The organism is Mycobacterium sp. IDR2000157661 (assembly GCF_022317005.1).
Taxonomy (GTDB): Bacteria; Actinomycetota; Actinomycetes; order Mycobacteriales; family Mycobacteriaceae; genus Mycobacterium.
On record NZ_CP081006.1, the window covers coordinates 1,195,707 to 1,657,079 of the forward strand.

Consider the following 461,373-nt stretch of genomic DNA (forward strand, 5'->3'; position numbering starts at 1 on the left):
CCTTCTCGATCTCGTCGAACAGGATCACCGTGTAGGGCCGCCGACGCACCGCCTCGGTCAGCTGGCCGCCCTGGTCGTAACCGACATAGCCGGGAGGCGCGCCGACCAGGCGGGCCACCGAGTGCTTCTCGCCGTACTCGCTCATGTCGATGCGGACCATGGCGCGCTCGTCGTCGAAGAGAAACTCCGCCAACGCCTTCGCCAGCTCGGTCTTGCCGACGCCGGTCGGGCCGAGGAACATGAACGACCCCGTCGGCCGGTTCGGGTCGGCGACGCCGGCACGGCTGCGGCGCACGGCATCCGAGACGGCGACGACGGCCTTGCGTTGCCCGACGACGCGCTTGCCCAGCTCGTCTTCCATGCGCAGCAGCTTGGCGGTCTCGCCTTCGAGCATCCGGCCCGCCGGGATCCCGGTCCACGCCGACACCACGTCGGCGATGTCGTCGGGCCCGACCTCCTCCTTGAGCATCACGTCGTCGCGGGCTTCAGCCTGCGGCACCGCGGCGTCGAGCTTCTTCTCGAGTTCGGGGATGCGGCCGTAGCGCAGTTCGGCGGCCTTGCCCAGGTCACCGTCGCGTTCGGCCCGGTCGGCCTCGCCGCGCAAGGTGTCGAGCTGCTCCTTGAGCTCGCGGACCACGTCGATCGCGCTCTTCTCGTTCTGCCAGCGGGTGGTCAGCTCGGCCAGCTGTTCCTTCTTGTCGGCCAACTCGGCGCGCAGCTTCTCCAGCCGCTCCTTCGACGCCTCGTCCTCTTCTTTGGTCAGCGCCATCTCCTCGATCTCGAGGCGCCGCACGACACGCTCGACCTCGTCGATCTCGACGGGCCGCGAGTCGATCTCCATGCGCAGGCGCGAGGCGGCCTCGTCGACCAGGTCGATGGCCTTGTCGGGCAGGAAGCGCGACGTGATGTAGCGGTCCGACAGCGTGGCCGCGGCGACAAGCGCGGAGTCGGTGATGCGCACGCCGTGGTGGACCTCGTAACGGTCCTTGAGGCCGCGCAGGATGCCGACGGTGTCCTCGACCGAAGGCTCCCCGACGAACACCTGCTGGAAGCGGCGCTCCAGCGCGGCGTCCTTCTCGATGTACTTGCGGTACTCGTCGAGCGTCGTGGCGCCGACCAACCGCAGCTCGCCGCGCGCCAGCATCGGCTTGATCATGTTGCCCGCGTCCATCGACGACTCGCCCGTCGCGCCGGCGCCGACGATGGTGTGCAGCTCGTCGATGAACGTGATGATCTGGCCCGCGGAGTTCTTGATGTCGTCGAGGACGGCCTTTAGGCGTTCCTCGAACTCGCCGCGGTACTTGCTGCCCGCGACCATCGAACCGAGGTCCAGCGAGATGACGGTCTTGTCGCGCAGGCTCTCCGGCACGTCGCCTGCGATGATGCGCTGGGCCAGACCCTCGACGATCGCGGTCTTGCCGACACCGGGCTCGCCGATCAGCACCGGGTTGTTCTTGGTGCGACGGCTCAGCACCTGCACGACGCGGCGGATCTCGTTGTCGCGGCCGATGACCGGGTCGAGCTTGCCCTCCTTCGCGCGGGCGGTCAGGTCGGTGGAATACTTCTCCAGAGCCTGATAGCTCCCCTCGGGGTCGGGGCTGGTCACCCTGGCACTGCCGCGCACATTGGCGAACGCCTCGCGCAACGCCTGCGGAGACGCGCCGTGACCGGTCAGCAATTTGGCGACGTCGGTGTCACCGGCGGGAGTGGAGCTTGCGGAACGACCCATACCTCCGGCGAGGCCGACCAGCAGGTGCTCGGTCGAGACGTACTCGTCGTCCATCTCGGTGGCCAAGTGCTGGGCAGCAGTGATCGCGGCCAGCGATTCGCGCGACAACTGCGGCTGCGCGCTGGCGCCGCTGGCGCTGGGCAGCCGGTCGAGGAGACGCTGGGTCTCGGTGCGAACGGTCGCGGGTTCGACGCCGACGGCCTCCAGCAGGGGTGCTGCAATGCCATCGTTCTGGGTCAGCAGTGCCATCAGCAGGTGGGCGGGCGTGATCTGCGGATTGCCTGCTGACGTGGCCGCCTGCAGCGCCGAGGTCAGCGCCGCCTGGGTCTTGGTCGTCGGATTGAACGAGTCCACGACACCTCACTTTCCTAGGGCCCGTGTGCTACGGGAAAATGCTTCTCGGGTTGTTCAACGTCGTCAATGTTGAGTCTGTTCCGCTCAAGTTTAACTTTTTTTCCACCCGGCGCCATAGGGCAGGTCAGCCCCGCGGGAGGGCCGAAGGTCCCTTGTCGGCGCGTCGGAAGGGTGATCGCGAGTTCGTGCCCCACGCTGAGGCCATGCGCAGATGTCTCGGCGTCGGCGGCGCTGTCGCTCTACTCACCTTGGGACCGGCCGTTCCGGCGAATGCCGGCGGCGAGGAGGAGGCGGTCCGAGCGGCGCTCGAGGGAATGAACGTCTCCTACAACCGCGCGGACTTCGACGGGTTCGCCGCGCACCTGTGCGCCGACATGCTGACCTCTCCCGCCTTCGTGGCCGGTTGGTACCAGAGCAGGTCGGCAGACGGCCCCACCCGCATCACGGTCAACTCGGTAAGCGTGCGCGGCGAGCCCCCGTCTCACGCGCTGGCCAACGTGCGGTTCGTGGCGGCCGATCACGACAAGACGCTCGACATCGAATTCCTGCGCGAAGGTTCGCAGTGGAAGGCGTGCCGGTACGAAACGGGACAGGCTGTCTAGGTGCTGACCGAACTCATCCCGCTCGCTCTGGTGGTCGCGCTGTCGCCGCTGTCGATCATCCCGGCCGTCCTGGTGCTGCACACACCCCGGCCGCGCCCGACCGGCCTGGCGTTCATGACCGGCTGGCTGGTCGGACTGACGGTGCTCACGATCGTCTTCCTGCAGGTCTCCAGCCTGGCAGGCGGACGCGAGGAGAAGCCGCCGGGCTGGGCGTCCTGGTTGCGCATCATCGTCGGCGCCGCGCTCATCGTGTTCGGCGCCTACCGGTGGCTGATGCGCCACAAATCCGCGCACATGCCGCGCTGGATGCAGGGACTCGGCAAGCTGACCCCGGCGCGCGCGGGGGTCGCAGGCCTCGCGCTGACCGTCGTCAACCCGAAGGTCCTGTTCATCTGTGCGGCCGCGGGGCTGGCGATCGGCACGGCCGGGGCCGACTCGGCACAGGAGTGGTTGGGCGTCGTCTGGTTCGTCGCGGTGGCGGGGTCGACGGTGGCTCTTCCCGTTCTGGGCTACGCGGCGTCGGGCGGTCGGCTCGACGGGCCGCTGACGCGCCTCAAGGGGTGGATGGAGCGTCAGCACGCCACGCTGGTGGCGGTGATCCTCGTCGTGATCGGACTTTTGGTGCTGTACAAGGGAATTCACGGCTTATGACGGGGGTAGGCGAAGCTCGTCGGCGTCGGCGGTGAGATACCGGGTGACGGTCGGCGCGATCAGCCGCACCAGCTCGTCGCCCGACACGGTGGCCAGCGGCGGGATCTTCATGACGTAGCGCAACACGGCGGTGCCGACGAGTTGGCTCGCGGCCAGCAGCGCTCGCAACCGGGCCTGTTCGTCGCCACCGAGCACCCCCGACACCGCGGTAAGCACATAGGTCTGCATGAAGCTGCGAAACGCGTCGTGGGCGTCTGAGTTCGACGTGGCCGACTGCAGCATCGCGACCATCGTCGGCCCGGTGTCGGGCGACTCCCAGATCGACATGTACGTGCGCACCATGCGGGTGCCGATATCCGGGTCGTCGCCATGTCCTCCACCCGTCATCGCCGACGCCAGCACCTGCGGGTCGAAGATCAGCCGAAGGGACTCGCGGAACAGATCTTCCTTCGACCCGAAGAGGTAGAGCACCATCGACGGGTCGACGTGAGCGTCGCGCGCGATGGCCCGCAGCGTCGTCTTCTCGTAGCCCTCCGTGGCGAACCGCTTCTTCGCCGCCGCCAGTACCGCGTCGCGCGACACCGGTTCCCCTTGGCGTCGCCCGCGGCGCTTGGCTGTCTGCGCTGGTGGCGGCATGTCTCGACAGTAGCATTTCAATAGCTGTTGAAATTATGCCGATGCGGCGTTACGCTGCCGATACAGTAATTCAACAACTGATGAAAAGGTTCGGCTCATGACCACAGACACGGCTTCGCGGCCCGCCCAGAACGCCTCACCGCGCCACGAACCGCCCGCATCGATCCGCGCGACCGGCATCGTCATCGTGCTCACCGTCGCCATCGCGATCGTCGCGCTCGCCTTCGCCCTGCCCGCGGCCAACACCGCCCCGCGCGACGTGCCGATCGGCGCCGCCGGTCCACAGGCGGCCGGCGGCCAGATCGAAGCCATCCTGGACAAGCAGGCCCCTGACGCGTTCGAGCTCACCTACTACCCCGGCGAGGGGGCGCTGCGCGACGCGATCCGCAACCGCGACGTCTACGGCGGAATCGCGTTCGGCCCCGAGGGACGCACCCTGTTGATCGCGACCGGCGGTAGCCCGATGGTCGCGGGGATCCTCACCCAGATCGGCAACGGCATCGCCCAGCAGACCGGCACACAGGTGCGTACCGCAGACCTGGCTCCGCCCACCGCGGAGGATCCCCGCGGCGCCGGGTTGGCCGCCTCGGCACTGCCGATCACGCTGGCCGGCCTGCTTCCGGTCATCGCGCTGCTGTTCGTGCTCAAGCACGAGGTCTGGACCCGACTGACCGCTGTCGTGGTCTTCTCGGGAGTGGCGGGTCTGACCATTGCGTCGCTGCTGCGCTGGGTACTCGGCTCCATCGACGCCAACTTCTGGGGAGTCAGCGGCGCACTGACGCTCGGCATCCTGGCCACCGGCGTGACGCTGCTGGGCCTCGGCTCGCTGTTCGGCCGCGTCGGCCTGGCGCTCGGAGCGGCCACCGCTCTGCTGATCGGCAACCCGCTGTCGGGTCTGACCGGTGCGCCGGAGCTGCTGCCGAGTGGCTGGGGCGAGTTCGGCCAGTTGCTGCCGCAGGGTGCGGGCGCGACGCTGCTGCGGTCCGCGGCATTCTTCGACGGAGCGGGCGCGACGGCTTCGGTGGTGGTGCTGACGTGTTGGGCACTCCTGGGAACGGCGCTGGTCGTGCTGGCCGCCCTCGGCAGGCGCAGGGTTATCAGCGCCTGACTTACACTCGGGCGGCGTGGGACTCGACGACCGTGGCGCGCTGCGCATGCTGCGCGACGCGGTCGATCCCGCGCTCGGCTCCGACGAGGTGATCCGTCGCTTCTACACACGATGGTTCGCCATCGACACGTCGGTGCGCGACCTCTTTCCGCCCGACATGGCCGCCCAGCGCACCGCGTTCGCCCACGCCCTCACCTACGTGTTGGGCGAGTTGGTGGCCCAGCGGGCGCAGGAGCCGGTGTCCTTCCTCGCCCAGCTCGGTCGCGACCACCGCAAATACGGTGTGACAGAGCGGCATTACGACAGCATGCAGGATGCGCTGTACCACTCGCTGCGCATCGAACTCGCCGACAGCTGGGACGACAAGCTCGCCGAGGCCACCAACGACGCCGTCGCCCTGATGGTCGGGGTGATGCGGGGCGCCGCCGAGGCCGAGCAGGGCCCGCCGTTCTGCGACGGCACTGTGATCGAGCACATCCGCGCCACCCGCGACGTGTCGGTGGTCCGCCTGCAGTTGGACCACCCGCTGGTCTACCACCCCGGTCAGTACGTCACGGTTCAGGTGCCGCAGTGGCCCCGCCGCTGGCGATATCTGAGCCCGTCGATTCCGGCCGACGACCAGGGCGCGGTGGAGTTCCACATCCGCTCGGTAACCGGCGGAATGGTCAGCCCGGCGATCGTCGGCGAGACCAGGGCGGGCGACCGGTGGCGGCTGTCGAACCCGCACGGCGGTCTGCACGTCGACCGCGACGGCGGTGACGTGCTGATGGTCGCTGGAAGCACCGGCCTGGCGCCGTTGCGGACGTTGATCATGGACCTCACCCGGTTCGCGGTGAACCCACGGGTGCACCTGTTCTTCGGTGGCCGCTACCCGTGCGAGCTCTACGATCTGCACACGCTCTGGCAGATCGCGTCGCAGAACCCGTGGCTGTCGGTCACCCCGGTGTCGGAGTACAACATCGACCCGCCGTGGGCGGCCGACTATCCCGACGTCCAACCGCCGCGCGGCCTGCACGTGCGGCAGACCGGAACGCTCGCTGAAGTGGTGACGCGTTACGGCAACTGGGGTGATCGCCAGATCCTGGTGTGCGGTGGTCCGGACATGGTGACCGCCACCAGGGACGCGCTGATCGCCAAAGGCGCGCCGGCCGAGCGGATCCAGCACGATCCGCTGGCAAGCTGAGCGCCGCCACCGCGGTTTCTTTACACTTCGACCGAGATCACCGGCCGTCGAGGAGAGCCATGGCCAAGATGCGGGCCGCACGCATGCACGGTTACCAGCAACCCCTGCGGCTCGAAGAGATTCCGATCCCCGACATCGAGCCGAATCAGGTCCTGGTGAAGGTTGGCGGGGCAGGCATGTGCCGCACCGACTTTCAGCTCATCGACGGCTACTTCGGCACCGACATGCCGTTGCCGGCAACGCCCGGGCACGAGATCGCGGGCGCCGGGGACGACGTTGGCGGTGATGGGCATCGGCGGTCTGGGCGCCTACGGGGTCCAGTACGCCAAGCTCCTGGGCGGAGGTGCGACCGTGGTCGCGTTCGGCCGCAACGACGAGAAACTAGCGTTGGCAACGCAGAACGGCGCCGACCACACGATCAACATTCGCGGCAAGTCCGACGACCAGATCCGCGACGAGCTCGAGCAGGCGACCGAGAGCCGCGAACTCGACGCAGTCATCGAGTGTGCCGGTGCCGAGGAGAGCATGCGATTGGCCTTCTCCCTGCTGGCGACCGAGGGCGCCGTCGCGTCGGTGGGGCTCGTCGGCAACCGGGTGGACATCTCGCTGTTTCCGTTGGTCAGCCGCGAGTACTCCCTCTTCGGATCGTTCTGGGGCAACTACAACGACCTCACCGAAGTGGTGGCACTCGCCGGGGCCGGCAAGATCAAGGACTCGGTCACCCCGGTCCGATTCGAGGAGGTCAACGACCACATCGAGGCCCTCGGCCGCGGCGACTTCATCGGTCGCGCGGTGATCGTCTACGACTAGAGCTCATTACTTGACGCCGAGAGTGCAATGAGGGCTGTAAATTCCAGCTCAGCACAACCGTGTGTGCGCCATCGGCGGTAGCTTGGGTAACCATGGTTGACCGCGTCGTGCTGCAGGATCCATCCTCGTCGGTGACGGCGACCTTCGCGCCGTCGGCAGGCATGATCGGCACGTCGCTGTCGGACGGCGGCGACGAGCTACTTGGCCAACGGCGCGGACTGGACGCCTACATCGCGGACGGCAAGACCATGGGCATCCCGATCCTCTACCCGTGGGCGAACCGACTGAGCGGCAACGGCTATGAGGTCGACGGCGCCGTCGTGACCCTGACACCCGGCCGCGGGGGCGTGCGCACCGACCCGCACGGGGCGCCGATGCACGGCGTGCTGGCGGCCTATTCCGGTTGGCTGGTGACCGAGCGCTCCGACAACACTCTGACGGCGGTCCTCGACTTCTCGGGTGCACCACAGCTGCTGGCGGTGTTCCCCTTTCCCCATCTGCTGATCCAGTCGGCGACACTCGCCGACCGCACGCTGACGATCGCGACGACGGTGCGACCCACGACGTCGGCTCCGGTGCCCATGTGCTTCGGCTACCACCCGTACCTGACGTTGCCGGGTGTGCCGCGTGAGGACTGGGTGCTGACGACGCCGGCGATGCGCCATCTGCCGGTCGACGACAACGGCATTCCGACCGGTGAGCAATCGCAATGGGAGGCTTCGACGAATCAACTCGGCTCGACGGTGTACGACGACGGCTTCGACCGGGTGCCCGAAGGAGCGGTGTTCACCCTCGCCGGCGGTGGCCGACGCATCGATGTGACCTATGAGAAGGGTTATCCGGCAGCGCAACTGTTCGCGCCGGCCAATGACGCCGTCATCGGCATCGAGCCGATGACCGCGCCGACGGATTCACTGCGGCGGGGCGGATTTCGGTATGCGATGCCCGGAACGCCGGAGACGGCGCGCTTCTCGATCCGGGTGAGCTAACGCTTGTTGCGCGGCTGCCACACCACCAGGGCGGTGCTCTTGGCGCGAGGCTGCGACCGCAACGCCTCCACCTCCTGGGTCAATTCGCGAACCCGTGCCTGCAGCGCGTCGACCTGATTGGTCAGCTCGATAATGCGCTTGATGCCGGCGAGGTTGACGCCCTCGTCCTGGGACAGTCGCTGCACCTCGCGCAGCAGGTCGACGTCCTTCTGCGAATAGCGCCTACCGCCACCCGAGGTGCGTTGCGGGCGGACCAGTCCCAGCCGGTCATACGTGCGCAGCGTCTGAGCGTGCATGCCGGCCAGTTCGGCGGCCACCGAGATCAGGAAGGTGCGCGCATCGTCACCGGACCGTCTGGCAGCCATCAGGACCCTCGCTTCTTCGCGCAAGCGCTCATCAGGGTCCTCGCTTCTTCGCGCAAGCGCTCATCAGGGTCCTCGCTTCTTCGCGCAAGCGCTCATCAGGCACCCGCCCAGCCGGCCCGCGGGTCGAAGCCACTGGCCCGCTCCGCCTTCGCGTAGGCCTCCAGCGCCTCGGCCGCCTCGCCCTCCAACTTCGGCGGCACCGCCACCTTCACCGTCACCAGCAAGTCACCGTGGCCGCCCGAACGCTTGGGGACGCCTCGTCCGCGCACCCGCAGGATCCGGCCGTCGGAGGTGCCCTTGGGCACCCGCACGCCGACCTTGCCCTCCAATGTCGGCACGGAAAGCGTTGTGCCGAGCGCCAACTCGTGGAAGGCGACCGGAACGGTGACGGTGAGATCGTCACCATCCCGGCCGAACACCTTGTCGGGGCGTACATGCACGGTGACGTACAGGTCACCGGACGGCGCGCCACGCAACCCCGCCTCGCCCTGACCGGCCAACCGGATGCGCTGACCGTCCTCGACACCCGGCGGGATCCGCACGTTGATGGTGCGGGTGCGGGTGGTCACCCCGGTGCCTTTGCACTCCTGGCACGGGTGCTCGATGATCGATCCACTGCCCCGGCATTCGGTGCACGGCTCAGAGAACCCGAAAGCGCCCTGATTGCGATTGATCACCCCGGACCCGTTGCAGTTCGGGCAGACCTTCGGGCTGGTGCCCGGGCGGGCGCCGCTGCCATGGCAATTCGTACACGGTGCCGGGCTGGTCAGCCGAAGCGGCATCGCCACGCCCTTGGTGGCCTCGAGGAACGACAACTCGGTCTCGGTCTCGAGGTCGTTGCCGCGACGGGGCCGGCTGGCCCGCGGCTGTTGCGCACCGCGGCCGAAGAGGCCGCCGAACAGATCACCGATGTTGGCGCCGCCGGTCTGCCCGGCGGCATCGAACAGATCGTTCAGGTTGAACTCGGCGCCGTCCCCACCGAATCCGCCGAAACCGCCACCGCCGCCGCTGAATCGGCCACGGCCGAAACCACCGTTGGCGAACAGCCGCCTGGTCTCGTCGTACTCCTTGCGCTTGGCCTCGTCGGACAGCACGCTGTACGCCTCGGAGACGGCCTTGAACCGCTCGGCTCCGGAAGGGTTCTTGTCCGGGTGCAGCTCGGAGGCCAGCTTGCGGTACGCCGCCTTGATGTCCTTGGCGCTGGCATCAGAGGAGACGCCGAGCTCCTTGTAGAAGTCCTTCTCGACCCATTCGCGCTGGGCCATGCCGCGTCACCTCCTCACCTTCCACTAGACGTTGTCTGATTCTGCGGCCTCGGGTGCCGACTCGCCCTGGTTATCGGTCGTGTCCTGCTCACCGGGGGCATCGGGCACCGTGTCGACGACGCCCACCAGGGCATGGCGCACTACCTGCTCACCGACCTTGTAACCCCGTCGCATCACGGTGCCGACGATCGGGTGGGTGCCCTCGCCCTCGTGCTGCACCGCCTCGTGCAGTGCCGGGTCGAAGTCGTCACCCTCGTCACCGAACGGCACAAGGCCGAGGCCCTCGAGCACGTTGACGAGCTTGTCGGCAACGGCCTTGAGCGGCCCCGATTCCAGGTCACCGTGGCTGCGGGCGCGGTCGAGATCGTCGAGCACCGGCAGCAGCGCCGTGATGACCGACGCCTTGGCCCGGTCACTCGCCATCTGCTGGTCGCGCAGGGCGCGCTTTCGATAGTTGGTGAAGTCGGCCTGCACACGCTGCAGATCGGCCAGCAGTTCGGAGGCCTTGTCGGACTCCTCCGGGCTCTCCCCGACGAACTCCCCCGGCGCCGGCCCGCTGGGGGCCGGCCCGGAGCCTGCTTCTCTCACTGCACCGGTGACCGGATCGATGCGCCGTTTGTCGGTGACGGTCACCGGCTCGTGCGGATCGTTTCCCGTCACTTGTTCTCCTGACCCTTGTCGGAGTCGTCCTCGACCACCTCGGCGTCGACCACGTCGTCGGGCGACGGGCCGGCCGCACCGGCGTCAGCGCCGCCGCCGGCGGCCTGCTCGGCCTGGGTGGCCTCGTAGATGGCCTGGCCGAGCGCCTGCGATTCGACACCCAGCTTCTCCATCGCGGACTTGATCGCGGCGATGTCGGTGCCTTCCAGCGCCGTCTTCGCCTCGGCGATTGCAGCGTCCACCTTGGACAAGGTGTCCTCGGCGACCTTCGATCCACCTTCGGCCTCGCGCTGTTCCTTGACGAACTTCTCGGTCTGATACACCAGCGACTCGGCCTGGTTGCGGACGTCGGCCTCCTCACGGCGCTGACGGTCCTCCTCGGCGTGCGCCTCGGCGTCCTTGACCATCCGGTCGATCTCCTCCTTGGAGATGCCGGAGCCCTCCTGGATGCGGATCGTGTTCTCCTTGCCGGTGCCTTTGTCCTTGGCGGTGACGTGGACGATGCCGTTGGCGTCGATGTCGAACGTCACCTCGATCTGGGGCACACCGCGCGGAGCAGGCGGGATACCGGTCAGCTCGAAGCTGCCGAGCAGCTTGTTGTGCGCAGCGATCTCGCGCTCACCCTGATAGACCTGAATCTGCACGGACGGCTGGTTGTCGTCGGCAGTCGTGAAGGTCTCCGACCGCTTCGTCGGGATCGTGGTGTTGCGTTCGATCAGCTTGGTCATCACGCCACCCTTGGTCTCGATACCCAGCGACAGCGGCGTGACATCAAGCAGCAGAACGTCTTTCACCTCGCCCTTGAGCACACCGGCCTGCAGCGCCGCGCCGACCGCGACGACCTCGTCGGGGTTGACGCCCTTGTTGGGCTCCTTGCCGCCGGTCATCTCCTTGACCAGCTCGGAGACCGCCGGCATGCGGGTCGACCCGCCCACCAGCACGACGTGATCGATGTCGGACACCGAGATACCGGCATCGGCGATCACCGACTGGAACGGCTTGCGGGTGCGGTCCAGTAGATCCTGGGTGATGCGCTGGAATTCGGCGCGCGTCAGCTGCTCGTCGAGGAACAGCGGGTTCTTGTCCGCGTCGACGGTGATGTAGGGCAGGTTGATCGAGGTGCTCTGGCTCGAGCTCAGTTCGATCTTCGCCTTCTCGGCCGCCTCACGCAGCCGCTGCATCGCCATCTTGTCCTTGGTCAGGTCGATACCCGACGTGGTCTTGAACTTGTCGACGAGCCAGTCCACGATGCGCTGATCCCAGTCGTCACCACCAAGGTGATTGTCACCGGAGGTGGCGCGCACCTCGACCACACCCTCGCCGATCTCGAGCAGCGAGACGTCGAAGGTGCCGCCGCCGAGGTCGAAGACCAGGATGGTCTGTTCCTTCTCGCCCTTGTCGAGGCCGTATGCCAGCGCTGCGGCGGTCGGTTCGTTGACGATGCGCAGCACGTTGAGGCCGGCGATCTGGCCGGCGTCCTTGGTGGCCTGGCGCTGAGCGTCGTTGAAGTACGCGGGCACCGTGATCACGGCGTCGGTGATGTCCTCACCGAGGTAGGCCTCCGCGTCGCGCTTGAGCTTCATCAGCACGCGCGCGCTGATCTCCGGCGCGGTGTACTTCTTGCCGTCGATCTCCACCGACCAATCGGTGCCGATCTCGCGCTTGACCGAACGGATCGTCCGGTCGACGTTGGTCACCGCCTGGTTCTTGGCGGGCTGTCCGACCAGCACCTCCCCGTTTCGCGCGAACGCGACGACGGACGGCGTGGTGCGGGAGCCCTCGGAGTTGGCGACGACCACGGGTTCGCCACCCTCCAGTACCGCGACGACGGAGTTGGTGGTCCCGAGGTCGATCCCGACCGCACGAGCCATGTTGGTTCCTCCTGGATAGTCTTACTAGGGGTCTGAGTGCACCGCACTCAAGACTGCGCCGTCAGACCTTAACCTGTCAACCCAGACTTGAGTCTGATGCACTCAAGTGTCGTAGGGTTAACGGCGCTTCCCCCCGATTTGTTCCCAGGCGCGGCCCGCCACTTCGAGGCCCTTCGGCCCTACGGGCCCGACGGAGCCGCGTTCCAGAATTCGAGTCATGACGACTTCATACGGAATCGGCCCGGCGGCAGGGCAGTACGACAGCGACGAGAGCGACCAGCTCTCGGCCGAGGACACCCTGATCGACCGCGGCGTCGACGATCTCCTCGACGAGGGCTTCTCGCCGCCCGAACGGCTCTGGGCGCGAGGCGCTTTCACGTCGTCAGAGGGTATGGACGAGATTCTCGCCGAGGAGGAGCCCGATCCGGCCGCCCGGCTCGACATGCTTCTCGACGAGGCCGAGCAGGACCTCTCCGACTACGCCGAGCGGGAGGCCGAGTTTCCCGAGCACAACGAGGTAGGCCGGAGGCGCGCGGGCCGGCTGGTCGCACCCGACATGGGCTTCGACGAGGACGACGAAGACGAGCTGGTCGCCGGTGACGTCGGTATCAGCGGGGGCGCCGCCTCGGCAGAGGAAGCCGCAATGCACATCATCGAAGACGACGACGAGGACGAACTCGAGGACTGATCCGCCGAGTGCAGAAATCGGGGCAGGATTGACACCGAACCCCGCCACGCGATGGCAGAATCGCCGCAATGAGTGCAGCTCAGCGTGAACGCGCCGCCCTGGTGACCACCATGCGCGAGGTCGGTGCGCATGCCCCCACGCTGTGCGGGGACTGGACCACCCGCGATCTCGCTGCCCATCTGGTGGTACGCGAGCGCAGGCTCGACGCGGCGCCGGGCATCGCGATCCCGGCGCTGGCCGGCTATACCGACAAGGTTCAGCGCCAAACGGCCGCCTCCTCGCAGTACGACGACCTGCTCGACAAGATCGCCTCGGGGCCGCCGGTGTTCTCACCGTTCAAGCTGCTCGACCCGGTCGCCAACATGGGCGAGATGTACATCCATCACGAGGATGTGCGCCGGGCGCAACCAGATTGGGAGCCGCGGCCCCTCGACGACTCGACGGTCAAGGCCCTCGGCCGCTCGCTTCCGCTGATGGCGCGACTGACCATGGCGAAAGCGCCGGCACGGGTGACCCTGCGGAACCCGCAGGGCCGCGATGTGGCCACGGTCGGGAAGGGACAGCCAGTGATGGTCACCGGCGAGTTGCAGGAGCTGCTGCTGTTCATCTCAGGGCGCGACGCCGTGCGCCTCGACTTCGAGGGCGACCCGGCCGCCGTCGAGGCCGTGCGCGCCAACCGGCGAGGCCTCTAGCACGCCCGTGTCGGTGCCCGGTGGCACACTGCACATATGTTCGATGCGGCGGGGTTGGCGGTGGTCGAGCAGACCGCTGATGAGGCGGCGTTGGTGGAGCGGATCGCCTGGTTGGAGCGGGTGAAGTCGGCCGCTGCGGCCGGTCAGGCCCGCGCGGCGGCGTTGTTGGATGCTCAGCGCCGCGCCGCCGAAGCCGCCGCCGGGATCCCGCCCGCCCGGCGTGGGCGCGGGCTGGGCGGCGAGATCGCCCTGGCCCGCCGCGAGGCCCCGGTGCGCGGGGGCCGCCACCTCGGGCTGGCCAAAGCCCTGGTCCACGAGATGCCCCACACGCTGGCCGCCCTGGAAGCCGGGGCGCTCTCCGAATGGCGGGCCACCCTGATCGTGCGCGAATCGGCGTGTCTAAGTGTCGAGGACCGCCGCGCCCTGGACGCCGAGATGTGCGCCGATGCCGCCGCGCTGGAGGGCAAAGGCGACAAGCGCATCGAGGCCGACGCCAAAACGATCGCCTACCGCCTGGACCCGCACGCGGTGGTCGAACGCGCGGCCAAGGCTGCAGCCGACCGCACGGTCACGATCCGGCCCGCACCCGACTGCATGGCCAACGTGACCGTGCTGCTGCCGGTCGCCCAGGGCGTCGGGGTGTACGCGGCGCTCAAACGCCACGCCGACACCACCGTCGACGGGCGCACCCGCGGGCAGGTGATGGCCGACACGCTCTACGAACGGATCACCGGCAGGCCCGCTGAGGTCGCTGAACCGGTCGCGGTGAACCTGGTCATGGCCGATCAGACACTGCTCGGCGGCGACGACAGCCCCGCGGTCCTCGACGGCTACGGGCCCATCCCGGCCGAGATCGCCCGCCAACTCATCACCGCAGCGGGCCTGGACCGGCGCTCGCAGGCCACGCTGCGGCGGCTCTACCGCCGCCCCGCCAGCGCGGCGCTGGTAGCCATGGAATCCAGAGCCAGACGCTTCCCGAAAGGGTTGGCCCGCTTCATCGCCCTGCGCGATCAGCGATGTCGCACCCCCTACTGCAACGCCCCGATCCGCCACACCGACCACGCCGTCCCGCGACACCGCCGCGGACCCACCCACGTCCTCAACGGCCTCGGTTCCTGCGAACAGTGCAACTACACCAAAGAAGCACCCGGCTGGCAGGTCCACACCAGCGAAGTCGACGGCGTGCACCACGCCGAGTTCATCACCCCCACCGGCGCACACCACCACTCGGCGGCACCCCAACCACCAGGCCCACCGGCCATCGACGTCAGCGAAGTCGAAGCCCGCATCGCGATCGCGCTCACCGACCTACACGCCGCCTAAGCTGGCCCCGTGGACTTCCGCGTGTTCGTCGAACCCCAACAGGGTGCGTCCTATGCCGACCAGCTCGCCGTGGCGCGGACCGCCGAGGAACTCGGCTACTCGGCCTTCTTCCGGTCCGACCACTACCTCGCGATGAGTGGTGGCGGACTGCCCGGTCCCACCGATTCCTGGGTCACGCTCGCCGGCATCGCCCGCGAGACGTCATCCATCCGGCTCGGCACACTGGTCACGTCGGCTACCTTCCGCTATCCCGGTCCGTTGGCGATATCCGTCGCGCAGGTCGATGAGATGAGCGGCGGCAGAGTCGAATTCGGCCTGGGCGCCGGGTGGTTCGAGGCCGAACACCAGGCCTATGCGATCCCGTTCCCGGCGCTGGGTGAGCGATTCGACCGGCTTACCGAGCAACTGCAGATCATCACCGGTCTGTGGACGACGCCCAGCGGTGAGAAGTTCGGCTACGAGGGCGCCCACTACACCGTTGTGGACTCACCGGCGCTGCCCAAGCCGTTGCAATCACCGCATCCGCCGATCGTCGTCGGTGGCGGCGGCGCCAAGCGCACTCCGGCCTTGGCCGCCAAGTACGCCGCCGAGTTCAACGTTCCGTTCGTGCCGTTGGACACGGCCAGAACCCAATTCGGCCGGGTCGCGGCGGCGGTCGCCGACGCCGGCAGGGCGGCGGACTCGATGACCTACTCCGCGGCGTTCGTGGTGTGCGCCGGACGCGACGACGCCGAGATCGCGAGGCGCGCCGCCGCGATCGGCCGCGAGGTCGACGAACTTCGCAGCAACTCGGCGATGGTGGGCACTCCCGGCGAGATCGCCGACAAGCTGGGTGCCTGGGTCGACGCCGGCGTACAGCGGGTATACCTGCAACTTCTCGACATGTCCGATCTCGCGCATCTGGAATTCTTCGCCCACGAGGTGATTCCCCAGCTCGGTTGAGCAAGCCACCGCAGCCGGGCCGCGATTACTATCGGTGGCCGTGACCAGCGGCAACCATGACGACGGGCAGGCGCCGTCGCAGCCCTGGTACAACCGCACGCCCGCGGTCCTGGGCGCCAGCATGCTCGCCCTGGCCGTCATCGCCATCCTCGTCCTCGCGATCACCTTCATGTCGCGCCAGTTCGGCGAGCCGGAGCAGGCGCCGCTGAACTACGTGGAGCCGACGTACTCGGCGACCACAGCGCGGTCGGCCACCGCCACCACCACCCAGACCATCACCAGCACCAGCCCGCCGCAGACCACCGAGATCGGCGGACCACTCGATCCGCCGCCGACGACACCGCCCCCCACAACCTCGAGCAGCGAGACCACCAGCGAATCGCCGACGGTCGAAGAGGACGAAGCGGAGGAAGAGGAGGAGTCCACGACCCGCACCAGGCGCCGCGGCCCCCGCACGAATGTGACACGCACCTTCGCGCCGCTGCCCTGAGCGCCTACTATCGGCCCGTGGCGCAATACGGACCCAACGACGATCCGAACTACCCGAACAACGACCCGTCGGGCTACTCCAACGCCAACTACGGCGACGGGGGCGGCTACGACGACGGGGGCTACGGCGGTCCTCCACCCGAGGAGCCGTGGTACCGCAAGCCGGCGGCGCTGGTCGCGTTCGGCGCGCTCGGGGCGTTGCTCATCGCGTTGATCGTCTGGGGCCTGGCGAACCTGATCAGCGGTGATGACACCACCACGGAGACCACGTCCCTGACCCCGCTGACCACCACGTCGCAGGCGGCAACGGCCACCACCGCGGTGACTCCCGAGACTGTGACCGAAACCGTCACGCCGACCACCACTGCACCGCCGGCCACCACGACGGTCGAGCCGACCACCGAGACCACCACGACGGTCGAGACCACGACCAGCGTCAGCACGGAGACCAGCGTCGTGACCAGCACGGTGACGGAGACTGTCACCTCGCCTCCGCCCACGCCCTGACCACCGCCCGCGCGCAGCGACTACCGCCCGCGCGCAGCGACTACTGACCGCGCGCGGCGTACTCCGCCACCAGTGCCTCGGCGCTGCGCACCGCGGCCCGGCATGCGCGGGTGGTGAACGGGTCGTTGAGCGGGTGCTCGGCGCGCCGGCGCCAGCGCTGCGCGGCGGCGAACGCCGCCCGTGGGCCGTCATAGGGATTGTCGGGTTGCAGGCCCAGTCGGCTGGCCGCGTCCGTGCCCGCGCCACCGATGATCCGGCGCAACGAGGCCATCTCATCGGCGTTCAAAGTCGTTGACCGGGAGCGCAATTGAGTCAGCAGACGCAACTCCTCGAAGGCGTGCGTGTCGGCCAGCAACGGATCGATGTCCGCGAGGATGTACGGCGTCGCGTAGATCGGGTTGTTCTGCACGAAACGGTGCAACGACAGCAGTGCGGTGTGCGCCTTTAGCAGGTCCGACCGCTGCGCGAACTGCTGATCGATCACCTCGCGCAGCGCAACCAGCCCACTGCGTTCCAGCAGTTCGTCGGCGAGCGCTACCGAATCGCCGACACCCGCGCGCAGCACCGCGATCGATATCCGGATGCCGAACATTCCGAATCGGTCCAGCAACGCGGCCCGCGTGGCCGCGTCCACTGGCAGGGAACTGTCTTCGCGCACGAAGCGGTCCACCGACAGCATCGCCTTGGTCAACTCCGCGGCGTCGACGCCCGCGAGTTTCTCGAGCGCGACGAACTCGCTCTGCCGCAACGTGCGGGCCGTCAACGCCAGCAGTCCCGACACCGGCACCACGGCCTGGCAGGTGCCCGTGCGGTCCATCTCGCTGGTGAACCGCTTCGCCACATCCTTGGCCGACAGCATGGCGTCGATCCGGCCCGCACCGATCTCGTCGGCACGCGACGCCACGCCGATCACCCCCAGCGCCCCGGCCGAGCCACCGACCAACTCGCCGATCTGCTTGAGCAGCGCGATGTCGGCGGCGTTGAGCGTGCGCAGCAGGAACACCACCGCGTCCACCCGCGGCACCCCGTCGTCGGGCACCAGCAGGCGCAGTGTGCGCTCGGAGACGTCGCGGTTCAACGACGACGTGCCCGGGGTGTCGATGATCGTGGTGTCGATCAACTCCGCAGCAGGCCACTCGACATCGAGGTCGACGATGTCCTCCGGATCCAGGCTGGCGAAGTCGAATGTCAGCCCGCCCTCGACGGGGTCGCGGCCGATCGGCACGTTGGACCGCCTGCCGCGGCGGTGGTTGGCGGTCACCTTGGGCGTCGGACCGTGGCGGAACCACGTCACGATCCGGGTGGCCTCGGTGGCGTCGGTCGGCGCGATGTCCTCACCGACGAGCGCGTTCACCAGCGTGGACTTTCCCGCCTTCAACGTCCCGGCCAGCGCGATGCGGATGGGCTGGTTCAGTGCCCGGCCGATGCGGTCCAGTTCGTTGTGCACGTCCGGCCGGTGGCCGTAGGCGGGGTCGGCTCGATACGCCTGGATGATTCCGCCCAGGATCGCGCGCACTCGATCGCTCGTGCTCATCTCGCGCTACTCACGATGCTCCTGGCTGTACTCCCCGCCCACTGATGACCGGGAATCCAGCTTAGGCACCCGGGCTAGCCGACCGGCTCCGGGACGGCGGGCATCAGCTTGACGGCGTGGTCGGTGACCTGCCTGAGAATGTTGAGCTGACGCTCGAGCTCCCGGATCCGTTCATTGCGCTCGGACTCCTCGAGACGCGCCGCGGCGATCGTCGCCTGCAGCGACTCGTTGAGCGATCGGGTGGTCTGGTTGGCGATCCCCCGATAGTGATCACGCAACTGCCGCTGGATGGCCTTGAGCCGGTCACGCGACTCCTTGGCGACGAGGAACTGGGTGTCATCGACGAACCGGCGGGTGTTGGTCTTGGCCTCGTTGCGCACCCGCAGCATGCGGTTCTCCATGTTCTCCTTGTAGGCGGTGCGCCCCATCAGCAGGCCGGCACCGATGGACAGCGGGTTGAACATGCCCAGGCCCGCGAAGGACGTCATCATCCCGAACATCAGCACCCCGCCGTAGGAGCCCTGCATGCCCATCGTGAGCTTGCGGCCCGCCTTGACCGGCTTGGCCTCCAGTCGCGCCAGCGACTTGAGCTCACCGAGGCTCGCTCCCATCCGGTTCGGGTCGATCTGCGGCATTTGGACCGCTTCCAGGCCTGCCTCGACGAAGGTGCGGGCGACCTCGGCGGCCAGCACCTCCGCACGCTGGTAGGCCCAGACGAAGTTGTCGCCCACCGCGGTGGCGACCGCGTTCTCGAGCTCCGCGCCGATCTCGGCCCAGTGTTGGGTCGGGTCGCACGTGTCGATGACCTTCTCGATGTGCTGGGTGATCACCCGGAAGCGGCCGCGAAGGTCGTGGTCGACGTCGGCGGTCAGGTCGGAGATGCCGTCGTTGAGCACCTGTTGCCACAGTGCCGTCTGCTGCAGCGCGTTCTCGGCCTCCTGCTTGCGCCGCTCGAGGTCCTCCGTGAGCCGGTCGCGCGTGTCGGGATCGTTGATCGCCGACAGCTCCGCACTCACTTTGAGCGTCAGATGCTCTGCTGCGGAGTGGATTTCGTTGACGACGTGATCGCGGATTCGGTCGTTCTGCCGCAGCAGCACCTCTTCGCTGAGGAACTTCACGAGTGCGGGAAAGTTCGACTCCTCGTTGAGTTCCTTGTCGTTGAGCGCGATGGCGTGGCTGCGCAACAGCGACGACGACGGAATCATCGGAACGGACAGGCCCGCGCGAGCCAGGTGCTCCTTGTTGGCCTCGACGATCTGACGCCAGTGCGGATAGAGGTCGATCTTGGTCGCGACGATCGTTGCCAGCGGGCAGATTTCGAAGGCCTGCCGCATGAACGTCATCTCTGGTTCGGTGAACTCCTGGCTGGTGTCGCTGCACATCAGTATCGCGTCCGCGTCGGGCAACAGGCCCAAGGTGGCCGACAGGTGGGGCTGGCCGTGGCCGCCGACGCCCGGGGTGTCGACGAACGCCAAGCCGTTCTTCAGCAGCGGGCTGGCGGCGGTCACCTCGACGCGGATCACCTCGCGTCCGCCGGCCTGCGGCGCCCGTCGCAGGTCGTTCTTGATGTCGTCCATCGGGATCTCGACGACCTCGGGCTCCTCACCCTCGCCACGCGACACGATCAGCTTCGCCGCCGCGGTCTCGCCGTAGGACACCACGGTCGCCAGCACGGTGCTCTCGTCGTCGCCGACCCGCGCCACCGGAACGTTGAGCAGCGCGTTGAGCAGCTGACTCTTGCCCTGCTTGAGCTGCCCGGCGACCACCACCCGGATCTGCGGGTCGGTGATGCGGACCTTGGCGCGGGCCAGCCGCTCGACCAGGTCGCCGCGGTCGTTGGCGCCGGCGATCCTGCTGGTGTGGTCGATCAGCTCGACGACGACCTTGGTTTGGCGTGGGTCCTTGGATTGCGTCATGAAGTCCTCGTGGTGAAAGCGCCGTGGCTTCTAACGGTAGATGCGCGAACTGGCGGGGATCGCGTTTCGATCCCCGCCAGCTGCGTTACTGCGGTGTGGGTCAGAAGATGCCGACGTCGTTGCTGACGTTGACGTCCGTGTCGACCGTCTGCGAGTTGTCCACCGAGTTGTCCTGCCCGGAGTTGTCGACCGAGTTGTCGACGCTGTTGTCGTCGTGGCTGGCGTCGACGCTTCCGGAGAGGTCACCGCCACCGGTGTCGACAGTGGTGATGTCACCGCCACCGGTGCTGGTGCTCTGGCTGTCGTTGTCGTTGATGACGATCCCGCCACCGGAGCCACCTGCGCCACCGGCGGCGCTGCCACCGTCGTTGCCGACACCGATCAGGCCGCCTCCACCGGAACCGCCTGCCGCGCCGCCACCGTTGCCGCCGCTCATGTCGACGTCGTTGATGACCGGCCCGTCATTGTCGGAGATGATGTCGCCGCCCGCGGTCTGGTCGCCGCTGTCGTCGATCTCGTTGTCCTCGCCGATGTTGACGTTCGAGTCCCTGATGTCACCGGTGTTGACGTTCTCGTTGTCGTCGCCGACCACGTTGCCGTCACCCTCGACGTTCGTCGCGTCGATGTTGCCCGCGGTGCCAGTGTTGACCACGCCGCCGTCGGTGGCGGTGTTCGTGGTCTTGTCGCCGAGGGTGATGTCGCCGAACTCCAGGTCGAAGTTGCCGACACCCTGCTGGCCGTCGTGGCCGACGACGTTGTTGGTCTCCGGGCTGAGCAGCCGGGTGTCGTTGTGACTCAGCGTCTCGTTGCCCGACAGCAGATCGGTCTGGCGCTGCGGCACGAAGGCGATGCCGTGGGTGTTGGCGACCGCCTGCTGCAAGCCGACGACCGGGTTGCCCCCGCCGTGCAGGACTGCAGCGGGTGCCACGGTGGCTGCGACGGCTTGCACCTGAGCGGCCGACAGGTTGCCGAAGCCGGCCTGCACCAGCTCGCGGTCGGGGTCGGCCACGAAAGCAGCGGCGGAGACGGGGTCGCGGAACAGGTTCAAGAACCAGTCGATGAGGTTCATTGCGGGGTCCTTTCGAGTGTGCTTTTCGAGGTCTTGCCGCCGGGTCGGTCCGGCGAACTGATGACCACGTTATGGGCCTGAGGACGCCCCAGAAACGGGGTAGCAACCCCTCACTTCAAGATCCTCCCCCGGGATCGCGGTGGGGGCTTCGTTAGGGGATTAGGGACTGCCCCTGGGGGATGGCGCTCAGAGGTGCTTCGATGCAGCTCACAACGCAGAAGTGCGCGGTCCCCCGGGGAACCGCGCACTTCTGCTGCAGGTGTGGACTAGTCGAAGATGTCGAAGCCGCCCGCGTCGGTGTCGAGCTGCTGGATGTCGACCAGCGAATCACTCCAGTCCTCGACGGGGCCGGGCTCGTCAGCCGACGCATCATCGATGACCGGCTGGTCGAGATGCAGCGAGGCGTCGTCGACGGTCGCGACATCCGGAACGCCCGGATCGGCCAACGCATCGAGACCGGCACCCGGATCGTTGATGACCTCCGTGGCGGCGCCGTGGATGTCGTCGAGCGCCTCGGCAGGCACCTGGTCGCCGAACGCGTCGAACGCCGCGGTCGCCGCTCCGCTCGTCCAGACGTTGCCTGCCGTCTCCGCGACGCCGCCGTCGAGCCCGGCGACAGGCAACCCGTCGAGCGAGGTCATCGACTCCGACACGACCGGGATCAGCGCGTTGACGTCAGCGCTGGTCACGTCGGTCAGGTTGGCGTCGAGGATGGCCTGGTCGGGATCTGCGGCGAAGCGTGCGGCGGCGTCGGGATCACGCACCACAGACATCACGAAGTCCAATAGCGAGTTCGCCATGCACACCCTCCTTCCCTGATGATCGATATGGTTCGGTGGCCCGAAGGCTTGTCACGATGCTATCGACGGTCGCCGCCGCGCAGATCGGTGCCGAACCCACCATCGCAGGCCGGGCATTAGGGGACTCGCCATTAGGGGTTCGCGCATCACTAGGGGCACCTCCCGTGTCGAGGCACTGTCAGCCGCTATCGTGTTGTTCGGCCGAATGCAGAGGTGGAGATGAGCGACTCACTCGGACTGTCGATCGGGTCGACCAATCTGGTGGCGGCCCGGGTGGGCAGACCTCCCGTCATGCGACGGTCGATTCTGACGGTCTTCGACGACCGCGCGCCCGAGGTCGGGGTGCCGTCCGAGTTCGCGGGACCGTCGGGCCCGGACCCGAACCATCCCGGCATGGTGCTCAGCGGATTCGTCGAGCGGGTCGGTGACCCCGTACCGCTGGTGGCCGCGGACGGGTCACCGCACCGGGGCGAGCGCGTGCTGGTCGAGGCTCTCGACGCCATGGCGCGCACTGTAGGCGGCGGCGCCCCCATCGCGATCGCGGTGCCCGCGCACTGGGGTACCGCCACGGTCGGCGCGCTGCGGGGAGCGCTGCGCGCCGCGCCGGGCCTGGCGCCCAATGGCACGCCACCGGCGCTGGTGCCCGATTCGGCCGCAGCGCTCGCCGCGTTGCAGGCCGCCCCGGGACTGCCGCGCAACGGGGTCGTGGTGCTGTGCGACTTCGGCGGCAGCGGGACCAACATCACGCTGGCCGACGCCGGATCCAATCTCGATTCCATCGGTGAGACGGTCCGCTACGCGGACTTCTCCGGAGACCAGATCGACCAGGCGCTGCTGAACCACGTCCTCGCCGGAGTCGCTGCGGCCAACGACGCCGACCCCGCGGGCACCGCGGCGGTCAGCTCGCTGGCCCGACTGCGCAACGAGGCCAGGATGGCCAAGGAACGCCTGTCGGGCGAGACCGCGACCGTGGTGCACGCCGACCTGCCCGGCTTCAACTCCGATGTGCGAGTGACGCGCACGGAGTTGGAACAGCTGATCGGCGAGCCACTCACCGGTGTGCTCGACACCGTAGAAGAAACATTGCAGCGCAACAGCATTCCGCTTTCCAGAGTTTCCGCCGTCGCGACCGTGGGCGGCGGGGCGAACATACCGCTGGTCACCCAGCAGCTCTCGACACGGTTGCGCGCACCGGTGATCACCACGCCGCAGTCACAGCTCAACGTCGCCGCAGGCGCCGCGCTGATCGCCGACAGCGGTCTGGCCGGGGACGCCCCCACCGGGATGGCGCCCACCGGGTTGGCGGCCGCCGCCGACGCACCGACGGGGATGGCCGCCGCGGCCTGGGCGGCCGGGGCAGCGGGGGTTGCGGCCGCCGAGTCGGCATCCGACGGCGCAGCATCAGCGACGTTCCGCGCGCTGGCATGGTCGCAGGACGACGCGCCCGCTGCCGACCCGGTGCCCTACGCCGGCGAGGACTACACGTTCGACGGCGGCGCCACCGGCGCCCGCCCCGGCATGGAGTTCGCCCACGAGGAGGAGGGCTACGAACCCGAACCTGCGCCGCTGCCGTGGTATCGGCGTCCGGTCGTGCTGTTCGGCGCCGCAGCGGCAGCCGCGCTGCTGGCCGTCGGCGGCCTGGCGGTCACCTTGACCAGCACCAGCGGAGACTCCGGCCCTGTCACGGAGACCGCTACCACGGTCGAGACCGGGCCTTCGCCGGGCGAGCCGGTCACCGAGCCGCAGACCGTCACGATCACAGGTCCGGACGGCAGCACGAGCACCAGCGTGGTGCCGCCGCCTCCCCCTTCTTCGACGACGACCACTACCACCACCGCGGCCACCACCACGACCACCACGACGGCCGCCACCACGACCACCACGACGGCGCCGACCACGACGACGACGCGGCCCACCACGACAACGCCGCCGCCGACCACCACCACCCAGCCGCCGCCGACCACCACGGCGCCGCCCACGATCAGCACCACGCCCGAGGTGCTGATCCCCGACGCGCCGGCCTGAGCAGTGCCCACGCCGGCGCCGGACTCGCTGACCGGCATTCCGCCGCTCGCTCGCGACGCCGTCGCGAAGCTGACCGCCGCTCCCACCGAACCGGTCAAGCTCCTGGTGTCCGGCGGCATCGGCACCGGCAAGAGCGCGGTGTTGACCACCGTGCGGAGCCTGCTGCGCGACGCGGCCAGATCGGTGCTCACCAGACCTCCCCGTGCGGGCGACGACCCCCATAGCGCCGTGGTCGTCGACGATGCACATCTGCTGACCGACGACGAACTGGGCCAGTTGACGGACCGAGTCGCCGACCCGGCGACGACGGTGGTGATCGGTGCCCTGCCGCTGGCCCAGCGCGAGGCGCTGCGCACCCTGTTCACGGTGCTGGAGCGGGAGAACCCCGTACTGACGCTGGGCCCCTGGCCGGGTGCCGACGTGGCCCGCATGGCGGCCGAAACCCTCGGGGCCGCACCGCCGCCCGAGATCGTCCGGTCGCTGATGGCCGCGACGGCCGGTTTGCCGTTCCTGCTGCGGCCCGCGGTGGCCGCCGCCGCGTCACCCGGCGGCGAGGCGCCCGCGACAGCCGTCCTGCGCGCGGCAGGAGGCGCGCTGACCGAGCGGCTGCGTCGCCTCGACGAGGCGACGCTCGACACCCTGCTGATCTCGTCGCTGAGCCACGACCTTGGGCCCGACGACGTGGCGGCTGCACTGCGGCTGAGTCCCGGGCAAGCGCACGCGGCGGTGGACCACGCCCGGGCCACCGGCTTGCTCGAGCCGTCACTGCGCCGCCCGTTCCCGCGCACGGTGCACCGCTGCGTCGCACAGATCCTCGGCACCGCCCGCCACCACGACGTCGAGGTCTCCCTTCTTGTCACCCAGCTCGAATCATCGACTCTGACAACTGATCTCGCGCTTCAACTGGCCGAGCACGGGTTGCGTGACGATCGGCTGGCCAGCGCGCTGGCCGAGCTGGCGTCGCGCGGTCATCATCGACCGGCAAGCGCGGCAAGGCTTTATCGCGCCGCGGCCGAAGCAGGCGCCACCGCGGCGAGCGTCCGGCTAGCCGATGCGCTGGCTCAGACCGGCGACTGCGCCACCGCGGGCCGTATCGCCGACGACCTCCTCAGCTCCGACGACGCCGCCGAGCGGGCCGCCGCGGTGCGCATCGCCGCCAGCATCGCGATGCACGACGGCCGCGCCGCGCAGGCCGCCGATCTGTTCCGCTGGCTCGGCGCCCACCCGGACCCCTTCGTCAGTGCGGCAGGCGCGGTGGTGTCGCTCGCCGTCGGCGACGCGCCGGGCGCACGCGCGGCTCTGAGCGCCGAGAGCAGCGGGCCACCCACCTCGACCGCCCGCGCCGCGCGCAGCCTCGCCGAGGGTCTGCTGCTGTCGCTGGAGGGTCCCTACGCGGCCGCGATGGCCCGGCTCGGTCAGTCCATCGCCTCCGCGCAGCCGGCGCCCGGCGCCGAACCCGACTCCCCGGCCGCGCTCGTGACGCTCGCCGCCCTGCACGGCGGCGATCCGGTGCGGGCGCGCAGCGTCATCGGCCGCGCCGTACGGGCCGGACTCCCGGAGGGTGCCGAGCACGCCGGCTCGGTCGCCCGCAGGCACCGGCTGCTGCTCGGCTGGGTGCGGATGCAGGACGGACAGTTGCCCGCGGCCAGTGCCGACGTCGCTCTCGCCACGGCCGACGCCGACTCCGAGGCCCTGCACCGCCGCGACGCGCTGTGGGCGGCGGCGCTGCAGACGGCGATCGCCCGGCGCGGCGGCGACGCCGGCGCGCTGCAGAAGCATTGGTATGCGGCGATGGAGGTGCTCGCCGAGTACTCCCTCGACGTGTTCTCGTTGCTGCCGCTGGGTGAACTGTGGGTAGCCGCCGCCCGCCTGCGCCAGGTCGACCGATTGCAGCACACCATCGACGAGGCGTTCGCGCTGCTGGCCGGCCTTGGCGACCCGGTGTTGTGGTCGGTGCCGCTGCACTGGGCGGGGGTGCACGCCGGGATCCTGGCCAATGCGCCCGACGCCGTCGCCCCGCACGGTCAGGCGCTGACCGCCGCGGCGGCTCACAGCGCCTTCGCCAAGGCGCTGGCCACCGGGGGCCGGGCGTGGCTGCGGGTACTGGCCAACCAGGTCGACACCGATGAGGTCACCTCGGCGGCGCGACTGCTCGCGCAGTTCGGCCACACGTGGGACGCCACCCGCCTTGCCGGCCAGGCCGCGCTGCAGACCCCCGACAGCCGGGTGTCGCAGGCGATGCTGCAGCTGGCCCGCGACCTCAAACAGGCGGTCGCGCTCGACGACGCCCCCGGCGCCGAGCTGCCGGCCGCCCCGGCCGACATCGATCCGAGCACACCCAGTTACATGCGCCTGTCCAAGAAAGAGCGTGAAGTCGCCGAACTGCTGATCCGGGGAATGCCCTACAAGCTGATCGGTGAACAACTGGCCATCTCGCCCAAGACCGTCGAGCACCATGTCGCCCGGATCCGCCGGCGCCTCGGCGCCGAGTCCCGGTCGGAGATGTTGTCGATGCTGCGGGCCATGCTCACACCGCGGTCCTGAAATCCCCGCCGATCCCCCAACGAACCCCTGTCCCCTAACACCGAATCCCCGAAGGGGCGCCGCCGACAAGGGGAACCGCACCGGATCCGTGGCGCGTCACCGCGCCCTAGCGTCGTGCCATGGTCATCCACCAGGCGACCCCGCAGCCGCTCGGACTATCGGTAGGTGCGACCAACCTCGTCGGGGTGATGGACGAGCACCGGACCGTCGTGCGCCCCTCCGAGGTGACGCTGCACGGCAGGCGACTGACCGGCTTCGTCGACCGCATCGGTGACCCGGTGCCGCTCATCGCGCCAGACGGTTCCGCCCACCGCCCCGAGACACTGCTGGCCGACGCGCTGCACGCGGTCGCGCAGGCGGCGACTCAGGGACTGGACGCCACGGAGTTGACCGTCGCCGTCCCCGCCCACTGGCAGCCCGCGGTGGTGGCCGGCTTGCGCCGCACACTGCAGCACCAAGTCGTCTCCGACGCGACCGCGGCGCTGACCGCCTTGGACGCCGATCCCGGGCTGCCCCGCGACGGCGTGCTCGTCTTGTGCGATTTCGGCGGCAGCGGCACCACCATCACGCTCGCCGACGCCGCAGACCATGCGGTCATCGAGGCCGTCCGGTTCCCCGACTTCTCCGGTGACCTCATCGACCAGGCGCTGCTGCGGCATGTCGCGGCGGCGCTCACCGACGCCGATCCGTCCGGCACCGCGATGGTGGAATCGCTGCTCCGGCTGCGGTCGGACTGCCGCGGCGCCAAGGAGCGGCTCTCCGCCCACACCGCGACGACGATCGCGGTGGAGGTCCCCGGGCACCGCGGCGACATCCGCATCACGCGCGCCGAACTCGAGGGGCTCATCCGCGGCCCGCTCGCGCAACTGCTTGTCGCACTTGACGACACGATGCAGCGCCGACGGGTGGCGCAGGCCGCCCTGTCCGCCGTGGCGACCTTCGGCGGCGGAGCGCGCATCCCGCTCGTCACCCAGCTGCTGTCCGAGCATCTGCGGGTGCCGGTGGTCACCACACCCCAGCCTGCGCTGACCGCCGCGCACGGAGCGGCGCTGATTGCGCGCCGCAGCGGCGTAGCCGACAACGAGACAGTGCTCGCATCCGCCGCCGGCACCGGCGTCGTCACCACCGCCATCGACACGGGCGCACCGTCGTCCTCGTTCGGCGCGCTGGCCTGGTCGCTGGACGACGGCTCCGATGCCGGCGTGCTCTTCGCCCCGGCGGCCGACACGGAATACCACCGCTCGGGCTCGCGGCCGGACCTGCACTTCCAGCAGGACGCGTGGCAGCCACCCGAGCCGCCGAGGCGTGCCCCGCTGGCGCTGTTCGGACTGGCCGCCGCGGCCGCAGTGATCAGCACCGCCGTGTTCGGCGTCATGCAGCTCAGCGACGACACGGCGGCCCCCGTCGAGGCGGCGACCACGGTCGCGCCTCCCTCAGCGCCTGCGGCGCCGGTCGACACTCCTGCACCGCCGGCGCCGCAGGCCCCCGTCCTGACGACCGTTGTGGTGCAGCCCGCCCAGCGTGCAAGTCCGGCTCCCCGGCCACCGGTGCCCGCACCGCGCCCCGCCCCGCTCGCCACCCCTTCGGCGGCGCCGCACGCCGCGGCGACGACGACCGCCCCGCCGACAACCCCGACCACACCTCCGCCGACGCCGCCCAGCACACCGCCGACCATACCCCCGTCGACGCCGCCCAGCACGCCGCCGTCGTCGCCCCGAGCCCACCGCCGACCACACCCCCGTCGATGCCGCCCAGCACACCCCCGAGCACGCCGCCGTCGTCGCCTGAGCCGCCGTCGGACGCCCCTGCGGACCCGCCCACCGCGGCACCGGAAACCGCCGGGGGAACGAGTTAGGACAGCCTTCGTAGCGGCGTTTCCCCGCGAGGTGCAACTATGAGCCCGGGCTGAGCAGGCCCTGAGCTTAAGTTACTGGTTGGTAACATGCGCTAAGTTACTCTCGGGTAACTAGGAAACGGAGGCGTGCGGTGGATACCCAGATGCTGATCAGGCTCGTCGTCGGACTGGGACTGACGGCGCTCGTGCTGGTGTTCGCCGCCAAGCGGGTGCTCTGGCTGACCAAGCTGATCCGCTCGGGCGCCCCGACCAGCCCGGCGAACAACCGCAAGGACCATCTCGGCAAGCGGATCACCACGCAGATCGAGGAGGTGTTCGGGCAGACCCGTCTGCTGCGCTGGTCCGTTCCCGGCATCGCCCACTTCTTCACGATGTGGGGATTCTTCATCCTCGCCACGGTCTACCTCGAGGCCTACGGCCTGCTCTTCGTCCACGACTTTCACATCCCGCTCATCGGCACCTGGGATGTGCTCGGCTTCCTGCAGGACTTCTTTGCCGTAGCCGTGCTGCTCGGCATCATCACCTTCGCGATCATCCGCCTGAGGCAGGAGCCCAAGCAGCACGGCCGGGACTCGCGGTTCTACGGATCGCACACCGGCGGCGCGTGGCTGATCCTGTTCATGATCTTCAACGTCATCTGGACCTACGCGCTGGTCCGCGGCGCCGCGGTCAACACCGACACGCTGCCGTACGGCAACGGGGCGTTCTTCTCGCAGCTGATGGGTTGGGTGATGTCGCCGCTGGGCGAGACCGCCAACTCCTGGATCGAGACCATCGCGCTGCTGCTGCACATCGCCGTGATGCTGGTGTTCCTGCTCATCGTGCTGCACTCCAAGCACCTGCACATCGGTTTGGCGCCCATCAACGTGACGTTCAAGCGCATGCCCGACGGACTGGGGCCGCTGCTGCCGGTCGAGTACAACGGCAAGCCGATCGACTTCGAGGATCCGTCCGAAGACGACGTGCTCGGGCGCGGCAAGATCGAGGACTTCACCTGGAAGGGCTATCTCGACTTCACGACGTGCACCGAGTGCGGCCGTTGCCAGTCGCAGTGCCCGGCGTGGAACACCGGCAAGCCGCTCTCGCCCAAGCTCGTGATCATGGACCTGCGCGACCACCTGTTCGCCAAGGCTCCCTACGTCCTCGGCGACAAGGAGTCGCCGCTGGAGAACACCCCCGAGGGCGGCGTCGGCGAGGAGATCCGCGGCGAGAAGCACGCCGAAGAACATCACGTGCCCGAGTCCGGCTTCGGCCGCATCACCGGTTCGGGCCCCGACCAGGCCACCCGCCCCCTGGTCGGTACCGCCGAGCAGGGCGGCGTGATCGACCCCGACGTGCTGTGGTCCTGCACCACCTGCGGCGCGTGCGTCGAACAGTGCCCGGTCGACATCGAACACATCGACCACATCGTCGATATGCGCCGCTACCAGGTGATGATGGAGTCGGAGTTCCCGGCCGAGCTCGGCGTGCTGTTCAAGAACCTGGAGACCAAGGGCAATCCGTGGGGCCAGAACGCCAAGGACCGCACCAACTGGATCGACGAGGTCGACTTCGACGTGCCGGTCTACGGCAAGGACGTCGAGTCCTTCGAGGGTTACGAGTACCTGTTCTGGGTCGGCTGCGCGGGCGCCTACGAGGATCGCGCCAAGAAGACCACCAAAGCCGTCGCCGAACTGCTGGCCGCGGCGGGGGTGAAGTATCTGGTGCTCGGCGAGGGCGAGACCTGCAACGGCGACTCGGCCCGCCGCTCCGGCAACGAGTTCCTGTTCCAGCAGCTGGCCGCGCAGAACGTGGAGACCCTCAACGAGCTCTTCGAGGGTGTCGAGCGCGTCGACCGCAAGGTGGTCGTCACCTGCCCGCACTGCTTCAACACGCTGGGCCGCGAATACCCGCAGCTGGGCGGCAACTACACCGTGCTGCACCACACGCAGCTGCTCAACCGGCTGATCCGCGACAAGAAGCTGGTGCCGGTCACGCCCGTCGACGGCGGCTCGAACGGGCAGGGCGACATCACCTACCACGACCCCTGCTACCTGGGCAGGCACAACAAGGTCTACGAGGCGCCGCGCGAGCTCATCGGCGCGTCCGGTGCCAAGCTGACCGAGATGCCTCGCCACGCCGACCGCGGCCTGTGCTGCGGCGCGGGCGGTGCGCGGATGTGGATGGAAGAGCACATCGGCAAGCGCGTCAACCAGGAACGCGTCGAGGAAGCGCTCGACACCGGAGCGTCGAAGATCGCCACCGGTTGCCCGTTCTGCCGCGTGATGATCACCGACGGTGTTGACGACGTCGCCGCCGCGCGCGACGTGGAGAAGGCCGAGGTCCTCGACGTCGCGCAGTTGTTGCTGGCGTCGCTGGACACCAGCACCATCACGCTGCCCGAGAAGGGCACGGCCGCCAAGGAGGCCGAGGAGCGGGCCGCAAGGATCTCCGCGTCCGCACCCGCGGTCGAAAAGGCACCGGCCCCGGCCGAGGAGTCCGCACCCGTCGAGCCCGAGCCGGCTCAGCCGACGAGTGCCAAGCCGGCTGCCGCTCCCGCAGCGGGCGGGCTGGGCATCGCCGCGGGAGCCAAGCGCCCCGGTGCCAAGAAGGCCGCCGCGAAGGCTCCCGAAGCGGCGGCGACCGAGACTCCGGCCAAACCGGAACCCGAGGTCAAGGGCCTCGGCATCGCCGCGGGAGCCAAGCGCCCCGGCGCCAAGAAGGCCGCCAAGCCCGCCCCCAATGAGGGCGAGGCGACGGTCACTCAGCCGCCGAACGTCGACCCCGACAAGGCGGAGCCCGGTGCCAAGACCGACACGGCCGACTCCGATCTGGGCGTGGAGAGCAAGCCGGAGCCCGAGGTGAAAGGTCTGGGTATCGCCCCCGGCGCCCGGCGCCCGGGAGCGAAGAAGTCGGCCGCTGCCCCTGCACAGCCGAAACCGGCTGCGGCACAACAGCAGTCGGAGCCGGAGTCCGACGGCGAGGCGGCCGCACCGGCCGACGCCGCCGCCCACGGCAACGGCGCCAAGGCCGAACCGCCGGTGAAGGGCCTCGGTATCGCCAAGGGTGCGCGCCCGCCCGGCAAGCGCTGATCCTGCGGGTTATTGGCTGGACAGCAGTGAGACCATGAAGGACGTGACCACCCACCACGTGCCGTTTCATGCCGCCGGGCAGCACCCGCGGCCGCGCACGTTCACGCAGTCGTCCAAACTGCAGGACGTCCTCTACGAGATCCGTGGCCCGGTACACGATCACGCCGCACGGCTGGAGGCCGAGGGTCATCGCATCCTCAAGCTGAACATCGGTAACCCCGCCCCGTTCGGCTTCGAGGCGCCCGACGTGATCATGCGCGACATCATCGCCGCGCTGCCGTATGCGCAGGGCTACTCGGACTCCAAAGGCATCGTCAGCGCCCGACGGGCGGTCTTCACCCGGTACGAACTCGTGGACGGCTTCCCCCGCTTCGACATCGACGACGTGTATCTCGGCAACGGGGTGTCGGAGTTGATCACGATGACGCTTCAGGCGCTGCTGGACAACGGGGACCAGGTGCTGATCCCCGCTCCGGACTATCCGCTGTGGACGGCGTCGACGTCGCTGGCCGGCGGCACACCGGTGCACTACCTGTGCGACGAGACGCAGGGCTGGCAGCCCGACATCGCCGACCTCGAGTCGAAGATCACCGACCGGACCAAGGCGCTGGTGGTGATCAACCCGAACAACCCGACCGGCGCGGTGTACGGTCGCGAAATCCTCGAGCAGATGGCGGAATTGGCGCGCAAGCACCAGCTGCTGCTGCTGGCCGACGAGATCTACGACAAGATCCTCTACGACGACGCCGAGCACATCGCGATGGCCTCGGTCGCGCCCGACGTGCTGACCCTCACGTTCAACGGACTGTCGAAGGCCTACCGGGTCGCCGGTTACCGGTCGGGATGGCTGGTGATCACCGGCCCCAAGGAACACGCGGCCAGCTTCCTCGAGGGCATCAGCCTGCTGGCCAACATGCGGTTGTGCCCCAATGTCCCTGCGCAGCATGCCATTCAGGTGGCGTTGGGCGGCCATCAAAGCATCGAGGACCTGGTGCTGCCCGGCGGTCGACTGCTCGAACAACGCGACGTCGCCTGGTCCAAGCTCAACGAGATTCCCGGGGTGTCCTGCGTCAAGCCGCAGGGCGCGCTCTATACCTTCCCTCGGCTGGACCCCGAGGTCTACGACATCGTCGACGACGAGCAACTCGTGCTGGATCTGCTTCTGCAGGAGAAGATCCTGGTCACCCAGGGCACCGGGTTCAACTGGCCGACACCGGATCACCTGCGCATCGTGACGCTGCCGTGGACGCGAGATCTGGCCAACGCCATCGAACGCCTCGGCAACTTCCTGGCCGGCTACCGCCAGTAGGCCCGCCGGCCCGCGACTGTAACGCCGTGGCGGGCAGTCGCCGGCATCCGCGCCACCACGTTACATTCGCCGCTTGCGCGGTGGGAAGACCGCGTAACCGACCAACTACCCTGTTCGCGTGACGTATTCGCACGCCCACTCGCATTCCCTGCGGGGCCCGGCGCCACTCGGGCCGATGGCCGCCAAGGTGGTCGTCGGGCTGCTGATCGTCATCGGTGTCGCCATGGTGGCCGGCGCGGCGCTGTTGTGGCCGAGCGGCCAGAAGGCCGACATCCCACTGCCGTTCCAGAACGCCGCGGGCGGCGCCGTCACCACCGAGTCTGGTCAGGTGCAGGCGACCACCGCCGCTGCGTGCGCCAGCCCGTCGGTGGGACAGGTGCTCACCGCCGATCCGGTCCCCGCCGAGGGCGACGACCGGCAGTGCGTCCAGGTCTCGGTCGCCATCGAGTCCGGCCCGAATCAGGGCGCCAATACGCTGCTCGAGTTCAGCGGCGGTCCCGGTCAGCCGAATCTGACTGTCGGCGACGACATCAGGCTCAGCCGTCAGGTCGATCCGACCGGCGTCACGACGTACTCGTTCTACGACTACGAACGCACCTGGCCGCTGATCGCACTCGCCGCGGCGTTCGCCGTCGTAGTGGTCGCCGTCGCCGGCTGGCGCGGGCTGCGGGCGCTGGTCGGCATCGTCATCGCGTTCGTCGTGCTGGTGGTGTTCATGTTGCCCGCGCTGCGCGACGGCGCCGCGGCCATCCCCGTGGCGCTGGTGGCCTCGGCGGCGATCCTGTACGCGGTGATCTACCTCGCGCACGGCGTGAGCCTGCGCACCAGCGCCGCCCTGCTAGGCACCCTGACCGCGCTGCTGCTGGCGGCCGTGTTGTCGTGGGGCGCCATCGAGATGACCCACCTCACCGGCCTCTCGGAGGAGGAGAACAACGAGGTGGCCGCGTACCTGGGCAACGTGTCGATCACCGGGCTGCTGCTGGCCGGGTTCATCATCGGCTCGCTTGGCGTGCTCAACGACGTCACCGTCACCCAGGCGTCGACGGTGTTCGAGTTGGCCGCCCTCGACGGCGCGTCCCGACGGGCCGTCTTCGTCGGCGCCATGCGGGTCGGCCGCGACCACATCGCCAGCACGGTGTACACGCTGGTGCTCGCCTATGCGGGCAGCGCCCTGCCGCTGCTGCTGCTGTTCAGCGTGGCCAACCGGTCCCTCGGTGACGTCCTGACCAGCGAGAGCGTGGCCATCGAGATCGCCCGCTCGGCCGTGGGTGGCATCGCGCTGGCACTGTCGGTGCCGCTGACCACCGGGATCGCCGCGGTGCTGGCGACCCCTCAGCGGTCCTCCGCACGCGATGTTGCCGATCCGCATGCACTTGCGGGAGACTCGGACCATGGCCGGCAGGGCCGTCGACGCGGCCAGGGCTTTCGAACGCCAGGCGTGGGCTGAGGTCTATGAGTGTCTCGCCGACGCGAGCGATTCCCTGGACGCCGACTACCTCGAGCGTCTGGCCGTCGCGAGCTACCTTCTCGGTGAGGACGACGAAAGCGCTCGGGCCTGGGAACGGGCCTACGCCGCGTTCCTGACCCACGATCTGCCCGACCGGGCCGCGGAATGCGGCTTCTGGCTGGGACTGACACAGTTGCTGGCAGGCAATGCCGCACGCGGCGGCGGATGGCTCGCGCGGGTGGGTCGGCTCGTCGATGACGCCGGCGTGGATTGCGCCGCGCGGGGCTACCTGCTCGTGGCTGCCGGCCTCGCCGCGTGGACTCGCGAAGAGCCCTCCGCCGCTCTCGAGCTCTTCGGTCAGGCGGCCGAAATCGCGGCCCGGTTCGGCGACAACGACTTGGCGGCGCTCGCCTGGCTGGGCCAGGGGCAGGCGTCAGTGACCAATGGGCAGACGGCACGCGGCCTCGCGCTGCTCGACGAAGCGATGGTGAGCGTCACCGCCGGCGAGGTGTCACCCATTCCCGCCGGCATCGTCTATTGCGGCGTCATCGAGACGTGCATGGGCGTCTTCGACCTGAGCCGAGCCACCGAGTGGACGCGCGCGCTCAGCGATTGGTGCGACGCTCAGCCCGATCTGGTGCCCTACCGCGGCCAGTGCCTGGTGCACCGCTCGCAGATCTTGCAGCTGCACGGCGAATGGGCGAGGGCGACGGCCGCTGCCCGGAAGGCCTGCGACCACCTCTCGCGGAAGGTCCATCCGGCCCTCGGCATGGCCGCCTACCAGCTGGGCGAGCTGCACCGGCTGTGCGGGGCGTTCGACGACGCCGAAACCGCGTACCGGCGCGCTCACCGGCAGGGCCGAGAGCCACTGCCCGGCCTGGCGCTGCTGCACCTGGCCGAGGGCCACGTCGACGCCGCGGCGGCCGGGGTTCGCCGCGCCGTGCGGGCATGCCCCGATCGCTTCGGCCGGCCGGCTGCGCTCGCGGCGCACGCCGAGGTGATGCTGGCGGTCGGCGAGGTCTCGGCGGCGCGCATGAGCGCCGACGAGCTGTCCGTGATCGCCGAAAGCGGCGATGCGCCGTTCCTGCATGCCATCGCCGCGCACACCGAGGGAGCGACGCTGCTCGCCGAGGGTGCGCCCGATCCCGCGCTAGACGCCCTGCACCGGGCCGCCGCGGGGTGGAGCGGTCTGGCGATGCCGTATGAAGCGGCGCGGACTGGCGTCGAGATCGGGCTGGCGTGCCGGGCGCTCGGCGACCACGTCTCGGCCATGCTCGAATTCGACGCCGCGCGAGAGATATTCGGCCGCCTCGGCGCCGAACCCGACCTGCGCCGTCTCGTGCGACTCGGCGAACCGGGACCTGCCCGTGCCGGACGATTGACCGGACGCGAGTGCGAGGTGCTCCGGCTGGTCGCGGCAGGCAACTCGAACCGCGAGATCGGCGCGCGACTGGTTCTCAGCGAGCACACCGTCGCCCGTCACCTGCAGAACATCTACGCCAAGCTCGACCTGTCCTCTCGCGCAGCGGCCACCGCGTACGCCTACGAGCACCACCTGGTCTGAGCGCGGCCCGCTCGTGGTCAGAACGGACCACACCGGTGTTTGTGAGTTGGTGATTACGGTCGACGCGGCCGACGCCGCCGGCTTCGTAGCGTTTCCTCATGACTCAACACATTGATTACCGAGGCCTTCGACGGTCGGAGGCCGAGAGCTACGCCCGCCACTTCGTCCCGCTCATCCCCGCGCCCCTGGCCGCCGATCTGATCGAGACGGCCGCACCACAGCCGGGCGAATTCGCCGTCGACGTCGCGTGCGGAACCGGCGTCGTCACCCGGCTGGTCGCCGAGCGGGTCGGGCCGACCGGAAAGGTCGTCGGAGTGGATCTCGTCCAGGAGATGCTCGACGTCGCCGCGGCCACGCCGTCATCCGGCGCCCCAATCGACTGGCGCCAGGGTGACGCCCAATCGCTCCCCCTTCCGGACGAGTCCTACGACCTGGCGTTGTGTCAACTCGGCCTGATGTTCTTTCCCGACCGGTCCGCAGCCCTGCGTGAAATTCTCCGGGTGCTGTCGCCGGGTGGTCGCTTCGTCGTCAACGTGCCCGCACCGATGCCACGGCTGTTCGAGATCATGGGCGAGGCGCTGGGTCGCCATCTCGACCCCGGTCTCGCCGGTTTCCTCCGGGCCGTCTTCTCGCTGGGTCACGCCCAGCTGCGCGACCTGCTGACCGATGTCGGCTTCCACGACGTGACCATCGAAAGCGCCACCAAGACTTTGGAACTCCCCCCGCCCGAGGTCTTCCTCTGGCGCTACCTCGACGTCACACCCATCGCCGCAGTCATCAGGGAGGCAGACGAAGATCGCCGCAAAGCGCTCGAGGACGACGTCGTCACGCAGTGGCAGGAGTTCGTCGACGGCGACGGCCTCACGCTCGAAGTGTCGGTCGTCACGGCTGCCGCCCGGCGGTAGGCGAGGCTCGGCGGCGCCTAGCGTTCCAGCAGCTCCAGCAGGTAGGCGCCGTAGCCGGACTTGAGCAATGTCTCTGCCCGAGCGGCTAATTGGTCATCGTCGATGAAGCCGACGCGCCAGGCGACCTCCTCGGGCACGCTGATCTTCAGGCCCTGCCTGCGCTCGATGGTGCGCACGTAGTCGCTGGCGTCCAGCAGCGAGTCGAACGTCCCGGTGTCCAGCCACGCCGTTCCGCGGGCGAGCACCTCGACGCGCAGCCGGCCCTGGTTCAGATACGTCTGGTTGATCTCGGTGATCTCCAATTCCCCTCGCGCCGAGGGCTTCAGGCTCCGCGCGACCTCCACGACGTCGCCGTCGTAGAAGTACAGACCCGGCACGGCGTAGTGCGACTTCGGTGTCGCGGGTTTCTCCTCCAGCGACACCGCGGTTCCGTCGGCGGCGAACTCCACGACGCCGTAGGCCGACGGGTTGGCCACCCAGTAGGCGAAGATGGCCCCGCCGCTGATGTCGCCGAACCGGCTCAGGCTGGTGCCCAGGCCGGGCCCGTAGAAGATGTTGTCGCCCAGCACCAGGGCCACCGACTCCCCGCCGATGTGGTCGGCGCCGATCACGAACGCCTGAGCGAGCCCCTCGGGCCGCTGCTGTACGGCATAGGTCAGGTTGATGCCGAAACACGAACCGTCACCGAGCAGCCGGTGGAACGCGGGCGCATCGTCGGGTGTGGTGATCAACAGGATGTCGCGGATGCCCGCCATCATCAGTGTGGACAGCGGATAGTAGATCATCGGCTTGTCGTAGACGGGCACGAGCTGCTTGCTGACACCCATGGTGATCGGGTACAGCCGCGTGCCGGACCCGCCGGCCAGGATGATGCCCCGCATGCGTCAAGCCTAGAACGGCGTGCGCTCCAGCCAGCCCTCCCAGACCGCGGAGTCGCCGAGCACCTCGACGTCGCCGTCGGCGGCGCGGCGGCGACGCACCAGCACCAGCAGTAGGTCCCTGGCCCGCCCACGCAGCGCGACGTCGCCCTTGCCGTGCTCGTGCGACCACCAGAGCCCGTCCTCGTCGTTGACGACGGTCCACTCCCCCGACGGGCCCAGCCCCTCGTCGGTCGCGTGCATGTGCAGCCTGCGACCGCGTTCCACGGGCGGCGAACTCCGCTTGGCCTGCACGGTCATCAGCTCGATCCACTCGCTGACAGCGTCGGCGGCGAGCTCGGCGGGCAGGTCGTAGTCGACCCCCAATGCCAGCGTCGCGTCGGCGTGGTGCACCGTGACCTCGTGCAGCCGCCTTCTGATCCACCACCCCGCGGGCTTGCTGCCGAGAAAGGTCCACACCCGGCAGTCCGGTCCCACCCGGTCGACGGCCTTGACGAGCGCCTCGGCGCCGGCATTGAGCCAGTCCGCCGCACCGTCGGGATCGTCGGGCGGCTTGCCGTCGCGGACCTCGCGCGGATCCAGCGGTTGATAGCGCCTCTCGGCGACAATCTGTGCCGCCCAACGGTTTCCACGGCCAACGTGGGTGAAGAGTTGCTTGAGAGTCCAGTCGGGACAGGTCGGGACGGGGGTCGACGGGTCTGCGTTGCGGATCAGGTCCCCGAAGGCCCGGGTCTGGTCGAGCAACGCCGCTCGGAAATCCACGACCCGAACCTACTCAATACTCGACGCGGAAGCCTCCGATAATGCGGATCTCGTTGCCGTCGGGGTCGGTGAGCTCGGACAATCGCACACCCTTGTTCACCGGGAGGATCTCGCCGGGTTGCAGGCCCCGGGCGCGCACCTCGGCCAGGTGGCGTTCCAGGTCGTCGACGGCGAAGTTGAACAGGCCCCGGCCCGCCCGCGCGGCATCGCTGAAAACCTGCAACCAGGCACCCGGTCGCAGCTGCCACTCGACGAGCGTCGGCATGGGGTTGTTGTCGGCGGCCCGGCCGAACAGGTCGGCGTACCACCGCTCGCTCCTGTCGACGTCGCTCACCGGAACGACGGCCAGTACGTGGTCGATCGACATGCAGTTCCTCCCTTTCGGTGTCGGGAGTACCGACCGGATCAGGACGCCGAACTAATCGGCGCGCGAGCCTTCCCCAGGGTGATCGGCAGCGACGCCCACCCGCGCAACACCCGGGTATGGCGTCGGCCGCCTTCGCCAGCCAGGCGTGCGTCGGGGAAGCGCTCGAAGAACGTGCGCAGGCCCACCTCGCCCTCGGCGCGCGCCAGCGCCGCGCCGAGGCAGAAGTGTCTGCCGCCGGAGAACGACAGGTGCTTGCCCGCGTTGTCGCGTTCGATGTCGAACGCGTTCGGATCGTCGAACACCTGGGGATCGCGGTTGGCACCGGCCAGGTGGATGACGATCATCTCGCCCCGCTTCACCGGAGTGCCCGCCACGTCGACGTCCCTGCTCGCCACGCGTGCCGTCATCTGCACGGGCGAGTCGAAGCGCAGGATCTCCTCGACGGCGTTGGGCCACAGCTCCGGGCGGGCGGCAAGAGTGGCGAGCGGACCGGGATTGTCCAGCAGCAGGCGAATGCCGTTACCCAACAGGTTGACGGTGGTCTCGAAGCCGGCGGCGAGCACCAGGCCCGCGGTGGCCTGCAGCTCACGCTCGCTGAGTCCGGCCCCCTCGTCGGACGCTTGGATCAGCTGGCTCATCAGGTTGTCGCCCGGATTGCTACGCAGCTGGCGCAGATGCTCGGCCAGCCAGACGTTGAAACCGACGACACCCTCCTCCACTTCTTGGTACTGCTGCCACGACAATCCGATGTCCAGGCTCGGGGCGCCCAGCTCACCGAACCGCAGCACCCGCGGCCGGTCCCGGTCCGGCACCCCGAGAATGTCGCTGATCACCGCGATCGGCAGTTGCGAGCAGTACCGCTGGACGACGTCAACGACGTCGTCGCCGGCCTGCCCCTCGAGGTTGTCGAGCAGCTCGTTGGCCGTCTGCTCGACCCGATCGCGCAGGCCCTTCACCGCGCGAGTGGTGAACACCGAGGACACCAGCTTTCGGCAGCGGGTGTGGTCGGGCGGCTCGATCGTCAGCAGCGAAGGCGGTTCGATCGGGTGCAGCAGGCCTCCGTCGGTGCGGCGGACGACCCAGCGCAGCGGCCCTGGCAACTCGCCGCCGAGCGACGTGACACGGAAATCGTCGGACCGCAAGAGGTCGTTGGCGACCTGGTGGTCGAACGTCATCAGCACTGCGCGGCCCCGGATGACCGACCCCTTCGCGCGCTGCTCGTCGGCGAACGCGGTCGGGTTGGCCCGCACTTCCGGATCGGCGATCAGCCGGGCCTGCGGGTCGCCGCGGCGCGCACCGTAGATCGACAGGCCGCGAACCACACCGTGCAGAGCCAGCCACCGGATGCGTTGGCGCATGCGAGTGAGCGCATGCCCATTCTTCCTTTGGCGGCTGAGACCTTCGACCATTGCGACACTCCATCCAACCGAATGACGGTTCGGTTATGTGTTGGCAGCTTACCGAATTACTATTCGGTATGGCAAGGAAGCGGATGCTGGCCCAGGAGCGACGGACTCGCATCCTCGACGCGGCTGTCGAGGTCTTCGCGCAGCGCGGATACGGGGGAGCGAAGATGCAGGACATCGCCTCGCGCGCCGGTGTCGTGCCCTCGGTCCTCTACGACCACTTCGGCTCCAAGCGCGAACTGCACATCACCCTCCTCGACCTGCACGATCAGCAGATGAGAGACCGAACGCTGCGCCGCCTCGAGGGCGCCTCGGCCGAGGAGCTACTCCGTGCCAGCGTCGCCAGTTATTTCGAGTTCGTCGAGAAGGACCCGTTCATCTGGCGGTTCCTGCACCGGGATCCCCCGGCGGACCCGGAGATCGACGCTGTCTGCCGAAGGATCGCCGATCGGGGTACCGCCGACATCGCCGACTTCATCCGGTTCGCCGCGCCGGACGCCAAACCGGTCAAGGGCATCACCCTCGACGAGGCCGCGTGGATCCTGGCCCGCGCCACGCAATCGGCGAGCCACGGCGTGGCCACGTGGTGGTACGAGAACCGCGACGTGCCGCGCGAGCGGGTGGTCGAGCTCGTGTTCATGCTGCTCTGGCAGGGCTTCGACGGAATGCTCAAGCTGGGGTCGGCTGACTGACCCGTTCGACGTTCCTGCCCAGGCTGTGCACCCGCCAACCGGCCGCCGACCAATGATCGATATCGAGGCAGTTGCGGCCGTCGACAACGACTTTCGCCCGTACCGTCGTCGCCAGGTGGGCCGGGTCCAGCTCAACGAACTCACGCCACTCGGTCAGCACCAGCACCGCGTCGGCCCGCTCGCAGGCCTCGAGGGCCGACGTCGAGTAGTTCAGCGTCGGGAACACCCGTCGGGAGTTCTCCATCGCCTTGGGGTCGTAGACGTTGACGGTGGCGCCGTTGAGTTGCAGCATCCCCGCCACGTTGAGCGCGGGCGAGTCCCGCACGTCGTCGGACTCGGGCTTGAACGCCGCACCGAGCACGGCGATGTTGGCACCGAGCAGCGAGCCGCCACACGCCGTGGTCGCCAGTTCCACCATTCGGGTGCGACGGCGCATATTGATGCTGTCCACCTCGCGCAGGAACGTCAGCGCGTGGTTGGCGCCGAGTTCGCCCGCACGCGCCATGAACGCGCGGATGTCCTTCGGCAGGCACCCGCCGCCGAAACCCAGCCCCGCGTTGAGGAAACGCCGCCCGATGCGCGGGTCGTGGCCGAGTGCGTCGGCCAACATGCTGACGTCGGCGTCGACTGCCTCACACACTTCGGCGATCGCGTTGATGAACGAGATCTTGGTTGCCAGGAAGGCGTTGGCGGAGACCTTGACCAGCTCCGCGGTCTGCAGATCGGTCACCAGGAACGGCACGGCGCCGGCCAGCAGCGCCGCGTACATCTCCCGGGCCGCCGCCTCGGCACGAACCGAATCCCGTTGCACTCCAAGCACAATGCGGTCCGGATGAAAGGTGTCGTGCACCGCGAAGCCCTCACGAAGAAACTCGGGATTCCAGGCGACCTCCACGTCGACACCGGCGGGCGCCAACGCGCGTGCCCGGTCGACGAGGTCGGCGGCGGTGCCCACCGGCACCGTCGACTTGCCGATGATCACGGCGGGCCGCTCGAGCAGGGGCACCAGCGTGTCGATCACCGCATGCACGCAACGCAGGTCTGCGCCGTACTCGCCCTTCTTCTGCGGCGTGCCGACTCCGAGGAAGTGCACGTCGGCGAATTCGGCGGCGGCCTCGTAGTCCGTGGTGAACCGCAGCCGGCCAGCAGCGATGTTGTCGCGCAACATCTTCGGCAACCCGGGCTCGTAGAACGGAACGTCACCCGCGGCGAGTTTGGCCACCTTGCCCGGGTCGATGTCGACACCGAGAACCTCGTGACCGAGTTCGGCCATACCGGCCGCGTGGGTGGCCCCGAGATAACCCGTGCCGAAGACGGTGCACCGCATACTGCATCTATAGGCTGCCGCGATGAGCTAACCGCTACGCGACACCAGACGTGCGGCCAACGCCAGGTTACGAGCGACTAACTGCAGAAGATCAGGAAGCAGTTCGATCCGCCACCACCGCGGCCCGACGAACCGCTGGAACCGCCGGAACCGTAGTCACCCGAACCGCGGGAGCCGGAGCCGGGGTAGCCCCCGGATCCGCTTCCCCCGTTCTGCCACGACGGCACCTGCTGGGGGTAGTCGGGCACCTCGGGCGCCTCCGGCGGCGTGTAGGTCGGCTCCGGCGGGGTGTACGTCGGTTTGGGCGGGATGTACGTCTGCTTCGGCGGGGTGTACGTCGGCTTCGGCGGCAGGTACGGCTTCGGGGCACGCCACGGCGGCGCCCACGGATTCTGTTGGCGCGGATAGTAATACGGCGGCGAGACCACCGGCGGCACGTACGCAGGGACCGGAGCCGGCGCCACGACGGGCGGGGCGGGCGGCGGTGCGACCGGTGCCGGCGGCGGCGCGGCGGGTGCGGGCGCGGGAGGCGGCGCCGCGGGCGCGGGCGCTTCGACATAGACCGTTCGCGGAGCCTGCGGTGCGGGCTGCTGCTGCACGACGGGCACCGGCGCCTTGATGGTCTCGGCGGACGGTGGCGCCGGGGCAGGGAGGGGCGGCTGCGCCTCTTGGACCGGCGGCGCGGCCGGAACAACGCTGCTCGGGGCGATCGCGCTCTCGGCGGGGCTGGGCCGCTGGTCGGCGGTCGGGCGAATGCTGACGGCCAGCGAGATGACCAGCGCAACGACGCCGACCACGAAGATGGACGTCAGCGCGCTACCGACAAGCAGGAACGGCTTGCCCTTCTCGGGTGCCGGCGTCAGGTCGGTCCGCGGCTCTAGGGCGTCCGCGTAGCCGCCGTCGCCGCCGACGGGGGCGAGCTGGGTCTCGGCCGCTGCGAATCGGGCGTACACCGAACCCGCGGTGGGACCGTCGGGATCCTGCGAGTAGGCCAGCCCGACCGTGGACGCCTCGAACGCGGGTGCGTGAGCGGCCGCCAACGCGGCGCCGCGGGCCAGCGCGAGTTCCGACTCGTCGGGGGCGTGCACCGGAAGGCTGACCAGATGCGTGAGGTGGTCCTTCACCGAACTGACGTCGACACCGGAACCGACGACGAACAGGCCCTGAGGCGGGGCGTCCTGCCGGTCCACCGCGGCGGCCATGTCGGCCAGAACGGCCATCGCATCGCCGCCGTGCAGCGTGCGGCTGAGCACCTTGACCACCGAGCCGTCGTCGGTCTGGACCACCGACAGCGTGGCGGTGTCACGGTCGATGAACAGCAGCGCGGTGGTGGCGTATCCGACCGCACGTCCGATCGCCTGGGCGAGTGCCGCCGCGGCATGTCCGTCGGAGAACAGCAAGACGTCGTCGAGACCGCGGGCGGCCAACGCGTCGCGCAGCTGCGCGGCCTCGGCGTGGTCGCTCCACGTGACACCGATCGCCTTCAGATCGTGACCGCCCGCTTCGGCGCTCTCCTTGGTACCGAGCACGGCTTCGACCACCGCGCCTGCGGCGCTCGAGCCTTCGCTGGCGGTGATGTCGAAGGTGTCGTGGTCCACGGTCGCACCGTCGGCCTTATCGCCCTCGACCAGCACCATGCGGACCGTCGTAGGTGTCATCGACACACCCAGTACGATGTCCACTACCCCTCCAAAAAGTTTGCTACGCTGCCTAGGTCGGCGAGCGGCACCACATTCCGCACAAGCCGCCGACTAGTCCTTCATCGCCCCGAGCAGCACGCTTGTTACACCCCGACGAACATTTGCTGCGAAGCGATCAGCCTGGCCGGCAGCGGACGGCACGGGTGCTGCCACGCCGGTAGGCCAAACCTTACTCGGATCGACGATCGAGCGCGCCTGTCCGTTCAGTGGTCGTCACCTCGTCATGGTTCGGGCGCCGCGTGGGGACGTGGCCGTGCACACCCTCGGCGTACGCGGTCTCGGCATGCTGGGAGAAGTCGACGCCGGTGGTCTCGTCCTCGGCGCTGACGCGGAAGCCCATCACCCGGTCGATGACCTTGCCGATCACGAACGACACCGCGAACGCGTACAGCGCGACCACCACCACGGCCAGCGACTGCTTGCCGAGTTGAGTGAGCCCGCCGCCGTAGAACAGGCCGGCGGGTCCGCCGGTCATCACCTCGGTGGCGATCAGACCGATGAGCAGAACGCCGACCACACCGCCGACGAAGTGCACTCCGACCACGTCGAGCGAGTCGTCGTAGTTCCACCGGAACTTCAGGCCGACAGCGAATGAGCAGACGACACCGGCCGCCGAGCCGACGATGACGGCGCCCAGGGTGTTTACCGTCCCGCAGGACGGGGTGATGGCGACCAGTCCGGCGATGACGCCCGAGGCCGCGCCGAACGTGGTCGGCTTGCCGTCACGGATTCGCTCGACGGTGATCCAGCCGAGCATGCCGAGGCAACCGGCCACCAGGGTGTTGAGGAAGACCGCGGCCGCGGTGCCGTCGGCGGCCAGCGCCGAGCCGGCGTTGAACCCGAACCAGCCGAACCAAAGCAGGCCGGCGCCGAGGAGCACGAAGGGCAGGTTGTGCGGGCGCATGGCGTCCTTCTTGAAGCCGATGCGCGGGCCGAGCACCAGCGCGAGCGCCAGAGCCGAGGCACCGGAGACGATCTCGACGACGAGACCGCCTGCGTAGTCCAGCGCCCCCAGGTCGAACAGCCAGCCGCCGGGACCCCACACCCAGTGGGCCACGACCGCGTAGACGGCGACGGTCCACATCGGCACGAACACCATCCAGGCCGAAAACCGCGCGCGGTCGGCGATCGCACCGCTGATCAGCGCGGCGGTCACGATCGCGAAGGTCAACTGGAAGGTGGCGAAGAGCAGTTCGGGCACTGCGCCGCGCACCGTGGTCGGGTCGATGCCGAGCATGCCGAAGTGGGTGAGGTTGCCGATCAGACCGCCGCCGGCGTCCTCGGAGAACGCCACGCTGTAGCCGGCGAGCAGCCACGCCACGGTGCACAACGGGATCGAGATGAAGCACATCATGATCATGTTGAGCACGCCCGTGGTGCGCACCATGCCGCCGTAGAAGATGGCCAGGCCCGGCGTCATCAGCAGCACCATGGCGGTGGCGGCCAGCAGCCAGGCGGTGGCAGCGGGATCGATCGCGTCCATCGGGTCTCCTCCCAGTCGGGAAGAGCATTTCGGCCGAAGGTTTCGGCCACGGGGCGAGTGTGTTTCCGAAATGTTTCGTGTTTCGCGGTGATTACCGACTGCTCACCGCGCGTTCTGCTACAGCGACTTGATGAAGTTCTGATAGGACCGCGACGGGGTGGGACCGCGCTGCCCCTGATATTTCGAGCCGGCCTGCGCGCTGCCGTACGGATGCTCGGCCGGGCTGGTCAGCCGCAGGAGGCAGAGCTGACCGATCTTCATGCCGGGCCACAGGGTGATCGGCAGGTTGGCCACGTTGGACAGCTCGAGGGTGATGTGGCCGGAGAAGCCGGGGTCGATGAAGCCGGCGGTGGAGTGGGTCAGCAGGCCGAGCCGGCCGAGCGAGGACTTGCCCTCCAGTCGACCGGCGAGGTCGTCGGGCAGCGTGCACAGTTCCAGCGTCGAGCCGAGCACGAACTCGCCGGGATGCAGCACGAAGGGCTCACCCGGGACCGGCTCGACGAGGCTGGTCAGCTCGTCCTGCTGCTTGGCGGGGTCGATGTGGGTGTAGCGGGTGTTGTTGAACACCCGGAACAGGGCGTCAAGCCGAACGTCGATGCTCGACGGCTGGATCAGCGTGTCGTCGAACGGGTCCAGGCTCAGCCGCTCGGCGGCGATTTCGGCGCGAATGTCGCGATCGGAGAGCAGCACGCGACGAGCGTATCGGCTCGGGTGCTAATCTCCGAGATCACCAAGGCCAGTCAACATGCCGATGTAGTTCAATGGCAGAACATCAGCTTCCCAAGACGCCTCGATGCGTCCGGCGTCGTTCGCTGCAAGTCACTCAAAAACGTTGCCTACCTGCGCATATTCCCTGTTTGGCGTTCACTGTTGTTCGGTGTCGTTGGGGTACGTCTGGTGACGTCGGTTGCAACATCGAATGTGACATCGGGCGCGACAACCTCGCAGGTCACAAGTCCGATTTTGGACTCGGAGTCGAACTCTCTTAGCGTGTCTAAGTAAGGTTCCCGACAACGAACAGGACACGCATCATGACCGCACCCGCGAACGACACACTGACAACCCGCCAGGTCGCTGACAAGGTGGGCACCGACCCCAAGACGCTGCGCACCTTCTTGCGTGCATCGAAGGACTACGAAGCTGTGGGGTCCGGTTCACGCTACGAGTTCACCGCCAAAGACGTAGGCCCGATGAAGGCGAAGTTCGCCAAGTGGGTCAAGGAACGCGAAGCTGCACGTGCCGCCAAGGCCGACGCAAAGATCGCCGCCGAAAAGGTCGAAACGCCCGAAGCGGTCGCCAACGACGACGCGTAACGCTCCACCCGATACGGGCCTTCAGCTCTCCGCTGAGGGTCCGTTTTGGCGAGTGTCGAGGTGTGGCCATCCCGGCTTGTCGAAGTCGTCGGGCCAGTCACCAGACCAATAGATGATGCCGTCGATGTACGTGAACTTCACATGGTGAAGCGACTTCGGAGGCCCCGCGTTCGAGTCACCAGGAATCTTGATCCGAAGGAGCAGTTGAGTGTCGGTGCACTCGTCCTTCAAGATCGACACGAACGCACCGGCGTCCGGTGTCCCCTGCCCGCGGAACGTGCCCTTGTGAAAGAGCAGCACGTGAATGGGCGAGCTGGCCGTCGCATACTCGACGGTGATCAGCGCGGCTGACAGGCTGGCGTTGGGATCGAAGTTCGAGAACTGCTCGTCATAGACCCATTTCCACCCGAACCCGTGATAGTCAATCAACGAGTTCACGCCTTGAACGATTTCTGGCGGTATGCGGTCAGTCACCTCACCAGCGTATCGAATGGCACTGACAGTCTCCGCGAGATCGCCGGTGCGATCATGCGCCGCATGATGACGACCAGACAAACGGCACAGGCCCTCGGGGTTAGCGAGCGAGTGATCTATCGGGTGATCCGAAGGACCGGCGCACGATGGCATCTTGCCCGCGAATGCCGAGGCGGCTCATACCTTTTCAGCAACGAGGACGTACTGTGGCTCGCCGAGGTACTTGGCAAGCGCAATTTGCACTCTCTCAGGGCAACGCTGGGCGTCTGATACACACGCTCGGGCTGCATCGTATGCGTGCGCACGCGCAAGCGCTCACGGGCGCGCATAGGCACAGGGACACATGCCCACACGGGCATACGTCGTGCCCGCGATTGTGGCACAGGTGAACTCAGGCATATAGCCGCATATCAGGCTCCATTTCGGCATATACGAAGCCTTCGCAATTAACTTGTCGGAACTTGGGCACGGTCCGAGCGTCAAAGAGGCTACGGTGTCCGAAAGCGCAGGGTGGGGGGTGGCCCCCAGGGGTCAATCTCCGACGTACCCACTCACAAATTCACAGCGGGTCGTGCCGGTCTTTCCTGCCGGGATGATTGCGCCGCGCCCGTTCTTTCTTCTCCACTTTCTTGCGAGCCAGACGGTCCTGTTGTTGCTCCGCCGTGCGTCGCTGGTGGCATGGTGCACACAGACTGATCAAGTTGTCATCGTCGTTCGTGCCACCTAACTCGATGGGCACTATGTGGTGCACCTCGACGGCGTACACCTCACACCCGTAGTCACGGTCCTGGCACAACCCGCCATCGCGTTTGAGAATGTGCGCACGTATCGCCAACCATCCTCGGCCTTGCATCCGTCCCGTACTTACGTTGCGGCTCTGAGGTTTACGCCGCCTGTGCTGGTGCTTGGTCATACCCATGCGCATACGTTACGTTCCCCCAACTACCAAGGAGCCCACACCCATATCGGATGCAGGCCTCGGTGTTTCGGGTTATGCGACGTACACAATGGCGAGGTCGGACACGTTGTAGACGCGCACGTTGGGATCAGGGTCAATCCCGTCGAGCATCGTCCACGTGAAGTCGTTCACGTCGAAGTCGTCAGCGAGCATTTCTTCGAGCGCTTCGCGTGCAACGTCGGTGTCGGCGGTCATCGCGAAGTATTCATTGGGGTCAGACTCTTCGTCGTCGGACATCAGGAACGCGGTGGTGGTGTTCGTTGTCATGCTTCAATTCTAAGAGACTTCACACCACAACCCAACAGCAAGACGCATGAATCCTGGTGTGGTACAGCATGATCCACTCTTCGCGCTCATGCGTGTCAGAGGTAGTGCTCAGACCTGACATGTTGGGGTACCTACCAATGACGGACGACGCGGGGGAATGGGTACGCCGTCCGACAGAGGTGGGCGCACCTGTTGGGCGGGTGCAGCACCAGATATGCGCCTTTGAGAGAAAGGCCCGGATACATGCGCCGAAACACGTACCCGAACCTTCCTCGTTGCCTGTTCCCCCCTCAACGGCCACATCTCGGGAAAAGGAACAGGACAGTTGTTACGGCGTCTCGTCCGGCACGGTCAACACCTGCACGGCGTCTGGATGATTCAGCGCGATGCCGAACCGGAACGTGGCACGCAGCGCGACGTTGTCCGAGCCGAAGAAGTAATCGTCCGAACGAGCCACGAGCACATCGCCGAATGCCGACAGGATCTGGTTCTTGTCGATGACCATCAGCACGTCCTCGGGCAACGGCGACCGGGTGATGACGGGCAGCGAGAGAAGCGTCTTGGCCCCCGCCTCGGTTCCCGCACCGACCAACGATTCGTTGCTTCCCGTCCCCTTCTTGTACTTCCGCACCGCGGCGTACGCGAGGGGGTTGGCGATGATGTGCGTGGCCTGACCACCCGGGGTGTTCTCGATGAGAGACACCGCGTCCACGATGGCGTCCAGGTTGTCCACGATGTCACCGGCAGCCGAAGCGCGAGCCAGCAAGCCCGCAGGAGGCCACACCTCAGGAGCGACCGGGGCCGGCTGTGCCGCGAACATGGCGTCGGCCTTGTACGTCAGCGCACGCCGGATCTCGTGAGTGATGGTGTCGATCGCCTCGGGCTGCGCGAGCTGTTCCCGCGATACCTTGATGAGTTCGGCGACCTTGACCGTCATGACGACGATCTCGGACCTGTCGGGCTCGGCCTCGGGAATGTCGTCACCCTCACGAACCGGATGCACGTCGTCATCCAGGTTGATCTTGGGAATGCGAACGTACGGCGCATCACCTTCGACCACGCCCGCCTTGTGCGAGCACGTCATGATGAGGGCATCAGGAATGGTTTCCCGGGCGGGCAGGCCCAGGACGTCCATCCCCCATGCGCCCTTTTCAGTAACTTGAACAGTCATTTCTTTCCTTCGGATGAGAGCGCGTTCGAGCGCTCATGGTTTGAATGTCTTACTTGGGTCCACGCCTCCCAGCCGGGTGTGGACAATGCGAGCGGCAGCAGCGCTCAGATAGCGTCGAATGGTCAGACGCTCGGTATTCAATTGCCGTTGTAAGCCTTCGTAAGGCCATCAAGTTAAGGTCATGATGAAGACCCCGTTTTTCAAATCCCGTCGGATTTCCGGTCTTGCCGCGCCCGGAGTGCGTACCAGCATGATGCACCTCGAAAAATTCGAAGGCAACCCCCCGGCGATCCGTCGCTGTGTGCCCTCGTACGCGTCTGATCTATTGCCCCGCAACGATTGTCACGTCACGCGTACGTCAGGCGTGCAGCGTTGACCTCAGCGCCTCCTACGCGTCCTCATCGTCGTCAACATGCGGCGTACCGATAGCGCCACTCGCGTACACGCCTGCACCGGACACCGGATCAATTCCGTCAGGGATCACCGCGTCCAGTACAGAGTTCCCGTTCTCGTCCCACACCGAGGACGGCCCGGCATTGCTCACAATCGAGGTCTTGCCCAACGCAACCTCGCGCATGACGCGCAGCTGCTCGTCCATGTCGTCGCACGACGTACCAAGGTGCTCGTACTTGTGGCGTCCTGACACGCACTTGCTCATGTTTCTTTCCTTTGTTGTCGTTCATGCACATGTACTCGGATCACTCGGATCACTTGGCGCAGTCGGAGCGCCTCTACGGACACTTTTCTTGCGCTCCGAGTGATCCGTTTGAACCGAGTGCTCCGAGTGCATGTGCATGTTCATCACACTGGCAACCCGAGGCGTAGCCAAATGGGCTTCAGGTCCCTCTTTCGGAATCCGCGAGGACCGTTCCTCACGCCTCGAACGCTGTTCACCTTGGCCGCTTCGTGGATCAGCTTTCCCAGGCGCTGAGCGTTGAGATCCCGTGTGTTGTCTCGATCCGTGTCCCTCGCCCAGTACTCAGGGTTATGCGCTATCAAGCGATTGGCCAAGCGCTCGGACGACATGAAGTTCTTGTCCTCTGGCCAGACGGCATGAAGATCCATCATCAGCATGACGCCGATTGGAGGCCTGTTGATCCCGCTTTCTCGCTCAGCGTTGAACTCTGCAATGGCGTGCTTGATCAGCTTGTCCGCCGTGGCACCCCATCGCTCCCCGCCCAGCACAGCAACACGCTTGAGGGCTTTCCACTTCTCCTTCAAACGGTTCTTGCATTCGGCTGGCAGTTCGACTCGCGACGTGCCCGGCACCTGATCTCGGACGGTTTCAGCCCATTCAGCGATCCTGTCGTGAAGCTCCTTCGCCTCGTCCTCGATCTCGTCCCAGTCGGATTCCTCGACGTCTTCGCCACCGGGCATCATCACGATATGGATGCTGCGACTACGGGTGTCGTCAGGCAGCTGGGGACGATTACCGGCCATAGCCACCGGTGCAAACGTCGGCAACTTCATCGGGATGAAAGCACCGCCCTCACCCTTCACCATCAAGATGCGAGCACCTCCGACGCGGTAACCCGAGTTCAGGATGGCGATGAGGTCGTTCACTCCTTCCTTGTCGGGTTTGAGCGCTCGGTCGACTTCGTCGAGAAGCACTGTCGCCATGCTGTGTTGCAGGATGCGAGGCAAGACCGCGGGCGTCATCGACGCTGCCTGCACCGGGTTGTGGCAGAGACGGTTCATATGGTCGAGGAGCGTCGTTTTACCGGACTCAGGCGCGATACTCCCGATCATCAGTCGAGGCGTGGACTTGAGTTCAGCGACCAGGTGAGTGTGCAAGATCCATAGCGTGATGATGTCCAGGTCATCGGGGTTCATCACATTGACGAACCTCTCTATCCAGGTCCGCACGTCATCGAATAGCTGCTCGCTGTCGATCTTTCGCCGCCGTTTCTGAGGCGCCATCAGTCCTCGCTCTCTTTCACTAATTGCTTGAGCACCTGATACGGCACGTTCTTCAAGGACGGATGCCGAAAGAACGCCGCCTTCGTGCGTGCCCATTCAGGCTGTTGCTTGCATTCCCAGAGAATCCGTCGAGCGCGTCTCAGCCGATGCGCCGGCACAGGCCTCGTGTGGGCATGAAGCTTTCCGTCTTTGTCGTAAGTGAACGTCGTCGGACCTTTGCATTTCTCGGGCGATAGTTCGTTGATTCGCAGGTCTGGCGTCCTACGGTCACTTCCCCTTGCCATTTTGCTTTTCCGCTTCAGCTTTGCGTCGAGCTTTTAGACGCGCCTTCGATGCTCGTTGCCGAGCAATTTCTTTCGCTCTGTATTCCGGGTCTTGCATCCGGCGACGACGACGCTCGTTGAACCCCTCCAGATACTTTTCATATCCCGGATCTCCTTTCTTGGGAGGCGGCATTTTTACTCCTTTCAATTCCTACTGGTGTACTGCGTGTCACTACTGTCGCACAGAAGAACTCCGGCGCTATTGACAGCGAATTGACGTGCGGTGATGCATCGAATGGCATTTATCTACCAAGCATCCCCACGCAATTCACTCATGGGGACGTTGGCTGTTATTCAGGTTGTTATTGCAGGCGCTGAGATCGCTTCAGGCGTCCGTTTGATGCAAACGTGTGTCATTCCTCCGACGCGCTGAGTAAGTCGCGCCATTCATCGTCCAGACGCTCGACAGGAGCGACCAGCACCTGCATGTGGCCGTTCTCGCACTCGATGACGTGCCGCGAGAACACGTAGTCCCCGTTCGTGTTGTACGTCGAGTGCAACGACGTGATCGGCCCACAGCACGTAACACATTGGGGCAACTCGCTGCCCTCCAACAGAACCGAGACCTCGGTCGTGCTCACAGCACACCCACCCGCCCATTACGCGGTGGACGTGCCTGGCGCTCGATTACGTCTCCGATGAAGAGGCCGTGTTCGGGGCATCGCCAGGCGAAGAATGCGATTCCGGTCGCCCACCCGAGGACCGGGTCATCCTCACGCTTGAACTCGAAGCGGCAACGCGGCTGTGACGGGGCATCGCATTTCGGGCAAGGCCTGACTTCGAAAGGCGGGTGGTCCTCTGTGGAATCCCATGCGCACCCAGGAGGCATGTACCGAAACTCCTCAGGGACATTCGCAGACGGGTCATTCGGCGACCAGTTCCTGAACTCCCACAGGAGGTATTCGTCGTCGGTCACTGCCTCTTCCTTTCTTTGAGGCGGTCGAGCACCTTGTCCCGCTCGGTGTGGTCATTGACGGGAATGCCTGTCTTGCTGGCGTTGTCGCGCTTGGCCGTTGACGACTTGACGGGCGCGCCAGGTCGTGCCGCCTTGATGAGTTCACGTTGGGCCTTAGCGCTCATACGGCACCCGACACCTTGGTCACGAACTCATGCCAGTTGGTGAAGGGCAGCCACGTCTTTCCGTTCATGTGCTGCATCCACGAGATTAGGTCGAATTCTGTTTGGAGGGACGCAATCTCGATGTGGTATCCATTGCCTCGCTGACGGCACCTGTCATGGAATGCCAGCCAGGGAACGGAGCTATACCCGGCTTCGTTGTTGAAGTCGAAGGAGACATCGAGGCCACTCACCCCGTTGGCAACCTGGTCTCGCTCACGCTTGTTTTCTGCCCGCAGTGTCCGAAACGCTTCGTGGTCGTCAGCTACGACGTATCCATCTCGCTTCACCTGGCGATTGCATACCGCACAGTCCAGAGGCCTCAGTTTCTTACTCCCCGTCGCCGCGCTCATTCGCCGTCCGCCAGTTCCTTGAGCGCGGACGCCGGAATCCGACGCAGCTTGCCGATCTTGACGCTGCGGATCTCGCTCTCGCGGATCATCGCGTAGATCTTCCCGCGGCCACACCCGAGAATCCGTGCTGCCTGATCGACTGTGTACAGACGTTCTGCCTGGGTAACTCCCATTTCTTACGTTCCTATCTTGTTGGTTTGACACAGTGGCGCTGCGTTCGTCGTCAATCGTACACGGTCAATCCGGCGTAGAGAGTTCTGATATTGTGTCGATATGACATCGCCACCTACGCCCGAACAGATACGCGCTCAGATCGCGAGCGCTGTACGCGCTACGCGTGAACAACGAGGGTTGTCCGCCTCAGCACTTGCGGACGCCACCGAGGGAGTTATCACCCGAGACACCATCGCCAACCTGGAATCAGGACGTAAGCGCGTCATCGACGTAGGTGAGGTCATCGTCCTCGCGAAAGCCCTTGGTGTGTCGCCACTGTCGCTGATCTATCCCCCGTCGCCATCGAACGCCGAAGGTGCCCTTGCCTTTTCGGGATATGACAACGACGACGACCCGATGAAGGACCTGTATCACCTGCACGACGCCCGCGAATGGCTCGCGTTCGATGACGCAGCCCCAGCACGACAGGGCTACAGGATCGCGCTCAGGGCCGCCAAGAAGGCCGGATGGGTGGAGGACTGATGGCCACACGGCAGCTGTTCAAGAAGGTCGACGTTCGCAATCGCACGACGGGCAAGGTCGAGACGCGCTACGAGGTGCTCACCGATGCAGGCAAGGACCCCATCACCGGTAAGCGCCGTCAGGTGCGTCGTCGGTTCAAGACGGAAAAGGAAGCTCGCGAAGCGCTTTCGTCGGTTCGCACCGACGCGTCCAAGGGGACGTTCGTCGCACGCAAGACGTTGACCGTCGCTCAGGCGGTCGATGACTTTCTGGCTGCTCGTCACAACCTGAGAGCTACGTCGCTGTCCAAGCTGACCTATGACCTCGACGTGCTCAAACAGTTCTACGGCGACCTCAACCTCCAATCCCTGACGAAGGCTCACATCGACCGGATGGTCCGTTCTCTCGTAGAGGGTGGGACTACCACACCCGCGACTGCGAAGTTTCCGAAGGGCCGGACGCGCAAGCCGTGGGGACCGAAGGCTGTGAACAAAGTCATCAGCGCCACGGCGCGACTCCTCGAGGATTCACACCGACAGGGCCTCGTACCGCGCAACGTCGCCGCCTCAGTGACCCGTGTCGCGTCGTCCCATCAATCGCTCGACACGTTCACACCCGGCGAGGTCAAAGAGTTCCTGTCAAAGCTCGACGACGACCGCCTGGCGCACGCGTGGCACCTTGCACTCACAGGTTTGCGTCGTGGCGAGATCGCTGGGCTTCGATGGTCCGACGTTGACTTCGACGCCCGAACGCTGAGCATCGTCAACAACCGCGTGAGCGCTGGTGGCCGCTCAGTCGAGAACGACCCGAAGTCGCACACGTCGAGGCGCACGCTTCCGCTCCCAGATCGTCTCGTCGTCGCCTTGCGTGATGCGCGTGAGCGTCAACGTGTCGAACGCACCGAGGCCGGCTCTGCGTACCGCTCAGGCGCGTATGTCGTGTCCAACGAGGTCGGCGACCCCTACTCCCCCGCCGTGCTGTCCCGGTACTGGCGCGATGCCCTCGCCCGGTGTGGGATGAGGCACCTGAAGCTGCACGGCGCACGACACACCGCGGCCACGCTCATGCACCTCGATGGGGTGCCTACAGCCGTCATCGCCGCATACATCGGACACAACGATCCGGCCCTGACCATGAGGTTGTATGCTCACTCGCAAGACGACGCCCTGCGCGCCGCTGCGAACGCTTTGCAACACTGAGTGCAACATCGACTCCGATGATGCTGGGCATTCGAGTGCGTATGCGCAGGTCAGAGTCACCCTCGCCGATGTAGTTCAATGGCAGAACATCAGCTTCCCAAGCTGAATACGCGGGTTCGATTCCCGTCATCGGCTCCAACTTGAGCGGCGCATATTTCGATCGACCGGTGGTTGACAACCGGTACCGCGGGTATGGGATAACTCGGGCTGCGTGTCTGCGCGGCGTCAGCGATACGCCGAGGGGGCGCCACACCAATGGACAGCTATTCCGCCATGCCAGTGAGCGTCGGAAGCCCGCCGCACGACGAGTTCCGCCGCGGTGAGCGTCCGATCTCACCCGACGAGGACCCGTTCTACCGAGCGCCCGAGGGCTACAAGGACGCCGAACCGGGCACGGTGTTGCGCTCGCGCGACGTCACGATCGGATTTCTCGGTCTCATCAGTCAGCGAGTGAACGCCACTCAGTTGCTGTACCGCACCACGAACCTGCACGAAGAACCGGAAGTAGCCGTGACGACCGTGCTTGTCCCCGCGCAGCGCGCGTCCGAAGCCGCTTATCCGGTGCTCTCTTATCAATGCGCGATCGACGCCGTGGCATCGCGCTGTTTCCCTTCGTTCGCCATGCGGCGCGGCGCGGGACCAATTGGTGCGTTTGTCCAAGCCGAGTACTTATTGGTGACCGCTGCGCTGGCCGAAGGCTGGGCGGTTTGCGTACCGGATCACGAAGGCTGTCATGGTATGTGGGGCGCCCCCGTCGAGCCCGGCTACCGGATTCTGGACGGGCTACGAGCCGCGATGCGGTGCGAGCGCTTGGAATTGTCGCCGTCCGCGCCGGTGGGTCTGTGGGGATATTCCGGAGGAGGCTTGGCTTCGGCGTGGGCGGCCGAATTGTGTGAGCGATATGCGCCAGAGCTCAATATCGTTGGCGCAGCTCTAGGTTCGCCCGTCGGCGATCCTGGAAAAGTGGCGCGGCGCCTCAACGGCAGCTTCTTCGCCGGTCTCGCCGCGCTGATGATCTCCGCGTTGACGCAAGTCTTCCCCGGCGCGCAGAACGTCGTCGACGAGCACGCGACCGACGAGGGCAAGGCGTTGCTCCACGAGTTGCAGACGTTGACGACGGCGCAAGCGGTATGGCAGTTGCGCAACGTCGACATCGGGTCCTACGTCGACATGACGGCCGACGAGTTGTGGGACCTACCCGAAGTGCGCCACATCTTCGACGAGACCAAGCTCGGCAAGTCCAGGCCCAAGCCGCCCGTGTTGGTCATCCAGGCGGTGCACGACGAAATCATCAGCGTCACCGATGTCGATGCACTGGTGGCCGAATATGAACGCATTGGTGCAGCGGTCACCTATCACCGCGACCGATTCTGTGGTCATCTTCTGTTGCATCCATTGTCGGCGCCCATGACGCTGAGGTGGCTGCGTGAGCGATTCACGGACCGGCCGGTCAACGAGCACAGAACACGCACGGTGTGGCCGACGATGTTCAACCCGTCGACGTACTTGGGCATGGTCAGGATGGGCGTCATCACAGCAAAGGTCGTCCTCGGGCGTCCCATCGAACGCCAGCCGCTGTCGACGACGGATGCCCGTTGACTCAGCCGCGGTTCCTCCGAAACAAGCGGCCTCACGGATTCTCAAGCTGATCAGGCGGGTTCCATTCCCGTCATCGGCTCCACATCATCGCCGCTGAGATCACTCATCGTCGGCTGGCTGCGGGGGCGGACGCTATTGCGCCAGGAATCCCCCGTTCTGCTCGGCCCATCCGGGCTGCGGCAATTGCGTCTGGTAGGCGCTGGCGTGTGAGCCCTTCGGCCGTCCCTCCAGATCGAAGACGAAGGCCCGGATGCTCTCCGTCCCGCCATCCACACCGATCAGATAGGCCATATCCCCCCCGTTCCACAAAGGGGTGACTGTGGCGGGTTTCATCCCGTCGTGGCAAGAGCGTCATAAGCGGATGCAAGCAAACGAGGTGGAGATGTGCCAGCGCTCCTGCCCATGCTGAATACGCGAGTTAGCGGCCGATCCCGCCGATGGGTCGAGGGGTTTGAGGAGTCGGCGGCGGGGACATGATGAAGCGATGGGCCTGTTACCGACACCGGATGTGACGATCGCCGACGCCGACGTCGAGGATGCGTTGTGTCGCGCCGTGCGAATCATCAATCCGCTGCTGGACGCGCTGTGGGGCACCGATCCGCTTGGTCTCAAGAAAGGTCGTACCGGCCCGGCAGATACGCCGCTGGCAAAGGTTGCCGGCGGGCTCTCATGTGCGCTCAATGCCGCCGACGTCCCCGGTACACCGGCGTGGGACGACATGGCCGTCGACGACCGCATCGATTGGTGGGTGCGGCGGGTCGGCGCGCTGAACACCGTGGCAGTGGCGTTCCCCGGAGTCCTCGGCGTGGTGGGCCGCCGGCTGCCGATCCAGGATCTTCTCGGCTTCGCCAACCAGGCCATCGTGTTGTGCGCGGTGGCACGCGAGTTGGGCGTTTCGCAGCGCGGGGCGCAGGTTCGCATGCTGGCCGCGGTGCTGTGCGATCGCGACCTCTCCAATGTCGCCGAGGACGCGGGCGCCGACGAGCCCCCGGAGGAGATCCGCCGCACGCCGAGGGGCATCGCCAAAGCCCTGTGGAATCTGGTCGGCCTGTTCGACGCCATCGGCGACGAACTCGCCAAGCGCAAGCAGCCGCGCGCACCCTTTCGGTACCTCGGCATGCTGCCCGGCGTCGGCGCCGTCGTCGACTACTTCGGCGAATACGGCGCCCTGGTCCGCGCGGCCAAGGCGGGACGGCAGTGGCTCGACGACCGCGCGGAGGCGACTGCACCCTGATGCACGGTGCTCGGGCGATTCGCAGCACGCCCCGGCGGGTATCCGTGATGGCCGCTGGCGTCACATCGCGTCCGGAAGGAGCCCCCCGATGTCTCTGAATGTGACTCGCAAGCTGATCGACTCGCACCTCGTCTCGGGCGAGATGACGCCCGGCAACGAGATCGCGATACACATCGATCAGACGTTGACCCAAGATGCCACCGGGACGCTGGTGATGCAGGAACTGGAGGCGATTGGGCTCGATCGTGCTCGTACCGACGTGAGCGTGCAGTACGTCGACCACAACCTTCTGCAGACCGACGAAAAGAACGCCGAAGATCACGAGTATCTGCGCACGGCCTGCCAGCGGTTCGGACTCTGGTTCTCCAAAGCCGGCAACGGGGTGTCGCACCCAACTCACATGCAGCGGTTCGGTATTCCCGGCAAGACGATGGTGGGGTCGGATTCGCACACGCCCGCGGCGGGCTCCCTCGGGATGCTCGCCATCGGTGTGGGGGGTCTTGAGGTGGCGCTGGCGATTTCCGGCAGGCCGTTGAACGTGCTGATGCCCGAGGTGTGGGGTGTCCGGCTGGAAGGTGAGCTGCCGGCGTGGTGTTCGGCCAAGGACGTGATTCTCGAGATGTTGCGCCGACACGACGTCAAGGGCGGTGTCAACCGGATCATCGAGTATCACGGTCCCGGACTGGCCGGCCTCACCGCAATGGACCGTCATGTGATCGCCAACATGGGTGCCGAGCTGGGCGCCACGACCACGGTGTTCCCGAGCGACGAGGCGGTGCGACATTTCCTGCGCGCCGAGGGACGCGAGGACGACTGGGTCGAACTGGTCGCCGACGAGGGCGCCGAGTACGACCTCGAGGAGACCATCGACCTGTCGAAGATCGAGCCACTGATCGCACGGCCGTCGTCGCCGGGCAACGTGGTGCCGGTGCGCGAGGTCGTCGGTGAGGAGGTCGCACAGGTGGTGATCGGGTCGAGCGCCAATCCCGGCCTCCGCGACTTCGCGATCGCGGCCGCGATGGTCGCCGGACGGCAGACCGCCCCGCAGGTCAGCTTCGACGTCAACCCGACGTCGCGGGAAATCCTGGCCGATCTGACGAAGATGGGCGCGACGACCGAACTGGTGATGGCCGGCGCGCGCATCCACCAGGCGGGGTGCATGGGATGCATCGGCATGGGGCAGGCGCCGGCAACCGGCCGCAACTCGCTGCGCACGATGCCGCGCAATTTTCCCGGGCGGTCGGGCACCAAGGAAGACTCGGTGTGGTTGTGTTCACCGGAAACCGCCGCCGCGTCGGCGTTGACGGGGATGATCACCGACCCCCGGGAGTGGGCGCGCAGCGAGCAGATGGAGTATCCGGAGCTCAACCTGCCCGAACAGCGCTCCATCAACACCGCGATGCTGGTTGCGCCGTTGCCGGAGGAGGAGGCACAGAAGGTCGAGCCGGTGAAGGGGCCCAACGTCTCCGACCTGCCGGAGCTGACGCCGCTGCCCGAGCAGATCGAGGCGCCGGTTCTGCTCAAAGTGGGCGACAACGTCTCCACCGACGAGATCTCCCCGGCCGGTGCGCGGGCGCTGCCCTTCCGTTCGAATATCCCGAAGTTGGCGATATTCAGCTTCACACAGATCGACGACTCCTATCCGCAGCGGGCACAAGAGAGTAAGGACACTGGCCATGTCATCGTCGGCGGTGACAACTACGGTCAGGGTTCCTCGCGAGAGCACGCTGCGATCGCGCCTCGGTACCTCGGACTGCGGGTCGTCATCGCCAAGTCCTTCGCCCGCATCCACTGGCAGAATCTCGCCAACTACGGAGTCCTGGCGCTCGAGTTCGAGAATCCAGACGACTACGACACCGTCGATCAGGACGACTCGTTGCGCATCGAGAATGTACGGAGCACCGTGGAGAGCACGGACACCATGCAGGTGGAAAATCTCACGAAGAAGACGTCCTTCACTGTGCGGCACCGCCTTTCACCACGACAGGTCAAGGACGTGGTGGCGGGCGGTTTGATCGCCCGACTGTCACAAGAGGAAGAATGACGTCGATGTCGTGTCGACGACAACTTCCCTGGCTCTTGGACCGGACCCTTATACGGTTGTGCTGCCAGTTGGGTAGTTGATGACACGCAGCACGCTGTCAGCGGCATCGGTGAGGTAGATGCGGGTGCCATCAGCACTAAGGACCAAGGCGTGGGCACCGGATTCGGTATTGGTGTCGACGGCGATGGTGCCCACCGGCGCCGGGACGGCGGTGGTCAAGTCGATGACGGAGACGGTGTCGTTGCTGTTGGCCATAAAGGCCACCGTCGCCCTCGGCGACATCCTCGGAGCCCCAATGTCGGCCAGCTAGGGCCGGTCGTCCCCAACATGGGGTGGCATAGGCGAACGAACAGACCCTCGGTGCCAGGACTTGTGACCCTGGCGCCGGCAAAGCGTGCCGGGCACAGTGTGGTGTGCCGATGTTCCGGCTACAACCAGCCTCGCGGTGCGACGAAACGAACTGCGCCGCGTCTATGTCGGTGCGCAAGGTTTGAGGTGGTGAATATGCGCGACAGAAACCAGCGGTTGCGTAACGAGGTTGAACACCCGCAGCGCTACGAGGAGGCGACGATCACGTCCGTGGGCGCGCCGATTGTGCTGTCGGTGTGGCATGGCCGTCCGGGTGGCTCGGTGGTGGTGTTCCTACCGGGAACCATGACCCACCCCCTGTTCTACGAGGAATTCTGCGATGGCATTGCCGCTCAGGGTATTACGGTCGTCGGGGTCCACCCCGAGGGGCATGGCAAGAGCCCTCGCGTCGGGCGGCTACTGCGTCTGGAAAGCCTTGTCGCCAACGCACTCGACGCTACGGCCTGGGCCCGCGCGCGGTTCGGGCGTCACCCCGTGGTGGTGGGCTCCAGCCAAGGCGGTGTGCTGGCGATGATTGTCGCCACCCGTGACCACGAACTCGCCGGTGTGGTCGCCCACAACGTTCTCGATCCAGCACTTCCGGAATCGATCACGGTGTCGCGGTTCCCCACCTCCCTACAGGCCGGATACGGGACATTTGTGCGAGCCCTTCGAGTGCTCGCCATGCTGGCGCCACGGCTCCCGATCCGGTTCAACGTCTACCTCGACCTGGCCCGGGTATGCCGCGAACAGTGGACCGCCGAACAATTTCTCATGGACCCGCTCAGCCTGCGGGCCTACCCGCTTGCCTTTCTCGCCGACCTGTTCACCGCCGACATGACTGCCATGGGCGACGGCACAATCACCTGCCCGATCGTTGTCGTCGCCGGCCGCGGAGACCCGCTGTTCAGCTTCGACTACACGCAAAAGGTATTCGCCCGCATTGCGGCGCCAACCAAAGAGCTTGTCGTATTCGACACCGACCACCACCTCTTGTTCAACGAATGCTTGCCGCTAGTCCTGCCACGGATCGCCGAGCTGATCACACGCCTCGATGCCCAGCCTGTCGCAGGCAGTGACGCGTTGATCCCGACAAAGGAGCGCTGAGGGGTGAACGTAACCAATCTCGGCGATGGTGCTGGCAGGGTGCTTTGAAGCGGATGAACCGTGGTGAGCCGATCACCATGGTCCTGGCGCGATGACGATTTGCGGGCGGCCCTTAACTCTATGTGAGGCGTTCCAGCGCACCGCGGCAGTCGATCCGTGCGGGGTGGCGCTTCGAACGCCCGGAGACAACCAAACGATGACCTGGCGCCAGTACGCCACCCAGGTGCGTCGGATTGCGGCGGCGCTCGCCGCCCTCGGCGTTCGACGCGGTGACGCGGTGACGTTGATGATGTCCAACAGGATTGAGTTCTATCCGTTCGACATAGCAGCCCAGCATCTCGGCGCCACCTCGTCGTCGCTGTATACCAACCTATCCGGCCAACAATTGGTCCGTGAGCTTGAACAGGCGGGCACCTCGGTGCTGATCTGCGAGGAGCGGCACGTGGACCGGATCCGGGACAGTGGCGCGGTAGTCGAGCACATTGTGTGCATCGACGGCGCACCGGCGGGCAGCATGTCGGCAGCCGAGATGATGGCCGGACGTGACCCGGGTTTCGACTTCGACGCCGTGTGGCGCGCGGTGCGGCCCGACGATGTCGCCACCTTTGCCTTCACCTCGGGTACCACAGGCGACCCGAAGTGCGTCGAGATAACCCACGCCAACCTGCTTTTCGACTTGTTCGCCCTCGACGCGGTGCTCGGCATTCAGTTCGGTGATCGGACCATATCGTTTCTACCGTCCGCTCACATCGCCGATCGCATGTCTGCCCTGTACGCGCAGGAAGTGTTCGGTGTCCAGGTCACGGCGGTGTCCGATCCGAGCGCCATCCAATCCGCCCTTCTCGACGTACGACCCACGATTTGGGGCGCAGTCTCGCCGGTGTGGGAAAAGCTGAAGGCAGCGATCGAGCATTCTTTGGCGAACGAACCCGACGATGCGCGGCGTCAGGAGTTGGTCTGGGCGCTGTCCGTCGCAGCCCGACGCGCAGCGGCGTTGGCCGCCGGGGTTGGGGTGCCCCGGCAACTCGCGAACGAGTGGGCGAGCGCCGACGCGTCAGTACTGTCCAAGGTGCGCGGCGGGCTCGGTTTGGACTGCCTGCGCTGGGCGCTTATCGGTGACGCGCCGATTCCGAAGGAGACGGTCGGATTCTTCGCCGGACTGGGTGTGCCGGTCAGCGAGGTGTGGGGCATGTCGGAGCTGACGTGCATCGCTTCGGTGTCTCGTCCACAGGATGCGCCGGTGGGCAGTGTCGGCAAGTTGCTGCCTGGGCTGGAGGGCCGAATCGCGGTTGACGGCGAGTTTCTGGTGCGTGGGCCCTTGGTCATGAAGGGCTACCGCAATGAGCCGGCTAAAACCGCTCAGGCGATCGACGACGACGGCTGGCTGCACACCGGCGACATCCTGCGGCGTGACGCCGATGGCTACCTACGCGTGCTTGACCGCAAGAGCCATCTCATCATCAACGCGGCGGGAAAAATCATGTCTTCGGCCAACATTGAGAACACCATCAAGGCAGCGTGCCCGCTGATCGGTGCCATCATGGTGATCGGCGATGGCCGCCCGTACAATACCGCGCTGATCCTGCTGGGGCGCGATTCGGCCAGTCCGTCGCCAAGTGGCGCGGGGCCGTCCTTCCCTATGGCCGCCGGCCAGGCCGCCGACCCCTGGGTCATCGCCCAGATCGCCGCCGGCGTCGCAGCCGGTAACGACAGTCTCTCACCAGCCGAGCAAGTCAAGCGGTTTCGGGTACTGCCGACATCTTGGGATCCGGGCGGCGACGAGCTTACGCCCACGCTCAAGCTGAGGCGCGCGCGTATCGCCGCCAAGTACATCTCCGAGATTCAGGAGTTGTACGCGCCCACTCTGGCACCGTCGGTTCATGAGCCGGTCGCACCCAGTCAACCTGCCTAGGTTGCAAGAAGTGCGGTACGCGTTAACTCCAATGAGCGAATTATCCACGCCTCTATAACTATTCAATGCTTGATGTCATCACCTGTGAATGCCGCTCCGGTTTCCTCGGAGCCAGCTCTTCGGACGCAGGTTACTTCCCAGAGATGATGCCACCGGCATCATCATGGTTGGAGATCTGAGCTCAGACCTTCGTCGTCGTTGCAGAGGCCACGGTGATCTCATGACCCGTGAACGTCTGTGTTCCGGAGCTTCCGGTGCTGACCATGACGAGGACGACCCTGCCGCCCGCTTCGTCGATCACCAGCGGCAAGTCGGAGCCCAGGAAGTCGAGTCGGGTGACCTCGCCGGCGGTCGTCACGATCGTCAGATTCGTTCGACCCAATACGCGGTCGTCGGTTACCTGGTAGATGGTGCCGTCGGGCCCGATCAGTGGTTCGTTGGCGACCAGACCGGGAGTCTCGATGGTGACAGCTGGTTCGCCCGGGCGCAGGATCGTGAAGTAGGCCAGCGTGGAGCTAACGCGCGTGGTCTGGATGACCGTGCCGTCATCGGTGATCGCCGGCGAAGCTTGGGGATTGCCCGGCGCCGTGAAGGTTTCGGCCTCCTCTCCCGGACGGAGCACCGTCAAGGTCGTGGTGCCCTCACTCCTGCCGGAGGCGAAGGTGACCGTGCCGTCAGCACCGAGTCCCAACGAGTTCGGCAGGCCGGCGATATCGACCGCTTCGGGCGCATCGCCCGGCCGGTAAATGGTGAGCCTCGACGCCGGGGCGCTGGAAGCACCGGTTCCGAACACATCGGCCACGACCACCGTCCCCGTCGAGTTGACAAGCGGGGGGACGCGATCGGTCGTCAGTGCGCTGTGCGAGATCTCCTGCTGCCCAGGCCGCAACACCGTGATCGTGCTTGTGCCCAACCCGTATGTGTTCGCCGACCCGTCGCTTGCGGTGAATGTGCCGTAGACCACCGTCCCATCCGGCGCAGCGTAGGAGGTCCAAAGCCTCCCGAGGGAAGTGGATTCGATGGCGGGCTGCCCCGGGCGGAGGACCGTCACGGCGGTTGTCGTGGGATCGAGTGCGGTCCCTGCGCCACTGACCGTGGCGTAGGCGATCGTCCCGCCTGATCCGACGGATAGGGATCCGGGCGGTCCTGCCACCGGGTCGCGTGTCGCCTCCTGCCCGGGCCGCCAGACGTTCAAGAACGTGATGTACGGATCGTCGGCGGTGCCCGCGCCGGTCCAGTCGGTGAAAACGAGGGTGCCGTCGTCGGCGACGACCGGCTCTCCCAGGCCGACCCCGTCTCGGGTGATGATGCCGCTTGGACGCATCAGGACCAGGCGGGTAGTCGCCGGTTCGTCTCCCTCACCGGGAATAGTGAGGAGGAACGACACGGTGCCGTCGCCGGCCAACTGCGGCTGGCTCCCCGCGGCGAATCCGCCCGATTGGAAGTAGGTCTGCAGAGGTTGATCGCCCCGCATCGCGGTCGCCCTGGTCTGCTGCGTGGGGGATCTGAACTCCCCGACGATTGATATCTGAACAGCCGTGCGGCCGTTGCTGAACAGGCCGCCGAGCGCAGCGCCCGGGGTGGTGAGCACCTCGTCGAGCTGACCCGGGCGCACGACGGTGACGGTGGTGTCGGCCGTGCCGTCGGCGGAGCGCACGACCGTGGTGTAGCCGACCGTTCCGTCAGCCAGGACGGTGACGCTGTTGCCGCTGAAGTCACCGAGTGCGCTGGATTCGGTGGGACTGTCTTGACCCGGACGCAGCACCCTGACGGTGACACGGTACGGATCCGCGGCAGTGCCGCTTCCGGTCCGGTTGGCGATCGCGATGGTCCCGTCCGGTCCGACCGAGCTACGGCTAGGCCCGTCCGGCGGCGTCGAGATCGACCAGGTGTCGGTGACACCGGTGGACCGTGGTGCCAGCGTGACGGTGACTGCGCGAGTCGACGTATGGCCACCCCCGAACAACCCCGCCAGGCCGTGGAGGTGGAATCCGCTGGCGGCGTCGCTGACCCTGACGGTGAAAGTATCGGTCAACGGGCTGGCGCCGCTCCAGTTCTGCGGGGCGATATAGGTGAAGTGGCCCTGCTGATCGACGACCACCGTGCCCCCCTGCGCGGTTGACGGCGCGACCGAGTAGATGATCGCGTCGTCGTCAGCGTCCGTGCCGGTGACGGTTCCGGTGACGATGAGGCCGTTCTGAGCGATGTCAGTCGGTTGACCCAGCACGGGACTGCGATTGAAGAAGGTGTGCCGCAACTCGCGCTGTACCCAGCCCAGCACTGCCCAGAACAGCGGCGGGCTCGCCGGTGCCGGCCCGGCGGGAGCCAGGAACGGCGACAGCAACACCCCGACCACGGCGGTGATGATGCGCGTCGGAATGGCCAGCAGGGCGGCGATCGGCGACGTGGGCGCGGCGATCTGCGTCAGGCTGCCGGTGCCGGTCGCCGTGGTTCGACGGGCCGGCTCGTCGTCGACGCCGAAGGCCGTCATGGTGTTCGCAACTGCGTTCTCGAGCATCAACGGCACGCTGTCGGAAGAGGTCGCCACATCTCCCGCGGGGACCGCTCCGGCACCACTGTCGACAACCTCAGAAGTCGCCGGGGTATCGCCTCGCTTCGCGGTCCACAGGTCCGGCCCGCTCGACGACGAGGGAATGTTCGCGGACGCAGGTGTCGCGGCAACCGGAGGAGGCGGAGGAACCGGTTCATTCTGCACGGGCACGGACGGTGAGCCACTTGTCATTTCGTCCGGCTGGAGATCCCCCTCCTCTGAACCGGTGTCGACGAAATCCGTCTCTTCTGTGCCCTTCGGCGCACCCTCGTCGCCGCCGACACCCCCGCCCGCAAGGTCGGGGCCGGCGTCATCGAGATCCGGGTCGGCGCCGTCGACTTCCTGCGCTTCAGCGTCAACGTCGGGGCCCTGCGCGTCGGTGTCACCGCCCCCACCCGGCCGGGAGGTTTGGTCGGTGTCGGTGTTTGTGTCGCCGGACACCGCAGAGCCGTTCTCGCTGGTTTGGGCCCAGACCACGCCCGGCCCTGCCATCACCGCTCCACCGATGCCGAGAGCCACCGCCAACGCGCCGACCCGGCCGATGTGGCGCGCCAGCAGGCCCGACTGCGGGCGGGAACCCGACCGCTCAGCATCTCCGTCGCGTCGACTACCGAAGGCCGTCATGGCGCACACCTCTCCACACACCGCGGCATCGGCCGCGGGGACAATCGCACATTGGTCACATGGAGCGCTGATGCACGGCGTTACATGCCAGCGGCAACATAACAATGAATACATGCTCGGAAACGCTTCGAGTGGTTGGTCGTTGCGATCACAACTACTTCTGGTCGCTGATACCGCGTGTTTTCCTGAGAACTCGCTGGTCTGCCACCGGGGACAAGCCCCCCGGCCCTGAAGCCCTGTCCGCAATTTAACTAGCACGTCAACACAAGTTGAGTGTCATCCACCCGTCGCTACCCACACCACCTGCTGGGACGTGAACATTGAAGGAGAGTGCTACGCGCTGCGCAGCGCAGAGTTTTCCTGATTCGTGGGCACTCCGTGCGGTTTAATTGCGAACGGCGCTGATCAAGCGGAGGGGAGACGATGTCCTATCAAGATCATCCCACTCGGGTACGGCCCTATCCACATGCTCGGGACGGCCGTCCTTCCGGTCGTCACTGCGGCGCTTAGTCAAGCTGCGGCCCAGTCGGAAGTGGTTCGCGTCACGCCGCCACCGCGGCGGGTGGAACTGGGAACACAACGACCCGGGCTCGAATGCCTCCGCCCAAGAATCCGGATCGCCGCCAGTGCGACCGGCTAGCGAACGCGCGTGGTGAACCTATGGCGATCACATCTGATCATGTCGAGTTGGTGGCGCGTCGGGTCACAGACGACCATCTGACCCCGCCCAATAAGTGGGACCGCGACGTCGACGATCGGATGACCCGCGAGGCCGCCGCCCCGGCGGTGTACCAGGCCGTGCGGGAATTGATGGCGGCCATCGCGGGCCAGGCCGCGCCAGACGAGTCGCTGCTCGACGTCAAACACGCCACCGGATACTCCACCGCCGGGTTCAGCGGGTTCAAGGCCAACGTGCTGCTCGTCGTCGCGACAGATCATCGCCTCTGGTTCTGCCGCCACAAGCAAGGAGCGATTCAGCAACTGCAGCCTCTTCGCTATTCGGATTTCACGGTCGAAAGGAAGCGAATTTCGTTCGGGTGGCCCAAGTTGGAAGGCACGACCATCACCTGCGGCGGCTCGACTGCGGACTGGCTGACCGCACTGCAGGCCGGTCGTCAGGAACCGGCCGCTTGGCTTCGGCCCAGCGGGCCTCCCCCCGGCTGGCACGCCGATCCCTACCGTCGCTATCAGCTGCGGTACTGGGACGGTGCTCGCTGGTCCGAACACGTCTCGACCAACGGGGTGGCCGCCGTCGATCCGGTCGGCCGGTAGCACGTCCCCGCGGACCGTCGTGCCCATCGAAAGCGGCTGCAACGTCAGTGAAATTTACGTGTATGGAACGTATATTTAGGCCTAATAGACAGCAGCTCATGGGGGCCACGCTTCCGTCCACGAGCGCTGGGGTCCGGCACCCGCGTCCTGCACGGCAGGATGCGCGCGACGCAGGCCTCGGTGCGGCCGCTGACGCCGGCAGTTCTGGGTGAAAGGCACCCGCGACGTCGCGGCTCGACAGGAAGGAGAGGAGAACCATGGCCCTCCAAACACGGGCCCTCCAAACACGGGCCCTCCAAACGCGGCGCCGTCAGATTGTTTTCGCCGTCGCCTTCGTCGGACTGCTCGGGGGTGGCTCGGCCGCAGCGGTGGCCGCGCAACCGAACCAGGCCCCTCAAGGGGTTGCTCAGATCTGCCCCAATTCGATGACCGACAGTATCTGGATCGCCGGCTGCCTGCCGAGTATCGATCCGCCGCCGCAGTACGTGGACGAGCGGGGCCCAGACCAGTTGCCGGCGCTGTATGGCATTCCCTGCTCGGGCAATGACTGCCTGGGGTTGAGCCGCGCGCTGAATCCCTAGCGGCAACCGCTGCGAACTCAGCGCAGGTAGATCTCGTCCCCGTCCGGGTAACCGCCCCCGGTCGTGGTGATGTGAACGTGGTCGAAATGCCCGTAGCCGCCGGCTTGGGCGCCGCCCGGGGTGTAGTAGACCCCCCGCCAGATCGCGTCCTGCAGGCCGAACCGCTTCGCGTTGCGCAACGCATACCAGACGATCTCGTTGCCCAGCTGGATACCTTCGGCACTTGTCGGGTTCGGGATCATCACGTCGAGGGCCAGACCGTTGGGATGCCATCGCAGGGCATCGGGCCGGACACCGCCGATGCTGCTGATCTCGGGGAAGGCCTCGCTGATCGCGCGGGACGCCAGGATGGTCCTGACCTGCAGTCCGCGTTCCGGCGCGATGCCGACCGGCAAGGACCGGTCGACGGTGCGATAACGCGCAGCGGCAACCATCTGATCGGGCAGGGCGGGCGGTGGTGCCTCGCCCATCTTCGGCGCGGGTGGGGGCGCGGTCGGGGCCGCCGCCACGATCTCGACGCCGCTCAGATCCGGCTCGACGCTCGGCGCCGGCTCGACCGGTCCGAGCGCACGGACCTCCTCGACGGCCACCGGAGGACCCTGCTCACCTTGCCCCTCGACCGCGAAGAACACTGCGACCGGAGCAATGGCCGCAACCACACCAAGTGGCGTCTTGCGTCGCTGTTTAGCTACGGAGTGTCGCCCCACGGGGGCACAGCCTATATCAAACCGTTACATTCGCCACAAATCCGGCTCAATTCAGGCGGCCGAGGGCCCGGTACCTAGCCGCTTCCCCGGGCTTCGGGAATCATCGTCAGGCGTGACAGGACTGCTCCAGGGCAAGGTCGTCCTCGTCGCCGGACTCGGCGGCATCGGCAACGGATTGGCCCGCAGGTTCGCCGACGAGGGTGCGCGCGTTGTCATCGGTGATCTCGACGCCGACCTAGTGAGCCGAGTCATCGACGGCATCGACCCGGGCGGGCAGCGGGTACGGGGGCTGCCGCTCGACGGAACCGACGAGGACTCCGTCGCGGCGATCGTCAGGCTGGCCGTCGACACATTCGGTCGACTCGACGGCATGCACGTCAACTTCACCAACGCCGCCGACGCTTACCTGCCCGGCGGCGTGGTCGAACTGCCGCTCGATGCCTTCGATGAGGTAATGCGGGTCAATACAAGGGGTTTCGTGATCTGCGCCAAGCATGCGATACCCGCGATGATCGCCGGTGGCGGCGGTTCGATCGTCTTCACCGCGTCCATCGACGCCTACAACGGCGCAGGCAACCGGGTCTCCTATGCGATGAGCAAGGCCGCCGAACTGGCACTCGTGCGGCACATCGCGCGTCGATACGGCCCGAAGGGTATCCGCGCCAACGCGATCGCGCCGGGACTGATCTGGCACTACAAGTTCGACGAGCAGCCGATGCCGGACGGCGTCGTGGAACAGGCCCGTGCCCGCCAGATGATCAAGTCGCGGTTCGGTACTCCCGACGAGGTCGCCGCGCTGGCGGCGCTGTTGCTCTCCGACGACGGCAGCTTCATCACCGCCCAGACGATCAGCGTCGACGGCGGCGTCACCTTCCGACCGTGATCCGCTCAGGGCAATCGTGTCATCAGCGTCCACCGGTTGCCGGTCTCGTCGCGCCGGTAGGACAGCTCGTCGAGCACTGCAAGTGCGATGGCCAGCCCACGACCGCTTTCCGCCAGCTCGTCGGGCAACGACAACTTCTTCAGGTCGAGCCGCGCCGGTGTGCCGCCGTCGTAGAGGGTCGCCCGCACCTCGGCGGTCGAGACGTCGACCTCCATCCGCAAGGGCACGGACGCGCCTGCCGAGGCATGTTCGATGATGTTGGCACCGACCTCCCCGACCGCCAGGTCCATTGACATCTGCACCGAATCGGGTATGCCCCGCTCCGACCACACCCGGTCGAGCGTCTGCTGTAGTTCTGCCAAGGTGTCCGGTCCGGTCGTCGTCTCCAGAACGGCGGCATGCTCGTCGGTCACTGAACGGTCACTCGTCGAACGCGGTGTCGGCGGACGGATGCGCGCGCAGTACCCGGTTCAGATTCGTCAACGACAGCACCGTCTCCACCTGTGTGGTGGGCGCGGCGATCCGCAGATCGCCGCCGGCTTGCCTGGCCACCTTGAGTCCTGAGATCAACGCGCCCAGCCCGGACGAGTCGATGAAGTCGGTGCTGGACAGGTCGACCACCAAGCGGTTGCTTCCGCTTTCGACCAAACTGCGCAACTCCTGGCGCAGCGCCGGCGCCGCCACCATGTTCAGCCGCCCCTCGGGACGGACCACGACAGCTCCTGAAGCCGTTGTGCGCTTGTCGAATCCGGTCATTTCTCCCCTTCCACCTCATGGCCGCGAAAGCGCACCGCTTGGAAAACCACACTCAGAATCAGTAAGTCGAAGATCACCCAGAATAGGTTGACACCGACGCCTAGGACGGAGATCGCGCCGAAATACAACTGTACGATCCCGATCACCGAGGCGACCACCAGCACCACCATGGCAACGATCTGCCATTTCACCAGTCCCCACGGGATGGATCCGCCGCCCTGCCGGGTCTTCGGCGTGACCGCGAACCCCAGTGGCCGGTCGAAGTACACGTTACGGAATGCGGTCGTACACGCCTTGATCCAGACGGGGAACAACGCCAAGCTGTACTGCTGCCCGCGCCACGTCGGCGTGCCTCTACTGACGACGAAGAACAACAACTGGTTCAGCAGGAGGAACGGGATCAGCCTGCCGAAGAAGTCCCAGCTGTAAGCCTGCACGGGCATGATGTTGAAGATCAGGAAGATCGCGGGCGCGGCGATGTAGGCCAACGCGGCGAACCCCGCCAGATAGCTCCACATCGTGGTGAAGTACATCAGCCGCTGCCCGATGCTCAAGCCCTTCTGCACCAGCGGGTTCTCCTTGAGCATCACCTGGATAGTGCCCTGCGCCCAGCGCAGCCGTTGGGTGAGCATGGTGCCGACATCCTCGGGTGCCAGACCGTTGGCGAGGACCTCGTGGTGATAGGCCGAGTTCCACCCCAGTGCGTGCATGCGCATGCAGGTGGCCATGTCCTCGGTGACCGAGATCGTCGCCATCGGCAGCATCGGCTCGGCTTCGTCGTCCCTGCCGACGTCTACGGCGCTGATCATCGACCGGATCGACTCCAGCGCACCGAGCGGTGACCACTCCCGGCCCGCCAGCGTCTCGAGCGCCTCGTCGTCGAAAATGACTGCAGTGTCGAGGCTCTCGCCGTGTCCTCCACTCATCGCGGCGATCGCGTCGAGGTCGGCGCGCATCGCCGAGACGTCGGCGACGACCAAGCTCTTGGCCGCGTCGTCGACACGCTGCTGGAAGCCGAAGGTGATTTCGGCCAGGTGCCCTTTGTCCTTCAGCGCCGCGCGGGCTTCGCGGACCGCGTCTTCGACACCCTCCAGCGCGGCGAGCACTTCGGGTTGATCGGCGGCGACGTGCGACTTGGCCTTCTTGAGGATCTTGCGCGAGGTGTAGAGCGCCCGCTTGATTCCCTCCTCCACCGCACGCACGTAACCCGTCACGCCCAGCTGCATTAGTGCCTCGCGGCGCAGCACCGCGTTCGAGCCGCAGAAGTACGCGGCGTTCCAGCCGTCCTTGCCTTGCTGGATCGGACCGTAGAACAGCGGCGCCTGACTTCCGAGCGGATCGGAGAACGGCACGTTGGTGAAGTATTGCGGCGTCTGGACCAAGGCCATTTTCGGGTCGTGAAAGTAGCCGAGGGTGCGGTCGAGGATCTCCGGCTCGGGAACCTGGTCCGCGTCGAGGATGAGAATGAACTCGCCGTCGGTCTCCAGCAGCGCATTGTTCAGGTTGCCGGCCTTGGCGTGCCGTGGCTTGTCGATCCAGCTATTCGACCGGGTGACGTAGCCGATCCCGCGCTCGGTGGCCGCCTTGGCCATGTCCTCCCGTTCACCGTCGTCGAGAATGTAGGTGCTGTGCGGGAAGCGGATTCGTTGTGCGGCTTCGGCGGTGGCGATCACCATCTCGATCGGTTCGTTGTAGGTGGTGATGAACACGTCGACGGTGGCGTCCGGTGGTGGCGGCGGCGGAGCAGGGCGACGCTTCAGTCGCCACATCGTCATTCCGAACAGCAGCGAGTCGATCAGGCTGTACGTCTCGGCCATCACCAGCGGTACCGCGATCCACCAGGCGTCCCAGTTCGTCGACGCCAACCACCGCCATACGACGTAGTTGATTCCGAGTACAGCGGTGGCCAGGATCAGCAGTCGCAGCCACGGCGAAGGCGAGGGGCCTTCGGAGGGGATTCGATGGGTCACGCGTCATCCCGGCGGACGGCCACCACCGTCACGTCGTCGAGGGGCGGGCGCCGGTTCGTCAACGCGGTGACGGCTCGGCACAAGTCGGCCGGCTCAGGATGGGCCGCGACGAAATCGAGCACGTCGCTTTCGACCGCCTGTTTGCCGAGCAGCTCCAACGACCCGTCCGACGCGACGACCACCATGTCGCCGGGACCGAGCACGGTCGACATCGACACCCAGTTATCGTCGGGCAGGACGCCGAGCGGCAGGCCCCTGCTCTCCAGCCTCTCCACCACCCCGCCGCGGCGCAGCACCGCGGCGATCCCGTGGCCGGCGTCGACATACTGGATCCGGCCCGTTTCCGCTTCGAGGTGAGCGTGGAACAAGGTGGCGAAGGTGTTGGTCCGTTCGAGGTCGTCGGCCATCTGGTCGGCCGCCGAATTGACCGCGTCGGCGAGGTCCGCCCGACACTCGATGTCATCGACCGCCCGCGACGCGCCGCGCAGCGCCGAGCGCAGGCTCGCGGTGATCAGCGCTGCGCCCAACCCCTTGCCCATCACGTCGGCCACGGTGAAGATCGCGCCGCGCTGCACCGGGTAGTGGTCGTAGAAGTCGCCGCCGACCGCGTACGCGGGCGCACACATTGCGCAGACGGAATAGCCCGGCAAGTAGTCGACCGGCGGTGGCAGCAGCAGGCGCTGGACGGCTGCGGCGCGCTCCACGTCGTCTGAGCGTTCCACTTCGCGCTGCGCCCAGGCCGCGAGGTCCCGGAAGATCGCGCGCTGCCGGGCGTCGAGCGATCGTGGCTTGGTGTCGTAGATGCAGAACGTGCCGACCGCGTGTCCACCTGGACCGAACAGCGGAAAGCCGGCGTAGAAGCGGATGCCGCCCTCCGCGGCGATGGCGGGCAATTCCGCGAAGTCGGGAACCGTCGTCAGGTCGTCGATGACCAATGCCGGATCCTCAGGCTTGTCGTACACGCGGGCAATGGTCGCCCGACACACCGACGTCTCTCGGGGACCGGTGATGGCGACACCCTCGCCGACCGCCTGCTTGCACCATTGCCGGTCACGGTCGATGAAGTTGATGTATGCCCTCGGCACTTGAAACACCAGCTGCGTCAACCGGATGATGCGTTCGAACCGCTCCTCCTCGGGAGTGTCGAGGATGTGCAGTTGCTGCAGCGAGCGCAGCCGCTGCTCTTCCACCTCAACCGGAAGCGCGAACCGGTCATCGACCGCAGACGGCGTCATCGGCGCGACCGCGCCGCGTCCAGCGCGGCGGCCATCGCCGCCGCCGACGGCGCCGAGCTGGTGATCCGCCAATCCGTCTCCTTGTGATGCTCGAACCAGATGAAGCCCATGACGTCGGGCTGGCGGTTCAGGTAATCGGTGAAGCGCGCAATCCAGTCTGCCTTGCATCCGCCCTCTTCGGCGCAGCCGACCTCGGCGACCAGGATCGGTTTGCCGGGACTGATCGAGCGTAGTTCGTCCAGTGCGTCGCCGAACAACTCTTCGGGAACGGTCCAGCAAGTCGTCGGCAAGCTCGTCCCCCAGTTGTATCCGTCGACACCGAGCACATCCACGTAGTCGTCGCCCGGGTACCAGGCGGACAGGGGGGTGATCCCACCCACGGTCGGCGCCCAGACCCACATCACATTGCCCACGTGCTGCGCGGTGAAGATGTCGTGCACGTGGCGCCACGCCCGGACGAAGTCCGCCTGTGTCGTGCCACAGGCAGGCGTCCACGGGTACCAGTCGCCGTTGAATTCGTGGGCGAAGCGCAGATAGGTCCGTCCGCCCCAGTCGCGGATCTCGTCGGCCCAGCGGTAGACGTAGTCGTCGAGCGCGCCGGACAGCAGCGACCGCATCACCGCCGGTGACCTGTCGTCGGTCCAGCACCACGGTTCCCAGCTGATGACGGGGTCGGCGCCGCAGTAGGCGGCGACCGCCAGCTCGGCGATCGGCGGGGTGGCGAAGAAGTCCTCGAATGCCATCACGATCTCGGCCCGGTGTCCGACCGCGTCGGCGACGGCCTGGAGTTCGCGTGCGGCGGTGAACCCTCCCGGAGTGCTCAGCCCGAAGCGCGAGGGCGTGGCGGGGGCGTGGTCGGGTGCACGGTCGACAGTCAAGGCCGGTCGCTCCACTTGTCCACCTCACGTGCACGCCACAGGAGGAAACCACGTCATTCCCCCTCACCCATGGTCGCAAACCGACGGCGGGAACGGAACACAATTAACGGAAGCGTTAAGGCCAGTTGGCCACTGGGGTGTTGCCCGTTTGCTGTTGCGGGCTCATCCGGTACTTCCAGCCGACCAGGATCGTTAGCAACAGCAAATTCTTCGGGGCCGTGGCATCGGCGCCGACGTCGGCGCCTTCCTCGGCGACTGGGTGCAGTCCGAGCCGGCGGGGGTAGTCTCTGTCCTGACTCACACCTGATCGGGGGCATTCGCATGGACCTCGTGGTCGGCCTGTCGTTGACGTCCAGCACGGTGAGATGGGTGCTGGTCGAGGGCGCGACGGGCGAGGGTGCGACCGTCGACCGCGGCGCATTCGACTTCGACGCCGCCGTCGAGCCCGACGATCTGCTCGACGTGGTCCTCGCCGACGTGGTCCACACCGTCCACGCGATCGGCGTGACCTGGACCGTCGAAGCCGAGCAGGCGACGTCCGGTCTGCTCGAGGCGCTGTCGGCGCGGGGGTACGGCAACGCGATCGCGGTGTCGCAACTCGAGGCCGCCGAAGTGCTGGCCGCCGGTCTGGCAGAGATCGCGGACTACGACGACGTCGCGGTGTGCATCGTCGAACCCGACGCCGCGGTCGTCGCGATGGTCGATGCCGGTGGGGTGATGGTCGAACACATCGCGAGGCCGCAAGACGGAGCCGACTTCATCGAGTTGCCGAGCAGCATCATCGCCACGCTCGAACTCAACGAGTGGCAACCCGATGCGGTCTTCGTCGTCGGCTCAGCGGGCGACCTGGAACTCGTCCAATCCACGCTGGACGCCGTGACCACCTCGCCGGTCTTCTCCGCCACTGACGCCGATCTGGCGCTGGCACGGGGAGCGGCGCTCGCGTCGGCGCGCGCCGTCAACTCGTTGGACGTGACGAGTCCACGGCTGCCGGTGCGAGTCAGTGCGCTGGCGTCGGTGCTGGTCGCCGCGGTGGTGACGTTCGTCGTCTCGCTGTCCGCGGCGGTCGGTCTCACCCTCACCGGCGGTCACGAAGCGCCGCAAGCCGCCGACACCGTCGAGGAACCCCTCGATGATTCGGACGGCCCACCCGCAGCGGCCGCCGACAAGCCGACGACTCCGGCCGAGGCGATGCCCGTCGTCGCGCAGACCATTGCCGCGGTTGCGCCGCCGCCGGCAGCGCCGGTCGCCGAGAGCTACGACCCGCCCGCGTACGTCCCGCCGGCCCCCGCGTACGTCCCGCCGGCCCCGCGTACGTCCCGCCGGCCCCGGCACCCGCGTATTCGCCGCCTCCGCCGGTCTACAGCCCGCCGGCCCCGGTCTATTCACCGCCTCCCCGGCATATGTGCCGCCGGCTCCGGCCCCCGCCTACACCCCACCCGCGCCGAACTATGTTCCGCCGGTGGCGCCGCAGCCGCGCCTGCGGGACCGGATCATCGAGCGCATCCCGATCATCAACCGGTTCCACGAACCGGACTATTCGTACCCCCCGCGGTAGTCCTAGGGGCAGGCCGCCGCAGCGTCGTCTCGGATCGGCAGACCGGTGGGCAGCGTGTAGGTCACCGTCGCCTCGGCGTGCTCGGCGCCGGCGTTCGACACGATGTGCGGGATGCCGGCCGGAATGAAGATGGCCTGGCCGGCGGTGAACGCCGCGGGCGCGCATCCCTGTGCGGTCTGCAGCTGGACGGTGCCTGCGTTGATCACCGAATACTCCGGCCCCGCATGGGTGTGCCATCCGCTGCTGGAGTCCGGGCCCAGGACGAGGTTCTGCACGTACAACGTCGTCGGCTGTCCCACCGAGAAGATGGCGACCGGCGCGGTCGTGGTGCCCTCGGCCACATCGGTGCGCTGGATCTCGCCTTCGGCGGGCGTGGCCCGCGCCGTCGCGGTCAGTGTCGCCGCCATGACGGGCGCGATTGCCGCCGCCACGATCGCTGCACGCTTCATGTCCACCGTTCCCCTTCGCTCGACCCGCGGGCTCGTCGGGATTATCCCCCCGGGACCTGGATCGGGATCGGTACCGGCACAAACGGCACCGTCAGCAGAGTCGTGGTCATCGGGGCGGTGGTGGGAGTCATTGTCATGGATGTCGGCGATGTCGGCGACGCCGTCGACGTCGTCGACGTCGTCGATGTCGTGGTCGCCGGCGTGGTGGTGGTTGTTGTCGGTGCCGTGGTCGTCGTCGTGGTTGTCATGGTCGTCGTCGTGGTGGTCGTCGTCGTGGTGGTCGTACTGGTGGTCGGCGGTGTCGTGGTCACCGCGGTCACCGCACTCGAGGTCGCAGGCGCCACGCTGGTCTGCGGCGCTTGCGTCGCCGGCGGCGGGGCGTCGGTCACCGTGACCGTTCGGTCCTGCGGACCCGGCTGCGGTGCCGCGCTGGTGGGAGCCACCGACGGCGCCGGACGGGGCGGTTCGGTGGCTTCGGTGCTGTCCGTCGCGCCCGTCAGCGCGATCGCGACACCACCGACCGCGACCAAGGCGACGGCCGCTGCCAAACCGAAGACCACACCGGGCAGCCGGTGCCAGGTGGGCGGCTCGTCGATCGGTCCGGTCGCGGGAACGTGCTGCACCGGCGACCGCATCGAGGCGACCTCGAAGTCGTAGGCCTCATACGGCTGCAGGTAGGGCAGCGGTTCGTCGGCCCCGGCGTCGTCCTGCGACCACGCCAGCGCACGAAATGTCGAGGAGCCGGAATCGGCGTCGACGGGCGCTACCACCGACGCCAGCCCGGTCGGTGCCGCGGCGGCCGAACCGTCGGCGGCCAGCAGCCCGGCGCCCACGCCCGCGTCCAGCCCGGGTTGCAGTGTCGTCACGACGGGCACGGGCGCGTGTTCGCTGAGCCGCCTGCCGATAAGCGGGATCGCCGCACCACCGCCGGCCGCGGCGATCGCAGTGACTTGATCCCAGCCGATACCGTTGCGCCGCAACAGGTTATCGAGCTCGGACAATACACCGGCGAGTGGCTCGTCGATCAGCGACTCCAACTCGGGTCGCGTGACCTGGATCGCCGACCGGTAGCCCGGCAGCTCGGCGACCAACTCGGTGGACTCGACCGCCGAGAGTCGTTCCTTGGCGTGGCGACAGTCCTCTCGAAGCCTGGTCAGCGACTCGACCGCGGCGGTGCCCGCCGGGTCCACCTCTCCGGTGGCGGCGATGCCGTCGAGCGCGTAGGTGACCAATGCCTGATCCAGCAGATCACCGGAGAAGTCGGGGTAACGGGTCGTCACGTCGACCGCCGCGAAGCCGGCTGCGGCGTCGGCCACGGTGATGCTCGTGCCTCCGCCGCCGAAATCGAGCAAGACGATCACGCCCTGCGGCGGAAGCCCCCGATGATCGTGCAGCGCCGTCAGCGACGCCACGGCGTCGGATACCAGTCGCGCCGCAGCGCCCCCCGGCTGCAACGCCGGTTCAGCACGCATCGCACCGCGCAAGGCCCACAGCGTCGAGGGCCGCCAGTGCGCGGGCACCGCGACGACCACATCGGCCGGCGACGCGCCACCGCTGTCGGTGATCAGCGCGGCCAGTGCTTCGGCGAGCAGCTTTTCGGCCGAATGCGCCGACCCGTCCGCGGCGATCAGCGGCACCGAGTCGCCGACCCGCTCGACGAACCCGGCCATCGCCGCACCGCTCGGCAAGGTGAGCGCCGAACGCCGCGTCACAGGTTGATTGCCGACTCGCGCCGCGACCAAGTTCGTCGTTCCGACCGACAACCCCAACGGGTCGCTCATAACGGACCACACGATAGCCGTCGGACCTCGGCGAACCGGTCAGACACTCCGGACCAACGCCCTTCGGGCACCGCTGTTTTGACTCCTGTCAAACGGGTACCTGCTGGGCCATGACCTCTCTGTGGCTGGCAAACCGCGTCCAGCAGTCGGCACCGCCTCGGCCCCTCACCGAATCGGATCGCTCCGCCGACGTCGTGGTGGTGGGCGCGGGGATCACGGGGCTCGTCACGGCGGTTCTGCTTGCGCGCGCAGGCAAGGACGTGCTGGTGCTCGAGGCGCAGTTCGTCGGCGCCGGCGCCACCGGCAACACGACGGCGAAGGTGAGCCTGTTGCAGCACACCAAGCTGTCGAAGATCGTCAACAAGCACGGCGCCAAGACCGCCCGCCAGTATGTAGACGGCAACCGCGAGGGACAGGACTGGCTGATCCGGCACTGCGAGGCCCACGGGTTGTCCATCCAGCGCGAGGACGCGTTCACCTACGCGCAGTCGGAGAAGGGCGTGTCGTCGGCCCGCCAGGAACTGCAGGCGTGCGAAGCGGCCGGGCTGGAGGTGGACTGGGTCGACGACATCCCGGGAGAGGCCGGAGTGCCGTTCCCGTTCCACGGCGCGGTCCGGCTGGCGAACCAGGCCCAGTTCGACCCCATGCCGCTGCTCGACAGCCTGGTGGTTGAGGTCGAGGAGCGTGGGGGCCGCCTCGCTCAAGGCGTTCGGGTGCAGAAGGTTTCGGACAAGGGTGACGGGCTGGCGCTGGGCGTGCGTACTACCGCGGGTGACGAGTTCGAGGTACACACCGAACAATGTGTGCTCGCCACCGGCATCCCGATCCTGGATCGCGGCGGCTTCTTCGCCCGTCTCAAGCCGCAGCGCTCCTACTGCATGGCCTACAAGGTGCCCGGCACCATCACCCGCGGCATGTACATATCGGCCGACTCGCCCACACGCTCATTGCGGTACGCACCCACACCCGACGGCGACCGTCTCATCGCCGGCGGGGCAGGCCATCCGGTCGGCCACGAGAAGAGCCCGGCGTCGTCCGTGCAGGAGCTGGACCACTGGACCAAGCTGCACTACCCCGGCGCGATGCAGACGAACTACTGGTCGGCCCAGGACTACTCGCCCATCGACGAGCTGCCCTACGTCGGGCCGATCCTGCCCGGCCACGACAAGATCTTCGTCGCAACGGGATTCGACAAGTGGGGCATGACCAACGGCACGGCTGCCGCGCTCGCGTTGTCCAGCCGGATCCTCGGCGGGCGGATGGACTGGGCAGAGGCCTTCGCGAGTTGGAGCCCGCACGAGCTGTCGGGGATCCCGAAGGCGATGCAGAACAACGCTCAGGTCGCGCTGTATCTGACCCGCGGCTGGATCACCCCGATCACGCGCACGCTCAACCGCACACCTGACGACGGCGGCGTGGTCAGTGGCCCGCCGTGGGACCTCGAGGCCCGCAGCGTGGTCGACGGAAAGGAGCACCGCGTGTCGCCGGTGTGCCCGCACCTGGGCGGTATCGTCAACTGGAACGACGCCGACGAGACGTGGGAATGCCCACTGCACGGGTCGCGCTTCGCGCCCGACGGCACCCTGCTGGAGGGGCCCGCCACTCGTAACCTCACTGCGGCACAGTAGTTCTCGGTTTGTCCGGTGCCATACGCCGGACCGCTACCGAGCCGAGTATGCCGATGACGATCAGCGCGATCGCCACCGCGTCGGGCACCGAGTCTGACACCCAGCCGACGATCCCGGTGACCGTGACGAACGGCGGCAGCCAGTCGACGGTACCGATCCACGACGTCGTCTCGCCGATTGCGTGGTCGGGATAGAACTCGGTGAACGACGCGGCGAAGACCACGGCGCCGATCGGGATGATCCACGCGGTCCAAAAGTTGTCGTTGTCGCCCAGCACCGCGTCGCCGATCGCACCCGCGATCGCCGACACGACGAAGGCGCCTGCCCAGGCGCCCGAGATCGCGAAGTTGATGCGGCGGAACGCTTCGGTGTCCCAGTGTTCCGGCGGCGTCGTCTCCCTCGCGTAGGCCATGGTGAACGGCCGGCGCAGGATCAGCGTGGTGAGCGCGAAGACGGCCAGCACGATGTTGCTCAGTTCTCCGGCCCACAGTTGCAGCCAGTCGATCGCCGGATCCGGTGCCACCAGGCCCAGCACGGCGAGCACGGCGAAGTAGGCGATCGTGAGGACCTCGAGTGCGTGCACCCGCGCGCCGCGGCGGGTGCCGACCCACAGAGTCAGAAGGGCCAGGCCGAGCGCGGCTGAGGCGGCCTCCTCGAACCGGCCCGGACCGGCAACCACCGCCATGAGGATCCACGGGGCCAGTCCGGCGAACGGAGATTTGACGAAGCCGTCAAGGAATTTCATGCCCGGCACTGTACTGGCTGCCGTGGGGTTGTGCTGCAATGTCGCTCATGGGTGACATCGACGACATCAAGCAAGTCAAGTACCGGTATCTGCGCGCGCTCGACACCAAGCACTGGGACGAGTTCGCCGACACCCTCACCGAGGACGTGGTCGGCAAGTACGGCGAGTCAATCGGCGAGGAGCACCACTTCAAGAGCCGCGACGAGTTGGTCACGTTCATGCGCAACTCGCTGGGTCCCGAGGTGCTCACCGAACACCGCGTCACCCACCCCGAGATCACCGTGGACGGCGACGAGGCCACGGCGACCTGGTACCTACAGGACCGGGTGATCGCCCCGGACTTCAACTTCATGCTGATCGGTGCGGGCTTCTACCACGACCGTTATCGGCGCACACCCGAAGGCTGGAAGATCAGCGAGACCGGATACGACCGCACCTACGACGCGTCGATGTCGACCGAGAACCTCAACTTCAAGGTCAAACCCGGTCGCGCGCTGAATATCTGAGCTACTGGGCGATCGCGATCACTGCGCCGGGCCGCAGCCAACGCATGATCTCGACCAGTTTGGCATCGTCGATGGCCACACATCCCGCCGTCGGCCCGCCGTCGGTGGCGTGCAGGAAGAACGCGCCGCCGTTGCCGGGGACCCGGGCCTTGTTCACGCCCATCACCACGGCGTGCACATACTGCGGGATCTGGAGGTTCTCGGTGCCGCTGGCGGGGTCGGTGTCGAACGGGCACTGCGACTTCTCGCAGACCTGCATGGTGTTGTAGGTCGGGCTCTTCATGTCGCCGTCCCACCAATGGTTCGGTCCGACCTGCACATACGGCAGGCCGCCGCCGGGGTTCGGTGCCGTGCCGAAGGCGAAGTCGAGCGAATAGACGCCCACCGGCGTCTTCATCTGGCCGTCATGGGTTTGCGGCGCCATCCCGTTGGCGCCGATCCAAGCGTCGATTCCCGCGGCGACGGGTTGCCAGCCCGCGGCGGTGCGCTGGTAGACATCCACCTTGGCCTTTGAGCCGCCAACTCCCACAACGGAAATGACCTGGGTAGCGGCTCCGACCGACGAGGCGAACCACGGCGCGCCCTGGGCGCGGCTGACCGGCGCCGCGGCCAGCGACAGCACTGCCACGCAGAGCAGGGTCAGCAATCGGCGCATCGCAACATGCTAAGGCGCAACATGCTCTGCTTCGGGGAGGCCACGACAAGATTAGTTTTCCCTGACTGCGGATACGTTGAAGCAATGGACTTGCTGCCCACCCGACGGCACCGCGGCATTCGGCAGATCGGTGCCGGCCTCGGCACTCTCGACCGAGAGGTGTTCGAGGCGATCGCCGACTCACCGAGCCCGCTGCTCGACAGCGTCATGCCTCCGCTGACCAGGGCCGCCGACCATTCGAAGCTCTGGTTCGCGATAGCGGCCGCGCTCTTCGCGTTCGGCAATCAGTCGGGGAAACGCGGCGCGAACCGAGGCGTGGTCAGCCTGGCGTTCACCAGCCTGCTGACCAACCAGGTGGCGAAGCGGGTGTGGCGGCGCCCGCGGCCGAACCGGCTGCTGGTGCCGCTGGCTCGGCAGACCCGGCGAATGCCGACCTCGAACTCGCTGCCCTCGGGACATTCCGCGAGCGCCGCCGCCTTCGCCGTGGGGGTCGGGTTGGAGAGTCCGCCGCTCGGGCTCGGTCTGGCGCTGCTGGCGGGGCTGGTCGGGATGTCGCGGATCGCGGTTGGCGCGCACTACCCCGGCGACGTGCTCGCAGGTTTCGGCGTCGGTGCGGCGGTGGCCGTACTGGGCGGTCGGGTGGTGCCGCCGGTGGTGCCGACGAAGGTGCCGGCCGCGGACCCGTTGCGGGTGCCGACCCTGGACCGGCCGGACGGCGCAGGAGTGGTGCTGGTGATCAACCCCGCATCCGGCGGCGGAAGAGGGGCGCGCGTCCTCGAAGAGGTCCGAGAGGCGTTGCCACGCACCGAGATCGTCGAGCTATCCGACGACGACGACGTCGATCAGGTGCTCGCGTCGGTGGCGGGGCGCGCCGAAGTGCTCGCCGTTGCGGGGGGCGACGGAACGGTGGCGTGCGCGGCGCGCACCGCGGCCGACGCCGGCCTTCCGCTGGCGGTGTTCCCGGGCGGCACCTTCAACCACTTCGCCAAGGACATCGGTTGCGACACCGTGGAGAAGACGGTGGCGGCGATCCGGCAGGGCAACATCTCGTGTGTGGACCTGGTGTGCCTGAACGACGGACACATGGTGATCAACACGGCCAGCATCGGGGCGTATCCGATGTACGTGCAGACGCGGGAGAAGTACGAGCACAGGATCGGCAAGCCGCTGGCGGGTCTGTTCGCGATGTTCCACACGCTGCGGCACGGCGAGCCGGTGCGGATCCGCTACGACAACAAGCTGCTGCAGACGTCGCTGTTCTTCCTCGGCAACTCGACCTATCTGCCGTCGGGCTTCGCGCCTGCGCGGCGCACCCGGATGGACGACGGGCTGATGGACATCCGGATCCTGGAGACCGGTCGGCGGTTCAGCAGGTTGCGGATCCTGGTCTCGGTGGCGCTCGGCCGCCTCGAGCGCAGCCCGCTCTATCACGAACTTCGTGTGCCCGAGTTCGAGTTCACCTCGGTTGACGGGCCGACGGTGCTGGCCCACGACGGAGAGGTCGGCACCAGGGTGACGAAGGCGAGTTTCAAGGTGCGATACCGGGCGCTGCCGGTGTTTCGTCCGCTTCCCTGAGGCGGGTCAACGGCGGCACGGTCAGCAGGCATAACACGAAATACGCGTAGCCGAGCGCCCATCCGGCCAGCACGTCGGACGGGTGGTGCACGTTGAGCACGACGCGGCCGACGCCGATCAGGACGACGACCGCCGCGCCAAGGGCGACGAGCCAACCGCGCAGCGACGGCCGGACGGTCGGCAGGCCGACCGTCAGCAGCGCCAGGACGGCGACCAGCACGCCGAGGGCGTGGCCGGACGGAAACGCGGTGCCCAGCGCGGACACGAAGGCGGTGGCGGGTCGGGGGCGGTCGGCCGCTGCCTTGGCCGCTTCCGTGACCAGTCCGGCGAGGACAACGCTGACCAGCAGGAACATCGCGATGCGCGCCTTGCGCCGCACCAGGGCGACGACGATCAACACGATGGTGAACAACCGGAGGGCCCCGGGTCCCAGGACGGTGCAGAACACATCCCACGCCTGCACCCAGTCCGGGCGCGACTCCCCGCGCTCGTAGGACATCTGCAGCGCCGCGGAATCCAGCGTCGACAGCCAGTCCCATTGCAGGGCCAAACCGGTCCACAGGATCGCGTAGACCGCCACCGCGGACACCGCCGAGGCGGTGAGCCAGCGCTTGTGCGGTGCCATGGCTCCACCTCTACCACCGGTTCGCGGGGACGGTTAGGGTGGCTGCTCATGCCCGTGATTCTGCGCAAGCTGCTGCGCATCGGCGGTCTGCCCGACGAGATGCGCGTCGACATCGAGCCTGAAGGCGTGCTGTTCCTCGCCGAGTATGTCCCGGTGATGCGGCAGTTCAGCGGCAAGATCCCCGGCAGGCGTTCACTCGGCAAGGTCAGCAGCTACGTCGGATCGTTGGCGCTGACCGAACAACGTGTCCTGGCGACGCTGTCGACGGTTCCGAAGTTGGCCGGCCGCACCGTCGATCATCGCTGGGACGCGCCTCAGTCGGGCGCCGTCACGGCTGAGTTGTCCAGGAGCGGGCTGACCCTCGAGGTCGACATCAACGCCGTCGATCCGCGGTTCTCCGGCACGCTGGCCATGCACTACAAAGTGGACATCCCGCAGGAAGTGATCGATCGGTTGCCGCGCCGTTCACTGGCCTTCAACGTGTCGCCCGAGTACGTCTTCCGCGCGGTCGGCGTGCCCTACCACCCGTAGCCGGCTCGCCGGAAGGTCAGTGGCAAGCCGTGGATGAACCTCAATCCACCTGCGCCACCACGAAAATCCGGCGGAACGGGAAGAACGTCGTGCCGTCGACACGTCTGGGGTAAGCGGCGGCCAGCAGCGGTGTCAACTCCGACCGGAAATCCGCCCAGTCGGCATCGTCCAGCATGCTGCGTATCGGCCGAAGCGCGGTACCGCTGATCCAGTCCAACACGGGGTGCTCTCCGGTCAACACGTGCACGTAGGTGGTCTCCCAGGCGTCGACGGTGCACCCGGCATCGGTGAGCAGGCCCGCGTAACCCGTCGCACCGTCGACCGGATCATCGCCAAATGTCAACCCCTGCAGTGCTTTCGCCCACCGTGCACGCTGGGCCAACGATTGCACGGCGAGGTGTGACGGCGCGTCGAAGTTGCCCGGCACCTGCATAGCGATCCATGCGCCGGGCGCGAGCCGTCCCGCCCACTCGACCAGCAGGCGCCGATGCTCGGGCACCCAGTGCAGCGTCGCATTGCTCACCACGACGTCCGTCCCGGGTTGTGGCCGCCAGTCCCGTACGTCGCCGACGTCGGCGTCGAGGCCGCGCTCACGTGCCGCGTCGACCATCTGCACGGAACTGTCCCACGCCTCGATGACGGCGTCTGGCCACCGCTGCGCGAGAGTCATCGTGAGGTTGCCTGGTCCGCAGCCCAGGTCGACGACACGCCTCGGCGCATCGGCGCGCACCCGCGCCAGCAGGTCGACATACGGTCGTCCGCGCTCGTCGGCGAATCCGAGGTAGACATCGGGATTCCACATTCCGCCAGTGTGGCACCGCCGCGAAACCGGCTCGACGATTCGCGACGGCTACCATGCGAACGTGACCCGATCGGATTCCGCCCCGGTGGATCCGCCCCTGCCGGTGCCCGATGTCGCCGGTGCCGACGCCAGCATCGGCGGCCTCCCTCGTCGCGGCGACCTGACGCTGCGCCAGCGGGCGATCGTGGACTCGTCCGCCATCGCCGACCTGGCGCTGCGCACCGGAATCGCCTCCTTGCTGGCGGTGACCATGCTGCCGACGATGATCGGCGGCATGCGGCGCGAGCAGTCGCGCGTCGAGCACGAACAACTCGCGTTCTACGCCGAACTCGCATCCGCGCAGGACCCGTCGCAGTCGTTCCCGGCGCCCGCCGAGTTACCGCGAGTGGCCTCACGCACCGCCAACCCGATCGCCGAGATCATCGCCAATGGCCATGTGTCCAACATCCGTTTCGACAGCAGTTTCGAGGCGGTCAACCCGGCGCTGCGCGACCGGTGCCGCGGGTTCGAACGCAACAACGTCGTCCACGCCCAGCACTGGCGCCACGACGACGGGCCCCATCCCACGCTGTGCGTGATCCACGGATTCATGGGTTCGCCGTACCTGTTCAACGGCTTGTTCTTCTCGTTGCCGTGGTTCTACCGGTCGGGTTACGACGTCCTGCTCTACACCATGCCTTTCCACGGTCCGCGGGCGGAGAAGGGTTCACCCTTCAGCGGCTACGGCTTCTTCGCCAACGGCTTCTCCGGGTTCGCCGAGGCGATGGCGCAGTCGGTGCACGACTTCCGCTCGGTCCTCGACTATCTGGAGTTCACCGGTGTCGACCGCATCGCGTTGACCGGGATGTCGCTGGGCGGGTACACCACGGCGCTGCTCGCCGGCATCGACGACCGCATCCAGGCGGTCATCCCCAACGTGCCCGTCGTCGCCCCGGATCAGACGGTCGATGAGTGGTTTCCCGCCAACAAGCTGGTGCAGCTGCGGAACTTCATGTCTCGCACCGACTCCGGATTGAGTACGGCCGCGACCCGGTACTCGTCACCGCTGAACTATGCCCCGCTGGTACCCAAGGACCGCCGGCTCATCATCACCGGTCTCGGTGACCGGCTGGCCCCGCCCGAACAGGCCGAGATGCTCTGGGAGCACTGGGACCGCTGCGCGTTCCACTGGTTCCCGGGCAACCACATCCTGCACGTGAGCCAACCCGACTATCTGCGCCGCATGACCCGCTTCATGCGGGACTTCATGTTCGACTGAAGTCGCCGGCTGAACCGGCGGGCCACCCGATGCCGGTCAGCGTCTCTGCTTTCAGTGGCACCGTCGGAACACCAAGCGGATCACTGGATTTCGGATCGAGTGCGGTGAGCAACGGACGCTGCGCGCCGTGCTGAGGCCTCAGGCCGGACAGCGGTACGCCTCGAACGGCCTCGGCGGCGCAGACGGCACACAGCGCCGCCACGGTCGGTTCGGCCGGCGTGCCTGCGAATTCCACCGCGGTCCACGTCTCTTCGGGCAGCGCCCACACCTCTGCCAGGAGCGGAAACATCTGCTCGCCGGCCGGGATTCCATACGCCGACACCACTCCGTGCTCGTTGCGCACACCCCGCCACATCTCCTTCACCAAACCTGCCAGCGGAGCGTAGGCAGTGTCCACCACGGAGGCCTCCAGCCCCGACTCTCGCAACTGATCCGCCAGGCGGCGGCCCGCGACCGCAGCGGTGTCGTGCAGCGGCAGCTCCGGTGACCGGGCCTGCAGCGCAGCGAGGTTGGCGGTCGCGTCAACGGTCAGGCTGACCCACGTCGTGCGGACACCGCTACGTGTGCGGGTGGTCACGCGAACCTTCTCGCTGCGGATGCCGAAGCGCTCGACGTACCCGGCGAGCGACCGCAGCGACAGGCCGACACTCGCAGGGTCCTCGACCCGTACCACCACCGTCACCCGATGCGGATTCTGCTGTCCGGGCGTGGAGCGGTTTCGCCGGAACACGGCTACCCGCCTGGCCGCCATGTTCGTCAGGAACTGGCCGCGCCACCCGGCGAAGGCGATCACGACGACTGCCGCGGCGACGCCAAGCAGCCACCAGTCGGTGCGCGACTGCCACGGGTATGCCATGGCTGCCGGCACGGCGACCAGCAGCGCCAGTGCGGTTCGGATGGTCACGGTGCCTCCACCTTGTCGTCGATGTTCCTGCGTCGGTGCACCGCGATCGCCGCGGTGAGGGCCGCAACCAGGGCAAGCGTCCCGGTGCCCGCGAACGCGACGACGCGGGGCATGTCGTCCGGCGGTGCCTGTTGCGGCGGCGCGGCCACGGGCCGGGGCTCCGGCGCCGCGTCGCCCGCCACGGCATCGGTCACATCCCAGGTCAGCGCCGCGACGGGGTCGACGAGGCCGTAGCCGGTCAGGTTTGACGGCGCACGGGCCGCACCCTGCGCGCCCGCGGTGAGCCGGTCGACCACCTGCTCGGCGCTGAGCTCCGGAAACCTGCTGCGCACCAACGCCGCGACTCCCGACACGTACGCCGCCGCGAAGCTCGAGCTGTTCAGGCCGTAGAGCCGCCCCTGTTCGTCGGGCAGCGCGTTCGCCAGTCCGCCGCCCTCACCGTTGCCCACCGATGCGATGTTCTGACCAGGCGCGGCGATGCCCACCCACGGTCCGGCCATCGTGAACTCCGACGGCAGACTCGCCGGGCCGACGGAACCGACCGACAGCACGTAGGGCTGCCACCACGACGGGATCGACGCCGACGTCACGCCCGCCCAGTTGCGCGGATCCTCCGGCCTGCCGGGATCCGACAACGGATTCGACGGACACGCCGCGCCGGGGTTCAGGCCCGCCTTAGTGTTTCCGGCCGCGGCGACGATGACCGTGTCCTTGTCGACTGCGGCGTAGCGCAGGGCGGCACCCAGTTCGTTCTGGTCGATGGTCTCGGCGGCGGGCAGGCAGGTGACGGCCGAGATGTTGATGACGCGCGCCCCCAGATCCGCGGCACGGACCACTGCACGAGCGAGCGCGGTGACGTCGACCGCGACGCGGCTCGTGGCCGCGTCCTCGCCGGCGTCCTGCGGGAAGAACTTCGCCGAGGTGGAGCGGATCGACAACACCCGGGCTCCCGGTGCGACACCCGAAAACCGGTCCGGCCCCGGCTGTCCCGCGATCAGGCCGGCCACCAGTGTGCCGTGGCCGTCACAGTCGGTGAGCCCGTCGGTGGACTCGACGAAGTCACCACCGGGATCGACGTTCGGCAGCCGCGGACCCGGGGTCACGCCGGTGTCGATCACCGCCACCAGTTGCCCGTCGCCGCGGCTGTAGCGCCACGCACCGTCGAGGTTGAGCAGCGACTGGTTGGCGCTGGCCATTCCGGGGTCGGTTCCCGGCAGGACGCCGCTGGTCACGCACGGGCTGCGCTGGGCCATCGGGGCGACAGGACCGGCGGCGCCGGATGGCGGAACCACGCCGGCATCAACCTGCGGAGGCGGAATAGCTTGGGCGGGAAGGCAGTTGAGGCACGCGGCGCTCGAGGTCAGCACCGCGGCGGCGATCCCGGTCCGTACTCGGTAGCGGATCACCGATGCCTCACCGGTTCAACACCCAGGCGAAGAGTCCGACGAGGTGGGCCAGCACCGGAAGCACCGAGGCATCGACGCCGGAGGCCAGGAACCCGACCAGACGCCGCATCGGCAGCGAGTAGGTCTCGGGCGAGGCGACCCGCGGGAACAGGGCCGCGATCACCCACACGACCGTCAGGGCGGCCACCGCCGCTGTCGCCCACCACGCGGCGGTGTAGCGGTCGTCGACGACGAAGGCGACCGTCAACGAAACCGCCATCAGGAACGGCTGACCCAGCAGCCATGCCTTGCACAGCGCCGAATCCCACACTCGGGCGCGCAACACCGCACCCAGCGCGACAGCCCCGACGATGTACCACGCCCAGTTCGACGCGTCCTGCGGCGCAGCCAGAGTCAACGCGCCTGCCGTGCCCAGCAGCACACCCCCGGCGATGAAGCCCGTTTGATGCGAGTCGCTGAGCCGCACCCGTCGCGGCAGGTCGGCCAGCACCCGCAGCGGCGGCGCCGAAGGGGCCGGGTCGCCCGGCGCGGGGATCACTGGGACGGGCAGGCGCGACCACAGCGCGGAATACTGGGCGGCCTGCACGGTCACGATCAGTGCCATCAGCACGAGGATCGAGCCGACGATCACCGAGTCGACATCCCAGATCGCGGCGGCGCCCGCGGGAATCAAGGCGCCGGCACCGATGACGGTCGCGGCGGTGAACACCGCGACCGCACGCTGGGCCACGGTGATGCTCATGATCGACCATGTCGTCACACCCGCGGCGGCGAGCAGGACCTGCGACGGCCCGAACTCACCGGGAACGGCGAGGGCGAGCGCTGCGGCGATCGGCGCCAGCGCCGTCACCGCCAGCGCGGTGCCCAACCGCGGCATGCGGACCCAGGTGACCAATGCCGCCAACACCGTCAGCACGGCGATGGCGCTCGTCGCGATCAGGCCGGCGTAGCCGCCCGTTTCGGCGCGGTGCAAGGTTGCCAGCGCGGTGGTGACCAGGATCAACCCGATGACCGCGGCGGCCGCGCCGCGCAGGATATGCAGTGGGCCCCAGGGCGTCTCACGGGCAGCAGAGAAGATCACCGCCGCGTCGCCGATGTCCTCGACGATCCGCGGAGCCGGTGGTCCGGCCGGGATCGGCTGCAACGCAAGCAGATCACCGTCGACGACGCCGACCGTGTTGAGCGTCGCATCGAGGCTGAAGGGCGCACCGCCGACGGGCGCGAGCGACAAGGTCACCGGGCCGCTGTCGCCGAACTCCTCGTCGGCGGGCATCGCCATCCGGCGGACCGCGGGCAGGATCTCGCGCAGCGGAAGCTCGGTGGGCAGGGCCATGTCGGTGACTCGGCCGCCCGCCTCGCCCGCGGCGAGCACGGCGACGCGGACGATCGGCATCGCCTGCGCGGGGACCGCGCTGATCAACTGGCTGTCTGGCGCCATTGCGGATGTTCCGTTCTGTTCTCGGACTCGAAGTCCCGGGTCAGTTGTAGGTCGGGGAACCAGGCCCCGTCGGGCAGCGTCGCGGTCAACCGCTCGACCGCGGTGGCGATCGCCAACGGTGTGCCGGGAGTGAAGGTCGACACCCATTCCCCGTCAAACGCTTTCGACGGACACACGAGGACGCGCCCTTCGCTGGTGTCCACGACGCTCACGCCGACGTCGGTGCTGACACGGCGTCCGTTGCGGTGGTCACCGGCGACGATCTCCACGTAGCTACGCCCTGGTGTGTAGGCGGCCTCCACCACGGGCCGCGCGCTGCGCGGGATGCCGAGGAACTCGAGCACATCGGCGAGCGCGGCCCCGTTGCGCAACTGCTCATCGGCGCGCGCGCCGGCGCGGGCGGGCATGGTGAACTCCGGGAAGCTCGCCGGCGCCCGGCCCGGCAACCCGGCGGTGAGGATCGGAACGAGCGCCGCCGGATGTACGACGTCGAGCGACGTGAGGGTGACCAGACCTCCGCTGCGGAGCGCGACGATGGTCGGATTGTCGCGCCCCGCGACGACAGTTCGCTCGTCGCGGCGCGCCACGTGTCCACGCAGCATGTCGCCCACCGCGCTGATGAATCGGAGTTCGAGCCAGCGTCGCGCCCGGCAGGTCGTCGTGACCCACTCGCGCACAGCGGGTGTGACGACCCCGTCCCCGGTCAGCACACCGAGTTCCGCCAGTTCGCACGACATCCTGGATTCGAAGGCCGACCGCTGGGCATGCTCGCTGTAGGGCGGGGTGATGGCGAGTACCCACGGAAAGCCGCCCGCCCCCAGAGCATCCGCCAGATACCAGGCCTGCTGCGCGGTCAGCTCGACTGCGTTAGCGCCCACCAAGGGTCAGCCACCCCACTTGGCGCCTTCCGCCTGATCGCGGGCGCTCATCGACATGGTGTTCTGCTCGTGGGTGGCGGCCATCGCGCGGTAGGCGCGCACCAGTTCTTCGAGGCCGGCGTTCCACTGTGACTGCCAGGCCTGATAGCTCATTCCGGTATCGCCCTGCCAGGCGCCCGCCAGAGCGGCCTGCTCGCTGGCGATGTCGGCGCCGACGGCGTGCAGTGCACCGGCGTATCCGGACATCTCGCCCGCGTGGGCCAGCATCGCCGGGTAGTTGTACATGATCTGCGACATCAGATTCTCCCTTGGTCAGCTCTGCAGTTCAGATTCCGGTGTAGGTGCTGGCCGCTGCGGCGTCCTCGGCGACGTAAACGCCCGCGGCGTCACCCAGGTTGGCCTGCGCGACGTCCAGCAGCGCGTTGATCTTCGCCGAGACCTCGATGAATCGGGCGTGCGCGGCCTGGAACGCGGCCGACGACTCGCCCATGTGGAATGCTTGCGCCGACTGCGCGGCCTGTTCAGCCTGCGCCATCGTGCTGCGCATCAACGCCGCCTTGGCAGAGAACGCCGCCTCCGATGAGACGATCTGCGGGATGTGAGCGTCCAGGAGGCTCATGGGGTTTCCTTTCGAATGGGGTGTGGTCGACGGTTTCGGTCAGTCGATTCGCTCAGTCGCGCGCTCCCCCTTTGTGATCCCAGTCGCCCGGCAGCAGGGGTTCGGTCGGTCCGCCGCCGAACGAGTCACCGGCGAGTTCGGTAAGCCCGGCGGCCTGCTCGGCACCCGGTCTGGCGGCCGCCCCCGTGAATCCCACCGTTCCGGCGCCCTTCTCGGACGCAGCAACCGACGGTCGCCGCGCGGGTTCGGCCGGGGCGCCGTCCTCGGATTCGGGCTCGTAGTCCATGTATGCATCGGCGTACTGCCGCTGGTGGATCGGCTGCGCGCGCTTGCGCCGCGCCTTGCGCTTGGCCAGCGACGAGACAGCCGCGGCCGCCGCTGCCGATGCGGCGATGTCGGAGGCCGGCGCTTTCGCGCCGGTGCCCTCCCGCAATGTCGGCGTCTCGCCGCCGCCGGGGTCAGGGCCGGCGACGGCATACGGCACGGCCGCGCCGACAGCGGGCGTGGCCGGTGTTCCTGCGGGAGCTCCGCCGGCACTCACCGTCGGTGCGGCTGCGGCAGACGCCGACGGCACAGTGGGAGCGACCGACGTGACCGGCGTCAAGGTATCGGCGCGTGCGGACGCCTGGGCCGGCTGCTGTGCGGGAGCCGACGCCGGCGCCGGCTCGGGTACCGCCTCGATCGGGGGGGTCGCCTTGTTGAGAAATTCGTTGTAGAAGTAGTAGCCGATCCCCAGTCCGATCGCCAGCAGTGGCTGCAGCAACAGCTGAGGATACGTCAGGGCCGCGCCGACGTTCGAGACAACCTGGTAGAGCACGGCGAACAGGAATGGCCCGAAGCGGACCAGCGTGGGACCCGGGTTGGTGAGCAGACCGACGACAAGCTCGATGGTGTTGCCGACCGGGTCGCTGAAGAACGTCAGAATCGGCTCGAACAGCGAGTAGGTGTACTGCACGTAGACCTGATAAATCTGACCCGCGAACTGCAGCAGCGCGTTGATGAAGTCCGCGTTGTTCAGCGCCGAGCCGGAATCCGAGGCGGTCACCCGTGCGAAGGACTGCTGCGCGACGGCTGCGCTCGAACCCGCCTCTCCCACACCGGGAGCCAACAGCAGCGGCGCGGGCGCAGTCGACGGCGCGGCGGCCACCGCGGCGCCCGAAACCGCTTGGTACGTGCTCATCGTCGCGGCCGCCTGGATCCACATCCGCACGTAGTCGGCCTCGTTGAGCGCGATCGGGATCGTGTTGACACCAAGGAAGTTGGTCGCTACCAGGACCGCATGGGTCGCATGGTTGAGCGCCAACTCCGCCAGCGTCGGCATGGTCGCCAGTGCCGCCGAGTATGCCGCCGCCGCCGTCTCGTGCTGAGCCGCCGTCGCGGCGCTGTTCGCGCTGGCCTGGGCCAGCCACGCCAGGTACGGCGCGTGCGCGGCCACATACCGCTCGGCGCTCGGGCCTTCCCACGCACCGCCCTGCACCGCTCCCAGCAGCGCGGTCAGTTCGGCTGCGGCAGTGGAGTACTCGGTGGCCAACGACTGCCACGCCCCCGCAGCCGCCAGCAATGAACCCGGTCCGGGTCCGCTGCTCAGCATCGACGAATGCACCTCCGGCGGAAGTGCCATCCATATCGGGGCGGTCACGATCAGCTACCGGCGACCAGATACGTAGAGGCGGCCATCGCATCAGCTTCGGCGTAGCCGGCACCGGACTCTGCGACACCGACGCCGGAGCGGCCGAGCTCCTCGACGCCATGTGCGGCGACTGCGTTGTGCTGTGCGCCATGCGCACTCAGGCTCACCGCCGTCTGCAACGACACCGCATCGGCCGCGGGCGGTACGACGGCGGTGACCAGAGGCGCGGCGGCGGCGTGGGCGGCGGCCAGTCGGGCGGTCAGCGCCTCGACCGCGCTTCCGGCCGCGGCGAGCCCCTCGGGAACGACACGCAGGGTCATCAGTTGTACTCCCTTCCTTGATCGGTCGGCCGGTTGGCGGGACCGCTGGCGATCGCCCCGGCGGCCGGGTTGACCAGCTGCAGGAACGTCGGGCCGTCACCGTCGTCGAGCAACATCGCACGGCCTGGGGGCAACCGGCGGAACCGGTGCCCCCGGATCTTGCCGCTGTCCTGCGGGTTGCCCGACATCATCAGGATCGCGGCCTGAAGCTCGTTGAGGCGACGCAGCAGTGGCGCGGTCATCAGCGCATGCGCGGAACCGGTGGCTCGAGCGGTGACGATCACCCGCAGACCGAGTTCACTTGCCTGCGAGAGCAACCCGATGATGCTCGTCCACGGCCGTTGCCCCGCGAACGGTCCGCTCACTGCCGGTGCGTCCGGGATCTGGTCGACGTCGTCGACGATCAGGTAGTGGGTGTGCCCGTCCTGTTCGGAGCGGTGGGTCCAACCGCTGAGCTGAGCGGGGGTCAGCCCGGCGGGCGGTCGTCGCTGTTCGAGCAGCGCGGACAGGCCCAGCATCGCCGGCGTGATCCGGTCGATGTTGGGGGTGTACTCGTTGTCCGGAAACAGCGGTTCATCGACCAGGTGCAGCCGTCGGTCGATGACGGTGAACGCCACCTCATCGGGCGTCGAATGCTCGCGGATCGTCCGGATCACATGGCGCAGCAACGTGGTCTTGCCGGACTTGGCGTCGCCGAACACCATCAGCAGCGGGTTCTGGTCGAAGGCCAGCGACACCGCCGCCAGGTCCTCCTCACGCTCGCCGACGACGACCTGTTCGGGCGCCGGGTACAGGGGCGCGACCAGCCTCGGAGCCAGGTCGGGTGGCAGCAGCCGCACCGGCGGGGCCGACACCCCCGCGTGGCGGGCGTTGATGACAGCGATGTCGCTGGCCGACGGCGTGGCGAACAAGAAGTGTTCGGCGGCCATCGTCAAGCCGCGCCCGGGCTGCTCGGCGGGGACCGCCTCTGCGGGCCGCCGTAGCGCTCCGGTCACGCGAACGTTGCTGTCGCGCGGGTCGGGCAACTTCAGCTCGAGCCGCAAGCCGAGCCCGTCACGCATCGCAAGTGGCACCTCGAGCCAGTTAGGGGTGGTGACGACGACGTGGATGCCGTAGGACATGCCGGTGTTGATCAGCTCGGTCACCTTGGCCAGCAGCGGATTCCGGGTGTTGAAGGTGTCGGTGTTGTCGCGGCTGAACGCGTAGAGGTTGTCGATGACGAGGAACGTCTCGCCGTACTCGTCGCGCTCACCGTTGTCTGCGGCCCCGTTGCCCGACCGGCTCCGCGATTGGCGGGCGCGCAGCAGCTGCTCGAGTTCACCGAACGTGCGGCGGATGCGCTCGGGCTCCAAAGGCGAGGCGACGCTGCCGACGTGGGCGAGGTTCTCGAGATCACGCAACTGCCCGCCACCGTAGTCCAGGCAGTAGAACGTGACGTCCCGCGGCGTGTGCAACGCGGCCGCCGACATGATGAACGTCTGCAACGCGGTGGTCTTGCCCGACTTCGGTCCGCCGTGGATGAGCACATTGGCCGCCGCCGACGTGGCGTCGAACACCAGCGCGTCACGCTGCATCGCGAACGGCCGATCGATCTCGCCCAACGGCCAACGCCACTGCCGCTCGCGCACATCCGAGCGGGCAAGCAACTCGTCGAGGGCGATGGGTTCGTCCAACGGGGGCAGCCACAACCGGGGCGCCTTCGGACCGTATTGGGCGAGCTGCTGGCCGATGGTGGCGATGAGCTTGCGCGGCGGGCGGTCCTCGTGCACCGCCGGGTCGGTGGCCACGACGGTGTCTGCCGGGGCCTCGACGTGACGGGCGGTGAACAGCTGCGGCACCGGAACCGACTGCACCACGACGGACTTCTCGACGCGGGGCGGGTCGTAAATGCCGTCGACATATGTGCTGCGGAACTTGACCGGCATCGCGCCGGGAGCGGGCACCAGGTAGCCCTCGCCCTTGTGCTCGGGCCCCGCCTCGATGTGGAAAGCGTCTTCCACGCCGATGATCTGACGGCTGACGGCCGGGCTGGCCACCTTGAGACCGATGCGGTACGAGGTGTTCTTGTCGATGTCCTTGATGCGGCCGACGTCGAGGGTCTGCGACGCGAACAGCAGGTGGATCCGGAACGAGCGGCCCTTGCGCGCCACGTAGTCGAACAGGTCGGCGTACTCGGGGTGGTCGGACAGCATCAGCGAGAACTCGTCGGCGACCACCAGCAACGTCGGCAGCGGAGGCAGGTCGTGTCCCGCGGCGATCGCCGCTTCGTACTCTCGCACCGAGTTGAAGGCGCTGCCCTGGATCCGGCGACCGGCTTGCATCAGCAGCTGTTCGCGGCGAGCGACCTCGCCGCGCAGCGTGTCGGCGAACCGGTCGGCCAGCGATCGCTTCTCGGCCATGTTGGAGATCACCGCGACGACCTGGGGGAAGTCACGGAAGATGTCGGCGCCTGCCTCGCCCTTGAAGTCGGCGTAGATGACGATCAGCCGGTCCGCCGAGTGAGTGGTCAACAGGGACAACAGGATCGACATCAGCGTCTGTGACTTGCCGGAGCCTGTCATGCCGATCATCAGGCCGTGCGGTCCCATCCCGCCCTCGGCCTCGTCCTTGAGGTCGAAGATCAGCGGTTCACCGGTGGCGGTCACCCCGATGGGCACCCGCAGTTCGTCGGCGCGCGACCGCGGCGCCCACAGGCTCGCCACGTCCAACGCCGCGGCGTCGGGGATGCCGAGCAGCACCGAGAAGGTGGCCACCCCGGCGCTGCTGGTGCGCGCGTGGCTGGGATTGGAATCCCACCGGGACAGCCGCCGCGCCACGTGGCGGGCGGTGGCCGCGTCGACGTGGTCGGCGACGTCGACGTACGGCTGCCAGCCGCCGGTCTGCCATCGTTCGATCCTGCCGTCGACCACACGCAGGATCGGCCGTTCGGGATCGGCGTACTGCTCGCGGTGCGGCGGCTCGGAAATGCGTTGCACCACAGTCACACCGGCCAGACCGCCGCGCGGCACCAGGAGGCTCGGGTCGATGCCGGGGTCGTCGACCACGACGAGCAGGTGTTTGGCGCTCACGTCCTCGGCGGTGCCGAACGGCGCGCGCTCGCCGACTAGCGGCTCCAGCAGCGAGCGCAACTCGGCGGCGTCCTGCGTCAAGTACCGGGCGGGCCCGGCACCGTCGATCCGCCCCGGAACGTCGTTGTGAGACAGCCACTTCAGCCATGACCAGTCGTCGCACTCGATGTCCTCGGCCACCAGCGCCACACCCAGCACCGCTGGGTCGTGCCAGGTCACCGCCTGGATGATCCAGGAGCGCAGCACGCCGCGCACTTCGTCGGGCTCACCGAGCACCGTGACGCGCGAGACCCTGGCCAGGTCGATGCCCGACGGCACCGCACGCACCGTGCGCTGAACGTCGAGCAGTCCCCGTAAGGCGCTGTGCGACAGGGGTTCCAGGTCGACCTCGTTCACGCTGTCCTTCACCCGCAGCGCGGCGTTGAGGGGCGCATCGTGCAGACCCGTGCGGATCACCAGGAAGTCGGGGTCGTGCGGGTCACGCTCCCACTGCCTGCGGGTGCCCGGCACGTCGACGAGCAGGCAGGGGTCGGGATGCGACCACTCCAGCGCCGCGCGCTGCTCGGCGGCGTGGGCCCGCACGTTGTCGCGCACCACCGACAGGTAGCGCAGGTAGTCGGCGCGCTCGGCGTCGACCTCCTCGGTGCGCATCTTGTTGTCGGTGCCGCGGTAGAGCGCCGTGGCCGCGAGCAACAGGACGAACGGGAAGAACAGCGTGGTCGGCGAGATCAGGCGCATACCGGTGGCCACCAGCGCCACGATCATGCCCACGATCAGGATGACGATCAGGTACGGCAGCACGCGCCGCAGCAGCGACGGCGGCACCATCCGCGGCAGCTCCGGCGGCGGCTCGATGGTGATGGTGCCCTTGCGCATCGGCGGCACGGGGATGCGGCGGCGCGCTTGAAAGATGATCCGGCTCACGAAGCCTTCCTCACGACGGCGGGTCGGGGATCGGCTGCGAGCGCGTCATGGGCCAGCAACGCGTCGGCGCGCGACAGCGTGGGCCCGGGTGCGAACTGACTCAGCATCGACCACGGGATGGGCAGGATCGGTGGGGTGAGCCCCAGCGCGGCGATCGACTCCTGGTCACCGTCGGCGGCGAGGCCGTATCGAACACCGGTGTCGCTGAGCCAGAAATGGGCTCCGCCGGTCGGCGAGGTCGATACACCGCCACCGTCCTGGCCGACGCTCCGCACCAGATAGCCGCGGCCAGGGGTGATCGCGACGCGGTTCGCGGTGCTGCCTGAACCGGAACCCACCAGCGGGACGGTGTGCAACTCGTCGGGCACCGGAAGTGTGACCCCGATCAGCAGTTCCAGCGTTGCGCCCGTCGCGTCTGCGGTCCGCGTCCACTGCGCGCAGGTCAGCGGCGCGTCCGCGGCGTCGACCAGGCTGATCTGCTCGCTGGGATACGCGTCGTTGTCGATGACGTCGGCGACCGGCAGGCGCGCGACGTCGTCGGCCCCCAGCCGCGGCGGCTGGTCGAGTCCGAACGAGTTCGTGTTACGCAGGATCGAGGCAAGCACCGGCGAGATCGGCTGCAGGCCGTCGGGCAGGACCGCGTAGAGACGCAACGTGTTGTCGGTGTCGAAGGAGGTCACCACCGCGCCCACCGGTGCGGGCGCGGGCAGCGGGAAGCGCGGCGGCTCACCGGCTCCCGCGATCGCCGGTGCGCGAAGCGGCGGGGCTTCGGGCACCGCGTTGAAGAGGCCGGGCGCGATCGGCCGGGCCGCCGGCCACTGGCCGCGGAGGCCCAGCGCGGTGGTGACCGCCCGGTCGTCGAGGTCGATGCGGCTGCGGCGGCCGTCCCACAGCAGCCAGGTGCCGGCGTTCGGTCCGTCGGCGTTGGCGGCCAGGACCGCCTCGGTGTCAGGTAGCACGGCGGCCCGTTCGCCCACGTGGGTCAACGGGCCCGCGATCAGCGACACGCCCGCCGCCGGTCCCGAGACCCCGTCGCACACCGTCCAGTCGGCGTCGCGAGTGGTGTTCTGCACCATGCGTTCCGGCGCACCCGGGATACCGATCAGGTTCCCGCGCGGGAACTGGTCGATCTCACTGGTCTTGACCATCGTCGGGTTGTCGGGCCGGCCGGCGATCAACCGTGCGGAGGTCAGGTTCAGCACCGGGTGCAACTGGTCGCCCAACCGGACGTAGAGCGCCGACGTCGTGCGGTCGGCGAGGATCGCGTCGTCGCCCGCCGCGCCGCCGGGCCGGATCAGGGAGAACACGAAACAGCCGACCAGCCCGGTGATGAGCACGAGCGCGCCGACGAGAACCGCGCGCGACTGCGTGCGCAGCGGGTCGACGAGCATGCGGGTGTCGTGCAGCGCAATACCGGACGCGATGCGGCGCATGACGAATCGCCAGCCCGACACCTGGTGGCGGGTGACGAACCCCCGCCGGTACACGACCCGGTCGGGGTTGTCGTTGGCCGGTGTCCGCGAGGTGAAGGTGCGGCGATCCTGGTCGTCGGGTGTCGTCATTCCGGCACCGTCAGACCGAGGCCGCGCAACAGCGGGATGGCGGACTTCATGGTGTCCTCGTCGGTGATGGTCATCAGCTCGTCATCGGTGAACTCGTCGCTATCGGAGTGGTCGAGGCGGTACTCGCGCTCCTCCTCGGAACGCTCGACCAGGTTGCGGACGAAACGGCCGTTGCCTGCGATGTCCAAATTGCGGCGCTCGACGCCGTTGCCGTCCGGCGTTGTCGCCGTGGCCAATTGGCCGAACAACGACTCCATGTGCGCCAGCGCGGCGGGCTCGAAGATGCTGTCGCGCTTCTCCGCCATGCGCACCGCGATCTCGACCAGTTCGTGTGCGCTGTAGGACGGGAAGTCGATGCTGCGGGTGAAGCGCGACCGTAGACCCTCGTTGGTGTCGAGGAACGCGTCGAGATCCTTGCGGTAGCCGGCGATGATGACCACCAACCGCTCGCGATCGTTCTCCATGCGCGCCAGCAGCGTGTCGATGGCGACGAGTCCGAAGTCGTTCTTGGCGCCGGTCGACACCAGCGCGTACGCCTCGTCGAGGAACAGCACACCGTCCAGCGCACTGTCGATGATCGCGTTGGTCTTGGCCTCGGTCTCGCCGATGTGCTGGCCGATCAGGTCGGACCGGTGCACCTCACGCACCGTCTCTTTCTTGAGGATGCCCAGCCCGCAGTAGATCTTGGCGACGACGCGAGCGATGGTGGTCTTACCGGTCCCGGGCGGACCGGCGAAGACGAGATGGTTGGTGCGCTGGGCCACCGTCAGCCCGCGTTCCTGCCTGCGAATCGCCATCGCTACAGAGCTTTTCAGCCGTGCGACCTGATACTTGACCTCTTCGAGACCGATGAACTCGGCCAGTTCAGCCTCGGCCTCGACCAACAGGTGCGCCTTGCGCTCCTTGGCGCCGGGATCGACGAAATCCGTTTCGGTGGGCTCGGTCTCGGGATCCCACGGATCGGCGCGGGCCTCGATGCGGGCGGCCGTCGTCGGCACGATGCCGTACGTAGCGTCCGACAGCGCAATCTCGACCTGTTCGTTCTCCGGGTTGGCGGCGTAGAGTTCGGCGAGCACGTCGGCGGCGTCGAGGTCCTCGCCCTGGGCGCGCAGCGCAAGCGCCTTGACCAGGGTGCCGTCCACCGTCGCGACCCCGACCGGGCCGCCCGGCTCCTCGAGGTAGGACAGCGCGGGCGCGAACATGCCGAGCCGCGCCAGCGAGGTGGCCAGCGCCACGCGCACCGCATGGGCGTACGTCTGGTCGAGCTTGGCGTCGTTGACGATCGGCGTGAGCAGACGCACCACATCCGACCACCGCTCGGTGCGGAAACACATCGCCACGCGGATCCAGCGCGCCTGTATCCAGTCGGGCCGTCGCCTGATCAACGGGTCGACCAGCTTGTCGGCGGCCGCGTAGTCACCGGCGTCGCACAGCGTGACCGCGTAGGCCAGCGCGAAGTCGTCCGGCGTCGACGCGTCGAACTGCAGGTACAGGCCGGTGTCGTAGCTGAAGGACAGGGCACCGTCGTCGAGGTTCACGTGGCGCTGCAGAACTCCGGCCGTCGCGACGGTGCGCCAGACGGCTTCGACGATCCGGGCGCTGGTGTCGCCGGCGGCGGCCAGTCCGGTCCAGGCGTCGCACTGCTCGCGGGCGATGCGGGTCAGCTCGGCGAAGCCGGCGCGCGCGGCCGCGATGTCGGCAGGACGCCGCCGATCGTGCACGGACAGGCCCAATGCTCGGCAACACGTCGCAAAGCGGTGCACCACGTCCTGGTCGACGCGCGGTGCCGCAGCAAGATCAGTAGATAGCGGCACGCGCCGTCGTCTCCCCTGGTTATGGCAGGCTAACTTCCGCCCGAAGTTAGCATTGCATAAGCTAACTTGTACAGAGCCACGGGCGCCCTCAGCGGATGGCCCAGGCCACCCTCGCCGTGGGTCAGACCAGGGGACGACCGGTGCGCACGCGCCAGTCGATATCGTGGAGCAGGTAGTTGAAGGGGAATTGCCGGATGAAGCGCGGCAACATGTTGTTCACCCGTCCGAGCGCGGCCATCACCTGGTTGAACCGACGCTGTCTATCCTCGTCCCACGGCAGGCCCATCTCTTCGCGGAACCGTGGCGGCAGGAAACCGGTGGTGATGAACAGGTTGATCGCGTCGGTCCACTTCTGCAGCCAGGCCGGCGCCTTCACGTCACCGATGCGGCCGGCGGCGATGGGCCAGAGGTACTCCCGTACCGCCTCGTCGATGTGGACCTTCTCGAGTGACTGCTGCCAGTACTCGTCGAAAGCCTTGCGGTCGGCGGGCCACATCTCGGGCGGGACCTGCAGGGTGGTGCCCAGTGCCATGCCGTCCCTGTAGTGCCGGTCGGCGGTGGCGTCGTCCATCTCACCGACGAAGATCCGATAGACGTCGACGAAGCCCTTGTACAGGCAGGCGGCCACCCAAAGCTGCAGGTCCTTGTCGAACGCGTTGTAGGACACCGGGTCCCCGGGTTTGGAGTAGACCTCGGCATGTGACCTGTTGACCGCGCGGCGGTAGGTCGCCTTCTGCTCCTCGGTGCCGGCCAAGGCGACGGCGAGGTAGGTGAAGGTGGTCCTTGCCCGCTTGATGGGATGACGATCCGCGCGCCCGCTTTCGACGCGGCTGTCCTTGACGCCGTAGCCGACGCCCGGCCGGGCGAGTTCCATGATCACGTTCGCCGCGCCGGAGAGCAGCCCGATGCCCAGCATGGCGTCGTTGGATGAGGCCATCCGGCGCGGTGGCCGCCGCCCACCGTCCAGGGCGGGGTCGTTCAGCGGACGTGCGACATGGTCGATCGGCTCGGAGACCGTCATTGGCCACCCCTAACGAAATCAGGAAACGCTTGTTTCCTGATCTTGCCGCGGCCTCCGGACAGGTGTCAAGATGGCGTCATGGCACAGGTCCGGCCGTATCGCGGCGTCGACGCCGCCGAACGCCGGGCAGAACGCAGGCGCCGACTGCTCGACGCGGGGCTCGACCTGCTCGGCGCCGGCGACCGGGACCCGGCCGAACTGACCGTGCGGGCGATCTGCGCTCGCGCCGGACTCGGCGTTCGCTACTTCTACGAGAGCTTCACCGAAAAAGACGACTTCGTCGCGGCGGTATTCGACAGCGTGGTGGCCGAGATCGCCGCGACCACGCAAGCCGCCGTCGCCTCCGCCCCGGCCGACGAACAGGCCCGCGCCGGCATGGCCAATGTCGTGCGCGCCATCGCCGTCGATGCCCGGGTCGGCCGCCTCCTGTTCAGCGTCGAGCTGTCCAACACGGTGATCGTCCGCAAACGCGCGGAGTCCACGGCGTTGTTCGCCGCCCTGCTGCTGCAGCATGCGGGCTCGCTCGGCGCTCAGGACAACGCCCTGACCAAGGCGACGGCGCATTTCGCCGTGGGCGGCGTCGGCCAGACCATCAGCGCCTGGTTGTCGGGCGACCTCACCCTGGACGACGAACAAGTCATCGACCTGCTCGCCGCGAAGCTCGACGTGCTCGCGACCCCGCCGACCCCCGGCGGTTAGGCCGTCACCCGTGGGCGGCGGTCGGCCGCGGTCTTGGGCGCCGTCTGCGTGTCGGCCTCGGTGAACTCCTTCGTCCAGCACGCGAACTCGAGAGTGATGCCGTCGGGGTCGTGGAAGTAGAACGAGCGCACGTACACGCCGGGGTGCACCGAAGGCGACACCTGCGCCGGGCTCTCGTCGTGGTTGAGCACAGGACCGACGCGCACGCCCTTGCCCTTGAGCCGCTGCCGGTACTCGTCGAACTTCTCCGCGGGCACGTGGAACGCCAGGTGGTTCATGGTGCTGACGGCGCTCACGATGTCGCCGATGCCGGGGATGGCCTCCGGCGAGGAGACCCCCGGGACCCGGTCCGGCGCGTCGGCGAACCAGAAGAACGCCACACAGTCGCCGTTGCCCGCGTCGAAGAAGAAGTGCTGACCCATGCCGCCGGGCAGGTCGAGCGACTTGATCAGCGGCATGCCGAGGATGTTGCTGTAGAAGTCGACGGTCTTGGCCATGTCCGAGCAGACCAGTGCGACGTGGTTGATACCGCCGAGCTCGAATTCGGGGTTCGGGTTGTCGGGTCGGATCATTCGACGCCTCCTCGCGCGAAACTCTGGCCAAGGCCGCAAACTGAATCTAACATCAGGTTCAGTTACGATCAATGGTCGAGGAGAGGCCCGTGACCCTGAGCCCTCGTGCCCCGCTGCCGACCGTTCGGGGCAGGCAGACCCAAGCCGCCATCGACGCCGCCGCGCGGGCGGTGATAGCTCGCAAAGGCATTTTGGCGACGACGATCTCGGATATCGCCGCCGAGGCGGGCCGGTCGACGGCCTCGTTCTACAACTATTACGACTCCAAAGAGGCGATGGTGCGCGAGTGGGCCGTGCGGTTCCGCGACGAGGCCCGCGAACGCGCCCGCGCCGCCGCTGAGCCCGGCCTGTCGGACTGGGAACGGTCCTACCAGGCCGCGGCCGCGCACTGGCACACCTACCGCAACCGACTCGCCGAGATCATCAGCGTGTCCCAGCTGGCGATGGTCAACGACGACTTCGCCGACTACTGGAACGACATCTGCGCATTGCCGATCTCGATGATCACCAGAACGGTCGAACAAGCTCAGCGACAAGGGTTCTGCGACGGTGACGATCCGCACTTGATCGCGGTGGCCCTCGTCGCGATGCTGAACCAGTTCTGTTACCAGCAGCTCTCCGGCGACCGGGCCGAATCCGCCGACGACGACGCGTGCGTGAGGACCCTGGCGACCGTCTTCTTTCGCACCGTCTACCACCGGGCCGCGGCATGACCAGACCTTCTGCCGGAAGCGGCGCGGCGGGCGTCATCCGCGAGTTCGTCGGCCTCGACTCTCCCACCGCCCGCCGGGCGGGTGCGGGCGGGCACCCGTGCCAGGGCCTCTACCACCGCTGGACGGGTCGCAGGCCGCGGGTTGCCGTGATCGCGACGCACTACCAGATCGACTTCTCCGAGCATTATCTCGCCGACTACATGGCCACCCGCGGGATCGGGTTCCTCGGGTGGAACACCCGCTATCGCGGCTTCGAGAGCAGTTTCCTGCTCGACCACGCGCTGGTCGACATCGGCGTCGGGGTGCGCTGGCTGCGCGACGTTCAGGGCGTGGACCACGTTGTGCTGCTAGGCAATTCGGGAGGCGGGTCGTTGATGGCGGCCTATCAGGCGCAGGCTGTCGACCCGCATGTGACCCCCCTAACGGGGATGCGGCCTGCGGCCGGGTTGGATGATCTGCCGCCTGCCGACGGCTACATCGCCACGGCCGCGCATCCGGGCAGGCCCGACGTCCTCACCGCGTGGATGGACGGCGCCGTTGTCGATGAGAACGACGCTGTCGCAACCGATCCCGAACTCGACCTGTTCAGCGGTCAGAACGGTCCGCCGTTCTCGCTGGAGTTCGTACAGCGTTACCGTGCCGCACAAGTCGCTCGCAACGACGCGATCACCGACTGGGCCGAAGCCGAACTCGTGCGCGTGCGCGCCGCCGGCTTCTCCGACCGCCCCTTCACGGTGCTGCGCACATGGGCCGATCCACGCATGGTGGACCCCACCATCGAGCCGACGAAGCGCCCGGCGAACATGTGCTACGCCGGAATCCCGTTGAAGGCCAACCGATCCGCGCGCGGTATCGCCGCGGCCACCACGGTGCGTAATTGGCTGGGCATGTGGAGCCTGCGGCACGCCCAGACCCGCGCCGAACCGCACCTGGCGCGGATCACCTGCCCCGCCCTGGTGATCAACGCCGACCAGGACACCGGTGTCTACCCGTCGGACGCAAGGCGCATCTTCGACGCGCTGGCCGGCGACGACAAATCGCGTACGGCCGTCGACACCGACCACTACTTCAACACCCCGGGCGCACGGACCGAACAGGCTGACATCATCACCAAGTGGATCGCGAAACGGTGGCGTTGACCGGCGACTCTTCGCGCGAGCGCTCATCGTTGCGAGTCCTCGCCCACTTCGTCCCCGGTGACAAGGTGACTTCGTTTCTCGCGCCGGAGGCGGACTGGCTCGACGTGCGCTACTGCCCTACCGACGACGATGACGCCTTCTACCGCGAACTGGCCGAGGCGGAGGTGATCTGGCATGTGCTGCGGCCTCTTTCGGCCGACGATCTCGCCCGTGCGCCGCGTTGCCGCCTGGTCCACAAGATGGGCGCGGGTGTGAACACCATCGACGTCGGTGCCGCGACCGATCTCGGTATCGCCGTCGCCAACATGCCCGGCGCCAACGCGCCCTCGGTCGCCGAGGGCACCGTGCTGCTGATGCTGGCCGCACTGCGCCGACTGCCCGAACTGGACCGTGCCACCCGCGAGGGCAGGGGGTGGCCCTCGGACCCGAGCCTCGGCGAGACGGTGCGCGACATCGGCGGCTGCACGGTGGGACTGGTCGGCTACGGCAACATCGCCAAGACCGTCGAAACCATGGTCTCGGCGATGGGGGCACGGGTGCTGCACACCAGCACCGGCGACGACGGCCATCCGCACTGGCGGCCACTGGAAAGCCTGCTGGCCGAGAGCGACATCGTCTCGCTGCATGTGCCGCTGACCGAAGACACTGCGGGCCTGCTCGGCCACGCCGCGTTCGCGCGCATGAAGCCCGACGCGGTGCTGGTCAACACCAGTCGGGGTCCGATCGTCGACGAGTCGGCCCTGTTCGACGCGCTGCGCAGCGGCCGCCTCGCCGCCGCGGGTCTCGACGTGTTCACCACCGAACCGGTGGCGGACGACAATCCGCTGCTCGCGCTCGACAACGTGGTGCTCACCCCGCACGTGACCTGGTACACCGCCGACACGATGCGGCGCTACCTGCAACACGCGGTGGACAACTGCCGGCGACTGCGGGACGGCCGTGCCTTGGCCAACGTCGTGAACGGTATCGTGGGTCCCAACCGACCGGTTAATAGGGACGATCCGTCACAGTGAGGTGCAGGCATGCCCATCGCCATCAACCCTGAGCACAACGACCTCGCCGACTCGGTACGGTCCTTCGTCGCGCGCGTCGCGCCGTCCGAGGTGCTGCACGAGGCGCTGGAGACCCCGATCCCCAACCCGCCGCCGTTCTGGAAGGCCGCCGCCGAGCAGGGCCTGCAAGGCGTGCATCTCGCCGAATCGGTTGGGGGGCAGGGGTTCGGCATCCTCGAACTGGCGATCGTGGCGGCCGAGTTCGGCTACGGTGCGGTCCCCGGTCCGTTCGTCCCCTCGGCGATCGCCAGCGCGCTCATCGCAGCCCACGATCCCGATGCCAAGGTACTGAGCGATCTGGCCAGCGGCGACACCATCGCCACGTACGCCATCGACTCCTCCCTCACCGCCACCCGGCACGGTGAAGGCGACGACGCCGCGCTGGTCATCCGCGGCGAGGTGCGCGCCGTGCCCGTCGCCGAGCAGGCATCGCTGCTGGTGCTGCCCGTCGCCATCGAGAGCGGCGAGGAATGGGTGGTGCTCGACGCCGACCAACTGGAGATCGAACCCGTCAAGAGCCTCGACCCGCTACGGCCGGTGGCCCACGTGCGCGCCAACGCCGTCGAGGTCACCGACGACCGCGTGCTGCGCGACCTCAGTCGCCCCCTGGCCCGAGCGCTGATCACGACGCTGTTGTCGGCGGAGTGCATCGGCGTCGCCCGCTGGGCCACCGACACCGCGTCGGCCTACGCCAAGATCCGCGAACAGTTCGGCAGACCGATCGGCCAGTTCCAGGCCATCAAGCACAAGTGCGCGTCGATGATCGCCGACACGGAGCGCGCGACCGCCGCGGTGTGGGACGCGGTCCGCGCGATCGACGAGTATCGCGAGAGTGGCTCGGACGAAAGCGCTTTCGAGTTCGCCGCCGCCGTGGCCGCGACATTGGCCCCGGAAGCCGCCCAGCACTGCGCGCAGGACTGCATCCAGGTGCACGGTGGTATCGGGTTCACCTGGGAGCACGACACCAACGTCTACTACCGGCGGGCGCTGGTGCTCGCCGCCGGCTTCGGCAGGCATGCCGACTACCCGCAGCAGGTCGTCGACGTCGCCACCAGCACCGGCATGCGCAAGCTCAACATCGACCTGGACCCCGACACGGAGAAGCTGCGCGACGAGATCCGCGCCGAAGTCTCAGCGCTGAAGGACATTCCGCGCGAGGAGCGCAACGCCGCCATCGCCGAGGGTGGATGGGTGCAGCCGCACCTGCCTGCGCCGTGGGGCCGCGCGGCGGGGCCCGTCGAGCAGATCATCATCGCCCAGGAGTTCGAGTCCGGCCGCGTCAAGCGCCCGCAGATGGGGATCGCGGCCTGGATCATCCCCTCGATCGTCGCGTTCGGCACCGAGGACCAACAGCAGCGCTTCCTGCCGCCGACGTTCCGCGGCGAGATGATCTGGTGCCAGCTGTTCTCCGAGCCCGGTGCCGGTTCGGATCTTGCCAGCCTGACCACCAAGGCCACCAAGGTCGACGGCGGTTGGCGCATCACCGGCCAGAAGATCTGGACCACCGGGGCGCAGTTCTCCGAGTGGGGCGCGCTGCTGGCCCGGACCGACCCGAGCGCACCCAAACACAACGGCATCACCTACTTCCTGCTCGACATGAAAAGCGATGGCGTCGAAGTCAAACCGCTGCGTGAGCTCACCGGCAACGCAATGTTCAACACCGTGTTCATCGACGACGTGTTCGTGCCCGACGACCTGGTGCTCGGCGAGGTCAACCGCGGCTGGGAGGTCAGCCGCAACACGCTGACCAACGAGCGGGTGTCCATCGGCAGCAGCGAGCCGCCGTTCCTGGCCAACCTCAACGGCTTCGTCGACTTCATTCGCGATGGTCAGTTCGACCAGATCGAGCAGAACCACGCGGGCCGACTGATCGCGGAGGGACACGCCGCCAAGGTGCTCAACATGCGCTCGACACTGCTGACGCTGGCCGGTGGCGATCCGATGCCCGCCGCGGCGATCAGCAAGCTGCTGTCGATGAAAACCGGCCAGGGCTACGCGGAGTTCGCGGTGTCGTCGTTCGGCACCGACGGCCCGATCGCCGACCCCAAGGAGCTGCCGGGCATGTGGTCGGAGTTCCTGCTGGGCAGCCGCGCGACGACGATCTACGGCGGCACCACCGAGGTGCAGCTCAACATCATCGCCGAGCGCCTCCTGGGACTGCCGCGAGACCCGTAAAACCCCTTGCCACCGGGCGTATGCTCGGATCAACCGGTTGCAGACAAGCGTCTGGTGGTAGTCATGGGCAACCTCTCACATCGCGTGACGCGCATCGTCGTGGCCGCCGCCGTCGGGCTGAGTCTGCTGACCGCGCCATCCCTGCTGATCGACCGGTCGACGACCGGTGACGCCGCACCGTTTCAGGCCCGGCCCTGCTACCCCGGGGTCCTGCCCGGTAATCCGTGGGTGCCCTCGTGCAACTTCGGGCCGCGCGGACCCAAGGTGCGCGGCGGCGCGCCGGACCAGAGCGCCGTGATCGCGTGCCGCGACATTCCCGGCTGCCTGTCGTGGTACGTCAACGGGCCCTGGTGACGGGTTTGTCCGACCCCGAAGCGGGAACTGCGCATCCATGAGCAATCAGCGCGATGTCGAGAAACGGTTTAGTGACCCACCCACCACGCGCAAGGCGATCGGCTACGGAGCCGCGGTCATCGTGGTGGCCGGTGTCGCGTTCGTGCTGTTCGCCCTGATCGACAGGTCATCGGTTGCGCTGGCCGCATCGGTACCGGCAGTGCTGCTCATCGGAGGCATCGGCGCCATGGTGAAGGCGTTTCTCGCATGGCGGCAGGGCCGTTCGTGGTTCGCCTGGCAGGGAACGGGCTGGTTTCTGCTCACCCTGTTCCTGGTATGCCTGGCCGTGCCGTATGCGGCGGTCAGCGCCGTCGCCTAACTGTCGTCTCCGCCGACTTTTGCCTCATTGTCGTCTCCGCCGACTTCCGCCTCATTGTCGTCTCCGCCGACTTCCATCTCACGGAGTTCGCGCTTGAGGATCTTTCCCGTCGGGTTGCGGGGCAACTCGTCGATGAAGACCACCTCGCGCGGGACCTTGTAGCGCGCCAGGTTTTCGCGCACGTAATGCTTGATGTCGTCCTCGCCGATGGAGGCGCCTTCGGTCTTGACCACGAACGCCCGCAGCCGGTGGCCCCAATCCTTGTCCTCCACGCCGAGCGCGGTCGCCTCGACGACCTCGGGGTGGCCGCTGATGAGGTCCTCCACCTCGGCGGGGAAGACGTTCTCGCCCCCGGAGACGATCATCTCGTCGTCGCGGCCGCTGACGTAGAGCAGACCGTTCTCGTCGAAGTAGCCCACGTCGCCCGACGACATCAGCCCGTCGATGATCTGCTTGTGGCCGCCGCCGGTGTAGCCCTCGAACGGGAAGAAGTTGCCGACGAAGATCCGCCCGACCTCGCCTTGCGGCAGTTCGTTGCCGTCGTCGTCGAGGATCTTGACCTTGACGCCCTTGACCACGGGTCCGACCGTGGCGGGGTTGATCTGAAGATCCTGCGGCCGCGCGATCGTCGCGTACGCGATCTCGGTCGACCCGTACAGGTTGTAGACCACCGGACCGAGGGCCTTGAGCGTCCGTTGCGCCAACTCCGCACCCAACTGCGACCCGGATACGAACACGATCCGCAGCGACGACAAGTCGGGCTTGCGGTCCATGCCGTCGAGCGCGTCGAGCATGCGCGACAACATGACCGGCACCACCACGACCGCGGTCACCTTGTGCTTCTCGATGTCCTCGAGCACGGTGGTCGGCTTGAAACGGCGCCGCAGCACCAGCGTCGTGCCCAGCATCATCGCGATCGTGGCATGCAGGAAGCCCAACGCGTGGAACATCGGCGCAGGCAGCGACGTGATCTCCCCGCCCTTGAACGGCACGTGCGACAGCACACCGCCGATCGGAGCGAGGGTCGGTGGTGTACTCCTGTTGGCGCCCTTGGGGGTTCCGGTGGTGCCGCTGGTCAGGATGATGATCGAGGAGTGCTTCGTCGCCTTCGGCGCGGGTGTACCGGAGTGACGGTTGACGAAGTGCTCGAGCGTCTCATCGGTGCTGCCCGACGACTCGTCCTTATCGGGGTTGACGCCGAGAGCGCGCAGCTTGCCAAGCGGCGGATCGGCCTTCGACACCGCCTGGCAGTACTCGTCGTCGTAGACGATCAGCTTGGCGCCCTCGCGTTCAGACACCTCCTTGATCTGCGGACCGGAGAACTCACTGTTGAGCAGGATGATGCGGGCACCCGCCCGGGCAGCACCGTAGACCGCGACCAGGAACCAGCGGTGGTTGCGCGCCAAGATCGCCACCCCGTCACCGCCCTTGACGCCCTTCTCCAGCAGTCCATTAGCCGCGGCGTGCGCGGCGTCGTCGAGTTCCTTGAATGTCATCTCGCCGAAGTCGTCGATGACCGCGGTGCGGTTCGGGGTGCGGCGGGCGTTGAGCGCGGGGATCATGCCGAACTCACCCCAGCGCCGGATGTCGGCGACCATGGCGGCGATGTTCTGCGGCGGTTCGAGCTTGAACGCTCCGGCGCCGAACATCTTGGCGGCGTAGTGCAACTCCGCCGATCCGCGTTCGGCGAGCTGTTGGGCTTTGGCGACGGCCTGCGACGGGATATCGGTGAGCTTGACCATGAACCCACCATATGTGACCGGTGTCGCACCGCGGCCGGGAAACTACCATGTCTGCCATGGCCGCACCCCGGTATCTGGAGGTCGACGGCCGGCAGGTGCCCATCACGAATCCGGACAAGGTCGTCTTCGGTGAAGCCGGGATCACCAAAGCCGACCTGATGTCGTACTACCTCAGCGTCGCCGAGGGTGCGCTGCGCGGCGTGCGGGACAGGCCGATGATCCTCAAGCGGTTCGTCAAGGGCATCGCCGAAGAGGCGGTCTTCCAGAAGCGAGCGCCCGAGAAGCGCCCCGATTTCGTCGACGTCGCAGAACTGAAGTACGCCTCGGGCACCTCAGCCAAGGAGGCGGTGCTGCACGATGCCGCCGGAATCGTCTGGGCGGTGAACATGGGCTGTGTCGACCTCAACCCCCATCCGGTCCGCGCCGACGACCTCGCCCATCCGGACGAATTGCGGGTCGACCTCGACCCGATGCCGGGCGTGGCGTGGCCGCAGATCGTGGCGATCGCGATGGTGGCGCGTGAGGTGCTCGAAGAGCACGGGCTGACCGCCTGGCCGAAGACCTCGGGTTCGCGCGGTTTCCACATCTATGCCCGCATTCAACGGCGCTGGCCGTTCAAGTTCGTCCGACTGGCCGCCCAAGCGGTGGCCCGCGAGGTCGAACGGCGCTCCCCCGACCTGGCGACGGCGCGATGGTGGAAGGAGGAGCGCGAGGGCGTCTTCGTCGACTTCAACCAGAACGCATTCGACCGCACCGTCGCGTCGGCCTATTCGGTGCGCGCGACCCCCGACGCACGGGTCTCGACGCCGTTGTTCTGGCCCGAGGTGCCCGACTGCCGGCCCGAGCGGTTCACCATTGCCACCGTGCCCGAGCGATTCGCCGAACTCGGCGACCCGTGGGAGGGCATGGACGACACCGCGGGTTCGCTGGACCAGCTGCTCGACCTGGCTGACCGCCTCGGCCCAGCGGAGAGGGCGCCGCGCGGCGCGGCGAAGAAGGGCACGGGCCGGAGAACCTCGGCGAAGCCACTGATCGAGATAGCCCGCACCAAGACAAAGGACGAGGCGATGGCCGCACTCGACGAGTGGCGCCGACGTTACCCGTCGGTAGCCGAAAAGCTCGCGCCCGCAGATGTTCTCATTGACGGCATGCGGGGGCCCAGCTCGATCTGGTACCGCATCAGGATCAATCTGCAGCATGTACCCGAAGCCGAACGCCCGCGCCAGGAGCACTTGTTGGCCGACTACTCGCCCTGGGAGAACTACTCCGGGCCGCAGTGGATGCGGCGTGGTTGACGGGGTTTGCTGCACCCGGCGATTCCGCTTCCTTACCAAAGTATTAGCCGCTGCTCCCGGTTGCCTTAGATTGGCGCCCTACCTTGAGAGTCAAGTCGAGGTGCTCGAGGGGAGGCAGTGATGTACGGCAATCCGACATTCGACTGCGGTGGCGCCCAGATCCATGCGGTGTGCCGCCAGCTGGCCACGGTCGTGACCGTCGACGGAGTCGTCGACGACACGAACATCGACCCGGTGACCGCGCTGGCTCGCCGCTTCGTGCTCACCGAGAAGCCCTTCGTGCTGGACCTGAGCGGCGTGACTTCGCTGCCCGCACAATGCGTTTCGCTGCTGTACGACATCGACGAGAGCTGCTACCACGCCGACGTGGAGTGGTCGGTCGTGGCGAGCGAGCCTGCTTTGCGGGTACTGCGCACGTCGGGGGTGGACTTCCCGATCTGCGAATCGGTTCCCGACGCCCTGCACCACTTCGCCGAGACCATCGAGCAGCGTCGGCGGCTGCTGCCCTTGCTGACCAAGAAGTCGGCGTAACGGAAGGCCGGTCAAACAGTGCTACTCGATATTCGCTGGCTCGGATACCTCCTTGGCCGCCGCCATTTGGCGGTCAGGCGCGTACCCGCCGCTCACTGACCACAAGTCACCGGGTGCGCCTTAGGCGGCATCCATGACCACGGGGCGGCGAGGGCGGCCTCGCAGTACCGAGGCCCACGACGCGATTCTGGACGCCACCCGAGCGATTCTGGTTGAGAACGGCTATTCCGAGGTGTCGATGGACCGCGTCGCCATTCGCGCCGGCGTCGGCAAGCAGACCCTGTACCGACGCTGGCCCTCGAAGGCGCCACTGGTTGCCGAAGCCGTCATCGACGCCTACCAGGCCGGCGGCGGCCTGGCACTTCCCGACACCGGTGACCTCGCCGCCGACCTGAAGGCCTGGCTGAACGGCCACGCGAACGCACTCGCCACCGGCCAGCACTCCGCCTTGATCCGGGCGCTGGCCGCCGCCGCGGCCGAGGACGGCGGCGACGGTGAATTGCTGTACCGCCAGTTGACCGGTCCCCAGCACGACGCCGTGTTACAGCGCCTGCGCCACTGCGCACAGGCCGGCCGGATCCGGGCGGACGCCGATCTCGCTGCGGTGGCCGACGCGATCATCGGCACCATCCTGTACCGCGAGCTGACGCGGCCGGGCGCGTCTCCCCGGAGCGCGCCGTTCTCCCCCTTCGACGGTCTGGTCGACGTCCTGATCGGTGGATTATGCGGTGGATCGTCGACGGCATGAACGTGATCGGGTCTCGCCCCGACGGGTGGTGGCGGGACCGTGATCGCGCCATGGCGGGGCTGGTCAGGCGGCTCGAGCGGTGGAAGCCGGCGGAAGACGACGTCACGGTCGTGTTCGAACGCCCCGCATCACCACCCATCGAGTCGTCGGTCATCACCGTGACGCATGCGCCCAGGGCCAAGGCGAACGCGGCCGACGACGAGATCGTGCGGTTGGTGCGGAACGCCGATGATCCGGCAAGCCTCTGTGTGGTGAGCTCGGATCGCGACCTCGTCGACCGGGTCAGAGCGCTGGGCGCTGCGGTCCACCCGGCGCAGCGCCTGCGCCAGGTCATCGACCGACGCTAGCCAGGGCGGGCCGCCACTCCGGCGCGCGGCCGAGGTGCCGGAGCACCGTGTCGAGACCGTCCGCATCCTCCACGGGCGCCAGCGCGGGGGCGAACGGCGAATCCGGCGCATCGCGCACGTCGGTGTCCGGAACCGCGAGCGCCACCGGCAGCACGGCCGCCACGACATCGGCGGGCAGCTCGAACGGCACACCGATGCTGCGCGCGACGTCCCAGCCGTGCACGACATAGTCCACGAAGTGGAATCCGATCGCCATCGCGCCGGGAATAGTGGCGCCGGGACCGAATTCGGGCATGGCGAAGGTCGCTTCGAGCACCCCGTCGGCGGCGAACGCCTCGAGGACGGCACCGGCGGCCGCGGCGTAGGCTGCCGCCGGATCGGCGGCAACCTCATCGGCGACGGTGGCCGGATCCCACACCGCGAGGTCGGCCCCGGCCCCACGCGCCGCTGCGGCGAAACCATTGTGCTGCACGGTCATATGCGTCAGCAGGTCGCCCACGTTCCAGCCGGTACACGGTGTCGAACGGCCCAGGTCAGCCGCAGCGACCTGCGCGACGACGTCGATGGAGGCGGCGACGGCCGCCCGATGGAACCGCCTAAGGTCATTTTTCGTATGCATCTGACTATGATAGGCAAATGCCTATTATATGGCAACGCTTACACTTTCCCTCATGCCGCCGAAGTCGCGACGCCCCGACCTGGCCGCGATGCTGGTCCCGTTGATCCGTCGGCTCACCGCCGCCGAGGGTCCGGTGTTGTCCGCACATGGCCTTTCGATGTGGGGATACAGCGTGCTGTGCGCACTTGACGAGGCGCCGGTGCGTACGCAGGCCGCGCTGGCCCAGGCGATCGGCGCCGACAAGACCCGCATCATCGGAACCCTCGACGAACTGCAGGACAAGGGCTACATCGAGCGTCGCCCCGACCCGGCCGACCGACGGGTCCGCGTGCTCGCGATCACCGCGGCCGGCCGGGCACTCAAGGACGCCGCCCAGGACGAAATTCAACGCGGTGAGGAGCGTTGGCTGTCGGTGTTGTCGACCGATGAGCGACGGGTTTTTCTGCGCGCGCTGCACGAAATGGCGCGCGTCGACGACACCGGATGATCACGGGTTGGTGCGCACCGAGGTGTCCAAGGCCGTCACACGTCGGTGTCGGGTAGCACCCGGTTTATGTCGAGACAGTCAGAGCTGCAAGGGATTCCACGCACCGTGGGGAGCTGATTCGGTCCGCGGTTGTCGACTGCATCGCTGGGCGCGTCGATGCCGGGCAGGCAACCGGCGCTCCAGACACCCTCGGTCATGGAGTTCGGGCAGTTCTGCGCAACCGTCCAACCGGCCGGTTCAGCCGGTGCCGCAAGCACTCCGGCAGCGCCGGCGATGCCGACCACACCGACGAAACCGGCAGCGACGGTCTGCATCCGTGTCCTGGTCGATGTCCTCGTCGTCATTGTCGTCCTCCTCTTCAGCGCGGCCACCCAACGCCGGCAGGGCATTCGGGGCTGGGCTCTTCGACTCGGCGGCGCGATCCTGTGCACCGCTCGTGCACCCGGGCTCGAATCGAATGTCGAGCATCCACGATGCCGGACCCACTAGGTACCCGGGCGGGCTCGGGATACACCTCTGCGCAAAAGCGATCTGCGTCACAGAATGACCGGATCGACGACAGCCCATAGGGTCGAGGAGTGAATCGCCTCGATCGCTTCTTCGAGATCACGGCACGCGGGTCGACGATCGCCGCCGAACTGCGTGGCGGGCTGGTCACTTTCATCGCGATGGCCTACATCATCGTGCTGAATCCGGTGATTCTCGCGGGCGCAGATGACGTCGCGGGTAACCGGTTGCAGTTCGCCGAGGTGTCGGCGGTGACGGCGCTGGCGGCCGGCGTCATGACGATCGTGTTCGGCGTCGTCGCGCGGTTGCCGTTCGCGTTCGCTGCGGGCCTGGGCATCAACTCGTTCGTGGCGACCACGCTGGTCGGATCGCTGACGTGGCCCGAGGCGATGGGGCTTGTGGTGATCAACGGGCTGATCATCGTGCTGCTGGCCGCGACGGGCCTGCGCCGGCTGGTCTTCGACGCGGTGCCCATGCAGCTCAAGCTCGCCATCACCGCGGGTATCGGACTGTTCATCCTGTTCATCGGCCTGGTCGACGCCGGCTTCATCGGTGATACCGGCGTTCCCTCCCCGCCCGTCGGGCTCGGCACCGGCGGCGCCGGATCGATCAGCACCGTGCCCACTGCGGTTTTCGCGGTCACGCTTCTGCTGACCGGCATTCTGGTGGCGCGAAAAGTCAGGGGCGGCATTCTGATCGGGCTGGTCACCGGGACCGTGGTGGCCGTCGTCATCGAGGCGATATGGCATCTGGGGTCGGCGGTGGAGAGGCCTGGCGGCTGGAGCCTCTCGGTGCCGGCGCTGTCCGGTTCCCCGTTCGCCGTGCCCGATCTTTCGCTGGTCGGGGCCGTCAGCTTCGACAGCTTCGGGCGAATCGGCGCCATCGCCGCGACGATGTTCGTGTTCACGCTCGTGTTCGCGAACTTCTTCGACGCCATGGGCACGTTCACGGGTCTCTCGCGCGAGGCCGGCCTGGCCGACGACAGGGGCACCTTTCCGCGCCTGCGGTCGGCGCTCATCGTGGAGGGTGCCGGTGCTGCGGTCGGCGGTGCGGTGTCGGCGTCGTCGAACACCGTGTTCATCGAGTCCGGCGCCGGTATCGAGGAGGGCGCGCGCACCGGGCTGGCCAATCTGGTGACCGGCGGGCTGTTTCTGGCGGCGATGTTCATCTCGCCGCTGGCGTCCATCGTTCCCACCGAGGTGGCCGCGGCGGCGCTGGTGGTCGTCGGCGCAATGATGGTCTCCCACCTGCGCCACATCGAGATCTCCGAGTTCTCGGTCGCGCTGCCGGTGGTGCTCACCGTGGCCGTGATGCCGTTTTCCTATTCCATCGCCAACGGCATCGGCGTCGGCTTCATCACCTGGGTGGTGCTGCGCTCGGCAGCCGGGAGAGCCCGCGAGATCAGCCCCCTGCTGTGGGTGGTCGCCGCGGGCTTCCTGCTGTACTTCGCGCGGGGATGGATCGAGTCAGTGCTCGGAATCTAACGATCCGCCCGGTCCGCCTGCCGCTTCTCCTTCTCGGTGTCGGCAAGCCCCTCGATGCGGTCGGCCTGCGCGCGCTTGCTGGCGGCGTCGATCCGCTTGTCCTGCGCGTCGTCGAGCTTGTCCGTCGCCGCGGCCGCTGCGCTGCGCTCTACCGCGTCGATCTGACCCTGCTCCTGGCGTTTGGCGTCGTCGACGGCCTTCTTGCGCCTGTCGGCGACCTCGTCGGCCTGCTTCTTGTCCGAGGCGATGCGCTGCTCGGCGTCCTCGATGGCCTCCCGCTTGCGCTTCTGAGCCTCGTCGCGAGCCTTATCGGTCTCGCGGGTGGTCTCCTGGAAGGCTTCCTGCTTCTCCTTCAAGGCCTTCTCCTGGGTGGCCGCGAGTTCGGCCTCGGACGCCTTGACGTTCTCTCGCGCGGCCGCGTCGAGTGCGGCCGCGCGGCGCAACGCGTCGCTGCGCTCGACCAGCGTGGCACCGCGTTCGCGCACCGCCGAGTCCCCCAGCGCGGTGCCGACGGCCGTGTCGAGCAGCCCCAGCGAGCGCTCGTACCACAGCCGCGCCGGCGCCTCGGAATCCATCTGCGCGACGAACCGGTCCTCGATCAACCGCAACGGCAGCCGAGCGACCTGGTACTGAAACCGCAGTACCCGTAACGGAATTTCGGTGATACCCATGCGCAGCTCCTAGTCCGTCTTCATGTTCTCGGCCTGTCGCCGGATGCGCGCCGCCTCGGCGTGCGCGGTCGCCGACTCCTGCTCGGCCTGTCGGCGGTCCCGCAACGCGTCGGCCAGTTCCTCGTCGGCCGACTGGATCCCCTCGCGCTGCTCGGCCTTGGCCTCGGCCGCCTTGCGTTCGGCGTCGCGTTCGGCCTCGGCACGCTCTGTGGCGAGCTCGAGATGCGCTTCCTGCTCGGCGGCGCGTTTCTGCGCGGCCCGCTGCTCCTCAACGGTGCCTTTCTCGGCCGCGGCTTCGGCGTTGAGGGCCGTGCGCTCGCGGGCGCCTTCCAGCCTGGCCTCGGTAGCCTGTTCCCTCGCCTGTTCAACCTCGGCGTCGGCGGCGGCCTCGACGGTGTTGGCCTCCTTGCGTTGCTGCGCCTCGACCTGCTGCAACTGCCCCTCGGCGGTCAGCGAGTCGTTGCCGGTGACGGCGCCGAACACTTCCTTCGCCTTGCCCTTCACCGAGTCGAGCAGGCCTTCGCGGGCCTGATCGGCTTTGTCATGGTCGGTCATCGCATCTCCTCTCGACGGCATAGGTTCCACAAACGCGCCGGACCTAATCCTCTGTGGCCCGGCGCACAGCCACTCGCAGCGGTTCTGCGTCAATCGGTGGTGGCGCTGTGAATCCCCACGAGCCGGGGTAGCCGGTCGGTCCCCCGCCGACCGCTGACATCATGTGGGGGTGGCGGTCCGTGGTGCGCACCCGACGATCCCGGTCATCGCGCTGACCGGCTACCTCGGCGCAGGCAAGACCAGCCTGCTCAACCACGTGCTGCGTGCGCCCGGCGCCCGGATCGGCGTGGTGATCAACGACTTCGGCGAGCTCAACGTCGATGCGAGCCTGGTGACCGGGCAGGTGGATGAACCGGCGTCGATCGCGGGCGGCTGCATCTGCTGCCTGCCCGACGACGGCGGACTCGACGACGCGCTGGCCAAGCTCGCGGACCCGAAGCTGGCCCTGGACGCGATCATCGTGGAGGCCAGCGGGCTGGCCGATCCCATAGCGATCTCCCGCATCATCCGGTTCAGCGGCGTGGACCGGGTCCGGCTCGGCGGTGTCGTCGACGTCATCGATGCCGCAGCGCATTTCGACACCGTCGACGACGGCGGTGGCACGCCGCCGGCCCGGTATCGCGCGGCGTCGCTTGTGGTGGTGAACAAGCTCGACCAGATCCCACCGGACGCCCGCGAGCAGGTCATTGGCCGCATCGGCAAGCGGGTGCGCGAACGCAATCCGGATGTGCACCTCGTCGGTGCGGTCGGCGGCCGGGTGGACCCGGCGCTGCTGTACGACGTCTCCGAGGCCGCCGACGACGGCCAGTTGTCGTTTCGCGAGCTGCTGGTGGAGGGCCGGGACACCGCTGACGGGCATCCGCACGTGCACGCCGATGCCGTCACCGTGACCAGCGACGGTGGCGTCGACCCCGACGTCGTCATCGACCTCTGCGAACAGCCGCCCGCGGGGGTCTATCGAATGAAGGGCACCGTGGCGGTGCGCTACCGCGACCGGACCCGCGCATACGTCGTCAACGTGGTCGGCACGTCGGTGCATGTGGCGAACGCGCCGGAGAGATCGCGGGCCAACAGTCTGGTGGCGATCGGCACGCACTTCGACACCGGTGAGGTCCGTGCACGCGTCGAGGCGGCGCTGCGTCCGCACGACGGTCCCGCATCCGTCACGGGGGTACGGCGCCTGCAGCGCTACCGCCGGCTGAGCGTCTGAAGCCGCATAGGGTGAGCCCCATGAGGGCCGCCGAAGAACGCGCCGGGGTGGAGCTGACCAATCTCGACCAGCCGCTGAGCGCAGACGCCGGCGCGACCAAGCGCGACCTCATCGACTACCTCGACGCAGTGGCCGATGCCATCCTGCCCGGATTGACGGGGCGACCCTTGACGGTGCTGCGGGTGCTGCGCGGGCGGGCGCCGTTCATGCAGAAGAACGTGCCGAAGTACACACCCGACTGGGTGAAGACGACGTCGATGTGGGCCGAGTCGTCGCATCGCGAAGTGCGCTATGCCGTCTGCGACGACCGCCGCACTCTGTTGTGGCTGGCCAACCAGCGCGCCGTCGAGTACCACCCGACGCTCGGGCTGGCCGACGACATCTACCGGCCCACCCACCTCGTCCTCGACCTCGACCCGCCGCCCGATAGCGGCTTCCTCGACGTGGTCACGACCGCACACCTTGTGCGGCAAGCGCTTTCAGACAGCGGACTGATCGGGACGGTGAAGACCAGCGGGGCGAAGGGACTGCACGTGTTCGTCCCGGTCGACGACAGCGCCCCGGTCGAGGATGTCGCGGCAGCGACCCGCGCACTGGCCGCGCGCGCCGAGGCGCTCGACCCCGCCACGGCCACAACGGCCTTCATCGTCGAGGACCGCGGAGGCAAGGTGTTCGTCGACTCGACCCGATCGGGCGGCGCGACGGTCGTCGCCGCCTACAGTCCGCGGCTGCGGCCGGGCACCCCGGTGTCCTTCCCGGTGGACTGGTCCGACCTGGACCGCATCGCGCCGGCCGATTTCACTGTGCACACCGTGCTGCGGGCGTGGTCCGGCAGTGACCCGTGGGCCGCGTCGATGCCGGCCCCGCAGACACTGCCGCAGGACCTCATCGAGCACGGCCGTAGCATCCCGGTGGCGCGGGTGGCCGCCATGCACGAGGGAAAGCGCCGGGCCCGCGCGCGGCGTGCCGCCGACAGCTGACGCGGTTCGCGATGTACGGCGACGGGTAACCGGCGCCGGTGATCGGTGACATCGCGCGGCTGCTGCGCGGCGCAGGGATGCGCGCAGTCGGCGCTCTGCCCGTCGTCGGACCGACGCTGGCACCCCGGCCGCACCTCGACGTCGACGGCAGCGTGGTGTTCATCACCGGTGCGGCGCGCGGCCTGGGCGCCGAGATCGCCCGGCAGGCGCACGCCCGTGGTGCGCATGTCGCATTGGTGGGACGGCGCCTGGAGCCGCTGCAGGAACTCGCCGGACAGTTGGGTGAGCGAGCGAAAGCCTTTCAGGCCGACGTCACCGACGCCGAGGCGCTGCAGCGGGCCGCGGACGGCGCCGTCGAGGCATTCGGCGGCATCGACGTCGTCGTCGCCAACGCCGGCATCGCGCCACCGTCGCGCACCGTTGCGACGATGACCGAGCAGGATTTCGAGCACACCGTCGACGTCGACCTGCTGGGACAGTGGCGCACCGCGCGGGCGACCATGCCCAGCATCATCGAACGCCGCGGTCACCTGATCTTCGTCGGCTCGATCTATGCGTTCTTCAACGGCGTGCTCGCCGCGCCGTACGCCGTCAGCAAGGCGGGCGTCGAGCAACTGGCCAGGACGCTGCGGGTCGAATTGGCCGGGCACGGGGCGACCGCAGGCATCGCGTATCTCGGCTTCATCGACACGGACCTGGCGACCGAGGTGTTCGCCGACGACCATGCCGCCGCGATCCGCCGGGCGGTACCCGGGTTCATCACCGCGCCGATGAGCGTCGCAGACGCCGCCGCCGCCGTGCTCTCCGGAATCGGGCGACGGGCGCCGCGCGTCAGCGCACCCGGCTGGGTGGCGCCGCTGCTGGCGGTGCGCAGCCTCACCACCGCGGTGATGGACCAGGTCCTGCTCACCAACCCCGACGTCGCACAAGCCATCGATGAGGCCGAGGCCACGACCGGGGAATGACGTCCGGTTCACCGACCCCATAAACGGGTATCGACCAGCGAATCGGCGTTGAGGAGATCCGGACATGGTCGGCTGGCTGGACCGGCTGCAGCGGCGCAACCGCCGCGTAGGCTTCGCCATCGCCGTGGTCTACAAGTACCTCGACGACCAGGGCGCATACCTGGCCGCCCTGATCACCTACTACGCGTTCGTCTCGCTGTTCCCCCTGCTGCTGCTGATGACGACCGTGCTGGGTGTGGTGCTGGTGGGTCGTCCGCAGCTGCAACAGCAGGTGGTGCAGGCCACCACCAGCCAGTTCCCCGTCATCGGCGGCACGCTCGAGCGCCCCGAGCAGCTCAGCGGCGGCGCCTTGGGCGTCGTCATCGGTATCGCGGGCGCCCTCTACGGCGGCATGAAAGTGGGCCAGGCACTGCAGAACGCGATGGACTCGGTGTGGGCGGTGCCGCGCAACATCCGGCCCGACCCGATCCGGTCCCGGTTGCGCAGCCTGATGCTGCTGCTGGTGCTCGGAACGGCGGCGATCGCGGCGACCGTCCTGTCGGCGGCGGGCCACGCCACCGCTTCCCTGGGCTGGTTGGGCAAGGCCGGGATCATCGTCGTCACCGTGGCGATCAACGCCGCGATCTGTCTGGTGGTGTTCCGTGTCACGAGCACGCGGCGCCTCACCTACCGGCAGGTGCTTCCCGGCGCATTGGCCGCGGCGGTGGTGTGGCAGTTGTTGCAGTGGTTCGGCGCGACCTTCGTCGCCCACACCGTCAGGTCGGCGAGCGCGACCAACAGCGTCTTCGCCCTGGTTCTGGGGTTGCTGGCGTTTCTCTACCTCGTTTCGGTGACGCTGGTGCTGTGCGCGGAGGCCAACGTCGTGCGCGTCGACCGGCTCTACCCGCGGTCGCTGCTGACACCGTTCACCGACGACGTCGAATTGACCTCGGCCGATCGTAAGACCTACACCCGGCGCGCGAAAGCCGAGCGACACAAGGGTTTTCAGCGAGTCAATGTGCGCTTCGACGAGACGGGGGAACCGACCGGCGGCCAGGGTTGATCCCACCTGTCCACCACGGACACCTCTGGAAGAGGTTTACGGCGCACCGTGCGATGTCCACCCCTCGGCCATCCGAAGGTGAGCAGTGTCGCGAGCGACCACTCGTCCGGAATCCCGATCAGCGAACGCAACTCGCGCTCACAGTTCATGTGCCACAACGTGATCGCCGCGCCCAGCCCCTGTGCGCGAGCCGCGAGCAGGAAGTTCTGCACGGCGGGGTAGATGGAGCCACCCTGCTGCAGCTCGGTCGCCCCGGCCTGCGGACGGACACAGAACAACACGAGGCCGGGTGCGGCGCCGCCGATCCGCATATGCTCTGCCATCGTCTGCAGCACCCTCGACCTCGGATCGTCCTGCCCTCCGGTAACCGACACCCCGTAGAACTTCTGGAGCTCCTCCCATGTTCGGTGCGCGGCCTCGGTCACGACTTCGCGAGCCCGGTCGGACCGCAGCACGACGAATCGCCACGGCTGCTGGTTGCCCCCCGACGGCGCCCAACTGGCCGCACGTAGGCACCTCTCGAGCGTGGCGTCGTCGACTGGTTCCTCGCGATAGCGCCGCACTGCTGAGGCGGTGTTCATCACCGTCCAGATGTCGGCCGAGGTGACCGGTGCATGCCGGCTCATGTCACCGTCCTGGGCAGCACGCCCCGCCAGGTGCCACCCCGCACCGGTCCGGTGACCAGCGGCAGGTCCAACGTCGACAGCAGACCCGGGGGCGCCGCCATCACCGCGGGTATCGCGTTGAGTTCGCGCATGACGGTCGCATAGGTCAGCCCACGCATGTTGTTCCCTCGCCCATGCATCTCGATGTCGACGGTGTAAGTCGGTAGTCCGTCGACGATGACGCGGTACCCGCCGTGCGGGGACGGATGTCGCGGCCAGTCGGGCGCCGACCGCTCGCCCATCCGGGTGATGTGCTCGAGCACTATGCGCTCCTCGCCGTCCACCATTCCCGCCAGCTTGAACCGCATCCCGCCCATCGAGCCCGGTTCCACCCATCCTGACGCGACCTCGTAACGCTCGGTGGCCAACCACTTGTCGATGGTCGTCTCGACGCGATCGAGCGGCAGACCCACGCCGTCGGCCACCAAATGGACGGTGGGCGCCCATAACGCGGCGAGGCGCTCGGTGTCGAACAGGGGGGCGGGGTGGTCGGGCGGATGGCCGAATCCCATGAACTCGAACATGATCTCGGGCTGGTTGATCGGCCCGTAATCCAGGATCTCGAGCATGGTGATGGTGTCGACGCGACTGCTGAATCCCGTCATCGTCAGCGCGATGACATCGTTCGCCCAGCCCGGGTCGACGCCGCTGTTGAAGAAGCTCGTCCCACCCTCCGAACACGCCGACGCGATCAGGTCGGCCGTCTCCTTGTCGGCCGCGGGCGGATAGCACATCGGCACCAGCGAGGTACAGACCACGTTCTTTCCCGCGCGCAGACACCGGGCGATGTCCTGCGCGGCCTCGCGGTAGCGGTAGTCGCCCGACGCGAAGTAGGCCACCACGTCGGCCTCGAGCGACAGGGCGGCGTCGGTATCGCGGGATGCGAGCACGCCCGTTGCGGGCATACCGCACAGCTCGCCGGCATCCTTGCCGTCTTTGGCCTCGGCATGCACGACGACACCCACCAAGTCGAGCCCCGGATGCGCGATCAACGCACGCAACGCGCCGACGCCGACTTGACCGGGACCCCAGAGAATCACTCGCGGGTTGCGTTCGCGATCTGTCATGGACACCCTTTTCCGCTGAACCGGACGGCTCTGTGAGAACATATCTTCTCAAATATTGATAACACCATTCGCAAACCGAAAGCGGAGAAAGCCATGACCGATTACGAATTCCTCAAATGGGAGTCGTTCGATGACGGCCAGATCGTGCGGATCTCGTTGAACCGCCCGGAGCAACGCAACGCCCAGAACCGCGGGATGCTGGTCGAGCTCGACAACGCGTTCGCCAGAGCCGAAGCCGACGACGACGTCCGCGTGGTGATCCTCGCTGGCGAGGGGCCGATGTTCTCCTCCGGCCACGACATCGGCTCCAAGCAGGCCCGCGCCGAGTTCATGCCCGGACCGGACAAGCACCCGACCGCGGCGATCAACGGCGGCACCCGGGAGGGTGCCGAGAAGATCATGCTCCAGGAGTGGCATTACTTCTTCCAGAACAACCTGCGCTGGCGCAACCTGCGCAAGATCACGATCGCGCAGGTGCACGGCGACGTGTTCTCGGCGGGCCTGATGCTGATCTGGGCGTGTGACCTGATCGTCGGAAGTGAGGAAGTGCGCTTCGCCGACGTCGTCGGTACGCGGCTGGGCATGTGCGGCATGGAGTACTTCGGCCACCCGTGGGAGTTCGGGCCGCGGCGCACCAAGGAGCTGATGCTCACCGGCGACGCCATCGACATCGAGGAGGCTTATCGCCTCGGCATGGTGAGCAAGATCTTCAAGCGTGACGAGTTGGCCGAGCGCACACTCGAGATGGCCCGCCGCATCGCCACGGTCCCGACGATGGCGGCGCTGCTCATCAAGGAATCGGTCAATCAGTCCGTGGACAACATGGGCTTCTACAACGCGCTGCAGTCCTGCTTCACGCTGCACCAGCTCAACCACTCGCATTGGGTCGGGGTGCGCGACGACAAGCGGGCGACCGCCGGCGAGGAACAAGGGGTACCGAATTGGCGCACCGCTCCCCCGATCGTGCTGTCGGTCAAGGATCAAGTGCGAGCCGACGCGTGACGGCCACCCCGCAACCGATGGAGGTGACCATCCCCGGTCACCTGTTCGGGCAGCTGCCGTTCTTCGACGTGGCCGACACCGACGAAACCGTGATCGTCGACCTGCACAACAGAGACGATCTGCGCAACGCCCGTGGCGCCTTGCAGGGTGGTCTGGTCGCCACGCTCATCGACGTCGCGGCCGGCCGACTGGCCGTCAAGTACGCACAGTCGAGCGCGGGCGCAGGCACAGCAGATATGTCGATCCACTTCCTGGCGCCGGTAGTCGAGGGTCCGGCGCGCGCGACGGCCACGCTGGTGCGCGCCGGCAGGCGGTTGATCGTCGTCGCCGTCGACGTGGTCGACGTGGCCAGAGACCGGCTGGCCGCGCGCGCCACCCTGACCTTCGCGGTCATGGAACCACGGGCGCCGGTTCAGCCGGCAACCGCTCCGTAGCGGGCATCCGCGACGCGGTCGAGCGCGACCGCCGGCTCGCCGTACACCATCGCCCAACCACGCACCCGGCGGTAGTAGAGCTGGATGTCGCCCTCCATCCCGAAGCCGTAGCCGCCGTGGATGTGCAGGCTGTGCTGCGTTGCGTCGCAAGCGGTTTGGCTGGCGAAGGCGAACGCCATCGCGGCGAGCTCGGTGGCACGGGCGGGTTCGTCGGCGAACGCACACGCCGCCTGAAAAGCGAGCAGCCGCGACCCGTCGACCGCCGTCGCGCAATCGGCGAGTGGATGCGACACTGCCTGGAACGCCCCGATCGGAGTGCCGAACGCGTGCCGCTGCTTGGCATATTCGACACCGATCTCGACCGCCTTCGCGGCCGCGCCGGTCAGGGCGGCGGCAGTCAGGACGAGCCACATGTCGAGCGCTTCGGAGAACAACCGAATCGCCTCGTCCGCCTCGGCCAGAACGGTCACATCCTCATGAATCACGATGTCCGCCAGGGGCAGTGACCCCAGGTTGGTGACCTGGATGCGATCGCCCGTCGGTACCGCGACGAGTCGCCCGCCGACCAGAGCCACCACCACGTCGGCCACCGCTCCGCCGGGCACGAGTTCGGCCAGCCCGCCCTCATAAGCTCGGGGAGCGAAGGTGACGAGCTTGTCGCTCGTCAGCGCCGCCTCCAGCAGTTCCGCACCGCCACACGCGGCCAGCGTTCGGGCGGCCACCTGGGCCTCGATGACCGGAGCCGACGCGAGGGCGCGGCCATACTGCTCGGCGATCAGCGCGAGATCCAGCGTCGACGCGCCCCAGCCGCCGTCCGATTCGTTGACGGCCATCTCGACGACGCCGGTTTCCGTCAGCGCCGTCCACAGTTGCGGATCGAAGCCCAGGGGCTCCGCGGCCCGCACCCGATCCGAGGTCGACACCTGCCCGTACATCGCCGCGAAGGAATCGACGAGCTGCCGCTGTTCGCCGGACAGCCGCAGATCCATGCGAACTCCCCTCACATGCGGATATGGTTACTCTCAAAACAGAGAGTAGCATTATCGCGCACGCGCGTATCGCGGCCCCGAGACAGATTGGTTCCCGCTCATGCACTTTCAGTCCGACCCTGCGACTGAGGCGTTCCGCGCCGGTGTGCGGGAGCACCTCGACGACGTGCTCACCCCCGACGTCGAGGAACGGATCTATCGCAGCGGTGTCGCGCACGACGAGAACTTCGCCAAGGGCCTGGTCGACAAGGGCTATTTCGCTCCGGGCTGGCCCACCGAACTCGGGGGACAGGACCGCAGCGCCTGGGAGGAGCAGGCGCTCAAAGAAGAACTCATGCGGACGGATGCACCCGTGTATCTGTCGGAGACGACACGCATGGTTGCGTCGATCATCCGCGAGATCGGCACACCGGCGATGAAGGAGCTGATCCTCGGCGGGGCGATGAAGGGCGACATCACCATTGCCCTGGGCTTCACCGAGCCGGAGTGCGGCTCGGACGTCGCCGCAGCGAAAACCAGGGCAGTACGTGACGGCGACGGCTGGGTGATCAACGGCTCCAAGATGTTCACCACCAACGGCCACATCGCCGACTACGTCTTCCTGCTGGCCCGTACGAACCCCGACAGGCCGAAGCACAAGGGCCTGACGATGTTCCTGGTGCCGACGAAAACCGACGGATTCGAGGCGCAGGCGGTGTGGACCCTGTCCGGTGAGCGCACGAACATCACGTTCTACAGCGATGTCCGTATCGGCGATGAGTGGCGGATCGGCGATGTCGACGGCGGGTGGCAGGTGCTGGGTCTGTCACTGCGCGACGAGCATTCGTCCGGGTGGGGACCGCACCTCGCCCGCCTCCTGCACCACGCCGAAGAGTGGGCGGGTGGGCCGTCGTCGGCAGGCGGTGCGGCCCGAATCACCAATCCTGATGTGCGGCGACGTATCGCGAGGGTGGCCATGGAACTCGAGGTGTCGATGCTGCTGCAGCGCCGATGTGTGTGGATGAACGAGAACGGTCAGCACCCGGTCGCCGAGGGACCGATGTCGAAGGTGTTCTCGACCGAGGCGCTGGTGCGCGCCAGCCAGGATCTCATCGGACTCGTCGGACCCGATGCCATGCGGTCCTACCTCGAGCCGACGGCGCCGGAGCAGGGACGCTTCGAGCACCTGATGCGCTTCTCGCTGGGCACCACGATCTACGCGGGCACCAGTGAGGTGCAACGCACCATCATCGCCCAGCGGGGGCTCGGCCTACCCCGTTAGGTCCTTGGGCTTGCGGGTGCTGCGACTGCGCGGTGCCGACTTGGCGGCGACGGCTTTCTTCGGTGCGTTCGCGGGCGGCGTCAGCGCTTGCAGGCACCAGGCCCACAGCTGGTCCTCGGTGAGCTCGGCGCCCTTGACCCCGAGGTGGAACACGCCGATCTGGGCGAGCGCGATCAGCGTGGAGTTCAGCAGGGTGGTCAGCTGGGCCGGCGTCAGATCTTTGCGGACCAGCCCGGCACGCGAACACGCCGTGAGGATCTTGGTGAGCAGCTTTTGGTGCGGTTCCCAGATCTTGGCGAAGTCGGCGGGGCGCTCGATCTCCAGGCTCAGGTTGTAGATCGTCATCACTCGGCCGCCGATCGCCTCGGACGACTCCGCGCGGGAGAGGAAGCCGCGGCAGAACGCCTCGAGTTGCTCCAACGGGCCGTCGGCGGCAGCCACCTCGTGGCGGATCGCCTCGATGAACTGGCTGGTGGCGTTCTCGTACAACGCCAGCAGCAGTTCTTCCTTACCGGCGAAATGCTGGTAGAACGCGCGCAGGCTCAGGTTCGAGCGGTCGATGAGCGTTTGGATCGTGAAGTCGGCCCGACCGGATTCCTCGACCAGTTCCAGCGCGGTGGCCAAGAACCGCGAGCTGCGGGCGAGCGCACGTGCGCGGGCTTGACTGAGTCGCCGTTCGATCGTGCGTTCCTGCCAGCTGCTCGGCATCTCGACGTCGGTGTCGACGAGCTCCAGGTCGGCTTCTGCGTCGCGGGCGGGGCGTTTCTTGGCAGTCATGATCTGTTGAGAATACGCGTTCCCCGGACAATTCTTGTCATCTACCTACACGCGTAGCTTGGGGTATTCGCCGAGCCGGTGGCCCCTAACTCCCCCAGGCCGCCTCATGCGCTACCCTGGAAACGTACATTCTCGATTGCGGAAACAACTGTTTCGCACCGGTGCCGCAGGAAGTCCCGAAGGAGTACGAGCGTTGAGCGCAGATATCCTGATCGTCTCTCCCGACGACCATCTGGTGGAACCGGCCGATCTGTGGACCAGTCGGCTACCCGCGCGGTACCGGGACGTCGGCCCGCGGATCGTCCGCCACCGCGGGAGGATGGATCCGAGCGTCACCTCCGATGTCGCGTTCGTCGATGACGAGGACGGCCGCGACGCCGACATCTGGCACTACGAGGACTCCATCATCCCGATCCCGCTCATCAGCGCGGCCGCCGGCTACGAGATCGACGAGCTCACCACAGACCCCATCACCTACGACGAGATGCGCCCCGGCTGCTACCGTCCGGCGGACCGGCTGGCCGACATGGACCTGGCGGGGATCGAGGCCTCGGCATGCTTTCCCAACACGCTGGTTCGGTTCTGCGGCCAGCGCTTCCTGTACGGCAAGGACAAGGATCTCGCGCTGCTCTGCGTGCAGGCCTACAACGACTTCCAGATCGACGAATGGGGCGGGGACTCGAACGGCCGGCTGATTCCGCTCGGCATCATCCCGCTGTGGGACGTCGAACTGGCCGCCAAGGAGGTCGAGCGGGTGGCGGCCAAGGGCATGCCCGCGGTGTGCTTCTCGGAACTGCCGGCCCGACTGGACCTACCGTCCATCCACAGCGGCTACTGGGATCCGTTCTTCGCCGCCTGCGAACGCCACAACGTCGGCATCATGCTGCACATCGGGTCCAGTTCGTCACTGACCAGGTCCTCCCCCGACTCTCCGCATGTCGTCACCAGCGCGCTGATGGCGGTCAACTGCACCATCGCCCTGGTCGACTGGCTGTTCTCGGCCAAGCTCAAGCAGTTCCCGAAGCTCAAGATCGCGTTCGCGGAGGCGCAGGCGGGGTGGATTCCCTACTATCTGCAGCGCGTCGACGAGGTCTGGGAGGACCGGCGGGCGTGGGGCGGCATCCACCCGCTGCTGACCGAGCCGCCCAGCACGCAGGTGCCCGGACGGGTGTGGTTCTCGACCTTCGGCGATCCGGTCGCATTCCGCATCCTCGATCTGGTCGGCGAAGACCAGCTCATGTTCGAGACCGACTACCCGCACAACGACACCAACTGGCCGAACAGCATGGACGTGGCCAACAAGGCGACCGAGGGGCTCGACGAGGAGACCAAGCGGAAGGTGTTGTCCACCAACGCCAAGACCTTCTTTGGAATGGTGTAGCTCTCTTTTTCCGAGAGCGGTCAGAGCGCCTTCCAGTCCGGCTTGCGCTTCTCCAGGAACGCGCGCGGTCCCTCGATGGCGTCCTTGGTCAACGCGACCTTCATGCGGTAGTTCTCGGCGAGGAGCTCGGCCTCGTAGATCGGTAACGTCAAACCCTTGCGCACGGCCATTCGCGAACCCCGCACCGCGAGCGGCGCATTGGAGTTGACGATCTCGGCGATCTCCCAGGCGCGGTCCATGAGTTTGTCGTGCGCCACCACTTCGGTGAACACGCCGAGGTCGTAGGCGCGCTGCGCGTCGAGCCGTTCGTGCCTGCCCATCAGGATCAGCCGCATCGCCACAGGCAGCGGCAGGATCCGGGCCAGCCGGACCCCTTCGCGCCCGGATGTCACGCCGATGCTGACGTGGGGGTCCATCAGCGTCGCGTGCTCAGAGGCGACGGTGATGTCGGCGGTCGTGACGAGGTCCATCCCGGCACCGCACGCGATGCCGTTCACCGCACAGATGATGGGCTTGGTCATCTGCAACCAGGGCGGTGTCGCCTCTTGTGGTGCGTCCCATTGACGCATCGAGCTGAGAATCGGTTCGCCCTGGTTGTCGATGCCCGCGGCGTTCTCCATGTCGTGGTCGGCCGCCTTGTTGACATCGGCACCGACACACAGTGCGCGACCGGCGCCGGTGACGATGACCGTCCAGATCTGCTGCGAACGCTCGATTTCGGCGTACACCTCGGCCAGCTCCGCGATCATCTCGTCGTTGATCGCGTTGAGCACCTCCGGCCGGTTCAACGTCACACACGCGGTGTGCCCGGAGACCTCGAAGGTGATGGTGTCGTACTCGGTCATGTCACTCCACAGCGGCGATGTCATCGACGGTCGGATGGACGCCCAGGATGTCGTGGAACCGGTCGCAGTAGCGCGGCCACACCTCCGGGTTGAGCAGCCGGGGCGGCATGCGCCCGGCGAAGATCTCCTGCCACTGCGTGGCCGTGGCGACGGCGATGTCGCGGGCCGCCTCAACGGTGATGCCTGCGACGTGCGGGGTGGCGACGACATTGTCGAGCCGCAGCAACGGGTTGTCGGGCCGCGGCGGCTCCTCGTGGAACACGTCGAGCCCGGCACCGGCGATACTCCCGCCGGCGAGCGCGTCGCAAAGGGCAGGCTCGTCGTGCACCGGACCGCGCGCAGTGGTGATGAAGTACGCCGTCGGTTTCATGGCGGCGAACTGCTTGGCGCCGAACAACCCTCGCGTCTCCGCGGTCAGCGGACACGTGACCTGGACGAAGTCCGACCGCTCGACGAGCTCGTCCAGGCTCACCAGCGTCGCCCCGTGCGCACGCACGCTCGCTTCGTCGACGTAGGGATCGAAGACCAGCACCTCCATCCCGAAGGGCGCACACAGCTGCACCAGCCGTCCGCCGATGGCGCCGAGGCCGACGACACCGAGTGTCTTGCCCAGCAGCTGAGTGCCTCGCAAGCCCAGCCGGTCGCCGATCCGGCCGGCCCGCAGGGCCCGATCCGCTGCGGTGATCTTCTTGGCCAGATCGATCATCAGACCCAGCGCGTGCTCGGCCACGGCTTCGGCGCCGGGCCCGGAGTTGTTGCACACCGCGATGCCCGCGCGGGTACACGCCTCGACGTCGATGACGTCGTAGCCCGCCCCCGCCGAGCACACCGCCAGCAATTGACTGCAGCGCTGTACCAGCGCGGGGCCGACCAACCACTGGGTGCCGTCGGCTACCGCGGCGACATCGGTACGCGTGGCGACCTGGTAGCCGTGCGCGGATTCCATTGCCGCCCAGCCGCGGTCGGCGGATGCGGTCAGGTCGAGTTCGACGACGTCGATGTCGCCAGCCTCGAGAATGTCGCCGGCGACGGGGTCGGTCCACCGCTCGTAGACCAGCCGCGGGCGAAGGTTCACTACCGCGTTGCCTTCGGCTTGGCTTGGGCCGCCTTGAACATGTCGGCGAGTGTTGCGTCGACGTTCTTGTAGTCGTTGCGGGCGATCGCGCCGTCACGCCCTTCCACGACGTCGTAACCCAGTCGGAGGTCTTTGTTCTCCATGTGGAAGTACTCGCGCCCGATGGGCAGGCGGCGGTCCTCGCGCGGCACCTCCATCCACGCCCGCAGGAAGCAGCGCGCCTTCTTCGGGTCGGTGCTGCTCACGAAGTCCGACCGCGAGTGGCACATCGCGAAGTTGTTGGCGACTGCTGCCTCACCGGATTCCAATCGGAACTCGACCTGCTGCTCAACGAGGATGTTGCGTAGCAGCTCGATTGCTTCGTTCTGTTCCGGCGTGAACTCCCGGCCCAGCGTGTGCATTGCGGGCAGGATGCTGCTGTAGGTGAAGTTGATACAGATCCGGCCGTCGATCTGGGAGAAGACGGGGACGTCGTACGGAGTCACGTCGGGTTGATCGTCGGGTTGCTCACTGCGCCGGTGGTGCGGGAAGCCCTGGTAGAGAACCGGTAACAGGTCCGGCCGCTCGTTGAGGATCCGGTTGTGGGCGGCCGGTCCACTGGCGAACTGACTCTCACCGCCCTCGGCCGCGGGGTACACGCACAGCAGCGACAGGATATCGGCCGCGTCGTTGTGCATCGCGAGTTCGGCCCGCGACTTGGTGCCCCGAGCCGGCTGTACGCCGTTGGGCAGCACCTCCTCCTGGACCCGAACCATCCGGTGGCCGAACGAGTTGTTCGACACCAGGTAGCCGAGGTGGGTGCTGAACGCCCAGTAGATCCGTTCGAGGTCCTCGATGGAATGTTGCTCGACCGGGAAACCCCGCACACAAGCCAAACCCTTGCCGAACATCAGGTCCCGGTACAGCCGCGCAAGATCGTCGTCGAGGTCCGGGTGCCGGGCGTCCTCGGGGGTGATGTCGTCGCGATCTTTATGCGCCGTCTTGACCAGAATCGACTCCAGCGCGGCGATATTCCGCGAGGACAAGTCGAAGGCGAAGTCTTCCTTGCTCTGAAAGTCGGCGCCGGTCCATGCCATCGGGTCGGTCACTTGTTCGGTGTAGATCGCGGTGGGCATCCGTTCTCCTGTTGTCGTGACGAGGCGTTCGGTTATCAGCGCTGTCCGTCGGTGTCGCTTACCGCGCGACCCTCGAGCTGTCGCAGTGCATGCGCGCGGGCCGTGGCCGCCTCGGTCATCATCCCGACGTCCGTTCCCGCCGAAACGAATCGCAAACCCAGGCCTGCGAAGCGTTCCAGCAGGTCAAGGGACTTGATCCCGGCCACTCCCAGCGCCACACCGTGTGCACGACAGGCCGCCGCGATCGATTCTACCGCATCGTGGAAATGAGCATTCTCATACTGGCCGTGGATGCCCATCTCGGCGGTAAGATCGCTGGGACCGGGCAGGATCATGTCGAGGCCGGGTACCGCGGCGATCTGTTCGCACGCCGTGACGGCAGCCGGTGTCTCGATCATCACGGCGACCACGGTGTGACGCTCCAGCACACCGGTGAGCTCGGCCGCCGGGCGTGCACCGTATCCGCTCACCGCGTTGGGACCCGCAATGGACCGGTGCCCCAGCGGGGGGAAGCGTGCGGCGTCGACGACGGCCACGGCTTCCTGAGCCGAGTTGACGTGCGGGACAATGATACCCACGGCTCCGGCATCGAGTACTCGCGCGATGAGGCTGGCGTCATGGGACGGTACGCGGACCAGTCCGGAGATGCCCGCACCCAGCGCGGCCACGCAGAGCATGCCCGCCGTTTCCAGCGAGCAAGTGGTGTGCTCCATGTCGACGTAGACCGCGTCATATCCGCAGGCCGCCGCAATCGCGGGCACGTCGGGGGTGCGCGCATTCTGCAGCGCGAGACACAGAACCAAACCTTCACCACGCAGAGCATCCCGCAGCGATTCGGGCACCCACCCACGGTAGCCGAACGAGAACAATCATTCCACAGAAATCGTAAACGCCATTATCGGTGTGGTAACCATTACGTATGGCCGGAAATCGGGTCGCCGTCGTCGGCGCAGCGCTGTCCGATTGCGGACGGGTGCCCGACAAGACGGCGACGGGGTTGATGGCCCAGGCCGCGCGGCGCGCGGTGGCCGACGCCGGGTTGACCAAGGACGATATCGACGGGTTCGGTGGGCACGGGGCCTTGCTGCCCCCCGTCGAGGTGAGCGAGTATTTGGGCCTGCGACCGGCGTGGGTCGATGCCACGAACGTCGGCGGCTCGTCGTGGGAGGTCATGGCCGGACACGCCGCCGCTGCGATCGCGGCGGGTGGGGTCGACGTCGTGCTGCTGACCTACGGTTCGACCGCGCGGTCCGACGTCAAGCGCAAGACCCGGGCGTCGGCGGCGGCGCTGAGCACCGGCGGCGCCATGCAGTTCGAAGCACCCTACGGCGCCACGCTCATCGCCAAGTACGCCATGGCCGCCAGGCGCCACATGATCGAGTACGGGACCACCGAGGAGCAGCTGGCCGAGGTCGCCGTCGCCGCCCACGAATGGGCGGCGATGAATGAGGACGCCTTCGAGCGGGAGCGCCTCACCGTCGCCGATGTCGCCGCGGCCCCGATGCTCGCCGAACCGTTCACCTCGAAGCATGTGTGCCTGCGCACCGACGGCGGCGGTGCCGTCGTGCTGGCCGGCGAGCGGGTGGCCATGGACTGCGCCAAGGAGCCCGTCTGGATTCTGGGTGCGGCCGACGCCGCATCGCACGTGAGCATGAGCGAGTGGGCGGATTTCACGACGTCGGCCGCCGCCCGGTCCGGCCCGCGCGCGTTCGGCCAAGCCGGTGTCACCCCCGCCGACATCGACGTGTGCCAGCTCTACGACTCATTCACCTCGACGGTGCTGCTCACCGTGGAGGATCTCGGGTTCTGCGCCAAGGGTGAGGGTGGTGCGTTCATCGGGTCCGGTGCGCTACGGCCCGGCGGTGCACTGCCCACCAACACCGACGGCGGCGGATTGGCCTCGTGTCATCCGGGCATGCGCGGGATGATCCTGATGGTCGAGGCCGTCCGGCAGTTACGTGGCGAGTGCGGCGAACGGCAGGTCGACGATGCAAGCCTGGCGTGCGTGCATGCGATGGGCGGCTTCTTCTCCCACAGCGCGACGATGATCCTCGGGACGCAGTGATGTCCTCACCCGAACGCCCGGACCGGCCAACCACCGACGCCGACAGCGAGGCCTGGTGGTCGGCGGTTCAGGATCGCAAGCTGCTGATCAACTCGTGTGAATCGTGTGGCCGCACTTCGCTGTACGTCCGCCCGTTCTGCCCACATTGCTGGAGTGAGAACGTCGCCCTCGCTGAGGCGTGCGGGCGAGCGACGCTCTACACGTGGAGCGTGGTCCACCACAACGCCGCGCCCTTCGACGCCCGCGTGCCCTACATCGTCGCCATGGTGGACCTCGAGGAAGGTCCGCGGCTCATGACGACGATCGCGGATTGTCCGGCCGAACAGCTGAGCGCCGGAATGGAACTCGTGCTCGATTTCCGTGAGGACGACGGATTCACAGTGCCGGTCTTTCGGCCGGCCCCAAGAAGAACCGAAAGGAACAGGCATGAATAGGGACGACATGATCCTGGTCAGCGTTGATGATCACATCGTCGAGCCGCCCGATATGTTCGCCAATCATCTGTCGAAGAAGTACATCGATGAGGCGCCGCGGTTGGTGCACAACGCCGATGGGTCTGATACCTGGCAGTTTCGTGACACGGTGATCCCGAATGTGGCGCTCAACGCGGTGGCCGGGCGGCCCAAGGAGGAGTACGGCCTGGAACCCCAGGGTCTCGATGAGATCCGGCCGGGGTGTTGGCAGGTCGATGAGCGGGTCAAGGACATGAACGCCGGGGGCATTCTGGGGTCGATGTGTTTTCCGTCGTTTCCCGGGTTCGCGGGCCGGTTGTTCGCCACCGAGGACCGCGAGTTTTCGTTGGCGTTGGTGCAGGCCTATAACGATTGGCATGTCGAGGAGTGGTGCGGGGCCTATCCGGCGCGGTTCATCCCGATGACGTTGCCGGTGATCTGGGATGCTCAGGAGTGCGCCAAGGAGATCCGGCGCAACGCCGCCCGTGGTGTGCATTCGTTGACGTTCACCGAGAACCCGGCAGCGATGGGCTATCCGAGTTTCCACGATTTCGACTATTGGAAGCCGATGTGGGATGCGCTGGTCGACACCGACACGGTGCTCAATGTGCACATCGGTTCGTCGGGGCGCTTGGCGATCACGGCACCGGATGCGCCGATGGATGTGATGATCACGTTGCAGCCGATGAACATCGTGCAGGCCGCCGCGGATTTGTTGTGGTCGCGCCCGATCAAGGAGTATCCGGATCTCAAGGTCGCCCTGTCCGAGGGTGGGACGGGCTGGATTCCGTATTTCCTGGAGCGCGCCGATCGCACCTATGAGATGCACTCATCGTGGACGGGTCAGGACTTCGGCGACAAGCTTCCTTCGGAGGTGTTCCGCGATCACTTCTTGACCTGTTTCATCGCCGATCCGGTCGGGGTCGCTCTGCGTAACCAGATCGGGGTGGACAACATCTGCTGGGAGGCCGATTACCCGCACAGCGACTCGATGTGGCCCGGGGCGCCCGAGCAGCTCGACGAGGTGCTCAAGGCCAACAACGTGCCCGACGACCAGATCAACAAGATGACCTTCGAAAACGCCATGCGCTGGTATCACTGGGACCCGTTCACCCACATCACCAAGGACCAAGCCACCGTCGGCGCCCTGCGCAAAGCCGCCGAAGGCCACGACGTCTCCATCCAAGCCCTGTCGAAACGTGAACACGGTGCCGGCGCGTCGGACTGGCAGGCGCAGATGAAGAAGGCCACCGCCAACGTCAGCGGGGCTGCAGAGGACTGACTCAAGGCGCCTGCGCTAGGAAGCGGCGAGGCGGTCGGCCAAGATCCGCGGCCGACCCGCCGAGCGGGCCTCGAGGGTATTGCGTGGCACTTTGCCGTTGGCGTTGAGCGGCAGCGGCTCATCCCAGAACACCAATTCCTCGGGCAGCTTCCACTTGGGCAGTCCCTTGGAGACGAGTGCCCCGGTGACGTCGGCCAGCGACAGCTCGGCGTCGTCGGCGAGCACCATGGCCACCGCGAGCCGCTCACCGGTGCTCGGGTCGGCGACGGAGTACGCCGCGCATTCTCGGACACCGGGGATCTCGGCCACCGCCTCCTCGACTTCCGCCGCGGGGATCTTCATGCCGTTGCGGATGACGATGTCCTTGAGCCGGCCGACGATGCGCACTCGGCCGTCGCCGAGTTCGGCCACATCACCGGTGCGAAACCACTCGCCGTCGAAGGCGCTCGCATCGTCCTCGGCGTCCGTGTAGCCCAGGAAGGTGTGGGGGCCTTTGATGCAGCACTCACCCGGATCACCCGCGGATCCCACCCGGACTTCGACGTCCTGCAGTGCCACCCCGTCGTCGGCATGGCGCATCTGTCTGGGCTCGGTTCGCAGGCCCGAGGTGCTCACCGGCACCTCCGACGATCCGTACGCCCGCATGACGACGATGCCGAACTCGTCCTCGACGCGTTCGACGATGCGGCGGTCGAGCATCGTGCCGCCGAGATACACCGCGCGCAGCGGCGCCCGCTCGTTGCGGGCGACCACCTCGTCGAGCAGCCGATCGAGTAACCGGTCCGGCCCGCCGTACCACGTCGCTTTCGAGGACAGCAGAAGATCACCCGTCGCGGCGGGATCCCAGCGGTCCTCGAGCACCACTGGTGCGGCGAGCATCGGCCCGATGAACAACGCCTGCAGCACACCGGTCACCGAAGCGAGCGGGCTGATGAGAAAGATCCGGTCCCGGGTGTCGAGGCCCGCCGCCGCGACATAATTGACCGACGCCTTGGCCAATGTGCTCAGGGAGTGGATGACGCCCTTGGGGCGGGACGTAGTCCCCGAGGTGTACAGGACGAACGACGGTTCGTCGGCGGCCCGTGCCGGCCGACTGTGAACCGGCCCACCCGAGCCGTCGGCGATGTCGACCCAGCGGCAGGCGTCCCGCACCGCGGATCCGCTCGCCGATGTCCAACCGGGCGCCACCCCGTACTCGGCTCCCGTGCGCGTGAGAATGTCGGCGACCTGCGTCGGTCCCGCGCTGCGCGGCACGAGCAGCACCACCGCGTCGACCCGCACGGCGGCGTGCACCGCGACGACGGAGCCGACGTCGTTGCCGGCCACGACCACCAGCGGTGCTCCCGCACCGACTCCGGCCGCCAGCAGCGCACCCGCCGCGTGATCCACCCGTTCGTCGAGATCGGCATAGGTGAGGTCTGCGTCGCGCGCGACGACCGCCAGGCGGTTCGGATGCCGCGCGGCGGTGACGCGCACGAGGTCGAGCGGTTGGTCCGACCAGAACCCCGCCGCGCGATACCGCGACCGCAGGCCGTCCGCTCGCCGCCGAGCATGGCGCAGCAGCGTCGTGGCGCCACCCATGGTGTCCTCCCATGCAAATGATGATTCTCTTGTACGTAAATGTAACCTCTCACCCATGCCTCGTATGACTTTCGATGATCAGGTAGCCGTCGTCACCGGTGCGGGCGGCGGCCTCGGCCGCTGTCACGCGCTCGAACTCGCCCGCCGTGGCGCCCGCGTCGTCGTCAACGATCTCGGCAGTGCCGTCGACGGGACGGGTGCTTCGATCTCGGCCGCCCAGGCGGTGGTCGACGAGATCACCGCCGCCGGTGGCACCGCGATCGCCAACGGCGACTCCGTCGCGACCGAGCAGGGTGGCGCCGCGATCGTCGCCGCGGCGATGGACGCCTTCGGCCGCCTCGACATCCTCGTCAACAACGCGGGCATCCTGCGTGACGCCGCATTCAAGAACATGACCGCAGAGCAGGTCGATGCCGTGATATCGGTGCACCTGGCCGGCGCCTTCAATGTGACCCGGGCCTCGTGGCCGATCATGCGCGAGCAGAACTACGGGCGCATCGTGCAGACCACCTCCGGCACCGGCTTGTTCGGCAACTTCGGACAGGCCAACTACGGCGCCGCGAAGATGGGCCTGGTCGGGATGATGCATGTGCTGGCCATCGAGGGGCAGCGGAACGGCATCGCCATCAACGCCGTCGCACCGATCGCACGCACCCGGATGACCGAGACGATCATGGGTGAAGCGGGCAAGGGGATGGATCCCGAGCTGGTCACACCGGTGGTCGTGTACCTGGCCCACCGCGACTGTGACCGCACGGCTCACATCTATTCGGTCGGCGCGGGCAAGGTGTCGCGGGTCTTCATCGGCGTCACCGCAGGCATCGAGAACAGCTCGCTGACAGCGGAATCCGTGGCCGAAGCGATCGATGAGATCGATGACACCGCGACATTCACCATCCGCGGCGGCCCGGACAAGGGCTGACTACCTCAGCGGCCCTGGAAGTTCGGTGCGCGACGCTCGGCGAACGACTGCAGGCCTTCCTGCAGGTCGGCGGTCCGCGACACCACCTCTTGCGCCCAGGCCTCCTGCTCGAAGGCACGGTCGCGCCCCGATTCCGACGACACGGCAAGCAGACGCTTGGTCAGTGCCAGCATCACGGTTGGTCCCGCCGCCAGGCGCCCAGCGATCTCGTCGGCGACCTCGTCGGTCTCGCCCGGTGCGACAACACGGTTGACCAGACCCAGTCGCTCGCAGGTCCTCGCATCCACGGGTTCTCCGAGCATCAGCAATTCGGTGGCCTTGCGCAGTCCCACGATTCTGGTGAGCAGGTGGATCGCGCCCGAATCCGGCAGGATGCCGCGGTGCACGAAGGCCTCGATGAGCTTGGCCTCCTCCGACATGACCACCAAATCGCAGGCGAGCACCAGGCTGGCGCCGGCGCCCGCCGCCGTACCCTTGACTGCGGCGACCACCGGCTTGTCACAATCCAGCACGGAGGCGACGAGTCGTTGCCAGCCTTTCTGCAGCATCCGGGCGATGTCACCGGGCCGCTTCTCGGCGGTCGGCTGTGACGACTGCGGCGCCAATCCGGCACCCGTGCAGAAGTGCCGATCCCCCGTCGCACGCAACAGCACAGCACGCACGGACGGGTCGTCATCGGCGTTCTCGAAGGCTTCCGCCAGAGCATCACGAGCCAACGGAGACAACGAGTTTCCCACACCTGGCCGGTCGATGGCGATCCGGCATACGCCGTCGGCGCCGATGGCGACATCAATGCCTGACTGATCCTCGGTCAACTCACTCACCCCTGCGTTAACGGCGTTTCCGTTTTTCGGGTATCTTAATTTCCGCTGGCGTCCCAGGGACGACATGGGCGGAAAAACTGAGGAGGTCGAGCGTGACCCGAACCTCTGCAGCAGGCCAGATCACCGATGAGGGCCTGGCGAGGTTGCGCGCCACCATCGGCATCGCCGTCCCGCACACCCAGCCGCCGCACTACCTGCGTCCCAACGAGGACACGTTCCGCCACGTGGCGGAAAGCTACGGCGACGCCAACCCGCTGTGGTGCGACGCTGAGTACGCGACCAAGTCGGTGTGGGGTGAGCCGATCGCCCCGCCAGCCCTCGTCGGCGGCGACACCCTGATCGGCGAGGACGAGGTCACCGAGCTGTCCGAGCAGGACCGCGCGGCGACCAAGGGCGATCCGCTGCGCGGTGTGCATGCCTTCTATGCCTCGTCGTCGCGCGAGTGGTGGGCACCGCTGCGCGCCAACCGCCGGGTGTTCCGCCGCAATGCGCTGGTCGCCGCGCTGGACAAGGGCAGCGATTTCGCCGGGCGAGCCGTGCACGAGTGGTCGGCGCAGGTGTTCCGCGACGACGCGGGCGCCATCCTCGGTGGCCAGTACCGCAACATGATCCGTACCGAACGCAGCAAGGCCAGGGGCCGTAAGAAGTACGAATCCGTCGACCTCAAGACCTGGACCGCCGAGGAGATCGACGAGATCGACGAGCGCTACGCCCGCGAGGCGCCACGCGGCGCCGAGCCGCGTTGGTGGGAGGACGTCACCGAGGGCGACCGGATCGGCCCGCTGACCAAAGGGCCCCTCACCGTCACCGACATCGTGTGCTGGCACGTCGGGATGGGCACCGGCATGTACGGGGTGCGGCCGCTGCGGTTGGCGTGGCGTAATCGCCAACGCATCCCGCGCTTCTACACACCCAACGAGCACGGTGTCCCAGACGTCCAGCAGCGTGTGCACTGGGAGCCGACAGCCGCCCGGAATGCCGGCAATCCGACGACGTTCGACTACGGCCGCATGCGCGAGACCTGGCTGATCCATCTGTGCACCGACTGGATGGGCGACGACTCCTGGCTGTGGAAGTTGGACTGTGAGTTCCGGCTCTTCAACTACGTCGGGGACCTGCACACCATCACCGGCGTCGTCACGCGCAAGTACCTCGCGGAAGGAGACCGACCGGCGGTCGACATCGACATCGCCGCCACCAACCACCGCGACGAAATCACCGCGCCGGGTCACGCCACGATCCTGCTGCCCAGCAGGGAGCACGGCCCCGTGCGTCTGCCCGACCCACCCGGTGGTGCGACGAACCTGTCCGATCTGCTGTCCGCCGTGTCGGACCGATTCGCTGAGCGGTGATGCCGACGTGACCTACGTGAGCGTGTCGGGACTTCGGGCTGAACAGTCGGGTCCGGTTCTGCGGCTCACTCTGGACAGGGCGGAGCGCCGCAACGCCGTCGACGACACGATGCTCGACGCCATGATCGAGGCCGTGTCCCGTTCGGGGACCGACGAATCGGTCCGCGTCATTCGTATCGACGCCGAAGGGCCGGACTTCTGCGCGGGATCCGACTTGATCGCGAACAATGCGCACTCCGACCGCAAACCCCGCGTGGGCAGCACACAGCGGCGGCTGCCGAACAAGGCGAACAGGCTCATCCCGCTGCTGCTCGAGACCCAGGTACCCATCGTCGCGGTGGTGCGCGGGTGGGCTGCCGGGCTCGGCTTCCACATCGCGATGGCTGCGGACTTCTGCGTGGCGGCCGAGGACGCGCGGTTCTGGGAACCGTTCATGGCGCGCGGCTTCACCCCCGACAGCGGTGCGGCCTGGCTGTTGCCCCGGCTTGTCGGGATGGTCCGCACCCGACGGTTGTTGATGCTCGGTGACGAGTTGTCGGGAACATTGGCCGCCGACTGGGAAGTCATCCACGCTGCCCACCCCGACAGCGAGCTTGATTCCGCCGCAGAGCAACTCGTCACCAGACTGGCCACGGCGCCGACGGTGGCGCTCGGCCTGACCAAGTGGCTGCTGCAGAGCGGCAACGGACTCGATCTGGACCGCCATCTGCAGAACGAGGCGATGGCTCTTGAACTATCCAGCCGCAGCGAGGATTTCAAGGAGGGCCTGGCGGCTTTTCGGGACAAGCGCGACGCAGAGTTCCAGGGCCGATGACAGCCGTACCGATAACAGCCGACTCGACAGCCGAAGACGCCGTCGAGGCGGTGCGGGCGTGGGTCGAGGTCGAGGTGCCTGCCGAGTGGCGCTCGGCCGCGGCCGACGGACCCGCCGCGCTCCGGTCCGTCCGCAGCCCTGCCGACTACCGCCGGTGGTATCCGACGTTCGCCTACTCCGGTCTGGTAGCCCCGACCTGGCTCCCCGAGCACGGCGGCCTCGGCGTCGGCAATGAGGTCGCCCGCGCGATCGAGGTCGTGCTTGCCCCGCTGCGCCTGTCACGGCTCAATCCGTTGGGACTCAACAACACTGCCGCGGCGCTGTTCAGCCATGGCACCGAGGAGCAACGGCGGCGCTTTCTGCCGCCGATCGTCCGCAACGAGGAGAAGTGGTGCCAGCTCTTCAGCGAGCCGGGCGCCGGCTCCGACCTGGCGTCGCTGGCCACCCGGGCCGTCCGCGACGGCGACGAATGGGTCATCACCGGGCAAAAGGTGTGGACGACGTGGGCCGACGAGGCCGACTTCGCGATCCTGCTGGCCCGCACCGACCCGGCGGCGCCGAAACACCAAGGCATCACGTATTTCCTGCTCGACATGCACGATCCCGGCGTACAGGTCCGCCCCCTTCGGCAGATCACCGGCGAGGCGGAGTTCAACGAGGTGTTCATCGACGGGGCACGCGTCCCCGACAGCCACCGCGTCGGGGACGTCAACGACGGCTGGCGAGTCAGCGCGTCGACGCTGTCCAGCGAACGACAGATGGTCTCCGGCTCAGGGTCCGGGGGGATGGGCCGGCTCGGTGGCTCCAGTGCCGAGCAGTTGATCACGCTGGCCCGACGAACCGGCCGGTGGGACGACCCGGTCGTCCGGAACAAGGTGATGCGACTGTGGGCGCAGGAGCAGATTCGCGGCTGGACCAATGCGCGCGTCCGCGCCGCGCTGTCGGCGGGCCAATCGCCGGGGCCGGCCTCGTCGATCGGCAAGGTTCACCAAGCCACCCTGAACCAGCAGATCCAGGACCTCATGGTCGACCTGCTCGGCACCGCGGCGGTGGCATGGCCGGTCACCGAGGACCCCGACATCCTGCCGCGCGAGGTGCAGGGCATGATGCGCAGCCTCGCCAACGGCACCGAAGGCGGCACCACCGACATCAACAAGAACATCCTCGGCGAGCGCGTCCTCGGGTTACCGAAGGAGCCAGACCCCTGGAAGGGGAAGCCCTGGAACGAGATTCCACGCTCATGACCGCCTACCAACGCTTGGTCGTCGACAAGGCCGACGGCATCGGCTGGCTGATCTTGAACCGGCCCGACGCCGGGAACGCCTTCGACGCGCTGATGCTCGACGAACTCGAAGCCGCCTGGGCCGATCTGGACGCCGACCCCGAGGTGCGCGTGATCGTCAACACCGCCGGCGGCACGGCGTTCTGCACGGGGATGGACGTGGTGCAGGTGGCCCGGGACAAGGCCGCCATGCGCCGCCATTCGCGCCGGACACGTGACGCCGAGTTGAAGATCTCGTCGTGGCACTGCGGCGTCTGGAAACCGGTGATCGCCGCGGTCAACGGAGTCTGCGCGGGCGGGGGCCTGCACCTGGTCGCCGACGCCGACATCGTCATCGCCGCCGAAGACGCATCGTTCGTCGACCCGCACGTATCGGTGGGACAGGCGGTTGCGTACGAGGCGATCACGTTGCTACGCAAGTCTGCGATGGAGGCGATACTGCGAATGACGTTGTCGGGCAGAGGCGAGCGGATCTCAGCACACCGGGCCTACGAACTGGGCATCGTGTCCGAGGTCGTGGCGGCAGATCAGTTGCGCAGTACCGCAGGCCGGTTGGCCGCCGCGATCGCCACCAACTCCCCCACCGCCATGCGGGTCACCAAGCAGGCGCTGTGGCGCTCGCTGGAGATGGGACTCAGCGACGCAAGAAGCGCTGCCGCCGAGGAGATCTGGCGGCTGCGCAACCATCCCGACCATGGTGAAGGCGTGCGTGCCTGGCGCGAGAAGCGCCCGGCACGGTGGCAGACCTTGGAGGTGTGATGACCTACCAGAGGCTCATCGTGGAGCGGCACGGCCCGGTGGGCTGGATCATCAACAACCGTCCTGACCGGCTCAACGCCTACGACGCCGTCATGCGCGAGGAGTTTCCCAGAGCCTGGGCTGATCTGGACTCCGATCCCGACGTCCGCGTCATCGTGCACACCGGCAACGGCAGGGCGTTTCAGGTCGGCGCGGACGTCGAGGAACTCGACGGCGAAGCGGTGCTGCAGTTCCAGGAAACGATGCGCACCCTGGACCTGAAGCTGACGGCCTGGCACTGCAACGTCGGCAAGCCGGTGATCACCGCGGTCAACGGGATCTGTGCGGGCGGCGGGCTGCATTGGGTTGCCGACGCCGATGTGGTCATCGCGTCGTCGAATGCCGGCTTTGTCGACCCGCACGTGTCCATCGGCCAGGTCAGCGCGTTGGAGACCATTGCGCTGATGCGCAAGATGCCCGCAGAGGCGGTGTTGCGGATGGCGCTTGTCGGCAGCCATGAACGGCTGAGCGCGCAACGCGCGTACGAGCTCGGCATGATCAGCCAGGTCGTCGATCCACCTGAGAAGCTCCGCGAGGTCGCCCAGGAACTGGCGGAGAAGATCGCGCGGAACTCCCCCGCCGCGATGCGCGCGACCAAACGGGCGCTGTGGGGCGCGCTCGAGTACGGACTGACCGACGCGTGCCGGGCCGGCGCCAAGCATCTGACCTCGATGTGGGGACACCCGGACCAGAATGAGGGACCGCTGGCCTTCGCCGACAAGCGGACGCCGAAATGGCAGCCACTGGAGCCGGACTCATGAGCCTCGCCGACCTGCTCGACGGCCTGCCCGCCACCGCCGTACACACCTTGACCGTCGATGTCGCACGCGACGAGCTGATCGCGGGTGCGCATACGTTGAGCGCGCTGCTCACCGACACCGGATTGGCGACCGGACAGGTGGTTGCGGCGATGCTGCCCAACGACGCCACCACGGTGGCCGCATTGTTCGGCACGTGGCGCGCCGGGGGCGTCTACACACCACTGAATCCCAGGGCCGCCGACGCGGAGGTCGCCTCTCAACTCGCGACGCTGCGACCCACCGCGGTGATCACGACAAGCGAACTGGCCGGCCGCTTCTCGTCATTCACCGGGCGTGTGATCACCGGCGCTGATCTGGCCTGGACATGCGCCGGCGAGGCCGACGCGCCTGCCGATCCGAGGCAATACGACGCCGACGTGGCCCTGCTCCAGTTCACCTCCGGGACGACGGGGCCGCCGAAACCGGTCCCGCTGCGCCACGCGACCGTGCTCGACCTGATCGACCGGCTGCTGGCCAAGCTGCGTGGTACCAGAAGCGGCGCAGCGACCGATCGAGCGCCGATGCCGAACCTGGTGCCGCTGTCCCTGTCGCTGTGGGCCGGGATCTATCAGGTGCTGTTCGCGTTCCGGGCGGGCTCCGGCGTGGTGCTCATGGACAAGTTCTCGCCCACCGACTTCGCCGCGCTGGTCAAGCGTCATCAGCTGCGTTCGACGGTGTTGCCGCCCGCGGCGCTGACCATGGTGCTGCACGACGAGTCGGTCACCGACCTGGCACCGTTGCGGATCGTGCGTTCGATCACGGCACCGCTGTCACCGGTGCAGGCGGCCCGGTTCCGCGACAAGTTCGGCGTCATCGTCCTGAACTCCTATGGCCAGACCGAACTCGGCGGCGAGGTCGTCGGGTGGTCGGCCGCCGATGCGCGCGAATGGGGGGAGACCAAACTCGGCTCGGTAGGGCGTCCGCTGCCGGGCATCGATGTCACGATCGTCGACGACGAGGTGATGGTGCGCACCCCGACGACAGCCGCCCGCAAGATCGACCCCGCATTTCTCGACCGGCTCACCGACGACGGCTGGTTCCACACCGGCGACCTCGGCTGGTTCGACGAGGACGGATTTCTGTGGCTCGACGGGCGCGTCTCGGACATGATCAACCGCGGCGGGCTCAAAGTCTTTCCCGGCACGGTCGAGGACGTGCTTCTCGCCGCCGACGGGGTGCGTGAGGCCGCGGTCGTCGGCGTTCCCGACGAACGCGTCGGTGAAGTACCGTGGGCCTTCGTCGCGCGTCACACCGATGACGTGTCCGAGGACGATCTGATCGGGTGGTGCCGGGAACGCCTGACCCCCTACCGTGTTCCAGTGCGCGTCGTTTTCGTAGAACGCTTGCCGCGCAACGACATCGGCAAGGTCGTGAAGCGTGACCTCGCCGCGATGGCCGACACGTGACCATCATCGTCGTCGACCCAGCTGAAACGCTCTTCGATGCACTTCGGCAGGTGTTCGGCAATGTCGTCGCCATCGACGCTCACGCCGCAGCCGACGACATCATGTGGGAGACGCTGGACGCCCTGAAGACGGCGCACTCCTCGATGGCATCGGGTGGTCGCGTTGTCGTCATCCTCCCGACCATCGGGATCGCGGGCGCAGCCGGTTTGGTGGACTACACCACCGCGGTCGAAGGCATCCGGGCGATGGCCAAATCGGCAGCTCGGCAGTGGGCGTCGGAACGAATCGGGGTCAACATGATCGCCGTTCCCCTGAAACTGTTCGCGGCTGATGGCGATACGTCCCACTTGACCGCCGCCGCGGTGCGAAACGACGAAGCGTTGATCGATTCCATCGTCGAGACCGCCGGGTTCCTTCTGCGCGACGACCTCACCGACCTGACGGGCGACACGGTCATCGTCGACGGTGGTTCGGTGATGCTGCCGTGAACCTCGATGGCCTCACCGCGCTAGTGACGGGCGCCGGCGGCGGAGTCGGTCGCGGTATCGCGCTGGCACTGGCCGCCGAGGGGGCCCACGTCATCGTCGCCACCCGCTCCGAGACCGGACAGGCGGTGGCGGACGAGATCGCCGCACGGGGTGCTCACGCGACCTGGGCGCGCTGCGATGTCACGGATCAGGCTGCGGTCGTCGCCGTCGCACTCGCCACCGCGACAACCGGGCGACTCGATGCCGTCGTGCACAACGCCACAAGCAATTCGTCGAGCCAACCGCATCGACTGGCTGACGTGGACCGCGCGCTGTGGGAGGACCATTTCTCGGTGTCGCTGGGCGGTGCTCACCACTGCGCGACCGCGGCGTTTCCGGCACTCAGCCAGCGCGGCGGCACCTTCCTCGTCATGACGTCGCCGGCCGGCATCGAAGGCAGCGCCACGCTGCCGCTGTACGCCACGATGAAGGGCGCGCTGCGTGGCTTCGCCAAGAGCCTGGCCAGGGAGTGGGCCCCGCATCGCATCACCGTGAACGTCGTGTCACCGCTGGCCTACTCGCCCGCGATGACGGCGGCCATCGCGGCAGAACCCGCGATGGAGGACAGGTTGTCGCGGCGGATCCCGCTGGGGCGGATCGGCGACCCGGAGCACGACATCGGCTCGGCGGTCGCCTTCCTTGTCGGGCCGTCAGCACGGTACGTCACCGGTCAGACGTTGGGGGTCGACGGCGGGCACTACACCAATCTTTGATGCCGACGCACTGCGTATACGACCGTTTGCTATCTTGAGAATTAACATTCTCACGCATGTTGGAGGCACAGGTGAGCGGTATGACGGCATACGAGGTCTGGGACGCCGACAATCATATGTACGAGACCATCGACGCGTACACGCGGTACCTGCCGGAGAAGTATTCCGAGGCGCTGAAGTTCGTCGACGTCAAAGGCCGCAAGAAGCTGCAGATTCTCGGAGTCGTCACCGAAACCATCCCCAATCCGACGTACGAGGTGATACCCACGCCCGGCGCCTGGTCCGACTACTTCCGAGGCATCAACCCCGAGGGCAAGACCCTGCGTGAGCTGGCCCAGCCGATCCGCTGCCCCGACGAGTTCCGCCGCCCCGATCTGCGCCTGGCGTTGATGGACCGCCAGGGCGTCGACGGTGCCGTGATGTTCCCGACGACGGCGGGCATGCTGGAGGAAAGGACCAAATCCGACACCGAGCTCACCCATGCCGTCACGCACGCGTTCAATCGCTGGCTGCTCGAGGACTGGACCTTCAACTACCAGAACCGGATCTTTCCCGTGCCCGCTATCTCGCTGAACGATCCCGCACTGGGCGTCCAGGAGCTCGACTGGTGCCTGGAGAACGGCGCGAGGACGGTGTTGATTCGGCCCGCGCCGGTGCCACGCGAGGACGGCACCTCTCGTTCAGCGGCGCTACCGGAATTCGACGAATTCTGGCGGCTGGTCGAGTCTTCAGGCATCTCAGTGCAGATGCACAACTCCGACTCGGGCTATGAGCGCTACGTCGACGACTGGGAGGACGCGGCCGAGTTCAACGGATTCGCGCTCAGCAAGCTGCGGGGTTTCATCTACGAGGAGAGTAGGAACATCTTCGACACCCTCGCCGCGTTCATCGCCCACGGGGTGTTCGAGCGCTTTCCCGGAGTGCGCATCGGGGTGGTCGAGAACGGCGGCTCGTGGGCGCACCGCCTACTGGACGTCTTCGACCGCGTGTACCGCAAGCGGCCATACGACTTCAGCGAGCATCCCAGTGAGGTCTTCCGCAGGCACGTCTGGATCAATCCGTTTCACGAGGAGGACATGTCGGTGCTCGTCGATCTCCTCGGCGCGGACCGTGTGATGTTCGGTTCGGACTACCCGCATCCCGAAGGTCTCGCCGAACCCGTGGACTTCGTCGAGGAGTTGAATGGTCTACCGGGTGACACCGCTGCGAAGGTGATGGGCGGGAACCTCAAGGAACTCATCGGTATCTGACGAAGAGGCGACGGTATGACGCTCGATCGCGTGGCTTTGCACAGGAGGCTTGCCCACGCCAAGTGGGAGGCGTACTCGAAGGTTACGGAGACGAACTTCGTCACCTACGGCGACGAGTGGATATATGCACCCGATGCCGTGATGATGTGCCCCCTTTTCAACGGTGGCGTTGCGCAGCAGATGGCCGACCTCTTTTCGGACGAGCTGGCCGCAGCCATCGCCGAACACGCCCCCGACGGTGACATGCTCACCCCGGAGTTTCGGATGTGGTGGAAGCACATGCCGGACTTCAGAAACGTCACACCGTTCGAATGCGATGTGTTCGACTGGGGCTTCGTGGCCCGCGACACCTACGCGGGAACTCTCGCCGACGGGACAGTGCTGGAACTGCGGGAGTGGGATTACATCTGGACCAACGAGGACGGGCATATCAACCGCTGGGACTGGTTCGTCGACTCTCGCCAGTGGTACCCGTTCCTGAAACTCATCGGCCTGGATCCCGCCGAACTCACATTTCAGGGGTACACGATCAACTTCCTGCGGCAAGGCGACGTCAGCCGGCCAGCAGGAGACCGGTGATCAGGCGCCGACGCCGCCCTCACGCAGGAAGTTGACGGTGTATTGCTGGCTCGTCAACCCCTTCGCTTCGAGCCCGACGAGCGAAACCAACTGCTCCCACTTGTCATGGTCCACAAACCAGTCCCACCGCGTGACGTGGCCGCTCTCGTTGGTCCAGATGTAGTCCCACTCTCGTAGTTCCAACACCGTTCCGTCGGCGAGCGTCCCCGCGTAGGTGTCACAGGACGTGAAACCCCAATCTCCAGCGACGCATTCGAACGGACTGACGAGGCGGTAGTCCGGCATATGCTTCCACCACATACGCCACTCCGCGGTGAGCATGTCACCGTCCGGCGCATACTCGGCCATCGCCGCGGCTACTTCATCGGAGAACATTTCGCGTGCCGTCTGGGGGACGCCGTTGTTGAAATGCGGGCTCATCATGACGTAGTCAGGTGCGAAGATGAACTTGTCGCCGAACGTGACGTGGCGCCCTCGGTCAATGGGTTTCGCGTAACCCTCCCACTTCTCGAAGGCGATCTTTTCGTTCAAGGCAACACGATCCTGGGTCATGTCGTCTTCCTCTCGACTAGGTCAGCTCGACGAACTTCTTCAGGTAAGTCCACGCGATTCCGGGCGGCATTCCGCCGCACAGCGGGTTGATATTGAACACCTCACCAGCAGCAAGGCGCTTACGTGCTTCGTCGACGGGCAGTATCACGTGAGACGTCGATCTGTGCCGCAGTTCATCGACAGTCGTGGCGGTGGTGATATTGGCTGAAACGGTGTTGTCGGGATTCCATTCCGAGTAGGCCATCGCGTCGTGCAGCAGATACTTGCCGATCTCGTCCCACGCCGCATCGAGATCCTCAGCCACGAAGCAGTTGGTTGCAGCGTCGCGCTCGGGGATCAACATGAAGCCGGGTTCAAAACCGTTGTCGCGGCACGCCTTTTCATACGCTTCTTGCATGCCGGGAACGCCTCCGTTCGCCAGCAGTCCCAGGCCGTTTCGTCCTGCGCGACGCGCGGCGGCGAGGCTTGCGCCGCCCCAACTCATCATCGGGCCTTCTGGTGTGCGAGGACGGGGCGTGACCTTCATCCGCCGACCGTCGTGCACCACCTCCTCGCCGGCGAGTAGCCGACGCAACAGGCCGAGCTTCTCATCGGCCAGGCGGCCGCGATCGGAGAGGGAGAGGCCAAAGTGGGCGTATTCCTCGGCCCGGTAACCGATCCCGAAGACGTAGGTAGCCCGCCCGGAGCTGATGTGGTCCAGGACCGCCATGTCCTCCGCCAGACGGGCAGGATCGTAGAAGGGCAGGAGGATCACCAGGTTCAGCATCAATTTACTGGTACGCGCGGCAATCGCCGCGCCCAGCAGTAGTGGCGACGGGAGATAACCGTCGTCAGCGCAATGATGTTCGCATAGCACCGCGGCAACGCATCCGCGGCTTTCGGCCCACGCCGACATCTCGCAAGCCGCCCCGTACAGCTCAGTGGGTGGTGCACCGATGGACGGTGCTCGCATGTCGAATCGGAGGGTGAACATTTCGACGTCTAGCTCCCCTGGCGTTGATCGGTACCCATGACTTCGACGCTCATCTGCATGATCAGCCGCACAACCTCGTTGCGAGACATGGATTTGAAGAGCTCAAACGCCATCCGGATGTCGTCGCCTGTGGCGATCGTCGGTCCGTTGCCAAGGTTGGCAAAGGCCTCGTCGACCACACTCTCGGCGGTGACGGCACCCTCGGGAATCTCATCGAGAGATGACAAGCGCCCGCGCTCGAACTCCAACTTGCGCAGCGCCGGCGTGTCGGTCATGCCAAGGACCAGACCGAGGACGTCTACCCCCTTGTCGTGCAGTTCGGCCCACAGGCCCTCGGTGAACACCATGTCGAAGGCCTTGGTTCCGCCGTAAGCCACCATGTTCCGGCCACCGGCCAGTGCGGCCCCGGACGTGAAGTTCACGATGCCGCCTCTACCCCGGCCGACCATTGGGCCGGCGAAGTGGTGACACAACCGCATCAGCACCAGACAGTTGCGTTGCAGCAGGGACTCAGCTGCCGACACCGGATTGGAGAGAAAGGGTTGGTAATTCGGATCACCGCCCGCGCAATAGACCAACATGCCGACATCTATGTCGGCGGTGGCATCAATGATCGTTCTCGAGGCATCAGCGTCGGTGAGGTCCACCGGCAGCGTCCGGGTCTGAGCACCGGTGCGCCTGCGGATGCCTTCGGCCACCTCCTCGAGCACATGCTGACGACGAGCGACGAGCACCACGTTGACCCCTTGGGACGCGATTCGCTCGGCGAACAAAGCCCCGACACCGTCAGACGCACCGACGGCGATCGCCCAGGGCCCGTACTTCGTCGCGAAGTCGTCGATCACCGAGCTGACACCCCGACGAGTCGCACTGAGGTGTATTTGCGCCGTGCGATCCGCCATCCGTCAACCGTGCGCACGGCGTGATCGTCGTAGTAACCAACGGGATTGGCACCCGAGCCGTCGTCAGTCAAGATCAAAGCATCGACGTATGTTCGTACTTCTGCCGCGTCACCATCGATGTCGATCCTTTGGTTGGTCATCCGGTGCATGGTGTGAGCGGCCCCGACGTGGATCGCCGCCATGAATTCGGCCACCTCGACATCGCCCGTCCAACGGCCGACCTCGCCGTAGTCCACTTCGGCATCACTAGTGAAAACTGTCGACAGCAAATCATATTGCCGACTATCAATCGCTGTCGCATAGCGGATCGTGAGGTCGACGAGTTCTTCGCGGTCTGTCATGCGACATCTCCATTCGGGTGAATGACGACCCGGGGCGGCCCCGCGGACTTCCGAGCCTCGTCCAGTGCGTCGGGCACTTCATCGAGACCGATGATCTTTCCGATGCTGGGCAATGGGTCGAGCCGGCCTTCGACCACCGCATCCAGAACGCCGTACCAGTCCTGGGGCATCGGGCCTCCGCCGAATTGCAGCGTCAGGCCGTTGCGGGTGGCCTCGGTGATGTCGAGGGTGTCTCCGGTGTACCAGCCTCCGGCGCAGTAGATGCGAGAGGAGAACTCCGCCTCTTTGACGATCGAGTCGATGAGGCCGGCTGCGCCAACGCATTCGAACACCACCGCCGAGCCGCCCAGGTGGCGTTCGGCACGCACCTCGCGGAACACGTCGAACACCGAGCGTTGCGCGGGGTCGACCAAGACGTGCGCGCCGAAGCTTGCTGCGGCCAGTTCACGACGATCGGCATTGAAATCGGAAATGATGATCGGCTCGATACCTCGGGCGGACAGCGCTGCGACGGCGGACAATCCGATCGCGCCCGCACCGATCACGATGGGGATCTCGCCGGGCTCGAGTTTGGATGCGCGGACATAGAACTCGCCGACCGCAAACGCATCGACGACGGCGATGGCGTCACTTGATACGGATCCATCGACGATCTTCGCCGTCGCCTCGGGCACCACGAGCAGCTCACCGAAACTGCCCTGCGCTTCGGGATGCTGACCGATGATGCGCAGGCCGCCGGCACCTCCGTCGACCAGCCGGATCGGCATCGACGTGACGCGCGAACCGATCGGGAACGCGTCGCTGCACCCGGGCCCGTGGCCGATCACCTCGCCCACAAATTCGTGCCCCATCACGATGTCGCGGTCCGCGTCGTAGAGCGATCGGCCCGTCGGATCGTCGATCGCGAGTTCTGGGTGATCCATGAAGTGCACGTCGGAGGCGCAGATCGCGGTGCTGAGTGTCTTGAGCAATAAGTCGCCTTGGCCGGGTAGGGGATCTGCGGTCTCGCGGACACTCAGTCGGCCACCCCGCAACACGACTGCGCGCAATGTTATCTCACTTCTCTATTATTCGAGATATGGTTCTCGAATTACTGAAACGACCGTAGAAGGCACCATACGAGGAGTCAAGGTTGCGCGGAGCGAATTCGGCACCGACCGAACGAGTTCTCGATGTGATCGAGTTGCTCAGCCACCCCCCGAACGCACAGATGCGGTTCTCCGACATCGTTCGCGAACTCAACCTCTCGCAGGCCACCGCACACGCGATTCTCAAGACGTTGACCGATCGCGGCTGGGTGGGCCGGGATCCCGTCGCCAAGACGTTCAGTCTCGGCCCGACGCTCGCGCTCATCGCCGCCCGACTCGACGCGGCCCGTCCGATGGCTCACCTCGCACACGACGCGGCACGCCGCCTGGCCACGACAGTCGACGTGCCCGCCTCAGTCATCGAGCGGGCCGGAGACGACCTGGTCATCACCTCCTTCGAACAGCCCAAGGGATCAGTGATCTCAGCGTCACCGAACGAACGCATCCCCTACACCGCGCCCTTCGGTGTCGCATTCGCGGCGTGGGACACCCCGGACGCACAACGGGCCTGGATCGAACGTGCGGCCGCTGATGACCGGGCACTCACCCGCCAGTTGTATGACGTTCTCGCGCAAACACGCGAGCGGGGCTACGACGTCGACTGGATGACGCCGGCACTTGCCCAGGCGGCGCAGGCGATCGGTTCACTTTCAGAGCATGCGCTACCGGTTAACATGCGGTCGATCATCGAACAACTGCGTGTTGAGTTCACCTCGGCGGCGCTGGCAACCGACAACAACACGCGCTCGCCGCGTCCCGTCGCGACAATCTCGGCACCAGTGCTCGACCGGGCCGGTCATATTCAGCTCGTACTCGGTATTCATCCGGTGCGTCCGATGACGATGTCTGAGGTCCGCTCGGCCGCACAACCTCTGCTGCGGGAAATCGCGCAGCTGACGAACGACGTGCGCGCGTAGCGACACCGATTTTCGACTCATTCGTCACTTCTGTATCCACCGCGGAGTTCTTGCCTCACGTCAAGATGCGCGCGTAGGGGGGTTCGTTGCCTCACGTAAGCGTGCGCGCTTGAGTAGGTCCGCTTGAGTGCCACGATGTGCTGCACCGTCACGTCCTGATGATCGACAGCGCGGTGAAACGGGGTGGCTGCCTGGTCGTGTTTCTTCGACACCTTCGCGCCGCGGCGAGTGAGCATCGGCGCCAGTCGCTTGCCGGCCGGCATGCCCGACACGTTCCAGCAGAAGTCAACGCCGCGATGACCTCGGGACCGTACTTGACCGAAGGAGGCCTGCGCGGTGTGACAATCTTGGCCGTCAGCGCTGCTTTTGAGTGCCCTGCGAGCATGGCTTCGGTGCCACCCCGTGTTCGCTCACTGTTGACGACGGTTGAAAACTAGGCCAGTTGCGACGGTCGAAAAGTAGGCCACCCATACAGATTGGATGGGTGATCTCCTTGGAAGACTGGGCCTTCATTCGGCATCTTCACCGCAGCGAGGGTTTGTCGCAGCGGGCCATTGCACGTCAACTCGGCATCGCGCGTGACACGGTGGCTAGTGCGCTGGCCAGCGACGATCCACCAAAGTACGAGAGGGAATCGCCGGCCTCGGCGATCAACGAGGTGGAACCGCGGATTCGGGCGTTGTTGTCGGCCTATCCCCGGATGTCGGCGACGGTGCTCGCCGAGCGGGTGGGGTGGACGGGCTCGATCTCCTGGTTTGGGGAGCGGGTCCGGATGATCCGCCCGGAGTACCTGCCCGCTGATCCGGTCGACCGCCTCGAGCATCCGCCGGGTCGGGTGGTCCAGTGCGATCTGTGGTTCCCGGCACCCAAGATCGCGGTCGGGTTCGGTCAGGAGGCGATGCTGCCGGTGCTGGTGATGGTGGCCGCGTTCTCCCGCTTCATCGCCGCGGTGATGCTGCCCTCGCGCCAAACCATGGATCTGGTGGCCGGGATGTGGCAGCTGCTCTCACAGAACTTCACCGCGGTGCCGCACGAGTTGTGGTGGGACAACGAGGCCGGGATCGGACGCCGCGGCCGGTTAACCGATCCGGTCACCGCGTTGATCGGGACGCTGGGTTCGCGGCTGGTGCAACTCAAACCCTATGACCCCGAGTCCAAGGGCATCGTGGAGCGAGCCAACCGGTATCTGGAGACTTCGTTTCTGCCCGGGCGCAGCTTCACCTCACCGCAGGACTTCAATGATCAACTGGGACTGTGGCTTCCGACCGCAAACCGTCGTCGGGTGCGGGTGTTGGATGGTCGCCCGGTGGACTTCTTGGCTGCCGACCAAGCCCAGATGCTGACCCTGCCACCGGTGGCGCCGACAGTGGAGACGAAGACGTCGGTGCGGTTGGGGCGTGACTACTACCTGCGGGTGGCCGGCAACGACTACTCGGTGGATCCGAGTGCGATCGGCCAGCTCGTCGAGGTGAGGACCACCCTGGCCCAGGTGACCGTGATGCGGACGGGGCGCCTGCTGGCTGCTCACGATCGCTGCTGGGCAGCGCGACAGACCCTGACCGACCCTAAACACGTCGAGACCGCTGCGGTGTTGCGTCGACAGTTCCAAGCCGGGCCGCCACCGGCGACCGGTGACCAGCTGGTGCGTGATCTGGCAGACTACGACCGGGCATTCGGCGTCGACTTCACCACTGCCGAAGTCACTTCTGATGGTGAGGTGGCATGAGCATGGCCGAGGATCCGATGAAGGCCGTCCTGCACTACGCCCAAGCCCTCAAGGCGCCACGCATCCGCGACGCCGCGGCCCGCCTGGCCGAGCAAGCCCGCGACGCCGGCTGGACTCACGAAGAGTATCTGGCGGCCGTTTTATCGCGGGAGGTTGCGGCTCGTGAGGCCTCCGGTGCGGCGACCCGTATCCGCTCCGCCGGGTTCCCGACCCGGAAGTCTTTGGAGGACTTCAACTTCGATCACCAACCCGCACTCAACCGGGACATGATCGCCCACCTCGGCACCGGCGCGTTCCTGGCCAAGGCCTCCAACGTGGTCCTGCTCGGGCCACCCGGAACTGGCAAGACCCACCTCGCCATCGGATTGGCGGTCAAGGCCGCGCAGAGCGGGCATCGCATCGCGTTCGCCACCGCGGTGGACTGGGTCGCTCGCCTCAAGGCCGCCCACAACGCCGGGCGGCTCCCGGCTGAGCTGGCCAAGCTGCGTCGCATCGGGTTACTCGTTGTCGACGAGGTCGGCTACATCCCCTTCGAACAGGACGCGGCGAACCTGTTCTTCCAACTGGTCTCCAGCCGCTATGAACACGCCTCGCTGATCTTGACCTCGAACCTGCCCTTCGCCCGCTGGGGCGACGTGTTCGGTGATCAAGTGGTGGCCGCGGCGATGATCGACCGCATCGTGCACCATGCCGACGTCCTGACCCTGAAGGGATCCAGCTATCGGCTCAAGGACACCGGAATCGACACCTTGCCCTCCGCACGCGCAGACAACACGGCACAATAACCACAACCACGTGGCCTACTTTTCGACCGTCGCTTCTGGCCTACATTTGGACCGTCGTCAACAGCTCACAACTCGTCAAGGATCCGACCGTTCCCGCACTTACTGGCCAGCTGGTACCGCATAGCGGCTGCTTCGCTGATTGCTCGGCGCTGTGTCAACGTCAACCCCATCCACTGGGCGTACGCGCGCATTCTCGATGAGGCAACGAAGCACCACTTCGACTGAGCCACCGGATTCGGCGTGCCAAAACAACTTTGGCCTCATTGAACACATACGCCTCAACTTGGTCCCGACTTGTCGGTGCTCGAACATATGTTCTACCTATGAGCGCATCGGCGGGATTCGGCAGCGACGTGGCCTCGGCCGTTGCGCGCCTGCGAGCCGCACGTGACGAGCTCATGGAGTCGCGCCTGGACATGTCGAGCATCGGTGAGCTGTTGGAGGTGCTCGATGCTCTCGAAAACGACCGACGTCGCGCGCCCACGCTCGAACACCGCATCCTCGAGGAACTTCGCGGCCGCGTCGCACCCCCCGACATCGGCGCCAAGAACTGGAGTGAGGTGCTCCAGCGGCGGCTGCGGATCAGCGCCGCCGATGCGCGCAGACGTCTGGACGATGCGGAGGATCTGAGCCCTCGGCGCACGATGACCGGGGAAGCGCTGGAGCCGACGATGCCCAACGTCGCGAAGCGGCAGGCCGCGGGGGAATTGGGTGCCGACCATCTGCGCGTCATCCGGAAGTTCTTCCGTGAGCTGCCCCACGGGGTGGACTACCAGACTCGCCAGGGATGCGAGGAGACCCTGGCACAACTTGCCGCTGAACACACCCCCGACGTGTTGCGCGCGGCCGCCGACCGGCTGGCCGCACTGGTGAATCCCGACGGCGTGTTCGACGACCTCGACCGCGCACGCCGTCGTCACTTCACCATCGGCAAACAGGAAGCCGACGGGATGAGTCCTGTCCGCGGGCTGCTCGACCCAGAAGCACGCGCGACACTCGATGCGGTGTTGAGCAAGTTGGCCGCCCCAGGGATGTGCAACCCGGACGACGAAGCACCCTGTGTCGACGACGAACCGAGCCCAGACCATGTGAGCGCCGATCATCGCTCCCAGAGTCAGCGCAATCACGACGCCCTCAAAGCGATGGGCCGTTCGGTGCTCTCCTCGGGAGAGTTGGGCAAGCACAGAGGATTACCGGTGACCATCATCGTCTCGACGACACTGCAGGACCTGGAGTCAGGTGCCGGGCTGGCGGTGACCGGCGGTGGCACGACGCTGCCGATGAGCGACGTCATCCGCCTGGCCAGCCAGGCCCACCACTACCTGTCGATCTTCGACAAGCACACGCAGGAGCCGCTCTACCTCGGCCGAACCAAGCGCCTCGCCTCTGCCGGTCAGCGAATTGTGTTGCACTCCAGAGATCGCGGGTGCACCGCCCCGGACTGCACCGTGGCCGGATACGGCTGCCAGGTACACCACGCGGTGCTGGACTGGGCCGACGGCGGACTGACCAACATCACCGACGAGGTGTTGGCATGTCCGCCGCACAACCGCCTCGTCACCGAGGGCGGATGGACCACGCGAAAACGCAGAGACGGACGCGTCGAATGGATCCCGCCGCCATTGCTCGACACCGGCCAAGGCCGCGTCAACAACTACCACCACCCGCAGCGGTACCTGCAGCCGAAGGAAGAGGAGTCGGAATGAAGATCCTGGTTGCCACGCGCCTGACGCAGGGCACGGCGCCGACGGACTATCACTACTGCGTCGAGGGCGAACTCGTGTGGATGCAGGAGCCTTGCGACCGAGACCTCAGGGATCCCGCAATGCCGTGTGGATGTGGCCGCGGGTTTGCAGGCGCGGCGTCACATCGAGCGACCACGACCGCAATGGTCGTCGACACGGAGTTGACACGCGATGATGTCGTACTCGCATTCAAGACCAGCCTCGTCGATGGCGGATGGCCGAGCGAATGGGCAGAGGCCGTCGCAGACGAGAACCTCGAGATCGCTGCGCAGCTTCCAGTTGGAACCATAATTGTTCGGAACCTGGAGAAGTACTTCCTACGAGGTGCGCTTTTCGGCGGTGATGGCTAACGGAACCGCCCACGCAACTCGTTCTTCAACACCTTGCCGGTGAGGTTTCGCGGAAGCTCCCGCACGAGTTCGAGCCGCTCCGGCGACTTGTGGCGGCTCAAGCCCTGGGCTGCACAATGTTCCGACAGCACCGCTAGCGTCACCTCGGCGTCGGGTTGTGCGACGATCACCGCGCACACCCGCTCACCGGTGCGTTCATCGGGAACGCCGATGACCGCGACGTCGGCGACCGCCGGATGCGTTGCCAGCACCCCCTCGACTTCGAGCGCCGAGATGTTCTCCGCATTGCGGATGACCGCGTCCTTGATGCGGCCGGTGACGACGACGTTGCCGTCGGCGTCGATGCGCCCCCGGTCGCCGCTTCGGAACCACCCGTCGGCGTCGAAAGCGTCGGCGTCGAGCGCCTCGTCGACATACCCCAGGAAGCACTGCGGGCCCTTGAGCCGCAGTTCGCCCTCCTCGCCGGGGGCGACCTCACGCTCGTTGTCGTCAACGACACGGACCGAGACACCCGGCACCGGTCGTCCGACGGTGTGGTCGAGCACCTCGGGCGCGCCGTCCGGCGGCGGCGATGTCACCACCGGGAACTCGGTCAATCCCCACGAATTGGCCACTCCGGTGACACCGAGCGTCTCGCGCACCTGTCGCCCAAGCTCCGCGGTGATCGGCGCTCCGCCGCCGACACAACCACGCAGGTCGGGGAAGAGCGGGTCCGGACCGTGGTCGCGCTGGGCGGCCATGAACGCGACGAAGAACGGGGTTGCTGAGCCGAGCATCGTCGGTCGATGTGCCGCAATAGCTTTCGGTGTGAGCACCGGGTCGAATGCGTCGAACAACACGAGTCGCATGCCGGTGAGCAGGCTCGCCGCCAGCATCGAGGCACCACCGATATGCGACACCGGGAAAGCGATCGGATTGACGTCGGTATTCGACGCACCGACCATTCCCACCACGCCTGCCGACCCGGCGATCACCGAGCGATCGCAGTGCCGCACGCCCTTCGGCGCGGCAGTTGTCCCCGACGAGTAGTACACCCAGCGTGGCAGGGTGGCCGACGTCGGCGGGTCGGGCAGCGACGCGGGATCGCCTGCAGGCAACCGCAGCCCGTCGGTAACGGGCGCCGCATGATCGACCACCACGACGGTCATCGGCTGATCTCGCGCGAGCTCGTCGGCTAGATCAACGTGGTCGAAGCCGCGCCACACGCCCGGAACTACCAGAAATTCGGTACCGAGTTGCGTTGTCACGAAACGGACTTCGCTCTCGCGCCAGATCGGCAGGATGGGGTTCTGCACGGCGCCCAGGCGGGTCAGCGCCACCATGACGACCATCGTCTCCAGCGTGGTCGGCAGCTGCCAGGACACCACGGAACCGTCGCCGACCCCGCGGGCCGCGAGTGCCGCTGCCGTGCCCTGCGCCGCATCGCGCAACTCGGCGTTCGTCAGGCTGCGGCCGAAGTCGTCGACGAGCACCACGCGGTCCGGATGTGACCGGGCGGCGTCCTCGACCAAACTCCAGTAGGTACCGGACATCAATATCTTCTGTTCTTCGCGCAAGCGTCCCCTGCCCTTCGGGCGTGGGCCCACATCAGCGACTCGGCAGGAGCAGCCGCCGTTTGGCCAGGATATTGCGCATCATCTCGTTGCTTCCGCCCGACACCGTGTAGGCACGCGACCACAACCAGGACTCACGCAGCCGCTGTTCGGCCTGCTGGACAATCGGATCGGCATTCTCGGTGCACACCGTAGCCGCGAGTTCGGCGCCGTAGGCCGAAACCCGGTGATAGGTCTCGGCGAAGCTCAGCTTGGCGATCGAGCCGTCGCCCACCTGCTCCGCGCCGATCATGAGACGTTCGACATGGTCATCGATGAATGCCTTCGCCACCTCGACCTCGACAGCCAGCTCGGCCACTCGCTGGCGAACGTCGGCGTGCTCAAGTGCGGGACTCTCCTCGAGGGTGGCGTGCCGGACCACGGTGACCAGATCGTCGATCAGCAGTTCGAGCAGGATCACATTGCCGCCGATACCGAACCGTTCGAAGTCCAGGCCGGCCATGATGATCGACCAGCCCTGGCCAGGCTCACCGATCAAACCGTCCGCGGCGAGAGTCACCCCGTCCAAGAAGACCTCGTTGACCTCGATCGCCTCGTTGATCGTCCGGATCGGCCGCACCTGAACACCCGGCGCCGACAGCGGCACGATGAAAGCCGACAGGCCGTGGTGGCGCGACGACGCCGGGTCGGTGCGGATCAACGCCAGCCCCATATCGGCCCAGTGCCCGTCGGTGATCCAGGTCTTCTGGCCGTTGATCACCCAGGTTCCGTCGGACTGCACCACGCCTTTGGTCCGGACAGCGGCAATGTCGCTCCCGGCATCGGGCTCGCTGAGCAACTGACACCACACGTGCTCGCTGCGCCGGATCGGCGGCAGCAGGGCCGCCTTCTGTTCGTCGGATCCGAAGTGCAACAGCACGTGCGCGGCAAGATTGACCTGATCCACGGGTCGCGGCGCTCGGGCACGCAGGATCTCCTCACTGAGGATCCGGTCGTGCAGCGGGTGATGATCCGCGCGCCCACCGTGCTCGACGGGCCAGTCCGCACCGACGAACCCCGCCTCGAACAGCGAGGCGAACCAGGCGCGCAACTGGCCTTCCTGCTCGGCATTCTCCGGCGCACGGCGCCCCTCTCTGGCGTCGAACGGCGGGGCGTGCTCGGATATGTGCGCCCTGACACGACGCCTGAACTCGGTCAGGTCTGTTTCGCTGGGACGGGTCACCATCCGGACCTCTCCGCGACCAGGCCACGGCTGGAGCGAACGGTTCCGAGCAGGAAGCCGTTGGTGAATACCCGGCGAAGCTCGTGGTGCAACGGGTACTCCCAGGTGAATCCGATGCCCCCCGACAGTTGCATGCACTCGTCCACGGCGGCCGTCGCATTGGCTGTCAGATAGGCATGGGCGTGTGCGGACAGTGTGATGGCGTCGTCTGGCGTATCGGGGTCTGCGAGCGCTCGGGCGGCCTTCATGACGATCGCGCGCGCCTTCGCCTCGAAGACCAACAAATCGACCAGCCGGTGCTGCACCGCTTGGAAACTCGCGATCGGCACCCCGAACGCGATGCGCTCCTTGAGATAGCCGACCAACCGTTCGAAGGTGGCCGACACGGCACCCAGCGAGTCAGCGCTGAGCAGCACCCTGGCCATCGCGAGCAGTTGATCGGCGCGTTCGGGCCCGCCGATCAGCGCAGCCTCGGCTTCGGCGACCTCGACGCGCCACGCTGCCCGGTCGATGTCCAACAGCTCCTCATCACGGCTCCTGGGCAGCGAATCCGACACCTCGATCAAGTGAATCCCCCTACGCCCCAGCGTAATCAGGATGTCGATCGCGTCACCACGCGTCACGCGCACGGTGTCGCCGGCCAGCGCGCAACCCGCCGTCGCGGTCCCGTCGAGCACCGCGGGCAGCCAACGATCGCGCAGTTCGCTCGGTGCCGAACTCAACGCCGCGGCCGACAGCACACCACCGAACCAGGTCGACGTATTGTGCGCGCGGCCGAGTTCCTCCGCGATGACCGTCGTCTCCACCGGACGCCATCCGGCGCCACCGAGGTTCTCCTCGACGAGCAATCCCGTCCAGTCCATCGCCGCGAGTTCCTTGATGGAGTCCTGCGCGACGTGCGCGGTCAGGAAATCGCGTGCGGCCGCCCGCAATAGACCGAGATCGACGTCCTCGTCGGTCATGCCGCGGCTAGCTCCGGTGCAGTAGCTGGTCGGCGTTGTCGCGCATGATCCGCTTCTTGGCCGCATCTTCGAGCGGGTCGAGGAGCTTGACGAAGTCGGCCGGCTCGGCCAGACCTTCGGCGTGGGGGTAGTCCGAACCCATCAGCAGGCACTCGTCGTACCCGAGACGTTCGACGATAGTCGGGATGTCGTCTTCCGGGTAGGGGACCACGCCGACGTGCCTGCGGAAGATCTCGGACGGACGCTCGGTCAGTTTGCCCCCGATCCAGGGTCCGTTGCGGCCCATTCCGCGGCTCTTGTCCATGTGAATGACGAACTGCGGAACCCACTCTGCGCCATGTTCGGCCACCAGTACGTTCAATCCCGGGAAACGGCCGAAGAGGTTGTCGAAGATCAGCGCGGAGAGCGTGTCCTCGATCGGGCGCTGGCCGTAGATGTTCATCCACTGCCATGCCGACATGTGCCAGGCGGCCGGATCGGGGTTGTGGCCCCAGGCCGGCGAGATGGCGTCGAAGTACCAGAACGGCTGGATGTGGAAGACGAGCGTGCAGCCGGCCTCCTGCAGTCGCGCGTAGATCGGGTCGAAGTAGGGGTCGCCCGGCGACCGACCGTGGGCGGGGCCCGTCGGCAACAGCACCAGGCGGGCGCCCTGTTCGATGATGGCCTCAGTTTCGGCGATCGACGATTCCAGGTCGCGCAGCGACAACAGCGCGGTGGCGTAGATCTTGTCCTGGTAGTTGAAGCCCCAAGTGTCGTCGAACCAGCGGTTGAACGAGCGCAGATTGGCGTACAGGGCTTCGGTGTCGTCGACGTAGTGCTCGGCGGCCAGCGCCATCCCGGCCGGGAAGATGACCGCCCGGTCGACGTTCTGCCGCGCCATCACCGCCAACCGCGGTTCCCGCTCCAGCCACTCGGGCTGCATCGGCTGCGGTTCGTAGGACTCGTCGGGATTGCCCGAGCCCATCTGCTTGAGCATCTCTTTGAGCGAGCCCGGCCGGTAAGCGAGATCGAAGCCAAGACCCGCCTCGCTGTTAAACGTGGCGATACGGTGGCCGGCGAGGATGACCTCCTTACCGTCGGCCGCGCGCACCGGTGCGATGGCGCGATCGTGAAACTGCTTGGGCAGATACCGGGTAAACGCGTCGCGCGTCTCATAGCAGTGGGTGTCGCAGTCGAAGATCCCGTAGTCGAGGTTCGTCGTCACAGCGCGGCTCCTTCATGCGAGAATCTGTATTCTCCTATTCCAGAAAACATACTATCCTCGCCCGAGAATGCCTATCCCCGGGCCGGGCGAGCGCAGAGGACGACATGACCGCAAGTGAGGCCGATGAACTCCGGCACGCCGTCCGCGACTTCCTCAGATCCGTCTCCCCCTCGGTCCGCGTCCGTGAACTGATGCAAACCGAGGGCGGCCACGATCGTGTGGTGTGGGAGCAGATGGCCAAGGAATTGGGACTGCACGGCATCGCCATTCCCGAGCAGTTCGGCGGGGCCGGTGCGGGCATGTCCGAACTGGCCGTCGTCTTCGAGGAGATGGGTGCCGCGCTGTTGTGCGCTCCGTTCTTCTCCACCGTCGGATTGGCTGCGCAGGCCATTCTCTGCAGCGGGGATTCGGCCGCCATGGCGGACTACCTGCCCGGGCTCGCGGACGGGTCGACGACCGCGACGGTGATCCTGAACAGTCGCCTCGAGGCATGGGACCCGCACACGGTCGCACTGAGCGCGCGGGCAGACAATGCCGGCCATCGTGTTCGCGGCGATGCCGACCTGGTCATCGACGGTCACACCGCCGACCTGCTGCTGGTCGCCGCCAACACCGACGCCGGCATCTCGCTGTTCGTCGTCACCGCCGACGCCGACGGCCTGACCCGCGAGCCGCTCGCGACACTCGATCGCACGCGCAAGATCGCCAGGGTCCGGTTCGACGAGGTTCCCGCCCGGCTGATCGGCACCGACGGCGCAGCGGCGGCAGGCCTCGCCGCGACCTCGGACCTCGCGCTCGTGGCGCTGGCAGCGGAGCAGGTCGGTGCGGCGCAGCGCTGCCTCGACATGGCCGTGGGCTACGCCAAGGAGCGCATCCAGTTCGGCCGCGCGATCGGCAGTTTCCAGGCGGTCAAGCACCGGTGCGCGGACATGCTCGTGCTCGTCGAAGGCGCCCGCTCGGCCGCCGTCCACGCCGCTGACTCCGCCAGCGGCGAAGAGTTGTCGATCGCCGCGTCAGTGGCGAAGCTGGCCTGTTCGGAGGCTCTGCTCGACGTGGCTCTGAGCAACATGCGGATCCACGGGGGGATCGGCTTCACCTGGGAGCATGACGCGCACCTCTACGTCCGCCGCGCCAAGGCCACCCAGCTCATGTACGGCAGCCCGGACCATCACGCCCAGCGCCTGGCAGTTCTTGTCGGCAAATGAAAGGACGATCATGACCATCTCGTACTCCCTGGAACTGCCCACACACCGCGTCGAAGCGGTAGCGGAGTTCGTCACCGCCGAGGCGATCTCCGACATCGCCCGGGTCGCCGAAGCCAGCGGCTTCCGTGCAGTCCATGTCACCGATCACCCGGCGCCGGACGCAAAATGGCTCGATCACGGCGGCCATCACGCTCTGGACCCGTTCGTCGCGTTGTCGTTCGCCGCCGCCGCCACGACCGACATCAGGCTGCTGACCAACGTCTACATCGCGGCGTATCGCAATCCATTCCTCAGCGCGAAGTCGATCCAGAGCCTCGACATCCTCTCCGGCGGACGCTTCATCCTCGGCACGGCCGCCGGTTACCTGAAGCCCGAATTCAGGGCTCTGGGCGTCGACTTCGACAACCGCGGCGCCCTCCTCGACGAAGCGCTCGACGTCCTGGACAAGGCGCTCACTGGTGCGGATGTGGCGTTCGAGGGCACGTCGTTCGCCTCCCGAGGGGTGCGGTTGTTTCCCGTCCCGGCCACGCGACCGCCGGTCTGGGTGGGTGGCAACAGCAAGCCCGCGGTACGGCGAGCGGTGTCACGTGCCCAGGGCTGGGCACCGTTCAACACGTTCGGCTACGCGGCGGCCTCGCGAACGGCAGAGATCTCCACGCTCGACGAGTTGGAGGCCGCGGTCGCCTGGGCCAAGAAATACGCGGCCGAGGTGGGGCGGACCGAGCCGCTGGACATCTGCTTCTCGGCGGGCAACCTGCTCGACGACAGCAAGTGCACCGACGAGCGGCACGCCACGATCGAGAAGCTGGAAGCCATCGGGGTGACCTGGTTGACCGTCGCGGCCCCGGGTGCCACCAGGTCCGAGGTCACCGACTACGCGCACTCGTTCGCCGACGAGTTCATCGCATGAGACTGTCGCCCGCGAACCCGTCGACGTCGATGCGCCGGTGCGCGAACAGCCATCGCCCGTTCACCGGTACCAAGACGTCGCGATACCGGCCCCAGTGGTCGAGCCCCACATCGGTGTGCACGGCGAAGTAGCTGCTGACCGCGACTCGGTCGCGGGCCACCGACTCGAACCTGAGGCTCGAAACATGATGCCGCACATGTGTCGGCACTTGGCGTGCAGAATCCGGTTCGCGGGCCATGGCGGCACCGAGACCCGCCTCGATCCCCTCGGGACCCGTCAGCGGTGCAGCCCCGCCGGAGAACTCCAGGACACCGTCCGGACCGAAGCACGCCGCCAGCACACGCAGATCGAACCTGTCGGTGGCGGCGGTGTAGTCGGCCAGCGTCTGGCGGACCGACTCCCGGACCTCGAGCTCCCAGCCGTCCATTGGTCCTCCGCTTCTCACTACTCCTGGAATTGACGCTCGGACACACGATAACGTCTATTCTCATGCCCCAGCCACACCTCTCTGACCTGCTCGACCCGACATCTACGGCACTCGTCACCCAGGAGTGTCAAGGCGGGGTGATCGGACCCCAGGCCGGCCTGCCCATGCTGGCCGACGAGGCGCGCAGGGAGGCAATCCCCAACATCGGCAAGCTGCTCGCGGCGGCCCGTGCCGCAGACGTCACCGTTGTGCACTGCCTGATCGAGCGGCGCGCGGACGGTCGCGGCTCGAACCACAACGCCCGACTGTTCGCGGCCGGCAAGTCGTTCTCCGCGGATCTGTCCCCCGGCAGCCCCGGCGCCTCGGTGTTACCGGAGTTCGGGCCGCAGCCATCCGATCTCGTGCTCACCCGCACCCACGGCGCCGGTCCGATGACGGGTACGGACCTCGACTCGGTGCTGCGCAACCTCGGAATCACGACCATCGTCGGCGTCGGTGTCTCGGTCAACGTCGCAATCACGAACTTCGTCATGGACGCGGTCAACCGCAGCTATCAATTCGTCCTGCCTCGCGACGCGGTCAGCGGCTTCCCTCGCGAGTATGCCGACGCCGTCGTCGACAACACGTTGTCCCTGCTCGCGACGGTGACGACAACCGAAGCGGTCGTCGACGCCTGGACCCGATCGGTCGGCTGAGGCCCCGTGCTGGCTGTCGACCCAGCCGAAGTGATAACGTCGTTATCACTAGGCGTAAACGGTCATATCCGCTGCTCTGATGGAGGTTCGGTCACATGTCACCCCGGTCCCTGCCGTACCCGGTCTTCGACATCGACAACCACATGTACGAGACCACCGACGCGCTCACCAAGCATCTGCCCAAGCAGCACCGGGGAAAGGTCGGCTACGTCGAGGTCAACGGACGGCCGAAACTCGTCGTCAAGGACCACATCAGCCACATGATCCCGAACCCGACGTTCGAGCGGGTGGCCCGGCCGGGCAGTGCGGAGGACTACTTCCTCGGCAACAATCCAGAGGGTCTGAATTTCCGCGAATTCATCGGTGAGGCAATGGAAGTCATTCCAGCCTATCAATCACCGGCGCCTCGACTGGAGCTCATGGACGAGCTGGGCATCGACCAGTGCGTCATGTATCCCACCCTCGCCAGCCTCATCGAAGAGCGCACGACCGACGACGTCGTCCTCACCCACGCCATCATCCACTCGCTGAACGAGTGGATGCACGAACACTGGACCTTCAATTACCAGGACCGCATCTTCGCCACCCCGGTTATCTGCCTGCCCCTGGTCGACGAGGCGATCAAGGAGTTCCACTGGTGCCTCGAACGGGGCATGAAGACGTTCCTGGTCCGTCCCGCGCCGGTGCCAAGCCGGTTCGGCGGATCGCGGTCCATGGGGCTGCCGGAATTCGACCCGTTCTGGGAGGAAGTGGTCAAGTCAGGCTTACCGGTGACCTTCCATGCCTCCGACAGCGGCTACCAGAAGCACCTCATGGAGTGGGAGGGCGGCGACGAGTACCTGTCCTTCAAGCCCAGCGCGCTGCGCGAGGTGGTGATGGGGTTCAGGGCCATGGAGGACACCCTGGCGGCGCTGATCTGCCACGGCGCACTGTCCCGCTTCCCGGACCTCAAGGTCCTCGTCGTGGAGAACGGTAGTGGTTGGGTGCGCAACCTGCTGCGCCAGCTCGACAAGGCGTACCGGGTGATGCCCAAGGAGTTCGACGAGCACCCCGTCGAGGTGTTCAAGCGCAACGTCTACATCCACCCGTTCCTCGAAGACGACGTCAAGGGCATCGTCGACATCATGGGTGAGGACCACGTGATGTTCGGTTCGGACTTCCCCCATCCGGAGGGCATCGGCGATCCGCTGAGCTTCGTCGACCGGTTGGAGGGCCTTTCTGATACGGCCAAGGCGAAGATCATGGGCGGCAACGCCATCGAGCAACTGGGACTTCAAAGGGTTCCGGCATGACGCAGGCGCCTCCCGCCCCGACAGAGTACGAGGGGATCGCAGGATTCGAGGCGCAGGTCGGCGAGCATCTGGGTTACAGCGACTGGCGCCGGGTGACGCAGAAGGAGATCGACCTGTTCGCCGAGGCGACAGGTGACCACCAGTGGATCCATGTCGACGCCGAGAAGGCCGCGCGCGGCCCGTACGGCAGGACCATCGCCCACGGGTATCTCACGCTGTCGCTAGTTCCTCTTCTCGTACAACAGATTTACCGGGTCACCGGGTTGTCGATGCAGGTGAACTACGGTGTTGACAAGCTGCGGTTCCCGGCGCCCGTTCCGGTCGACTCGCGGATCCGCGCGGGCGCCGAGTTGGTGAAGGTGGAGCGCACGGACAAAGGCGCGCGCGCCACGGTGCGTGTCACCGTGGAGGTCGAGGGCTCCGACCGGCCGGCATGCGTCGTCGACACCATCGCGGCGATGGTCGAGTAGCTCAACGGTTCGGCGAGTATGTCTCGGCGTATTACGCGTTGAGCAGTCTCTCGCCGATGACCTCGGCGTCGCGCAGCTTAGTCACCTCGTCCGTGGACAACCCCAGCGCGGTCAGCACCTCGTCGTTGTGCTGACCCAGGGTCGGTGAAGTGGTGCGGTGATGTCGCGACGGACCCGGTGAGATGCGGAACGGCCAGCCGGGAAATCGTTGTCGCCCCGCGATTTGATGGTCGAGGTCCTCGTAGAAACCCCGCGCCTCCAACTGGTCGACGTCGTACATCCGGTCGCCGGTCAGTAACCGTTCCGCGGGCACACCCCGTCGCCGCAAGGCGTCGGCCGCCTCCTCCGGCGCGTGTCCCTTGGTCCATTCGGTGATCAGCTCGTCGACGGCATCGTGTTGTGCCAGTCGGGCTTCCGAAGTGCCGAAGCGAGCGTCATCGCGCAGTTCGGGACGGCCGATGACGTCGGTCACAGCGGCCCAGTCGGTGTCGTCGCGCACCGAGACCGCCACCCACTCTTCCTCGCCTTTCGCCGGGTAGACGCCCTGTGCGTAGTGGCGGTGCCGATTGCCCTCGCGCTCACGTATCCGGCCGGTCAAGGAGTGTTCGATGACGGGCTCGGCGGTGACGGCGGCACCGACTTCGACCTGCGCCACTTCGATCAGCTGTCCTTCGCCGGTACGTCGCCGGTGTTCGAGTGCGGCGAGCAGCGCCACCGTCGCATGGACGCCGGCGATCGGGTCGGCCGGCCCCTGCAGGTTGCAGGGCGGGCCGTCGGCGTAGCCGGTGACCGCCGACATCCCGGACAACTGCTCGATGTTCAGCGCCCAGCCGACGTAGTCCCGCCATGGGCCCTCAAGGCCGAACCCGGGCATGCGGACCATGATGACGTCAGGGTTGACCTTCACCAGCGACTCGTAGTTCAGACCGAACTGTTCGACGACGCGCGGCGAGAAGTTCTCGACCACCACGTCGGCTTCCGCCGCCAAGCGCAGCGCCAACTCTCGACCGGCTTCGGTGCCGAGGTCCAACGTGATGTCCTGCTTGTTGAGGTTGGTGCCCTGCCACAGCGGTCCGATCTCGTACCACTCGTCGTTGCTGCGCAACAACGAACCCGAGTACCGGTGCCCGTCGGGACGCTGGATCGACTCGACCTTGACCACGTCGGCACCGAACGCACCGAGGTAACACGTCAGGTACGCGCCCGCCCAGAACGTGCTGAGGTCGAACACCTTCAAGCCGGCGAACGGCGCCGTGGGATCGTCGATTCGCGCCGCGACGCGTTCGCTCGCATCCTGCCACCGGGGGGTGTTCTCGCCGAGCAGCGGTGCCGGCCGCGCGGCAGGCACCGGCGTCTTCGACAATCGGAACGGCGCGCCGGGCCGCTGGAAGCGCGCCGACTCTGATCCGCCCTCGAAGAAGAACCCACGATCACGGTACTGCGGACAGTCCAGGATCGATGCGCCGTCGTTGATCGGCGCCGCCGGGATCCGCATGGCCTGACTCAGTTCAACAAGATCGGCCACGGGCATCGACTGCAGCCACGGCTGGGCCTTGGCGAAGAACTCGTCACGCTCCGGACCGCCCAACATGATGGCGAGCTGGTGTTCGCCGAACTCCGGCAAGCCCACCATTGCGCACACGTCCAGCCAGTGCTGGCCGGTCAGACAGTTGATGCCGATCCATCCGTCAGCGGCCCGCACGATTCCCAGCATCGGTGCGGCCTTCGAATTCGTGGGCAGACCCATGCTTTTCAAGCGTTCGGCCATCAGCATCGGGTACGGCAGCGTGCACAGCAGCGACTCGAATGCCGACACATCGACGTCGACGACCCGCCCGACGCCCGCATCGGCGACACGCAGGGCGGTGAGTGCTCCGAGCGCCGCATAGCTGCCGGTGATGTACTCGGGTATGCGGGCCCCGGCTTGCACAGGAGCCCTGCCGAATTCGCGCGTGTTCACCCAGCCCGAAGCCGCCTGAACGGTGAACGGCGTCGACGGGAAGTCGCGGCGCGGGCCCTCTTGGCCGTAGTCCGAGATGTGCACCACGACCAGGTCGGGATTCGTCTGTTGAAGCGTCTCGCGGTCGATCCCCAGCTCGAACCGCTCGGCGGAGCCAACGGGCAGGCTCTCCACCAGCACGTGAGCTCGAGCGATCAGCTCCGTCAATTGGTCGGTGGGAGAATCGAACTCCGTCGTCACGCCATGCTTGCCGGCATTCAGATACTCGAACAACCCGCCGGCCGGGCCCCAGCTTCGCAGCGGGTCACCGGCGGGTGGCTCGATCTTGTATACGTCGGCCCCGAGGTCGACGAGCAACTTGGTGCAGTACGGAGCCGCGATGTCGCTACCGATCTCGACCACTCGAAGCCCCGCCAGCGCTGCACCATGATCCATGGTTCGCTCGCAAGCCTCGCTCACGCAGGCACTCCGATCGCCTTGGGTTCCATGTACGCGCGCAACCCCAGCACCCCGCCCTCGCGCCCGATGCCGCTCTGCTTGAAGCCGCCGAAGGGTGCGTCACCGGGAATGGTGCCGTTGATGGCTACCTGACCGGTTCTGATGCGCCGCGCGACCTCGACCGCTCGCTGCACGTCAGCACTCCACACCGCGCCGCCGAGGCCGTAGGCGGAGTTATTGGCGATGGCGACGGCTTCGTCGTCGCCCCGATAACGCAGGACCGTCAGCACCGGACCGAACACCTCCTCTTGAGCGATGTGGGACTCCGCGCTCGCGTCGGTCAGGATGGTCGGCTCGAAAAAGAATCCGCCCGAACGTCTTTCGACCCGACCGCCGCCGAAAGCGACCTTCGCGCCGTCAGCTTCGGCGCGCCGGACGAAGCCCTCGACCCGGTCCAGGTGCTGGCCGCTGATCAACGGACCCATGGTGACCCCGTCGTCAGCGGGATTGCCGACCGTCACAGCGCGAGCGAGATCGCAGAGCCGGCTGACGACCTCGTCGTGCATGTCCTCGGACACCACGAGTCGGCTGTTGAGGATGCACGCCTGCCCCGCATGCAGGGTGCATCCCTCGAAGAGCAGCCGCTCGAGCAGCTCATCGGTCAACTCGACGTCGTCGAGCAGGATGCACGCCGACTTGCCGCCGCATTCGAGCAGGACCCGCTTCATCGTCGCCGCGGCCGAAGCCATCACCTCCCGGCCGACCGCCGAGCTGCCGGTGAAGCTGACCATGTCCACCCGCGGGTCCACAGTCAGCGCTCTACTCGCCTCGATGCCGCTCGGGGTGACGACATTGACGACGCCCGGCGGGATATCGGTCTCGGAGTGAATGATCCGGGCAAGTGCGAGGCCGGCCAACGGCGTCAGCGGCGACGGCTTGAGCACCACGGTGTTGCCCGCGGCCAGGGCGGCGCCCAGCTTCATCACGTTGAGGGTGTGCGGGAAGTTCCACGGCGTCATCACCGCCACCACGCCGAGCGGCTCGTAGCGCAGCAGCGTGGTGCCCGCCGCGCCCCAGGCATCCATCGGTGCCTCGGCCGGTTCCAGTGCCAGCTCCGCGGAGTGGCCCATCATGAACGCCGGACCATCGACATGGATCAGGCGCTCGTTTGCTGTGCAGCCCCACTCGGCCTGCGCCAGCACATAGATCTCGTCCCCGTGGGCCAACAGCGCGTCGCTCAACTGCTGCAGGCATCGCGAGCGCTCCTCGGGCCGCGCCGCGGACCACGAGCCCGCATCGAACGCGGTGCGGGCGGCGGCGATCGCCTGCTCGACCTGCGCGACGCCGGCATCCGGGGCCGTCCCGATGACCTCTGACGTCGAGGGGTTCACCACCTCGTAGCGCTCGCCGCCCGGATCAATCCAGTTGCCGTCGACAAAGACCCCGTAGGTGTCGACAAGGCTCGATTCGGCCATCACGTCCCCTGACCTTCCCGGTTGTGCGCCGGAGTGCACCGCTCTCGGCCTGACGTTGCCCGTGTCGGACATCTGCCTTGTGTGTGTACACCCCGCCGACTCAAGGAGTCAACCGTATCCATGGCTTTAACTGGTATTACGATGTTTGACATGCTTCCGCCACGTGCGGTAGACACGACATTACCGGACATTGCGGCTTCAAGTGTCCGATTGCCCCGGTGTTGAGGAGAGCCCGCAGTGCCCACTGACTCGACTGCCAGACCGACGTCCGCGGTTCCTCTGCATTCGCCGGACTTCTACGCGGGCGATCCCTACCCCGCGTACCGGGAGTTGCGGGCGAACACGCCGGTGGTGTGGAACGACGTCACGAATTTCTGGGCGTTGACCAAGTACGAGGACGTGCGATTCGTATCCGGGCACCCGATGTTGTTCTCGTCGACGCACGGCATCACCATTCCGGACCCTGCCTATCCCGAGCCGGTCCAGGAAGGCAACCTCATCTTCACGGACCCACCTCGGCACCGTCAGCTGCGGAAGCTGATCAACTCGGGATTCACCCGCCGTCAGGTGGCGTTGCTGGAGCCGACGGTGCGCAGCATCGTCGACGGCATCGTCGAGAACATCGATCCCTCTCGCGAGTACGAGTTCGCCGAAGAGATCGCCGCGCCGCTGCCGACCCGCATGATCGCCGAAATGCTCGGTGCCGCTCCGGAGGACTGGGAGAAGTTCCGCGCCTGGTCGGATGCCGCTGTCGGGACGGCGGATCCCGACATCGAGCTCGACCACTTGGTGGCGCTCGGCGAGCTCTACGAGTACTTCACCAAACTCATCGATGCGCGGCGATCCGGCGCGGTGAGCGGCCAGGACGATCTGTTGAGCATCCTCGCGGCCGCCGAAGTGGATGGAGAGCGCCTCACCGACGCCGACCTGCTCAACTTCTCGTTCCTGCTTCTCGTCGCGGGCAACGAGACAACACGCAACCTCATCGCGCTGGGCACCCAAGCGCTACTCGAGAATCCGGAGCAGTTCGCGATGCTTCGCTCCGATCCCTCGCATCTTACGTGCGCCGTCGAGGAGATGCTGCGCTTCACCAGTCCGGTGACGCACATGGCGCGACGGGCAACCGCGGATGTCGAGATCCGCGGGCAGCAGATCAGGGCGGGAGACACGGTGGTCATGCTGTACGGCTCGGCGAACCGGGACGAGGAGATCTTCGGCCCGGCGAGTGAAAGTTTCGACATCACACGTAATCCCAACCCGCACATCGCCTTCGGTGCCGGGGAACACGCCTGCCTGGGTGCGCAACTCGCCCGCCTCGAAGCCAGGGTCATGTTCGAGGTGCTGTTGGGCGCCTATCCGACGATCGAGCTGACCGGAGACGTCACCCGACTGCGCGCCACCATGGTGCCCGGGGTCAAACGCATGCCGGTCCGACTGGGAGCGAACCTCTGATGGAATTCGACTACACCCCCGAACAAGAGCAACTGCGCAAGGAGTACCGCGAACGCCTCGAGGCCGTGATGACGCCCGAACGGCGCGCGGCGGTGTCCGGGTTGACCGAGGGCGGCGCCGCGATCGGTGAGTGCCGACGGGCGCTGGGCGCCGCAGGTCTGCTCGGGGTCGCCTGGCCGGTCGAGTACGGCGGCAGCGGGCTGACCGCCCTGGAGCAGTACATCTTCGGCGAGGAGGCGCGTAGGGTGAACGCGCCGCTGCCGATGATCACGCTCAACACCGTGGGTCCCACCCTGATCCAGTACGGCACCGACGAGCAGAAGGACACGTTCCTGCCCGCGATCCTGCGAGGCGAGGTGGAGTTCGCCATCGGGTACTCCGAACCCGGCGCTGGAAGTGACCTCGCTTCACTGCGCACGACGGCGGTGCGCGACGGCAACGAGTTCGTCATCAACGGCGCCAAGATGTTCACCAGCGGTGCGGAGTTCGCCGACTACATCTGGTTGGCGGCGCGGACGGATCCGGAAGCCAAGAAGCACAAAGGGATCACCGTCTTCATCGTGCCCACCGATACCCCGGGGTTCTCGTGGAAGCCGCTGCACACCATGCCGGGGGTGTCGACCTACTACACGTTCTACGACGACGTGCGCGTCCCGGAGAGCGCGATCGTGCTCGGTGAGAACCAAGGCTGGAAGCTGGTGACCAACCAGCTGAACCTCGAACGCGCCGCCCTGGGCAATCTGGGCGCACTGGAACCGCTGTTCGCCAAGACGCTGGAGTGGGCCAGGACCACGCCCCTCGACGACGGTCTGGTCATCGACCAACCGTGGGTCCAGCAGGCGCTGGCCCGGGTCGAGGCGCAGGTGGCCGCCTATCGCTTACTAAACCTGCGGGTCAACAGCAGCATGAGTTCCGGCGCCCTGGGAATGGGGGAGGCTTCGGCGGCCAAGGTCTTCGGCACCGAACTCACGCAGCAGGTGGCCCGCGAACTGCTCGATGTGGTCGGACAGGCGGGCATCCGCAAGGGCCCCGCGGCGCCGTTGAAAGGTGAGCTCGAAAGCGCCTACCGACTGGCCGTCATCAACACCTTCGGTGGCGGCGCGAACGAACTGCAACGCGACATCATCGCCATGGCCGGACTCGGGATGCCGCGTGCACCCCGCGACATGCGAGCGTCCTGAGAGGAATTCCAGCATGACCGACACCGCCAAAGACGACATGCGTGAGCGTCTCGACGCGCTCATCGGCACACCGACCGACGGTGTCGGACGGCCGTCGCACGCTCCCGATCCGGTGAATGCGGCGATGATCCGGCACTGGGCGTACGCCTTGGACGACATGAACCCGGCCTATCTGGACGCCGAGTTCGCGGAGAACTCCCGTTACGGAGCGATCGTCTCGCCGCCGGTGATGCTGCAGAGCTGGACGATGCCGCCGCCGAAGCTCGCTGGCATCCACGACCGCGGTGGTGTGCCGATCGAGATGAAGGGCGAGAATCCCCTGCAGTTCCTTACCGATGCCGGCTACACCGGGATCATCGCGACCAACTCGGAGTTCGAGATCGAGCGTTATCCCCGTGTCGGAGACCAGATCTCGGCTGAAACGGTCTTCGACTCGATCTCCGACGAGAAGAAGACGGCGATGGGCAACGGCTTCTTCGTCACCTGGGTCACCACCTACCGTGATCAGAACGGCGATGTCATCGGACGCCAGTGGTTCCGGACTCTGCGATTCAAGACGGGAAACTAGATGGCCAGTCGACTCGCCCCCTCGATCAGTCCGGACACCGAGTTCTTCTGGTCGGGCCTGAAGGACCATGAACTTCGCATCCAGCGCTGCACGGACTGCAAGACGCTGCGGGTTCCGCCGCGACCGATGTGTGGTTCCTGCCAGTCGCTGAATTGGGACTGGATCGTGTCCGCCGGACGCGGGACGGTCTACAGCTTCGTGATGCCGCAGTATCCCCCGCTGCCGTTCCTCCAGTACCCCTACGTCGTCGCCCTGATCGAACTCGACGAGGGCGTTCGCCTCGTGTCGAACCTGTGCGACATCGAACCCGATGCCATCGAGGTCGGGATGCCCGTCGAGGTCTTCTACGAGACCTTCGAAGCCCTTCCCAGCGGAGAAGAACTGGTGCTGCACCAGTTTCGGCCCGCCCACTGACATGCCTCGCCCACTGACATCCTAGGAAACAACGAATGGACTTCACCTTCACCGAAGAGCAGGAGACGGTAACCAAAGTCGCCCGCCAGCTCTTCGAGCACCGCGCGACGCCGGAGCAGCTGACCGACCTGGAGTCGGGCGATGTGCGCCACGACGCCGCCCTGTGGGCCGAGTTGGCCTCAGCGGATCTCCTCGGCATTGCGCTGCCGGAGTCGGTCGGCGGCACCGGCGGGGGTTTCCTCGAGCTGGGCGTTCTGCTCAGCGAGGTCGGTCACAGCGTCGCTCCGGTTCCGGTCTATGCGACGCTGCTCTTGGGCGCCGATACCCTTGCCCGGCATGGTGATTCCGAGCTGCAGCAGCGTTTCCTGCCCGGAGTCGTCGACGGCGGCACGATCCTGACCGCGGCGCTGGCCGAACCGGGTAGCTCCGACCCGGCCGTGCCGCGTACCACCGCACGTGCCGACGGCGATGTCTGGCGGCTCACCGGTCACAAAGAACTGGTGCCCGCCGCGCAGCTCGCCGCCGCCGTCGTCATCTCGGCGACGACGAGCGACGGCCCGGCGCTGTTCATCGTCGAAACACCCGGCGACGGAGTGAGTGTCACGCCGGTGCGGACAACCAACGGCGAGCCCTTCGCCGACATCGAGTTGACGGATGCCGTCGGGCGGCGGCTGAGCGAGCACAACGGCGCGGCTGCCGTCCAGGCGCTCTACACCCGTGCGCTGGTCGGGCTGTGCGCAATGCAGGTCGGCGTCGTCGACCGGGCACTCAAGCTGGCCGCCTCCTACACCAGCGAGCGTGAGCAGTTCGGGCGACCGATCGGCTCCTTCCAGGCCGTTCAGCAGCGGCTGGCGGACGCCTTCATCGACACCGAGGCGATCCGCTGGACGACCTGGCACGCGGCGTGGTTGATCGGCGAGGGCAGGCCCGCCGGGCGCGAAGCCGCCATCGCGAAGTTCTGGGCCGCCGAAGCGGGAGCGCGGGTCACCGCATCCGCGCAACAGGTACACGGCGGGATGGGCATCGATGTGACCTACCCCCTGTCTCGGTACTTCTTGTGGGCCAAGCAGATCGAGCTCACTTTGGGGTCGGCGTCACAACAGTTGGCGCGGCTCGGTCACACCTATGCGGAAGGAAGCAACCCATGACCTCTGAGACTGAAGTCGCTCCTCACGTCCGCGGCGTGAAGCGCCCCGCGACGTTGCCGTGGAACACGATCAACGTGGGCGATGAGGTGACTCCGATGGACGTGCCCGTCACCGCCACACTCATCGTCGCCGGCGCCATCGCTTCGCGCGACTACATGCCCGTGCACCATGATCGAGATTTCGCGAACTCACAGGGCTCCAAGGACATCTTCCTCAACATCCTGACCACCAACGGGCTGTGCGTGAAGTTCCTACACGACTGGGCCGGGCCGGAGGCGATGATCAAGAAGCTGTCCATCCGGCTCGGGGTGCCCGCCTATCCCAACGATCCGCTGCGCTTCGAGGGCAGCGTCACCGGTAAGTCCGCCGCCGACGGCGAAGGCTTGATCGAGGTCGCCTTCACGGGCACCAACAGCCTCGGCGATCACGTCAAGGGCACCGCGGTGCTGAGCCTGCTCGAGGGCGTCGAGGGATGACGGGGATCGGGGGCAAGGCCGCGCTCGTCGGGATCGGTCAGACCGAGTTCTCGAAGGAGTCCGGCCGCACCGAGATGCAACTGGCCTGCGAGGCCGTCAAGGCGGCGATCGAGGATGCGGGCCTGCGCCCGAAGGACATCGACGGCATGGTGACCTTCACCGTCGACGAGAACGAGGAGATCGAGGTCGCGCGTAACGTCGGCATCGAGAGCCTCACCTTCTTCACCCGGGTTCCGCACGGCGGCGGGGCCGCCGCGGGCACCGTGATGCAGGCCGCGATGGCGGTCGCGACGGGGGCCGCCGAGGCGGTGGTGTGCTACCGAGCGTTCAACGAGCGCTCCGGCTTCCGGTTCGGCGGCGCCGGACGTCAGCCCGGCGTCACTCCGCTGTGGATGGCACCGTACGCGCCGTTCGGCTTCATGACGCCGGCTGCCTGGGTGGCGCTGCACGCCCAGCGCTACATGACCACGTACGGCGTCACCAACGCCGACTTCGGCAAGATCTCGGTCATCGACCGCAAACACGCGGCCAACAATCCCGACGCCTGGTTCTACGAGAAGCCGATCACCATCGAGCAGCACCAGCAGTCACGATGGATCATCGAGCCCGTGCTGCGCCTGCTCGACTGCTGCCAGGAGAGCGACGGCGGGGTGGCCATGGTGGTCACCAGCGTCGAGCGCGCCAGGGACCTGGCCAAGCCCCCGGCCGTCATCACCGCGGCTGCACAGGGAGCCGCCTACGACGGGGAGGTGATGACCAGTTACTACCGGGAGGACATCACCGGTCTGCCCGAGATGGGTGTGGTCGGCACCAAGCTGTGGCGCGACTCCGGACTGAAGCCCGACGACATCTCGACCGCCTTCCTCTACGACCACTTCACCCCGTTGGTCTTCACCCAGCTCGAGGAGCTCGGCTTCTGCGGACGCGGGGAGGCCAAGGATTTCGTCTCGGTCGACGAGCTCTCACTGGGAGGCCGGATGCCCATCAACACCAACGGCGGACTGCTCGGCGAGGCCTACATCCACGGCATGAACGGCATCACCGAAGGCGTCCGTCAAGTCCGTGGCACCTCGTTCAACCAGGTCGATGACGTCGAGCACGTCCTCGTCACCTCGGGTACCGGCGTTCCGACCAGCGGCCTCATCCTGGCCCCGGACCACTGAGGCGTTAATGTCGTGCGGTGGGATTTGACGTGACTCAGGCGGTAGCGGTCGACACCCGGGATGCCATCATCTCGGCGGCATTCGCCTGCTTCCGCACCCGCGGATTGGCCAAGACCACCATCGTCGATATCGCCCGCGCCGCGGAGGTGTCGCGCAGCACCTTCTACGAGTACTTCCGCGACAAGGAGACCGTCGTCGAGGCCTGCGCGGAGGCGGCGTCCCAACGCTTCTACCGCAATATGGCCAAGGCGATCGATCGCCACGGTGGCAGCACGCTCGAGGGCAGGTTGGTGCGCGCTGCCGTGTTCGTATGTCAAGCGCGCCAGGTCGTCGAACCCGAGGCTTACTTCGACGATGCGGAAGTCAACCTCATGATGACGAAGAACGCGGCCACTCTCCTCAAGGAGTGCGCCGACTTCTTCGCTCCCTATGTGACAGCGGCCAGGTTGACCGGCGAAGTCCGCGCCGACCTGGAGGTCGCCACTGCGACCGAATGGTTCGCCCGGATGTTGTTCTCGCTGTTCACCACACCATCGCCCACCATAGACATGCGCGACGACGACGCGGTGGCGGACTTCGTCCGGGCCTACGTGGTGAACGGTTTCCTCGACGGCCTCCCCCGGCGCCGCTAGCACTCGCAGATGTCAAGCCCGAGGAGCGTCCCCATATGCCGACGGAAACAAGTATTCTCAATATCGGAATCGGCTACTTTCAACGTTGCTGCCGGAAGGGGCTGAAGTGAAGGTCACTGCCGTATCGGCAATCGAGGATTCCCGGCAGCCGCGAACCCGCGGCCACGCGACCCCCTACAAGCTCGTCGTGCTCGCGCCCGACACGACGGACGCGGTGGCGGCCGCCGGCGGGCTGATCGTCGACTCCACCCGAGCGGGCTGGCAGGTCGAGATCTTCCTCGAAACCGGCTCAGCGGAAAGAGCTCTCCGCATCCTCGGTGTCGGCAGCCACACCTTGCCCGGTACCTTCGATTTCGGGCTGCACTGGCCCGATGCCGTCGTGTTCGCCGCATCGACATACGACGCGCACCGGGGGGTGCGCCGCTTCATCTCCGACGCTGCGCGGCGGCATCGCGCGAACGTCGCTTGCTGGGGTGGCGCGTGCCCGAGCTCACCCGTATCCGCAGCGGCGGTCGAGCACCGCCTCAGCTCTGCCGCACAGGCATTCAAGTACTACGCGATGAAGGCCCTCGATGTGACGGCGCCGGCCTCGTCCGTCGAGGCGTTCCACGGCGCCGGCGTTCCGCCGACCGTGTGTCTCTGACGGGTCGCCTCAGACCGTCCTGCGCACGGGAACATTGGACCAACCGCAGACGTTCGACATCGCCACGCGCTGCAAGCCGCCGCGGTCCACTTCGTACTCAGGCAGAAGGTCGAGGAGCGCGTTCAACGCGATGTGACTCTCCATCCGGGCCAGCGCCGCGCCGAGACAGCTGTGGATGCCGTAGCCGAAAGCGAGGTTGAACCCCATCTTGCGCTCCCGCTCGATGTCCAACGTGTCAGGATCGTCGAACATCCGCTCGTCGCGGGTGGCCGATCCGGTGACCAGCAGCACGGCGCTGTCCGCGGGAATCGTGACGCCATAGTAGGTGACGTCGCGCGTCGCGGTGCGGACCTGATACTGCGAGGGCGCTTCGTAGCGCAGCAACTCCTCGACCGCGGCCGGAATCTTTGTGCGGTCTGCACGAAGCCTGCGCCACTGGTCGGGGAAGTCCGCGAACGCGACCATCGCGTTGCCCACCAACTTCGTGACCGTTTCGGCGCCCGCACCCCCGAGCATCGTCGCGAAGCCGGTGATGTCGACATCGGTGAGCTTCTCCACGACTCCTTCGCGCTCGATCTCGGTTTCGATCAGCCGGCTGATCATGTCGTCCTCAGGCTTGGCCCGCCGCTGCCGCACCAGGTCGTAGTAGTACAGGCCGGTGCTCACCGAGGCTTGGTAACCGTCTTTGGTGATGGCGATCTCACCGGGGTGCCGTTCGAGAAGGAGATCCAGCCAGCGCCGGATCTGGTCGCGATCCTGCTTCGGCACACCGAGCATCGTGGTGATGACCTCGTTGGGGAACAGCGCGGAGAAGTCCTCGACCACATCGAAGTTCGCCGGGTTCAGCGCGTCGATGCGCTCATAGACCTTCTCGCGCACCATGTCTTCCAGTGCGGCGATGGCCCGCGGGGTGAACACCTTGCTGACGAGCTTTCGCATCTTCTCGTGCTCGGGCGGATCCATCGAGATGATGACCTTGGGCACCGGAATCGCGTCGTCATGGGCTTTGACCATGTCGAGGGTGGCGCCCTTCGCCGACGAGAACGTCTCGTGATCCTTTGTCGCCGGCGCCACGTCGTGGTAACGCGTGAGTGCCCAGAAATCCCACTTCTCGCTGTAGTAGACGGGCGCCTCGTTGCGCAGGCGGCGGTAGGTGTCGTATGCCCCGTCGAAGAAGTCCTGCGAGAACGGGTCGAACTCGACCGACCTCTCGCCGGACCCCTCGACGGACCCATTGTCGACCTCGCGCGTGGTCGAGCTCACAGGATCGCGCCCGAACTCTTGAGTTCTTCGATTCTGTCCCAGTCGATTCCGGCAGCCATCAGAACTTCCTCGGTGTGCTGCCCGTGCTCTGGAGCGCCGACCGGGGTCACCGGCTGTTCGTCGAATTGGACGGGATTGGCCGGCAGGGAGAACGGCACGCCGTTGACGGTCTCGGTGTGCGCGATGTATCCGTTGGCGGTGACGGCGGGATCCTCGCAGAGCTCGGCGGGTGTCTGCACGATTCCCCAGGCGCCCGACAGCGCTGCCAGCGTCGTGCGCCACTCGGCCACCGTGCGCTTGGCGAATGCCTCGTCGAGTAACGCGATCAGGGCCACCCGGTTCTCGAATCGCGAGGCCGGGTCGGCGAATCGCGGATCGTCGATGAGTTCGGGGAGCCCGATCACGCGCATCGCCTCGGGATAGAACTTGTCGAGTTGCAGCATCATCAGCTGGACGTAGCGGCCGTCCTTCGTGCGGTACGTGCCCACCAGCGGATTGGGCGCGTCGGCATGGCCGAATTTGGGAATGGAGGTGCCCCCGTGGATCTGGCTGACGGCGACGTCGGGGCTCAGGTTCCACGCGGCGAGCCCCAGCAGGGAGACATCGACGACCGACCCCTGGCCGGTGGTCGCCTTCTTGTACAGCGCCGCGGCGATGCCACCCGCGATCGTCATACCGCCAAGCAGGTCGCCGAAGGCCGGACGAGAGCGGACCAGTTCGTCGCCGTCCTCGGTCAGCATCGTGGCGATCCCGCCGCGGGCCCAATAGGAAACCCCGTCGTAGCCGGGTTTGTCCGCATCCGGGCCCTTCGGCCCGTGGCCGGATCCCCGCACATAGACGATGCTCGGGTTCACGGCGCGGATGTCATCGACGTCGATGTGGAACTTCTTGCGTCGTTCGGGCAGATAGCTGGTTAGGAAGACGTCGCTCTGCTTGGCGAGTTCGCGAACCACGTCTTGACCACCCGGCGTGCTCAAGTCGACGCCGATCGACTTCTTGCCGCGATTGGGAATCTCGATCATGTAGTTGACCGAGCCGCCGCCCTCGTCGACGATGCCCATCGTGACCAGCCCGCGCTGCGGATCACCACCATTGCGTGGCTCGACTTTGATCACCTCGGCGCCCCATTCCGCCAGGACCGCTCCTGCCGACGGTACGAACGTCCATGCGGCGACCTCGAGGACGCGCACCCCATTGAGCACGTTGTGGCTGGTGTCGATGGTGATGTCATCCTCCTAGTGCGTTAACGGGGATTTTCATTATTGAGAATGGCACTATCGCCTGCGATTGTAGACACGCTACGGGCGCCGCGACAGCCGCCCGGGCAGTGCCGGGTCTCCCCTGTCCCAGAATGCCCGCCAGGTCGGCAGCCGGTGCGGCATCGCCGCCCGTAGCGGCACGTCGGCCGGCCAGCGGACGAATTCCGGTCCGGGGCGCTCGGTCACGTCAACGGAGTACCAGGGGTGTTCCCGTCGTTCCACGAACAACCATGAACCGGCGCGCCGCTCGTATACGTCGTCGTACCGCATCGTGATGACGTACCAGCCGTCGCCGTCCTCGTGCTCGGCGCGACAGTAGAGTGAGCCGGTCGCGTGGTCGGCGTCGACGAAGTCGATCACGTGCCCACAGATCAAGTGAATGCTGCGATAGAACCTGCGCAGCACCTCGTCGTACCACCGTTTGAGCGCATCTCTACCGCTGCCCTGCCTGCCGGCATCGACGTCCTCGACGAACAACGCCACCAGCGCATCGAGGTCCCGCGCGTCCAGCGCCATCGCGTAGCGACTGGGCAGTTGACCGATCTCGATGCTGGACCGCAGCCGATCCAATTGCTCTGACTCCGGCATGGGTGAAGTGTACGAGAATTGGTATTCTCGATTCCTGCGAACGTGACTATCCTCAGATCCGTGCCCTTTCCCTCGATGACGCCCACGATTCCCGCCCTCGTCAGGTCGTCGGCGGCGCGCTTCGGGGACACACCGTTCCTGATCACCGCGGAGCGGACGCTCACCTACTCCGATCTCGATCTGGAATCGTCGCGGCTGGCGAGCACGCTGCTGGCCGAAGGCGTCGGCAAAGGCGATCACGTCGGGATCCTGACGCCGAACAGCGTCGACTGGGCGGTGGCCTGGTTCGCCACGACGCGGATCGGTGCGGTCGCCGTGCCGTTGAACACCTTCTACAAAGCCACCGAGCTCGCCTGGACGATTCGGCACGCCGACCTGAGCGTGATCCTCACCGGGCCCGCATTCGTCGACCGTCTCGAGGAAGCGTTGCCCGGCTTGGCCGAGCAGCGCAACCCCGGGCGGATTGCGCTGCGCAGGACGCCGTATCTACGCACCGTCGCGGTAGGCGGTGCAAGCGACCGCCCCTGGGCGACACGCCTGAACGCAGACGCTGCGACGAGTGCCGACGCCGACTTCCTCGTCGATGTCGAGTCCTGCGTGACGCCGGCCGATGACGTGATGATCATCTACACCTCGGGCAGCACCGGCGACCCCAAGGGTCCCGTGCACACGCACGGCACGCTGGTCCGTCACACCTACAATCTGACGTTCGACTACGGCGTGACCAAGGACACGGTGATGTTCACCGCCATGCCGTTCTTCTGGGTAGGCGGCTTGATCACCGGAGTGCACGCGGTGATCCACCACGGCGCAACGCTTGTCACGCAGCCGAAGTTCGATGCGGCCGAAGCGCTCGAGCTGATCGAGCGTCACCACGCGACGATCGCGTTGGGTTGGCCGCAGCAGGGCAAGTCTTTGGCCGAGCACCCGGACTTCGCACGGCGGGACCTCAGTTCCGTGCAACGGACCAGCATGCCGGCGATGGTGCCCGCCGACCGTCGGCCGAAGGGCCCCAATGCGCTGGGGATGACCGAGCTCTGCGGCAATCACATCGGCGTCGACCCGTATCCCCCGCAGCCGCCGGACCGAGCACAGACCGGTGGCCGCTCGATCGAGGGCTTGTCACACCTGCTGGTCGATCCCGAGACGGGTGAGCCGGTTCCCGACGGCACCGACGGCGAAATCTGGGTGCGCGGATACTCATTGATGCAGCGGTTGTACAAGCGTGAGCGCGAGGACGTCTTCACACCGGACGGTTACTACCGAACCGGGGACTGCGGGATACGGTACAGCGACGGCTGGATCACGTTCACCGGCCGACTGGGTGACCTCATCAAGACGGGCGGCGGCACCAACGTCACGCCGGGCGAAGTCGAACTGGCGCTGACCGATTGCGATGGCGTCCTCGAAGCGTATGTCGTCGGCGCCGACGACGGGCGTAGCGGGACCATCGTCGCGGCCGCGGTGGTGCCGTGCGGTGACGCGGATCTGGATGCGGACGAGTTGCGGACCCAGGTACGCAGCCGCCTGTCGGCGTACAAGGTGCCCAAGTTCATCTGGATCACCCGGAAAGACGCACTGCCGTTCACGGCGACCGGCAAGGTCAAGAAATCAGACCTCGCCAAGCAGTTGAGCGGGCTGATGAGCCATTGAGCGCTGAGCAGTACACGCTGTGCCCATTGTGAAATACCGTTGTCAAATCGCGGAAATTGGCATTCTCACTGCGGTAGATTCACGACGTGGCGCTTGAACAGTTCCAGCTGCACGGACAGGTGGCAATCGTTACGGGCGCCGGACGCGGGGTCGGCGAGGGTATCGCCAAGGTGCTCGCCGAAGCAGGCGCGACCGTGGTGGGGACCGCGCGCACGACTTCGGAGATCAACCAGACGATCGAGGAGATCACGGCGGCGGGCGGCACGGGGTTGGCCTTGACGGCGGATGCGCTGAACCGCGACGACAGCGAGCGCGTGGTCCAGACGGCGGCAGACGAGTTCGGCCGCATCGACATCCTGGTCAACAACGTCGGGTTCGCGACGTACGGTCCGTTCCTGAGCCTGACGTCGGACAATTTGCGCAGCACGTTCGACTACTGCGTCACATCGGCGTTCGACATGAGCCAACTCGTCGTACCCCACATGCTGGAGGTGGGCCGCGGGTCGATCGTCAACATCTCCTCCGGGGCCGGGCGCTTCGGCATTCGCGGCCTTCTGCCGTACTCGGTGGCCAAAGGCGGACTCGAGGCGCTGACCCGCGCCATGGCTCAGGAGTTGGCGCCCAAAATCCGGGTCAACGCGATTGCCCTCGGTGCATTCATGACAGCGGGACTGCAGTCAAGCTTCGATCTGATGCCCGGGTCCGAGGACCAACTGAAGGAGCGGACACCGTTGCACCGCATCGGCGATGTGGCGGATCTCGGTCGGCTGACCGTCTACCTGTGCACCCGCGACTGTTACGCCACGAACTCGACGTTCGTCGTCGACGGCGGTCTACAAGGACCGAATTCCGAACTTCCGATTCCCGATCTGTGACCGGCTAGGAGAAACAAACTTGAACGCCAAACCTTTACGAGTAGCAGTCATTTCCACCGGGTGGATCAGCAGCCTGGCGATCCGTGCGATCAGCCGGCGGTCACACCTCGAGCTGGTGGGAGTGTGGGTGCACAGTGCGGACAAGATCGGTCGTGACGCCGGGGAGATCGTCGGTCTCGGTCCGATCGGCGTGACGACGACCGGCGACCTCGACGACATCATCGGGCTGAAACCGGACTGCGTGGTCTACGGCGCGGCCAGCGCGGAGATGGACGCTGCCGCGGTGCGCGATTACGTTCGCTTGCTGCGCGGCGGGCTCAACGTGGTCACGACCAATACTCCGGGGATGATGTTCCCCGACAGGTGGATTCCTGAGCTCGCCAGCCAGGTGCGCGAAGCCGCGGTGGCCGGCGAGGTGACCATCTACACCTCCGGCATCGAGCCCGGCTTCGCCGGTGACCAGTTCGCGGTGCTGTTGACCACGCTGTCCAACACCATCCGCTCCATCCGCGCGCAAGAGATCTTCGACTACTCGGCCTATCCCAATCAGGACCTCATGGTCACCGCGATGGGGTTCGGCAAGCCGATCGACTTCACTCCGCTGCTCGAACTCGAAGGCGCCCAGCAGTTCGCGTGGGGTCCGCCCATCGGGCTGGTGGCCAAGGCCCTCGGTGTCGAGCTCGAGAAGGTCACCGAAGAGTACGAACGCGTCATCACCCCGCGCGACCTGCACGTGGCGTGCGGCACCATACCCGCCGGAACGGTGGGCGCGGTGCGCGCCGTCACCACGGGAGTCGTCGAGGGACATCCGGTGATCACGATCGAACACATCAACCGGATGGCACCCGACCTGGCGCCCGAGTGGGCCACGGCACCCAACGGCACCTACCGCCTCATCATCGAGGGCCAACCGCACATGCAGTGTGACTTGCGGCTCGGTACCGAAGACACGCCAGAGTCCGCCAACGCCAACGCGATGGAGGCGACGGCGATGCGCGTGGTCAACGCCATCCCGTACGTCGTCGCAGCCGCGCCCGGGATCGCGACGTCGCTGGATCTGCCGATCACCGCACCGCGCAACGCGCTTGACTTCGGCTAGACCGTGAACATCGGTCCACGCGGTGCCCCGCGGACCTCATTTCCGCCGTCGATGGCGAAGCTCTGTCCGGTCACCCAGCTCGACTCCGGGCCGGCCAGGTAGCGCACGCCGGGTGCGATGTCGTCGGACACTCCCAGCCTGCCCAAGGGCACCCGTTCGAGGAAGCTGCTGGTGAGCTCCTCCAGGTGGATGTAGCCCTGTGTGGTGGCGGCCTCGGTCAGTCCCGGACGGACGGCGTTGACGCGGATGCCACGGGGACCGAGTTCCGAAGCCGCGACGCGAATCATCATCTCGAGCGCGGCCTTGCCCGCCGAATAGTGACCCAGACCCTCCATCGGAATCTTCGACGACGTGGATGAAATGAAGACGATGGAGCCACCGTCCGTCATCAGGGGGACGGAATAGCGCATGGCAAGGAAGTTCGATCGCAGGTTGCCCATGACGAATTCGGTGAAGGTGTCGAGATCCTGCTCGACGAGGGGACCGGTACCCCCAGAGGCGACTGTACCGATGACGATGTTCAGTCGGTTGTGGAGGTCATAGGCCGACTGCGCGGCCGCCTTCACCGTATCCTCGTCTTCGGGATCGCCCTTCTGCACGACGATCTGCGCGTCCGGAGCGACCGACAGGATTTCGTCGCGTGTCGCTTGAATGCGGGAGTTGGACCTGCCGAGCAGGTACAACGCGGCTCCGTCGGCCGCCAACAGCTTGGCACTCGCCTTCGCGATTCCCGCCGATGCGCCGAGGATGAAGGCGGTCTGGCCGTCGAGCACACCCATGATCCCGACGCTATCACCCTTTGCAATAGCTGTTCTCGATTCAGCGAATGCACATTCTCGGCTGGGGTAGCGTACGCGTGTGCCCGACTTGACCGACAAGGTCGCCCTCATCACGGGAGCAGCCCGCGGCCAGGGCCGCGCCCACGCCGAGCGTCTCAGCGCCGACGGCGCCGACGTCATCCTCGTCGACATCGCCGGCCCGCTGCCGCCGAGCGTGCCCTACGATTCGGCGACTCCGGAGGATCTCGCCGAAACCGCGGAACTGGTGCGAGTCAACGGTCGCCGAGCATTCACCGCGACTGTCGACACCCGCGATCACGACCGGCTGTGCGCAGCCGTCGCGGAAGGCGTCAACGAACTGGGACGGCTCGACGTCATCGTCGCGAATGCCGGAATCTGCGTTCCGTCAACGTGGGATGCCGTGTCGGCACGTGATTTCCAGGACACGATCGACATCAACGTCGTCGGCACGTGGAACACGGTGATGGCGGGAGCCAAGCACATCATCGCCGGTGGGCGCGGTGGGTCCATCATCCTCATCGGCTCCGCCGCCGGGGTGACGATGGAACCGTTCATGATCGCCTACACCGCGAGTAAGCATGCGATCACCGGCCTGGCCCGATCGTTCGCGGCCGAACTCGGTAAGCACAAGATCCGCGTCAACAGCCTGCACCCGGGATCGGTCGTCACACCGATGGGCAGCGTGGGGATGGTCGAGGCGATGACCGAGGCGGCGAAGTCGAATCCCGCACTGCGGCACGGTTTCACCAAGCAGGTTCTGCCCGACTCGATCACGATGCCCGAAGACATCGCCAACGCTGTCGCCTGGCTGGCGTCCGACGAGTCGAGATACGTGACCGCCGCCGCTATCCCGGTAGACGTCGGTGTGACAGGTACCTGACCTACTGCGCCAGTTGTTCACCGAGCCCCTCGTGTCCTGCGCGACTGCCTCGTCACGATCGCCGGACCTGCCAACGGCTGCGGCGTCACTCCCGCCGGGGCCTCGACCACACTCGGAATGGCATTCACCGCGGCCAGCGCCGTGACCGCCACACCCGGATTCACCCGGTCCGCGGCCGACTGCTCGAAGTGCAGCTCGAGGGTCATGCTCGGGCTGCCCTCGACGCGAAACACCATCCCGCCCTCGCCCTCTCGGCCCGGCTTCGGCCAACGATCCGGCCACGGCGTGCAGCTCACCGTCGCGAAGTATTGCACCGCGACAACGGGCCGCTCGTCGACCATCCCGGCAAGTTGCCAGCGGTGGGCACAGATCGTCCCTTCGGCGATGACACCGAGGGCGGACTGCAGATCGGTGGGCGCGAGCAACGTCTCCCAATCCAGCTCGACGCGATCCAATTCGAGCCCGAGGATGTCTGCGATGTAGCGCACCACGGTTTCCCAGTCCTTGTTCACCTTCCCCGAGGCGATGCGGACGGGCACATGACCGTCGGGCTTCCCGAAACCCATCGACTCGTGCAGGACATCCCAGATCGGGTAGGCCTTGTCCAGGTCGACGGCGTATTCGTCCATGCGGTATGAATCGACACGTCCGGCTCCCGCCAGCAGTGCGGTGGGGATGTTGAGGCTGATGAAACCGGGCTCGCTGCCGGTGGCGTAGAACGTCGAATTTCCCTTCTGCGCTGCATGCTCGAGGGTCTCCCGCCAACCGACCGGCGCTGCAGGCGGATACACCATCGGGATCGTCGAGAAGGTCACCACGTTGATGCCCGCTTCGAGGTAGGCGGCGATGTCGGAGATGGCCTCGTCTTCGCGCCGCACCGCGGTCGCGCAGTAGGTCACGCAGTCCGGTCGCAGCGCCAGGACACCGGAGAGTTCGGCGGTCGCACGGACGCCGACCTCGGTGGACCCGCACAGTAGTCCGGCATCCGTGCCGACCTTCTCCGGTGTCGAGACTTTCACGCCGACCAGTTCGAGCGCGGGATCGTCGATGATCGCCCGCAACGCCTGCCGCCCGGTCAGCCCGGTGCCGACGTGGGCGACGCGATAGCGCCGATCGCTGTGCGAAGCCATCCAAATCCTTTCTGCGTCAGTGGTAGAAGGGCCCCGGCTTACCGGCATCTTCGAGATGCCCGTACGGGTCGTACAGGTTCACTTCCGGGTACGGATTCTTGTCGAAGGCGGGTCGGGACAGCCCGGCTTCCCGCAGCCCCGCCAGCACACCCAACGGCACGGCGAAGGACACCAGACCCACGGTCACCGAGATCAACAGCTGCCGTGTCAACGTCACTCTCGGACGACCCCGGCGCGAGGGCAACCATCCAGCGATGCGGTTGATCAGGACAAGATCACCGGCCTCGTCACGCACGCACATCACGGCGACCATGCCGAAGATCAGCGAGTCGTAGACCGCCATGATCACCGGAAAGTGGATGTGACCGATCTGCAGCACCGGTCCGACGGCTTCGGTATAGAAGAAGATGCCGGCCCGCATCCACGTGAACTGGATCATTCCGTTGATCGGGATTGCGATGAGCGTGGCGCCGAGGAACACTCTGACCAGCCGATGGCCGGCCAACCAGCTGAAGCGCCGCAGCAGTGGGTCGAGCAACCGCTTGTGCAACTGCAGGAAGCCGAGCCCGTTGAGCAGGTAGTAGGCCGCGTATCCGCCGAGGAAGGCCAGTGCCGGTTCGAGGTTCGGCGAGATGTTCACGTACGGCCACGACAGCGGGAAATGCAGCATCCGAGGGTCGAAGATCGCGAACGTCGCCCAGTTGGCGAGCGGGTCGAGCGCGCCCGTGATGAGCCCGGCGAAGGCGATGATCACCGCCCAGTGCACCTTTCGCTCGCGCCACGACAGCCATACCAGCACGGAGATCAACCCGATGGCCATCGGAATCGAGCTGATGGAGACGGCGAGCGGCCAGTTGTCGAAACCGAGGAACGGCGGGTATGGGGCCGGGCCCGGATCGGGATTCGTGCGTTCGGGGTCGCCGTGCAGGCCGGACTGGATGGTCGCGATGGTGACGACCGCGAAGACGAGGTACGCGACGAGGAACAGCGCCCACCCGATCCTGGCGGGCCACGGCGAGAATTCGTGCCCGGCCGGTGCTGTCGTAGCCGAATCCGGGCGCGGGTCAATCGTATTCGTCACGTCACACGCACCGGAAGAGTCGCCCACCCTCGCACGCTCGTGGTGTGGGCACGCTTCGCGTTGGCGTAGTCGACTTCCCAGTCCGGCCATCGCATGAGCACTTCCTCGAGCGCAACGCGGGCCTGCATCCGCGCGAGCGCGGCACCGAGGCAGAAGTGGATGCCGTGTCCGAAGGACAGGTGGGCGCCCTGCCGGTGGATGTCGAACCTGTCAGCGTCGGCGAACTGTCGCTCATCGCGGTTCGCCGATCCGTTCAGCAACAACATCACCGAGCCCTCGGGCACCGTCTGTCCGTAGTGCGTCACGTCGCGGGCCACCCAGCGGGCCTGAACGGGTGAGGGCGCCTCGTAGCGCAGCACTTCCTCGACCGCACCCGGAATGAGGCTGGTGTCCGCCGCCAGCGCGCGACGCTGGTCGGGGTGATCGGAGAGCAACTGGCCGGCGAAACCGATGAGCCGGGTGGTCGTCTCGTTTCCTGCGCCGACGACTGTGCCGGTGTAGGTCAACACCTCGCCCCGCGTCAGTCGGCGCCGGTGCCCGTCGGGCTCCTCGACCTCCGCATTGACCAACTCGGTCATCAGATCGTCGGAGGGATGGTCATAGCGCCAGTCGATGAACTCCTCGAGCATCGAGCCGGTATCGGTCAGCGCGTCGCCGGTGACGTCGGCGAGCTCAGCGTCGTCGAGTTCGAGCATTCGGTCCGTGCTTTGTCTGATCGCAACCTGCCTGTCCTCCGGTATGCCCAGTAGGTATCCGATCGTGCGCATGGGCATCCAGGCGCCGAGGTCGGCGATGAAGTCGAAGCCGTCGGCGTCCGCGAGAGGTTCCAGTGCACGGCGGCAGAACTCCCTGGCGAGCGGTTCGATCGCCGCCATTCGTCGAGGTGTGAACACTCCTGACAACAGCCGCCGGTGCAGGTCGTGGATCGGCGGGTCCTCGAAGAGGATGATCCGGGCGGAACGTCGACACCGTTGAGGATGATCTCGAACGTGGTGCCCTTGCCGGACCGATAGTCCGTCCAGTTGACCAGTTCCCGGGCGACATCCGAGTACCTGCTCAGTGCGTAGAAGCCGTACTTGTCGTTGCGGTAGAGCGGTGCCTCGTCGCGCAGCCGCTGCCAGACGGGATAGGGGTCGTCGTCGATGTCGAAGTCGAGTGGGTCGTAGTACGGATCAACCTTCACCCTGTATGTCACGGGTCGAGAATAGGCGTTATCGATCGCTCGGCGGGTGTTTTCGACCAGTCGGAAGCGGTCCGGTGCGTGCGCGTGTGAGAACATTGATTCTCACTGATGAGAATTCCGCTGGCGTAGCTCGCCGGACAGCGAAGGAGGCCGGGCCGTGGGCCGTACCGCCGTTCGCAGCTACGTCTTCGCCGTCGAGTTCCGGATCTCCGAATCCGCCCGGGTCGGTCCGGTGCTCGCCCATCACGAGGCGAGCCTTCGCGATCTCGGCGCGAGATACGCTTTCGTGTACGAGTCGGTGGTCGATCCCGGGAAGGTCCTGGTCGTCATCGGAGTGCGCTCCGAGCAGCCACTGCTGAATCTGCTCCGTTCGCCGTACTTCTTCGACTGGTTCGACGCGGTGGGCATCGCCGACCTTCCCGCGGTCTTCGCCGGTGAGACGATCGAGCGATTCGACCTCGGGTCGCCTCCTGCCCCGGGAAGCGAAGTCCTGGTCGCCGCCGTGACCCGGGTCGGCGATGTCGAGGACTTCATGGAGCGCGTCCGCGAGTCGCTCGGCGACTTCGCGGCGGCTGGCATCAGCCGAACGCTCGTCTACCGGGCGTTCGACACTCCCCGCGAGGTCTTGTTCGTTCAGCAGCTGGCAAGCGCGCGTACCGCGTTGCAGTGGGCCGCGCGGTCGGACGTCGCTTCGGAGTGGCTCGCATCCGCAGGCGTCGGCGCCTATCCGCCGGTCTTCGTGGGGCGGTTCGTCCATGCGATGCGCTTGGCCGAGACAGTCGGGACGGATCTGCACTGATGTATGTCTGCCTGTGTCACGGTGTCACCATCGAGACCGTGTCTGCCGCCGTCGCCGCCGGCGCGAAGAGCTCGCGGCAGGTGTCCGAGACGTGCGGTGCCGGGTCCGAATGCGGCCGTTGCCGGCGCACGATTCGGTCGATCATCGAATCGCACTCCACAGCAATGGACTCAGACAGGGGAAGCACGGTATGAGTGATCGACACTCCAATCTCGAGAACGCCCGGATGCTCGTCATCGGTGCTTCCTCGGGCATCGGGCATGCGCTGGCGCTCGCCGCACACGCCCGAGGCGCCGACGTCGCGCTCGCGGCCAGGCGGGTGGACCTGCTCTCGTCACTCGCCGAACGGATCGGCGGCTCCGCCCACGAACTCGATGTCTCCGACGTGCGCGCGATCGAACGGGTCATCGCCGAGGTCGGCGCACGATTCGGCCAGCTCGACGCCGTCGTCTTCACCAGCGCCGCCGTCCCCTTCGCGCTGATCGAGGACACCGACGTGACGACATGGCAGCACGCATTCGCGGTCAACGCCGTCGGCGCGTCGCACGTGCTGCGCGCCGCACTGCCGCACCTCGCCGACAACGCGGTGGTCCTCGTCGCGTCGAGTCACGACGTCGGCCGACCCCGCGCAGGTGTCGCGGCCTATCACGCGAGTAAGGCTGCCCTGGACGAGATCTTGCGATCCTGGCGGGCGGAACATCCGCATCTGGCCGTCATCCGCGTCAGCGTCGGCCCCACCGAGGGCACCGAGATCCTGCGGGGAGCCGACCGTGACCTGCTCGCCGACCTGTACCGGGCCTGGGCGCAGGAGGGTCAGATCCCGGCCACGATGTCGGCCGTCGACGACGTCGCCAACGCCATGTTGTCGCTGATCGCGGTGTCGCGGGCCAATCCGACTGTGGTGAGCGACGTGGTGCACCTGGCGCCTCGGGTGAGAAAGAACCGGTAGGAGGGGACATGGATCTGGGCTTCGCGGGCGCTAACGCCGTCGTCACCGGCGGAAGCAAGGGCATGGGACTGGCGATCGCGGAAACGCTCGGCGCCGAGGGCGCTGCGGTGGCGATCATGGCACGCGGACGGGACGGCTTGGATGCGGCAGCCGAACGGATCGGAAACGCCGGGGCGCCAGAGGTTCTCACCGTGAGCGTGGATATGGCTGATCCGGCGTCGATCGCGGCGGGATACTCGTCGGTGCGGCAGCGGTGGGGCACACTGAACGCGCTGGTGCACACCGTCGGACCCGGCGCGGGTTCGTTCGAGGACCTCGATGACGACGACTGGTACGGGGCGTTCGATCTGGGCACCCTGTCGGCGGTGCGCTCGGTGCGCGCGGCGCTACCCATGCTGCGCGCCGCTGACTGGGCCCGCATCGTCACGCTGTCCGCACACTCGATTCAGCGGCAGAGCCCTCGACTCGTGGCGTACACGGCGACCAAGGCGGCGCTGTCGAGTTTCACCAAGAACCTCTCGAAGAGCCTCGGCCCGGAGGGCATCCTCGTCAACTGCGTGTGCCCCGGAACGATCGTCACCGCCAGCTTCACCGAGATCCTCAAAGACGTCCTGGCCGCCGATGGGCTGGATTCCGCCGACCCCCACGACGTGATGACATGGGTGGAACGCACCTACGGCCATCCCTGCGATCTGGGTCGAGCGGGGCTTCCCGAGGAGATCGCCTCGGCCACTGCGTATCTGGCGTCGCGCCGGAACGGCTACGTCACCGGCGCCACCGTCAACGTCGACGGCGGCTCGGATTTCATCTGAGGCGTCGTCAGCCCTTCTTGGCCATGATCTGCTCGGTGTCCTGCGCCCACTGTGCTTGATGACGGCCCATCGTCATCGCGCCGTTCCACCCACCGTCGGTCCACAGCACCTCGCCGCCGACATAGCTGAAGCGCGGACTGCCCAGACACACCAGCGGCCATGCCTGCTCCTCCGGGGTCGAGTACCGGCCGACGGGTCCTACCGCCTGGTCGACCGTCTCCTTGCCCATCAGATCCTGGAAAGCCGGCATCATCGCCGTCTCGGTGGGCCCCGGATTGATGCAGTTGATCCGGATTCCTCGACGTCCGAGTTCGGGGTACCACCAGCCCACCCACGCGTCGATGATGTACTTCGAGTAGGCGTAGCCGCTCCACGACCACTTCTTCTCGTTGGCCCTCAACCACTCGACCGCCGCCTCGAACCCGTCGGTCTCGAGCAGGCCGGTGATGACCTTGATGTGGTCCTGCCAGCCGATCGCGGCCGAGGACGAGATGACGCTGATCGCCGACCCGGGTGACATCTTGGGCACCAGTTGCTCGGCCAGATGCCGCGCTCCCACGAAGTTGACCAGGATCGTGTCCCACTCGCTGAACGGCGGACCGGGAAGGCCTGCGCAACTGAAAAGTCCGTCGACGGGACCGTCGATCGCCGCCGCGACCTCGTCGATGCTCGCACGGTCGCGAAGGTCGATCTGCAGTGCGCGGGCCACCGGGACGGTCGTGGGCTTGATGTCCAGTGCAGTCACCGTCGCGCCGAGGTCGACGAGGATCTGCGCGGTCGCCTGCCCCATGCCGGACGCCGCGCCTGTCACGACGACGGCCTTGCCCTCGTAGCCGAGCACATCCTGCATTGGCACTCTCCCATCGAGAACCTGATTTACCGATTTACGAGAACAAACATTATCCCCCGCACTACGGTGGACGCTGCCGGAAGCGAAGGGAGCCGCTACGTGACCACCAGCCGCCCGCTGCGAATCATCCAGTGGGCCACCGGCGCCGTCGGCACCGAGATGATCACCACGATCCTCGATCGTCGGCCCGATCTCGAATTGGTCGGCGCGCGCGTGTACTCCGACGCCAAGAACGGTGTGGATATCGGGACGCTGGTCGACAGGGCGCCCATCGGCGTCACCGCCACCACCGACGTCGCGGCAATCCTCGCCCTCGACGCCGATCTCGTGCTGTACGCGCCGTCGTTCACCGATCTCGACGACGTCTGCGCGCTGCTGGCGAGCGGTAAGAACGTGGCGACGCCGTCATTCCTGTTCCACCCGCGACGCATACCCGAGGCCGACCGCGAGAAACTGCTCGCCGCATGCGAGAAGGGCAACAGCACGATCCACGGCAGCGGGCTCAATCCGGGCAACCTGTCCGGTGTGCTGCCCCTGGCGCTGTCCGGGATGAGCCGCACGATCAGTCAGCTCACCTTGCAGGAGAGAGCCGACTGGACCCTGTGGGAGAGCACCGAGATCACCTTCGACGGCATGTGGTTCGGCCGTCCCACCGACGCGGTGTCACCCACAGCCAACGACTACCTCAGGTTTCTGACCAAGCTGTTCGTCGAGCAGACCTGGTTCCTCTCGGACACCCTGAACGCCGACATCGACGACGTCTCGGTCACCCTGGAGACCGTTCCGGCAACCAAGGATCTCCACGTCTTCGACCATGTGGTGCGACAGGGCACCACGGCGGGGCAGCGCTGGAGGTTCGTCGCACATCGCAACGGTGAGTCCTTGATCGAGTTCGAGACGCTCTGGACCGTCGGCGGTGAGTACCCCGACCACTGGCCCACGCCGCTGGACGGCTGGACGCTGACCATCGAGGGTGATCCGTCGATGCGCACGCACTTCTTTCCCCTGGCCAGCTTCTCGCGGGAGGCGACCATCGAGGAGCATGTCCGGGCCGGCCTGATCACGGTCGCCATGCAGGTCGTCAACGCCATTCCCGCCGTCTGCGCCGCACCCGCCGGCTTCGCGACGATGGCGGACCTCCCGCTGATCCGCAGCTACACCGGCTTCGGCAACTTCCACGTTCGCTGATCACCTGGCCCAGTGCGCGACGAACGGCGCGATGCTGGACAGGTCGTACAGTCCGGGCTCGGCGGCGACCACCGTCGGGATCGCATTGATCGCGTGCATGGCGGTGGCCAGACAGCCCTGTTCGGAGTGGTCCTGGCCGTGCGAGCCGATCGTCAGGTGCAGCCGCAGATTGGGCTGGCCCTCGACGGAGATCTCATAACCGATCTCCGACGGCCAGTCCGGCGCGAGGTCGTCGGCCATCCGGGTGAGATGCTCGACCGACACGGTGGTCGCACCGCAGTCGACCTCGACGCCGAACCGCATCGCCCCGACCGTCCCGGCGGGGATCTGCCCGGCCGCCACCGTCAAGGGCCGAGGTGTCGTCTCGACTTCCCGGAACCCCTCGACCGATCTGATGTGCAGGCCCAGCGACTGGGCGAGCACGGTGGCGCTGCCGATCCACGCGCTCGCCGCATAGTCGGTGTTGGTGAGCAGCGGCGTGGTGTCATCGGGATGGTGCCCGAATCCCATCGCATTGAAGATCAGATCATGACTGGCATAGGTGGAGTAGTCGAGCACTTCGCGCACGTTGATCCGATCGGCGCGTTGGGTGAGTCGCGACAGGACGGGAACCAGCGACTCGGCGAAGAAGCCCGGATACAGTCCGAGGCCGAGGAAGGACGAATGCCCGGTGCGACAGGCGTTCTCGATGCCCTCGGCCAACGACTCATGTAACGACCGCGGGTGGATGAACCGGCTACCGGTGGCCACGACGTCCTTACCCGAGGCCAGCAGATCGCAGACGTCGGCGAAGCAGCCGGGGGTGTCGGTCTCGACCTTGCCCATGTAGAGCACGACGTCGGCATCGGTATTGATGACCGCCTCGCGGTCTGCACTGGTGATGACACCGGTATCGGCCGTCCCGCACAGCGTGCCCGCGTCGACGCCCGCCTTCGCCGGGTCGTACACCCGGACTCCGACGAGTTCCAGATCCGGCCTGTCGATCACATGGCGCAGCGACATCATCCCGGTGACACCGGTGGCCCACTGGATCACGCGCGTCATCGCAAACCTCGCTCAGTCCCACACCACGTCGAGCCGTGGCGGTGACCGGAACATCGTTCCGCTGACGTAGGGCGGCGGCGCATCTGGGTCGAGCCGCAACCCCGGCAACTCGTCGAACAGCGCGTTGAAGATCTTCATGCTCTCGAGCCGGGCGAGATGCATGCCAAGGCACACATGCGCACCGTGCGCAAAACCGATGTGCGGCTTGCGCTCCCGGAAGATATCGAACTCCTCGGGGTGATCCCAGCGCGTCTCGTCGTGGTTCGCGCTGCCGAGCGACAGCATCATCGTGGCACCCGCCGGCACCTGCACGCCGCCGATCTCGGTGTCGCGGGTGACCTCACGCATGAAGTTCAGCAGCGGGGTCTCCCACCGGATGCCTTCCTCGATGGCCTGTGGCAACAGGCTGCGGTCGGTGCGCACCGCGTCGAGTTGATCGCGATGTGTCAACAACGCAAACGCCAGGCTGGCGGTCGAGCGTGACGTCGTCTCTGCGCCGGCAGGCAACAGGTTTCGCATGAACCCGTAGATCTGCTCGTCGGACATCTTGACGCCGTTGATCTCGGAGCTCGCCAGGATCGACACCATGTCATCCGTGGGCTGCCTGCGCTTCTCGGCGAGGATGCCGACGAAGTACTCCTTCATATCGGCCGACGCTTTCATCGCCGTCTCCATATCCGCCCTGAAGCCCAGCATGTCGATGGCCAGTCGATGGAACCACAACACGTCAGAGTCCGGAAGACCAAGCAGCGCCGCGATCACCCGAACTGGGATCGGCATGAACACGGCATCGACGAGGTCGGCGCGCTTTGCGTCCTTGAGCTTCTCGATGGTGCGCTGCACGAGCGGACCGACCAGTTCGGCGTCCCAGCGCTTCATCGAGGATCTGGCGAACGCGAACTCGTGCAACTTGCGGTATACGGCGTGCTCGGGCTCCTGCATCTCCAGAATCGTCGGGCCCTGCAACGGCCGCACGACGTCCTCGTAACAGCGAGTGCTGAAGGTGATGTTGTCGGTGAAGATCGCCTTGACGGTGTCGAATGTGTAAGCGGTGAAGGTGGGCGCGCCGTCGCCGGAGTTGCCGATCATCCCCATCTCGGGCCAGCCGGCGTGGACCGGGGCCTCCGCCCGCAACTCCCGCAGCATCGGGTACGGCGACGCGTCGCCGTCGGCACCCATCCCCGCGTTGAACCTCTCCTGGGCGTCCCGAATGCTCTGCTCGAGATCCGCGACGGTCGCCGGCTCAGACACCTGACGGCTCCTCACTGTTGCCTCGCCCCGCACAACATACACACTGGTGGTTGCAAACATACATGATGTAGGTTGGGTCGGTCACGCAACCGGCGTGAACTGAAACCGCAATCAGGAGTGCTGGATTGACTACCAAGGTCGCACAGTGGGCAACCGGCGCCGTGGGGCGGGCCGCGCTGGCCGAGCTCATCGAGAATCCCGGTTTTCAACTGGTCGGCGTGCTGGTCTACGACCCCGCCAAGGCCGGCCGTGACGCGGGCGCACTATGCGGCCTCCCTGCCACCACCGGAGTGCCCGCCACCTCGGACAAAGCCGCGATCGTCGCCGCCAGTCCGGACGTCGTCATCCACGCCGCAAGCAAGGCCCACGCCGTCGAGACCAACGCCGAGGACATCTGCACCCTGCTGTCTGCCGGGATCAACGTCATCACCACCACCTCGTACAACCATCTGCCCACGTATGGCCCCGAAACGGAGGCGGCGTTTCGGCAGGCATGCGCCGCGGGCGGATCGCGCTTCCATGCGGCCGGCGAGAACCCCGGCTTCATGTTCGAGCGCCTGGTCGCCACGGTGACCGGCCTGAGCAAGACCATCGATCGCATCGACCTCTTCGAAGCCACCGATGTCTCAGCCGTCGACAGCAGGCCGATGCTGATCGACCTGATGGGCATGGGTCGCCCACCGGAGGACGTGTCGGTCGACTCCCCAATCATCAAGAAGCTCGACATGGCCTACCGCCAGGCACTCAACGCCACGGCCGACGTCCTCGGCGTCACGTTGTCACACATCGATGTGTCCGTCGACGCCACGACGCTGCCGCACGACATCGAGGTCCGGGCGGGCACCATCGAAGCGGGAACCGTCGTCGGACAACGCTTCTCGTGGGTCGGCCACTGGTCGGGCCGACCGCTGTTGGCCATCCACGAGGAATGGGTGCTGACCCGCGACCTGCCGCAGTGGGGCCTCAAACCGCTCGCGCGCGGCGAGAAGGCGCCGTTGATCCGCGCCGTCATCAAGGGTGTCCCGAGCTTCGAGTTGCAACTCGACGTGGGGTGGGACGGCGGGAAAGACCCCGCGTGGGACGGCGCCCTGCCCCGCGGGCAACACGCGCAACCGGGACACCTGATGATCGCCATGGGCGCCGTCCGCGCGATTCCCTATGTGCTGGCGCAGCCCCCCGGAATCGTCACCGCGCCGGTGTTCGGGGCGATCAAACTCGCCTAGCCGGCGCCGAAACTGAATTTGTGCAGATGATTTCGCGGGTTGTGCCTGCAACAGCTCAGTCTCGGCTAGCCAGCGCGCCCACCGCTTCCGCGATGTGCTCGCTGGGGGCCGCGTGAAAGACGTGGGCGCTACCGTCGGGCAACACGCGGCGGGCGACGAGATAGTCCGAACCCAGCCAGCCCTGGCGGATGCAGCGGCCGAAGCGCAGGAAGGTTCCCGGCGCACCGCTGGCCGACGGAATGAGCTTCACCTGCTCGATGCCGTGCCTGACACCGTCCCCGGTCAGTGGCCGCGCCGCCGACAACCCGCGCACGATCACCGTGGCGGCATCGTGTGCGAGGCCGGGCATCGAATGTCCCGGACGACGACCGTAGCGGGCCTCGAACCGGTCCAGGAACGCCTGCCCGACCTGGTTGCGCTCGTCGTAGCTGTCCAGTCCGACCCAGCCGCGCAGGTGCCGCATCCACTCGGCATTGATATGCGCCATCTCGAACGCGGTCGTCGTGTAGCGCGGCGGCTCCCAGCCCGCGGCCAGCAGGGCGTCGGAGAAGCCCCAGAGCCCGTGCCCGAACCCGACGTGCACCACCGCGTCGGGGTCAACCGCGCGCAGCGCCGCCACGGCGTCGGCCTTATCGGCTTCCACCTGCGGTATCGCCACCGCGGTCAGAACATTCAAACCCGCAGCTGCGTAGGCTTTTTCCGCACCGGCCAAGTACTCCTTGCCGATCAGCGACGCCTCGTAGGCAATTGCGATATCGGATCGCCCGTCGCCGATCATCACCGCGGCCAGCATCACCGGCTCCTCGGCCATCGAACCGTTGTTCAGCGCGAAGCACCACTCCCCCAATGCGCCTTCCGAACCCGACAGCGTGATGATCGGTGTTCGAGCAGTGGCATCGACGTGTGGTCGCAGCGGCACCACGTTGTCCGAGATCCAGGGTCCGAAGATGACCAGGCACCCGTCGGCGACGAGTTCGTCGAACGCCCTCTCGACCGCGGCGTATGTTCCGTTCGGCAAGCCGACCACGTTGCGTTGCACCAGCTGCACCGGGCGGTCGATCAGCCCCGACTCCACCGCCTCGTCGATTACCAGCTGCAAGGCCGCGACGGTGTCGTTGTCGGTGTCGCCCTTGGTCGGATAGTCGTTCAGCAGCCCCACTTTCAGCGGAGCGACCGACCCGAACGCGCGAATCTCTTCGTCAGCCATACCCGCAACATACAACATGAATGTTGCTACCATGGGCGGATGGCGAGGCGAGGTGGCACCGATGTCGAGCGGCGGGCCCGAGGTGACCAGACGCGACGCAACCTCATCGACGCCGGCCGAAAGCTGTTCGTCCAGAAGGGCTACTTCGACACCAGCATCGGAGAACTCGTAGCGACCTCGGGTGTCGGCACCCGCGGCGCGTTCTATCACCACTTCAAGGACAAAGCCGAACTGTTCCGCGCCGTTTTCGAAGAGGTCGAGCACGACCTGACGCTACGATCGCTGGCCTCGCCACCGCCGGGGTCGGACCCCTGGCAGCGACTCTCGGCGGGCCTGCAGGGATTTCTGCAGTCCGCGCTCGAACCCGAGGTGCAACGCGTCATGCTGCTGGACGGGCCGGTGGTGCTGGGCTGGCGGACGCTGCGCTCGATTCAAGAAGGCAACAGCATTGCGCTCATCAACGAGATGGTCGCCGAAGCCATCGCCGAAGGCATCATCGACGACCATCCCGTCGGCGAGCTGACGCATCTGGTCGTCGCCGCGGTGGAGGAAGCGGCGCTGCTGGTCGCCCACGCGGCGCAGCCGGCCAAGGCCCGGGCTCGAGCAGCCTCGGTGCTCGACCGCCTCCTACTCAGCTTCGCCGTCGAGCCTCGCAAAGTGCTGCGACGCTAGCGGTTGAGAATGTCTGTTTCCGATGATGCAAATGAGTAATCTCGCAATCTGCTAGCCTCACTTCCACTGTCAGCTCGATGGGAGACCGATGTCCGATTCACCCGCCCTTCGTGTCGCTGTCGTCGGGGCATCGGCCGGGCTGGGACGTTGTATCGGTGTCGGCCTGGCTCAGCGAGGAGCCCGGGTGGCCTTCCTCGCCCGGCGTTATGACCGGTTGGTGGCCGCCGCCGAGGAGGCCGGCAACGGCGCCGTCGCCGTGGCGTGCGACGCCACCGACGGCGCCGGCTGCCGAGGGGCCATGGCCGAAGTCGCCGAACGCCTCGGCGGACTCGACGCCCTGGTCTACACCACCGGGATGGGCATACTCGCGCCGCTGACGGACGTCACCGGCGAGCAGTGGGCGCAACTGTTCGCCACCAATGTCACCGGCGCCTCGCTGGTCACCGCGGCTGCCGCACCGCACCTGGCCGCGACGTCGGGCGCCGCGATCTACCTGTCCTCGTTGAGCGCCTCCTACTCCACGCCGTGGCCGATGCTCGGCGCCTACGCCGTCACCAAGGCCGCACTGGACAAGCTCGTCGAGGCCTGGCGCATCGAACATCCCAACATCGCGTTCACCCGCCTCGCCATCGGCGACAGCTTCGGCGGCACCGGCGACTCGCAGACCGAGTTCAACAAGAGCTGGGACCCGAACGCGCTGGACACCGCGATCAGGTACTGGATGGACCATGGCTACATGCAGGGCGGCCTGGTGGACGCCGATCATCTCGTCGGTGTCGTCCATTCGGTACTCGCCTGCGGCAACAGTAGTTTCATCCCCTACCTGACCCTCGCGCCCCGACCGGCGGACGCGGTCAAAGAACTCCGACAGTGGTGAAGGAAGACCGGTGACACACGAATCACGCATGCTGATCGACGGCAAGCTCGTCGAGGCCGAGACCGGCCGCCAGTTCGACAACATCAACCCCGCAACCGAAGAAGTGCTCGGTGGCACAGCGGACGGCACCCGCGCCGACATGGAGCGGGCGGTGGCGGCTGCGCGCCACGCCTTCGACAACACCGACTGGTCGCGCGACGGTGAGGCGCGCGCTGCTGGGCTACGTCAGCTACAGGCGGCTCTGGAAGCCGAGCGTGAGGAGCTGCGTGCCGAGTTGATCGCTGAAGTCGGCTGTCCGCTCCTGAGTACCTTCGGACCGCAGCTCGACGTGCCGCTCAAGGAAGCGCTGAGCTGGCCGGCCGACATGATCAGCGAATTTCGCTGGAAGCGTTCGCTTCCCGACAAGGATGCATTCGGCATGGGGACCCCCGCCGCGCGGGAAGTGTGGAAGGAACCCGTCGGCGTCGTCGGCGTCATCACGCCGTGGAACTTCCCGCTCGAGATCATCCTCAACAAGATCGGTCCCATCCTCGCCATGGGCAACACGCTGGTGCTCAAGCCCGCGCCCGACACCCCGTGGAACGCCACCCGCATCGGCCGGATCATCGCCGAGCAGACCGACATCCCGCCGGGCGTGATCAACATCGTCACCTCCTCGGATCACCTCGTCGGCGAGGTGCTCTCGACCTCTCCTCTGGTCGACATGGTGGCGTTCACCGGATCGACGGCGACCGGGCGGCGCATCATGAGATCGGCCGCCGACACCGTCAAACCGACGTTCCTCGAACTCGGCGGAAAGTCGGTTTATCTCGTGCTCGACGACGACGGCGACATCAGCGCAAGCATCGGCGGCAGCGCGTTCATCTCGATGCACGCCGGGCAGGGCTGCGCGATGCCGACCCGGCTTCTGGTTCCGAACTCCCGCTACGCCGAGGCGGTCGAGATCGTCAAGGTCGCGATGGAGAAGAACAAGTACGGCGACCCCACCGACCCGTCGGTGCTGCAGGGCCCGCAGGTGTCCAAACGGCAGCAGGACCGCGTCATGGGCTACATCGAGAAGGGCAAGGCCGAAGGTGCTCGGCTGGTGACCGGCGGCAGCATTCCCAGCCACCTCCCGAAGGGATTCTTCGTCGAGCCAACGGTTTTCGCCGACGTCGACAACCGGATGACGATCGCCCAGGAGGAGATCTTCGGTCCGGTGCTGTCGGTCATCGGTTTCGATGACGACGACGACGCGGTGCGCATCGCCAACGACTCGATATACGGCCTGTCCGGGGTGGTGTTCGCCAAGGATCTCGATCGCGCCAAGTCGGTGGCGAGCCGGATCCGGACCGGGACGCTCGGCATCAACGGCGGCCTCTGGTACGGCGCCGACGCCCCCTTCGGCGGTTACAAACAGTCAGGCATCGGGCGACAGTGCGGCATCGAGGGACTCGAGATCTTCACCGAGACCAAGACCGTCGGCTGGCCCGCGTCATGAAGTCACGAGCAGCGGTACTCAAGGGAGTCGGCGTCGACTGGGAAGTCACCGACGTCGAGTTGGACCCGCCTCGCGCCGGTGAGGTGCTGGTCAAGATGGCCTACGCGGGGATCTGCCACAGCGACGAGCACTTCTACACCGGTGACAGCGTGCCGAGTCCCGAGATGGAGGAGATGATGCGGGCCGCCGGTCGGCCCGTACCGGAGTGGTTTCCGATGCTCGGCGGTCACGAAGGTTCCGGGGTCGTGGAACGGGTCGGGCCCGAGGTCAAGACACTCAAACCCGGTGATCACGTGGCGGTTTCATTCTTCCCCGCGTGCGGCAACTGCCGGTGGTGCGTCACCGGGCACACCTACCTGTGCGATGTCGGGGCGTACATCTACGACAAGGCCATGACCACCGACGGCACCCGCCGGCGGCATCTCGGCGACGAGGACCTGATGGCGATGATGCAGGTCGGCACGTTCTCCGAGTACGTCGTCGCCTCCGAACGATCGCTGGTGAAGATCCACGACTGGATCCCGTTGGAGGCCGCATCGCTGGTGTCCTGCGGTGTGACAACCGGGTTCGGATCCGGTTCGGTCGCCGCGGGCACCCAGGTGGGCGACACCGTCGTGGTGATCGGTGTGGGCGGCATCGGCATGAACGCCGTCCAGGGCGCCAAGGCCGCGGGCGCCAAGCACATCGTCGCGGTCGATCCGAACGAGTTCAAGCGGGAGATCGCGCCGACATTCGGCGCCACCCACACCACGACCGACGCGGGCGCTGCACTCGAACTGGTCTCGGAAATCACCTGGGGCGTGATGGCCGACAGAGTGGTGCTGACGCCCGGTGTCGTGCCGCCCGATCTGATCATGCTCGGGATGATGCTGCTCCGTAAGGGCGGAACGTGCGTGCTGACGGGGATGGCGAAGATCACCGACATGATGGTCCCGCTGATCCTGCCCGACATGGTCAGCTCGTGTAAGACGCTCAAGGGTGTGCTCTACGGCGAGATGAACCCCCGGGAGGCGATGCCCCGGCTGTTGTCGATGTACGAAGCGGGCACGCTCAAGCTCGACGAGCTGGTCACCCAGAAGTACAAGCTCGACGACATCAACGACGCGATGAACGATCTTCGGGCAGGCAGGAACATCAGGGGTCTCATCGCCTTCTGAGCCGGTCCGCCGGACTGCCGGACTGCCGCCCGGTGACCGCACAGCAGAGCCGTCACATCTCGGTTTTGCCTCCTACTTTGTGAGCCGCGGGCTTCTGCGGAGTAGTGGCAGCAAGTTCCTCTCGCGAGTTCGGCTGAAGAAGCGCGGTCGGCGCATTTTCGAGGATGCCGAAATCATGAGGAGGCTCGCATGGGCGTCGAGGCGGATCTTGACGCGACATGGACTTCGGTTCCCCATCCCGTCCTGGTCGTGGATCGAGCCGGAGTCTGCTGGTGAAGGCGACCGTCGACGAGCTCGAGGACCGCTTCCCGGCGATGCGGTCCCACACCGACGTCCAGCGCCAGCGCACCGTCGAGGACACCGCCCACATCGTCGACTTCCTGGCTACCGCCCTCTACATCGACGATGCCGAACTGTTCACCGGCTTCATCGGCTGGACGGCCGATATCCTCGCGGCCCGCGGCGTTCCAGCCGCGTCGCGGCTGCTGGCCGAGCAGCCTGCCCTGCGCAACCTGCGCCTCGACCACCGTCCGCCGCACCTGGACCGGGTTCTGGAGATGACCGGGCTGCTCGACCACCTGACCACCCTCTCGCCGGTCACAGCCGCGAGTCGGTCCTCGTCGCCGGCCGACGCGTCCGGGGAGACGGAGATCGGCTGACCCGCCGCGGCCACAAGGCGACGCGCAGCGAACCCAATGGTGTCCGATGGGTCAGCCGGGACCGGCGCCGGATCGGTGAGCCGAATCCGGGCCAAGCAGAATGACTCTCAGCAGTCGACCGACGATCAGCCGCGACGACTCGCTGTTCTCGTACCGGGCCAGGCGGCCGAGGTCGACAACGAGGCCGAAGGCGGCGTGCACCGCGAACCGCGCCTGCGCCGCAGGCATCTGCGGACGCGCACCGACCACCTGCTGCACCCAGGCTTCGACCGTTGCGCGCTGAATGTTGTGCAGCGCCACCTGATCCTCGGCGGGCACGTTGACCCGCTCCGCGTAGTAGACGTACGCAAGCTGCGGGTCGACGAAGGACCGCCAGATGTACGCGTCGATCAGGCGCCCCACCACTTCGCGGTGATCACCGGTCGTCGCAAGGATCAGCGCGAGATCACCCGACACCCGATCAGCCGCGCGCCGGTACACCGAAGCGAGGATCGCGCTCTTGCCGCCGAAGAACCGGTAGATACTCGACAACGGCAAGCCGGTCGCCGCGGCGATGTCGTCCATCCCGGTCTCGCGGTATCCGCGCTCGTTGAACAGCACCATGGCCGAGTGCAGGATCTTCTCGTAGTCACCGGCGGCACCGATCGGCAACGCGGGCAGCGGCGTGGAATCGACCGCCTCCCCGGGCAGTTCGGCGGCGCGGATGTCGCGCGCCATGCGGGCCAACAGCATTCGCACATCATCGGTCGGCAGCTTGGCGCGGTGATCGGTGATGCTGCCGATCACGCTGAGCACCGCCGACGACAGCGTCCACCGCTCCCGGCTCGCCAGGCCGGGTCGCAGTTCGGAAAGCGGGCGTTGTAGCCGGCGGTTGACCAGCTTGATCTGCTCGTTGAGCTGTGCCTGGTCGGCCGCTTGCAGGTAGCGGCCCTCCCACCGGTACAGCCCACCGCTGGACCGGTTGCGCAGGGTGGTCTGGATGAGGGCGTCGACGATGCTGTCCCACAACTGCTCGGCCGGTGTGGATGGGTCGTCGTCTACGAAGTCGGTGCAGGACACCAACTGCTCGCCGAGACCGAGCACGGCGGCGCGGAACAGCTCGTACTTGCCCGCGTAGTGCCGATAGAGCGATGCGGCGGTGACCCCGACGCGAGAGGCGATGTCCTCCATGCTGACCGCGTGGTAGCCGAGTTCGCTGAACGCCTCCGCCGACGCCCTGGCTATCTGTTGTTTGCGGTCCTTGGGCCTCCTGCGGGCATCCGCACCAACACCCGCGGTGCTCGACATGTGGCCACCCTAGCGCCACCCACCGGCGGGGCGAGAGGCATCACCGGAGCCGGCGATGCGAGGCCGACGGGTCGTCGATCAGCTTCCCGACGCCGGGCGCAGCAACGGCTAATCGCGCTTCTTGTTGCCGTTGCCATTACCGTTGCCGCGACCGCCATTGCCCTTCTTGCCGTCGTCATCGCCGTCCTCGAACACCGGGGTGTACGCCGGTTGCGGAGGAGGGGGCGGCGGAGGGGGCGGCGGGGTGGCCGCCGGGCTGCTGGTGCTGACCGGCTCGGTGACCTGGGTGGTGGACGAGGGGTCGGTTGCCAGTGCCAACACACCCACCGTCAACGCGACGAAGACACCGGCTGCGGCGAGGAACTTCTGGTTGCGGGTGAGTCGGCGGCGCCGGCGGTTGGGGACGAAGTACGCCGCACCGGGGGCGACGAAGGTGCCCGGTGCGCCGACCGGCACCGGCTCGTCGAGAATCTTGGTCATCGGACGCGCCCCGGCCGTCTGGGCCGCGCCTGCAAAGAGTGCGCTACGGCTCCCGCCCAGCGCGGCGCGCATCTGCTCGGCGGAACCGAACCGCTGCCGGGGGTCCCGTGCCATCGCGCGGTCGATCACGCCGACCAGCGCCGGATCGAGATCCGGACGCACGGCGGCCAGCGACGGGGGCGGGGCATCGATGATCGCGCGCGCCAGTGTCGCAGGATTGTCCTGCGGATACGCCCGCCGACCGGTCAGTGCCTCGTAGCCGATGACTCCGACGGCGTACAGGTCGTCGGCGACCGAAGCCGGGGCACCCGAGATGCGCTCGGGGCTCATGTAGGCCATCGTCCCGATGATCTGGCCGGTCATCGTGTGGGCCGCTCCCGCCGTCTTGGCGATGCCGAAGTCGGCGACCTTCATCGTGGTGCCGTCGCCGGCGACCAGGATGTTGCCCGGTTTGATGTCGCGGTGCAGTACCTCGGCGCCGTGCGCGACGCTCAGCGCGGCGAGCACGTCGGCAAGGGCTGCCCGCACCTGATTCGGCGGCACCGGCCCGGTCGCGATGCGGTCGTGCAGCGTGTCCCCCGGCAGCCGTTCCATGATGATGAAGGGCCTGCCGTCGTCGTCACCGCAGTCGTAGACGCTGACGATGTTCGGATGGCTCAACGCCGCCGCAGAGCGAGCTTCGTCCTCGAAGCGGCGGCGGATGTCGGGCTGGGCGCTGAGCGCAGGGTGTAACAGCTTGACGGCAACAGCACGGTTGAGGCGGGTGTCCCATCCGTCGCGCACCTCGGCCATCCCGCCACAACCGAGGACTCCCCTCAACTCATAGCGGCCCAACAGCATTTCGCGGCTGGACATGGTCATGAACTGCCCCCTGCACGTCGACAGTAAACCTCCGACAGTCCATCACAGCACATCAACCACACCAGCCACTCCCGTGAAACGCCGCTTCAAGCGGTGAACCAGTGGACCACGCGCATCCAGCTAGCGCGGCCGCAGCGCCGCGGCGGCCGACCCGACCGCGTCGGTGACGGCGGTGACCATCGGACTGTGGACCTTCCAGCATTGCCAGAACAGCGGAACCTCGAGATGGGCCCGCGAGATCCTGACGAAGGAGCCGTCCGCCAGCAGGTCGGCGGCCAGCGCCTCCGGGTACATCCCCCACCCCAGCCCGGCGCGCACCGCGGCGCCGAAGCCCTCCGCGGTCGGGACGAAATGCTGCGGCCTGGCGATGTGACGTCGGAAAACCTTGCGCACCAACATATCCTGCAAGGCGTCATCGCGATTCCAGGCCAGCGACGGCGCCCGCCCCGCTGCCGCGGCGGTGAAGCCGTCCGGAAGATACCGTCGCACGTACCGCGGATTGGCCACCGGCACGTACCGCATCACGCCGAGGGGTCGCACCACGCAGCCCGACACCGCGCTGCGCTCGGTGGTCACCGCACCCATCACCACGCCCTCGCGCAACAGCCGTGCGGAGTGGTCCTGGTCCTCGATGCGGATGTCGAAGCGAACATCGCCCAGCTCGGCGAATACCGCGGTGAACCAGGTGGCCATCGAGTCGGCGTTGACCGCCAACGCTATTCTCGGCGTGTCGACGTTGCCGCCGCCCATCTCGGCCAGTGCCTCGGACTCCAGCATCAGCGTCTGGGCCGCCAGCCGCAACAACGGCGCTCCGGCCGGTGTCGCCGAACACGGCTTCTCCCGCACCACCAGCACCTGGCCCACCCGCTGTTCGAGGGCCTTGATGCGCTGGCTGACCGCAGAGGGTGTGACGTGCAGCGTCGCCGCCGCGGCGTCGAATGTTCCGTGTTCGATCACCGCCGCGAACGCCGCGAGCTGTTGGCCGTCGATTTGCACCTCAACGATGCTAATGCCGAGACGAAATCCTTAGCCGTTCTGTTTAGCCGACACGGGTTCTGCGGTTCTGCCGAGCAACGTAGCGGCCAGCACCCTGCGCAGCGCGATGACGACGGCCGCGACGGCGATGACGTCCCAGGACGCGTCGGCGCTGAGACGAAGCAGTCCGGCCGCGAGCAGGAGGTCGAGCAGGACGTGCAATGCAGGACCAAGCCTTCGGAAGATGACCAGCACAGCCGCGGACAAGACGAGCGCGCAAGCCGCCACCAGCCACGACAGATCGACAGCCCAGGCCATGTCAGGAGGACGTCGGTTCGTCCGTGGCCGAGCTGGACCGTCTTCGCAGCGCCTCCTGTTCCGTGGCGATCTCTTTCGCCAGGAAGAAGTTCAGCGCGGTCCGGATGGCCGCGATGGCCGCGAGCTTGCCGATCTGGTCGAACGAGGGCGAGATGGCCGTGCGCAAGATGTCGGCAGCGAGTTGAAACTCGAGCCCCAGCGCCAGGAATCGCCCCAACGTCAACCGAACCGAGGAGAACTGGCCGGCGTCGCGTCGCAGCATCGAGACGGTGAAGCGACCGACCGCGATCAGGGCACCGATGAAGATGATGACCGCACCCGCAGCCTCCACCAATCGCACCATCGAGTCGACGACTGTCCGCAGCGTCGACTCCGGCAGGATCTCCAGGGCCAGCAGCTGTGTCCGCATGCCCTAGAGCTTTTCACCTGTGTGGCACTTCCGAGCGCCGCATCACCGAGCCCGTCGCGTGAGCTCCGAGCGGTTCTCGACTTCTGCCAACGCGGAATGATCACCCAGGTCGTCCTCGCTGATGACGCTCAGCGATCCGTCCGACTCCAGTACGACGGCCGCGATGGCGTTTAGATCTCCCTGCCCCGAGGACCGTGCCGCTTGGCGGATGTCGGCCGGATTGATCCGCGCCTTGCGCATCTCGTCGGTGAGGAAGCGGCCGTGCGTGAGCAGCAGGGTGGGGCACGAGGTCACGATCGAGCGACCCCTCTTCAGTCGAGAGGCGATCAGCGCAACACCGGTCTGCAGTACTGCGAGCAGCGCCAGTGCCGTCACGCCTTCGGCGATCGCCACATCGGAGCTGAGGAAGATGGTGGCCAGGGTGGAGCCGACCGCGACCGTCACCACCAAGTCGAAGGCGGTGAGCTTGGCCAGTGTTCGCTTGCCGAAGACACGCAGCAGGACAACCACCGCGACATATGCGGTGACGCCGGCGAGCACCACGCGCAGGATGCCGGTCCAGTCGTCGAACCACATGAGAACTCCCCCTGGTCGGTCGAGTCAGGCGGCCGGTAGTTCGCTGCAGACCCGCTGCCGGATGCGGCACAGGGTGTCGTTGAGCAATCGGGAGATCTGCACCTGGGACACATTGAGCCTCTGAGCCACCTCGCGCTGGGTGAGGCAGTCGAAGAAGATCATGCCAACGACCGCGCGCCGCCGCGGGTCGAGTTCGGCCAGCGCGTCGTGGACCACCATCAGATCCTCGACATGGCCGAGGCGCGGATCGTCGCAACCCTGTAACGAGCCCAGGGTGTCATTGGTCGTCGACTCCGCCGCGCCCACGGGGGAATCGAGGGACAGCGGCTGATACGCCCAGTTGGCGTTCTGCGATTCGGCGAGTTCCTCGGGGCTCACGTCGAGTTCTCGGGCGAGTTCGTCGTTGGTGGGCGCGCGGCACAGTCGTTGCGACAGGGTGTTCACAGCGTCTCGCAGGCGCATCTGCGTCTCCTGCATCCGGCGCGGCACCCGCACGGTCCAGGTGTTGTCGCGGAAGTACCGCTTGAGCTCGCCCCGGATCGTCGGCACCGCCAACGACAGGAAGTGCCCCCGGTTCGGGTCGAAACGGTCGACGGTGTGGATCAAGCCGATGCGGGCGACCTGCAGCAGGTCTTCGGGAGGTTCGCCGCGGCCGACGAACCGCCAGGCGATGCGGTCGGCGATCGGCATGCACGCGGTGATGATGCGGCGGCGCCAGCGTTGTCGCTCGACGTCGTCTGAGCTGTCCGCCATCCGGCGGAAGAGCTCGTCGATGTCGATCCGCTCGGAGGCGACGGTTTCCACCGGTTCGTGCTCAGGCGGTGGAGCCGCGGGCCGGTCGGCTGCCTGGGCAGTCACTGGGCCGGGTGGCTGCGGGCGACTGAGCGCGACGGTCATGGTGGTCTCCTCGGTCGGGGATCGGTCCTGCTCGGGGCCTACCCGGTCCCCGAGAGACCGACGCGATCGGGTTGCAATCGTTGCCAAACCGCAATAAATGCCACGTCGCCAACATCGATCATGCCGATCACCGGCATGTATGAACGCCCGAATGCAGGGAACTAAGGCTCGAGACAAGAGGTGGTGATGACGATGACAGACCGCTCGAAGGACCTGCGGCGAGAGCAGCTCGGCGCTGTCGCCTCCTTCGCATCCGGCGGGCTGCTGCTCGCCAGCGCTTTCATGACGGCGTTGCTGGGCGTTTCCGCCATGTTCATCAACGAGCTGATCGTGATCGAGCCGGCGTGGGTGTTCCGGCTGAACGTCGAGATCTGGGGCTGGATTCACATCGGACTCGGGGTGGCGATGGCGTTGGTGGGCCTGGCCGTGATGTTCCGTTGGCTGTGGGCGCGTGTCGCAGCGATCAGCGTGTCGCTGGCCTCGATGGTCCTGTTCTTTCTCTGGCTGCCGTACTACCCGGTGTGGTCCGTCGTGGTGATCGCCCTCAACGTGGTGATCATCTTCGCCATCGTCACGTGGGACACCCCGGCGGCGCAGCCGTCGGCGGATTGAACGACGCAGGCCCGTAGATGTCGACGAGGTCAGACGACGGTCTGGTTCCCGTCGGCGTGCAGAGGGCGGCCGCCTGGATCTGGCGGCTGCTGCTATTCCTGCTGGCTGCGGTGGTGCTGGTCTGGCTGCTCAAGCGCTTCAACCTGATCGTGGTGCCCCTCGCGGTGGCGCTGATCTTGAGTGCGCTGTTCCTTCCGGCCGTCGACGCTCTCAACAGGCACAAGGTGCCACGCGGTCTGGCCGTCACTCTCGTTCTGCTCGGCGGTTTAGGTGCTCTCGGCGGCCTGTTGGCCTTCGTGGGCACCAGAATGATCGACGGCTTACCGGAGTTGTTCGAGCAGATCACCGTCAGCATCGATTCCCTGAGACGCTGGCTGACAGACGGACCGTTGGAACTCAGCGAGCGCCAGATCGACAGCTTCGTCAACTCCGCGATCACTGCGCTTCAGGACCAGCAGGCGCGCCTGACCTCCGGTGTGCTGTCCACGGCCAGCGCGACCACGCAGTTCGTGGGCGGCGTCTTCATCGCGATCTTCGCGCTTGTCAGTTTTCTCCACGGCGGACGGCACATCTACCGCTCGATCACCACCGTGTTACCCGCATCGGTGCGGGACCGGGTCCGGGATGGCGGTGTAGCCGGCTTCACCGCCCTGACGAGCTTCATCCGCGCCACCTTCGTGGTCGCGTTCGTCGATGCGGTCGGCATCGGGGTGGGGCTGGTCATCTTGGGGATCCCACTGGCGCTGCCCCTCGCATCGCTGGTGTTCCTAGGCGCCTTCATTCCCTTCGTCGGCGCGGTGGTGACCGGATTTCTGGCCGTGGTGGTGGCGTTCCTGGCCAAGGGCTGGGTGTTCGCGCTGCTCACGCTGGCGCTGGTGCTAGCCGTTCAGCAATTGGAGGGCAACGTCCTGCAGCCCCTCATCATGGGCAAAGCAGTGCGGTTGCATCCGCTGGCCGTGCTCGTCGCGTTGACTGCCGGTGCGGTCGTCGCGGGTGTGGCCGGGGTGCTGCTTGCGGTGCCGGCGCTGGCCTTCACCGACCGCGCGGTGCGAGCCCTGGCCGCGGCACAGTCCGCCCAGACGCCCGCCGGTGCGGCCGCGGAACCCTAGTCAGCGCGGCGGCGGCCAGAGCGCGGCCACCACCCTGCCCCCGTCGGGCTTCTCTCCGGCGGCCGCGGCGAACACCTCCAAGGCATCGGCCAACCTGTCCCGGTCACCGACCGGCATGGTGGCCAACACCTTCTCGATTGCGGTGCGGCGCTGGCGCGTCACCTTCTGCACCAGACGTCGGCCGGCTGCGGTCAGGGTCAAGGTGACGTTGCGGCGGTCGAATTCGGCCTCCCGCCGGTTCAGCAACCCCGCTCGAGTCAACCGATCACAGGTTCTGCTGGCGTTGGAGGGATTGACGTCCAACTCGGCCGCCACCGATGCCAGATTCATGGGCCCGCGGGTGTGCACCAGCACCAGCACCCGCCATTGCGGAACCGTCACCACATCTTCGACGGCGGCCAGCGATGTGGCGGCAATACCGACCAGCGCGCGCGAGGCGCGCAACACCGCGTCCACCTGGTCGGTCATCAGCCCGTTGTCACTCCTGCGGGTCTTCTGCGGCGCGGCCATGCCCGTAATCTTCACCGTCGTTGTCGGTCAACGCAACTCACTCCCCTCGGCGCGTCGGGTTGGTTCGCTTCGGTCGTCAACAGTCGGTACGAATGACGAACTCCGCCGTGGTGGTATCGGAGGGGTCACGAAGGTAGTAGCCCTTGGCGGTACCGGTGACACGGAAGGTGCGATTCGTGACCTCGGCATCGGCGCTTCCGACCGTGCCGTCCCAGTAGCTTCCGGTGAAGCCGCCCAGTCGCTCGAGCATGACGCCCCGCGCGACGACCGTGTCCCCCGTCTGTACGAGCGCGGTGAAGCCCGGCGTCTCTTCCAGTGTTTCGATGCGCCAGTCCCACCTGACCTGTTCACACCGAACCGGGAGTGGCTCACCGACTTCGACTCCGTTGATCTGCACCACGGCGGTATGGGTGCCGATCGCCTTGTAGCCGCTCGAGCATCCCGACACGACGAGCACCGCCGCACCGGCGGCGGCGAGCGCGGGAACCAGTCTGTTGCTGCTCATGCGGGAAGGTACCCACGGCGGCCCTGCGTGATACCGGGTTCGCGCCGCTGCGGCCCGCCATTACAGGTATGACCGACGCCGCAGAGGGTACGAAGTGCGCATGCGATTGATTGCCGTGTTCGTCGGTGTCGTCATGCTGATCGCCGGCGCGATAGGACTGTTCGCACCGGTGTCGGTCTCACCCGAACTGCGAACCGTCGACTGTGGGACTGCGGTCTCCCCTGACCTGTCGGATGCGCGGGCCCTCGATGACGGCAACGCCGCCAACATACCGGTCCCCGGGGGAGTCATCGTCGACATCAACTACACCGAGCTGTGCCGAATGCAGTTGGAGGACCGACGCATTCTGGCCATCACCGTGCTCGCGAGCGGCGTGTTCGTTCTCGTGGTGGGAGCCGGGGTCGCGGCGCTGTCGCGGTCACGGCAGCGTGCCGCCTGAAGGCGAGTGTCGACCGGCCGGTGACCGGTACACCTCGTTCCCGGTCAGCGTCGCCCGACCGTCGTCCGATGCGGGTCGCGTAGGGCAGCGGCCAACGCCACACCCGCGAGGATCGACCCCAGCACGCCCATGGCGAGGTCGGCGATGGTGTCGCCGTATCCGACAGCGATCCGTACGGCGGTGAACGTCCCGACCGACAACTCGTAGAGTTCCCAGACCACGCCGAGAGTGGCCCCGAGGAAGGCGACCTGGACGACGACCGCAGCGCCGGAGAACTGGTGGCCCTCGGGCGTCCACGCTGCGCGTAGCAGCAGGACGAAGACGGTGAGGGCAAGGGTGCCGGTCGTGACGGCGTGCACCATCCAGTCCAACCACATGACATCTCGGTACCAGTTGAACACCGAGGCGAACGTGGCCAACGAAAGCGCCACACACACCGCGAAGTCGACGGGTTCGGGGAGGCGCGCGATCCGCGGGATCAGCAGGGCAAGGAACACCACCAGAAGTCGCACGGCGCCCTCGGCGCTATCCGAGAACAGGGCGATCGGCACCGTTCCCAGCACCGTTGCCCGCAGCACATCGGCGGATGTGCGCAGGGCGCGTGGAGTCGTTTCGTAGGTGGAGTGCATATGCCACCCTCCTGCTCGGTTGACTGCGACGTGGGTTCGGCCGATGAGACGTACCTGCGCCACTACCCCAGGCGTGCCCACGATGTCGCCGAGTGATTCACGCAGGCCGGAACCCGCGTCGGCGGTATGCGCCTTGCCATTAGCAGAACTAATCTGTAGTGAGATTATTTAGCTGTACTGGTGTCGGTCGGGTGCCTACCTTCGACGACATGGCTTCACCCCTGGTCGTCGGCTTCCTGGCTTCGCTGACGTTGATCGCTGCGATCGGCGCCCAGAACGCGTTCGTGCTGCGCCAGGGTGTCCGCGGTGAGCATGTGCTCGCGGTGGCCGCGGTGTGCACGGTTTCGGACGTGGTGCTGATCGCGGCGGGCATCGCAGGATTCGGCGCCCTCATCGGCGCGCACCCGAGCGCGTTGACCGCGGTGAAACTGGGCGGCGCCGCCTTCCTCGTCGGTTACGGAGCGCTGGCCGCACGACGTGCGTGGCAACCGACGGCGCTCGTCCCGGCACGGCACGGATCGGCACGCCTTCTCGAGGTGTTGCTCACCTGCCTAGCGCTGACATGGCTCAATCCGCACGTCTATCTCGACACCGTCGTCTTGCTCGGCGCGCTGGCCAACGAGCACCGCGACGGGCGCTGGCTGTTCGGCGTCGGTGCGATCATCGCGAGCGCGGTCTGGTTCTTCAGCCTCGGCCTCGGCGCGCGCCGGCTCGCGCGGGTGTTGGCCACGCCGACGACGTGGCGGGTACTCGACGGGCTGATCGCCGTGACGATGGTCGTACTGGCTGTGTCCCTGCTACTGACCTGACACAATCCCTGCCATGGGGGTCACACACGAAAGCCTCGGTCTGCGCGACCGCAAGAAGCTGCGCACCCGCGACACGATCCGCCGGGAGGCGATCCGGCTCATCGAGGCCAACGGCTACGCCGCCACCACGATCGAGCAGATCGCCGAAGCGGCCGATATCTCACCGAGCACCTTCTTCCGCTACTTCCCGACCAAGGAAGCCGTGCTGATGGCCGACGACCTGCAGCGGCTGTTCCTCGCCGTCCTCGCCCGGCAACCGGCGACCCTGTCATCGCTCGCCGCATTCCGCAGCGCCCTGGAGATCGCCGTCGCCACGCTCTCCGAAAGCGACTGGGCGTTCGAGCGAGCCAGACAGCGAGTGGTGTTCTCGGTGCCCGAGCTGAAAGCGGCCCAATTCGACGCCTACCTCCAATCCTCCAAGCAACTCGTCGCGACCGAGAGCCGCCGGTTGCGCCGCGACCTCGACGAGCTCGAGGCACGAGCGTTCTACGCCGCGCTGACCGGCGCTCTGATAGCGGCGATCGACCGCGCCCAGGGATCAGCCGAGGGCGACATGTACCGAGTGCTCGACTTCGTCGAGGCCGGTATGCCGGTCTCATCCGGTGGTGAAGTGAAGAACTGAACCGGCTCCCGTGTACGACACGACGGCGGGATGGGGTGGGGCCTGACTGGAACCGTCACCGGAACCTCCGGCTAGTTTCGGTCAGAAGTGGGCAATCATGGGTCATGCCAATCAAAGCCGTCTTCATCACCGGAGCCGCCGCCGGAATCGGGCGAGCGACTGCGCTCACGTTCGCACGCAATGGGTTCGTCGTGGGCTGCTACGACATCGACGAGGTTGGTCTCAAGACGCTCGCCGACGACATACAGGGGCTGGGCGGGACCGTACACACCGGCCATCTCGATGTGACGGATCCGGACGAGATGAGTCAGCGTGTCGGCGAATTCGCCGCAGCAGTCGGTGGCCGACTCGACGTGATGATCAACAATGCCGGAATTCTGCGGGCAGGACGCTTCCAAGAATTGGACCTCGCCGGTCACTTCAAAGAGATCGACATAAACGCAAAAGGGGTTGTGAACGGCATGTACGCGGCATTCCCCTATCTGTGTAAGAGGCGGAGGTCCGTCGTCGTCAACCTGGCATCGGCTTCGGCGATCTACGGTCAGGCCGAGCTGGCGAACTACAGCGCTACCAAATTCTTCGTCCGCGGCATCACGGAGGCGCTCGACATCGAGTGGAACCGCTACGGGATCCGCGTCATCGCGATGTGGCCGCTGTACGTCCAGACCGCGATGACCGACAACGTCAAGACCGGCACCACCGATTCGCTCGGCATCCGGTTGACCGCTCAGGACATCGCCGATGCGATCCTCGAGGCCGTCGAGCCGCCGTTCCTTCGCCGCGCGATCCACCAGGTGCACTTCCCCGTCGGGTCGCAGACCAAGGTTATGGCCACGGGTTCGCGGTTCTCCCCCAGCTGGCTGACCCGGCTGGTCAACAAGAAGCTCTCGCACAGCTAGTGCTCATGTGAGGAGCGAAGACAACAGATGTTCCGCATGACGGTGGACGACGTCTTCGTCATCCACCGTCATCTTGTAGTTCGTCGTGCGCCGACATCGGCTCGCGGGTGGTTACGCTCGCTCAGTGTCCACGCGGCTGACCCGGCGAGCCTTCCTGACGACCACCGCCGGCGTGGCGCTGGTCGTCGCAGGCTGCAGTTCGACCAAGCCGGGGGCGGTCGCCGACGACGGGTCGGTCACCGTCGCGCACGTGTTCGGCGAGACCCGGATTCCGGCGCCGCCGAAGCGTGTGGTCAGCGCCGGCCTGACGGGACAGGACGACCTGCTGGCCCTGGGCGTCATCCCGGTCGCCGTCACGGTCTGGTTCGGCGGCGAACCGTTCGGCGTATGGCCCTGGGCCCAACCGATCCTCGGTGATGCCGAGCCCACCGTGCTCAGCCTCGCCGACGGTGTCGCGGTGGATCAGATCGGTGCGCTGCGGCCCGATCTGATCGTCGCCACCAATGCCGGACTCGACCAGGAAACCTACGCAAGGCTGTCAGCCATCGCGCCGACCGTCGCACAGTCCGGCCGCCATGCCTTCTTCGAGCCGTGGCAGGACCAGGCCGCCACGATCGGGCAGGCGGTGTTCAAGCACGACGACATGCAGGCGCTGATCGCTTCGGTGGAGTCGAAGTTCACGGCGGTCGCCGAGGCGAACCCCCAGTTCGCCGGTACGCGGGTGCTGCTGCTGGCAGGCGCGCTGCGAGACGGCGAACCGCAACCGCTGACGCCGCGGTGGCGCAACGATTTCCTGTCTCAGATGGGGTTCGGCGTCGCCGACGGTGTGGACGACGCCGACCTGCTGATCTGGGCGACGGAGAGCGACGAGGAGCAGGCCGCGCTGTTGGCCGATCCGTGGGTCGCCCAGTCGGGGAAGCGCAACCTGTTCACCGGCAAGCAACTCGCGGGCGCCATCGCGTTCGCCTCGCCGCTGTCCTATCCGGTGGTGGCCGACCAGTTGCCGGCGCGCATCGCGGCAGCGCTCGCCTGACAGGATGGCCGGGTGAGCGCCACCCTGGAAAAGCAGCACCGCGGGTTCGCCACGACCGGATCGGCCTACTATCCGACCCTCGTCGCGGTGTTCACCGGCCTGGTGCTCATCTCCAACGTGGCTGCCACCAAGGGCATCGCGTTCGGGCCGATCGTCGGCGACTGGTCGCTGATCACCGACGGCGGCTTCTTGGTCTTCCCGCTGACCTACGTGATCGGCGACGTCCTGTCGGAGGTGTACGGGTTCCGGGCTACCAGGCGGGCCATCTTCATCGCCTTCGCGATGGAGGCGCTGGCTGCGTCCACGTTCTGGCTGACCGCCGTGCTGCCACCCGCCGACTTCTACACCAACCAGGCGGCATTCGAAGCGGTGGTCAAGCCGTTCACGCAGTTGGTCATCGCTGGCCTGGCCGGCTTCATCGTCGGCCAGACGCTCAACGCCTACGTGCTGGTGCGCATCAAGGCCCGCGTCGGGGAGAAGCAACTGTGGGCCCGGCTGATCGGCTCGACGGTGGTCGGCGAGTTCGCTGACACCCTCGTGTTCTGCAGCATCGCCGCCACTGCGATCGGCATCAGCACGTGGCGCGACTTCGGTGTCTACGTGGCGTTGGGCTGGATGTACAAGACCGGCGTGGAGGTGGTCGTACTACCCGTGACGTACCGCGTGATCGCCTTCATCAAACAGCGCGAGCCGACGTACGAGCCCGCCGTTTGAGGCTTCGTTAAGGCTCCTCTGGCAAGGTTCACAGACCAGGACTATCGGTAGCTACTCGCGGGTAAGTTCAGGTCATGAGCGTGACAGCGGACAGGATGGACGCGGAGGCCGGCAACGCCGGACCCGTCGCCGTCCTCGACTACGGTGACGCGGCGCTGCTGCTCGAGTTCGACGGCACCGCCGCAGTGTTGACGTTCGCCGAGGCGATTTGCCAGGCGGACCTGCCCGGCGTCCTTGACATTGTGCCTGCCGCGCGCACGGTGCTGCTCAAGCTGGCCGGACCGCGCTATCAGGCACCGACCCGTCAGCGGTTGGCCGCCCTGCGGATCGGAACGGACGCCGATGCGGTGCTGACTCCCGACGGCACCCCCGACGTGACGATCGATGTGGTCTACGACGGTCCGGACCTCGACGACGTCGCGCAACTGACGGGACTGACGGCAGACGAAGTGGTCGCCGCGCACACCGGGCGGCCATGGCGGGTCGGCTTCGGCGGGTTCGCCCCGGGTTTCGCCTACCTCGTCGGCGGCGACCCTCGCCTCGAGGTGCCCCGCCGGGCCGAACCCAGAACCGCCGTGCCCGCAGGCAGCGTCGGCCTCGCGGGTGAGTTCAGCGGCGTCTACCCCCGCCGATCGCCGGGCGGATGGCAGCTCATCGGACACACGGACGCGGTGCTGTGGGACATCGAGCGGGCGAATCCGGCGCTGCTGACGTCGGGCATGTGGGTGCAGTTCCGGGAGGCCGGATCGTGACGACACTGGAGATCCTGCAGTCCGGACCGCTGGCATTGATCGAGGACCTCGGTCGGCCGGGACTGGCACACATGGGCGTCGGACGCTCCGGTGCCGCCGACCGCCGGTCGCACACGCTGGCCAACCGGCTGGTCGCCAACCCGGGTGATCGCGCCACCGTCGAGGTGACGTTCGGCGGACTGACGGCAAGGGTTCGCGGAGCAGGCAAAGAAGGGGTCGCGATCGCCGTCACGGGCGCGGACACCGACCCAGCGGTGAATGGAATCCCGTTCGGCACCAACAGCATTCACCACGCCCACGACGGCGAGGTGATCACGCTCGGCGCACCGCACGCCGGGCTGCGGACCTACCTGGCGGTGCGCGGCGGCATCGCCGTGGAGCCGGTGCTGGGCTCGCGCTCCTACGACGTGATGTCGGCGATCGGGCCGGAGCCGCTGCGGCCCGGCGACGTGCTGCCGATCGGCGAGCACACCGCCGACTTCCCCGAACTGGACCAGGCGCCGGTGGCCGCCATCTCCGACGAGGTGGTCGAGCTGATGGTGGTGCCCGGCCCGCGCGACGACTGGTTCGCCGACCCCGACATCCTGGTCCGCACCAACTGGCAGGCCACCAACAGGAGCGACCGCGTCGGCATGCGCCTGGTCGGCATGCCGCTGGAGTACCGCAGGCCGGATCGTCAACTGCCGAGTGAGGGCGCCACCCGGGGAGCGATCCAGGTGCCGCCGAACGGTTTTCCGGTCATCCTCGGCCCCGACCACCCGCTGACCGGCGGCTACCCGGTGATCGGCGTCATCACCGACGACGACATCGACAAGATCGCCCAGGTCCGGCCGGGGCAGACGGTGCGGATGCACTGGTCGCACCCGCGACGGCCGGTCGGCCACGCCTGACCGCCGCCGAGCGCGTCAGCACAGACAGCGGCGCGCCACGCTGGTAGAAACGCAGTGTGTATGTTCAGGACTCGCTTGCTCCGGTCGTGCGCATCCACACGGCGCGTCTGATCCACACCAGCGACCTCGATCCCGAGACCCGCGAGGAAGCGCGGCGGATGGTCATGGAGGCCTTCGGCGGCGACTTCACCGACGCGGACTGGGAACACTCACTGGGCGGCATGCACGCGATGATCTTCGACCACGGCGCGCTGATCGCCCATGCGGCCGTGGTCCAGCGTCGGCTGCTCTTCAGCGACACCGCGCTGCGGTGCGGTTACGTCGAAGGCGTCGCCGTGCGCGAGGACTGGCGCGGCCAGGGACTGGCGCGGGCGGTGATGGACGGTGTCGAGCAGGTGCTGCGCGGCGCGTACCAACTCGGGGCGCTCAGCGCATCCGAGGCCGCCCGGCACATCTACATGGCCAGGGGTTGGTTGCCCTGGCGGGGCCCCACGTCGGTGCTGGCGCCGGCCGGGTTGACCCGGACACCGGACGACGACAACGCATTGTTCGTGCTGCCCGTCGCCCTTCCCGACGGCCTCGAACTGGACACCGCCGCCGAGATCACCTGCGACTGGCGCGACGGCGACGTCTGGTAGCGCTCACACCCCCGCCGGATGCCGGGTGAGCGCAAGTTCACAGCCGGGTCACCACCGGGCACCGCGCGGCAATAAAGCCTGGCTAGCGTCGGTTTCATGGGTATTGGCGGGGCACGGACACGACCACGCAATGGCCAAGTAATCGCTGCGAAACATGAGCTGTCTACACAGATCACATGAGTGAGCCCGACTGGGCACCGCTCACCGGGTTCCGGGTGGCGGTGACCTCCGCCCGCCGAGCGGACGAACTGAGTGCGCTGCTGCAGCGCCGGGGCGCTACGGTGACGAGCGCGGCCGCGATCGCGATGGTGCCGTTGCCCGACGACGAGTCGTTGCGGGCGAACACCGAGGCGCTGATCGAGGCGCCTCCCGACATCGTGATCGCCACCACCGGCATCGGATTGCGCGGATGGATCGCCGCCGCCGACGGCTGGGGACTGGCCGCGGAGCTGATCACCGCGCTGGGCAAGGCGCGCGTCGTCTCGCGCGGCCCCAAGGCCACCGGCGCGCTGCGGGCGGCGGGTCTGCCCGAGGAGTGGTCACCGGAGTCGGAGTCGTCGCGCGAAGTGCTGCACTACCTCGTCGAAGGCGGTATCGCCGGCCGGCGCATCGCCGTCCAGTTGCACGGTGCAACCGAGGACTGGGACCCGTTCCCGGAGTTCCTCGACGAGCTGCGCGCCGCAGGGGCCGAGGTCGTGCCGATCCGGGTGTACCGGTGGCATCCCGCGCCGCGCAACGGCGAGTTCGACCAGTTGGTGGCTGGCATCGCCGACGAGAAGTTCGACGCCGTCAGCTTCACCTCGGCACCCGCCGTCGCCTCGGTGTTGTTGCGCGCCGACGAGATGGGCCTGCAGTCCCGGGTGCTGGCTGCACTGCGCGGCGACGTGCACGCTATGTGCGTCGGCCCGGTGACGGCCCGGCCGCTCGCGCGCCTCGGTGTTCCGACATCGGCGCCTGAGCGAATGAGGTTGGGCGCGTTGGCCCGTCATATCACCGACGAGCTACCGATGTTGTGCTCACGCACGGTGCAGGTGGCCGGGCATCTGCTGGAGATCCGGGGCACCTGCGTGCTGGTCGATGGCGTGGTCAAGGCGGTCTCCCCGGCAGGGATGGCCACGATCCGGGCCCTGGCCCACCGCCCGGGCGCGGTGGTGTCGCGCGCCGACCTGCTCCGTGCGCTGCCGGGTAGCAGCACCGACACCCATGCCGTGGAGACCGCGGTGCTGCGGCTGCGGACGGCGCTGGGCGACAAGAACATCGTGTCCACCGTCGTCAAACGCGGCTACCGCCTGGCCATCGATGACGATAAGGCGTTCGCGCAGTGAACCGACTGCTGGTGGCGCACGGTACGCGCAAGCCGAGCGGCATCACACTGATCGGTGATCTCGCCGAACGGGTTTCGCGCTTCCTGAACTCACAGATCCACGTGGCGTTCGTCGACGTGGTGGGCCCGACCCCCAGCGAGGTGCTCAACACCCTGTCCGGACCCGCCGTCGTGGTGCCGGCCTTCCTGTCTCGCGGTTATCACGTCAACACCGACATCGGCGAATACGTCGCGGTGAGCGGACATCCGAAGGTGACGATCACCGATGCGCTGGGACCCGGCACGCAGATGACGCGGGTGCTGCTGGACCGGCTGGCCGAATGCGGATGGCGACCGGGGGACTCGGTGGTGCTCTGCGCCGCTGGCACCTCGGATCGACAAGGGCAGTCCGATCTGCGCCGAGCCTGTGCACTGCTGTCGGCGGTGATCGGTGACCGGGTGGAGCTGGCGTTCGCCGCGACCGGCGAACCGTCGGTGGCCGATGCGGTGGACCGGCTCAGGCGCAACGGCGTGGGGCGTGTCGTGGTGGCGTCATACCTGTTGGCTGACGGGCTTTTTCAGGACCGGTTACGCAACAGCGGGGCCGACGCGGTGGCCGATCCGCTGGGCACGCACCCGGCGATGGTCCGGTTGATCGCCAACCGGTTCCGCCGCGCGCAAATGCCGCTGGCCGCGTGAGTCAGGCGCCGATCTCGACGCGGCCAGCGGCGGTGATCCGGGTCGCGAACACCGGCAGCGAGACGTCGGGGTCGTCCAGGCAGCGACCGTCGTCGAGGGCGAAGGCCTGCTTCTTGATCGGTGACTGCACTGTCGGGCGTCCTCCGCGGTCACCGACGATGCCGCGCGACATGACCGCAGCCCCCGAGAAGGGGTCGATGTTGCCGACCGCGTGCAGCGACCCGTCATCGAGTCGGAACAACGCCGCCTGGGCACCGTCGGCGAGCAGCACCCCCACGCCCCGGTTGGGCAGCAGGAAGTCGTAGCGGCAGGCGGTGGTCCACACCGCGGTCTCGTCGAGCACGGTCATCGTTGCGGCACCTTCGGCATTCCCATATCTACTGCGAGCGGGACCTTGCGTCCCGAGCTCTCGGTGAACTCGACCGTCGGATCGACGACGTCGGGCGCGTTGACGAACGACACGAATCGGGAAAGCTTCTCGGGATCCTCGAGCACACCCTTCCACTCGCACGCGTAGCCCGCGACGTGACGCTCGATGGCCGCCTCGAATTCCGACGCCAGACCCAGGGAGTCGTCGCACACCACCTCGCGCAGATAATCCAGGCCGGTCTTGTCCGGGAAGTCCATCGCCTCCAGCCACGGCGCCGTGCGCTGCAGCCGGTCGGCGGTGCGGATATAGAACATCAGGAACCGGTCGATGTAGCGGATCAGGGTCGCGTCGTCGAGGTCGCCCGCCAGCAGATGAGCGTGCCGCGGCGACATCCCGCCGTTGCCGCACACGTACAGGTTCCAGCCCTGCTCGGTGGCGATGACGCCGACGTCCTTGCTCTGCGCCTCGGCGCATTCGCGCGCGCACCCGGAGACCGCCATCTTGATCTTGTGCGGCGCGCGCAGGCCCCGGTAGCGCTTTTCGATGGTGACGGCCATGTCGACGGAGTCCTGTTGGCCGTAGCGGCACCAGGTGCTGCCGACGCAACTCTTAACGGTGCGCAGCGCCTTGCCGTAGGCGTGGCCGGACTCCATCCCACCGTCGACCAGCCGGCGCCAGATCTCCGGCAGCTGGTCGACCCGCGCGCCGAACATGTCGATGCGCTGGCCGCCGGTGATCTTGGTGTAGAGGTCGAAGTCCCTGGCGATCTCGCCGATCAGTATGAGCTGCTCAGGAGTGATCTCCCCACCGGGTGACCGCGGCACCACCGAGTAGCTGCCGTTCTTCTGGATGTTGGCCAGGAAGTGATCGTTGGAATCCTGCAGCGAGGCCTGCTCGCCGTCGAGGATGTGCTCCGAACTGGTGGACGCGAGGATCGACGCGACCACGGGTTTGCAGATGTCGCAACCCTTTCCGGTGCCGAAGCGCTCGATCAAGGCGGAGAAGGTCCTGGTCGAGTCAGAAGGCCCAGCCGAGACGATCGAGAACAGTTCGGCGCGCGACTGGCTGAAATGCTCGCACAGCGCCTTGGACTGTTCGACGCCTTCGGCCTCGAGCAGTTGCTTGAGCAGCGGCACGCAGGAACCGCACGAGGTGCCCGCCAGCGTGCACTTCTTCAGGCTCGGCACGTCGGCGCACCCGCCCGCGATGGCCTCGGTGAGGTCGCCCTTGGCCACGTTGTTGCACGAGCAGATCTGCGCCGCGGCGGGCAGTGCCCCGACCCCGAGACCCGATGGCCCACCGTCTGATCCGGCCGGTGCGATCAGCCCGAGCGGGTCGCCGGGCAACGCCTCGCCGACCATTGGCCGCAGGATGCCGTAGGCGGACGCGTCGCCGACCAGGATGCCGCCCAGCAGCGTCTTCGCGTCGTCGGAGAGCACCAGCTTGGCGTAGGTCTGCTTGACCGGATCGTTGACGACAACCGACAGGCAATCCGGCGTGCTGCCCATGGCGTCGCCGAAGCTGGCGACGTCCACCCCGAGCAGTTTGAGCTTGGTCGACATGTCGGCTTCGCCGAACTCGGCTGCGCCGCCCAGCAGCCGGTCGGCCACCACCTCGGCGCTGGTGTAGCCCGGGCCGACCAGGCCGTAGCAGCGACCTTCGATGGCGGCCACCTCGCCGACTGCGTAGATGGCGGGATCGGTTGTCACACAGGACCGGTCGGTGAGCACGCCGCCGCGCTCGGCGATACCGAGGTCGGCCCCGCGAGCCAGTTCGTCGCGCGGACGCACGCCCGCGGCGAAGATCACCAGCCCGGCGTCGATGAAACTACCGTCGCTCAGGGTCACCCGCAGAAGGTCGTTGTCGGCGGAGCGCCGCACCGGGCGGTTGCGTTGTGCGGGCGCGATGCGCTGGGTGCCGACTCCGGTGTGCACGGCGATGCCGAGGTCGCCGATCATCCGGCCGAGCAGCGCACCGCCGGCCTCGTCGAGCTGCTGGGCCATCAGCCGCGGCGCCATCTCGACGACGTGAGCGGTCAATCCGAACGCGCGCAGCGCGTTGGCCGCCTCCAGCCCGAGCAGGCCGCCGCCGATGACCACCCCGACCGGGGCGTCGCCTGCCTCGCGCGCCCGCATCGCGTCGGCGCGGATCGCGTCGAGGTCGTCGAGCGTGCGATAGACGTGGCAACCCGGCAGGTCGTGGCCCGGCACGGGCGGGACGAACGCGTACGAGCCGGTGGCGAACACCAGGGCGTCGTACTCAAGAGAGTTCCCGTCGGCGGTGTGCACCGACTTGGCGTCCCGATCGACGCCGGTGACCTTACTGCCGAGACGCAGGTCGACGAGGTCGTCGCCGGCGTAGTCGTTGCCGGTCAGCGCGAGCAGGCTGCGGTCCCAATGGTCGGTGTAGCCCGTGAGCCCGACCCGGTCGTAGGCGGCGTCGGACTCCTCGGCGAGCACGGTGACCTTCCAGACACCGTTGACGTCGCGCGAGCGCAGCGCCTCGACGAACCGGTGACCGACCATGCCGTGGCCGACGACCACGACGTTCTTCGTTGACCGCATGCCGCGAGGTTAAGCAGGCGATATTGCCGCAATGTCGCCTCGTGTGAAGCGCCGATCACGGTGTGCTCACCGGCGCGGACGGCCGGTTGTGAGAGTGCGGGACGACCCTTCGCCGACAGCGAACACCGGTCCGGAACATGAGCGTCATCGACTCAAGTTCAAGTAAGTAGCCGACCGGCGCGGTGCCGGTCCCAGCACATCAGGAGGCAGGAACATGAGCACTCTGGCATTGCGCACGCGCCCGGCGTGGGACATCGACCGGTGGGTCCGCGACTTCTTCGGGCCCGCGACGGCCGACGACTGGTTCGCCGGCGGGTTCTCCCCCGCATCCGAGATCGTCAAGGACGGTGACGACGCACTGGTCCGCGTCGAGTTGCCCGGCGTCGATGTCGACAAGGACGTCCACGTCGAGGTCGAGCGCGGTCATCTGGTGATCCATGGGGAGCGCCGCGACGAGCGGGCCGAGCAGCAGGACGGTCGCACCCTGCGCGAGGTGCGTTACGGATCGTTCCGGCGTTCGTTCCGACTGCCCGACCACGTCACCGGCGAGGCGATCTCGGCCTCGTATGACGCCGGCGTGCTGACGGTCCGCGTGACCGGCGCCCACAAGGGTGCCGAGGCGCAGCGCATCGCGATCGAGAGCAAGTAACCGCACGAAGCCGGTGGAGCCCAGCGGGTTCCACCGGCTTCGCCGTTCACACCCAGCGCGCCAACAACTCCTTGGCCCTAGTGGCCAGGGCGCCCTGGAGGAACGGCCCGAAGCTGACCCGCGCGACACCCAGCGGGCCGAACGACGCCGGGTCGTCCTGGTCCGGCAGCGCGATCGCGTTCACCGGAAGGGGTAGCTCAGACGTCAAGCGCCGCATCGTGTCCGGGTCATGGCGGCCGACCGGGTAGAGCACATCGGCCCCCGCGTCGGCGGCCTTGGTCAGCCTGGCGATCGCCCGGTCCAAGCGATCGGTTTCCGGACCGTCCTTGCGCAGGAACAGATCCGTGCGGGCGTTGACGACGACGTGCACACCGGCGGAATCGGCAGCCTCCCGAAGCGCCCCGACCAGTTCGGCGTGCTCGACCTCCGAACGCAGCCTGCCGCCTTCGCTGTGCACGGTGTCCTCGATGTTGAGCCCGACCGCGCCTGCCTCGAGGAGGCCCTCGACGAGGCGCGCCGCGGGCTCGCCGTACCCCGATTCGATGTCGACCGACACCGGCACGTCCACTGCGGCGGTGATCTGCTCCACCCGCGTCACGACGTCGCCGAAAGTCATCCCCTCGTTGTCGGGCTTGCCGATCGAGTCGGCGAGCGGATGGCTGCCCACGGTCAGAGCAGCAAACCCCGCACCGGCCGCAACGGTCGCCGACCACGCGTCCCAGACGGTCGGCAGGATCACCGGGTCACCCGGCCGGTGCAGCGAAAGCAGGGCCTCGGCTCGTCGCTTGAGAACTTCGTCTGGCATCGTGCCTGGTCCTCTCCGTTTGACGTGATCTGTCTCACGCGGCACCGCATGATGTAGGCAGCATCCGGTGTCGTACTGTGATCAGTGACACCCTTCAGCCCAAGGAGGTCAAATGTCCAGCACTGCCGAACTTGCCGAGCTTCACGAGCTAATCGGAAGCTTGCGCCGGTGCGTGACTTCGTTGGCGTCCAGGTATGGCGACACCCCCGCCACGCGTCGCATCGTCAACGATGCCGAACGCATACTCAACGACATCGACCGCCTGGACATCGACGCCGAGGAGCTGGAGCTGACCCGTGGCGTGGCGCACCACCACGCCGGCGAGCGAATCCCGATTCCGGATACTCAGTACGACACCGACTTCTGGCGCGGTGTCGACGACGAGGGGCTCGGCGGCGTCCGCTGATAGCGGCGGACTACCGTCTGCACCTGGTTACACCGACACCGAAAGGCAACAGTGAGCGCACCCACCGCCGACCGCAAGGCGACCGGCGTCTTCTCGCCTACCCGCGCCGAGATCCCTCAGCGCACACTGCGCAAGGACCGTTGGTGGCAGTCGCCGCTGATCATCGACCTGGGCTTCGCCGCCTTCATCATCTACGCGACGGTGCGCGCGTTCCTGCAGAACAACTACTACGTCGCCGAGTACCACTACCTGACGCCCTTCTACTCCCCGTGCGTGAGCACCGGCTGCATTCCCGAAGCCAGCCACTTCGGCCAGTTCCTGCCGGACGTGTGGTGGCTGCCCTACGCCGCCGTCTCACTGCCGTTCCTGCTGTTGTTCCGGCTGACCTGCTACTACTACCGGGGGGCCTATTACCGCACGGTGTGGCAGGCCCCGACCGCCTGCGCAGTGGCCGAACCGCACGCCACCTACACCGGTGAGACGCGGTTCCCGCTGATCATCCAGAACACCCACCGGTACTTCTTCTACATCGCCGTCATCATCTCGCTGATCAACACCTACGACGCGATACTGGCGTTCCACTCGCCCTCCGGCTTCGGGTTCGGACTGGGCAACGTCATCCTCGTGACCAACGTGGTCCTGCTGTGGGCCTACACGGTGTCGTGCCACTCCTGCCGGCACGTCGTCGGCGGCCGCTTGAAGCACTTCTCCAAACACCCGGTGCGGTACTGGATGTGGACACAGGTCAGCAGGCTCAACGCTCGGCACAAGATGTATGCGTGGATCACCCTGGGCACGTTGATGCTCACCGACTTCTACATCATGTTGGTCGCCAGCGGAACCATCTCGGACCTGAGATTCATTGGCTGACAGGCTTTTCGAAACACTGCTAGTGAGGAATTTTCATGGCTGTTGAGGTCGAACGGCACCAATTCGACGTGGTCGTGATCGGTGCCGGCGGCGCGGGTCTGCGTGCGGTCATCGAGGCGCGCGAACGCGGCTTGAAGGTCGCCGTCGTCACCAAGTCGTTGTTCGGCAAAGCCCACACCGTGATGGCCGAGGGTGGCTGCGCGGCGGCGATGGGCAACGCCAACTCCAAGGACAACTGGCAGGTCCATTTCAAGGACACCATGCGCGGCGGGAAGTTCCTGAACAACTGGCGGATGGCCGAACTGCACGCCAAGGAGGCGCCCGACCGGGTCTGGGAGCTCGAGACCTACGGCGCACTGTTCGACCGCACCAAGGACGGGCGGATCAGCCAGCGCAACTTCGGCGGGCACACCTACCCACGGTTGGCCCACGTGGGTGACCGCACCGGCCTGGAGATCATCCGCACCCTGCAGCAGAAGATCGTCTCGCTGCAGCAGGAGGACAAGGAAGAGCTCGGCGACTACGACGCTCGGATCCGGGTCTTCCACGAGTGCGCCATCACCGAACTGCTCCTCGACGGGGGCAGGATCTCGGGCGCCTTCGGGTACTTCCGCGAGACCGGCAAGTTCGTCGTCTTCGAGACCCCCGCGGTGGTGCTGGCGACCGGCGGGATCGGCAAGTCCTACAAGGTCACGTCGAACTCCTGGGAGTACACCGGCGACGGGCACGCCCTGGCACTGCGCGCGGGCGCGACGCTGATCAACATGGAGTTCGTCCAGTTCCACCCGACCGGCATGGTCTGGCCGCCCAGCGTGAAGGGCATCCTGGTCACCGAGGGCGTGCGCGGCGACGGCGGGGTGCTCAAGAACTCCGACGGCAAGCGGTTCATGTTCGATTACATTCCGCCGGTCTTCAAGGGTCAGTACGCAGAGTCCGTCGACGAAGCCGACCAGTGGCTCAAGGACAACGACTCCGCGCGCCGCACCCCCGACCTGTTGCCCCGTGATGAGGTCGCCCGTGCGATCAACTCGGAGGTCAAGGCCGACCGCGGCACCCCGCACGGCGGCGTCTACCTCGACATCGCCTCGCGGCTGCCTGCCGAGGAGATCAAGCGGCGGCTGCCGTCGATGTACCACCAGTTCATGGAGCTCGCCGAGGTCGACATCACTAAGGAGCCCATGGAGGTCGGCCCGACGTGCCACTACGTGATGGGCGGCATCGAGGTCGATCCCGACACCGCCGCCGCCAAGACACCCGGGCTGTTCGCGGCCGGGGAGTGCGCGGGGGGCATGCACGGCTCCAACCGGCTGGGCGGCAACTCGCTGTCCGACCTGCTGGTGTTCGGCAGGCGGGCCGGCCTTGGCGCCTCGGATTACGTCCGGGCGCTGTCGGACCGGCCGACGGTGTCCGATGACGCGCTGTCGGAGGCCACCAAGCTGGCGCTGGAGCCGCTCGAGCGCGCCACCAACGGCGAGGCCGCCGAGAACCCGTACACGCTGCAGCTTGACCTGCAGGACACGATGAACTCCCTGGTCGGCATCATCCGCAAGGCCGAGGAGGTGCAGGAGGCGCTCGACAAGCTCACCGAGCTGCGTGACCGCTACAAGCGCGTGCAGATCGAGGGCGGGCGCGAGTTCAATCCGGGCTGGCACCTGGCGATCGACCTGCGCAACATGATCCTGGTCAGCGAGTGCATCGCCAAGGCCGCGCTGGAGCGCACCGAGAGCCGCGGCGGCCACACCCGCGACGACTATCCGTCGATGGAGTCGTCGTGGCGCAAGACCCTGTTGGTCTGCCGCGCCAGCCACGATGAGGGGGGCGATCCGATCGTCCCCGACATCGCGATCACCAAGCAGGACCAGGTGCCGATGCGCGACGACCTGCTGGAGCTGATCGACATCGAAGAGTTGGAGAAGTACTTCACCCCCGAAGAGCTGGCCAACCACTCGTCAAGGAGCGACGCATGAGCTATCAGGCGAAGATGCGGGTTTGGCGCGGCGATCAGGAGGGCGGCGCACTCGAGGACTTCTCCGTCGAGGTGAACGAGGGCGAGGTGGTGCTCGACATCATCCACCGCCTGCAGCAGACCCAGGCCGGCGACCTCGCGGTGCGGTGGAACTGCAAGGCCGGAAAGTGCGGTTCCTGCTCGGCGGAGATCAACGGCCGCCCGCGGCTGCTGTGCATGACGCGGATGTCGACGTTCGACGAGAACGAGACCATCACTGTGACCCCGCTGCGCACCTTCCCGGTGATCCGCGACCTCGTCACCGACGTGTCGTTCAACTACGAGAAGGCCAGAGAGATCCCGGCGTTCACGCCGCCTAAGGACCTGCAGCCCGGCGAGTACCGGATGGCGCAGGAGGACGTCAACCGGTCGCAGGAGTTCCGCAAGTGCATCGAGTGCTTCCTGTGCCAGAACGTCTGCCACGTGGTGCGCGACCACGAGGAGAACAAGCAGGCGTTCGCAGGCCCGCGCTACCTGATGCGTCAGGCCGAACTCGACATGCATCCCCTCGACGTGCACGAACGCCGCGCCGAGGACGCCCAGGAGGTGCACGGCCTCGGCTACTGCAACATCACCAAGTGCTGCACCGAGGTCTGCCCCGAGCACATCAAAATCACCGACAATGCGCTGATCCCGATGAAGGAGCGGGCCGCCGACCGCAAGTACGACCCGGTGGTATGGCTCGGCAGCAAGATCTTCAGAAGACGTTGATGTCGCGGGGCGCGTGGGTAGCCTGCGGATAGCGGCCAATCAACCAGCGGACGTGAGGAGCATGGACTCACTCCAGAAAGGCAGCACCGTGACTGTTCACAAGCCCCAGAGCATCAACGACATTCGCACCGCGATCCGCGAGCTCTCCGCCCGTGCCGAACTGGCCCGCAAGGAGGGCCGCACCGCAGACGCCGACGAACTCGACCAGCGCATCAACGGCTATCGCGACGAACTGAGCGCCCGCCCCTGACCCGACACCAGCCGTTCACCGGTCGCCGAGGCGGCGGAAGGCGCTGCGGTGAAACACGATCGGCGCCACGTCGGAGTGCACCGTGATCTCGCGGACCCGCAGAATGACGATCGTGTGATCCCCGGCGGGCACCAGTTGCTCGACCGCGCTCTCCAGCCAGACGCTGGTGCCCTCGACGAACACCGCCCCTGACCCGCGCGACACCGTCTGCAGGCCGGCGAAGCGGTCGCCGGTCTTCGCCGCCAGCGTGCGGGCCGCCTCGTCGTGAAGCTCGCCGAGGACGCTGATGCCCAGCGACGGCAGGTCCTTCAGCTTGGGCCACGTCTCGGAGGTGTTCTGGACGCAGAACGACACCAGTGGCGGGTCCAGCGACACCGGGACGAATGTGCTGGCGGCCAACCCGACCTTGGCGCCGTCGACTTCCGCGGCGATCGCGATGACGCCGGACGGGAAGTGGCCGAATGCTTCGCGAAGCGTCGCCGGACTCAGATCGGTTGCGCTCATACGCGGTCCATCTTCACACGTGACGGCGCGCGGTGGCCACGTCCGGGTGGGCCCGCACCGGGCCCGCGAGTCGGTAACGTGAGCATTCGTCATGTGGATCCCGCTGTTGGTGATGGCCCTCGCGGTCAGTTTGGAGCCGTTTCGGGTGGGCATGACGGTCGTGATGATCAACCGCCCGCAGCCGCGCAGGCAGCTACTCGCCTTTCTCACCGGCGGGTTCGCGATGGGCACCGCGGTGGGCGTGGTGGTGCTGTTTCTGCTGCGGCCCGCGCTGGGGTCCGCCGATTTCACATTGCCCATGGCGCAGATCGTGGTCGGTGCGGTCATCCTGCTCAACGCGGCGCTGGTGGCCACCGGCGTGTGGAGTCGCGGCCGTGAGGTCGCGGCCCTGAGCGGGGACAGGTTCGAACCGCTCGCGACGCGTGCCCGGGGCGTGCTCACCGGCCGGTCGCTGTGGACGGCGGGTGTCGCGGGCCTCGGCATCGCGCTGCCGTCCATCGATTACCTCGCCGCGCTGGCATTGATCGTCGCCTCCGGCGCCGCGACCGCGGTTCAGCTCGGCGCCCTGGTGCTGTTCAACGTGGTGGCGTTCGCGCTGGTGGAGGTTCCGTTGCTGTGCTACCTGTTGGCCCCGGACCGCACCCGGGCGGCGATGTCGGCGCTGTACGAGTGGCTGCGGTCGCAGGGTCGTCGGGGCATCTCGCTGTTGCTGGCCGCGATCGGCTGTGTGTTGCTCGGGGTGGGGTTCGCCGGACTCTAGCGGCGGTCAGGGCGTCGGTTCGGCGGCCGGCTGGTTGTTCAGCACGTACTGAAGGCCCGACAGCAGTTGCGACACCGGGTCGGCACCGCCGCCGAAAGCGGCCTGGGTGGCCGGTGCGGTGACGGCCGCGGGGTCGTAGCCGTTGACCGGGTCGACGGTGATCGGCGCGGTCAGCGGGTTGTCGTTGCGGGAATAGCCCGCGTCGACGTAGGGCTTGAGCACCGCGTCGAGCTCGATCAGGGTCTCCTTGGGCACTCCCAGGTACTTGAACGGCAGCACCAGCGGCAGGTGCTCTTCGGGGATCATGAAGGTGGTGGTCTTGGCGCCGCGGGAGTTGACCGTGGTCCGGATGTTCTTGGGCGGCACCATACTCGGCTCGGTGAACGCGACGGCGGTGTGTCCGGTGGCCAGACCGACGATCGCATTGGCGACCGACAGCCAGTTGTCGGGCCGGTCTGGCCAGTCGGCGATGCTGTCGTAGGCCGACACGAACTGGTAGGTGTCGTACTGGCTCTCCACCGGCGGCGGCATCCGGTAGTCGAGCGAGGGCACCACGCTGCCGACCGGGAACATCTGGGTCAGGAAGCTCTCCCCGAAGGCGTGGCGCGCCACCGGGTCGCCGTACATCGCGAAACTCAACTGGTCCGGGGGCGGCGCGGCGGGGTCGTAGGCCAGCCGAGCCTGGGCGTCGTTGAGCACCATCGCGCCCTCGGACAGGCCGATCGCGGTGCCGCGCCCGCCCTCGCGGATCGCGCTGATCAGGTCGGGCCCTCCGACGTCGACGGACTCGCCGACGCTGGGCCCGTCGAGCCCCAGGCCCGGGACATAGCGGTCACCGAAGTCGCCGATACCCGGGAACAGCCGCTCGAGCGTGTGCCCCTGGACCTGGCCCGCGGGGTAGTCGACGATCTGTCGGTCCAGGCCCGGGAACCAGTCCGCGCCCGTGCGCATGATGTATTCGTCGTACGGAATGCCGAGCACGTGCGCCCCGCCCAGCGCGTACGCGCGCCCCGGTGTACCCAGCGGCGGCGCAGCGTCCGACGGGGCGGCGGGTGTCGGCGGCGGGACCGGCGCGTCGTCGGCCGTCGCGATACCGAGGCCGAGACAGCCGGCGGCACCGATGGTCGTGAACGTGGTGCCGACTGCGAGAAGTCGCTTCATCCCCACTCTCCCCACATCAGCTCCCGCGCCGTCGCACTGCACCGAACCTTACTCCGCCGACCCGGCGGGGCAGCCGTCCAACCGAGTGAGTCGGCCCTGCCGATACTCCTCTGCGCAGGCGGCGCGGCGGACCTTGCCGCTCGTCGTCGTGGGGATCGACCCCGGCGCCACCAAAACGAGATCCTCGACGCTCAGACCGTGCGCGTTGGATATCGCGGCGGTGACGTCGCTCTTGACCGCACTGAGGCGGCGCAACGCGTCGTCGTCGAGGTCGGCCGGCTGCTTGAGCTCGATGACGGTGACCAGCTTCTCGGCCCTGTCGGCGGGGACCGATACCGCCGCGACCCGGCCCCGCGTGATCTCCTGAACCGTCGCCTCGATGTCCTCGGGATAATGATTTCGACCCCGGATGATCAGCAGGTCCTTGATGCGGCCGACGATGAACAACTCGCCCTCATGGACGAACCCGAGGTCGCCGGTTCGCAACCATGGACCCGCCGGCGTGCCGGGAGACGGTTCGACAAGCGTTGCGCCGAAACAGGTCTGCTCTTCCGGCGGTTTGCGCCAATACCCCTCGGCGACGTTGTCGCCGTGCACCCAAATCTCACCGATCAGATTCGGCGAGCACTCCCGACAGGTCTCACCATCGACGATCTGTAGCGAAGGAGATTGTGGCACTGCGTATCTGACCAGGGCGGTACCCTGGCCCGGTGGACACGGGCGGACCCGGCCCGCCCGTAGTTCGGCGGCGTCGAAGTGAGCCGACGGCGAGGACTCACACCACGTGCCTGCGGTGACGAAGACCGTCGCCTCGGCCAGGCCGTATGCCGGGCGCAGCATGTGGTCGCGGAAGTTGAAGTGCGCGAACCGGTCCGCGAAGCGTTCCAAGGTGGCCGGCTCGACACGTTCGGCCCCGTTGATGATGCCCAGCACCCCACCGAGGTCGAGCCCGGCCAGATCGTCGTCGGCGGTCTTGCGGGAGGCCAGGTCGAACGCGAAATTGGGCGCCCCCGAGAAGGCGTGCGGATTCTCGGCAAGTGCCCGCATCCACCTGGCCGGCTCCTCCAGGAACGCGACCGGGCTCGTCAGGGCGGCGCCATAGCCGCTGAGGATCGGCCAGCACACACCCAGCATCAGACCCATGTCGTGGTAGAAGGGCAACCACGACACGAACGTGACATCAGTGGTGACACCGGCGAAGAAGGTGCGCATCAACTGCTCGAAGTTCGCCTGCAGGTTGCGGTGTGAGATCACCGCCCCAGTCGGCAGCCGGGTCGAACCGGAACTGTACTGCAGGTAAGCGATGCCGGGCCACTCGCTCGGCCCCAGGCTCGGCCGCTGATCGGCGTCCAGATCCAGCGCATCGATCACCACGATCGACGGTGTCGCCGAGTGTGATTGGCACACGATGTCACCGACGTCGACGACTGCCGCCGACGTCGTGAGTACGACGGCGGGTGCGGTGTCGGCGAGGACGGCGTCAACGCGGTCATGACTGGAGCCGGGATGGGGAAGTGGAAGCGGCACGGCGACGAGTCCCGCCTGCATGGCTCCCAGGAAGGCGAGGATGTACTCCAGGCCCTGCGGCGCCAGGATCACCGCCCGGTCGCCGGCCGCCCCGTATCGCCGAATCTCGTGCGCCACGTTCACTGTTCGGCGTGCCAGCTGCGCCCAGGTGAGGCTGGTCGTGACACCAGCGGCGTCGAGCGTGTAGTCGGTGAACCGGAACGCGACGTCGTCGGGCCGCAGGCTGGCGCGACCGTGCACCATCGACAGCAGCGAGGAGTCCGGCGGCGTGGTCACGAGACTCCCGAATCAGCTCGTCGGATCGGCCGTAGCCGGGTGGCGGGCGCGGCGTCGGCCATCCGTGACGGCCACCAGTTCGCCCGCCCGACCAGCGCTGCGACGGCGGGCACCGTGATGGTGCGCACCACGAAGGTGTCCAGCAGGATGCCCACGCCGATCACGAAGCCACCCTGCACCACAAGGCCGATGCTGGAGAACAACAGGCCGGCCATCGAGGCGGCAAAGATCAGGCCCGCCGCGGTGATCACACCGCCGGTCGAACTCAGGGTCCGGATGACGCCGTAGCGCACGCTGTGCGGAGACTCGTCGCGCAGCCGCGACACGAACAGCATGTTGTAGTCCGCGCCGACCGCGACCAGCACCACGAACGCCAACGGTGGCACGCTCCAATGCAACTCCTGACCGAGGATCAATTGGAACGTCAGTACCCCGACACCGATGGCCGCGAAGTACGAGACCACCACCGAGCCGACGAGATACAGCGGCGCGATGATCGCCCGCAGCAACACCATCAGCGTCAACAGCACGACGATGAGGGTCGCGGCGATGATGAACCGGATGTCCTGCCGGTAGTAGTCACGCGTGTCACGCAAGGCGACGGGGAATCCGCCCATCGAGATGGTGGCGTCGGCCAGCATGGTGTTCGGCTGGGCGTCTCGGGCGATGTTCGAGATCTCGTTGACCTGGTCCATCGCTTCGGAGCTGAACGGGTTGAGCTTCGTCTGCACCAGATAGCGCACCGACCGGCCGTCCGGTGAGATGTAGGCCTCGGCGGCTTTCTCGAAATCCGGCAGATTCAGCACCTCGGCCGGGATGTTGAAACCCGCCTGCGATGGGTCGGTGGCGTTGTTGCGCATCGTCAACAGGAAGTCCGACGCCTCGTCTAGTCCGGCCGCGATCACCTTGACCTGGTTGACGAGTTCGTCGACCCCGCCCGCCACCTCTCGGCTACCGGAGGCCAGCCGGTCGGCACCGTCCTGCAGCTCGGACAGGCCCGCTTCCGGACCACCGGGGCGGTCCAACCCCATCGCGTCGACGACTCTGGCGGCGTTCGCCATCGCGGCGTTCAGCTTGTCGACCGCCTCGTTGAGGGTCTGCCGGTCCTCGACCCCCTGCAACTCCTGAGCCAGACCGTTGATCTCGTCGAGGCTGCCCTCCTCGCGCGCGGCGACGAGGCGCTGAAACTGCATGCGGGTGTCGACACAGGACGGGTTGGCGTCGCAGACGGCGTTGCCCTGCAGTGCGACGAGCACCGGGCCGATCCAGGCGAACATGTCCCTGACGGCGCGGAAGTTCACGCCCATGGAATTGCCGAGTGCGTTGATGCTGGCGACCAGCTTGGCCGCGGTGTCGACATCGCGCACCAACCGGTCACCGCCGTACTCGGTGCGCACCGCGGAGAACGTGTCGACCAGGTCCTCGATGCTGGGCGCGATGGTGTTGATCTGACCACGGACGTCGGCGAGGCTGTCGGCCAGCGTGTTCGCGCCGTCGGTCAGGCGGTTGAGGTCACCGCTGCGTCGCCCGATCTGGCTGGATCCGTCGGCGAGCCGGTCACCGACGATGCCCGCCTGGTAGGTCGCCCGAAACTCCAGCGGCACCTCGCCGAGCGGCCGGGTGATGCCGCTGACCAATCCGACGTCCGGAAGCTGCGCGACGCGCGCGGCCATCTGCTCCAGATCCGCCAGCGCCCGCGGATTGCGCAGGTCGTGCGGCGACTGGACCAGGATGTACTCGGGGATGGACTGGCTGATGGGGAAATGACGTTCCAACGCCGCGTAACCGACCGAACTGGGCGCCGACGCCGGAACCACCTTGCGGTCGTCGTAGTTGTAGCGCCCGAAGATCGCGATACCGGCCAGCAGAGCCAGCACCAGCAGGCTGCCGACCAGATGGGGCACCGGCCGGCGCACGATGCGGATACCGGACCGCCGCCAGAACCGGGCCGTCAGTTCCCGGCGCGGTTTGACCCAGCCGCGTGGCCCGGCGAGCACCAGGATCGCCGGAAGCAGCGTCACCCCGGCGAGGAAGGCGATGCCGATCCCGATCGCCGAGGAAACCCCGACCGTCTTGAACACTCCCATCTGCGCGAAGCTCAGCAGCAGGAACGTGAATCCCACCGTGGCGGCGGACGCGGTGATCACCTTGCCGATCGAGATCATCGCCGCCTTGACCGCATGGTCGAAATCGTCGCCTGCCCGCAGATAGTCGTGATAGCGGCTGATCAGGAACACCGCGTAATCGGTTCCGGCTCCGGCCATGATCGCGCTCAGGAACACGATGGACTGGTTGGAGACGCCTGCACCGGTCAGTTCGGAGTATCCGGCCACCACCGCCTGCGCGATCAGCAGCGACGATCCGATCGTGACCAGCGGCAGCAGCATGGTGACCGCGCTGCGGTAGACCAGCAACAGGACGCCGAGGACCAGGACGGCGATGGCGATCTCGACGGGCAGGCGATCGTGTTCACCGGCGACGGTGAGGTCGGCGACGGTGGCGGCGGGGCCGGTCAGGTACACCTCCAGCGGCCCGCTCGCCCCGACATCGCCGGTGGCGACCCGATGTCTGACGAGGTCTGCGACGCGGTTGAAGGATTCGTAGGCCCGCGGGGTGCCCAGTTCCCCTTCCAGGCTGACCGGCAGCACCCAGGTCGTCTTGTCCTGGCTGGTCAGGAACTGCCGCAGTTGGGGCGTGCCGATGAAGTCCTGCACCGACACGACATCGATGACGTCGTCGCGCAGCGCGTCGACCACCTCGCGGTAGGCGGCCTCGTCGGCTGGCGTCAGACCGGTCTCGTTGATGAAGGCGACGACCAGCGGGTTGTCCGAACCGGGTTCCTGGAACGCCTCGGCCATTTTCTGAGCGGTGACGCTCGACGGCGCATCACTGGGCAGGATCGCGAGCGGATGCTTCTCGGCCATCTGCCCGAGCGACGGGAGTGTCAGCGGCAAGGCGACGGCCATGGCCACCCAGAAACCGATCACGGCCCATGGCCACCGCACCACCAGATCGGCTAGCCGCCGCATGTCGCCCCCACCCGTCGCCGCACGCTATGCGACACGTCCCCAGTGCCCGCTGTCGGCGACGAGCACGGAGACGGACTGCATGGTCTTCATATAGCGGGCGACGGACTTCCTCGCGATCGGATTATCGGGATGCATGATCGCCATCACGGTGCCCGCGCCGTATCGGAATATGTAGATGGTGAGCTGATAGGAGAATCGGCCGTCCGGGTAGATCCCGATATTGTCGGCCAGGCCCAGATCAGCGGCGGCGAGCACGGCGTTGAGCGGAGCGGCGCCGGCGTGAAAGAAATTCGAGACGGGGAAGTTCGGCCGTGGCCAGTTCAACCACGGCGCCAATTCCAATACGCGGTAATACGGCACCTTGGCCATATTCAGGTTCGCGTCGAAGGACGCCTGCGCGGCCCACGCGGCATCGCCGAACGAGGCGGCCCCGATCGGCACGGTGATCGGGATGAGGCCGGTGAACCAGCCCTGCGTGGCGAAGTTGTCCGTGGCCGAGCGCGAGTCGCGCGGAGTGAGCCCGGAGTACGTCAGAGCGCCCGTCAGCTCATGCTCGACCTGGGCGAGGCAGGCGAACAAGCCGCCCACGAAACGCGCGCCGGCCGCCGCGCAGGCCGTTTCGAAGCGATCCGTCTGAGCGGGGTCCATCAGGACTTCCGACGTCATCGCACTTCTGTCGGACAACAGCGGATTGCCCAGCGGCAGCGGGAATTCGGGAAAGCCGCCGCCGTTGCTCTCGGCGAAGTCGAGCCAGGCCCGAACCTCGGGCGAATCCAGGCTCAACTCCGAGGTGCGCTCGCGCTCGCGAACACAGAACTCGTCGAAGCTGCCGGCGGCGGGCAGCGCGAGAGCTTGACCGCCTCCGCTCAACGCCGAGTACATCCCGTTGGCTTCCAGCATCGTGGTGCCGATCAGCGTCGCGTCCCCGTGGACATGATCCATGGCGGCGAAGAAGGTGAAGTGACCGTCATGCTGGATGACTCCGAACGTGAAGCAGCCCCATTCCAGGGGACTCGGGATCGTGACCACATGATCGTGGATCTCCTCGATCGTCATACCGCCGTGGTCGATGGGGACGAACTCGATGTCGGCCGGGTCGGCGATCGAATGCCGGACGAACTCTCCGTGACCGGCGTCGGCGAACCAGCTGCGGAACGTGTCGTGCCGACGCAGGTAGGCGTTCACGGCGTGATCCATGGCCGCGATGTCACAGCGGCCGGCTACCTCGCAGCTCGCGATGATCTGGCGAGAGAAGTTCAGTCCCGCCGCGGCCCGTTCGCGGTAGTTGCGCAGATGTTGGCGCTGCATGTAGCTGACCGGTACCGCACTGACCGGCGCGTGGCGCGCCTTCTCGGCGGCCGCGGCGCTCGGATGCCAGGAGGTGACGGCGCCCGGTCTCAGCGCCCATTCGTCAAGTGCGCCAACCGTGATCTTGCCGATGCGCAAAGCCTGGTCCTCCCGAATAGCCCCGCTCGTGCCGGCTCCGGATCGCCGACACAAGCCATTGCCGGATCAACATACTCTGGGTTCTTCGACAGTTGCCCGACGTCCGCCGAACCTCCGTCGGTCAGACCGCACAAACCGCAGGTGCATGCCATAGAGTGCGTCGGGGATTAACCTTCGGGGGCGGCTGATGACCCGCGGGCGGGATGTTTCTGACCGCCGATGCAGGGAGGACAACAACGGCATGGAATCCGTCGCACGTCGCAGGGAGCCGGCTACTCGCTTCGCAATCGTCGGCTACGCGGCGCGGTTCCCCGGCGCGCGCGACGCCGAGGAGTTCTGGGACCTGCTGCGCGCGGGCCGCGACGCGATATCGGAGGTTCCCGACGACCGCTGGAATGCCCACGAGTTCTTCGATCCCGAGCCCGGGGTTCCCGGCAAGGTCGTGACCCGCCGCGCAGGTTTCGTCGACGACAGCGCGGGATTCGACGCGCCGTTCTTCGGAGTGTCGGCGCGCGAGGCCAGGTTGATGGACCCGCAGCACCGGCTGCTGCTGGAGACGGCATGGCGTGCGGTCGAACATGCGGGCATCGCGCCCACGACGCTGGCCGACAGCGACACCGGGGTCTTCGTGGGTCTGGCCACCCACGACTACCTGGGCATGCTGTCCGATGAGCTGACGTATCCCGAGATCGAGGCCTACATGGCCGTCGGGACGTCCAATGCCGCGGCCGCGGGCCGGATCAGCTATCGGCTGGGGCTGCAGGGCCCCGCGGTCGCCGTCGACACGGCGTGCAGTTCGTCGCTGGTGGCGATCCATCAGGCGTGCCAGGCACTGCGCCTGGGCGAATGCGACATGGCGCTGGCCGGCGGCGCGAACGTCCTGCTCAGCCCGGCGGCCATGATCACCTTCTCCAACGCGCGCATGCTCGCCCCCGACGGCCGGTGCAAGACCTTCGACGCGGCCGCCGACGGCTATGTGCGCGGCGAGGGGTGCGGTGTCATCGTCATCAAGCGCCTCGACGACGCGATCCGCGACGGCGACCGGATCCGGGCCGTCATCCGCGGCAGTGCGGTCAACCAGGACGGCGCGTCGGGCGGGCTGACCGTGCCCAACGGCGTGGCCCAGCAACGGGTTATCGCCGATGCGCTCGAGCGCGCCCAGCTGGCCCCCGGCGACATCGGCTACCTGGAGGCGCACGGCACTGGGACGTCACTGGGTGACCCCATCGAGGCCCAGGCCGCGGGTGAGGTGCTCGGCGCCGGACGCGAACCCGACCGGCCGTTGTTGATCGGCTCGGCGAAGACGAACATCGGGCACCTGGAGGCGGCCGCGGGCATCGCGGGCGTCATCAAGGTCGTTCTCTCGCTCGAGCACGAAACGTTGCCCAAGCACCTCAACTTCGAGAACCCGTCGCCGCACATTCCCTGGGACCGCCTCCCGGTCAAGGTGGTGACCGAGACCATTCCCTGGCAGCGCACCGACCGGCCGAGGGTGGCGGGCGTGAGCTCGTTCGGGTTCGCAGGCACCAATGCGCACGTCATCGTCGAAGAAGCTCCCGAGCGGCCGCAGTCGGCGGCGGTTCCCGTCGAGCAGCCACACGTGCGTCTGCTTCCGCTCTCGGCGCGCACACCCGCCGCGCTGGCGCAGGTCGCCGAGCAGTACCGCGGCTGGTTGACCGCGCATCCGGAGGCCACCCTGGCCGACGTGTGCTTCACGGCGGGCACTGCCCGGGCACACCTGGAGCACCGGGCCGCGTTGGTGGTCAACTCCCGTGAATCGGCCATCGAGTTACTGGGCGCGCTCGCCGACGACCGGCCGGCACCCGGCCTGGTGCGTGGTGAGTCCTACGAGGCGCCGAAGACGGCGTGGCTGTTCACCGGTCAGGGCAGTCAGTACCCTGGCATGGCGCGCGAGTTGTTCGACACCGAACCGGTGTTCGCCGACACGGTGCGGCGCTGCGCCGCCGCGGTCGCCGACATCCTCGAAAAGCCGTTGCTGAAAGCGGTTTTCGAGGTGGACGCCCCCGATCCGACTGAGCGCCTGCGCGACACCTCCTACGCCCAGCCGGCCTTGTTCGCCGTCGAGATGGGCTTGGCCCGGCTCTGGCAGTCGTGGGGCTTCGAGCCTGACGTGGTACTGGGCCACAGCGTCGGGCAATATGCCGCGGCCTGTGTCGCGGGTGTGTTCAGTCTCGAGGACGGCGCCCTGCTGATGGCAGAGCGGGGCCGTCTGTTCGGCAGTCTGCCCGCCGGTGGCCGGATGGTCGCTGTGTTCGCCGCCGCCGAGCGCGTGGAGAACCTGACCGACGAGTTGCCGGCACTGTCGGTTGCCGCCTACAACGGCGCCAACACCGTATTGTCCGGTCCCGCCGGCGATCTGGAGAAGGCCGTGGCTGCGCTGTCGGCCGACGGCGTGCGATGTGACTGGCTCGACACCAGCCACGCGTTCCACTCGGCGCTGCTGGACCCGATCCTCGACGACTTCGAATCGTATGCGCAGCGGTTCGGATTCGGCACGCCGCAACGGATCCTGATCGACAACCGCACCGGCGCCGTGCTGGGCAGAAGCGTGCGGATCGACGGCGCCTACTGGCGCAGGCACGCGCGCCAACCGGTGCAGTTCGCCGAGAGCGTGCGCACCCTTGCCAACCTGAACTGCAAGGTGCTGCTCGAGATCGGTCCGCGACCGGTGCTCACCGCCTCCGCACTGGCAGCGTGGCCCGACCCGGTGACCGCGCCGCGGGCGATCGCCTCGCTGCGCCCCACCACCGCCGACCATCGGCAGATCACCGAAGCCGTCGCCGAGGCCTACGTTCTCGGCCACCTACCCCGGTTCGAGGCATTCGGCCAGCCGGGAGCACGCAAACTGGATCTGCCCACCTATCCGTTCGAACACCGCCGGTACTGGTACACCGAGAACCGGCCGGACGACCGCGACGACGAGCGGGCCAAGCCCGGCCGAGCACACACGAATCCCGTGCGGACCGAGGCCGTCCGCCTCCTCGAGGACGGCCGGATCGAGGAGCTCGCCACCCTCCTCGACGGGGAAACCGCTGATCCGCAGACCCTGAACGTGTTGAGAAGGCTTGCCGCACAACATGACCAGCACCGGACGTCGCTGTCGATCGCACACGACCGCTACGAGATCCACTGGGAGGAGAGCACCGCCGCACCGTCCGGCGGGCATGCCGATGAGGAATCCACCTGGATCCTCGTCGGCGACGACAACGGCGACGACAACGGTGTGCTGGCGCCGCTGGTCGAGGCGCTGGCCGCACGCGGCCACCGGCACCGCATCGTCGCGCTGCCGCGCAGTGATGCCGACGAGGCGCAGCTGGCCGAGACGTTGCGTGCTGTGGCACAGGATGATTCGACGCTACGCGTCGTGCATGCCGGGGCCCTGGAATCGGTGGCCACGCCGACGATGCGGTCGCTGCTTCGGATGCAGCACCTGATCCTGGGCGGGACACGGCGACTGTTGCGCGCCGCGAGCACCGCGGGCCTGCGGGCCCCCGTGTGGGTGGTGACCCGAGGGGCGCAGCGGATCACCGACGCCGACACCGTGGCCCCGGAGCAGAGTTGCCTGTGGGGATTCGGGCGCGCGGCCGCGCTGGAACTTCCCCACGTGTGGGGCGGACTGGCGGATCTGGCCGACGGCACCGCCGACGAGTGGTCGCGGTTCATCGACCACATCACGACGCCGCAGCAAGCGGACAGCACCGAGGACCAGATCGCGCTGCGCGGCCGGGCGCTCTACCGCCCCCGGCTGGTACGGCGCGCCGGGCCGCCCAGTGGCACGCCGCTGCAACTGCGCGGTGACGCAACCTATCTGGTGACCGGCGGGCTCGGGGCCATCGGACTGGAGATCGCCGGATACCTGGGCGCGCACGGCGCCGGGCATGTCGTGCTGACGAGCCGGCGCGCACCCGGCGATGCCTTGCAGCAGCGCATCGATGCGCTGGCCGCGGAGCACGACTGCGAGATCAGGGTCCTCGCCGCCGATGTCGCCGACGCGCACGACGTCGCACGCCTGCTCGCGACCGTGCGGGCCGAGCTCCCGCCCCTTGCCGGCATCGTCCACGCCGCGGGCGAGCTCGGCACCACGCCCCTGAGCGAGCTGGGTGACGCCGAGGTCGATCGCGTGTTCGCCGGAAAGGTCTGGGGCGCCTGGCATCTGAGCGAGGCGGTCAGCGACCTGCAGCTCGACTTCTTCCTCAGCACCACCTCGATCGCAGCGGTGTGGGGCGGGTACGGCCAGACCGCCTACGGCGCGGCGAACGCCTTCCTCGACGGACTGGCCTGGCGCTTGCGTCAGCAGGGCATCGCCGGGGTCAGCGTCAACTTCGGCCCGTGGTCGGCGGGCATGGCCGACGCCGAGGCCCGCGCCCGGCTGGAACAGCGCGGCGTCCGGGCGTTGGCGCCCGCCGACGCGCTGGCGGGGCTGGCCGATGTGGTCGGGGCGGCCGCGGCCCAAGGGGTGGTGGCACGTATCGAGTGGGACCGCTTCCTGCCGTTGTACCAACAGGCAGGCAGGCGTGGATTCCTTGCCGAGGTCGAGGCCGAGGTGGCGCGCGAGGTGTCAGCCGGGCCCACGGCGGCGCAGGCGGTGACCGCGTCGGGAAGGACCGCACTGGTCGAGCGGCTGGCCGGGGCTCCGGTGCAGCAGCGTATGCGGCTCCTCACCGACTACCTGCGCGACGCGGTCGCCGAGGTGACGCGTGTGGATGCCGCCGAAATCCGCGAGGACGCCGGGTTCTTCGACCTCGGCATGGACTCCCTGATGGCCGTCGAACTGCGGCGCCGCCTCGAGCAGGGGGTCGGCAAGGAGATACCCGTCACCCTGGTGATGGATCACCCGCGGCTTTCCGACGCCGCCGACTATCTGCTCGGTGAGGTCCTCGGTCTGCACGAGCCGGTACCCAGCGCAACACCGCTGCCGGTGTCCGCGGCGGCGATACGCAGCGACGAACCGATCGCGATCGTCGCGGTGTCCTGCCGGTTCCCCGGTGCACCCGACCCGGAGGCGTTCTGGGAGTTGCTGTCCGGTGGTGTCGATGCGATCCGGGAAGTCCCCGAAGATCGTTACGACATCGACGAGTTCTACGACCCGGATCCGGATGCCCCGGGCAAGACCTACACCCGCTTGGGCGGCTTCCTCGACCAGGTCGACGGTTTCGATCCCGAGTTCTTCGGCATCTCGCCGCGGGAGGCGGTCTGGATAGAGCCGCAGCAACGGCTCATACTCGAGACGGTCTGGGAGGGCCTCGAGCGGGCCGGGTACGCGCCGTCCGCGTTGCGCGGCAGCCGAACCGGGATCTTCACCGGTGTCGCGGCCAACGAGTACGCACACCTGTTGTCCAGCGAGTCGATCGACAGGATCGAGCCGCACTTCATCACCGGCAACGCGCTCAACGCCATCTCCGGGCGGGTGGCCTTCGCGCTGGGTCTGGAGGGGCCGGCGGTCGCGGTCGACACCGCGTGCAGCTCGGCGCTGGTGGCCGTCCACCAGGCCTGTCAGGCGTTGCGCTTCGGCGACTGCGATCTGGCGTTGGCCGGCGGAGTGAACGTCCTGCTGAGCCCGGTGACCACCGTCGCCGCCTCCCGCGCCAGGATGCTGTCGCCGGTCGGACGATGCAAGACCTTCGACGCCTCCGCCGACGGCTACGTACGCAGCGAAGGCTGCGGGGTGCTGGTGCTCAAGAGGCTCAGCGACGCGCAGCGCGACGGCGACCGCATCTGCGCCGTCATCCCCGGCAGCGCGGTCAACCAGGACGGCGCCTCGAGCGGCTTGACCGTGCCCAACGGCGGTGCCCAGCAACGGCTCATCGAATCCGCGCTGGCCCGCGCGGGTCTGTCCGGCGGTGACGTCGACTACCTCGAGGCGCACGGCACCGGAACGCCGCTGGGTGACCCGATCGAGGTCCAGGCGGCCGCCGCCGTCTACGGCGCGTCACGGGACGCGGATCGGCCGTTGCTGATGGGTTCGGTGAAGACCAACATCGGTCACCTCGAATCGGCCTCCGGCGCAGCGGGTCTGATCAAGGTCGTGCTGTCGCTGCAGCACGGATTGCTGCCGCAGAGCCTGCACTTCGACAAGCCGTCACCGCATATCCCGTGGGATTCGCTGCCGGTGCGGGTGGTCGGCGAAGCCACTCCATGGCTGGCCAACGGCAGGCCCCGGCGCGCCGGCGTGAGCTCCTTCGGGTTCACCGGCACGAACGCGCACGTCGTCATCGAAGAACCGCCGGCCCAACCGGCGCCGGGCCCGGAGTCGGACGCTACCGACCGGTCCGTCAATGTGCTTCCGCTGTCCGCCCGGTCGCCGGAGGCGCTGGTGGCGCTGGCCCGGCGCTACGGGTCCTGGATGGGTGCCCATCCGGACGCCGACCTCGCCGACGTATGTCTCACCGCCGGAGCCCGCCGTTCGCATTTCGAGCATCGCGCGGCGATGGTGGTGGATTCGGTGGAGGGTGCCCGGCAAGCCCTCGCCGACTTGGCCGAGAACCGGACGCGACCGGGTGTCGTGCGCGGTGAGCACACCAACCGCCCGACGACGGCGTGGTTGTTCACCGGGCAGGGCAGCCAGTACCCGGGAATGGCGCGCGAGTTGTTCGACACCGAACCGGTTTTCGCCGACACCGTCGCGGCCTGCGCGGACGCGGTCGCGGACATTGTGGCGCACCCGCTGCTCGACGTGCTGTTCGCCACCGACCGCGAGACCGGAGAACGTTTGCGGCACACCTCGTTCGCGCAGCCCGCACTGTTCGCCGTCGAGATGGGCCTGGCGCGGCTGTGGCAGTCGTGGGGGGTCGCACCGGACGTGGTGCTCGGGCACAGCGTGGGCCAGTACGCAGCGGCTTGTGTGGCCGGCGTGTTCAGCCTCGAAGACGGCGCCCGGTTGATGGCCGAACGCGGCCGCATGTTCGGCAACCTGCCCGAAGGCGGGCGCATGGTGGCGATCTTCGCCGACGCCAAGCACGTCGAGGAGATCGCAGGCGGGTTCGGTCGCGTTTCCGTCGGCGCCTACAACGGCCCCAACACCGTGCTGTCGGGTCCCGGCGAGGACTTGGAGCAGGTCGTCGACAGGTTCGGCGAGGAGGGCATCCGGTGCACCTGGCTGGATACCAGCCACGCGTTCCACTCCGAACTGCTTGACCCGGTTCTCGACGAGTTCGAAACGCACGCCGCACAGTTCGCCTTCGCGGCGCCGACATTGCCGCTGGTGTGCAACCGCACCGGCGCCGTGCTGACCGCGCAGAGCCCGCTCGATGCGCAGTACTGGCGGCGGCATTCGCGCCAGCCGGTGCAGTTCGCCGAGAGCGTGCGCACGGTGGCGGCGCTCGGCTGCTCGGTGTTGATGGAGATCGGTCCGCAACCGGTGCTGACCGGGGCCGCCGTGCAGGTCTGGCCGGAGCACCTGGCCGCACCGCGGGCGATCGTGTCGCTGCGCAAGGGGGTCGGCGACGGACGCCAGATCGCCGACGCGCTGGCCGCCGCCTACGTCGGCGGACTCCCGCCCGATTTCGCTGCACTGCAACGCCGGCCACGTCGCATCCTGGAACTGCCGACCTACCCGTTCCAGCGCCGCCGCTTCTGGCCCAAGACGGGCGGCATCGCCGTAGAGGGCGGAACCGGCAGCGCCGCCTCGGGAATCCTCGGCGCCGCCAAGGATCTCGCCTCCGGCGACACCGTGTACACCAGCAGGCTGTCCGTCAAGTCCCAGCCGTGGCTGTCCGACCACGTCATCTACGGCACCGTGGTGGTGCCTGGCGCGACATACGCGGCGATGGCGCTGGCGGCGGTGGGTTCACCGGCACGGGTGCGCGACGTCTTCTTCTACGAGCCGATCATTCTGCCCGAGAAGGTTTCTCGTGAAGTACAGCTGACGCTGCATCCGGGGGAAGCGGACGGCGAGTGGAGTTTCCAGGTACACAGCCGCCCGTACGGTGTGCGGGAATCCGACTGGTCGTTGAACGCCGACGGCACCGTGATGAGCGGTGCCGACGACGCCGAGGCCGAGGACGGCGGACCGGTCGACGAGGCGATCGAGCGCTGCACCCGCATGCGTCCGCAGGAGCTGTTCGAGACCTTCGCCGACATGGAACTGGCCTGGGGACCCACCTGGTCGGGATCGCTGAAGTCGTTGTGGCTGGGCGAGGGCGAGGCGATCGGCGACATCATCGTCGGCGAAGAACTCGCCGATCACCTCGGCAGTGAGCCCATGCACCCGGTGCTGATGGACCTGTGCACCGGCGTCGCTTTCCCCGCATTCCCGGCGCTGCTCGCGGCCGAACAGGGTGTCAGCGACCTGTTCCTGCCGTTGCGGTACGGGCAGGTGACGCTGCGGGAGCGGATGCCGAGGCGGTTCTACTGCCGGGCGCGCTGGCACGACAGTGAACTGACCAGCGAGACACAGGTTTTCGACCTCGATTTCGTCAGCCGCGACGGCCGCCCGCTCGGGGGCATTCGCGAGTTCACCGTCAAACGCGCACCGCGTGAGGCGTTGCTGCGCGGCCTCGGCGGCGATGCGGGCCGGTTGCTCTACACGCTCGGCTGGCCCGAGGTGCCGCTGCCGGCGGCCGGTGCGGGCGCCGCACCCGCCAACGGCACTTGGCTGATCGCCGGCTTCGACGAGTTGGCGGCGGTTGTGCCTGGCTGCATACCGTTCGACCGGACCGCCGACCCGGAACTTCTCGGACAGCTACTGGTGCAGGCGCACGAGCGCGGCATGGGGTTCTCCGGTGTCGTCTGGCGCGCCACCGCACCCGGTGTCCATGAGTCGAGCGCCGACGCGGCCGCCCGGGTCGAGAACGAGGTCGCCAACCTGCTCAGCGCCGTGCACGCGGTGCAGCGCGGTTCACAACACGGCGGGGTGAAACTCCCGAACGGGCTCTGGATCGTCACCGAGCGGGCCGTGGCCACCGAATCCGGTGAGCCCGTCGACCCGGTGCAGGCGGCGCTGTGGGGCTTCGGACGCACCACCATCAACGAGGAACCCGCCTTGGCCTGCCGGCTGGTCGACTGCGACGGCTCACCGGAGGCCGTACACGCACTGGCCGATCTGCTGGCCACGCCGGTCGACGAGCCGGAACTGGCCCTGCGGCAAGGCAAGCTGCTGGCCTCGCGGTTGCTGCCGTGGGCCCGCAGCGGACATCTGACGGTGCCACGAACGGCCGACTACGCGCTGGCGCCCACCGAACGCGGCGCGATCGACAACCTGCGGCTGACCGAAGCCGACGTGCCTGCGCCCGATGACGGCTACGTGCAGGTCCGCGTGGAGGCGGCTGGCCTCAACTTCCGCGACGTGCTCAACGTCCTGGGCCTCTACCCGGGCGACCCGGGGCCGATCGGCGGGGATTTCGCCGGCATCGTCACCCAAATGGGCAGCGGTGTGGACGGATTCGAGGTGGGCCAACGGGTCTACGGCTTCATGCAGGGCGCGTTCTCGAGCCGCTTCAATGTGCCCGCGCAGCTGGTGGCGCCGATGCCCGACGGCCTGAGCCCGGTCGCGGCGGCCACCATTCCGGCTGCGGCGCTGACCGCCCGACTGGCGTTCGACTGGGCGCAGTTGCAGCCGGGCGATCGCGTTCTGATCCACGCCGCCAGTGGTGGCGTCGGCCTGGCTGCCATCCAGCTGGCACAGAGACACGGCGCGGTGGTCTTCGCGACCGCCAGCACCTACAAGCGCGCAACGCTGCAGAAGCTGGGAGTCAAGTATGTCTACGACTCGCGCACAACAGATTTCGCCGATCAGATTTTGGCCGACACCGACGGCGCCGGCGTCGACGTCGTGCTCAACAGCCTGACCAACGAGGGCTTCCTGGAGGCCACCGTTCGGGCCACCGCGCACAACGGCCGGTTCGCCGAGATCGCCAAGCGCGACATCTGGACCCGTGAGCAAATGGCTGCGGTCCGCCCCGACATCGACTACGAGATCGTGGCGCTGGACACGGTCACGATCCAGGAGCCGGAGCGGATTCGGCGCCTGTTGACCGAGGTGTCGGACGGGCTGGGCAAGGGCGAGTGGGCGCCGCTGCCCGCCGAGATCTATCCGTTGACCGAGGCCAAGGCCGCGTTCCGCCGTATGCAGCAGGCACGGCACATCGGCAAGATCGTGCTGCAGATGCCCGACCCGCTGCAGCCACGCGCCGACCGCAGCTATCTGATCACCGGCGGGCTGGGTGCGATCGGCCTGCACATGGCGTCGTATCTGGCCCAACTGGGGGCCGGTGACATCGTGTTGACCAGCCGACGCACGCCCGACGCGGATGCGCAACGCGCGATCGACGAGATCACCGAACGCCACAAGTGCCGCGTCCACACCTTCGCGGCCGATGTCGGCGACGAGTCGCAGGTCGCGGTGCTGCTCGAGCGAATCCGCGCGGAGTTGGCGCCACTGGCAGGCGTGGTCCATCTGGCCGGCGTGCTCGACGACGCGCTGCTGTCCCAGCAGAGCGTCGAGCGATTCCGAACCACGCTGGCGCCGAAGGCCTTCGGCGCCTGGCACCTGGACCGTCTGACGCGGGACGACGACCTCGACTTCTTCATCGTGTCGTCCTCGGTGGCCAGCGTGTTCGGCTCACCCGGCCAGGCCAACTACGCGGCGGCCAATGCCCTGCTCGACGGCCTGGTCGCGCAGCGCAGAGCCAGGGGACTGCCGGCCACCGGGGTCAACTTCGGCCCGTGGGCCCAGGGCGGGATGGCGTCTTCGGAGGCGGCGACCGCGAACATCGGCGCGCAGGGCCTGATCCCGTTGGAGCCGTCAGCCGCGCTGAGCGCGCTCGCCGAGGTCGTCGCGAACGGCGCGGGGCAGGCGACGGTCATCAAGGCCAACTGGCAGCGTGCTGCCAAGGTGCTGGGCGCCTCGCGGCCACCCGTCCTCGATCTGGTGCTGCCCAGTGCCGTCGGGGAAGTGACCGGCGACAGCGAGCTGCTGCGGCAGCTGCAGGAGATTCCGGTGGCCCAGCGCGCCGGCTTCGTGACCGAGTTCCTGCAGCGTGAGGTGCAGAACTTCCTGCGGCTGGCACAGCCGCCTGCCGCAACCAGCCGGTTCCTGGATCTCGGCACCGACTCGTTGATGGCGATCGAACTCCGCAACCGGTTGCACAGCCAGTTCGGCGGCGCCTTCACGATCAACGCGACCGCGGTGTTCGACTATCCGACGATCGGCGGACTCGCCGAGTACCTCGTCGGTCAGCTGCCGGACGCCGAAGGCACCGAGCCCCCGAAGACCGACTGATCCCGCCGAGCCGCGATTGAGTCAGTAGGCCCAGCGCGTGCGCTGCACCTCCGGCGCCAGCGCCGTCTGCAGTGGGACGTCTAGGCCGTCGTAGATGCCCGGCTTCTGCCGGACGAGCCAGTCGAGCGCGCCGAGCAACCGGTTGGCCGCCGTGGTGTTGCCGCCGTCGGCGCGGGTCCCCCCCAGCACGTCGGCGCGCGTCGTGATCGTCAGCTGAGGATCGCCGTCGACGATCACTCGGTGATCGCCGGCCCCCTCATCGGGATAGGGCCAGTCCGGCGCGCACGACGCTTGGATCCGGGTGATGTGGTCGATAACGATGCGCTCGCGTCCACCTGACTTGCCGATGACCTTGAGCCAGAACGCGCCCTGGGTGCCCTTCTCGAACCGGCCCATCACGGTGTCGACGGACTCGGTGAGCGGGCGTCGCTCGACGTCTTCGGTGATCTCGTCGATCTCCACTCCGAGGCCCCGCCCGACCAGCCGGATGTTGCCGCCCCACACCATCGTCGGAACGGACGGCAGCAGCATCATGGGCGTCTCGTCCATCGAGCCCCCGAAACCACACAGCACCCGCACCGAATGCGGCTGGTCGTAGGTGGAGTAGTCGAAGATCTCCTGGCAGTGGATCGTCTTGATCCTGGTGCACAAGCCGGCGGCGATCACCGCGAGCGCATCGTTGCCCCAGCCGGGATCCACGCCGCTGACCAGCAGCGTGGCCGCGCCCTCTGCAGCGGCGCTGCTCAGCCGGGCGACCCAGTCCGCCGGCGCCGAGCGCGGGTCGTAGAGCGAATACAGCGACGGGGTGACGACGTGCTTGCCGGCGCGCAGGCACCGCACGATGTCGTTGACCGCCTCTTCCGGGCGGGTGTCGCCGGATGCCATGTAGGCCACGGCGTCGCAGCCGGCCAGCGCCGCGTCGACATCGGTGGTGGAGCGGACCCCCGTCGGCTCGTCGAGACCGCCGAACGACGCGGCGTCGAGCCCCTCTTTGTCCGGCGACGACGTGATGACGCCCGAGAGCCGCAAGCCCGGAAAGGCCACCGACGAGCGGATGGCACAGGCCCCCATGTTCCCTGTCCCCCAGACCGCGACACGAAGCATCGCATCACCCTATCCGCAGGGCGTGACGATTCTCACAGCGCGGTGAAGGCACCGGTCAGACACCTGTCAACAGCGGATTCAGACCACCGACCAACCGGGTGGTCAGGCAGCGACCGGAAATCGCTGCGCGCCGGTTTGTGTTGAAGTTACCGATGGGTATTATTCAAGACAGTTACTGGTGGGTAACTTAATCCGAGTACCCAACCAAAGTGGCCGACTCACCGAGGAGGAACCGTGAGCCACTACAAGAGCAACGTCCGCGACCAGGTATTCAACCTCTTCGAGGTGTTCGGCGTGGACAAGGCGCTGGGTACGGGCGCATACGCCGACCTGGATGTCGACACCGCCAAGGAAATGCTGGCCGAGATGGCCCGCCTGGCCGAGGGACCGGTCGCCGACTCGTTCGTCGAGGGTGACCGCAATCCGCCGGTCTTCGATCCCAAGACGCATTCGGTGACACTTCCCGAGTCGTTCAAGAAGTCCGTCCGCGCAGTGACCGACGGCGGCTGGGACCGTGTCGGCATCGAGGAGGAACTCGGCGGTATGCCGATGCCCAAGGCGTTGGTCTGGGCTCTGCACGAGCACCTGCTCGGCGCCAACCCGGCCACCTGGATGTACGGTGGCGGCCCCGGCTTCGCCAGCATCTTCTACAAGCAGGCCACCGAAGAGCAGAAGAAGTGGGCCGTCATCGCCGCCGAGCGCGGTTGGGGCGCCACCATGGTGCTCACCGAGCCCGATGCGGGTTCGGACGTCGGCGCCGGCCGCACCAAGGCCGTCCAGCAGGACGACGGGTCGTGGCACATCGACGGGGTGAAGCGCTTCATCACCTCGGCCGACTCCGACGACCTGTTCGAGAACATCTTCCACCTCGTGCTGGCGCGTCCCGAGGGCGCAGGCCCGGGCACCAAGGGGCTCTCCCTGTTCTTCGTGCCGAAGTTCCTCTTCGACTTCGAGACCGGCGAGCCCGGCGAGCGCAACGGCGTGTTCGTCACCAACGTCGAGCACAAGATGGGCCTTAAGGTCTCGGCGACCTGTGAGCTGACCTTCGGCCAGCACGGCGTGCCCGCCAAGGGCTGGCTGGTCGGCGAGGTGCACAACGGCATCGCGCAGATGTTCGACGTCATCGAGCAGGCCCGGATGATGGTGGGCACCAAGGCGATCGCCACGCTGTCGACCGGTTACCTCAACGCGCTCGAGTACGCCAAGGAACGCGTGCAGGGTGCCGACATGACGCAGATGACCGACAAGACCGCCCCGCGCGTGACCATCACGCACCACCCGGACGTCCGCCGCTCGCTGATGACCCAGAAGGCCTACGCCGAGGGTCTGCGCGCGCTGTACCTCTACACCTCGACCTACCAGGACCAGGCGGTCGCCGAGGCGGTGCACGGTATCGACGCCGAGCTGTCGGTCAAGGTCAACGACCTGCTGCTGCCGATCGTCAAGGGCGTCGGCTCGGAGCAGGCCTACGCCAAGCTGACCGAGTCGCTCCAGACCTTCGGTGGGTCCGGCTTCCTGCAGGACTACCCGATCGAGCAGTACATCCGTGACGCCAAGATCGACTCGCTGTACGAGGGCACCACCGCGATCCAGGCGCAGGACTTCTTCTTCCGCAAGATCGTCCGCGACAAGGGCCAGGCGCTCGCGCATGTGGCGGGCCAGATCGAGCAGTTCGTCCGCAACGAGTCCGGCAACGGCCGGCTCAAGGCAGAGCGGGCTCTGCTGGCCACCGCGCTGGAGGACGTCCAGGGCATGGCCGCCACACTGACCGGCTACCTGATGGCCGCGCAGGAGAACCCGGCCGAGCTCTACAAGGTGGGCCTCGGTTCGGTGCGCTTCCTGATGAGCGTCGGTGACCTGGTCATCGGCTGGCTGCTGCAGCAGCAGGCCGCGGTGGCCATCGAGGCGCTCGACGCCGGAGCCGGCTCGCCGGCGACATCCGGCCCCGGTGCCGCCGGCGACGACAGGGCCTTCTACGAGGGCAAGGTCGCGGTTGCGTCGTTCTTCGCGAAGAACTTCCTGCCGCTGCTGACCAGCACCCGCAGTGTCATCGACAACCTCGACAACGAGGTGATGGAACTCGACGAGGCGGCCTTCTAAGAGCCTTCTGCCGCCTCTCGGACAAAAACGCCCCCGGTCTCTTCCCGGGGGCGTTTTTGATGCTCGCTGCTCGCTCGAAATAAGGGCGGGTTCGGGAGGGCAATGAGGTGCGTCTCATTAGACCAGCGCGGTCGGCTTCCAACCCTCGCCGACTCTTCGGATCAGCCACTCCCGAACCCGTCGTGGCATCGATGCTACGCCCGTGATGGAGATCACACCAGTGGAGAGTTGCACCGGTCAGCTCTGCTTCGTCAGCAGCAGCGCGCGTGTGCGTGCCCGCCCCTCCGACGAGGCGTCGAACACCGAGGCGGTGAACTCGTCCACCCCCGCGGCGCTCAACTCGTCGAGGCGCTCGGACACCGCTTGCTCGTCGCCGATGATCGCCGCGTCCTCCGGGCCGGCGTATCCCTCGCGGTCCAGCATCGCCCGATACGACGGCAGCGTCCCGTAGATCGCGAACTGCTCGGCGGCGCGCTTGCGCGCTGCGTCGACGTCGTCGGTCACGGCGACCGGCAGCGAAGCGGCCACCCGCACATCGCCTTCCGCGCGCCCGGCCTCGGCCGCGGCCCCACGCAGTGTCGGGACGACATGCTCGGCCAGCGTCTTGGGGCCCGTCATCCAGGTCAGCGTTCCCCTGGTCCGGCGCCCGGCCAGGCGGAGCATCTGCGGACCGAGCGCGGCGAGGTAGACCTCTGGCTCCGGAGCGCCGGCAATCTGCAGGGCCCCCCTGGTCGTCCAGAATTCACCCGACGCGTCGGCGGGCTGCCCGGCCAGCAGCGGCTGCAGGCCGTCGAGATACTCGCGCATCTGCCGGACGGGCTTGTCCCAGGACACGCCCCAGACGCCTTCGACGACCATCCGATGGCTCATGCCGATACCGAGGGTGAAGCGGCCGCCGCCGATCAGGCTGAGGGTGAGCGCACGCTGAGCCAACTGCATGGGGTGCTGAACCTGTATCGGGATGACACCCGAGCCCACATCGATGCCGTCGACATCGCGCAGGGCGATCCCGAGCGCGATCGGCAGGTCCGCATCGTAGGGCAGCTGGGCCATCCAGATCCTGCGGAAACCCTCGTCTCGCAGTGTGGCGAGGGTGCCGACCAGCGCGTCGACGGGCGACGGGTCTCCGGCGTTGAGTCCGACGATGCTCAGGCTGATCTGCATGCGCTCCATCGAAGCACGGCGAAGCGAACATACTGAGTCCGTGTCGCAGTCCGAGTCGAAGTCCATGTCTAAGTCCATGTCGACGCCGATGACGACCGAGCTGGCACGCCTGCAGCACTTCGGGCCCAACTGGTTCGCGTCGGTCATGGGCACCGGCATCGTCGCGACAGCGGGCGCCACCCTGCCGGTGCAGGTGCCGGGACTGCACGTGTTCTCGCGCGTGGTGTGGACCCTGGCCGCGGTGCTGCTGGTGGTGTTGGGCGTCGCGGTGACCGCGCAGCGCATCCGCCACCCGGTGGTGGCGCGCGGCCACGTCCGCAACCCGCAGATGACGCATTTCTACGGCGCCGCGCCGATGGCACTGCTGACGGTGGGCTCGGGAGCATTGCTGGTCGGCAGGGACCTCATCGGCGAGCGCACCGCCGTCGACCTTGCCTGGGTGCTGTGGACGGCTGGCACGGTCGGCGGGTTGTTCACCGCGGCGACCATCCCGTTCTTGATGTTCACCCAGCTCAACGTGGAACCGGACGCGGCCTTCGGCGGTTGGCTGATGCCCGTCGTGCCGCCGATGGTGTCGGCGGCCTCCGGTGCATTGCTGATCCCGCACATGGCGCCGGGAACCGGGCGCGCCACCATGCTGTACGGCTGCTACGCGATGTTCGGGCTTTCGCTCATTGCGGCGCTGATCATCATCACGATGATCTGGAGCCGGCTGGTCCTCTACGGCACCTCCGGCACCGCTCGGGTGCCCACGCTGTGGATCGTGCTGGGACCGCTGGGGCAGGGCATCACCGCCGCCGGCCTGCTCGGTGCGCACGCCGCCGGTGCGGTGCAACCGGAGCTGGCCTCGGCGATGAGCCTCTTCGCGGTGCTGTTCGGCGTACCCGTGTGGGGATTCGCCGTGCTGTGGATCGTGCTGGCAACCGAGCTGACCGTGCGCACCATGCGGCGCGGCATGCCGTTCGCGCTGACCTGGTGGAGCCTGACCTTCCCGGTGGGAACGTTCGTGACGGGCACGACGCAACTGGCCAACCACACGGACCTGCCCGCCTTCCGGGTGGCTGCGGCAATCGCCTACGTCGGGCTGCTCGGCACCTGGACGCTGGTCGCGGTCCGCACCGCGCGCGGAAGCGTCGGCGGCAGCCTGTTCACCCCGGCTCCGGCCGGGCCGGTCAAGGCGAAGAAGGACCCACCACCCGGCGGCTGAGGTGCGGAAAAAGTTAAGAGCCCCGTATTGCCGTCGGGTCGGGGGGTCAGACGACAATACGGAGCTACCCGGTGTATCGACCGACTTTCCGGGAGCGTTACACCTCCGCGAACCTTTTTCTACGCCTTTCTCAGGCCTCCAGGATCGCGGCGACGCCCTGCCCGCCCGCCGCGCAGATCGAGATCAGGCCCCGCACCGGCTGGCCCGTCTCCTTATTTTTCTCCGCCAGCTGCTTGGCCATCTGCGCGACGATGCGCCCGCCGGTCGCGGCGAACGGATGGCCAGCGGCCAGCGAGGACCCGTTGACGTTGAGCTTCGACCGGTCGATCGAGCCGAGCGCAGAGTCGAGACCGAGCCGCTCCTTGCAGTACTCCTCGGACTCCCAGGCCTGCAGGTGCGCCAGCACCACCGACGCGAACGCCTCGTGGATCTCGTAGAAGTCGAAGTCCTGCAGCGCCAGCCCGTTTCGCGCGAGCAGCCGCGGGACCGCGTAGGTCGGCGCCATCAGCAAGCCGTCCTTGCCGTTGACGTAGTCGACCGCCGCGGTCTCCCCGTCGACCCAGTACGCCAGCGGCTCGATGCCGTGCGCGGCCGCCCACTCGTCGGTGGCCAGCAGGGACACCGACGCGCCGTCCGTCAGCGGCGTGGAGTTGCCCGCGGTCATCGTCGCGTCGCCGTTACGCACGCCGAAGACCGGCTTGAGCTTGGCCAGCTTCTCGGCCGACGAGTCGGCGCGCAGGTTGTTGTCGCGGTACACCCCGAGGAACGGTGTCACCAGGTCGTCGAAGAAGCCGCGGTCGTATGCGGCGCTCATGTTGCGGTGGCTGGCGGCGGCCAACTCGTCCTGGTCGGTGCGCTTGATGCCCATCTCCTTGGCGGTGATGGCCGCGTGTTCGCCCATCGACAGCCCGGTGCGCGGTTCGCTGTTGACCGGGATCTGGATGCCGACCGAGGCGGGCAGCCTGCCGACGAGCTTGAGCCGGTCGACGTTGGACTTGGACCGGCGCAGGCCCAACAGTGTGCGGCGCAGGTTGTCGCCGAGCGCGATGGGCGCATCCGATGCGGTGTCGACCCCGCCGGCGGCCGCCACCTCGTAGCGGCCCGCAGCGATGCCGTCGGCCGCCGAGATCGTGGCCTGCAGGCCGGTGCCACAGGCCTGCTGGATGTCGAAGGCAGGGGTGTACGACGACAGCGCGCTGCCGAGCACACACTCGCGCATCAGGTTGAAGTCGCGGCTGTGCTTGAGCACGGCGCCGCCGATCACCGCGCCGAGGGTCTCGCCGGCCAGGTTGAAACGCTCGACCAGCCCGCCGAGCGCCTCGGTGAACATATCCTGGTTCGAAGCGTGGGCGTAGGCGCCGTCGGAGCGTGCGAACGGGATCCGGTTGCCGCCGAGAATGGCGACCCTTCGGTTTGAAGTGTTGGCCATGGGGCCATCCTACTCACGGTTATTACTCAGGAGTAAGTTAGGGTCCATGGCTTCCGATCTGTATTCGCAAATCGTCCACTCGACTCCCGGATCATTCCTCGCCAAGCAGCTCGGCATCCCGCAGCCCGAGACGCTGCGCCGGCACAAGCCCGGCGAGCGGCCGCTGGCAGGCACCCTGCTGATCGGCGGGGAGGGCCGCGTCGTCGAACCGCTGCGCTCAGCGCTGGCCGAGGACTACGAGGTGGTCTCCAACAACCTCGGCGGCCGCTGGGCCGACTCGTTCGGCGGGCTGGTCTACGACGCCACCGGCATCACCGAACCCGCCGGCCTCAAGGGGCTCTACGAGTTCTTCACCCCGCTGCTGCGCAACCTCGGGTCGTCCGGACGTGTCGTCGTCATCGGCACCACGCCCGAGGAGGCCGGCAGCGAACACGAGCGCATCGCGCAGCGCGCCCTCGAGGGGTTCACCCGCTCGCTCGGCAAGGAGATGCGCCGCGGCGCGACGGTCAACCTGGTCTACCTGTCGGCCGACGCCAAGCCCGCAGCCACTGGGCTGGAGTCCACCATGCGGTTTCTGCTGTCGGGCCGGTCGGCCTACGTCGACGGCCAGGTGTTCCACGTGGGCGCCGCCGACTCCGCGCCGCCGGCCGACTGGGACCGTCCGCTGGAGGGCAAGGTCGCCATCGTCACCGGAGCCGCCCGTGGCATCGGCGCGACGATCGCCGAGGTGTTCGCCCGCGACGGCGCCAAGGTGGTGTGCGTCGACGTCGAGGGGTCCCAGGAGGCACTCGGGATCACCGCAACCAAGGTGGGCGGCACCGCGCTGGCGCTGGACGTGACCGCTCCCGACGCCGTCGACCGGATCACCGAGCACCTGCGGCAGCACTACGACGGTCACGCCGACATCCTGGTCAACAATGCCGGCATCACCCGCGACAAGCTGCTCGCAAACATGGACGAGGCGCGCTGGGACTCCGTGGTCGCGGTGAACCTGGTCGCCCCGCTGGCCCTCGCCGAGGGCCTGGTGGGCAACGGCTCGATCGGCGAGGGCGGCCGCATCGTCGGCCTGTCGTCGATGGCGGGCATCGCCGGTAACCGCGGCCAGACCAACTACGCGGCGACCAAGGCCGGAATGATCGGGCTCACCGACAGCCTGTCGGCCGGCTACGCCGACAAGGGCATCACCGTCAACGCCGTGGCGCCGGGCTTCATCGAGACGAAGATGACCGAGGCGATCCCGGTGGCGACCCGGGAGGTGGGGCGCCGGCTGAACTCGTTGTATCAGGGCGGTCAGCCGGTCGACGTCGCCGAGACCATCGCCTACTTCGCCAGCCCGGCGTCCAACGCCGTCACCGGCAACACGGTCCGGGTCTGCGGCCAGGCCTGGCTGGGGGCCTGACGTGACGCAACCCTCCGGGCTGATGAACCTGGTGCGGGCCGCCGCAGGAGCGCTGCCGTTTGTGCCGCGCGGCGATTCGCTGCCCGACCGCACGCTGACCGTCGAGGACCTGACCATCGATCCCGAGAACGTGGCGGCCTACGCGGCGGTGACGGGGCTGCGGTTCGGCGACACGGTACCGCTGACCTATCCGTTCGCGCTGACGTTCCCAACGCTGATGTCGTTGGTGACCGGGTTCGACTTCCCGTTCGCCGCTATGGGCTCGGTGCACATCGAGAACCACATCACCCAGTACCGCCCGATCGCGGTGACGGACACATTGTCGGTACGGGTGCACGCAGAGAACCTGCGCGAGCACCGGAAGGGTCTGCTTGTCGACATCGTGACCGATGTCAACGTCGGCAACGACCAGGCGTGGCACCAGGTGACGACATTCCTGCACCAGCAGCGCACCAGCCTGTCCGACGAGCCCAAGCCGCCACCGCAGAAGCCGCCCAAACTGGGCCCGCCCGACGCGGTGCTTCGCATCACCGCCGGCCAGATCCGCAAGTATGCGTCGGTCGGCGGGGATCACAACCCGATCCACACCAACCCGATCGCGGCCAAGCTGTTCGGCTTCCCGACCGTGATTGCGCACGGGATGTTCAGCGCCGCAGCGGTTCTGGCGAACGTCGAAGGCCAGCTGCCGGAGGCGGTGAAGTACTCGGTGAAGTTCGCCAAACCGGTGGTGCTGCCCGCGAGTGCGGGACTGTACGTCGACCGCGGCTCGGACGGTGGCTGGGAACTGACGCTGCGCGACCTGAAAAAGGGCGAGCCGCATCTGATGGGGACGGTCAATCCGCTGTAGCGCGGTGTTGGTTCGCCGTCCTCGAGTGAATTGCAACCGCACATCGCGGCTTCGGGGGCTCGCAGGTATTGCCGATGTCGCGCTGCTCTTCGTCGTGGCAATGCTCGAATGGGATTCGGTTCGACAATCGTATGTTGGAATGTCGGCGGTAATTATCCTATTACCAGGCTTTACACCCCGCGGGGTGCTCCTCACCCTTTATCGGAACCGCGCCCAAACAGGCTCGGGTACGCAAGGGTGAGTATGGCGCCAACGAAGAGGGGGCCTATGATCGTCACAAGTAACCCCGAGTTGCGCGCCCAGAGGGCGATCCACCAGGCGCGAACCGTTCCACCAATTGAGAAAACTTGTTGGCTATTGGTTGTCCAGTAAGCCTCGGAGTTATCGATACGGGTGGGCGGCGGGTCCAAGTGATCGAAGTCAGGGACGACCTCATCATCGCGCGCCTTTTCTTTGACGCGTGGGTAAGTGCTGAAAGATAGATTCATAGTCGCGCGTAAGCTACCAAAAGCGGGATAGAAACCCGCTTCGGTGGCAATCTTTGGATCATATTGAAGTTCGAAGTTCTTGGAGTCGATACCAGCGGACGTTGTGTTAAGTTTCGCGGAGTCGCAAATGATTCCCCATATCACGCCTTCTTTGCCAGTATTGTTGTCTCGGTACGCGATTCCACTTAGCGCGTACAAGATATTCGGGACTTCCGAATTCTGCACTCTGGCCACGGACCAGTTCATGTTCGCCGCTATGTCAGGTTCCCAGTAGAGGCTGTATAGGGGGCGACAATTGTATGAATCCGCGGGTAAGATCGCGATCAGCTCTGGATAGTTCGGAACGGGCTCGTTCGCTTTGAAGTTGTTAAGCTCTTCGAATACTCCAACTCGAAATATGATCGACCAGGTCATGTCATTGTGTACGTAGAAACCGACAGTAGGCGCCAGTGCAAATGTCTTACCTTGGAACGCGGCGGCGTCTTTTATTCCGAATGAAAATGCGCTACTGTCATCGACGTATTTGGATGGACGGTCCTCCGTCTGAATGTAGTTAATCAGGGAGATGAGGAGGGCAGCCCCGAGCACAGCGGTCACCACGGCAGCCACGTATGTGCGTTTCATCGTCTAGCAAGCGTATCTAGTGAATCGTCCATCACACGTCAACCACGACGTATCAAACCGTGGCGGCGCGAACAGTCCGCTTATCAGGGTGTCACCGCTTGATCAAGCCTGGACTCCGTTTGCACGGCAGGGTAGCTCCCCCTGGCATACGCGGAGGCGACCAGAGCGAGGAACTCCGGGTGTACTGCGTATCGCGATCACTGGGACCGGTGTGGCCCGAGAAATCGCCGGCCGCGAGTTGACCTGCGCGAAGATCCCACCACCACCACGTGACCTCCACCGTGGACCGGTTGCGCACCTGTGACGCGTTGATGTCATCGCCGGTGACGCTTGTGAGACGTTCCCCCGAGACTGCACACAGACGGCAGTCGCGGCCGCCTAGTTCTGCGATCTGCCCGCAGTCTCGACGGGGTGGTCGGACGACGCCGTGGACGAGGTTTCCGAGGGCGCACCCTTCAGGCCGCGCCAGAACAGGTTGATCATCAGCTCGGCCGCCTCGTCGACGTCGGCGTCGCCGGTGCTGACCCGCGCCGCCACCGCCTCCCCGGCGCCGACCAGCGCGACGGCCATCATGTCGAAGTCGGTGTCGGGTTCGGGTTTTCGCGTCCCCACCGTCAACAGCCTGCCGACGAGGTCGATGATCCGCTCGCGACCCTCCCGCACCGTGTGCGCGAACGCCTGCGAATGGGTCGCCTGGTTGTAGAGCACCATCCACGACGCCCGGTTGGCGTCGATGTAGTTCAGGAACGCCAGCACGGCGGTGCGCAGCAGGTCCTTGGGACTGGCGCGGAAGTCGATCTGGCTACGCACCTCATCGATGAACCGGGCCAGTTCACGGTCCAGGCACGCCGCGAACAGCTCCTCCTTGGAGCCGTAGTACAGATACAGCATCGGCTTGGAGATCTGCGCCTGGGCCGCGATCGCGTCCATCGACGTCTCGTAGTAGCCGTTGACCGAGAAGATCTGCACCGCGGCGTCGAGCATCTGCTGTTCGCGCACAGCGCGGGGCAGACGCTTGGTACCTCCGGCCATCACACCAGGGTAAGCAATGGGTGACGGGAAGGCGGGAACTGGCAGCGGGTGGTGGGCGGGAAACTAGCAGCGGGTGGTGGGCGGGGATTAGCAGCGTGGGTTGGGGCCCTTCATCGCCGCCAGCCGCAGCACGGAGTTGTCCACCCCGGACATCGCCAACTCGCCTGCTGCCACCGCCTGCTCCAGCCGGTCCAGCACGGCCGGCACCTCACCGGTGGTCACCCACAGCGCGGTGTCGGCGCCGGCCTGCAGGCTCCGCAGCACCGCCTCGGCCACGCCGAACCGATCGGAGATGGCCTGCATGGAGGACAGGTCGTCGGTGAAGATCGGGCCGTTGAACGGCGGGCCGCCGTAGTTACCCGACCGCAGCAGCGCATACGCCGCCGGGCTCAGGCTCGCCGGATCGCTGCCGGTCAGGCCGGGGACCTGCATGTGACCGACCATCACCCCGACGGGCTGTTGCGTGGTCAGCGTCCGGTACGGCACCAGGTCGGTGTCCTGTAGCTGAGCGAGCGGCGGGGTGCTGACGCTGCCGGTGTGCGAGTCACCCGAGCCCGCCCCGTGGCCGGGGAAGTGCTTGAGCACCGGTAGCACGCCTGCGTCGCGTAGGCCGCGGGCGTAGGCGCCCGCATAGTCGGTGACGGTTGTGGGGTCGGAGCCGAACGACCGGTCGCCGATGACGCCGTCGACGTTGGCCCCGTCGGTGACGTCGACGACCGGTGCGAAGTCGATGGTGATGCCCAGCCCGCGCATGGCCTGGCCGCGCCGAAACGCGATGTCGTACACCTGCTCAGGCGTGCTGGACTGCGCCAACGCCCGGGGCGACGGCTGCGAGCCGATGATCGATGCCAGCCGGGAAACGCGGCCGCCCTCCTCGTCGACGCTGACCGCCAGCGGCAGCGGGTTGGCCGCGCCTGCGATGTCGCGCAGCTGATCCCCCATCATCGACAGGTCGGTCCAGCTGCCGATCATGATCCCGCCCACGTGGTGGGTATCGACGACGGCGCGGGCGTCGGCAGCACCGGTCACCCCGACCATCAGCATCTGCGCGAGCTTGTCGCGGGTCGACATCGCCGAAAGCATCGCCTGCGGATCGCCGCAGGCGGGGGCCACCGGAGCTGCGGGCGCCGGGGCCTGCGGCACCGCGGTGGCGGCCTTGGTGATCGGGGCCGAGGACATCGTCGCGGGTGCGGCGCTCTCCGGCGGTGTGCACGCCAGCAACAACCCGGACACCGCCGCGAGGGCGCACAGTGCCCTGGTCCTGAACAAGGTGGCAGCCATGGGCTCCGACACTAACGGCAAGGAGGGGTCACATTCCATCCGTGTCCCCGCGCGCGTCCGGGACCGACCGATTCCGCCTCGATCGACGCAGACGGCCCCCGTGCTAGTTTTGGCCGCATGGATCGGTTCCTGGTACCCGCCGCGGCCAGCATCGTGGTCGGCCTGCTGCTGGGTGCGGCGGCGGTCTTCGGTGTGACGTTGATGGTGCAGCAGGACAACAGGCCTCCGCTGCAAGCGGGCGATCCGGCGTCATCAGTGCTCAACAGGGTCGAGTACGGCGACCGAACGTAGCTCCGGCCTGGATTCGTCGCTGCCAACGGCCGCCGCACCGCTGTCGCGGCGCTGGCTGTGGGTGGTAACGGCGGCGGCACTGCTCCTGACTTTCGCCCAGTCACCCGGACAGATCTCCCCCGACACCAAGCTCGACCTGACCGCCAACCCGCTGCGGTTCCTGGCGCGCGCGTTCAACCTGTGGAACAGCGAGCTGCCGTTCGGACAGGCGCAGAACCAGGCCTACGGCTACCTCTTCCCGCACGGCACGTTCTTCCTGCTCGGCGATGTGCTCGGCCTCCCAGGGTGGGTGACGCAGCGGTTGTGGTGGGCGCTGCTGCTGGTAGTCGGCTTCTGGGGGCTACTGCGCGTCGCCGAGGCACTGGGCATCGGCAGCCCGGCGTCCCGAATACTCGGCGCCGTCGCGTTCGCGCTGTCACCGCGGGTGTTGACGACGTTGGGCGCAATCTCCTCCGAGACGTTGCCGATGATGCTGGCGCCGTGGGTGCTGCTCCCGGTGATCCTCGCGCTGCGGGGCACGGGCGGGACCGGAGGGGTGGGAATAAGCACCGGCCGAATACGGGTGCTGGCGGCCCGCTCCGCCGTGGCGATCGCCCTGATGGGTGCGGTCAACGCGGTCGCCACCCTGACCGGATGCCTGGCCGCGGTGATCTGGCTGCTCTGCCACCGGCCGAACAGGTTGTGGTGGCGCTTCGTCGCGTGGTGGGCGCTGTGCATCACGCTGGCGGTGCTGTGGTGGGTGGTCGCGCTGGTGCTCCTGGGCCGGGTCAGCCCGCCGTTCCTCGACTTCATCGAGTCGTCAGGCGTTACCACGCAGTGGATGTCGCTGACCGAGATGCTGCGCGGCACCGACGCCTGGACACCGTTCGTCGCGCCGAACGCCACCGCGGGCGCATCGCTGGTGACCGGATCGGTGGCCGTGCTCGCGACGACACTGGTGGCGGCCGCTGGACTGGCGGGATTGGCGATGCGCTCGATGCCTGCCCGCGGGCGACTCGTCACCATCCTGCTGATCGGGGTCGCGCTGCTGGCCGCGGGCTACTCGGGCGGTCTGGGTTCACCTGTCGCGCACCAGGTGCAGCAGTTCCTCGACGCGGCGGGCACACCGCTGCGCAATCTGCACAAGCTCGAACCCCTGCTGCGCCTGCCGCTGGCCCTCGGGTTGGCGCACCTACTCGGCCGCATCCCGATGCCCGGCAGCGCGCCGCGTCCGGAATGGACGACGGCGCTGGCGCACCCCGAACGGGACAAGCGCGTCGCGGTGGGCCTGGTCGTGTTGGTCGCGATCACCGCGGCCACCTCCCTGGCGTGGACCGGACGCCTCACCCCGCCGGGCGCGTTCGACGCCATCCCGCAGTACTGGCACGAGACCGCCGACTGGCTCGACGAGCACAACACCGCGGACGCGAGGAGCAATCAGGATTCCGAGGGCGGCCGCGTGCTCGTGGCCCCGGGCGCCCCGTTCGCCACCCAGGTGTGGGGTAACAGCCGCGACGAGCCGCTGCAGGTCCTCGGTCAGAGCCCGTGGGGAGTGCGCGACTCGATTCCGCTGACCCCACCGCAGACCATTCGCGCGCTGGACTCCGTTCAGCGGCTCTTCGCCGCAGGCAGACCATCCGCTGGGCTCGCTGATACGCTTGCCCGCCAAGGTATCTCGTATGTGGTACTGCGCAACGACCTCGACCCGGAGACGTCGCGATCGGCCCGGCCGGTACTGGTGCATCGCGCCATCGACGGCTCGCCGGGGTTGGCGAAGGTGGCCGAGTTCGGCGAACCGGTCGGCCCCGGCACGCTGGCCGGCTTCATCACAGACAGCGAACTTCGGCCGCGTTATCCGGCCGTGGAGATCTACCGCGTCGACGCAACCGAAGCTTCCCTGCCGGTGACGCCCTACCTGGTCGACACCGACAGCATGGCCCGCGTCGACGGCGCCCCCGAAGCTCTGCTGCGTCTCGACGAACGGCGGCGCCTGCTCGGCCGGCCCGCATTTGGACCCATGCTGCTCACCCAGGACGCCCGCACGGCCGGTCTGCCCACCCCGGTCGTCACCGTCACCGACACCCCGCTGGCGCGCGAAACCGACTACGGCCGGGTCGACGACCATTCCTCGTCGATCCGCACCCCCGGCGATCCGCGACATACCCAAAACCGGGTCATCGACTACCCCTCCCCCGGCGCGGAACCCGTCCACGGCAAGTGGACGGGCGGACGGGTCTCGGTGTCGAGTTCGGCCGCCGACTCGACCGCGCTACCGCACGTCGCGCCGGCCACCGGCCCGGCCGCCGCCATCGACGCCGACCCGTCGACGAGTTGGGTGTCCAACGCGCTGGAGTCGGCGATCGGTCAGTGGCTTCAAGTCGACTTCGACCGCCCGGTCACCAACGCCACCATCACCGTGACACCCGGCGCAACCGCGGTCGGCGCGCAGATCCGCCGCATCGAGGTGGCCACCGTCAACGGCACCAGCACATTGCGATTCGACGAGCCGGGCAAGCCGCTGACCGCCGCATTGCCGTTCGGAGAGTCGCCGTGGGTACGGATCACGGCGGTCGCCACCGAGGACGGGTCGGCCGGTGTGCAGTTCGGCCTCACCGACATCGCCGTCACCCAGTACGACGCCAACGGCTTCGCCACACCGATCACCCTGCGCCGCACCGTAGCGGTTCCGGGCCCACCGACGGGTTCGGCTGTGGCGCAATGGGACTTGGGTTCCGAGCTGCTCGGCCGGTCCGGCTGCGCCCCCAGCCCGACCGGCGTCAGGTGCGCCGCGACGATGGCGCTGTCACCCGAGGAGCCCGTCAACCTCAGCCGTACGCTGACCGTGCCCGAGCAGCTCGCGGTGACTCCGGCGGTGTGGGTGCGGGCCAGGCAGGGGCCGAATCTGGCCGACCTGATCGCCGCCCCCGAGGCGACGCGCGCGGTCGGTGACGCCGACGTGATGGACGTGCTCGGCTCGGCCTACGCAGCGGCCGACGGCGACCCCGGTACGGCGTGGACCGCACCGCAGCGGGTCGTCCAGCACAAGTCACCGCCGACGTTGACTTTGACCCTGCCGCACCCCAGCGAGGTGGCGGCGCTGCGGGTGGCGCCGAGTGCGTCGACCCTGCCTGCACATCCCACACTGGTGGCCGTCGACCTCGGCGACGGTCCGCAGGTGCGGCGGCTGGGCGGTGACGTGGGATCGCAGACGCTGCCGCTCGATCCGCGCGTCACCGACACCATCACGCTGTCGATCCTGAGCTGGGACGACGTCATCGACCGCACGGCGCTCGGCTTCGACCAGCTCAAGCCACCGGGGCTGGCCGAGGTGACGGCCCTCGACACCGAGGGGCTGCCGATCGCAGCGGCCGACGCCGCCCGCAATCGGGTCCGCGCCGTCGAGCTGCCGTGCGGCCGCGGGCCGGTCATCGGCATCGCGGGTCAGTTCGTGCAGACCTCGGTGTCGACCACGGTCGGCGCCCTGCTCGACGGCGAACCCATCGCGGCGCGACCGTGCCGCGAGGCGCCGATCGTCCTGCCCGCCGGAGACCAGGAGCTGGTGGTCAGCCCTGGCGCCGCTTTCGTCGTCGACGGCGCACAGCTGAATGGACCGCTGGCGCGCGAGATCTCCCCGGCGCGAACCGAACCCGCGCGGATCGACCGGTGGTCCTCGGACCACCGGGAGGTGGCGGTGGGACCGTCGCCGGTCTCGCGGGTGCTCGTTGTACCCGAGAGCATCAATCCCGGATGGGTGGCCCGTGCCGGTGACGGGACAACCCTGAGTGCCGTCACCGTGAACGGCTGGCAGCAGGGCTGGGTGATACCGCCGGGCGCACCGGGTCCGGTCACGCTGAGCTTCCCGTCGAACACGCCCTACCGGGCCGGGCTGATCGGCGGGTTGGCGCTGCTGCCACTGCTCGGATTGCTCGCCCTCCTGCCGGTGCGCAGGCGCCGTCCCGCCGACGAGCCCCCGGCCGTGTGGCGGCCGGGCCCGGTGACCGGAGGCCTTGCCGTGCTCGCGGTCGGCGCGGTGATCTCCGGAGTGGTAGGCGCCGTCGTGATGGGTGCGGCCCTGGCGCTGCGCTATTGGCTGCGCGACCGCGAGAAGCGCTGCGAGGCGGTCACCGTCGGCGCAGCGGCCGGTGGTCTGATCGCGGCCGGTGCATTGCTCAGCCAGGGGCCCTGGCGGTCGGTCGACGGCTACGTCGGTCACTCCTGGGGTGTGCAGTTGTTGGCACTGGTCTCGGTGGCCGCGGTCGCCGCATCGGTGATTCCTCCGATACGAGCGCGCGGTCGACCCGACGCCCTCTAGCATCGGCCGCGTGCCGCAGATGAACACCGCCCGCGGAAGCATCGACACCTCCACGCTCGGCGTCACGCTCATGCACGAGCACGTCTTCGTCCAGTCGCCCGACATCAGCGCCAACTACCCGGAGATCTGGGGTGACGAGGCGCAGCGGGAGGCCGACGCGATCGGGCGGCTCAACGAGCTCAAGTCGCGCGGCGTCGACAGCATCGTCGACCTCACCGTGATCGGGATGGGCCGCTACATCCCGCGGATCGCGCGCATCGCCGAACAGACCGACATCAACATCGTCGTGGCCACCGGCGTCTACACATACAACGATGTGCCGATGTTCTTCCACTTCAGCGGGCCCGACACCCCACTCGGCGAGCCGATGGTCGACATGTTCGTCCGCGACATCGAGCAGGGCATCGCCGGAACGCCCGTCAAGGCGGCGATCCTCAAGTGCGCCACCGACGAACCCGGCGTCACCCCGGGCGTCGAACGCGTGCTGCGGGCGGTGGCCCAGGCGCACCGGCAGACCGGTGTGCCCATCTCCACCCACACCCACGCCGCGACCGAGCGCGGCCTCGAGCAGCAGCGCATCTTCGGCGAGGAGGGGGTCGACCTGTCGCGCGTGGTCATCGGGCACTCCGGCGACACCACCGACCTCGACTACCTCGAAGCGCTGATCGCCAACGGGTCCTACATCGGGATGGACCGGTTCGGAGTGGACGTGTTCCTGTCGTTCGAGGACCGGGTGAGCACCGTGGCGAAGATGTGCGAGCGTGGCCACGCCGGCAAGATGGTGTTGTCGCACGACGCGTCCTGCTTCATCGACTGGCTGCCCGAAGCCCTTGTGCCGGTGACGATGCCGAACTGGCATTACCTGCACATCCACAATGACGTCATCCCGGCGCTCAAACAGCGCGGTGTCACCGACGAGCAGATAACGACCATGCTTGTCGACAACCCGCGCAGGATCTTCGAGAACCAGGGTGGTTACTGACGATGGCCGGCGTCCCACCCATCGGCACGCAGACGGCGCTGCTCGCGCAGGCGGCACCGGCCGCCCCGGCGCTCACCTGTGAGGGCGTCACGCTGAGCCGCGGCGAACTCGACGCGTCGACCAACCGGCTCGCCCGCGCCTACGCCGAACTCGGCGTGTGCCAAGGCGATTACGTGACCATAGTGCTGCCCAACTCGATCGAATGGGTACAGGCGGTGCTGGCGACGTGGAAGCTGGGAGCGATCCCGCAGCCGCTGTCGCCGCGCCTGCCCGACGCCGAACTCGCCGGGCTGCTCGAACTCACGCCGCGGGCCCTGGTCGTGGGCCGCGCGGACCCGACCGGTCGAACACGCCATGTGCCAACAGGTTTCGAGCCCGACACGCGTCTGTCCGACGCCGCCTTGCCGGAGAGCGTGTCCCCGGTGTTCAAGGCGATGGCCTCCGGTGGCAGCACCGGAAGGCCCAAGCTGATCGAGGCCGGCGGCGACGGCCGCTTCCCGCCTGCGGCCGGCTACCCGCTCGGGGCGCGGGAGGGCGACGTCAACCTCGTCTCGGTGCCCCTGAGTCACAACACCGGATTCACCACCTTCGCGATCGGTCTGGTGCAGGGTCATCACCTGGTTCTCATGCAGCGCTTCGATCCGCACGAGTTCCTGCGGTTGGTCACCGAGCACCGGGTGACGTTCCTGGCGACGGTGCCGACGATCATGCAGCGCCTCCTGCCCGTCTACCGGGCCGAGCCCGACACCTACGATCTGTCCTCGATCCGGCGGTTCTGGCACCTGGCCGCACCCTGCCCGCCTGCTGTCAAGCAGGCGTGGATCGACATCCTTGGACCGGAGGCCGTGTGGGAGTTGTACGGCGGCACCGAGTTACAGGCGTTGACCTTCATCTCCGGTGACCAGTGGCTGACCCACCGCGGCTCGGTCGGCGTCGTGGTGACCGGCGAGATGAGGGTGCTCGACGACGACGGCAACCAGTGCCCGCCGGGCGTGGTCGGCGAGATTTACATGCGCCCGAGCCCCGGCAGCAGGCCGACCTACCGCTACGTCGGCGCCACCGCCAAGGCGCGCGACGGGTGGGAATCGCTGGGCGATCTCGGCTACTACCGGGATTTTGGAGCCGACCGCTACTTCTACCTCAACGACCGCCGCGTCGACATGTTCACCGTCGGCGGCCGCAACGTCTATCCCGCCGAGATCGAGTCGGCGCTCTCAGCGCACCCGAAGGTGTTGTCCTGTCTGGTGGTCGGGCTGCCCGATGACGATCTCGGTCAGGTCCCGCACGCGCTCGTGCACGCAGAGGGCATCGACGAAGCCGAGGTCATCGACTTCCTGTCCGGGCGCATCGAACGACACAAGGTGCCGCGCAGCGTCGAGCTCACCGACTCGCCGCTGCGCGACGACGCCGGAAAAGCACGGCGGTCCGCGGTACGGGAAATGGTCCTCGCGCGGCGGGCCGCGCAATAAAGCTAGACCGTATGGGGGCTGGGGCGCAGGGCCACTCTCAATACTCATGACGCACCCACGATTATTTCCAGAACGCCTGGGCTTAGACTTGTCGGTATGACCCGTCAGACACACCGTATTCAGTTTCCCGCTGCTAACTCGGAAACACTGAGCCAAGACGAGGTTTATTTCAGACTGATCGAGAACGGCGAGTCACGATCCATACGGTTCCATGACTACGCCGAAATCTACAAAAGACCAGGCTTGTATGAGGAACTATTCTACGACCGGCTCAGGTGTAATTCTCCTCACAAAGTCATGGAACTCCTGCGCCGCGCTCTGGAAACTGTCCGCGAGCCTGTTAACGGTTTGCGTGTGCTCGATTTGGGTGCCGGCAATGGAATGATGGGCGACCTCTTGAAACAGGACGGAATTTCCCGACTTGTCGGAATAGATATTATTCCGGAGGCCCGCCACGCCGCATACCGGGACCGACCCGCCGCGTATGACGCATACTACGTCGCGGACTTAACCGACGTCGATTGCGATCTTCTTGAAGAGCTACGGGAGTGGCATTTTGACTGCCTGGCGTGTGTTGCCGCACTTGGTTTTGGCGACATCCCGCCGCGTGCATTCTTCAACGCCCTCAAGCTGATACGCACGGATGGCTGGCTGGCGTTCAATATCAAGAAGTCGTTTCTAGAGCACACTGAACAAACGGGATTTGCGCAGCTGGTACGGAAGCTCATCTTTTCAAAGTATCTCGATGTATATCACCTTGAGCTGTACCGGCATCGCCTATCCATGGAAGGTGAGCAGCTTTTCTACTACGCTCTGGTTGGACGGATGACAGCATCTATCCCGGATGACTTCCTGGAAATGCACGGCATCGAGGACTAGTTAGCCATCTTGGGGTTTGGCGCGTCAAGTTACACGTGAACCTACGTCGCCGCTTCAAGGAACGAAGCCAATAAAAGTCTTGACACTTTCCGCCGCCGCTAAGCATGCTCACGTGGAGGCACAGTAAGCTTCCACGCAGCTTAGCGTCATACTGTTGCTCGTAGTGGTGTCGGGGGTTGTCAGAATTCCGCAATGCAGTGAGTGACGCAGCCGGTAGTTGTCGAAATTACGGAATCTGTTGCCCACTCGCAGGATTTTCTTGATGTGACGGTCCAGTATTAGTGACGGGTGCTGGCGTGATCATCATCGCGTCAGCGGTAGATCGCGCGCACCACCCTTGGGCCGCGATCCAAGAATTCCATCGACATCCACTCACTCTGCGGATAAGCACAGGAAGATGATCACCGGCAATCGCAACGGTTGCTGTCACGGACCGACGTCAGGCATGCTGCGGACGCCGAAGTGCTGTTTGAGCACCCGACGCGCGGCGTGCACGCCCGACATCCCGTGCACGCCAGGGCCTGGGGGCGTGGCGCCCGAGCAGAGGTAGACGTTGGGCAGCGAAGCCCGGTAGGGATTCCACTTGGCGACGGGCCGGGCGGCCATCCGGAACAACGACACCTGACCGACGGCGATGTCGCCGCCGCGGTAGTTGGCATTGTGGTGTTGCATGTCGGCCGCTGGAATACATCTCGATCCGATGATCACATCCCGGAATGCCGGGGCGTACCCTCGATCTGATCGACCATCGTCGAGGTCATGTCACGAGTGGACCCGTTGGGGACGTGAGCGTACGTCCACAGCGGACGCGCGCCGCCGGCGCCGATGCGGGTCGGGTCCACCACGGCCGCTTGACTCAGCAGCATCATCGGTCGGTCGGCGTGCCTGCCCACCGACGTCTCCGCCTCCGCGCGCTTCATCTGCGCGCGGTCGCCGCAGAGGTGAACCGTGCCTGCGGCCCCGATCCGCGAGTCCGTCCACGGCACCGGCTCCGACAGCGCGAAATCGACCTTGGTCACACCGTTGCCCGGCTCGAACCGGCGCAGCGCCCGGCGATATCGCGCGGAGAGGCGGTCGCCGAACACCTCGGCCAGTGTCCACGCCGAGGTGTCGAAGACGTAGACCCGTGCCGGCGGCAACGAGCGGCGTTCTCGATCGGCCGGTCCACCGCGACCGTGGCGCCCCGTGCCCGCAGATCGGCCAGCAGCGCATCGGTGATCACCTGGCTCCCGCCGATTGGTAGCGGCCACCCCGGCGCGTGCGCCAGCGAGCCGAGTAGCAGAGCCGTTCCGGCGCCGGCCAACGACGGCAGCGCCGTGTTGGCGTGCGCGCCGACACCGGTCAGCATCGCGCCGCAGCGCGGTGCGTCGATGAGCCGGTCCCACGCCGCGGTCCCCAACTCCAGCGCACGTCCCACCATCGTGGCCGCAGCCAGTAGGCCCTTGCGGGTGAGCGCCGAGGCCGGCAGGCGACGCATGTCGGACAGCCCGATGTCGCGAACGGTGTCGACCTCCCCGACGAGCGGGGCCATCACCCGGCGCCACGTCCGCCCTTCGCCGCTGCGGGTTCCGCCGAGTTCCTCGATGGTCCGCTCGAGGCTGCGGTACGCGATACCCGCGGGCTGGTCGTCGAGCGGGTGGGCGTAGGACACGTCGGGCCACCCGAACTCGACACCGCGTTGGGTCAACCCGAAAGCCTGGAAGAACGGTGATGCGGCCGCCATCGGATGCACGGCCGAGCAGAGGTCGTGTCGCAGCGGCACTCCGAGGTCGAGTTCCTCGGTGCGGGCGCCGCCCCCGGCTTGCGACTGGGCTTCGACGACCGTGACGGACAGGCCCGCCGCGGCGAAGATGACGGCGGCCGCGAGGCCGTTCGGTCCAGATCCCACCACCACGACATCGACCGGGCTGTTCACGACAGAGACATTGCACGTCAGCTCGCGGTCAAACAAGATCGCGCCCGCCTCCTGCGATTCACCGGGAATCGTTGCGTATGACCCGCGCAGAGCGGGTACGCCGCCGATCGGACCGAAAAGGAGACTCATGTCCAGGCAAAAGGTCGCCGACTTCCTCCTCGATCGCCTGCGGGCATGGGAGGTCGAGCATGTGTTCGGCTACCCGGGCGACGGGATCAACGAGATACTCGCCGCGTTCGGCCGTGCCGAAAACAAGCCGATGTTCATTCAGGCCCGGCATGAGGAGATGAGCGCGTTCGAGGCCGTGGGCTACGCCAAGTTCAGCGGAAAGGTCGGCGTCTGCATGGCGACGTCGGGCCCCGGCGCCATCCATCTTCTCAACGGCCTCTACGACGCCAAGCTCGATCACGTTCCGGTGGTGGCGATCGTCGGTCAGACCAATCGCAGCGCGATGGGCGGCTCGTACCAGCAGGAGGTCGACCTGCTGAGCCTCTACAAGGACGTCGCCAGCGACTACGTCCACATGGTGACGGTGCCCGAGCAGTTGCCCAACGTGCTCGACCGCGCCATCCGTATCGCGATGAGCGAGCATGCGCCGACCGCGGTGATCATCCCGTCCGACGTACAGGAACTCGAGTACTCCCCGCCTACGCACGAATTCAAGATGGTGCCGTCCAGTTTGGGTATCGAGTGGCCGACGCCCGCTCCCGACCACGCGGCGATCGCCCGCGCCGCCGAGGTGCTCAACGCCGGACACAAGGTGGCGATCCTCGTCGGCCAGGGTGCGCGCGGCGCCCACGCCGAAGTGGCCGAAGTGGCCGAACTGCTGGGGGCAGGTGCCGCCAAGGCGCTGCTCGGCAAGGATGTGCTCTCCGATGAGCTGCCTTGGGTCACCGGGTCGATCGGTCTGCTGGGCACCCGGCCGTCCTACGAGTTGATGCGCGACTGCGACACGCTGCTGACGGTCGGGTCCAGCTTCCCCTACACACAGTTCCTACCCGAGCTCGACCAGGCTCGTGCGGTGCAGATCGACATCGACGCCAAGATGATCGGCATGCGGTATCCGTACGAGGTCAATGTGGTTTCCGACGCGAAAGCCGTTCTGCGCGCGCTGATTCCGCATCTGCAGCGCAAGGCCGACCGGTCATGGCGGGAGACCATCGAGTCGAACGTGGCGCGGTGGTGGGAGACCATGCACAAGGAGGCGATGGTCAGCGCGAACCCGATCAATCCGCTGCGACTGTTCGCCGAGCTCTCCCCGCAGCTGCCCGGTAACGCGATCGTTGCGGCCGACTCGGGCTCGGCCGCCAACTGGTACGCGCGCCTGCTGCGGTTCCGCGACGACATGCGCGGATCGTTGTCCGGGACGCTGGCGACGATGGGACCCGGTGTGCCGTACGGCATCGGCGCCAAGTTCGCCAAGCCGGACCGGCCGGTCATCGTGTTCGAAGGCGACGGCGCGATGCAGATGAACGGGCTGGCCGAGCTCATCACCGTCAAGCGCTACTGGGAGCAATGGGATGACCCCCGGCTGATCGTCGCGATCCTGCACAACAACGACCTCAACCAGGTGACGTGGGAGATGCGGGCCATGTCCGGTGCGCCGAAGTTCAAGGAATCCCAACACCTTCCAGACGTCGACTATGCGGCGTTCGCGGCCGGGCTCGGCCTGAACGCGATGAGGGTGAAGGATCCGGAGGAGTTGGCCGATGCCTGGCGCGACGCGCTGGCGGCCGACCGTCCGACCGTGCTGGACGTGTTCACCGATCCCGACATGCCCCCGATTCCGCCGCACGCACAATGGGATCAGGCCAAAGCGGCGGCGTCGGCCGTGCTCAAGGGCGACGAGGACAGCTGGGGCTTCATCGTGACCGGCCTCAAGACCAAGGCGCAGGAGTTCATGCCGCACAAGAACGGCTGAGGGTGGTCTTCCTACGCCGCCGGCCGGGGTGGGAACTCCGCGCCCGCCGCGATCGCGTCGCGGTAGTCGTTCACGCGCCCGGGAACGGTGCTCAGCACCGCAACCGTCCGGCCGTTGCGCCCATATGCGGCCACGAACTCCCACGTGCCCGGATCGCCGTCGATGACGCTCACCGCGTCGTACTCCATCGGCGTACCGAGCATCTGCAGCTTGACGTCGTACTGGTCGGACCAGAAGTAGGGCAGCTCGTCGAACGCCGGGCCATCCTGCGGGCCCGCCAGCAGTGTGCGGGCGGCAGTGGCGCCCTGGCCGCGGGCATGCTCCCAGTGTTCGATGCGTACGTGTCGCTCGTAGCGTGGATGCCACCATCGCGCGATGTCTCCGGCGGCTACCAGGTCGTTGCATCCGTCGACCGCACCGTTGGCGCCGCAGAGCACTCCGTTGTCGACCGGAACTCCCGAGCCCTCGAGCCAGTCGGTGGCCGGCCGGACCCCAAGGCCGACCACCACCAGATCGGCGGGCACCGTCGAGCCGTCCGAGAGCCGGACCGCCTCGACCTGACCGTCGCCCACGAACGCGTCGACGCTCACGCCGGTCCGCAGGTCCACGCCGTGGGCGCGATGCAACCGGCCCCAGCACTGCGCCATCTCGTGTCCGAGCGCGGACTGCAGGGGCGCGTCGCCCTTGTCGATCAGCACCACGTCGAGGCCGAGCAGCCGGCACGTGGCGGCCACCTCCGCACCGATGAAACCGCCGCCGATCACCGCGACGCGAGGCCGCGACGCGAGGCGCTCCCGGATGGCCAGGCAGTCCTCGACCGTCCGCAGCAGCAACACCCCGCCGGGAACGTCGCCACCCGGCCATGGCCTCGGCACGGCGCCCCCGGCGATGACGAGACCGTCGTATTCCAGCGACGTGTCAGTGTCGCCGTCGCGCAGTCGAACGGTCCGCGAAGCCATGTCCAGGCCCACCGCCGAGGTTTCCCGTAACACCCGTGCTCCGACGTCCAGGTTGGGCGCCAGGTCGATACCGGCCCGATGTACCGTGCCGGCGAGCATCTTCTTCGACAACGGGGGCCGATGGTACGGCGCATGCCGTTCCGCGCCCACGATGGTCAGCTCGCCGTCGTAGCCCGACCGGCGGAGTTCCTCTGCCGCGGCGGTGCCCGCGACCCCCGTGCCGACGACGACGACGTTTGTCAGCGCACGATCAGACGCCATCGCTTCAGTCCTCGACCTTGATCGCCTGCGTGGGACAGGACTTCTCGGCTCCCTTGAGCTGAGTGTGCAACTCGTCGGTGAGACGGTCCTGGTGCACGTGCAGCACCCCGTCGTCGTCCAGTTCGAACACTTCGTGACAGATGCTCATGCAGACGGCGTTGCCGTCGCACGTGTCGAAATCGACCCGAACCTTCATCATCGCCTCCCGTTCAGACGCCCGCCGGCTGACGACCCGCCTGCGCCCGCTCACGGGCGGCGCGGGCAGCCGGGGAATAGTCGAGGTACTTGATCGCCATCTCGGTGTTGCCCTCGTGGCTCGGATGATGTCCACGCTTCATGTACCGGATGGGCGTCTTGCCGAAGAGGCTCCACGGACCCGGCAGCCGGTCCCGGCGCGCCGCCCGCAGCCAGTCCCGCAACCGCCACTTGGTGTCGATCGTCGGATCCTGCTTCATGAGGTAACGCGCGCCTGCGATCCACCAGCCGACGAACAGCGGCGCGGTCATCAGCATCGAGAAGGCACGGATCAGGTAGCTTCCGCACACATGCTGGTAGACGTCGAAGACCAGCGCGCGGTGCTCGACCTCCTCGGCACCGTGCCAGCGCAGCAGATCCAGCATGACGGGGTCGGCGCCGGCCCGCTCGAGTCCGCGGTTGTCCAGCGCCCATTGGCCCATCACGGCCGTGAAGTGTTCCAGCGCGGCGACGTCGGCCAGCCGGCGGTACAACCACCACCGGTGCAGGCGCTGCGGCAGGTACTTCGGCGGATCACCCAGGGTCGCCGACAACATCCGGCCGAGCCGATCGGTGTAGGGCTTGGTGTCGATGCCCTGCTCGGCCAGGTGATCCAGGACGACCTGGTGCGCCCATGCGTGCCAGGACTCCTGCTGGATGAACGGTTTGATCGCCGCCTCCAGCTCGGGGTCGTCGACCAGCGACGACGCTTCCAGGATGGCCTTGATGAAGTGCCGCTCGCCCTCGGGCAACAGCAGGTGCAGGACGTTCACCATGTGGGTGACGTACGGATCGCCGGGCACCCAGTGAATCGGCGTTTCCGACCAGTCGAAGCGGACCATCCGGCGATACTTGGGATACCCGTCATGGTGCGTCTGGACTTCTGGCATGCCTGTGCCCTCCCTGTGCGGCGGTCCGATCTCGGTGCAGCAGCGGTCCGCGCTGTGACCGCCCACACACCGGCTTACCCACGGTTACCGTTCGGTATACGTCCCTCGGCCGGTTCTCTGCCCGTACTCAGCGAGCGATCGGCTCAGCGTCGCCGCTGACCGAGGAGTCCAGCGGCGGCACCGGACGGTCGTGCCGAAACTCCCAGCGCCGCAACGCAACCCGGCACGGTGACTCCACCAGAGCATAGCTCACCGCGGCGATCGCGAACCCGAACACCACGGTCAGCAGCAGCACCACCGGCATGTGCCCGTTGAACGGGAACTCCCCGATCACCGGAAAAACCATGGTCAGAGCGGCCAGGTGCCATATGAACAGTCCGTAGGACCACCGCCCCAGCGTCACCATCATCGGGCTGCCCAGCAGCCGGTGCGGGGTGCCTGGGCGGTCGAGCACCAGCGGCGCCAGCAGCGCGCCCGCCACCACCGCCCCCATCGCGATCTTCACGGTGAACTGGCCGACCGTGCCCGGGGTCAGGCCCTCGGGGCCGGCCAGCGGCGAGGCCGCGACCAGGAACGCCGCCACCGCGATCGCGGCCATCAGCACGCGGCGCCGCGCAAGGCGGTGCGCCCAACCGACCGGCGTCACCGTCAGCTCCGCGAGCAGCATGCCCGCGGCGAACCACGAGAAGAAGGCCGGCGGCCAGTTGAGGTGGTTGACGCCGTCGGGCGCCTGCAGGGGAATCACCGCCCAGCCGAGGCTGGCGATCGCAGCCGTCGCGAGCACCGGGATCCGGGCCCGCACCGGCACCCGGCGCACCAGCAGGGCCAGCAGCGGCAGGGCGAGATAGAACGCCATCTCGACCGACAGGCTCCACATCTGCGTAAGTCCCGCGGTCAGCGTCAGCGGAACGTAGATCTGGGTGAGCGTCAGGTTGGCCAGCCACACCGTGAGATCGGCGCGCGAATCGGAGGTCTCTGGCAGCAGCGCGAGGATCACCACGACCGCCACCAGGTATCCGGGCATGATCCGCACGATCCGCGAGCGCAGGTAATGACCCGTCGGCGGAACCGGCCGAAGGCCCCTTGCGGCCGCCGCGTGCCCGCGCCACAGCAGGAAACCCGACAGCGCGAAGAACACCGCGACGGCGAGGTCGAACCGGCCGAACAGCCTGCCGCTGATGCCGCCGGTGTGACCGGTCTGGAACGCGACGTGGGTGACGACGACGCCGACGGCCGCGCACGCCCGCATGCCTTCGACTGCGGGCAGGAAACCGCGGGTTCCGCCCACTTCCGCATCCGTCACGACGATCAGTGTGCCGCGCGCAGGCAAACCGCCTGACTACGGGTGGTCGGCATGCCCCGGGTACAAGCACTCCGGAGTAAACGACGACCTTAGAGTCGGCTGTTAGGGTCGAACCGGTTTGGCGGGTGCACTGCAGGTTGAATCCGCGGACGCGTGGGGGAACCCCCGGCCCGACGGGCAGGGTCAGAGCAGGCAGATGGAGGGCACGGTTTGAACCGCGCAGTGGCGCTGCGAATTGCAGCGTGCGGAATTCTGGGGTTGGGCGCAGCCCTGCTGATCGCCGCGCTGTTGCTGTCCACCTACACCGAGAGCAAGATCGCCAAGATCCCGCTGGACCTGGACAAGACGCTCCTAAGCGAGGGCACCGGAACGGCGTTCGACCCGAATTCGCTCAACGCGCCACGCTTCGTCATCGACCGCGACGTGCCGTTGGCGCTGCAGGAGCAGATGACCGTGGAGTCGCCCGCCAACGCCGACGTGGTCACCCTGCAGGTCGGCAGCACGCTGCGGCGCACCGACAGGCAGCAGGAGGGCGGTCTGCTGCTGGCGATGGTCGACACCGTGACGGTCAACCGCTCGACCGCCGAAGCGGTATCCAGCGAGAGCAACCCGGGCGGTGCCGTGCAGAAGCCGCGCGCCATCGACGACGACAGGCCGCCGACGAACATCGCGCTGCCGCACGAGGGTCTCGCCTACCGTTTTCCGTTCGACACGGAGAAGAAGACCTATTCGGTGTTCGACCCGATCGCGCAGCAGGCCTACGACGCGAACTATGACGGCGAGGAAGACGTCAACGGGATGACCACCTACCGGTTCCGCCAGAACGTCGGCTACGACGCCGAGGGCGAACTGGTGGAACCGGTGCGGTACGCATCGCTCTACGACGACGACGCAGACAGCGAGGTGACCGCGCGCGCCTCGATGTGGGGACTGCCCGGCGATCCCGAAGAGCCCATCACCATGTCGCGGTACTACGCCGCCGAGCGCACCTTCTGGGTCGACCCGGTGTCGGGCACGATCGTCAAGCGCCAGGAGCACGGCTACCACTACTACGCCCGCGAACCCCTCAACCCGGAGGTGACGTTCGTCGACTATGACGTCACCTACAACGAGGAGACCGTCGAGTCGCAGGTGGCCAGCGCCGCCGACGAGCGCGACCGGGTGGCGCTGTGGGGCCGCATCCTGCCGATCACGTTCACCGCGACGGGGTTGGTGCTGCTGGTCGGCGGCGCCCTGCTGGGGTCGTTCACGCTGCGCGCCGAGTCCACGTTGATCGACCCCGGACTCGACGAGGCCGATCACGGCTTCTTCGACACCCAAGGGATCAAGGTGCCGGGCGCAGAGGCCAAGACCGAGAAGATCCCGACCCAGCGGCCCACCGACCTGCCTCCCGACAGACCGGTCTGATCGCGCGCTCGACCAAGCCCGTGAGGGCACGGCCACCGGTGGCCCGGCTGTTTCCGCCCGCGTATGCGCTGCTCCTCAGCCTGGCGGTGACCGCACCGCTGCTGGCGCCCGGTTACCTGCTGCTGCGCGACGCGGTGTCGACGCCGCGCTCCTATCTCACCGACGCGGCGATGGGCCTGTCCGAGGCCGCGCCGCGAGCCTTGCCGCAGGACTTCGCCGTCGCTCTGGCGTCGGCGCTGCTCGACGGCGGTGTGGTGGTCAAGCTGCTGCTGATCGGCGGGTTGTGGCTGGCCGGGTGGGGCGCCGCCCGGCTGTCCGCGGCCGTGCTGCCGGACGCCGGGCCCGCCGGCCAGTGCGTGGCCGTGACCGTCGCGGTGTGGAATCCCTATGTGGCCGAGCGGCTTCTGCAGGGGCACTGGAGCCTGCTCGTCGGATACGGATGCCTGCCGTGGGTGGCGACCACGATGCTGCGGTTGCGCGGCGGGGCGTCGTGGTCGGCGCTGGGTGCGCTGGCGTTCTGGATCGCGCTGGCGGGGCTGACGCCGACCGGGGTCATGCTGGCTGCGACGGTCGCGCTCGTGTGCGTGGCCGCACCGGGGGCGGGTCTGGCTCGGTGGCGCAGCGCTGCGGCGACGCTCGTATTCGCGGCCGTGGCCGCGCTGCCCTGGCTGACGGCCGCGGTGATGGCGCGATCGCTGTCGTCGTCACAGGCCGAGGGTGTCGAGGCGTTCGCCGCGCGGGCCGAGCCAGGGCTGGGGACGCTGCTCAGCCTCGCCGGGCTGGGCGGCATCTGGAACGCCGATGCGGTACCCGGCTCGCGGACAACGCTTTTCGCGATCGTGGCGACTGCGGTGCTGCTCGGCGTGGTCATACTCGGGCTGCCGACGGCGCTGCGACGACCGCAGACGGTTCCGCTGCTGCTGCTCGGCGCCGGGGCGGTGGTGGTGCCCGCGCTGATGGCGACGGATTCCGGGCTAGCGGCCGTCGAGGCGGTGATCCGCACGCTGCCGGGACTCGGCGTGGTGCGCGACGGGCAGAAGTGGGTCGCGCTTGCGGTACCGGGTTATGCGCTGGCCGGAGCTGCGGCCGTGCTGACCGTACGACGAGTGCCCGCGGCCGCGACGGCGGCGGTGTGCTGCACGGCGCTGATCGCGACGCTGCCCGACTTGGCCTGGGGCGTCGGTGGCAGTGTGCGCGCGGTGCAGTACCCGCCGGGATGGACGGCGGTCGCGGAGATGATCAACGCGGACCCGCGGCCGGTGGCTGTGCTGCCGGTCGACAGCATGCGTCAGTTCGCCTGGGCCGGCGACGCGCCGGTGCTCGACCCGCTGCCGCGCTGGGTGCGCGCCGACGTGCTGATGACCGGCGACCTCAACGTCGGTGATCACACCGTTCCGGGTGAGGGCGAGCGGGCGCGGGCGGTTCAGGATCTGCTGCTCGACGGGGCGGGCGCAGAGCGGCTCGCGCAGGCCGGAGTCGGTTGGGTGGTCGTCGAATCACCCAGCCGCTCAGCGGTTTTGACGCTTCCGGTGGCATACCGGGATGACGACATCGCGCTGTACCGGGTGGGCGGCTCAGCCCCGAGGGCCGGCGGCCGGGCGCTGGTGCTGACCGCGCACCTGGCGTGGCTGGCGCTCCTGATCGGCGGCTTGGTGGGGCTCGCCGCGGGTGTGCGCCGCAGCGCACGCGGCTGAGCACCTGCGGCACAATGTCGTCTAGGCGACAGGAGGCTACCGCAACGCTTCCAAGGCCGTCCTGCTGTCGAGGTCGCGGTAGGCGGTAGCAATTCTGATCTGGTTGGCGACGTTGATTTCCCAGCCGTAGTTCTGCAGGGGGGTGGTGAGCCAGCCGATATAGAAGCACCACGCCACAGCGAGGCGATGTTCGTAGCGAAGTTCCTCGGTCGAGGGGGCGTCGGTGACGCCTGGCCTCGGTGAGGCGCTGCCTGTAATAGGCGATCAACTCGTCTTCGTGCCGGCGGCGGTCGCGCACCGACAGGGCGGTGATGATGATGTAGCTGATGTCGTGCATGCAGTAGCCACGGGCGGTGAGCTGCCAATCCAGCAGGCCGGGGCGGCCGTCGGGCAGGACGAAGGTATTGCCGATGTGGCAGTCGCCGTGCACCAGCGTGCCCGGCAACGTGGCTTGGTGAGCCCGAGCGGCATTCACCTTCTGCAGCAGCGATTCGGCGGTCTCGCCGACCGATTCGACCAACTCGCGTTTGAATTGTCGGCTTTGCACCTCGGAGGTGACGAGCAGGGGCACGCCGGCCTCGTCGGTGAACAGGTCGTGGATGGGTCCGCTGGTATGCGGCAGGACCCATGAGAGATCGGTGTCGAATCGCGGCGATCGCCAGTAGCGGGCGTGCAGCGTGGCGAGTTGATCCAGCAGCCTTCTGACACCCTCGGCCTCGGTGGGTGTGAGCACGTTGGGGAACTGTGCTCCCCTGGCTCGCAGGTCCTCCATCACCAGGGCGAACGAGCTGGCCGACTTGTCGCGCGCCGCCCCGGCGCATCGTGGCATCACTACAGGCAGTTCGTCTGCGAGGTGTGCGTATACGTTGACCTCGTTGTCGTACAACGGGAGGTCGCCCAGTTCGGGACGGGCGACCTTGATCGTCAGCCGCCGTGGCAGCTGGTCGGGTGTGTTTTCTGCGTAATCGACGTCGAGCGTGATTCGCCGTGCGGTGGAACCCGCTGCTCGCCCTCAGTGGACAGCGCGAAGTCGACGACGCTGACCCTCTCGACGGCCACCTCCGGATACTTCGTGTTGATCAATCCCTGGACGATCGCGGCGTCGAAGTCTGCCGGTTCCGACGGTATCTCTCGGTGATCTCCTGGCGGACCATCGCGTTCGTCGGCGTCAGGCATGTCCGCCAACTTGCCAAACCGCTTTGTCGGGGTCAAACAAGGGCAGCGGATTTACTGACCGGCGCTGCGGTCCGCCGCACTGCCGGGGCCGGCGAGCGGTGCGGCGCCGAATGACACGTCGAACCGGTCACACCAGATGCCCACGCTCGTCAGCCCGGTGACATCGACGTCCGCCGGCACGGGGTAGTTGGCGCTACCCCGGTTGCCCTTCAACTTGCCGAGGTTGACGTACCGGCCTGCCGTGAACGCCTTTCCGCCGTCGGGACCGTCGACCACCGGGGCGTCCGCCAGCAGCACGATCAGATCCGGGCCGTCACTGGTGTCCAGGTTCTCCACCCGCACGACATGGGAACCGTCGGGCAACCGCAGCAGCTTGGCGACGCCGGTGGTGGCGTGTTCGTGGCCGACGAACGTACCCTCGCCCACCACGGTCGGGGCACCGGTCGTCGGCTCTGCTGAAGGCGCCGCCGCGACCGTCGGCAACGGTTCGTCGACGGTGGTGTCGGTGAAGGCTTTCCACGGCTGGAACCAGTAGGCGCCGACAGCGGCGGCAACTACCAGCAGTCCCACTACGGCGAGCACGACGGGTCGGCGCAGAAATTTCAAGATCGTCGCCATGGCAGTGAGTGTGCGCGCCCTCGCCGCCCATTACAAGGGACTAGAACACCCCGCTGACGCGACGTCGCCTGTGCACCGATTCCAGGACGGTGCGCATCGCGTCGGCGCTCTGCTGCCAGGAGAACTCGCCGCTGCGGATCTGGGCCTTGGCGCCGAGTTGCTCACGCAGCACCCCATCGGTCAGCAGCCGCTGCAGGCCGTCGACGAGCCCGTCGTGATCGTCGACCAGCAGCCCGGTCACCCCGTCGACGATCGAATCCGTCAACCCGCCCGAGGACCGATACCCGATGGTCGGCACCGCGTGCTGGGCCGCCTCGATGACCGCGAGCGCCCAGCCCTCCTTGCGCGACGGCAGCAGATGAACCCAGCAGCGTTGCAGCACAAGATGCTTGGCGTCGTCATCGACGTGACCATGGAAGGTCACCGCGTCGGTGATGCCGAGCAGTTCGGCGTGGTCGACGAGGCGTTGCCGCCACCAGCCGCCGCCCACGATGTCCAGGTGCAGTCCGGGCACCCGGCGCCGAAGTGTCGCGACGGCCTCGAGCGCATCCTCGATCTGCTTGTGCGGCACCAGCCGCGACAGCACAGCGATCCGCGGCTCCGGCGACCGCGACCCGATCAGCGTGTCGGCAGGCGCGTCGTCCAGGCCGTTGCGCACCACCGCGATCCGCCCCGCATCGACGCCGAGGGCGGTCAGATCGCGCGCCGACGGCAGCGACACGGTGACGTACTGGTTGTGGCGGTGCGCGCGCGGCGACAGCCTCGACTCGATGAACCAGCCCAGCCGTCCGATCACCGCGCCTGCGACCGGCCACTGCTCGCGGTGGCAGTGGTGCACCAGGACCGCGACGCGACGGCCGTAGGCCAGCCGGGCCAGGAACGGGATGCCGTTCTGGGTGTCGACCACGACGTCGGGCCGGACCCGCCGCAACGGCCCCAGACCGACGCGGGCCAGCACCATCGCCAGCCCGGCCCAGATGTAGACGCTGTAGCGACCCCCACCCCGGCTGACGCGCACGCCGTCGACGACGTCGCGGCGCGCGGCACCCGGGTAATGGGCCGTGCGCATCGTGACGTCGACGCCGGCCTCCACCAACTGCGCGCCGATACGCTGCAGGTAGGCCTCGCTGCCACCACCCTGCGGATGGCCCGTGTCGCGCCAGCACAGCAACAGCACGGATTTGAGGGGGCGGGCAGACATCCGCCCCAGACTAGTCGCTGCGTAGGGTCGCGCTGTGGTCACCGACCTGTTCGCTCGCCGCGCGACGCTGACCCGGTCGCTGCGCCTGCTCGGCGCGTTCCGCTTCGAACGCAGCGATCCGGCCCGCTTCTACGGGGCGCTGGGTGCCGACACCGCCGAACTGGTCGCCGACCTGTGGTGCGCCGCCACCGGCGCCCCGGCGACCGGGCGAACCGTGCTGGACGTCGGCGGAGGACCCGGCTACTTCGCGAAGGCCTTCGGCGAGCGCGGATTCGACTACATCGGCGTCGAGCCCGATCCGGCCGAGATGCACGCAGGCCCTGGACTCGCCGTCGACACCGGTCACCACGTCCGGGCATCCGGGATGGCGCTGCCGTTCGCCGACGCCGCAGTCGACATCTGTCTGTCCTCCAACGTCGCCGAACACGTCGCGCAACCATGGCGGCTGGGCCGGGAGATGCTGCGCGTGACCAGGCCCGGCGGCTTGGCGGTGTTGTCGTACACGGTGTGGCTGGGCCCGTTCGGCGGGCACGAGACGGGCCTGTGGCACTACCTCGGCGGAGCCCGCGCGGCGCGGCGGTACGCCCGCAGGCACGGTCATCCGGCCAAGAACAACTACGGCTCGTCACTGTTCGCGGTGTCGGCGGCCGACGGGCTGCAATGGGCGGCCAGCACCGGGATGCTCGTCGCCGCTTTCCCCCGCTACCACCCGCGATGGGCGTGGTGGCTGACCGACGTGCCGATGCTGCGGGAGTTCCTGGTGAGTAACCTGGTGCTGGTCCTGTCCCCGCCGACTGCAACAGGTTCTACTTTTCCCGGATCGTAGGTAGTGTGACGGGCACGACACCGCACGCGAGGAGCATGAAGTTGACACAGACCGTCGCCTTTAAGACCGAATGGGACAAGCTGTTCATCGGCGGCAAGTGGGTCGAGCCGTCCTCGTCGGAGGTCATCGAGGTGCACTCGCCCGCCACCGGTGACGTCGTCGGCAGGGTGCCGCTGGCCAAGGAGGCCGATGTCGACGCCGCCTGCGCGGCCGCCCGCAAGGCGTTCGACGAGGGCCCGTGGCCGCACATGTCGCCGCAGGAACGCGCTGCCGTACTGGGTGCGGCCACCAAGCTGATGGAGGAGCGCGGCGCTGAGCTGAAGTACCTGCTGGCCGCCGAGACCGGTCAGCCGCAGACCATCGTCGACATGATGCAGTACGGCGCCGCGATGTCGGCGTTCCAGTACTACGCCGGCGCCGCGGACAAGTTCGCGTGGAAGGAGATCCGCGACGGCATCTACGGCCAGACGTTGGTCATCCGTGAACCGATCGGGGTGGTCGGCGCCATCACCGCGTGGAACGTGCCGTTCTTCCTGGCCGCCAACAAGCTCGGCCCCGCGCTGCTCGCCGGCTGCACCGTGGTGCTCAAACCGGCCGCCGAGACGCCGCTGTCGGTGTTCGCGATGGCCGAGATGTTCGCCGAAGCCGGCCTGCCCGAGGGCGTGCTGTCGATCGTGCCCGGCGCCGCGGAGACCGGCCGGGCGCTGACCGCCAACGCCGAGATCGATAAGTACACGTTCACCGGCAGTTCCGCGGTCGGCAAGGAGGTCGCCAAGATCGCCGCCGACCGGCTAAAGCCGTGCACGCTGGAACTGGGCGGCAAGTCGGCGGCCATCATCCTCGAGGACGCCGACCTCGACTCCACGCTGCCGATGCTGGGCTTCTCCGGCGTGATGAACAGCGGCCAGGCCTGCGTCGCGCAGACGCGCATCCTGGCGCCGCGCTCGCGCTACGACGAGGTCGTCGAGAAGATCGCCAACTTCATCTCCGCGATGCCGGTCGGCCTTCCCGACGACCCCAACGCCGCGATCGGACCGCTGATCAGCGAGAAGCAGCGCGAGCGCGTCGAGGGCTACATCAAGAAGGGCGTCGACGAGGGCGCGCGGTTGGTGACCGGTGGCGGCCGCCCCGAGGGGCTGGACAGCGGATGGTTCGTGCAGCCGACCGTGTTCGCCGACGTCGACAACTCGATGACGATCGCGCAGGAGGAGATCTTCGGCCCGGTGCTGGCGGTCATCCCCTACGAGACGGAGGAGGACGCGATCCGCATCGCCAACGACTCGGTCTACGGCCTGGCCGGCAGTGTGTGGACCACCGACAACAAAAAGGCGATGGAGGTCGCGTCGAAGATCCGCACCGGCACGTACGCGGTCAATATGTACGCGTTCGATCCGGGCGCACCCTTCGGCGGCTACAAGAACTCGGGCATCGGCCGCGAGAACGGCCCAGAGGGCATCGAGGCCTACGTCGAGCACAAGAGCGTGCTGCTGCCGTTCGGCTACACCCCGGAGGACTAGCTAGCTAGAAGGCCTCTTCGCGCACGTCCATCAGCGACAGGTCGACGCTCTCGGCGATCCGACGCTGCGCGCTGAGTTGCGGCAGATTGTTCTTGGCGAAGAACTGCGCGGCGGCGACCTTGCCGGTGTAGAAGGCTCGGTCGCCGTCGCCCACGTCGCCGTCGAGTGCCGCCAACGCTATCTCGGCCTGGTGGAGCAACAACCATCCGATGAGCAGGTCACCGACCGCGAGCAGGAACGAAACCGATTCCAGCCCCACGCGATACAGCTCGCGGGCGTTGTCCTGCGCGGACAGCAGGTAACCGGTCATCGCGGTCGCCATCGCCTGCACGTTGTGCAGCCCGGTGCCCAGCAGCGCACGCGCTTCGCCGAGTTCGGAACGCCCCCCGTCGCTGCCGACGTACCGCTGGATCCGGTCGGCCACATGCGCCAGCGCCACGCCCTGATCCCTGGCGATCTTGCGGAAGAAGAAGTCCTGCGCCTGGATCGCGGTGGTGCCCTCGTACAGCGAGTCGATCTTGGCGTCGCGGATGTACTGCTCGATCGGATAGTCCTGCAGGAAGCCCGAGCCGCCGAAGGTCTGCAGGGATTCGGTGAGGCACTGGTAGGCCCGCTCTGACCCCACGCCCTTGACGACGGGCAGCAGCAGATCGTTCACGCGGGCGGCCATCTCGGCGTCGGCGCCGGACACCACCTTCGCCGCTGCGACGTCCTGGTGTGCCGCGGTGAACAGGTACAGCGCCCGCAGTCCCTCGGCGTAGGACTTCTGGGTCAACAGCGCCCGTCGCACATCCGGGTGGTGCAGGATCGTCACGCGCGGGGCGTTCTTGTCGGTCATCTGCGTCATGTCGGCGCCCTGCACGCGAGTCTTGGCGTACTCGAGGGCGTTGAGGTACCCGGTCGACAACGTCGCGATCGCCTTGGTGCCCACCATCATCCGGGCGTACTCGATGACCTTGAACATCTGGGCGATGCCGTGATGGGAGTCGTTGACCAACCATCCGACCGCAGGCACCCCGTGCTGACCGAACGTCAGTTCGCAGGTCGCCGAGACCTTCAGGCCCATCTTGTGCTCGAGGCCGGTGACGAAGACCCCGTTGCGCTCGCCGAGGTCGCCGGTCTCGGGGTCGAAGTGAAACTTCGGAACCATGAACAGGCTCAGCCCCTTGGTGCCCGGGCCTGCGCCCTCCGGCCGGGCCAGCACCATGTGCACGATGTTCTCGAAGAGGTCGTCGCTGTCGCCGTTGGTGATGAAGCGCTTCACCCCGTCGAGATGCCAGGTCCCGTCCGGCTGCGCGACGGCCTTGGTGCGTCCGGCGCCGACGTCGGATCCGGCGTCGGGTTCGGTGAGCACCATGGTGGCGCCCCAGTCCCGCTCCATCATGAGCCCCGCCCAATGCCGCTGCTGTGCGTTGCCGATCTCGTAGAGCACATCGGCCATCTTCGGCCCGCCCTCGTACATGAACGCGGCGGGCTGAGCCCCCAGCGCGAACTCGTTGATCGCCCACTCCACCATGGCCGGCGCCGGCACGCCGCCGATGGCCTCCGGCATCCCGACGCGGGACCACTCACCGGCGTGCCAGGCGCGGAACGCCCGCTTGAACGACTCCGGCAGGTTCACCGTGTGCGCCGCGGGGTCGAAGGTCGGCGGGTGGCGGTCGGCCTCGGCGAACGGCTCGGCCAGCGGTCCTTCGGCAAGCCGTGCCGCCTCGGCGAGCATCTGCCGCACCGAGTCCCCGTCGAGGTCGCCGAACGCACCAGTCGCCAGCACCCGGTCGAGGTCGAGGACCTCGAAGAGGTTGAACTCCAGGTCGCGCACGTTGCTCTTGTAGTGGCCCATGTCCGCCTCCAGCCTGCACCGTGGTGAAGCCGAGCGTAGTGGCCTGCGCAATTATGGTCTATCGCATAATCACGATTCTCGCGGTCGCAGGCGGAGCCGCTCACCAGCAATTGACCGACGCGGCTGTGATTGGGAATACATTTATTGCACACGTGTGTTACTCGTTCTATGCTGGTCGTCATAGACAGGGAGGCGCCCGATGTGGATCATTGAGGTCAACGTCGCCGGTCACCGGTTCACACATCGTGTGCATGACCGCCGTCGTCCGATGTCCCGTTCCCGCCCGCGCTCGCTCGGCTGGGTGGTGGCTCAGCTTCGGCGCCCCCGCGCAGCCTGACCGCGTTTCCCTTGGAGGTTGTCGTGTCGTCCGCCGCGACCGGAGTCGCCAGCACGCGTGGTTCCACGCGCACCAAGATGTTGATCAGCGCCGCCGAGCTGATGCGAGAACGCGGTGCCGCCGGCGTCACGATCGACGAGGTGCTGGTCCGCAGCGGCGCCCCTCGCGGATCGGTCTACCACCACTTCCCCGCCGGCCGGAACCAGATCCTGACCGAGGCCCTGCAGTACGCCGGCGACGAGATCACCGGCGTCATCGACGAAGCCGCGGCCAAGGGTGGCCGCTATCTGGTCCACGAATTCGTCGTGTTCTGGGAGGAACTTCTCCTCGAGAGCGACTTCACCGCCGGTTGCCCGGTGGTCGCGGCGGCCATCGGCGCCGCCGGCGAGGAGCCCCGTCTGACCTCCGTGGCCGGCGGCATCTTCAGCCGCTGGCGCGACGCGCTGACCCGCGCGTTCGTCGCTGACGGGTTCGACGAGTCGGGTGCCGCGGCGCTCGCGATCACCTGCATCGCCGCACTGGAGGGTGCCGTGGTGTTGTGCCGCGCCACCCGCGCGGTGGCGCCGCTGCGCGATGTCGCGGGACAACTCGAGTTCCTGATCAAGGCAAGGGAATTCGTTCGCCGCAACGGGTTGTCGGCGCACTAGCAGGCGCCCTTCGCCGCGCGGTTTCACACCCCCCGGCCGGGTACCTCACTGCGACGCGACATGGAGCTGACGTTGTTCTGGCCGATGGTGCGCGAAAAGCTCGACGACGGTGACGAACTCGCCGACCTGGCGGTGGAGCAGGAGCAACGGGGCAAGCGGTGCGTTGCAGCAACACGCCAAGAAGGTCGCACCGACCCGGCCGCCTGGGCACCAAACGACACCGATCCGAAGACTTGGCCGATTTTCAGGCTTTGCGCCAACGGGCGCATACGAAGTCGCGATTGACCGCCGAGTCCACCAGTGTCCACTCCGAGCGCACCGGAAGCACCCGCGAACCACCGGCCAATGAACACGGCGCGTAGCTGACGATCATTTCGTCGACGAGTCCGGCGGAGACGAACTGAGCGGCGACGTGGCCGCCACCGACCACCCAGACATCCTTGCCCGAAGCGGCGGCCACCAGTGTCGGATGCAATTCGGTCACGGCGCCGTCGAACGTCCGCACCGGATGCGCGTCGGCGATGATGCCCGGCCGCCGCGTCAGCACCCACGACGGCTGCTCGTACATCCAAGCGCCCGGGTGGTTGGCGGCGATCCACTCGTAGGTCGCCGACCCCATCACGACCGCGCCGATGGTCGCGATGAACTCGTCGTAGTTGAACGGCCCGGTCTGGTCGATGTCGCGGGAGGTCAACCAGTCCAGGCTGTTTGCCTCGTCGACGATGTAGCCGTCGAGGCTGGACGCGGTGTAGTACACGGTTGCCAAATCAGTTGCCTCTCATCCATTCCAGCGGATCACCGGGTCGCACGTCCACACCGAGTCGGGTCAGCATCGCGCGGGCCAGACTGCGCCGGTGCGCGGCATAGGTGAGCACGTGCGCGACGATGCCGTACAGCTGGAACGACTCCGGCGGATCACACAGCGCGTCGATGACCGTGTCACCGAGGCGCCCCTCGGCGGTGTACTCGGAGACCATCGCGGTCCACCGGTCGCCGATCTCGGCGTGCCGGACCGCCAGCTGTCCAGCCGACGTCGACTCCGGTTGCGTCGCTGCACGATCGGGGAGGTCTCTGCCTTCAATCGTGGCCAGCCACACCTGCTTGGTCCACACGATCGCGCCGAGCACTGCTCCGACGCTCGGCTCGGGTCCGTCCCAGTCGAGCACGACCTGTCCGGGTGAGAGCGCCTGATTCCATCGCCGGTCGGTCAGTTCGGTGGCCCGGTCGATGAGGTAGGCGGTGTCGGCGACGTCGTGCGCCACCATCAGTTGCGAGATGTCGGGCTCCTTCGTGTCGCCGGCGCCGTCAAGCCACAGCGAGTGCGGGGGATGGAAGTGCAACCCGTTGGGCGCGGCCGCACGAAACGGCACCTCGGCGGCCCGGGAGGGCGGCACCCCGAAGGTGCGGCGGAATGCGCGCGAGAACACCTCGGCCGACGACCATCCCTCGTCGGCCGCCACCGCCGCTACGGGTTCACCCCGGTGGAGGCGCCACGCCGCGCGTTCCAGCATGATGCGGCGCCGCATCGCGGCGGGGGACTCGCCGGTCAGGCGCCGGATCTGCCGGGAGAAGTGGAACTCCGATGCGAACGTGCTGCGCGCCATGTCGCCGACGGCCGAGTTGTCGGCGGCGACCACGGCGTCGAGCAGTTCCCGCAGCCGGTCCCGGCCCGCTTCCTGACCCACGCTTTCCGAGTATGGTCGCGTCCGCGCCGGATGGACATGACGTTTCCTGCTGCGTTCAGGAGCCCGGCATTGTAGGAGTCAGGGCTTGCCGCGCGACGGCGTCTGGTAGGCGACGCCGTGGCGTAAGGGCGTGTTGCCCTCCGCGGCCGTCGACTCCTGTACCGGTGAGCCACCCGCCGTGCCCGTCACCCCCGGGGCATTGCTCGGATCCCCCTCCGACGGCTCGGCGCCGTGAGTGAGTTCCTTCAACCGCGCGTGCAGCACCTCGAGCACCGGGATGCGGTTGCCGTGCTCGGTCTCGTGCTCGAACACCGCACGCAGCTGCCCTTCGTCAAGTGCGCGGATGCGGTGCCGCAGTTCGGTGATGGGCAGCTGGTCGTAGTCGGCAATCGGCAGGTCGTTGTCGGCCATGCGCTATCTCCTAGCAAGGGGGGTCACAGATGAGGCAGACCGTCGACTGGCGACGGAACGCCACCGGTGTCCCGGCTGCGGTGCCGCGCGGCCACCGCGGCCGCACCGAGCGACGCCAGCGCCACCGTGGGCCAGAACAGGGCCTGCCCCAGCGCCACGCGTCGTTGCGCCTTGAAGATCCGCTTCTGCGCGTGCCGCACCCGGGTCAACGTGTCCACGTCTACCGGTTGCCCATGACGGGGCGGCTGAAACCCGTCAGCTGCCCGTCCACTTCGGCGCGCGCTTCTCGGCGAACGCGATCGCGCCTTCCTTGGCGTCGTTACTGGCGAAGACCGGCGCCAGGATCTTCATCTGCTTGCCCCACCGCTCGTCGTCACTCCAGTTGCGCGACTCGACGATGATCCGCTTGGTGGCGGCCACCGCCAGCGGACCGTTGGCGGTGATCTTCTGCGCCAGCCCGATCGCGGCGTCCAGCGCCTGACCCGGCTCGGCGAGCACGTTGACCAGGCCGAGATCGTGGGCCCGCGCCGCCGACAGGTTGTCACCGGTCAGCGCCAACTCCATGGCGATCGCCTCCGGGATCCGCTGCGGCAGGCGCAGCAGGCCGCCACCGCCTGCCACCAGACCACGCTTGACCTCGGGGATGCCGAACGCCGATTCCTTTGACGCCACGATGAGGTCGGTGGCCAGCGCGAGTTCGCAGCCGCCCGCCAGGCAGTAACCCTCCACGGCGGCGATCAGCGGCTTGGCGGGCGGCTTCTCGGTGAACCCCATTCCGCGGCCCTCGACCACGACGTTCTCGCCGCGCGCGAACGCCTTTAGGTCCATGCCCGCGCTGAACGAGCCGCCCGCGCCGGTCAGCACTCCGACCGATAGTCCGGCCTCGCCGTCGAGGCGGTCCATGGCGTCGGCGAGGCCGCGGCTGACCTCGGCGTTGACCGCGTTCTTGGCCTGGGGCCGGTTGATGGTGATGATCAGGATGCGATCGCGCTGTTCGACCAGGACGGCCGGTTCGGTGTTGTCACTCACGCGGGTGATCGTAACGGCCGTCCATTCGGATCAGTCAGGCATCGAGCTACGCGGGTGCCGACGCGGCGTGCACGCCGATCTCAGCGATCGCCGCGCGGTTCTGACCGTCGGAGGAGCCGAGCTTCGTTATCCAGACCACCACCCGGGACATCGGCCGCGCGTCCGAAACGGGAATCCGGGTAGTTCCGGGTTCCACGGGGATGGGCGGGGTCAGCTCCACGGTGTCGGCGAGCGTCTTCGGATCGGGGCCTTCGCTGCCGCGCACCTGAACCATCGAACCGGTGCTGTTCTGCTCCACGGTGACGGCGTTGACCGATGTCGCTTCGCGCAACGAGACCACCAGTCCGACACCCGGTTTGAACTTGGGGAACGGATCAGCGTCGTAGTAGCGGTCGGTGGCCCACGCGGTATCGGGCTTACCGTCGATCGCCAACCCCGCATCGTTGGGACTGTCCGGCGAACCGTCGGGCGAGAAGACCCCCGCCCCCGTCAGCGCCACCCGTTCGCCGGGGCCTACTCCGCGGACCGCTTTCGTCGGCTCGGGCGGCTCGGGCGCCGGCTGCGTGGGCTGCAGCCCTAGCTGATCGGCGTCCATGGCGACGGTGTCGTCGTTGGCTTCGAGGAACCCGTTGAGCGACGAACCGAGCGCCAGGATCGCCACCAGCACGATCGCCGCAGCGGCACCCAGTCCCCCGCGAATGACGATGCGACGGGCCGCCTCCCGCTCCTCCTCGGGCCCGAAGTTGCGAAAACCCGCGTAGGCACCTGGGAGTGGCGGCGGCAGCGGCGCCATGATCCGGCAGCTGGACTCCTCGGCCTCGGACTCGACACCCGCCTGATCCAGCAGCGTCAGAAGTGTTGCGGCACTGGCGATTCCTCCGTCGTCACGCAGCAGCGCGGCGGTCGTGGTCGAGATCAGGAACGGGATCCCGGGGTCGACGACGGCCGGCTCGGGCGGCTGCGCGGCCGGCCCCGGCCACTCACGCAGCATCGCGGCGTACAACGCACATCCGATGCCGCGCAGATCGGAGCGGGACGTGCTCTCGGGCAGCGTGGCCGGAAAGGCCAGCGCCACGTGCCCGTCGTCGCTGACCCGCAACCGCGCCGGATCGTCGATCGACAGCACCAGCCCCGCGCGGTGCGCCGCCTCGGCCGCTGCGGCCAGCGACCGCATCATGGTCGCCACCGTCGCGGGCGCAGGCCGGGTGTCAGCGATCTGGCGCAGGCTGCCGCCGCAGACCCACTCGGACACCACCACCCCGAACGCACCGGTGTGCAGCACGTCGAGCACCTTCGCGACACCCGACTTGCCCAGGCCGCGCAGCCGGATGGTGCGGGCCAGTATCTCGTGCACGAATTCCACCGGCAGCTCGCCCGCGGTGTCGACCAGGCTCAGACCCACGTCCCGTCCGGTGCCGACGTCGAGGGCATGCCAGAACCGCAACAGCGGGCGGCGGCCGTGGGGCGCGAGAAGCCGATACCGCCCCGCGATCGTCATCCCGGGAATGATTCCGTCATCGCCTGTCGCCATCGCTCCGACTTCTGCTCGGCGGTCATCAGACCGGGCTGGTTTGTCGCCACCCGGATTGCCATCCCCCACGGCGCTCAAACGCCGGGCCGACCACCTCGGGAAGCGCTGGGTCAGCGGAGCCGATGCGGATACAGTGGGCACATCGGTGCGGCCACCACCCCACCATTTGTCCTGCACAGACGCCCTCGACTAAACTAGAACACGTTTCAGTTTTCAACCGTAAGGGGTCCGATGGCCACCACCGACGCCGAACCGTCGCAGCTCACCAAGTGGGATCCCGGCCTCACCGAGCGCTTCATGGCCGTCACCCGGCCGATCCTCAAGCGCTACTTCCGCTCCGAGGTACGCGGCCTGGAGAACCTGCCTGCGGGCGGGGCCCTGCTGGTGTCCAACCATTCCGGCGGCATACTGCCGATGGACGTGCCGATCCTGGCCGCTGACTTCTACGAGCATCACGGGTACGACCGTCCGCTGTACACGCTGAGCCACGACATGCTGATGATCGGCCCGACGGGCGAGTTCTTCCGCAAGATCGGCTACATCAGCGCCAACCATCGCAACGCCGACGACGCGCTGCGCTCCGGCGGACTGGTGGTGGTGTTCCCCGGCGGCGACTATGACGTCTACCGCCCGACGTTCTCCGAGAACGTGATCGATTTCGGTGGGCGCACCGGTTACGTGAAGGCCGCGCTCAACGCCGGCGTGCCGATCGTCCCGACCGTCGGCATCGGCGGACAGGAAACCCAGATCTTCCTGTCACGGGGCACCTGGCTGGCCAAGCGACTCGGCCCGATCGCCCGGTTGGCCCGTGCCAAGATCGTGCCGATCTCGTTCGGCTTCCCCTTCGGCCTGTCGCTGGTGGTGCCGCCCAACATCCCGCTGCCGTCGAAGATCGTCATGCGTGTTCTACCGCCGATCGACATCGTCGAGGAGTTCGGCACGGACCCCGACATCGACGAGGTCGATTCCCACGTGCGCCGGGTGATGCAGCGTGCGCTCGACGAGCTGGCCGCCGAGCGCCGCCTCCCGGTGCTCGGCTAGCGGGATCACCGAGTGGTTTCGAAGTTTTACCGGCAGGCGCCGCGGCTATGCGGATGCTCGATGACCGCTAAGAACAGGCGCCACCGCCGCCGCCGCCGTTACCCGCTGCTGCGTGCGGCGGCGGAACTGCTCAACGCCGCCAACGGTGTGCAACCGCTGGGCCGCGAGGGATACGTCACGCTGCCCGCCTTCGCCTTCGGCTGGCCCACGACCGAAGCCGCACCCCTGTACCTGGCTGGCTCGGTCCTCGACGCCGTGCGACGCGGCTTGCGTGGTGACTTCCGCGGCGCGCGCGGCCGACTCGCGCTGGCGATGACGGCGATCGCATGGGCCCTGTTGGGCCTCATCATGTTTCGCAATGTGACGTCGCGGCCCTATTTCGAGGAGCCGCTGCGCGCGGTGCTGGGTGACGACTACGAGGAGATCGCGGCCAGGTCGCAGCCCGCGCGGCGTCGCCGACTGGTCGGTATCCCGCCCAACGAACTCGTGCGACGCCGCTACGTCGAGCGTGCCGGCACCGTGCAGTACGGGCCGCACGACCGGATGAACCGTGCCGACATCTGGCGTCGCGCCGATCTCCCCCGCAACGGCAAAGCGCCTGTGCTGCTGCAGGTTCCCGGCGGGGCCTGGGCGATCGGCATGCGGCGGCCGCAGGCCTATCCGCTGTTGAGTCACCTGGCCGAGCGAGGCTGGGTGTGCGTGTCGATCGACTACCGGGTCAGCCCCCGGCACACCTGGCCCGCCCATATCGTCGACGTCAAACGCGCGCTGGCCTGGGTAAAGGAGAACATCGCCGACTACGGCGGCGACCCGGATTTCGTTGCCATCACCGGTGGTTCGGCCGGCGGGCACCTGTCTTCGCTTGCGGCGCTCACGGCCGACGACCCGCAGTGGCAGCCCGGATTCGAGGACGTCGACACGTCCGTCGTCGCCGCGGTGCCGATCTATGGCCGTTACGACTGGGTCTCAGGCAGGGGGGCCGGTCGCAAGGAATTCATCGGGTTCCTGCAGAGATTCGTGGTGAAGAAGCCCATCGCCGAGCACAAGCAGGTTTACGTCGACGCCTCGTCGATCATGCGGGTACGGCCCGACGCGCCACCGTTTTTCATCCTGCACGGCCAGGACGACTCGATCATCCCGGTCCGGGAGGGGCGCGAATTCGCCGAGGCGCTTGCCAAGGTGTCGGAGTCCACCGTCGTGTATGCGGAGATCCCCCACGCTCAGCACGCATTCGACTTCTACGGCTCCCCGCGGGCGCACTACACCGCGCAGTCGGTCGAGACGTTCCTGTCCTGGGTTGATGCCAAGCGGCACAGCTCATACCGCGGCTAAGCCATCACGCCGTCCACAGCTGTCAGCTCTTGGGAAAGCCCCGCGGCACCACGGGTTTCGGCGAACGACTCGACCATCGCGTCGGTCAACTCATGGGGGTCGGCGAGCGTGGCGCCGTCGGAGAGCACCGAGATGTTGAGCTGGTCGACGTAGCTCCACACAGTGATGTTGAGGCCACTGCCGGTGGTGAGCGGTCCCACGGAATAGATCTCGGTGACGAGCGCGCCGCCGACCCGGCCGTGTTCGCGCGGCCCCGGCACGTTCGAGATCGGGAGGTTGAGCACCTTGTTCTGGCCGTCCTTGTCGGCGAGCCAATGGAACAGCCGTTCGGCGGGCGCGGGCGGGAAGTACGCCGACCACCTGCTCACCAACTCCGGCCCCATCAGGTGGTGGGTCTCCTTGGCGTCCATCGCGGCATCGTGCACCGCGCGCACCCGCTCCAGCGGGTCGTCGAGTTGAATAGGCACCACCATCATGACGCCGGTGAAGAAATTGCCCGATATGCGGTCCGGCGAGAAGTCGAAACTGACTGGGACAGAGGCCAGCAGCGGATGGTCCGCATGTCCGTCGTACTTCAGCGAGAGCTTTCGCAGCGCGCCCGCCGAGATCGCCAGAACCATGTCGTTTATGGTGACTGCGAGATGCTTGGCCGTCTCCTTGACGTCGGCGAGCGCCAGGGTCGCGGTGGCGAACCTGCGTTGTGCGTCGACGCGGTGGTTCATGAACGACGGCGGCGGGGTGAACGGCCTGGTGAGCTCTGGGGAGAGCTTCCTGGTGCTCTTGCGCACCCGCTGGATGCCTTGCGCGGTGTAACGCATCACCCCCGGCAACCGGCCGATCTGGCGCATGTGGTCGGTGAAGGCCGTCCGCACCAGCTCGGCCCTACCCGGCGCGGGATCGGTTGCGTACGAGTCACGGTCGGCTTGCCGTCCGGCCTGCAGGTCCATGCCGCGCGCCAGCAGGTTGGCCGAGGCCACCCCGTCGGCCAGCGCATGGTGGATCTTGCCGAGCACGGCGATCCGGCCTCCCGCCAGCCCCTCGATGAAGTACATCTCCCACAGCGGCCTGCTGCGGTCCAGGGGCGTGCTGGCTATCCGGCCGACCGCCTCGTCGAGCTCCCTGCGGCCGCCGGGACTGTCGACCCGGTACGGGCGCACGTGATACTCGAGGTCGACCTCGCAGTTCTCTCGCCACATCGGATGATGGAACTTGAACGGGATGTCGACCAGTTCATAGCGGAACGGGTCGAGCTTGTAGAGCCTGCCGTGGATGACCCGGCGGAACTCGTCGATGCCGAACTGACGGTCGCCCAGCTCAGAAAGGTCGATCACCGCCAGCTTGAGGGTGTGCATGTGCACCGTCGGCGTCTCGCTGTACAACAGCACGGCGTCCCAGCCGCTGAGCCTCTTCACCTCGCACCCCTGCCTCCGGTGGTGCCTATATAACCTCTTTGGCGCCGATCAGAGCTCGGTTTCGGTGAACCTGGTTGAGGAACAGCCCGATTGCCGTCGCCATCGACCCCGTCCTCGCCCCGTCGACCATGTCGAACGCATGGCCGGCGCCGGGCAGTTCGATGTAGCTCACCGCCGAACGCGAGACGCCGCGCAGTCGCTCGACGAACGTGCGGGCCTGCGCGACCGGGATGACGCTGTCTCCCGTGCCGTGGATGACCAGGAACGGCGGGGCGTCGCGATGCACCCGGGCGATCGGCGAGGCCTTGCGGAACAACTCCGGGTGATCGGCGAGCTTGCGCTTGACCACCACCCGTTCGAGGAAGTCGACGAACCGCACCCGCTCGACGGTGGAGCGGTCCTCCCAGCAGTAGCGCCCGTAGATCGGCACCACCGCGTCCACGGACGTGTCCGAGCCCTCCGGCAGTTCGGCCTGCAACTCCGGGTCGTTCTGCGTGAGACCGGCCAGCGCCGAGAGGTGGCCGCCCGCCGACGTGCCGGCGATCGTGACGAAGTGACGGTCGCCACCGAACTTGTCCACGTTGGCCCGCGCCCAGGCGATCGCGGTCTTGACATCGGTGATGTGGGCCGGCCATCGGTGATGCGGGGCCACGCGGTAGTCGATGGACAGGCACACCCAGCCCTTCTGGGCCAGGTGCGACATCAGCGCGTAGCCCTGCAGGAGCCGGCTGCCGTGCACCCACGCTCCGCCGGGGACGAAGATCAGCACCGGCGCGGGCTCCGACGGCAACTCCTTGGGCCGCCACACGTCCAGCAGCTGGGAGGGCCGCGGGCCGTACTGCACCGACGTCCGGTACACGCTGCGCCGGTGCTCACGCATGTTCCACAACGGCGGCGCGGACTGCGGCGCCGGCCAGTCGATCGCGAGATCCTTGGCATTGACGACGCCGCGCAGTGCGGCCTCCGTGACGGCGTTGGTGCAGTTGCGCTCGGACCGCTTCAGCTCGGCGTTGTCGGGTCCGAACCAGGACTTCGCGGTGGCGCTGAAGAAGTCGGGCAGATGCCGGTAACCCCACACACTCATCGCCGTAGCGGCGCCAAGCGGCTCAAGGTGTTTGCCGATCAGCGGCAACTGCGCGGAGGCGATGCTCATCGCCAGCATGTAGTCCGACGGGCCGGCGTTCAGCAACCACCGCGCACGCGTCCAGAAGGTCGGCCCGGGGTACCGGGGTTCCGGTCGTTCCGCCATGGCGCGACTGTACCCCCGCCTCCAACGGTCAAACGACGACATTCGGCGAAGTGTCTACTCGTGACATTTTCGCACCGAGGATGTGATGCGCATCACCTATGCGTTGACCTGCAGTTTGGGGCTAGCGTGACGTCAAAGCCGTCGACTGTAAATGAGGACTGCCATCGTGAGTAAGTCAGCACTGGCCATCACCGAGGAGCACATCGACCTGGCCGAATCGGCATTCGGCCAGCTCAGCCGCGTCAACAGCCGCGCGGCCGCCCGCGGCGCCCTCGACGGAGGCTCGTCGCACCCGCGGGAGATCTGGTCGGCCGCGGCCGGGCTCGGCTGGACCGGCCTGGCCATCGCCGAGGAACACGGCGGATCGGGATTCGGGCTTGCGGAGTTGGCGGTGGTGCTGGAGGCCCAGGGCCACGAACTGTGCCCCGGCCCGTTCCTGCCCAGCGTCGCCGCAGCGGTGGTCATCGACAGGTGTGCCGACGATTCGGTTCGCGCACAACATCTTCCGGGTCTCGCGGACGGCAGCACCGTCGCCGCCCTGGCGCTGGCGGGCAGTGTGGTGCTCGGGTCGGACGGCACGCTGACCGGTGAGTGCCCCGCGGTGCTGGGCGCCCCTGACGCAGACCTGCTGGTGGTGGTCGTCGGGGACGACGTCGCGGTGGTCGACGTCAGCCAGAAGAACACTGACGACGGTGTCAGCGTCACGGCGTTGGAGTCGATGGACCCCACCCGCAGCATCGGATCGGTCGTGCTGCGCGGTGTCGCCGTCGCCGAGGAACACGTACTGCGCGGTGCTGCGCGCAAGGCGCACACGGTGTTTCGGATCCTGGCGTCGGCCGAGGCGGTGGGCGTCAGCTGGGCTGCGCTGCAGATGGCGGTGGACTACGCCAAGGTGCGCGAGCAGTTCGGCCGGACCATCGGCACCTTCCAGGCCGTCAAGCATCACGCGGCGAACATGCTGGTCAACGCCGAGGAAACCACGGCAGCGACGTGGGACGCTGCGCGCGCCGACGATCTGGACAGCGCGTGGTTCCCCGCGGCAGTCGCCGCCTCCCACGCGATCCGCACACAGATCTTCAACGCGGAGAACAACATTCAGCTACACGGCGGTATCGGCTTCACCTGGGAGCATGACGCCCACCTGTACCTGCGCCGCGCCCGCACGCTGGCGGCCCTGATGAGCGAGGGAGCCGACCCGCTGCTCGACGTCGTGGCGGCACAGCGCAGCGGTCAGGCACGCGGGGCGTCCTTCACCCTGCCGCCGGAGGCCGACCGGTTCCGCGCGCAGGCGCGCGAGGCGGTCGCCGAGTTGCGTGCGCTGCCCGCCGACCGGCAGCGTGACTTCCTCGTCGACTCCGGCTACCTCGTTCCGCATTGGCCCAAGCCGTGGGGCCGGGCCGCCGAGGTGCTCGAACAGCTGGTCATCGAGGAGGAATTCGGTTCGGCGGGCAGGAGCGAAGTGAGCGGGGAGTCAACCCCGGTGGAGCGCCCCGACATGGGGATCACCGGCTGGGTGACGTTGACGATCGCCCAGGCGGGCACCGACGACCAGCGGGAACGCTGGGTCGAACCGGTGCTGCGGGGCCAGGTGATGTGGTGCCAGCTGTTCTCCGAGCCCGGCGCGGGTTCCGACGCCGCCGCGGTGCGCACCTCGGCCAAGAAGGTCGACGGCGGCTGGCGGGTGACCGGTCAGAAGGTGTGGACCAGCCTGGCCCATCTGTGCCAGTGGGGGCTGGCCACGGTCCGCACGGATCCCGACGCGCCGAAGCACGCGGGGGTCACCATGATGGCGATCGACATGGCCGCCGAAGGCGTCACGGTCAATCCGCTGCGCGGCCTCACCGGGCACGCCCACTTCAACGAGGTCTTCTTCGACGATGTCTTCGTGCCCGACTCCGATGTGGTCGGGGATGTGAACAAGGGCTGGCTGGTGGCCCGCGCGACGCTCGGCAACGAGCGGATCTCGATCGGCGGCGGTTCGGGCGGCACCACCGGTTTCGGCGCTGACGACCTCATCAAGCTGCTCGACGGCGCGCCTGCGGAGACGCGCGCGAGCCACGTCCGGCGGGCCGGTGAGGTGATCGCGGAGACGCACACCCTGCGACTGCTGAACCTGCGGCGGGTGACGCGCGCGATCGCCGGTTCCGAGCCGGGACCCGAGGGCAACGTGACCAAGCTGCTGGTGGCCGAGAGCGGTCAGCGGATGACCGAACTGGCCATGGAGCTGGCGGGCTCGGCGGCGGTCGTCGGGCAGGCTCCGACCCTCACGCAGGCTTATCTCGGGAATCGGGCGATGACCATCGCCGGGGGGACATCCGAGATCACCCGCAACACGATCGCCGAACGGATCCTCGGGCTGCCCCGCGACCCGCTACTGAAGTAATACTTGTCCCATGCCGCCCAGCGACTTCCATCCTGACCTGCGCCGGATCGCGCGCTACATCCCCAGGCAGGTCGTCACGCCGGTGACGCTGCCCGTCATCCGGATGGTCACCCGACTGCAGGGTCGCCACACCCCCGACGACGTCGAGGCGCTCACCCTCGGTTCCGGCGTCGGCGTGCGGTTGTTTCGGCCTGCGGGCGTCACGCAGCCGGGTCCGGCGCTGCTGTGGATCCACGGTGGCGGCTACATCATCGGGACCGCCGCACAGGACGACGTGCTGTGCCGCCGGTTCGCCAGGGAACTGGGGGCGACCGTCGCCTCGGTCGACTACCGGCTCGCACCCGAGCATCCCTACCCCGCCCCGCTCGAGGACTGCTACTCGGCGTTGACGTGGCTGGCGGGCTTGCCGTCGGTGGATCCGGCGCGGGTCGCGATCGGCGGCGCGAGTGCGGGCGGTGGGCTGGCCGCGTCGCTGGCGCTGCACGCCCGCGACCGCGGCGAGGTGCCGCTGGCGGCTCAACTGCTGGTCTATCCGATGCTCGACGACCGCACCGTCGACCGTGCCGGCCTGGACAACCCCGGCCACCGACTGTGGAACCAGTCGAGCAACAAGTTCGGCTGGGCGGCCTACCTCGGCGACGCCGACCGCGACGTCGCGGTGCCTGCCCGTCGACAGGACCTCGGTGGCCTGCCGCCCGCATGGATGGGTGTCGGCACGCTGGACCTGTTCCACGACGAGGACCTCGCTTACGCCGAGCGCCTGCGGGCCGCGGGCGTGCCGTGCGAGGTCGAGGTGGTCGACGGCGCCTTCCATGGATTCGATGGGATCGTGCCGAAAGCCGAAGTTTCGCTGGCGTTCTTCAACAGCCAGTGCGCGATGCTGCGCCAGGCGCTGATCCCCGCGGCGGCCTGACACTGGGCTCTCAGGCCCGCTCGTACACCACCTCGCCGGCGATGATGGTGGCCGCCACCAGGGCCGAGTCCAGGACGTCGAGCACCTCGGCGGGCGCTGCCGACAGCACCACCAGGTCCCCGGGCTGATCGGGCGCGACGGCACGCGGACGGGTCGGCTCGTCCGCCGCACCGACGAACATGCCCAGCGCCTCATGTGGGGAGACGCATTCGTCGGGGCCGAGCACCGCCCCGCTCACAGTGGCGCGCTGCACGGCCGCGCGCATCGCCCGCCAGGGGTCGCCGTCCCCGAACGGCATGTCGGTGGACAGCGCGACCGGCACCCCGGCACGCAGAAGCGAAGCGACCCGCCACAATTCGTGCTGCTCGCCGACGGGCACGTCGTGCCGGTACTGCTCGCCCCGCTCGGCGACGAAGTTGGGCTGGGTGACCACCGTGACCCGGGCGCGGGCCAGGTCCGGCAGGCTGCCGTCGGGCACCACCGCGGCGTGCTCGATGCGATCCCGCGGATGCGTGCCTGCGGTCTGCAGCGCCGAGAGGGTGACGACGAGCTGCGCCGCGGTGACGCAGTGAACGGCCACCGGCACGGCGTCGGCATGCCGTCCGGCGATCCACGAGGCGAGTTCGTCGTGGTCGAGGTCGGCGTCGTGCAGGATGCGTTTTCCGGGCGCCAGGCAGTGGACGCGCTGTCGCAGTTCCCCGCGGCGATGGGCTTGCGCCAGCGCGGCGGTGTCGGCTCTGCCCAGGTCGGGCGTGGCGTCGGTGACGCCGGTGACGCCGTGCGCACTGAGCCGGTCGCTGAGCTGCCGCAGCCCGATCTCGTTGCGTGGCAAGGTGTCCGACCACGTGCGGTCGGCGCTGCGGAGTCGGCCGTCGGGATGGTCGGGAAGCCCGACGCGGGCCAGGCCGATGGAGTTCAGCGTCCACAGCACGCCGCTGCGGTGCTGCACCCGCACGGGGACGGCAGGCGACACCTCGTCCAGCACCGCGCGGTCCAGCGGTCCAGCGACGGTCTCGTGGTAGCCGACCGCACGGATCCATCCGTCGTGCCCGATGGGTGCGCAGGCCAGCGCGTGGCCCAGCTCGGCGCGGCTTGTCACCTCGGCGGGCCCGACTCGGGTCGAGGCCAGCGCGGCGGCGGCGGCACGCAGGTGCACGTGGTGGTCGTGGATGCCGGGGATCACGATGCCGCCTGCGGCGTCGAAGACCTGCTCACCGGGCAACGGGACCAGTCGGTGGTCCACCGCGACGATCCACGCGCCGACACGGACGTCGACCGCCGCGCCGTCGAGCAACGTGGCGCGCTGGATCAGCACGGCGCGAACCGACGCCCGCTGATCAGCTCGTCGACGGTCGCGTTGTCCGCACCGGGCTCGGGCGCGGATGCGGTGATCCTGGGTGTTGTGGCGCAGTCGGTGTCGCCGGTGTCGGGCTGCTCGGCGTAGGTCGCGGCGACGGCGGCCATCGACAGCTCGATCAACTCGCCTCCGCCGCTGCGCAGCGACTGCGCCACCGCCAGTGCGGCTTCCAGGCCCGTCAGCGGATCCGCGATGGCGTCGCCACAGAAGGTGGGGTTCTCGGGTGCTGAGCGGACAAGGCCGCCCGACACCGCCGCGTCGTCGCCGAAGGCGACCCAGTCGGCGCGCTCGCCGTCCGTGCCGTGCCCCGTGATCCGCAGCCACACCCGGCCGTCGCGCGGGGCGATGTGGGTGGGGCCCAGCAGACGCCGCGTCAACGCGGCGGGCCGCGACGACTCGATCACCACGTCGGCGGCCTCCAGCAGTGGGCGGACGCTGTCGGGGTCGTCGAAATCGACCGTGTAGGAGAGTTTTCCGGCGTTGAGCCAGTCGAAGAAGGCTCGCGGTCCGCGGCGGGCGCCGTCGGGCCGCGCGATGCTCTCCACCTTGACGACGGTCGCACCGGCGCGAGCCAGCAGGTGGCCGCACAGCGGTCCGGCCCACATGGCCGACAGGTCGGCCACCAGCAGGCCCGCCGGTGCGCGGGTGGTGGTGCCTGCGCCGAAGGGATAGACCCGCGGCGGTCCCGCAGGCGTCTCGGCGAGTGCGGCAACGGGCAGCCCGAGTAGTCGCGCGCGCTCGGTCACGTCGGCGACGTCGCACCCGGCGGCCCAGGTCTGCACCGCGCGCCACTCGTCGGCCACCCGCTGCGCCCCGAGCAGCGCCGGCACGGCATCGATGTCGTCGTCGCGCGAGAGTGTCAACGCGCACCACCCGTCGCGGCAGGGCATCAGCCGGGTCGCGCCGCCCGCCGAGATGCGGCCGCGGGGCGCGATGCCCAGCAGTCCGGCCCGCCCGCCGATCAGCTCACCGGCATCGACGTCGACGCCGGTGAAGATGGTGTACGCATCGGCGACCCGCTGTGCCCGGGAGAGCACGGCGCTCGGGACGGTCAGCGACGTCACGTCCTCCATTGTGCTCAGTCACCGCTCAGTAGTGCAGCGCGGCGTACCGCCAGTCCAGCACCTGCCGGTCCGGCTCGGTCCGGCTGGTCCCACCTTCTGAAACCGCGTACACCAGCGACCGCAGTCCGAGCACGCCGCCACCGCCGTCGGGAAGCGGTGTCGCGGTCTCGATCCGGAGCTCGCTGTAGAGGGTGTCGCCCTCGTGTACCGGGCCTGTGTGGTCGCACGACTGCCAGCCCAGCACGGTCACCAGGTCGGGCAGCAGGCGGCAGGTCTGGGCGAGCGCCAGCCCGATGGTGTGCCCGCCGTACACCAGCCGCCGCCCCCCGACACGCCAATCGTGGTGCGTGGCCGCGATGTTCAGCGTCAGGCGGGCCAGCTCCGGTGCGCTGGTGACCACGTCGGCGCTGCTGTGCAGCACCGCGCCGGCCAGCGCAGGGTCGAACCGGGCACCCTGGACGCGGGCGCGGTAGGCGTCGGCGTCCCATTGAAGGGTCGGCGCCGGGTCGGGTGGCAGGTGGGCGCCCACGGTCGACACGTCGTCGCGGTGGCCGGTTTCGGCGGCGCCGTCGCGCAGCGGCAGCACGGCGCACCGGTAGAAGTCGAGGACCAGCCGACCGGCGTCGTCGACGGTAATCATCCGCAGCGCCGCCAGGCCGGTCGCCGCGCGCCCCGGCCTGGTCGAGTTCTGTTTCAGCCCGACCACCTCGGTGCGGGTGAACAGGGTGTCGCCGATGACCGGGAACCGGTGGAAGGTCAATCCGCGGTAGAACAGGTTGGCCTTGACCCGCTGAGTCACCAGCGTGGTCTGGCCGATCGCCACGTCACAGACCAGCGCCGGATGGGCGAGCGGGCCCGCCGCGCCGGTGACGGCCGACGCGAGGTCGGCGTCCAGCGCGAGGCGCAGGCGGTCACCGACGATGGACTGATGCACGGCCGCCGCGCCGGCGGTCAACGTCATCGACGGGGCGGTGTCGAAGACCTGACCGACCGCCAGGTCGTCGAAGTAGGGGCCGCTCACGGCTGCACTCTGGCATTAGGCCGGACAAAGTGTCAATATGGCCGTACATATGGCATCCCTCACTGACGAAGAAACCATGCTGGTCGAGACCGTGCGCGCGTTCGTCGACCGTGACGTCAAGCCCCGCGTCCGCGACGTCGAGCACGCCAACGAATACCCCGAGGCGTGGATCGAGCAGATGAAGCAGATCGGTGTCTACGGCCTGGCGATCCCGGAGTCCTACGGCGGTTCACCGGTGTCGATGCCCTGCTACGTCGAAGTCGCCCAGGAACTCTCCCGCGGCTGGATGAGCCTGGCCGGGGCGATGGGCGGACACACCGTCGTCGCCAAGCTCCTGGCGCTGTTCGGCACCGAGGAACAGAAGCTCCGCTACCTGCCGCCCATGGCGACCGGCGAGGTGCGCGCGACGATGGCGCTGACCGAGCCGGGCGGCGGATCGGACCTGCAGAACATGACGACGACGGCCGCGTCCGACGGTGACTCGCTGGTCATCAACGGCGCCAAGACGTGGATCAGCAATGCGCGGCGCTCGGGGCTGATCGCGCTGTTGTGCAAGACCGATCCCGATGCCGTGCCGCGGCACCGCGGCATCTCGGTGGTGCTCGCCGAGCGCGGAGAGGCCGTCCCGGACCTCGACTTGCGGCCTAGCCCCGGCCTGACGGTGTCGCGGGATCTGCCGAAACTCGGCTACAAGGGCGTCGAGTCGTGTGAGCTGACGTTCGCCGACTACCGCGTGCCCGCGTCGGCCATCCTCGGCGGAGAGCCGGGCAGGGGCTTCGCGCAGATGATGAAGGGCCTGGAGACCGGCCGCATCCAGGTCGCGTCGCGCGCCCTGGGGGTGGCGACCGCCGCGCTGGAGGATGCACTGCGTTATGCGCAGGAGCGCGAGAGCTTCGGGCAGCCGATCTGGCGACACCAGTCGATCGGTAACTACCTGGCCGACATGGCCACCAAGCTGACCGCGGCACGCCAGCTGACCCGCTACGCCGCCGAACGCTACGACAGCGGGCAGCGCTGTGACCTGGAGGCCGGGATGGCGAAGCTGTTCGCCTCGGAGGTCGCGATGGAGATCGCACTGAACGCGATGCGCATCCACGGCGGTTACGGCTACTCAACCGAATTCGACGTCGAGCGCTACTTCCGTGACGCCCCGCTGATGATCGTCGGCGAAGGCACCAACGAGATCCAGCGCAACGTGATCGCCGCTCAACTGGTGGCCAGGGGCGGCATCTAGGTGCGCGCGCCGCCGGCGTATCAGGCCCTGCGCGACCAGCTTCGCGCCGCAATCGCTGCGGGCCGCTACCGCGACGGCGCCCGACTGCCCACCGAATCGGAACTCGTTGCCGCCCATGGATTGTCGCGCCAGACGGTACGGCGGGCGTTTCAGGACCTGGTGGCCGAGGGGGTGGTGTACCGGGTGCCCGGCCGCGGTACCTACGCCAGCGACCGTGCCGACGTTCAAGGCCGCCGCTACCTTCGCCGGCTGGGCTCGATCGAGGACCTGATGAGCCTGTCCGACGACACCTCGATGGAGGTGCTCACCGGCCTGCGCAGGCGCGTGGACCTCGACGCGGCCAGCAGGCTGCGCCTCGACGACGACATCGTCCACACCGTGGTGTTCCGGCGCCTGCATGAGAGCGTGCCCTTCGTCTCGACGACGGTGCACCTGACGCCGTCGGCTGCGGCCCTCGTGTCGGCCGAACTCGGTGACGGAGCGGTGGGCACCCATACCGTAATCGGTCTGCTCGAGCCGCTGCTCGCCGAGCCGATCGCCGAAGCGGCGCAGTCGATCACCGTCGCACCCGCCGACGGGGCGGTGGCCGCGGCCGTCGATTGCGCGCCCGGCCATCCGATGCTGCGGGTCGACCGGCTGTACTCCGATGCCTCGGGGCGGCCGGTCGAACTGTCGGTCAGCCACTTCCTGCCCGAGCAATACACCTACCGGGTCACGTTGCGCCGCTCGGGCTAGCCGCGATCTCGTCGATCAGTCCCCACCGCAACGCCGTCGGCGCGTCGAGGGTGCGCCCGGACAACACCAGATAGGCAGTGCGCCAGCGGCCGATGCGGCGGGTGACGCTGACGGTGCCACCCGCACCGGGGATCAGGCCGAGGCTCAGCTCCGGCAGGCCGAACAGCGCGTCGGCGGCCGAAGTGATGTGCCCGCAGAACGCGGCCATCTCCAGCCCGCTGCCCAGCACCCGACCGTGCACCTCGGCCCGGCATCGATCACCGAGGCGCTGCGCCAATTCGGCGAGCACCAGCGCCGGGCTGTGGCGCGTGCGGGCCAGATGAGCGGCCGCCGGGTCGGCGAACGAGCCGAACTCGGCGAGGTCACCGCCGCTGCAGAAGGACGGACCGGCGCCGGAGAGCACCACCTCGGTGACCGACGGGTCGAGTCGCGCCACCTCGAGCGCTTCGAGCAGTGCCGCCCGCGCGTCGGTGGAGAACGCGTTGTGTCGGCGTGGCCGGTTGAACCGCACGTGCACGGAGTCGTCGATGCGGTCGACCAGGACGGGTTCCACCGGCGCGGGCGCCTCGGCCGGACCGCGTTCGGCGAGCCAGCGGGCGAACTCCGGGCCGGACTGCAGAGTCGAATACGCCAGGGACTCGGTGACCACGCCGGCGAACGTCGGCGCGTCCGGGTCCACGGCGCGCAGCACGTCCCCACAGATCGCGGCGGCGTGCGGCCACCGCAGACACCGTGCCCGCAGGTCCTCGACGGCGTCGTCCACCGAGGGCACGGTGATCACCCGCCGGTCGGCGCTGTCCTGCTCGGACAGCGTGAAAGCAGCTTCGTCGCAGACGGATTCGACCGCAACGAAGACCCCGGAGGTGAGCTCGACGCGCGTCACGAGTACTTCTTGATCAGCTCCTGCTTGTACAGCTTGCCGGTGTCGGTGCGCGGCAACTGCGCCTCGAATGAGATCGAGCGCGGGCACTTGTAGTGCGCCAACCGGTCACGCAGCCACACCAGCAGTTCGTCGCCGAATTCGTCGGTGGCGTCGGCCGGGTCGACGGTCTGGACCACGCCCTTGACGCTCTGGCCCATCTCGTCGTCGGGAATGCCGAACACCGCGGCGTCCATCACGTTCGGGTGGGTGACCAGCATGTTCTCGGCCTCCTGGGGGTAGATGTTGACCCCGCCGGAGATGATCATGTGGTGGCGGCGGTCCGTCAGGTAGAGGTAGCCGTCCTCGTCGACGTAGCCGATGTCGCCGACGGTCATCCAGCCGTGGCGGTTGCGCGACTTCGCGGTCTTGTCGGGGTCGTTTAGGTACTCGAAGGTGTTGCCGCCCTCGAAGTAGATCTCGCCGGGCTCACCGGGTGGCAGTTCGTTGCCACTCTCATCGAGTATGTGGAGGGCCCCGACCATCGGCCTGCCCACCGAACCCGGATGCGCCAGCCACTCTTCCGCGCTGATCAGCGTGGAACCGTGCGCCTCGGAGGACGCGTAGTACTCGTCGACGATGGGGCCCCACCAGTCGATCATCTGCTTCTTGATTTCAACCGGGCACGGCGCCGCGGCGTGGATGACCCGCTTGAGGCTCGACATGTCGTACGAGTTCCTCACGGAATCCGGCAGTTTCAGCATCCGGGTGAACATCGCGGGGACGAACTGCCCGTGGGTGACGCCGTAGCGCTGGATCGCCTCGAGCGCGCCCTCGGGGTCGAACTTCTGGAGCACCACGGTGGTGTAGCCCGCGGCCTGCACCGTCATCGACCAGACCGACGGTGCGGTGTGGTAGAGCGGCGCCGGGCTCAGGTACACCGAGTCCGGTTGCATCCACACGTCGACGAGCATCGTCATCAGGCCGGGCGCTTCGGCGGGCGGCAGGTGCGGAAGTTCCCGCTTGATGCCCTTGGGCCTGCCGGTGGTGCCCGACGAGTACTGCAGCAGATCCCCCTCGATCTCGTCGTCGATCGGTGTTTCGGGGTGGCCGGCGACGCAGTCCGGGTAGCGCTGCCAGCCGTCGAGGTCGCCGGAGGCGATCAGCAGCACCTCTGGTAGTCCGCGGGGCAGTTCAGCGGCGAGTCCCTCGAGCGTCTTGCGCAGTGCGGCCGAGCCGATGATGCCCTTGGCGTTGCTGTTGTCGATGATGTACGCCGCTTCGGCGGCCGTCAGGTGCGTGTTGATCGGCACGTAGTAGAGCCCGCTTCGGCGGGCCGCCCACATCACGGCGTGGAAGTGCTCGTTGTTCTCCATCAGGATCGCGACCGTGTCGCCTTCGGCGAGGCCGGCCCGGCGGAAATGGTGGGCCAGCCGGTTGGCTCGGGCTTCCAGATCACCGAAGGTCACCACGATTCCCGCCGGATGCATGATGACGGCGGGCTTGTCGGGCGTGGCCTCGGCGTGTTCGCGGATCTGCATGGCCCGACTTTACGACGACCAGACTTGACGCATGTCAACTGCCCGGAGCGCGCGTTTGCCGGCAAACACCCGTGTCGGAACAGACGATTCTGGTGGTATGTATTTGTGAAGAAACGATACCTATTGAATGTTTCTGCGGGGCGTTATAGCTTTGCTCTCGAAGCAATCCGACCTGGTGGAGGCACGCTCTACCCATCGATATGCATCTAGGGGACACGTCACCGATGATGAAGTATGAACGCGGTGGATCAGTGGCTGAAGTCAGCCCGGGCAGGCTGGCAAATCTCGTCAGTATCGATGACGCCGCCGTCGCCGCCCACATCACCCGCTACGGATATGCACGCCTCGCCGGTGTGCTGTCAGCAGACTGGCTCGACGTCGCTCACGCCGCGGTGCGGCCCTACATGCCCGAGGACGAGGTCTACGAGCTATTCGTCGACCGTCTTGATTCATCGGTCAGATGGTGCGTCGATCGGGTAGTAGCCGAGTCGCAGTTCGGTGCGCTGCTGCGGGCGCTGGCCGCCCGCCAGCTTCCCGGCCTCGATTGCGATGGTGAAGCCGTCGAAGTCGTGTTGCGCGTGGTGACCGGGACTGGCGACGCAGATTCGGCGCCGGCGGACTTTCACTACGACAGCACAGTCGTCACCGCGATCGTGCCGATTGTCATTCCCGATGGTCAGCCGGGTCGCTCCGGGGAGTTGATCATCCGGCGCGACCTGCGGCCCTACCGTCGCACCGTCGTTGGCAATGCCGTCGACAAGGCTCGCGCCGCCCGCTGCCCGGATATGCGAGCGGTCGACGGGTCGTCGGCCACGGTGGTCGCGATGCAGCCCGGCGACATCTACCTGTTCTGGGGCTATCGGTCCTTTCACACATCGATGCCGATACCGGCCGGCAGCCGTCGCGTCACGCTGATACTGCACTTCGGCACGGTGCACCCCGGGGCGGGGATGCGGACCGCCAAGTGGCTGGCGCGCATGGTACGGAGCTGGTGCCGCCGAGCAACCGGTCGTCCGCGTTACCGACTGATCGACGGAAGCGAATGATTTACTCGGCTTCAGCCAAGCGGTGCTTCAGCGCGTCGAACTCGTCCTTGATGCCGGTCGGCAACTTCTCGCCGACGAACTCGAACCACTCCTCGATCTGCGGAAGTTCCTCGCGCCACTCGTCGACGTTGACCGCCAGCGCGGCGTCCACGTCGGCGGCATCAACGTCGAGGCCATCCAGATCCAGGTCCTCGGCGGTCGGCACGGTGCCGATCGGGGTGGTGCGGCCGCCGGCCCGGTGCTCGATGCGGTCGATGATCCACTTCATCACGCGGCTGTTCTCGCCGAAGCCCGGCCACAGGAATCGGCCGTCGTCACCGCGGCGGAACCAGTTGACGAAGAAGATCTTCGGCATCTTCGACTCGTCGTTCTCCTTGCCCAGCCTGATCCAGTGCGCGAAGTAGTCGCCGACGTTGTAGCCCAGGAACGGCAGCATCGCCATCGGGTCGCGCCGCACGGTGCCGACCTTGCCCTCGGCGGCGGCCGTCTGCTCACTGCCCATGGTCGCGCCGATGAACACACCGTGCTGCCAGTCGCGCGCCTCGGTCACCAGCGGCACCGTCGTCTTGCGCCGGGCGCCGAACAGGATCGCCGAGATCGGCACGCCCTGCGGGTCGTCCCACTCCGGAGCCAGCGTCGGGCACTGCGACATCGGGGTGCAGTACCGCGAATTCGGATGCGCGGCCTTCTCTTCCGAGTCGGGCGTCCAGTCGCGCTTCTTCCAGTCGATGAGGTGCTGCGGGTCGCCTTCGAGACCCTCCCACCACACGTCGTTGTCGTCGGTCAGCGCGACGTTGGTGAAGACGGTGTTGCCGGCCTCGATGGTCTTCATGGCGTTCGGGTTGGTGCCCCAATTGGTGCCGGGCGCGACGCCGAAGAAGCCGAACTCCGGGTTCACCGCGTAAAGGCGGCCGTCCTTGCCGAAGCGCATCCAGGCGATGTCGTCACCGACGGTCTCGGCGCGCCACCCCGGAATCGTGGGCTGCAGCATGGCGAGATTGGTCTTGCCGCACGCCGACGGGAACGCCGCGGCGACGTAGTACGCCTTGTCCTCCGGCGAGATCAGCTTGAGGATCAGCATGTGCTCGGCGAGCCAGCCCTCGTCGTGCGCCATCGCCGAGGCGATGCGCAGCGAGTAGCACTTCTTGCCGAGTAGCGCGTTACCGCCGTATCCGGAGCCGAAGCTCCAGATCTCCCGGGTCTCCGGGAAGTGGCTGATGTACTTGGTGTCATTGCAGGGCCACGGCACGTCATTTTTTCGCGAGCCGTCGGCCCCCTCAAGCGGCGCGCCGATCGAGTGCAGCGCCTTGACGAAGAAACCGTCGGTGCCCATCTTGTCCAGCGCGGCCCGGCCCATCCGGGTCATCGTGCGCATCGACACCACGACGTACTCCGAGTCGGTGATCTCGACACCGAGCTTGGGATCCTCGGCGCCCAGCGGGCCCATGCAGAACGGCACCACGTACATGGTGCGGCCACGCATACAGCCGCGGTACAGGTCGGTCATGGTCTGCCGCATCTCGGCCGGGTCCATCCAGTTGTTGGTGGGGCCGGCGTCGATTTCGTTCTCGGTGCAGATGAAGGTGCGCGACTCGACGCGAGCCACGTCGGAGGGGTCGGACAGCGCGAGGTAGGAGTTGGGTTTCTTCTCCTCATCGAGCTGGTGGAAGGTGCCGGCTTCGACCAGTTGCGCACACAGGCGCGCGTTCTCCTCGTCGGAGCCGTCGGCGAACACCACGCGATCGGGTTGCGTCAGCTCGGCGACCTCCCGGACCCAAGCGAGCAGACCTTCATGCTTCGTCGGTGCGGTGTCCAGACCTGGGATGGTCGCTGCGGTCATGAAAATCTCCTGTGTAAGTGTCTGCCAGGACCCAAGAATCCGTGTGCACCGGCCAGACAGGGTTCAGGCGGCGCCGCGGTCTCCCTGTACAGAGGTTAACGCGGGTGACATACCCGCGGTGAATCGGGAGTATGTCCGATCACTCACAGGAACGATTCAGAAAACCCCCGTTTTCGTCATGCCCAGGTGAAGGGCACCGACTAATGATGCGCTTTCGACGCAGCAACCTCGACTACCCGGGTCCGCTCGGCGCGCACGGCGTCGAGGGCGCGTTGCAGCAGCGGCAACCGCCGGTCCCGCCCGACGGCGGATCGGGCGCTCAGCGTGGCGTACTGGCGAAGTTCGGCGTCGATCTGGGCCATGCGGTCCTCCGCGGCGGCACTCTCACGCTGGCCGCGGTCCTCCGCCGTAGAGGTGAGCACGGTCTCCGCGGCCAGGATCCGGGTCGCAACGTGCTCTTCGGCTGCGTACCTCAGCGTGTTCGTCACATCGGTGACCCACCGGTCCAGCACGGCCCGGTCGTGCAGCAACCCGCGGATGCCGATCACCCACAAGGTGAGCACCAGCCCGACGAGGCCTCCGGCCACCAGCCCTCCGGCGGTCGGTCCGGCGGCCGGTCCCGCGAGTAGTCGCGTCACAACCAGCGCCACTCCCAGGCCGAATCCGGCGCCGAGAATCGCCGTCAGCTGCGTCTCCAGCCCGCGCGCCCCCGTCGGCGGCGGCCCGATCGCGGGCGGCGAGGGCGGCGAGGGCACCGGCACCGCGGGCAGCTCGAGCCGGCGCGCCACATCGGCCAGCTGCTCGGTGATGCCCCGGTCCAGCTCGTCGACCACTTCGGCGACGCGTTCGCGCACGTGCGCCTCGAATCCCCGCAGCCGTCGCCTGCTCCGTGCGGAGACGTCCCCGGTGAGCTCGGCCCGCACCGATGCGCAGCGGTTCCGCGCCATGTAGCCGAGCCGCACCCGAGCCTGCTGAAGTTGAGCGCGCAGCGTGACGATGCGCTTCGCCCGAGCCGACCGTTGATCGCGGGTGATCCGGTCGCGGGCCTGATGCAGCGCCGCCACCCGGACCCGCCCATCTGCGCCCGCAGCGTCCCCGCGGCAGTGGTCGATCAGCTCCTGCAGATGAGACTCCCACGCGCGCAACCGATTCCGCTGCGTCAGCGCGGGCTCGGCCATCCGTTGCCGCAGCAGGCCCACGAGCTCGTCGACGAGCGGCTCACCGAGGTCGGGCGCCGCGGCGGAACCGACCCACGACACGGGTGCATATCGCCGTGCCCGGGCGGCCAGTAGCGCACGGTTGCCCGCCAGCACCTCGCGCCAGTCGCGGTACGCGTCGATCTTCGACACCACGCCGATCACCAGGTCCGTGTTGACGGCGGCGGAGTCGAGCACACCGCAGTCCGATTCGGTCAACACCGCCGCGGCGGACACCACGAACACCACCGCGGCGGGGGCGTCGGCGCGCGGCAGTTCCTCGACGAAGACCTGCTCGGGTATGCGGTCGCGCAGAGCGCTGACCACGCTGGTGGTGCCCGCGAGCCGCGGACCGGCGACCAGCACGACGTCCACCGCGCGGACGGCGGGCGGGGTCATGCCCGGCTCGATCGCGGCGACGAGGGCGTCGGCCCGCTCCTCGCTCACCGTGACCGCCCGAGCAGCCGCAACGAGCCTCGGGTGATGTCGGCAGCGCATGCGCGGTGCAGCGAATCGACCGGCCCCCGCGCGTAGCGCCGCCAGTGCACCGCCCGCCGCAGATGAGCGGGCGCGTCGTCACCCCTGTCGACTCGTGTTCCTGCGGCTTCGACGACCCGCACCGCGGCGGTCATGACCGCCAGCACGGTGTCGTCGGTGCGTAGCAGATCGGCCAACCGGTCGTCGTCGGATTGCGCTGCCAGCGCGCACAATTCGGTGATGGTCCGCCGCAGTCGGCGGTACCGCAGCGGCGCGGCCGCGGCGTCGAGTTGCTCGAGCACCCCGTCGATTCCGCTGAGCCGGCGAAGTTGTGCCGCCAGCGACCCGGCATCGCCGCCGTCGGCCAGGGCCACCACGGCATGCACGACACCCAACCGGTCCAGGGTCGTGATCAGGCGACGGCGCACCGGTTCGCTCACCAAATGCAGTCCCGAGGTGAACGCGTCGGCCGAGGACAGGTCGGCCGGCGCATGGACCAGGGCCCGGAGCGCGCCGATGAGCTCGTCATCGAGGGTGACGTCGGCCAGCAGTGCGCTCATCGCGACGACCGGCGCTCCGGCCCGCGCACGGTATTCGGCGGCGCGCCGCCGGGCCAGCGCCATCGGCCCGCCCGAGCCGAACCCACACGCGTCGGCCTTGTTCAGCACGACGACGCCAGGGCGCCCGAGCGCGTCGAGCAGCGCGCGGTCCTCGGGTTTGAGCACCTCGGCGATCACCACCACGCCGACGTCGGCGAGTTCCGGGTCCGGCGTCACCGACACGCCCGCGCCGGCCAGGGCGGCGGCCACCGTGGAGGTGCCGACCCCGTGGCGACCCTGCACCGCGACGCGCACCGGCGCCCTGAGGCGCGCAGCAAGGTGCGCCAGCCGGGTGTCCCGGCCGTCGTCGGCGAACTGCCTGAGCGTGTCCGCGAAGTCCACGATGCCGATCGTGGCAGGTGGGGCCGCGCGGCACGAGGCCCTCACCGCGCGCCTGGGGACAGCTCGGGGCACTGGCCGTCGAAGGCAACTGTTGGGTATCAATCTGAGACACGATGCGGGTACTCGTGTGTCGATGAGCCACCATGGACGGATGCATTTGCCCGGGCCCGACGTCGCGGACGTCTCGGCACCGCAGCTCGATGTCGCCGGCGGCCCGGCTCAGGGGCCCGATGTCGCCGGCGGCCCGGCTCAGGGGCCCGATGTCGCGCAGCACCCGCACCGGTTGCCGCGGGTCACCAGCTTCCGCACCCGACGCAGCGCTCTGTCGGCCGCTCAACAGGCGACATGGGACCGCCGGTGGCCGGAGATCGGCATGCACGCCCGCGACGCCGACGGTCCCGCTCCGCGGCTGGACACCGCTGCGTGGTTCGGCCGCTCGGCGCCGGTGGTGCTGGAGATCGGCTGCGGCACCGGCACCTCGACGCTGGCCATGGCCACGACCGAACCGCATATCGACGTGGTGGCCGTCGAGGTGTACCGCCGCGGGCTGGCCCAGCTGTTGTCGGGTATCGACCGCAACGGGATCACCAACATCCGGCTGGTCCGCGGCGACGGCGTCGACGTCCTCGAGCACATGTTCGGACCGGAATCGCTGACCGGCGTGCGGGTGTTCTTCCCCGACCCCTGGCCGAAGGCCCGCCACCACAAAAGACGGCTGCTGCAGCCGGCCACAGTCGCGTTGATCGCCGACAGACTGCGGCCCGGCGGGATCCTGCACGCCGCGACCGATCACGCCGGATACGCAGAACACATCGGCGAGGTCGGTGATGCCGAACAGCGGCTCCGCCGCATCGCCGCTACCGACGACCTGCCCATCTCCGTCGAGCGGCCCGTCACCAAGTACGAGAACAAGGCGCAGGACGCGGGCAGCGCCGTCGCCGAACTGCTCTGGGAGAAAAGGTGAGCGTCGCCGACGACATAGACGGAATCGAGGACGTCAAGGACGTTGCGCACGTCGGCGAGTTGACGCCACCCCAGCCGCAATCGGTCGAGACGACGGCGCGCGTACTGCTGGTCTGGGACGCGCCGAACCTCGACATGGGTCTCGGCTCGCTGTTGGGCGGCAGGCCCACCGCGGCACACCGGCCGCGGTTCGACGCGCTGGGCCGCTGGCTGTTGTCGCGCACCGCGGAGCTGTCCGCCCAGATCGGGGCCGCGGCCCGGCCTGTCTCACTGGAACCGGAGGCGACCGTCTTCACGAACATCGCCCCCGGCAGCGCCGACGTCGTCCGGCCATGGGTGGAGGCGTTGCGCAACGTGGGCTTCGCGGTTTTCGCCAAGCCGAAGATCGACGAGGACAGCGACGTGGACAGCGACATGCTGGATCACATCGCCCTGCGGCGCCGCGAGGGGCTGGCCGGCGTGCTGGTGGCATCGGCCGACGGTCAGGCGTTCAAACAGCCACTGGAGGAAATCGCCCGCGACGGCATCCCGGTCCAGGTGCTCGGATTTCGCGAACATGCCAGCTGGGCGCTAGCGTCGGATACCTTGGAGTTCGTCGACCTAGAGGACATTCCTGGTGTTTTCCGGGAACCGCTACCGCGGATCGGACTCGATTCGCTGCCCGAGCAAGGGGCATGGCTGCAGCCATTCCGGCCGCTGTCCTCGCTACTGACCTCGCGTGTCAACAACTGAAATGCGCGAAAGTCGCCTAGAGATCTTGTGAATTAAGGAGCTTGAGTGTTCGCCTGGTGGGGTCGAACGGTGTACCGGTTCCGATACGCGGTTATCGGAATCATGGTCGCACTGTGCCTTGGTGGCGGCGTGTACGGGATCAGCCTCGGAGATCACGTCACCCAGAGCGGCTTCTACGACGAGGGCAGCCAGTCGGTGGCGGCCTCGATCGCTGCCGACGAAGCCTACGGACGAGACCGGACGAGTCACGTCGTCGCGATCCTGACACCGCCCGACGGCAAGAAGGTCGACGACCCGGAGTGGATGCGTGAGACCACCAGCGAACTCGACAAGCTGGTGGCCGACAATCCCGACCAGGTCGAAGCGTGGGTCGGGTGGCTGAAGGCGCCCACCACCACGCTCGCGACGGTTCAGGAGATGAAGACCCAGGATCTGTCGAAGACGTTCGTGTCCATCCCGCTCAAGGGCGACGACGACGACACGATCCTGAAGAACTATCAGGCCGTCGAGGACGAGCTGCAGCAGATCAACGACGGAAACATCCAGCTCGCCGGCCTCAACCCCCTGGCCAGCGAGCTCACCGGCACCATCGGCGAGGATCAGCGGCGCGCCGAGGTGGCTGCCATCCCGCTGGTGTGCGTCGTGTTGTTCTTCGTGTTCGGCGGCGTGATCGCAGCGGCCCTGCCAGGCATCATCGGCGGCCTGACCATCGCGGGCGCGCTGGGCATCATGCGCCTGTTCGCCGAGTTCATGCCGGTGCACTTCTTCGCCCAACCCGTGGTCACGCTGATGGGCCTCGGTATCGCGGTCGACTACGGCCTGTTCATGGTGAGCCGCTTCCGCGAAGAGCTGGCCGAGGGCTACGACACCGAGGCCGCGGTTCGCCGTGCCGTGATGACGTCGGGCCGCACCATCATGTTCTCCGCGGTCATCCTGGTCGCTTCGTCGGTGCCGCTGCTGCTGTTCCCGCAGGGCTTCCTGAAGTCCATCACGTACGCGATCATCGCGTCGGTGATGCTGGCCGCGATCCTGTCGGTCACCCTGCTACCCGCGGCGCTGGGCATTCTCGGACCACGGGTGGATGCGCTCGGCGTGCGGTGGCTGCTGAAGTTCGCCCAGCCGGATTCGACCACGCCCGTTGCAGGCAACCCGAACACCAACACGTTGGCGCTGGCCTCGATCCCCGCCGGGCTGTTACTCCCGCCCGTCGGCATCGCGCTGGGCCACATCGCGCGCAAGCGCATCAAGGAGACCGGTGAGCAGGGCGCCCAGTACGCCCTCATCGGTCTGACCCTCGGCTACCTCACCCTGCTGGGCGGGCTCGCGTACGGCATCGTCGCGATGAGGGACGCCGACGTCATCGGCACGGCCCTGTACTGGGTGCTGCTCGGCATCGTGATCTTCGTCGCCGTCGTCGTGGCCGGGGTGGCGCTCGCGCGTTACGTGCCGTTGGCGCGGACCCCGATCGTGTGGTGGCTGAACTGGCTCGCGGAGAAGACGCAGAAGACCAAGACGCGCGCCGAGGTCGAGAAGGGCTTCTGGGGCAAGCTGGTCAACCGCGTCATGAAGCGCCCGATCGCGTTCGCGGCGCCGATCGTCGTCGTGATGATCCTGATGATCATTCCGCTGGGCTCGCTCTCGCTCGGCGGCATCAGCGAGAAGTACCTGCCACCCGACAACCCGGTGCGATCGGCGCAGGAGGACTTCGACAGGACCTTCCCCGGCTTCCGCACCGAGCCGCTGACGATGGTCATCCAGAACACCGACGGAGAGCCGGTGACCGACCAGCAGGTCGCGGAGATCCGCAACAAGGCGCTCACCATCCCCGGCTTCATCGAGCCCGACGGCGACCCGTCGAAGATGTGGCAACCGCGCGGCGGGGAATCGAGCGACCCATCGGTGCGCGTCATCCAGAACGGCTTAATCGACCGCAACGACGCCTCGAAGAAGATCGACGAACTGCGGTCCATCACCCCACCGCGCGGTCTCACGATCTCCGTCGGTGGCACCCCCGCTCTCGAGCAGGATTCGATCCACAGCCTGTTCGACAAGCTGCCCTTGATGGTGACCATCCTGATCGTCACCACCACGATCCTGATGTTCCTCGCGTTCGGCTCGGTGGTGCTGCCGATCAAGGCCGCGGTGATGAGCGCGTTGACGCTGGGGTCGACGATGGGCGTGCTGACGTGGATGTTCGTCGAGGGGCACGGCGCCGGGCTGATGAACTACACCCCGCAGCCGTTGATGGCGCCGATGATCGGCCTGATCATCGCGGTGATCTGGGGTTTGTCGACCGACTACGAGGTGTTCCTGGTCTCACGCATGGTGGAGGCGCGCGAACGCGGAATGTCCACCGCCGAGGCCATCCGTATCGGCACCGCGACGACAGGCCGGTTGATCACCGGCGCGGCCCTTGTCCTCGCGGTCGTCGCGGGCGCGTTCGTGTTCTCCGACCTGGTGATGATGAAGTACCTGGCGTTCGGTCTGCTGATCGCGCTGCTGCTGGACGCGACGATCGTCCGGATGTTCCTCGTGCCCGCGATCATGAAGCTGCTCGGCGACGACTGCTGGTGGGCGCCGCGCTGGATGAAGCGGATCCAGGAGCGGCTGGGACTCGGTGAGACCGAACTGCCCGACGAGCGCAGGCGGCCCGCGGTGCGCGACACCGTGGAGGACGAACGGGCGCTGGTCGGCGCGGGCGCACCGGTGCCGCCCCGGCCGCGACCCCCGCACGATCCGACACATCCCGCCGTCGAGGGGTCGTCTCGCCCCGGCGCGACGAGCGTGGCCGGCCCGCCGCGCGCAAACGACCCGTCCGACGCGGGCACCACACGCCTGCCGAGCGCCGCGAAGCCGCCCAACGCACCGTCCGACGAGCCGCAGACCACGCGCCTGTCGATCGCCAAGAACGCGGTGCGCAACGCGGTCACCAACGCCGCGGCCGCCACCCGCGACGCCGCCCGGCCGCCCGTACCGAAGGCCCGGCCGCGTGAGGAACGGGAGATCGAGTCGTGGCTGGGCGAACTTCGCGGCACCGGAGCGCCAACGCCGCCGCCCGCGCCACCCGCCCCTCCCGCGCCGCCGAAGCGGCCGTCGGCCGAGTCGACCAGGGCGATGCCCGAGCAACGGCCGTCACGTCCGGAGCCGGGCGATGAGCCGACCACCGCGATCCCGACGCCCGCACAGCGCGGCACCCCTCCGGAAGGCGGGGCAGATGCCGACGCGACGACGGCCATCCCGACGCAGCGTAAAGACGACGCCGACGCGGCGACCGAGAAGCTGAACACCCGTGAGGACGAGGAGCGCAAGCGCCGCGGCGGCGGGGTCAGCGCGCAGGACCTGCTGCGCCGCGAAGGCCGGATCTAGGTTCGCCGCCGGGACCGCTGACCCCAATACCGGCGGCCTCCCGATCGCGAGCCGTTACTCCTCGACGTCGTCGGCCTCGGCCTTGACCAGCGGCCCCGCGTCATATTCCAGCGCCTCCTGTTCGGCTTCCGGATCCGGGGCCACCAGCACACGTATCGAGCTGTTCAGGAACGCCAGCACCGGCACGGCCAGCAGCGCTCCGACGATGCCTGCTAGCACGCCGCCGCCGGCGATGGCCAGGACGATCGCCAGCGGGTGGATGGACACCGCCCGGCCCATCACCAGCGGCTGCAGTACATGGCCCTCGAGCTGCTGGACGCCGATGACCAGGGCCACGGTGATCACCGCGTAGATCAGACCCTTGGCGATCAGCGCGACGACCACCGCGAGGGCGCCGGCGATCACCGCGCCGACGAGCGGGATGAACGCACCCAGGAACACCAGCGATGCCAGCGGAAGCGCCAACGGGACCCCCATGATCGCCAGGCCGGTGCCGATGCCGACGGCGTCGACGAGCGCGACCAGGAAGGTGGCCCGGACGTAGCCGATCAGCGAATGGAACCCGGCGCGGCCCGCGTCGCGCACCCGGGAGCGAACGCTCGACGGGACGATGCGCGTCATGAACTGGTAGATGTTGCGCCCGCCCTGCAGCAGAAAGATCAACGTGAACAACACCAGCACCGCGCCGGTCACGATCTCGGTGACGGTGCCGGCCGTTGACAGCGCGCCTGTCGTCACCCTCGCCTGGTTGTTCTGCAGGGCCTCGATCGCGGCGTTGCCCGCGTTGTCGATCTGCTCTCGACTCAGGTGCAGCGGGCCGTCGATCAGCCAGTCGCGCACCCCGTCGATACTTTGGCTGACCTGGTCCACCAACGCCGGTGTGCCCTCGATGAATTGGCTGACGACGAAGGCGAGAATGCCCCCGACCACGGCGAAGCCACCGAGCAGCATCAGCGCCACGGCACCACCGCGCGGCGCGCCGCGCCGGTCCAGGAAGTCGACGGCGGGCATCAACAGGGCGGCCAGGATGGTCGCCAGCGCCACCGGCACGACGATGATCTCCAGGCGCTTGAATGTCCACAGCAGCACGACGATGGCCGCGAAGATCACCAGCAGGCGCCAGGACCAGGCCGCAGCCTTGCGGACGAGCGGCGTGACCGCCTCGTCATCGGTGAATGAGCCGGCGGGCATCCCGATAGCGTAACGGCCTGCGCCCGGCCCGGACGGATCTGCGGGATCGGCCGCGCCACGCCTTACTCTCTATGGCGTGGCCCACAACGCGACTGCGACCGGAGCCCGTAGCCAGGGGCGGCCCGCGCGCGGAAAGTACTGGTGGCTGCGGTGGACCGTCCTCGCAGTAGCCGTCGTGGTGCTCGCCGTCGAACTCGGCCTGGTATGGGACCAACTCGCCAAGGCGTGGCAGAGCCTCTACTCCGCCGACTGGTGGTGGGCATTGGCCGCGATCGGCACCGCACTGCTGTCGATGCACTTCTTCGGTGACATCCAGCGCAAGCTGTTGCGCTCGGCCGGGGTGCCGGTGCGGCAGTGGCGCTCGCAGGCCGCCTTCTACGCCGGCAACACCCTGAGCACGACGCTGCCCGGTGGACCGGTGCTGTCGGCGACGTTCATCTACCGCCAGCAGCGACTGTGGGGCGCCACGCCGGTCATCGCGTCCTGGCAGCTGGTCATGTCGGGCGCACTGCAGGTCATCAGCCTGGCCCTGCTCGGCCTGGGCAGCGCGTTCTTCCTCGGCGCCAGGCACAACCCGTTCTCGTTCATCTTCACGCTGGCCGGCTTCATCATGCTGATCGTGCTCGCGCAGGCGGTGGCCTCGCGGCCCGATCTGCTCGACGGGGTCGGCGTGCGGGTGCTGTCGTGGATCAACTACGTGCGTGGCAAGCCGCCCCACAACGGCCTGGTCAAGTGGCGTGCGACGCTGCAACAACTCGAGTCGGTGAAGCTGAACAGGCGCCAACTGGGCGTCGCGTTCGTCTGGTCGATGTGCACGCTGGTGACGGGTGTCGGCACGCTGCTGTTCGCCTGCTACGCCGCGGGTGGCAAGCCGTCGCTGCTCGGGGTGATCGTGGCCTACGTCGCGGCGCGTGCGGTCGGCTCGATACCGCTGATGCCCGGCGGCCTGCTGGTGGTGGAGGCGGTGCTGGTGCCCGGCCTCGTCTCGAGCGGCATGACGCTGGCGTCGGCGATCTCGGCGATGCTGATCTATCGGCTGGTCAGCTGGATCTTCATCGCGGCGATAGGCTGGGTGGTGTTCTTCTTCCTGTTCCGCACCGAGACCAACCTCGACCCCGACGCCGCTCCAGAACCCCGCGCATGAAAATGCCCGTCGCGGTGCTCGGCGCCGCGGTGCTGCTGACAGCCTGCGCCCCGAACGCCGATCGACTGCCGCAGCCCGGGCCCGCCGACACCCCCGCGGCCGGGCCGACTCAGGGACCGGTGCCGTCTGTCGCGACACCGCTGATCGCCGAAGCCGTCACCGAACCGATTCCGGTGCCCGCCACCGACGGCAAGACACACCTGGTGTACGAGATCCGGTTGACCAACGTGATGGCCGAGGATGTGACGCTGAGGTCGCTGACCGTGCTCGACCGCGACACCGCACTGCTCAGCCTCAGCGGCGATGAGCTCACCGACTGGACGCGACTCCTCGGAACAGCCACGCCCACAGCCAAAATCGGCCCGGCACAGAGCGCGGCGATCTGGTTGGACGTCACTCTCGAGAACGATGCGCCGGTGCCGACACGGCTGACCCATGCCGTCTCGCTGTCGAACTCGCAGCCGCAGCCCCCGCTGTTCCCCGCGACGCAGACCGTGGACCTGGCACCCGTCACCGTGCAGAGCCGCAAGCCCGTGGTCATCGACCCGCCGCTACGGGGGCCGAACTGGGTCAACGGCGACGGCTGCTGCGACACCAGCGCCCACCGCACGGCACTCAACCCGATCAACGGCCGACTCTGGGGTGCGGAGCGATTCGCGATCGACTACCTCCAACTCGACGAGGCAGGCCGGTTGACCACCGGCGACCCGGCCCAACTCGGCAGCTACCCGTACTTCGGCGCCGACATCCACGCCGTCGCCGACGGAGAGGTGGTCTCGGTGCGCGACGGCCTACCCGAACAGGTCCCCGGGACCAATCCGACCGGCTTGCCACTCGACCAGTACGCCGGAAACCATGTGGTGCAGAGCCTCGGCGACGGCAACTACGCGCTCTACGCCCACATCAAGACGGGCACCGCCAAGGTCAATCCCGGTGACCGACTGACGGCCGGCCAGGTCATCGGCACCGTCGGCAACACCGGCAACTCGGGTGCTCCGCACCTGCACTTCCACGTCATGAGCACGCCCGACCCACTGCGATCGGACGGACTGCCGTTCGTGTTCAACGAGTTCCGGCTCGATGACCGCCTCACAGCCCTCGAAGACCTCGACGACCTCTTGGTCGGCGGGCCTGCCAGGATGCAGCCCGGCTTCACCGCTCGTGACGAAACCGACGTCATGCCACTGGAATTGGACGTGATGACCTATGACGGCCAATAGTCGTCCGGTGGCTGCGGCGTTGGTCACCGATTTGGTCTGCGTCGTCGTTTTCTGTACCGTCGGCCGACGTAGCCACGCCGAAGGCCTCAGCCCGGCGGGCATCGCCGAGACGGCGTGGCCGTTTCTGGCCGGCACGCTGGCGGGTTGGCTGGCGTCGACGGGTTGGCGCCGACCCTATTCCCTGTTCCCCACCGGCGTCGTGGTGTGGCTGGCCACGGTGGTGGTCGGCATGGTGTTGCGCAAGCTCACGTCGGCCGGAACCGCGCCGAGTTTCATTGTGGTGGCGTCTATCTCGACGGCTGTCCTGCTACTCGGCTGGCGCGGAGCGGTGCGGGTGATGACCCGCGGCTGACACGGTCAACGTCGCACGAAGTCCGCCTAACGGCCCGTCGGAGAGCTCGATGCTGCCCCCGTGCAACGCCGCCTGCTGCGCCACCAGGGCCAGCCCGAGACCCGAACCACCGGCGGCGGCGGTGCTGCCGCGGGAGAACCTGCCCAGCACCGTCTGGTGCTCCTCGGCAGGCAGCCCGCAGCCGTTGTCGTCGACGACGATCATGACCGTGCCGTCGCTGCGGTGGGCCGCCAGCACGATGCGGCTGGCCTTGCCGTGCGTGATCGCGTTGCGCACCAGGTTGTCCACCGCGAGCCGCAGTCCGCTCGGCCAGCCCCAGATCTCGCCGAGGTCGTCGTCGGCCTCCACCTCGACCTCGACGGGCCCGCCTGGCCGCCAGTTCTCCCGCGCCACCCGGTCGAGCAGCTCGGTGAGGTCGATGCTTTCGCGGTCCTCGGCCTGGGCGAGCTCGCCGGACGCCAGCTGGCCGAGCGCGGTGATGAGAGCCTCCACCCGGCGCTGGGCGCGCGACAGATCGGCCACCACCTCGTCGCGTTCCTCGGCAGGCAGGTCGTGGATGCGAAGCGTGTCCAGGTCGGCGCGCATGGCGGTCAGAGGCGTGCGCAGCTCGTGGGCGGCGTTGGCGGCGAAATCCTGCGCTGCCTGAAGCGAATTGGTGGTGGCTTGCTGTGCGGCAGCCAGCCGGCGCAACATCCCCGACATCGCCTCGGACAGGTCCTCGGCTTCGCGTACACCACGCACCTCCGGCATCTGCTCGTTGCCCTTGCCCAGCCGCTTGGTGTGCTCGGTGAGCTTGCGCAGCGGACGGATCGCCGGGCCGGCCAGCAGCCAGCCCAAACCCGCGGCGCCGAGCACCGTGATCACACCGACGGCGGTATAGAGCGGAATCCTCCTGGGACTCAACAGGATGCTGTCGGCGCGGATGCCGATCGACATCAGCACGCCACCGTCCTGCTCGACGGGGATGGTCCGGACGCGGTACTCGACGCCGTTGACCTCGACGGTTTCGGTGCCCGGCGGCAGCGCGGGCAGCTGAAAGCCCCGCTGATACACCACCTGTCCGGTGGATCGCGACCGGCCGGTGGTCAGCACCCGCCGCGGATCCTGCAGCTGTTCGGGAAACATGCTGGCGTCGACGATCGAGTCCAGCCGCCGATCCAGTTGTGCGGCATCGTTGTTGGCGAGCACGACGGAGATCAGGACGAGGAAACCGGCGACCACGGCGGCTGCCGCGGCTGCCGAAGCGACGGCAACCCGGGTGCGCAGCGATGCCGACCGCAGGAATCGAGCTCGCCTCGGTGCCGCATCGTTCGGCTCGCGAGCTCGCCTCGGTGCCGCATTGTTCGGCTCGCGAGCTCGCCTCACGGCTCCTCTCGCAGCACGTACCCGATCCCCCGCACCGTGTGGATCACCCGCGGCAGGCCGTCGCGTTCGAGCTTGCGTCGCAGATAGGAGATGAACACATCGGCCACGTTGGTCTCGACGTCGAAGTCGTAGCCCCACACCATCTCGAGCAGCCGCTGGCGGCTCAACACCACGCCTGCGTTCTCGACGAGCACCGCCAGCAGGTCGAACTCGCGCTTGGTCAGGTCCACCCGCTCGCCGTCGACGAACACCAGGCGGCGCGCGGTGTCGATGGTCACCGGCCCGACGGTCATTGTGTCGGACTGCTCGTCGGAGTGCGCGGAACGACGCAGCAATGCGTGCAGTCGCGCGACCAACTCCCCGAGATCGAAGGGTTTGGTCAGATAGTCGTCGGCACCGGCTTCCAAGCCGGCGATCCGGTCGTTGACTGTGTCACGGGCGGACAGCACGCAGATCGGGATGTCGTTGCCCAGCGCGCGCAGCGCCGTGACCACCGCGACGCCGTCGAGTTCGGGCATCTGGACGTCGAGGACCAGCGCATCGTGCGATTCGGTGCTCAACAGCCGCAGCGCTTCTTTGCCGGTCGCGGCGACCCGGACGTCGAACCCCGAATGGCGCAGTCCGCGCGCCACCGAAGTCCGCACGTCCGGGTCGTCGTCGACCATCAGCACCGTGCGGCCCGCGCCCTCGTGCTGCGCGGGCGGCACAGGCGGCACGCGTCAGTTGATGGGATCGGCGAGGCCGTCGCCGTTGGTGTCGCCGCAGCGGTTCTTGAGGTCGACCAGCGGCTGCCGAATGCCGGTCAGGTCGGCCTTGACCTGGGGGTTGGCATCCAGGTAGGCCCGGACGTCGTCCTGCACCTCGTCGCGGGGCACGCCTTCGAGGCTGGTGAAGAAGAAGTTCACGTCCGGGTGGCTGAACAGGTATGCCGACGTCGCCGCCGAGACACCGGAGGCCACACCGGCGAGATCGGCCGCGGTGCAGTTGGGCGGTGGTGGCGGCGGCGGAGCGGGTTGAGCCATCGCCGAAGGCATCGCACCAAGGAACATCGCACCGGCAACAGCACCGGTGCCGACCGCGCCAGCAACCGCGCGCCGCGCGGTACGGGCCGAGAGCAACATGGACAGCTCCTTCATCGGAGGTGGGATGGCCGCAACCTGGGCGGTCGACGACCTGGACCAACGTTCAAAAGCTAAGCAGAATGTCGGCCGACTTTCTTGCCTTGCGCTCAAACGAATGCCAGAAAACCCTCAAACCGCAGCTCAGTGCGCCCGGTGCGACGCCATGTGCACCGCAACCGATCAGGGCAGACCGGCGATTGCCGCCCCGGGAGCCGTCCCGGCACCCGGCGACGCCGAGGAAGCCGCCGGTGAATGCACCGCCGAACCCGCACCGGGCAGCCCCACGTTCTGTGCCGATGGCAACCCTGCCGGCAAACTCGCCGGCAGGCCGCCGCCCTGCTGCGCAGCCTGCATCAGCCCCATCACCTGGGGCAGCGTCAGCGGCAGCTTGCACCGGCCGGACAGGCTGGCCAGCGGCTGCTGCAGCCGCTGCATCTCGTCGGCCACCTCGGGGTTGGCGTCGAAATAGGTTTTGAGCGCGGCCAACGACTGCGGGCCGCCCTGCTGCCGGGAGATCGTCGTCAGCGCCTGGTTGGTCTGCGGGTTCTCCTCGAGGTATGCGCCCGTCGAGTCGGCCACCGATCCGATGGTCTTGGCGACCTCGCTCGCGGCGCACGGATCCGGCGCAGCGGTCGCCGACGGCGTCATCGGCAGCGACGGGACAGCGAGCGCGACCACCACGCCGGCGCCCGCTGCGGACGCAGCGAATACACCGAACAAACCGCGGCGAATCGCCACGCAGGTCGTCTTCATCGAGAACTCCTAACGGTTTGCGAACGGATTGAGCAACCCGCAAACGCTTAAACGATCGTCGGCAAAGGCCCCCCGACCACCGAACCGACCGAAACGGCCGCTGCACATCCTGCCATCCGGGCCGTCGGGCTGGCCAATCGAGCAAGCAAACCCACAGGTGAACGCCGGTCGCTCGGCGGGGTCGGTAACGCCGCCGAACCGGATCGCGAGAAGCCGATCAGAGCAGCTGAGGGCGTTGCTGGCTTATCTCGCGAGCGGCGGCACCCTACCCCACGCTGTTGTACGCTTCGGCTACGAAACGCCGGGGAGAGAGCGGGGAGTCACCATCCAGCAGTTCATGATGCGCTTGAGTGGCACCCTGCGCAGATTCCGCTGGGCGGTATTCGCGGTGTGGCTACTTCTCCTGGTGCCGTCGATCTATCTCGCGCTGAACCATTCCGGTCATCTCACCGGTGGCGGCTTCGAGGTCGACGGCTCCCAGTCGCTGCGCGTGCAGCACGAACTCGAAGATCACTTCCCCGACCAGGGCGCGTCCCCCCTGGCGCTGGTCGCTGCCCCGCGTCCGGACGCCTCGTTCGACGACATGAACCTCGCGGTCAACCACCTCGAGCGGCTCGCCGCCGAGGTTCCCAGCGTGACGGTGACCCGGAACCCGCAACAGCCGCCGCCGCAGCCGGACCGGCCCTACGTCATCACCCTGCAGCTGGACTTCGACAACACCGGCGCCACCGATGTGGCCAAGCGGCTACGCGAGAAGGTCGGTGTCGACGGCGAAGAGCCCGGCGAGATCGCGGGCGGCCGGGTCAAGCTCTACGTGATCGGCCAGGGCGCGCTCGGGGCCGCGGCCTCGGGGGCGATCAAGACCGACATCGCCGAGGCCGAGCAGTGGAACCTGCCGATCGTCCTGATCGTGTTGCTCGCGGTATTCGGATCGCTGGCCGCCGCCGCGGTGCCGCTGGTGTTCGGCATCTGCACCGTCGTCGTCACGATGGGCGTGGTCTACGCCTTGTCGTCGATCACGACGATGTCGGTGTTCGTGGCCTCGACGGTGTCGATGTTCGGTATTGCTCTGGCCGTCGACTACTCACTGTTCATCCTCATGCGGTTCCGCGAAGAGTTGCGCGCGGGGCGTGATCCCGAACAGGCCGCCGACGCCGCTATGGCCACCTCGGGTCTGGCGGTCGTGCTGTCGGGGCTGACGGTGATCGCCTCGGTCACCGGCATCTACCTCATCCAGACTCCGGTGCTCGAGTCGATGGCCACCGGCGCCATCCTGGCGGTCGCGATCGCGGTCCTGACGTCGACCACGCTGACGCCTGCGGTATTGGCGACGTTCGGACGCTCGGCGGCCAAGCGCTCGTCGTACCTGCACTGGTCGCGGCGCCCGGAGACCACCCAGTCGCGATTCTGGACACGTTGGACCGGCTGGGTGATGCGACGGCCGTGGGTGTCGGCGGTCGCCGCCTCCGCTCTGCTGCTCACGCTCGCCGCGCCGGCCTTCTCGATGGTGCTGGGCAACAGCATGCAGCGCCAGTTCGAGCCGACGCACGAGATCCGCGGCGGCGTCAACGCCGCGGCCGAGGCGCTCGGTGCCGGTGCGCTGGGCCCGGTGCGAGTGCTGGTCACCTTCCCCGACGGCAATGCCGCGTCCGCGCCGTCGAAGGAGCCGTTGCTCGACTCCCTGCGCCAGCGCATGGCGCAGGGGCCGAACGTGGTGTCGGTGAGTCCGCCGGTGTTCGGCGAGGACTACCGGCACGCGCTGCTGTCGGCGGTGTTGTCGGTCGATCCCGAGGACATGGGCGCGCGCGAGACGGTCGACTGGATGCGCGCCGAGTTGCCCGCGGTGGCCGGCCCCGACGGCGTCCGGATCGACGTCGGGGGGCCCACGGCGCTGATCAAGGACTTCGACAGTCAGGTGTCCAAGACCCAGCCGTGGGTCTTCCTCTTCGTCGCGCTGATCGCGTTCCTGATGCTGCTCGTCGCGATCCGGTCGGTGTTCCTTGCGCTCAAGGGCGTTCTCATGACGGTGCTGTCGGTGGCGGCCGCCTACGGCAGCCTCGTGGTGGTGTTCCAGTGGGGTTGGCTCGAGGACCTAGGGTTCGCGTCGCTGCCGTCGCTGGACAGCACGATCCCCCCGCTGGTGCTCGCGATCGCCTTCGGCCTGTCGATGGACTACGAGATCTTCCTGCTCACCCGGATCCGCGAGCGGTACCTGCAGACGGGCAACACCCGCGACGCGGTCGCCTACGGCGTGAGCACCAGTGCGAGAACCATCACCAGCGCCGCGCTGATCATGATCGCGGTGTTCATCGGGTTCGCGTTCGCCGGCATGCCCCTGGTGGCGCAACTCGGTGTCGCCTGCGCGGTGGCGATCGCGGTGGACGCGACGGTGGTGCGCCTGGTGCTGGTACCCGCGCTGATGGCGATGTTCGACGAATGGAACTGGTGGCTGCCCCGTTGGCTGGCCCGCATCCTGCCGTCGGTGGACTTCGAGAAGCCGCTGCCCAAGGTGGAGACGACAGACCTGGTCATCATCCCCGACGACCTGTCCTCGCTCGGTGCGACCGGCTCCGAGATGCGCATAGTAGTCAAGTCCGCGGCCAAGCTGAAAACCCTTGCCCCGCATGCGGTCACCGTTGCCGACCCGCTCGCCCTCGGCGGCTGCGGGACGGTCGCGATCCCGACGAAGCTACGCAGCGTCGACCGGCTCAACGGCGCGCACCGCAACGGCAGGAGCCACCGCAACGGGGGCGACAACGGGAGCGGTAAGGCCCTGGCCACCGGGGCGTTGCCGGTACACCCGGTGACGATGTGGCGCGGTCGCCTGTCGGTGGCGCTCGACGCGCTGGAGGCCGCCTCGGACTGCGAGCGCCCTCCGATGGAGCGGCGCAGCCCGATGGAGACCACCAACGTCCAGCTGCCGACCGGTGACCGGCTGCAGGTGCCGACCGGCGCGGAGACGCTGCGGTTGAAGAGCTACCTGATCATGTGCCGCAACAGCACCAAGGACTACGCCGAGTTTGCCGATCTGGTCGAGTCCATGGAGACTCGTACCGCCGCGGAAGTACTGACCGGGATGGACCGGTATTACTGTGGACAACAGTCGAGAAAGCAATGGGTGGCCACCCAGTTGGTGCGCCGACTGGCCGACCCGCAGCCGTCCGACGAGCACGACACCCGGATGGCCGGGCCGGAGGCGGAGGCTGACTGGGCCAAGGTCAGGGAGCGCTGCCTGTCAGTGGCCGTAGCGATGCTTGAGGAGGCGAGGTGACGGTGACGCCCGAGGCCCGGGACACCCGCCGCCGCGAGGTCGTCGCCCGGGATCAGCGCCAGCCCGCGCCGCGGCCCGTCGCCGACGAGCGGCCGGTCGAGTTCTGGCCCACCGCGGCGATCCGCGCGGCGCTGGAGACCGACGATCTCGCCGTGTGGCAGCGCATCGTCGCAGCGATCAAGCGTGACCCCTTCGGCCGCACCGCCCGCCAGGTCGAGGAGGTGCTGGAGACCGCCCGCCCCTATGGCGTGTCCAAGGCGCTGGCCGAGGTGCTCGTCCGGACCCGTGAACATCTGGAGGCCAACGAACGCGCCGAGGTGGCCCGCCACATCCGCGCACTGGTGGAGCACTCCGGGCTCGGCCAGCAGGAGTTCGCGTCGCGCATCGGAGTGCCCAGCGCCCAGTTCGCGACGTTCCTGTCCGGGGAGGTCAGCCCGCCCGCGGCGTTGATGGTCCGCATGCAGCGGCTCTCCGAGCGGTTCGCCAAGATGCGCTCGGCGCGCCCGGGTCCCAACTCCTGATCCGCGGCTGAGACCCGTCGCACCGGGTATGCCATGGCCATGGACCTCGAGCAGATACTGCGCGAGACGCGCACCGTGGCGATCGTCGGCGCGTCCCCCAACCCGATGCGGGCCAGCCACGACATCTGGACCTATCTGAAGGCCGCGAGCGACTACGAGCTGTACCTGGTCAACCCGACGGTCAGCGAGATCGACGGCACGCCGGTGTACCCGTCGCTGGCCGACCTGCCGGTGGTGCCCGACCTCGTCGACGTGTTCCGACGGCGTGAGCATCTGCCCGCCGTGCTGGCCGAAACCATCTCCATCGGCGCCAAGGTGCTCTGGCTGCAGCTGGGGTTGTGGGACGAGCAGATCGCCCGCGACGGCGAGTCGGCAGGCCTGTCGGTGGTCATGGACCGCTGCATCAAGGTCGACCACGCCCGCTTGCTGCGCTAACGGGAGTGGATCGGCGACACGTCCTCGACCAGCCAGCGTCCGTTCTGCTTCGACAGCCCCACCCGCAGGGCGAGCACCGCGGTGTCCGGCGGCTGCCCCGGTGCGTTCTGGGTGCCGCGCAGCACCACCGCGACACTGGCCGCGTCCGGGCCGATCGCCTCGACACCTGCTGACACCGTGCTCGCCTGCGCGGAGATGTTGCGGCTGGTCAACTGCTCTGCGACAGCGGAGAACTCGTTCTTGAACGCCTCGGCGCGCTCAGGTGCCATCAGCGCCGCCGCGCGGTCGATCGAGGCGGTCGGACTCTGCGGGGTGAAGGTCGCCGAGGCCTCGGCGACGCTGCTGGCGATGCCGACCACCTCGGTGATGTCGTTGCGCAGGGTCCGGTCGGGCACCGTCCAGTTGAGGTAGCCGACGAGGACCGCGGCCGCGACCGCCGTCGTCGCGACCGCCACCACGCCCAGCCGCAACCCGGGCCCGTCGTCGTCGGCGCCCACGGTGACCCTGTCCCGGCGCGCCAGCACGACGTTGACCACGACGCCCTGCACGATCAGCAGGCACAGCACCGAGCAGACCGCAACCCACCACAGCGGCCACGCCAGGGCGATGCCGATGTAGACCAGCGCCGCGACCGCCGCGATCGGGGGCGCGACGTCGAAGGCCGCCACCCGCCACGCGTTCCTCATCGAATCGGCTCCAGCCCCGAGATGAGGAGCCTGCCGTCGACCTCGGAGACGTCCAGTCGCAGGTTCCAGCGGACCGTCCGCGGCTCCTCGTCGCCGGCGTTCTCACTGACCGACGTCGCGATCACCATGACCGTGTCGGTGCGCGATGCGGCCTCGGCAAGCTCGGGCTGCGGCGGCCGCGCGCCGTCGGCTCCTGGCTGCTCATGATGGATGGTCTCCACCGCGACCGAGTCGATCTGGCCTCTGGTGCGCGACTGCAACGTCTGGACCAGCTTGCGGTACGGCTCGACGGATGCCTCGAAGTCGGCGTTGAGCTGACCGACGGTCCCCTCGTGGAGCGCGTTCATGTCGGCATCGACGGTGTCTCTGTTCATGTTGATCAGCACCTCGGTCCACTCGGCGGCGGCGGCCATGATGGCGGCGCGATACCGGAGTTCGTCGGTGTGGTCGTCGTGCTGCACCCAGATCAGGGCGGCCAGGGCCACCGCGGCCACGGCGATCACGGCGAGCACGGCGGAGGCGACCCCGAAACGGGTGAGCGCCGGTCCGTCGTCGTGATCGGTCGTCGGCTCGTCGTCTGGCATGGGCGCGAGGCTACCGGGCTGCTCTTCTCGCGGTCTGGCACCCTGGTGAGGTGACCGTTGAAGCCATTCGATCCGGTATTGACCTGACCCACGTCGACGCCGAAGCCCGCCCGCAGGACGACCTGTTCGGCCACGTCAACGGCGGCTGGCTGCGCGACTACGAGATGCCCGGCGACCGTGCTACCGACGGAGCCTTCCGGTCGCTCTACGACCGCGCCGAGGAGCAGGTCCGCGATCTCATCGCCGAAGCGGCGGCCTCGGGGGCCGCTGGGTATTCGCCAGACACCGACTTGCAGCGCATCGGCGATCTCTATGCCAGCTTCATGGACGAGCAGACCGTCGCCGAGCGCGGGACGGCGCCGTTGCTCGAGGAACTGGCCGCCATCGACGCCGCCGAGACGCCCCAGGCGCTGGCTGTGGTGCTCGGCGACCTGCAGCGCACCGGCGTCGGCGGCGCCACCGGCGTCTACGTCGACACCGACTCCAAGGACTCGACGCGCTACCTGCTGCACTTCACCCAGTCGGGCCTTGGCCTGCCGGACGAGTCGTACTACCGCGATGAGCAGCACGCCGAGATCCTGGCCGCCTACCCGAAGCACATCGCGGCGATGTTCGGCCTCGTCTTCGGCTCGTCGCAGGACGAGCACGACGGGACGGCCGCTCGCATCCTCGCACTGGAGACGAAACTGGCCGCCGCGCACTGGGACGTCGTCAAACGCCGCGACGCCGACCTCTCCTACAACCTGCGCACCTTCGCCGACCTCTCCACCGAGGCACCCGGCTTCGATTGGTCGGGCTGGCTGACCGCGCTCGGCGCCCCTGTCTTCGGCGACCAGAGGCATCCTGCCGAAGTCGTTGTGCGGCAACCCGACTACCTCACCGCTTTCGCCGGGACGTGGTCCGGTGAGGATTTCGAGGACTGGAAGTGCTGGCTTCGCTGGCGGCTGATCCATGCGCGGGCGTTCCTGCTGACCGACGACCTGATCGCCGAGGACTTCTCGTTCTACGGCCGCAGGCTATCGGGAACCGAGCAGATCCGGGACCGCTGGAAGCGCGCGGTGTCGGTGGTGGAAAGCCTGCTGGGCGACGCCGTCGGCAAGCTCTACGTCGAGCGCCACTTCCCACCGCACGCCAAGGAGCGGATGGATGAACTGGTGGCCAACATTCGCGAGGCCTACCGCGTCAGCATCAACTCGCTGGACTGGATGACGCCGGCGACTCGGGAGAAGGCACTCGTCAAGCTCGACAAGTTCACCCCGAAGATCGGTTATCCCGCCAAGTGGCGCGACTATTCGGCGCTGGTCATCGAGCGCGACGACCTCTACGGCAACTTCCGGCGCGGTTACGGATTCGAGTACGCCCGCGAGATGGCCAAGCTCGGCGGGCCGGTGGACCGCGACGAGTGGTTCATGACGCCGCAGACCGTCAACGCCTACTACAACCCTGGTATGAACGAGATCGTCTTCCCCGCGGCGATTCTCCAGCCGCCGTTCTTCGACGCCGAGGCCGACGACGCCGCCAACTACGGCGGAATCGGAGCGGTGATCGGCCACGAGATCGGCCACGGGTTCGACGACCAGGGCGCCAAGTACGACGGTGACGGCAACCTCGTCGACTGGTGGACCGACGAGGACCGCACCGAGTTCGGCGCCCGCACCAAGAAGCTGATCGAGCAGTACGACGCCTACGTGCCCCGCGCGCTGAGTAACGGGCACCACGTCAACGGGGCGTTCACCGTCGGGGAGAACATCGGCGATCTGGGTGGACTGTCGATCGCTCTGCTGGCTTACCGGTTGTCGCTGCAGGGCAAGGACGCTCCGGTGATCGACGGACTGACCGGCGAGCAGCGCGTCTTCTTCGGCTGGGCACAGGTGTGGCGGACCAAGTCCCGGGACGCGGAGGCGATCCGGCGGCTGGCGACCGATCCGCACTCACCGCCGGAGTTCCGGTGCAACGGCGTCATCCGCAACATGGACGCGTTCTACGAGGCGTTCGACGTCAGCGTGAACGACGCGCTCTACCTGGAACCGCAGCGGCGGGTCCGCATCTGGAACTAGCGCTCGTCGCGCCGAGCATTGATCCGGGGCGTCGGTCCGGGCTAGAACATCTGCCAGTCGGACGCACCGTCGGGCTGGTTGTACAGCCCGCCGCCGGTGTTCTTGATCACGACGGCGTCGCCGGAGCCGAAGTTGTCGAAGAACCACTGGGCGTTGGCCGGGCTGAGGTTGATGCAGCCGTGGCTGACGTTCTCCTCGCCCTGCGACCCGACCGACCATGGCGCGCTGTGCACGAAGATGCCCTGGTTGTCGATCCGGACGGCATTCTGGACCTTGACCTTGTAGCCGTCGGCCGAGTCGACGGGAACGCCGTAGGTCGACGAGTCCATCACGATGCTGTCGAACTTCTCGAGGACGTAGTGGGTGCCGTTACGGGTGTAGGTACCGGCCTTGCCCATCGACACCGGGAACGTCTTCACCAGTTCACCGTTGCGGTGGATCTCCATCTGCTTGGTGGAGTCGTCGATGGTTGCGACGAGCTGCTCGGGCACCGTGAAGCTCGACTTGGCGCCGGACGCGTCGATGTTGACGACGGTGCCCGCCGGCCAGAAGTCCTGGGGCCGCCACCGGACCTGCGTGTCGCTGGTCCAGTAGAACCGGCCCGGCACCGGCGGATTGGACGAGATGTGGATCGCCTGCTCGGCCATCGCGCGGTCGGCGATCGGCCGCTGGAAGTTGATGTAGATGGGCTTGGCGGCTCCGACGATGGAACCGTTGACCGGGTTGAAGGTCGGCGGCGCGAACACCGGCGAACCGACGTACGGGGTGGGGTTCTGACCGGCCGGCGTGCCCTCCGGTATGGGCAGCTGCTGGGCCATCGGGTCCGCGGCCGGGAACAGCGGGTTGGCCGCCGGCGCCAACGGGCTGGCCGGCGGGGGCGGCGGGGAATCCTAACGGATTCGCCGGCGGCGGAGGCGGCGCCGGTGCGACCGGCGCCGGGGGCGGCGGGGGCGGAGCCGGTGGCTGAGCCACTGCGGACGGGCTGGTCAGCACCATCCCGCCGACGAATCCAGCCGCCACGAGCGCGGTGAGCAGTCGCCTCCGCATACACAACCTCCCAAATCGCAGAACTTCGTCCAGTGTGGCATAGCATCCGGAACCGCCCTGCGCTTCCACGCACCACGACAAGACGGTCAGTGCCCGGCACCACACAGTGACCTGCTGTGTTATCGGCCGAGACCGGTCGGTGTTACTTCTGCCTCCCCGGTGAGCGGGAGTTCCCAGCGCCAGATCGGCCCGTCCTCGGGGTCGACGAGCTCGTGGGTTCGTGTGAATCCGAGCCTGCGCAGCACACCCGTCGACGGGTTGTCCCGGGCCAGCGTGTTGGCGATCACCGTCCTGACACCGCCGACCAACCGGTCGTCGGCGAGGGAGAAGTGCATCCACCAGTCGGCCTCGTCGGGATGGTCACGCAACCGGTCGATACTGAACCCGATCGACTCTCCGAACTCCGGCCAGCCTGCGGGCACCGCGCTCCCGATGAGCAGGCCGAACCCCGCCGGATCGGACTGCAAGGCCTGCAGGTACTCGACGGTGGCGGGAACCAGCCGAACACTGGTCATGTGATTGTTGCTTTCAGTGTGAGCCCGACAGGTGGCGACGACAGCGTGGGTGCGGCAGTGGCCGAGGCGATCCGGGCGGTCCGCGCATCGGGACTGCCCAACGAGACTAATGCGATGTTCACCAACATCGAGGGTGAATGGGATGAGGTGATGGCGGTGGTCAAGCGGTCGGTGGACGCAGTGGCGGCGGTGGCGCCGCGCGTCAGCCTGGTCCTCAAGGCCGACATCCGCCCGGGCCACACCGACCAGTTGACGGCCAAGGTCCAGCGTATCGAGGACGTCCTCGGCGGCTGACGTGCCGGACTAGGACCGCACCAGACGGGCGATGGCGGCCGACGCCTCGGCCAGCTTGGCGTCGGCCTCATCGCCGCCCTCGGCAACGGCTCGGGTGACGCAGTGACCCAGATGCTCGTCGAGCAAGCTCAGCGCCACCGACTGCAGTGCACTGTTGACCGCGCTGATCTGAGTGAGTACGTCGATGCAGTACTTGTCCTCGTCGATCATCTTGGCGATCCCGCGCACCTGACCCTCGATGCGGCGCAGGCGCTTGGCGTAGTTCTCCTTCTGCGGCGAATAGCCGTGCGTCACAGTCTCGCTCATGCTCCGCCGCCTTCCAGCATTTGTCGCATCTGCGCGATCTCGGCCTCTTGCGTGTCGATGATCGACTGCGCCAACCGCTTGGCGTCCACGTTGTCGCCGTTCGCGAGTTCGGCGCGGGCCATCTCGACAGCCCCCCGGTGGTGGCTGATCATCGACTCCAGCCAGAGCCTGTCGAACTCCTCGCCCTTGAGCGACTCGAGCCTGGTCATCGTCGCCTGGTCGACCATGCCCTGCATCGTCATGCCGTGGCCCTCGTGTCCGCTGCTGTCGTGCGGGTTCTCGTTCCACTGCACCAGGAACGCCTGCATGGTGCGGATTTCGGGTTCCTGGGCGCTGGAGATCTGCTCAGCCATCGCCCTGACCTGCGGGTCGGTCGAGCGGTCCGGGACCATCGCCGACAGCTCCACGGCCTGCTTGTGGTGGGGAATCATGTTGGTCGCGAACGCCACGTCGTCGGCGTTGAACCCCGCGGGCTCCCCGCCGATGACGGGCTCGTCCGACTGGTGACCGGAGTGCGCGTCGGACGTGGTTTCCGAACTGCTGCACGAACTGAGGAACACGACCGCGGTGAGGGCGGCCAGGATCGCGATCAAGCGGGCGGACAGAGAGATCATGGCCGCCAGCGTACCTCATACCCCAGAGGGGTATTTTTAACGGTTTGGCCGGGACAAACGCCAGAGGCATACTTGGCTGATGCCCTCAAAGACTCCCGACATCGAAGCCTCCCGTCGGGCGGAGCCCGACATCAAGCCCCGGAGCCGCGACGTCACCGACGGCCTGGAGAGGGCCGCGGCCCGCGGGATGTTGCGCGCGGTAGGCATGGAGGACGCCGATTTCGCCAAGCCGCAGATCGGCGTCGGGTCGTCGTGGAACGAGATCACGCCGTGCAACCTGTCGCTGGACCGGCTGGCCAAGGCGGTCAAGGACGGCGTGCACGCCGCCGGCGGGTTCCCGATGGAGTTCGGCACGATCTCGGTGTCCGACGGGATCTCGATGGGCCACGAGGGCATGCATTTCTCGCTGGTGTCGCGCGAGGTGATCGCCGACAGCGTCGAGACGGTGATGCAGGCCGAACGCCTGGACGGTTCGGTGCTGCTCGCAGGCTGCGACAAGTCGCTGCCCGGCATGCTGATGGCCGCCGCCCGCCTCGACCTGGCCAGCGTCTTCCTCTACGCCGGATCGATCCTGCCCGGCAGGGCCAAGCTGAGCGACGGCACCGAGCGGGAGGTCACGATCATCGACGCATTCGAAGCCGTCGGCGCATGCGCGCGCGGGCTGATGCCGCGTGAGGACGTCGACGCGATCGAGCGCGCGATCTGTCCCGGCGAGGGTGCCTGCGGCGGCATGTACACCGCCAACACCATGGCGTCGGCGGCCGAGGCGCTGGGCATGTCGCTGCCCGGTTCGGCCGCTCCCCCGGCCACCGATCGACGCCGGGACGGGATCGCGCGCCGCTCTGGGCAGGCCGTCGTAGAACTGCTGCGGCGCGGGATCACCGCCCGCGACATCCTGACCAGGGAGGCGTTCGAGAACGCGATCGCGGTGGTGATGGCGTTCGGCGGGTCGACCAACGCGGTGCTGCACCTGCTGGCCATCGCGCACGAGGCCAACGTCAAGCTGACGCTCGACGACTTCACCCGCGTCGGGGCCAAGGTGCCGCACCTGGCCGATGTGAAACCGTTCGGCAGCCATGTGATGACCGACGTCGACCGCATCGGCGGGGTGCCCGTCGTGATGAAGGCGCTGCTGGACGCCGGCCTGATGCACGGCGACTGCCTGACGGTGACCGGACAGACCATGGCCGACAACCTCGCCCACATCGCGCCGCCGGACCCCGACGGCAAGGTCCTGCGCGTGCTGACCGATCCGATTCATCCGACCGGCGGCATCACGATCCTGCACGGTTCACTGGCTCCCGAGGGTGCGGTGGTCAAGTCGGCGGGCTTCGATTCGGATGTGTTCGAGGGCACCGCAAGGGTTTTCGAGCGCGAGCGGGCGGCTCTGGACGCGCTGGAGGACGGCACGATTCAGGCCGGTGACGTCGTGGTGATCCGCTACGAAGGACCCAAAGGCGGTCCCGGCATGCGGGAGATGCTCGCGATCACCGGCGCGATCAAGGGGGCAGGCCTCGGCAAGGACGTGCTGTTGATGACCGACGGCCGGTTCTCCGGCGGCACGACGGGCCTGTGCGTCGGGCACATCGCGCCCGAGGCGGTCGACGGCGGACCCATCGCGTTCCTGAAGGACGGCGACCGAATCCGTCTCGACGTCGCCAAGGGCACCCTCGACGTGCTGGTCGATCCGGCGGAGTTCGACGAGCGCAAGGCCGGTTTCGAACCCCTTCCGCCGCGCTACACCACCGGCGTGCTGGCCAAGTACACCAAGCTGGTCGGCTCGGCGGCCGGCGGCGCGGTGTGCGGTTAGCGGCTCTGCCGTTCGGCGGCGATGGCGGCTATCCGAGGCAGGGCGATCGCGCAGACCGGCAGGTAGGCGGTCGCCCACCACGGCACGCCGAAGATGATGCGGCTTCCGCCGTCTTCGGGCCACACCTCGTGACGGGTGGCGCCGATGCCGACGACCTCCCAGGCCCAGCAGCGGCCGACCTCCAGCTCAGTGATGGTGAACGGCAGCGAGACACCAAGCAGCGTCATGACTTTCCCGTGTGAGCCGACCCGCAGGGGTCCACGCTCGGACAGTTCGGCGCCCTGCACCGTGGGGCCCCACTGGGGCCAGGCGTCGAGGTCGACCAGCACGCCCCACACCGCGGCCGGGTCGACGTCGGCGCGCAGTTCGACGGTGGGCATGCCACGCCGGAAACCGAAGCTCAACATCCCTGCACTCATGCCCCGGACAGGACGGCGTTAAACGGCTGTCACTCAGGCGGTGGCGTCGGCGGATCGATGGGTGTCAACGAGGTCGGCAGCCAGTGCACGCCGGGGCCTTCACCCGGGCATCCGGCCCCGGCCAGCATCAGGGTCCGCTCGCCGACGAAGCTGCCGTCGGGGTTCGGCGTCAGGTAGTCCGAGCGGGTGGCTTGTACTGCACTGTCAGGGTTGTTGCGATCGCAGAAGTAGGGGTACTCGCCAGTGGTCTCCCAACGGGCGTTGTTCCACCTGTACTCGTAAGCCAACGGAGCGCCCGGATTGCGGGCATGGTCATCGGAGTTGTCCATGCTCGCCACACAACCGTTCGCGTCGCACTGGGTCGTGAACGAGACGGGCACGGTGATCGGATTCATCGGCGTAGCAATACCGTTGAACGTCTGTCTCGAGAAGTCGATGAAAAGGTTGTAGTAACCGTACAGCGGTGGGGGTTCCGCTCGGTCGGCATGCGCGGCAGGAGCCACAACTAAGACCGCGCCCGCTGTCAAGGCGACTACCGACAGCCTTTTCGACATGGCTTTGATTAGCACACCGCGAGGTTCGATGTTCGGCGAATCGACCGAATAGCTCAGGCAGGAACCCGGCGACGTGGTTCATCCTCTGAGCGAACTGCACCATCAGGTCCCGCGGATCGGGCAGCTGCCGGGAGGCCACGGGCCCTAGCACCCTTTCCGCCAACGCACTTTCGGCTCACATCCGGCATCTCGGCGGCGGGGCCGTGGTTGCGGTGATGCGGCTAAGTAATACGAGTGAGGTTGTCTCGCTTGATGATCGAACCCGGCTGCCCAAACTTGTCGGACCTGGATGTGATAATGGGACCATGTCCTCGACCGCCGCCTCCGATACTTCCGATGCTGCTTCGGTGTTGCCGAAGGAGCGGTTGGCGGTGTTGTTCGAGGAGGTGGCGCAGTTGTGTGGGCAGCGCAACGCCATCGATGGGCGCCTGGTGCAGATCGTGGCCGAGATCGACCGCGACGGGTTGTGGGGTATGACCGGGGTGCGCTCGCTGGCGGGGTTGGTGGCCTGGAAGACCGGCTGCACCGAGGCCAACGCCAAAACCATGGCCGCGATCGCGGCCCGCTGTGAGGAGTTCCCCCGCTGCACCCAAGCCCTTGCCGAGGGCCGGTTGTCACTGGATCAGGTCGGGGTCATCGCCCAGAAAGCCGGTGCGGGTTCGGATGCCCACTACGTCGAGTTGGCCGGTGTGGCCACGGTCAGCCAGCTGCGCAAAGCGATCAGTTTGGAACCGCGCCCCGAGCCTGAACCCGCACCGCGGCGCGGACCTGAGCGTTCGATCAGCAAGACCTCCGATGCCCACGGGGCGTGTTATCGGATCCGGTTGTCGCACCCGGATGCGGCCACGTTCGACGCCGCCCTGCAGTCCCACCACGAGGCGCTCATCGGTGAGTGGAAACGCGACCACAACGACGATGAGCACAGTGCTGGCGAGCACGGTGCTGGCGAGCAGTGCGAGGGCGGCGGTCAGGTGCTGCCGTTTCCCACCGTCGGGGACGGGTTCATGCGGCTGGTGGAGGCCGGCTGGGACGCCGAAGCCGCCCGGCGCCCCCACAGCGCGCACACCACGGTGATCGTGCATCTCGATGTCGACAAACGCGCCGCGGCGCTGCACCTGGGTCCGCTGCTCACCGACGCCGAACGCCGATACCTGACCTGTGATGCCACCTACCAAACCTGGTTCGACAAAGACGGGCAGACCCTGGGCTGTGGGCGCACCACCCGTCAGATCAGCCGCCGGCTGCGCCGCGCGCTGGAGTTCCGCCATCGCACCTGCGCGGTGCCCGGCTGCGGGGCCACCCGCGGACTGCACGCCCACCACATCATCCATTGGGAAGACGGCGGAGCAACCGAACTCGACAACCTGGTGCTGGTCTGTCCCTACCACCACCGCATGCACCACCGCGGCCTGATCACCATCGTCGGACCCGCACCAGCGATCACCGTGTTCGACGACGACGGCGAGCCCCTGCACCCCGGATCCCTGGCACGCCCACCCACACAACCCCCACCCGACGTGCCCCCATGCCCCGGACCCCTGGGCGAACGCGCCCAATGGTGGTGGTACGACCCCTACCAACCCCAACCACCACCATCGACCGACAACTAGGTGGCTCCGACGAGGCGACTGACGGCACCCGTCATAGATTACTCGAATCAGATTGCCGCAGAGTTATTTACACCGCCATCGAAGCTGCGCGGAGTTCGCGGTCAGTCAGTGACGCGTGCGATGGCGAAGCCGTCCCAACCCTTGGTTCCAACCGTCTGAATCGCGGCGGTTTCAAGGCGCGGGTTGTCCCCCATCATCGCCAACATGTCGTGCACGGCACGGGCCTGGTGGTCGTCGGCGGCGGGTTCCAGGACCCGGCCGAAGCGAGCGATGTTGTCCACGACGATGATTGAGCCGGGTCTACCGAGCTTGATGGCCCACTCCACGTAGGCGACGTTGTTCTCCTTATCGGCGTCGATGAAGGTGAGGTCGAACGTGTCACCGCGGTCGGCGAGGGTCGGCAGGGTGTCGAGGGCGGCGCCGATGATGAGTTCGACGCGGTCGCCCACACCGGCATTGGTCAGGCTCGCACGCGCAACTTCGGCGTGTTTGGGCTCGGATTCCAGGGTGACGACGCGTCCGTCGGGGCCGACGCCGCGGGCCAGTTGGATGGTGCTGTATGCGGCGAGGGTGCCGATCTCCAGCACGCGCTCGGCGCGCGACATGGTGGTCAGCAGATAGAGCAGCTTGCCATGTTGCGCGGAGACCTCGATGGCAGGCATCCCAGCGGCATCGGCCGATTCTCGAGCGGCCCGCAGCGTGTTGTCTTCGGTGTGGAGGAGGAGGTTGAAGAGCTCGTCGAGTGCCTTGGGATCAGGTTCGGCCACACAGCGAAGACTAGTGGAGCCGGACGGCACAATTGGTTCGAACGCTTTGCTGACTCCACAGCGGTTGTGCTGTGGCCAGTGGCTCGTCACCCGAAGAAGCGACGCCTGGAGTAACTCATCGAAAGTGGCACTATGCAGATCGGGCGTTGATTCGGTGCTTATCGAGCTGGTCGAGGGCCGTTGAATTGGTGCCGGATGGGGCATTGCTGCTCCGGTAACATCTGCCTGTGACGCCTGAGGGGGCTTCCCATTCAATCAGCGCGATGCTGATCGCTGTGCGGAGTGACGATGACTGAGGATCTGCGGGTCGACACTGGCCTCGTGCGCGATGCCGGCGGGCGGTTGCAGGCCATTGCTGCCGATCTTCCCGAGCCGCCGGCCGTGCACCGCCCGGCTGGATCCGATCCGTTGTCGGCGGCGATCGCGGCGAAGGTGACCGAGGTGGTCGACCCGGTGATCGCTCAGATGCCCATCGCCAAGCAGGCGCTGACCGAATACGCGAAGAAGGTCATCGACGCGGCCGGCGTCTACGATGCTGCCGATCGTCAACTCGCCGAAGAGGTCCGCAAGCGGGTAAGCGAGTTTGATGAGACGTTCGGCGGCGGAGGGTCGGGGGGAGCGAGCTCAAGCGCGGGTTCTACGGCGAGGGCTGGTGGATCGCCGACGGTCGCTGCGGCTAAGCAAGGCGGGCAGATCGGCTCAATGGTGCAGATGCCGATGCAGATGGCGGGAACGGCTGGGTCGGCACCGCAAGCGTTGCAGCAAGGTGCGCAGCAGACGATGCAACAGATCGGCCGACTGTCGGACATGACGGGGGTTGGCGAGCCGAAGAGTGAAGAGGCCAACGCGGCCGACAATCTCGGCGCGCGACCAGACGAAGGAGCTGCCGGAGTCGACACAGGTGAAGGAGCGCCTGCTGCGTTGACGCCACCGCTGTCGCAAGCACCTGAGCAGATCCGTCCCGGACCGGAGACTCGACTGTGAGCTATCCGCCCCCGCCGGGTGGTCCGCCGCACGGTAATCCGTTACCGCCGCAGGGCTATCCGGGTCTATGGGGCCCGCCGCCGCAGCAACAGCCGTGGCCGAAGCAGTGGCAGCAGGGGCCGCCGCCGAAGAAGCGCGGGAACGGTTGGAAGTGGGCACTGGGCGCAGTGGCACTGCTGGCGGTTATCGGAGTGACTGTCGCAGTGACGGTTTCGGTCACTGCCGACGACGACGGTGGCGATACAACACAGACTGGTGACACCTATGGGTTGGCAAGCGCAGACGATACGGGGCCGGTCAACATCATCACCGAAGACCCCAGCTGCGCGGCTTGGATACCGATTCAAACGACACTTGCGAATTCACAGGGTGCGTGGGCTAACCGCGACCCATCGATACCCGAGAAACTTTGGACGGCTGAGCAACGGACCCAGTATGAAGTCGCCCGTGAAGCCTACCGAGACGCGGCGGAACGAACCGTCCAACTGTTGAAGGTGACACCCCACCGCGTGATGCGGGAGTTATACGAACAGTTCATCGCATACTCTCGCGCTTACATTGAGGCTCTGCCCCGATACTCCTCGCGCGACAACTACCTGTCAGGAGTTGCTACTGCGAGTTCCGCGGCACTCGGTTACATCTGCGGCGCCGTGTCTTACGACGCCGCGCAGGCGCGAGCGCCCTTAGTGGAAGAAGTACGGCCACCAGCCAGGCTGGCTCCGCTGACTGAGCCAAGTAGTCCGCAACGCTTCCTAATCAGTTCTGATCCGGCATGTCGTGAATGGGATCGCCTGCTCAATAAATTTCAAGCCGATACGGAGGCTTGGCAAGCCTTGGATCCAACCGTCACAGCAAGCGAATGGACACCTGAACAACGCGCGATTGTTGACGCGGTAATTCCAACTATGAGGACTTTCGCAGACAGCATCGAAGAAGTTGGGCGACAGAGTAACAATCCAATTTTTCAGGACTTCGCAGTGCTCGCAGCGCAGTACCGGCGGGCATATGCCCAAGCACTACCGACCTACACTTCGGCAGATTCCTTTCTTGCGCGGGCCGCGAACCGAACATCTGCAGTTATCTTCGACGCCTGTAATACGGTTGGCTCCTAACGATGGGCATCGCGCGACCTCCAGACCCCTACGGTCTTACGGCTTCACCGGCGTGGCCCGAGACCGATGAGGATGTTCTTCGCGCTCGCGGAGATGCTTTCGCCAGCGCTGCTGAGGCAGTACGCAAGCAATCTGACGTGGCCACAGGTGAGCGCCTGCAGATGTTTGGAGGAGTGGGCATCTGGACAGGGGGTAGCGCCTCCAACGCGAGCCGGACATTGAATGAGCGACTCGCACAATTGGATGCCCTGGAAGGAGACCTCTCATCCGCTGCCATGTTGTTCCGAGACAGTGCTGCAGAGACGGCGACCGCAAAGGCGCAGATAGTCAATCTAGTTGAAGCCGCCAATAGGGTATTGGACTGGGTTCGTGCGCATCCAGAGATTCCGGAGGATGCCAAGACAGCCGCGATCAAAAGCGCAGTTGCCGCCATCCGCGGAGAGAACATATCGACAGTCGCCGCCGCGGGCTCTCGCATTTCTGCAGGACCCCCCCGCAGGTCACAAGCTGGGGCCAGTGAAGCTCAGATGCTTCACAGATGGGAGCCAAAACGAGGTCCCCACTTCGTTCAAGCTGGTGATGAATCGTCCCTCGGCGGCTCCCTGGGGCACATGGCACCTCCAATTCATCCCGTTGCCACGCGAACGAGCCCATCGAATGCAGAGAGCCCTAATGGCTCTGGAAGATTCACGGCACCATTGCCGACTCCGGCGCAGACGTCGGATTGGCCTGGAGAGGACCTCACGAATGCTGAGACCCTAGGGGGCGGCCGTGAGATTCAAAGTCCGATAGCTTCGACTTCGACGCCGGCCACTCCTTTGCCGCCCGCGAGCACACATGGTGCACCTCGATCGCCTATTTTCAGCGGCAGCAATCCCGGCGCACCTTCTCCACCAAGTATCAGCGCACTCTCGAGCCCGCTTTCCGGATCACCCTCCGGCGGGGTGTCCACACCATCGGCTCCATTGAGCGCTACACCAAGCCAGGCGGCCACTGCCCCGGGTCCTTCGGCGGCAGCTGCCAATTCAGCACAGCTTGCGGAGATGAACCGCTCGATGGCCGAGGCCGCTTCCAGAGTTGCTTCCCAGCCGCCGATCCAGCCGCTACAGGCGAGCGCTCCCCTCAGCACTCCGTCGGGCGCGCAGTCGCCCATCCCTTCGCCGACACCGGATGTGCCCTCTGCGCCGTCCAGTCAACCCGCGGCCGCGTCCGGCCCTACCGGCGGCAGCGGTCAGGCCCCTGTTCCGCCTGCACCCGCGCCTGCCGCGCCGACACCTGCTCCCGCGCCGCCCGTCCCGCTCGGCCCGCCGGCGTCTCCACCTCCCGCCGCGCCCGTCGCGCCTGCCGGCCCGGTCGGGTCAGCCGCCCAACCGGCAGCCGCTGCGGCCGGCACGAGCACCGTCGGCGCTCCGGCCCCTGTGCCGGTGTCGGCCGCTCGTGCGCAACGCGAAGCCATCGCCGCGGCCACTGCTCGTCGTCGCCCCGGGGGCGCCGATCCCGCAGTGTTCGCCCAACGTGTCGCCGCGGCACTGAACGTCGGCATCAACGATGTCGGATTCTTCTGGGTCACCGGCGTGGCCAAGGACGGCTCGATCGTCGTCGCCAACAACTACGGATTGGGATACATCCCTGCCAACGTCAACCTGCCCGAACAGGTACGGATGGCAACCGCCGACGAGAGTGTTCCCGCCACCATCCGAGGCACATGGGCGACGTATCCTGTTCTCGCCCTTCATGGATGGGCGCAACACCACAACACCGATCTGCGAGCCGTCATCGCGACCGAAGATCAATTCAAGGGTTTCGACCCCGGCGCACCCCGCATCATTCTGCGCCCCGACGACCTACCCGACACCGGGCAGATGAACGGCCTTCACCGGCTGCAGGTGATAGCTCCCTCTGCTGCAACACAATTGGCGGCGATCTCACCCAACTGCCTGGCCGAGGTATTACCACCACCACCCACCGACGACACTCCGCCCAAGGACAATCGCGCGCTCCTGTGGTTCGAGGTGTTCCGACCTCTGCTGAGCAATGCCGCTGACCGCGGCCCCGTCCAACTGCAGGCCTTCGTCACCTATGCCGAGCATGCGCAGGAACTCGCCCTGCACCGCGCACACACCGCAACCGAAGCCGCCGACCAGCGTGCCGCGATCGCCGACTGGATCTACTGGCAGCATCTCAGCGTCCTGAACTCGGACGCCATCTCCACGGGCGCGGCCGTCTGACCGCCGAGGTTTGACGCCGGCCTCAGCGGGCACGCCTCAAGCTGACCCCGAGGAGGACGCCCATGCGAGCAATCACGTGGCAGGGCCGCCGGAAAGTCTCCGTCGACACTGTGCCCGATCCCGCCATCAAAGAGCCCAACGACGCCATCATCCGCGTCACCAGCACCAACATCTGCGGGTCTGATCTGCACCTGTACGAGGTCCTCGGCGCGTTCATGAACCCGGGCGACATCCTCGGGCACGAAGCGATGGGCATCGTCGAGGAGGTCGGCCGGGAGGTCGGCGACCTCAAGGTGGGCGATCGGGTGGTCATCCCGTTCAACATCTCCTGCGGCCACTGCTTCATGTGCGGTCAGGGGTTGCAGAGCCAATGCGAGACGACCCAGAACCGCGACCAGGGCACCGGCGCATCCCTGTTCGGCTACTCCAAGCTGTACGGCGAGGTCGCCGGAGGCCAGGCCGAGTACCTCCGCATCCCGCAGGCGCAGTACACCCACATCAAGGTGCCCGAGGACGGTCCCGACGAACGCTACGTCTACCTGTCCGATGTATTGCCCACCGCGTGGCAGGCCGTCGAGTACGCCGAGGTGCCCGACGGCGGCACGCTGGTGGTGCTCGGCCTGGGGCCGATCGGATCGATGGCATGCCGCATCGCCTCGCACCGCAAAGGTTGCCGAGTCATCGGTGTGGATCTTGTCGATGAACGGCTGTCGCGGGCCCGCGCCTTCTGTGACGAACTGATCGACCTGCGCACCGACGACGCCGACGAGATCGTCAAGAGCCACACCCAGGGCCGCGGTGCGGACTCCGTCATCGACGCCGTCGGCATGGAAGCCCACGGCTCCCCCATCGCCGAGACGATGCAGACCGCCGCCGGATTCCTGCCCTCACCCGTGGGCCGCGTGGTCATGAAGAACGCCGGCGTGGATCGTCTCGCCGCGCTGAACTCCGCCATCTCGCTCGTACGCCGCGGCGGCACCATCTCGTTGTCCGGCGTCTACGGCGGCGCCGCCGATCCGATCAACATGATGACGTTGTTCGACAAACAGATCCAGCTCCGCATGGGGCAGGCCAACGTCAAGCGGTGGGTGTCCGACATCATGCCTTTGCTGACCGCGGAGGATCCGCTCGGCGTCGAGCAGTTCGCCACCCATCGACTGCCGCTCGACGATGCGCCCGATGCGTACGAGACCTTCCAGAAGAAGGAAGACGGCATGGTCAAGGTCGTCCTCAAGCCCTGAGGCTGGCGCCACCAATTCGCTCGGTCGACGGCCTGCAAGCCCGGGTCGAAGCGACCCGAGCAGCGCGCACGCCGGACGCATCGCGGGTAACGATCTGCTCTCCGATACCTGATACCCCTGGTTTCAACTCGGAGGGTTCTGGCAACATTACCGCCGAGTAAGAAGTTTCCTCCGACATTGAGGTGGGCAAATGACGGGATCACCGGAAATTTCCTTCATGGCTCAGGACGAGGGCGGCGGCACCGCCCTTCACGAAGTCATCGGGCTTTCGGTGGCCGCAGTCATCGTGACTGCGGTGTTGCTGTGGATCGGCTGGCTGCACCGTAGCCACAAGATCACCTGGCTGACGCGACTCGCCGACTGGTCCGGCCGGCGCTTCAAGCGCCCGTCGTGGGTGGCGCTGCCGATCGCCATGTTCATCGCGTCGATCATCTGTGCCCTGTTCGGCTTCATCTGGGACGTCAGCCTGCACATCGGCAACGGCCGCGACGACGGCGCACTGGCCAACCCCGCGCACTACTTCATCCTCATCGGCCTGTTCGGCATCTTCGTCGCGGGCTGCACCGCGATGGTGCTGCCCTTCGACCGGCCCGGCCCGGCTGCCGTGCGTCTCACCGACGACTGGCACGCCCCGGTCGGCGGCATCGTGATGGCCGGCTGCGGCCTGTACGCGCTTCTCGGGTTCCCCCTGGACGACATCTGGCACCGCATCTTCGGCCAGGACGTCACCCTGTGGGGTCCTACCCACCTCATGATGATCGGCGGCGCCGGCTTCTCCACGCTGGCCGCGGCGTTTCTGGAACTCGAGGGCAAGCGTGCCGTCGGGCCGGACTGGCCGCGCGACGGCATCGGCCTGAAGTTCGTTCAGTACCTCGCTTTCGCAGGCGTGCTGATCGGCATGTCGGTCTACCAGATCGAGTTCGACTTCGGCGTCATGCAATTCCGGCAGGTGTTCCAGCCGATGCTGATCGCCGCCGCTGCCGCACTGGCGCTGGTGGCCGCCCGGATCTACCTGGGGCGCGGGGCCGCGCTCATCGCCGCGCTCATCGCCATAGGTCTGCGCGGCATCGTCGCGTTCCTGGTCGCACCGGTGCTCGGCGCGCCCGAGAACTGGTTCCCGCTGTACCTCGGTGCCGCCGTGGTGGTGGAACTGGTCGCGTTGACCCCGCTGATCAAGCGTCCCGTGATGATGGGCGCCGTGGCCGGCCTGGGCGTCGGCACCATCGGCCTGTGGCTGGAGTCGTTCTGGATCAACGCCGTCTATTCCTACCCGTGGGAGACCAGTCTGTGGCCGGAGGCGCTGGCGATGGCTGTGCCGGTGGCCATTCTCACCGGTGCGTGCGGCGCGATGATCGGCATGGTGCTGACCGGTCAGCGATTGCCGCGACGCGCCATCAGCATCGGCCTGGTGGTCTTGGCGGTACTGGCGATCGGTGGCACGACCGCCAACGGGTTGCGCTACGACGTTCCGGAAAGCGCAACGGCCACCATCACGTTGACCGAGGCGCCGAGCGACGAGGGTGAGCGTTTGGCCACCGCGGACATCCAGTTCACCCCGGCGAACCTGCTCAGCGACAACCCGAACTGGGTTTCGGTGCTCGGCTGGCAGGGCGGAATCGACAACATGGACGGCCTGTTCGTCGACCAACTCGAGCAGGTCGGGCCCGGTCACTTCCAGTCCACCAAGCCGATGCCGGTGTCGGGTACCTGGAAGACCCTGCTGCGCGTGCACGACGGCAAGACGATGGCCGCGGTGCCGATCTACCTGGCCGGCGATCCCGGCATCGGGGCCGAGGAGGTGCCCGCCGAACCGTCGATGACGCGGCCGTTCATCGCCGAGATCGAGATCCTGCAGCGCGAGCGCAGCCCTGACATCCCCGAGTCGCTGTGGCTGATCGGGTGCCTCATCGTGCTGTTCTGCACGTTGGTGATGGTCGCCGGCGTCACCTGGGGCGGGGGCCGGATCGACAAGAGCCAGCCGAGCGGTAGCGAGGCCGAACTTCAACCCACAGCGCAGGCATGATGACTGATCCGGAAATCGTCTATCTGGCCGATCACCCGATCTGGATCGCCGTACCCGCGTTCGCCCCGGCGATCGCCGTCGCGGGCGTGGTGGTCTACATCGCGGTGAAGAACCGCCGCAAGAGCGACGGGAACAACGAGTGAAGACGGGAGATCGTGAAAACCTATCGGGCGCCTCTGGTTTTGACCGCCGCTGCTCTGATCACCGCCGGGTGCGGTGGCTCATCCGACAGCGAAGAGACACCGGCCGCACCGACTGAGTCGACGGTCGGCGCGTCGGACATGTCCGACGCGCAGGCGCCGCCCGAGCGGACCACGATCGACATCTCGATCGCCAACGGCGAAGTCACACCGCAAAACAAGCAGGTACAGGCCGAACTGAACCAGCCGATCGTCCTCAAGGTCACCAGCGACACCGAGGACGAGCTGCATGTGCACTCCAACCCCGAGCACACCTTCGCGGTGAAACCCGGTCCGCCGCAGACCTTTCAGTTCAGCGTGAACGTTCCGGGACGTGTCGACGTCGAGTTGCACGACACCGGCCAGACCGTCGCGACCATCGCGGTGCAGTGACGCCGGACGGTTCAGTCACGGTCCTGGCGCACGGTCTCGGCGGTTCGACCGATCTGCCGATCCCGTTCACCTACGCTCTGATCGGTGCGGCCTGGGCGCTGGCCTTCACGTTCGCCGTCGTCGCGCTGGCCTGGCGGAAGCCGAAGTTCGATCCGGCTAAACCCGCTCGCGCACTGCCCAACTGGGTCACGACCGTGGTGGATGCGCCTGCGACGCGCTGGATCGCCGCGATGCTGGGCCTGCTCTTCACGATATGGGTCGCCCTCGCGGCGTTCTTCGGCCCGCAGAACGCCGACAACCCATTGCCCGGCGTCTTCTACGTGCTGCTGTGGATCGCCCTGGTGGCACTGTCGGTTCTCCTCGGACCGGTATGGCGGGCGATATCTCCGGTGCGCGCAGTGCTGCGCCTGATGGGCGGCCGGTCGGGTGGGCGCAGTTACCCGGCCAAGCTGGGCTACTGGCCCGCGGTGGCGGGGCTCTTCGCGTTCGTGTGGCTGGAGCTGGCCAGTCCCGACCCGGGTTCGCTTGGCGCCATTCGGCTCTGGCTGATCATCTACCTGGCGGTGACGCTGGCCGGCGCGCTGTGGTTCGGCCGGGACTGGTGCGCGCGCGCCGATCCCTTCGAGGTGTACAGCACGGTGGCCTCGCGATTGGCTCCGCTGCGCCGCGACCCCGAAACCCGTCGCGTGGCGGTCGGAAACCCCTTCAACCACCTGCCGTCGCTGGCCGTGTACCCGGGCATCGTTGCCGTGATGGCCGTGCTGCTGGGATCGACTGCCTTCGACAGCTTCTCGGCGATTCCGCGGTGGCGCAACTTCGTCGATGACACCGCGACGTCGTCGCTGACGGCGACGCTGATCAGGACGCTGGGCCTGCTGCTTTTCATCGCGGTCGTGGCGTTCACGTTCACGCTGGCATCCATCGCCACCGGTGGCGTCGACCGCGAACGGCGACGTGAACTGCCCGGTCTGATGGCGCACTCGCTGATCCCCATCGTCATCGGTTACGTGTTCGCGCACTACCTGACCTACCTCTTCGAGAAGGGACAGCAGACGGTAATACTGCTGGCCGACCCGTTGAATCGCGGCTGGAATCTGTTCGGGCTCGACAACGCCGAGGTGAGCTATTTCCTGTCGCAGCACCCCGCGGTGCTCGCGACGCTGAAGGTCGGATTCGTGGTGGCCGGCCACGTCGCGGCGGTCATCGCCGCGCACGATCGGGCGCTGCGGGTGCTGCCGAGCGGCCACCAGCTGACCGGGCAACTCGCGATGATGCTGGTCATGGTCGGCTACACCTTCACCGGGCTGTACCTGCTGTTCGGCGGGTAAATTCGGGTCATGCGGGCATTGATCATCACCGACGTTCAGAACGACTTCTGCGAGGGCGGCTCGCTGGAGGTGAACCGCTGCGCCGAGGTCGCCAGCGGCATCAGCGAGCTTCTGTCAGGTGACCACAAGTACGCGCACGTGGTGGCCACCAAGGATTTCCACATCGATCCCGGCGACCATTTCTCGGAGAACCCCGACTTCGTCAACTCGTGGCCGCCGCACTGCGTGGTCGGCACTCCCGGTGCGGACTTCCATCCGCACTTGGAACCGGCCGCCGTCGAGGCGGTTTTCACCAAGGGCGAGTACTCGGCGGCCTACAGCGGATTCGAGGGCACCGACGACGATGGCACTTCGCTGGCCGACTGGCTGCGCCAGCGCGGCGTCGACGAGGTCGACGTGGTAGGCATCGCGACCGACTACTGCGTCAAGGCCACCGCGGCCGACGCCGTCGCGAACGGCTTCCGCACCCGTGTGCTGCGTGACCTGATCGCCGGCGTCGCCCCGGAATCCAGCGAGAAAGCCCTTGACGAACTGCGGGCGGCCGGCGTCCAGATCGCCTAGGACCCGACCGCGGGTTCCTCAGGTGGGAGCGCTCGGCACCCGGTCCTTCGGATCGTCGGCGAAGTCGCGCCGATGTGGTTGTGATGCCGCCTGACTGGGCACACCCGTAGGGTTCTATTCATCCCCCTTCGTCCGATCCTTTTGGAGTCCACTTTGACCCGAGCCGCCACCCCGCAACCAGCCCACGTGGAGATCTGGCCCGGCAAGGCTTATCCGCTCGGTGCCACCTACGACGGTTTCGGCACCAATTTCGCGGTGTTCAGCGAGGCGGCTGACAAGGTCGAGCTGTGTCTGTTCGACGCGGGGGGTGCCGAGACCCGGGTGACGCTGCCCGAGGTGGACGCCTTCGTCTGGCACGGCTTCATCCCCAACATCGAGCCCGGCCAGCGCTACGGGTACCGGGTGCACGGCCCGTACGATCCGCCCAGCGGTCAGCGCTGCAACCCCAACAAGCTGCTGATCGACCCGTATGCCAAGGCCATCGACGGCCACTTCGACTGGGATCAGCCGCTGTTCAGCTACAACTTCGGCGACCCGGACAGCCGCAACGACGAGGACTCGGCGCCGCACATGCCGAAATGCGTTGTCATCAGCCCCTACTTCGACTGGGGAAACGACCGGCCGCCGGGATTCGAGTACGCCGACTCGGTCATCTACGAGGCGCACGTCAAGGGTCTGACGCAGACGCACCCCGACATCCCGGAGCAGATTCGCGGCACCTACGCCGCGGTCGGGCACCCGGTGATCATCGAGCACCTCAAGTCGTTGGGCGTGACGGCGATCGAACTGATGCCGGTGCACCACTTCGCCAACGACTCGACTCTGGTGGAGAAGGGGCTGTCCAACTACTGGGGCTACAACACGATCGGCTTCCTCGCACCCGACTCGAAGTACAGTTCCAGCCCGAACCCGGGTGGTCAGGTCCAGGAGTTCAAGGCCATGGTGCGCGCGTTGCACGAGGCCGGCATCGAGGTGATCCTCGACGTGGTCTACAACCACACCGCCGAAGGCAACCACATGGGCCCGACACTGTCCATGCGCGGCATCGACAACGCGGCTTACTACCGGCTCGTCGACGACGACAAGCGCTACTACATGGACTACACCGGCACCGGCAACAGCCTCAACGCCGGCCACCCGCATTCGCTGCAGCTGATCATGGACTCACTGCGGTATTGGGTGACCGAGATGCACGTCGACGGGTTCCGCTTCGACCTGGCCTCCACCCTGGCCCGCGAGTTCTACGACGTGGACCGGCTGGCGACGTTCTTCGAACTGGTGCAGCAGGATCCGACGGTCAGCCAGGTCAAGTTGATCGCCGAGCCGTGGGACGTCGGTCCCGGCGGCTATCAGGTCGGCGGCTTCCCCCCGCAGTGGACCGAGTGGAACGGAAAGTACCGCGACACCGTGCGCGACTACTGGCGCGGGGAATCGGCGACGATCGACGAGTTCGCGTCGCGACTCACCGGCTCGTCGGATCTCTACGAACACACCGGCCGCCGCCCCGTCGCCTCGATCAACTTCGTCATCGCGCATGACGGCTTCACACTGCGCGATCTGGTCTCCTACAACGAGAAGCACAACGAGGCCAACGGCGAGGACAACCGCGACGGCGAGAGCCACAACCGGTCGTGGAACTGCGGTGTCGAGGGGCCGACCGACGACCCCGAGATCAACGCACTACGCGCCCGCCAGCAGCGGAACTTCCTGACCACGCTGCTGTTGAGCCAGGGCGTGCCGATGATCGCCCACGGCGACGAACTCGGACGCACGCAGCACGGCAACAACAACGTCTACTGCCAGGACAACGAGTTGTCCTGGATCGAATGGGCCAATGCCGACACCGACCTGATGGAGTTCACCCGCACCGTCTCGGCGTTGCGGGCGAACCACCCGGTGTTCCGCCGGCGCCGATTCTTCTCCGGCCGCCCGGTCCGGCACCGCGTTGGCGGCGCGGCAGCCACGTCGGTGACACCGGGCCTGCCCGACATCACCTGGTTCGCGCCTGACGGTTCGGAGATGAGCGACGACGACTGGGACAGCGGCTTCGCCAAGTCGATCGCGGTGTACCTCAACGGCGACGGGATCCCCGACCTCGACGTGCGCGGTCAGCGGGTGGCAGACGACTCCTTCATGCTGTGCTTCAACGCCCACCACGAGCCGATGGAATTCACCCTGCCGGCCGAGAAGTTCAGCGCGGCGTGGCGACCGGTGGTGAACACCGGCGCGGACCCCGCAGACGAGTCAGAGCCCAAGCCGATCGACGCGGGGACGGCCATGACCGTCGAGGCCAGGTCGGTGGTCGTGCTGCGGGCCGATACCGGCTAGCGGTTCACTCGACGACGGGATAGAAGGAGTCGCCGTCCTCGGGCGTCCCGCTGACCTGGCCCTCGTCGGTGCCGTGCGCCTCGGGATCGATGCGGTCCATCTGCACGCCCTCGTCGGTGGGGCGCTGGGTCACATCCGGCACCTCTGCGGCCAGTTTGTCGTCAAGCGTCTCGTCGGCCTCGCCGTCAGCGGCGATCTTGTCGGCCTCGTGCCACCGCTCGGGCGGATCGACGACGTCGTCGCCGTCGTCGTTGCGGACGTCGTCGGGATCGAGGGCCTCCATCGGGCGAAGGGTGTCGCCGACGCCACCGCTGTCGTTGGGCGAGTCACCGGGGTCTGGGATTGCGCTCACGTGTGATCGGTTGCCCACTCGCCCGGCGGCTAAACGCCGCGGCCTTGCTGTGTGCGCCACCCCGGACGCCGGTTGGTCGGCACAGCCGTCCGATCACCTTGCGCAGCAGCGCCGTTGGCGCGGATATCCACGGCTTTCACCAGCTCGTATGCTAGCGTCCCGGCTTGAGCAACCGCGACCGCTGCGATGGCAACGAGGTCCTGAGGATCCGGTCGTGCCGGCCGGGCGGGCCGGCGTAAGAGGCCGACGAGCGGCGGCGCTTACCCGGCGGTCGCGGTTGCCGGCCCGGAACCTGCGGACCGCCCGAGGGGCCACGGCGTCAGCGCACGAGGCGCGCGATCGACTTGAGCGGGATCGGCACCCAGCTGGGTCGGTGGCGGGCCTCGTAGGCCGCTTCGTAGACGGCCTTGTCCAGCTCGTAGGCCTCCAGGACGTGTTTGGAGTCGCGCGGATCGGTGCCGCACACCTCGGCGTAGCCCTCGCAGAACGACGAGGCGTTGCGGTCCACCCACTCGCGTGCCCGTGCGGCCAACTGCCGGTCGCGGTCGCCGTCACCGCCCTGCTCGATGAGGCGTTGGTAGGCGGCGTACTCGTAGGACCGCAGCAGCCCCGCGACGTCGCGCAACGGCGAGTCGGGCCGCCGGCGCTCGTCGAGGGGCTGGCCGGGTTCGCCTTCGAAATCGATCAGCAGCCAGCGCTCGGGTTTGCGCAACACCTGCCCGAGATGCAGGTCGCCGTGGATGCGCTGGACGGTGATCTGCTCCTCGGTAAGCTTGCGGTAGCGCTCCTCGATCAACGGCACGTACTGCTCGAGTTCGGGCACCGACGCGGCCGCCGACGCCAGCCGCTGCAGCGCCGTCTCGGTCGGGAAGACCGTGGTCGACGTCCCCAGTTCTGCAGCCAGCGTCGCGTGCACGGAGGCGACGGCCTCACCCAGCCGGAACGACTCGCCTGCGAAATCACCACCGACCTCGTCGGCGTACAGGTCACCTTCGGCGAACAGGTCGCGCGTGCTGGCCGTCGCCATGTCCCAACCCTCGGCGGAGTTGGCGGCGAACTCGGTCACCATGCCCAGTGCGCAGGGCTCGCCGTCCCAGTCGGTTTCGTAGGACCCGAGCAGCCGGGCGACATGCGGGTTGCCTGCGCGCCCCAGCGCCCGGTTCAGTTCGATGTCGGGGTTGACGCCCGTGGTGATGCGGCGGAAGACCTTGAGGATGGCCTTCTCCTCGAATATCACGCTGGTGTTGCTCTGTTCGGCGCCGGACACGCGCGGCGCGGCGTCGAGTGGCAGGTCGACGTCGGGTTCCTTGACGAAGCGCACAGCGCCGCTGCCGGAGCCCACCGTCGCCGAGGAATCGAGCAGCGCCAGCAGACGGCTGGCCGCGACGGGTTCGTAGAGCGCGTCGTATGCCGTGCGGTCGGCATCGGTACCGATGGTCGCGACCTCGGCGTACTCATCGATCGGGCCGGTGTTCCACTGCACCAGCACCTGGTATCGCTCGTGGGAACCGTCGGCGTAGGAGACGTCGAGCAGCGCGAGGTCCAGGTCGTCGCCGAGCGCGACGCGCTCCGCCTCGCGCACCTCGGCCAACTCGCGGCTGCGTCCGGCATACCACCGTTGATGCGGTAGCCATTCGGCGAACGGCAGGCTCATGACAGCTCTCCATGCTCGGGGGTCGGCGGCCGCAACGAGAACCAGTAGAAGCCGTGGCCCGGCAGGGTGAGCAGGTACGGCAACTGGCCGATCCGGGGGAACTCAACGTATCCGGTCATCTCGGTCGGCGTGTACCCGTTGTAGGCCTGCAGGTTCAGCTCGATCGGCTGCGGGAAGCGCGAGAGGTTGTTTACGCACAGCACGGTGTCGGTGGCCGCAGGACCTTTCCCGGTGTCCTTCTCGGTCTCGCGGACGTAGGCCAGCACCGACGGGTTCGAGCCGCCCAGTTCGTGGAAGCTGCCGATGGCGAAGGCCTCGTGGCGGCCGCGCACAGCCAGCATGGTGCGGGTCCAGTTCAGCAACGACGTTGAGCTGTCGCGCTGGGCTTCGACGTTGACCGACTGATAGCCGTAGATGGCGTCCTGGTTCGGCGGCAGGTACAGGCGGCCGGGGTTGGCCGTGGAGAATCCCGCGTTGCGGTCCGGCGTCCACTGCATGGGCGTGCGCACCGCATCCCGGTCGCCGAGCCAGATGATGTCGCCCATTCCGATCTCGTCGCCGTAGTAGAGCACCGGCGAACCGGGCAGCGACAACAGCAGCGCGGTGAACAGTTCGATCTGGTTGCGGTCGTTCTCGAGCAGCGGGGCCAGCCGTCGGCGAATGCCGACATTGGCCTTCATCCGCGGGTCCTTGGCGTACTCGGCGTACATGTAGTCGCGTTCTTCGTCGGTGACCATCTCCAACGTCAACTCGTCGTGGTTGCGAAGGAAGATGCCCCACTGCGCCATGTCTGGGATGTCGGGCGTCTGGGCGAGGATCTCCGAGATCGGGAACCGCGACTCGCGCCGGACCGCCATGAAGATGCGCGGCATCAACGGGAAATGGAACGCCATGTGGCATTCGTCGCCGCCGGTATTGGGATCACCGAAGTACTCGACGACGTCGGCGGGCCACTGGTTGGCCTCGGCAAGCAGCACCCGGCCCGGGTACTCGTCGTCGACCACCTTGCGGCAGTGCTTGAGGAAGGCGTGCGTCTCGGTCAGGTTCTCGCAGTTGGTGCCCTCGCGCTCGAACAGATACGGCACGGCGTCCAACCGGAACCCGTCGATGCCCAGGTCGAGCCAGAACCGCAGCACGTCGAGCATCGCCTCCTGCACCGCCGGGTTGTCGTAGTTGAGATCCGGCTGATGCGAGAAGAACCGGTGCCAGTAGAACTGCCTGCGCACCGGGTCATAGGTCCAGTTCGACTCCTCGGTGTCGACGAAGATGATGCGCGCGTCCTGGTATTTCTCGCTGGTGTCGCTCCACACGTAGTAGTCGCCGTACGGGCCGTCCGGGTTGCGCCGCGACTCCTGGAACCATTCGTGGGAGTCGGAGGTGTGGTTCATCACCAGGTCGGTGATCACCCGGATGCCGCGACGGTGCGCGGCGTCGAGCAGTTCGACGAAGTCGTCGACGGTACCGAAATCCGGCAGCACCTTGTAGAAGTCGCGGATGTCGTAGCCGCCGTCGCGCAACGGCGAGTCGTAGAACGGCGGCAGCCAAAGACAATCCACGCCAAGCCATTTGAGATAGTCGAGGCGTTCGGTCAGGCCGCGCAGGTCACCGAAGCCGTCGGCGTTCGAGTCGTGAAAAGCCCGCACGAGCACCTCGTAGAAGACGGCCCGTTTGTACCAGGTGCGATCGGTCGGCAGTACCCGCGCGTGACCGAAGTCGTCGGCGGTCGGGTGCTCGACGACACCGTCCTCGACATGGCTGCCCTCGGCCGGGTCGTGCTCGGTTGGTTCACCGGATCTTCTGACGCCGCTGCTGTGGTCCATACGATTTCAAACCTACCCATGTCGAGAAGAATTGAACCGCCGCGATTTCGCACCGTCGGTCGCCTCGACGGACCGGTTGAATACGCGGCGGGATCCGGGTTACCGTTTCGGGCGTTGTCGATCCGGTACCCCGACGAATTGAGTGGCCGTGGATGATTCCGTGCCGAACGACGGTGAAGCGTCGGTCATTGTCGCCATGGCCGACGCCGCGATGCACATGTACACCGCCGCCATCGATGCGCTGCCCGATCGCAGCGATCCCGACTTCGCCGACCGGGTCGGGGTCGTCCTCACCGGCATGCGCAAACTGCAGCGGACGCTGACGGGGGCCGCGGCGCGCAGCCGTTCGACTCCCTCGGTCATCGTCGCGCTCAGCGGGGTGCGCAAGCGCTACGACGAGTTGATGGAGAACGCTGCCGCCGGACCCGACGCGACACTGGGGCAGCGGCTTTATGTCGCTCGGGCTCGCGCGAAGCTGTCCACGCGGGAGGCAGGCAACGGCGTGGGCCTGCGTGCGGACCTGATCGAGGCGGTCGAGGCGGAAGAACCCGCCGGCGAAGAAGAGACGTCGCGCATCAAGGACCTCATCGCCGCTCTCGGCGGCTGACGTGCGTGGCTTGGGTATCTTTCGTGGGTGACGACACGCGACCACGGCGACCCGGGCGACGCTCCGTCCGTTCCCCCGCCCCTGACCGAACCGGCTAATTCCGCGCGTCCGTCGGCGGCGGAGGAAGCCCGGACGATCGCCGCATCCACCAATTCCGGCACACTCGCGACGTTGACCGCAGACGGGGCGCCGTGGGCGTCGTTCGTCACCTACGGGTTGCTCGCCGGCGCGCCCGTGCTGTGCGTGTCGAACCTCGCCGAGCACGGGCGCAACCTGACCGGCGATCCGCGCGCCAGCATCGCGATCGTCGCGCCGAGTTCGGAGGCCGATCCGCTCGCAAGTGGCCGGGTCACGCTGGCCGGTGTGGTCGAGCGGCCCGTCGGCGACGAACTGGCCGCCGCGCGCGAGGCGCACCTGTCCGGCGTCGCGGCCGCGAAGTACTACATCGACTACAGCGACTTCACGCTCTGGGTGCTGCGGGTTCAGCGCGTGCGCTGGGTCGGCGGGTACGGCCGGATGGACTCGACGACGGGGGCGGCGTACGCCGCGGCCGGGGCCGACCCGGTGCAGCCGCAGGCGGCCGGCGCCATCGAGCACCTCAACGCCGACCACTCCGAAGCGCTGGTCGCCATGGCCAAGGTGCTGGGCGGCTACCCGGACGCCACCGCGGCGACCTGCACCGGCCTCGACCGCTACGGGCTGGACCTGCGCGTCATGACCGAGCGTGGGATGGCCTACACACGGATCGGCTACGCGGCCCCGATCGACTCGATCGGGGAGTTGCGTTCGGCCACCGTGGAGTTGGCTCGGCTGGCCAGACGCGGCTGAAATACCATCGCGACCATGTCTGCTGACACTCCTCCCTCCGGTCGGTCGGCCAACTGGCAGGCGGCGTTCGACCTCATCGCCACCCGGGGCCACGAGCGTCGCGACGAACCTTTCAAGCTGGCCAGCGGCCAACTCAGCCACGACTACATCGACGGCAAATACGCGATCGACACCGGCGAACGGCTGACGACGGTCAGCCGCGCGGTAGCCGAGCTCGCCGAGGCCGAGGGCATCGAGTTCGACGCGGTCGGCGGGCTGACCATGGGCGCCGACCCGCTGGCGCACGGCGTCGCGATGGTGACGGGCGCGGCGTGGTTCTCGGTGCGCAAGGAACAGAAGCAACGTGGGCGCGAGCAGTGGATCGAAGGCACGCGGCTCGCGCCGGGTTCGCGGGTGTTGCTGGTCGACGATGTGATCAGCACCGGCGGCTCGACCGAGATCGCGTTCGACCGGGTGACCGCCGTCGGTGCGGTCGTCACCGGCGTGATCCCGATGGTCGATCGCGGCGACATCGCGGCCAAGCGCTTCGCTGCCCGCAACGTGCCGTTCGCGGCGCTGGTGACCTACCGCGATCTGGGCATCGACCCGGTCAGGGACGTCTAGCGCGCCGACTCGACCGGGCCGGCGTTAGCATCGACGGGTGCCTGAGCGCGCAGCCCCGGAGGATTTCGACTATCTCTTCGACGAGGCGCCACCCGAGTCGAGCGCAGGCGCGCGACCGGATACCGACGTGCACTTCGACGCGTTCGACGCCACCACCTGGTACTTCGAACCGGCGCCGCCGCCCTGGTACCGCACGGGGCAGACGCTCACCCTCATCGTCGCCGCGGTCCTCGCAGCGGTCGCGCTCGTCGTCTCCGGGGCGCTGCTTATGTTCCGCACGTCCGCCCCGACGGCGGTCGAGGAGGCCACCTCCACCACTGCGAGCGTGGCGAGCACCGCCCAGTCGCGGCCGCCGTCGCGCACCAGCGCGCCCGCCCCGCCCCCACCGCCACCGCCGCCGCCGACCGAGTCCTCCGCGGCGCCGCCCGCGCCCGCTGCTCCGGTGCAGACGAACCGGCCGCGCAGCCCCTCCACCAGGACGACGAAGGAGCCCGAGATCGGGGTGACGCGCACGCCGGTGACCCGGTCGCCGATCAGCGTTGCGCCACAGCGGCCGGGCGGCACCCAGCGTTAGGCGCCGCACTGCGGGTGTTCGCGCCGCCACCACCGGAATAGGCTGGACGGATGGCCGAGTTGGATGCCGCGGCCCGGTTCGCCCGGTCCCCGGTGGCGATGCTCGCGACCGCGGGCGCCGACGCCGTGCCGCACGTGGTGCCCGTGGTGTTCGCCGTCCACCGCGACGTCGTCTACACCGCGGTCGACGCCAAACGCAAGACCACGCATCGGCTTCGACGGCTGGCCAACATAGAGGTCAATCCCCAGGTGAGCATGCTCGTCGACAACTACGACGAGGACTGGACCCGGCTGTGGTGGGTGCGGGCCGACGGCTGCGCCGAAATCCATTACCGCGGCGAGGAAATGGCGGCCGGGTATGCGCTGCTGCGAAGCAAGTATCCGCAGTACCGGCGGCTCGAACTGGCCGGCCCCGTGGTGACCGTCGACGTCACCAAGTGGTCGTCGTGGCAAGCCTGAGCGGTGGAACCGGCCGACGGCTTGTGCGAGCTGTCGGCGAGGAGAATTGTGGTCAGCACACACTGCGGCGGCAACGTGGCCGTCGCGGGGAGGGAACGTCATGGCTGACAAGACGACACATTCGGCGGGCGCAGGAGCCGTCCCCGTCGCGGACAGTCCGGCCGCCATCCGCAATGTGGTGCTGGTGGGCCCATCGGGTGGCGGCAAGACCACACTCGTCGAGGCGCTGCTGGTGGCCTCCGGTGTCCTCGGCAGAGCCGGCTCAGTGGTCGACGGCACCACGGTGTGCGACTGCGACGACGCCGAGGTCGCCCAGCAGCGATCGGTCGGCCTCGCGCTGGCGTCGCTGAAGCACGGCGACGTCAAGGTCAACCTGATCGACACCCCCGGTTACGCCGACTTCGTCGGCGAACTGCGCGCGGGACTGCGTGCCGCCGACTGTGCGTTGTTCGTGATCGCCGCCAACGAGGACGTCGACGAACCCACCAAGACCCTGTGGCAAGAGTGCAGTCAGGTCGGCATGCCGCGTGCGGTGGCGATCACCAAACTCGACCACGCCCGCGCGAACTACGACAACGCGCTCGCCTCGGCACAGCAGGCGTTCGGCGACAAGGTGCTGCCGCTGTACCTGCCATTGGGACGGGCGAAGTCGGGCGGGCGTGATTTCGATGCGCCCTGCACGGGCCTGATCGGGTTGTTGTCGACGACGCACTACGAGTACGCCGACGGCAGGCGCACCGGCACCCACGAGCCCGACGCCTCCTACCACGACACGATCGAGCAGCAGAGGGGCGCGCTGATCGAGGGCATCATCGAGGAGTCCGAGGACGAGACGCTGATGGAGCGGTACCTCGGCGGTGAGCAGATCGACCAGTCGGTGCTCATCGACGATCTGGAGAAAGCGGTCGCCCGCGCGTCCTTCTTCCCGGTGATCCCGGTGTGCAGCAGCACCGGGGTCGGCACCCAGGAACTGCTGGAGATCGTCACCGAGGGCTTCCCGTCGCCACCGGAGCATCAGCTGCCCGAGGTGTTCACACCGCAGGGCAAGGCGCGCGACCGGCTGCCGTGCGACCCCGGCGGCCCGCTGCTGGCCGAGGTGGTCAAGACGACGTCGGATCCGTACGTCGGCCGGATCAGCTTGGTGCGGGTCTTCTCGGGGACCATCACCCCCGATGCGACCGTGCATGTCTCGGGCCACTTCTCGTCGTTCTTCAGCCCCACGACGCGCAATGGATCGGGGCACAACCCGGCGCATCAGGATCACGACGAGGACGAACGCATCGGCGCGCTGTCGTTCCCGCTCGGCAAGCAGCAGCGGCCCGCGCCCTCGGTGATCGCCGGTGACGTCTGCGCGGTCGGCCGGCTGAGCCGCGCCGAGACCGGAGACACCCTGTCGGACAAGGCCGACCCGCTGGTGCTCAAGCCGTGGACGATGCCCGAGCCGCTGCTGCCCATCGCGGTACAGCCGCGCGCGAAGACCGACGAGGACAAGTTGTCGGTCGGCTTGGCGCGGCTGGCCGCCGAAGACCCCTCCCTTCGGATCGAGCAGAATCCCGAGACACACCAGATCGTGCTGTGGACCATGGGCGAGGCGCACGCCGGCGTGGTGCTCGACGCGCTGTCGCGGCGCTACGGTGTGGCCGTCGACACCGTGGAACTGCGGTTGCCGCTGCGAGAGACGTTCGGCGGCAAGGCCGAAGGCCACGGCAGACACGTCAAGCAGTCGGGCGGGCACGGCCAGTACGCCGTGTGCGACATCGAGGTGGAGCCGCTGCCGGAGGGTGGGGGTTTCGAGTTCGTCGACAAGGTGGTCGGCGGTGCGGTGCCGCGCCAGTTCATCCCGAGCGTCGAGAAGGGGGTGCGCGCGCAGATGGAGAAGGGGGTCGGTCCGGGCTACCCCGTCGTCGACATCCGCGTGACGCTCGTCGACGGCAAGGCCCACAGCGTGGACTCGTCGGACTTCGCGTTCCAGATGGCAGGCGCACTGGCGTTGCGCGAGGCCGCCGCGGCGACGAAGGTGAACCTGCTCGAACCCGTCGACGAGGTGTCGGTGCTGATTCCCGACGACCTGGTCGGCGCCGTCATGGGTGACCTGGCCGGGCGGCGCGGGCGGGTGCTGGGCACCGACAAGGTCGGCGAGGACCGCACGCTGGTCAAGGCCGAGATCCCCGCGGTCGAACTGACCCGCTATGCGATCGATCTGCGGTCGCTGGCGCACGGCGCCGGATCGTTCACGCGGTCGTTCGCCCGCTACGACCCGATGCCCGAGCACGCCGCGGCGAAGGTGATGGCCTCGGCCTGAGCACCGAAGTATCAGCGCGGCGGGTCGCCGGCCCAACTGAAGCTGTTGACGTACTTGCCCATGTCGAGCGCGATCTGCACATTGGCCCCCGACGGCTTGCCGAGCCCGAAGTCCGGGGTGAACTGGCGGAACGGCCCGACCGCGGCGGCCACGAGTGCCAGGTCGTCCTTAACGGCGACCATCACCAGCACCCGCATCCGCAGATAGCTGGCGTTGGCGCCCTGCGGCCAGCAATCGGCGACCTCGCCGTATCCGGGCCGGTACCCGACCATCGCGTTGGGAATCTCATACGCCGTGCGGGTGTCCGGAAACGTCTGCGACACAAGCGTCTTGGCGATCTGCTGCGGGGTGCGGCCGCGGGCCGGCTCGCTGAACAGGCGCAGCGTGCCACCGTCGCCGCCGACGAACTCCGCGGTGACGCCGTTGGGTTCGGTGCTGATCTCGTACGCCGAACCCGCCGCGGGAAAGGACACCGAGAAGCTGTCGTCGGCGGCGGTGAAGCGGGGATTGATCTCCACCGGTGTGCCGGTGGGCGGCCTGCCGCAGTCGGGCGGGCACATGTAGCGCACCGGAGGCTTCTCCATCGAGGCGGACAGTGCGACCAGCGCGAGCGCGACGACAGCGATGGCGCCCAGCCACATCGCCACCAACCGCAGCCGCGACGCGCGGCGCGGCGCGGCGGCCTGGTACTCGCCTGCCGGAACCGCATACCCGGGAAAGTAGCTCGGCGGCTGGGGGCTCGACGTGCTCACGGGCCCTCCGCCCGGGTGCGCACCGGCCGGTGCTCGCGCCGCTGCCGCCGCGACGACCGGGACGACGCGCGCGTCGCCGAACCGCATGCGGGGCAGAACGCCATGTCCGGAACGACGTGTCCGCACTGCGTGCACAGCAGGGGTTCGTCGGCGCGGATCGGATCGTGCGCCTCGTGCAGCAGCGCCAGGTGCAGGCCGACCCGCAGCACCAGCATCGCCGCCAGGGCCAGCGTCAGGTACATCGCCAGCATCAGCAGTTGCGGGAACCGCGCGATGTCGATGAGCCCGAGCGCGAGATACACCGCGATCACCGCCGCCGCCAGCGACACCAGCACCAGGCGTACCGCACCCGGACGCTGGTCCCGCTTGCTCGGTGGCCGGGTGAACCACAGGGCCGCGCCGATCAGTCCGCCCGCGGCCGCGGCGATCAGCGGCACCGCGACTCCCCTGATGCCCGCTTCCACCACCAGGCTTTCCAGCGGGCGCTTACTCACCACCCCGGTGCCGAACTGGGGCGCCAACCGGGTGATCGTGGCCGCGGCCGTGAACGTCAGCGCGCCGAGCGCCCCGATCATGAAGCCGTCCAGCGCCTCCCGCGTCTGCGCCCGCAGCAGCCGCACGATCACCGCGGGCATCAGCATGAGGATCAACCCGCCGAGCGGCACCCCGATACCGTCGCGCAGCAGGCGGCCGCCTGTGATGGCGCTGCCCAGCGCGATGCCGTACGAGTGCGCGACCATCGCGCCGGTCAACAACACCCAGCCGACGCCGAGGCCGATGCCGACGGCGGCGGCGAGCACCAGGGTGCCGACCGGGAAGTCCCGGAACGCGTCGGACTCCCGCAGGTAGAGCAGGAACAGCAGCGGCAGTCCCAGCGCCGAGACGGTGACGATGCCAGCCGGCATGCGCAGGTAGGTGAAGGCGGCCAGGGCGGCCACCACGACGACCAGCCCGAGCCGGAATGCCGTGCGGGATCTGCGGGAGAGGTTGGGGAACAGCGAACTGGCCACCGACGGCAGCAGCAGCGGCTCGCCCATCGCGGCGCCGTAGTTGCGCAGCCGCAGCCAGTCCGGGCCTTCGGCGCGCCGGGGGGTCAGATGACAGCCGCACAGGCCGCAGAAGTTCCCGGCAGGCACTTCCGTCCGGCACACCCGGCAGTCGGTGGTGGGGACCCGGTCCTCGCTCTCGGTCATGCGCCCGCCTGCTGCAGGAAGAGCAGATTGCGCACCAGGTTCTGTACGTCGGGTGTGCCGAGACCGGTCACCAGGTCATAGCCGGGGCCCGCGTCCGCGACGGCGTTGCCGCCGAGTGTCACGTCGCGGAACGCCGGCAGCGGTGCGCCGTCGGCGATGCGGTACAGCTGCGGGTTGAGATCACCGATGCGGCGTCCGCCGTTGGCGAGCAGGAACTGGTTCATCACCGCGGCCAGCCCCGCCCAGATCGGCGCCGACTGCGACGTGCCGCCTCCGACCAACTGGGTCTGCTTGAAGATGATCTGCACGCCGGTGAACGGGTCGGCCACCGCGGAGATGTCCGGAGTCAACCGCCGGTCGGGGAAGTCGTCGGGCGACACCCGACGCTGCCACTGGGGGCGGTCGAACAACGACGACGGTCCGCCGCCGGAGCCCAACGACAGCGGCACATCGAACCACGCCTGCTCCGAGACCCACCGGCCCCGCGCGTCGGTGGACAGCGTGGTGCCTCCGACGTCGGTCATCTCGGGCAGCGACGCCACCGAGTCCAGGCCGATGTCATCCTCACCGGGTGGTGACGAGAAGTCTTGTCCGCCTTTGCATTCGAGTCCGGCCAGATCGCCGCTGGCGTTGAACGCGGTGGTGCCGCGCGTCTGTGCCGCGGCCAGCGCGGAGCGCACCGGCGCCACGTCGGCTGCGGTGATCAGCTTGTCGCAGCCCCAGCCGATCGAGAAGCTCCACACCGCGCCGGGGAATCGGCGGTCGGCCTCCTCGAACATCTGGCCGATCTTCTCGAAGGTGGCGTCGCCCTCGATGGTCGACAGCGCGCTGAAGACCACTTTGCGCGCGTCGGGCGCGACCGCGTGTGCCACCTGCAGGTCCATCGTCGTCTCGCCGCGCGGCTCGTGCAGCTCCCCGCCGACGATCTCCGGGGTGAACCGGGGCAGGTCGAAGGTGTCGGCGAAGGTGTCGAGATCGGCCTGCTCGAACCCGTCGAACGCGAAGAAGACGATCGTGGTGCCCTCGCCGGTGTAGCCCCCGGCGGTCAGCGGGCTGACGTTGTAGGTGTTGCGCAACGCCTCCGGTGTCAGGCCGGGGTCCGGCACGTCGAGCGGCACGGTCGGAGTGTGTGACATGTTGTGCGGCAGATACCCCAGGATCCTGCCCAGCTCGGCGACGTCACCGCGAAGAGCATCCGGGATGTCGGGTTGATGCGGCGAGGCGTAGAACACCTGGCCCCGCCTGCCGCGATAATCGTGCACCTCGACGTCGAAGGCGTCGGCGACCGAGTCGGCGGCACCCTCCACCACGGCCCAGTCATGGCCGGGCCGCCAGCGAACCGCCAGATCGCGACCGCCTGCCCAGTCGAACACCGCGGTCGGGTGACCGTCGTCGTGCAACGCCATCGTCAGCTGAACGTGGCTGTTGTGCGACGGCCCCAGGTCGGTCGAGCTCGCCAACAGGTGGGAGTACGGGCCGGCGATCACGGCTCCTCCGCCACGCGGCGGCGCCGGGCGCAGGTCGGCGACGAGCACCGCCGCGGCCACCATCACCAGCGCCAGCACGCCGAACCGCCGCGCCTTCACAGCCGCCAGCGTACGTCCGGACCGACCCGTCGGGTCGTCAGTTGTCGCCGGGGATCGCCGTCGGCGCGGGCGGGGCGATCACCGTCGGCGAGAACGGGTTGGGGCCGGACGGATCGATGCGCGGCGCCTTCTCGGTCGGCTCGACCGGTGCGCCGGGAGCCGGGGCGGCGGGCGGCGCCGTGGTCGTCGTCGTGGTGGTCGTCGTGGTGGTGGTGGTCTCCTCCGTCGGCTCCTCCTCCTGGGCGCACGATGCGGTGAACATCACCATCGCCAACGTGGCGGTGCCACCGGCCACCACGGCGAGGCGACGACCGAACTGAGCTGACCTCATGAGAATTCCTATCTGTCCCGACCGAACGCCGGTAGCTGTCAAGATCAGCCCGGCGTCCGAAACTCTAACCGAACGCCGCATACCGTGCAGGGGATCGCAGGCCCGCTACGCTCCGGCCCGTAACGCGGTGAGCGCATCGGCCAGCGTTTCGTACAGCGCGAAGATCTGATCCAGGCCCGTCAACTGAATGGGTCTGCTGGTGGCCGGGCCGTTGGCGACGACGACGAAGCGGAGCTTGGTGCTGACCGATTCGTGGGTGGAGACCAGAGTCTGCAGTCCCGCCGACGCGAGAAAATCCACTCCGGAGAGATCGACCACCAGCGCGGTCGGCTCCTGCGTGAGCGCCTCGGTGATCGCAGCCTCGAAATCGGGCACGGTGGCCAGATCGACGTCGCCGCCGACCGTCAACACGGCGATCCCGTCTTCGTGGGAAACCGAGGTGGAAATCGGATCATTACGCGACAACGGTCGTCCTCCAATAAAGGGCCGCCATGATCGGCGGCTTCGCTGAGCTTAACGGGTCGCCGTCGACGGCGAATGAGTCCTCCGAGGTTCCGCCTGCCCCACTCAGGCTAGTGTCGTGGCAGAGACCGATGACCCATCCCGACGACGTCTATCAGCGCTACGAGCAGGAGCGGGCCCGGGCCGACGATCTGGCGGACCGCGACCAGTTCCGTAGCGCGCTGGTCAATTCGCTGCAGGACGGCTTCTTCGTCGCCGACCACACCGGGGCGATCGTCGAGATGAACGCCGCCTTCGCCGAGATCACCGGTTACGGCCCCGACGGGCTGCCCTATCCCATGCCGCACCCCTGGGTGGTCGACAAGCATGCCGCCGACGTGCGCAGCCAGGGGCTGGCGCATGAGGGCAGGCTGGCCGACGAGTTCAAGATCCGCCACCGCGACGGCCGCGACAAATGGGTCGCCATCAGCATCAACGCGGTCACCGCGGAGCAGTCGACCCCGGGTCTGTACGTCGGCACGGTCCGAGACGTCACCGCCGCGCACGCCGCGGGTGAACGCGACCGCGCGGTGGCGCGGTTGGCCACCGCCGTCAGCGTCGCCAAGAACGTCGACGAGGTGCTGGCGATCACGCTCGCGCAGTGCCGCATCCCGCTAGACGCGGGCCGGATGATGGCGGTCATCTGGCCGCAGGGTGACGCCGAACCGGCACTGCACACCGCGGGCGAGCCCCCGGTGTCGGGTTGGGCCGAGTTGGACGACGACTGGCGTCGCACACTGGAGGACGCCCGCGACTGGATACCGCTGACGGTGACACCCGTGGGTGCGGCGCCCAGCGCGGGAACGACGCGCGGCTTCGTCAGCGTGCTCTCCGGTGCGCGCGACGTCGTGCTGTGCCTCGAGCATCGGGTGCCGCGCGTGGTCAGCGCGGAGGATCGGGCTCTCATCAACGCCTTCGTCGGCCATCTCAGCCTGGCGATGCAGCACGTCCGCCAGTTCGAGAGCGCACGCGAGACGTCGCTGACGTTGCAGCGCTCGCTGCTGGCGCCCACCGACCTGCCCCCGGGATTCGCCGTGCGCTACGAACCCGCCGTGCCTCCGCTGGAGATCGGCGGCGACTTCTACGATGTGCTGCCGGTCGGTGCGCACCGGATCGGCATCGTCGTCGGCGACTGCGTGGGCCGGGGTCTGGGCGCGGCGGCCGTGATGGGTCAGCTGCGCGCGTCGGCGCGCGCACTCCTGCTGACCGGCGTCGAGCCGGCCACGCTGCTCGAACAGCTCGACTCGGTGGCCGCGCTCATCCCGGGCGCGATGTGCACGACGGTGTTCGTCGCGATCATCGACACCGGGTCCGCCGCCGTCCACTACAGCGGCGCCGGCCACGTACCGCCGCTGCTGGTGACGGGCGGTTCCCCGGCAGAACTGCTCGACGAGGCGAACTCGGTGCCGCTGGCCGTGCAGCGCACCCAGCCGCGGCCGCAGGCGTGCCGCCCCCTGGTGCCGGGGTCCACACTCATGCTCTACACCGACGGCCTGGTGGAGCGGCGGGACCAGTCGATCGACGACCAGATCGGTCAGGTCGCCGATGTCGTGGCCGCAACGGCTGGCCTGCCGATCGAGGAGGTCGCCGATGCAGTGCTGGCTGAACTCGCCCCCGAGGGCGGCTACGACGACGACGTCGCGATCGTCCTCTACCGCCTGACCGGCGACTCCCTGATCATCGACGACGAGGCGACCGCCGAGCGCCTGACCGACATCCGCCACCGGCTCGCGACGTGGTTGTCGGCGAACGGAGTCGCCGAAGTCGTCGCCACCGACCTGGTTCTGGTGGTCAACGAAGCCTGCTCGAACTGTGTCGAGCATGCCTACCGCGGCCGCGATCCGGGTCGCATGCACATCGAGGCCCGGATCCGTGGCGATCTCGTGCACGTGTGCGTCGCCGACGACGGGTCCTGGAAGACCCCGGCAGCCGATCCGGGCACCCGGGGTCGCGGCCTGCTGTTGATGCGCGCGGTCAGCGACCAGGTCGACCTCGACGGCACCGCCGCGGGCACCACGGTGAATATGACGTTTCAATTGTCGGACAGTCCTCATTGACGGTGCGCTATGCACACCGGTGCTCCGGGCGTGGTATGACAATCATCAGCAGGGAACGACTGTCGAGGAGAGGCAGCGATGCGCGTTGTTTGGCATGCGTTGAGGCGGGTGCGCCTCTAGGAACCGGAGGTGCTGTGTCTGGAGCTGAAGACATCACCGCCGGACGGCGTGGTCCCTCGTCGCCGGGCCGAACCGCATGACCGACAGCCAGTTCCACCTCACGGCCGCCGAGGCCGAGGCCCCGTCCGTCGTCACCGCCAGTGGTGAGATCGATCTGGCCAATGCCGACGAGTTCGCCGCCGTGCTGGCCCGCGCCGTTGCCGACGGCTCCTCCGTGATCGTCGACATGTCCGCGGTGACCTACTGCGACAGCGCTGCACTGCGCGAGCTGTTCTCCGTCGCCGCCGGCGCCAAGCTCACCCTCGTGGTTCCGGCGCAGGGACCGATCACCACGCTGCTGCGCATCTCCGGCCTCGACAAGGTCGCCACGGTCAACGTCATCGACTGATCGGAAAGCATTGCCCGCAACGCACTTCCATCCGCGCCAGCATCCGCAGCTTGTCGCACTGCTGCACCGGATCCTCGACCGCGTGAGAGCCGACCTCAGCAGCGCGATCGGGCTCGCGATCACCGTGCACGACAAGCAGTCCCGGGACCGCCCGGCGCCGATCGCGGCTTGCGGGCTCGGAGCAGACATCGTCGGTGCCCAGTTCTCCGGGCTGGGCGGTCCCGTCGTCGACGCACTGACCCATCAGGTTCCGGTGGTCAGCCCCGACCTGTGGACCGACGAGCGCTATCCCGCGCTGACCGTCGATGCCGTCGCCCGACATGCACCCGGACTGCGGGAGGATCTCGAGCGTGTGCACGGCGCGGCAGCGGTGCCCGGGCTCTGGCGCGAAGACGCCGCCGTCGTACTCTCCTGCACGCTGTCCGAGGCGGCCACTGCGACCACCGTGACCACGCTGTTCGCCTACGAGCAGCTGGTCTCGGCCGCACTGGTGACCACGGCCGCCGAGAACGCCGCCGCGTTCGAGGACCTGCTCAGCGCGCTCCAGTCGCGCGGCGCCATCGAGCAGGCCAAGGGTGCGCTGATGGGCCTGGTCGGCTGTGATGCCGAACAGGCGTGGAACATGCTGCGCCGGGCCAGCCAGGAGTTCAACGTCAAGCTCCGCGAACTGGCGGTGGCGCTGCTGGAGCACATCAGCGGCGCGCCCGCCGAACAACCCGGGATCACCGATCCGATCGCACCCCGCGAGCCCGCGCGCGACGCCGCCCGGCTGCTGTGGACCGCCATGCGCGAGGGTCGGGCACCGGGCCACGCGTCCTAGTCTTGCCTGCGGCCGGCGACGGCGGCCTCCAGACGCTCCTCGAGCGCTCCCTCGTCACGGCCCAGGGCGATGGTCGCCGCAGTCATCGCGGCGATCGCGATCGTGATGGCCACCGCCTTGATCCCGTTCACCATCAGATGCTCGCCGAGCACCACCGCGCCGAGCACGACGGCGATCACCGGTTCGAGCACCAGCATGGTCGGCACGGAGGTCTGCAGCGACCCCGCATGAAACGCCGACTGCTGCAGGAACACCGCGATTACACCGAGCAGCACCAGCAACACGACCAGATACACCGCAGGCGGGGAGAGGACGCTGGCCGCCCCGTCGTGAGTGAGCAGGTGCATGACGATCTTGGTCAGCACCGCGACGACCCCGAACATCACGCCGACGGCGACGGCAAGCAGCACCGCGCGCCGCCACCCCGCCGTGCGAACGGCGACCACGACACAGGCCAGCACCGCCGCCGTGCAGATCAGCGCGACGAGTGCCGACAGTGGCGCCGAGGCCTTGTAGTCGCCCGGTCGGGCCTTGGCCAGGACCACGAACACCGCCAGCGCCACGGTGAGCACCAACGCCCAGATCCACTCGCCCCGGGTGACGCGGCGGTTGGCAAGCCGCGCGCTCATCGGCAGTGCGAACAGCAGGGCTGAGACCAGGATCGGCTGCACGAGCAGCAGCGACCCGTAGGCCAGAGCGAGGGCCTGGAAGCCGAAGCCCGCCACCGCCGCGGCGGTGCCCGCCCACCACAGGGGTCTGCGCAGCAGGGTCAGGAACATGACGCTGCTGACGCCGTGCTCGGCGGGAACGTCCATGGTGGCGCGCTGACGGACCACGATGCCGATCGCCAGGAACACGGCGGCCAGCAGCGCGAGCAGGACAACCAGACCATGGCCTACCAAAGCGTTGAGCTCCTCTCCGACCACGGCCAGCACACGCCCCAAGCGAAACACATCGAGTCAGCGGCCGCGAAATCGACTGAGCATGGGGCGCGTCCGGGTTTCGGCCCTCGGCGCAACGGGCATTAACGCGATCATGAACTTGCGACGGTTGGTCTTGCTGGCAGGTGCGGTCGTGCTGGTCGTCGGGATCGTCGGGCTCCTATTGCCGGTTTCGATCGCCGGATCCGAGGGCCAGGAGATCGGTTGCGGTAACGCGGTGGCCGCCGACTACTCCGCGGCCCGTGAGGCGGACAACAGCAATCCCGTCAACCTTCCGGTGATCAACGAGATCGTCCCGCACACCGACGCCGTCGCCCAGTGCGAGTCTGCGGTGTCCGACCGCCGCATGTGGGCGATTCCCGTCGCGATCATCGGGGCGGTGCTGCTGGTCGGCGGGTTGCTGGTCGGCGGCCGCGGCACCCGGACGCGCTAGCTTGCTTCTCGGTCCCGCACCACCTGCAGGGGCGGGGCTTCTCCGGTGGGGGCGATCTTGTCGTTGACGTTCGCCACCACGGTGTCGACCCGGTTGACGGCACGGTCGCACAGCCCGCGCACCCTGTCACTGGCGGCGTCCACATCGTCGACGGCACTGAGCAGGTAGGCCCTCACATTGAGGCGCAGTCGCTCGCCGGCAGATCGCACGCGGCGGCGGAGCCGGTCGTCGATCTCCACCGTGACGTACGGCATCACGCGCAGCTTCATGACCTCACAGTAGCGACCGCACAGTGGCGGCGTTTTCGGACACACGAGACGCACGCTGGCCCCAGCCCCATAGCTGGACCTTCACGTCCGCTCACAATCGGTTGCTGCACTAGAGACCATTGACGAGTCGACTTTTTGGACTGTAGAGTCCAGATAGCTCGGTTCCATTCGGACAGATAGGACTGTGATGAAGTCAGCTCAGAGGGGTCGGCGAATCACCGCGATCGCGAGCGGTGCCGCGGTGACGGCCATGCTCCTGCTCACCGCGTCGTGCGCCAACGAGAGCGAGGCTCCCGAGGAAACCACACCGACGACCACTACCACCGCGACCACCACCGCGACGCCGCCCGCCGCGCCCGCCCCCGGCGCTCCGGTCGAGCCCACCGAGAAGGCACCGCGGATCGATCCGAGCGGCCCCAATCCGTTCTCGCCGACGGTGATCGCACCACCGGCGCCCACGGCGATCCCTGGGGACAACTGACCGTAGCGGGCAACCGGTCGCGTCAGGGCGTCGACTGGGCGGCGACGGCGAACGACGCCACATGGCCGATCGCCATGTCCAGCGCCGCCTGCATGAGTCGGGGATCGCGTCCGGTCTGCGAGAGCAGGTAGCCGCCCTCGACGGCGGCGAGCAATCCCGTTGCCAGCGGGCGGATGTCGACGTCCGACCGCAGTACACCGCCGTCGCGCATACGGCCGAGCGCTGCGGCCAGCAATTCGCGCCATTCGGTGAAGTGCACACTGAGCGCACTGCGCGCCCGGTCGTCGGTGTCGGACAATTCCGCTGCGAGAGAACCGAGTTCGCAGCCCCACAGTCCGCGACGAAGCGCACACCGCTGCACCATGGCGTCGCGCCACTGGTACAAACCCTTGAACGAGTCCACCTTTTCGAGTCGCAGCCGCTGCCACGACAGCACCTCGTCGGCGCGTTGGGTGATGACTTCGTAGACCAGTTCGGCCTTGTCGTCAAAGTGTTGGTAGAACTGGGATTTGCTCGCTGCACCGGCGGCAAGGACATCGTCGATGGTGGTCGCCGCGACGCCCTGGGCGTGCATCAGCTCGGCGGCGGCCAGGATGATCCGGTTGCGGGTGGCCGCGCCCCGCGATGTCAGCCGTGGCCGCGGCGCGGGATCGGATTGCGGCGGCACCACTTCACTGTATCGCTGCGGCTTCCTGCTCATCGCGGGTCTGGGCGAGTGGCCGTCCGGCGGTTTCCCGCAGTGTGAGGACCACGGCCAGGGAGACGAGCGCCGCGATCACCAGGTACCACGAGGGGGCGAGGTTGTTTCCGGTCTCAGCGGTGAGCCATGTGACGACGTAGGGTGTGGTGCCGCCGAAGGCCGCCACACAGATGTTGTAGCCGACCGAGAAGCCGCTGTAGCGCACGCGGGTGGCGAACAGCTCGACGCCGGCCGACACCGCGACCGAGACATAGATCGACTCGATGACGGCAAGGCCGCAGTGCGCGGCGATCGCGGCGATCACCGAACCCGAGTTCAGCAGCAGGAACAGCGGATAGCCGAGGACCGCGAAGGCGAGCGAACCGGCGATCAGCATCGGCCGCCTGCCGATACGGTCGGACAGTGCGGCCAGCGGCAGGATCAGCACAAGCGCGACCAGGCTGGCCAAGGTGACCGAGACGAAGGCGCTGGTCTTGCTGTAGTCCAGGGTCTTGATGAAGTAGGCGGGCAGGAACGTGAAGACCACGTAGTAGCCGATGTTGAAGACGACGAACATTCCGATCAGCTGCGCTATGGGCCGCCACGACGTCGAGACCGCTTCGCGCAGCGGTGACTCGGCGATGCGATCGCTGTTGCTGAGCTCGGCGAAATGGGGTGTGTCGTCGAGGCGTAACCGGATGTAGAGGCCGACGAGCCCGAGCGGACCCGCGATGAGGAACGGGATGCGCCAGCCGTAGCTGTTCATGGCGTCCGTCGAGAGCAGCGCCTGCAGCATGGTGACGGTCAGCGAGCCGAGCAGAAAGCCCAGCACACCGGACCACGCCATGAAGGTGATGGTCAGCCCGCGACGCTTCTCGGTGGCGAACTCGGCGAGATAGACTGCCCCGCCGCCATATTCACCGCCGGCGGAGAAGCCCTGCAGGCAGCGCAGGAACAACAGAAGCAGCGGAGCGGCGACGCCGATGGCGGCGTACGTCGGCAACAGCCCGATGAGCACCGTGGCCCCGGACATCAACAGGATCACCAGTGCGAGCACCCGTTGCCTGCCGAGCCGGTCCCCCAACGGCCCGAAGAAGAACCCGCCGAGCGGGCGCATGAAGAAGGCCGCCGCGAAGATGGCGAAGGTGTTGAGCAGCGCCGCGGTCTCGTTGCCTGCCGGGAAGAAGTTGGCCGCGATGAACGTCGCGAGGAAGCCGTAGATCGCGAAGTCGAACCATTCCACCGCGTTGCCGATCGAGGCGCCGGTGATGGCCTTCCGCACGGCGCTGGACATGCCGATCCTCCGAATCTAAGCGTCCCGCTGAGCATTTCGCTTACGGGTGGCAGTGACCCTGAAAAGATAGCCGTCGGCGAGGTCGGGAGCGACGCGTTTCGGCGGCTTCTGCTAGGACCGCCGTCGCAGCCCCTCCAACCAGAACGGACGGCTTGCCACCACCACAAGCGCCAGCACCACCACCGGCGCCGCCAGCGGCACCCACGGCCACTGCACGGGAACCGCCGCCGCGGCCAGGCCCACCACCGTGAAACCCGCCGCGCCAATCACCGTGGGTGCGGACGCGACGCCGTGGCGCACGACGAGATACGCCGCCGCCGACAAACCGCTCACCGCCGCGAGCATCGGCGCCGGGCCGTCGAGCAGCAGCGCCGCGCCGGCACACATCACAGCCAGCGTCGCCGACGGCCGGAAGACGTTGCCCAGCAGCACGAAGCCCACACCTGCCGCACACACCGCCAACGCCACCGCGTCCGAGCGCAGCGCCGCGGCGGCCAGCATCACCAGGCCGAAGCCCGTCGACAGCAACCGGTTCACCGCCGCCCCCGTATCGTGCGCCTCCGGTCGGGCACCAGTTGCATCGCCTGGTCGAGCGCGTCCTCGTCGCGCCATGCCACCACGTCGACCCCGATCGTGCGCATGTCGCGGTACATGAACGACCGCTGCAGCGACCAGATCTTGGCCGCGAGCTCGTCGCAGCCCTCGGCGAACGGCGCCCCGCGCAGGACGTCGACGGCGATCACGGTGTGCCCGCGCTTGCGCAGATCGATCAGCGCCAGCGCGAACTCGGTGTCCAGCAGCGTGGAGAACGCGATCACGATCGCCCCCGGCGGGACGGCCGCGCGGGGCGCCAGCGTGCCGGACGTCGTCTCGTACCCGTCGCTCACGCCGAGCACCGCGTCGAGCACGCGGTAGAACTGCCGCCGACCGATGTCGGCGCCCAGCCACCGCGGCTGGCGGTCCCCCAGCGCGACCACGCCCGCCCGGTCGCCACCGCGCAGCGCGCTCTGCACCACCTGCACGGCGCCGCGGGCGGTTCGGTCGGTGGCCTCGGTCGCCGGGCCCGCCGGCTGCGGATAGTTGTCGACGAGCACGACGATGTCGACGGCGCGATCCGTCAGTCGCTCGGTGACGTGCAGGCTGCCGCGTCGCGCGCTCACCGGCCAGTTCACCGTGCGCAGTTGGTCGCCGGGCACGTAGCGGCGCACGTCGGCGTACTCCACTCCCGGCCCGAGGTGCCGGGTGAGATGGGTGCCCAGCCGGTCGAGCAACTCGGTGCGCGGGATGGCGGTCGACTGCGGCGGAGCCATCGGGAACACGTACACGTCGGCCGCGTCCACCACCGCGGTGCCCTCGAGCAGCCCGCCGCGTGCCGACACCGACAGCTGCACGCGGATCGGATAGCGGCCCCACCGGTCGGCGCTGACCGTGACCGCACGGCGATGCGGCGCAGCCTCGTCGACCTGCAGCGTCATGGCGGCCACGACGTCGACGGTCAACCGCAGCGGCTCACCCTCGGCTTCGGCCGCAACCGTCAGCCGGGAGCTCTCAGACTCGAAGCACCGGTGCATGCCCGGGTCGGCATGCACACGGGCCGTCGGCACCGGCCGCTGCCAGCCGATCGAGCACAGCACGCCGAGCAGCGGGGCGGCGAACACGACCAGGTCCCAGCGCGACCCGATCACCGCCGTGGCCATCGCGATCGCCGTGCACGTGACCAGTGCTCTCGTCAGAGGCGAAGCGCGCCAGTGTAATTGAGCCTCGGTGACACGGGGCTGCCATTGTGCTTCCGGCGCGCGGGTCACGCGTTGGTCCGCGGCACGGGCAGCCGACGCAGCAACTCCTCCACCACGTCGCTGCCCTGCACCCGCCGAACCCACATCTCCGGTCGCAGGGTGATGCGGTGTGACATCGCAGGCACCGCGAGCGACTTGACGTCCTCGGGCACGACGTAGTCGCGGCCGAGCAGCAGCGCGCGTGCCCGTGCGAGTTGCAGCAGGTCCAGTTCGGCCCGCGGGCTGGCGCCGACCGCGATCTGCGGGTGCTGGCGGGTCGCCGCGGCCAGGGACACCACGTAGCGCAGCACGTCGTCGTGGACGGTGACCTGCTCCACCGACTCGCGCATCGCGAGGAGGTCGTGGGCGTCGACGACCTGCTCGACTCTCGATTCGGCCGAGCCCCGCTCGAGGCGCCGGCGCAGCATGTACGCCTCCTCCTGCTCGGACAGATACCGCAACTCGAGCCGGATCGTGAACCGGTCGAGTTGCGCTTCCGGCAGCGGATAGGTGCCCTCGTACTCGATCGGGTTGTCGGTGGCCAGCACGATGAACGGCGCCGGCAGCTTATGCGTGACGCCGTCGATGCTGACCTGCCCCTCGGCCATCGCCTCCAGCAGTGCGGCCTGGGTCTTGGGCGGTGTGCGGTTGATCTCGTCGGCGAGCAGCAGGTTGGTGAAGATGGGCCCCGGCCGGAACTCGAAGCGCCCCGACTGCATGTCGTAGACGGTCGAGCCCAGCAGGTCTGCGGGCAGCAGATCGGGGGTGAACTGCACCCGCTTGAAGTCCAGGCCCAACGCGGCGGCGAAGGACCGCGCGATCAGGGTCTTGCCCAGGCCGGGCAGGTCCTCGATGAGGATGTGCCCGCCGGCCAGCACGGTCGTGAGAATCAGCGTGAGTGCGCCGCGCTTGCCGACCACCGCGGTGCCGATCTCGTCGAGCACCGCCTCGCAGTTGGCCGTGGTGGTGGCCGTTGGCGGTCCGGTCGGACGGGTCATACGCGCTCCAGCCGTTGCAGGATCTCGTCGAGTGCCGCACGGCCCGGCCCGGGCGCGTCGGCACCGCTGCGGGCGACGTTCTCCGGGTTCACCCAGTCCCACAGTTCGGCGCCGAACAGCATCCGGCCCGTCGCGTGATACGCCGTCGAGTCCTTGCTGCGCTTCTGTCCCGTCGCGATCTCGAACTGGCGGGCCAGCATGGGACGCAGGTGCCGGTCCCAGTCGCGGCGGGTGGACTCCGAGTTCCCGATCAACGTCTCGGTGCGAGACAGCCAGCGCTGCAGGCCTTTCGCTGCGTCGTCGGCGGGCGTCTCGCCGGCGACGGCACCGGTGTCGCGGATCAGGTACCACCGCAGGCCGAGCAGCGACACGGCGACGGCGGTACCGGAGACGATCAGGATCAGCCGCCGGTCACCCGCCGCCAGCGCGATCAGCTCAGCGCCCGCGACCAACAGGAACGCCAGCACCACATACCGTTTCATCGCGTCGCCCCCGATGAGCGCTGCGGCAACTCGGTCAGTACCCGGTGCAGGACCCGCACGGCCGCGTCGCGGTGCTCTTCGGACATCACGTGCGGTGAGAAGCGCGCCTCCTCGAAGAGTTCAACCAGTTCGGTGGCGCTGTCGGCGGGCAGCGCACCGCTGTCGACGGCGCGGGCGAGCACCTCGGTGGGGGTGTCGAAGTCCTGGGGCACCGCTCCGGGTACCCGCCCCAACTCCCGTTCCATCGCTGCGTAGCAGGCGATGATCGCCTCGCGCGGCTCACGGCTGAGGTCGCCGATCTCGGCCAGGCCGATCTCGGCGGCCCGCGCCAGCGATGTCGCTGCGGCGGGAGCCTGCGCCACCGGTGCGTCGAAGTCGTCGACGACGGGCACGGGGATTCGGGTCTGCCGCCGGGACGCCACCGCCGTGCCCACGACGACGAGCGCCATCAGGATCAGCATCGGCGGGATCAGGTAGTTGACGACGTTGGTGTCCGACGCGTCCTCGTCCACCGCGGATGGCGGACCGCCGTCGCCCGGTGCAGGCGGGTCGGCATCGGCCGCCTCAGACGGTGTCGACGCCGGTGACTCGATCGGCCCGGGCTCGTCCACCCCGCTCAGCAGCGTCACCAACGCCAGCCACCCGACGATCGCCGCGAGCGCGATGAGTGCGAACCGCCACGACGGCCGTCCCGCGCCTGAAGCGCCGCGGGGCAGCGCTCCGGCGGCTGGCCGGGTAGGCCTGGGGTCGCGCATCCGCGAGATGATCGCAAAGCCGATGATCGCGACGGCGGCACACAGCAGCACGAGCACCGCGGCCAGCGCCATCGGGTTGCTTTCCGGGCGCTCCGATTCGTCGGCAGGCGGTGGGCTGCCCGGTACATATCCCCGCAACGCCCACGCGGCAAGGACTATGAGCGTGATCACCACGATCACGCGACGAATCGACGTGTCAATACCGGACATGGCCCTGCCGCCATCCTGTCACTTCAACCGCGCCTTGGCCTCCTTGACAACGGCCCCGGCGTCGCGGCTGGCCTGCTTGGCCTTCTCGTAGGCGTCCTGGGCCGCGGCGAGCGCCTGTTCGGCGTCCCGCAACCGCCGTTCGGCGTCCTGATGTCGCAGCCGCGCGGCGGCCAGGTCGGACTGCAACTCGGTCAGCGCACCGTCGGCGTCGGCCTTGGCCCGCTCGGCCGCGGCCAGCGTCGCGCGCGCCTGTTGTCGTTCGCGGCGCGCCGCCGCCTCCTTCTCGTCGCGCGGCGCGCTCGGCGGGGCCTTCGATTCCGCCTTCGGTTCGGCCTTCCGTTCCGCGGTGCGCTTGGTCGCCGGGCTGACCACGATGGCGGTGTCACCGAAATCCCCGAAGCCGGACCACTTCTCGGCCTTGGTCAGCCGGCCCAGCCGGTCGGCGACCGCGGGGTCGGCGACCGCCGCCTGGATGGTGCCGGTGACGTCGTCGCGCAACCCGCCGGTCGGTCTGGGCATCTCGGCGTCCTCGAACGCCCGCCGGACCAAATCGTCGACGAGCCGGCGCTGCTCTGAGGACAAATCGCGGATGCCCTGGCCGTCCATCGCCGCGTGCGCTGCCCGTAACCGCTCACCAAGATCCCTCAGCCGGCGCGGCACCTCGGCGTCGACGAGCGCGAGGCGGTTGACCACCCAGGCCGCCGTGGTGGGCTTGCGCGCCGCGGAGATCCGTTTGGCGTCGCCGGCGTCACCGCGGCGTCGGGCGTCACCGGCGAGCGTGGTGCGCAACGCGGTGAAGTCCTCCGGCCTAGCGGCGTAGAGTTCGTCGAGTCTGTCATCGGCCATCGTCAGGTTTCAGTCTCCACCCGGGTCGGCGCACGAGGGCCGGATTCCGCGCTACGGCGCCTGCCCGTGCTCGCGCAGACGAGCGTGCGCTCGCCGCTCAGCGAGCCGGCAGAGTTTCGTCGCGGGTCGTGACGCTAGAAGCCGGCGAGCACATTCAGCAGGACGTCGGTGCGCCACCAGATCAGCACCGCGAACACCAGCAGCGCCGCGGCTGTCGCGCCCGCCTGGACGAGGTTGCGCGAGTTCCGCGGCGCGTAGGCGTACGCCGCGGCGATGACGGCGCCGGTCACCAGGCCACCGATGTGACCCTGCCAGCTGATGTTCTGCGAGCTGATCAACGGGATGACGAAGGTGATGACCAGGTTGATGCCGATGATCGCGATCACCCACCGCACATCCATGTTGAGCCGCCTGCCGATGACGAACGTGGCGCCGAACAACCCGAAGATCGCCCCGGAGGCACCCGCGGTCTGCGCCGCCGGTGAGCTCGCCAGATAGACCAACACCGACCCGCCCAGCGCGCTCACCAGGTAGAGCCCACAGAACCGGAGCCGTCCCAGTGCCGCCTCCAGCGGTGGGCCCACGATGTAGAGCGCCCACATGTTGAACAGGATGTGCGCCGCGCCGTAGTGCAGGAACGCCGACGTCAGCAGCCGGTAGAACTCGCCGTCGGCGACCGCGAACGACTGCAGCACCAGTTCGCGCTGAAAGCCGGGCACCAGGATCTGCAGGGCGAACATCACCACGTTGATGCCGATCAGCACGTAGGTCACCGTCGGCTTCGCCGCCGCCACACCGCCGAACTGGGTGCGAGCCTGCCGAACCGACTTCGCTCCGGCGTCAACACATTCCAAACACTGATGTCCGACCGCGGCATTGCGCATGCAGTCCCCGCAGATGTAGCGGTTGCAGCGTGAACAGCGGACGTAGGTGACGCGGTCCGGATGCCGGTAACAGGTCGGTGTCACCGCAGGAGTCGCGCCGAACTGGGGACCGGTCACAGCGTGCCGAACAGTTCGATGTGGTTGCCGTCGGGATCGGCGACGAACATCCAGCCCATGCCCGGCACCGGCGCGAACTCGCTCAGCGGTTCGTAGGTGACGAGTCCCACTTCGATTCCGGGGCTCAGCAAGTCCAGCTTCACAGCCACCACCTTAGGTTCAGGGGCCGTCGAGCCGTCGATCCGACGGGTCCTGCATAACAATTCGGTCACTGTGTGAGATCACGATCAATTAAGGCCGGACGCCCATTACTGAGAGAATTCAAGATCTCTGCCCGGGTGCTTATCGAATTCGGTCGATATTGCGGTATAGATCACGCCTGTTCGATGTAACGCCAGCGTGTGGGCTGTTTTCGGCAGGCTCGACGGCGTTTGGCGGTTCTCGGTTTCGGCTACCTTTGTGATCGGGGACGGGGGAATTCGACAACGCACTACAAAGCAATTGAAGGAAGAATCACATGAAGATCCGTGGTATCGCCGCGCGCCGACAGATCGCCGGTGCCTGTGCCGCCGGCCTGCTCGGCGGTTTGGCGGCAGCGACCATCGCCGCGCCGTCGGCCATGGCCGCACCCGAGTGCAGCGCAGCAGGCGTGTCGGGCACCGTCAGCAACGTGACCGGCGCGGCGCGCGCCTATCTCGACACCCATCCGGGTGCCAACCAGGCTGTCACCACCGCGCTCAGCCAGCCGCGGCCGGATGCGTCCACAACGCTGCGTGGCTACTTCACCGCCAACCCCCAGGAGTACTACGACCTGCGTGGCATCCTCGCGCCGATCGGCGACGTGCAGCGAACCTGCAACATCCAGGCGCTGCCGCCCGATCTGGCGTCGGCCTATGACGAGTTCGTCGCGGGCTAAAGTCGGGAAAGGAACCCGTCGCCACAGTGCCGTGGCGGCGGGTTTTTTCGTGCCCGCATCCGGCGCTTAGACTGGCTTTCCATGAAGCCGGGAAACGCAGCCGCGGTCGCCGCGGCGGTGGTGCTCGCGCTCGGCGCGGCAGGCGTGGCCCACGCGCAGCCGGAACCGCCCGCGCCGCCGCCACCGGCTCTGAAGACCGTTATCGACGCCGACGGCACGTACGCGGTCGGCACCCAGATCGCGCCGGGCACCTACAGTTCGGCGGGGCCGATCGAGGACAGCGCCTGCTACTGGAAGCGCACCAGCGGTGAGGAGATGGTCGACAACGCGTTGACCAAAAAGCCGCAGGTGGTCCGGATCGAGCCGGGTGACACCTCGTTCACCACCAACGACTGCCGGCCCTGGCAGCTCACCAACGCGACGCCGCCACCCAAACCGGGCCCCGGCGACGTGCTCGGCCAGTTGGGCTCGTTCCTCGGACCCGCCATTCTGTCCGGGCCGCGCTGACACCGATGCCCGACGCCATCGCCGCCGACGGCAGGATCCGCGTACCGGCCGACCTGGACGCGGTGACCGCGATCGGCGACGAGGACCATTCCGGGATCGATCCCGCCGCCGTCGAACGGATCTGGCACTCGGTGCGGCACTGGTATCAGGCCGGCATGCACCCGGCGATTCAGTTGTGTCTGCGCCGGCACGGCCGCGTCGTCCTCAACCGCGCGATCGGGCACGGCTGGGGTAACGGCCCGGCGGACCCACCCGACGCCGAGAAGGTCCCCGTCGCCACCGACACCCCGTTCTGCGCATACTCGGCGGCCAAAGCCATCACTTCGACCGTGGTGCACATGCTCGTCGAGCGTGGCTGCTTCTCCCTCGACGACCGCGTCTGCGAGTACCTGCCGAGCTACACCAGCCACGGCAAGCACCGCACCACGATCCGCCACGTCATGACGCACAGCGCGGGCATCCCGATCCACACCGGGCCGCGGCCGGATCTGCGCCGTATGGACGACAGTGCGTACACGCGCGAGAAGCTCGGTGAACTCAAGCCGCTGTACCGGCCGGGGCTGGTGCACATCTATCACGGCCTGACGTGGGGCCCGTTGATCCGCGAGATCGTCGGTGCCGCCGCGGGTCGCAACATCCGCGACATCCTGGCCACCGAGATACTCGGCCCGCTCGGCTTCCGATGGACCAACTACGGGGTGGCGCCGCAGGATGTTCCGCTGGTGGCGCCCAGCCATGCCACGGGCAAAGAGCTGCCGCAGCCGGCGGCCACCGTGTTCCGGTTGGCGGTCGGCGGGTCGCTGTACAAGATCATCCCGTTCTCGAACAGCGCGCAGTACCTCACCAGCGTGCTGCCGTCGTCGAACACCGTGTCCACGGCCTTCGAGTTGTCCCGGTTCGCCGAGCTGCTGCGCCGGGGCGGCCAACTCGACGAGGTTCAGGTGATGGCACCGCAGACCCTGCGCGCCGCGACGACCGAGTGCCGGCGGCTTCGGCCCGACGTCGCGGTAGGCCTGGCTCCGCTGCGGTGGGGCACCGGATACATGCTGGGCTCCAAGCGGTTCGGCCCGTTCGGCCGCAACGCCCCTGCGGCGTTCGGACACACCGGGCTGACGAACATCGCCGTCTGGGCCGACCCGCAACGCGGGCTGGCCGCCGGGCTGATCAGCAGCGGCAAACCCGGACCGCACCGCGAGGCCAACCGCTACACCGCGGTGTTGGACTCGATCACGGCGAACCTCCCGCGCTGACCGGCGGCCCTGACCGCCGAAATAGCGTTCCAGGCTGTCACGACGCGCCCTCGACGACCAGGAATGCTATTTCGGCGGTTCCAGAGGGGCGGCACGGCGCACACCGCGGTAGATTCCGCGCCAGACGATCCACGGGATCAGCACCCGATCGATCGACCAGCCGGGAAAGCGGAACGCACGCCCGCCCGGCGCGAACACCTCGAGGCCGTCGGGCTGCGGGCCGAGCACCGAGCCCCACCGACGGCTCGCCGGCCGGAAGGCCCGCAGCGGGCGACCCGCCCACTCGGCGCGGATGTTGTGGGCCAGCAGGCCGTCGGCGCGGTTGCGCGCCGACGAGCGCAACGGGTCGGTCGCCGCGACGTCACCGATCGCGAACACGCCCCGCTGCCCGGGCACCCGAAGCTGCGGTGTGACCCTGACGAAGCCGTGCTCGTCGAGCAGTTCGGGCGGCAGCCACCCGGTGTTGGGCCGCACCCGGCCGATCGCCCAGAGCACCGCGTCCGCATCGGCCGGCGGCTGCCCGGTGCTCCAGTGGACGGGACCGGTGGTGAGGTCGTCACAGTCGAAGCCGTCGGGCAGCACCGCGCGGTGGCCGGCGTGCATCCCGACGCCGAGGCCGGTCAGCAGGCTGCGCACCCGATCCCACACCTGCGCATGGTGATGCGTCAGCGCGCGCTCGCCGGGGAAGTACAGGTCGACCCGCTTGCCGGGCCACGTCTTGGCCAGGTTGGCGGCGCTGCTGACCGCGGCCGCCCCGCCGCCGATGACGATCACCGAACGCGCCGCGGTCAGCCGCTGGTGCGGCCCGTCGAGATCCCCGGCGATCTGCTCGGCCGTCTGCAGGACCGGACGTCGCCAGAAACCGTTGGTGACGCCGGTCGAAATGATCAGTGTCTCAAAGGGTTCGACGTCACCGCTGCCGTCGTCGCGCGTCACGAAGACCTTCCGCGCGGCCAGGTCGACTCCGGTCAGCGTGCCGTGCACGGTGCGTACGCGGTCCAGGCCCCGGAACCGGTCGAAGGTGATCCAGTTGTAGCGCGCCCAGTCGTCGGGTCGGGACAGCCGCATGCCGAGTTCCTGTCCGCTGAGCAGGCCCGGCTTGGCCGAGATGCCGACGACGTCGGCGTGGCGGGCGAGCTTGATCGCGGTCAGCACGCCGCTGTCACCCAGACCGGCGACGACGACGCGCGGGCGGGTCACCGCCGTCCGATCCGTGGCATCCGCCCACCTTAGTCATCGGGTTAGCCATCGGGCAGACTGCCGAACTCGCGGACCGTGCAGTGCAGGCGTGCGCCCAGATGCTCGTCGCCCAGTCACCGTCGGGGTGCCGGTTCACGCTGAACAGGGCCACCGCGGCGCGCTCGGTCGCCGCGTCGGTCCACCGCCAGAACCAGCCCTCCATCTCGGTGCCATGCGAGCACAGCGGATCGCTGAAGGGCAGGTCGGCGCCCGTGCGGCGGTAATGCTGTGCGAGCGGTGCGGCGACGAAGCGGGCCATGGCCTTGGCGGAGTCCACTGCAGTCATGCCGGTGTCGTTGACGTTCACGCGCCCGCGCAAACCCCGCGATCCGCCTAACCGCCGACAACACCTAGGACGGCGGGTTCAGACCCACCCGGAACATCGACGGCCACATCTTGCCGGTGACGAGGTACTCGTCACCGGCGATGTGGGCGATGCCGTTGAGCACCTTGCCGCGGTCGCCGGCCTGGCCGGGCCACAACCCGGTGGCATCGACGACGGTGTTCACCTGTCCGGTCGACGGGTCGATGCGCACGATCACGTCGGTCTGCCACACGTTGGCCCACACCTGACCGTCGACGCACTCCAACTCGTTGAGGTTGCCCAGCGGTCGGCCGTCGCGGGTGACCGCCACCGATCCGGTCTCTGCGAAGGTCGCCGGGTCGTGGAAGCGCAGGCGGTCGGTGCCGTCACTGCGGACCAGTCGGGCGCCGTCGTCGCACAGCCCCCAGCCCTCGCCGGCGACCGGGACCTCGCGAAGCGGGGTAAGCGAGGCCTTGTCCCACTCGACGGCGACGCCGTCGCGCCAGGTCAGCTCCCAGATCCGGTCGCCGACGACGGTGATCCCCTCGCCGTAGTAGTCGTTCGGCGTGGCACCTGCACGCCGAACTTCGCCGGTGGCCGGGTCCAGTTCCCGCACCTGCGACCGGCCCGCGATGCCGGTGCCCTCGTAGAGCGCCGACCCGTCGAACTCGAGGCCCTGAGTCCACGCCGTCGGGTCATGCGGAATCTCGCCGAGCACGGTCGGCCTGATCACCGGCGCCGGGGCGGGCTGAGTCGGCGTGTCGCTCTCGGCGGCGGGAGGTGACCCGGTGCAGGCCGCGGCGAGGAGCATGGCGGTCGCGGTCAGACATGCGGCTAGGCGCCGCGCGTGGGGTGCGCGCATACGCCATGCCTACCCGATGCGGGGAATCCCGCGCTGCGATCGCGGTGAGTTCGGGCCGATCAAGCGGTCAGGCCGTCGCGCAGCTGATTCAGGCACCTGGCGAGCAGGCGGGACACGTGCATCTGCGAGATCCCCAGCTTCTTCGCGATCTGCGTCTGGGTCTGCGACCCGAAGAATCGCATGGTGAGGATCTCCTGCTCGCGCGCGGGTAGCTCGGCCACCAGCGGACGCAGCGCCTCCCGGAATTCGACCGTGTCGATGCCCGAGTCGTGGTCGCCGAGCCGGTCGACGATCGCCGGGCTGTCGTCGTCGTTGCCGCCGACGGGCGCGTCGAGCGACCGGGTCTGGTAGCACTGCGCGGCGATCAGGGACTCGACCACCTCCTGACGGTCGATGCCCAGTTCGCGGGCCAACTCGGTCGGGGTGGGCGCGCGGCCCAGGCGTTGACTGAGCTCGGCGGTCGCGCTGGTCACCTGGGCCCGCGACTCCTTGAGCCGACGCGGTACATGCACCGCCCAACCGCTGTCCCGGAAGTAACGCTTGACCTCGCCCATGATCGTGGGCACGGCAAACGAAAGGAAGTCGCTGCCCGAGTCGGGGTCGAACCGGTCGATGGCGTTGAGCAACCCCAGCCGCGCGGTCTGCACCAGGTCGTCGCGGGGCTCGCCGCGTCCGTCGTAGCGGCGGGCGATGTGCTCGGCCAGCGGCAGGCAACGACGCACGATGTATTCCCGCAGGCTGCGGTGTTCGAACGAACCTACGGTCAGAACAGCCAGTTTCCCGAGCAACTCGGGAACGTCGCGGTAGTCGGGATCAGGGGAGCGCACGCCGGTGTGCGCTGACCGTGGTCGGGTCCGCGTCATTCGGGCTCCTCTCTGCGTTGCGCGCACGTACCCATCTCCCCGCAGGCTGATAAAGGTGGACACCCGGAACCGGTGAGGCGTTCGTGGATTGGCCGGGATCGGCGGCGAAGGTTTCGCGCGGCGGACGACCTCGGCGGTCAGGGCCGCACGGCGTCGATGGCCCGGCGGATGCGCTGTTCGCTGACCGGGCGCGGGGTGCCGAGCTGCTGCGCCCAGAGACTGACCCGCAGCTCTTCGATCTGCCAGCCGATGTCGCGGACGTCGGCGGCCGCCGCACGCATCGGAGGCAAAGCGCTGACCAGGTCGTCGTAGGCGTCCTGCACGGCGTGCACGCGCTGCATCCGGTCGCGGTCGGCGCCGACGCCGTGCGGCAACCGGTCCAGGCGCCTGCCGACCGCCAGCAGGTAGCGGTGCAGATCAGCCAGGCGCGTCGCCCCGGTGACGGTGACGAAGCCGCGAGGCAGCAGCCGGTCGAGTTGGCCGCGGATGTCGGCGATAGCGTCGGCCTGGGCGGGCGGCGGTGTGCCGGGCACAGCGAGTTCGGCGTCGTTGGCTGCGGCCAGCACCTTCTCGACCCGCGCCACGACGCCCGTGGTGGTGGACGCCAGCTCGGCGGCCACGCGGTCGCGCAGCGCGGTGAACTCGGTGCGGCTCCACACGGGTCTCCACACCAGCATGTCCGTCGCCGCGTCCGCGCAGTCGTCGAGCAACGCCTGCAGCGACCCGTCGGGATTGGCGCCGAGGACCAGCTTGGTACGCGGGGCCAGCCCACGCTCGATGGCCTTGGCCGGTGACGGGATCGACAGGCGCAGCAGACGGCGGGTGCCCGGTCGCATTGCGGCGTCCTGCTCCGCCGCGGTCGGGAAGACGTGCACGTCGACACAAGTGCCCGCGTCGATTAGCGCTGGGTAGCCGCGCACGGCGTGCCCGCCGACGGTGCGCTCGACGCTGCGCGGCAGCTCGGCCAGGTCGTCGGGCCACCCCCGCAACCCCGTCCGCTCGATGTCGCCGGCGACCGCCTCGGCGACGGCTCGGCGCACCGGCGCGGCGAGCTGGTCCTGCAACACCTCGAGGTCCTTGCCGCGGGCGAGTTCGGTGCCGTCAGCGGCTTCGACGGCGAAGGTGACCCGCAGGTGCGCAGGCAGTCTGTCCAGATCGAACGCGGTGATCGGCACGAGGATGCCGGTGCGGCGGTGTAGTCCGCGCTGCACCGCCTCCAGCAGCGACCCGGCTTCCGGCGTGATGTCGGCCAGCAGCGCCCTCGCGGTGTCCGGTGCGGGGACGAAGTTGCGGCGCAGGCCCTTCGGCAACGACCGGATCAGCGCAGTGACGAGTTCCTCCCGCAAAGCCGGTACCTGCCAGGCGAATTCGTCGCGGCCGAGCCGGGCGAGCACCTCGACGGGCACATGTACGGTGACCCCGTCGTCGGCGGCACCCGGCTCGAACCGGTACGTCAGCGGCAGCACCAGATCACCTGCCTGCCATGCGTCCGGCTGCTCGCTGGTGTCCTCGGTGTGCAACAGGTCGTCGCGGGTCATGGTGAGCAGGTCCGGGGTCAGCTGCCGCTGCTTGCGCCACCACCCGTCGAAGTGCCGCCCCGACACCACCTCGGCGGGCACGCGGGCGTCGTAGAACCTGAAGATCTCCTCGTCGCCGACGATCAGGTCGCGGCGGCGCGCCTTCTCCTCCAGCTCCTCCAGGTCGGCGCGCAGCCTCGTGTTGTCGCGGAAGAAGTGGTGCCGGGTCTGCCAGTCGCCCTCGACCAGCGCGTGCCGGATGAACAGCTCGCGGGACACCTCGGGGTCGACGCGCGAATACCCGACCCGACGGCGCGGCACCAACGGCAACCCGTACAGCGTCACCCGCTCGAACGCCATGACGGCGCCGCGCTGCGCATCCCAGTGGGGCTCGCTGTAGGTGCGCTGCACCAGGTCACCCGCGATCCGCTCCACCATCTCCGGTTGGATGCGCGCCCCGATGCGGCCGTAGAGCCTGCTGGTCTCGATGAGGTCGGCGACGACGATCCAGCGCGGCGGCCGCTTGGTCAGCACCGAACCGGGCGCGAGGACGAACTTCGAGTTCCGCGCGCCCGCGTATTCGCGAGTATCACCCTCGCGCAGCCCGATGTGCGACAACAGGCCGGCTAGCAACGCCGCGTGCACGGCGACGGGGTCGGCTGGCTCGTCGGACTCTCGGATGCCGAGATCCCCCGCGATGCCGCGCAACTGACCGGTCAGGTCCTGCCACTCGCGAATCCGCAGGTAGTGCAGGAACTCTTGGCGGCACATGCGCCGAAACGCGTTGCCCGACAATTCCGCTCGCTGCACACCTAGATAGCGCCACAGGTTCAGATAGGAAATGAAATCCGAGTGCTCGTCGGCGAATCTGGCGTGCTTCTGGCGGGCGGCGTCCTCGCGGTCGACGGGACGCTCACGGGGATCGGGGATCGACAGTGCCGCGGCCAGCACGAGGACCTCGCGCACGCACCCCTCGGCGTCGGCCTGCAGGATCATCCGGCCGATCCGCGGGTCGACCGGCAACCGGGCCAGCCGTCGCCCGGTCTCGGTGATCACCTCCTGTGCGTCGAACGCGCCGAGTTCCTGCAGCAGCAACACGCCGTCTCGGATGCTGCGCCGCTCCGGCGGGTCCAGGAACGGAAACGTCTCGATCGCACCGAGATTCAGCGCCGCCATCTGCAGGATGACCGCCGCGAGGTTGGTGCGCAGGATCTCCGGATCGGTGTAGCGGGGCCGCGAGGCGAAATCGTCCTCGGAGTACAGGCGAATGCAGACCCCCGGCGCGGTGCGGCCGGACCGGCCCGCGCGCTGGGCGGCCGACGCTTGCGAGATGGGCTCTATCGGCAACCGCTGCACCTTGGTCCGCCTGCTGTAGCGCGAGATGCGGGCGGTGCCGGGGTCGACGACGTAGCGGATGCCGGGCACCGTCAGCGACGTCTCGGCCACGTTGGTGGCGAGCACGATCCGGCGGCTGGCGCTACTCGGCTGGAAGACCCGCTGCTGCTCGGCGGTGGACAACCGGGCGTAGAGCGGCAGCACCTCGGTGTTGTTATCGACAACGGCGCGCAATGCCTCACCAAGGTCGCGGATCTCGCGCTCGCCCGACAGGAACACCAGCACGTCGCCGGGCGGTTCGGCCTCGAGCTCGCCGATGGCGTCGATGATCGCCTCGGTCTGATCGCGCATCTCGGTGCGCACCACTTCGTGGTCGGGATCGTCCGGGTCGTCACCCACGTCGGCGGCCGCGACGACTTCCAGTGGCCGGTAGCGGATCTCGACTGGGTAGGTCCGACCGGAGACTTCGACGACCGGCGCTCCCTCGAAGTGTGCGGCGAAGCGTTCCGGTTCGATCGTCGCCGAGGTGACGATGACCTTGAGGTCCGGCCGGCGCGGCAGAAGCTCGCGCAGATAGCCGAGCAAGAAGTCGATGTTGAGGCTGCGCTCGTGGGCCTCGTCGAGGATCAGGGTGTCGTAGCGCAGCAGCCGGCGGTCACGCTGGATCTCGGCGAGCAGGATGCCGTCGGTCATCAGCCTGACCAACGTGCGCTGGCTGGCCTGGTCGGTGAATCGGACTGTGTAGCCGACGGTTTCACCCAGTGGAGTGCCGAGTTCGTCGGCGATGCGCTGGGCGACGGTACGGGCGGCCAGGCGGCGCGGCTGGGTGTGGCCGATGGTGCCGCGCACGCCGCGGCCGAGCTCCAGGCAGATCTTTGGCAGCTGGGTCGTCTTGCCCGAACCGGTCGCGCCGGCCACGATCACCACCTGGTTGTCCGTGATCGCCCGGGCGATCTCGTCGCGGCGCGCGCTGACCGGCAGGTCAGGGTAGGTGACCATTGGCAGTGCGGCGATGCGCGTCGCCACCAGCGCCTCGGCGGCGGCGATCTGGTCGGCGATGCGGGCGAGCTTCTCCGGCGCGGGGCCGCGCACCTGCTTGAGCCGGCGACCGAGGCGCGCGGCGTCGCGGATCGTCAGGCCGTCGAGGCGCGAACGCAATTCAGCGACGGACGGTTCTGACACTCGGGTCACAATAGGCGTCGCGCGCGGACTCGACCTCCTCGCACAGGCGCTCGGCGTCGGTGTAGAGGCCGCCGTAGACCGCCCACTGGGTCGGCTCGTCCAGTCGACGGCCATGAGCGTGCCTTGTCAGTTCGCCGAGGGCGCGCCGGCAGCGCCGCGCTTCGTCGCTGAGCGGTTCACCGGTGAAGTCCTCGGTGGAGTGCATCGCGCCTGCGGCCGTCACCGCGTCGCGTGTCGTGGCCAGCAGTATGCCGTAGCGGCGCAGGAACTCGTCGTGCCGAGGCGACACCTCGCTGCGCTCGACGGCGCGGACCAGGCCGGTGATCACGCCGCGTAGCTGCTCGGCGATCCGTTCCAGGGTGTGCACGGTCACTCGGTGGCCGATGACGCTGGTGCGATCGCCGGCCAGCAACCGTCGCGGGTTGAGCTTGGTCGTGCGCACCGCGTGGTCGACCGTGTGGCGGGCCTGCGCCGCCATGTTGACCACAGCGTCGGCGCGACGGCGCCAGTCCCGGTCGACGTCCGCGCCAGGATCTTCACCGGTCAGCCCATCGCAGATGTCGGACAGCAACTCGTCGAGCGACTCACTGAGCGACTCGACGGCATACCGGGCGCTGCGGTACCTCAGCGGTGGCGCGATGAGCAGACTCACCGTCAGCGCCACGGTGGCGCCCAACAGCACCATGGCCGCGATCTCGGGCAGCGGGCCGTTAGGTGTGTTCGCCGCGGGCGATTCGAAGGCGCCGTAGGCGAAGATCGCCGCCACCGCGACATTGATCCCCTGGGCGCCCAGCCGATGCCACCGCCCGATCGCCAGCGCGACGAGCACCATCGCCGGGAACAGCCACAGCGCCACACCCCAGACCCACACGGTGGCGCCCACCATGCCGATGCCCAGCAGCATCGCCGCGATGTAGCGGACGGCCTTGGCGATCGAATCTGCGACTGTCACCTCCACCAGCATCAGTGCCGAGAACGCCGCGAAGGTGGCATGCGGCGAGCCGATCACCCACGTGGCGAGGTTCCACGCGATGGTCGCCGCGAGCACGGCCTTCGCCACCACCAGTGCGGTCTCACGATCGGGTCGCAGCCCAGTTGCGCTGCGCCGGAGCCGGGCGGCCAATGTGTTTCTCACTCAACCGCGCGTTCCCGCTCAAGACCGACTCAAACGGACGCCCGGCCCTTGTCGGGTGCCCAGTAGTCGAGCATCTCGGCGAAGGTCTGGAACGCCGGAACCGACACGCCGTAGGTCGCTTCGAAGTGGATGCTCAGCGGGAAACCGAGATCGCCGACCCCGTCGATGACGCGCTTGTACAGGTCGAGCATGAGCTTGCGCTTCTCACCGGGGTCGCTGGCCGCCATCCGCTTGACGAACTCCTGTTCCTCGGCCACTGCGGTATTGCCCGGGTCCTGGATGAGCCAGTTGATCAGACCCACCTTGGTTTCCAGCTTCGGTACGAAACCGAACGACAGCAGGATCTCGGGCCGGTGGTCGGTCTTGTCGGCGAACTCGTGCAGGAACCCGACGATCGCGTCGGAGTACAGCAACTGGGTCATGCCGTACGTCGCACCCTGCTCGCACTTGAAGTTGAACCGGCCGTGTTCGCCGTCGCGGGTCGGGATGAGGATCGCCCCGCGGTTGGGCACCAAACCGTCATAGAGGGAGAGCGCATCGGTGGGCGCGACGCCCGAGCCCTCCCCGTCGTTCATCGTGCGGGGCACCCCGACGAAGGCGATGCCGTCGAAGCCGGCGCCGGCCAGGTCGGTCAGCCGCTGCCGCAACGCCGGTTCGTCCAGGAACGCGGTGACCTGGGTGCACAGCCCGTTCATGCCGGCGAGTTCCGGCCTGATGATCGACCAGAAGTCCAGCACGTCCATCTTCGGCTTCATCTCGATCGGCCGGCCGGAATCCTCTTCGATCATCCCCGGGATCATCACGTGCCGGATCCTGCCGTCGAGGCCGGTCTCCGCCGAGCAGCGCACCACCTTGTGCGCATCCTCCAGCGCCTGCTCGTGCCCGCGCTCGACATTCGGCGGCACGAGTTCGAGTGCGATGGTGTTCAGCGTCACCAGGTTGCTCCTCTAGACCAGTACTTCCCGCCGCGCGGCAGGTCCTCGATGACCACTATCCGCGCTCCCCTGGGTGCATCACCATACAGACCGGCGCAAACTCCCCGGCGGTCGACGTCAGCGCGGGCCGACTCCGCACCCGCTCCCGGCCCGGAACTCGACGACCGGCATCGCCGTGCCGAGGTCCTCGATCCGGTGCCCCAGCGTGTCTTCGAACACGGGCTTGAGCACCGACCAGGTCCTCGGATGCCGCGCAATGTAATCGGTGAGCGCGCGGGCGGCTTCCTCGGCGGGCAGGATCCGAGCATTGGCGGGCGCAGCCCGTCGAGTCGCCGTGTACACCGCCGCCCGTCCGTTCGCTCTGATGTTCTTCAACCACTGCGCGCGGTCACCGAAGCCCGAGGCGACGACGTAGACGTCCGGTTCCGGACGACCGATGACCTCGAGCACCACCCGGCGGATCCGCCCGGATCGACGGCCGACGTGCTCCAGCATCAGCAGGCGGTCGGCGAACAACCATCCGAAGCCCGCCCGGAACACCCCGATCGGCGCCCGGATAAGACGGCGCGTGCGCAGCGCGCTGCCACCGAGGAGCGCCGCCAGTCGCGCACCCCACCCACCCGTCTGCGCAGCCATTCTCTTGTGGTACCGCAATGATTGCGCCAACACAAGTGAAAGGCACGCCGCTCGCTGTCACGGCGACACCTCGGCGATCGGGCGTCGATCCTCAGCGACATTTTGACGCCGGCGTGTTTGCGACCCATGTCCGCCGGTAAGCCCCGTGTCACGGTCGATTCTCAGCGGCTGACCACGATCGCGATCAGCCTCGACAACTACAAGGGTTCACATGATGTACGGACGACGCGGGCTCGACACCGCCGAAGGCGTTCTCATCGCGCTGCGCCACTGCAGCGCGGACGAGGCGTTTCACGAGATCATCGGGGTGTCGCATCGGCACCAGGTGCCGGTGTTCACCCTGGCGGAAGCGCTGGTGAACGCCGCCGCGGGGTGCCGCGGATACGACGAAACGTCGGCAGGCCGCGCGGTGATGATCGAATGGGGCGCGTTACTCGGCGCCTCGTCGACTGCGGCCGCGGGATGACGCGCTCCGTACGGTGGACAGTGTGAGCGTCGCCCCCACCACCGTCTCGTTCGGCGACCGCTTCGCCCGCGAGCTTCCCGAGCTGGCGGTGCGCTGGCGCGCCGAGGATGCGCCCGCCCCGCAGTTGCTGGTGCTCAACGAGCCGTTGGCTGGCGAACTGGGTCTGGACGTGCAGTGGCTGCGCGGACCGGAGGGCGTGCGCCTGCTGACCGGCACGCTGGTGCCCGGCGACGCGACGCCGGTGGCCCAGGCGTACGCCGGCCACCAGTTCGGCGGATACGTCCCGCGGCTGGGCGACGGCCGCGCGCTGCTTCTCGGTGAACTCACCACCACCAGCGGCGAGCTGCGCGACCTGCATCTCAAGGGCTCGGGCGCGACGCCGTTCGCGCGCGGCGGGGACGGGCTCGCCGCGGTCGGGCCGATGCTGCGCGAGTACGTCATCAGCGAGGCGATGCACGCGCTTGGCATCCCGACGACGCGGTCGCTGGCCGTCGTCGCCACCGGCCGCCAGGTGCAGCGCGAGACACCGCTGCCGGGCGCGGTGCTCGCCCGCGTCGCCAGCAGCCACCTGAGGGTCGGGATGTTCCAGTACGCCGCCGCGTCCGGCGACGTCGACGTGCTGCGCCGGTTGGCCGACCACGCCATCGCGCGACATCACCTGCGGGCCGCGACAGCCGACAATAGCTACGTCGCGCTGTACGACGCGGTGATCGCCGCGCAGGCCGCGCTCATCGCGCAGTGGATGCTGGTCGGGTTCGTGCACGGAGTGATGAACACCGACAACACGACGATCTCCGGCGAGACCATCGACTACGGGCCGTGCGCGTTCATGGAGGCCTACGACCCGGAGACGGTGTTCAGCTCGATCGACTCCTGGGGCCGCTACGCCTACGGCAACCAGCCGACGATCGCGGCGTGGAACCTCGCCCGGCTCGCCGAAGCCCTGCTCCCGCTCTTCGCCGACGACCAGGAGCAGGCGCTGGCCGTCGCGCAGGCCAGCCTCGGCCGCTTCGGCGAGCTCTATCAGGACGCGCTGGCCAACGGGATGCGCGCCAAGCTGGGGCTTGCGCCGGCCACTCCGGACGACGCGGCGGTGCCGCTGATGAACGACGTGATCGCGCAACTGCAGCAGAGCCACGTCGACTTCACCTCGTTCTTCCGCCACCTCGGCACGGCCGCCCGCGGGGACGCCGAGCCCGTGCGGGGGCTGTTCCTCGACCTGGCCGCGTTCGACGGCTGGCTGGCGCGGTGGCGCGCGCTGGAACCCGACGCCGGCGTCATGGACCGCGTCAACCCGGTTTACATCCCGCGCAACCACCTCGTCGAGGAGGCACTGGCCGCGGCCACCGACGGTGACCTCGCGCCGGTGCGGCTACTGCTCGACGCCGTCACCGCGCCCTACGACGAACGGCCGGCCCTGAGCCGCTACGCCGAGCCGGCGCCCGAGGACTTCGGGAAGTACCGAACCTTCTGCGGAACATGACCCCGCACATAGACTGAACGTCATTCCCGGGAAGCAACGGTGGGGAGTCGAAGATGACTGTGCGACGGTTCGTGACGGCAGCACTGCTGGGGGTGTCGCTGTCGGCCGGAGTGGTGCCGGCGGTAGCCAACGCTCAGCCCGGCAATTGCTGTTGCCCCGTCGGCCAGACGGGCGTCATCTACGGCTGCGCGTCATTCTGCGTCCCCGGCAAGGCCCTCGACGTCGACACCGGGCTGTGCGTCGCGGCCCCGCCGCCGTACCCGCATGCACCGATCCCGCCGCCGGAGTACCCGCGTCCACCGTTCTAGGCACCCATCAGCGCCGGCTACCCGTCGGTGGCACTCGGCACAGAGTCGTTAAGGCTGGCCCGCAGCAGCTGCCAGGCCAGGTGGCGGGCCTCGGCCGCACGATCGTGCAGCAGTCGCTGCGCTGAGTGAACGGCCTCCTGGTCCGGCGATTGGCCGTCGACCACGGCGACGTAGGTGTCCTCGGCCACCCGCATGGCGGCCAGCACGGCCTCGTTGACGTCCAACAGGACGTGGCTCAGCCGGTCGTCGGGGACGAGTGACTGCGCGTTGGCGAACTCGAGCGAGAAGTCCCGCACCGCCTGGCCGATGCGCTCGAATACAGGCCGCATCGCCTCCTCGCGGGCCGCACGGTCGGGCATGCCGAGGATGCGGGCGCCCTCCTCCCACAGCACCGCCAGCAAGTGGGTCTGGGCGTGGACCGCGCGCGACACCTCCGTGGTGGCCAGCCGTTGCTGCTGGGCCAGCAGGTGGCCGCGCTCGACCCTGGCCAGCTCCCGCTGCGCCTCGAGTTCGGCGCGGGCCAGGTTGCGGTGTGCCTCCAGGTCCGCGCGCGCCAGTTCGCGCTGCGCCTCCCGCTCGGTTTCGTGCAGCGCCCGCAGCAGCGCCAGCTGGCGCGCCGACCGCATCTCGGCGGCCGCGAGTTCGGCGCGCAGCCGGTCGGCCGCCTCGGCTGCGTGGCGGGCCGCACGCCGATGGATGGACTGCGTCTGCCACACCGTCACCAGACCGAGCGCGAAGACGGCCGCGCCGAAGAACCAGTCCGCGCGTGAACCGGTCTCGCCGGGGCTGAGCATCACGATCAGTGCGATGACCAGCACCGTCAGGCCGGCGGCCAGTACCCACACCGAGCCCCTCTGCGCCCGGGCGGTGGTGATCCGCCTGGGCCGGTGGTCGTCGCGTCCGGGTTCGGCGCCCTGCGCCGATTCGTCGTCGTCGAATTCCCCGGCAGGAGCGGTCGATTCATCCTCCGGCGACGTGCGTTGCGCCAACTCAGTCAATCTCGCCCTCCCGTTCGCCGGGCCCGCGACGAAGCGACGTCAACCCGGGCCACACCGACGCTATCCGCGACCCGTGCCCACGTCGAGCAGCGGGTGCCCGACGACCGTCGTATCCGCTGCTCATCACCGTGAAATCCGTTGCAGCAGAATCGAGGCGCTCAGCGGTCGAGTTCACCGGCGATACCGCGCTCGATGGCCAGGCGGGCCGGCTCCGGCAGCGCGAGCAGACCGTCGAGTTCCCGGCGGGCCTGGTCGTAGGCGCGTTCGCGTTCCTGCGGGGTGGCCGAGGTGTCGGTGGCGACGCGCAGCATCGTCTGGGCCCGGGCGATGCGCTGCTGTTCGGGAGCGGAGAAGTCGCTGCGCCGACGCCGGATCGCCTCGGATTCCGCGGCGTCGAACGCGGTGACGTAGTCGGTGACGGCGTCGACGTATTCGCGTGCGGTGTCCGCGTCGTCGACCAGGTCCTCGGCCTTCGCCGGCCGCAGCAGGTCAGCGCGGACCTTCGTGCGGTGGAACCGCTCGGTCAGCGGATTGCGCATGTCGGTCATCTGCGGGAAGTCGAGCAGCTTGGCGATGTCGAGTTCGTACTCGAGCCAACGGGTGTCGGTCTGATCGTGGGCCTTCACCGCGCGGGTGACCGCCTGCCACTGCACGGCCGGCGACGCGGTCGGGCGGTCGGCTGCCTGCTCGGGAAGCTCGGGCGGGGGACTCTGGCGGTTGCGGGCGGCTCCGAACGCGCGCCATCCGCCGTACAGCACGCCGGCGAGCGGGACGAGCAGGAGCAGCAGCTCGGCCAGGCGGATGACGATGCCCATGACGCCAGGATGCCACCGCTGTGGGAGGCGGCGAGGAAGCGCTGATGTCAGGCGTGGCCGTAGATGCGCGCGATGTCGGGCGAGTCCAGCCAGCCGGAGTAGGTCGGCCGCTGCGGCCAGCCCGGCGGGGTGTCCTGCCATTCCTCCTGCCGTCCCCATGGCAGCAGGTCGATCAGCGCGAACGAGTGGCTGAGCTGTTCGGTGCCGCGCCCGTTGGTGTGCCAGGTGCGGTAGACGGTATCGCCGTCCCGCAGGAAGACGTTGACCGCGAAGCCGCCGCCGGGTGGGGCGTCGACGTCGGCCCCGAAGGAGCTGTCCGCCGACGAGTACCAGGTCATCTTGTTGCCGACCTTGGCGCGATAGGCCAGCGCCTCCTCGATGGGGCCGTTGGTGACGACGACGAAGCGGGCGTCGTAGCTGTCGAGGAACTCCAGCCGGGTGAACTGCGAGGTGAACCCGGTACAGCCGCCGCACTGCCATTCGGCCCCGTCGGTCCACATGTGGTGGTAGGTGATCAGCTGCGAGCGGCCGTCGAAGACGTCGGCGAGCCGCACCGGGCCGTCTGCACCCACCAGGGTGTAATCGGGCAACTGCACCATGGGCAGGCGGCGGCGCTGCGCGGCGATCGCGTCCAGCTCACGCGTGGCGGCCTTCTCGCGTCGGCGCAGGTCTTCCAGCGCGGCACGCCAGGTCTCGGGGTCGACGACCGGCGGCAGCGCGGCCGGCGTAGTGGGAGCGGGATCGATCGCCATGGTGTTCCTCTCACTGTCGGTCACTGATGATGCTGACCGACGCAGCGAGCGGAACTCATCGCTTCGCTGCATCGCTTTGCCCGGCGAATCAGGTTCGCGCAATCAGTTGCTCGTTTTCGCCGACCCACGAGGCGATCTCGCGGGCGATCGGCGAGGCCTGCAGCCGAAATGACCGCAGTGGCCCGATCAGCGGTTCGTCGTACCCGGCGAACCACAGTCCCGGTGTCGCGGCAGGCACTCCGTTGACCACCGGTTTGCCGTCCTCGTCCAGCACTCCGTGCCGGCCGACCAGCGGTTCGAGGCCACGCCGGTATCCCGTCGCGGCGATCACCGCGTCCGGGGTCAGGCATGTCCCGTCGGCGAGCACCACCCGGTCCCCGTCGAACGACGCGACCGCCGCCACGACGCCGATCCGCCCCGCCCTGATCCGCGGCACCAGTTCATCCCCGATCGTCGGGATCTGCTCCTCCTCCAGCAGCGCGGTGTAGATGCCCTGCCGAGGTGGCGGCAGACCGTCGCCTTCCAGGTCGCCGAACCACATTCGGCGCAGCACCGCCGCGGCGCCGTCGAGCACCGGGACCGGGAGCCGGTCGAGTGCGCGGGAGAACGCGTCGACGGGGATCCCGGCGGCCGCGCGCGGTACCAGATGCGGCGGCGTGCGCACCGCCATCCGCACCCGGGCCGCCACACCGTCACTGAGCTGCAGCGCGATGTCGGTGCCGGAGTTGCCCGCCCCGACCACCAGCACGTCGCGGCCGGCGAACGGCCCGGCGTTGCGGTAGTGCGCGGAGTGCAGCAGTTCACCGGTGAACGCGTCGGCTCCCGGCCACGGCGGCAGCTCCGGCGTGTGGTAGTTGCCCGTCGCGACGACGACGGCCGCGCACCGGATCGGCGCGCCTGCGGTGTGCACCAGCCACCCCGCGTCGTCGCGGTCGATGCGAATCACCTTGGTGCGTAAGAGGAGTCGCGGCTGTTGCTGCCGGACATAGTCCTCGAAGTAGGCGACCATGTCGTCGCGCCCCGGCCAGCGTCCATACCGCAGCGGGATGCGCTGGCCGGGCAGATGCGACCAGTAGCCGCATGTGTTCAGCCGGAACCCGTCATACAGCCGCCGCCACGACGACGCGGGGGCGTCGGCCCGGTCCACCACGAGCGCATCGATCCCCTGCTCGTGGCGCAGTTGGCGCGCTATCGCCAGCCCGCACGGGCCCGCGCCGACCACGACCACCCGCTCGTGCATCGGCTACGGCAATCGACGGGTGGTCAGCAGACCTTGTGTCAGGTCGCGCTGCAGCTGGTCCAGCATCGACCGGCGCCGCAGTGGCGGGCTATCGGTGTGGGCGTGCTGCGACACCCCTTTGATGACGTCGGCCAGCGCGTCGACCGACGACCATCGTGGCTGCCAGTCCAGTTCACGCTTCGCCCGGTCGCAATCGAGCAGCGGAACGCTGAACGCCATGTCCAGCCAGCCCCTGTCGATCGGCTGCAGACGGGCCCGCCAGCTCAGGTCGACGAGCGGGCCGAGCAGCGCCGACGGGACGTGGATCGGCCACGCGCCAAGCACTTTGGCCACGTCGTCGCGGCCGACCGGCGGCTCGGCGGCAAGTCGACGCAGCAGCGCGGTTCCGACGTTGCCGGATACTCCGGTGACGACGATTCGCATTGGTGTCCCTCCCCACTCGGTCACCGCTGAGCCGTCACCGGCAGGAATGCGGTTGTGTGCAGATGTTCGCTGTGAGGGCCGCGACGACGATGGGCATCTGCCCGCCCCCGCAGGCCGACGTGTACCGGACCTGAGGGTCAGCCTGCGACGGCGTGGGCAACCCGGCGACGCTGGTGGATCCCGGTGAGGAAGTTGCCCACCTCGACCGCGCAGCGGCGGGCGTGTGACGAGTCGACGAGATCGAATCCGTGCCCCGCGCGCGGAATCTCGCTGTAGTGCACAGCGTTTCGCGACACCGAGCGCAGTTCCCGGTGGAAGTGGCGTGCCTCCCCCACGGGGATGATGGTGTCGTGCTCGCCGTGGATCAGAAAGAACGGCGGTGCGTCGGCGTGGATGCGCGCCATCGGCGAGGCCGCCTCGAATACTCCGGGATGACGCGACTGCCTGCGGCCCACCACCACTCGTTCGAGGAAGTTCTGGAAGTTCTGCCGCGTCGGGGTGGAGCGGTCCTGCCAGTCATAGCGGCCGTAGATGCCGACGACCGCGTCAACGGAGGTATCGGCGTCCTCGGCGAGCTCCCCGCGGAACGCGGACTCGCCCGGGGTCAGGCCGGCCAGCGCGGCAAGATGGCCACCCGCCGAACACCCGGCGACCGCGACGAAGTCCCGGTCACCGCCGAACTTGTCGACGTTGGCACGTGCCCAAGCGATCGCGGCGTTGACGTCCTGGATGTGCCGCGGCCAGCGGTGCACGGGTGACACCCGGTAATCCATCGTCAGGCACACCCAGCCGCGCTTGACCAGATGGTGCAGCATCGTGTGCCCCTGCATGACGCGCGAGCCCTGCACCCACGCACCGCCAGGGACGAACAGCAGCACCGGCGCGTCCGGGGGCAGATCCGGAAGCCGCCACACGTCGAGCAACTGGGCCGGATGGCTGCCGTACTGCACCGAGCTGCGGTACAGGCAGCGCTGACGCTGTGCCCGGAACCGCAGGTACGGAGGTATCCGGCCGGCTTTGCCCATCGCGACGGGCTCGCCGGCGGCATCGGCGGGGGCTGCCGCTTGCGGATTGCCCCCGATTCGGCGGGTGACCATGCCACGCAGCGCCGTGGGCGCGTAGTGACCGCCGTAGAGCATCATCGCGGTGAGCCCCGCGAACGGCTCGAGATGCCTGCCCACCACGGGCAGCGAGGAGTAGAACCTGGTCGACGCCATCGCGACGTCCATCGGGTGCAGGGCACGCAGCAGGTTCATCGCGTCACTCCGCCACACCGGCGCCGGCCTCGCCGACGCGACCGCTACAGGACCCGCATGCGGCTTCTTCCAAACTGAACTGTCCACAGGACGGGCAGATGAAGTCGAGCATGTCGCGCCTTTCCGAGCCCGGCGGTCGCCGGTGTTTATCCAAGTCCGGCTCGCATACCCTGGCATCTTCGATGCAAAACCAACGCGGGCCGGGTTCTCGCGGTGGGTACGGTGGCTACGTGAGGTACATCGACGTCGACGGAGTCGGTCGGGTCAGCCGGATCGGCCTCGGCACCTGGCAGTTCGGCTCCCGAGAGTGGGGTTACGGCGACAACTACGCCTCCGGGCCGGCCCGCGACATCGTTAGACGATCGTTATCTTTGGGCGTCACGCTGTTCGACACCGCCGAGGTGTACGGCTTCGGCAAGAGCGAGCGGATCCTGGGCGAGGCTCTCGGCGTCGATCGCGCGACCGTGGCGGTGGCCAGCAAGGTGTTTCCCGTGGCACCGTTCCCGCCGGTGGTCAAGCGGCGCGCACGGGCCAGTGCGCGGCGCCTGCAGCTGGAACGCATCCCGCTCTACCAGGTCCATCAGTCGAACCCGGTGGTACCGGACTCGGTGATCATGCCGGGTCTGCGCGACCTGATCGACAGCGGCGTCATCGGCGCGGCCGGCGTGTCGAACTATTCGTTGGACCGGTGGCGCAAGGCCGACGCAGCGCTCGGGCGGCCGGTGGTCAGCAACCAGGTGCACTTCTCGCTGGCGCACCCGCAGGCGCTCGATGACCTGGTGCCGTTCGCCGAGCGGGAGAACCGCATTGTGATCGCCTACAGTCCGCTGGCCCAGGGTCTGCTGGGCGGCCGTTACGGCGTCGACCACCGTCCCGGCGGGGTGCGGGCGATGAACCCGCTGTTCGGGACCGAGAACCTGCGCCGCGCCGAACCGCTGCTGCAGACGCTGCGCGACGTCGCCGAGGAGGTCGGGGCCAAGCCGGCGCAGGTGGCGTTGGCGTGGCTGATCAGCCTGCCCGGCGTGGTCGCGATTCCGGGCGCCTCCAGTGTCGAGCAGCTCGAGTTCAACGTGGCCGCGGCGGACATCGAGCTCAACGCCAGGGCGCGCGATGCGTTGACCGACGCCGCGCGCGCGTTTCGGCCCGTCTCGGCGACCCGGTTCCTCACCGACCTGGTCCGCGAGAAGGTGGCGGGCCGCTAGGGGACCGTACGCCTCCGTGCACAATGCACGGCGTGCGTCCTGTGCTCCCCAGCATTCGTCGATGGCTGACGCCGCGCCGCCGCGACGTCGCAGTCGAGGCGTTCGGCGACCGCGGGTGGACGCGGGCCGAGACAGGCGGTGAATCCGACCGCCGCGAATTGGTGTTGACCACCTTCAACATCTGGAACGACGCCCACTTCGCCGATGAACGTCACCATGCGATCAGCGAGGTCGTGGTGCGGCACGAGCCCGACATCATGGTGTTCCAGGAGGTGACGCCGCGCGCACACGACATTCTGCTCAGCCACCCGTGGGTGCGCAGGCACTGCTTGTGCGCCGCGGTGACCGGCGGCGGCGCCGGCGACTACGGGATGTTGCTGCTGTCCCGTGTGCCGCTGCGCGGCGTCACCTATATCCAGTTGTCCAGCAGGATGCTTCGCGGCTTCCTGTGCGCGGACGTGGTCGCGGCAGGAGTGCCGACGACGGTGTGCTCGGTGCACCTCGACAGCGGCAAGGCTTCCGCCGGCCTCCGCGCCCGCCAACTCCGTGACGTGTTCGACGCGCTGGGAACGGTCGACGACGCCGTCGTGCTGGGCGACTTCAACATGCGCGATGCCGAGAACGCCCGGATCACCGCGCCGTTCACCGACGTCTGGCCGCTGCTGCGCCCGGACGAGCCGGGATACACCGAGGACACCTCGGTCAACCTGATGCGGCTCGACAGCACGAACAAGGACCGACACGTCCGGTTCGACCGCGTGCTGGTGAAGGGATCGGCCTGGCGACCGACGGCCATCGATCTGCTCGGCACACAGCCGATCGCCCAGTCACATCCGCGGATCTTCCCGTCGGACCACTTCGGGCTGCTCTGCCGGCTGGTCAGCGACGGCTGAACCGGCCGCCGAGGTACTCCGCGCGACAAGCCGTGCGGGCCAGCTTGCCGCTGGTGGTGCGCGGGATGGCGCCCGCGGCGACGAATCGGACGTCGGCGACGGCGATTCCGTGGCGCGCCAGCACCGCGTCCCGCACGGCGTCGACCGCTGGCGCCGGGTCGGTCCGGCCGGTGCCGGTGGCGCGTTCGGCGACGATCACGAGCTTCTCGGTGCCGCCGGCGGCGGGCACCGTGAACGCGGTCGCGTGTCCGCGTCGCACCATGGGCGACGCGGTTTCGGCGGTGGCCTCGATGTCCTGCGGATAGTGCTGGCGGTCGTCGATGACGACAAGGTCGGCGCGACGGCACGTCACGTAGAGTTCATCGCCGAGGAAGACGCCCAGGTCCCCGGTTCGCAGCCAATTCGCCTGCGGCGCAACACCGTCGGCGTGACTGCCGGCAGCCAGTCGGGACACGAGCTCGGCGCCGAAGACGTCGCGGGTCTCCTGGGGCCGCCCCCAGTAGCCGCGGCCGATGTTGTCCCCGTGCAACCAGATCTCTCCGATGTGGCCGTCGGGCAGTTCGGTCGCGGTGGCGGGATCGGTGATGACGGCCCACTGACTGCGTGCCACCCGGCCGCACGAGACGTGCGCCACCGCGTCGGGTGCATCCGCTGCGACGGGGACCGCCAGCCCCCGGGTCAGCGCGTCGCGGTCGAGGCGGACGGCGCTCGGCCTGGCGTCGGGCGGGATGGTCGAGACGAACAGCGTCGCCTCGGCGATGCCGTACGACGGCCGGAAAGCGTTGTGCTGCAGCCCGTACGGCGCGAAGGCGGCGGTGAATGCGGTGATGGCCTCGATGTCGACGGGTTCGGAGCCGACGATCAGCACCGCCTTGGTCAGGTCGACCGCATCCCCGGGTGCCGGACGTCCGCGTTGTGCGGTGTACTCGTAGGCGAAGTTCGGCGCCGCCGTCACCACCCGGCCGTCGCGTGATTCGTTCGACAGCGCCTTGATCCAGCGCAGGGGGCGGCGCAGGAACGCCGTCGGCGACATCAGCGTGGAGTGTCCGCCGTACACGGCCGGGAAGCCGATCATCGACAGCCCCATGTCGTGGAACAGTGGTAACCAGCTCAGGCCGTGCACCTTTCGGTCGAGCAGGTCGATCGACAGGATCATCTGGATCAAATTGGTGCCGACCGCGCGGTGCGTGATCTCGACACCGACGGGCGGGCGTGTCGCACCCGAGGTGTACTGCAGGTGCGAAACGTCGTCGAGCCGCAGTTGCGCGGGGGTGAACCCGTCGTCGTCGGCGGTGTCTTCGATCTCGTCGAGCAGCACCACGTGCGGCCTGGCGACACCGTCGAGGTCGTCGAGGAAGCTGTGCACGTCGGCCGCCGCGGCCGTCGTGGTCAACACCGCCGACGGTTCGCAATCGCGCAGGGCGGTGTCGAGTCGCTGGGCGTGGCCCTGCAGTTCGGGCGCGAACAGCGGCACCGCGACGGTGCCCGCCTTGACCGCCGAGAAGAAGCCTGCGACGTAGTCGAGGCCCTGCGGCGCCAGGACGGCGACGCGATCACCGGGCCGGGCGACCCGCTGCACGCGCGCGGCGATCGCCTGCAGCCGCGCCCCGAGTTGTCTCCAGGTCAGTTCCGCGGGTCGGCCGTCTTCGGTGCCGGTGTAGTCGAGGTAGCGGTACGCGGGCGCGTCACCGACGTTGGCGATGTTGCGGTCGATCAGCGAGATCAGCGTGACACCCGCAGGCACCTCGACACCGCCGTCGGCATCGAGGCAGTCCTCGATGCGCAGCAGCCCGTCGTGTGTCACCCCCGTCATGATGTGCTCTGCAACGTCAGCACGGAGATGTCCGGCGGGGCGCCGACCCGCACCGGGGGCCCCCAGAAGCCGGCGCCGCGGCTGACGTAGAGCCGGGTGTCGTCGACCGTCGACAGCCCGGCCAGCGCCGGCTGCGCGGTCCGTACCAGATAGTGGAACGGCCACATCTGTCCGCCGTGGGTGTGCCCGGACAGCTGCAGGTCGACGCCGCGCGCCGCCGCCTCGCCCACCATGACCGGCTGGTGGGCGAGCAGGATCGTCGACCCGCCGGCCAGGCCGGACAGCGCCGCATCGAAATCGGGTGCCTCCGAATGGGATTCACCGGCATAGTCGTTGACACCGGCGAGGTTGATCACCGCGGCGCCGCGCCGGATCTGGGTGTTCTCGTTGCGCAGCGGCTGCAGCCCGAGCCGGTTCAGCTCCCGCAGCCAGGCGAATGGATCGTCGACGAAGTACTCGTGATTTCCGGTGACGAAGTAGGCGCCGTCGCGAGATACCAGGTCGCGCAACGGTTCCGCGGCCTGACCCAGTTGCTCGACGGTACCGTCGACCACGTCGCCGACGATTGCCACCAGGTCGGGCGTCGTCCGGTTGATCATCTCGACGATCCGCTCGGCGTGCGCGCGTCCGGCCAACGGTCCGAGGTGGATGTCGGACACCACCGCGATCCGGTAGCCGCTGAACGCCGGATCGAGGTTGCGCAGGCGCACCGGAACCCGAAGCAGGTCGGGCGGGCCGACGGCGGTCGCGACGCCGTAGCCGACGAGGCCGACCGATGCGGCGCCCGCGGCCGCGGCGGACGCGCGGGCGATGAACAGCCGCCGATTGAGCGTCGCACTGTCCGAGGGGGTTTGGGCCCGTTTCGGAGACCGGCGAACCCATCGGCGCAGGGCCAGCCGCACCGGCTCGAGCAGCAGCGAGGTGAGGAACAGGTAGGCGGCCAGACCGAACCACACGTAGCCGGGCCACGCGATCCACGTCGTCTCGGTCGGTCCGAGGATCCTGGGCAGGATCAGCGCCGCGGCGAGCAGAGCGGCCAGCGCGATCACCACCACGGTGAGGATCCACCGCGCCCGGCCCGGCCGCGTCGTGTCCCTGACCAGTCGCTTCCACAGGTAGAGATGGATGAGGGCAAGGACCGTGCCGAGCACAACGAGGAACATGCACACCCTTCGCCAGACACCCGCGGCGTTGCACGGGTACCTCCATCATGCCGGGCGGGTCGGAAGTGCGACCTTGGCGACGAACGCGTCAGGCCGGGTGCAGGGACACCGCGATTCCGGAATAGCGCACCATGCCGGTCACGACGTCGATGTCGTCCTTGCTGGTGAGGCGGTTGACGTTGGCCGCGTGGTGACCGTGTGGAATCGACACCGCCCCGCGCCGCATCGCCTCGTCGAGCTTGGCCACGCCGGTGATCTCCCCGTTGGCGCTGCGCACCGTGACGGGGGCGCCGCTGACGACGCACGCTGCCGCGCCGTCGTCGGGATTGATCAGGATCTCGGCGGGCTCGCCGAGGAAGTCGAGTTGCCCGTTGAGCTTCTTGCGCTGCCTGCGCGGCACCAACACCAACGGCGGGGGCGGCTCGAGCGCGGCGAGCTGGCCCACGAGCAGCGGCGGCGCCAGACGCCAGCCGCCCATCCGCTCGATGTGCGCGTCGACCCACGCGGCGGGCAGTTCGCGCCCGGCGTCGGCCCATCCGGTGGCGGCCACCTCGTCGTACTTGGCCCGCGCGCCGGCCAGCAGGACGGTCAACACGTCGTCGTCGGTGCTGCGGTCGGGGTCGCCGAGCGTGCCGAGGTCATAACCGAGCCGCCGGCCCAGTTCGGCGAACACCCACCACATCGAGCGCCGCTCACCCACCGGCGCCACCACCGCCGGGGTGTACTGCACCGACACCCGGGCGCTGAGGATGTCGTGGATGGTGATGTCGGGCCGCTCCAGCGGATCCTTGGTCGGCAGCACATGGGTGGCCAGTCGGGTGGTCTCGTTGTCGACGATCTCGGTGGTCGCGAACACCTCGAGCCGCTGCAGTGCGGGCACGAGCGTGCCGGTTTCGGGGAAGCTGGTGACCAGGCTGCCGCCGACGTTGATGAGCGCACGGATGTTGCCCGCCGCGATCTCGTCGGGCAGCACCGCGCACGGCCACTCGTTGATGAACGCCTGTGCCTCGGGTCGGCTGCGGGGGCCGGGACCGAAGGCGCCGTCGATCGGTGTGATCGGCAGCAGGTCGCCGAAGGCCTCGAGTTGGTAGGCGAAGCCGGGGTGGAACCAGGTGCCGCCCGGCCGGTTCATCGCGCCGGTGAGGATCATCAGCACCCAGGCCAGCCATTGGGTGACGTTGGCCCGCTCGGCGGTCATGGTGACGCCGGTGCCGGTTTCGATGGCCACGCAGTTCGCCGCGCGCACCGCCGTACCGAGCCGGGTCAACTCTTCGGGGTCGACGTCGGCGAGGTGCGCGGTGTGCTCGAGCGTGAACGGTTCGACCGCAGCCGCGAGGTCGCCGAGACCCTGCAGCGGCACGTCGGCCTTCATGCCGTCGCGCAGCAATTCGCGCACCAGGTAGGCCAGCACGGCGTGATCGGTGCTGGGGCGCGGCGCGAGGTGACCGGTGGCCAGTCGGGCCGTCTCGGTGCGGCGGGGATCGATCACCCAGACCTGGCCGCGCCTGGCGATCTCGCGCACCGTGCCCGTCGGGTTGGGCATCGAGATCGCGTGGCCGTGCGACACCACCGGGTTCACCCCGACGAGCAGGAGGAAGTCGGCGTTGTCGAAGTCGGTGCGGCCGGACAGCCCCATGAAGCCGCCGACGAGATCGGAGACCAACGGCTTGGCGGTGCCGTCGATCGTCAGCGGGCTGAACTTGGCCGGCGTGCCGATGGCCGCGTGCAAAGCCTCGGCCATCCGGAAGCCGGCACTTTCCATGGTGGAGAAGTAGAACGCGACCGACTCGGGTCCGTGCCGGTCGATGATGTCTTTGAGCCTGGCGCCCAGGTCGTCGAGGCACGCATCCCACGAGGCGTCTCGAAGGGTGCCGTCGACCCGCATCTGTGGACGTTCGAGCCGGTCGGGGTGATGGTGCAGCAGCGGCAGCGCCCTGCCCTTGCCGCAGGTGTACCCCTTCGAGAACGGATGGTCCTGATCACCGCGCACCCGCAGCACCTGGTCGCCGTCGACGTCGACCAGGATTCCGCACACCGAGGTACAGATGCGGCAGAAGCTACGCACCGTCTGCATGGGAGAGAACGTACTCTCGCCAGCGGAGAATCACGCCTGCATTCGCGAGAATGCGATTATCGGCCGAGGGTCCGCCCTATAGCGCGACGGTGTCGTAGTCGCGGACATGGCCGATCAACGTGCGCAGCTGATCGTCGGCCGTGCCGAGGGTGTTGTCGATCGCGGTGAGCCGCGCCGCGTAATGCCCTACGGGGTACTCGGCCGTCATTCCGATGCCGCCGTGCAACTGGATGGCTTCCTGGGCGATGTGCCTGCCGGAGCGTCCGATCTGCAGCTTGGCCCGCGCGGCGATCACCGGATCGAACCGGCCGTCGGCGATCGACATCGCGGCGTAGAAGTTCATGCTGCGCGCGAGTTCCAGCGAAACGTACATATCGGCGGCGCGCTGGGTAAGCACCTGGAAGCTGCTCAGCGGAACCCCGAACTGCTTGCGGCTGGTGAGGTACTCGGTGGTGAGCCGCAACGCCTCCTCCATGGCGCCGACCGCCTCGGCGCACAGCGCCGACTGGTGGCGGATGACGGTCCGCGCGATGTGCTCGGTGGCATCCGCACCACCGGACAGCGGCTCGGCGGGCGTGGCGTCGAAGTCGAGCTGGGCGCCGCGCCTGCCGTCGAAGGTCCGAAAGTCGTGCCGCCTCACCGCTGCGCCGTCGGTCAGGAAGAGGCCTGCGCCGCCGTCGGGCAGCGCGGCCGTGACGATGACCTTGTCGGCCGAATCACCGGCCAGCACCGGGTGTTTGCGGCCGGTCACCGTCCAGTCGTCACCGCTGCGCTCGGCCCGGGTGCTCGGTTCGGCGGACGGTACCCGGGCGCCGGGCTCATCGTGCGCGAAGGCCAGCAGCGTCCGCCCCTCGGCGACCTCGTCGAGGAGCTGCTGCTCGGCCTCGAGATCGGCAAGCAATCCGCCCGGTACGAGTGCCGCCGGAGCGACCGGTTCCGGAGCGAGCCGCCGACCGAGCTCGGTCATCACGACCATGATCTCGATCTGGCCGGCCTCGTCGGGGTCGAAGCCCAGGCCGAGGATGCCGACCTCGGCCAACTGGCTCCACACCTCGCGGCGCCATGCGGGCCCGGTGTCGCTGATGCCCGTGATGCCGGCGATGTCGGAGTCGCGCGAGAGGACGTCTCGGGTGACGTCACGCAGGAGTTGCTGTTCTTCGGTCAGGTCGAAGTCCACGGTTCGCTCACAATCCCAGAATCGTGGACGCCACGATGCTGCGTTGAATCTCGTTGGTACCGCCGTAGATCGACGTCTTGCGGTAATTCAGGTAGCGCGGTGCGGCGTCCTGCGCCCACGCCGGCTGGTCGAGTTCGCCACCCACGTCGAACGGCAGCGCCTGCGGACCAGCGACCTCGACCAGCAACTCGGTGGCCGCCTGCTGCAGCTGGCTGCCGCGCAGCTTGAGGATCGACGACGCCGGGTTGGGCTTTCCGTCGGCCTCCGATCCGCTGACCCGCATCTGCGTCAATTCCAGTGCCAGCAACCCGTTCTCGATCTCGGCGACCCGCGCGGCGAACAGCGGGTCGTCGAGCAGCGGTGTCCCGTTCACGGTCAGCTCGGCGGCCCGCGCCTTGACCTGAGACATCCACAGTTTGGTGAGCCCGATGCGCGCGATGCCGGTGCGTTCGTTGCCCAGCAGGAACTTGGCGTAGGTCCAGCCCTGGTTCTCCTCGCCGACCAGGTTGCCCGCCGGGATGCGGACGTCTTCGAAGAAGACCTCGTTGACCTCGAAGCTGCCGTCGATCAGCTCGATGGGCCGCAGCGTGATGCCCGGGGTCGACATCTCGGCGAGCAGGAACGAGATACCCGCCTGCTTCTTGGGGGCGTCGGGATTCGTGCGGGCGAGCAGGAAGATCCAGTCCGCGTGCTGGCCGAGTGTCGTCCACGTCTTCTGCCCGTTCACCACGTAGCTGTCGCCGTCGCGCACCGCGGTGGTGCGCAGCGAGGCGAGATCGGAGCCGGCCTCCGGTTCGGAGAAGCCCTGACACCACCAGATGTCCAGGTTTGCGGTCGGCGGCAGGAAGCGCTCCTTCATCTCCTGCGAGCCGAACTGAGCAATCACCGGGCCGACCATCTTGGTGTTGAAGGCCAACGGTTCGGGGACACCGGCCAGCTGCATCTCGTCCAGCCAGATCTGGCGCTGCAGCGGCGTCCAGTCCTTTCCGCCCCATTCGACAGGCCAGTTCGGCACCGCCAGCCCGTTTGCATGAAGGATGCGCTGGCTGGTGATCATGTCGTCGGGGAAGTCCGGCTCTCCCTGCTGGACTCGCTCGCGGATCTCGGCCGGGATCTCGGTGGCGTAGAACCGCCGCAACTCGTCGCGGAAGGCGACGTCCTCGTCACTCAACGCCAACTTCACGGTCTGTCCTCTCGTCGGTGCTGATTACGGCTGACTACCCACGCGACACTACTTCCAGGCGAAGACCGGCTGCTCGAGGTCGTCGACCGGGTCGTGGCGGCCTTCGAGGCCCAGCCACCGCAACTGCAGCAGCACCGCGCCGGTGGGGGCGTGGATCAGGTCGTTACCGAGGGGGATCTGCACGACCGGCCGCGGGCTCTCGGGGATCTCGACGAAGCGCGGCGAGTCTTCGCGCTGTAACTGGTGCAGCCCGACCCGGTACACCGCCGTCACCTCGTCGGGCGCCGGGTACAGCTCGAGGCGTCCTGCGCCCCAGATCACCACCGGCGTGATGACGTAACCGGACCGCGTCGAATAATCGTCCAGCAGGCCGAGCACCGTCGACCCGTCCAACCGGACCCCCACCTCCTCGTCGAGTTCGCGCAGCGCGGCATCGACCACGGTCTCGCCCGGGTCGAGCCGACCGCCGGGCAGCGCCCACTGCGCGGCGTGCGTCGAGAGTCGAGAGGCCCGTCGACACAGCAGAAACGCCGCGCCCCCCGACACGTCGATCATGCGGCCGTCGAGGCCGTCCTCCGGCATCGGTCGCCCGGCGATCCAGTCCTCGACATCGGCGGGGTCCACCCTGTCCTCGCCCAGTTCCGAATCGACCAGCACCACCGCCACCGCGGCGTGCCGCTTGGTGGGATCCGTCACGGCACGGCGCTCATGCCGGGCGATGTTCGCGCGGATTCGGTCCCGCAGCGCCTCGTCGTAGCGGATGGTCACCGCTCGACCATAGCCGTGGCTGCCAAGCACCTTGTTTGCGTCGTAACCTGCAGGGCAACACCGTGCGGTACGACCACAACAGAAGGGGACCATGATGGCACTCGACGACGACGACATCACCACCTCCGGCGGCGGCGGCGAAGGCACCGCCGACGGCGGCTCCAACCCCGAGGGCCATGACGGTGGCGCCGACGGCACCGCAGGCGGCGAAGGCACCGCCGACGGCGGCTCCAACCCCGAGGGTCACGACGGTGGCGCCGACGGCACCGCAGGCGGTGAAGGCACCGCCGACGGCGGCTCCAACCCCGAGGGTCATGACGGCGGTGCCGACGGCACCGCGTGACATCTGCTCGATTCTGAGCCCGATGCTTCAGCGCTGCATCGCGACCGACGCCCGGACGTTCGCCGACGAGTACTGGGGTCGCAAGCCGTTACTCAGCAGAGCCGAGGCGCTGCCCCGCGACTTCGGCGATCTACTCAGCCCCGACACGGTGGACGAGTTGATCGCCGAGCGCGGGGTACGCGCGCCGTTCGTCCGGCTGGCCAAAGAGGGCGACGTCCTGGCCAAGGACTGCTATCTCGGGCCCGCCGGTTTCGGCGCGGAGGTGACCGATCAGCTCGACTCGGCGAAGGTGCTCGGCGAATTCGCCTCCGGCGCAACGATTGTGCTGCAGGGCCTGCACCGGCTGTGGCCCCCGCTGATCGACTTCGTCCGGCAGGCGGTCGACGATGTCGGGCACCCGGTACAGGCGAACGCGTACATCACGCCGCCGGTCAACCGCGGCTTCGCCCCGCACTACGACGTCCACGACGTCTTCATCCTGCAGGCCGCCGGGCAGAAGCGCTGGATGGTGCACGAGCCCGTCCATGAGCACCCACTGCCGTCGCAGCCATGGACCCGGCACCGCGAGGCGATCGCCGAGCGGGTCGCGACCGAACCGGTCATCGACACCGTGCTGAGTCCCGGCGATGCGCTGTACCTGCCCCGCGGTTGGGTGCACTCCGCGCAGGCCATGGAGTCCACGTCGATCCACCTCACCATCGGGGTCTCGACGACGACGGGAGTCGACGTGGCTCGCGCGGTGGTCGAACAGCTGGCGACCGACGCCGCGTTCCGGCGCTCACTGCCCATGGGCGTCGATCAGACCGACGTTGACGAGACCATCGCCACGGTGACCAAGGTGATGGCCGAGATGGTGGCGTCGCTGCGCGACGACGCGGCCGGCCTGAGCGGTGGCGCGGCCGCGCAGTTGGCTCGACGCTACGTCGACCAAACCCGCCCGGTCGCGGTACGACCCCTGGCTTCGCTGTCGGCAGACGCCGCAACGACGGCCGTGCGGTGGCGCCATGGACTGGTCGCGACCGTCGAACGGCGCGAGGGTCGAATCGTGCTGCGCCTGCCCGACCGCACCATGACGTTCCCGGATTCCTGTGCAGATGCCGTCGTGGCGCTGCACCGCGGACTGGTGACCGACGCCGCCGCAATGCCCGGACTCGACCGCCAGGATGCGACAGTGCTCATTCGCCGGCTGCTGCGGGAGGCCGTCCTCGTTCCGGTGCCCGGTCGCGCATGACCGCAGCCAACCGGGTGCCGTGCAGCGACCAGTCGCTGGCCCGCGACGACCCGATGTACGGCACCGCGTCGGCGGGCTCGAAGTGGCTGATGATCGAGTTGTCCGGCGGCTGGGGGCCGTTGGCATTCCTGCAGTCACCCAACTGCATCGACCCCGACGTCGGGCGCGCCATTGTGCGCAGGGCCGAGAAGGCCGGCATGCGCATCGCGGCGATCCGCCGCCACGGTCGGCGCCCCGACGTCGCGCGGTGGCGGTGGTTCGTGGCGCATTCCGACGTCGGACGCGAGGCCCTCTACGCCGGCGAGGTCGCCGATCCACGCGAGTTCCTGGACATCGACCTGGACGGCGGCGACGGCCGACTGTGCGCCGATCCACTGGTGGCGGTGTGCGCGCACGGTAAGCACGACCAGTGCTGCGCGGTACGCGGCCGCGGCGCTTGCCGGGCCATCGCCACAAAGTTCCCCGAGTTCACCTGGGAGTGTTCGCATCTGGGCGGCGATCGGTTCGCGGCGACGATGCTCATTCTCCCGGCGGGGCTGTGCTACGGGCGGGTCGACTCGGCGGACTCGGTCGATCTGGTGCGCCGCTATCTCGACGGGCGCCTCGACAACAGGTTCCTGCGCGGGCGGACGTCGCTGCCCCATGCGGTGCAGGCCGCCCAGTATTTCGCCAGGGACAAGTACGGCGATGACCGGATCGACGCGCTGCACCCGCTGGACGTCACCCGCGGCGAGCATCAGATTCGCGTGGTGCTCGCCGGCGAGCGCGGGCCGGTCGAAGTCGTTCTTCACGAGCAGTTGTCGGAGCCGTTGTTGTCGCAGTGCCGGGCCAAGGTCGCCGGCCAGGTCCGCGTCTTCGCGCTGGGGTCGATCGGCCTGACGTCGGCGTGAGACCAGCACCGACCGGGTATTCCACGCTGTCACCCTTCGGCCGACCGTCAGGACACCCGTGAGCAAGACCTCTCAGCGCGAACTCGGCGAGACCGACAGTCCCATCGAGGACTCGCTCGAACAATCCTTCCGGCGCATCGTCGACGAGGGCACCCAGCGGCTGCACCGCAGCTTCCGCGAGGTGCTCGTCACGGGCTTCTTCGGCGGCACCGAGGTCGCGGTCGGTGTGCTGGCCTACCTGTCGGTGCTCACCGCCACCGACAGCCACCTGCTGGCCGGACTCGCGTTCTCGATCGGCTTCCTGGCGATGCTGCTCGGCCGCAGCGAGCTGTTCACCGAGGGGTTCCTGGTGCCGGTGACGACCGTCGCCGCCAAGCGCGCCAACGTCGCCCAGCTGCTGAAGCTCTGGGGCGGAACGCTGCTGGCCAACCTCGTCGGCGGCTGGGTGATCATGTGGCTGATCATGACGGCCTACCCCAAATTGGAGGAGCGGGCCATCGAGTCCGGCACGCACTTCGCCACCGCACCGCTGTCGCTGGAGACGATGGCGTTGGCCCTGCTCGGTGGAATGGTCATCACCCTGATGACCCGGATGCAGCAGGGCACCGAGTCGGTGTTCGGCAAGATCGCGGCGGCCGTCGCGGGCGCCTTCCTGCTCGCCGGAACGCAGATGTTCCACTCGATCCTCGATTCGCTGCTGATCTTCGGGGCGCTCATCACCGGGCACGCACCGTTCGGCTACACCGACTGGCTCTACTGGTTCAGCTACACCGTCGTGGGCAACTTGGTGGGCGGTCTGCTGCTCGTCACCCTGCTACGGCTGCTGCGCAGCAAGGATCGCATCCGCGACGAGCGCCGGCAGGCCGAGGCATCCTGAGGCGATGACCGACAACCCGGCAGGAGTCGTCGAGTCGGTCGACCCGCCGGGGCGGGCGCGGCGGCGATGACGGCGCATCGCGGTGGTGCTCGCCGTGCTGCTGCTGGCCCACCAACCCAAGCAGGTGGTCCATGCCGCCCGCGCCGGGGTGGACCTGCAGCTGTCGGGGCACACGCACGGCGGCCAGATCTGGCCGTTCAACGTCCTGGTGCGGCTGGAGCAGCCGGTGGTGCACGGCCTGAGCCGCCACGGGGAGCGGACCCAGCTCTACACCAGTCGCGGTACCGGTTTCTGGGGTCCGCCGTTTCGGGTGTTCGCACCCAGCGAGATCACGCTGCTGACCCTGCGCCGACCGTAACGGCCGGCGGCTCAGGCGTTCTGGGCAGCGGCCCGGGCCCGCTCTGTCATCGACGCGACCACTCCGCCGTCGTTGAGGATGTCGGTGCCGGTGAGGTAGCCGGCCTTGGGCCCGGCGCAGAACGCGAACAGCTCCGCCATCTCCTCGGCCGTCCCCCACCGCGGGACGGCGGCGTCGGTCACCATCGCGCCCGCGCCCGCCTGCTCCTCGAGCCTGCCCATCTCGGTGTCGACCGAACCCGGCGAGACCGACACGATGCGCAATCCCCGCCCGGTGAACCGCTCGGCCTGCGAGCTGCTGTACCACCGGACGAAGCTCTTGCTCACCGCATACGCGATCCCGGACCGCAGCTCCTCGGGAACGACGGCACACGCCTCGAGCATGTCGCGCAGGAAAGCCTCGCCGTCGTGCATCGCCGCAGGGAAGCCGGCCGTCGGGATCATCTCCGCAGGCAACAGGTGGGCCGCCATCGACGCCACGTTGACGATCGCTGCGCCTCGGCCCGCCGTCTCGTGGAAGACCTCGTTCACGTTGACGGTGCCGATCGCGTTGGTCCGCATCACGTACTCCGCGTCGCCCATGCTGGGGCTCACGCCGGCGGTGTGGATCACCGACGCGATGGCGCCCATACGCGATGCGATCTCGAAGAGCGACGCGACGGCCTGCCGATCGGTGACGTCACAGTGCACTCCGGTGGCGGCGATCCCGCGGTCGGTCAACGCGGCCGTCGCGTCGTCGAGGCGGTCCCGGCGGATGTCGCACAGCACGATCGCATGATCCTGTCCGACGATTTCGGCGGTGGCTCGCCCCATGCCGCCTGCGCCGCCGGTGATGACCGAGACCGAAACCATACGACGTGTATACCAAATACGAGACAAAACGTCTTGTAAAACTCCCCCTCGCGGTGGGTCGGTCAGCAGCCGAGTTCGACGGTGGCGGCGCTGACGATATCCATGGCGCCGCCGGGCGATACGCCGAGGTCCTGCTGGACCATCTCGGCGGCATAGCGCGAGCCCACGCCCTGCTCGATGACGGCGCAGACCTTGTAGCCCTCGGACAGCAGTTGCTCAGGAGTGAGGAACCGGTACCTGTCCTGCAGCAACCACAGGTAGTCGGCATCCTGGGCCGTGGCCGGGGAGGCTGTGGCCAGCGCGGATGCGGCCAGTGCGGCCGCTGCGAGCCATAGCGAACCGGTCCGTCGCATGTGGGACATGGTTTCCTCCCCTGTGATGCAGTGACGCTGAGCCGATGCTATGCGTGCGCTCTCGCGACCGTTGGCAAATCATGGGCCCCGGCTGATCGAGACTCGTGTCATCAGCCCGCCGCGGTCGCCGACTCCGGTGCCGAACGGCCACGCGGTTCGCGGTCCGTCATCAGCCTGATGATCTGCTGCCGGTCAGCGTCCGACGGCAGACCCATGTCGGGACGGTAGCCGTAGACCTCGTGCAACGGCGTGACGCCGGTGCGGCCGGTGAGGATGTCGACCGATTCGGTGCTGATCAGGCCGGGATGCTCCACCCCGCAGGCCTCGGCCACCTTCACCAGATCGCGGCGCAGCGCCTTGATGTAGTTCGCGGCGCGAACGGCCTTGTCCTGGGGAACGAGCCCGCGGGCCAGCCAGGTGTTCTGGGTGGCGACGCCGGTCGGGCAGGTGTCGGTGTGGCACTTCTGCGCTTGGATGCAGCCGATCGCCAACATCGGCTCCCGCGCGACGTTCACCATGTCGCAGCCCAGGGCGAAGCCGATCACCGCATTGTCGGGCAGGCCGAGCTTTCCGCCGCCGATGAAGGTGACCTGCTCGTGCAGATTGCGTTCGGCGAAGATGCGGTACACCTGGGCGAAACCCAGCTGGAACGGGAGCGAGACGCTGTCGGTGAAGATCATCGGCGCGGCGCCGGTGCCGCCCTCACCACCGTCGATCGTCACGAAGTCGACACCGCGGTCCGTCTCACGCATGGCGTCGGCGAGGTCGCACCAGAAGTCGAGATCCCCCACCGCCGACTTGATGCCCACCGGCAGACCCGTCTCGGCGGCGAGCATCTCCACCCAGTCGAGCAGGCTGTCGGTGTCGTCGAACTCGGCGTGCCGCGACGGGCTGACACAGTCACGTCCCTCCGGGACCCCGCGGGCCGCAGCGATCTCGGCGGACACCTTGGCGGCGGGCAGCAGGCCGCCGAGGCTGGGCTTGGCGCCCTGGCTGAGCTTGACCTCCAACGCGCGCACCGGCGCACCGGCGACGACGTCCTTGAGCATGTCGAGGTTGAAGCGGCCGTCTTCGTCGCGGCACCCGAAGTAGGCGGTGCCGATCTGGAAGATCAGCTCCCCGCCGTGCCGGTGGTGGCGCGATATGCCGCCCTCTCCCGCGTTGTGCAGGCAGCCGGCCAGTCGGGCCCCTCGGTTGAGGGCCTCGGTGGCGTTGCCCGAGAGCGACCCGAAGCTCATCGCGGAGATGTTCACCACCGACTGCGGGCGGAACGCCTTGCGCCTGTTGCGCGGGCCGCCGAGAACTTTGGCGCACGGCAGCTCGACCTCGTAGCCGGCTCCCGGCGAGGTGGGCGGCGTCGCCCGCGGGAAGGTCCGGTGCTTGATGACGGGATAGCCGGCCGTGTGCTCCACATCGTTGTCGGTGCCGAAGCCGAAGTAGTTGTTCTCCTTCTTCGCCGAGGCGTACACCCACCGGCGCTGATCCCGGGTGAACGGCCGCTCCTCGTCGTTGGCCGCGACGATGTACTGCCGCAACTCCGGTCCGACCGACTCGATCAGGTACCGGGCATGCCCGATCAGCGGGTAGTTGCGCAGCAGCGCGTGCTTGTGTTGGAAGAGATCGTGCGCGACGACAGCCGCCACGGCGGAGGCGGCCGCAGCGGCGATACCACGAAGTGACCGGCCCATTGCCGTTGGGTTTCCGAATGGTCGCCGCTCAAAACAGATCCAGCGAACCGGCTGTCCTCAACCCGCGGGGTGCGGCATACGGTCGGAGGATGAACTTCGACGAGTACCGGACCTACGACGCGATCGGGCTGGCGAAACTCGTCGCCGACAAGGAGGTGTCGGCGGCTGAACTGCTGACCCTGGCGCGCGAGCGGGCCGGCGCCGTGAACCCGCGGATCAACGCTATCGTGAGTGACATCCCTGCGGCGGCGGCAGCCGACTACCGCGGTCCGTTCGCCGGTGTGCCCTTTCTCATCAAGGACCTTGCGCAGGACTACGCCGGGCTGCCCAGTTCCCAGGGTTCCCGGGCCTACCGGTCGCTACCGGTCGCCGAACACTCGACGGTGGTGCAGCGCTGGATCGACGCCGGCCTGCTCATCTTCGGCAAGACGAACACCCCGGAGTTCGGCGCGAAGGGGATCACCGAACCGGAGCTGTGGGGGCCGGCGCGCAACCCGTGGGATACCACCCGAACGCCGGGCGGATCGTCGGGCGGATCGGCGGCCGCGGTCGCGGCCGGCATCGTGCCTTGTGCAGGTGCGAACGACGGCGGCGGGTCGATCCGCATCCCGGCGGCCTGCTGCGGGCTGGTGGGCCTCAAGCCCGGACGCGGACTGACTCCCTCGGGACCGGGCAGTGGCGAGCCCATGCACGGCGCGGCGGTCCAGGGCGTGGTCTCGCGGACGGTGCGCGACACGGCCGCGATGCTCGACGTCATCAGTGGCGGCGAACCGAGTGGCCCGTATTCACCTGCGCTGCCGACGGCGTCGTTCGCGTCTTGCGTCGGGGCCGATCCCGGCCGGCTGCGGATCGGCGTTCGGGTGCCCTCGGCGATCACCCCCGACCCGCACCGGGAAGCGTGGAACGCCGTCGAGGCGGGGGTGCGTGCGCTCACCGACCTCGGCCACCACATCGACGAGCTCACCGAGGCGCCCTACGACGACGACGCGTTGGCCCGCGACTTCCTGTTGACGTGGTTCGTCCACGCCGCATGGGAGGTCGCCGAGGCGAAAAGGCTCACGGGTGCGGGTGACGAATCGTTCGAGCGCGACACGCTCGTCATGGCCGCACTCGGCCGGGGCACCAGCAGCGTGGACTATGTGGCCGCCGTCGAGCGACGTCACGAGTACACGCGCCGGCTGACGACCTTCTTCGGAACGTACGACCTGCTGCTGACGCCGACGCTGGCGACGCCACCGCCGAAGATCGGCGAGTTCGACCTGCCCGTCGCACTGCAGCGCGCAGCGGACGCCCTGCTCAAGACGCGTACCGCCCGCTTCCTGCGCTACACCAAGGTGGTCGACGACATGGTGGACAAGAATCTCGGTTGGGTGCCGTACACGCAGCTGGCCAATCTCACTGGGCGCCCGGCTGTTTCACTGCCGCTGCACTGGACCGCCGACGGCCTGCCGTTGGGGGTCCAGTTCGTCGCCCCGCTGGCCGGCGAGTCGACGCTGATCGGCCTGGCCGCACAGCTCGAGCAGGCGCTGCCGTGGGCGCACCGCGTCGCCCCGCTGTGAGAGCGGGATCACCCGCCGCGGGCCCACGACGCTTCGAAGAAGTCGAGTTCGAGCTGCATCGCTCGTCGGTAGGCCGTTCGGGTCGCCGCGGTGTCGTCAGCCTGCTCGTCGAGTAGGCGCTCGAGTGTGGCCGCCGTCGACTCGAACTCCGGGTCGGCGTAGGTCTGCACCCACTGCGCGTAGGGGCCCGCTCGCGAAGCGTCCAACGACGCGCCGAGCCACGCGTACAACCTCATGCACGGCGCCATCGCCGCGTAGAGGACGCCGAGCGCACGGGTGCTGGCGGTCGCGAGCAGGAACTCGGTGTAGGCCAGGGTGGCGGGCAACGGTTCGACGCCGGCCATGTCGATGTCCCAGGAGGCTGCGTACGACGCGTGCAGTCCCAGTTCCTGGCGTACCCCGGTGAGAAGGTCGGCCAGCGCAAGCAGGGTCGACGTGTCCGGGCTGCGCGAGAGCGCCAACGCGTAGGCGCGCGCGAACGATTCGAGGAAGAACGCGTCCTGGGCGACGTAGCCTGCGAAAAACTCCCGCGGCAGGGAGCCGTCCCCGATCCCCTGTACGAACGGGTGTGCCAGCACGGCGGCGGCGATGTCGGCGCTGCTCGACCACAGTTCGGCAGCCAGGGTCACGGCCGGTACCTTCCCTCCAGCATTACGTCCTTTCTAACAGCGGTGCCACTTCGGCTCCGGGGACGCCCAAACGCGAAGTTTCTTCATTGTTATTCAGGTTTGTCTCAGCTGTCACATGGGTAACTTCAGTAACAGTGGTGGTAGTGGCCACCACGTCTGCACAGCACAGAAAGAGCCGAATGGAAATTTGCTATGAACACAGTCCTCTACTTCAGCCCCAGCGGCGCCATCTATGAGACCCGCGCCTACACCAAGGCCGACATCGCCCAACTCGTCAACGACCACGGACTGCAGAGCCTGACCAGTTCGGACCACCAGTTCGACTTCTGGTTCGCCCCGTCCACCCAACGCTGTCAGCAGCGGACCAATGCGGCCGCCACCGAGATGCTGCTGGCGACGACGAACTTCTCGGCCCGAACCGTGCCCCTGCTGCGCGGCTGCGTGGTCGTGGCCACCCACGATGCCGACGGTGACCTCGACGGCCTGAGCTGGCAGCAGCTCGACCTGCTGGTGCACCGCAGCCGCGCGCTGAGCAAGCGCGACCAGCGGTTGCTCACCCGCCGGATCACGCGCGACGACCGTCGTCGGCAACGCCATGTCGACGCCGCCCGGGTCGGCAGCGTTCCCGCCGCCCGATCACGCACGCCCGCGGTGCACTGAGTCTTCAGTCCCCCTCGCCGACGAGCCGCTCACGCAGGATTGCGGCCCGCAGCGTCAGGTGGTTGCGCTCGGCCAGATTCTGGGCCTGTTCGGCGGCTTCCGCATAAAGCGCTGCCGCTCGGCCGATCTCACCGACCTTCTCGTGCAGATAGGCCGCACAAGCGGTGTACCGCGGTAGTCGCGGATCGAGCTCGGCGAGCGCGGCGATGCCCGCCCGAGGTCCGTCGGCCTCCCCGACGGCGACCGCGCGGTTGAGCCGCGCCACCGGACTGTCGCTGATCCGGACCAGTTCGTCGTACCACTCGACGATCTGCACCCAGTCGGTCTCCTCGGCGCTCTGCGCATCGGCGTGCAGTGCGGCGATGGCGGCCTGCGCCTGATACTCGCCGAGCCGGTCGCGCGCGAGCGCGACCTGCAGGATCGCCACTCCCTCGGCGATGAGATCGGTCCGCCACAGGCTGCGGTCCTGCTCGGCGAGCGGCACCAGACGGCCGTCGCCGCAGGTACGGGCCGGGCGCCTGGCGTGGTGCAGCAGGAACAGCGCCAGCAGCCCGGCGACCTCGGGGTCGTCGGTGCTCGCGAACAGCTGGCGCGCGAGCCGGATCGCCTCGGCCGCGAGGTCGACCTCGCCGCTGTATCCCTCGTTGAAGACGAGGTAGAGCACCCGCAGAACCGTGCGCAGGTCACCCGATCGGTCCAGCCGCACTCCGCTGACGGTGCGCTTGGCGCGGCTGATGCGCTGGGCCATCGTCGCTTCGGGAACCAGGTAAGCCTGCGCGATCTGACGGGTGGTCAGGCCGCCGACCGCCCGCAGCGTCAACGCGACGGCCGACGACGGACTCAGGCTCGGGTGCGCGCAGAGGAAGTAGAGCGCCAGCGTGTCGTCCGCGGCGGCCGCCGGCACGCGACGAAGCTCGTCGGCCACCCGCAGCTCGCGCTCCCGCCGTGCGGATTCGGATCGTGCGTAGTCGAGGAAACGCCGCCATGCGGTGGTGATCAGCCAGCCCTTCGGATCGTCGGGCGGGTTCGTCGGCCATGTCTCGAGGGCCCGGATCAGCGCGTCCTGCACCGCATCCTCGGCGGTGGCGAAGTCGGCCCCACGATGGACGAGCACGGCGATCACGCCCGGGATCAGATCGCGAAGCCGTGCCTCGTCCATCGCACCGGTCGTCACTCGTGGAAGGAATCCGACGTGGACATCAGGGCCCGCACTTCGAGCCACTCGTGGATCGGCTTGCCGCCTGCGCCGGGGGCCGCAGACAACTCACCCGCGAGTTCGAGGGCACGCTCGTAGGAATTTACGTCGACGATCATGAAGCCGGCGACCACGTCCTTGGTCTCGGCGAACGGGCCGTCGGTCACCGGTGGTCTGCCCGCGCCGTCGTATCGCACCCACGCGCCCTCCGGCACGAGGGCGTGGCTGGCGACGAATTCGCCACTGTCCTTCAGGCGGTCGGCGAAATCCTCCATGTACCGGATGTGCGCGTCGATCTCGGCAGGTGTCCATTGGTCCATCGGCACGTCGTTGACCGCAGCCGGCGCACCCCGGTAGTGCTTGAGGAACAGGTACTTCGCCATCGATGTCTCCCTCCAGGATCGCGACCCTAGTCGGTCGCTCACCCCTGGGACGGAGCCGAGACGGCGTTCTCGACAGCTTGCCCGCAACCTGCTTTCAGACCCGCCCGTTGAGGATCAGATGCCAGTACGTCTGCGGCAGGACGTAGCGGTCGAAAGCCCACGCCGTGCGACGGGGCTTGGTCGAGTCGACGAAGGACGGCAGCGACGACGCGAGGGCGCCGGTCCGGTCGAACTCGCCTGCGATCAGGCGATGGCTGTCGGTGGTGATCGGGGCGACGGTGTAACCGTCGTAGGCGCTGAGCAGTCGGCCGCTGCGGGCTGCCAGCAGGTTGTCCACCAGCACCGCGACCTGTCGTCGCAGCGCACCCCCTGACGGATCGGTGTCCACGGCGGCACCGTCTCCGGCGGCCCACACGTTGCCGTGGTCCTTGTGGCGCAGCGTGTTCGGATCGATGTCCACGAGCGCGTGCGGATGCTCACCGGTCAGTCCCGATGCCTTCAGCCAGTGCGGCCCGCGAAACGGCGGCACCAGGTGCAGCAGGTCATAGGACAGCTGTTCCGTCTTGCCGTTGTCGACGGTGATCGTTTGGGCGTCGGGGGCCAGCGCGGTGACCCGTGTGCCGTGCAGGACCCGTACACCCAGCTCCCGCAGGCTCGTTGCCAGCCTGTCGTCGAGGTCGGGCACCCCGAGGAACCGTGGGCGGTCGATCACCAGCGTGATGTCGGGCCGGAGCCCGCTTCGCCGCCAATGGCCGGCGGCCAGGAACACCGGTTTGATCGTGGTCCCGGTGCAACTGACCGGCGCCCGCGGGACGGTGAACACCGCTCGGCCGCGTGGCGGCATCGCCTGGACGAGCCGCCAGGTCTTTTCGGCGTGGTCGAGGTAGTTGCTCGCGACGGCGGCGGTGCGCAGGGCGGCGTCGATCCCGGGCAGTTCCTCGGTGTCGGGCACCAGCCCGGTCGCCAGGACGAGGTCGCGGTAGCCGAACCGGTCGCCCGACGCGCACTCCACGGTGGCGCCTGCCGGGTCGACCGCCACGGCCGAGTCCCGCAGCCAGGTGCACCCGCTCGGCATCACCGATCGCTGGGTCCGTTCCGCGTTGTTCAGGCTCGCCTCTCCGCCGCCCACATACGACAGCAACGGGCGGTAGGTGTGCACGAGTTGCGGCTCGATCACCGCGACGTCGGTGACGCCCTTGCGGAGCAGTCTGGCCGCCGCACTGACGCCGGCATTGCCGCCACCGATGACGAGGACGTCGAAACTGCGGTCGGGGCCGGGACTCATTCCTGACCTCTACCCCGGTCCGGTACGCCGGAACCGCGGCCGAGTCTTACGAGTCGATGTCACCGGGTCCGACTCCGGGCCGTCGCTATGGTGCAGCCATGAGCCTGGTCACTTACGAACTGGACGATCACATCGCCACCATCACGCTCAACCGGCCGGAAGCGCGCAACGCGATCAACGGAGCGCTTCGCGGTGATCTGAATGCCGCCTGGGAGCGGTTCCGCGACGACGAGGACGCCTGGGTCGCAATCCTGACGGCGAACGGCGACGTGTTCTGCGCGGGCGGCGACCTCAAGGACGGCGAGGGTTCGGTGGGCACGTTCGGCGGCACGTTCTGGGAGAAGCCGACGATCAACTCCTTCGAGAGCGGGATGGAGCTGTTCAAACCGACGATCGCGGCCGTGCACGGCCCGTGCATGGGGTACGGGCTGACCGGAGTCCTGTTCTGCGACTTCGTGTTCGCCTCCACCGACGCGACCTTCTCGTTTCCGGAGGTGTCGATCGGCGTGCCCACCATCGTCGGCGCGATCCGGTTGCCCGAACGCGTGCGGTGGGCCGATGCGATGGAACTGCTGCTCACCGGGAAGCCGATCACCGCGCAGCGCGCCAAGGAGACCGGGCTGGTGTGGAAGTTGGTCGAGCCGTCCGAGTTGCAGGCCGAAGCCCGGGCATGGGCGCGAACGCTGACCGAGGCTGCGCCACTGGCCCAGCGCGCCACCAAGGAAGTCGCCTGGCGAACCGCCACCATGGGCTGGATCGAATCCGTCCGCTTCGGCGAGACGATGCGCAAGGTCGCCGGGGCGACCCAGGACGTCGCCGAGGGCATCGCGGCCTGGCGCGAGAAGCGCAGGCCGTCCTGGCGCGGCCGCTGACAGGATTACGCCCGCGACCCGACGGGTACCAGACCAGCGCCGCCGTTACGAACGCAACTTGATCTGTCACGGCGCTGAAAGCCAGGCCCCAGATGGAAGGCATGTGATGACCACTCCAGAGCCGACGAACGAGATCGAGGAGGTGCTGACGACGCCGGCCACTCCCGGCGCCGAGGCACTGCCCACCGAAGCCGACGAGGACGACGGCACCCAGTAGAGCGCCTTCGCTACGCTGGCCTCGACGCCGACTTCTCGAGGCAACCGTGGCCACCACACCGGACATACCACCCGACATCTCCGAGCTGAGCCTCGCGGACAAGGCCGCGCTGGGCAGCGGCGCAGACATGTGGTGGACCAAAGCCGTCGGGCCGGTGGGCGCGGTCAGCCTGGTCGACGGCCCGCACGGAGTGCGTATGCCGACCGCGGCCTCGACGGGCAGCCTCGACCTTTCCGCGACGGCGCAGGCTACCTGCTTCCCGCCGGCCGTCGCGCTGGCGCAGACCTGGGACCCCGATCTCGTCGAGCAGGTCGGAGCAGCCCTCGGCGGCGAATGCCTGGCCCACGGGGTCAACGTCCTGCTGGGCCCGGGCATGAACATCAAGCGGGATCCCCGCTGCGGCAGGAACTTCGAGTACTTCTCCGAAGACCCGCTGCTGACCGGAGTACTGGCCGCGGCGTGGGTGCGGGGCCTGCAGAGCACCGGCGTCGGCGCATGTCCCAAACACTTCGCCGCCAACAACGCCGAAACCGACCGCATGCGCGTCAGTTCCGACGTCGACATGCGCACGCTTCGCGAGATCTACCTGCGCGCATTCCAACACGTCGTCGAGCAGGCCGAGCCCTGGCTGATGATGTGCTCCTACAACCGCATCAACGGCGTGTACGCCGCGGAGAACCACTGGCTGCTCACCGAAGTCCTGCGCCAGGAGTGGGGATTCGAGGGTGTCGTGGTCAGCGACTGGGGTGCGGTCCGCGACCGCGCCGCCGCTTTGGCGGCAGGTGTGGACCTGGCGATGCCGGGAGCAGGCGGGGCGAGCGACTCCGACATCGTGGCCGCAGTGGTGTCGGGAGCCCTCGCACAGTCAGCCGTCGACGGGGCCGCCCGCCGCGTGGCCGAACTATCAGCGAAGGCGACCCGGCAGCGTCGCTGCGCGCTGGACGCCGCACAGCACCACGCGTTCGCTCGTGAAGTCGCCGGGCGGGCGATCGTCCTGCTGCAGAACGACGGTGGCCTGCTGCCGCTCGATGAGCATTCCACGCTCGCGGTCATCGGAGAACTCGCTCAGAATCCCGCGATCCAGGGCGGCGGAAGCTCCCATGTGAACCCCACCCGCGTAGACCGGCCCGTCGACGAGCTCCGCCGGCTACTCGGTGCCCGGCAGGTCACGTTCGCGCCGGGATACGCCTCCGATGCAACGGATTCCACAGTGCTGCACGAGACGGCGACGCGTGCCGCGGCGGCGGCCGACACCGCCGTGGTGTTTCTGGGTCTGCCGCCCAGCGCGGAGTCCGAGGGGTGGGACCGCGACCACATCGACCTGCCGGCGCATCAACTCGAGCTGCTACGCGCGGTCGTCGAGGCCCAGCCCAGAACCGTGGCCGTGCTGTCCCACGGTGGCGCGGTTGGATCCGGCGTGGTCGCCGAGATGGCTCCGGCCGTGCTCGACGCCGCACTGCTCGGTCAGGGCGGCGGCGGCGCGATCGCTGACGTCCTGCTCGGCCGCGTGAACCCGTCCGGTCGCTTGGCCGAGACCGTACCGAACCGGCTCTGCGACGCGCCCTCGTACCTGACTTTCCCCGGCGAGGCCGGCCACACCCTGTACGGCGAACGCGTCTTCGTCGGCTACCGCGGTTACGACGCCGCCGAGCGTGACGTGGCTTTCCCGTTCGGACATGGGCTGTCCTACACGGGGTTCCACTACTCCGATCCGAGCGTTGAACCGCAAGCTGACCAGATCGCGGTGCAGACGCGCATCACCAACACCGGAGCCCTGCCGGGCCGCGAAGTCGTCCAGGTCTACGCCGGGCTGCCGAGCTCGGCGGTGTCCCGCCCGCCGCGGTGGCTGGTGGGATTCACCACCGTTGCACTTGCGGGCGGCGAGCACGCCGACTGTGAGATCCACTTCCCGACAGCGCAATTGGCCTACTGGCACACCGGCGCCGACCGGTGGGTCGTCGAAGGCGGCGACTACTCGATTTGGGTCGGCGCGTCCAGTCGCGACCTTCGTCTGCAGGTGACCGTGCACCTGGACGGTGACGAGGTGCGCGCGCCGTTGACGCTGGAATCGACGTTCGCGGAGGTTCTTTCGCACCCCGAGGCCGGTCGTTCTCTGCTGTCGGCGTTCGCCGGCATGATGGGCGACGCGCCGGCCGCGGATGCGATCGGCGTCGATTTGCTGCGTCTGATGGCGCAGATCCCGATCGAGCGCGCGGTCGCGTTCACCGGCGGCGCGATCAGACGGGAGGACTTGCGCGCGCTGCTGCGTTCAGCAGGGGAATCCGCCCAGCCGTAGCGGGCGCGACAGGTCAGGCCACCTTCTCGTAGGCCACCGGCGGCGGGGCGTTCTCGGTGCCGGGAGTGACGGTGCCGCCGATCGGACACCGCGCCGTCTCGGGCACCTTCAGCAACGCGATCGCGCCGATCACGCAGGCGCCCATCATGTAGAACGCCGGGAACAGGTCGTTGCCCGTGCTCGTGGTGAGCCACTCGTTGACCGCCGGCGCCGTGCCGCCGAACAGCGACGTCGACACGTTGTAGGCGATCGCGAACCCGGCGTAGCGCACCTGGGTGGGGAACATCGCCGGGAACGTCGCCGAGATGGTCGCCAGCTGCGGCACGTAGAGCAGACCCAGGATTGCGAAACCGATCACAGCGCCCGCCATGTTGGTCCCCATCAGCAGGAACGCCGGCACGCCCGCAACGAAAAGACCGATGAGCGAGAACCACCACAGCGGCTTCCTGCCCACCCGGTCGGACAGCAGTCCGGCGAACGGAACGAAGAACATCATCGACAGCATCCCGATGATCGGCACCAGTAGCGACTGGTCGGCCGACAGGCCGATCTGGGTTTCCAGATAGGTCGGCATGTAGCTGAGCAGCGTGTAGTTCACCACATTCAGCGCGACGACCATGCCGCCGAGTTGCAGGATGGGACGCCAATACCGGCTGACGAGGTCACGGAACTCGCGGGTGATCCCCTCTTCCGTCGCGCCCTCCTGCTCGAGCTCGCGGAAGATCGGGGTGTCGTCGAGCCGGGTGCGCAGGTAGATGCCGACCAGCCCGAGCGGCGCGGCGACGAGGAACGGCAATCGCCAGCCCCACGCCTGCATCTGCTCGTCGCCGAGGACCAGCGAGCAGCCGAGCATGAGCAGCGCACCGGCGGAGAAGCCGGCCAGGGTGCCGAATTCGAGGAAGCTGCCCATCAGGCCGCGGCGCCGGTTCGGCGCGTACTCGGCCATGAATGTCGCCGCACCGCCGTACTCACCGCCGGTGGAGAAGCCCTGGATCATCCGCAGCAGAACCAGCAGGAACGGCGCCCACATTCCGATGGCGTCGTAAGTCGGGACCAGCCCGACGCAGAACGTCGCTGCCGCCATCAGCAGGATCGTGATCGCCAGCACCTGTTTGCGACCGAGTCGGTCGCCGAGTGGCCCCCAGACGAACCCGCCGAGCGGTCTCACCAGGAACGAGACGGCGAATGTCATCAACGCCAGAAGCGTTGCGCTGCCGGCGTCGCCGGGGAAGATGGCTGTGGAGATGTAGGTTACGCCGTAGGCGTAGATGCCGTAGTCGAACCATTCGGTCGCGTTCCCGATCGCCGAAGCCGCGATCGCCTTCCTCAATACTCCTGGCGGCGATTCCTTCTCGACGGTCGTGGTTCGAGAGTCGTCCGGGTCCACGGGGTTCCCCTTGGTTGTCGTCGGCGCCGCGCCCCAGCCAGATGCGCACACGCCTGCGGATTCTGGGACATGCGTTGCCCGCTCGCCGTCGGTGAAACGCTGATATCCGAATCGTTATCACTTCGGGTCTCGAGCTGCTGCGGCATACCGCCCCGTCGGCGCGGTATCGCCTCCGTTGCGACTACGCAACTGTTGATCGATGCAAACACCGAGGTTGAACTTACCTCGCGTTGCCCTCTTCGCCGTAAGAACTCGGCGATTCGCCGTGCTCGTCGTGGTCGGCCCCGTCGGCTCGCGCCGGTTCAAGCGCGACACTCCAGGACCGTTGGTAGGCCGCACGCGGCGCACGCGGACCTTCGGCGGGGCGGAGTTGCACGACCCTGCCGATGGCACGGCGCAGACCCGGTGGCCCCTCGACCCGGAAGAAGTCCCCGATGCGGCCGGCTCGGTACCGCAGTGGCGAGCCGATCAGTTCACCCATGACGACGCCGGACCCGATCGCGAGCGCCGTGACGCCTGCGGCCATCGCCTGGGCCGCACCCTCGGCGAAGTTCTTGTCGACCGCGAAATAGAACACGGACCGGAAGACGGCCATGCCCGGCAGCATCGGCGTGATGCCCGCGGTCGCGGTCACCAGGGCCGGCGCCTGCCTGCGGATGGAGATCAGCGTCGCGAAGAGGCCGACCCCGACCGCGGCGGTCCCCGTCGCCACCAGGGGGCCGAAGCCGGCGAGACCGAACACGATCAGCACGGCTTCGGCCACCGCGGCCACCAACCCGGCAATCAGCACCGACCGCAGCCTGGCGTAGCTGGCGAGGGTCAGGCAGGCTCCGGCCAGTCCGGCGCCGAACACCGCGAGGGCGATGGTCACCGGCTGGTTCGGGATCACGAACAACTCGGTGGCGTCGACATGCAACGTGATCTCGATACCGGCGACCGCGGCGATCTGCAGTCCGGCCAGGATGCCGGCCACGATGCCCGCGGTGAGGAACAGCACATCGCCGAGGCGGGCGACAGCGGTGACCATGTATCCGGTCAGCGCGTCCTGCACCGAACCCACCAGGGTCATGCCCGCGAGCAGCATCACGATCCCGGTGGCGACCAGCGTCGTCGGACCCTGACCGGCGAACAGATACGCCGCCACCGCGACAAGGGTCGCGATCAACGCGCCCGCGGCCTGCAGGAAGAAGAACGGAGTGCCGACGCGATTGAGCAGCCGGCCGACCCGGTCGATCAGCACCGAGGAGAACGCGGCCAGAATGCACGTCAGCCAGTTGCCGCCGAGCAGCATCGCGATACCGAGCGCGAAGCCCGCCCATCCCGCGGTCGCGACCCAGCGGGGGTAGGGGTGCGGCCGTTCGCTCAGTTCGTCCATCCCGTCGTGGGCATCGTCGACCGAGACACCGCCGGAGGTGATGCGTCCGACCAGCTCGTCGAGCTCCGAGAGGCGCGAGTAGTCGGTCGACCGCGCCGCGACCGCGCGCACGATGGTGACCGGCGGACTGTCCACCGTGGGCAGCGCCGACACGAAAATGGTGGTGACGAAGACGTCGACGACGCAGTCGGTGAGCTGGTAGGCCTGTGCGACGTCCTGCGCGGTCGCGACGACGTCAGCAGTGCCCGAGCCCGACGAGAGCATGACCTCGGCGAGCCGGATCGTCAGGTCGAGCACCTTGCGGGTGTGCTGATCACCCAGTCCGGCCGAGGCCCGGCGGCGCTGGCCGGCGCCCGAAGCCGGGTCGCGCCGTCCCCGCAGCGCGACTTTCATTCCTCGGCGGCGGCGAGCCATGCCGCCGTTCTGATCGGCTTCCATCAACTGGCACGATACTGACGGGCCGGATCGTCGATCCGCGGCCGGCTCAGCCGCGGTACGCCGCGACCTTGGCGGCGTACTCGTCGAGCAGGCGCAGCGAGTCGTCGAGCGGTTTGGTCGGCAGCAGCAGGTTCAGCTGGCCATAGCCCAGGTCGTCGAGCGCACGCCAGTAGTCCGGGTCGATCGGCGTCCCGAACGTCGTCAACGGCACGTCGTGGCCCGCGCCTGAGCGCATCTGGTCGATGCGCTTGGCGAGCCGGTCGACCGGCAGCGGGTTGGAGATCCAGCCGGCGCCGTGCCGGATCACCCGCCTGACGGTGGCATCGGAGTCACCGCCGATCAGAATGGGCGGGTGCGGTTGCTGCACCGGCTTGGGACGTGAGTACGACGGGTCGAAGTCGACGTACTTGCCGTGGTATTCGGCGGGTTCCTGCGTCCACAGCGCCTTGACGGCCTCGATGCGTTCGTCCAGCAGCGCACCGCGGGTCTTCGGGTCGGTGCCGTGGTGGCGTAGTTCCTCGATGTTCCATCCGGCGCCGACACCGAAGGTGAACCGCCCGCCCGAGATCACGTCGATGCTGGCGGCCTCTTTCGCGGTGATGATCGGGTCACGCTGGATGAGCAGCGCGATACCGGTGATCAACTCGATGCTGGAGGTGACCGCCGCGGCCGCGGCGAGCGTCACGAAGGGGTCCAGTGTCCGGTAGTAGATCGCGGGCAGATCCCCGCCGAGCGGATAGGCCGATTCCCGGCTCGCCGGGATGTGGGTGTGCTCGGCGACGGCCAGCGCGTCGAAGCCGCGCTCTTCGACCGCACGTGCCAGCGACACCGTGTCGATGGTGTCGTCGTTGACGAAGGTGGAGATCCCGAAGTTCATGTGTGCCCCTCATTGCCGTCTCGGCGCTGCCAACACCCGTCGGCGGCGGGGTATTCCATCAACCGAATGTGCGTTTCTCCCACCAGAGCACCAGCCGCGCGTGTGCCCGCGGCAGTAGTCGGACCAGGACGTCGACACCTTTGGCGTCGGTGCCCACCAGCACCCGTGGGCGGTTGGCCGCGACACCGGCGAGGATGATCTCGGCGGCTCGCACGGGTGACATCTTGAGCAGCTTGTCGTTGTACGCCTCCGCCCGCCGGCGCTGCTCCTCGGTGATCTCCCGCCCCGCGCGCTCGGCCTCGGCCATCGCCGAGGTGGCGATGTTGGTGGCGATGCCACCGGGGTGCACGACGGTGACCCGCACCGGATGGCGCTCGGCCAGCATCTCGGCACGCAGCGATTCGGTGAATCCGCGAACCGCGAATTTCGTTGTGCAGTAAGCCGACATCGATGCCTGCGCCATCAGGCCGTTGAGGCTGGAGATGTTGACGACGTGCCCGTCTCCGGACGCGATGAGATGCGGCAGGAACTCCTTGGTGCCGTGGATGACACCCCACAGGTTGATGTCGACGATGCGCTCGTATGTCTCGTAGTCGCCCTCGGCCAATGGGACGGCACCGCCCGCGACGCCTGCGTTGTTGTAGAGCTGGTGGACGACGCCGTAGCGGTCGGCCACCGCGGCTGCATGGTCGCGAACCGCGGCGCGGTCACTGACGTCGAGCTTGTCGATGTGCGGTTCCTCGCCGACGGCGCTGACCCGCGCCGCCGTGCCACGCAGGCCTTCCTCGTCGACATCGGAGATTGCCAACCGGGCGCCACGCCGGGACAGCCCGATGGCCAGCGCCCGCCCGATGCCCGAGCCGGCACCGGTGACCACCGCAACCTTGCCGTCGAAGGTGCTCACGAGTGTTCCAGCGCTGCTTTGTGGTTCGACACCGTCTCGTAGGCGTCGATGTCGAAACGCCTGGTCTGCTTGCGGAACCGGAAGGTGAAGTCGGGCCACAGCGTGGTGTTGTTGCCGTGGTCGTCGAGATACCAACTGGCGCAGCCACCGGTCATCCACACCGATCCGGCGAGCTTGTCCTGCATATCGTCGTTGTAGACGTCCTGTGCATCCTGGCGGACGTCGATGCGGCTGAGGCCTCGGTTCACCATGGTGTCGACGGCGTCGACGATGTAGTTCAGCTGGGACTCGATCATGTAGACAATCGACGTGTGGCCGAGCCCGGTGTTCGGCCCGACGAGGACGAACATGTTCGGGTAGCCCGCGATCGTGGTGCCCTTGTAGGCGCGCATGCCCTTGTCGGTGAAGGTCTGGCTCAGGCTCCGCCCGTCGCTGCCGCAGATGGTCTCGAACATCGGGGAGTCGGTGACGTGGAACCCGGTCGCCACGACGATCGCGTCGACCTCCCGCACGGTGCCGTCCTTGGTGACGATGCTGCGGCCGACGATCTCGCGAATGCCGTCGGTGACGAGGTCGACGTGGTCGTGGTCCAGCGTCGGGTACCAGTCGTTGGCGATCAGCATGCGCTTGCATCCGATGCGGAAGTTGGGTGTCACCTTGCGCCGCAGTTCGGGATCGCGGATCTCGGCGCGGATCTTCGCGCGGGAGAGCAGTTCGAACAGCTTCATGAACCGGGGGTTCTTCGCCAGGCCGACGACCTGCACTTCGCGTGCGGCGTAGATGCCCGCCCGCGCCAACCGCAGCACTCCTGGGATGTTGCGGAACGCCCACCGCTCGGCGCGGGTGAAGGGGCGGTCGAAGCGGGGCAGCAGCCACGGCGCGGTGCGCTGGTAGACGTCGATGTGGGCGACGCTGTCGGCGATCGCCGGGACGATCTGGATGGCCGAGGCCCCGGTGCCGATGACCGCGACCCGTTTACCGGTGAGGTCCGCGTCGTGGTTCCACTGGGCGGAATGGAACAGTTCGCCCCCGAAGTCGTCGATGCCGGGGATGGCGGGCAGCGAAGGTTCGGCCAGGGCGCCGAACGCCCCGATCAGGATGTCGGCGGTCATCGTGCCGTGGCTGGTCGACAATTCCCAGCGATGGTGTTGCTCCTGCCAGGCGGCCCGTTTGACGTGACACCCGAAGACGTGCCGATCGAGGACGCCCGCGTCGCGGGCCACGCCGCGGATGTACTCCTCGATCTCGGATTGGGTCGAGAACGACCGGGTCCAATCGGGGTTCAGCGCAAACGAGTACGAGTACAGGTGGGACGGCACGTCGCACGCCGCGCCCGGGTAAGTGTTGTCGCGCCAAGTGCCTCCGACGTCGTCGCCGCGCTCAAGCACCAGGAAGTCGCGGTGCCCGGCCTCGTCAAGTCGCACTGCCGCGCCCAGGCCGGAGAAGCCGCTGCCGACGATGGCGATGTGGGTGTGGCTGGGCAGGCGCTGCGGCGGGATCGAGTCGTCCTCAGCCACGATGCCCCCTCGCATGCGCTCCAGTACCTACGGTTGCGTACGTGATCATGTAGTAACCGCTTGTGACGACGAATACACCCGCGACATAGGGTCCGTGAGAGAGGACCCGTGAGATAGGACAGAGCCATGCTCCGATCGCCCGGTGCGCCCACCGCATTCCGGTACCCGCAGGCGAGCGCCGGGCGCGCCCGGATGCAGCGCCGGATGAGGCGGGTGACGGGGATCGACCTGTTTCCCTCCGACGCCGTCGCGCGAGCCTTCATCGCCGGTCTCAATGTGGGCGATCCCGTCGCGGAGCGGTTCGTCGCCGAGACGTATCACGGTGAACTCGGTGCCCGCAGGGCGCGTGAGCTGGTCGAGAGGGCGCAGCGCGACGGCATCGACAGCGTGCCCGAAGCGCCGGATTCGATGCGGGCGTTGTTCAACGAGTTCGAGCAGCTGCCCGACTGGGTGGACCCGCAGCTCGTGGACGAGGGGGCCGCCGTCTGGCGGCGGTGGGCCTACGCACTCGGCGCGCTGGGCAATGCCGGCACCAATGACACCTACACCGAAGGTTGGCTGGCGGTGCCGCTGTCACTGTCGGGCGGCTATGCCGGACAGCGGGCCCTGCACCGCTACCTCGAGACGTCGCGCTGGTGGATCGAGGTGTGCCGCCCCGGCGCGCTCCTCACTCCGGGTTCGCCTGCCCGCACGATCTCCCTGCACGTACGGATCATGCACGTCAGCGTCCGCGACCGGGTCAGGCACCACCCGGAATGGGACGAGCAGCGCTGGGGTCTGCCGATCAGCCAGTCGGCGATGCTGTTGACCCTGCTCGGCGGCAGCGTCGCACCGGCGTTCGGCCTGTTCCTGCTCGGCCACCTCACCTCGCCGCGGGAGATGCGCGCGGTCCTGCACTTCAACCGCTACTGCGGCCACCTGGTCGGCGTGCGCTGCGACGGCTACTTCCCCGAGACCGTCGCCGACGCGTGGCGCATCCTGTTCATGGCCGATGCCGCCCGCAGCTACGACAGTGGTGACAGCGGTTCTGAACTCGTCGAGTCGTTCGTCCCGGCCTTCGCGCCGACCTCGGCGCATCGCGGTGTGCAGCGCCTGCGCGCCGAGTACCACTACTGCGTGCAGGCCGGCTATCTCGGGCTGTACATGCTGCCGTGGAACCGCCGTCGATACCGGCTGCCATCGGCGGTGCCCGGAATCCTATTGCTGCTGTTGCGATCTCCCGTCATCCTCGCGCTCGAGCTGGCGCGACGGGTGTCGCCGGGGGTGGACCGCCGATGGCAGCAGACGAACCTGCGGCGCTGGGAGCGCTGGCTGCAGTGGCAGTCGGCAGGCAAGGCGGCGGCGTTCGAGGCTGCCGTGCCGCTGCGACGGTGATGACGACGGTGGCGTCGACCGTGCCCGTACGCTCGACGTCATGAACGTGCAGAGGATCGTGTCGACGGTCATCTGGGCGGTGGTCGCCGGCGCGCTGCTCTGCGCATGCAGTTCGACCGGCGACGGGCCCGCCCCGGCCGCGCCCCCGTCCGAGACCGCGTCCGGTGCGCACAGCGGCCTGCTCGGTCCTGACGAATTCGCCTCGGCCATAGCCGAACCCGATCGGGTGACGATCAACGTGCACGTGCCCTACCAGGGTGACATCCCGGGCACGGACGTGTCGATCCCGTTCGATCAGATCGCCGATCAGGCACACCGGCTGCCGTCGAGCAAGGATGCGGCACTGGCCGTCTACTGCCGCTCGGGTGCCATGAGCGCGACGGCAGCCGAGACGCTGCACTCCCTCGGCTACACCGATGTGGTCGACCTTGCGGGCGGCATGAAGGCCTGGGCGACCGCAGGCCGTCCGCTCGTCGGAGGCTGAGGTAACCAGGTGAGGGCCGACGATGGGGTTCCCGCGCCCCCGAAACCCCCGCTGATGCTGCTGCACGGCGTCACGTCCTCGGCGGCTGCGTGGGCCGACGTGGCGCCACTGCTGACCGGTTCTCATGAGCTCATCGTCCCGACGGCCGCGGGGCATCGCGGTGGTCCGGCACTGACGGGTAGGGCATCGATCGCAGCGTTGGTGGACGTGACGGAGCGACTGCTGAACAGCCGCGGCCTCGATCGGGTGCATCTGGCGGGCAACTCGATGGGTGGCTGGATGGCGATCGAACTCGCGCGCCGGGGAAGGGCTTTGAGCGTGTGTGCGCTCTCGCCCGCCGGGTTCTGGACGCCGGGCGCCGCGGACGCGACGCGAGCCACCGCCACACTCCGTCGCATGAGGTCACTGAGCCGGTTGACGCGTCGCGTCGTGTCACCGGCGATGAAGGTGGCACTCGCGCGCAGGCTGGCGATGCGCGATGTGGCCGTGCACGGCGAGAACCTGACACCCCACCAGGCGGCGGAGGCAGCGCGCGACATGGTCGAATGCGCCGCCGCCGCAGACCTTCTCGGCACACAGGAGATGGTCGAGCCCTTGACGCCGGCACCGTGTCCGATCACGCTGGCATGGTCCGCCCGGGACCGGCTGTTCCCGCCGTCGATCAACGGCGAGGTGGCCAGACGGCGAATACCCGACGCCCACTACGTCGAACTTCCCGACGTCGGCCATGTCCCGATGATCGACGACCCGACGCTGTGCGCCGAAACGATCCTCGCGGCGACGCGAAGGGCGAGCGCGCCTGCGCCCTGACGGTATTCGTCGTCCTCGGTCTAAGGCGTACCGATCATGACCAAAGCACCGTAGGCTCCCCCAGCAGGAGGGAGGGGTTCGACGACCATGCCGCGTCTGCCTGCAATGCGAAGAGGTGGAACGATTCGCGTCATCGCGTACGTCGCGGCGGCCATGTGCTCCGCCGTGGTGTCGTATCGGTTGGTGCTGCAGGCGGTTGACGATTTCCAGCTGGACTTGGCGGTGTTCCGGGATGCCGGCGCAGCGTTCTTGGCCGGGGCGCCGTTGTACTCTGCCGACTTCCCCACCTCGACGGGCTTCCGATTCATCTATCCGCCGTTCGCTGCGGTGCTGTTCGCGCCGATGGCGCACGTCTCAGCCGATGTCCTCCAGGTGCTGTGGGCGGTGGTGAACATCGCGGCCGTCTGGTGGATCCTGCGCACCGCTCTCCATCGCCTGAACTTCGGCAAACCAGGCCGCGTGGCTCTTCTCGTGCTCGGTCCGGCGCTGCTGCTCGAGCCCGTTCGCGCGAACTTCGCCTTCGGTCAGATCAACATCATGCTGATGGCGCTGGTGGTGGCGGACTCCCTGCGCGCCGCCCCCCGCCGGCTCCGCGGCGCGTTCATCGGGCTGGCCGCTGCGATCAAGTTGACCCCTGCCGGCTACGCCCTTGTGCTGTTGGCGCGTCGGGACCGGACCGCGGTTCTCACCGCCGCCGCAACGTTCCTGGTGTGCGCGGCGGTGGGGTTCGCGCTGCTGCCACGCAGTTCGCTCTACTTCTGGGCCACGGAGTTCTTCCGGGACGACCGCGCAGGCGGACACGAGTTCAGCCGAAACCAGGCCCTGACCGGCCCGTTGGCGCGCATGGGCGTCGAGGGTCCGGTCAAGGATGTGCTGTGGCTGACCGCGGCCGCCGCCATCGCCGCCGGGGCATATTGGGCAGCACGCCGTTTCGCGCACAACGGCGAGCACGTCGTCTCGCTGGGTGTGGTGGCAGTGGCCCTGCTGCTGGCCGCGCCGTTCGCCGTCAATCACCACTGGGTCGGCTGCATACTGCTCGTCCCCCTGCTGCTCGCCGCCCGCTACCGGGCGTGGCGGCCGCTCCTTGCAACCGCGTTCGCGGTCTTCCTCGTCGGGCCGCACACCGCTCTCGAGCATGTGGCTTCGGCGCCACCCTGGCAGGTGATCGCCCTACACGTGGTCGGCAACGCCCAATTCCTCTGCGCGGGAAGCCTCTTCATCGGTGCTCTGATCGTCGCACGGCGTCGCGGCGCGGACCGTCCGGCCGGGTATGCCGCTGCGAACCCGCGCGCACTCGCCGACGCCGACGCGCGTTGAGCAACCACCTCAGGCCAGCGGAACGCCGTCCTGGGTCAGGACGTGCCATTCACCGCCGAACAGGTCCAGCCCCTGTCCCTTGGCATCGGTGTTGATCTTGTCGCCCGCATAGCGATACAGCGGTTGGCCGCGGTAGGTCGCTTGATTGCTGCCATCGCCGCGCTCGGCGGTGCCTGCCTCGGCGACGTTGATGCCGATGGCGCCCGTCGGGTCATTCTTGGCCAGCACCGGCAGCCAGGTATCGGCGCACGCGCCGTAACACGTCGGATCATTGCGCCCGTCGCGCGAGAAGACATACAGGGTGCGCCCGCTGGCGTCGACGATGATCTCGCCCAGCCGCTCGCGGTCATCGACGGCCAGGGCGACTTCTCCGATGGGCAGGATTCGGTCGTTCGCCGGGATCGGGTTCGGCGTGGAGGAAGCGTCGGTTTTTAGCGGAGCCGTGGGTGCAACGGTCGTGGATGTCGTCGTCGCGTCGTTGGCGAACGCGGCACAGCCCGTCAGCGCCGCGATGCCGAGCGCGACCAAGGACGTCAACAACGCACCCCGGCGTAGCGGGCGGGCGACTTCCGGATGGTTCGGCGTGGCCATGTTGATCTTGTTGCCGACTGCCGGGCGGCTCAAACCCCGGGGTCAGCCGGTGAGGCCGTCGGCCACCCGGGGCACCCGGTCCGCCGCGGCGCTGTCGAGAACCATAGCGGCGACCCGGTCTCGGTGCTGTTCGGCGCTGCCCAGCAGCACGGCGTTGGTGGCGGCCCGCTTGTAGTACAGGTGCGCCTGGTGTTCCCAGGTGAAGCCGATCCCGCCATGTACCTGGATGGTGTCGTTGGCGACGTGGGTCGAAGCGGCCGAACAGACGGCTTGGGCGATGCTCGTCGCAAGCGCCGGGTCGTCGGAGCCATCGGTCAGCGCCCAGATGGCATGATAGGCAACGGATCTGGCGTGCTCGACGTCGACGAGCAGGTTCGCCAGCCGGTGCTTGACCGCCTGGAAGGAGCCGATCGGCCTGCCGAACTGCAGCCGCGACTTCGCGTACTCGACCGACAGGTCGAGCAGGTGTTGTGCGGCGCCGACCTGCTCGACGGCCAACAGCGCCGCACCGACCCGCAAGGCGTGGTCGAGCACTCGTTGGGTTTCGTCGGGGCCGGCGATCAACGCCGCGGGGGCGTCGGAGAACGTCACGTTGGCCTCCGACCTGGTGAGGTCGAGGGTGGCCAGCGGCGTGCGCTGAACTCCGCTCGCCGCAGCGTCAACGGCGTACAACGCAACACCGTCGTCGCCGCGGGCCGCGACCAGGAGCACCTCGACGATGCCGCCGTCGACGACCTGGGTCACCTTGCCCGACAGCGCATCTGCGCTCGCTGTCACGGTGACTGCATCGGCGTCGAAGACACCGGCATGGTCGGTCACCGCGACGGCCGCGGTGCGTCGTCCCTCCACCAGGTCGGTGAGCAACTCGTCGCGCGCAGCGCCGGACGCAGCGGCGACCAGGGCGGGGATCGCCAGGTAGACCGTGCCGAACAACGGGCCGCATGCCAACCGCGCCCCCAGCTCCTCGATGGCGACGGCCTGATCGACCAGCGTGCCGCCGACGCCGCCGTCGGCTTCGGGCACCGACAGGCCCAACACTCCCAGCTCACCGCCGAGCCGCTCCCAGACCTTCGGGTCGAACGGCGGGTCGGACTCCATGAGTCCGCGGACCTTGTCTTCCGCGAAGTGCTCGGCGGCGAATTTGCGCACCGCATCGCGCAATTGGCCCTGCTCGTCGGTGAACGTGAACTCAGCAAGCTCCTCAGCTCGACGGTTGGGCTGATCCGCAAGCTCCTCAGCTCGACGGTTGGGCTGATCCGCAAGCTCCTCAGCCACGCGGGATCTCCTTCCATGGCATGCCGGCATCGGCGCGCAGGTCTCCGGGCAGACCGAGAATCCGTTCGCCCAGGATGTTGCGCATCACTTCCGAGGTACCGCCTTCGATGGTGTTGGCCCGGCTGCGCAGATACCGCTGCTGAATGGGGCCCTGCCAGTCCCGGTCGCCGGTGGCGGCCCCCTGCTGGTAACTGTGGTACAGAATGCCTTCGGGCCCAAGGAAATCCATGCACCACTGGTAGATTAGCTGGTTCAGCTCGGCGCCGACCAGCTTGCCGATCGAGCCCTCCGGACCCGGCCCGCCGACCGTCGCGGCGGCGCGCGACCGTTCGGAGGTGAGCCGTTGGGCCTCCGAGCGCAGCCACAGCTGTGTCAGCCGGTCGCGCAGCACGGGCGTACGGCGCTCGGGCCGCGACGCCCACAGCCCGGTCGCGTCGGCGATGGTCCCCGCGCCACGACGGCTGCCGCTGCCACCGAGCGCGGTGCGTTCGTTCATCAGCGTGGTCATCGCGACGTTCCACCCGTTGCCGACTTCGCCGAGGCGGTGCATATCCGGGATGCGCGCGTCGGTGAAATACACCTCGTTGAACTCCGCCTGCCCGGTCATCTGGCGCAGCGGCTTGGTCTCGACCCCGGCGCCGTGCATGTCGACGACGAAGTAGGTCAGGCCCTTGTGCTTGGGCACGTCGGGATCGGTGCGTGCCAGCAGCAGCCCCCATCGCGCCCGGTGCGCCAGGCTCGTCCAGACCTTCTGCCCGTTGACGACCCAGTCGTCGCCGTCCCTTTTGGCGGTCGTGGCCAGCCCGGCCAGGTCGGAGCCCGCCCCCGGCTCGGAGAACAGCTGGCACCACAGGTCCTCGGTGGTGGCCAACGGCCGCAGCCACTGCCGCTTCACCTCCTCGGTCTGCGCGTGCTCGCGGATGGTCGGCGCCGCCATGCCGTAGCCCATCGGGTTCAGCCCGAGTGGCACGGGCCCGCCGGCGCCCTGCAGGACGCGGTCGGCGACGGCCTGCAGCCCTCGGGACACGCCGAGCCCGCCGAGTCCCTCCGGGAAGTGCACCCACGACAGGCCGGCGTCGTAACAGGCGCCGAGGAACTCCTGAACGGGCACCTTCTGCGGATCGTGCTCGGCGACGACGTCCCGGGCCAGCTCAGCGACCCGACCGGCATCAGCGTCATTGCTCATGCCAGCAACGATAGAAACTCGACACCCGTTAAGAAACAGCGGGATCGCGATCGGCAAGATTCGTCACCGATCGGCCAGACCTTCCTGACGGGCCCCGCGACCGGCAGCGCCGCTTCCCACGGGTTCTCACACCCACGTCGTGGTTTCGGCCACCCCGCGGCGCGACTGAACGGGCAGGTCGTTCGCACCATCCGGCGCCGGACCGAGCCGGATCAGCACCTGCGGGACGGCCTCGCCGTCGAAGACCTCGCACGCGAGCGCGAGCCGGTCACGCGAACCTTGCAGCGGCTCGGTGACGGGGCAGGACGCCAGGCCGAGCGCGGTGGCCGAGAGCAAGAGGTGGCTCATCGCCTCCCCCGCGCGCAGTCGGTCGCGCTCGCCGTCGGTGTCGGTGGCCAGCACGAGCAGCGTGCCGTCACCAGTGCTCGAGTGCTCCCCGCCGCGAGCGGACGGGGGGTAGCCCAGCGCAATGCGGCTGTCGGACAACCGGTTCCAATGAATCCTCGGCACGACGCTCAGCTGTACCCCGAACCGCGCCGCACGAACGAGGAGGAGTTCGAGGGTCGTCGCCGGAAGCGGGGCGGAGCCGTAGTCCCGCCGATCCGATCTGCGCCGTGCGATTCGGGCCGCCAGTTCGAGGTCGGCGTCTGCGGGGCGGCGTTCGATCACCTCGAACGACGCCAGGTGCCCATCGCGGAACCGGCGTATCCGGGGTTGCCAGCCGGCCCCCGCCAGCGCGACCGCGCAGTGGTTCAGCACGGCACCGCACGACAGCAGCACGTCGCGGCGGTCGGATTCGGTGTCGCCGAGCCGTCGAGTCCAATCCGGGTCGAGATGCAATCCGGCGGGGTCGACCTGCCAGTGCCACGGCTGCGAGTTCTGCGGCGACGGGGCCCACGCCGCGAGCTCCAGCACTTCGCGGAGCGTGGCGGTGTCGGGAAACGCGTTCGGCATTCACCTCACCCCGTGTTGATCGGCCGTCTGTCAAGTCGCGATCGTACTGCCGACCAGGGGTCCGGTCGGGCGCGCCAGGCGCGATTGCGGGCGGGATCGTTTTGGTGCGCGATCGGCGGGATACCCGACACGTTGCTCGAAGAAGTTCGTCGAGAGTTGGATTGGAGTTCTTTGGTATGACGTTGCGCAAGCTAGCGATGAGTGCCGCACTAGCCGGTGGGTTGGCAGCAGGTGCCGTCGGCCTGGCCACCACGGCGGTTGCCCAGCCGGCGCCGCCGCCGCCACCGCCGCCGCAACCCGCACCGCCACCGCCGGCCTGGCAGCCCGCACCACCGCCACCGGCCTGGCAGCCCGCACCACCGCCACCGGCCTGGCAGCCCGCACCACCGCCACCGGCCTGGCAGCCCGCACCACCGCCACCCGCGTGGATGCCGGGGCCGCCCCCGCCGGCCGCGCCGCCGGCCGGACCTAACCCGGGTGAGCCGCCGGCTTGGGCGCCGCCGAAGCCGGTCGATCCGGCGTGGGCCCCGGGTCAACAGCAGATCTGGGACCAGGGCTGGAACCACTGGGGCGTCTGGCAGAACGGCGTCTTCATCCCGACGTTCTGATCACCACCCACCGACCGCCGCGGGACTTCGGTTCCGCGGCGGTCGTTCGTTGCTAGTCGGGCATTCGCCCGGTGGCGACCGCGCGGACGAAGGCTTCGGCGAACATGCCGCACGCATCGTCCAATTCGGGCATGACGACCTGCGGGAAGTTGCCGAGCCCGGGTCGCATCATGGCGTGAACGGAGATGGGGCTGACGAACTGCTGGATCAGCACCGCTCGCGGCAGGTCTCTGACCCGGCCTGCGGCGACTTCGCCGTCCAGCCACCTGCTCAGGGCGGCCATCAAGCGCAGGGCGCCGTGTTCGATCAAGGCACCTCCGCTTGGTCCGGCGGGCCGGGCCAGGGTCTCGGCGAGCACGGCGGCCAGCACCCGGGGCTCCCGCAGGTACAGCGCGGCGAACGCGCGGTAGGCGCGTCGAACGATCTCCGTCAACTCGGTGTCCGACGAACCGGCGATAGCGTCTTCCCAGTCCAGCACCGGGATGTAGCGGTCGTAGACCGACCGCAGCAACCCCTCGCGGCCACCGAACGTCGCGTGAAGGCTGTGCACCGAGCACTCCGCCTCGTCGGCGATCGACTCCAAGGTCGCCGACGATACCCCGCCCGCACTTATGAGTCCGGCGGCCGCCTCAACGGCACGCAGCCTCACCGGCGGGCGACCTCCCGGGTCCACCCCGAGGTCGCGCACCGCATCGTCGAGCGCGCGACGTGAACCGCCGAGCTGGCGCAGCAGCGTGCTGCGCGAGACGCCGAGCGCGTGGGCGATCACGACGATCGGCACGTCGGCGACGTCGCGGCCGAGCTGCTCAGCCGAGCGAAGGGTGGCCCGGATGACGTCGGCGGGCACCGGACTCGATCGGCGCTTGCGCCTTGACACAGCTTGTTACCTCCCCCGTAAGTGTGTTTCAAATGACATCGGACCGGCAACACCCCGAGGAGTTGGCCGCTGGCGCTGTTTGCATTCTCGTCGGGCCACGACCGCGAGGGAGGGCGAATATGGCGGAACGAGGTGCCGAGCCTCCCGTTCCCAGGGGCCGTCGGATGTTCCTACGGGCGGTGCGACATCTGTTCAACCCGCTGAAACCCGACGACTACCTCGAGATGATCAACCCGCTGTGGACCACCAAGGAGTTGCGCGGAAAGGTCGAGCGGGTCGAGCCGCAGGGCTCGGAGGCGGCCAGCGTGTTGATCCGGCCCGGATACGAGTGGCCCGGCCACAAGCCCGGCCAGTACGTGCGGCTCGGGCTGGTCATCGACGGCCGCTATCACTGGCGTGCATACTCACTCACCTCGGACCCGAACCCGCAAGACGGCCTGATCAGCGTCACGCCCAAGAAGGTGGACAGCGGCGTGGTGTCGCCGTACCTGGTGCACAAGATCCAGCCGGGCGAGCTGGTGCGGCTGGGCGAGGTGGAAGGCGTCTTCACCCTGCCTGAGCCGTTACCCGCCAAGATGCTTTTCATCAGCGCGGGCAGCGGGATAACGCCGATCATCAGCATGCTGCGCAGCCTCGACCACCGCGACGAGATGCGCGACGTGGTGGTCATCCATTCGGCCCGCACCCGGGAACAGGTCATGTTCCTGTCGGAACTGGAGGATCTGGACCGTCGCCACGACGGGGTGCGGCTGGACCTTCGGCTGACCTCCGAACGCGGCCGCATGTCGGCGGCGGACCTGGACGAGGTGTGTCCGGACTGGCGGGATCGCGAAGCGTTCTGTTCCGGGCCGAGCGAGCTGCTCGACGACATGATCGAGCACTGGGAGGGCAACGGCGATCCGGACCGGCTGCGCTTCGAGCGTTTCCAGCCCAAGATCGGCGGCGACGGGGCCGAGGGAGAGGGTGGTGAGATCACGTTCCTCGACAGCGACAAGACCGTCGAGAGCGACGGCGGCACACCCATTCTGGAGGCCGGTGAGCAGGCCGGGCTGAACCTCGCATACGGCTGCCGGATCGGCATCTGCCACACCTGCGTCGGGACGCTGAAATCCGGAAAGATCCGCGACCTACGTTCCGGAGACGTCCTCGAACCGATCGGCCAGGACGTCAGGATCTGTATCCACGCAGCCGAAGGTGACGTGGAGTTCGAATTGTGATTGTGAAGGAGTCACCGTGACCGCTGCCATTGAGAGTCCCCTCGCCCGCCTGAGCGAGCAGGAACTCGAAAAGCTCGCCAAAGAGCTCGACGCGATACACGACGAGGTGTTCGCCGAACTCGGCGACCGCGACCGCCACTACATCAAGACGGTGATCTCGGTGCAGCGCCAGATCGTCGTCGCGGGACGGGTGCTGCTACTTGCCTCGCGGTCGCGGACGGCGCTGGTGCTCGGTACGGCGTGCCTCGGGATGGCCAAGATCCTGGAGAACATGGAACTCGGCCACAACATCCTTCACGGCCAATGGGATTGGATGAACGACCCCGACATCCATTCCTCGGTCTGGGACTGGGACACCGCCTCGTCGGCAGCGGCATGGAAGCACTCGCATAACTACATCCACCACACCTATACCAACATCCGAGGCAAGGACAAGGATCTCGGCTACGAGATCATGCGGATCGATCCGAACCAGAAATGGCGCCCGGCCAACCTCGGCCAACCGCTCTACAACTTCCTGCTCACCGTCCTCTTCGAGTGGGGTGTTGCCGTCCACGACACCGACGTGGAGGCGCTTTTTCGGGGCCAGAAGACGATGGCGGATCTCAAGGAGGACTTCAAGAGCATCGCAGGCAAAGCACGCCTGCAGATCATCAAGGACTACATCGGCTGGCCGTTGATCAGCGCGGGCGCGTTCGCATTGGTGCAACTGGCCGCGCGCGGCAGAATTCCTCAGCCGACTCAGTCGCGTATCGGTCGCCGGTTGCGAAGAATCTCGGGAAAGGGCCGAATCGGCGCCACCGCAACACTGTTCGACCGACTGCTGCCCGGTGTCGAAAGCACTTTCCTGCGGACCCTGGCGGCCGACGCGCTGGCCAACCTCATCCGCAACGTGTGGGCGCACGCGATCATCTTCTGCGGCCACTTCCCCGACCAGACATACACCTTCAGCGAAGAGGAAGTGGAGAACGAGACCAGGGGAGGGTGGTACGTCCGCCAGTTGATCGGCGCGGCCAACATCGAGGGCAGCCCGCTGTTTCACGTCATCAGCGGCAACCTCGGCTACCAGGTCGAACACCACCTGTATCCGGACATGCCCAGCAGCCGGTACTCCGAGATCGCTCCGAAGATCAAGGACATCTGCGAGCGTTACGAATTGCCCTACAACTCAGGGCGATTCGGCAAGCAATGGTGGTCGGTGCATCGCACGGTGCTCCGGTTGGCCTTCCCCGGCGGCAAGCCGCGGCCCAAGCCCGGTCCCTACAAGAGCCCGGACCGGACGGCACCGCGGAAGGATTCGAGCGAAGCCGTACGGTTCCGCGATCGGCTACCCGCAGAGCATCCCGACGCCGGCCCCGAGCACGCGTCGAGCGGCGTCGCGGTACAACCGCCACCGCGCGGTAAGGACTGACACCCGCGGCGGGTGCGTGAGGGCTACAACCGACGGCTAGGACCGCCCCGCGTTGCGCGCCAGTTCGACCGCGTAGGAGCTCACGAAGGAACCCACCGCCGGGTCGCCGCGGCCACATGTTCCGTCCGATTCACCGGGACGCTTGATCCACAGGTACGCGTCGGCGTGCGGGCCCGCGGTGGCCGTGGTTGGCGCAACGCCGAGCGCGCGCCCGTCGGGGTTGCACCAGTAGAGCTCGCCGTCGGCTGGTCCGGCGCCGTTGCGGGACGTGTCGATCACGTAGTGCGCACCGTTGGTGAGGCCGGAGATCGCCTCGCCGTAGCCGATCTCCTCTTCGGTGGTGAAGAAGTTCGCGACGTTGAGGCTGAAGCCCCGCGCCCGGTCGACACCGGCCTGGTTGAGCCGGGCAGCCATCTCCTCGGCACTGTGCCAGCGCAGGTGACCCGCGTCGACGTAGACGGCCGCGGCCGGATTGCGGGTCAGCGTGTCAACGGCGTAGCGGATCAGATCGAAGCGTTCCTGGCGCTGATCATCCGACAGGCAGTCCGCCATGGCCAGCGCGTCGGGTTCGACGATGACCGCCGCCCGAGATGCGCCCAGATCGGCGGCGATGCCGTCGATCCAGCCCCGGTAGTCGGCCCCGGTCGCGAAACCGCCGGCGGCGAAGCTGCCGCAGTCCCGGTGCGGGATGCCGTAGATGGCCAGCACCGGGATAGCGTCGGCTGCCGCCGCGTCACCGACGTACTTGCCGACCATCGCTGCGGACCCGCCGGGAGTGAGCCAGTACGCCTGCGGGGTGTTCGCGATGGCGGTCAGTTCGGGACTCGGCGGATCGGCGCTCTGCGCGGCGCGCATCGCCACCGACGCCGGGTTGACGTAGAAGGGCGCACCGGCCAGCGGGTTCGCGTCGCTGAGTAGGCGCACTTCGGGAGCCGAAACCGTCGGCGCGGCGAGAAGACCGGCGGACAGGGCGAGCGCGATCAGGACGGATCCGAGCGCGCGGGCAGCTGAGGAGATCACCCGACGAACATAGTCGGCGGCCGACGACCGCCGCGGATGCCTCCCCGTTGATGGCAAGGCATCAGTTGAGCTGATGCTATGCTGTCAAAATGCGCACGACGGTCACGCTCGACGACGACACGCTGGCACTGATCCGGCGGCGCATGCGCGAACAGGGCGTCTCTTTCAAGACCGCGCTCAACGACGCGATCCGCGACGGCGCATTCGGCCGACCTCCGGCGACCCGGTTCGTGACCCGTTCAGCCGACCTCGGAGTCCCGACGGTGAACCTGGACCGAGCCCTGCAAATCGCCGGCGAACTCGAAGACGAAGAACTGCTGCGCCGGCAACGGCGGGGCGCGTGAAGGTCGTCGACGCCAGCATCCTCCTTTACTCCGTGAATTCGGCCAGCGAGCATCACGAGGCTTGTCGTGAATGGCTTGACGGGGCATTGTCCGGATCGGACACCGTGGGGTTGGCGTGGGTGCCGTTGCTCGCCTTCGTCCGGCTGAGCACCAAGGTGGGCCTGTTCCCTTCGCCGTTACCGCCGTCAGAGGCGATGCGCCAGGTCGTCGACTGGTCGACTGCTCCCGGTGCGACTGTGATCGCACCGACGCCACGGCACGGCGACATCCTGCACGGGCTGCTCGCGAACGTCGGCACGGGCGGAAACCTCGTCAACGACGCCCACCTGGCCGCTCTCACCATCGAGCACCGGGCATCGATCGTCAGCTATGACAACGACTTCGGCCGGTTCGACGGGATACGGTGGGACACCCCGGACGCGTTACTCGCCCGATGACGACGTGACGCCCGGAGTCGAGCCAGGTTGCCGGAACGTCATCGCGGGTACCTCGTTTCACACTTCCGATACCGCGAGGAGGCCACGTGTTGGCTCTGTTGAGTTCCCCGATCCGTCGCTGGCTGCTGACGGTGCTACTCGTCCCGGTCGTGGCCTTCGCGCTGCGCAAGCTCGCCCAGTTCCTGCAGCGCCGCAACGAGGGCGAACCGACGAGATCCTCGCGTGGCTTGATGAAACTGTCGTCGGGGCTGCGGCGGCTCACCGGCAAGGAGCCCGAGGATGCCGGCGACACCCCGACCGACGGTGATCGCAAGCCCTCGTCAGGCTGATTGCCGTCGCGAGCGAATCGGCCGCCGCGGGGCCGGCGCGCTAGGGTACTTCGGTCGGCCCAGCGAACAAGCCGACGGGAGAGTTGAGCAATCCATGACCACAGCAGCAGACACGTCGCCGCTCGAAGCGCGGGTCGGCCACTGGTACCAGATGGATCGCACCTATCTGGTGGGCCGCGAGAAGGTGCGCGAGTACGCCCGCGCCGTGCAGGACTATCACCCAGCACACTGGGACGTCGCAGCCGCCGCGCAGCTCGGCTATCCGGACCTGGTGGCGCCCCCGACGTTCACGTCCACCCCGGGAATGACCTGCAATCGCCGCATGTTCGAAGAGATCGTCGTCGGTTACGACACCTACATGCAGACCGAAGAGGTCTTCGAGCAGCATCGCCCGATCGTCGCGGGCGACGAGTTGACGGTCGACGTCGAGCTGACGTCGGTGCGCCGGATCGCCGGCCGCGACCTCATCACGGTGACCAACACATTCACCGACGCCGCAGGCGAGCGGGTGCACACCCTGCACACGACCGTCGTCGGCGTGACCGCCGAGGACGTCGATCCGGCGATCAAGTCCGCGGTGGCCGGCGCGATGATGCACGACATGGACATCCTGGCGATCGGCGCGAACGAGGCCGACTACCAGAAGGAGGTGCGCCCCGGCGGCGAGGTGCCGATCGCCGAGGACACCGCCCGCACCCCCGGAACGCCGTCGTTCGAGGACGTCAACGTCGGCGACGAGCTACCGGTGCACCACGCCGGACTCTCCCGCGGTGACCTGGTGAACTATGCAGGCGTGGCCGGTGACGCCAACCCGATCCACTGGGACGAGGACATCGCCAAGCTGGCCGGGCTACCCGACGTCATCGCTCACGGGATGCTCACCATGGGCCTGGGTGCCGGATTCCATTCCGCGTGGTCGGGCGACCCCGGAGCGGTCACCCGCTACGCGGTGCGGCTTTCGGCGCCCGTCATCGTGTCGGTGAAGGAGGGCGCGGACATCGAGTTCAGCGGCCGGGTCAAGTCGCTTGACCCGCAGACCCGCTCCGGTGTCGTCATCGTCGGTGCGAAGTCGGGGGGCAAGAAGATCTTCGGCCTCGCGACGATGGATGTCCGGTTTCGCTGACCGCTATCGAGAACGGGATGGCGCCGTGGACGGCATGAGCGAGGGGCTTCCGACGTCGCCGGGTCCGTTTTCCGCGAGCGCAGTCCCGTTGTGCGTGAGCGCTTTTCGCAGTTTCACGGGTGCCTGGGATCGGGAGGCGCCGGCGCCCGACAAGTAGTGGAGAGGTGGACGCGATGAGCTCAACGATTCCCCCGCTGGACCTGGGTTGGCTGTTGATGGAGTCGCCCGGAGGCACGACGCACGTCGGCGCGCTGCTGCTGTTCAAGAAGCCGCCACGGAGCGGATCGCTGGTGCGCGAGATCGTGCAGTCCTACCGCGGCCAACGGCCGCTGCCACCGTTCAACTACGTTCCGGAGCTCCTCGGGGCGAGCGCGCCGCATTTCCGTGCCATCGACGGTTGGGACCCGCACTACCACGTCCAGCACATTGCGCTGCCGGCGCAGAGCTCCTACGAGGATCTACTGCGGCTCGTCGCCGACCTGCACGAACCGATGCTCGACCGGCATCGTCCACTGTTCCGGTGCTGGATCATCGACGGGGTGCCCGGCGGCAGGTTCGCGATCTACACCAAGACCCACCACAGCATCATCGACGGCATATCCGGGCTGAAGAAGCTCTACGACGGGCTCAGCCTGTCCGACGAACCCGCCATCCCGCCGCCGGCGTTCGCGCTGCCGCTCCCCGAGCCCGAACCCCGAACCGCGCCAACTGCTGTGCGCCGGCTGACCGACGCGCTGCACGGGGCTGTCGCTCAAGTGGGTGCGCTGAATCAGATCTCGCTCGGCGCATTGCGCAAGGCGCTCAGCGCGGCACTGGGATCGCATCTGGAGGGCAGCCTGCCGTTCGTCGCCGGTCATGCCCCCACGAACGCGCCACTGCAACAGGCCCGCGGATTCGCCACGATGTCGCTGCCGCTGGAGGAGATGCACCGGATAGGCCACCGGTACGGTGCGACGCTGAACGACGTCGCGGCCGCGATCATCGACCACGGGCTACACGCATATCTGCGCGAGAAGGGCCAGGAATATCCGCACGAGTTCATCGCCATGTGTCCGGTGTCGCTGCGCGACGAAACCGACAGCGCCACGGGCACCCGGGTTTCGGCGATCTTCGTGCGACTCGGCGACCCGCAGGCGTCGATGGCCGAGCGGCTGCGGCAGGTCGTCCACTCGGTCACGACAGCCAAGAAGGAACTGCGCGCCATGTCGACCGACGCGGCGATGACCTATTCGGTCGTTCTGGTCGCCCTGGCCGGCGCGGGCGCTTCGACTCATCTGGAGCGACTCAGCCACCCCGCCTGCAACCTCGTCATCTCGAATGTTCCGGGCGCCAGGGAGACTCGTTACCTCAACGGCGCGGAGTTGACCGGAATCTTCCCGGTCTCAGCACTGGCCGCGTCGATCGGACTCAACGTGACGTTCAGTTCCTACCGCGACCACATGGACTTCGGCTTCGTCGCGAACGCCGCCGCGATCGACAACGTCGGTGCACTCGCCGAGCACACGCGGATGGCCTACGCGAATCTCAAAGCCGAGACGCGGCAGTCGTCTGATCATCCCTAGTCGGTGTGGTCGAACGTCACGACCTGACCCCGGTTGACCGACACCCAGTCCCTGGCCTCCAGGTACGGCCGGAAGGTCTGTGTGATCAGCCGCTCGTCGGCCGCGGTCTTGGGTCGCTGAAGTTCATAGAGGTGCGGGAACTCCGTCCAGGCCAGCACGGCCTCCCACAGCCGCACCGCCGCCGCACCGGTGGGCGGGTCGATGAGCACCGGCCCGAACAGACACTGGCCGTCCGGGAAGAACAGTGTCGGTACGCCGTAGCCGCCCGCGCCGACGACGCGCTGGTGCTCGGCCATCACCTCATCGGTGGTCGTGGGGTCGGCGATGGCCGCGTCGACCAGCTCGGGGTCGAAGCCCAGCTCGTCGAGAAGGTGTCGGGCGACCGCCCTCTCGTGCGGTTTGTGACCCTCGACGTGCAGCGCCCGCGCCGCGCGCTCGTACCAGGCGTCGAGGTCGGCCATGGACCGGCGGCGCAGCAACGCTCCGATGCGCATCATCGACCACCCGTAGGCCCACTCCCGCTCCCACGGGTGCTTCTTGCCCTCCTGACGGTTGATCTCCTCGAGGCTGAAGAAACGCCAATTCACGGTCAGGCCGGTCAGGTCGCGCACCTCGCGAATCCACCGCGAGGTCTGATAGGCGAAGGGACACATGATGTCGAAGTGGAAATCCACGTAACCGGGACGCTCGATCACGTCGCGAACCTCCGTCTGCGGCCGGCGTACTCGGCGAGGGGCCGTTATCCGGCGTCGGCCATCCCGGTGAGCTTCTGGATCACCTTAATCTCCTCGTGGTCGTGCGGCGTTCCGTCCGGGTGGATCAGGTCGCTGAACCACGTGTCCGGAAGCTCGGTGTAGGGGTCCTGCCAGGAGTCCCACGGCAGGTACGTCTGCGTCCGCCCGGCCACGAACCCCCAGTTGTAGGCGCCGACATTGCGCCGTCTTGCGACCGGCAGGATTCCCTCCACGGTGCTGCCGAGGTTGCGCGCCAGGTACTCGGTGCAGATTATCGGCCGGCCCAGCGGGGTCAATTCGTCGATGCGGGCCTCGAATTCGGCTGGGTCGCCGTAACTGTGGAAGCTGATGATGTCCGAGTGTTCGAGTTGCAGGCTGCAGATCTCACTGCGATTCGCGGGATCCCGCCAATGGCCCTGCCAGACTCCGCTGGTCAACGGCTGCACCGGATTGACGGCGCGGACCCACTGGAACACATGGGGCAGGAACGCGGCCACCAGTTGCTGCTTGTCGGCGTGCTCGACGTCGCGGTAGTCCTTGGCGGGGTTGTCCGGCTCGTTCCACACGTCCCACCCCAGGACGCGGGGGTCGTCGCGAAACAGGCCGACGACGCCGGTGACGTAACTCTGCAGCACGCGGGTGTAGGCCGGGTCCTCGAGCCGCGCGGCGCCCGGGCTCTGCACCCAACCGGAGTTGTGCACACCTTGGACCGGCGCACGCTGGCGGCCCGCCCTGGCCCGTGGGTCCCAGCACGAGTCGAACAGCACGAACAGCGGCTTGATTTGGTACTTCGCCGCGATTCCGACGAACTGGCTGAGGCGCTGGCTGAAGCCCGCGCGGTCGGTGGCCCACAGCTGGTCGTGCAGGAACACCCGGACGGTGTTGAAGCCGATCCGGCGGGCCACGCTGAGTTCGCCGTCGATGCGGCGCGGATCGTAGGTTCCCGCCTGGAACATCTCGATCTGGTTGACGGCGTTCGACGTCACGTAATTGGCGCCGATCAGCCAGCCCTGCGCCGCGTACCAGGCGTCGGCGCGATCAGCCGACCAGCGGGGCGTCTGCGCGGCGACGGGGGCGAGCTTGGTCAGCGCTGCGGCCGCGGCCAGGTACATCGGGAGCTTGAGTACGGTTCGCCGGTGCACCACGTGACCATAGTGGCCGGGGACGGCTCCTCAGTGGTTGCAGTGTCATGTTGCAACGCAACAGCTTTCGAATCGTTATCTGGTCACCGCACCAGTCGTCCGGGGCATCGCCTTTGTGCTCGACGAGCAGTCGACCGACGACCGGGAACCGGTCGCTGGCCAGTCGATTGCCCGGTCGCCAACGGCGGCAATGACGCGCCGGGTCGCGCTTGGGAAGATGGCGTGGTGACCGGACCGCCCGCTTTCCCCGCCGAGCAGCATTCGCCGGCCGGTATGGGGCCGCGCGCCGCGGCGGCCCTCGTGTTCGGATCCTCGGCGGCGGTGCTGGTCGTCGAGATCACCGCGCTGCGATTGCTGGCGCCCTACCTCGGGCTGACGCTCGAGACGAGCACCCTGGTGATCGGCATCGCGCTGGCCGCGATCGCGCTCGGCGCGTGGTCGGGCGGGCGGCTGGCCGACCAGACCGATCCGCGCCTCTTTCTCGGCCCTGCGCTGGGCATGTCCGGTGCTGCGGTGGCCGTCACCCCGGCCGTGGTCCGGTCGACGGCGGAATGGGCGACGCCGCTTCTGCTGCTCGTCGCGTCGCTGACCATCCTGGTGCCGGGGGCGCTGCTGTCCGCGGTGACGCCGATGGTCACCAAGATCCGCCTGACCCGGCTCGCGGAAACCGGGACGGTCGTCGGGAAGCTGTCGGGGGTCGGCACGGTCGGTGCCATCGCAGGCACGGTGATCACGGGGTTCGTGTTGATCTCGCGGTTGCCGGTGACCGCGATCCTGGTGGGCCTCGGTGTGCTGCTGCTGGTGAGCGGCGCCGTAGTCGAGTGGCGAATGCGACGGTGGCGCCGCGCCGCCGCCGGTGCCCTCGCGCTGGTGGCGGTGGCAGGCGGAGTGGCCGCAGCGTTCGCCCCCGGCGGCTGCGACGTGGAGACCGAGTATCACTGCGTCTCGGTCGTTACGGACCCCGACCGCGCCGGCGGTCGTTCACTTGTGCTCGACGGGGTGCGCCACTCGTACGTCGACCTCGACGACCCGACCCATCTGGAGTTCGAGTACGTCCAGGCGTTCGCCTCGGTGGTCGATGCCACCTTCCCTCCTCCCGAGCCGCTGGCGGCCTACCACCTGGGCGGCGGCGGGCTGACGTTCCCGCGGTATCTGGCCGCCACCCGGCCGGGTACCCGCAGTGCGGTGTCCGAGATCGACGGTGGCGTTGTCCGCATCGACCGCGAGGAGTTCGGGCTGCGACCGGGCGGCGGCATCGACGTTCGTGTCGAGGACGGCCGCATCGGTCTGCGGGCACACGACACCGGGAGCCGCGACCTCGTGGTCGGTGACGCCTTCGGCGGCGTCAGTGTTCCGTGGCATCTCACGACGGTCGAGGCGCTGACCGACATTCGCCGGGTACTCGACGGCGACGGTATCTACGTCGTGAACCTCATCGATCACGGAGACCTGGCGTTCCTGCGGGCCGAACTCGCCACGCTGGCGTCCGTTTTCGGAAACGTCGCGCTGTTGGGCCAACGGCGGGACCTGGGTGTCGGCGAGGAGGCGGCGGACGGAGGCAACTTCGTCGCCGTCGCGTCGGAGCAGCCGATCGACGTGGCGGACATCCGAAAGGCGCTGCAGACGCGCGACACTGAATGGTCGCTACTGTCCGGCGACGAGCTGGCAGCGTGGGTCGGCGATGCCGAGGTGCTCACCGACGACCGCGCACCCGTCGACCAGTGGCTGGAGCCTTTCCCCTCGGGAAGCGGCTGGTGAGAGTTCGACGCAGGACCGGTCAGGTGGCGCTACAGCCGGCCACGCCCTGAGAACTCCAGCGGATGCGGCAATACTGATAGACCTCGATCAGCAGTTCGGGTCACCGACGGCGTTGACCGCCCACGCCGGGCAAGAGGAGCGCATGACAGCAGCCGCAATCTATCTCGTCATCACCTTCGGTCTCGGCGGGCTCGCGCTGGCCGCACGACTGCCTCCGCTGGTCGGCTTCCTGGCGGCGGGCTTCGTCATCAACGCCTTGAAGGTGGAGGAACTTCCGCAGCTGGACCTGATCGCCGACCTGGGCGTCACGCTGCTGCTTTTCGCAATCGGCCTCAAGCTCGACATCCGCATCCTGCTGCGGCGAGAAGTATGGCTGACCACCTCGGCCCACATGGTGATCAGCGTCGTCCTGGGCGGTGTCGCCATGTGGCTGGGCGCCGTTGCCGGGGTGGCCATGCTGGCGGGTCAGAGCCTGCAAACCATCGCCTTGCTCGCGTTCGCGCTGTCGTTCTCCAGCACGGTGTTCGTCGTCAAGGTGCTCGAGGAGCGCGGCGAATCGCATGCGCTCTACGGCCGTGTGGCCATCGGCATCCTGGTGATGCAGGACGTCATCGCCGTGGTGTTCCTGACTGCCGCCGGCGGGCAGCTGCCCAGCCTGTGGGCATTGACGCTGGTGGGTCTGTGGCCGTTGACCCGGGTGCTGCGCAGGATCTGGAGTCGGCTGGGGCACGGCGAGATGCAGTCGCTGTTCGGCATCGTGATGGCAATGGTTCCCGGTTACGCGTTGTTCTCCGCCGTCGGGCTCAAGGGCGACCTCGGCGCGCTGATCATGGGCGTGCTGCTGGCATCGCACCCGGCCTCCTCCGAGCTCGCACGCTCGCTGTTCCACATCAAGGAACTGTTGCTGGTCGGGTTCTTCGTGTCGATCGGCTTGACCGGGCTGCCCGATCTGCCGACCCTCGGCGTGGCGTTGCTGATGGTGCTGCTCCTGCCGTTCAAGGCCGCCTGGTATGTGGCGCTGCTGTCCGTGCTGAAGCTGCGTTACCGCACCGCCCTGCTGGCGGGGCTGGGCCTGATGAACTACTCCGAGTTCGGTTTGATCGTCGTGTCGGTCGGAGTCACGGCCGGGATGTTGGCAGAAGTCTGGCTGGTGGAGATGTCCATCGCCGTCGCCTTGAGCTTCGTGGTGGCCGCGCTGGTCAACGGCCGCCGGCATCTGATGGTGGAGAAGATCGCGTTGCGGTTGCCCCGCCAGGATGAACGCACCCTGGTACCGGAGGAACGCCCCAGCGACGCGGGCGACGCCGAGGTGGTGGTCATCGGCATGGGTCGCGTCGGCTTCGCCGCCTACCGGCGGCTGACCGACCACTACGGGCTGCGGGCGGTAGGAGTCGACTACGACGGACCCCGCATCGAGCGACTGGCGGCCGAGGGTCTGCGGGTCATCGAAGGCGACGCCACCGACTTGGACTTCTGGAACCGACTGCAACGCTCCGGGTCGGTGCGTATCGCGGTGTTGGCCATGCCGCGGCACGGCGCCAACGTCACCGCACTCGAATGTCTGCGCGAGTCGGGATTCAGCGGACAGGTCGCGGCGGTGGCCCGCTACAAC

The 461,373-nt window shown here is 67.8% G+C and carries 431 protein-coding genes, 1 tRNA gene and 9 pseudogenes (2 of these 441 running past the window's edge); 220 read left to right on the forward strand and 221 right to left on the reverse strand.

Annotated elements, in window-relative coordinates; translation table 11 throughout:
* Positions 1-2,083 carry the 5' portion of an ATP-dependent chaperone ClpB gene (gene clpB / locus K3G64_RS06785; RefSeq protein WP_238889885.1) on the reverse strand. 497 nt of this gene lie to the left of the window's left edge, so the window shows 2,083 of its 2,580 coding nt (coding positions 1-2,083); the start codon lies at positions 2,081-2,083; its stop codon lies off the left edge, out of view.
* A 203-nt stretch (positions 2,084-2,286) separates the two neighbouring features.
* On the opposite strand from clpB, the gene K3G64_RS06790 reads away from it, so the two are divergent.
* Both K3G64_RS06790 and K3G64_RS06795 read left to right on the forward strand, forming a co-directional pair.
* A complete protein-coding gene (locus tag K3G64_RS06790) occupies positions 2,287-2,685 on the forward strand; it encodes an Rv0361 family membrane protein (RefSeq protein WP_238889887.1) in 399 nt (132 codons plus the stop codon).
* Positions 2,686-3,336, forward strand: coding sequence for a GAP family protein (locus tag K3G64_RS06795; RefSeq protein ID WP_238889889.1), 651 nt, complete (start codon positions 2,686-2,688; stop codon positions 3,334-3,336).
* On the opposite strand, the gene K3G64_RS06800 is transcribed toward K3G64_RS06795, so the two are convergent.
* Positions 3,331-3,972: a TetR/AcrR family transcriptional regulator gene (locus K3G64_RS06800; RefSeq protein WP_238889890.1), complete on the reverse strand. Its 642-nt coding sequence runs from the start codon at positions 3,970-3,972 to the stop codon at positions 3,331-3,333. The genes K3G64_RS06795 and K3G64_RS06800 overlap by 6 nt on opposite strands.
* A gap of 97 nt (positions 3,973-4,069) precedes the next feature.
* Here K3G64_RS06800 and K3G64_RS06805 point away from each other — a divergent pair, with 97 nt between their 5' ends.
* From K3G64_RS06805 to K3G64_RS06825, 5 genes and pseudogenes are all read left to right on the forward strand, one after another.
* Positions 4,070-5,080 (forward strand): ABC transporter permease, encoded by a 1,011-nt coding sequence (locus tag K3G64_RS06805; protein WP_238889892.1) that lies wholly within the window; start codon positions 4,070-4,072, stop codon positions 5,078-5,080.
* A gap of 16 nt (positions 5,081-5,096) precedes the next feature.
* Positions 5,097-6,263 carry an FAD-binding oxidoreductase gene (locus tag K3G64_RS06810; protein ID WP_238889894.1) on the forward strand — a complete coding sequence of 389 codons (1,167 nt, stop codon included), beginning with the start codon at positions 5,097-5,099 and terminating at the stop codon, positions 6,261-6,263.
* Positions 6,264-6,439: 176 nt separating this feature from the next.
* Positions 6,440-6,490, forward strand: a pseudogene (locus tag K3G64_RS06815) (hypothetical protein); the annotation flags it as partial.
* A gap of 58 nt (positions 6,491-6,548) precedes the next feature.
* Positions 6,549-7,073, forward strand: coding sequence for a zinc-binding dehydrogenase (locus K3G64_RS06820; protein WP_238889896.1), 525 nt, complete (start codon positions 6,549-6,551; stop codon positions 7,071-7,073).
* Positions 7,074-7,165: 92 nt separating this feature from the next.
* Positions 7,166-8,062 carry an aldose 1-epimerase gene (locus tag K3G64_RS06825; protein WP_238889898.1) on the forward strand — a complete coding sequence of 299 codons (897 nt, stop codon included), beginning with the start codon at positions 7,166-7,168 and terminating at the stop codon, positions 8,060-8,062.
* Here the strand turns inward: K3G64_RS06825 and K3G64_RS06830 are convergent.
* The 4 genes from K3G64_RS06830 to dnaK all read right to left on the reverse strand — a co-directional run bounded on the left by K3G64_RS06830 (position 8,059) and on the right by dnaK (position 12,223).
* Entirely contained in the window at positions 8,059-8,427 is a 369-nt protein-coding gene (locus tag K3G64_RS06830; RefSeq protein ID WP_238889900.1) for a heat shock protein transcriptional repressor HspR, read from the reverse strand. The genes K3G64_RS06825 and K3G64_RS06830 overlap by 4 nt on opposite strands.
* A 95-nt stretch (positions 8,428-8,522) precedes the next feature.
* Complete coding sequence (gene dnaJ / locus K3G64_RS06835) at positions 8,523-9,692, reverse strand: molecular chaperone DnaJ (RefSeq protein ID WP_238889902.1); 1,170 nt, start codon at positions 9,690-9,692, stop codon at positions 8,523-8,525.
* 24 nt (positions 9,693-9,716) lie between these two features.
* Positions 9,717-10,352, reverse strand: coding sequence for a nucleotide exchange factor GrpE (gene grpE, locus K3G64_RS06840; RefSeq protein WP_238889904.1), 636 nt, complete (start codon positions 10,350-10,352; stop codon positions 9,717-9,719).
* Positions 10,349-12,223 carry a molecular chaperone DnaK gene (gene dnaK, locus K3G64_RS06845; RefSeq protein WP_238889906.1) on the reverse strand — a complete coding sequence of 625 codons (1,875 nt, stop codon included), beginning with the start codon at positions 12,221-12,223 and terminating at the stop codon, positions 10,349-10,351. Before dnaK ends, grpE begins: the two co-directional genes overlap by 4 nt.
* Before the next feature lie 217 nt (positions 12,224-12,440).
* On the opposite strand from dnaK, the gene K3G64_RS06850 reads away from it, so the two are divergent.
* The 6 genes from K3G64_RS06850 to K3G64_RS06875 all read left to right on the forward strand — a co-directional run bounded on the left by K3G64_RS06850 (position 12,441) and on the right by K3G64_RS06875 (position 16,864).
* Complete coding sequence (locus K3G64_RS06850) at positions 12,441-12,911, forward strand: DUF5709 domain-containing protein (protein ID WP_238889907.1); 471 nt, start codon at positions 12,441-12,443, stop codon at positions 12,909-12,911.
* Positions 12,912-12,979: 68 nt separating this feature from the next.
* Positions 12,980-13,603 carry a TIGR03085 family metal-binding protein gene (locus tag K3G64_RS06855; protein ID WP_238889908.1) on the forward strand — a complete coding sequence of 208 codons (624 nt, stop codon included), beginning with the start codon at positions 12,980-12,982 and terminating at the stop codon, positions 13,601-13,603.
* A 36-nt stretch (positions 13,604-13,639) separates the two neighbouring features.
* Positions 13,640-14,926, forward strand: coding sequence for an HNH endonuclease (locus K3G64_RS06860; RefSeq protein ID WP_238889910.1), 1,287 nt, complete (start codon positions 13,640-13,642; stop codon positions 14,924-14,926).
* A 9-nt stretch (positions 14,927-14,935) separates the two neighbouring features.
* Positions 14,936-15,868, forward strand: a complete 933-nt coding sequence (locus tag K3G64_RS06865) for an LLM class F420-dependent oxidoreductase (protein WP_238889912.1) — start codon at positions 14,936-14,938, stop codon at positions 15,866-15,868.
* A gap of 40 nt (positions 15,869-15,908) precedes the next feature.
* Positions 15,909-16,358, forward strand: coding sequence for a hypothetical protein (locus K3G64_RS06870; RefSeq protein ID WP_238889914.1), 450 nt, complete (start codon positions 15,909-15,911; stop codon positions 16,356-16,358).
* A gap of 17 nt (positions 16,359-16,375) precedes the next feature.
* A complete protein-coding gene (locus K3G64_RS06875; protein WP_238889916.1) occupies positions 16,376-16,864 on the forward strand; it encodes a hypothetical protein in 489 nt (162 codons plus the stop codon).
* A 40-nt stretch (positions 16,865-16,904) separates the two neighbouring features.
* Here K3G64_RS06875 and K3G64_RS06880 read toward each other — a convergent pair whose 3' ends face one another.
* The 4 genes from K3G64_RS06880 to K3G64_RS06895 all read right to left on the reverse strand — a co-directional run bounded on the left by K3G64_RS06880 (position 16,905) and on the right by K3G64_RS06895 (position 22,183).
* A complete protein-coding gene (locus K3G64_RS06880; RefSeq protein ID WP_238889918.1) occupies positions 16,905-18,398 on the reverse strand; it encodes a dynamin-like GTPase family protein in 1,494 nt (497 codons plus the stop codon).
* A gap of 74 nt (positions 18,399-18,472) precedes the next feature.
* On the reverse strand, positions 18,473-20,314 hold the full coding sequence (locus K3G64_RS06885) for a dynamin-like GTPase family protein (RefSeq protein ID WP_238889920.1): 1,842 nt from the start codon (positions 20,312-20,314) through the stop codon (positions 18,473-18,475).
* A 100-nt stretch (positions 20,315-20,414) separates the two neighbouring features.
* A complete protein-coding gene (locus tag K3G64_RS06890; protein ID WP_238889922.1) occupies positions 20,415-21,383 on the reverse strand; it encodes an IniB N-terminal domain-containing protein in 969 nt (322 codons plus the stop codon).
* Positions 21,384-21,649: 266 nt separating this feature from the next.
* Positions 21,650-22,183: an Rv0340 family IniB-related protein gene (locus K3G64_RS06895; protein WP_238889923.1), complete on the reverse strand. Its 534-nt coding sequence runs from the start codon at positions 22,181-22,183 to the stop codon at positions 21,650-21,652.
* A gap of 219 nt (positions 22,184-22,402) precedes the next feature.
* On the opposite strand from K3G64_RS06895, the gene K3G64_RS06900 reads away from it, so the two are divergent.
* From K3G64_RS06900 to K3G64_RS06935, 8 genes are all read left to right on the forward strand, one after another.
* Entirely contained in the window at positions 22,403-24,208 is a 1,806-nt protein-coding gene (locus K3G64_RS06900; RefSeq protein ID WP_238889924.1) for an Hsp70 family protein, read from the forward strand.
* Positions 24,209-24,211: 3 nt separating this feature from the next.
* Complete coding sequence (iniR, locus tag K3G64_RS06905) at positions 24,212-26,752, forward strand: isoniazid response ATPase/transcriptional regulator IniR (protein ID WP_238889925.1); 2,541 nt, start codon at positions 24,212-24,214, stop codon at positions 26,750-26,752.
* 119 nt (positions 26,753-26,871) lie between these two features.
* A complete protein-coding gene (locus K3G64_RS06910) occupies positions 26,872-28,650 on the forward strand; it encodes an Hsp70 family protein (protein ID WP_238889926.1) in 1,779 nt (592 codons plus the stop codon).
* Between the two features lie 88 nt (positions 28,651-28,738).
* Positions 28,739-31,678, forward strand: coding sequence for a 4Fe-4S dicluster domain-containing protein (locus K3G64_RS06915; protein ID WP_238889927.1), 2,940 nt, complete (start codon positions 28,739-28,741; stop codon positions 31,676-31,678).
* 34 nt (positions 31,679-31,712) lie between these two features.
* Entirely contained in the window at positions 31,713-32,987 is a 1,275-nt protein-coding gene (locus K3G64_RS06920) for a pyridoxal phosphate-dependent aminotransferase (RefSeq protein ID WP_370647117.1), read from the forward strand.
* Positions 32,988-33,105: 118 nt separating this feature from the next.
* The gene (locus K3G64_RS06925; protein WP_238889928.1) at positions 33,106-34,434 is read left to right on the forward strand and encodes a YibE/F family protein; all 1,329 of its coding nucleotides are present in this window, start codon (positions 33,106-33,108) and stop codon (positions 34,432-34,434) included.
* The gene (locus tag K3G64_RS06930; protein WP_238889929.1) at positions 34,379-35,998 is read left to right on the forward strand and encodes a helix-turn-helix domain-containing protein; all 1,620 of its coding nucleotides are present in this window, start codon (positions 34,379-34,381) and stop codon (positions 35,996-35,998) included. The genes K3G64_RS06925 and K3G64_RS06930 overlap by 56 nt, the downstream gene beginning before the upstream one ends.
* Positions 35,999-36,096: 98 nt before the next feature.
* Entirely contained in the window at positions 36,097-36,903 is an 807-nt protein-coding gene (locus tag K3G64_RS06935; RefSeq protein ID WP_238889930.1) for a methyltransferase domain-containing protein, read from the forward strand.
* Positions 36,904-36,920: 17 nt separating this feature from the next.
* Here K3G64_RS06935 and rfbA read toward each other — a convergent pair whose 3' ends face one another.
* Genes rfbA through K3G64_RS06955 form a run of 4 tightly spaced genes read right to left on the reverse strand, consistent with a single transcriptional unit; the run spans position 36,921 to position 40,268 of the window.
* Positions 36,921-37,784 (reverse strand): glucose-1-phosphate thymidylyltransferase RfbA, encoded by an 864-nt coding sequence (gene rfbA / locus K3G64_RS06940; protein WP_238889931.1) that lies wholly within the window; start codon positions 37,782-37,784, stop codon positions 36,921-36,923.
* Between the two features lie 9 nt (positions 37,785-37,793).
* Positions 37,794-38,543 (reverse strand): maleylpyruvate isomerase family mycothiol-dependent enzyme, encoded by a 750-nt coding sequence (locus tag K3G64_RS06945; RefSeq protein WP_238889932.1) that lies wholly within the window; start codon positions 38,541-38,543, stop codon positions 37,794-37,796.
* Positions 38,544-38,556: 13 nt separating this feature from the next.
* Positions 38,557-38,910: a VOC family protein gene (locus tag K3G64_RS06950; protein ID WP_238889933.1), complete on the reverse strand. Its 354-nt coding sequence runs from the start codon at positions 38,908-38,910 to the stop codon at positions 38,557-38,559.
* A 38-nt stretch (positions 38,911-38,948) separates the two neighbouring features.
* A complete protein-coding gene (locus tag K3G64_RS06955; protein ID WP_238889934.1) occupies positions 38,949-40,268 on the reverse strand; it encodes a cytochrome P450 in 1,320 nt (439 codons plus the stop codon).
* 119 nt (positions 40,269-40,387) lie between these two features.
* Between K3G64_RS06955 and K3G64_RS06960 the strand changes: the two genes are divergently transcribed.
* Positions 40,388-41,008: a TetR/AcrR family transcriptional regulator gene (locus K3G64_RS06960; protein ID WP_238889935.1), complete on the forward strand. Its 621-nt coding sequence runs from the start codon at positions 40,388-40,390 to the stop codon at positions 41,006-41,008.
* Here K3G64_RS06960 and K3G64_RS06965 read toward each other — a convergent pair.
* The 4 genes from K3G64_RS06965 to dcd form a co-directional block, all read right to left on the reverse strand.
* Positions 40,986-42,335: a UDP-glucose dehydrogenase family protein gene (locus K3G64_RS06965; protein ID WP_238889936.1), complete on the reverse strand. Its 1,350-nt coding sequence runs from the start codon at positions 42,333-42,335 to the stop codon at positions 40,986-40,988. The two genes, K3G64_RS06960 and K3G64_RS06965, sit on opposite strands and share 23 nt — an antisense overlap.
* Positions 42,336-42,412: 77 nt before the next feature.
* On the reverse strand, positions 42,413-44,017 hold the full coding sequence (locus tag K3G64_RS06970; protein ID WP_238889937.1) for a DUF7159 family protein: 1,605 nt from the start codon (positions 44,015-44,017) through the stop codon (positions 42,413-42,415).
* 187 nt (positions 44,018-44,204) lie between these two features.
* Positions 44,205-45,518, reverse strand: coding sequence for an ammonium transporter (locus K3G64_RS06975; protein WP_238889938.1), 1,314 nt, complete (start codon positions 45,516-45,518; stop codon positions 44,205-44,207).
* A 117-nt stretch (positions 45,519-45,635) separates the two neighbouring features.
* Positions 45,636-46,208 (reverse strand): dCTP deaminase, encoded by a 573-nt coding sequence (gene dcd / locus K3G64_RS06980; RefSeq protein ID WP_238889940.1) that lies wholly within the window; start codon positions 46,206-46,208, stop codon positions 45,636-45,638.
* Between the two features lie 341 nt (positions 46,209-46,549).
* Here dcd and K3G64_RS06985 point away from each other — a divergent pair, with 341 nt between their 5' ends.
* Positions 46,550-46,831: a hypothetical protein gene (locus tag K3G64_RS06985; RefSeq protein ID WP_238889942.1), complete on the forward strand. Its 282-nt coding sequence runs from the start codon at positions 46,550-46,552 to the stop codon at positions 46,829-46,831.
* 21 nt (positions 46,832-46,852) lie between these two features.
* Here the strand turns inward: K3G64_RS06985 and K3G64_RS06990 are convergent, their stop codons facing one another.
* Positions 46,853-47,269, reverse strand: a complete 417-nt coding sequence (locus K3G64_RS06990; RefSeq protein WP_238889944.1) for an LppP/LprE family lipoprotein — start codon at positions 47,267-47,269, stop codon at positions 46,853-46,855.
* A 3-nt stretch (positions 47,270-47,272) separates the two neighbouring features.
* Here K3G64_RS06990 and K3G64_RS06995 point away from each other — a divergent pair, with 3 nt between their 5' ends.
* A complete protein-coding gene (locus K3G64_RS06995) occupies positions 47,273-47,575 on the forward strand; it encodes a helix-turn-helix domain-containing protein (RefSeq protein WP_238889946.1) in 303 nt (100 codons plus the stop codon).
* A 289-nt stretch (positions 47,576-47,864) separates the two neighbouring features.
* Here the strand turns inward: K3G64_RS06995 and K3G64_RS25640 are convergent, their stop codons facing one another.
* The 10 genes from K3G64_RS25640 to K3G64_RS07040 form a co-directional block, all read right to left on the reverse strand.
* Positions 47,865-48,230, reverse strand: a complete 366-nt coding sequence (locus tag K3G64_RS25640) for an HNH endonuclease (RefSeq protein WP_370647118.1) — start codon at positions 48,228-48,230, stop codon at positions 47,865-47,867.
* A 66-nt stretch (positions 48,231-48,296) separates the two neighbouring features.
* Positions 48,297-48,530: a hypothetical protein gene (locus K3G64_RS07000; protein ID WP_238889948.1), complete on the reverse strand. Its 234-nt coding sequence runs from the start codon at positions 48,528-48,530 to the stop codon at positions 48,297-48,299.
* 328 nt (positions 48,531-48,858) lie between these two features.
* The gene (locus K3G64_RS07005) at positions 48,859-49,701 is read right to left on the reverse strand and encodes a phage major capsid protein (RefSeq protein WP_238889950.1); all 843 of its coding nucleotides are present in this window, start codon (positions 49,699-49,701) and stop codon (positions 48,859-48,861) included.
* Between the two features lie 388 nt (positions 49,702-50,089).
* Positions 50,090-50,359 (reverse strand): hypothetical protein, encoded by a 270-nt coding sequence (locus tag K3G64_RS07010; protein ID WP_238889952.1) that lies wholly within the window; start codon positions 50,357-50,359, stop codon positions 50,090-50,092.
* 143 nt (positions 50,360-50,502) lie between these two features.
* The gene (locus tag K3G64_RS07015; protein WP_238889954.1) at positions 50,503-51,717 is read right to left on the reverse strand and encodes a DUF3631 domain-containing protein; all 1,215 of its coding nucleotides are present in this window, start codon (positions 51,715-51,717) and stop codon (positions 50,503-50,505) included.
* A gap of 171 nt (positions 51,718-51,888) precedes the next feature.
* Positions 51,889-52,077: a hypothetical protein gene (locus tag K3G64_RS07020; protein ID WP_238889956.1), complete on the reverse strand. Its 189-nt coding sequence runs from the start codon at positions 52,075-52,077 to the stop codon at positions 51,889-51,891.
* A 220-nt stretch (positions 52,078-52,297) separates the two neighbouring features.
* Positions 52,298-52,525, reverse strand: coding sequence for a hypothetical protein (locus K3G64_RS07025; protein ID WP_238889958.1), 228 nt, complete (start codon positions 52,523-52,525; stop codon positions 52,298-52,300).
* Between the two features lie 331 nt (positions 52,526-52,856).
* Entirely contained in the window at positions 52,857-53,024 is a 168-nt protein-coding gene (locus K3G64_RS07030; protein ID WP_238889960.1) for a hypothetical protein, read from the reverse strand.
* A complete protein-coding gene (locus tag K3G64_RS07035; protein WP_238889962.1) occupies positions 53,021-53,350 on the reverse strand; it encodes a hypothetical protein in 330 nt (109 codons plus the stop codon). Before K3G64_RS07035 ends, K3G64_RS07030 begins: the two co-directional genes overlap by 4 nt.
* A gap of 59 nt (positions 53,351-53,409) precedes the next feature.
* The gene (locus tag K3G64_RS07040) at positions 53,410-53,502 is read right to left on the reverse strand and encodes a hypothetical protein (RefSeq protein ID WP_238889964.1); all 93 of its coding nucleotides are present in this window, start codon (positions 53,500-53,502) and stop codon (positions 53,410-53,412) included.
* Between the two features lie 184 nt (positions 53,503-53,686).
* Between K3G64_RS07040 and K3G64_RS07045 the strand changes: the two genes are divergently transcribed.
* The 4 genes from K3G64_RS07045 (at position 53,687) to K3G64_RS07060 (ending at position 56,886) form a co-directional block, all read left to right on the forward strand.
* Complete coding sequence (locus tag K3G64_RS07045; protein ID WP_255727903.1) at positions 53,687-54,109, forward strand: helix-turn-helix domain-containing protein; 423 nt, start codon at positions 53,687-53,689, stop codon at positions 54,107-54,109.
* The gene (locus tag K3G64_RS07050) at positions 54,109-55,287 is read left to right on the forward strand and encodes a site-specific integrase (protein WP_238889968.1); all 1,179 of its coding nucleotides are present in this window, start codon (positions 54,109-54,111) and stop codon (positions 55,285-55,287) included. Before K3G64_RS07045 ends, K3G64_RS07050 begins: the two co-directional genes overlap by 1 nt.
* 64 nt (positions 55,288-55,351) lie before the next feature.
* Positions 55,352-55,425, forward strand: a tRNA-Gly gene (locus K3G64_RS07055).
* Positions 55,426-55,542: 117 nt separating this feature from the next.
* Entirely contained in the window at positions 55,543-56,886 is a 1,344-nt protein-coding gene (locus K3G64_RS07060; protein WP_238889970.1) for a lipase family protein, read from the forward strand.
* Positions 56,887-57,018: 132 nt separating this feature from the next.
* On the opposite strand, the gene K3G64_RS07065 is transcribed toward K3G64_RS07060, so the two are convergent.
* Complete coding sequence (locus K3G64_RS07065; RefSeq protein ID WP_238889971.1) at positions 57,019-57,177, reverse strand: FGGY family carbohydrate kinase; 159 nt, start codon at positions 57,175-57,177, stop codon at positions 57,019-57,021.
* A 193-nt stretch (positions 57,178-57,370) separates the two neighbouring features.
* On the opposite strand from K3G64_RS07065, the gene K3G64_RS07070 reads away from it, so the two are divergent.
* The 5 genes from K3G64_RS07070 (at position 57,371) to K3G64_RS07090 (ending at position 63,531) form a co-directional block, all read left to right on the forward strand.
* Complete coding sequence (locus K3G64_RS07070) at positions 57,371-58,120, forward strand: hypothetical protein (RefSeq protein ID WP_238889973.1); 750 nt, start codon at positions 57,371-57,373, stop codon at positions 58,118-58,120.
* Positions 58,121-58,208: 88 nt separating this feature from the next.
* On the forward strand, positions 58,209-60,164 hold the full coding sequence (locus K3G64_RS07075) for an aconitate hydratase (RefSeq protein ID WP_238889975.1): 1,956 nt from the start codon (positions 58,209-58,211) through the stop codon (positions 60,162-60,164).
* 118 nt (positions 60,165-60,282) lie between these two features.
* The gene (locus K3G64_RS07080; RefSeq protein WP_238889977.1) at positions 60,283-60,474 is read left to right on the forward strand and encodes a hypothetical protein; all 192 of its coding nucleotides are present in this window, start codon (positions 60,283-60,285) and stop codon (positions 60,472-60,474) included.
* A 194-nt stretch (positions 60,475-60,668) separates the two neighbouring features.
* Positions 60,669-61,619, forward strand: coding sequence for an alpha/beta hydrolase (locus tag K3G64_RS07085; protein ID WP_238950474.1), 951 nt, complete (start codon positions 60,669-60,671; stop codon positions 61,617-61,619).
* A 91-nt stretch (positions 61,620-61,710) separates the two neighbouring features.
* Positions 61,711-63,531, forward strand: coding sequence for an AMP-binding protein (locus tag K3G64_RS07090; RefSeq protein WP_238889979.1), 1,821 nt, complete (start codon positions 61,711-61,713; stop codon positions 63,529-63,531).
* Positions 63,532-63,712: 181 nt separating this feature from the next.
* Here the strand turns inward: K3G64_RS07090 and K3G64_RS07095 are convergent, their stop codons facing one another.
* Entirely contained in the window at positions 63,713-66,706 is a 2,994-nt protein-coding gene (locus K3G64_RS07095; RefSeq protein ID WP_238889981.1) for an Ig-like domain-containing protein, read from the reverse strand.
* A gap of 660 nt (positions 66,707-67,366) precedes the next feature.
* Here K3G64_RS07095 and K3G64_RS07100 point away from each other — a divergent pair.
* Both K3G64_RS07100 and K3G64_RS07105 read left to right on the forward strand, forming a co-directional pair.
* The gene (locus K3G64_RS07100) at positions 67,367-67,978 is read left to right on the forward strand and encodes a DUF2510 domain-containing protein (RefSeq protein ID WP_238889983.1); all 612 of its coding nucleotides are present in this window, start codon (positions 67,367-67,369) and stop codon (positions 67,976-67,978) included.
* Between the two features lie 257 nt (positions 67,979-68,235).
* Entirely contained in the window at positions 68,236-68,559 is a 324-nt protein-coding gene (locus tag K3G64_RS07105) for a hypothetical protein (protein ID WP_238889984.1), read from the forward strand.
* 17 nt (positions 68,560-68,576) lie between these two features.
* Here K3G64_RS07105 and K3G64_RS07110 read toward each other — a convergent pair whose 3' ends face one another.
* Positions 68,577-69,266, reverse strand: a complete 690-nt coding sequence (locus K3G64_RS07110) for a hypothetical protein (protein ID WP_238889986.1) — start codon at positions 69,264-69,266, stop codon at positions 68,577-68,579.
* A 112-nt stretch (positions 69,267-69,378) separates the two neighbouring features.
* Between K3G64_RS07110 and K3G64_RS07115 the strand changes: the two genes are divergently transcribed.
* The gene (locus tag K3G64_RS07115; protein ID WP_238889988.1) at positions 69,379-70,149 is read left to right on the forward strand and encodes an SDR family NAD(P)-dependent oxidoreductase; all 771 of its coding nucleotides are present in this window, start codon (positions 69,379-69,381) and stop codon (positions 70,147-70,149) included.
* A gap of 5 nt (positions 70,150-70,154) precedes the next feature.
* Here K3G64_RS07115 and K3G64_RS07120 read toward each other — a convergent pair whose 3' ends face one another.
* The 6 genes from K3G64_RS07120 to K3G64_RS07145 all read right to left on the reverse strand — a co-directional run bounded on the left by K3G64_RS07120 (position 70,155) and on the right by K3G64_RS07145 (position 75,289).
* Entirely contained in the window at positions 70,155-70,562 is a 408-nt protein-coding gene (locus K3G64_RS07120) for an ATP-binding protein (protein ID WP_238889990.1), read from the reverse strand.
* A 7-nt stretch (positions 70,563-70,569) separates the two neighbouring features.
* Positions 70,570-70,905, reverse strand: a complete 336-nt coding sequence (locus K3G64_RS07125; protein WP_238889992.1) for an STAS domain-containing protein — start codon at positions 70,903-70,905, stop codon at positions 70,570-70,572.
* On the reverse strand, positions 70,902-72,875 hold the full coding sequence (locus tag K3G64_RS07130; protein WP_238889994.1) for a glycosyltransferase family 2 protein: 1,974 nt from the start codon (positions 72,873-72,875) through the stop codon (positions 70,902-70,904). Before K3G64_RS07130 ends, K3G64_RS07125 begins: the two co-directional genes overlap by 4 nt.
* Positions 72,872-74,110, reverse strand: coding sequence for a PP2C family protein-serine/threonine phosphatase (locus K3G64_RS07135; RefSeq protein ID WP_238950475.1), 1,239 nt, complete (start codon positions 74,108-74,110; stop codon positions 72,872-72,874). Before K3G64_RS07135 ends, K3G64_RS07130 begins: the two co-directional genes overlap by 4 nt.
* Complete coding sequence (locus K3G64_RS07140; RefSeq protein ID WP_238889995.1) at positions 74,107-75,003, reverse strand: glycoside hydrolase family 26 protein; 897 nt, start codon at positions 75,001-75,003, stop codon at positions 74,107-74,109. The genes K3G64_RS07135 and K3G64_RS07140 overlap by 4 nt, the downstream gene beginning before the upstream one ends.
* Before the next feature lie 100 nt (positions 75,004-75,103).
* Positions 75,104-75,289 (reverse strand): hypothetical protein, encoded by a 186-nt coding sequence (locus K3G64_RS07145; protein WP_238889997.1) that lies wholly within the window; start codon positions 75,287-75,289, stop codon positions 75,104-75,106.
* 20 nt (positions 75,290-75,309) lie between these two features.
* Between K3G64_RS07145 and K3G64_RS25740 the strand changes: the two are divergent.
* Positions 75,310-75,903: pseudogene (locus tag K3G64_RS25740) on the forward strand (DUF7159 family protein); the annotation flags it as partial.
* A 217-nt stretch (positions 75,904-76,120) separates the two neighbouring features.
* Positions 76,121-76,546: a DUF7157 domain-containing protein gene (locus K3G64_RS25745; RefSeq protein WP_441338865.1), complete on the forward strand. Its 426-nt coding sequence runs from the start codon at positions 76,121-76,123 to the stop codon at positions 76,544-76,546.
* A 2-nt stretch (positions 76,547-76,548) separates the two neighbouring features.
* On the opposite strand, the gene K3G64_RS07160 is transcribed toward K3G64_RS25745, so the two are convergent.
* Positions 76,549-76,995: a cupin domain-containing protein gene (locus tag K3G64_RS07160; RefSeq protein ID WP_238890003.1), complete on the reverse strand. Its 447-nt coding sequence runs from the start codon at positions 76,993-76,995 to the stop codon at positions 76,549-76,551.
* 41 nt (positions 76,996-77,036) lie between these two features.
* A complete protein-coding gene (locus K3G64_RS07165) occupies positions 77,037-78,776 on the reverse strand; it encodes an Hsp70 family protein (RefSeq protein ID WP_238890005.1) in 1,740 nt (579 codons plus the stop codon).
* Between the two features lie 110 nt (positions 78,777-78,886).
* On the opposite strand from K3G64_RS07165, the gene K3G64_RS07170 reads away from it, so the two are divergent.
* Positions 78,887-80,404, forward strand: a complete 1,518-nt coding sequence (locus K3G64_RS07170) for an FAD-dependent oxidoreductase (RefSeq protein WP_238890007.1) — start codon at positions 78,887-78,889, stop codon at positions 80,402-80,404.
* Here K3G64_RS07170 and K3G64_RS07175 read toward each other — a convergent pair.
* Positions 80,388-81,149 carry a hypothetical protein gene (locus K3G64_RS07175; protein ID WP_238890009.1) on the reverse strand — a complete coding sequence of 254 codons (762 nt, stop codon included), beginning with the start codon at positions 81,147-81,149 and terminating at the stop codon, positions 80,388-80,390. The two genes, K3G64_RS07170 and K3G64_RS07175, sit on opposite strands and share 17 nt — an antisense overlap.
* Positions 81,150-81,196: 47 nt before the next feature.
* Here K3G64_RS07175 and K3G64_RS07180 point away from each other — a divergent pair, with 47 nt between their 5' ends.
* Positions 81,197-81,655 (forward strand): nuclear transport factor 2 family protein, encoded by a 459-nt coding sequence (locus tag K3G64_RS07180; protein ID WP_238890011.1) that lies wholly within the window; start codon positions 81,197-81,199, stop codon positions 81,653-81,655.
* Position 81,656: 1 nt separating this feature from the next.
* Here the strand turns inward: K3G64_RS07180 and K3G64_RS07185 are convergent, their stop codons facing one another.
* Entirely contained in the window at positions 81,657-82,310 is a 654-nt protein-coding gene (locus K3G64_RS07185; protein ID WP_238890013.1) for a L,D-transpeptidase family protein, read from the reverse strand.
* 84 nt (positions 82,311-82,394) lie between these two features.
* Between K3G64_RS07185 and K3G64_RS07190 the strand changes: the two genes are divergently transcribed.
* Positions 82,395-83,885, forward strand: a complete 1,491-nt coding sequence (locus K3G64_RS07190; RefSeq protein ID WP_238890015.1) for a bifunctional phosphatase PAP2/diacylglycerol kinase family protein — start codon at positions 82,395-82,397, stop codon at positions 83,883-83,885.
* Here the strand turns inward: K3G64_RS07190 and K3G64_RS07195 are convergent.
* Entirely contained in the window at positions 83,839-84,510 is a 672-nt protein-coding gene (locus K3G64_RS07195) for a phosphatase PAP2 family protein (RefSeq protein WP_238890017.1), read from the reverse strand. The two genes, K3G64_RS07190 and K3G64_RS07195, sit on opposite strands and share 47 nt — an antisense overlap.
* A 48-nt stretch (positions 84,511-84,558) precedes the next feature.
* On the opposite strand from K3G64_RS07195, the gene K3G64_RS07200 reads away from it, so the two are divergent.
* The gene (locus K3G64_RS07200; RefSeq protein ID WP_238890019.1) at positions 84,559-85,041 is read left to right on the forward strand and encodes a hypothetical protein; all 483 of its coding nucleotides are present in this window, start codon (positions 84,559-84,561) and stop codon (positions 85,039-85,041) included.
* Positions 85,042-85,081: 40 nt separating this feature from the next.
* Here the strand turns inward: K3G64_RS07200 and K3G64_RS07205 are convergent, their stop codons facing one another.
* Positions 85,082-85,843: a trans-aconitate 2-methyltransferase gene (locus K3G64_RS07205; RefSeq protein WP_238890021.1), complete on the reverse strand. Its 762-nt coding sequence runs from the start codon at positions 85,841-85,843 to the stop codon at positions 85,082-85,084.
* 61 nt (positions 85,844-85,904) lie between these two features.
* On the opposite strand from K3G64_RS07205, the gene K3G64_RS07210 reads away from it, so the two are divergent.
* The gene (locus K3G64_RS07210) at positions 85,905-87,101 is read left to right on the forward strand and encodes an alpha/beta hydrolase family protein (RefSeq protein ID WP_238890024.1); all 1,197 of its coding nucleotides are present in this window, start codon (positions 85,905-85,907) and stop codon (positions 87,099-87,101) included.
* Here K3G64_RS07210 and eccE read toward each other — a convergent pair.
* The 12 genes from eccE to K3G64_RS07270 form a co-directional block, all read right to left on the reverse strand.
* The gene (eccE, locus tag K3G64_RS07215; protein WP_238890026.1) at positions 87,088-88,005 is read right to left on the reverse strand and encodes a type VII secretion protein EccE; all 918 of its coding nucleotides are present in this window, start codon (positions 88,003-88,005) and stop codon (positions 87,088-87,090) included. The genes K3G64_RS07210 and eccE overlap by 14 nt on opposite strands.
* On the reverse strand, positions 88,002-89,408 hold the full coding sequence (mycP, locus tag K3G64_RS07220; protein ID WP_370647172.1) for a type VII secretion-associated serine protease mycosin: 1,407 nt from the start codon (positions 89,406-89,408) through the stop codon (positions 88,002-88,004). The genes eccE and mycP overlap by 4 nt, the downstream gene beginning before the upstream one ends.
* Positions 89,409-89,418: 10 nt before the next feature.
* Complete coding sequence (gene eccD / locus K3G64_RS07225; RefSeq protein ID WP_305071277.1) at positions 89,419-90,849, reverse strand: type VII secretion integral membrane protein EccD; 1,431 nt, start codon at positions 90,847-90,849, stop codon at positions 89,419-89,421.
* Entirely contained in the window at positions 90,828-91,727 is a 900-nt protein-coding gene (locus tag K3G64_RS07230; protein WP_238890028.1) for an ESX secretion-associated protein EspG, read from the reverse strand. The genes eccD and K3G64_RS07230 overlap by 22 nt, the downstream gene beginning before the upstream one ends.
* Positions 91,728-91,733: 6 nt before the next feature.
* Positions 91,734-92,024 carry a WXG100 family type VII secretion target gene (locus K3G64_RS07235; protein WP_238890030.1) on the reverse strand — a complete coding sequence of 97 codons (291 nt, stop codon included), beginning with the start codon at positions 92,022-92,024 and terminating at the stop codon, positions 91,734-91,736.
* Between the two features lie 28 nt (positions 92,025-92,052).
* On the reverse strand, positions 92,053-92,346 hold the full coding sequence (locus K3G64_RS07240) for a type VII secretion protein EsxS (protein WP_238890032.1): 294 nt from the start codon (positions 92,344-92,346) through the stop codon (positions 92,053-92,055).
* Between the two features lie 52 nt (positions 92,347-92,398).
* Positions 92,399-93,985 carry a PPE family protein gene (locus tag K3G64_RS07245; RefSeq protein ID WP_238890033.1) on the reverse strand — a complete coding sequence of 529 codons (1,587 nt, stop codon included), beginning with the start codon at positions 93,983-93,985 and terminating at the stop codon, positions 92,399-92,401.
* 2 nt (positions 93,986-93,987) lie between these two features.
* Positions 93,988-94,296, reverse strand: a complete 309-nt coding sequence (locus K3G64_RS07250) for a PE family protein (RefSeq protein ID WP_238890034.1) — start codon at positions 94,294-94,296, stop codon at positions 93,988-93,990.
* On the reverse strand, positions 94,296-98,288 hold the full coding sequence (eccCa, locus tag K3G64_RS07255; protein ID WP_238890035.1) for a type VII secretion protein EccCa: 3,993 nt from the start codon (positions 98,286-98,288) through the stop codon (positions 94,296-94,298). The genes K3G64_RS07250 and eccCa overlap by 1 nt, the downstream gene beginning before the upstream one ends.
* A complete protein-coding gene (gene eccB / locus K3G64_RS07260; protein ID WP_238890036.1) occupies positions 98,285-99,850 on the reverse strand; it encodes a type VII secretion protein EccB in 1,566 nt (521 codons plus the stop codon). The genes eccCa and eccB overlap by 4 nt, the downstream gene beginning before the upstream one ends.
* Positions 99,847-101,664 carry a type VII secretion AAA-ATPase EccA gene (gene eccA, locus K3G64_RS07265; protein ID WP_305071278.1) on the reverse strand — a complete coding sequence of 606 codons (1,818 nt, stop codon included), beginning with the start codon at positions 101,662-101,664 and terminating at the stop codon, positions 99,847-99,849. Before eccA ends, eccB begins: the two co-directional genes overlap by 4 nt.
* Before the next feature lie 121 nt (positions 101,665-101,785).
* The gene (locus K3G64_RS07270) at positions 101,786-102,685 is read right to left on the reverse strand and encodes an oxygenase MpaB family protein (protein ID WP_238890037.1); all 900 of its coding nucleotides are present in this window, start codon (positions 102,683-102,685) and stop codon (positions 101,786-101,788) included.
* 78 nt (positions 102,686-102,763) lie between these two features.
* On the opposite strand from K3G64_RS07270, the gene K3G64_RS07275 reads away from it, so the two are divergent.
* The gene (locus K3G64_RS07275; RefSeq protein ID WP_238890038.1) at positions 102,764-103,384 is read left to right on the forward strand and encodes a TetR/AcrR family transcriptional regulator; all 621 of its coding nucleotides are present in this window, start codon (positions 102,764-102,766) and stop codon (positions 103,382-103,384) included.
* On the opposite strand, the gene K3G64_RS07280 is transcribed toward K3G64_RS07275, so the two are convergent.
* The gene (locus tag K3G64_RS07280) at positions 103,381-103,956 is read right to left on the reverse strand and encodes a VOC family protein (protein WP_238890039.1); all 576 of its coding nucleotides are present in this window, start codon (positions 103,954-103,956) and stop codon (positions 103,381-103,383) included. The two genes, K3G64_RS07275 and K3G64_RS07280, sit on opposite strands and share 4 nt — an antisense overlap.
* A gap of 89 nt (positions 103,957-104,045) precedes the next feature.
* Between K3G64_RS07280 and K3G64_RS07285 the strand changes: the two genes are divergently transcribed.
* From K3G64_RS07285 to K3G64_RS07310, 6 genes are all read left to right on the forward strand, one after another.
* Entirely contained in the window at positions 104,046-104,669 is a 624-nt protein-coding gene (locus tag K3G64_RS07285; protein WP_238890040.1) for a TetR/AcrR family transcriptional regulator, read from the forward strand.
* Positions 104,666-105,808 (forward strand): alpha/beta hydrolase, encoded by a 1,143-nt coding sequence (locus K3G64_RS07290; protein WP_238890042.1) that lies wholly within the window; start codon positions 104,666-104,668, stop codon positions 105,806-105,808. The genes K3G64_RS07285 and K3G64_RS07290 overlap by 4 nt, the downstream gene beginning before the upstream one ends.
* Entirely contained in the window at positions 105,784-106,821 is a 1,038-nt protein-coding gene (locus K3G64_RS07295) for a 2-hydroxyacid dehydrogenase (RefSeq protein WP_238890044.1), read from the forward strand. Before K3G64_RS07290 ends, K3G64_RS07295 begins: the two co-directional genes overlap by 25 nt.
* Positions 106,822-106,830: 9 nt before the next feature.
* Positions 106,831-109,035, forward strand: a complete 2,205-nt coding sequence (locus K3G64_RS07300; protein ID WP_238890046.1) for an acyl-CoA dehydrogenase — start codon at positions 106,831-106,833, stop codon at positions 109,033-109,035.
* Between the two features lie 63 nt (positions 109,036-109,098).
* Positions 109,099-109,389 (forward strand): hypothetical protein, encoded by a 291-nt coding sequence (locus K3G64_RS07305; protein ID WP_238890048.1) that lies wholly within the window; start codon positions 109,099-109,101, stop codon positions 109,387-109,389.
* Between the two features lie 37 nt (positions 109,390-109,426).
* On the forward strand, positions 109,427-109,747 hold the full coding sequence (locus tag K3G64_RS07310; RefSeq protein WP_238890050.1) for a hypothetical protein: 321 nt from the start codon (positions 109,427-109,429) through the stop codon (positions 109,745-109,747).
* On the opposite strand, the gene fadD2 is transcribed toward K3G64_RS07310, so the two are convergent.
* Complete coding sequence (fadD2, locus tag K3G64_RS07315; protein ID WP_238890052.1) at positions 109,744-111,489, reverse strand: long-chain-fatty-acid--CoA ligase FadD2; 1,746 nt, start codon at positions 111,487-111,489, stop codon at positions 109,744-109,746. The genes K3G64_RS07310 and fadD2 overlap by 4 nt on opposite strands.
* Before the next feature lie 56 nt (positions 111,490-111,545).
* Here fadD2 and K3G64_RS07320 point away from each other — a divergent pair, with 56 nt between their 5' ends.
* From K3G64_RS07320 to K3G64_RS07335, 4 genes are all read left to right on the forward strand, one after another.
* Positions 111,546-112,784, forward strand: a complete 1,239-nt coding sequence (locus K3G64_RS07320; protein WP_238890054.1) for a DNA polymerase domain-containing protein — start codon at positions 111,546-111,548, stop codon at positions 112,782-112,784.
* 120 nt (positions 112,785-112,904) lie between these two features.
* Positions 112,905-113,315 (forward strand): STAS domain-containing protein, encoded by a 411-nt coding sequence (locus K3G64_RS07325; RefSeq protein WP_238890056.1) that lies wholly within the window; start codon positions 112,905-112,907, stop codon positions 113,313-113,315.
* A gap of 133 nt (positions 113,316-113,448) precedes the next feature.
* Positions 113,449-114,063 (forward strand): TetR/AcrR family transcriptional regulator, encoded by a 615-nt coding sequence (locus K3G64_RS07330; protein WP_238890057.1) that lies wholly within the window; start codon positions 113,449-113,451, stop codon positions 114,061-114,063.
* Positions 114,039-114,410: an NYN domain-containing protein gene (locus K3G64_RS07335; protein ID WP_238890058.1), complete on the forward strand. Its 372-nt coding sequence runs from the start codon at positions 114,039-114,041 to the stop codon at positions 114,408-114,410. The genes K3G64_RS07330 and K3G64_RS07335 overlap by 25 nt, the downstream gene beginning before the upstream one ends.
* Here the strand turns inward: K3G64_RS07335 and K3G64_RS07340 are convergent.
* Complete coding sequence (locus K3G64_RS07340; RefSeq protein ID WP_238890059.1) at positions 114,394-115,029, reverse strand: TIGR03086 family metal-binding protein; 636 nt, start codon at positions 115,027-115,029, stop codon at positions 114,394-114,396. The genes K3G64_RS07335 and K3G64_RS07340 overlap by 17 nt on opposite strands.
* Positions 115,030-115,081: 52 nt before the next feature.
* On the opposite strand from K3G64_RS07340, the gene K3G64_RS07345 reads away from it, so the two are divergent.
* Entirely contained in the window at positions 115,082-115,516 is a 435-nt protein-coding gene (locus K3G64_RS07345; protein WP_238890060.1) for a MarR family winged helix-turn-helix transcriptional regulator, read from the forward strand.
* A 35-nt stretch (positions 115,517-115,551) separates the two neighbouring features.
* On the opposite strand, the gene K3G64_RS07350 is transcribed toward K3G64_RS07345, so the two are convergent.
* Positions 115,552-115,860, reverse strand: a complete 309-nt coding sequence (locus tag K3G64_RS07350; RefSeq protein WP_238890062.1) for a hypothetical protein — start codon at positions 115,858-115,860, stop codon at positions 115,552-115,554.
* A 234-nt stretch (positions 115,861-116,094) separates the two neighbouring features.
* On the opposite strand from K3G64_RS07350, the gene K3G64_RS07355 reads away from it, so the two are divergent.
* Positions 116,095-117,507, forward strand: a complete 1,413-nt coding sequence (locus K3G64_RS07355; protein ID WP_238890063.1) for an NCS2 family permease — start codon at positions 116,095-116,097, stop codon at positions 117,505-117,507.
* On the opposite strand, the gene K3G64_RS07360 is transcribed toward K3G64_RS07355, so the two are convergent.
* Together K3G64_RS07360 and K3G64_RS07365 are read right to left on the reverse strand one after the other, a co-directional pair.
* Complete coding sequence (locus K3G64_RS07360; RefSeq protein WP_238890065.1) at positions 117,504-118,178, reverse strand: IF2 family translation initiation factor; 675 nt, start codon at positions 118,176-118,178, stop codon at positions 117,504-117,506. The genes K3G64_RS07355 and K3G64_RS07360 overlap by 4 nt on opposite strands.
* Positions 118,179-118,187: 9 nt before the next feature.
* Positions 118,188-118,733 carry a CsbD family protein gene (locus K3G64_RS07365; protein WP_238890067.1) on the reverse strand — a complete coding sequence of 182 codons (546 nt, stop codon included), beginning with the start codon at positions 118,731-118,733 and terminating at the stop codon, positions 118,188-118,190.
* 169 nt (positions 118,734-118,902) lie between these two features.
* On the opposite strand from K3G64_RS07365, the gene K3G64_RS07370 reads away from it, so the two are divergent.
* The 4 genes from K3G64_RS07370 (at position 118,903) to K3G64_RS07385 (ending at position 122,930) form a co-directional block, all read left to right on the forward strand.
* The gene (locus K3G64_RS07370) at positions 118,903-119,943 is read left to right on the forward strand and encodes a CobW family GTP-binding protein (protein WP_238890069.1); all 1,041 of its coding nucleotides are present in this window, start codon (positions 118,903-118,905) and stop codon (positions 119,941-119,943) included.
* A gap of 20 nt (positions 119,944-119,963) precedes the next feature.
* Positions 119,964-120,923 (forward strand): DNA polymerase domain-containing protein, encoded by a 960-nt coding sequence (locus K3G64_RS07375; RefSeq protein ID WP_238890071.1) that lies wholly within the window; start codon positions 119,964-119,966, stop codon positions 120,921-120,923.
* Between the two features lie 38 nt (positions 120,924-120,961).
* Positions 120,962-121,888 (forward strand): short-chain dehydrogenase/reductase, encoded by a 927-nt coding sequence (locus K3G64_RS07380; protein WP_238890072.1) that lies wholly within the window; start codon positions 120,962-120,964, stop codon positions 121,886-121,888.
* A 64-nt stretch (positions 121,889-121,952) separates the two neighbouring features.
* Complete coding sequence (locus K3G64_RS07385) at positions 121,953-122,930, forward strand: YihY/virulence factor BrkB family protein (RefSeq protein ID WP_238890073.1); 978 nt, start codon at positions 121,953-121,955, stop codon at positions 122,928-122,930.
* On the opposite strand, the gene K3G64_RS07390 is transcribed toward K3G64_RS07385, so the two are convergent.
* Entirely contained in the window at positions 122,873-123,556 is a 684-nt protein-coding gene (locus K3G64_RS07390) for a nitroreductase family protein (protein WP_238890074.1), read from the reverse strand. The two genes, K3G64_RS07385 and K3G64_RS07390, sit on opposite strands and share 58 nt — an antisense overlap.
* Positions 123,553-124,635 (reverse strand): NAD(P)H-dependent amine dehydrogenase family protein, encoded by a 1,083-nt coding sequence (locus tag K3G64_RS07395; protein WP_238950480.1) that lies wholly within the window; start codon positions 124,633-124,635, stop codon positions 123,553-123,555. Before K3G64_RS07395 ends, K3G64_RS07390 begins: the two co-directional genes overlap by 4 nt.
* Positions 124,636-124,755: 120 nt before the next feature.
* On the opposite strand from K3G64_RS07395, the gene K3G64_RS07400 reads away from it, so the two are divergent.
* Together K3G64_RS07400 and K3G64_RS07405 are read left to right on the forward strand one after the other, a co-directional pair.
* The gene (locus tag K3G64_RS07400) at positions 124,756-125,664 is read left to right on the forward strand and encodes an enoyl-CoA hydratase (protein WP_238890075.1); all 909 of its coding nucleotides are present in this window, start codon (positions 124,756-124,758) and stop codon (positions 125,662-125,664) included.
* A 17-nt stretch (positions 125,665-125,681) separates the two neighbouring features.
* The gene (locus tag K3G64_RS07405) at positions 125,682-126,098 is read left to right on the forward strand and encodes a PaaI family thioesterase (RefSeq protein WP_238950481.1); all 417 of its coding nucleotides are present in this window, start codon (positions 125,682-125,684) and stop codon (positions 126,096-126,098) included.
* On the opposite strand, the gene K3G64_RS07410 is transcribed toward K3G64_RS07405, so the two are convergent.
* Positions 126,077-127,087 (reverse strand): acyl-CoA dehydrogenase, encoded by a 1,011-nt coding sequence (locus K3G64_RS07410; RefSeq protein WP_238890076.1) that lies wholly within the window; start codon positions 127,085-127,087, stop codon positions 126,077-126,079. The genes K3G64_RS07405 and K3G64_RS07410 overlap by 22 nt on opposite strands.
* 100 nt (positions 127,088-127,187) lie before the next feature.
* On the opposite strand from K3G64_RS07410, the gene K3G64_RS07415 reads away from it, so the two are divergent.
* Positions 127,188-128,348 carry an acyl-CoA dehydrogenase family protein gene (locus K3G64_RS07415; RefSeq protein ID WP_238890078.1) on the forward strand — a complete coding sequence of 387 codons (1,161 nt, stop codon included), beginning with the start codon at positions 127,188-127,190 and terminating at the stop codon, positions 128,346-128,348.
* Here the strand turns inward: K3G64_RS07415 and K3G64_RS07420 are convergent.
* Positions 128,337-129,125, reverse strand: coding sequence for a TetR/AcrR family transcriptional regulator (locus K3G64_RS07420; protein ID WP_238890080.1), 789 nt, complete (start codon positions 129,123-129,125; stop codon positions 128,337-128,339). The two genes, K3G64_RS07415 and K3G64_RS07420, sit on opposite strands and share 12 nt — an antisense overlap.
* A gap of 193 nt (positions 129,126-129,318) precedes the next feature.
* On the opposite strand from K3G64_RS07420, the gene K3G64_RS07425 reads away from it, so the two are divergent.
* Positions 129,319-130,506: an amidohydrolase family protein gene (locus tag K3G64_RS07425; RefSeq protein ID WP_238890082.1), complete on the forward strand. Its 1,188-nt coding sequence runs from the start codon at positions 129,319-129,321 to the stop codon at positions 130,504-130,506.
* Positions 130,507-130,526: 20 nt separating this feature from the next.
* On the opposite strand, the gene K3G64_RS07430 is transcribed toward K3G64_RS07425, so the two are convergent.
* From K3G64_RS07430 to K3G64_RS07445, 4 genes are read right to left on the reverse strand one after another with little or no spacing between them, the layout of a single operon-like run.
* Positions 130,527-131,351, reverse strand: coding sequence for an enoyl-CoA hydratase/isomerase family protein (locus tag K3G64_RS07430; protein ID WP_238890084.1), 825 nt, complete (start codon positions 131,349-131,351; stop codon positions 130,527-130,529).
* A 1-nt stretch (position 131,352) separates the two neighbouring features.
* Positions 131,353-132,426 carry a hydroxyacid dehydrogenase gene (locus tag K3G64_RS07435; RefSeq protein WP_238890086.1) on the reverse strand — a complete coding sequence of 358 codons (1,074 nt, stop codon included), beginning with the start codon at positions 132,424-132,426 and terminating at the stop codon, positions 131,353-131,355.
* Positions 132,426-133,541: a TauD/TfdA family dioxygenase gene (locus tag K3G64_RS07440; RefSeq protein WP_238890088.1), complete on the reverse strand. Its 1,116-nt coding sequence runs from the start codon at positions 133,539-133,541 to the stop codon at positions 132,426-132,428. The genes K3G64_RS07435 and K3G64_RS07440 overlap by 1 nt, the downstream gene beginning before the upstream one ends.
* A 35-nt stretch (positions 133,542-133,576) precedes the next feature.
* On the reverse strand, positions 133,577-134,383 hold the full coding sequence (locus tag K3G64_RS07445) for an HpcH/HpaI aldolase family protein (protein ID WP_238890089.1): 807 nt from the start codon (positions 134,381-134,383) through the stop codon (positions 133,577-133,579).
* Between the two features lie 77 nt (positions 134,384-134,460).
* Here K3G64_RS07445 and K3G64_RS07450 point away from each other — a divergent pair, with 77 nt between their 5' ends.
* From K3G64_RS07450 to K3G64_RS07460, 3 genes are read left to right on the forward strand one after another with little or no spacing between them, the layout of a single operon-like run.
* Positions 134,461-135,606, forward strand: a complete 1,146-nt coding sequence (locus tag K3G64_RS07450; protein ID WP_238890090.1) for an acetyl-CoA acetyltransferase — start codon at positions 134,461-134,463, stop codon at positions 135,604-135,606.
* Positions 135,606-136,040 (forward strand): Zn-ribbon domain-containing OB-fold protein, encoded by a 435-nt coding sequence (locus K3G64_RS07455; protein ID WP_238890091.1) that lies wholly within the window; start codon positions 135,606-135,608, stop codon positions 136,038-136,040. The genes K3G64_RS07450 and K3G64_RS07455 overlap by 1 nt, the downstream gene beginning before the upstream one ends.
* The gene (locus tag K3G64_RS07460; protein ID WP_238890092.1) at positions 136,033-137,340 is read left to right on the forward strand and encodes an amidohydrolase family protein; all 1,308 of its coding nucleotides are present in this window, start codon (positions 136,033-136,035) and stop codon (positions 137,338-137,340) included. The genes K3G64_RS07455 and K3G64_RS07460 overlap by 8 nt, the downstream gene beginning before the upstream one ends.
* A 15-nt stretch (positions 137,341-137,355) precedes the next feature.
* On the opposite strand, the gene K3G64_RS07465 is transcribed toward K3G64_RS07460, so the two are convergent.
* Positions 137,356-138,921: a class I adenylate-forming enzyme family protein gene (locus K3G64_RS07465; RefSeq protein ID WP_370647119.1), complete on the reverse strand. Its 1,566-nt coding sequence runs from the start codon at positions 138,919-138,921 to the stop codon at positions 137,356-137,358.
* A 55-nt stretch (positions 138,922-138,976) separates the two neighbouring features.
* On the opposite strand from K3G64_RS07465, the gene K3G64_RS07470 reads away from it, so the two are divergent.
* Positions 138,977-139,843, forward strand: a complete 867-nt coding sequence (locus K3G64_RS07470; protein WP_238890094.1) for an SDR family NAD(P)-dependent oxidoreductase — start codon at positions 138,977-138,979, stop codon at positions 139,841-139,843.
* A gap of 5 nt (positions 139,844-139,848) precedes the next feature.
* Here K3G64_RS07470 and K3G64_RS07475 read toward each other — a convergent pair whose 3' ends face one another.
* Positions 139,849-140,658, reverse strand: coding sequence for an enoyl-CoA hydratase/isomerase family protein (locus K3G64_RS07475; protein WP_370647173.1), 810 nt, complete (start codon positions 140,656-140,658; stop codon positions 139,849-139,851).
* 101 nt (positions 140,659-140,759) lie between these two features.
* Between K3G64_RS07475 and K3G64_RS07480 the strand changes: the two genes are divergently transcribed.
* Genes K3G64_RS07480 through K3G64_RS07525 form a run of 10 tightly spaced genes read left to right on the forward strand, consistent with a single transcriptional unit; the run spans position 140,760 to position 150,188 of the window.
* Complete coding sequence (locus K3G64_RS07480) at positions 140,760-142,019, forward strand: hypothetical protein (RefSeq protein ID WP_238890098.1); 1,260 nt, start codon at positions 140,760-140,762, stop codon at positions 142,017-142,019.
* Between the two features lie 7 nt (positions 142,020-142,026).
* The gene (locus K3G64_RS07485; protein WP_238890100.1) at positions 142,027-142,833 is read left to right on the forward strand and encodes an enoyl-CoA hydratase/isomerase family protein; all 807 of its coding nucleotides are present in this window, start codon (positions 142,027-142,029) and stop codon (positions 142,831-142,833) included.
* Positions 142,830-144,077, forward strand: coding sequence for an acyl-CoA dehydrogenase family protein (locus K3G64_RS07490; protein WP_238890102.1), 1,248 nt, complete (start codon positions 142,830-142,832; stop codon positions 144,075-144,077). The genes K3G64_RS07485 and K3G64_RS07490 overlap by 4 nt, the downstream gene beginning before the upstream one ends.
* On the forward strand, positions 144,074-144,874 hold the full coding sequence (locus tag K3G64_RS07495) for an enoyl-CoA hydratase/isomerase family protein (protein ID WP_238890104.1): 801 nt from the start codon (positions 144,074-144,076) through the stop codon (positions 144,872-144,874). The genes K3G64_RS07490 and K3G64_RS07495 overlap by 4 nt, the downstream gene beginning before the upstream one ends.
* Complete coding sequence (locus K3G64_RS07500) at positions 144,874-145,674, forward strand: enoyl-CoA hydratase/isomerase family protein (protein ID WP_238890106.1); 801 nt, start codon at positions 144,874-144,876, stop codon at positions 145,672-145,674. The genes K3G64_RS07495 and K3G64_RS07500 overlap by 1 nt, the downstream gene beginning before the upstream one ends.
* Positions 145,671-147,119 carry a class I adenylate-forming enzyme family protein gene (locus K3G64_RS07505; RefSeq protein ID WP_238950483.1) on the forward strand — a complete coding sequence of 483 codons (1,449 nt, stop codon included), beginning with the start codon at positions 145,671-145,673 and terminating at the stop codon, positions 147,117-147,119. The genes K3G64_RS07500 and K3G64_RS07505 overlap by 4 nt, the downstream gene beginning before the upstream one ends.
* Positions 147,116-147,607 (forward strand): SDR family oxidoreductase, encoded by a 492-nt coding sequence (locus K3G64_RS07510; protein WP_238890108.1) that lies wholly within the window; start codon positions 147,116-147,118, stop codon positions 147,605-147,607. The genes K3G64_RS07505 and K3G64_RS07510 overlap by 4 nt, the downstream gene beginning before the upstream one ends.
* A complete protein-coding gene (locus tag K3G64_RS07515; protein ID WP_238890110.1) occupies positions 147,604-148,359 on the forward strand; it encodes an SDR family NAD(P)-dependent oxidoreductase in 756 nt (251 codons plus the stop codon). The genes K3G64_RS07510 and K3G64_RS07515 overlap by 4 nt, the downstream gene beginning before the upstream one ends.
* Before the next feature lie 56 nt (positions 148,360-148,415).
* Positions 148,416-149,609, forward strand: a complete 1,194-nt coding sequence (locus K3G64_RS07520) for an amidohydrolase family protein (RefSeq protein WP_370647120.1) — start codon at positions 148,416-148,418, stop codon at positions 149,607-149,609.
* A 30-nt stretch (positions 149,610-149,639) separates the two neighbouring features.
* Entirely contained in the window at positions 149,640-150,188 is a 549-nt protein-coding gene (locus K3G64_RS07525) for a hypothetical protein (protein WP_238890112.1), read from the forward strand.
* Here K3G64_RS07525 and K3G64_RS07530 read toward each other — a convergent pair whose 3' ends face one another.
* The 5 genes from K3G64_RS07530 to K3G64_RS07550 are packed head-to-tail and all read right to left on the reverse strand — an operon-like array spanning position 150,189 to position 154,005.
* Positions 150,189-150,740, reverse strand: coding sequence for a hypothetical protein (locus K3G64_RS07530; protein ID WP_238890113.1), 552 nt, complete (start codon positions 150,738-150,740; stop codon positions 150,189-150,191).
* A 16-nt stretch (positions 150,741-150,756) separates the two neighbouring features.
* Complete coding sequence (locus K3G64_RS07535; protein WP_238890114.1) at positions 150,757-151,713, reverse strand: LLM class flavin-dependent oxidoreductase; 957 nt, start codon at positions 151,711-151,713, stop codon at positions 150,757-150,759.
* An 8-nt stretch (positions 151,714-151,721) separates the two neighbouring features.
* Positions 151,722-152,558 (reverse strand): SDR family NAD(P)-dependent oxidoreductase, encoded by an 837-nt coding sequence (locus K3G64_RS07540; protein ID WP_238890116.1) that lies wholly within the window; start codon positions 152,556-152,558, stop codon positions 151,722-151,724.
* A complete protein-coding gene (locus K3G64_RS07545) occupies positions 152,555-152,956 on the reverse strand; it encodes a nuclear transport factor 2 family protein (protein ID WP_238890118.1) in 402 nt (133 codons plus the stop codon). The genes K3G64_RS07540 and K3G64_RS07545 overlap by 4 nt, the downstream gene beginning before the upstream one ends.
* Entirely contained in the window at positions 152,953-154,005 is a 1,053-nt protein-coding gene (locus K3G64_RS07550; protein WP_238890120.1) for a zinc-binding dehydrogenase, read from the reverse strand. Before K3G64_RS07550 ends, K3G64_RS07545 begins: the two co-directional genes overlap by 4 nt.
* Positions 154,006-154,088: 83 nt before the next feature.
* Between K3G64_RS07550 and K3G64_RS07555 the strand changes: the two genes are divergently transcribed.
* A complete protein-coding gene (locus K3G64_RS07555; RefSeq protein WP_238890122.1) occupies positions 154,089-154,961 on the forward strand; it encodes a helix-turn-helix domain-containing protein in 873 nt (290 codons plus the stop codon).
* Positions 154,962-155,191: 230 nt separating this feature from the next.
* Here K3G64_RS07555 and K3G64_RS25645 read toward each other — a convergent pair.
* Positions 155,192-155,371: pseudogene (locus K3G64_RS25645) on the reverse strand (integrase catalytic domain-containing protein); the annotation flags it as partial.
* Positions 155,372-155,445: 74 nt separating this feature from the next.
* Between K3G64_RS25645 and istA the strand changes: the two are divergent.
* The 4 genes from istA to K3G64_RS07575 all read left to right on the forward strand — a co-directional run bounded on the left by istA (position 155,446) and on the right by K3G64_RS07575 (position 159,567).
* Entirely contained in the window at positions 155,446-156,687 is a 1,242-nt protein-coding gene (gene istA / locus K3G64_RS07560) for an IS21 family transposase (protein ID WP_238886612.1), read from the forward strand.
* 2 nt (positions 156,688-156,689) lie between these two features.
* Positions 156,690-157,472, forward strand: a complete 783-nt coding sequence (gene istB / locus K3G64_RS07565; protein ID WP_441338866.1) for an IS21-like element helper ATPase IstB — start codon at positions 156,690-156,692, stop codon at positions 157,470-157,472.
* A gap of 323 nt (positions 157,473-157,795) precedes the next feature.
* Positions 157,796-159,178 (forward strand): HNH endonuclease signature motif containing protein, encoded by a 1,383-nt coding sequence (locus K3G64_RS07570; protein WP_238890124.1) that lies wholly within the window; start codon positions 157,796-157,798, stop codon positions 159,176-159,178.
* Positions 159,175-159,567, forward strand: a complete 393-nt coding sequence (locus tag K3G64_RS07575) for a DUF7715 family protein (RefSeq protein ID WP_238890125.1) — start codon at positions 159,175-159,177, stop codon at positions 159,565-159,567. Before K3G64_RS07570 ends, K3G64_RS07575 begins: the two co-directional genes overlap by 4 nt.
* Here K3G64_RS07575 and K3G64_RS07580 read toward each other — a convergent pair.
* The 4 genes from K3G64_RS07580 to K3G64_RS07595 are packed head-to-tail and all read right to left on the reverse strand — an operon-like array spanning position 159,564 to position 164,508.
* Positions 159,564-161,099, reverse strand: coding sequence for a class I adenylate-forming enzyme family protein (locus tag K3G64_RS07580; RefSeq protein WP_238890126.1), 1,536 nt, complete (start codon positions 161,097-161,099; stop codon positions 159,564-159,566). The two genes, K3G64_RS07575 and K3G64_RS07580, sit on opposite strands and share 4 nt — an antisense overlap.
* A 55-nt stretch (positions 161,100-161,154) precedes the next feature.
* Positions 161,155-162,345 carry an acyl-CoA dehydrogenase family protein gene (locus K3G64_RS07585; protein WP_238890127.1) on the reverse strand — a complete coding sequence of 397 codons (1,191 nt, stop codon included), beginning with the start codon at positions 162,343-162,345 and terminating at the stop codon, positions 161,155-161,157.
* Positions 162,339-163,304, reverse strand: coding sequence for an acyl-CoA dehydrogenase family protein (locus K3G64_RS07590; protein WP_238890128.1), 966 nt, complete (start codon positions 163,302-163,304; stop codon positions 162,339-162,341). The genes K3G64_RS07585 and K3G64_RS07590 overlap by 7 nt, the downstream gene beginning before the upstream one ends.
* 7 nt (positions 163,305-163,311) lie before the next feature.
* On the reverse strand, positions 163,312-164,508 hold the full coding sequence (locus K3G64_RS07595; RefSeq protein ID WP_238890129.1) for an amidohydrolase family protein: 1,197 nt from the start codon (positions 164,506-164,508) through the stop codon (positions 163,312-163,314).
* Positions 164,509-164,612: 104 nt separating this feature from the next.
* Here K3G64_RS07595 and K3G64_RS07600 point away from each other — a divergent pair, with 104 nt between their 5' ends.
* On the forward strand, positions 164,613-165,713 hold the full coding sequence (locus K3G64_RS07600) for an acyl-CoA dehydrogenase family protein (RefSeq protein ID WP_238890131.1): 1,101 nt from the start codon (positions 164,613-164,615) through the stop codon (positions 165,711-165,713).
* A 10-nt stretch (positions 165,714-165,723) separates the two neighbouring features.
* Positions 165,724-166,623, forward strand: a complete 900-nt coding sequence (locus tag K3G64_RS07605; protein WP_238890132.1) for a TIGR03619 family F420-dependent LLM class oxidoreductase — start codon at positions 165,724-165,726, stop codon at positions 166,621-166,623.
* Here the strand turns inward: K3G64_RS07605 and K3G64_RS07610 are convergent.
* Positions 166,613-167,050 carry a nuclear transport factor 2 family protein gene (locus tag K3G64_RS07610; RefSeq protein WP_238890133.1) on the reverse strand — a complete coding sequence of 146 codons (438 nt, stop codon included), beginning with the start codon at positions 167,048-167,050 and terminating at the stop codon, positions 166,613-166,615. The genes K3G64_RS07605 and K3G64_RS07610 overlap by 11 nt on opposite strands.
* Positions 167,051-167,112: 62 nt before the next feature.
* Between K3G64_RS07610 and K3G64_RS07615 the strand changes: the two genes are divergently transcribed.
* The 3 genes from K3G64_RS07615 to K3G64_RS07625 all read left to right on the forward strand — a co-directional run bounded on the left by K3G64_RS07615 (position 167,113) and on the right by K3G64_RS07625 (position 169,507).
* Positions 167,113-167,745, forward strand: a complete 633-nt coding sequence (locus K3G64_RS07615) for a cysteine hydrolase (RefSeq protein WP_238890134.1) — start codon at positions 167,113-167,115, stop codon at positions 167,743-167,745.
* Positions 167,746-167,840: 95 nt separating this feature from the next.
* A complete protein-coding gene (locus K3G64_RS07620) occupies positions 167,841-169,037 on the forward strand; it encodes an amidohydrolase family protein (RefSeq protein ID WP_238890135.1) in 1,197 nt (398 codons plus the stop codon).
* Complete coding sequence (locus tag K3G64_RS07625) at positions 169,034-169,507, forward strand: MaoC family dehydratase (protein WP_238890136.1); 474 nt, start codon at positions 169,034-169,036, stop codon at positions 169,505-169,507. The genes K3G64_RS07620 and K3G64_RS07625 overlap by 4 nt, the downstream gene beginning before the upstream one ends.
* A 31-nt stretch (positions 169,508-169,538) precedes the next feature.
* On the opposite strand, the gene K3G64_RS07630 is transcribed toward K3G64_RS07625, so the two are convergent.
* Both K3G64_RS07630 and K3G64_RS07635 read right to left on the reverse strand, forming a co-directional pair.
* Positions 169,539-171,902: a CaiB/BaiF CoA transferase family protein gene (locus tag K3G64_RS07630; protein ID WP_238890137.1), complete on the reverse strand. Its 2,364-nt coding sequence runs from the start codon at positions 171,900-171,902 to the stop codon at positions 169,539-169,541.
* 20 nt (positions 171,903-171,922) lie between these two features.
* Positions 171,923-173,380, reverse strand: coding sequence for an aldehyde dehydrogenase family protein (locus K3G64_RS07635; protein ID WP_238890138.1), 1,458 nt, complete (start codon positions 173,378-173,380; stop codon positions 171,923-171,925).
* 279 nt (positions 173,381-173,659) lie between these two features.
* Here K3G64_RS07635 and K3G64_RS07640 point away from each other — a divergent pair, with 279 nt between their 5' ends.
* From K3G64_RS07640 to K3G64_RS07680, 9 genes are all read left to right on the forward strand, one after another.
* On the forward strand, positions 173,660-174,832 hold the full coding sequence (locus K3G64_RS07640; protein WP_238950484.1) for a cytochrome P450: 1,173 nt from the start codon (positions 173,660-173,662) through the stop codon (positions 174,830-174,832).
* On the forward strand, positions 174,832-176,013 hold the full coding sequence (locus K3G64_RS07645; protein WP_238890140.1) for an acyl-CoA dehydrogenase family protein: 1,182 nt from the start codon (positions 174,832-174,834) through the stop codon (positions 176,011-176,013). Before K3G64_RS07640 ends, K3G64_RS07645 begins: the two co-directional genes overlap by 1 nt.
* Before the next feature lie 13 nt (positions 176,014-176,026).
* The gene (locus tag K3G64_RS07650; RefSeq protein WP_238890142.1) at positions 176,027-176,581 is read left to right on the forward strand and encodes an FAS1-like dehydratase domain-containing protein; all 555 of its coding nucleotides are present in this window, start codon (positions 176,027-176,029) and stop codon (positions 176,579-176,581) included.
* The gene (locus tag K3G64_RS07655) at positions 176,582-176,995 is read left to right on the forward strand and encodes a Zn-ribbon domain-containing OB-fold protein (RefSeq protein WP_238890144.1); all 414 of its coding nucleotides are present in this window, start codon (positions 176,582-176,584) and stop codon (positions 176,993-176,995) included.
* Positions 176,996-177,030: 35 nt separating this feature from the next.
* On the forward strand, positions 177,031-178,143 hold the full coding sequence (locus tag K3G64_RS07660; RefSeq protein WP_238890145.1) for an acyl-CoA dehydrogenase family protein: 1,113 nt from the start codon (positions 177,031-177,033) through the stop codon (positions 178,141-178,143).
* Positions 178,140-178,619 (forward strand): MaoC family dehydratase, encoded by a 480-nt coding sequence (locus K3G64_RS07665; protein WP_305071279.1) that lies wholly within the window; start codon positions 178,140-178,142, stop codon positions 178,617-178,619. Before K3G64_RS07660 ends, K3G64_RS07665 begins: the two co-directional genes overlap by 4 nt.
* The gene (locus K3G64_RS07670; protein ID WP_238890146.1) at positions 178,616-179,782 is read left to right on the forward strand and encodes a lipid-transfer protein; all 1,167 of its coding nucleotides are present in this window, start codon (positions 178,616-178,618) and stop codon (positions 179,780-179,782) included. Before K3G64_RS07665 ends, K3G64_RS07670 begins: the two co-directional genes overlap by 4 nt.
* Before the next feature lie 29 nt (positions 179,783-179,811).
* Entirely contained in the window at positions 179,812-180,414 is a 603-nt protein-coding gene (locus K3G64_RS07675) for a TetR/AcrR family transcriptional regulator (protein ID WP_238950486.1), read from the forward strand.
* A gap of 106 nt (positions 180,415-180,520) precedes the next feature.
* Entirely contained in the window at positions 180,521-181,057 is a 537-nt protein-coding gene (locus K3G64_RS07680; protein ID WP_238890147.1) for a hypothetical protein, read from the forward strand.
* A gap of 9 nt (positions 181,058-181,066) precedes the next feature.
* On the opposite strand, the gene K3G64_RS07685 is transcribed toward K3G64_RS07680, so the two are convergent.
* The 3 genes from K3G64_RS07685 to K3G64_RS07695 all read right to left on the reverse strand — a co-directional run bounded on the left by K3G64_RS07685 (position 181,067) and on the right by K3G64_RS07695 (position 184,095).
* Positions 181,067-182,320, reverse strand: a complete 1,254-nt coding sequence (locus tag K3G64_RS07685; RefSeq protein WP_238890148.1) for a cytochrome P450 — start codon at positions 182,318-182,320, stop codon at positions 181,067-181,069.
* Entirely contained in the window at positions 182,317-183,522 is a 1,206-nt protein-coding gene (locus tag K3G64_RS07690; protein WP_238890149.1) for a CaiB/BaiF CoA transferase family protein, read from the reverse strand. The genes K3G64_RS07685 and K3G64_RS07690 overlap by 4 nt, the downstream gene beginning before the upstream one ends.
* 96 nt (positions 183,523-183,618) lie before the next feature.
* On the reverse strand, positions 183,619-184,095 hold the full coding sequence (locus tag K3G64_RS07695; protein WP_370647174.1) for a nuclear transport factor 2 family protein: 477 nt from the start codon (positions 184,093-184,095) through the stop codon (positions 183,619-183,621).
* Between the two features lie 132 nt (positions 184,096-184,227).
* Here K3G64_RS07695 and K3G64_RS07700 point away from each other — a divergent pair, with 132 nt between their 5' ends.
* From K3G64_RS07700 to K3G64_RS07710, 3 genes are all read left to right on the forward strand, one after another.
* Positions 184,228-185,820 (forward strand): class I adenylate-forming enzyme family protein, encoded by a 1,593-nt coding sequence (locus K3G64_RS07700; protein ID WP_238890152.1) that lies wholly within the window; start codon positions 184,228-184,230, stop codon positions 185,818-185,820.
* A gap of 86 nt (positions 185,821-185,906) precedes the next feature.
* Positions 185,907-186,695: an SDR family NAD(P)-dependent oxidoreductase gene (locus tag K3G64_RS07705; protein ID WP_238890154.1), complete on the forward strand. Its 789-nt coding sequence runs from the start codon at positions 185,907-185,909 to the stop codon at positions 186,693-186,695.
* A 64-nt stretch (positions 186,696-186,759) separates the two neighbouring features.
* Positions 186,760-187,794, forward strand: coding sequence for an NAD(P)H-dependent amine dehydrogenase family protein (locus K3G64_RS07710; RefSeq protein ID WP_238950487.1), 1,035 nt, complete (start codon positions 186,760-186,762; stop codon positions 187,792-187,794).
* On the opposite strand, the gene K3G64_RS07715 is transcribed toward K3G64_RS07710, so the two are convergent.
* A complete protein-coding gene (locus tag K3G64_RS07715) occupies positions 187,791-188,573 on the reverse strand; it encodes an SDR family NAD(P)-dependent oxidoreductase (protein ID WP_238890155.1) in 783 nt (260 codons plus the stop codon). The two genes, K3G64_RS07710 and K3G64_RS07715, sit on opposite strands and share 4 nt — an antisense overlap.
* A 79-nt stretch (positions 188,574-188,652) precedes the next feature.
* Between K3G64_RS07715 and K3G64_RS07720 the strand changes: the two genes are divergently transcribed.
* Complete coding sequence (locus K3G64_RS07720; protein WP_370647121.1) at positions 188,653-189,474, forward strand: mycofactocin-coupled SDR family oxidoreductase; 822 nt, start codon at positions 188,653-188,655, stop codon at positions 189,472-189,474.
* A gap of 17 nt (positions 189,475-189,491) precedes the next feature.
* Here the strand turns inward: K3G64_RS07720 and K3G64_RS07725 are convergent, their stop codons facing one another.
* From K3G64_RS07725 to K3G64_RS07735, 3 genes and pseudogenes are all read right to left on the reverse strand, one after another.
* Entirely contained in the window at positions 189,492-190,604 is a 1,113-nt protein-coding gene (locus K3G64_RS07725; protein WP_238890157.1) for a dihydrodipicolinate reductase, read from the reverse strand.
* Between the two features lie 16 nt (positions 190,605-190,620).
* Entirely contained in the window at positions 190,621-191,685 is a 1,065-nt protein-coding gene (locus K3G64_RS07730) for a spirocyclase AveC family protein (protein ID WP_238890158.1), read from the reverse strand.
* Positions 191,682-192,880: pseudogene (locus K3G64_RS07735) on the reverse strand (cytochrome P450). The gene K3G64_RS07730 and the pseudogene K3G64_RS07735 overlap by 4 nt, the downstream one beginning before the upstream one ends.
* A gap of 145 nt (positions 192,881-193,025) precedes the next feature.
* Between K3G64_RS07735 and K3G64_RS07740 the strand changes: the two are divergent.
* Genes K3G64_RS07740 through K3G64_RS07755 form a run of 4 tightly spaced genes read left to right on the forward strand, consistent with a single transcriptional unit; the run spans position 193,026 to position 195,428 of the window.
* The gene (locus tag K3G64_RS07740) at positions 193,026-193,667 is read left to right on the forward strand and encodes a fatty-acid--CoA ligase (RefSeq protein ID WP_238890159.1); all 642 of its coding nucleotides are present in this window, start codon (positions 193,026-193,028) and stop codon (positions 193,665-193,667) included.
* Entirely contained in the window at positions 193,667-193,861 is a 195-nt protein-coding gene (locus tag K3G64_RS07745; RefSeq protein WP_238890160.1) for a (2Fe-2S)-binding protein, read from the forward strand. Before K3G64_RS07740 ends, K3G64_RS07745 begins: the two co-directional genes overlap by 1 nt.
* On the forward strand, positions 193,858-194,616 hold the full coding sequence (locus tag K3G64_RS07750) for an SDR family oxidoreductase (protein ID WP_238890161.1): 759 nt from the start codon (positions 193,858-193,860) through the stop codon (positions 194,614-194,616). Before K3G64_RS07745 ends, K3G64_RS07750 begins: the two co-directional genes overlap by 4 nt.
* Before the next feature lie 8 nt (positions 194,617-194,624).
* The gene (locus tag K3G64_RS07755) at positions 194,625-195,428 is read left to right on the forward strand and encodes an SDR family NAD(P)-dependent oxidoreductase (protein WP_238890162.1); all 804 of its coding nucleotides are present in this window, start codon (positions 194,625-194,627) and stop codon (positions 195,426-195,428) included.
* A 7-nt stretch (positions 195,429-195,435) separates the two neighbouring features.
* On the opposite strand, the gene K3G64_RS07760 is transcribed toward K3G64_RS07755, so the two are convergent.
* Entirely contained in the window at positions 195,436-196,278 is an 843-nt protein-coding gene (locus K3G64_RS07760) for an SDR family oxidoreductase (protein ID WP_238950489.1), read from the reverse strand.
* Positions 196,279-196,437: 159 nt separating this feature from the next.
* Here K3G64_RS07760 and K3G64_RS07765 point away from each other — a divergent pair, with 159 nt between their 5' ends.
* Positions 196,438-197,466, forward strand: coding sequence for an NAD(P)H-dependent amine dehydrogenase family protein (locus K3G64_RS07765; RefSeq protein ID WP_238950490.1), 1,029 nt, complete (start codon positions 196,438-196,440; stop codon positions 197,464-197,466).
* Here K3G64_RS07765 and K3G64_RS07770 read toward each other — a convergent pair whose 3' ends face one another.
* Positions 197,467-198,510 (reverse strand): NAD(P)H-dependent amine dehydrogenase family protein, encoded by a 1,044-nt coding sequence (locus K3G64_RS07770; RefSeq protein ID WP_238890163.1) that lies wholly within the window; start codon positions 198,508-198,510, stop codon positions 197,467-197,469.
* Between the two features lie 12 nt (positions 198,511-198,522).
* Positions 198,523-199,761 (reverse strand): cytochrome P450, encoded by a 1,239-nt coding sequence (locus K3G64_RS07775; protein WP_238890164.1) that lies wholly within the window; start codon positions 199,759-199,761, stop codon positions 198,523-198,525.
* Between the two features lie 125 nt (positions 199,762-199,886).
* Here K3G64_RS07775 and K3G64_RS07780 point away from each other — a divergent pair, with 125 nt between their 5' ends.
* The gene (locus K3G64_RS07780) at positions 199,887-200,984 is read left to right on the forward strand and encodes an NAD(P)H-dependent amine dehydrogenase family protein (RefSeq protein WP_238890165.1); all 1,098 of its coding nucleotides are present in this window, start codon (positions 199,887-199,889) and stop codon (positions 200,982-200,984) included.
* Positions 200,985-201,039: 55 nt separating this feature from the next.
* Here K3G64_RS07780 and K3G64_RS07785 read toward each other — a convergent pair whose 3' ends face one another.
* Positions 201,040-202,191, reverse strand: a complete 1,152-nt coding sequence (locus tag K3G64_RS07785; RefSeq protein ID WP_238890166.1) for an ABC transporter substrate-binding protein — start codon at positions 202,189-202,191, stop codon at positions 201,040-201,042.
* A gap of 39 nt (positions 202,192-202,230) precedes the next feature.
* Here K3G64_RS07785 and K3G64_RS07790 point away from each other — a divergent pair, with 39 nt between their 5' ends.
* The 5 genes from K3G64_RS07790 (at position 202,231) to K3G64_RS25650 (ending at position 207,036) form a co-directional block, all read left to right on the forward strand.
* On the forward strand, positions 202,231-202,863 hold the full coding sequence (locus K3G64_RS07790) for a TetR/AcrR family transcriptional regulator (protein WP_238890167.1): 633 nt from the start codon (positions 202,231-202,233) through the stop codon (positions 202,861-202,863).
* Between the two features lie 88 nt (positions 202,864-202,951).
* Positions 202,952-203,740 carry an SDR family oxidoreductase gene (locus K3G64_RS07795; protein WP_238890168.1) on the forward strand — a complete coding sequence of 263 codons (789 nt, stop codon included), beginning with the start codon at positions 202,952-202,954 and terminating at the stop codon, positions 203,738-203,740.
* 28 nt (positions 203,741-203,768) lie between these two features.
* Positions 203,769-205,220: an aldehyde dehydrogenase family protein gene (locus K3G64_RS07800; protein ID WP_238950492.1), complete on the forward strand. Its 1,452-nt coding sequence runs from the start codon at positions 203,769-203,771 to the stop codon at positions 205,218-205,220.
* Positions 205,217-206,377, forward strand: coding sequence for an NDMA-dependent alcohol dehydrogenase (locus tag K3G64_RS07805; protein ID WP_238890169.1), 1,161 nt, complete (start codon positions 205,217-205,219; stop codon positions 206,375-206,377). The genes K3G64_RS07800 and K3G64_RS07805 overlap by 4 nt, the downstream gene beginning before the upstream one ends.
* 272 nt (positions 206,378-206,649) lie before the next feature.
* Positions 206,650-207,036: a hypothetical protein gene (locus K3G64_RS25650; protein ID WP_370647122.1), complete on the forward strand. Its 387-nt coding sequence runs from the start codon at positions 206,650-206,652 to the stop codon at positions 207,034-207,036.
* Positions 207,037-207,087: 51 nt separating this feature from the next.
* On the opposite strand, the gene K3G64_RS07815 is transcribed toward K3G64_RS25650, so the two are convergent.
* From K3G64_RS07815 to K3G64_RS07845, 7 genes are all read right to left on the reverse strand, one after another.
* Complete coding sequence (locus K3G64_RS07815; protein WP_238890170.1) at positions 207,088-208,323, reverse strand: TetR/AcrR family transcriptional regulator; 1,236 nt, start codon at positions 208,321-208,323, stop codon at positions 207,088-207,090.
* 108 nt (positions 208,324-208,431) lie between these two features.
* Positions 208,432-209,658: a serine/threonine-protein kinase gene (locus K3G64_RS07820; protein ID WP_238950494.1), complete on the reverse strand. Its 1,227-nt coding sequence runs from the start codon at positions 209,656-209,658 to the stop codon at positions 208,432-208,434.
* A gap of 126 nt (positions 209,659-209,784) precedes the next feature.
* The gene (locus tag K3G64_RS07825) at positions 209,785-210,669 is read right to left on the reverse strand and encodes a LysR family transcriptional regulator ArgP (protein WP_238950497.1); all 885 of its coding nucleotides are present in this window, start codon (positions 210,667-210,669) and stop codon (positions 209,785-209,787) included.
* 21 nt (positions 210,670-210,690) lie between these two features.
* The gene (locus tag K3G64_RS07830) at positions 210,691-210,957 is read right to left on the reverse strand and encodes a hypothetical protein (protein ID WP_238890172.1); all 267 of its coding nucleotides are present in this window, start codon (positions 210,955-210,957) and stop codon (positions 210,691-210,693) included.
* 1 nt (position 210,958) lies between these two features.
* A complete protein-coding gene (locus K3G64_RS07835) occupies positions 210,959-211,366 on the reverse strand; it encodes a DUF1622 domain-containing protein (RefSeq protein ID WP_238890173.1) in 408 nt (135 codons plus the stop codon).
* 42 nt (positions 211,367-211,408) lie between these two features.
* Positions 211,409-211,942 carry a DUF421 domain-containing protein gene (locus K3G64_RS07840; RefSeq protein ID WP_238890175.1) on the reverse strand — a complete coding sequence of 178 codons (534 nt, stop codon included), beginning with the start codon at positions 211,940-211,942 and terminating at the stop codon, positions 211,409-211,411.
* A 24-nt stretch (positions 211,943-211,966) separates the two neighbouring features.
* The gene (locus K3G64_RS07845; RefSeq protein WP_238890177.1) at positions 211,967-212,839 is read right to left on the reverse strand and encodes a sigma-70 family RNA polymerase sigma factor; all 873 of its coding nucleotides are present in this window, start codon (positions 212,837-212,839) and stop codon (positions 211,967-211,969) included.
* 186 nt (positions 212,840-213,025) lie between these two features.
* On the opposite strand from K3G64_RS07845, the gene K3G64_RS07850 reads away from it, so the two are divergent.
* A complete protein-coding gene (locus K3G64_RS07850; RefSeq protein ID WP_238890179.1) occupies positions 213,026-213,451 on the forward strand; it encodes a DUF7144 family membrane protein in 426 nt (141 codons plus the stop codon).
* Positions 213,452-213,468: 17 nt separating this feature from the next.
* Positions 213,469-214,560 (forward strand): AI-2E family transporter, encoded by a 1,092-nt coding sequence (locus tag K3G64_RS07855; RefSeq protein ID WP_238890181.1) that lies wholly within the window; start codon positions 213,469-213,471, stop codon positions 214,558-214,560.
* On the opposite strand, the gene K3G64_RS07860 is transcribed toward K3G64_RS07855, so the two are convergent.
* Together K3G64_RS07860 and K3G64_RS07865 are read right to left on the reverse strand one after the other, a co-directional pair.
* Positions 214,561-215,070 carry a MarR family winged helix-turn-helix transcriptional regulator gene (locus K3G64_RS07860; RefSeq protein WP_238890182.1) on the reverse strand — a complete coding sequence of 170 codons (510 nt, stop codon included), beginning with the start codon at positions 215,068-215,070 and terminating at the stop codon, positions 214,561-214,563.
* A 76-nt stretch (positions 215,071-215,146) separates the two neighbouring features.
* Positions 215,147-215,575, reverse strand: a complete 429-nt coding sequence (locus tag K3G64_RS07865) for a lipoprotein LpqH (RefSeq protein ID WP_238890183.1) — start codon at positions 215,573-215,575, stop codon at positions 215,147-215,149.
* Between the two features lie 100 nt (positions 215,576-215,675).
* On the opposite strand from K3G64_RS07865, the gene K3G64_RS07870 reads away from it, so the two are divergent.
* Positions 215,676-216,014 carry a hypothetical protein gene (locus K3G64_RS07870; RefSeq protein ID WP_238890184.1) on the forward strand — a complete coding sequence of 113 codons (339 nt, stop codon included), beginning with the start codon at positions 215,676-215,678 and terminating at the stop codon, positions 216,012-216,014.
* A 44-nt stretch (positions 216,015-216,058) separates the two neighbouring features.
* Here K3G64_RS07870 and K3G64_RS07875 read toward each other — a convergent pair whose 3' ends face one another.
* Positions 216,059-216,643: a hypothetical protein gene (locus tag K3G64_RS07875; RefSeq protein WP_238890185.1), complete on the reverse strand. Its 585-nt coding sequence runs from the start codon at positions 216,641-216,643 to the stop codon at positions 216,059-216,061.
* 209 nt (positions 216,644-216,852) lie between these two features.
* Between K3G64_RS07875 and lysE the strand changes: the two genes are divergently transcribed.
* The 10 genes from lysE (at position 216,853) to K3G64_RS07925 (ending at position 225,002) form a co-directional block, all read left to right on the forward strand.
* A complete protein-coding gene (gene lysE / locus K3G64_RS07880; protein ID WP_238890186.1) occupies positions 216,853-217,452 on the forward strand; it encodes an L-lysine exporter in 600 nt (199 codons plus the stop codon).
* A 13-nt stretch (positions 217,453-217,465) separates the two neighbouring features.
* Positions 217,466-218,074, forward strand: coding sequence for a TetR family transcriptional regulator (locus K3G64_RS07885; protein WP_238890187.1), 609 nt, complete (start codon positions 217,466-217,468; stop codon positions 218,072-218,074).
* A gap of 104 nt (positions 218,075-218,178) precedes the next feature.
* A complete protein-coding gene (locus K3G64_RS07890; RefSeq protein ID WP_238890188.1) occupies positions 218,179-218,973 on the forward strand; it encodes an SDR family oxidoreductase in 795 nt (264 codons plus the stop codon).
* Between the two features lie 124 nt (positions 218,974-219,097).
* On the forward strand, positions 219,098-220,006 hold the full coding sequence (locus K3G64_RS07895; protein WP_238890190.1) for an ABC transporter substrate-binding protein: 909 nt from the start codon (positions 219,098-219,100) through the stop codon (positions 220,004-220,006).
* 12 nt (positions 220,007-220,018) lie between these two features.
* Positions 220,019-220,720 carry a queuosine precursor transporter gene (locus tag K3G64_RS07900; RefSeq protein WP_238890192.1) on the forward strand — a complete coding sequence of 234 codons (702 nt, stop codon included), beginning with the start codon at positions 220,019-220,021 and terminating at the stop codon, positions 220,718-220,720.
* Positions 220,721-220,794: 74 nt separating this feature from the next.
* Positions 220,795-221,472, forward strand: coding sequence for a 5-oxoprolinase subunit B family protein (locus tag K3G64_RS07905; RefSeq protein ID WP_238890194.1), 678 nt, complete (start codon positions 220,795-220,797; stop codon positions 221,470-221,472).
* Positions 221,469-222,362: a 5-oxoprolinase/urea amidolyase family protein gene (locus K3G64_RS07910; RefSeq protein ID WP_238890196.1), complete on the forward strand. Its 894-nt coding sequence runs from the start codon at positions 221,469-221,471 to the stop codon at positions 222,360-222,362. Before K3G64_RS07905 ends, K3G64_RS07910 begins: the two co-directional genes overlap by 4 nt.
* Positions 222,363-222,418: 56 nt before the next feature.
* A complete protein-coding gene (locus K3G64_RS07915) occupies positions 222,419-223,000 on the forward strand; it encodes a GNAT family N-acetyltransferase (protein ID WP_238890198.1) in 582 nt (193 codons plus the stop codon).
* A 176-nt stretch (positions 223,001-223,176) separates the two neighbouring features.
* Positions 223,177-224,325 carry a uroporphyrinogen-III synthase gene (locus K3G64_RS07920; protein WP_238890200.1) on the forward strand — a complete coding sequence of 383 codons (1,149 nt, stop codon included), beginning with the start codon at positions 223,177-223,179 and terminating at the stop codon, positions 224,323-224,325.
* Complete coding sequence (locus K3G64_RS07925; RefSeq protein WP_238890202.1) at positions 224,322-225,002, forward strand: sirohydrochlorin chelatase; 681 nt, start codon at positions 224,322-224,324, stop codon at positions 225,000-225,002. The genes K3G64_RS07920 and K3G64_RS07925 overlap by 4 nt, the downstream gene beginning before the upstream one ends.
* A 1-nt stretch (position 225,003) precedes the next feature.
* On the opposite strand, the gene nirD is transcribed toward K3G64_RS07925, so the two are convergent.
* Positions 225,004-225,351 (reverse strand): nitrite reductase small subunit NirD, encoded by a 348-nt coding sequence (nirD, locus tag K3G64_RS07930; RefSeq protein ID WP_238890204.1) that lies wholly within the window; start codon positions 225,349-225,351, stop codon positions 225,004-225,006.
* Positions 225,348-227,936, reverse strand: a complete 2,589-nt coding sequence (gene nirB, locus K3G64_RS07935) for a nitrite reductase large subunit NirB (protein WP_238890206.1) — start codon at positions 227,934-227,936, stop codon at positions 225,348-225,350. Before nirB ends, nirD begins: the two co-directional genes overlap by 4 nt.
* Before the next feature lie 214 nt (positions 227,937-228,150).
* Here nirB and K3G64_RS07940 point away from each other — a divergent pair, with 214 nt between their 5' ends.
* Positions 228,151-228,585: an Hsp20/alpha crystallin family protein gene (locus K3G64_RS07940; protein WP_238890208.1), complete on the forward strand. Its 435-nt coding sequence runs from the start codon at positions 228,151-228,153 to the stop codon at positions 228,583-228,585.
* 46 nt (positions 228,586-228,631) lie between these two features.
* On the opposite strand, the gene K3G64_RS07945 is transcribed toward K3G64_RS07940, so the two are convergent.
* Positions 228,632-229,390: an isocitrate lyase/PEP mutase family protein gene (locus K3G64_RS07945; RefSeq protein ID WP_238890210.1), complete on the reverse strand. Its 759-nt coding sequence runs from the start codon at positions 229,388-229,390 to the stop codon at positions 228,632-228,634.
* A gap of 112 nt (positions 229,391-229,502) precedes the next feature.
* Here K3G64_RS07945 and K3G64_RS07950 point away from each other — a divergent pair, with 112 nt between their 5' ends.
* From K3G64_RS07950 to K3G64_RS07970, 5 genes are all read left to right on the forward strand, one after another.
* A complete protein-coding gene (locus K3G64_RS07950; RefSeq protein ID WP_238890212.1) occupies positions 229,503-229,796 on the forward strand; it encodes a hypothetical protein in 294 nt (97 codons plus the stop codon).
* Positions 229,797-229,847: 51 nt separating this feature from the next.
* Positions 229,848-230,666: a hypothetical protein gene (locus K3G64_RS07955; protein WP_238890214.1), complete on the forward strand. Its 819-nt coding sequence runs from the start codon at positions 229,848-229,850 to the stop codon at positions 230,664-230,666.
* A 35-nt stretch (positions 230,667-230,701) separates the two neighbouring features.
* Positions 230,702-232,633 carry a fumarate reductase/succinate dehydrogenase flavoprotein subunit gene (locus K3G64_RS07960; RefSeq protein ID WP_238890216.1) on the forward strand — a complete coding sequence of 644 codons (1,932 nt, stop codon included), beginning with the start codon at positions 230,702-230,704 and terminating at the stop codon, positions 232,631-232,633.
* A complete protein-coding gene (locus K3G64_RS07965) occupies positions 232,630-233,382 on the forward strand; it encodes a succinate dehydrogenase/fumarate reductase iron-sulfur subunit (protein ID WP_238890218.1) in 753 nt (250 codons plus the stop codon). The genes K3G64_RS07960 and K3G64_RS07965 overlap by 4 nt, the downstream gene beginning before the upstream one ends.
* A gap of 88 nt (positions 233,383-233,470) precedes the next feature.
* On the forward strand, positions 233,471-233,632 hold the full coding sequence (locus K3G64_RS07970) for a hypothetical protein (RefSeq protein WP_238890220.1): 162 nt from the start codon (positions 233,471-233,473) through the stop codon (positions 233,630-233,632).
* Between the two features lie 15 nt (positions 233,633-233,647).
* Here the strand turns inward: K3G64_RS07970 and K3G64_RS07975 are convergent, their stop codons facing one another.
* Positions 233,648-234,136, reverse strand: a complete 489-nt coding sequence (locus K3G64_RS07975; RefSeq protein WP_238890222.1) for a flavin reductase family protein — start codon at positions 234,134-234,136, stop codon at positions 233,648-233,650.
* A gap of 91 nt (positions 234,137-234,227) precedes the next feature.
* On the opposite strand from K3G64_RS07975, the gene K3G64_RS07980 reads away from it, so the two are divergent.
* The gene (locus K3G64_RS07980; RefSeq protein ID WP_238890224.1) at positions 234,228-234,896 is read left to right on the forward strand and encodes a GAP family protein; all 669 of its coding nucleotides are present in this window, start codon (positions 234,228-234,230) and stop codon (positions 234,894-234,896) included.
* A 6-nt stretch (positions 234,897-234,902) separates the two neighbouring features.
* Here K3G64_RS07980 and pe read toward each other — a convergent pair whose 3' ends face one another.
* The 4 genes from pe to K3G64_RS08000 are packed head-to-tail and all read right to left on the reverse strand — an operon-like array spanning position 234,903 to position 242,335.
* Positions 234,903-236,057 (reverse strand): acyltransferase PE, encoded by a 1,155-nt coding sequence (pe, locus tag K3G64_RS07985; RefSeq protein WP_238890226.1) that lies wholly within the window; start codon positions 236,055-236,057, stop codon positions 234,903-234,905.
* 48 nt (positions 236,058-236,105) lie between these two features.
* Complete coding sequence (locus tag K3G64_RS07990) at positions 236,106-237,827, reverse strand: AMP-binding protein (RefSeq protein ID WP_238950499.1); 1,722 nt, start codon at positions 237,825-237,827, stop codon at positions 236,106-236,108.
* Between the two features lie 29 nt (positions 237,828-237,856).
* The gene (locus K3G64_RS07995; RefSeq protein ID WP_238890228.1) at positions 237,857-240,889 is read right to left on the reverse strand and encodes an MMPL/RND family transporter; all 3,033 of its coding nucleotides are present in this window, start codon (positions 240,887-240,889) and stop codon (positions 237,857-237,859) included.
* Between the two features lie 24 nt (positions 240,890-240,913).
* Positions 240,914-242,335 (reverse strand): condensation domain-containing protein, encoded by a 1,422-nt coding sequence (locus K3G64_RS08000; RefSeq protein WP_238890230.1) that lies wholly within the window; start codon positions 242,333-242,335, stop codon positions 240,914-240,916.
* A 241-nt stretch (positions 242,336-242,576) separates the two neighbouring features.
* Here K3G64_RS08000 and K3G64_RS08005 point away from each other — a divergent pair, with 241 nt between their 5' ends.
* The gene (locus tag K3G64_RS08005) at positions 242,577-253,574 is read left to right on the forward strand and encodes a type I polyketide synthase (RefSeq protein WP_238890232.1); all 10,998 of its coding nucleotides are present in this window, start codon (positions 242,577-242,579) and stop codon (positions 253,572-253,574) included.
* 21 nt (positions 253,575-253,595) lie between these two features.
* Here K3G64_RS08005 and K3G64_RS08010 read toward each other — a convergent pair whose 3' ends face one another.
* Positions 253,596-254,678, reverse strand: coding sequence for an NAD(P)H-dependent amine dehydrogenase family protein (locus K3G64_RS08010; protein WP_238890234.1), 1,083 nt, complete (start codon positions 254,676-254,678; stop codon positions 253,596-253,598).
* Between the two features lie 234 nt (positions 254,679-254,912).
* Between K3G64_RS08010 and K3G64_RS08015 the strand changes: the two genes are divergently transcribed.
* Complete coding sequence (locus K3G64_RS08015; RefSeq protein ID WP_238890236.1) at positions 254,913-256,778, forward strand: acyl-CoA dehydrogenase; 1,866 nt, start codon at positions 254,913-254,915, stop codon at positions 256,776-256,778.
* A 237-nt stretch (positions 256,779-257,015) separates the two neighbouring features.
* On the opposite strand, the gene K3G64_RS08020 is transcribed toward K3G64_RS08015, so the two are convergent.
* Positions 257,016-257,942, reverse strand: a complete 927-nt coding sequence (locus K3G64_RS08020; RefSeq protein WP_238890238.1) for a TIGR03564 family F420-dependent LLM class oxidoreductase — start codon at positions 257,940-257,942, stop codon at positions 257,016-257,018.
* Between the two features lie 88 nt (positions 257,943-258,030).
* On the opposite strand from K3G64_RS08020, the gene K3G64_RS08025 reads away from it, so the two are divergent.
* Positions 258,031-259,149, forward strand: a complete 1,119-nt coding sequence (locus K3G64_RS08025) for a TDT family transporter (RefSeq protein WP_238950502.1) — start codon at positions 258,031-258,033, stop codon at positions 259,147-259,149.
* Between the two features lie 130 nt (positions 259,150-259,279).
* Here the strand turns inward: K3G64_RS08025 and K3G64_RS08030 are convergent, their stop codons facing one another.
* On the reverse strand, positions 259,280-260,578 hold the full coding sequence (locus K3G64_RS08030) for an acetyl-CoA C-acetyltransferase (RefSeq protein ID WP_238890240.1): 1,299 nt from the start codon (positions 260,576-260,578) through the stop codon (positions 259,280-259,282).
* A 46-nt stretch (positions 260,579-260,624) separates the two neighbouring features.
* Here K3G64_RS08030 and K3G64_RS08035 point away from each other — a divergent pair, with 46 nt between their 5' ends.
* Complete coding sequence (locus K3G64_RS08035; protein WP_238890242.1) at positions 260,625-261,977, forward strand: 3-oxoacyl-ACP reductase; 1,353 nt, start codon at positions 260,625-260,627, stop codon at positions 261,975-261,977.
* A 1-nt stretch (position 261,978) separates the two neighbouring features.
* On the forward strand, positions 261,979-262,824 hold the full coding sequence (locus K3G64_RS08040) for a MaoC/PaaZ C-terminal domain-containing protein (protein ID WP_238890244.1): 846 nt from the start codon (positions 261,979-261,981) through the stop codon (positions 262,822-262,824).
* Between the two features lie 191 nt (positions 262,825-263,015).
* Here K3G64_RS08040 and K3G64_RS08045 read toward each other — a convergent pair whose 3' ends face one another.
* From K3G64_RS08045 to K3G64_RS08055, 3 genes are all read right to left on the reverse strand, one after another.
* On the reverse strand, positions 263,016-263,936 hold the full coding sequence (locus tag K3G64_RS08045; RefSeq protein ID WP_238890246.1) for a hypothetical protein: 921 nt from the start codon (positions 263,934-263,936) through the stop codon (positions 263,016-263,018).
* 378 nt (positions 263,937-264,314) lie between these two features.
* Positions 264,315-264,968, reverse strand: coding sequence for a TetR/AcrR family transcriptional regulator (locus tag K3G64_RS08050; protein WP_238890248.1), 654 nt, complete (start codon positions 264,966-264,968; stop codon positions 264,315-264,317).
* Between the two features lie 87 nt (positions 264,969-265,055).
* Positions 265,056-266,249: a glycoside hydrolase family 3 N-terminal domain-containing protein gene (locus K3G64_RS08055; RefSeq protein WP_238890249.1), complete on the reverse strand. Its 1,194-nt coding sequence runs from the start codon at positions 266,247-266,249 to the stop codon at positions 265,056-265,058.
* Between the two features lie 117 nt (positions 266,250-266,366).
* On the opposite strand from K3G64_RS08055, the gene K3G64_RS08060 reads away from it, so the two are divergent.
* The 5 genes from K3G64_RS08060 to K3G64_RS08080 all read left to right on the forward strand — a co-directional run bounded on the left by K3G64_RS08060 (position 266,367) and on the right by K3G64_RS08080 (position 274,161).
* Complete coding sequence (locus tag K3G64_RS08060) at positions 266,367-266,540, forward strand: DUF2613 domain-containing protein (RefSeq protein ID WP_238890250.1); 174 nt, start codon at positions 266,367-266,369, stop codon at positions 266,538-266,540.
* A 19-nt stretch (positions 266,541-266,559) separates the two neighbouring features.
* Entirely contained in the window at positions 266,560-270,831 is a 4,272-nt protein-coding gene (locus tag K3G64_RS08065; protein WP_238950504.1) for an alpha-(1->3)-arabinofuranosyltransferase, read from the forward strand.
* A 10-nt stretch (positions 270,832-270,841) separates the two neighbouring features.
* Positions 270,842-271,813, forward strand: coding sequence for a phosphotriesterase family protein (locus K3G64_RS08070; RefSeq protein ID WP_238890251.1), 972 nt, complete (start codon positions 270,842-270,844; stop codon positions 271,811-271,813).
* 2 nt (positions 271,814-271,815) lie between these two features.
* Positions 271,816-273,282 carry an AMP-binding protein gene (locus K3G64_RS08075; RefSeq protein ID WP_238890252.1) on the forward strand — a complete coding sequence of 489 codons (1,467 nt, stop codon included), beginning with the start codon at positions 271,816-271,818 and terminating at the stop codon, positions 273,280-273,282.
* A gap of 96 nt (positions 273,283-273,378) precedes the next feature.
* The gene (locus K3G64_RS08080; RefSeq protein ID WP_238890253.1) at positions 273,379-274,161 is read left to right on the forward strand and encodes a class I SAM-dependent DNA methyltransferase; all 783 of its coding nucleotides are present in this window, start codon (positions 273,379-273,381) and stop codon (positions 274,159-274,161) included.
* A gap of 426 nt (positions 274,162-274,587) precedes the next feature.
* On the opposite strand, the pseudogene K3G64_RS08085 reads toward K3G64_RS08080, so the two are convergent.
* Positions 274,588-276,076, reverse strand: a pseudogene (locus tag K3G64_RS08085) (phytoene desaturase family protein).
* A gap of 127 nt (positions 276,077-276,203) precedes the next feature.
* Here K3G64_RS08085 and K3G64_RS08090 point away from each other — a divergent pair.
* On the forward strand, positions 276,204-277,997 hold the full coding sequence (locus tag K3G64_RS08090) for a thiamine pyrophosphate-requiring protein (RefSeq protein ID WP_238890255.1): 1,794 nt from the start codon (positions 276,204-276,206) through the stop codon (positions 277,995-277,997).
* 11 nt (positions 277,998-278,008) lie between these two features.
* Here K3G64_RS08090 and K3G64_RS08095 read toward each other — a convergent pair whose 3' ends face one another.
* From K3G64_RS08095 to K3G64_RS08110, 4 genes are all read right to left on the reverse strand, one after another.
* Positions 278,009-279,217 carry an NAD(P)/FAD-dependent oxidoreductase gene (locus K3G64_RS08095; RefSeq protein ID WP_238890257.1) on the reverse strand — a complete coding sequence of 403 codons (1,209 nt, stop codon included), beginning with the start codon at positions 279,215-279,217 and terminating at the stop codon, positions 278,009-278,011.
* 4 nt (positions 279,218-279,221) lie between these two features.
* The gene (locus K3G64_RS08100; RefSeq protein ID WP_370647123.1) at positions 279,222-279,416 is read right to left on the reverse strand and encodes a ferredoxin; all 195 of its coding nucleotides are present in this window, start codon (positions 279,414-279,416) and stop codon (positions 279,222-279,224) included.
* A gap of 10 nt (positions 279,417-279,426) precedes the next feature.
* Positions 279,427-280,341, reverse strand: coding sequence for a metal-dependent hydrolase (locus K3G64_RS08105; RefSeq protein ID WP_238890259.1), 915 nt, complete (start codon positions 280,339-280,341; stop codon positions 279,427-279,429).
* 127 nt (positions 280,342-280,468) lie between these two features.
* Positions 280,469-281,590, reverse strand: coding sequence for an acyltransferase family protein (locus tag K3G64_RS08110; protein ID WP_238950507.1), 1,122 nt, complete (start codon positions 281,588-281,590; stop codon positions 280,469-280,471).
* Positions 281,591-281,854: 264 nt separating this feature from the next.
* Between K3G64_RS08110 and K3G64_RS08115 the strand changes: the two genes are divergently transcribed.
* Positions 281,855-283,051 (forward strand): DUF3068 domain-containing protein, encoded by a 1,197-nt coding sequence (locus tag K3G64_RS08115; RefSeq protein ID WP_238890261.1) that lies wholly within the window; start codon positions 281,855-281,857, stop codon positions 283,049-283,051.
* 20 nt (positions 283,052-283,071) lie between these two features.
* A complete protein-coding gene (locus K3G64_RS08120; RefSeq protein WP_238890263.1) occupies positions 283,072-284,745 on the forward strand; it encodes a hypothetical protein in 1,674 nt (557 codons plus the stop codon).
* A 286-nt stretch (positions 284,746-285,031) separates the two neighbouring features.
* Here the strand turns inward: K3G64_RS08120 and K3G64_RS25655 are convergent.
* From K3G64_RS25655 to K3G64_RS08140, 4 genes and pseudogenes are all read right to left on the reverse strand, one after another.
* Positions 285,032-285,631, reverse strand: a pseudogene (locus K3G64_RS25655) (phosphotransferase); the annotation flags it as partial.
* A gap of 38 nt (positions 285,632-285,669) precedes the next feature.
* A complete protein-coding gene (locus tag K3G64_RS08130; RefSeq protein WP_238890267.1) occupies positions 285,670-285,921 on the reverse strand; it encodes a hypothetical protein in 252 nt (83 codons plus the stop codon).
* 51 nt (positions 285,922-285,972) lie between these two features.
* Positions 285,973-286,539 (reverse strand): DM13 domain-containing protein, encoded by a 567-nt coding sequence (locus K3G64_RS08135; RefSeq protein WP_238890269.1) that lies wholly within the window; start codon positions 286,537-286,539, stop codon positions 285,973-285,975.
* Between the two features lie 40 nt (positions 286,540-286,579).
* Complete coding sequence (locus K3G64_RS08140; RefSeq protein ID WP_238890277.1) at positions 286,580-287,740, reverse strand: glycosyltransferase family 4 protein; 1,161 nt, start codon at positions 287,738-287,740, stop codon at positions 286,580-286,582.
* A 34-nt stretch (positions 287,741-287,774) separates the two neighbouring features.
* Between K3G64_RS08140 and K3G64_RS08145 the strand changes: the two genes are divergently transcribed.
* Both K3G64_RS08145 and K3G64_RS08150 read left to right on the forward strand, forming a co-directional pair.
* Entirely contained in the window at positions 287,775-288,566 is a 792-nt protein-coding gene (locus tag K3G64_RS08145; RefSeq protein WP_238890279.1) for a class I SAM-dependent methyltransferase, read from the forward strand.
* A gap of 41 nt (positions 288,567-288,607) precedes the next feature.
* A complete protein-coding gene (locus K3G64_RS08150; RefSeq protein ID WP_238950509.1) occupies positions 288,608-290,083 on the forward strand; it encodes an aldehyde dehydrogenase in 1,476 nt (491 codons plus the stop codon).
* A 4-nt stretch (positions 290,084-290,087) separates the two neighbouring features.
* On the opposite strand, the gene K3G64_RS08155 is transcribed toward K3G64_RS08150, so the two are convergent.
* Positions 290,088-291,923, reverse strand: a complete 1,836-nt coding sequence (locus K3G64_RS08155; protein ID WP_238890281.1) for an acyl-CoA dehydrogenase — start codon at positions 291,921-291,923, stop codon at positions 290,088-290,090.
* 414 nt (positions 291,924-292,337) lie between these two features.
* Between K3G64_RS08155 and K3G64_RS08160 the strand changes: the two genes are divergently transcribed.
* Positions 292,338-292,907 (forward strand): TetR/AcrR family transcriptional regulator, encoded by a 570-nt coding sequence (locus tag K3G64_RS08160; RefSeq protein ID WP_238950511.1) that lies wholly within the window; start codon positions 292,338-292,340, stop codon positions 292,905-292,907.
* 60 nt (positions 292,908-292,967) lie between these two features.
* Entirely contained in the window at positions 292,968-293,192 is a 225-nt protein-coding gene (locus K3G64_RS08165; protein WP_238890283.1) for a hypothetical protein, read from the forward strand.
* Here K3G64_RS08165 and K3G64_RS08170 read toward each other — a convergent pair.
* The 6 genes from K3G64_RS08170 to K3G64_RS08195 form a co-directional block, all read right to left on the reverse strand.
* Positions 293,152-293,673 carry a dihydrofolate reductase family protein gene (locus K3G64_RS08170; protein ID WP_238890284.1) on the reverse strand — a complete coding sequence of 174 codons (522 nt, stop codon included), beginning with the start codon at positions 293,671-293,673 and terminating at the stop codon, positions 293,152-293,154. The genes K3G64_RS08165 and K3G64_RS08170 overlap by 41 nt on opposite strands.
* 1 nt (position 293,674) lies before the next feature.
* Complete coding sequence (locus K3G64_RS08175; RefSeq protein WP_238890286.1) at positions 293,675-294,592, reverse strand: helix-turn-helix domain-containing protein; 918 nt, start codon at positions 294,590-294,592, stop codon at positions 293,675-293,677.
* A 78-nt stretch (positions 294,593-294,670) separates the two neighbouring features.
* Entirely contained in the window at positions 294,671-295,003 is a 333-nt protein-coding gene (locus K3G64_RS08180) for a hypothetical protein (protein ID WP_238890288.1), read from the reverse strand.
* Positions 295,004-295,026: 23 nt separating this feature from the next.
* Positions 295,027-295,221, reverse strand: coding sequence for a hypothetical protein (locus K3G64_RS08185; protein WP_238890289.1), 195 nt, complete (start codon positions 295,219-295,221; stop codon positions 295,027-295,029).
* 37 nt (positions 295,222-295,258) lie between these two features.
* On the reverse strand, positions 295,259-296,041 hold the full coding sequence (locus tag K3G64_RS08190; RefSeq protein WP_238950513.1) for a crotonase/enoyl-CoA hydratase family protein: 783 nt from the start codon (positions 296,039-296,041) through the stop codon (positions 295,259-295,261).
* Positions 296,042-296,078: 37 nt separating this feature from the next.
* A complete protein-coding gene (locus K3G64_RS08195) occupies positions 296,079-297,563 on the reverse strand; it encodes a protein kinase family protein (RefSeq protein ID WP_238890290.1) in 1,485 nt (494 codons plus the stop codon).
* A gap of 231 nt (positions 297,564-297,794) precedes the next feature.
* On the opposite strand from K3G64_RS08195, the gene K3G64_RS08200 reads away from it, so the two are divergent.
* The gene (locus K3G64_RS08200; RefSeq protein ID WP_238890291.1) at positions 297,795-298,604 is read left to right on the forward strand and encodes a lysophospholipid acyltransferase family protein; all 810 of its coding nucleotides are present in this window, start codon (positions 297,795-297,797) and stop codon (positions 298,602-298,604) included.
* Positions 298,605-298,664: 60 nt separating this feature from the next.
* Positions 298,665-299,936, forward strand: a complete 1,272-nt coding sequence (locus tag K3G64_RS08205; RefSeq protein WP_238890296.1) for an alpha/beta hydrolase — start codon at positions 298,665-298,667, stop codon at positions 299,934-299,936.
* Here K3G64_RS08205 and K3G64_RS08210 read toward each other — a convergent pair.
* Both K3G64_RS08210 and K3G64_RS08215 read right to left on the reverse strand, forming a co-directional pair.
* On the reverse strand, positions 299,933-301,348 hold the full coding sequence (locus K3G64_RS08210; protein WP_238890298.1) for a WS/DGAT/MGAT family O-acyltransferase: 1,416 nt from the start codon (positions 301,346-301,348) through the stop codon (positions 299,933-299,935). The genes K3G64_RS08205 and K3G64_RS08210 overlap by 4 nt on opposite strands.
* Before the next feature lie 25 nt (positions 301,349-301,373).
* Positions 301,374-302,597, reverse strand: a complete 1,224-nt coding sequence (locus tag K3G64_RS08215; RefSeq protein WP_238890301.1) for an alpha/beta hydrolase — start codon at positions 302,595-302,597, stop codon at positions 301,374-301,376.
* Between the two features lie 166 nt (positions 302,598-302,763).
* Here K3G64_RS08215 and K3G64_RS08220 point away from each other — a divergent pair, with 166 nt between their 5' ends.
* Both K3G64_RS08220 and K3G64_RS08225 read left to right on the forward strand, forming a co-directional pair.
* Positions 302,764-304,980 (forward strand): acyl-CoA dehydrogenase, encoded by a 2,217-nt coding sequence (locus K3G64_RS08220; protein WP_238890302.1) that lies wholly within the window; start codon positions 302,764-302,766, stop codon positions 304,978-304,980.
* 10 nt (positions 304,981-304,990) lie between these two features.
* Positions 304,991-305,893: an alpha/beta hydrolase gene (locus K3G64_RS08225; protein WP_238890303.1), complete on the forward strand. Its 903-nt coding sequence runs from the start codon at positions 304,991-304,993 to the stop codon at positions 305,891-305,893.
* Between the two features lie 10 nt (positions 305,894-305,903).
* On the opposite strand, the gene K3G64_RS08230 is transcribed toward K3G64_RS08225, so the two are convergent.
* Genes K3G64_RS08230 through K3G64_RS08240 form a run of 3 tightly spaced genes read right to left on the reverse strand, consistent with a single transcriptional unit; the run spans position 305,904 to position 309,335 of the window.
* The gene (locus K3G64_RS08230; protein WP_238890305.1) at positions 305,904-307,208 is read right to left on the reverse strand and encodes an amidohydrolase family protein; all 1,305 of its coding nucleotides are present in this window, start codon (positions 307,206-307,208) and stop codon (positions 305,904-305,906) included.
* Positions 307,202-308,314, reverse strand: a complete 1,113-nt coding sequence (locus K3G64_RS08235) for a CoA transferase (RefSeq protein ID WP_238890307.1) — start codon at positions 308,312-308,314, stop codon at positions 307,202-307,204. The genes K3G64_RS08230 and K3G64_RS08235 overlap by 7 nt, the downstream gene beginning before the upstream one ends.
* A 25-nt stretch (positions 308,315-308,339) precedes the next feature.
* A complete protein-coding gene (locus K3G64_RS08240) occupies positions 308,340-309,335 on the reverse strand; it encodes a MaoC family dehydratase (RefSeq protein WP_238890309.1) in 996 nt (331 codons plus the stop codon).
* Between the two features lie 49 nt (positions 309,336-309,384).
* On the opposite strand from K3G64_RS08240, the gene K3G64_RS08245 reads away from it, so the two are divergent.
* Positions 309,385-310,569, forward strand: a complete 1,185-nt coding sequence (locus K3G64_RS08245) for an acyl-CoA dehydrogenase family protein (protein ID WP_238890310.1) — start codon at positions 309,385-309,387, stop codon at positions 310,567-310,569.
* A complete protein-coding gene (locus K3G64_RS08250; protein WP_238890312.1) occupies positions 310,570-311,304 on the forward strand; it encodes a GntR family transcriptional regulator in 735 nt (244 codons plus the stop codon).
* Here the strand turns inward: K3G64_RS08250 and K3G64_RS08255 are convergent.
* Both K3G64_RS08255 and fadD4 read right to left on the reverse strand, forming a co-directional pair.
* Positions 311,282-312,187 (reverse strand): enoyl-CoA hydratase/isomerase family protein, encoded by a 906-nt coding sequence (locus K3G64_RS08255; RefSeq protein WP_238890315.1) that lies wholly within the window; start codon positions 312,185-312,187, stop codon positions 311,282-311,284. The genes K3G64_RS08250 and K3G64_RS08255 overlap by 23 nt on opposite strands.
* Positions 312,184-313,704 (reverse strand): fatty-acid--CoA ligase FadD4, encoded by a 1,521-nt coding sequence (gene fadD4 / locus K3G64_RS08260; RefSeq protein WP_238890318.1) that lies wholly within the window; start codon positions 313,702-313,704, stop codon positions 312,184-312,186. Before fadD4 ends, K3G64_RS08255 begins: the two co-directional genes overlap by 4 nt.
* 251 nt (positions 313,705-313,955) lie before the next feature.
* Between fadD4 and K3G64_RS08265 the strand changes: the two genes are divergently transcribed.
* The gene (locus K3G64_RS08265; protein ID WP_238890321.1) at positions 313,956-314,750 is read left to right on the forward strand and encodes a hypothetical protein; all 795 of its coding nucleotides are present in this window, start codon (positions 313,956-313,958) and stop codon (positions 314,748-314,750) included.
* A 1-nt stretch (position 314,751) separates the two neighbouring features.
* Here K3G64_RS08265 and K3G64_RS08270 read toward each other — a convergent pair whose 3' ends face one another.
* The 3 genes from K3G64_RS08270 to K3G64_RS08280 all read right to left on the reverse strand — a co-directional run bounded on the left by K3G64_RS08270 (position 314,752) and on the right by K3G64_RS08280 (position 319,204).
* Positions 314,752-316,590 (reverse strand): phosphoenolpyruvate carboxykinase (GTP), encoded by a 1,839-nt coding sequence (locus K3G64_RS08270; protein WP_238890323.1) that lies wholly within the window; start codon positions 316,588-316,590, stop codon positions 314,752-314,754.
* A gap of 200 nt (positions 316,591-316,790) precedes the next feature.
* Positions 316,791-318,233, reverse strand: a complete 1,443-nt coding sequence (locus K3G64_RS08275; RefSeq protein ID WP_238890326.1) for a hypothetical protein — start codon at positions 318,231-318,233, stop codon at positions 316,791-316,793.
* Entirely contained in the window at positions 318,230-319,204 is a 975-nt protein-coding gene (locus K3G64_RS08280; RefSeq protein ID WP_238890329.1) for a hypothetical protein, read from the reverse strand. The genes K3G64_RS08275 and K3G64_RS08280 overlap by 4 nt, the downstream gene beginning before the upstream one ends.
* A gap of 133 nt (positions 319,205-319,337) precedes the next feature.
* On the opposite strand from K3G64_RS08280, the gene trmB reads away from it, so the two are divergent.
* The 3 genes from trmB to K3G64_RS08295 are packed head-to-tail and all read left to right on the forward strand — an operon-like array spanning position 319,338 to position 324,265.
* Positions 319,338-320,168 (forward strand): tRNA (guanosine(46)-N7)-methyltransferase TrmB, encoded by an 831-nt coding sequence (trmB, locus tag K3G64_RS08285; protein ID WP_238890332.1) that lies wholly within the window; start codon positions 319,338-319,340, stop codon positions 320,166-320,168.
* A 59-nt stretch (positions 320,169-320,227) separates the two neighbouring features.
* Positions 320,228-320,899 (forward strand): NYN domain-containing protein, encoded by a 672-nt coding sequence (locus K3G64_RS08290; RefSeq protein ID WP_238950514.1) that lies wholly within the window; start codon positions 320,228-320,230, stop codon positions 320,897-320,899.
* A 45-nt stretch (positions 320,900-320,944) separates the two neighbouring features.
* A complete protein-coding gene (locus K3G64_RS08295) occupies positions 320,945-324,265 on the forward strand; it encodes an efflux RND transporter permease subunit (RefSeq protein WP_238890335.1) in 3,321 nt (1,106 codons plus the stop codon).
* A gap of 54 nt (positions 324,266-324,319) precedes the next feature.
* Here the strand turns inward: K3G64_RS08295 and K3G64_RS08300 are convergent, their stop codons facing one another.
* On the reverse strand, positions 324,320-325,456 hold the full coding sequence (locus tag K3G64_RS08300; RefSeq protein WP_238890337.1) for an AI-2E family transporter: 1,137 nt from the start codon (positions 325,454-325,456) through the stop codon (positions 324,320-324,322).
* A 76-nt stretch (positions 325,457-325,532) separates the two neighbouring features.
* Here K3G64_RS08300 and K3G64_RS08305 point away from each other — a divergent pair, with 76 nt between their 5' ends.
* From K3G64_RS08305 to K3G64_RS08315, 3 genes are read left to right on the forward strand one after another with little or no spacing between them, the layout of a single operon-like run.
* Positions 325,533-326,600 (forward strand): lysylphosphatidylglycerol synthase transmembrane domain-containing protein, encoded by a 1,068-nt coding sequence (locus K3G64_RS08305; protein ID WP_238890339.1) that lies wholly within the window; start codon positions 325,533-325,535, stop codon positions 326,598-326,600.
* A 2-nt stretch (positions 326,601-326,602) separates the two neighbouring features.
* Positions 326,603-327,820, forward strand: a complete 1,218-nt coding sequence (locus tag K3G64_RS08310; RefSeq protein WP_370647176.1) for a M23 family metallopeptidase — start codon at positions 326,603-326,605, stop codon at positions 327,818-327,820.
* Positions 327,807-328,172, forward strand: a complete 366-nt coding sequence (locus K3G64_RS08315; protein ID WP_238890343.1) for a DUF3054 domain-containing protein — start codon at positions 327,807-327,809, stop codon at positions 328,170-328,172. Before K3G64_RS08310 ends, K3G64_RS08315 begins: the two co-directional genes overlap by 14 nt.
* Here the strand turns inward: K3G64_RS08315 and K3G64_RS08320 are convergent.
* The 4 genes from K3G64_RS08320 to K3G64_RS08335 form a co-directional block, all read right to left on the reverse strand.
* Positions 328,128-329,453 carry a HAMP domain-containing sensor histidine kinase gene (locus K3G64_RS08320; RefSeq protein WP_238950516.1) on the reverse strand — a complete coding sequence of 442 codons (1,326 nt, stop codon included), beginning with the start codon at positions 329,451-329,453 and terminating at the stop codon, positions 328,128-328,130. The genes K3G64_RS08315 and K3G64_RS08320 overlap by 45 nt on opposite strands.
* Before the next feature lie 80 nt (positions 329,454-329,533).
* Positions 329,534-330,202, reverse strand: coding sequence for a response regulator transcription factor (locus tag K3G64_RS08325; protein ID WP_238950518.1), 669 nt, complete (start codon positions 330,200-330,202; stop codon positions 329,534-329,536).
* Positions 330,203-330,256: 54 nt separating this feature from the next.
* Positions 330,257-330,658: a heme-binding protein gene (locus K3G64_RS08330; RefSeq protein WP_238890344.1), complete on the reverse strand. Its 402-nt coding sequence runs from the start codon at positions 330,656-330,658 to the stop codon at positions 330,257-330,259.
* Between the two features lie 180 nt (positions 330,659-330,838).
* Positions 330,839-331,411, reverse strand: coding sequence for a hemophore (locus K3G64_RS08335; RefSeq protein WP_238890345.1), 573 nt, complete (start codon positions 331,409-331,411; stop codon positions 330,839-330,841).
* Between the two features lie 337 nt (positions 331,412-331,748).
* Here K3G64_RS08335 and K3G64_RS08340 point away from each other — a divergent pair, with 337 nt between their 5' ends.
* Genes K3G64_RS08340 through K3G64_RS08350 form a run of 3 tightly spaced genes read left to right on the forward strand, consistent with a single transcriptional unit; the run spans position 331,749 to position 335,638 of the window.
* Positions 331,749-334,682, forward strand: coding sequence for an MMPL family transporter (locus tag K3G64_RS08340; protein ID WP_238890348.1), 2,934 nt, complete (start codon positions 331,749-331,751; stop codon positions 334,680-334,682).
* Positions 334,679-335,203 carry an XRE family transcriptional regulator gene (locus tag K3G64_RS08345; RefSeq protein ID WP_238890351.1) on the forward strand — a complete coding sequence of 175 codons (525 nt, stop codon included), beginning with the start codon at positions 334,679-334,681 and terminating at the stop codon, positions 335,201-335,203. The genes K3G64_RS08340 and K3G64_RS08345 overlap by 4 nt, the downstream gene beginning before the upstream one ends.
* 39 nt (positions 335,204-335,242) lie before the next feature.
* Positions 335,243-335,638 (forward strand): CoA-binding protein, encoded by a 396-nt coding sequence (locus K3G64_RS08350; RefSeq protein WP_238890354.1) that lies wholly within the window; start codon positions 335,243-335,245, stop codon positions 335,636-335,638.
* Here the strand turns inward: K3G64_RS08350 and K3G64_RS08355 are convergent.
* Both K3G64_RS08355 and K3G64_RS08360 read right to left on the reverse strand, forming a co-directional pair.
* Positions 335,635-336,324 (reverse strand): hypothetical protein, encoded by a 690-nt coding sequence (locus K3G64_RS08355; protein ID WP_238890356.1) that lies wholly within the window; start codon positions 336,322-336,324, stop codon positions 335,635-335,637. The genes K3G64_RS08350 and K3G64_RS08355 overlap by 4 nt on opposite strands.
* Positions 336,321-336,908, reverse strand: coding sequence for a hypothetical protein (locus tag K3G64_RS08360; RefSeq protein ID WP_238890359.1), 588 nt, complete (start codon positions 336,906-336,908; stop codon positions 336,321-336,323). The genes K3G64_RS08355 and K3G64_RS08360 overlap by 4 nt, the downstream gene beginning before the upstream one ends.
* A 50-nt stretch (positions 336,909-336,958) precedes the next feature.
* Here K3G64_RS08360 and K3G64_RS08365 point away from each other — a divergent pair, with 50 nt between their 5' ends.
* Complete coding sequence (locus K3G64_RS08365) at positions 336,959-338,965, forward strand: M13 family metallopeptidase (RefSeq protein WP_238890362.1); 2,007 nt, start codon at positions 336,959-336,961, stop codon at positions 338,963-338,965.
* A gap of 41 nt (positions 338,966-339,006) precedes the next feature.
* On the opposite strand, the pseudogene K3G64_RS08370 reads toward K3G64_RS08365, so the two are convergent.
* Both K3G64_RS08370 and K3G64_RS08375 read right to left on the reverse strand, forming a co-directional pair.
* A pseudogene (locus K3G64_RS08370) lies at positions 339,007-340,012 on the reverse strand (L,D-transpeptidase).
* A gap of 119 nt (positions 340,013-340,131) precedes the next feature.
* Complete coding sequence (locus K3G64_RS08375; RefSeq protein ID WP_238890365.1) at positions 340,132-340,527, reverse strand: N-acetyltransferase; 396 nt, start codon at positions 340,525-340,527, stop codon at positions 340,132-340,134.
* Here K3G64_RS08375 and K3G64_RS08380 point away from each other — a divergent pair, their 5' ends adjacent.
* A complete protein-coding gene (locus K3G64_RS08380) occupies positions 340,528-340,821 on the forward strand; it encodes a thiamine-binding protein (RefSeq protein ID WP_238890368.1) in 294 nt (97 codons plus the stop codon).
* Positions 340,822-340,830: 9 nt separating this feature from the next.
* On the opposite strand, the gene K3G64_RS08385 is transcribed toward K3G64_RS08380, so the two are convergent.
* Together K3G64_RS08385 and K3G64_RS08390 are read right to left on the reverse strand one after the other, a co-directional pair.
* Positions 340,831-341,127, reverse strand: a complete 297-nt coding sequence (locus K3G64_RS08385) for a metal-sensitive transcriptional regulator (RefSeq protein WP_238890371.1) — start codon at positions 341,125-341,127, stop codon at positions 340,831-340,833.
* Positions 341,124-341,741, reverse strand: a complete 618-nt coding sequence (locus K3G64_RS08390; RefSeq protein WP_238890373.1) for a DUF305 domain-containing protein — start codon at positions 341,739-341,741, stop codon at positions 341,124-341,126. The genes K3G64_RS08385 and K3G64_RS08390 overlap by 4 nt, the downstream gene beginning before the upstream one ends.
* Before the next feature lie 79 nt (positions 341,742-341,820).
* Between K3G64_RS08390 and ilvD the strand changes: the two genes are divergently transcribed.
* Positions 341,821-343,551 carry a dihydroxy-acid dehydratase gene (gene ilvD, locus K3G64_RS08395; RefSeq protein ID WP_238949092.1) on the forward strand — a complete coding sequence of 577 codons (1,731 nt, stop codon included), beginning with the start codon at positions 341,821-341,823 and terminating at the stop codon, positions 343,549-343,551.
* Here ilvD and K3G64_RS08400 read toward each other — a convergent pair.
* Together K3G64_RS08400 and K3G64_RS08405 are read right to left on the reverse strand one after the other, a co-directional pair.
* Positions 343,548-343,970 (reverse strand): SRPBCC family protein, encoded by a 423-nt coding sequence (locus K3G64_RS08400; protein WP_238949093.1) that lies wholly within the window; start codon positions 343,968-343,970, stop codon positions 343,548-343,550. The two genes, ilvD and K3G64_RS08400, sit on opposite strands and share 4 nt — an antisense overlap.
* 29 nt (positions 343,971-343,999) lie before the next feature.
* Complete coding sequence (locus K3G64_RS08405; RefSeq protein WP_238950519.1) at positions 344,000-344,524, reverse strand: hypothetical protein; 525 nt, start codon at positions 344,522-344,524, stop codon at positions 344,000-344,002.
* 305 nt (positions 344,525-344,829) lie between these two features.
* Between K3G64_RS08405 and K3G64_RS08410 the strand changes: the two genes are divergently transcribed.
* Positions 344,830-346,134 carry an HNH endonuclease signature motif containing protein gene (locus K3G64_RS08410; protein WP_238949094.1) on the forward strand — a complete coding sequence of 435 codons (1,305 nt, stop codon included), beginning with the start codon at positions 344,830-344,832 and terminating at the stop codon, positions 346,132-346,134.
* 101 nt (positions 346,135-346,235) lie between these two features.
* Here the strand turns inward: K3G64_RS08410 and K3G64_RS08415 are convergent, their stop codons facing one another.
* Entirely contained in the window at positions 346,236-346,901 is a 666-nt protein-coding gene (locus K3G64_RS08415; protein ID WP_238949096.1) for an O-methyltransferase, read from the reverse strand.
* Between the two features lie 321 nt (positions 346,902-347,222).
* Here K3G64_RS08415 and K3G64_RS08420 point away from each other — a divergent pair, with 321 nt between their 5' ends.
* The 10 genes from K3G64_RS08420 to glgX all read left to right on the forward strand — a co-directional run bounded on the left by K3G64_RS08420 (position 347,223) and on the right by glgX (position 359,278).
* Positions 347,223-347,885 carry a hypothetical protein gene (locus K3G64_RS08420; protein WP_238949098.1) on the forward strand — a complete coding sequence of 221 codons (663 nt, stop codon included), beginning with the start codon at positions 347,223-347,225 and terminating at the stop codon, positions 347,883-347,885.
* Between the two features lie 167 nt (positions 347,886-348,052).
* Positions 348,053-348,997: a hypothetical protein gene (locus tag K3G64_RS08425; protein WP_238949099.1), complete on the forward strand. Its 945-nt coding sequence runs from the start codon at positions 348,053-348,055 to the stop codon at positions 348,995-348,997.
* A gap of 1,424 nt (positions 348,998-350,421) precedes the next feature.
* Positions 350,422-351,225, forward strand: coding sequence for a secretion protein EccK (locus K3G64_RS08430; RefSeq protein ID WP_238949101.1), 804 nt, complete (start codon positions 350,422-350,424; stop codon positions 351,223-351,225).
* A 62-nt stretch (positions 351,226-351,287) separates the two neighbouring features.
* The gene (locus tag K3G64_RS08435) at positions 351,288-352,466 is read left to right on the forward strand and encodes a zinc-dependent alcohol dehydrogenase (protein WP_238949102.1); all 1,179 of its coding nucleotides are present in this window, start codon (positions 351,288-351,290) and stop codon (positions 352,464-352,466) included.
* A 190-nt stretch (positions 352,467-352,656) separates the two neighbouring features.
* Entirely contained in the window at positions 352,657-354,489 is a 1,833-nt protein-coding gene (locus tag K3G64_RS08440; protein WP_238949104.1) for a hypothetical protein, read from the forward strand.
* A complete protein-coding gene (locus K3G64_RS08445) occupies positions 354,489-354,632 on the forward strand; it encodes a hypothetical protein (protein WP_238951053.1) in 144 nt (47 codons plus the stop codon). Before K3G64_RS08440 ends, K3G64_RS08445 begins: the two co-directional genes overlap by 1 nt.
* A gap of 12 nt (positions 354,633-354,644) precedes the next feature.
* Positions 354,645-355,061 (forward strand): hypothetical protein, encoded by a 417-nt coding sequence (locus tag K3G64_RS08450; protein ID WP_370647124.1) that lies wholly within the window; start codon positions 354,645-354,647, stop codon positions 355,059-355,061.
* The gene (locus K3G64_RS08455) at positions 355,058-356,389 is read left to right on the forward strand and encodes a hypothetical protein (protein ID WP_238949105.1); all 1,332 of its coding nucleotides are present in this window, start codon (positions 355,058-355,060) and stop codon (positions 356,387-356,389) included. The genes K3G64_RS08450 and K3G64_RS08455 overlap by 4 nt, the downstream gene beginning before the upstream one ends.
* 9 nt (positions 356,390-356,398) lie before the next feature.
* Positions 356,399-356,950, forward strand: coding sequence for a nicotinamidase (locus K3G64_RS08460; protein ID WP_238949106.1), 552 nt, complete (start codon positions 356,399-356,401; stop codon positions 356,948-356,950).
* A 186-nt stretch (positions 356,951-357,136) separates the two neighbouring features.
* Positions 357,137-359,278, forward strand: coding sequence for a glycogen debranching protein GlgX (glgX, locus tag K3G64_RS08465; protein WP_238949108.1), 2,142 nt, complete (start codon positions 357,137-357,139; stop codon positions 359,276-359,278).
* A 4-nt stretch (positions 359,279-359,282) separates the two neighbouring features.
* Here the strand turns inward: glgX and K3G64_RS08470 are convergent, their stop codons facing one another.
* The 3 genes from K3G64_RS08470 to treS all read right to left on the reverse strand — a co-directional run bounded on the left by K3G64_RS08470 (position 359,283) and on the right by treS (position 363,104).
* Positions 359,283-359,561, reverse strand: a complete 279-nt coding sequence (locus tag K3G64_RS08470; protein WP_238950523.1) for a hypothetical protein — start codon at positions 359,559-359,561, stop codon at positions 359,283-359,285.
* Positions 359,562-359,949: 388 nt separating this feature from the next.
* The gene (locus K3G64_RS08475) at positions 359,950-361,284 is read right to left on the reverse strand and encodes a maltokinase N-terminal cap-like domain-containing protein (RefSeq protein WP_238949109.1); all 1,335 of its coding nucleotides are present in this window, start codon (positions 361,282-361,284) and stop codon (positions 359,950-359,952) included.
* Positions 361,281-363,104, reverse strand: a complete 1,824-nt coding sequence (gene treS, locus K3G64_RS08480; protein ID WP_238949110.1) for a maltose alpha-D-glucosyltransferase — start codon at positions 363,102-363,104, stop codon at positions 361,281-361,283. Before treS ends, K3G64_RS08475 begins: the two co-directional genes overlap by 4 nt.
* A gap of 217 nt (positions 363,105-363,321) precedes the next feature.
* Between treS and K3G64_RS08485 the strand changes: the two genes are divergently transcribed.
* From K3G64_RS08485 to K3G64_RS08510, 6 genes are all read left to right on the forward strand, one after another.
* On the forward strand, positions 363,322-363,711 hold the full coding sequence (locus tag K3G64_RS08485) for a hypothetical protein (RefSeq protein ID WP_238950524.1): 390 nt from the start codon (positions 363,322-363,324) through the stop codon (positions 363,709-363,711).
* 27 nt (positions 363,712-363,738) lie between these two features.
* Complete coding sequence (locus K3G64_RS08490) at positions 363,739-364,539, forward strand: HugZ family pyridoxamine 5'-phosphate oxidase (RefSeq protein WP_238949111.1); 801 nt, start codon at positions 363,739-363,741, stop codon at positions 364,537-364,539.
* Between the two features lie 15 nt (positions 364,540-364,554).
* Positions 364,555-365,142, forward strand: a complete 588-nt coding sequence (locus K3G64_RS08495) for an orotate phosphoribosyltransferase (protein WP_238949112.1) — start codon at positions 364,555-364,557, stop codon at positions 365,140-365,142.
* A gap of 37 nt (positions 365,143-365,179) precedes the next feature.
* On the forward strand, positions 365,180-365,716 hold the full coding sequence (locus K3G64_RS08500) for a hypothetical protein (RefSeq protein ID WP_238949116.1): 537 nt from the start codon (positions 365,180-365,182) through the stop codon (positions 365,714-365,716).
* 50 nt (positions 365,717-365,766) lie between these two features.
* Entirely contained in the window at positions 365,767-366,174 is a 408-nt protein-coding gene (locus K3G64_RS08505) for a TIGR03668 family PPOX class F420-dependent oxidoreductase (RefSeq protein WP_238949117.1), read from the forward strand.
* 100 nt (positions 366,175-366,274) lie between these two features.
* On the forward strand, positions 366,275-368,476 hold the full coding sequence (locus tag K3G64_RS08510; protein WP_238949118.1) for an elongation factor G-like protein EF-G2: 2,202 nt from the start codon (positions 366,275-366,277) through the stop codon (positions 368,474-368,476).
* 11 nt (positions 368,477-368,487) lie between these two features.
* Here the strand turns inward: K3G64_RS08510 and K3G64_RS08515 are convergent, their stop codons facing one another.
* The 5 genes from K3G64_RS08515 to K3G64_RS08535 form a co-directional block, all read right to left on the reverse strand.
* Positions 368,488-369,228 carry a hypothetical protein gene (locus tag K3G64_RS08515; protein WP_238949120.1) on the reverse strand — a complete coding sequence of 247 codons (741 nt, stop codon included), beginning with the start codon at positions 369,226-369,228 and terminating at the stop codon, positions 368,488-368,490.
* Entirely contained in the window at positions 369,225-370,421 is a 1,197-nt protein-coding gene (locus K3G64_RS08520; RefSeq protein ID WP_238949121.1) for a zinc ribbon domain-containing protein, read from the reverse strand. The genes K3G64_RS08515 and K3G64_RS08520 overlap by 4 nt, the downstream gene beginning before the upstream one ends.
* Positions 370,418-371,971, reverse strand: coding sequence for a S53 family peptidase (locus K3G64_RS08525; RefSeq protein WP_238950525.1), 1,554 nt, complete (start codon positions 371,969-371,971; stop codon positions 370,418-370,420). Before K3G64_RS08525 ends, K3G64_RS08520 begins: the two co-directional genes overlap by 4 nt.
* Before the next feature lie 73 nt (positions 371,972-372,044).
* Positions 372,045-372,338, reverse strand: coding sequence for a hypothetical protein (locus K3G64_RS08530; RefSeq protein ID WP_238949122.1), 294 nt, complete (start codon positions 372,336-372,338; stop codon positions 372,045-372,047).
* 105 nt (positions 372,339-372,443) lie between these two features.
* Positions 372,444-372,803 carry an STAS domain-containing protein gene (locus tag K3G64_RS08535; protein ID WP_238949123.1) on the reverse strand — a complete coding sequence of 120 codons (360 nt, stop codon included), beginning with the start codon at positions 372,801-372,803 and terminating at the stop codon, positions 372,444-372,446.
* A gap of 128 nt (positions 372,804-372,931) precedes the next feature.
* Between K3G64_RS08535 and K3G64_RS08540 the strand changes: the two genes are divergently transcribed.
* The 3 genes from K3G64_RS08540 (at position 372,932) to K3G64_RS08550 (ending at position 376,224) form a co-directional block, all read left to right on the forward strand.
* On the forward strand, positions 372,932-374,896 hold the full coding sequence (locus tag K3G64_RS08540) for a SpoIIE family protein phosphatase (protein ID WP_238949124.1): 1,965 nt from the start codon (positions 372,932-372,934) through the stop codon (positions 374,894-374,896).
* A 196-nt stretch (positions 374,897-375,092) separates the two neighbouring features.
* Positions 375,093-375,404, forward strand: coding sequence for an STAS domain-containing protein (locus tag K3G64_RS08545; protein WP_238949125.1), 312 nt, complete (start codon positions 375,093-375,095; stop codon positions 375,402-375,404).
* 82 nt (positions 375,405-375,486) lie between these two features.
* Positions 375,487-376,224, forward strand: a complete 738-nt coding sequence (locus tag K3G64_RS08550; RefSeq protein ID WP_238949126.1) for an ANTAR domain-containing protein — start codon at positions 375,487-375,489, stop codon at positions 376,222-376,224.
* On the opposite strand, the gene K3G64_RS08555 is transcribed toward K3G64_RS08550, so the two are convergent.
* Positions 376,221-377,126 (reverse strand): DMT family transporter, encoded by a 906-nt coding sequence (locus K3G64_RS08555; RefSeq protein WP_238950526.1) that lies wholly within the window; start codon positions 377,124-377,126, stop codon positions 376,221-376,223. The two genes, K3G64_RS08550 and K3G64_RS08555, sit on opposite strands and share 4 nt — an antisense overlap.
* Positions 377,127-377,259: 133 nt before the next feature.
* Between K3G64_RS08555 and K3G64_RS08560 the strand changes: the two genes are divergently transcribed.
* Positions 377,260-377,598, forward strand: coding sequence for an aminopeptidase (locus K3G64_RS08560; protein ID WP_238949128.1), 339 nt, complete (start codon positions 377,260-377,262; stop codon positions 377,596-377,598).
* Here K3G64_RS08560 and K3G64_RS08565 read toward each other — a convergent pair.
* The 12 genes and pseudogenes from K3G64_RS08565 to K3G64_RS08620 all read right to left on the reverse strand — a co-directional run.
* Complete coding sequence (locus K3G64_RS08565; protein WP_238949130.1) at positions 377,595-377,867, reverse strand: hypothetical protein; 273 nt, start codon at positions 377,865-377,867, stop codon at positions 377,595-377,597. The two genes, K3G64_RS08560 and K3G64_RS08565, sit on opposite strands and share 4 nt — an antisense overlap.
* A gap of 198 nt (positions 377,868-378,065) precedes the next feature.
* Positions 378,066-378,326, reverse strand: coding sequence for a hypothetical protein (locus K3G64_RS25660; protein WP_370647125.1), 261 nt, complete (start codon positions 378,324-378,326; stop codon positions 378,066-378,068).
* 44 nt (positions 378,327-378,370) lie between these two features.
* Entirely contained in the window at positions 378,371-379,015 is a 645-nt protein-coding gene (locus K3G64_RS08575; protein ID WP_238949132.1) for a TetR/AcrR family transcriptional regulator, read from the reverse strand.
* Between the two features lie 4 nt (positions 379,016-379,019).
* Positions 379,020-380,321, reverse strand: coding sequence for an MFS transporter (locus tag K3G64_RS08580; protein WP_238949133.1), 1,302 nt, complete (start codon positions 380,319-380,321; stop codon positions 379,020-379,022).
* 111 nt (positions 380,322-380,432) lie between these two features.
* Complete coding sequence (locus K3G64_RS08585) at positions 380,433-380,858, reverse strand: hypothetical protein (protein ID WP_238949134.1); 426 nt, start codon at positions 380,856-380,858, stop codon at positions 380,433-380,435.
* The gene (locus tag K3G64_RS08590; protein ID WP_238949135.1) at positions 380,855-382,018 is read right to left on the reverse strand and encodes a DUF58 domain-containing protein; all 1,164 of its coding nucleotides are present in this window, start codon (positions 382,016-382,018) and stop codon (positions 380,855-380,857) included. Before K3G64_RS08590 ends, K3G64_RS08585 begins: the two co-directional genes overlap by 4 nt.
* A 104-nt stretch (positions 382,019-382,122) precedes the next feature.
* On the reverse strand, positions 382,123-383,094 hold the full coding sequence (locus K3G64_RS08595) for an AAA family ATPase (protein ID WP_238949136.1): 972 nt from the start codon (positions 383,092-383,094) through the stop codon (positions 382,123-382,125).
* Positions 383,091-383,576, reverse strand: a complete 486-nt coding sequence (locus tag K3G64_RS08600; RefSeq protein ID WP_238949138.1) for a hypothetical protein — start codon at positions 383,574-383,576, stop codon at positions 383,091-383,093. The genes K3G64_RS08595 and K3G64_RS08600 overlap by 4 nt, the downstream gene beginning before the upstream one ends.
* On the reverse strand, positions 383,573-384,541 hold the full coding sequence (locus K3G64_RS08605) for a DUF4129 domain-containing protein (RefSeq protein ID WP_238949139.1): 969 nt from the start codon (positions 384,539-384,541) through the stop codon (positions 383,573-383,575). The genes K3G64_RS08600 and K3G64_RS08605 overlap by 4 nt, the downstream gene beginning before the upstream one ends.
* Positions 384,542-384,559: 18 nt before the next feature.
* Entirely contained in the window at positions 384,560-385,387 is an 828-nt protein-coding gene (locus K3G64_RS08610; RefSeq protein ID WP_238949141.1) for a hypothetical protein, read from the reverse strand.
* A gap of 134 nt (positions 385,388-385,521) precedes the next feature.
* Positions 385,522-386,388, reverse strand: coding sequence for a rhomboid family intramembrane serine protease (locus K3G64_RS08615; RefSeq protein WP_238949142.1), 867 nt, complete (start codon positions 386,386-386,388; stop codon positions 385,522-385,524).
* Positions 386,385-386,480: pseudogene (locus K3G64_RS08620) on the reverse strand (VOC family protein); the annotation flags it as partial. The pseudogene K3G64_RS08620 and the gene K3G64_RS08615, both read right to left, overlap by 4 nt.
* Before the next feature lie 365 nt (positions 386,481-386,845).
* On the opposite strand from K3G64_RS08620, the gene K3G64_RS08625 reads away from it, so the two are divergent.
* From K3G64_RS08625 to lipE, 3 genes are all read left to right on the forward strand, one after another.
* Positions 386,846-387,244 (forward strand): heme-binding protein, encoded by a 399-nt coding sequence (locus tag K3G64_RS08625; RefSeq protein ID WP_238949143.1) that lies wholly within the window; start codon positions 386,846-386,848, stop codon positions 387,242-387,244.
* 81 nt (positions 387,245-387,325) lie between these two features.
* Positions 387,326-387,751 (forward strand): hypothetical protein, encoded by a 426-nt coding sequence (locus K3G64_RS08630; RefSeq protein ID WP_238949144.1) that lies wholly within the window; start codon positions 387,326-387,328, stop codon positions 387,749-387,751.
* A gap of 5 nt (positions 387,752-387,756) precedes the next feature.
* Positions 387,757-389,001 (forward strand): lipase LipE, encoded by a 1,245-nt coding sequence (gene lipE / locus K3G64_RS08635; protein WP_238949145.1) that lies wholly within the window; start codon positions 387,757-387,759, stop codon positions 388,999-389,001.
* Between the two features lie 66 nt (positions 389,002-389,067).
* Here the strand turns inward: lipE and K3G64_RS08640 are convergent, their stop codons facing one another.
* The 8 genes from K3G64_RS08640 to K3G64_RS08675 form a co-directional block, all read right to left on the reverse strand.
* Entirely contained in the window at positions 389,068-390,201 is a 1,134-nt protein-coding gene (locus K3G64_RS08640) for an FAD-dependent oxidoreductase (RefSeq protein ID WP_238949146.1), read from the reverse strand.
* Positions 390,164-390,526 carry a hypothetical protein gene (locus tag K3G64_RS25665; RefSeq protein ID WP_370647126.1) on the reverse strand — a complete coding sequence of 121 codons (363 nt, stop codon included), beginning with the start codon at positions 390,524-390,526 and terminating at the stop codon, positions 390,164-390,166. The genes K3G64_RS08640 and K3G64_RS25665 overlap by 38 nt, the downstream gene beginning before the upstream one ends.
* Before the next feature lie 64 nt (positions 390,527-390,590).
* On the reverse strand, positions 390,591-391,406 hold the full coding sequence (locus K3G64_RS08650) for a glutaminyl-peptide cyclotransferase (protein ID WP_238949147.1): 816 nt from the start codon (positions 391,404-391,406) through the stop codon (positions 390,591-390,593).
* 59 nt (positions 391,407-391,465) lie between these two features.
* Positions 391,466-392,269, reverse strand: coding sequence for a SigB/SigF/SigG family RNA polymerase sigma factor (locus K3G64_RS08655; RefSeq protein ID WP_238949149.1), 804 nt, complete (start codon positions 392,267-392,269; stop codon positions 391,466-391,468).
* 137 nt (positions 392,270-392,406) lie between these two features.
* The gene (hrpA, locus tag K3G64_RS08660) at positions 392,407-396,303 is read right to left on the reverse strand and encodes an ATP-dependent RNA helicase HrpA (protein WP_238949150.1); all 3,897 of its coding nucleotides are present in this window, start codon (positions 396,301-396,303) and stop codon (positions 392,407-392,409) included.
* Positions 396,281-397,438, reverse strand: coding sequence for an FUSC family protein (locus K3G64_RS08665; protein ID WP_238949151.1), 1,158 nt, complete (start codon positions 397,436-397,438; stop codon positions 396,281-396,283). Before K3G64_RS08665 ends, hrpA begins: the two co-directional genes overlap by 23 nt.
* 29 nt (positions 397,439-397,467) lie before the next feature.
* On the reverse strand, positions 397,468-398,373 hold the full coding sequence (locus tag K3G64_RS08670) for a mycobacterial-type methylenetetrahydrofolate reductase (protein WP_238949152.1): 906 nt from the start codon (positions 398,371-398,373) through the stop codon (positions 397,468-397,470).
* Between the two features lie 117 nt (positions 398,374-398,490).
* On the reverse strand, positions 398,491-399,009 hold the full coding sequence (locus tag K3G64_RS08675; RefSeq protein ID WP_238949154.1) for a nitroreductase family deazaflavin-dependent oxidoreductase: 519 nt from the start codon (positions 399,007-399,009) through the stop codon (positions 398,491-398,493).
* 211 nt (positions 399,010-399,220) lie between these two features.
* Here K3G64_RS08675 and K3G64_RS08680 point away from each other — a divergent pair, with 211 nt between their 5' ends.
* From K3G64_RS08680 to K3G64_RS08690, 3 genes are read left to right on the forward strand one after another with little or no spacing between them, the layout of a single operon-like run.
* A complete protein-coding gene (locus K3G64_RS08680) occupies positions 399,221-399,475 on the forward strand; it encodes an ANTAR domain-containing protein (RefSeq protein WP_238949155.1) in 255 nt (84 codons plus the stop codon).
* Positions 399,476-399,497: 22 nt separating this feature from the next.
* Entirely contained in the window at positions 399,498-400,958 is a 1,461-nt protein-coding gene (locus K3G64_RS08685; protein ID WP_238949156.1) for a protein adenylyltransferase SelO, read from the forward strand.
* Positions 400,959-401,011: 53 nt separating this feature from the next.
* Positions 401,012-401,266, forward strand: coding sequence for a hypothetical protein (locus K3G64_RS08690; protein ID WP_238949157.1), 255 nt, complete (start codon positions 401,012-401,014; stop codon positions 401,264-401,266).
* Between the two features lie 17 nt (positions 401,267-401,283).
* On the opposite strand, the gene K3G64_RS08695 is transcribed toward K3G64_RS08690, so the two are convergent.
* The 6 genes from K3G64_RS08695 to K3G64_RS08720 all read right to left on the reverse strand — a co-directional run bounded on the left by K3G64_RS08695 (position 401,284) and on the right by K3G64_RS08720 (position 406,750).
* A complete protein-coding gene (locus tag K3G64_RS08695) occupies positions 401,284-402,264 on the reverse strand; it encodes a hypothetical protein (RefSeq protein ID WP_238949158.1) in 981 nt (326 codons plus the stop codon).
* A 158-nt stretch (positions 402,265-402,422) separates the two neighbouring features.
* On the reverse strand, positions 402,423-403,079 hold the full coding sequence (locus K3G64_RS08700) for a hypothetical protein (protein ID WP_238949159.1): 657 nt from the start codon (positions 403,077-403,079) through the stop codon (positions 402,423-402,425).
* Positions 403,080-403,126: 47 nt separating this feature from the next.
* Entirely contained in the window at positions 403,127-403,831 is a 705-nt protein-coding gene (locus K3G64_RS08705) for a DUF899 domain-containing protein (RefSeq protein ID WP_238949160.1), read from the reverse strand.
* Between the two features lie 88 nt (positions 403,832-403,919).
* A complete protein-coding gene (locus tag K3G64_RS08710; RefSeq protein WP_238949162.1) occupies positions 403,920-405,071 on the reverse strand; it encodes a flavin-containing monooxygenase in 1,152 nt (383 codons plus the stop codon).
* A gap of 3 nt (positions 405,072-405,074) precedes the next feature.
* Positions 405,075-405,494 carry a hypothetical protein gene (locus K3G64_RS08715; protein ID WP_238949164.1) on the reverse strand — a complete coding sequence of 140 codons (420 nt, stop codon included), beginning with the start codon at positions 405,492-405,494 and terminating at the stop codon, positions 405,075-405,077.
* 137 nt (positions 405,495-405,631) lie between these two features.
* Positions 405,632-406,750: an alpha/beta hydrolase gene (locus tag K3G64_RS08720; protein ID WP_238949166.1), complete on the reverse strand. Its 1,119-nt coding sequence runs from the start codon at positions 406,748-406,750 to the stop codon at positions 405,632-405,634.
* A 230-nt stretch (positions 406,751-406,980) separates the two neighbouring features.
* Here K3G64_RS08720 and K3G64_RS08725 point away from each other — a divergent pair, with 230 nt between their 5' ends.
* Both K3G64_RS08725 and K3G64_RS08730 read left to right on the forward strand, forming a co-directional pair.
* Positions 406,981-407,952 carry an aldo/keto reductase gene (locus K3G64_RS08725; protein ID WP_238949167.1) on the forward strand — a complete coding sequence of 324 codons (972 nt, stop codon included), beginning with the start codon at positions 406,981-406,983 and terminating at the stop codon, positions 407,950-407,952.
* A gap of 32 nt (positions 407,953-407,984) precedes the next feature.
* Complete coding sequence (locus K3G64_RS08730) at positions 407,985-408,845, forward strand: endonuclease/exonuclease/phosphatase family protein (RefSeq protein WP_238949168.1); 861 nt, start codon at positions 407,985-407,987, stop codon at positions 408,843-408,845.
* Here K3G64_RS08730 and K3G64_RS08735 read toward each other — a convergent pair.
* The 6 genes from K3G64_RS08735 to K3G64_RS08760 form a co-directional block, all read right to left on the reverse strand.
* Entirely contained in the window at positions 408,832-410,649 is a 1,818-nt protein-coding gene (locus K3G64_RS08735; protein WP_370647127.1) for a fatty acyl-AMP ligase, read from the reverse strand. The genes K3G64_RS08730 and K3G64_RS08735 overlap by 14 nt on opposite strands.
* A 5-nt stretch (positions 410,650-410,654) precedes the next feature.
* Positions 410,655-411,821 (reverse strand): metallophosphoesterase, encoded by a 1,167-nt coding sequence (locus K3G64_RS08740; protein ID WP_238949170.1) that lies wholly within the window; start codon positions 411,819-411,821, stop codon positions 410,655-410,657.
* A gap of 88 nt (positions 411,822-411,909) precedes the next feature.
* Complete coding sequence (locus K3G64_RS08745; RefSeq protein WP_238949172.1) at positions 411,910-413,895, reverse strand: molybdopterin-containing oxidoreductase family protein; 1,986 nt, start codon at positions 413,893-413,895, stop codon at positions 411,910-411,912.
* Between the two features lie 76 nt (positions 413,896-413,971).
* A complete protein-coding gene (locus tag K3G64_RS08750) occupies positions 413,972-415,072 on the reverse strand; it encodes an acyl-CoA dehydrogenase family protein (RefSeq protein WP_238949174.1) in 1,101 nt (366 codons plus the stop codon).
* Between the two features lie 7 nt (positions 415,073-415,079).
* Entirely contained in the window at positions 415,080-416,255 is a 1,176-nt protein-coding gene (locus K3G64_RS08755) for an acyl-CoA dehydrogenase family protein (RefSeq protein ID WP_238949175.1), read from the reverse strand.
* Between the two features lie 48 nt (positions 416,256-416,303).
* Positions 416,304-417,023: an NUDIX hydrolase gene (locus tag K3G64_RS08760; RefSeq protein WP_238949177.1), complete on the reverse strand. Its 720-nt coding sequence runs from the start codon at positions 417,021-417,023 to the stop codon at positions 416,304-416,306.
* A gap of 94 nt (positions 417,024-417,117) precedes the next feature.
* Here K3G64_RS08760 and K3G64_RS08765 point away from each other — a divergent pair, with 94 nt between their 5' ends.
* The 5 genes and pseudogenes from K3G64_RS08765 to K3G64_RS08785 form a co-directional block, all read left to right on the forward strand.
* A complete protein-coding gene (locus K3G64_RS08765; protein ID WP_238949178.1) occupies positions 417,118-417,366 on the forward strand; it encodes a BatC protein in 249 nt (82 codons plus the stop codon).
* A gap of 22 nt (positions 417,367-417,388) precedes the next feature.
* Positions 417,389-418,597, forward strand: a complete 1,209-nt coding sequence (locus K3G64_RS08770) for a cupin domain-containing protein (protein WP_238950527.1) — start codon at positions 417,389-417,391, stop codon at positions 418,595-418,597.
* Positions 418,594-419,487 (forward strand): sucrase ferredoxin, encoded by an 894-nt coding sequence (locus K3G64_RS08775; RefSeq protein ID WP_238949180.1) that lies wholly within the window; start codon positions 418,594-418,596, stop codon positions 419,485-419,487. Before K3G64_RS08770 ends, K3G64_RS08775 begins: the two co-directional genes overlap by 4 nt.
* 58 nt (positions 419,488-419,545) lie before the next feature.
* Positions 419,546-420,364 carry a formate/nitrite transporter family protein gene (locus tag K3G64_RS08780; RefSeq protein WP_238949182.1) on the forward strand — a complete coding sequence of 273 codons (819 nt, stop codon included), beginning with the start codon at positions 419,546-419,548 and terminating at the stop codon, positions 420,362-420,364.
* Positions 420,365-420,452: 88 nt separating this feature from the next.
* Positions 420,453-420,722 (forward strand): annotated as a pseudogene (locus K3G64_RS08785) (metallophosphoesterase); the annotation flags it as partial.
* Between the two features lie 11 nt (positions 420,723-420,733).
* Here the strand turns inward: K3G64_RS08785 and K3G64_RS08790 are convergent.
* The 3 genes from K3G64_RS08790 to K3G64_RS08800 all read right to left on the reverse strand — a co-directional run bounded on the left by K3G64_RS08790 (position 420,734) and on the right by K3G64_RS08800 (position 423,614).
* Positions 420,734-421,573 (reverse strand): SDR family oxidoreductase, encoded by an 840-nt coding sequence (locus tag K3G64_RS08790; protein ID WP_238949183.1) that lies wholly within the window; start codon positions 421,571-421,573, stop codon positions 420,734-420,736.
* A 62-nt stretch (positions 421,574-421,635) separates the two neighbouring features.
* Complete coding sequence (locus K3G64_RS08795) at positions 421,636-421,926, reverse strand: DUF732 domain-containing protein (RefSeq protein WP_238949185.1); 291 nt, start codon at positions 421,924-421,926, stop codon at positions 421,636-421,638.
* Positions 421,927-422,036: 110 nt separating this feature from the next.
* Positions 422,037-423,614, reverse strand: coding sequence for an FMN-binding glutamate synthase family protein (locus K3G64_RS08800; RefSeq protein WP_238949186.1), 1,578 nt, complete (start codon positions 423,612-423,614; stop codon positions 422,037-422,039).
* 89 nt (positions 423,615-423,703) lie between these two features.
* Here K3G64_RS08800 and K3G64_RS08805 point away from each other — a divergent pair, with 89 nt between their 5' ends.
* Positions 423,704-425,173: an amidase gene (locus K3G64_RS08805; RefSeq protein ID WP_238949187.1), complete on the forward strand. Its 1,470-nt coding sequence runs from the start codon at positions 423,704-423,706 to the stop codon at positions 425,171-425,173.
* Positions 425,174-425,181: 8 nt separating this feature from the next.
* On the opposite strand, the gene K3G64_RS08810 is transcribed toward K3G64_RS08805, so the two are convergent.
* Positions 425,182-425,802: a TenA family protein gene (locus K3G64_RS08810; RefSeq protein WP_238949188.1), complete on the reverse strand. Its 621-nt coding sequence runs from the start codon at positions 425,800-425,802 to the stop codon at positions 425,182-425,184.
* 192 nt (positions 425,803-425,994) lie between these two features.
* Here K3G64_RS08810 and K3G64_RS08815 point away from each other — a divergent pair, with 192 nt between their 5' ends.
* Entirely contained in the window at positions 425,995-426,462 is a 468-nt protein-coding gene (locus K3G64_RS08815) for a hypothetical protein (protein ID WP_238949190.1), read from the forward strand.
* A 4-nt stretch (positions 426,463-426,466) separates the two neighbouring features.
* On the opposite strand, the gene K3G64_RS08820 is transcribed toward K3G64_RS08815, so the two are convergent.
* The 3 genes from K3G64_RS08820 to K3G64_RS08830 all read right to left on the reverse strand — a co-directional run bounded on the left by K3G64_RS08820 (position 426,467) and on the right by K3G64_RS08830 (position 429,325).
* Positions 426,467-427,621 carry an RNA polymerase sigma factor gene (locus K3G64_RS08820; protein ID WP_238950528.1) on the reverse strand — a complete coding sequence of 385 codons (1,155 nt, stop codon included), beginning with the start codon at positions 427,619-427,621 and terminating at the stop codon, positions 426,467-426,469.
* Positions 427,622-427,632: 11 nt separating this feature from the next.
* A complete protein-coding gene (locus K3G64_RS08825; RefSeq protein ID WP_238949191.1) occupies positions 427,633-428,040 on the reverse strand; it encodes a YciI family protein in 408 nt (135 codons plus the stop codon).
* Positions 428,041-428,134: 94 nt separating this feature from the next.
* Positions 428,135-429,325, reverse strand: a complete 1,191-nt coding sequence (locus K3G64_RS08830; protein ID WP_238949192.1) for an NAD(P)/FAD-dependent oxidoreductase — start codon at positions 429,323-429,325, stop codon at positions 428,135-428,137.
* A gap of 98 nt (positions 429,326-429,423) precedes the next feature.
* Between K3G64_RS08830 and K3G64_RS08835 the strand changes: the two genes are divergently transcribed.
* On the forward strand, positions 429,424-430,197 hold the full coding sequence (locus tag K3G64_RS08835; protein WP_238949193.1) for an enoyl-CoA hydratase/isomerase family protein: 774 nt from the start codon (positions 429,424-429,426) through the stop codon (positions 430,195-430,197).
* Positions 430,198-430,541: 344 nt separating this feature from the next.
* Complete coding sequence (locus tag K3G64_RS08840; protein ID WP_238950529.1) at positions 430,542-432,710, forward strand: beta-glucosidase family protein; 2,169 nt, start codon at positions 430,542-430,544, stop codon at positions 432,708-432,710.
* Positions 432,711-432,723: 13 nt separating this feature from the next.
* Here K3G64_RS08840 and K3G64_RS08845 read toward each other — a convergent pair whose 3' ends face one another.
* The 5 genes from K3G64_RS08845 to K3G64_RS08865 form a co-directional block, all read right to left on the reverse strand.
* A complete protein-coding gene (locus tag K3G64_RS08845; protein WP_238949194.1) occupies positions 432,724-434,097 on the reverse strand; it encodes an MFS transporter in 1,374 nt (457 codons plus the stop codon).
* 220 nt (positions 434,098-434,317) lie between these two features.
* Positions 434,318-435,910, reverse strand: coding sequence for a threonine/serine ThrE exporter family protein (locus tag K3G64_RS08850; RefSeq protein WP_238949195.1), 1,593 nt, complete (start codon positions 435,908-435,910; stop codon positions 434,318-434,320).
* Positions 435,911-435,956: 46 nt separating this feature from the next.
* Complete coding sequence (locus tag K3G64_RS08855; RefSeq protein WP_238949196.1) at positions 435,957-436,787, reverse strand: LLM class F420-dependent oxidoreductase; 831 nt, start codon at positions 436,785-436,787, stop codon at positions 435,957-435,959.
* A gap of 58 nt (positions 436,788-436,845) precedes the next feature.
* The gene (locus K3G64_RS08860; RefSeq protein WP_238949197.1) at positions 436,846-437,691 is read right to left on the reverse strand and encodes an SDR family NAD(P)-dependent oxidoreductase; all 846 of its coding nucleotides are present in this window, start codon (positions 437,689-437,691) and stop codon (positions 436,846-436,848) included.
* Positions 437,688-439,223, reverse strand: coding sequence for a flavin-containing monooxygenase (locus K3G64_RS08865; RefSeq protein WP_370647128.1), 1,536 nt, complete (start codon positions 439,221-439,223; stop codon positions 437,688-437,690). Before K3G64_RS08865 ends, K3G64_RS08860 begins: the two co-directional genes overlap by 4 nt.
* Before the next feature lie 111 nt (positions 439,224-439,334).
* On the opposite strand from K3G64_RS08865, the gene K3G64_RS08870 reads away from it, so the two are divergent.
* The 4 genes from K3G64_RS08870 to K3G64_RS08885 all read left to right on the forward strand — a co-directional run bounded on the left by K3G64_RS08870 (position 439,335) and on the right by K3G64_RS08885 (position 443,193).
* On the forward strand, positions 439,335-440,582 hold the full coding sequence (locus K3G64_RS08870; RefSeq protein WP_238949203.1) for an oxygenase MpaB family protein: 1,248 nt from the start codon (positions 439,335-439,337) through the stop codon (positions 440,580-440,582).
* Positions 440,583-440,622: 40 nt separating this feature from the next.
* On the forward strand, positions 440,623-441,066 hold the full coding sequence (locus K3G64_RS08875; RefSeq protein ID WP_238949204.1) for a rhodanese-like domain-containing protein: 444 nt from the start codon (positions 440,623-440,625) through the stop codon (positions 441,064-441,066).
* Between the two features lie 9 nt (positions 441,067-441,075).
* Positions 441,076-441,876 (forward strand): alpha/beta fold hydrolase, encoded by an 801-nt coding sequence (locus tag K3G64_RS08880; protein WP_238949206.1) that lies wholly within the window; start codon positions 441,076-441,078, stop codon positions 441,874-441,876.
* A 105-nt stretch (positions 441,877-441,981) separates the two neighbouring features.
* A complete protein-coding gene (locus K3G64_RS08885) occupies positions 441,982-443,193 on the forward strand; it encodes a glycosyltransferase 87 family protein (protein WP_238949207.1) in 1,212 nt (403 codons plus the stop codon).
* Between the two features lie 9 nt (positions 443,194-443,202).
* On the opposite strand, the gene K3G64_RS08890 is transcribed toward K3G64_RS08885, so the two are convergent.
* The 4 genes from K3G64_RS08890 to K3G64_RS08905 form a co-directional block, all read right to left on the reverse strand.
* Positions 443,203-443,784, reverse strand: a complete 582-nt coding sequence (locus K3G64_RS08890; RefSeq protein WP_238949208.1) for a COG4315 family predicted lipoprotein — start codon at positions 443,782-443,784, stop codon at positions 443,203-443,205.
* Positions 443,785-443,826: 42 nt separating this feature from the next.
* Positions 443,827-445,059 (reverse strand): acyl-CoA dehydrogenase family protein, encoded by a 1,233-nt coding sequence (locus tag K3G64_RS08895; RefSeq protein ID WP_238949209.1) that lies wholly within the window; start codon positions 445,057-445,059, stop codon positions 443,827-443,829.
* The gene (locus tag K3G64_RS08900; protein WP_238949210.1) at positions 445,052-446,245 is read right to left on the reverse strand and encodes an acyl-CoA dehydrogenase family protein; all 1,194 of its coding nucleotides are present in this window, start codon (positions 446,243-446,245) and stop codon (positions 445,052-445,054) included. The genes K3G64_RS08895 and K3G64_RS08900 overlap by 8 nt, the downstream gene beginning before the upstream one ends.
* A gap of 126 nt (positions 446,246-446,371) precedes the next feature.
* A complete protein-coding gene (locus K3G64_RS08905; RefSeq protein WP_238949211.1) occupies positions 446,372-447,199 on the reverse strand; it encodes a nitroreductase in 828 nt (275 codons plus the stop codon).
* Positions 447,200-447,375: 176 nt separating this feature from the next.
* Here K3G64_RS08905 and K3G64_RS08910 point away from each other — a divergent pair, with 176 nt between their 5' ends.
* On the forward strand, positions 447,376-447,807 hold the full coding sequence (locus K3G64_RS08910; protein WP_238949213.1) for a hypothetical protein: 432 nt from the start codon (positions 447,376-447,378) through the stop codon (positions 447,805-447,807).
* 52 nt (positions 447,808-447,859) lie between these two features.
* Here the strand turns inward: K3G64_RS08910 and K3G64_RS08915 are convergent, their stop codons facing one another.
* Positions 447,860-448,684, reverse strand: coding sequence for a TetR/AcrR family transcriptional regulator (locus K3G64_RS08915; protein WP_238949214.1), 825 nt, complete (start codon positions 448,682-448,684; stop codon positions 447,860-447,862).
* A 119-nt stretch (positions 448,685-448,803) separates the two neighbouring features.
* Between K3G64_RS08915 and K3G64_RS08920 the strand changes: the two genes are divergently transcribed.
* Together K3G64_RS08920 and K3G64_RS08925 are read left to right on the forward strand one after the other, a co-directional pair.
* On the forward strand, positions 448,804-449,901 hold the full coding sequence (locus tag K3G64_RS08920) for a ferredoxin reductase (protein ID WP_238949216.1): 1,098 nt from the start codon (positions 448,804-448,806) through the stop codon (positions 449,899-449,901).
* A 16-nt stretch (positions 449,902-449,917) separates the two neighbouring features.
* Positions 449,918-451,312: a fatty acid desaturase family protein gene (locus K3G64_RS08925; protein WP_238949217.1), complete on the forward strand. Its 1,395-nt coding sequence runs from the start codon at positions 449,918-449,920 to the stop codon at positions 451,310-451,312.
* A gap of 36 nt (positions 451,313-451,348) precedes the next feature.
* On the opposite strand, the gene K3G64_RS08930 is transcribed toward K3G64_RS08925, so the two are convergent.
* Positions 451,349-452,332 (reverse strand): glycoside hydrolase family 6 protein, encoded by a 984-nt coding sequence (locus K3G64_RS08930; RefSeq protein WP_370647129.1) that lies wholly within the window; start codon positions 452,330-452,332, stop codon positions 451,349-451,351.
* 89 nt (positions 452,333-452,421) lie between these two features.
* Here K3G64_RS08930 and K3G64_RS08935 point away from each other — a divergent pair, with 89 nt between their 5' ends.
* The 5 genes from K3G64_RS08935 to K3G64_RS08955 all read left to right on the forward strand — a co-directional run bounded on the left by K3G64_RS08935 (position 452,422) and on the right by K3G64_RS08955 (position 456,127).
* The gene (locus K3G64_RS08935; protein WP_238949219.1) at positions 452,422-452,676 is read left to right on the forward strand and encodes an antitoxin; all 255 of its coding nucleotides are present in this window, start codon (positions 452,422-452,424) and stop codon (positions 452,674-452,676) included.
* Complete coding sequence (locus K3G64_RS08940) at positions 452,673-453,113, forward strand: type II toxin-antitoxin system VapC family toxin (protein WP_238949223.1); 441 nt, start codon at positions 452,673-452,675, stop codon at positions 453,111-453,113. The genes K3G64_RS08935 and K3G64_RS08940 overlap by 4 nt, the downstream gene beginning before the upstream one ends.
* An 86-nt stretch (positions 453,114-453,199) precedes the next feature.
* On the forward strand, positions 453,200-453,442 hold the full coding sequence (locus K3G64_RS08945; protein WP_238949225.1) for a hypothetical protein: 243 nt from the start codon (positions 453,200-453,202) through the stop codon (positions 453,440-453,442).
* Between the two features lie 94 nt (positions 453,443-453,536).
* Positions 453,537-454,565: a fused (3R)-hydroxyacyl-ACP dehydratase subunits HadA/HadB gene (locus tag K3G64_RS08950; protein ID WP_238949227.1), complete on the forward strand. Its 1,029-nt coding sequence runs from the start codon at positions 453,537-453,539 to the stop codon at positions 454,563-454,565.
* 173 nt (positions 454,566-454,738) lie between these two features.
* The gene (locus K3G64_RS08955) at positions 454,739-456,127 is read left to right on the forward strand and encodes a wax ester/triacylglycerol synthase family O-acyltransferase (RefSeq protein ID WP_238949228.1); all 1,389 of its coding nucleotides are present in this window, start codon (positions 454,739-454,741) and stop codon (positions 456,125-456,127) included.
* Here the strand turns inward: K3G64_RS08955 and K3G64_RS08960 are convergent.
* Both K3G64_RS08960 and K3G64_RS08965 read right to left on the reverse strand, forming a co-directional pair.
* Entirely contained in the window at positions 456,124-456,780 is a 657-nt protein-coding gene (locus K3G64_RS08960) for a mycothiol-dependent nitroreductase Rv2466c family protein (protein ID WP_238950531.1), read from the reverse strand. The genes K3G64_RS08955 and K3G64_RS08960 overlap by 4 nt on opposite strands.
* Positions 456,781-456,866: 86 nt before the next feature.
* Positions 456,867-458,003: a cellulase family glycosylhydrolase gene (locus K3G64_RS08965; protein WP_238949235.1), complete on the reverse strand. Its 1,137-nt coding sequence runs from the start codon at positions 458,001-458,003 to the stop codon at positions 456,867-456,869.
* A 225-nt stretch (positions 458,004-458,228) separates the two neighbouring features.
* Between K3G64_RS08965 and K3G64_RS08970 the strand changes: the two genes are divergently transcribed.
* Entirely contained in the window at positions 458,229-459,761 is a 1,533-nt protein-coding gene (locus tag K3G64_RS08970; protein WP_238949237.1) for a fused MFS/spermidine synthase, read from the forward strand.
* A gap of 142 nt (positions 459,762-459,903) precedes the next feature.
* On the forward strand, positions 459,904-461,373 hold the 5' portion of the coding sequence (locus tag K3G64_RS08975; protein ID WP_238949239.1) for a cation:proton antiporter family protein. It continues 174 nt past the right edge of the window; the window shows 1,470 of its 1,644 coding nt (coding positions 1-1,470); it begins with the start codon at positions 459,904-459,906; its stop codon lies beyond the right edge, outside the window.

Coding starts and splice junctions, on each gene's coding strand:
- K3G64_RS07415 (WP_238890078.1), top strand. CDS start 127,188: ATGCACTTTCAGTCCGACCCTGCGACTGAGGCGTTCCGCGCCGGTGTG.
- K3G64_RS06910 (WP_238889926.1), top strand. CDS start 26,872: ATGGTCATCCACCAGGCGACCCCGCAGCCGCTCGGACTATCGGTAGGT.
- K3G64_RS08030 (WP_238890240.1), bottom strand. CDS start 260,578: ATGGCCAACACTTCAAACCGAAGGGTCGCCATTCTCGGCGGCAACCGG.
- K3G64_RS07410 (WP_238890076.1), bottom strand. CDS start 127,087: ATGGATCTGCGGCTGTCCGGCGAACAGCGGCAGCTCGTCGATTCCTTC.
- K3G64_RS07580 (WP_238890126.1), bottom strand. CDS start 161,099: ATGTCCGGTACCTACTGGAGTTTGGTCGAGGACGCCGCCCGGTCACAT.
- K3G64_RS08710 (WP_238949162.1), bottom strand. CDS start 405,071: ATGCACGAGCGGGTGGTCGTGGTCGGCGCGGGCCCGTGCGGGCTGGCG.
- K3G64_RS07495 (WP_238890104.1), top strand. CDS start 144,074: ATGACCGCCTACCAACGCTTGGTCGTCGACAAGGCCGACGGCATCGGC.
- K3G64_RS07890 (WP_238890188.1), top strand. CDS start 218,179: ATGCCAATCAAAGCCGTCTTCATCACCGGAGCCGCCGCCGGAATCGGG.
- K3G64_RS08900 (WP_238949210.1), bottom strand. CDS start 446,245: ATGAGCAATGACGCTGATGCCGGTCGGGTCGCTGAGCTGGCCCGGGAC.
- K3G64_RS07455 (WP_238890091.1), top strand. CDS start 135,606: ATGTCCTCACCCGAACGCCCGGACCGGCCAACCACCGACGCCGACAGC.
- K3G64_RS07875 (WP_238890185.1), bottom strand. CDS start 216,643: ATGCACTCCACCTACGAAACGACTCCACGCGCCCTGCGCACATCCGCC.
- K3G64_RS08610 (WP_238949141.1), bottom strand. CDS start 385,387: ATGGCCGATGACAGACTCGACGAACTCTACGCCGCTAGGCCGGAGGAC.
- K3G64_RS08045 (WP_238890246.1), bottom strand. CDS start 263,936: ATGAAACGCACATACGTGGCTGCCGTGGTGACCGCTGTGCTCGGGGCT.
- K3G64_RS08890 (WP_238949208.1), bottom strand. CDS start 443,784: ATGGCCACGCCGAACCATCCGGAAGTCGCCCGCCCGCTACGCCGGGGT.
- K3G64_RS07660 (WP_238890145.1), top strand. CDS start 177,031: ATGGACTTCACCTTCACCGAAGAGCAGGAGACGGTAACCAAAGTCGCC.
- K3G64_RS08095 (WP_238890257.1), bottom strand. CDS start 279,217: ATGGCGTCTGATCGTGCGCTGACAAACGTCGTCGTCGTCGGCACGGGG.
- K3G64_RS06885 (WP_238889920.1), bottom strand. CDS start 20,314: ATGACGCAATCCAAGGACCCACGCCAAACCAAGGTCGTCGTCGAGCTG.
- nirD (WP_238890204.1), bottom strand. CDS start 225,351: ATGACCGTGCTCGACGAGACCGCGGTGTGGACCACCGCCTGCCGCTAC.
- K3G64_RS08050 (WP_238890248.1), bottom strand. CDS start 264,968: ATGGCCGGAGGTACCAAGCGTCTGCCCCGCGCTGTGCGCGAACAGCAG.
- K3G64_RS07765 (WP_238950490.1), top strand. CDS start 196,438: ATGATCACCACGATCCTCGATCGTCGGCCCGATCTCGAATTGGTCGGC.
- K3G64_RS07350 (WP_238890062.1), bottom strand. CDS start 115,860: ATGACGACGAGGACATCGACCAGGACACGGATGCAGACCGTCGCTGCC.
- K3G64_RS08205 (WP_238890296.1), top strand. CDS start 298,665: ATGACCGCTAAGAACAGGCGCCACCGCCGCCGCCGCCGTTACCCGCTG.
- K3G64_RS08790 (WP_238949183.1), bottom strand. CDS start 421,573: ATGGTTTCGGTCTCGGTCATCACCGGCGGCGCAGGCGGCATGGGGCGA.
- K3G64_RS07360 (WP_238890065.1), bottom strand. CDS start 118,178: ATGGGTATCACCGAAATTCCGTTACGGGTACTGCGGTTTCAGTACCAG.
- K3G64_RS08005 (WP_238890232.1), top strand. CDS start 242,577: ATGGAATCCGTCGCACGTCGCAGGGAGCCGGCTACTCGCTTCGCAATC.
- K3G64_RS25640 (WP_370647118.1), bottom strand. CDS start 48,230: ATGCGCATGGGTATGACCAAGCACCAGCACAGGCGGCGTAAACCTCAG.
- K3G64_RS07405 (WP_238950481.1), top strand. CDS start 125,682: ATGGAGGTGACCATCCCCGGTCACCTGTTCGGGCAGCTGCCGTTCTTC.
- K3G64_RS07020 (WP_238889956.1), bottom strand. CDS start 52,077: ATGCCGCCTCCCAAGAAAGGAGATCCGGGATATGAAAAGTATCTGGAG.
- K3G64_RS08355 (WP_238890356.1), bottom strand. CDS start 336,324: ATGAGGAACGCGTGGCGGGTGGCGGCCTTCGACGTCGCGCCCCCGATC.
- K3G64_RS07330 (WP_238890057.1), top strand. CDS start 113,449: ATGACCACGGGGCGGCGAGGGCGGCCTCGCAGTACCGAGGCCCACGAC.
- K3G64_RS07090 (WP_238889979.1), top strand. CDS start 61,711: ATGACGATTTGCGGGCGGCCCTTAACTCTATGTGAGGCGTTCCAGCGC.
- K3G64_RS08775 (WP_238949180.1), top strand. CDS start 418,594: ATGACCGCAGCCAACCGGGTGCCGTGCAGCGACCAGTCGCTGGCCCGC.
- K3G64_RS08080 (WP_238890253.1), top strand. CDS start 273,379: ATGACCCGTCAGACACACCGTATTCAGTTTCCCGCTGCTAACTCGGAA.
- K3G64_RS08605 (WP_238949139.1), bottom strand. CDS start 384,541: ATGTCCGGTATTGACACGTCGATTCGTCGCGTGATCGTGGTGATCACG.
- K3G64_RS07835 (WP_238890173.1), bottom strand. CDS start 211,366: ATGCGGACACAGCTGCTGGCCCTGGAGATCCTGCCGGAGTCGACGCTG.
- K3G64_RS07770 (WP_238890163.1), bottom strand. CDS start 198,510: ATGACGCGCGTGATCCAGTGGGCCACCGGTGTCACCGGGATGATGTCG.
- K3G64_RS07885 (WP_238890187.1), top strand. CDS start 217,466: ATGGGGGTCACACACGAAAGCCTCGGTCTGCGCGACCGCAAGAAGCTG.
- treS (WP_238949110.1), bottom strand. CDS start 363,104: ATGGACCACAGCAGCGGCGTCAGAAGATCCGGTGAACCAACCGAGCAC.
- K3G64_RS07015 (WP_238889954.1), bottom strand. CDS start 51,717: ATGGGCACGCACGAAGGCGGCGTTCTTTCGGCATCCGTCCTTGAAGAA.
- K3G64_RS07175 (WP_238890009.1), bottom strand. CDS start 81,149: ATGAAATTCCTTGACGGCTTCGTCAAATCTCCGTTCGCCGGACTGGCC.
- K3G64_RS07950 (WP_238890212.1), top strand. CDS start 229,503: ATGTCCAGCACTGCCGAACTTGCCGAGCTTCACGAGCTAATCGGAAGC.
- K3G64_RS07545 (WP_238890118.1), bottom strand. CDS start 152,956: ATGACAGACCGCGAAGAACTCGTCGACCTCACGATCCGCTATGCGACA.
- K3G64_RS25665 (WP_370647126.1), bottom strand. CDS start 390,526: ATGACTGCAGTGGACTCCGCCAAGGCCATGGCCCGCTTCGTCGCCGCA.
- K3G64_RS07635 (WP_238890138.1), bottom strand. CDS start 173,380: ATGGCCGAATCGAGCCTTGTCGACACCTACGGGGTCTTTGTCGACGGC.
- K3G64_RS07030 (WP_238889960.1), bottom strand. CDS start 53,024: ATGAGCGCTAAGGCCCAACGTGAACTCATCAAGGCGGCACGACCTGGC.
- K3G64_RS08155 (WP_238890281.1), bottom strand. CDS start 291,923: ATGGGCCACTACAAGAGCAACGTGCGCGACCTGGAGTTCAACCTCTTC.
- K3G64_RS07205 (WP_238890021.1), bottom strand. CDS start 85,843: ATGTGGAATCCCGATGTCTACCTCGGATTCGCCGACGAGCGCGGACGA.
- K3G64_RS07375 (WP_238890071.1), top strand. CDS start 119,964: ATGAGGGCCGCCGAAGAACGCGCCGGGGTGGAGCTGACCAATCTCGAC.
- K3G64_RS08875 (WP_238949204.1), top strand. CDS start 440,623: ATGAACGTGCAGAGGATCGTGTCGACGGTCATCTGGGCGGTGGTCGCC.
- K3G64_RS07180 (WP_238890011.1), top strand. CDS start 81,197: ATGGGTGACATCGACGACATCAAGCAAGTCAAGTACCGGTATCTGCGC.
- K3G64_RS07760 (WP_238950489.1), bottom strand. CDS start 196,278: ATGCAGGATGTGCTCGGCTACGAGGGCAAGGCCGTCGTCGTGACAGGC.
- K3G64_RS07850 (WP_238890179.1), top strand. CDS start 213,026: ATGACGATGACAGACCGCTCGAAGGACCTGCGGCGAGAGCAGCTCGGC.
- K3G64_RS08700 (WP_238949159.1), bottom strand. CDS start 403,079: ATGGGCATCGTCATCCGCCTGGCCGAGCTGCTGCTCCTGCTCGTCCCG.
- K3G64_RS08745 (WP_238949172.1), bottom strand. CDS start 413,895: ATGCAGACGGTGCGTAGCTTCTGCCGCATCTGTACCTCGGTGTGCGGA.
- K3G64_RS08135 (WP_238890269.1), bottom strand. CDS start 286,539: ATGGCGACGATCTTGAAATTTCTGCGCCGACCCGTCGTGCTCGCCGTA.
- K3G64_RS07235 (WP_238890030.1), bottom strand. CDS start 92,024: ATGTCGCAGATCATGTACAACTACCCGGCGATGCTGGCCCACGCGGGC.
- K3G64_RS08375 (WP_238890365.1), bottom strand. CDS start 340,527: ATGACCAGTGTTCGGCTGGTTCCCGCCACCGTCGAGTACCTGCAGGCC.
- eccB (WP_238890036.1), bottom strand. CDS start 99,850: ATGACGACACCCGACGACCAGGATCGCCGCACCTTCACCTCGCGGACA.
- K3G64_RS07520 (WP_370647120.1), top strand. CDS start 148,416: ATGTTGGAGGCACAGGTGAGCGGTATGACGGCATACGAGGTCTGGGAC.
- K3G64_RS08600 (WP_238949138.1), bottom strand. CDS start 383,576: ATGAAACGGTATGTGGTGCTGGCGTTCCTGTTGGTCGCGGGCGCTGAG.
- K3G64_RS08825 (WP_238949191.1), bottom strand. CDS start 428,040: ATGGCGAAGTACCTGTTCCTCAAGCACTACCGGGGTGCGCCGGCTGCG.
- K3G64_RS06930 (WP_238889929.1), top strand. CDS start 34,379: ATGGCCGGCAGGGCCGTCGACGCGGCCAGGGCTTTCGAACGCCAGGCG.
- K3G64_RS07240 (WP_238890032.1), bottom strand. CDS start 92,346: ATGAGCCTCCTGGACGCTCACATCCCGCAGATCGTCTCATCGGAGGCG.
- K3G64_RS08850 (WP_238949195.1), bottom strand. CDS start 435,910: ATGGAAGCCGATCAGAACGGCGGCATGGCTCGCCGCCGCCGAGGAATG.
- K3G64_RS06890 (WP_238889922.1), bottom strand. CDS start 21,383: ATGAACCTCATCGACTGGTTCTTGAACCTGTTCCGCGACCCCGTCTCC.
- K3G64_RS07085 (WP_238950474.1), top strand. CDS start 60,669: ATGCGCGACAGAAACCAGCGGTTGCGTAACGAGGTTGAACACCCGCAG.
- K3G64_RS08400 (WP_238949093.1), bottom strand. CDS start 343,970: ATGAGTGCAGGGATGTTGAGCTTCGGTTTCCGGCGTGGCATGCCCACC.
- K3G64_RS07630 (WP_238890137.1), bottom strand. CDS start 171,902: ATGGATCATGGTGCAGCGCTGGCGGGGCTTCGAGTGGTCGAGATCGGT.
- K3G64_RS08410 (WP_238949094.1), top strand. CDS start 344,830: ATGTCCTCGACCGCCGCCTCCGATACTTCCGATGCTGCTTCGGTGTTG.
- fadD2 (WP_238890052.1), bottom strand. CDS start 111,489: ATGGTCAAGCTCACCGATATCCCGTCGCAGGCCGTCGCCAAAGCCCAA.
- K3G64_RS06900 (WP_238889924.1), top strand. CDS start 22,403: ATGAGCGACTCACTCGGACTGTCGATCGGGTCGACCAATCTGGTGGCG.
- K3G64_RS06895 (WP_238889923.1), bottom strand. CDS start 22,183: ATGGCGAACTCGCTATTGGACTTCGTGATGTCTGTGGTGCGTGATCCC.
- eccD (WP_305071277.1), bottom strand. CDS start 90,849: ATGGCGCCAGACAGCCAGTTGATCAGCGCGGTCCCCGCGCAGGCGATG.
- K3G64_RS07995 (WP_238890228.1), bottom strand. CDS start 240,889: ATGCGGCGGCTAGCCGATCTGGTGGTGCGGTGGCCATGGGCCGTGATC.
- K3G64_RS07805 (WP_238890169.1), top strand. CDS start 205,217: ATGAAGTCACGAGCAGCGGTACTCAAGGGAGTCGGCGTCGACTGGGAA.
- K3G64_RS08905 (WP_238949211.1), bottom strand. CDS start 447,199: ATGCCGAACGCGTTTCCCGACACCGCCACGCTCCGCGAAGTGCTGGAG.
- K3G64_RS07095 (WP_238889981.1), bottom strand. CDS start 66,706: ATGACGGCCTTCGGTAGTCGACGCGACGGAGATGCTGAGCGGTCGGGT.
- K3G64_RS07575 (WP_238890125.1), top strand. CDS start 159,175: ATGAAGATCCTGGTTGCCACGCGCCTGACGCAGGGCACGGCGCCGACG.
- K3G64_RS07195 (WP_238890017.1), bottom strand. CDS start 84,510: ATGGCACCGCACAAGCGCTGGCTCACCGCCTCGGCGGTGTCCGCGGTG.
- K3G64_RS08720 (WP_238949166.1), bottom strand. CDS start 406,750: ATGAACCTGCTGCGTGCCCTGCACCCGATGGACGTCGCGATGGCGTCG.
- K3G64_RS08035 (WP_238890242.1), top strand. CDS start 260,625: ATGGCTTCCGATCTGTATTCGCAAATCGTCCACTCGACTCCCGGATCA.
- K3G64_RS07280 (WP_238890039.1), bottom strand. CDS start 103,956: ATGATCCGACCCGACAACCCGAACCCCGAATTCGAGCTCGGCGGTATC.
- K3G64_RS07800 (WP_238950492.1), top strand. CDS start 203,769: ATGCTGATCGACGGCAAGCTCGTCGAGGCCGAGACCGGCCGCCAGTTC.
- K3G64_RS08445 (WP_238951053.1), top strand. CDS start 354,489: ATGACTGATCCGGAAATCGTCTATCTGGCCGATCACCCGATCTGGATC.
- K3G64_RS07535 (WP_238890114.1), bottom strand. CDS start 151,713: ATGTTCACCCTCCGATTCGACATGCGAGCACCGTCCATCGGTGCACCA.
- K3G64_RS06820 (WP_238889896.1), top strand. CDS start 6,549: ATGGGCATCGGCGGTCTGGGCGCCTACGGGGTCCAGTACGCCAAGCTC.
- K3G64_RS06960 (WP_238889935.1), top strand. CDS start 40,388: ATGGCAAGGAAGCGGATGCTGGCCCAGGAGCGACGGACTCGCATCCTC.
- K3G64_RS08140 (WP_238890277.1), bottom strand. CDS start 287,740: ATGTCTGCCCGCCCCCTCAAATCCGTGCTGTTGCTGTGCTGGCGCGAC.
- K3G64_RS07860 (WP_238890182.1), bottom strand. CDS start 215,070: ATGGCCGCGCCGCAGAAGACCCGCAGGAGTGACAACGGGCTGATGACC.
- K3G64_RS07840 (WP_238890175.1), bottom strand. CDS start 211,942: ATGTGGTTCGACGACTGGACCGGCATCCTGCGCGTGGTGCTCGCCGGC.
- K3G64_RS08715 (WP_238949164.1), bottom strand. CDS start 405,494: ATGCGAATCGTCGTCACCGGAGTATCCGGCAACGTCGGAACCGCGCTG.
- K3G64_RS07795 (WP_238890168.1), top strand. CDS start 202,952: ATGTCCGATTCACCCGCCCTTCGTGTCGCTGTCGTCGGGGCATCGGCC.
- K3G64_RS07300 (WP_238890046.1), top strand. CDS start 106,831: ATGCCCATCGCCATCAACCCTGAGCACAACGACCTCGCCGACTCGGTA.
- K3G64_RS07075 (WP_238889975.1), top strand. CDS start 58,209: ATGTCTCTGAATGTGACTCGCAAGCTGATCGACTCGCACCTCGTCTCG.
- K3G64_RS08330 (WP_238890344.1), bottom strand. CDS start 330,658: ATGTTGCTCTCGGCCCGTACCGCGCGGCGCGCGGTTGCTGGCGCGGTC.
- ilvD (WP_238949092.1), top strand. CDS start 341,821: ATGCCCTCAAAGACTCCCGACATCGAAGCCTCCCGTCGGGCGGAGCCC.
- K3G64_RS07940 (WP_238890208.1), top strand. CDS start 228,151: ATGAGCACTCTGGCATTGCGCACGCGCCCGGCGTGGGACATCGACCGG.
- K3G64_RS06825 (WP_238889898.1), top strand. CDS start 7,166: ATGGTTGACCGCGTCGTGCTGCAGGATCCATCCTCGTCGGTGACGGCG.
- K3G64_RS07505 (WP_238950483.1), top strand. CDS start 145,671: ATGAGCCTCGCCGACCTGCTCGACGGCCTGCCCGCCACCGCCGTACAC.
- K3G64_RS08770 (WP_238950527.1), top strand. CDS start 417,389: ATGCTTCAGCGCTGCATCGCGACCGACGCCCGGACGTTCGCCGACGAG.
- K3G64_RS08510 (WP_238949118.1), top strand. CDS start 366,275: ATGGCTGACAAGACGACACATTCGGCGGGCGCAGGAGCCGTCCCCGTC.
- K3G64_RS07665 (WP_305071279.1), top strand. CDS start 178,140: ATGACCTCTGAGACTGAAGTCGCTCCTCACGTCCGCGGCGTGAAGCGC.
- K3G64_RS07100 (WP_238889983.1), top strand. CDS start 67,367: ATGGCGATCACATCTGATCATGTCGAGTTGGTGGCGCGTCGGGTCACA.
- K3G64_RS07755 (WP_238890162.1), top strand. CDS start 194,625: ATGGATCTGGGCTTCGCGGGCGCTAACGCCGTCGTCACCGGCGGAAGC.
- K3G64_RS08525 (WP_238950525.1), bottom strand. CDS start 371,971: ATGGTGGCCGCGGCGGTGCTCGTCGCCGACCTGCGCCCGGCGCCGCCG.
- K3G64_RS06965 (WP_238889936.1), bottom strand. CDS start 42,335: ATGCGGTGCACCGTCTTCGGCACGGGTTATCTCGGGGCCACCCACGCG.
- K3G64_RS08655 (WP_238949149.1), bottom strand. CDS start 392,269: ATGACGCGGACCCGACCACGGTCAGCGCACACCGGCGTGCGCTCCCCT.
- K3G64_RS07170 (WP_238890007.1), top strand. CDS start 78,887: ATGACCTCTCTGTGGCTGGCAAACCGCGTCCAGCAGTCGGCACCGCCT.
- lysE (WP_238890186.1), top strand. CDS start 216,853: ATGGCTTCACCCCTGGTCGTCGGCTTCCTGGCTTCGCTGACGTTGATC.
- dnaK (WP_238889906.1), bottom strand. CDS start 12,223: ATGGCTCGTGCGGTCGGGATCGACCTCGGGACCACCAACTCCGTCGTC.
- K3G64_RS07945 (WP_238890210.1), bottom strand. CDS start 229,390: ATGCCAGACGAAGTTCTCAAGCGACGAGCCGAGGCCCTGCTTTCGCTG.
- dnaJ (WP_238889902.1), bottom strand. CDS start 9,692: ATGGCCCAGCGCGAATGGGTCGAGAAGGACTTCTACAAGGAGCTCGGC.
- K3G64_RS08485 (WP_238950524.1), top strand. CDS start 363,322: ATGTACACCGCCGCCATCGATGCGCTGCCCGATCGCAGCGATCCCGAC.
- K3G64_RS07045 (WP_255727903.1), top strand. CDS start 53,687: ATGACATCGCCACCTACGCCCGAACAGATACGCGCTCAGATCGCGAGC.
- K3G64_RS08335 (WP_238890345.1), bottom strand. CDS start 331,411: ATGAAGACGACCTGCGTGGCGATTCGCCGCGGTTTGTTCGGTGTATTC.
- K3G64_RS07105 (WP_238889984.1), top strand. CDS start 68,236: ATGGCCCTCCAAACACGGGCCCTCCAAACACGGGCCCTCCAAACGCGG.
- K3G64_RS07490 (WP_238890102.1), top strand. CDS start 142,830: ATGACAGCCGTACCGATAACAGCCGACTCGACAGCCGAAGACGCCGTC.
- K3G64_RS07420 (WP_238890080.1), bottom strand. CDS start 129,125: ATGACTGCCAAGAAACGCCCCGCCCGCGACGCAGAAGCCGACCTGGAG.
- K3G64_RS08815 (WP_238949190.1), top strand. CDS start 425,995: ATGAACACAGTCCTCTACTTCAGCCCCAGCGGCGCCATCTATGAGACC.
- K3G64_RS07470 (WP_238890094.1), top strand. CDS start 138,977: ATGCCTCGTATGACTTTCGATGATCAGGTAGCCGTCGTCACCGGTGCG.
- K3G64_RS07570 (WP_238890124.1), top strand. CDS start 157,796: ATGAGCGCATCGGCGGGATTCGGCAGCGACGTGGCCTCGGCCGTTGCG.
- K3G64_RS08390 (WP_238890373.1), bottom strand. CDS start 341,741: ATGATCTCTCTGTCCGCCCGCTTGATCGCGATCCTGGCCGCCCTCACC.
- K3G64_RS07430 (WP_238890084.1), bottom strand. CDS start 131,351: ATGACCGAGTACGACACCATCACCTTCGAGGTCTCCGGGCACACCGCG.
- K3G64_RS07070 (WP_238889973.1), top strand. CDS start 57,371: ATGGGCCTGTTACCGACACCGGATGTGACGATCGCCGACGCCGACGTC.
- K3G64_RS07920 (WP_238890200.1), top strand. CDS start 223,177: ATGAGTGAGCCCGACTGGGCACCGCTCACCGGGTTCCGGGTGGCGGTG.
- K3G64_RS07250 (WP_238890034.1), bottom strand. CDS start 94,296: ATGACCCTGCGTGTCGTTCCCGAGGGGCTCGCCGCGGCCGGAAGCGCG.
- K3G64_RS08105 (WP_238890259.1), bottom strand. CDS start 280,341: ATGCCAGAAGTCCAGACGCACCATGACGGGTATCCCAAGTATCGCCGG.
- K3G64_RS07625 (WP_238890136.1), top strand. CDS start 169,034: ATGACGCAGGCGCCTCCCGCCCCGACAGAGTACGAGGGGATCGCAGGA.
- K3G64_RS07695 (WP_370647174.1), bottom strand. CDS start 184,095: ATGGCGCTGGACGCGCGGGACCTCGATGCGCTGGTGGCGTTGTTCGTC.
- K3G64_RS08475 (WP_238949109.1), bottom strand. CDS start 361,284: ATGAGCCTGCCGTTCGCCGAATGGCTACCGCATCAACGGTGGTATGCC.
- K3G64_RS08340 (WP_238890348.1), top strand. CDS start 331,749: ATGATGCGCTTGAGTGGCACCCTGCGCAGATTCCGCTGGGCGGTATTC.
- K3G64_RS07305 (WP_238890048.1), top strand. CDS start 109,099: ATGGGCAACCTCTCACATCGCGTGACGCGCATCGTCGTGGCCGCCGCC.
- K3G64_RS07615 (WP_238890134.1), top strand. CDS start 167,113: ATGCCCCAGCCACACCTCTCTGACCTGCTCGACCCGACATCTACGGCA.
- K3G64_RS07135 (WP_238950475.1), bottom strand. CDS start 74,110: ATGACGCCGTCTGCGGTCGATGACCGGTTCGCGCTTCCGGTTGAGGTG.
- K3G64_RS07715 (WP_238890155.1), bottom strand. CDS start 188,573: ATGGGTGTGCTCGACGGCCAGACCGCCTTCATCCTCGGCGCATCGGCG.
- K3G64_RS07585 (WP_238890127.1), bottom strand. CDS start 162,345: ATGGTGACCCGTCCCAGCGAAACAGACCTGACCGAGTTCAGGCGTCGT.
- K3G64_RS06860 (WP_238889910.1), top strand. CDS start 13,640: ATGTTCGATGCGGCGGGGTTGGCGGTGGTCGAGCAGACCGCTGATGAG.
- K3G64_RS07450 (WP_238890090.1), top strand. CDS start 134,461: ATGGCCGGAAATCGGGTCGCCGTCGTCGGCGCAGCGCTGTCCGATTGC.
- K3G64_RS08680 (WP_238949155.1), top strand. CDS start 399,221: ATGATGTACGGACGACGCGGGCTCGACACCGCCGAAGGCGTTCTCATC.
- K3G64_RS08590 (WP_238949135.1), bottom strand. CDS start 382,018: ATGGCCACGGCGGTGATCGGGTCGCGCTGGGACCTGGTCGTGTTCGCC.
- K3G64_RS07590 (WP_238890128.1), bottom strand. CDS start 163,304: ATGACCGACGAGGACGTCGATCTCGGTCTATTGCGGGCGGCCGCACGC.
- K3G64_RS07865 (WP_238890183.1), bottom strand. CDS start 215,575: ATGAGCAGCAACAGACTGGTTCCCGCGCTCGCCGCCGCCGGTGCGGCG.
- K3G64_RS08160 (WP_238950511.1), top strand. CDS start 292,338: ATGTTGATCAGCGCCGCCGAGCTGATGCGAGAACGCGGTGCCGCCGGC.
- K3G64_RS08060 (WP_238890250.1), top strand. CDS start 266,367: ATGGATCGGTTCCTGGTACCCGCCGCGGCCAGCATCGTGGTCGGCCTG.
- K3G64_RS07340 (WP_238890059.1), bottom strand. CDS start 115,029: ATGCATACGAAAAATGACCTTAGGCGGTTCCATCGGGCGGCCGTCGCC.
- K3G64_RS08830 (WP_238949192.1), bottom strand. CDS start 429,325: ATGAGTCCCGGCCCCGACCGCAGTTTCGACGTCCTCGTCATCGGTGGC.
- K3G64_RS08495 (WP_238949112.1), top strand. CDS start 364,555: ATGTCTGCTGACACTCCTCCCTCCGGTCGGTCGGCCAACTGGCAGGCG.
- K3G64_RS07385 (WP_238890073.1), top strand. CDS start 121,953: ATGGTCGGCTGGCTGGACCGGCTGCAGCGGCGCAACCGCCGCGTAGGC.
- K3G64_RS08520 (WP_238949121.1), bottom strand. CDS start 370,421: ATGACCGAGAGCGAGGACCGGGTCCCCACCACCGACTGCCGGGTGTGC.
- K3G64_RS07975 (WP_238890222.1), bottom strand. CDS start 234,136: ATGAGCGCAACCGATCTGAGTCCGGCGACGCTTCGCGAAGCATTCGGC.
- K3G64_RS08630 (WP_238949144.1), top strand. CDS start 387,326: ATGAAGCCGGGAAACGCAGCCGCGGTCGCCGCGGCGGTGGTGCTCGCG.
- K3G64_RS08540 (WP_238949124.1), top strand. CDS start 372,932: ATGACCCATCCCGACGACGTCTATCAGCGCTACGAGCAGGAGCGGGCC.
- K3G64_RS08325 (WP_238950518.1), bottom strand. CDS start 330,202: ATGGTCGACGACGACCCGGACGTGCGGACTTCGGTGGCGCGCGGACTG.
- K3G64_RS07965 (WP_238890218.1), top strand. CDS start 232,630: ATGAGCTATCAGGCGAAGATGCGGGTTTGGCGCGGCGATCAGGAGGGC.
- K3G64_RS07990 (WP_238950499.1), bottom strand. CDS start 237,827: ATGGTGCACGGTCGCGCCAGCCTGCGGCCCGACGACGTCGCGTTCCGG.
- K3G64_RS08025 (WP_238950502.1), top strand. CDS start 258,031: ATGACGACCGAGCTGGCACGCCTGCAGCACTTCGGGCCCAACTGGTTC.
- K3G64_RS07750 (WP_238890161.1), top strand. CDS start 193,858: ATGAGTGATCGACACTCCAATCTCGAGAACGCCCGGATGCTCGTCATC.
- K3G64_RS08580 (WP_238949133.1), bottom strand. CDS start 380,321: ATGTCCAGCGCCGTGCGGAAGGCCATCACCGGCGCCTCGATCGGCAAC.
- K3G64_RS06950 (WP_238889933.1), bottom strand. CDS start 38,910: ATGTCGATCGACCACGTACTGGCCGTCGTTCCGGTGAGCGACGTCGAC.
- fadD4 (WP_238890318.1), bottom strand. CDS start 313,704: ATGCAGATCCGCGAACACGCCGAGGCCACGCCCGACAAGCCCGCCGTC.
- K3G64_RS07010 (WP_238889952.1), bottom strand. CDS start 50,359: ATGAGCAAGTGCGTGTCAGGACGCCACAAGTACGAGCACCTTGGTACG.
- K3G64_RS07790 (WP_238890167.1), top strand. CDS start 202,231: ATGGCGAGGCGAGGTGGCACCGATGTCGAGCGGCGGGCCCGAGGTGAC.
- K3G64_RS06830 (WP_238889900.1), bottom strand. CDS start 8,427: ATGGCTGCCAGACGGTCCGGTGACGATGCGCGCACCTTCCTGATCTCG.
- K3G64_RS08405 (WP_238950519.1), bottom strand. CDS start 344,524: ATGTCGAAAAGGCTGTCGGTAGTCGCCTTGACAGCGGGCGCGGTCTTA.
- K3G64_RS07440 (WP_238890088.1), bottom strand. CDS start 133,541: ATGCCCACCGCGATCTACACCGAACAAGTGACCGACCCGATGGCATGG.
- K3G64_RS08920 (WP_238949216.1), top strand. CDS start 448,804: ATGGCGGAACGAGGTGCCGAGCCTCCCGTTCCCAGGGGCCGTCGGATG.
- K3G64_RS08870 (WP_238949203.1), top strand. CDS start 439,335: ATGCTCCGATCGCCCGGTGCGCCCACCGCATTCCGGTACCCGCAGGCG.
- K3G64_RS08130 (WP_238890267.1), bottom strand. CDS start 285,921: ATGCCTGACGCCGACGAACGCGATGGTCCGCCAGGAGATCACCGAGAG.
- K3G64_RS08935 (WP_238949219.1), top strand. CDS start 452,422: ATGCGCACGACGGTCACGCTCGACGACGACACGCTGGCACTGATCCGG.
- K3G64_RS08840 (WP_238950529.1), top strand. CDS start 430,542: ATGTGGTGGACCAAAGCCGTCGGGCCGGTGGGCGCGGTCAGCCTGGTC.
- K3G64_RS07650 (WP_238890142.1), top strand. CDS start 176,027: ATGACCGACACCGCCAAAGACGACATGCGTGAGCGTCTCGACGCGCTC.
- K3G64_RS08200 (WP_238890291.1), top strand. CDS start 297,795: ATGGCCACCACCGACGCCGAACCGTCGCAGCTCACCAAGTGGGATCCC.
- K3G64_RS07530 (WP_238890113.1), bottom strand. CDS start 150,740: ATGACCCAGGATCGTGTTGCCTTGAACGAAAAGATCGCCTTCGAGAAG.
- K3G64_RS06880 (WP_238889918.1), bottom strand. CDS start 18,398: ATGAGCACGAGCGATCGAGTGCGCGCGATCCTGGGCGGAATCATCCAG.
- K3G64_RS08310 (WP_370647176.1), top strand. CDS start 326,603: ATGCCCGTCGCGGTGCTCGGCGCCGCGGTGCTGCTGACAGCCTGCGCC.
- K3G64_RS07200 (WP_238890019.1), top strand. CDS start 84,559: ATGCCCGTGATTCTGCGCAAGCTGCTGCGCATCGGCGGTCTGCCCGAC.
- K3G64_RS08215 (WP_238890301.1), bottom strand. CDS start 302,597: ATGGCGGAACGACCGGAACCCCGGTACCCCGGGCCGACCTTCTGGACG.
- pe (WP_238890226.1), bottom strand. CDS start 236,057: ATGAAGCGACTTCTCGCAGTCGGCACCACGTTCACGACCATCGGTGCC.
- K3G64_RS07390 (WP_238890074.1), bottom strand. CDS start 123,556: ATGAGCCGGCATGCACCGGTCACCTCGGCCGACATCTGGACGGTGATG.
- K3G64_RS08055 (WP_238890249.1), bottom strand. CDS start 266,249: ATGGCTGCCACCTTGTTCAGGACCAGGGCACTGTGCGCCCTCGCGGCG.
- K3G64_RS07745 (WP_238890160.1), top strand. CDS start 193,667: ATGTATGTCTGCCTGTGTCACGGTGTCACCATCGAGACCGTGTCTGCC.
- K3G64_RS08225 (WP_238890303.1), top strand. CDS start 304,991: ATGCCGCCCAGCGACTTCCATCCTGACCTGCGCCGGATCGCGCGCTAC.
- K3G64_RS07905 (WP_238890194.1), top strand. CDS start 220,795: ATGAGCGTGACAGCGGACAGGATGGACGCGGAGGCCGGCAACGCCGGA.
- rfbA (WP_238889931.1), bottom strand. CDS start 37,784: ATGCGGGGCATCATCCTGGCCGGCGGGTCCGGCACGCGGCTGTACCCG.
- K3G64_RS08800 (WP_238949186.1), bottom strand. CDS start 423,614: ATGGGCCGGTCACTTCGTGGTATCGCCGCTGCGGCCGCCTCCGCCGTG.
- K3G64_RS08545 (WP_238949125.1), top strand. CDS start 375,093: ATGACCGACAGCCAGTTCCACCTCACGGCCGCCGAGGCCGAGGCCCCG.
- K3G64_RS08530 (WP_238949122.1), bottom strand. CDS start 372,338: ATGAGGTCAGCTCAGTTCGGTCGTCGCCTCGCCGTGGTGGCCGGTGGC.
- K3G64_RS07335 (WP_238890058.1), top strand. CDS start 114,039: ATGCGGTGGATCGTCGACGGCATGAACGTGATCGGGTCTCGCCCCGAC.
- K3G64_RS07815 (WP_238890170.1), bottom strand. CDS start 208,323: ATGTCGAGCACCGCGGGTGTTGGTGCGGATGCCCGCAGGAGGCCCAAG.
- K3G64_RS08855 (WP_238949196.1), bottom strand. CDS start 436,787: ATGAACTTCGGGATCTCCACCTTCGTCAACGACGACACCATCGACACG.
- K3G64_RS07005 (WP_238889950.1), bottom strand. CDS start 49,701: ATGACTGTTCAAGTTACTGAAAAGGGCGCATGGGGGATGGACGTCCTG.
- K3G64_RS08010 (WP_238890234.1), bottom strand. CDS start 254,678: ATGCTTCGTGTCGCGGTCTGGGGGACAGGGAACATGGGGGCCTGTGCC.
- K3G64_RS07365 (WP_238890067.1), bottom strand. CDS start 118,733: ATGACCGACCATGACAAAGCCGATCAGGCCCGCGAAGGCCTGCTCGAC.
- K3G64_RS06935 (WP_238889930.1), top strand. CDS start 36,097: ATGACTCAACACATTGATTACCGAGGCCTTCGACGGTCGGAGGCCGAG.
- K3G64_RS08460 (WP_238949106.1), top strand. CDS start 356,399: ATGCGGGCATTGATCATCACCGACGTTCAGAACGACTTCTGCGAGGGC.
- K3G64_RS08300 (WP_238890337.1), bottom strand. CDS start 325,456: ATGCCCGCCGGCTCATTCACCGATGACGAGGCGGTCACGCCGCTCGTC.
- K3G64_RS08245 (WP_238890310.1), top strand. CDS start 309,385: ATGGCATCCCTCACTGACGAAGAAACCATGCTGGTCGAGACCGTGCGC.
- K3G64_RS08820 (WP_238950528.1), bottom strand. CDS start 427,621: ATGGACGAGGCACGGCTTCGCGATCTGATCCCGGGCGTGATCGCCGTG.
- K3G64_RS07460 (WP_238890092.1), top strand. CDS start 136,033: ATGAATAGGGACGACATGATCCTGGTCAGCGTTGATGATCACATCGTC.
- K3G64_RS06955 (WP_238889934.1), bottom strand. CDS start 40,268: ATGCGCCAACGCATCCGGTGGCTGGCTCTGCACGGTGTGGTTCGCGGC.
- K3G64_RS07855 (WP_238890181.1), top strand. CDS start 213,469: ATGTCGACGAGGTCAGACGACGGTCTGGTTCCCGTCGGCGTGCAGAGG.
- K3G64_RS06975 (WP_238889938.1), bottom strand. CDS start 45,518: ATGGACGCGATCGATCCCGCTGCCACCGCCTGGCTGCTGGCCGCCACC.
- trmB (WP_238890332.1), top strand. CDS start 319,338: ATGAGCCACCATGGACGGATGCATTTGCCCGGGCCCGACGTCGCGGAC.
- K3G64_RS07600 (WP_238890131.1), top strand. CDS start 164,613: ATGACCGCAAGTGAGGCCGATGAACTCCGGCACGCCGTCCGCGACTTC.
- K3G64_RS07400 (WP_238890075.1), top strand. CDS start 124,756: ATGACCGATTACGAATTCCTCAAATGGGAGTCGTTCGATGACGGCCAG.
- K3G64_RS07645 (WP_238890140.1), top strand. CDS start 174,832: ATGGAATTCGACTACACCCCCGAACAAGAGCAACTGCGCAAGGAGTAC.
- K3G64_RS08350 (WP_238890354.1), top strand. CDS start 335,243: ATGGACCTCGAGCAGATACTGCGCGAGACGCGCACCGTGGCGATCGTC.
- K3G64_RS08740 (WP_238949170.1), bottom strand. CDS start 411,821: ATGTTCCTCGTTGTGCTCGGCACGGTCCTTGCCCTCATCCATCTCTAC.
- K3G64_RS07960 (WP_238890216.1), top strand. CDS start 230,702: ATGGCTGTTGAGGTCGAACGGCACCAATTCGACGTGGTCGTGATCGGT.
- K3G64_RS25745 (WP_441338865.1), top strand. CDS start 76,121: ATGATTCGGACGGCCCACCCGCAGCGGCCGCCGACAAGCCGACGACTC.
- K3G64_RS07500 (WP_238890106.1), top strand. CDS start 144,874: ATGACCTACCAGAGGCTCATCGTGGAGCGGCACGGCCCGGTGGGCTGG.
- K3G64_RS07000 (WP_238889948.1), bottom strand. CDS start 48,530: ATGACAACGAACACCACCACCGCGTTCCTGATGTCCGACGACGAAGAG.
- K3G64_RS08650 (WP_238949147.1), bottom strand. CDS start 391,406: ATGCGCGCACCCCACGCGCGGCGCCTAGCCGCATGTCTGACCGCGACC.
- K3G64_RS07040 (WP_238889964.1), bottom strand. CDS start 53,502: ATGATCCGCGAGAGCGAGATCCGCAGCGTCAAGATCGGCAAGCTGCGT.
- K3G64_RS08090 (WP_238890255.1), top strand. CDS start 276,204: ATGTCCAGGCAAAAGGTCGCCGACTTCCTCCTCGATCGCCTGCGGGCA.
- K3G64_RS08560 (WP_238949128.1), top strand. CDS start 377,260: ATGAACTTGCGACGGTTGGTCTTGCTGGCAGGTGCGGTCGTGCTGGTC.
- K3G64_RS07725 (WP_238890157.1), bottom strand. CDS start 190,604: ATGGCTTCGCACAGCGATCGGCGCTATCGCGTCGCCCACGTCGGCACC.
- K3G64_RS07060 (WP_238889970.1), top strand. CDS start 55,543: ATGGACAGCTATTCCGCCATGCCAGTGAGCGTCGGAAGCCCGCCGCAC.
- K3G64_RS07190 (WP_238890015.1), top strand. CDS start 82,395: ATGGACTTGCTGCCCACCCGACGGCACCGCGGCATTCGGCAGATCGGT.
- K3G64_RS07185 (WP_238890013.1), bottom strand. CDS start 82,310: ATGCGCCGATTGCTGACCCTGCTCTGCGTGGCAGTGCTGTCGCTGGCC.
- K3G64_RS07270 (WP_238890037.1), bottom strand. CDS start 102,685: ATGACGGTCTCCGAGCCGATCGACCATGTCGCACGTCCGCTGAACGAC.
- K3G64_RS07160 (WP_238890003.1), bottom strand. CDS start 76,995: ATGAAGCGTGCAGCGATCGTGGCGGCGGCAATCGCGCCCGTCATGGCG.
- K3G64_RS07325 (WP_238890056.1), top strand. CDS start 112,905: ATGTACGGCAATCCGACATTCGACTGCGGTGGCGCCCAGATCCATGCG.
- K3G64_RS06985 (WP_238889942.1), top strand. CDS start 46,550: ATGACCGCACCCGCGAACGACACACTGACAACCCGCCAGGTCGCTGAC.
- K3G64_RS08960 (WP_238950531.1), bottom strand. CDS start 456,780: ATGTGTCCCTTCGCCTATCAGACCTCGCGGTGGATTCGCGAGGTGCGC.
- K3G64_RS07670 (WP_238890146.1), top strand. CDS start 178,616: ATGACGGGGATCGGGGGCAAGGCCGCGCTCGTCGGGATCGGTCAGACC.
- K3G64_RS08885 (WP_238949207.1), top strand. CDS start 441,982: ATGCGAAGAGGTGGAACGATTCGCGTCATCGCGTACGTCGCGGCGGCC.
- lipE (WP_238949145.1), top strand. CDS start 387,757: ATGCCCGACGCCATCGCCGCCGACGGCAGGATCCGCGTACCGGCCGAC.
- K3G64_RS07310 (WP_238890050.1), top strand. CDS start 109,427: ATGAGCAATCAGCGCGATGTCGAGAAACGGTTTAGTGACCCACCCACC.
- K3G64_RS06790 (WP_238889887.1), top strand. CDS start 2,287: ATGCGCAGATGTCTCGGCGTCGGCGGCGCTGTCGCTCTACTCACCTTG.
- K3G64_RS08805 (WP_238949187.1), top strand. CDS start 423,704: ATGAACTTCGACGAGTACCGGACCTACGACGCGATCGGGCTGGCGAAA.
- K3G64_RS07080 (WP_238889977.1), top strand. CDS start 60,283: ATGCGGGTGCCATCAGCACTAAGGACCAAGGCGTGGGCACCGGATTCG.
- K3G64_RS07125 (WP_238889992.1), bottom strand. CDS start 70,905: ATGACCGGATTCGACAAGCGCACAACGGCTTCAGGAGCTGTCGTGGTC.
- K3G64_RS07870 (WP_238890184.1), top strand. CDS start 215,676: ATGCGATTGATTGCCGTGTTCGTCGGTGTCGTCATGCTGATCGCCGGC.
- K3G64_RS07620 (WP_238890135.1), top strand. CDS start 167,841: ATGTCACCCCGGTCCCTGCCGTACCCGGTCTTCGACATCGACAACCAC.
- K3G64_RS08795 (WP_238949185.1), bottom strand. CDS start 421,926: ATGCGACGGACCGGTTCGCTATGGCTCGCAGCGGCCGCACTGGCCGCA.
- K3G64_RS08705 (WP_238949160.1), bottom strand. CDS start 403,831: ATGGCGATCGATCCCGCTCCCACTACGCCGGCCGCGCTGCCGCCGGTC.
- istB (WP_441338866.1), top strand. CDS start 156,690: ATGGCCGAGGATCCGATGAAGGCCGTCCTGCACTACGCCCAAGCCCTC.
- K3G64_RS07605 (WP_238890132.1), top strand. CDS start 165,724: ATGACCATCTCGTACTCCCTGGAACTGCCCACACACCGCGTCGAAGCG.
- K3G64_RS08075 (WP_238890252.1), top strand. CDS start 271,816: ATGGCCGGCGTCCCACCCATCGGCACGCAGACGGCGCTGCTCGCGCAG.
- K3G64_RS08505 (WP_238949117.1), top strand. CDS start 365,767: ATGGCCGAGTTGGATGCCGCGGCCCGGTTCGCCCGGTCCCCGGTGGCG.
- K3G64_RS08470 (WP_238950523.1), bottom strand. CDS start 359,561: ATGGAGGCCCTCGATCCCGACGACGTCCGCAACGACGACGGCGACGAC.
- K3G64_RS08385 (WP_238890371.1), bottom strand. CDS start 341,127: ATGAGCGAGACTGTGACGCACGGCTATTCGCCGCAGAAGGAGAACTAC.
- K3G64_RS07845 (WP_238890177.1), bottom strand. CDS start 212,839: ATGACCGTCGCGCTCAGTCGCCCGCAGCCACCCGGCCCAGTGACTGCC.
- K3G64_RS08020 (WP_238890238.1), bottom strand. CDS start 257,942: ATGCAGATCAGCCTGAGCATCGTCGGACTCAACGCCGGAGACCCGTCG.
- K3G64_RS07465 (WP_370647119.1), bottom strand. CDS start 138,921: ATGGGTGGCGCCACGACGCTGCTGCGCCATGCTCGGCGGCGAGCGGAC.
- K3G64_RS07345 (WP_238890060.1), top strand. CDS start 115,082: ATGCCGCCGAAGTCGCGACGCCCCGACCTGGCCGCGATGCTGGTCCCG.
- K3G64_RS08195 (WP_238890290.1), bottom strand. CDS start 297,563: ATGGCGACAGGCGATGACGGAATCATTCCCGGGATGACGATCGCGGGG.
- K3G64_RS07785 (WP_238890166.1), bottom strand. CDS start 202,191: ATGGCTGACGAAGAGATTCGCGCGTTCGGGTCGGTCGCTCCGCTGAAA.
- K3G64_RS06850 (WP_238889907.1), top strand. CDS start 12,441: ATGACGACTTCATACGGAATCGGCCCGGCGGCAGGGCAGTACGACAGC.
- K3G64_RS08180 (WP_238890288.1), bottom strand. CDS start 295,003: ATGGCCGACAACGACCTGCCGATTGCCGACTACGACCAGCTGCCCATC.
- K3G64_RS08315 (WP_238890343.1), top strand. CDS start 327,807: ATGACGGCCAATAGTCGTCCGGTGGCTGCGGCGTTGGTCACCGATTTG.
- K3G64_RS08835 (WP_238949193.1), top strand. CDS start 429,424: ATGAGCCTGGTCACTTACGAACTGGACGATCACATCGCCACCATCACG.
- K3G64_RS08100 (WP_370647123.1), bottom strand. CDS start 279,416: ATGATGAAGGTTCGGGTCGATTTCGACACGTGCGACGGCAACGCCGTC.
- K3G64_RS08765 (WP_238949178.1), top strand. CDS start 417,118: ATGGCACTCGACGACGACGACATCACCACCTCCGGCGGCGGCGGCGAA.
- K3G64_RS07830 (WP_238890172.1), bottom strand. CDS start 210,957: ATGGCCTGGGCTGTCGATCTGTCGTGGCTGGTGGCGGCTTGCGCGCTC.
- K3G64_RS08595 (WP_238949136.1), bottom strand. CDS start 383,094: ATGACCCGTCCGACCGGACCGCCAACGGCCACCACCACGGCCAACTGC.
- K3G64_RS08435 (WP_238949102.1), top strand. CDS start 351,288: ATGCGAGCAATCACGTGGCAGGGCCGCCGGAAAGTCTCCGTCGACACT.
- K3G64_RS07655 (WP_238890144.1), top strand. CDS start 176,582: ATGGCCAGTCGACTCGCCCCCTCGATCAGTCCGGACACCGAGTTCTTC.
- K3G64_RS07820 (WP_238950494.1), bottom strand. CDS start 209,658: ATGTCCAGCCGCGAAATGCTGTTGGGCCGCTATGAGTTGAGGGGAGTC.
- K3G64_RS06920 (WP_370647117.1), top strand. CDS start 31,713: ATGAAGGACGTGACCACCCACCACGTGCCGTTTCATGCCGCCGGGCAG.
- K3G64_RS07275 (WP_238890038.1), top strand. CDS start 102,764: ATGGCACAGGTCCGGCCGTATCGCGGCGTCGACGCCGCCGAACGCCGG.
- K3G64_RS07980 (WP_238890224.1), top strand. CDS start 234,228: ATGTGGATCCCGCTGTTGGTGATGGCCCTCGCGGTCAGTTTGGAGCCG.
- K3G64_RS08625 (WP_238949143.1), top strand. CDS start 386,846: ATGAAGATCCGTGGTATCGCCGCGCGCCGACAGATCGCCGGTGCCTGT.
- K3G64_RS08440 (WP_238949104.1), top strand. CDS start 352,657: ATGACGGGATCACCGGAAATTTCCTTCATGGCTCAGGACGAGGGCGGC.
- K3G64_RS08565 (WP_238949130.1), bottom strand. CDS start 377,867: ATGAAGCTGCGCGTGATGCCGTACGTCACGGTGGAGATCGACGACCGG.
- nirB (WP_238890206.1), bottom strand. CDS start 227,936: ATGCGGTCAACGAAGAACGTCGTGGTCGTCGGCCACGGCATGGTCGGT.
- K3G64_RS07290 (WP_238890042.1), top strand. CDS start 104,666: ATGACCAGACCTTCTGCCGGAAGCGGCGCGGCGGGCGTCATCCGCGAG.
- K3G64_RS08865 (WP_370647128.1), bottom strand. CDS start 439,223: ATGCGAGGGGGCATCGTGGCTGAGGACGACTCGATCCCGCCGCAGCGC.
- K3G64_RS08690 (WP_238949157.1), top strand. CDS start 401,012: ATGACTGTGCGACGGTTCGTGACGGCAGCACTGCTGGGGGTGTCGCTG.
- K3G64_RS08955 (WP_238949228.1), top strand. CDS start 454,739: ATGAGCTCAACGATTCCCCCGCTGGACCTGGGTTGGCTGTTGATGGAG.
- K3G64_RS08270 (WP_238890323.1), bottom strand. CDS start 316,590: ATGACCGCAGCGACCATCCCAGGTCTGGACACCGCACCGACGAAGCAT.
- K3G64_RS06800 (WP_238889890.1), bottom strand. CDS start 3,972: ATGCCGCCACCAGCGCAGACAGCCAAGCGCCGCGGGCGACGCCAAGGG.
- K3G64_RS08165 (WP_238890283.1), top strand. CDS start 292,968: ATGGAGCTGACGTTGTTCTGGCCGATGGTGCGCGAAAAGCTCGACGAC.
- K3G64_RS08360 (WP_238890359.1), bottom strand. CDS start 336,908: ATGCCAGACGACGAGCCGACGACCGATCACGACGACGGACCGGCGCTC.
- K3G64_RS08675 (WP_238949154.1), bottom strand. CDS start 399,009: ATGGCTGCGCAGACGGGTGGGTGGGGTGCGCGACTGGCGGCGCTCCTC.
- K3G64_RS07165 (WP_238890005.1), bottom strand. CDS start 78,776: ATGAGCGACCCGTTGGGGTTGTCGGTCGGAACGACGAACTTGGTCGCG.
- K3G64_RS08910 (WP_238949213.1), top strand. CDS start 447,376: ATGACGTTGCGCAAGCTAGCGATGAGTGCCGCACTAGCCGGTGGGTTG.
- K3G64_RS07065 (WP_238889971.1), bottom strand. CDS start 57,177: ATGGCCTATCTGATCGGTGTGGATGGCGGGACGGAGAGCATCCGGGCC.
- K3G64_RS07050 (WP_238889968.1), top strand. CDS start 54,109: ATGGCCACACGGCAGCTGTTCAAGAAGGTCGACGTTCGCAATCGCACG.
- K3G64_RS08950 (WP_238949227.1), top strand. CDS start 453,537: ATGACCACAGCAGCAGACACGTCGCCGCTCGAAGCGCGGGTCGGCCAC.
- K3G64_RS07610 (WP_238890133.1), bottom strand. CDS start 167,050: ATGGACGGCTGGGAGCTCGAGGTCCGGGAGTCGGTCCGCCAGACGCTG.
- K3G64_RS06855 (WP_238889908.1), top strand. CDS start 12,980: ATGAGTGCAGCTCAGCGTGAACGCGCCGCCCTGGTGACCACCATGCGC.
- K3G64_RS07320 (WP_238890054.1), top strand. CDS start 111,546: ATGGCCGCACCCCGGTATCTGGAGGTCGACGGCCGGCAGGTGCCCATC.
- K3G64_RS06805 (WP_238889892.1), top strand. CDS start 4,070: ATGACCACAGACACGGCTTCGCGGCCCGCCCAGAACGCCTCACCGCGC.
- K3G64_RS08110 (WP_238950507.1), bottom strand. CDS start 281,590: ATGCGGGCGTGCGCGGCCGTCGGCGTCGTCGTCACCCACGTCGCGTTC.